Source organism: Pseudomonas sp. R43(2017) (assembly GCF_002112345.1).
In the GTDB taxonomy this organism is placed as follows: domain Bacteria; phylum Pseudomonadota; class Gammaproteobacteria; order Pseudomonadales; family Pseudomonadaceae; genus Aquipseudomonas; species Aquipseudomonas kribbensis.
Genome location: NZ_NEHJ01000001.1, coordinates 669399 through 1002270 on the forward strand (window position 1 = coordinate 669399; position 332872 = coordinate 1002270).

At 60.4% G+C, this 332872-nt stretch carries 333 protein-coding genes, 4 tRNA genes, 5 pseudogenes and 1 riboswitch (1 of these 343 running past the window's edge); of the genes and pseudogenes, 149 read left to right on the forward strand and 193 right to left on the reverse strand.

What is annotated here, in order from left to right:
* The 3 genes from CAG02_RS02860 to CAG02_RS02870 all read right to left on the reverse strand — a co-directional run.
* On the reverse strand, positions 1-458 hold the 5' portion of the coding sequence (locus tag CAG02_RS02860; protein ID WP_085708235.1) for a hypothetical protein. Its footprint begins 517 nt before the window's first position; 458 of the gene's 975 nt are visible here — the first part of the coding sequence; it begins with the start codon at positions 456-458; the stop codon falls past the left edge of the window.
* Positions 459-587: 129 nt separating this feature from the next.
* Entirely contained in the window at positions 588-1067 is a 480-nt protein-coding gene (locus CAG02_RS02865) for a DUF934 domain-containing protein (RefSeq protein WP_085708236.1), read from the reverse strand.
* Positions 1064-2737, reverse strand: a complete 1674-nt coding sequence (locus tag CAG02_RS02870; protein WP_085708237.1) for a nitrite/sulfite reductase — start codon at positions 2735-2737, stop codon at positions 1064-1066. Before CAG02_RS02870 ends, CAG02_RS02865 begins: the two co-directional genes overlap by 4 nt.
* Positions 2738-3059: 322 nt before the next feature.
* Between CAG02_RS02870 and ccoN the strand changes: the two genes are divergently transcribed.
* Entirely contained in the window at positions 3060-4487 is a 1428-nt protein-coding gene (gene ccoN, locus CAG02_RS02880; protein WP_085708238.1) for a cytochrome-c oxidase, cbb3-type subunit I, read from the forward strand.
* A gap of 15 nt (positions 4488-4502) precedes the next feature.
* Positions 4503-4724 carry a CcoQ/FixQ family Cbb3-type cytochrome c oxidase assembly chaperone gene (locus tag CAG02_RS02885; protein WP_085708239.1) on the forward strand — a complete coding sequence of 74 codons (222 nt, stop codon included), beginning with the start codon at positions 4503-4505 and terminating at the stop codon, positions 4722-4724.
* 258 nt (positions 4725-4982) lie between these two features.
* Here CAG02_RS02885 and CAG02_RS02890 read toward each other — a convergent pair whose 3' ends face one another.
* Together CAG02_RS02890 and CAG02_RS02895 are read right to left on the reverse strand one after the other, a co-directional pair.
* Positions 4983-5474, reverse strand: coding sequence for a hypothetical protein (locus CAG02_RS02890; RefSeq protein ID WP_085708240.1), 492 nt, complete (start codon positions 5472-5474; stop codon positions 4983-4985).
* A gap of 115 nt (positions 5475-5589) precedes the next feature.
* Positions 5590-6099, reverse strand: a complete 510-nt coding sequence (locus CAG02_RS02895) for a GNAT family N-acetyltransferase (protein ID WP_085708241.1) — start codon at positions 6097-6099, stop codon at positions 5590-5592.
* 380 nt (positions 6100-6479) lie between these two features.
* Here CAG02_RS02895 and CAG02_RS02900 point away from each other — a divergent pair, with 380 nt between their 5' ends.
* Positions 6480-6851, forward strand: coding sequence for a DUF6124 family protein (locus tag CAG02_RS02900; protein ID WP_085708242.1), 372 nt, complete (start codon positions 6480-6482; stop codon positions 6849-6851).
* A gap of 230 nt (positions 6852-7081) precedes the next feature.
* Here CAG02_RS02900 and CAG02_RS02905 read toward each other — a convergent pair whose 3' ends face one another.
* From CAG02_RS02905 to CAG02_RS02965, 13 genes are all read right to left on the reverse strand, one after another.
* Entirely contained in the window at positions 7082-8059 is a 978-nt protein-coding gene (locus CAG02_RS02905; protein WP_085708243.1) for a LysR family transcriptional regulator, read from the reverse strand.
* A gap of 95 nt (positions 8060-8154) precedes the next feature.
* Entirely contained in the window at positions 8155-9102 is a 948-nt protein-coding gene (locus CAG02_RS02910) for a peptidylprolyl isomerase (protein ID WP_085708244.1), read from the reverse strand.
* On the reverse strand, positions 9099-9566 hold the full coding sequence (locus tag CAG02_RS02915; RefSeq protein WP_085708245.1) for a YbjN domain-containing protein: 468 nt from the start codon (positions 9564-9566) through the stop codon (positions 9099-9101). Before CAG02_RS02915 ends, CAG02_RS02910 begins: the two co-directional genes overlap by 4 nt.
* Before the next feature lie 17 nt (positions 9567-9583).
* Positions 9584-10213: a DNA repair protein gene (locus CAG02_RS02920; protein ID WP_085708246.1), complete on the reverse strand. Its 630-nt coding sequence runs from the start codon at positions 10211-10213 to the stop codon at positions 9584-9586.
* Positions 10214-10230: 17 nt separating this feature from the next.
* Positions 10231-11928: a putative porin gene (locus CAG02_RS02925; RefSeq protein WP_085708247.1), complete on the reverse strand. Its 1698-nt coding sequence runs from the start codon at positions 11926-11928 to the stop codon at positions 10231-10233.
* 39 nt (positions 11929-11967) lie between these two features.
* Complete coding sequence (locus CAG02_RS02930; protein ID WP_085708248.1) at positions 11968-12672, reverse strand: energy transducer TonB; 705 nt, start codon at positions 12670-12672, stop codon at positions 11968-11970.
* Between the two features lie 3 nt (positions 12673-12675).
* Entirely contained in the window at positions 12676-13101 is a 426-nt protein-coding gene (locus CAG02_RS02935; RefSeq protein ID WP_007955109.1) for a biopolymer transporter ExbD, read from the reverse strand.
* Positions 13102-13112: 11 nt separating this feature from the next.
* Complete coding sequence (locus CAG02_RS02940) at positions 13113-14912, reverse strand: DUF2341 domain-containing protein (protein WP_085708249.1); 1800 nt, start codon at positions 14910-14912, stop codon at positions 13113-13115.
* A 15-nt stretch (positions 14913-14927) separates the two neighbouring features.
* Positions 14928-16523 carry a ShlB/FhaC/HecB family hemolysin secretion/activation protein gene (locus CAG02_RS02945; protein ID WP_085708250.1) on the reverse strand — a complete coding sequence of 532 codons (1596 nt, stop codon included), beginning with the start codon at positions 16521-16523 and terminating at the stop codon, positions 14928-14930.
* Positions 16524-16596: 73 nt separating this feature from the next.
* Entirely contained in the window at positions 16597-17208 is a 612-nt protein-coding gene (locus CAG02_RS02950; protein ID WP_085708251.1) for a transposase, read from the reverse strand.
* Between the two features lie 288 nt (positions 17209-17496).
* Complete coding sequence (locus tag CAG02_RS02955) at positions 17497-18705, reverse strand: DSD1 family PLP-dependent enzyme (protein ID WP_170931564.1); 1209 nt, start codon at positions 18703-18705, stop codon at positions 17497-17499.
* A 74-nt stretch (positions 18706-18779) separates the two neighbouring features.
* Entirely contained in the window at positions 18780-20108 is a 1329-nt protein-coding gene (locus CAG02_RS02960) for a D-arabinono-1,4-lactone oxidase (RefSeq protein ID WP_170931565.1), read from the reverse strand.
* Positions 20109-20184: 76 nt separating this feature from the next.
* The gene (locus CAG02_RS02965) at positions 20185-20538 is read right to left on the reverse strand and encodes a cytochrome c5 family protein (protein WP_085708254.1); all 354 of its coding nucleotides are present in this window, start codon (positions 20536-20538) and stop codon (positions 20185-20187) included.
* Between the two features lie 266 nt (positions 20539-20804).
* On the opposite strand from CAG02_RS02965, the gene CAG02_RS02970 reads away from it, so the two are divergent.
* Both CAG02_RS02970 and CAG02_RS02975 read left to right on the forward strand, forming a co-directional pair.
* Positions 20805-22430, forward strand: a complete 1626-nt coding sequence (locus CAG02_RS02970; RefSeq protein WP_085708255.1) for an NADP-dependent glyceraldehyde-3-phosphate dehydrogenase — start codon at positions 20805-20807, stop codon at positions 22428-22430.
* A 46-nt stretch (positions 22431-22476) separates the two neighbouring features.
* Entirely contained in the window at positions 22477-23517 is a 1041-nt protein-coding gene (locus tag CAG02_RS02975; protein ID WP_170931566.1) for an FUSC family protein, read from the forward strand.
* Positions 23518-23520: 3 nt separating this feature from the next.
* Here CAG02_RS02975 and CAG02_RS02980 read toward each other — a convergent pair whose 3' ends face one another.
* Positions 23521-24414, reverse strand: a complete 894-nt coding sequence (locus tag CAG02_RS02980) for a DMT family transporter (RefSeq protein WP_085708257.1) — start codon at positions 24412-24414, stop codon at positions 23521-23523.
* 139 nt (positions 24415-24553) lie between these two features.
* On the opposite strand from CAG02_RS02980, the gene CAG02_RS02985 reads away from it, so the two are divergent.
* Both CAG02_RS02985 and CAG02_RS02990 read left to right on the forward strand, forming a co-directional pair.
* Positions 24554-24991, forward strand: a complete 438-nt coding sequence (locus CAG02_RS02985) for an Lrp/AsnC family transcriptional regulator (protein WP_085708258.1) — start codon at positions 24554-24556, stop codon at positions 24989-24991.
* Between the two features lie 39 nt (positions 24992-25030).
* A complete protein-coding gene (locus CAG02_RS02990) occupies positions 25031-25357 on the forward strand; it encodes a YceK/YidQ family lipoprotein (RefSeq protein WP_085708259.1) in 327 nt (108 codons plus the stop codon).
* 72 nt (positions 25358-25429) lie between these two features.
* On the opposite strand, the gene CAG02_RS02995 is transcribed toward CAG02_RS02990, so the two are convergent.
* Positions 25430-26101: a Bax inhibitor-1/YccA family protein gene (locus tag CAG02_RS02995; protein ID WP_027613775.1), complete on the reverse strand. Its 672-nt coding sequence runs from the start codon at positions 26099-26101 to the stop codon at positions 25430-25432.
* A gap of 122 nt (positions 26102-26223) precedes the next feature.
* Here CAG02_RS02995 and CAG02_RS03000 point away from each other — a divergent pair.
* The 3 genes from CAG02_RS03000 to CAG02_RS03010 all read left to right on the forward strand — a co-directional run bounded on the left by CAG02_RS03000 (position 26224) and on the right by CAG02_RS03010 (position 27990).
* Positions 26224-26311, forward strand: a tRNA-Ser gene (locus tag CAG02_RS03000).
* 250 nt (positions 26312-26561) lie between these two features.
* The gene (locus CAG02_RS03005; protein WP_085708260.1) at positions 26562-27287 is read left to right on the forward strand and encodes a hypothetical protein; all 726 of its coding nucleotides are present in this window, start codon (positions 26562-26564) and stop codon (positions 27285-27287) included.
* Positions 27288-27309: 22 nt separating this feature from the next.
* Positions 27310-27990, forward strand: a complete 681-nt coding sequence (locus CAG02_RS03010) for an SOS response-associated peptidase family protein (RefSeq protein ID WP_085708261.1) — start codon at positions 27310-27312, stop codon at positions 27988-27990.
* A gap of 1 nt (position 27991) precedes the next feature.
* On the opposite strand, the gene CAG02_RS03015 is transcribed toward CAG02_RS03010, so the two are convergent.
* From CAG02_RS03015 to CAG02_RS03055, 9 genes and pseudogenes are all read right to left on the reverse strand, one after another.
* Positions 27992-28222 (reverse strand): hypothetical protein, encoded by a 231-nt coding sequence (locus CAG02_RS03015; RefSeq protein WP_085708731.1) that lies wholly within the window; start codon positions 28220-28222, stop codon positions 27992-27994.
* Between the two features lie 144 nt (positions 28223-28366).
* Positions 28367-28906: a lysis system i-spanin subunit Rz gene (locus tag CAG02_RS03020; protein WP_085708732.1), complete on the reverse strand. Its 540-nt coding sequence runs from the start codon at positions 28904-28906 to the stop codon at positions 28367-28369.
* Complete coding sequence (locus tag CAG02_RS03025) at positions 28906-29454, reverse strand: glycoside hydrolase family 19 protein (protein ID WP_085708262.1); 549 nt, start codon at positions 29452-29454, stop codon at positions 28906-28908. Before CAG02_RS03025 ends, CAG02_RS03020 begins: the two co-directional genes overlap by 1 nt.
* A gap of 57 nt (positions 29455-29511) precedes the next feature.
* Positions 29512-29862, reverse strand: coding sequence for a hypothetical protein (locus tag CAG02_RS03030; RefSeq protein WP_085708263.1), 351 nt, complete (start codon positions 29860-29862; stop codon positions 29512-29514).
* A gap of 5 nt (positions 29863-29867) precedes the next feature.
* Entirely contained in the window at positions 29868-31358 is a 1491-nt protein-coding gene (locus CAG02_RS29945; RefSeq protein WP_256576878.1) for a hypothetical protein, read from the reverse strand.
* A gap of 18 nt (positions 31359-31376) precedes the next feature.
* The gene (locus tag CAG02_RS03040) at positions 31377-32063 is read right to left on the reverse strand and encodes a hypothetical protein (protein ID WP_170931567.1); all 687 of its coding nucleotides are present in this window, start codon (positions 32061-32063) and stop codon (positions 31377-31379) included.
* Positions 32060-32364 (reverse strand): annotated as a pseudogene (locus CAG02_RS29950) (hypothetical protein). The gene CAG02_RS03040 and the pseudogene CAG02_RS29950 overlap by 4 nt, the downstream one beginning before the upstream one ends.
* Before the next feature lie 15 nt (positions 32365-32379).
* Positions 32380-35943: a host specificity protein J gene (locus CAG02_RS03050; protein WP_085708265.1), complete on the reverse strand. Its 3564-nt coding sequence runs from the start codon at positions 35941-35943 to the stop codon at positions 32380-32382.
* 58 nt (positions 35944-36001) lie between these two features.
* Positions 36002-36562: a tail assembly protein gene (locus CAG02_RS03055; protein WP_085708733.1), complete on the reverse strand. Its 561-nt coding sequence runs from the start codon at positions 36560-36562 to the stop codon at positions 36002-36004.
* Between CAG02_RS03055 and CAG02_RS29765 the strand changes: the two genes are divergently transcribed.
* Positions 36561-36926, forward strand: a complete 366-nt coding sequence (locus CAG02_RS29765; RefSeq protein ID WP_170931557.1) for a hypothetical protein — start codon at positions 36561-36563, stop codon at positions 36924-36926. The genes CAG02_RS03055 and CAG02_RS29765 overlap by 2 nt on opposite strands.
* A gap of 136 nt (positions 36927-37062) precedes the next feature.
* Here CAG02_RS29765 and CAG02_RS03065 read toward each other — a convergent pair whose 3' ends face one another.
* Positions 37063-37953: a hypothetical protein gene (locus tag CAG02_RS03065; protein ID WP_085708267.1), complete on the reverse strand. Its 891-nt coding sequence runs from the start codon at positions 37951-37953 to the stop codon at positions 37063-37065.
* Positions 37954-38090: 137 nt separating this feature from the next.
* On the opposite strand from CAG02_RS03065, the gene CAG02_RS03070 reads away from it, so the two are divergent.
* Together CAG02_RS03070 and CAG02_RS03075 are read left to right on the forward strand one after the other, a co-directional pair.
* The gene (locus CAG02_RS03070; protein WP_085708268.1) at positions 38091-38342 is read left to right on the forward strand and encodes a hypothetical protein; all 252 of its coding nucleotides are present in this window, start codon (positions 38091-38093) and stop codon (positions 38340-38342) included.
* Between the two features lie 99 nt (positions 38343-38441).
* Complete coding sequence (locus tag CAG02_RS03075; RefSeq protein WP_085708269.1) at positions 38442-38681, forward strand: hypothetical protein; 240 nt, start codon at positions 38442-38444, stop codon at positions 38679-38681.
* Positions 38682-38811: 130 nt separating this feature from the next.
* Here the strand turns inward: CAG02_RS03075 and CAG02_RS03080 are convergent, their stop codons facing one another.
* The 18 genes from CAG02_RS03080 to CAG02_RS03165 all read right to left on the reverse strand — a co-directional run bounded on the left by CAG02_RS03080 (position 38812) and on the right by CAG02_RS03165 (position 54434).
* Positions 38812-39591, reverse strand: a complete 780-nt coding sequence (locus CAG02_RS03080; RefSeq protein ID WP_085708270.1) for a C40 family peptidase — start codon at positions 39589-39591, stop codon at positions 38812-38814.
* A gap of 1 nt (position 39592) precedes the next feature.
* Complete coding sequence (locus tag CAG02_RS03085) at positions 39593-40342, reverse strand: phage minor tail protein L (protein ID WP_085708271.1); 750 nt, start codon at positions 40340-40342, stop codon at positions 39593-39595.
* 9 nt (positions 40343-40351) lie between these two features.
* The gene (locus CAG02_RS03090) at positions 40352-40690 is read right to left on the reverse strand and encodes a phage tail protein (protein ID WP_085708272.1); all 339 of its coding nucleotides are present in this window, start codon (positions 40688-40690) and stop codon (positions 40352-40354) included.
* Complete coding sequence (locus CAG02_RS03095; protein ID WP_085708273.1) at positions 40690-44019, reverse strand: phage tail tape measure protein; 3330 nt, start codon at positions 44017-44019, stop codon at positions 40690-40692. The genes CAG02_RS03090 and CAG02_RS03095 overlap by 1 nt, the downstream gene beginning before the upstream one ends.
* Positions 44016-44318 carry a DUF1799 domain-containing protein gene (locus tag CAG02_RS03100; RefSeq protein WP_085708274.1) on the reverse strand — a complete coding sequence of 101 codons (303 nt, stop codon included), beginning with the start codon at positions 44316-44318 and terminating at the stop codon, positions 44016-44018. Before CAG02_RS03100 ends, CAG02_RS03095 begins: the two co-directional genes overlap by 4 nt.
* 14 nt (positions 44319-44332) lie before the next feature.
* Positions 44333-44713: a phage tail assembly chaperone gene (locus tag CAG02_RS03105; RefSeq protein WP_085708275.1), complete on the reverse strand. Its 381-nt coding sequence runs from the start codon at positions 44711-44713 to the stop codon at positions 44333-44335.
* Between the two features lie 9 nt (positions 44714-44722).
* Entirely contained in the window at positions 44723-45379 is a 657-nt protein-coding gene (locus tag CAG02_RS03110; RefSeq protein ID WP_085708276.1) for a phage tail protein, read from the reverse strand.
* Positions 45380-45449: 70 nt separating this feature from the next.
* Entirely contained in the window at positions 45450-45866 is a 417-nt protein-coding gene (locus CAG02_RS03115; protein ID WP_085708277.1) for a phage tail terminator-like protein, read from the reverse strand.
* On the reverse strand, positions 45863-46519 hold the full coding sequence (locus tag CAG02_RS03120) for a hypothetical protein (protein WP_085708278.1): 657 nt from the start codon (positions 46517-46519) through the stop codon (positions 45863-45865). The genes CAG02_RS03115 and CAG02_RS03120 overlap by 4 nt, the downstream gene beginning before the upstream one ends.
* Positions 46516-46887 (reverse strand): hypothetical protein, encoded by a 372-nt coding sequence (locus tag CAG02_RS03125; protein ID WP_085708279.1) that lies wholly within the window; start codon positions 46885-46887, stop codon positions 46516-46518. Before CAG02_RS03125 ends, CAG02_RS03120 begins: the two co-directional genes overlap by 4 nt.
* 2 nt (positions 46888-46889) lie before the next feature.
* The gene (locus tag CAG02_RS03130) at positions 46890-47393 is read right to left on the reverse strand and encodes a DnaT-like ssDNA-binding protein (RefSeq protein WP_085708280.1); all 504 of its coding nucleotides are present in this window, start codon (positions 47391-47393) and stop codon (positions 46890-46892) included.
* Positions 47394-47448: 55 nt separating this feature from the next.
* On the reverse strand, positions 47449-48039 hold the full coding sequence (locus tag CAG02_RS03135; protein WP_085708281.1) for a hypothetical protein: 591 nt from the start codon (positions 48037-48039) through the stop codon (positions 47449-47451).
* A gap of 45 nt (positions 48040-48084) precedes the next feature.
* On the reverse strand, positions 48085-49047 hold the full coding sequence (locus tag CAG02_RS03140) for a major capsid protein (protein WP_039772291.1): 963 nt from the start codon (positions 49045-49047) through the stop codon (positions 48085-48087).
* Positions 49048-49059: 12 nt separating this feature from the next.
* Positions 49060-49788: a hypothetical protein gene (locus tag CAG02_RS03145; RefSeq protein WP_085708282.1), complete on the reverse strand. Its 729-nt coding sequence runs from the start codon at positions 49786-49788 to the stop codon at positions 49060-49062.
* 82 nt (positions 49789-49870) lie between these two features.
* Positions 49871-50956 carry a minor capsid protein gene (locus CAG02_RS03150; protein WP_085708283.1) on the reverse strand — a complete coding sequence of 362 codons (1086 nt, stop codon included), beginning with the start codon at positions 50954-50956 and terminating at the stop codon, positions 49871-49873.
* The gene (locus CAG02_RS03155; protein ID WP_085708284.1) at positions 50931-52349 is read right to left on the reverse strand and encodes a DUF4055 domain-containing protein; all 1419 of its coding nucleotides are present in this window, start codon (positions 52347-52349) and stop codon (positions 50931-50933) included. Before CAG02_RS03155 ends, CAG02_RS03150 begins: the two co-directional genes overlap by 26 nt.
* Positions 52346-53833: a terminase gene (locus CAG02_RS03160; RefSeq protein ID WP_085708285.1), complete on the reverse strand. Its 1488-nt coding sequence runs from the start codon at positions 53831-53833 to the stop codon at positions 52346-52348. Before CAG02_RS03160 ends, CAG02_RS03155 begins: the two co-directional genes overlap by 4 nt.
* A gap of 1 nt (position 53834) precedes the next feature.
* Positions 53835-54434, reverse strand: a complete 600-nt coding sequence (locus tag CAG02_RS03165; protein ID WP_085708286.1) for a hypothetical protein — start codon at positions 54432-54434, stop codon at positions 53835-53837.
* A gap of 71 nt (positions 54435-54505) precedes the next feature.
* On the opposite strand from CAG02_RS03165, the gene CAG02_RS03170 reads away from it, so the two are divergent.
* Positions 54506-54835: a hypothetical protein gene (locus tag CAG02_RS03170; protein WP_085708287.1), complete on the forward strand. Its 330-nt coding sequence runs from the start codon at positions 54506-54508 to the stop codon at positions 54833-54835.
* 31 nt (positions 54836-54866) lie between these two features.
* On the opposite strand, the gene CAG02_RS03175 is transcribed toward CAG02_RS03170, so the two are convergent.
* The 18 genes from CAG02_RS03175 to CAG02_RS03260 all read right to left on the reverse strand — a co-directional run bounded on the left by CAG02_RS03175 (position 54867) and on the right by CAG02_RS03260 (position 63766).
* Entirely contained in the window at positions 54867-55121 is a 255-nt protein-coding gene (locus tag CAG02_RS03175; RefSeq protein ID WP_085708288.1) for a hypothetical protein, read from the reverse strand.
* Positions 55118-55306 carry a hypothetical protein gene (locus CAG02_RS03180; RefSeq protein ID WP_085708289.1) on the reverse strand — a complete coding sequence of 63 codons (189 nt, stop codon included), beginning with the start codon at positions 55304-55306 and terminating at the stop codon, positions 55118-55120. Before CAG02_RS03180 ends, CAG02_RS03175 begins: the two co-directional genes overlap by 4 nt.
* Before the next feature lie 80 nt (positions 55307-55386).
* Positions 55387-55602, reverse strand: coding sequence for a hypothetical protein (locus CAG02_RS03185; RefSeq protein WP_085708290.1), 216 nt, complete (start codon positions 55600-55602; stop codon positions 55387-55389).
* Positions 55603-55655: 53 nt separating this feature from the next.
* Entirely contained in the window at positions 55656-56003 is a 348-nt protein-coding gene (locus CAG02_RS03190; protein ID WP_085708291.1) for a hypothetical protein, read from the reverse strand.
* A complete protein-coding gene (locus CAG02_RS03195; protein ID WP_085708292.1) occupies positions 56000-56335 on the reverse strand; it encodes an MFS transporter in 336 nt (111 codons plus the stop codon). Before CAG02_RS03195 ends, CAG02_RS03190 begins: the two co-directional genes overlap by 4 nt.
* Positions 56336-56448: 113 nt before the next feature.
* A complete protein-coding gene (locus tag CAG02_RS03200) occupies positions 56449-57150 on the reverse strand; it encodes a DUF1983 domain-containing protein (RefSeq protein WP_085708293.1) in 702 nt (233 codons plus the stop codon).
* A 256-nt stretch (positions 57151-57406) separates the two neighbouring features.
* Positions 57407-57482 (reverse strand) — tRNA-Asn (locus tag CAG02_RS03205).
* 3 nt (positions 57483-57485) lie between these two features.
* Positions 57486-57561 (reverse strand) — tRNA-Thr (locus tag CAG02_RS03210).
* Positions 57562-57682: 121 nt separating this feature from the next.
* Positions 57683-58378 (reverse strand): hypothetical protein, encoded by a 696-nt coding sequence (locus tag CAG02_RS03215; protein ID WP_085708294.1) that lies wholly within the window; start codon positions 58376-58378, stop codon positions 57683-57685.
* A complete protein-coding gene (locus tag CAG02_RS03220; RefSeq protein ID WP_085708295.1) occupies positions 58375-58986 on the reverse strand; it encodes a recombination protein NinG in 612 nt (203 codons plus the stop codon). The genes CAG02_RS03215 and CAG02_RS03220 overlap by 4 nt, the downstream gene beginning before the upstream one ends.
* Complete coding sequence (locus tag CAG02_RS03225; RefSeq protein ID WP_085708296.1) at positions 58986-59387, reverse strand: recombination protein NinB; 402 nt, start codon at positions 59385-59387, stop codon at positions 58986-58988. The genes CAG02_RS03220 and CAG02_RS03225 overlap by 1 nt, the downstream gene beginning before the upstream one ends.
* Positions 59384-59758: a hypothetical protein gene (locus CAG02_RS03230; RefSeq protein WP_085708297.1), complete on the reverse strand. Its 375-nt coding sequence runs from the start codon at positions 59756-59758 to the stop codon at positions 59384-59386. Before CAG02_RS03230 ends, CAG02_RS03225 begins: the two co-directional genes overlap by 4 nt.
* A complete protein-coding gene (locus CAG02_RS03235) occupies positions 59755-60552 on the reverse strand; it encodes a hypothetical protein (protein WP_085708298.1) in 798 nt (265 codons plus the stop codon). Before CAG02_RS03235 ends, CAG02_RS03230 begins: the two co-directional genes overlap by 4 nt.
* Positions 60539-61510 carry a phage replication protein gene (locus CAG02_RS03240; protein WP_085708299.1) on the reverse strand — a complete coding sequence of 324 codons (972 nt, stop codon included), beginning with the start codon at positions 61508-61510 and terminating at the stop codon, positions 60539-60541. Before CAG02_RS03240 ends, CAG02_RS03235 begins: the two co-directional genes overlap by 14 nt.
* A 1-nt stretch (position 61511) precedes the next feature.
* Positions 61512-61931: an HNH endonuclease gene (locus CAG02_RS03245; protein WP_085708300.1), complete on the reverse strand. Its 420-nt coding sequence runs from the start codon at positions 61929-61931 to the stop codon at positions 61512-61514.
* Positions 61928-62722: a Rha family transcriptional regulator gene (locus tag CAG02_RS03250; RefSeq protein ID WP_085708301.1), complete on the reverse strand. Its 795-nt coding sequence runs from the start codon at positions 62720-62722 to the stop codon at positions 61928-61930. The genes CAG02_RS03245 and CAG02_RS03250 overlap by 4 nt, the downstream gene beginning before the upstream one ends.
* Before the next feature lie 139 nt (positions 62723-62861).
* Entirely contained in the window at positions 62862-63287 is a 426-nt protein-coding gene (locus CAG02_RS03255) for a phage regulatory CII family protein (RefSeq protein ID WP_034152712.1), read from the reverse strand.
* 284 nt (positions 63288-63571) lie between these two features.
* On the reverse strand, positions 63572-63766 hold the full coding sequence (locus CAG02_RS03260; RefSeq protein ID WP_085708302.1) for a Cro/CI family transcriptional regulator: 195 nt from the start codon (positions 63764-63766) through the stop codon (positions 63572-63574).
* A gap of 109 nt (positions 63767-63875) precedes the next feature.
* On the opposite strand from CAG02_RS03260, the gene CAG02_RS03265 reads away from it, so the two are divergent.
* From CAG02_RS03265 to CAG02_RS03300, 8 genes are all read left to right on the forward strand, one after another.
* Positions 63876-64670 (forward strand): LexA family transcriptional regulator, encoded by a 795-nt coding sequence (locus CAG02_RS03265; protein WP_085708303.1) that lies wholly within the window; start codon positions 63876-63878, stop codon positions 64668-64670.
* A gap of 182 nt (positions 64671-64852) precedes the next feature.
* A complete protein-coding gene (locus CAG02_RS03270; protein ID WP_085708304.1) occupies positions 64853-65134 on the forward strand; it encodes a hypothetical protein in 282 nt (93 codons plus the stop codon).
* A 35-nt stretch (positions 65135-65169) separates the two neighbouring features.
* Positions 65170-65415 (forward strand): hypothetical protein, encoded by a 246-nt coding sequence (locus CAG02_RS03275; RefSeq protein ID WP_085708305.1) that lies wholly within the window; start codon positions 65170-65172, stop codon positions 65413-65415.
* Positions 65412-65633, forward strand: coding sequence for a hypothetical protein (locus CAG02_RS03280; protein WP_085708306.1), 222 nt, complete (start codon positions 65412-65414; stop codon positions 65631-65633). The genes CAG02_RS03275 and CAG02_RS03280 overlap by 4 nt, the downstream gene beginning before the upstream one ends.
* 165 nt (positions 65634-65798) lie before the next feature.
* Positions 65799-66437 (forward strand): hypothetical protein, encoded by a 639-nt coding sequence (locus tag CAG02_RS03285; RefSeq protein WP_085708307.1) that lies wholly within the window; start codon positions 65799-65801, stop codon positions 66435-66437.
* On the forward strand, positions 66434-67498 hold the full coding sequence (locus CAG02_RS03290; RefSeq protein ID WP_085708308.1) for an ImmA/IrrE family metallo-endopeptidase: 1065 nt from the start codon (positions 66434-66436) through the stop codon (positions 67496-67498). The genes CAG02_RS03285 and CAG02_RS03290 overlap by 4 nt, the downstream gene beginning before the upstream one ends.
* A gap of 418 nt (positions 67499-67916) precedes the next feature.
* Positions 67917-68393, forward strand: a complete 477-nt coding sequence (locus CAG02_RS03295) for a hemerythrin domain-containing protein (protein WP_085708309.1) — start codon at positions 67917-67919, stop codon at positions 68391-68393.
* A gap of 494 nt (positions 68394-68887) precedes the next feature.
* Positions 68888-69085: a hypothetical protein gene (locus CAG02_RS03300; RefSeq protein WP_085708310.1), complete on the forward strand. Its 198-nt coding sequence runs from the start codon at positions 68888-68890 to the stop codon at positions 69083-69085.
* Positions 69086-69328: 243 nt separating this feature from the next.
* On the opposite strand, the gene CAG02_RS03305 is transcribed toward CAG02_RS03300, so the two are convergent.
* Positions 69329-69679, reverse strand: coding sequence for a hypothetical protein (locus CAG02_RS03305; protein ID WP_085708311.1), 351 nt, complete (start codon positions 69677-69679; stop codon positions 69329-69331).
* 198 nt (positions 69680-69877) lie between these two features.
* Between CAG02_RS03305 and CAG02_RS03310 the strand changes: the two genes are divergently transcribed.
* The 8 genes from CAG02_RS03310 (at position 69878) to CAG02_RS03345 (ending at position 74470) form a co-directional block, all read left to right on the forward strand.
* On the forward strand, positions 69878-70282 hold the full coding sequence (locus tag CAG02_RS03310) for a hypothetical protein (RefSeq protein ID WP_085708312.1): 405 nt from the start codon (positions 69878-69880) through the stop codon (positions 70280-70282).
* On the forward strand, positions 70270-70470 hold the full coding sequence (locus CAG02_RS03315; RefSeq protein WP_371856479.1) for a hypothetical protein: 201 nt from the start codon (positions 70270-70272) through the stop codon (positions 70468-70470). The genes CAG02_RS03310 and CAG02_RS03315 overlap by 13 nt, the downstream gene beginning before the upstream one ends.
* Complete coding sequence (locus CAG02_RS03320; RefSeq protein ID WP_085708314.1) at positions 70467-70661, forward strand: hypothetical protein; 195 nt, start codon at positions 70467-70469, stop codon at positions 70659-70661. Before CAG02_RS03315 ends, CAG02_RS03320 begins: the two co-directional genes overlap by 4 nt.
* Positions 70662-70951: 290 nt before the next feature.
* On the forward strand, positions 70952-71758 hold the full coding sequence (gene bet / locus CAG02_RS03325; protein ID WP_085708315.1) for a phage recombination protein Bet: 807 nt from the start codon (positions 70952-70954) through the stop codon (positions 71756-71758).
* Entirely contained in the window at positions 71755-73377 is a 1623-nt protein-coding gene (locus CAG02_RS03330) for a YqaJ viral recombinase family protein (RefSeq protein WP_085708316.1), read from the forward strand. Before bet ends, CAG02_RS03330 begins: the two co-directional genes overlap by 4 nt.
* Positions 73374-73616: a hypothetical protein gene (locus tag CAG02_RS03335; RefSeq protein WP_085708317.1), complete on the forward strand. Its 243-nt coding sequence runs from the start codon at positions 73374-73376 to the stop codon at positions 73614-73616. The genes CAG02_RS03330 and CAG02_RS03335 overlap by 4 nt, the downstream gene beginning before the upstream one ends.
* The gene (locus CAG02_RS03340) at positions 73613-74077 is read left to right on the forward strand and encodes a hypothetical protein (protein WP_085708318.1); all 465 of its coding nucleotides are present in this window, start codon (positions 73613-73615) and stop codon (positions 74075-74077) included. Before CAG02_RS03335 ends, CAG02_RS03340 begins: the two co-directional genes overlap by 4 nt.
* 81 nt (positions 74078-74158) lie before the next feature.
* The gene (locus tag CAG02_RS03345) at positions 74159-74470 is read left to right on the forward strand and encodes a hypothetical protein (RefSeq protein ID WP_085708319.1); all 312 of its coding nucleotides are present in this window, start codon (positions 74159-74161) and stop codon (positions 74468-74470) included.
* Here CAG02_RS03345 and CAG02_RS03350 read toward each other — a convergent pair.
* A complete protein-coding gene (locus CAG02_RS03350) occupies positions 74458-74832 on the reverse strand; it encodes a hypothetical protein (protein ID WP_085708320.1) in 375 nt (124 codons plus the stop codon). The genes CAG02_RS03345 and CAG02_RS03350 overlap by 13 nt on opposite strands.
* Before the next feature lie 73 nt (positions 74833-74905).
* On the opposite strand from CAG02_RS03350, the gene CAG02_RS03355 reads away from it, so the two are divergent.
* On the forward strand, positions 74906-76117 hold the full coding sequence (locus CAG02_RS03355) for a site-specific DNA-methyltransferase (RefSeq protein WP_085708321.1): 1212 nt from the start codon (positions 74906-74908) through the stop codon (positions 76115-76117).
* 46 nt (positions 76118-76163) lie between these two features.
* A complete protein-coding gene (locus tag CAG02_RS03360; protein WP_085708322.1) occupies positions 76164-77087 on the forward strand; it encodes a DNA cytosine methyltransferase in 924 nt (307 codons plus the stop codon).
* 10 nt (positions 77088-77097) lie between these two features.
* On the opposite strand, the gene CAG02_RS03365 is transcribed toward CAG02_RS03360, so the two are convergent.
* Positions 77098-77733, reverse strand: coding sequence for a hypothetical protein (locus CAG02_RS03365; protein WP_085708323.1), 636 nt, complete (start codon positions 77731-77733; stop codon positions 77098-77100).
* 48 nt (positions 77734-77781) lie between these two features.
* Here CAG02_RS03365 and CAG02_RS29955 point away from each other — a divergent pair, with 48 nt between their 5' ends.
* The 12 genes from CAG02_RS29955 to CAG02_RS03420 all read left to right on the forward strand — a co-directional run bounded on the left by CAG02_RS29955 (position 77782) and on the right by CAG02_RS03420 (position 82951).
* Positions 77782-78282: a DUF4406 domain-containing protein gene (locus CAG02_RS29955; RefSeq protein ID WP_085708324.1), complete on the forward strand. Its 501-nt coding sequence runs from the start codon at positions 77782-77784 to the stop codon at positions 78280-78282.
* A complete protein-coding gene (locus CAG02_RS03375; protein WP_085708325.1) occupies positions 78279-78779 on the forward strand; it encodes a hypothetical protein in 501 nt (166 codons plus the stop codon). The genes CAG02_RS29955 and CAG02_RS03375 overlap by 4 nt, the downstream gene beginning before the upstream one ends.
* The gene (locus tag CAG02_RS03380) at positions 78776-78955 is read left to right on the forward strand and encodes a hypothetical protein (protein WP_085708326.1); all 180 of its coding nucleotides are present in this window, start codon (positions 78776-78778) and stop codon (positions 78953-78955) included. The genes CAG02_RS03375 and CAG02_RS03380 overlap by 4 nt, the downstream gene beginning before the upstream one ends.
* A 47-nt stretch (positions 78956-79002) precedes the next feature.
* A complete protein-coding gene (locus CAG02_RS03385; RefSeq protein WP_085708327.1) occupies positions 79003-79566 on the forward strand; it encodes a hypothetical protein in 564 nt (187 codons plus the stop codon).
* A gap of 81 nt (positions 79567-79647) precedes the next feature.
* On the forward strand, positions 79648-80214 hold the full coding sequence (locus CAG02_RS03390; RefSeq protein WP_085708328.1) for a hypothetical protein: 567 nt from the start codon (positions 79648-79650) through the stop codon (positions 80212-80214).
* A 58-nt stretch (positions 80215-80272) separates the two neighbouring features.
* Complete coding sequence (locus tag CAG02_RS03395) at positions 80273-80536, forward strand: hypothetical protein (protein WP_139831822.1); 264 nt, start codon at positions 80273-80275, stop codon at positions 80534-80536.
* Positions 80533-80850, forward strand: coding sequence for a hypothetical protein (locus tag CAG02_RS03400; protein WP_085708330.1), 318 nt, complete (start codon positions 80533-80535; stop codon positions 80848-80850). Before CAG02_RS03395 ends, CAG02_RS03400 begins: the two co-directional genes overlap by 4 nt.
* A gap of 16 nt (positions 80851-80866) precedes the next feature.
* On the forward strand, positions 80867-81175 hold the full coding sequence (locus CAG02_RS03405; RefSeq protein ID WP_085708331.1) for a hypothetical protein: 309 nt from the start codon (positions 80867-80869) through the stop codon (positions 81173-81175).
* Positions 81176-81226: 51 nt separating this feature from the next.
* The gene (locus CAG02_RS03410; protein WP_085708332.1) at positions 81227-81418 is read left to right on the forward strand and encodes a hypothetical protein; all 192 of its coding nucleotides are present in this window, start codon (positions 81227-81229) and stop codon (positions 81416-81418) included.
* A gap of 45 nt (positions 81419-81463) precedes the next feature.
* The gene (locus tag CAG02_RS29770) at positions 81464-81619 is read left to right on the forward strand and encodes a hypothetical protein (protein WP_158247731.1); all 156 of its coding nucleotides are present in this window, start codon (positions 81464-81466) and stop codon (positions 81617-81619) included.
* Positions 81620-81654: 35 nt separating this feature from the next.
* On the forward strand, positions 81655-81897 hold the full coding sequence (locus CAG02_RS03415; RefSeq protein ID WP_039772214.1) for a DUF4224 domain-containing protein: 243 nt from the start codon (positions 81655-81657) through the stop codon (positions 81895-81897).
* Position 81898: 1 nt separating this feature from the next.
* Complete coding sequence (locus CAG02_RS03420; protein ID WP_085708333.1) at positions 81899-82951, forward strand: tyrosine-type recombinase/integrase; 1053 nt, start codon at positions 81899-81901, stop codon at positions 82949-82951.
* A 447-nt stretch (positions 82952-83398) separates the two neighbouring features.
* Here CAG02_RS03420 and CAG02_RS03425 read toward each other — a convergent pair whose 3' ends face one another.
* The 3 genes from CAG02_RS03425 to CAG02_RS29430 all read right to left on the reverse strand — a co-directional run bounded on the left by CAG02_RS03425 (position 83399) and on the right by CAG02_RS29430 (position 86112).
* The gene (locus tag CAG02_RS03425; protein WP_085708334.1) at positions 83399-84709 is read right to left on the reverse strand and encodes a glycosyltransferase family 39 protein; all 1311 of its coding nucleotides are present in this window, start codon (positions 84707-84709) and stop codon (positions 83399-83401) included.
* A gap of 335 nt (positions 84710-85044) precedes the next feature.
* A complete protein-coding gene (locus CAG02_RS03430) occupies positions 85045-85566 on the reverse strand; it encodes an AidA/PixA family protein (RefSeq protein ID WP_085708335.1) in 522 nt (173 codons plus the stop codon).
* A 300-nt stretch (positions 85567-85866) separates the two neighbouring features.
* Entirely contained in the window at positions 85867-86112 is a 246-nt protein-coding gene (locus tag CAG02_RS29430) for a hypothetical protein (protein ID WP_139831823.1), read from the reverse strand.
* On the opposite strand from CAG02_RS29430, the gene CAG02_RS03435 reads away from it, so the two are divergent.
* Both CAG02_RS03435 and CAG02_RS03440 read left to right on the forward strand, forming a co-directional pair.
* On the forward strand, positions 86102-86299 hold the full coding sequence (locus tag CAG02_RS03435) for a hypothetical protein (protein ID WP_085708336.1): 198 nt from the start codon (positions 86102-86104) through the stop codon (positions 86297-86299). The genes CAG02_RS29430 and CAG02_RS03435 overlap by 11 nt on opposite strands.
* Before the next feature lie 77 nt (positions 86300-86376).
* Positions 86377-86757, forward strand: coding sequence for a cytochrome c (locus CAG02_RS03440; RefSeq protein ID WP_085708734.1), 381 nt, complete (start codon positions 86377-86379; stop codon positions 86755-86757).
* A gap of 8 nt (positions 86758-86765) precedes the next feature.
* Here CAG02_RS03440 and CAG02_RS03445 read toward each other — a convergent pair whose 3' ends face one another.
* The 3 genes from CAG02_RS03445 to CAG02_RS03455 form a co-directional block, all read right to left on the reverse strand.
* Positions 86766-87269, reverse strand: a complete 504-nt coding sequence (locus CAG02_RS03445; RefSeq protein ID WP_085708735.1) for a hypothetical protein — start codon at positions 87267-87269, stop codon at positions 86766-86768.
* Positions 87270-87574: 305 nt separating this feature from the next.
* On the reverse strand, positions 87575-89113 hold the full coding sequence (locus CAG02_RS03450) for a cryptochrome/photolyase family protein (protein ID WP_085708337.1): 1539 nt from the start codon (positions 89111-89113) through the stop codon (positions 87575-87577).
* A 160-nt stretch (positions 89114-89273) separates the two neighbouring features.
* Positions 89274-90146 carry a patatin-like phospholipase family protein gene (locus CAG02_RS03455; protein WP_085708338.1) on the reverse strand — a complete coding sequence of 291 codons (873 nt, stop codon included), beginning with the start codon at positions 90144-90146 and terminating at the stop codon, positions 89274-89276.
* Between the two features lie 138 nt (positions 90147-90284).
* Between CAG02_RS03455 and CAG02_RS03460 the strand changes: the two genes are divergently transcribed.
* Both CAG02_RS03460 and CAG02_RS03465 read left to right on the forward strand, forming a co-directional pair.
* Positions 90285-90923, forward strand: a complete 639-nt coding sequence (locus CAG02_RS03460) for a cytochrome b/b6 domain-containing protein (RefSeq protein ID WP_085708339.1) — start codon at positions 90285-90287, stop codon at positions 90921-90923.
* Positions 90920-91705 (forward strand): molybdopterin-dependent oxidoreductase, encoded by a 786-nt coding sequence (locus CAG02_RS03465; protein ID WP_085708340.1) that lies wholly within the window; start codon positions 90920-90922, stop codon positions 91703-91705. Before CAG02_RS03460 ends, CAG02_RS03465 begins: the two co-directional genes overlap by 4 nt.
* Before the next feature lie 211 nt (positions 91706-91916).
* On the opposite strand, the gene CAG02_RS03470 is transcribed toward CAG02_RS03465, so the two are convergent.
* A complete protein-coding gene (locus tag CAG02_RS03470) occupies positions 91917-92573 on the reverse strand; it encodes an O-methyltransferase (RefSeq protein ID WP_085708341.1) in 657 nt (218 codons plus the stop codon).
* 112 nt (positions 92574-92685) lie between these two features.
* Here CAG02_RS03470 and CAG02_RS03475 point away from each other — a divergent pair, with 112 nt between their 5' ends.
* Entirely contained in the window at positions 92686-93318 is a 633-nt protein-coding gene (locus CAG02_RS03475) for a TetR family transcriptional regulator (RefSeq protein ID WP_085708342.1), read from the forward strand.
* Here CAG02_RS03475 and mug read toward each other — a convergent pair.
* From mug to CAG02_RS03490, 3 genes are all read right to left on the reverse strand, one after another.
* Positions 93291-93809: a G/U mismatch-specific DNA glycosylase gene (gene mug / locus CAG02_RS03480; RefSeq protein WP_085708343.1), complete on the reverse strand. Its 519-nt coding sequence runs from the start codon at positions 93807-93809 to the stop codon at positions 93291-93293. The genes CAG02_RS03475 and mug overlap by 28 nt on opposite strands.
* Positions 93810-93882: 73 nt before the next feature.
* Positions 93883-94788, reverse strand: coding sequence for a pirin family protein (locus tag CAG02_RS03485; RefSeq protein ID WP_085708344.1), 906 nt, complete (start codon positions 94786-94788; stop codon positions 93883-93885).
* 84 nt (positions 94789-94872) lie between these two features.
* Positions 94873-95310: a DoxX family protein gene (locus CAG02_RS03490; RefSeq protein ID WP_085708345.1), complete on the reverse strand. Its 438-nt coding sequence runs from the start codon at positions 95308-95310 to the stop codon at positions 94873-94875.
* Between the two features lie 169 nt (positions 95311-95479).
* Here CAG02_RS03490 and CAG02_RS03495 point away from each other — a divergent pair, with 169 nt between their 5' ends.
* The 8 genes from CAG02_RS03495 (at position 95480) to CAG02_RS03530 (ending at position 103130) form a co-directional block, all read left to right on the forward strand.
* Positions 95480-96388 carry a LysR family transcriptional regulator gene (locus CAG02_RS03495; RefSeq protein ID WP_085708346.1) on the forward strand — a complete coding sequence of 303 codons (909 nt, stop codon included), beginning with the start codon at positions 95480-95482 and terminating at the stop codon, positions 96386-96388.
* 34 nt (positions 96389-96422) lie between these two features.
* Positions 96423-96629, forward strand: a riboswitch (cobalamin riboswitch).
* A gap of 91 nt (positions 96630-96720) precedes the next feature.
* Positions 96721-98658 carry a TonB-dependent siderophore receptor gene (locus CAG02_RS03500; protein WP_085708736.1) on the forward strand — a complete coding sequence of 646 codons (1938 nt, stop codon included), beginning with the start codon at positions 96721-96723 and terminating at the stop codon, positions 98656-98658.
* Positions 98658-99017 carry a ferredoxin gene (locus CAG02_RS03505; RefSeq protein ID WP_085708347.1) on the forward strand — a complete coding sequence of 120 codons (360 nt, stop codon included), beginning with the start codon at positions 98658-98660 and terminating at the stop codon, positions 99015-99017. Before CAG02_RS03500 ends, CAG02_RS03505 begins: the two co-directional genes overlap by 1 nt.
* Positions 99014-99925, forward strand: coding sequence for an ABC transporter substrate-binding protein (locus tag CAG02_RS03510; protein WP_085708348.1), 912 nt, complete (start codon positions 99014-99016; stop codon positions 99923-99925). The genes CAG02_RS03505 and CAG02_RS03510 overlap by 4 nt, the downstream gene beginning before the upstream one ends.
* 119 nt (positions 99926-100044) lie before the next feature.
* On the forward strand, positions 100045-101082 hold the full coding sequence (locus tag CAG02_RS03515; protein ID WP_085708349.1) for an alpha/beta fold hydrolase: 1038 nt from the start codon (positions 100045-100047) through the stop codon (positions 101080-101082).
* 65 nt (positions 101083-101147) lie between these two features.
* Positions 101148-101471, forward strand: a complete 324-nt coding sequence (locus CAG02_RS03520) for a gamma-glutamylcyclotransferase (RefSeq protein ID WP_085708350.1) — start codon at positions 101148-101150, stop codon at positions 101469-101471.
* On the forward strand, positions 101446-102150 hold the full coding sequence (locus CAG02_RS03525; RefSeq protein WP_085708351.1) for a phytanoyl-CoA dioxygenase family protein: 705 nt from the start codon (positions 101446-101448) through the stop codon (positions 102148-102150). The genes CAG02_RS03520 and CAG02_RS03525 overlap by 26 nt, the downstream gene beginning before the upstream one ends.
* A gap of 56 nt (positions 102151-102206) precedes the next feature.
* Positions 102207-103130: a helix-turn-helix domain-containing GNAT family N-acetyltransferase gene (locus tag CAG02_RS03530; RefSeq protein WP_085708352.1), complete on the forward strand. Its 924-nt coding sequence runs from the start codon at positions 102207-102209 to the stop codon at positions 103128-103130.
* A gap of 58 nt (positions 103131-103188) precedes the next feature.
* Here the strand turns inward: CAG02_RS03530 and CAG02_RS03535 are convergent, their stop codons facing one another.
* Both CAG02_RS03535 and CAG02_RS03540 read right to left on the reverse strand, forming a co-directional pair.
* Positions 103189-103461: a hypothetical protein gene (locus CAG02_RS03535; protein ID WP_085708353.1), complete on the reverse strand. Its 273-nt coding sequence runs from the start codon at positions 103459-103461 to the stop codon at positions 103189-103191.
* Between the two features lie 197 nt (positions 103462-103658).
* Positions 103659-104390 (reverse strand): NAD(P)-dependent oxidoreductase, encoded by a 732-nt coding sequence (locus tag CAG02_RS03540; RefSeq protein ID WP_085708354.1) that lies wholly within the window; start codon positions 104388-104390, stop codon positions 103659-103661.
* A gap of 247 nt (positions 104391-104637) precedes the next feature.
* Between CAG02_RS03540 and CAG02_RS03545 the strand changes: the two are divergent.
* The 5 genes and pseudogenes from CAG02_RS03545 to arsH all read left to right on the forward strand — a co-directional run.
* A pseudogene (locus CAG02_RS03545) lies at positions 104638-104754 on the forward strand (metallophosphoesterase); the annotation flags it as partial.
* A gap of 43 nt (positions 104755-104797) precedes the next feature.
* Positions 104798-105418 carry a LysE family translocator gene (locus CAG02_RS03550; protein ID WP_085708355.1) on the forward strand — a complete coding sequence of 207 codons (621 nt, stop codon included), beginning with the start codon at positions 104798-104800 and terminating at the stop codon, positions 105416-105418.
* A gap of 109 nt (positions 105419-105527) precedes the next feature.
* On the forward strand, positions 105528-105875 hold the full coding sequence (locus CAG02_RS03555; protein ID WP_085708356.1) for a metalloregulator ArsR/SmtB family transcription factor: 348 nt from the start codon (positions 105528-105530) through the stop codon (positions 105873-105875).
* A 9-nt stretch (positions 105876-105884) separates the two neighbouring features.
* Entirely contained in the window at positions 105885-106355 is a 471-nt protein-coding gene (locus tag CAG02_RS03560; protein WP_085708357.1) for an arsenate reductase ArsC, read from the forward strand.
* An 11-nt stretch (positions 106356-106366) separates the two neighbouring features.
* The gene (arsH, locus tag CAG02_RS03565; RefSeq protein WP_085708358.1) at positions 106367-107056 is read left to right on the forward strand and encodes an arsenical resistance protein ArsH; all 690 of its coding nucleotides are present in this window, start codon (positions 106367-106369) and stop codon (positions 107054-107056) included.
* Positions 107057-107110: 54 nt separating this feature from the next.
* Here the strand turns inward: arsH and CAG02_RS03570 are convergent, their stop codons facing one another.
* The 5 genes from CAG02_RS03570 to CAG02_RS03590 all read right to left on the reverse strand — a co-directional run bounded on the left by CAG02_RS03570 (position 107111) and on the right by CAG02_RS03590 (position 113548).
* Complete coding sequence (locus CAG02_RS03570; RefSeq protein WP_085708359.1) at positions 107111-107461, reverse strand: copper-binding protein; 351 nt, start codon at positions 107459-107461, stop codon at positions 107111-107113.
* The gene (locus CAG02_RS03575) at positions 107458-110616 is read right to left on the reverse strand and encodes an efflux RND transporter permease subunit (protein WP_085708360.1); all 3159 of its coding nucleotides are present in this window, start codon (positions 110614-110616) and stop codon (positions 107458-107460) included. The genes CAG02_RS03570 and CAG02_RS03575 overlap by 4 nt, the downstream gene beginning before the upstream one ends.
* Positions 110613-111860, reverse strand: a complete 1248-nt coding sequence (locus CAG02_RS03580) for an efflux RND transporter periplasmic adaptor subunit (RefSeq protein WP_085708361.1) — start codon at positions 111858-111860, stop codon at positions 110613-110615. Before CAG02_RS03580 ends, CAG02_RS03575 begins: the two co-directional genes overlap by 4 nt.
* The gene (locus CAG02_RS03585; protein ID WP_085708362.1) at positions 111857-113107 is read right to left on the reverse strand and encodes a TolC family protein; all 1251 of its coding nucleotides are present in this window, start codon (positions 113105-113107) and stop codon (positions 111857-111859) included. The genes CAG02_RS03580 and CAG02_RS03585 overlap by 4 nt, the downstream gene beginning before the upstream one ends.
* Positions 113108-113206: 99 nt before the next feature.
* Positions 113207-113548, reverse strand: a complete 342-nt coding sequence (locus CAG02_RS03590; protein ID WP_085708363.1) for a hypothetical protein — start codon at positions 113546-113548, stop codon at positions 113207-113209.
* A gap of 156 nt (positions 113549-113704) precedes the next feature.
* On the opposite strand from CAG02_RS03590, the gene CAG02_RS03595 reads away from it, so the two are divergent.
* On the forward strand, positions 113705-116083 hold the full coding sequence (locus CAG02_RS03595; RefSeq protein WP_085708364.1) for a DUF3772 domain-containing protein: 2379 nt from the start codon (positions 113705-113707) through the stop codon (positions 116081-116083).
* 29 nt (positions 116084-116112) lie between these two features.
* Here CAG02_RS03595 and CAG02_RS03600 read toward each other — a convergent pair whose 3' ends face one another.
* From CAG02_RS03600 to CAG02_RS03630, 7 genes and pseudogenes are all read right to left on the reverse strand, one after another.
* A complete protein-coding gene (locus CAG02_RS03600) occupies positions 116113-117090 on the reverse strand; it encodes a trans-acting enoyl reductase family protein (protein ID WP_085708365.1) in 978 nt (325 codons plus the stop codon).
* Positions 117087-117488, reverse strand: coding sequence for a VOC family protein (locus tag CAG02_RS03605; RefSeq protein WP_085708366.1), 402 nt, complete (start codon positions 117486-117488; stop codon positions 117087-117089). The genes CAG02_RS03600 and CAG02_RS03605 overlap by 4 nt, the downstream gene beginning before the upstream one ends.
* A 27-nt stretch (positions 117489-117515) precedes the next feature.
* A pseudogene (locus CAG02_RS03610) lies at positions 117516-117926 on the reverse strand (SDR family NAD(P)-dependent oxidoreductase); the annotation flags it as partial.
* Positions 117927-118044: 118 nt separating this feature from the next.
* Positions 118045-118209 (reverse strand): DUF2986 domain-containing protein, encoded by a 165-nt coding sequence (locus tag CAG02_RS03615; protein WP_085708367.1) that lies wholly within the window; start codon positions 118207-118209, stop codon positions 118045-118047.
* A gap of 52 nt (positions 118210-118261) precedes the next feature.
* Complete coding sequence (locus CAG02_RS03620) at positions 118262-118957, reverse strand: tRNA (adenine(22)-N(1))-methyltransferase TrmK (RefSeq protein ID WP_085708368.1); 696 nt, start codon at positions 118955-118957, stop codon at positions 118262-118264.
* Positions 118958-119050: 93 nt separating this feature from the next.
* Entirely contained in the window at positions 119051-119647 is a 597-nt protein-coding gene (locus CAG02_RS03625) for a LysE family translocator (protein ID WP_085708369.1), read from the reverse strand.
* Positions 119648-119698: 51 nt separating this feature from the next.
* The gene (locus CAG02_RS03630) at positions 119699-120535 is read right to left on the reverse strand and encodes an AraC family transcriptional regulator (RefSeq protein ID WP_085708370.1); all 837 of its coding nucleotides are present in this window, start codon (positions 120533-120535) and stop codon (positions 119699-119701) included.
* 160 nt (positions 120536-120695) lie between these two features.
* Here CAG02_RS03630 and CAG02_RS03635 point away from each other — a divergent pair, with 160 nt between their 5' ends.
* Both CAG02_RS03635 and CAG02_RS03640 read left to right on the forward strand, forming a co-directional pair.
* Entirely contained in the window at positions 120696-120890 is a 195-nt protein-coding gene (locus CAG02_RS03635; RefSeq protein WP_085708371.1) for a PLDc N-terminal domain-containing protein, read from the forward strand.
* Positions 120891-121110: 220 nt separating this feature from the next.
* Positions 121111-122172, forward strand: a complete 1062-nt coding sequence (locus CAG02_RS03640; protein WP_085708372.1) for an alpha/beta fold hydrolase — start codon at positions 121111-121113, stop codon at positions 122170-122172.
* 21 nt (positions 122173-122193) lie between these two features.
* Here CAG02_RS03640 and CAG02_RS03645 read toward each other — a convergent pair whose 3' ends face one another.
* From CAG02_RS03645 to CAG02_RS03685, 9 genes are all read right to left on the reverse strand, one after another.
* Positions 122194-123219: a GlxA family transcriptional regulator gene (locus CAG02_RS03645; protein WP_085708373.1), complete on the reverse strand. Its 1026-nt coding sequence runs from the start codon at positions 123217-123219 to the stop codon at positions 122194-122196.
* 127 nt (positions 123220-123346) lie between these two features.
* Entirely contained in the window at positions 123347-124837 is a 1491-nt protein-coding gene (locus tag CAG02_RS03650; RefSeq protein WP_085708374.1) for an aldehyde dehydrogenase, read from the reverse strand.
* Position 124838: 1 nt separating this feature from the next.
* A complete protein-coding gene (locus CAG02_RS03655; protein WP_085708375.1) occupies positions 124839-125741 on the reverse strand; it encodes a dihydrodipicolinate synthase family protein in 903 nt (300 codons plus the stop codon).
* A 66-nt stretch (positions 125742-125807) separates the two neighbouring features.
* Positions 125808-127136: an MFS transporter gene (locus CAG02_RS03660; RefSeq protein WP_085708376.1), complete on the reverse strand. Its 1329-nt coding sequence runs from the start codon at positions 127134-127136 to the stop codon at positions 125808-125810.
* 63 nt (positions 127137-127199) lie between these two features.
* Positions 127200-128516, reverse strand: coding sequence for an FAD-binding oxidoreductase (locus CAG02_RS03665; RefSeq protein WP_085708377.1), 1317 nt, complete (start codon positions 128514-128516; stop codon positions 127200-127202).
* Positions 128517-128633: 117 nt separating this feature from the next.
* Positions 128634-129692: a GlxA family transcriptional regulator gene (locus CAG02_RS03670; RefSeq protein ID WP_085708378.1), complete on the reverse strand. Its 1059-nt coding sequence runs from the start codon at positions 129690-129692 to the stop codon at positions 128634-128636.
* Between the two features lie 44 nt (positions 129693-129736).
* Complete coding sequence (proX, locus tag CAG02_RS03675) at positions 129737-130759, reverse strand: glycine betaine/L-proline ABC transporter substrate-binding protein ProX (protein WP_085708379.1); 1023 nt, start codon at positions 130757-130759, stop codon at positions 129737-129739.
* Positions 130760-130801: 42 nt separating this feature from the next.
* The gene (proW, locus tag CAG02_RS03680) at positions 130802-131755 is read right to left on the reverse strand and encodes a glycine betaine/L-proline ABC transporter permease ProW (protein WP_085708380.1); all 954 of its coding nucleotides are present in this window, start codon (positions 131753-131755) and stop codon (positions 130802-130804) included.
* Between the two features lie 54 nt (positions 131756-131809).
* Positions 131810-132844 (reverse strand): glycine betaine/L-proline ABC transporter ATP-binding protein, encoded by a 1035-nt coding sequence (locus tag CAG02_RS03685; protein WP_085708381.1) that lies wholly within the window; start codon positions 132842-132844, stop codon positions 131810-131812.
* 366 nt (positions 132845-133210) lie between these two features.
* Here CAG02_RS03685 and CAG02_RS03690 point away from each other — a divergent pair, with 366 nt between their 5' ends.
* The 3 genes from CAG02_RS03690 (at position 133211) to CAG02_RS03700 (ending at position 136972) form a co-directional block, all read left to right on the forward strand.
* A complete protein-coding gene (locus tag CAG02_RS03690) occupies positions 133211-134170 on the forward strand; it encodes a LysR family transcriptional regulator (RefSeq protein ID WP_085708382.1) in 960 nt (319 codons plus the stop codon).
* Positions 134171-134293: 123 nt separating this feature from the next.
* Complete coding sequence (locus CAG02_RS03695; protein WP_085708383.1) at positions 134294-135634, forward strand: MmgE/PrpD family protein; 1341 nt, start codon at positions 134294-134296, stop codon at positions 135632-135634.
* A gap of 102 nt (positions 135635-135736) precedes the next feature.
* Positions 135737-136972 (forward strand): aromatic ring-hydroxylating dioxygenase subunit alpha, encoded by a 1236-nt coding sequence (locus CAG02_RS03700; protein ID WP_085708384.1) that lies wholly within the window; start codon positions 135737-135739, stop codon positions 136970-136972.
* Between the two features lie 27 nt (positions 136973-136999).
* Here the strand turns inward: CAG02_RS03700 and yddG are convergent, their stop codons facing one another.
* Positions 137000-137899 (reverse strand): aromatic amino acid DMT transporter YddG, encoded by a 900-nt coding sequence (gene yddG / locus CAG02_RS03705; RefSeq protein WP_305881755.1) that lies wholly within the window; start codon positions 137897-137899, stop codon positions 137000-137002.
* Positions 137900-138281: 382 nt separating this feature from the next.
* Between yddG and CAG02_RS03710 the strand changes: the two genes are divergently transcribed.
* Complete coding sequence (locus CAG02_RS03710) at positions 138282-139592, forward strand: MFS transporter (RefSeq protein ID WP_085708385.1); 1311 nt, start codon at positions 138282-138284, stop codon at positions 139590-139592.
* Positions 139593-139652: 60 nt separating this feature from the next.
* Here CAG02_RS03710 and CAG02_RS03715 read toward each other — a convergent pair whose 3' ends face one another.
* Positions 139653-141641 carry a U32 family peptidase gene (locus CAG02_RS03715; RefSeq protein WP_085708386.1) on the reverse strand — a complete coding sequence of 663 codons (1989 nt, stop codon included), beginning with the start codon at positions 141639-141641 and terminating at the stop codon, positions 139653-139655.
* Positions 141642-141875: 234 nt separating this feature from the next.
* Between CAG02_RS03715 and CAG02_RS03720 the strand changes: the two genes are divergently transcribed.
* Positions 141876-142352: a hypothetical protein gene (locus CAG02_RS03720; protein ID WP_085708387.1), complete on the forward strand. Its 477-nt coding sequence runs from the start codon at positions 141876-141878 to the stop codon at positions 142350-142352.
* A 167-nt stretch (positions 142353-142519) separates the two neighbouring features.
* On the opposite strand, the gene CAG02_RS03725 is transcribed toward CAG02_RS03720, so the two are convergent.
* Positions 142520-142900: a RidA family protein gene (locus CAG02_RS03725; RefSeq protein WP_065261325.1), complete on the reverse strand. Its 381-nt coding sequence runs from the start codon at positions 142898-142900 to the stop codon at positions 142520-142522.
* Between the two features lie 797 nt (positions 142901-143697).
* Entirely contained in the window at positions 143698-144297 is a 600-nt protein-coding gene (locus CAG02_RS03735) for a hypothetical protein (protein ID WP_085708389.1), read from the reverse strand.
* Positions 144298-144610: 313 nt separating this feature from the next.
* On the opposite strand from CAG02_RS03735, the gene CAG02_RS03740 reads away from it, so the two are divergent.
* The gene (locus tag CAG02_RS03740; protein ID WP_085708390.1) at positions 144611-145330 is read left to right on the forward strand and encodes a transposase; all 720 of its coding nucleotides are present in this window, start codon (positions 144611-144613) and stop codon (positions 145328-145330) included.
* Positions 145331-145907: 577 nt separating this feature from the next.
* Here the strand turns inward: CAG02_RS03740 and CAG02_RS03745 are convergent.
* Entirely contained in the window at positions 145908-146132 is a 225-nt protein-coding gene (locus tag CAG02_RS03745; RefSeq protein ID WP_085708391.1) for a hypothetical protein, read from the reverse strand.
* 278 nt (positions 146133-146410) lie between these two features.
* Here CAG02_RS03745 and CAG02_RS03750 point away from each other — a divergent pair, with 278 nt between their 5' ends.
* Positions 146411-147106, forward strand: a complete 696-nt coding sequence (locus CAG02_RS03750; protein ID WP_085708392.1) for a transposase — start codon at positions 146411-146413, stop codon at positions 147104-147106.
* Between the two features lie 335 nt (positions 147107-147441).
* Here CAG02_RS03750 and CAG02_RS03755 read toward each other — a convergent pair whose 3' ends face one another.
* The gene (locus CAG02_RS03755; RefSeq protein WP_085708393.1) at positions 147442-147867 is read right to left on the reverse strand and encodes a hypothetical protein; all 426 of its coding nucleotides are present in this window, start codon (positions 147865-147867) and stop codon (positions 147442-147444) included.
* A 112-nt stretch (positions 147868-147979) separates the two neighbouring features.
* Entirely contained in the window at positions 147980-148456 is a 477-nt protein-coding gene (locus CAG02_RS29440) for a hypothetical protein (protein ID WP_139831824.1), read from the reverse strand.
* Between the two features lie 415 nt (positions 148457-148871).
* On the opposite strand from CAG02_RS29440, the gene CAG02_RS03760 reads away from it, so the two are divergent.
* Entirely contained in the window at positions 148872-150554 is a 1683-nt protein-coding gene (locus CAG02_RS03760; RefSeq protein ID WP_085708394.1) for an MFS transporter, read from the forward strand.
* Between the two features lie 46 nt (positions 150555-150600).
* Here the strand turns inward: CAG02_RS03760 and CAG02_RS03765 are convergent, their stop codons facing one another.
* Genes CAG02_RS03765 through CAG02_RS03785 form a run of 5 tightly spaced genes read right to left on the reverse strand, consistent with a single transcriptional unit; the run spans position 150601 to position 155398 of the window.
* On the reverse strand, positions 150601-152634 hold the full coding sequence (locus CAG02_RS03765; RefSeq protein WP_085708395.1) for an LTA synthase family protein: 2034 nt from the start codon (positions 152632-152634) through the stop codon (positions 150601-150603).
* A 3-nt stretch (positions 152635-152637) separates the two neighbouring features.
* Positions 152638-153240 carry a hypothetical protein gene (locus CAG02_RS03770; RefSeq protein WP_085708396.1) on the reverse strand — a complete coding sequence of 201 codons (603 nt, stop codon included), beginning with the start codon at positions 153238-153240 and terminating at the stop codon, positions 152638-152640.
* A complete protein-coding gene (locus tag CAG02_RS03775; protein ID WP_085708397.1) occupies positions 153240-154535 on the reverse strand; it encodes an exo-alpha-sialidase in 1296 nt (431 codons plus the stop codon). The genes CAG02_RS03770 and CAG02_RS03775 overlap by 1 nt, the downstream gene beginning before the upstream one ends.
* Before the next feature lie 51 nt (positions 154536-154586).
* On the reverse strand, positions 154587-155132 hold the full coding sequence (locus CAG02_RS03780) for a cytochrome b/b6 domain-containing protein (protein WP_085708398.1): 546 nt from the start codon (positions 155130-155132) through the stop codon (positions 154587-154589).
* Positions 155132-155398, reverse strand: a complete 267-nt coding sequence (locus CAG02_RS03785; protein ID WP_085708399.1) for a PepSY domain-containing protein — start codon at positions 155396-155398, stop codon at positions 155132-155134. Before CAG02_RS03785 ends, CAG02_RS03780 begins: the two co-directional genes overlap by 1 nt.
* A 169-nt stretch (positions 155399-155567) precedes the next feature.
* Here CAG02_RS03785 and CAG02_RS03790 point away from each other — a divergent pair, with 169 nt between their 5' ends.
* The 3 genes from CAG02_RS03790 (at position 155568) to mntP (ending at position 158396) form a co-directional block, all read left to right on the forward strand.
* On the forward strand, positions 155568-156230 hold the full coding sequence (locus CAG02_RS03790) for a response regulator (RefSeq protein ID WP_085708400.1): 663 nt from the start codon (positions 155568-155570) through the stop codon (positions 156228-156230).
* A complete protein-coding gene (locus CAG02_RS03795) occupies positions 156227-157624 on the forward strand; it encodes an ATP-binding protein (RefSeq protein WP_085708401.1) in 1398 nt (465 codons plus the stop codon). Before CAG02_RS03790 ends, CAG02_RS03795 begins: the two co-directional genes overlap by 4 nt.
* A 208-nt stretch (positions 157625-157832) precedes the next feature.
* Positions 157833-158396, forward strand: a complete 564-nt coding sequence (gene mntP, locus CAG02_RS03800; protein WP_085708402.1) for a manganese efflux pump MntP — start codon at positions 157833-157835, stop codon at positions 158394-158396.
* Between the two features lie 15 nt (positions 158397-158411).
* Here mntP and CAG02_RS03805 read toward each other — a convergent pair whose 3' ends face one another.
* From CAG02_RS03805 to CAG02_RS03815, 3 genes are read right to left on the reverse strand one after another with little or no spacing between them, the layout of a single operon-like run.
* Positions 158412-159758, reverse strand: coding sequence for an MFS transporter (locus CAG02_RS03805; protein ID WP_085708403.1), 1347 nt, complete (start codon positions 159756-159758; stop codon positions 158412-158414).
* Positions 159759-159807: 49 nt separating this feature from the next.
* Positions 159808-160881: a C45 family peptidase gene (locus tag CAG02_RS03810; RefSeq protein WP_085708404.1), complete on the reverse strand. Its 1074-nt coding sequence runs from the start codon at positions 160879-160881 to the stop codon at positions 159808-159810.
* A 41-nt stretch (positions 160882-160922) separates the two neighbouring features.
* The gene (locus CAG02_RS03815) at positions 160923-162650 is read right to left on the reverse strand and encodes an amidohydrolase (RefSeq protein ID WP_085708405.1); all 1728 of its coding nucleotides are present in this window, start codon (positions 162648-162650) and stop codon (positions 160923-160925) included.
* A gap of 105 nt (positions 162651-162755) precedes the next feature.
* Between CAG02_RS03815 and CAG02_RS03820 the strand changes: the two genes are divergently transcribed.
* Complete coding sequence (locus CAG02_RS03820) at positions 162756-163661, forward strand: LysR family transcriptional regulator (RefSeq protein ID WP_085708406.1); 906 nt, start codon at positions 162756-162758, stop codon at positions 163659-163661.
* Between the two features lie 82 nt (positions 163662-163743).
* Positions 163744-164718: an AraC family transcriptional regulator gene (locus CAG02_RS03825; RefSeq protein ID WP_085708407.1), complete on the forward strand. Its 975-nt coding sequence runs from the start codon at positions 163744-163746 to the stop codon at positions 164716-164718.
* A 30-nt stretch (positions 164719-164748) separates the two neighbouring features.
* Here CAG02_RS03825 and CAG02_RS03830 read toward each other — a convergent pair whose 3' ends face one another.
* The gene (locus CAG02_RS03830) at positions 164749-166659 is read right to left on the reverse strand and encodes a tyrosine-protein phosphatase (RefSeq protein WP_085708408.1); all 1911 of its coding nucleotides are present in this window, start codon (positions 166657-166659) and stop codon (positions 164749-164751) included.
* Between the two features lie 214 nt (positions 166660-166873).
* Here CAG02_RS03830 and CAG02_RS03835 point away from each other — a divergent pair, with 214 nt between their 5' ends.
* Complete coding sequence (locus CAG02_RS03835; protein WP_085708409.1) at positions 166874-167158, forward strand: DUF4880 domain-containing protein; 285 nt, start codon at positions 166874-166876, stop codon at positions 167156-167158.
* A gap of 19 nt (positions 167159-167177) precedes the next feature.
* On the opposite strand, the gene CAG02_RS03840 is transcribed toward CAG02_RS03835, so the two are convergent.
* Together CAG02_RS03840 and CAG02_RS03845 are read right to left on the reverse strand one after the other, a co-directional pair.
* Positions 167178-168476: an MFS transporter gene (locus tag CAG02_RS03840; protein WP_085708410.1), complete on the reverse strand. Its 1299-nt coding sequence runs from the start codon at positions 168474-168476 to the stop codon at positions 167178-167180.
* A gap of 30 nt (positions 168477-168506) precedes the next feature.
* On the reverse strand, positions 168507-169685 hold the full coding sequence (locus CAG02_RS03845; protein WP_085708411.1) for a M20 aminoacylase family protein: 1179 nt from the start codon (positions 169683-169685) through the stop codon (positions 168507-168509).
* 143 nt (positions 169686-169828) lie between these two features.
* Between CAG02_RS03845 and CAG02_RS03850 the strand changes: the two genes are divergently transcribed.
* The 5 genes from CAG02_RS03850 to CAG02_RS03870 are packed head-to-tail and all read left to right on the forward strand — an operon-like array spanning position 169829 to position 172861.
* Positions 169829-170782, forward strand: coding sequence for a LysR family transcriptional regulator (locus tag CAG02_RS03850; protein ID WP_085708412.1), 954 nt, complete (start codon positions 169829-169831; stop codon positions 170780-170782).
* Between the two features lie 58 nt (positions 170783-170840).
* Positions 170841-171347, forward strand: coding sequence for a PaaI family thioesterase (locus tag CAG02_RS03855; RefSeq protein ID WP_085708413.1), 507 nt, complete (start codon positions 170841-170843; stop codon positions 171345-171347).
* Positions 171344-171727, forward strand: a complete 384-nt coding sequence (locus tag CAG02_RS03860) for a hypothetical protein (RefSeq protein WP_085708414.1) — start codon at positions 171344-171346, stop codon at positions 171725-171727. Before CAG02_RS03855 ends, CAG02_RS03860 begins: the two co-directional genes overlap by 4 nt.
* Before the next feature lie 31 nt (positions 171728-171758).
* The gene (locus CAG02_RS03865) at positions 171759-172166 is read left to right on the forward strand and encodes a RidA family protein (RefSeq protein ID WP_085708415.1); all 408 of its coding nucleotides are present in this window, start codon (positions 171759-171761) and stop codon (positions 172164-172166) included.
* A 32-nt stretch (positions 172167-172198) separates the two neighbouring features.
* A complete protein-coding gene (locus tag CAG02_RS03870) occupies positions 172199-172861 on the forward strand; it encodes a glutathione S-transferase family protein (protein WP_085708416.1) in 663 nt (220 codons plus the stop codon).
* A 9-nt stretch (positions 172862-172870) separates the two neighbouring features.
* Here CAG02_RS03870 and CAG02_RS03875 read toward each other — a convergent pair whose 3' ends face one another.
* Genes CAG02_RS03875 through CAG02_RS03890 form a run of 4 tightly spaced genes read right to left on the reverse strand, consistent with a single transcriptional unit; the run spans position 172871 to position 177106 of the window.
* Positions 172871-173989 carry an agmatine/peptidylarginine deiminase gene (locus CAG02_RS03875; protein WP_085708417.1) on the reverse strand — a complete coding sequence of 373 codons (1119 nt, stop codon included), beginning with the start codon at positions 173987-173989 and terminating at the stop codon, positions 172871-172873.
* A 47-nt stretch (positions 173990-174036) separates the two neighbouring features.
* Complete coding sequence (locus CAG02_RS03880) at positions 174037-175140, reverse strand: extracellular solute-binding protein (RefSeq protein WP_085708418.1); 1104 nt, start codon at positions 175138-175140, stop codon at positions 174037-174039.
* A gap of 1 nt (position 175141) precedes the next feature.
* Positions 175142-176050, reverse strand: a complete 909-nt coding sequence (aguB, locus tag CAG02_RS03885; protein WP_085708419.1) for an N-carbamoylputrescine amidase — start codon at positions 176048-176050, stop codon at positions 175142-175144.
* Positions 176051-176053: 3 nt separating this feature from the next.
* Positions 176054-177106, reverse strand: a complete 1053-nt coding sequence (locus tag CAG02_RS03890; protein ID WP_085708420.1) for an agmatine/peptidylarginine deiminase — start codon at positions 177104-177106, stop codon at positions 176054-176056.
* Between the two features lie 137 nt (positions 177107-177243).
* On the opposite strand from CAG02_RS03890, the gene CAG02_RS03895 reads away from it, so the two are divergent.
* Positions 177244-178131, forward strand: coding sequence for a LysR substrate-binding domain-containing protein (locus tag CAG02_RS03895; protein WP_085708421.1), 888 nt, complete (start codon positions 177244-177246; stop codon positions 178129-178131).
* Here the strand turns inward: CAG02_RS03895 and CAG02_RS03900 are convergent.
* Both CAG02_RS03900 and CAG02_RS03905 read right to left on the reverse strand, forming a co-directional pair.
* The gene (locus tag CAG02_RS03900; protein ID WP_085708422.1) at positions 178113-179273 is read right to left on the reverse strand and encodes a radical SAM protein; all 1161 of its coding nucleotides are present in this window, start codon (positions 179271-179273) and stop codon (positions 178113-178115) included. The two genes, CAG02_RS03895 and CAG02_RS03900, sit on opposite strands and share 19 nt — an antisense overlap.
* A gap of 69 nt (positions 179274-179342) precedes the next feature.
* The gene (locus tag CAG02_RS03905) at positions 179343-180290 is read right to left on the reverse strand and encodes a LysR family transcriptional regulator (RefSeq protein ID WP_085708423.1); all 948 of its coding nucleotides are present in this window, start codon (positions 180288-180290) and stop codon (positions 179343-179345) included.
* 134 nt (positions 180291-180424) lie between these two features.
* Here CAG02_RS03905 and CAG02_RS03910 point away from each other — a divergent pair, with 134 nt between their 5' ends.
* The 6 genes and pseudogenes from CAG02_RS03910 to leuD all read left to right on the forward strand — a co-directional run bounded on the left by CAG02_RS03910 (position 180425) and on the right by leuD (position 184780).
* Positions 180425-180829, forward strand: a complete 405-nt coding sequence (locus tag CAG02_RS03910; protein WP_085708424.1) for a RidA family protein — start codon at positions 180425-180427, stop codon at positions 180827-180829.
* 78 nt (positions 180830-180907) lie between these two features.
* Positions 180908-181465, forward strand: coding sequence for a helix-turn-helix transcriptional regulator (locus tag CAG02_RS03915; protein ID WP_085708425.1), 558 nt, complete (start codon positions 180908-180910; stop codon positions 181463-181465).
* Positions 181466-181550: 85 nt separating this feature from the next.
* Positions 181551-182108: pseudogene (locus CAG02_RS29965) on the forward strand (HD family hydrolase); the annotation flags it as partial.
* Entirely contained in the window at positions 182106-182618 is a 513-nt protein-coding gene (locus tag CAG02_RS29970) for a GNAT family N-acetyltransferase (RefSeq protein ID WP_256576890.1), read from the forward strand. The pseudogene CAG02_RS29965 and the gene CAG02_RS29970, both read left to right, overlap by 3 nt.
* A 128-nt stretch (positions 182619-182746) precedes the next feature.
* Entirely contained in the window at positions 182747-184168 is a 1422-nt protein-coding gene (gene leuC / locus CAG02_RS03925) for a 3-isopropylmalate dehydratase large subunit (protein ID WP_085708427.1), read from the forward strand.
* A 3-nt stretch (positions 184169-184171) separates the two neighbouring features.
* Complete coding sequence (gene leuD / locus CAG02_RS03930) at positions 184172-184780, forward strand: 3-isopropylmalate dehydratase small subunit (RefSeq protein ID WP_085708428.1); 609 nt, start codon at positions 184172-184174, stop codon at positions 184778-184780.
* A 39-nt stretch (positions 184781-184819) separates the two neighbouring features.
* Here leuD and CAG02_RS03935 read toward each other — a convergent pair whose 3' ends face one another.
* Positions 184820-185737, reverse strand: a complete 918-nt coding sequence (locus CAG02_RS03935) for a LysR substrate-binding domain-containing protein (protein WP_085708429.1) — start codon at positions 185735-185737, stop codon at positions 184820-184822.
* A gap of 559 nt (positions 185738-186296) precedes the next feature.
* Between CAG02_RS03935 and CAG02_RS03940 the strand changes: the two genes are divergently transcribed.
* From CAG02_RS03940 to CAG02_RS03965, 6 genes are all read left to right on the forward strand, one after another.
* Positions 186297-186482, forward strand: a complete 186-nt coding sequence (locus CAG02_RS03940; RefSeq protein ID WP_085708738.1) for a DUF1843 domain-containing protein — start codon at positions 186297-186299, stop codon at positions 186480-186482.
* A gap of 34 nt (positions 186483-186516) precedes the next feature.
* A complete protein-coding gene (locus tag CAG02_RS03945; protein WP_085708430.1) occupies positions 186517-187149 on the forward strand; it encodes a DUF1842 domain-containing protein in 633 nt (210 codons plus the stop codon).
* 42 nt (positions 187150-187191) lie between these two features.
* The gene (locus CAG02_RS03950; RefSeq protein ID WP_085708431.1) at positions 187192-187770 is read left to right on the forward strand and encodes a DUF1842 domain-containing protein; all 579 of its coding nucleotides are present in this window, start codon (positions 187192-187194) and stop codon (positions 187768-187770) included.
* 103 nt (positions 187771-187873) lie between these two features.
* Entirely contained in the window at positions 187874-189337 is a 1464-nt protein-coding gene (locus CAG02_RS03955; RefSeq protein ID WP_085708432.1) for a GDL motif peptide-associated radical SAM/SPASM maturase, read from the forward strand.
* A 90-nt stretch (positions 189338-189427) separates the two neighbouring features.
* Positions 189428-189634 carry a hypothetical protein gene (locus CAG02_RS03960; protein WP_085708433.1) on the forward strand — a complete coding sequence of 69 codons (207 nt, stop codon included), beginning with the start codon at positions 189428-189430 and terminating at the stop codon, positions 189632-189634.
* Between the two features lie 228 nt (positions 189635-189862).
* Positions 189863-189937 (forward strand) — tRNA-Gln (locus CAG02_RS03965).
* A gap of 50 nt (positions 189938-189987) precedes the next feature.
* Here the strand turns inward: CAG02_RS03965 and CAG02_RS03970 are convergent.
* The 3 genes from CAG02_RS03970 to CAG02_RS03980 form a co-directional block, all read right to left on the reverse strand.
* A complete protein-coding gene (locus CAG02_RS03970) occupies positions 189988-190380 on the reverse strand; it encodes a DUF1801 domain-containing protein (RefSeq protein WP_085708434.1) in 393 nt (130 codons plus the stop codon).
* 155 nt (positions 190381-190535) lie between these two features.
* A complete protein-coding gene (locus CAG02_RS03975) occupies positions 190536-190877 on the reverse strand; it encodes a hypothetical protein (protein ID WP_085708435.1) in 342 nt (113 codons plus the stop codon).
* 85 nt (positions 190878-190962) lie between these two features.
* On the reverse strand, positions 190963-191607 hold the full coding sequence (locus CAG02_RS03980; protein ID WP_085708436.1) for an ATPase: 645 nt from the start codon (positions 191605-191607) through the stop codon (positions 190963-190965).
* A 163-nt stretch (positions 191608-191770) separates the two neighbouring features.
* Between CAG02_RS03980 and CAG02_RS03985 the strand changes: the two genes are divergently transcribed.
* From CAG02_RS03985 to CAG02_RS03995, 3 genes are all read left to right on the forward strand, one after another.
* On the forward strand, positions 191771-192016 hold the full coding sequence (locus CAG02_RS03985; RefSeq protein WP_085708437.1) for a hypothetical protein: 246 nt from the start codon (positions 191771-191773) through the stop codon (positions 192014-192016).
* A 51-nt stretch (positions 192017-192067) separates the two neighbouring features.
* Positions 192068-193099, forward strand: a complete 1032-nt coding sequence (locus CAG02_RS03990; protein ID WP_085708438.1) for an NAD(P)-dependent alcohol dehydrogenase — start codon at positions 192068-192070, stop codon at positions 193097-193099.
* 190 nt (positions 193100-193289) lie between these two features.
* Positions 193290-193751, forward strand: a complete 462-nt coding sequence (locus CAG02_RS03995; protein ID WP_085708439.1) for a DUF3574 domain-containing protein — start codon at positions 193290-193292, stop codon at positions 193749-193751.
* Here the strand turns inward: CAG02_RS03995 and CAG02_RS04000 are convergent.
* The 13 genes from CAG02_RS04000 to CAG02_RS04060 all read right to left on the reverse strand — a co-directional run bounded on the left by CAG02_RS04000 (position 193748) and on the right by CAG02_RS04060 (position 208995).
* Positions 193748-195112: an APC family permease gene (locus CAG02_RS04000; RefSeq protein WP_085708440.1), complete on the reverse strand. Its 1365-nt coding sequence runs from the start codon at positions 195110-195112 to the stop codon at positions 193748-193750. The two genes, CAG02_RS03995 and CAG02_RS04000, sit on opposite strands and share 4 nt — an antisense overlap.
* A gap of 41 nt (positions 195113-195153) precedes the next feature.
* Positions 195154-197541: a TonB-dependent siderophore receptor gene (locus tag CAG02_RS04005; protein WP_085708441.1), complete on the reverse strand. Its 2388-nt coding sequence runs from the start codon at positions 197539-197541 to the stop codon at positions 195154-195156.
* A 107-nt stretch (positions 197542-197648) separates the two neighbouring features.
* Positions 197649-198704: a substrate-binding domain-containing protein gene (locus CAG02_RS04010; RefSeq protein ID WP_085708442.1), complete on the reverse strand. Its 1056-nt coding sequence runs from the start codon at positions 198702-198704 to the stop codon at positions 197649-197651.
* Between the two features lie 31 nt (positions 198705-198735).
* The gene (locus tag CAG02_RS04015) at positions 198736-199761 is read right to left on the reverse strand and encodes an ABC transporter permease (protein ID WP_085708443.1); all 1026 of its coding nucleotides are present in this window, start codon (positions 199759-199761) and stop codon (positions 198736-198738) included.
* Positions 199754-201310 (reverse strand): sugar ABC transporter ATP-binding protein, encoded by a 1557-nt coding sequence (locus CAG02_RS04020; protein ID WP_085708444.1) that lies wholly within the window; start codon positions 201308-201310, stop codon positions 199754-199756. The genes CAG02_RS04015 and CAG02_RS04020 overlap by 8 nt, the downstream gene beginning before the upstream one ends.
* A gap of 8 nt (positions 201311-201318) precedes the next feature.
* The gene (locus tag CAG02_RS04025) at positions 201319-201990 is read right to left on the reverse strand and encodes a methionine ABC transporter permease (protein ID WP_085708445.1); all 672 of its coding nucleotides are present in this window, start codon (positions 201988-201990) and stop codon (positions 201319-201321) included.
* Positions 201987-202787, reverse strand: a complete 801-nt coding sequence (locus CAG02_RS04030) for a methionine ABC transporter ATP-binding protein (RefSeq protein ID WP_085708446.1) — start codon at positions 202785-202787, stop codon at positions 201987-201989. Before CAG02_RS04030 ends, CAG02_RS04025 begins: the two co-directional genes overlap by 4 nt.
* Positions 202784-203593: a MetQ/NlpA family ABC transporter substrate-binding protein gene (locus CAG02_RS04035; RefSeq protein WP_085708447.1), complete on the reverse strand. Its 810-nt coding sequence runs from the start codon at positions 203591-203593 to the stop codon at positions 202784-202786. Before CAG02_RS04035 ends, CAG02_RS04030 begins: the two co-directional genes overlap by 4 nt.
* A 27-nt stretch (positions 203594-203620) precedes the next feature.
* Positions 203621-204673 carry an isopenicillin N synthase family oxygenase gene (locus CAG02_RS04040; RefSeq protein WP_085708448.1) on the reverse strand — a complete coding sequence of 351 codons (1053 nt, stop codon included), beginning with the start codon at positions 204671-204673 and terminating at the stop codon, positions 203621-203623.
* 195 nt (positions 204674-204868) lie between these two features.
* Positions 204869-205246, reverse strand: coding sequence for a fe2+ zn2+ uptake regulation protein (locus CAG02_RS04045; protein ID WP_085708449.1), 378 nt, complete (start codon positions 205244-205246; stop codon positions 204869-204871).
* Between the two features lie 92 nt (positions 205247-205338).
* Positions 205339-207543 carry a TonB-dependent siderophore receptor gene (locus CAG02_RS04050; protein WP_085708450.1) on the reverse strand — a complete coding sequence of 735 codons (2205 nt, stop codon included), beginning with the start codon at positions 207541-207543 and terminating at the stop codon, positions 205339-205341.
* Between the two features lie 147 nt (positions 207544-207690).
* Positions 207691-208092 carry a ParB N-terminal domain-containing protein gene (locus CAG02_RS04055; protein WP_085708451.1) on the reverse strand — a complete coding sequence of 134 codons (402 nt, stop codon included), beginning with the start codon at positions 208090-208092 and terminating at the stop codon, positions 207691-207693.
* Between the two features lie 15 nt (positions 208093-208107).
* On the reverse strand, positions 208108-208995 hold the full coding sequence (locus tag CAG02_RS04060) for a CoA ester lyase (RefSeq protein ID WP_085708452.1): 888 nt from the start codon (positions 208993-208995) through the stop codon (positions 208108-208110).
* Positions 208996-209604: 609 nt separating this feature from the next.
* On the opposite strand from CAG02_RS04060, the gene CAG02_RS04065 reads away from it, so the two are divergent.
* The 12 genes from CAG02_RS04065 (at position 209605) to CAG02_RS04120 (ending at position 224735) form a co-directional block, all read left to right on the forward strand.
* Complete coding sequence (locus CAG02_RS04065) at positions 209605-210999, forward strand: Y4yA family PLP-dependent enzyme (RefSeq protein WP_085708453.1); 1395 nt, start codon at positions 209605-209607, stop codon at positions 210997-210999.
* Positions 211000-211013: 14 nt separating this feature from the next.
* On the forward strand, positions 211014-212057 hold the full coding sequence (locus CAG02_RS04070; RefSeq protein WP_085708454.1) for a PLP-dependent cysteine synthase family protein: 1044 nt from the start codon (positions 211014-211016) through the stop codon (positions 212055-212057).
* Between the two features lie 28 nt (positions 212058-212085).
* Positions 212086-213234, forward strand: a complete 1149-nt coding sequence (locus CAG02_RS04075; protein WP_085708455.1) for an NAD/NADP-dependent octopine/nopaline dehydrogenase family protein — start codon at positions 212086-212088, stop codon at positions 213232-213234.
* 45 nt (positions 213235-213279) lie between these two features.
* The gene (locus tag CAG02_RS04080; protein ID WP_085708456.1) at positions 213280-215133 is read left to right on the forward strand and encodes an IucA/IucC family siderophore biosynthesis protein; all 1854 of its coding nucleotides are present in this window, start codon (positions 213280-213282) and stop codon (positions 215131-215133) included.
* Between the two features lie 13 nt (positions 215134-215146).
* Positions 215147-216391 carry an MFS transporter gene (locus tag CAG02_RS04085; RefSeq protein ID WP_085708457.1) on the forward strand — a complete coding sequence of 415 codons (1245 nt, stop codon included), beginning with the start codon at positions 215147-215149 and terminating at the stop codon, positions 216389-216391.
* 14 nt (positions 216392-216405) lie between these two features.
* Complete coding sequence (locus tag CAG02_RS04090; protein ID WP_085708458.1) at positions 216406-217590, forward strand: aminotransferase class V-fold PLP-dependent enzyme; 1185 nt, start codon at positions 216406-216408, stop codon at positions 217588-217590.
* Positions 217591-217674: 84 nt separating this feature from the next.
* Entirely contained in the window at positions 217675-218190 is a 516-nt protein-coding gene (locus CAG02_RS04095) for a sigma-70 family RNA polymerase sigma factor (protein ID WP_085708459.1), read from the forward strand.
* On the forward strand, positions 218191-219168 hold the full coding sequence (locus tag CAG02_RS04100) for a FecR domain-containing protein (protein ID WP_085708460.1): 978 nt from the start codon (positions 218191-218193) through the stop codon (positions 219166-219168).
* Positions 219169-219261: 93 nt separating this feature from the next.
* Entirely contained in the window at positions 219262-221676 is a 2415-nt protein-coding gene (locus CAG02_RS04105) for a TonB-dependent receptor (RefSeq protein WP_085708461.1), read from the forward strand.
* A 64-nt stretch (positions 221677-221740) separates the two neighbouring features.
* Entirely contained in the window at positions 221741-222928 is a 1188-nt protein-coding gene (locus tag CAG02_RS04110) for an ABC transporter substrate-binding protein (protein ID WP_085708462.1), read from the forward strand.
* Complete coding sequence (locus CAG02_RS04115; RefSeq protein WP_085708463.1) at positions 222925-223986, forward strand: iron ABC transporter permease; 1062 nt, start codon at positions 222925-222927, stop codon at positions 223984-223986. The genes CAG02_RS04110 and CAG02_RS04115 overlap by 4 nt, the downstream gene beginning before the upstream one ends.
* Positions 223980-224735 (forward strand): ABC transporter ATP-binding protein, encoded by a 756-nt coding sequence (locus tag CAG02_RS04120; RefSeq protein WP_085708464.1) that lies wholly within the window; start codon positions 223980-223982, stop codon positions 224733-224735. The genes CAG02_RS04115 and CAG02_RS04120 overlap by 7 nt, the downstream gene beginning before the upstream one ends.
* Before the next feature lie 134 nt (positions 224736-224869).
* Here CAG02_RS04120 and CAG02_RS04125 read toward each other — a convergent pair whose 3' ends face one another.
* Both CAG02_RS04125 and CAG02_RS04130 read right to left on the reverse strand, forming a co-directional pair.
* Positions 224870-225256 carry a hypothetical protein gene (locus CAG02_RS04125; RefSeq protein ID WP_085708465.1) on the reverse strand — a complete coding sequence of 129 codons (387 nt, stop codon included), beginning with the start codon at positions 225254-225256 and terminating at the stop codon, positions 224870-224872.
* A gap of 60 nt (positions 225257-225316) precedes the next feature.
* Positions 225317-227443: a TonB-dependent receptor domain-containing protein gene (locus CAG02_RS04130; RefSeq protein ID WP_085708466.1), complete on the reverse strand. Its 2127-nt coding sequence runs from the start codon at positions 227441-227443 to the stop codon at positions 225317-225319.
* 51 nt (positions 227444-227494) lie between these two features.
* On the opposite strand from CAG02_RS04130, the gene CAG02_RS04135 reads away from it, so the two are divergent.
* Positions 227495-227908: a hypothetical protein gene (locus CAG02_RS04135; RefSeq protein ID WP_256576884.1), complete on the forward strand. Its 414-nt coding sequence runs from the start codon at positions 227495-227497 to the stop codon at positions 227906-227908.
* Here the strand turns inward: CAG02_RS04135 and CAG02_RS04140 are convergent.
* The 5 genes from CAG02_RS04140 to CAG02_RS04160 all read right to left on the reverse strand — a co-directional run bounded on the left by CAG02_RS04140 (position 227905) and on the right by CAG02_RS04160 (position 232723).
* Entirely contained in the window at positions 227905-228891 is a 987-nt protein-coding gene (locus CAG02_RS04140) for a LysR family transcriptional regulator (protein WP_085708468.1), read from the reverse strand. The two genes, CAG02_RS04135 and CAG02_RS04140, sit on opposite strands and share 4 nt — an antisense overlap.
* A 98-nt stretch (positions 228892-228989) precedes the next feature.
* A complete protein-coding gene (locus CAG02_RS04145) occupies positions 228990-230345 on the reverse strand; it encodes an FAD-dependent oxidoreductase (RefSeq protein WP_085708469.1) in 1356 nt (451 codons plus the stop codon).
* Positions 230346-230382: 37 nt separating this feature from the next.
* The gene (locus tag CAG02_RS04150) at positions 230383-231438 is read right to left on the reverse strand and encodes an aromatic ring-hydroxylating dioxygenase subunit alpha (RefSeq protein ID WP_085708470.1); all 1056 of its coding nucleotides are present in this window, start codon (positions 231436-231438) and stop codon (positions 230383-230385) included.
* 180 nt (positions 231439-231618) lie between these two features.
* Positions 231619-231888, reverse strand: coding sequence for a hypothetical protein (locus tag CAG02_RS04155; RefSeq protein WP_085708471.1), 270 nt, complete (start codon positions 231886-231888; stop codon positions 231619-231621).
* A 64-nt stretch (positions 231889-231952) separates the two neighbouring features.
* Positions 231953-232723, reverse strand: coding sequence for an AraC family transcriptional regulator (locus CAG02_RS04160; RefSeq protein WP_085708472.1), 771 nt, complete (start codon positions 232721-232723; stop codon positions 231953-231955).
* 235 nt (positions 232724-232958) lie between these two features.
* Between CAG02_RS04160 and CAG02_RS04165 the strand changes: the two genes are divergently transcribed.
* The 5 genes from CAG02_RS04165 to CAG02_RS04185 all read left to right on the forward strand — a co-directional run bounded on the left by CAG02_RS04165 (position 232959) and on the right by CAG02_RS04185 (position 239454).
* Entirely contained in the window at positions 232959-234590 is a 1632-nt protein-coding gene (locus tag CAG02_RS04165) for an APC family permease (protein WP_085708473.1), read from the forward strand.
* 22 nt (positions 234591-234612) lie between these two features.
* Positions 234613-235539, forward strand: a complete 927-nt coding sequence (locus CAG02_RS04170; RefSeq protein WP_085708474.1) for a 4-hydroxyproline epimerase — start codon at positions 234613-234615, stop codon at positions 235537-235539.
* Between the two features lie 55 nt (positions 235540-235594).
* Positions 235595-236542, forward strand: a complete 948-nt coding sequence (locus CAG02_RS04175; RefSeq protein WP_085708475.1) for a dihydrodipicolinate synthase family protein — start codon at positions 235595-235597, stop codon at positions 236540-236542.
* A gap of 67 nt (positions 236543-236609) precedes the next feature.
* Positions 236610-238187 (forward strand): aldehyde dehydrogenase (NADP(+)), encoded by a 1578-nt coding sequence (locus CAG02_RS04180; protein WP_085708476.1) that lies wholly within the window; start codon positions 236610-236612, stop codon positions 238185-238187.
* 4 nt (positions 238188-238191) lie between these two features.
* Entirely contained in the window at positions 238192-239454 is a 1263-nt protein-coding gene (locus tag CAG02_RS04185; protein WP_085708477.1) for an FAD-binding oxidoreductase, read from the forward strand.
* Positions 239455-239511: 57 nt separating this feature from the next.
* Here the strand turns inward: CAG02_RS04185 and ycaC are convergent, their stop codons facing one another.
* Entirely contained in the window at positions 239512-240144 is a 633-nt protein-coding gene (gene ycaC / locus CAG02_RS04190; RefSeq protein ID WP_085708478.1) for an isochorismate family cysteine hydrolase YcaC, read from the reverse strand.
* 225 nt (positions 240145-240369) lie between these two features.
* Between ycaC and CAG02_RS04195 the strand changes: the two genes are divergently transcribed.
* Positions 240370-241932 carry a sensor domain-containing diguanylate cyclase gene (locus CAG02_RS04195; protein WP_085708479.1) on the forward strand — a complete coding sequence of 521 codons (1563 nt, stop codon included), beginning with the start codon at positions 240370-240372 and terminating at the stop codon, positions 241930-241932.
* Between the two features lie 62 nt (positions 241933-241994).
* On the opposite strand, the gene CAG02_RS04200 is transcribed toward CAG02_RS04195, so the two are convergent.
* The 3 genes from CAG02_RS04200 to CAG02_RS04210 form a co-directional block, all read right to left on the reverse strand.
* Entirely contained in the window at positions 241995-242426 is a 432-nt protein-coding gene (locus tag CAG02_RS04200) for a hypothetical protein (protein WP_085708480.1), read from the reverse strand.
* Positions 242419-242721, reverse strand: coding sequence for a hypothetical protein (locus CAG02_RS04205; protein ID WP_085708481.1), 303 nt, complete (start codon positions 242719-242721; stop codon positions 242419-242421). Before CAG02_RS04205 ends, CAG02_RS04200 begins: the two co-directional genes overlap by 8 nt.
* A gap of 164 nt (positions 242722-242885) precedes the next feature.
* Positions 242886-244316, reverse strand: a complete 1431-nt coding sequence (locus CAG02_RS04210; RefSeq protein WP_085708482.1) for an aldehyde dehydrogenase family protein — start codon at positions 244314-244316, stop codon at positions 242886-242888.
* A gap of 124 nt (positions 244317-244440) precedes the next feature.
* Here CAG02_RS04210 and CAG02_RS04215 point away from each other — a divergent pair, with 124 nt between their 5' ends.
* The 4 genes from CAG02_RS04215 (at position 244441) to CAG02_RS04230 (ending at position 247865) form a co-directional block, all read left to right on the forward strand.
* Positions 244441-245343: a LysR family transcriptional regulator gene (locus CAG02_RS04215; protein WP_167748767.1), complete on the forward strand. Its 903-nt coding sequence runs from the start codon at positions 244441-244443 to the stop codon at positions 245341-245343.
* A 90-nt stretch (positions 245344-245433) separates the two neighbouring features.
* The gene (locus CAG02_RS04220) at positions 245434-246327 is read left to right on the forward strand and encodes a hypothetical protein (RefSeq protein WP_085708484.1); all 894 of its coding nucleotides are present in this window, start codon (positions 245434-245436) and stop codon (positions 246325-246327) included.
* The gene (locus CAG02_RS04225) at positions 246324-247160 is read left to right on the forward strand and encodes a suppressor of fused domain protein (protein WP_085708485.1); all 837 of its coding nucleotides are present in this window, start codon (positions 246324-246326) and stop codon (positions 247158-247160) included. The genes CAG02_RS04220 and CAG02_RS04225 overlap by 4 nt, the downstream gene beginning before the upstream one ends.
* Positions 247161-247307: 147 nt before the next feature.
* Positions 247308-247865, forward strand: a complete 558-nt coding sequence (locus tag CAG02_RS04230) for a GNAT family N-acetyltransferase (RefSeq protein WP_085708486.1) — start codon at positions 247308-247310, stop codon at positions 247863-247865.
* 51 nt (positions 247866-247916) lie between these two features.
* Here CAG02_RS04230 and CAG02_RS04235 read toward each other — a convergent pair whose 3' ends face one another.
* Positions 247917-248807, reverse strand: coding sequence for a LysR family transcriptional regulator (locus CAG02_RS04235; RefSeq protein ID WP_085708487.1), 891 nt, complete (start codon positions 248805-248807; stop codon positions 247917-247919).
* Positions 248808-248976: 169 nt separating this feature from the next.
* Between CAG02_RS04235 and CAG02_RS04240 the strand changes: the two genes are divergently transcribed.
* Positions 248977-249966, forward strand: coding sequence for a zinc-dependent alcohol dehydrogenase family protein (locus tag CAG02_RS04240; RefSeq protein ID WP_085708488.1), 990 nt, complete (start codon positions 248977-248979; stop codon positions 249964-249966).
* Positions 249967-250007: 41 nt separating this feature from the next.
* Positions 250008-250472 (forward strand): thiol-disulfide oxidoreductase DCC family protein, encoded by a 465-nt coding sequence (locus CAG02_RS04245; protein WP_085708489.1) that lies wholly within the window; start codon positions 250008-250010, stop codon positions 250470-250472.
* On the opposite strand, the gene CAG02_RS04250 is transcribed toward CAG02_RS04245, so the two are convergent.
* The 8 genes from CAG02_RS04250 to CAG02_RS04285 all read right to left on the reverse strand — a co-directional run bounded on the left by CAG02_RS04250 (position 250455) and on the right by CAG02_RS04285 (position 256467).
* Positions 250455-250946, reverse strand: coding sequence for a DUF2269 domain-containing protein (locus CAG02_RS04250; RefSeq protein WP_085708490.1), 492 nt, complete (start codon positions 250944-250946; stop codon positions 250455-250457). The genes CAG02_RS04245 and CAG02_RS04250 overlap by 18 nt on opposite strands.
* Before the next feature lie 2 nt (positions 250947-250948).
* A complete protein-coding gene (locus tag CAG02_RS04255; protein ID WP_085708491.1) occupies positions 250949-252076 on the reverse strand; it encodes a saccharopine dehydrogenase family protein in 1128 nt (375 codons plus the stop codon).
* Between the two features lie 126 nt (positions 252077-252202).
* The gene (locus CAG02_RS04260; RefSeq protein ID WP_085708492.1) at positions 252203-252682 is read right to left on the reverse strand and encodes a hypothetical protein; all 480 of its coding nucleotides are present in this window, start codon (positions 252680-252682) and stop codon (positions 252203-252205) included.
* 154 nt (positions 252683-252836) lie between these two features.
* A complete protein-coding gene (locus CAG02_RS04265; protein WP_085708493.1) occupies positions 252837-254033 on the reverse strand; it encodes an FAD-dependent monooxygenase in 1197 nt (398 codons plus the stop codon).
* Positions 254033-254551: a MarR family winged helix-turn-helix transcriptional regulator gene (locus CAG02_RS04270; protein ID WP_085708494.1), complete on the reverse strand. Its 519-nt coding sequence runs from the start codon at positions 254549-254551 to the stop codon at positions 254033-254035. The genes CAG02_RS04265 and CAG02_RS04270 overlap by 1 nt, the downstream gene beginning before the upstream one ends.
* A gap of 156 nt (positions 254552-254707) precedes the next feature.
* Entirely contained in the window at positions 254708-255214 is a 507-nt protein-coding gene (gene msrA / locus CAG02_RS04275; protein ID WP_085708495.1) for a peptide-methionine (S)-S-oxide reductase MsrA, read from the reverse strand.
* Positions 255215-255335: 121 nt separating this feature from the next.
* Positions 255336-255791 (reverse strand): VOC family protein, encoded by a 456-nt coding sequence (locus CAG02_RS04280; RefSeq protein WP_085708496.1) that lies wholly within the window; start codon positions 255789-255791, stop codon positions 255336-255338.
* 115 nt (positions 255792-255906) lie between these two features.
* A complete protein-coding gene (locus tag CAG02_RS04285; RefSeq protein ID WP_085708497.1) occupies positions 255907-256467 on the reverse strand; it encodes a fasciclin domain-containing protein in 561 nt (186 codons plus the stop codon).
* Positions 256468-256606: 139 nt separating this feature from the next.
* On the opposite strand from CAG02_RS04285, the pseudogene CAG02_RS30160 reads away from it, so the two are divergent.
* Positions 256607-256693 (forward strand): annotated as a pseudogene (locus CAG02_RS30160) (VOC family protein); the annotation flags it as partial.
* Between the two features lie 75 nt (positions 256694-256768).
* Here the strand turns inward: CAG02_RS30160 and CAG02_RS04295 are convergent.
* Together CAG02_RS04295 and CAG02_RS04300 are read right to left on the reverse strand one after the other, a co-directional pair.
* Entirely contained in the window at positions 256769-258967 is a 2199-nt protein-coding gene (locus tag CAG02_RS04295; protein ID WP_085708499.1) for an OsmC domain/YcaO domain-containing protein, read from the reverse strand.
* A gap of 104 nt (positions 258968-259071) precedes the next feature.
* Positions 259072-260001: a LysR family transcriptional regulator gene (locus tag CAG02_RS04300; RefSeq protein WP_256576886.1), complete on the reverse strand. Its 930-nt coding sequence runs from the start codon at positions 259999-260001 to the stop codon at positions 259072-259074.
* 86 nt (positions 260002-260087) lie between these two features.
* Here CAG02_RS04300 and CAG02_RS04305 point away from each other — a divergent pair, with 86 nt between their 5' ends.
* From CAG02_RS04305 to CAG02_RS04330, 6 genes are all read left to right on the forward strand, one after another.
* Positions 260088-262055, forward strand: a complete 1968-nt coding sequence (locus CAG02_RS04305) for an alkyl/aryl-sulfatase (protein ID WP_085708501.1) — start codon at positions 260088-260090, stop codon at positions 262053-262055.
* 122 nt (positions 262056-262177) lie between these two features.
* Positions 262178-263047, forward strand: a complete 870-nt coding sequence (locus tag CAG02_RS04310; protein ID WP_085708502.1) for a GyrI-like domain-containing protein — start codon at positions 262178-262180, stop codon at positions 263045-263047.
* 90 nt (positions 263048-263137) lie between these two features.
* Positions 263138-263902 carry a hypothetical protein gene (locus CAG02_RS04315; RefSeq protein WP_085708503.1) on the forward strand — a complete coding sequence of 255 codons (765 nt, stop codon included), beginning with the start codon at positions 263138-263140 and terminating at the stop codon, positions 263900-263902.
* Positions 263903-263930: 28 nt separating this feature from the next.
* A complete protein-coding gene (locus CAG02_RS04320; protein ID WP_085708504.1) occupies positions 263931-264368 on the forward strand; it encodes a hypothetical protein in 438 nt (145 codons plus the stop codon).
* An 86-nt stretch (positions 264369-264454) separates the two neighbouring features.
* A complete protein-coding gene (locus CAG02_RS04325) occupies positions 264455-265120 on the forward strand; it encodes a response regulator (protein WP_085708505.1) in 666 nt (221 codons plus the stop codon).
* Entirely contained in the window at positions 265096-266445 is a 1350-nt protein-coding gene (locus tag CAG02_RS04330) for an ATP-binding protein (RefSeq protein WP_085708506.1), read from the forward strand. Before CAG02_RS04325 ends, CAG02_RS04330 begins: the two co-directional genes overlap by 25 nt.
* 14 nt (positions 266446-266459) lie before the next feature.
* Here the strand turns inward: CAG02_RS04330 and CAG02_RS04335 are convergent, their stop codons facing one another.
* The gene (locus tag CAG02_RS04335) at positions 266460-268301 is read right to left on the reverse strand and encodes a potassium transporter Kup (protein WP_085708507.1); all 1842 of its coding nucleotides are present in this window, start codon (positions 268299-268301) and stop codon (positions 266460-266462) included.
* 299 nt (positions 268302-268600) lie between these two features.
* On the opposite strand from CAG02_RS04335, the gene CAG02_RS04340 reads away from it, so the two are divergent.
* Positions 268601-269494: a LysR family transcriptional regulator gene (locus tag CAG02_RS04340; RefSeq protein WP_085708508.1), complete on the forward strand. Its 894-nt coding sequence runs from the start codon at positions 268601-268603 to the stop codon at positions 269492-269494.
* Positions 269495-269500: 6 nt separating this feature from the next.
* Here CAG02_RS04340 and CAG02_RS04345 read toward each other — a convergent pair whose 3' ends face one another.
* From CAG02_RS04345 to CAG02_RS04380, 8 genes are all read right to left on the reverse strand, one after another.
* Positions 269501-270652, reverse strand: coding sequence for a carboxymuconolactone decarboxylase family protein (locus tag CAG02_RS04345; protein ID WP_085708509.1), 1152 nt, complete (start codon positions 270650-270652; stop codon positions 269501-269503).
* A gap of 19 nt (positions 270653-270671) precedes the next feature.
* On the reverse strand, positions 270672-271724 hold the full coding sequence (locus tag CAG02_RS04350; RefSeq protein ID WP_085708510.1) for an alpha/beta hydrolase: 1053 nt from the start codon (positions 271722-271724) through the stop codon (positions 270672-270674).
* Positions 271725-271904: 180 nt separating this feature from the next.
* Positions 271905-273227 (reverse strand): cytosine permease, encoded by a 1323-nt coding sequence (locus CAG02_RS04355; protein WP_085708511.1) that lies wholly within the window; start codon positions 273225-273227, stop codon positions 271905-271907.
* A gap of 111 nt (positions 273228-273338) precedes the next feature.
* Positions 273339-274313, reverse strand: a complete 975-nt coding sequence (locus tag CAG02_RS04360; RefSeq protein ID WP_085708512.1) for a biotin-dependent carboxyltransferase family protein — start codon at positions 274311-274313, stop codon at positions 273339-273341.
* Complete coding sequence (locus CAG02_RS04365) at positions 274310-275182, reverse strand: allophanate hydrolase subunit 1 (RefSeq protein WP_085708513.1); 873 nt, start codon at positions 275180-275182, stop codon at positions 274310-274312. The genes CAG02_RS04360 and CAG02_RS04365 overlap by 4 nt, the downstream gene beginning before the upstream one ends.
* On the reverse strand, positions 275179-276552 hold the full coding sequence (locus CAG02_RS04370) for an acetyl-CoA carboxylase biotin carboxylase subunit (RefSeq protein WP_085708514.1): 1374 nt from the start codon (positions 276550-276552) through the stop codon (positions 275179-275181). Before CAG02_RS04370 ends, CAG02_RS04365 begins: the two co-directional genes overlap by 4 nt.
* 10 nt (positions 276553-276562) lie before the next feature.
* Positions 276563-276808: an acetyl-CoA carboxylase gene (locus tag CAG02_RS04375; protein WP_085708515.1), complete on the reverse strand. Its 246-nt coding sequence runs from the start codon at positions 276806-276808 to the stop codon at positions 276563-276565.
* 85 nt (positions 276809-276893) lie between these two features.
* Entirely contained in the window at positions 276894-277652 is a 759-nt protein-coding gene (locus CAG02_RS04380) for a 5-oxoprolinase subunit PxpA (protein ID WP_085708516.1), read from the reverse strand.
* 126 nt (positions 277653-277778) lie between these two features.
* Here CAG02_RS04380 and CAG02_RS04385 point away from each other — a divergent pair, with 126 nt between their 5' ends.
* The 5 genes from CAG02_RS04385 (at position 277779) to CAG02_RS04405 (ending at position 282327) form a co-directional block, all read left to right on the forward strand.
* Positions 277779-278696 carry a LysR family transcriptional regulator gene (locus CAG02_RS04385; RefSeq protein WP_085708517.1) on the forward strand — a complete coding sequence of 306 codons (918 nt, stop codon included), beginning with the start codon at positions 277779-277781 and terminating at the stop codon, positions 278694-278696.
* A 98-nt stretch (positions 278697-278794) separates the two neighbouring features.
* Complete coding sequence (locus tag CAG02_RS04390) at positions 278795-279844, forward strand: NAD(P)-dependent alcohol dehydrogenase (RefSeq protein ID WP_085708518.1); 1050 nt, start codon at positions 278795-278797, stop codon at positions 279842-279844.
* 236 nt (positions 279845-280080) lie between these two features.
* Positions 280081-280596, forward strand: a complete 516-nt coding sequence (locus CAG02_RS04395) for a GNAT family N-acetyltransferase (RefSeq protein WP_085708519.1) — start codon at positions 280081-280083, stop codon at positions 280594-280596.
* 38 nt (positions 280597-280634) lie between these two features.
* Positions 280635-281669 (forward strand): GSCFA domain-containing protein, encoded by a 1035-nt coding sequence (locus tag CAG02_RS04400; RefSeq protein WP_085708520.1) that lies wholly within the window; start codon positions 280635-280637, stop codon positions 281667-281669.
* Positions 281638-282327: a hypothetical protein gene (locus CAG02_RS04405; RefSeq protein WP_085708521.1), complete on the forward strand. Its 690-nt coding sequence runs from the start codon at positions 281638-281640 to the stop codon at positions 282325-282327. Before CAG02_RS04400 ends, CAG02_RS04405 begins: the two co-directional genes overlap by 32 nt.
* Before the next feature lie 34 nt (positions 282328-282361).
* Here the strand turns inward: CAG02_RS04405 and CAG02_RS04410 are convergent, their stop codons facing one another.
* The 6 genes from CAG02_RS04410 to CAG02_RS04435 are packed head-to-tail and all read right to left on the reverse strand — an operon-like array spanning position 282362 to position 306321.
* Positions 282362-283231, reverse strand: coding sequence for a TauD/TfdA family dioxygenase (locus CAG02_RS04410; protein ID WP_085708522.1), 870 nt, complete (start codon positions 283229-283231; stop codon positions 282362-282364).
* A 15-nt stretch (positions 283232-283246) separates the two neighbouring features.
* Positions 283247-283453, reverse strand: coding sequence for an MbtH family NRPS accessory protein (locus CAG02_RS04415; RefSeq protein WP_085708523.1), 207 nt, complete (start codon positions 283451-283453; stop codon positions 283247-283249).
* Complete coding sequence (locus CAG02_RS04420) at positions 283450-284124, reverse strand: hypothetical protein (RefSeq protein WP_170931558.1); 675 nt, start codon at positions 284122-284124, stop codon at positions 283450-283452. Before CAG02_RS04420 ends, CAG02_RS04415 begins: the two co-directional genes overlap by 4 nt.
* Positions 284121-293216, reverse strand: coding sequence for a non-ribosomal peptide synthetase (locus CAG02_RS04425; RefSeq protein WP_085708524.1), 9096 nt, complete (start codon positions 293214-293216; stop codon positions 284121-284123). The genes CAG02_RS04420 and CAG02_RS04425 overlap by 4 nt, the downstream gene beginning before the upstream one ends.
* Positions 293213-297325, reverse strand: a complete 4113-nt coding sequence (locus CAG02_RS04430) for a non-ribosomal peptide synthetase (protein ID WP_085708525.1) — start codon at positions 297323-297325, stop codon at positions 293213-293215. The genes CAG02_RS04425 and CAG02_RS04430 overlap by 4 nt, the downstream gene beginning before the upstream one ends.
* Positions 297322-306321 carry a non-ribosomal peptide synthetase gene (locus CAG02_RS04435; RefSeq protein WP_085708526.1) on the reverse strand — a complete coding sequence of 3000 codons (9000 nt, stop codon included), beginning with the start codon at positions 306319-306321 and terminating at the stop codon, positions 297322-297324. The genes CAG02_RS04430 and CAG02_RS04435 overlap by 4 nt, the downstream gene beginning before the upstream one ends.
* A gap of 814 nt (positions 306322-307135) precedes the next feature.
* On the opposite strand from CAG02_RS04435, the gene CAG02_RS04440 reads away from it, so the two are divergent.
* The 3 genes from CAG02_RS04440 (at position 307136) to CAG02_RS04450 (ending at position 309583) form a co-directional block, all read left to right on the forward strand.
* Positions 307136-307558 carry a hypothetical protein gene (locus tag CAG02_RS04440; RefSeq protein ID WP_085708527.1) on the forward strand — a complete coding sequence of 141 codons (423 nt, stop codon included), beginning with the start codon at positions 307136-307138 and terminating at the stop codon, positions 307556-307558.
* Positions 307559-307580: 22 nt separating this feature from the next.
* Positions 307581-307997, forward strand: a complete 417-nt coding sequence (locus tag CAG02_RS04445) for an organic hydroperoxide resistance protein (RefSeq protein WP_085708528.1) — start codon at positions 307581-307583, stop codon at positions 307995-307997.
* 152 nt (positions 307998-308149) lie between these two features.
* Positions 308150-309583, forward strand: a complete 1434-nt coding sequence (locus CAG02_RS04450; RefSeq protein WP_085708529.1) for a catalase — start codon at positions 308150-308152, stop codon at positions 309581-309583.
* Between the two features lie 70 nt (positions 309584-309653).
* On the opposite strand, the gene CAG02_RS04455 is transcribed toward CAG02_RS04450, so the two are convergent.
* A complete protein-coding gene (locus CAG02_RS04455; protein ID WP_085708530.1) occupies positions 309654-310403 on the reverse strand; it encodes a creatininase family protein in 750 nt (249 codons plus the stop codon).
* A gap of 134 nt (positions 310404-310537) precedes the next feature.
* Positions 310538-311353: a helix-turn-helix transcriptional regulator gene (locus CAG02_RS04460; protein WP_085708531.1), complete on the reverse strand. Its 816-nt coding sequence runs from the start codon at positions 311351-311353 to the stop codon at positions 310538-310540.
* A 134-nt stretch (positions 311354-311487) separates the two neighbouring features.
* On the opposite strand from CAG02_RS04460, the gene CAG02_RS04465 reads away from it, so the two are divergent.
* A complete protein-coding gene (locus CAG02_RS04465) occupies positions 311488-312702 on the forward strand; it encodes a CynX/NimT family MFS transporter (RefSeq protein WP_085708532.1) in 1215 nt (404 codons plus the stop codon).
* Between the two features lie 46 nt (positions 312703-312748).
* Here CAG02_RS04465 and CAG02_RS04470 read toward each other — a convergent pair whose 3' ends face one another.
* The 4 genes from CAG02_RS04470 to CAG02_RS04485 form a co-directional block, all read right to left on the reverse strand.
* Positions 312749-313525 (reverse strand): alpha/beta fold hydrolase, encoded by a 777-nt coding sequence (locus CAG02_RS04470; RefSeq protein ID WP_085708533.1) that lies wholly within the window; start codon positions 313523-313525, stop codon positions 312749-312751.
* 24 nt (positions 313526-313549) lie between these two features.
* The gene (locus CAG02_RS04475; RefSeq protein ID WP_085708534.1) at positions 313550-314059 is read right to left on the reverse strand and encodes a cytochrome P460 family protein; all 510 of its coding nucleotides are present in this window, start codon (positions 314057-314059) and stop codon (positions 313550-313552) included.
* Positions 314060-314083: 24 nt separating this feature from the next.
* Complete coding sequence (locus CAG02_RS04480) at positions 314084-315127, reverse strand: alpha/beta fold hydrolase (RefSeq protein ID WP_085708535.1); 1044 nt, start codon at positions 315125-315127, stop codon at positions 314084-314086.
* A gap of 85 nt (positions 315128-315212) precedes the next feature.
* Positions 315213-316559, reverse strand: a complete 1347-nt coding sequence (locus CAG02_RS04485) for an epoxide hydrolase family protein (RefSeq protein WP_085708536.1) — start codon at positions 316557-316559, stop codon at positions 315213-315215.
* Positions 316560-316775: 216 nt separating this feature from the next.
* Here CAG02_RS04485 and CAG02_RS04490 point away from each other — a divergent pair, with 216 nt between their 5' ends.
* Complete coding sequence (locus CAG02_RS04490) at positions 316776-318005, forward strand: MFS transporter (RefSeq protein ID WP_085708537.1); 1230 nt, start codon at positions 316776-316778, stop codon at positions 318003-318005.
* Here the strand turns inward: CAG02_RS04490 and CAG02_RS04495 are convergent.
* Positions 317938-318957, reverse strand: coding sequence for a quinone oxidoreductase (locus tag CAG02_RS04495; protein ID WP_170931559.1), 1020 nt, complete (start codon positions 318955-318957; stop codon positions 317938-317940). The two genes, CAG02_RS04490 and CAG02_RS04495, sit on opposite strands and share 68 nt — an antisense overlap.
* A 343-nt stretch (positions 318958-319300) precedes the next feature.
* Between CAG02_RS04495 and CAG02_RS04500 the strand changes: the two genes are divergently transcribed.
* The 3 genes from CAG02_RS04500 to CAG02_RS04510 all read left to right on the forward strand — a co-directional run bounded on the left by CAG02_RS04500 (position 319301) and on the right by CAG02_RS04510 (position 321950).
* Positions 319301-320887, forward strand: a complete 1587-nt coding sequence (locus tag CAG02_RS04500) for a PAS domain-containing sensor histidine kinase (RefSeq protein ID WP_256576887.1) — start codon at positions 319301-319303, stop codon at positions 320885-320887.
* Positions 320887-321258 (forward strand): response regulator, encoded by a 372-nt coding sequence (locus tag CAG02_RS04505; protein WP_085708540.1) that lies wholly within the window; start codon positions 320887-320889, stop codon positions 321256-321258. The genes CAG02_RS04500 and CAG02_RS04505 overlap by 1 nt, the downstream gene beginning before the upstream one ends.
* A gap of 77 nt (positions 321259-321335) precedes the next feature.
* Positions 321336-321950, forward strand: coding sequence for a response regulator transcription factor (locus tag CAG02_RS04510; RefSeq protein WP_085708541.1), 615 nt, complete (start codon positions 321336-321338; stop codon positions 321948-321950).
* On the opposite strand, the gene CAG02_RS04515 is transcribed toward CAG02_RS04510, so the two are convergent.
* Together CAG02_RS04515 and CAG02_RS04520 are read right to left on the reverse strand one after the other, a co-directional pair.
* A complete protein-coding gene (locus CAG02_RS04515; RefSeq protein WP_085708542.1) occupies positions 321937-324819 on the reverse strand; it encodes a winged helix-turn-helix domain-containing protein in 2883 nt (960 codons plus the stop codon). The genes CAG02_RS04510 and CAG02_RS04515 overlap by 14 nt on opposite strands.
* Before the next feature lie 189 nt (positions 324820-325008).
* The gene (locus CAG02_RS04520; RefSeq protein WP_085708543.1) at positions 325009-325803 is read right to left on the reverse strand and encodes an SDR family oxidoreductase; all 795 of its coding nucleotides are present in this window, start codon (positions 325801-325803) and stop codon (positions 325009-325011) included.
* Positions 325804-325909: 106 nt separating this feature from the next.
* Here CAG02_RS04520 and CAG02_RS04525 point away from each other — a divergent pair, with 106 nt between their 5' ends.
* Positions 325910-326866, forward strand: coding sequence for a GlxA family transcriptional regulator (locus tag CAG02_RS04525; protein WP_085708740.1), 957 nt, complete (start codon positions 325910-325912; stop codon positions 326864-326866).
* Between the two features lie 135 nt (positions 326867-327001).
* Here CAG02_RS04525 and CAG02_RS04530 read toward each other — a convergent pair whose 3' ends face one another.
* The gene (locus CAG02_RS04530) at positions 327002-327364 is read right to left on the reverse strand and encodes a DUF6124 family protein (RefSeq protein ID WP_085708544.1); all 363 of its coding nucleotides are present in this window, start codon (positions 327362-327364) and stop codon (positions 327002-327004) included.
* Between the two features lie 481 nt (positions 327365-327845).
* Here CAG02_RS04530 and CAG02_RS04535 point away from each other — a divergent pair, with 481 nt between their 5' ends.
* The gene (locus tag CAG02_RS04535; RefSeq protein WP_085708545.1) at positions 327846-328496 is read left to right on the forward strand and encodes a hypothetical protein; all 651 of its coding nucleotides are present in this window, start codon (positions 327846-327848) and stop codon (positions 328494-328496) included.
* A gap of 67 nt (positions 328497-328563) precedes the next feature.
* On the opposite strand, the gene CAG02_RS29980 is transcribed toward CAG02_RS04535, so the two are convergent.
* The gene (locus tag CAG02_RS29980) at positions 328564-328692 is read right to left on the reverse strand and encodes a hypothetical protein (RefSeq protein WP_256576888.1); all 129 of its coding nucleotides are present in this window, start codon (positions 328690-328692) and stop codon (positions 328564-328566) included.
* Between the two features lie 893 nt (positions 328693-329585).
* Here CAG02_RS29980 and CAG02_RS04540 point away from each other — a divergent pair.
* Positions 329586-330167: a hypothetical protein gene (locus tag CAG02_RS04540; protein WP_085708546.1), complete on the forward strand. Its 582-nt coding sequence runs from the start codon at positions 329586-329588 to the stop codon at positions 330165-330167.
* A gap of 161 nt (positions 330168-330328) precedes the next feature.
* Here CAG02_RS04540 and CAG02_RS04545 read toward each other — a convergent pair whose 3' ends face one another.
* Together CAG02_RS04545 and CAG02_RS04550 are read right to left on the reverse strand one after the other, a co-directional pair.
* Positions 330329-330880, reverse strand: coding sequence for a hypothetical protein (locus CAG02_RS04545; RefSeq protein ID WP_085708547.1), 552 nt, complete (start codon positions 330878-330880; stop codon positions 330329-330331).
* A 224-nt stretch (positions 330881-331104) separates the two neighbouring features.
* The gene (locus CAG02_RS04550) at positions 331105-332631 is read right to left on the reverse strand and encodes a TIR domain-containing protein (protein WP_085708548.1); all 1527 of its coding nucleotides are present in this window, start codon (positions 332629-332631) and stop codon (positions 331105-331107) included.
* Positions 332632-332872 lie beyond the last annotated feature (241 nt).

The window sequence follows — 332872 nt, forward strand, 5'->3', positions numbered from 1 at the left end:
AAAGGAAACTCGGTGACCCGGCCCTGAACGCCGATCGGGCGCGATTCGAGCTGGGCGAAAGCACTTTTGTCGGTCGAGGCGAGGTTGCGGCTCAGGGGCAGAACCTTCACTTGCTCAAGGAAGATCGGCGTGACGCCGTAGGACCACTGCAACGGTTCCAGGCGCAGACGCAGTTCATTGCGACCCAGGTCGTAGCGGTTGAAGGTGCGTTCGGACACCACCACCGCACCGCTGAGCATGAACTCGCCGCGCAGGTTGTTGGTGATGCGCAAGGTCAGTTGATCCTTGCCCAGCAGCGCCGCATCCGAGGACGGCGGCGTGCCGCACCACGCGGTGCTTTCGCCGACCCCGCCGAGCTGACCGCCACGGTTTTCGTTGAATACGTAGATGTAACCGGCCCACAGCGTCAGCATCAAAAGCAACGCGGTGAGGCCCAGAATCTTTTTGCCCGGACCCACTGATCAGACTCCCTTCTTCGTTCCGTCGTCCAGCCGAAAACCCGCTGGCGACGGGGACTCTACCAAAAGGCCAGCATCGACCCAAGGAAAAATCCCCGATTCATCAGGGTTCTAAGGGTTTCCCCTGCATCACCTGCGCCGAAACAATGGCCGCGGCTCGATCACCGAGCGCCCGTACAACACGCTCATCCCCGCGAGCCCCTTGAGCGCATCCTCGGCGGATTTGTCCTCGCGCACAGCGAAGCTGTCGAAACCGCACTGGCGCATGTGGCTGAGCTGGTCGCGCAGCACATCGCCAATGGCGCGCAGTTCGCCTTTCCAGCCGAAGCGGCTGCGCAGCAGATAGGCCTGACTGTAGGCGCGTCCGTCGCGAAAGCTCGGGAAGTCGAGGGCGATCAGCGGCAGCGAGGCGAGCCATGGCAGCAGGCTTTCGACGCTATCGTCCGGCCCCAGCCAGACTGCGTGGGTAGAGGGCGATTCGAGCCAGTGGGCCAGCGGCAGAATCAGCATCCCGGAACCGGACGCCGTTTCAGGTGAACGGATCAGCGTCCACGGATCATCGAGCACGATCCGCGCCCCACCCTCCTCCATCCGCAGCAGATTGTTCATGCCGAGACCTCCAGCGCTTTCGGGTAGACCCGCTCCTTGAAAGGCTCCAGGCCGATGCGTGCCACGGTATCGACGAACAGTTCTTCAGCCTCGCGGTAACGGACGAAGGTGCCGATGATCCGCTCGATCACCTGCGGCACTTCGGCGGCACTGAACGACGGGCCGATGACTTTGCCCAGTGCGCTGTTTTTGCCTTGGGCGCCGCCGAGGGTGATCTGGTACCACTCGCTGCCGTTTTTATCGACGCCGAGAATCCCGATGTTGCCGATGTGGTGATGGCCGCAGGCGTTCATGCAGCCGGAGATGTTCAGGCTGATGTCGCCCAGATCGTGCAGGTAATCGAGGTTATCGAAACGCGCCTGAATTGCCTGGGCAATCGGGATCGACTTGGCATTGGCCAGCGCACAGAAATCGCCGCCGGGGCAGGCAATGATGTCGGTCAGCAGGCCGACGTTGGCGGCGCCCAGCCCCTGCTCTTTCGCCAGTTGCCACAGCGCATACAGCTCGGATTTGGGCACGTCCGGCAGGACGATGTTCTGCTCATGGGCGATGCGGATTTCGCCAAAACCGAAGCGCTCGGACCAGTCGGCCACCGCCAGCATCTGCAAACCGGTGACATCGCCGGGTGCGGCCGCAGCGCCCGGTTTGGTCGACAGCACCACGCTGGTGTAGCCCGGAACCTTGTGCGGCTGCACGTTGCGCGCAACCCAGCGGGCGAACACCGGGTTGTCGGCCAGGTGCGTGCCGAAATCCAGATCGGTGCCGGCCAACGTGCGATAGCTCGGCGGCACAAAGGCGTTGGCAACCCGCAGGTATTCATCCTCGGTCAGCTGTGCCGGGCCGTCCTTGATGTGCTGCCATTCCTCTTCGACTTCCTTGGCGAACGCCTCGATGCCCAGCGCCTTGACCAGAATCTTGATCCGCGCCTTGTACTTGTTGTCGCGCCGACCGTGGCGGTTGTAGACCCGCAGCACCGCCTCGACGTAAGACAGCAAATGCTGCCACGGCAAACCATCGCGAATCTGCAAACCGAGAATCGGAGTGCGCCCCAGACCTCCGCCGACAATCACCCGCAACAGCATCTGCCCGTCGCGACCGGGGTAAAGGTACAGGCCGATGTCGTGCATCATGATCGCCGCACGGTCCTGCTTCGCCGAGCAGATCGCGATCTTGAACTTGCGCGGCAGGAACAGGAATTCCGGGTTGATCGTCGACCATTGCCGCAGGATCTCCGCCAGCGGGCGCGGGTCGATCAACTCGTCCGCCGCCACCCCGGCGAAGGCTTCGGTGGTGATGTTGCGCACGCAGTTGCCCGAAGTCTGGATCGCATGCATGTTGACCTGCGCCAGACGTTCGAGGATGTCCGGCACTTCATGCAGTTCGATCCAGTTGAACTGCATGTTCTGCCGGGTGGTGAAGTGGCCGTAGCCACGGTCGTAGTCACTGGCGATGCTCGCCAAAGTGCGCATCTGTTCGGCGCTCAGCGTGCCGTAAGGAATGGCCACCCGCAGCATGTAGGCGTGCTTTTGCATGTACAGGCCGTTCTGCAGGCGCAGCGGCAGAAACTCTTCTTCGCTCAACTCCCCGCCCATGAAGCGCTCGACCTGATCGCGAAACTGCGCAACGCGCTCGAACACCAGCGCCCGGTCGTAATCGTCGTATTGATACATCGGCTACCTCATCAGGAATGCAAAGACTCCTGTGGGAACGGGCGAACCCGAGATAGCGCCAGTTCGCGTCTGGCGCTATCTCGGGTTCGCCCGTTCCCACAGTATTTTCCCTGACTATGGACGAACGGCGCAGTGCACAACAGATTCACCTGAACGCATAAAAACCGTATCAGGGCGCGGCAGATGGCCGCAGGCAGCGCTTCGATCTGATCCGCATAAATGAACAATTCCTGAGCCTGTTTTGTTTCTGGCGGGGTTTCTACAGTGCAGCTCGTGCCAGACCGGGTGGCCTGGCAAGACTTTGACCGTGGAAGAATTGACCATGAGCACAGCAACAATCGGACAGGCTTATAACTACAAGGTCGTCCGCCAATTCGTCATCGCGACTGTTTTCTGGGGTGTCGTGGGCATGGCGATGGGGGTATGGATCGCCTCGCAACTGGTATGGCCGGACATGAATCTGGACCTGCCGTGGACCACCTTCGGCCGCTTGCGACCGTTGCACACCAGCCTTGTGATTTTCGGTTTTGCCGGCAGCGCACAATTCGCCGCCAGCTATTACGCGGTGCAGCGTACCTGCCAGGTGCGGCTGTACTCGGACAAACTCGCCGCCTTCACCTTCTGGGGCTGGCAATCGGTGATCGTGATCATGCTGGTCACCCTGCCGATGGGCTATACCACCACCAAGGAATACGCCGAGATCGAATTCTCCGGCGCGGTGTGGATGGCGGTGGTCTGGGTCGCGTACGCCATCGTGTTCTTCACCACGGTGGTGCAACGCAAGACCAAGCACATCTACGTCGGCAACTGGTTTTTCGGCGCGTTCATCATGGTGATCGCCATGCTGCACGTGGTCAATCACCTGTCGATTCCGGTGGACTGGTTCAAGTCATACCCGGTGTATTCCGGCGCCACCGACGCCATGGTGCAGTGGTGGTACGGGCACAATGCTGTGGGGTTCTTCCTGACCACCGGCTTCCTCGGGATGATGTATTACTTCGTGCCCAAGCAAGTCAATCGGCCGGTGTATTCGTACCGGTTGTCGATCGTGCACTTCTGGGCGCTGATCACCCTGTACATCTGGGCCGGCCCGCACCACTTGCACTACACCGCACTGCCGGACTGGGCGCAGTCGTTGGGCATGGCGATGTCGCTGATCCTGCTGGCGCCGAGCTGGGGCGGGATGATCAACGGGATGATGACGCTGTCCGGCGCCTGGCATCAGTTGCGCACCGACCCGATCCTGCGCTTCCTCGTTCTGTCGCTGGCGTTCTACGGCATGTCGACCTTCGAAGGCCCGATGATGGCGATCAAGACCGTCAACGCGCTCTCCCACTACACCGACTGGACCATCGGCCACGTACACGCCGGCGCCCTCGGCTGGGTGGCGATGATCACCTTTGGCGCGACTTACCACATGGTGCCCAAGGTCTTCGGCCGCGAGCGGATGCACAGCACGCCGCTGATCAACCTGCACTTCTGGCTGGCGACCATCGGCACCGTGTTGTACATCGCTTCGATGTGGGTCAACGGCATCACTCAGGGCCTGATGTGGCGGGCGATCAACGAGGACGGCACGCTGACCTACTCGTTTGTCGAAGCGCTGCAGGCCAGCCATCCTGGGTTTGTGGTGCGGTTTGCCGGCGGGGTGTTCTTCCTGACGGGCATGTTGCTGATGGCCTACAACGTATGGCGCACGGTGCGGGTGGCGGACGTTGCGATTGCCCACCGTGAAGCGCAGATCGCCTGAGGCAGGGAGTCGGACATGTTCGATATCGTTTTGAATGTATTGGGCGTGCTGTTTTTGTGGCTGTCGGTGGAGTATTGCTTGCGCCATGAAACGGCTGAAAGCCTGGATGATGCGAGTCTGACGCCGTTTGCGGATGATCCTGAGGTGGCTCGGCGGGTTGAATTGGCTACGGGCAAGACAGTGAAAGCGGTGGCGCCGGAGGTGGCGAAGCCGGGGTGGGTCAATCTTGAGATGTGAGGTGTGTCAGCCGAGCTGCCCTCACCCTAGCCCTCCCGAAACGTCGGACCGCCCATAGGGAGAGGGAACTGACCGAGTTGTTTGTTCGAAATACACCGACCTGAAATATCGAAGGTGAATGCAATATCAACAACAACGAATATCAACGACCTTTCCCGTGAACTGAGTTTTTGACAACTACGAAGATCTGCTCCCTTTCCCCCTCTCCCCTCTGGGGAGAGGGCTGGGCGGCGTTCCGATGAGGGGTGGCTCTTGATCTTAGGTACGGTCTCGAGGAATCAGGCTCTGTAACTGCTGCGCGAGGAAATTCGCATCGAAGGCAAAGGTATCCGGATCCTTCAACCCATTGGTCTTACGCCACTGCCAATCACCATTGGGCAGCCCCACCAACGAAACACTCCCGTACCGCGCCGCCGTCAACCCCATCACCGCCAGCGAAATCTGCCCGCCACTGCCCATCACATCCGGCACGAACTCCACCGGTTTGCCGGCAATCACGATGCTCAGCTTCTCAGTCTTGAAGGTTGACGTCTCAACCGGAACGCTCGGCCCGAACGCCACATACGCCTCGCGACTCACCTCCAGCAACCCCGGCGCCTGCACCGGTTCCAGCCATTGCTGAATCTGCCCGAACAACTCGTTGATCCGTGTGGCCCAGGTCGCCGATTGTGTCTCGAACAGTTGCTTCTTGTGCGCTTCGCTGTCGGCATAGTGGCGAAGCATTTCGCCCAGTTGCTGTACGTCGTCCATTGCGGTGTTCCTTCAAGGAGCGGTGCTGCGGACTTCGAGCATGGCAGATGCCGATGACGACCGTGCAAGTCATTTGCCTGCACGGTCGCCTCATCGGCCATCAACGGACAGAAGGTCAGCGCTTGCGCAGACGCGCCATGCTCAGGGTGTCGACCCATTGCCCGTCACGCACGGCGTAATCGCGGAACAGGCCTTCGTTTTCGAAGCCGAACTTGCGATAGAGCCCGATGGCCGCTTCGTTGTCGGCGTACACCGAAAGCTCGACCCGGTGCAGGTTCATCCAGTTGTCGGCGATGTCCAGCGCAGCCGACAACAGCTTCGAACCGACGCCCTTGCCCTGCCACGCCACCGCAACGGCCATGCCGACACTACCGGCATGGCTGCGACGAATCCGCGAAAAAGCCTCCAGCCCGAGATGCCCGATCACTGCACCCTGATGCAACGCCACCAGTTTCACCATCCGTTCGTTTTCCGCCATCAGTCGTTGGCGCCAGATCTCGGCAGACTGAAACGGCATCTGCAACACCTGTCGGGTCACGGCCGGGTCGTTGTAAAGCGCGGTGACGCCTTCGACGTGGGATTCACTGAAGCGTTCGAGGTGAATGGCGGGGTTGTGCTCAGGCATGAAAGATCCCTCCTGGATCAGTGCGTGGCCCGTCACTGTAAACCGCTTCTTCACGGATTCGCCATGACTGTTTAAAGCCGTTGACCGAAACTTCCGGCAAGCCACAACGCCTTGCGCCATTGCCTACGCATCCGCCAGAATCCGCCGGCTTGTGTGCCTTGGGCGCCGGCTCTATCGTTTCCGGGTCGCTGATGAATCAGCGATCGGGTCTCGCAGCCCGCGATCTCTGGACGCACAACACCCTCCAGTTTTATGGCGGCTGTACGTGGGAGACCCTCGGGTCTGCCGGTTCTAGAGTCCCGGTCTGCGACCCGCGTATAGCTGCCACCCCTTCGTATCGCAGCGAATCGTGGCGGCTCCATGACTCTGGAGATTCAATCATGATCAAACCAACGCCAAACCCGCCCGAAACCGACCCGACCTCGCCCTACGAAACCCTCGATTCCAAGAAATTCCACGAAGCCGCCGACCGCGCCCTCGATCACTACCTCAATCCGTTCCACCCCAGAAAACCGCTGCTCAAACCCAACACCCGCTACCTCATCGCCCCCGGCATCCCGAATGAAGAACTGCTGGCCGATGCCTGCGAAACCCTGACCTCGGCCAAAACCATGGCCAGCGATTTCGCCGGGATGATCGATGCGCCGCAGCGGCATGTGCTGCTGGGCATCGGGCAACTGATCATGCTGGCGGAACTGGCGGTGAATCGGGTGCTGGATAATCTGGATGTGGCGGCTGAACCTCGGCCCTGATCGACCAGATCGTTCCCACGCAGAGCGTGTAAAAAAGTGTAAAAAAGGGGACGGATTTATTAAATTAAGTCCGTCCTTTTTTTGCGATTATTCAAACCACTCCTGTCGTTCATTGAACGTACGCTGAATCAACTCCACCAATACCTGCACCTCCCCGACACTCTGCGAGTCACTGTTCACCTGAAAAAAGGGGACGGATTTATTAAATTAAGTCCGTCCTTTTTACGCGATTATTCAAACCACTCCTGTCGTTCATTGAACGTGCGTTGAATCAACTCCACCAATACCTGCACCTCCCCGACACTCTGCGAGTCACTGTTCACCGCCAGCCACGCCTGCAACCGCATTGCCTCGTCAAACAACCCCGGCAACGCCACCAACCCGCGATCAAACCGGCTCATGTACATCGGCAGCAAACCAATGCACGCACTGCACCGGATCATCTCCAGCATCAGCTCATAAGACTGCATCTGCACCACGCCAGCCAAGCGCTGTTCGACCAGTTCATTCCACGGCCGAAAGCTATCGATCTGCCGGTCATGCTGCCATTGCACCAGCATGAAATCGGCGAGGTCGTCCGGGCTTTCCGGGCGTGCAGTGACGCGGGAGTAGCGTTTGGCGATGTGCGGCTGGTATTCCAGTTGCGCGAGGCGTTGCGGTTCGCCGGTGGCGAAGGTCGGGCCGGGATACGGGGTGTCGCCGTGGGCGAGCCAAAGCACGATGTCGGCACTGACCGCGCGCAGGGCCAGTTCGCTGTCGAGGGCGATGATCTCGAGGCGCACGCTGGCGTTGCGGCGCAGCAGTGCGATGAGGTCGCGGCCAAGGATGTCATGCAGGATCGATTCGGCGACCGCCAGCCTGATCAAGGGTTGCTCGATCACCGGGAGTTTGCGTTCGTGGGCCAGGGCCACCAGTTGCGCCTGCAATTGCTGGCCTTCGCGGGTCAGCGTCAATGCACTGCCCTGAAAGCTGAACAGCGCGCATTGCAGTTGCTGTTCAAGCTGCGCCAGTTGCTTACGCAGCAGGGTCGAACGCACGTTGAGGCTGCGGGCGGCCTGCATGAAGCAACCGCAACGGGCACTCACCAGAAAGTATTGCGCGATTTCGCCCTCGATCTTCGCAACCTGCGCCAGCCAGGGTTCGGCCTTTTCCTGCGGCCAGCGAAAATCGGGGCTGCCCTGTCGTCCTGCGGGTTCGGTGAATGACATCGATGACTCCCTGTCGATCTTTGTATTTTTGGAAACGTCACGGCTCTAATGTGGGAGCGGGCTTGCTCCCACAGGAGTTCAGAGATGGATCTGAGTTACAGTTTTTCCTCCAGGACTTTATTGAGTTCTGCCCCGTCAATGCTCAGCGTCGCGGTGTTGAGCATGCCGTCCAGATACGCCTGGGCGATCTGTTCCTGACGTTGTGCCCGCAAGGCCTGAGTCAGTTGGTCACGCAGTTCGTCGAGGGTCGCAGTGCGGGCCGGTTGCTGTTCGGTGAGTTTGATTACGTGAAACCCGGCGCTGCTTTGCACGGGATCGGAAACCGCGCCGACCTTGAGTCGAGCGACGGCGCCGCGCACTTCCGGCACCAGTTGCTGCAACGGTTGCAGACCGGTGTCACCGCCGCGCTCGGCGGTAAGGCGATCCTGGGAAAACTCCTTGGCCATCGCTGCAAACTCCGTCGGAGATGCTTGCGCCTTCTTGCTCAGCTCCGCAGCCTGCTTGCGCACGGCCTCAAGACTCTGCGGCTCGTTCACCCCGAGGAAAATCTGACTGACCCGATACAGCGCCGGCGTCTGCCAGTTGGCCTTGCCCGCGTCATAGGCCTGCTGCAATTCGGCGGCGCTCGGATAATCCGCCGGTACTTTGCTCACCGACTGCAAATAGTCGCGGAACACGATCTGCTCAGTGGCGGCGCGGGTCTGCCGCACCACGTCCGGACGCTGCGCCCAGCCCTGGGCATCGGCCTGTTCCAGCACGGCTTTTTCGGCCAGGCGTGAACGTATCCAGCGCTCCAGCGCCTCACGATTGCCGCGCAGTTGCTCGCGGGTCTGCGGTGGAACAGCCGCCAGCAGCGCCTGCAACTCCTCCGGCGAGACCTGCTGATTGCCCAACCGCGCCACCGCCGGCCCGGCACTGGCGCCCACGACCGGCGCCGGTTGCTGGGCGGCGACCGGGTCATTGCCCGGCCGCACCACCAGCGCCACGGCCACCACCAACAGCGCCACCGCAGCGGCGCTGATCACCATGGCAGGTTTCGTCACAGCGCGACTTCCTCTTGCTCAACCTTTGGAGCCTGGGCGGCAGCGGCGTTCTGGGTGAAGTCACGCAGGTACACGATGAATTCCTGCAGCAGGCGATCCCACAGTTCCAGATTGCCGCGCAGGTAATCGCTGCTGACGCCAGCGGCCACCACCACGTCCATCTCCATCACCAGAAACTCGCCCTGCAACGACAACCGGGCAAAGCGGCGGGTCGCGTTCCACTGCTCGGCCACACCGGCCGGCAACTCACCCTGTACGCGCAGTGCGCAACTGAAGGTGAAGTCGACGTAGCTGCCCTGCTCCACCACCGCCGGGTTGCCGAAACGCACGGCATAACCGATGCCCTGACTGGCGCTGAGCAGTTGAACGATGCCGTTCTGTTCGATCTGGTTGACGCGATAACCGGCGGCTTGCAGCACTTCGGTCAGGGATTTCGGGGATACGTGGTTGATCAATTGAGTCATGACTTCTTCCTTGTTCATTAGTGTGCGAGCGCCGCTTGCGGCGCATCGAATTGTGTCTTGTACAGGTCATCGCCGAAGCCCTGAGCCAGTTCATCGAACTTGACCCGGGCGCTGCCGGCGAAGGGCTGGCGGATCTTCATCACCTCGGCCACATCGATGTTTTCGTAGGCGGTGAGGATCTGCTTGGCCACGCCGTACATTTGCTGATTCTTGACCGAACATTGCTGCACTTGTGTGTCACGTTCGGCCAATTGCGCTTGAAGCTTAGACCGTTCTGCCTCTTTGGCACGGGCCATGACCAACAGCTCGTCATAGGCCTTCTTGAACTTGCCGGTCTGCTCGTTGCTGGCCGCCACCTGCGCCTGGGCTTGGCTGTGCAGACTCTGTTGCTGCCCGGCCAGTTGCTCGGCGAGGCCTTTGGCCTTGGCAAGTTCAGCGGTCAATTGTTTGATCTGCGCCTGGGCTGCCTTGGCTTCGTTCTGCGCCGCCAGTTGCGCGGCGCTGGCCTGGGCCTGTTGGCTCTGCAGGGTTTGCAACTGCTGGGTGGTGCTGCGCAATTGCGTGCGCAGGCGTTCCTCCATGCCTTCGGCGCTGGCCCCGCTGGCGACTATCAAGCCCAGACCCAACACTAAAAATCGCGCGTTCATAACCCTCTCCCGGCGCCTTAGAAGCGCGTGTTGATCTCGAGCTGCAAGACGTCGATGTCGAACGGCGCGCCATACACCGCTTCGGTGCTCATCCAGCGGCCGGTGGCATAGACGTTCTTCGCCAGACCGTAATTGCCACCGAGGATGTAGCCCTTGGCGTTGGTGCCGCCGAGGTGGAAGGACGAGTCGTTGAAGCCGTCCGGCAAGGCATCCGGCTGGATGTACTTGTAGCCGGCGAACAGGTTCCAGTCGCCCTGCTTCTTCAGGTCCAGCGCGTTGCCGAGGGTGAACTGCACCATCCACGCATTGGCGCCGCTTTCGATGTTGCCGCTGCTGTCGAGGTTGTTGACCAGTTGCCCGGCCGAACGCTTGCGCATGTCGCCTTCGTCGTAGCCGAGGTTGTGGATGTAGTTGCCCTGGCTGCGCAGTTTGAAGTCGGCAGGCAGGTCGGCGTCCCAGACCAGGTTCAGGTCCAGCAGGTTGAACTCGGAGGCCAGGCCGACGAATTGCGGCTGCGGCGTGGTGCTCGGGTTGAGCGGGTTCGGCGTGATGTCGCGCAGCAGGAACACGCTGTTGCCCTTTTGCATGAACGCCGCGCGTGTGCCGTCGCTGTCGCAGCCCGGCGCACCGGCCCAAGGCTCGCAAGGGCTGGATCGCTGGCCCTGAATGTCTTCGAAGCGGTAGTAGGCCAACGCGCCTTTCAAGCGGTTGTTGCTGTTGATCGCCCACTTGGCGCCGACCTGCGCGCCGTACAGCCATTTGTTGTCGCTTTCTTCCTTGTCGAAGCCGTTGCTGGTGGTGGTGTCGCTGGTGTAATCCACCGGGAACGCGCCCACGGTGCCGAACACGCCCCAGTCGCGGTTCAGTTTGTGGTCGAAAATTGCCGCCACACCGTCGAAATTCAGGTCGTTGGAATACAGCATGTCGGTTGACATGAACGGGTTGCCGAAGCGGCCACCGGTCAGGGTCAGTTCATCCGACGGTTTCCAGGTCAGGTAGCCCTGATCGAGCCAGATGTCCTTCTTGGCAAAACCGCCGCCGAGGTTCTGGGTGGTCGACACCGGGTTGTTGTCCGAGCCGGTGCCGATGCGGATGCCGGCGGTCCATTCCGGCGAAATCTCCGCCTTCATGCCCAGCCGCGCGCGCAGGCGGAACAGATTGGTGCGGTCTTCACGGGTGTTGAGCAACGGCGGCAACGCGGTGCTGCTGTTGGGGTTCACGTCGTACGGGCCGTTGTTGTTGAGCCGGGCGAAGTCGACGATCTCGTTGCTGTTGCTGCCCGAGTAGTAGCGCGATTCGTCACGCAGACGGATGTCGCCGTCGAAGCTGATGCGCGACGCCCAGTCCGGGAAAGTGTTGGGCGCGGCCCAGTTTTCCTGCTTGGCGGTGGCCATGACTTCAGCCTTGACCTGATCACGGATCTGGTCGCGCACAGCGGCCGGCACGTATTGCACCCGCACATCGCCCGGTGCAGCGACCGGCCCGGCTGCCACGGCAGTGGATGCCGCAGCCTGCTTGGCCTGGGCCGCTTCGTTCTGGGCCTGAGCGATCAAGGCGTCAGCCTTGTCCTGTTTCAGAATGCCCTGCTCGACCAGCAAGCGGATCAGATTGATCGTGGCGTTCTCCGAGGGCGCAGGCGCTGCCGCGGCCTGACCGACCAGGGTCGCGATGACCATGCCGACCGCCAGGGACAATCGATTCACGTTGGAAATCATCTGCACACAACTCCTTTTCATACAGCTTTATGAATTCGGTTAACCCGGACGCCGCCCTTGCAGGGACATGCGCACAGGCAAGGTGATGGAGGCCGGTGGCCGTTCGCTCAGATGCGGCGCGTTACGCAACGCGGCCAGCACCTGCGTATCGATTTCGGGGTTGCCGCTGGACTTGACCAGTTCGACCCGGGTGATCTCGCCGACGCCGCTCAGCCACACATCGGCCTGCAACGAAAACGCGAGGTTGCGCAGGTCGGGGTTCTCACGCAGCAGCTTCTGGAAGGTGAACGCGAGGAACTGGCTGTAGGTGCCGTTGCCCACGCGTCCACCACCGGCACCGGTCATGCCGCCGCCCTTGCCCGCGCCGATGTTGAACGCGTCGTTGCCGCTCTGGGCGTCGCCGTCCATTTGCATCGGGTTGGCCAGGTCGTCCGCCGGCGATGGCGGCGCTTCTTCCTCGGGTTTCACTTCCTGTGGCTCGGGTGTCGGCTCCGGCTCGACGACTTTTTCTTCAACCGGGGTTTCCGGCTCCGGTGGTTTTTCCGGCGGCGGAGGTGGCGGTGGCGGCAACGGAATGATCGTCGGCACCTTCGGCGCCTCCCGGCGGATGCCGCTCATGTCGTTGGCCCACTGCCACAGGAACCACGCGGCGAGTGCACCGAGGATCAACCCGGCGCCCCACTTCACGTAGCGCACTGGCGACTTCTTCACCGGCAGCGGTTCGATTGGCATCTGTGCAGTCATGACTCAGCCCTGCGTCGGTTTGCCGGTGACGAGACCGACCTGGGACAGTTCGAGCCGGCGCAACAGATCCAGCACTTCGATGACCTTCTGGTACTGCACCGTGGCGTCGCCGCGCACGATCACCGGGAAGTCCGGGTTCTGCGCCTTCTCGATGCGCAGGCGTTCTTCCAGCTCCGGCAGGGTCACCGGGTAGGCGTCGAGGAACACCTGACCGCCGTCGTTGACCGAAATCGCCTTGGTCTTGGCCTCGGACAGCGACACCGCGGCGCTGGCCTTGGGCAGGTTGATCTGGATCCCGGAGACCTGTGCGGTGGCGGTGAGGATGAACATCACCAGCACCACCATCAGCACGTCCACCAGTGGCGTGATGTTGATGCTGTCTACCGCTGCATCTTCATCATCGTCGTGGGAGGCATTTACGGACGCCATGTCAGTGCTCCTCAGGCCGGTACGGAGTGGTTGGCGTGATGGCCGCGCTGGTGCGCCGCTTCACTGGACTGGCCTTCGCCGTGCATCTCCGCCAGACGGGTGATGAACTCGTCGACGAACACGCGCATGTCGGCGCTGACTTCCTTGTTGCGGGTGATCAGGCGGTTGTAGCCGAACAGCGCCGGGATCGCGACGAACAGGCCCATGGCCGTGGCGAGCAACGCGGCCGCCATACCCGGCGCAATGGCGTTGATGTTCACGTCGCCGGCCATCGCCGTGCCGAGGAACACCACCATGATCCCCAACACGGTGCCGAGCAGGCCGATATACGGGCCACCGGCGATGGCGTTGGACAGGGTCGAGAGTTTCGAGCTGAGTTGCTGGTTTTCCCGGGTGCGCACGCCGTCCATGGAGCAGCGGATGGCTTCGATGGTCGCGGCGGAAACCGACGAGGTATCGGCGCCCTGCTCGCGGCGGGTGCGGATCTCTTTCACCGCCACCTGGTACAGGCGCCACAACGGCGAGTGCTGCAGACGCTGGGCGAGTTGCGCGTCGTCGGCAAACATCTCCAAGCGAGTGCCGACCTTGGCGAATTGCACGCGGAAGTCTTCGTTGGCGGCGGTGACGCGGCTCAGGGTGCGGTTCTTGCGCAGCATGATGATCCACGACTGGAACATCATCAGCACCAGCACCGCGATGATCACCCAGGCGTCTACCGGCACCGCGTTGAGCAGGAAACCGAGGCTGCCGAAACCGAAACCGGACTGTTCTTCATCGACGCCGTAAGCCACCAGTTTCGACTCGGCGCCCTGGGAAGTGGCGTCGGCCAGCAACAGCGGTGCCGGGCGGGCAACTTTCGACAGGCGCAGTTCGTCGATGGCGCCTACGAACGGCTGGAAAGGACCTTCGTGCAGGTCGGCACCGATGGCCATGACCGAGTTGAACGCCGGCATCGCTTGAGCCAGCGCTGCGCTTTCGCGACCGTTGATGTACAGCGTCACTTTCGAACCTTCAGCGGTCAGGGCAACGTGTTGCCATTGACCCGGATTCAGCGGTTGCGTGGCCACGGCGCGCTGGCCGTCGATTTCCACGAATGGCACGCCCTGATTCACACCGACCAGCAGGCTGTTGGTGCCTTCGCGGCGAGCGAGGATCAGTTGTTCGCCGTTGGCCTGATCCAGTCGCAGCCAGGCACTGAAGGTGAAGGCGCTGCCAGCGTTGTGCTGCAACGACGGACTGGCCGGCAGCAGCAATGGCTGACCGCTGAACTGCAAGGCCCGCCCTACTACGCCGTCAATCGCGGCGCCGGTGGCGCTCTGCGCGGTGTTGCCGTAGGCGGTGGTGTCTTTGGCCGGGGTGCCGGTGGCGCCGTCGAAGTGATAGAGCGCGGTGTAATTCGGATCGAAGGTCAGTTGGCCGTTACCGGTGGCCGGGGCTTTCTGGTTGCCGTAGTACATCCAGATGTCCTGGCGCTGACCGCCCTCGACATTCGGCACATCGACCCAGATCAGCGCCATGCCCATCAGCGCGTCGAAACTTTCGATCTGGTGGTTGAGCACGGTCTTGTCATCGGCTGCGACAAAGCGCAGGTCCGAGCCGTCCTCTTTCACGCCGTCAAAGGTGAAGTTGCCGGTGTGCAGGCGCACCAGCAGCGCGGTGCGGCCCAAGACCTGATTGATCCCTGCTCCCTGAGGCGTGGTGTCGACGGCGATCTGTTTGCGGTAATGCCAGTCGTCCTGCCACCAGGCCTGAGCCGTGGCCGGGAGCACGAAGCCCAGGCAGATCAACAACGAAAGGAATAGGCGCTGCATGGAAAGTGCTCCTTGTTAGAAAGTGGCCTGTAGGTTGAAGTGCAGGCGCGATTCCTGTTTCGAGGTGTTCGGCCCTTCGAGTAGCGGGTAGCCCCAGTCGACGCTGCCGGACAGCCATTTGCTCAGGCTGGCGCGGGTGCCGAGGCCGACACTGGCCAGGGCGTAACTGGCGTCCTGGTCCGGCAGTTCGTCGCGCAGGTACAGTTGCGCGCCTTCGGCGAAGGCGTAGAAGCGCCAGTCCTGCATCCAGGTGCCGGCATACTTGGCCAGCGACGGTGTGCGGACTTCCTGGCTGAGCAATACGCCGTCATCGCCGGTGCGTTCGGCGGCCAGATAGCCGCGAACCGAGGTCGCGCCGCCGGCAGAGAATTGTTCGTTGGAAACCAGTGGCCCCGACGCCAGCTGGAACGCGGCTTTGCTCGCGCTCTGCCAGTCGTTGTCGAAGGTCCAGGTGAAACTGGTGTCGCCCTTGAGCACGGCGAAACTCGGCTTGGCGCGGTAGCGCTTGTAGTCGAATTCTTCGTCGGAGCTGCCGTAGCCGAAAATGCTGCGGGTAGCCGCAACGAGGCTCAGGCCGAGGCCGAGCTGACTTTTTTCGCTGTAGCGATAGCCGTTGTAGGCGAAGGTGAACGGCGCGTATTTCAGCGGCACCTTGTCGCTCTCGCCGGACAGGGTCAGGCGTTCGTCGAAGTCCTTGAAGTCGATGCCGGCCGACAGCGAGTTCGACCAACTGCCGCTGGACGGAATGGTGTAGATCGCCGACACACCGTAGGAATGGCCCTTGCCGAGCACGTTGCTGCCGCCGATGGTGGCAACGTTGCTGTCGGACTGGTAACCGGAGAACTGCACGCTCCAGCGGTCGGTCAGCGGCGCAGTGTAGGAGCCGGACCAGACCTTGGCGTTGTCGGTGTCCTGCGGTGCGGTGAAGTAGGTCAGGTTGATGCTGTGACCGAGTTGCCAGAGGTTGTTGTAGCCGAGGCTGGTGACGGCACGCAGTTTTTCGGTGTCGGCGCTGTAGTCGTTGTTGAGGCCGACGCTGGCGGTCCACGGGTTCTGGTCTTCGACTTGCAGATCGACGTCCATGGTGCCGGGGCGCTGACCTTCGCGCACCAGCGGCATCACCTGCCGGCCCGGGGTCTTGTTGAGTTGCGCCAGTTCGCCCTGGACCTTGGCGAAGTCCGGTACTTCGCCTTCCTTCAGCGCCGGAACGTTGTCGCGAATGTCCAGCGGCGAATAGTGTTGGGCGCCGACCACCCGCACCCGGCCGACTTTGGTTTCGCTGACTTGCAGGTAGACGATGCCGTCGGCCACTGCCTGCTCCGGCAGTTCGACGAACACCGATTGATAGCCGCGTTCCTGATAGACCTTCTGCAAGGCATCCCGCGCGCCTTCGATGTCGCTCAGGGCTTTTTGCGGGCCGAGGAACGGGTACACCGCTTCCTCGATGGCCCGGGCATCGAGCACGGTGTTGCCGCGCACGAAGTATTCGTTGACGTCCACCAGACGCTGCGCACCTGCGTTTGCGGCCTCCTCGGCGAACGCCGGCTGCGCGCCGGCCGTCACCAGCAGCCAGCCCCACAGCGCCAGCCGTGACGTGAAAATCTGCTCCACACTACCCCCTGAAATTCGCGATGACCTGTTGGCGTCTCGGCGCCCTGTGTATTGCGTCGGTTGCTGGCCGCCGTCAGTTGCTGACGTGCGGGGCGCAGGCGTGCTTGCCGAGCCAGGTGTGCAGCAGCGCGAAGTTCAAGGAGAACTCGGGCATTTGCAGCAAGGCACCGCAGAACACTTCGCCAATGATTTTCTGAATGAGCAGCACCGCACGGGGCTCGTTGAGCAGCGTGGCGATGTCGCGACTGAGGACGTTGTAGCTCCAGACTTTCTGGTTCAGGCCCAGGCCGACGAACCAGCGGAACAGCAGGTTGTAATTGAGTTGCTCGAACAGCTGCTGCTCGCTCGGCACCGAATACAACAGTTGCAGGAGCAGGATATGCATGACCGTTTGCGCCGGGATCAGCATGCCGGGCTGGGCGTTGAGCTCGTGCAGGAGTTCGGCGTGGGCGTCGAACAGGTCGTCGATCTGCGGGCGCAGCAGCACCAGCGAATGACCCGGCGGAATGTAGCTGGAAACCTCTTTCAAGGCGCCCTGCCAGTCATCCTGCGACACGATCCAGACCCACGGCGCGCCGTAGCGATACACCGAAACCGGCTTCTTGCGCGCGGCTTCGACGATCTTCGACAGGCGTTGATCGAGTTCCTGCATGCCCACTTTCGAGTAGCGTTCCATAGTCCCCATTGCCTCACTCCCGGCGTCCCGCCTCGGCTTGTGAAAAGCGCCCAAAGGGCCCCTCAAGCGCGTTACATAGGCATGACCGGACTGGCGATGTGCTACCGAACTTTTGTCATAAAAGCTTCATTACAGAATTGGAGTGAGATCGATCGGGCACCACAAAACACTGTGGGAGCGAGCTTGCTCGCGAAGGCGTCCTGTCAGTCACCTTCTATTTGGCTGACACACCGCATTCGTCGGAACGCCGCCCGGAGCAAGCTCGCTCCCACAGGGGGGATTCGTGTTGGTTTTGAGTCAGGTGTAAACGGGCCAGGTATCGACGATCTTGCCGCCACGTACCGCCAGCAAGTCACCGAATTGCAGCAACACCGCTTCGGTCTGGGTCGGCCGCAGAAAGACTTGATCCTCCACCGTCAGCCCCACGGCATTCGAGCCATTGACCATCTCCTGATTCGAGCTACGGCCATACACACCATTGCTCTGCAATCCAGGCGGCGATTCGAATTCGGCCATCCAGTTGCCGCCGTAGATGAAGAAGGTCTGGCGCTGGTTGGCGTCCCACCACGAAAACAGTTTCGACTTGTCATCCAGCGCCGGGATGTTCACCGCCCCCGTGCTTTTCAACACCGGGGTGGCGATGTACGTGGCAGGCACATGCTCTACCAGCGACGGCAGATCGTAGTGCGTCGGCTTGAGCATCGCCGTGCCCACCGACACTTCGCTGCTCAGGCTTTCGTTTTCATGCATGCGATAACTCGGGCTGCCAGCGGTGTTCAGGCACAAGCCGTCATGCCACAGCGCCGGGTATTGCTGCCGGGTGAAGTCGACGCAGCGCTGATAAATCACCATCACTTTGGCGAACAACTCCTCGGGTGAACCGAGAATCCCCGGCACGCCCATGCCCACGAACGGGTCGTAGCCCATGAACCCCGCGAATTCCAGATGCTGCGGGTTGGCGGCGATCAGCGCGAGCATCTGCCCGAGCACGTTCACGTCACTGACGCCACCCCGGTGCAGGCCGACGTCCAGTTCAATGTTGATCCGCATCCGGGTGCCCAGCCCTTGGGCCAGCGCGAGGTATTGCTGCAGGCGCTCGGGGTTGTCGATCAGCCATTGCAGCTGTTTCGCCGGGTCGAACGGGCCTTTGTGGGTCTGGTAGAACAGCTCGGCAGAACGGACCGGCAACGGCTTGCCGAGCAGGATGTCGGACTGCGGATAGACCTGTGCATCGTGATTGAGAAACGGCTGATGAAACGACATCAACCGTTGCGTCCCGGCCCGCTGGCCGATGTAGCTGAGCAGCCCCGGCGACGGCAGCGATTTCTCCACCAGGCGCAGGTGTTTGCCGCTGCGTTTCACCGACCCCATCACCACGTCGATGTTGTGGTCGAGGCGATCCAGATCAATCAACAACACCGGGCGCATCGGGCCTTTGGTCTTGAGCTCGTTGTTCAGCGCCCGGAAATATTCACTGTAGGGCCCGCCGCGATCCCCCGGCCGCAGCCATGCGCCAACGCCTACCAGCAAAGCGCCGACACCCAAAGTGCCGAGCACGAAATTACGTCGATTGACCGCCATCAGCTCACCCCCAGAATCGACGACAGATGCCCGTTGAGAAACTTGCCGCTCGGGTCCAGCGCCTGGCGCACCTGAATGAATTCCTGCCAGCGCGGGTACAACGTCTGCAAGGTCCGGGCGTTGAGCGTGTGCAATTTGCCCCAGTGCGGGCGGCCGTTGTACTTCCAGAAGATCGGCTCGACGGCGGCGAAGAAGTTGTGATGATCCATCTGATAATGCTGGTGGACCGAGATCGAACAGCTGTCGCGACCTTCGAACATGCTCAAAGGAATGTCGTCGGCCTTGACGTAGCGATACTCGATGGGAAACCAGGTACGCAGGTCCTTGTCGCGGATCAGCTTGAGAATCTCGCGCAGGCACGCCGGGCCATGTTCGGCGGGCACCGAATATTCCATTTCGTTGAAACGCACGGTGCGCACGTTGGCGTAGATGTCGAACGAGTCGCCGACCCGATCCTCGAAACTCGCCAGATGCCGCAGGCTGTTGAGCAGCGAACTGCGCAGGCCCGGGAAGTCGCTGCCGTACTTGTCGATCTTCTCGATCAGGGTCACGAACTCGTTGCCGCCCTCCTCTTCGGGCGGGATCGGCGGCGTGGCCGGGTCGGTGGTTTCGTTGAGGGCGATGGACAAGGCGTAGTCGGAATGGGTGACGACGAGCATTTCCCAGTGCTGGTTTTCGCTCGTGTTCTTGTCGATGTCTTCCAGCAATTCTTCGGTCTTGGCGATCCATTGGCGTTCGCGCAGGCGATAGGCCGGACGATTTTGCAGGCGGATTTTGGTCGCCACGCCCAGCGCGCCGAGGGACACCCGGGCGGCGTTGAACACCTCGGGATGACGCTGGCTGTCACAGTCCAGCACCTCGCCGCTGGCGGTCACCAGTTGCATGCCGCAGACGTGGGCGGAATAGGACTGGAAAGTTTTGCCGGTGCCGTGGGTGGATGTGGAAATCGCTCCGGCGAGGGTTTGGTAGTCGATGTCGGCCATGTTTTGCAGGGCCTGGCCGACGTCCTTGAGCGGTGTGCCCATGCGCGACATCGGTGTGCCGGCGGCGAATTCGGCTTGCAGGGTTTTCGGGTCGTGATCGAGCAGGCCATTGAAGTAGCTCAGCGACAGCAACGTGCCGTCGGTGGGCACCAAGGCGCTGAAGGAATGCGCCGAGCCGACCGGACGGATCTTGCCCGGTGCCTGCTGAATCACTGCCGTAAGTTCATCCAGGTTCTTCGGCGCCACTCGCGCCGCCGGCAGGCAACTCTGGCCGCCCGACCAGTTGCGCCACGGGATCAACCGGGGTGCGCGCATCAATTGGCCCAAGGCCGGATTCGTCGCCAGCGCACTGAACGCGCCGACAATGCTTGCCCGTTGCAACAGCTGACGTCGAGTCAGATCCATCGTCATGCGCGCACCCTTATTGTGGCAGCGGCTGATCGGCCATGAAGCCGATCAACTGGAGGAATTGTTCTTCCGAGCACTCGACGCACTGGCCCATCGGCGGCATACCGTTATAGCCATTGATGGCGTGGTCGAGCAGCGTGTCGGCGCCCTGCTGGATGCGCGGCTCCCAGGCCTTGCGGTCACCGGTCAGCGGTGCATTCGCGGCGGGATTGGCGTGGCAGAGCTGGCAGCTGTTGGCGTAGATCTGCGCCAGCGCCGGGTCTTTGGGCATGGCGTTGCCAGTGCTGGCCGGGGGTTTGGGGTCTTCGCCGCAGCCGGCCAGTGCAGCGACCAGCATCAGCGGCAATATGATTCGGGATGCCCGCATAACGATCCTCGCGTGGGGTGCCACTTATTGTTGTGATCACACCTTAAGGCAGCGACGGCGTCGGGTTGAGGGCAATGCGGGCCAGTGAAGGGGGCAAACGGGGACAGTCGGGATGCTTCTCGGCATCGGCTAAACGATGGCAATTTTGCTGAGCCCTCTGCCCTGCGCCTTTGCGTGACATTCGCGTGACATTTGCGGGTTTAAATTGCAGCGCGTTCAGGCGTATAACCTGTACAGACTTTTCAATTGGCAAGCAGGGTAGCGACATGACCACAGCAAACATCCTTGGCAATCTGTTCCCTTCTGTCAGCGACCTCCCGGAAAAATACCGCCTCGACGGTCAGGTCGAACAACGCGAATACCTGGTCGATGGCCAGTTGCGCCGCTGGGACGGCCCGCTCGCCACCGTGCGCAGCCCGGTCTATCTGCACGGCGAAAGCGGCGACGAACAAGTGATCCTCGGCAGCACGCCGCTGCTGGACGCCGACACTGCCCTCACTGCCCTCGACGCCGCCGTGCGCGCCTACGACCGGGGCCAGGGCCTGTGGCCGACCATGCGCGTAGCCGAACGTATCCAGCACGTCGAAGCCTTCCTCGGGCGCATGCGCCAGCAGCGCGACGCAGTGGTCAAGTTGCTGATGTGGGAAATCGGCAAGAACCTCAAGGACTCGGAAAAAGAGTTCGACCGCACCTGCGACTACATCGTCGACACCATCAACGCACTGAAAGAACTCGACCGCCGCTCCAGCCGTTTCGAGCTGGAACAGGACACCCTCGGCCAGATTCGTCGCGTACCGCTTGGCGTGGCGCTGTGCATGGGCCCTTACAACTATCCACTGAACGAGACGTTCACCACGCTGATTCCGGCGCTGATCATGGGCAACACCGTGGTGTTCAAACCGGCCAAGCTCGGGGTGCTGCTGATCCGGCCGCTGCTCGAAGCCTTCCGAGACAGCTTCCCCACCGGCGTGATCAACGTGATCTACGGCAGCGGCCGCGAGACCGTCAGTGCACTGATGGCCAGCGGCAAGATCGACATCTTTGCCTTCATCGGCACCAACAAGGCCGCCAGCGACCTGAAAAAACTGCACCCGAAACCACACCGTTTGCGCGCCGCACTGGGGCTGGATGCGAAGAACCCCGGCATCGTCCTGCCGGAAGTGGATCTGGACAATGCTGTCAGCGAAGCCGTCACTGGCTCCCTGTCGTTCAACGGCCAGCGTTGCACTGCGTTGAAAATCCTGTTCGTGCATGAAGACGTGGTCGAAAGTTTCATCGAGAAATTCAACGCGAAACTGGCCAGCCTGAAACCGGGCATGCCGTGGGACAGCGGCGTGTCGCTGACGCCGCTGCCGGAGTCGGGCAAGGTCGATTACTTGCACGGTCTGGTCGCCGATGCCCAGAGCAAAGGCGCCCAGGTGGTCAACCCGAATGGCGGCGAGTCGCGGGAATCATTCTTCTATCCGGCGGTGCTGTACCCGGTGACGCCGCAGATGCGTGTGTATCAGGAAGAGCAGTTCGGCCCGGTAGTGCCGATCGTGCCGTACCGTCACCTCGATACCGTGATCGACTACGTGCTGGAGTCGGACTTCGGCCAGCAACTGAGCATCTTCGGCACCAACCCGGTAGCAGTCGGCCGTCTGGTCGACACCTTCGCCAACCAGGTCGGACGGATCAACCTCAATGCCCAGTGCCAGCGCGGCCCGGACACCTACCCGTTCAACGGGCGCAAGAACTCCGCCGAGGGCACGCTGTCGGTACACGATGCGCTGCGGGTGTTTTCGATCCGTACGCTGGTGGCGACCAAATTCCAGGAACCCAACAAGGACCTGATCAGCGAAATCATTCGCGGGCGCGATTCGAACTTCATCGCCACCGACTACATCTTCTGAGGAGGAATCACCGCTGAGCACTTTCAGCCCCCACCGCTGGCCGCCGCTGTTGCGGCGGATTCTGCGGCCATTGCTGGACCCGTACCGTCGCTACCGGCATGCGCGGTTGATTCACGCGGTGCGGGTGGCACTGGGGTTGCTGGCGACAATCCTGCTGACCACCGGCATCAACCTGCCCCACGGCGAATGGGCGTCGGTGACCATGCTGGTGGTGATCGGCGGTTTGCAGCATCACGGCAACATCGGCAAGAAAGCCGCCGAACGCGCCACCGGCACCTTGATCGGTGCCGGCGTCGGTTTGTTGCTGGTGGCGCAACAGGCCTGGCTGGGAATGCCATGGCTGACCTATTTCGCGATGGCGGTGGTGTGCGGATTCTTCTCGTATCACGCAATCGGCAAGGGCGGCTACACCGCCCTGCTCTCCGCCATCACTGTTTTTATCGTCGCCGGGCATGGCGACAACCCGATCACCGACGGGCTGTGGCGCGGGGTCGATATCCTGATCGGTATCGCCCTGGCTTTGGCCTTTTCCTTCGCCCTGCCGCTGTACGCGGTGTATTCGTGGCGCTACAACCTGGCCGATGCGTTACGCGATTGCGCCACCGTGTACGGGCGGATCATCAGCGGCGAGCCGGTTTCGGCCGATGAACATCTGAAACTGATGGGCCGGTTGAACACGGTGATGGTGCAACTGCGTTCACTGATGCCGTCGGTGTCCAAGGAAGTGAAGGTCTCGATGACCGAACTGGACGCGATCCAGCGCAACCTGCGCATGTGCATCAGCACCCTGGAAATCCTCGGCAATACCCGGCCGGACACCAGCGACCCTGAAGCGATGGCCCATCTGCAATCGGCGTTGAAGGCCGAACATCGGCAGATCCGTGTGCAACTGATCGGCATGGCCCGGGCCTTGAAAACCGGTGCGACTCAGCGCCTCGGGCGCCCTGTGGAATTGCCGAACGCCAGCCTTGATGCGCCGCTCTACAGCCCTCTCGACGGTTACCGTCTGCTGACCCGGCAACTGGCGTCCAACATCGGCGAGATGCGCCAGCGCCTGGCGAAAACCGCGCCGCGCTGGAACATCTGAGGGTTACTGCGCCGCCAGACGTCGCGACTTGAAACCCCAGCCCTGTTGCATGCCGGCGGCGGCCAGCAGGATTGCCGCTACGCCGATCCATTGCAGGGTCTGCAGTTGATGGCCGAAGGCAAACCAGTCGACAAAAATCGCCGCAATCGGATAAATGAACGACAGTGCGCCGGTCAGTGCCGTCGGCAGTTTCTGGATCGCGCCGTAGAGCAACACGTACATCAGACCGGTGTGGACGATGCCCAGCGTCACCAGGCTGGCCCAGGCACTCGGCGCCTGCGGCAGCGCGTTCAAGTGGGCGAACGGTGCCAGCAGCAACACACCAGTGCAGACCTGGATCAGCGCGATCAGGTGTGGCGGCGTGCCAGTCAGGCGCTTGATGATCAGCGCAGCGATTGCGTACAGGAACGCCGCCCCCAGTGCCAGCGCAATGCCCATCAGGTAATCATTGCCGCCCTCGCCCTGCCCGCCGTGGGCACTGACGATGGCCAGCATTCCCATAAAGGAAATCGCCAGCCAGAACAGTTTTTGCAAAGTGATCTTCTCGCCCAGAAACAGCGCCGCCAATCCCACCAGCATGAACGGCTGCACGTTGTACACCGCCGTGCCGATGGCGATCGAGGCTCGGGAATAGGAGGCGAACAACAGCACCCAGTTGCCGACAATCGCCATGCCGCTGAGCACGGCCAGCAGGAACGTGGTACGGGTCAGAATACCCGGGCGCAAGAAACCGAAAGCGGCGCAAATCAGCAGCAAAGTCCCTGCGCCGAATACGCAGCGCCAGAACACCACGTCCAGCACCGGTTGCCCGGACACCAGCACAAACCAGCCGATCGTCCCGGATATCAGCATGGCAGCGGTCATTTCGAATGAGCCGCGACGGATTGTTTTGTCCATCATCAATCTCCTTAATGTGTGGCAAAAGTATGCCAAGCGAGACCGGGGCTTCTCCAGCGCAAAAAGCAGGCTAAACTCGATTTCCGCCTTTTTTATCAAGGGTGGTTTGCGTCATTCGCCTAATGCGGGAGTTATTTGTATGACCGACGATATTGACCAGATCCTGATCGGAGCCTTGATGGAAGACTCCCGACGTTCGCTCAAGGCCCTGGCGCAGATCAGCGGGCTGTCCTCACCGAGTGTGGCCGAGCGCTTGCGCCGACTGGAAGAGCGCGGCGTGCTCAAGGGCTATACCGTGGAGATCGACCCGAAATGCTTCGGCTACCAGTTGCAGGCCATCGTCCGCGTAAGACCGCTACCGGGGCAGTTGCAGGAAGTGGAACGGCAGATCCTGTCGATTCCCGAGTTCACCGAGTGCGACAAGGTTACCGGCGAGGACTGTTTCATCGTCCGCCTGCATGTGCGGTCGATGGAGCAGCTGGATACCTTGCTCGATCGCCTCAATACGCTGGCCGAGACCAACACCGCGATCGTCAAGAAGACTCCGGTCAAACGACGATTGCCGCCGATGGCCTGAGCAGCGTAGATTGAGTTTTTCCGGCGAAGGATTGGCGGCATGAAAATTCAGGCAATGATGCTGGCGGTGTTGATGCTGGCTGGGTGCGGGACGGTGCAGACCGTGGCGTTCAGTGACAAGCACTCCACTGAGCAGTTGAAAGCGAACAAATCCTACTGCGGCGCCGTACCACGCATTTACAGCGGCGTGACTTACGACTTCTGCTTGCTACACGCCGAAAAGCCGGATGATGTCGATGCGTTCAACTACAAGAACGCGACGCCGGGCCTGCTGGTCGATGCGGCCGTGTCGGGAGTGCTCGATACATTGCTGTTGCCCTACACGATCTATAAGCAACAGGCCGATGGCAGCATCGTGATCAATTGATCGCCTGCTCTCTTTTTCGCAGACAACAAAAAACCCGCTCTCGCGGGTTTCTTGTTTTTAGCGGTGTAGCGATCAGTCGTCGCGGCTCATGATGCCGAAGATCTGCAACAGGCTGATGAACAGGTTGTAGATCGATACATACAGGCTGATGGTCGCCATGATGTAGTTGCGCTCGCCGCCGTGGATGATGGCGCTGGTCTGGAACAGGATGCAGACCGACGAGAACAGCACGAAACCTGCGCTGATCGCCAGTTGCAGGCCGCTGATCTGGAAGAACATGCTCGCCAGCGTTGCACCCAGCAACACGAAGAAACCTGCGGTGATGAAGCCACCGAGGAAGCTCATGTCCTTGCGGGTGATCAGTACGTAGGCCGACAGACCACCGAACACCAGTGCAGTCATCGCGAACGCGGAGCTGACCACTTCAGCGCCGCCCTGCATGCCCAGGTAACGGTTGAGGATCGGGCCGAGCAGGAAACCCATGAAACCGGTCAGGGCAAACGCCGACACCAGGCCCCAGGCCGAATCACGGAGTTTGTTGGTGAGGAAGAACAAGCCGTAGAAACCGATCAGCACCACGAAAATATTCGGGTAGCCGACGCGCATCTGCTGGGCCACGAAAGCCATCACACCGCTGAAAGCGAGGGTGAGCGCCAGCAAGCCGTATGTGTTGCGCAGGACGCGGCTAACCTCTAGCTGCTCAGCCTGCACGCTGTTGTGAACTGCGTAATCCTGTTCGCGCATGGCGACACTCCTGTTGGTTTGAAACGTTCAGTCGCAAAGATCATAACAGACGCTCTGTAACAAGCCATGCACAGAGTTTGACAGTGTGTTTCATTCAGGTATTATGGCGCCCGCAACGCAACGGAGGTGTGGCCGAGTGGTTTAAGGCAACGGTCTTGAAAACCGTCGACTGTAACAGGTCCATGAGTTCGAATCCCATCGCCTCCGCCATATTTGATACGACAAAGCCCTGATTATTCGGGGCTTTGTCGTTTCTGGCGTTCGGAAAATTCTGCGCCACTCAGGAAGCGTTCCATAACTATTCTGGACGTGTTCCATAACTAACCACTTTGCCCCCCTCCACGGCGTTCTGCCGAACGAAGACCAATCCCAAATCCTACAGCTCGTCGCTTCGCACTCGCCCACATCACGCGCCTCGATTACTGTACATGCATACAGCATTTGTACAGCGATCCGTTCCATGAATTTCGATCAAGCCAAATCTCTTCGGCTCCAGCGATGGCGCGCCACTCTCGACGATCACGACTTTCGCATGCAAAACCCCGAAGGACACCGGGAAGCACTCCATGAGATGGTCGAGGCCTTACATGCAGAGGGCCTGATCGACCAGCTTGAGCAGTTCGACATGAACGAGATGGCGGACGCTGCCTACTGGCACGCCGTTGAAGAGCTGCAGAACTCGCCAGGCCAATACCGAGGAGCATCGACCTACAACGTTGTGCACGTCGACGACGGGAAGCTGTTGGCTACGATCAGCCGCTCGATCTTCAACTTCGCGACAGAAAAGCCGCGTGGTGCGTCCCGAACCTATGACGGGAAAGTGTATTCAGGCCCGGAAGGGATACACCTGAACCTGGGCATCTCCCGGAATGTCGGCACGATCTCAGGGCTGACGCTGGAAATGCATGGCCAGTGCTATCAACTGATCGAGACTGAACGAGTAATCGGAGGTGTCGAATTCCGGCCCATCGATGACCCTGACACCTACCGCGCGCTTGTGGATGCTGCCCAGGTCGCGCAGGAAGAGCGCGATCTGAGTGCGTTTGAAAAGGTGCGGCCTCACATCGAATCGGCAGCGTTCTGCATCTGCCCGGCATGCTTCGATCGATTTGGCGCGCGCGATGACTGCCAGACCTGCGCCGGAAAAGGTTTTGTGACAAAGCCGGCACCTGCGGGTCTACGCTGAAAGATCATGCGAGGATCTGACAATGTGCGGACGACTCTCCCAGTACAGCGGCATCCACGACTTCGTGGCAGCGCTCAGCATGCCGAACGCCTTGATCAACTCAACCGGCGAGCAGCCTCTCGAGCGGTACAACGCCGCGCCGACCGCCCAGCTTGCCCTTTTCCATCAGGAAGGCCAGTTCCTGCACGCGGACATGGTTCGCTGGGGATGGCGCCCGCACTGGGCCAAGGATCGCGCCGCGCCGATCAATGCCAGGGTGGAGAAAGTCGCCCACGGCCCGTTCTTCCGCGCAATCTGGCCCCACCGGGCAATCATCGCGATCAACAACTGGTTCGAGTGGGTTGACGAGGGTGGCCCGAAGAAACAGCCGTACCTGATCCGGCATCTGGATCAGTCGCCAATCCTCTGCGCCGCGATCGGTCAGTATCCAAACGAAGAACATGACCCGGGCGAGCATGACGGTTTTGTCATCATCACCGCCGACAGCGCCGGCGGCATGGTCGACATTCATGACCGGCGGCCGGTCGCCCTTTCGCCGGAGTTGGCCAGAGAATGGTTGGACCCGACCACACCGAAAGAGCGCGCCGAGCAAATGGTACTGCACCAGGGTGAGCCGGCTGAGGCGTTCGAATGGTTCAAAGTTGACCGGGCAGTGGGAAATGTCCGAAACCAAGGACCTGGCCTGATTGAACCGGCAGCTTGATTCAGAACTGCGAAAGCGTTTTCAAGCGCTCCACCAGCGCCGCCTCAAAAATGATGTACAGCCTTTCCGCGTCGCCGGCACGCAAGGCCCCGCCGGTTTCCAATCCCAGCACGAAGCCATCCGCACGTGCCCCCGCCTTCACAGCGATAATCATCGAATCTGCTCTGACAATCTGCGCCAGCAGCCGGTCCGCCTCTCGCTGCATCTTCTCGCCAAGCACCACACCTTCCAATCCAGCCACCCATTACCTTCAGTGCGACATCCAATACATCACAGCGATTACCGCTGATACCCAGATGATCGTCAACACAATCGAATATCCAGCTAGCTGCTTGTCCATGCGCACCGATTCATCAACAGGAATCTAAATCATGGGTCAAGGTCGCTCAGGTCGCAACTGTGGCGCTGAGCCATCAGTCAGTGTGCGGATATAGGCCTGACACGCTTGCAGCGCTATCAGTCCCCGGTCGCCTTCGTCGGTGATGGCGACAATTCGTTGAGCATGCGCTGGGTCAAGTTGGGCGCGTACGGCTGCATGATCCACGCCGCCGGTGCCGGCGGTGGCTGGCACACGGCAGCCTTTGGCAGCGTCGGTTGCGTCGAGGAGGACTGACAACCGCAAATCAGCGGTAGCAAGGCGATCGCGCAGCAGAGCCTGGTCTTTTTGTGCATGGGTCATCTTCTCGAAGTGGGTTTGATCGCTGGCCGCCAGCCGCTGCTCCAGGGCCAGCCGCTTGTCTTGCTCGGCCTGCTGCGCGGTCGCGGCGGCCTGGGTCAGCTGGTTGAGGGTTTCGGTGTGCAGTCGGGCCTGCTCGGCAAGTTGGCGGCCATAGCGCCAATCCTGGAACTGCCAGGCGCTGCCTGCGCCGATCAGCACCAGTACAAGCGCGCCGATCAACTTCCACGGCACAGCAATCACGCCAGCACCTGCAATGCCTTCTCATAGAAAGCTTGGCGCTCAGCGGCACCATTCGGAGTGCGCCCGCGCCTGCCGGTGTTGATGATGCTGCCGATGTTCGCGTTGTCACCGGCGTCGGCCAGCGTGTTGAGCCCATGCGTGGCCCACCACCAGGCCGCCGACATTGCGGCATGCTGCGGCAGCTCCAGCAGCTCAGGTTTATTGATCAGGTCCAGGCCCAGCGCTTCGCCGCACTCGGCGTAGTTCGCCCGGCCGGTGATCTGGATCAGGCCCCGGCCGCAAAACTTCCTGCCATCACCTGCCACGGTGTTGCCCAGGTCTTTGCGGCCCTCGTACCCAAGCTGGGCATCTGTCGGCCCCCAAATCTCGCGCACCCAGCGCAACTGGCCGGATTCGTGTCCGGTCTGGGCGATGAACGCAGCAACACGCTTCGTCCCGACGATCTGGTAACGCTGCATCGCCGTGTTGAGGGCAGGTGCAAAAACGCCGGCTTTGGCGCCGGCGTTCGGGAGGATATGCAGCAACTGCTGCTGAGTGATGGGCATAGGTTTCTCCAGACAAAAAAATACCCGCTCAGTGGCGGGCGCTGTGTCATTGCGGTGTTACTGGGGCCTGATCGGCCGGTATCCAGAGTCAGGAAAATGCTCGGCGCCGGTTTTCCATTTGCGGACTGCGGTTCGATATCCGAGCCATTGCACGCGAGTGCCCGGGAGCGTACCGGTATCCTGACCTGTTGCTTCGGCTTCCTCGATCGCCATTAACTGGTTGTTGATCAGCGATATCTCTTGATCGCGCCAGGCGTCCTCTGCTGAAGCCTTTTCCGCCCGAGCGGACGCATCCGCCACGATATCCAGAAGCTCCTGGGGGATTTCCTCGCAATATGTCTCCCCTTCGTTCAAATCCATTCCTTCGTTGATTGCTCGCCATCCGGCGGCGGTTATTGCATAGGGCATGTTGATCACCTGTCGAAGTAGTAGCCGTGAACGAGGGTGAACACAGCAGCCGCCGCCAAGCCGAAGTATCGGAACTGCTGCTCGACACCCGCTCCACGACTCAAATAAAGGTCGTATTGAGTGGTCGGTCCGGTGCTGTAGCCAACACCCCATGACGTGCTGCTCAACGCCGTAGGGCTGTCGCTGCTACTGAAGTACAGCCCGGTACCGGCATAAACCGAGGCCAGCACCGTGTGCCCTGATCGAGCTACAACAGCAGCGCAGCTGACCGACGTGGGAGTCGTGGCGGCCGTCCCTGTCAGAACCAAAAACGGGGCTGTCGTCAGGTTTTCAATGTAGCGGATGAAGTTCCGCCGCCCCTCATGGTGAAACTTCCAGATTGCGGCGTTGTTGGCCGTGAGAAAGCTACCGATGTATCGGCGAGTCGCGTCACCGGTTTTCTGACTGGCAGAGCCGAAATACGGATCTGGCAGCGCGGTGCTGGAAATTTCAATGTCCCCCACGCCAGCATTGTCGAACAGGTAGACATGATGAAACGCCGAGGCTGACAGGGTGGGCGAAAGGGTCTTGTCGGCCGTGAGCGTCACATTCCGGCCCAGCGCCGGCACGAATGCCGAACCAGCCTTGATTTTGATGGATGTTAGAGAAACGAACTCCATCACCAGCCCATCGATGTAGCCACGGCCAACCCCGCCAGTCGCGGCGGCCGATGCTCGATAGTAGGAGAGGCAGCGCCAGCTACCGCCCCCCAGAGACTCGAAAACAGCCGAGTCACCCGCTGCTGTAATCACATTTTGCGCGCCGGGCAGCAAAAGCGATGTCGCGTTGTGGGTTAGCGTCAGCGCTGCGGCGAACACCAGGGTGCGCCGGGCGCCGGCAGCGATGACATCGAAGCCTTGAATACCCGTAGTTCCGGTAATTCCGATGGTATTTGCGGCAGCAGCGCCAATGGCCACTACTGCCGCACTGGCCAGTGAAACTGGAACGGCCAGATTGAGGGCTCCGGTCAGCTTTCCACCGGCTGCCGGCAGCTTGGCAGACACTTGTCCCTGCAGCTTGCCCAGAGCCACCAGGAGTCCGTCCGCGGGCAACACTGCCGAATCAACGAAGCTGATCCCGGTCAACAACTCAGCCATCATCCGTGCGCGAGTGCAGTACTTGTTGCTGCTGCCTTCGGGCAGTCCGTCGGTATCCGTCAGGCCAGCCAGTTGTTCTCCGAATTGGTTTACCAGCGCCCGGAGCGCATCTGCCGAATCTTTGACGTACCCCTGCATAGGCGCCAGCGCGTACGCCCCTGAGGCGTTCGTCGAGCCCTGATAATTTGGCGCGATAGAAAGAGCAGTGTCACTGGCGATGTTGGTCACTTCGTACCAGCCACCATCGGGGCCACGAAACGCATCGCCGACCCGCGAATTCGCGATGAACGAGGTTCCCGCGCCGATCACCGCATTGGAATTTTGGACGACAGAAACCGTCCCGGCTTTGTACCAGGGCATGGCGTATTCCTTATAGGTCTAGACCTCCTGCTTCGCGAAGAGCGCTGGCAGGAAAAATGCGAATGGGTTGTTGGCTGCAACGGTTACCGCGTAGAGCGTACCGGTAGAAAAATCCCAAGTGCAGGCAAGTTGTCTGGGTATGACCCCACCTGAAACCATTGTCATACCGAAGTTGTTGATCAGCATGAATTCGTTCTGCGGAAAGCTAAACGGAACCGAATAGTAGTTTCGGTAAAGACCCTGATCCGTCATGTCTGATTTGATGTAGGTCCAATTCTGAAATGCGCGAGTGAACGTTGCGTTCGGCGTCCCAGAGTCGAAGAGCATTTTGCCGGCGCCATCCCAAAGCCGCATGCCATAAAGCGCAACGGCTTGAGCCGCGAACGCAGCGACGAAATAGCGGCCGTTCGGCAGCGCGGTGGCGCTGCTGTACGTCCTCACATAAAAACCAATCCAGTTACCCGCTGACCCGATCAGCCGCATGTTGCTCAAACCAGCGATCGCGGCGCTGTTGTCAGGCCGGACAAAAACCAAGGGCGGCTCTTGGGAAGTTACCGGCCTTGCGAAATAAGTGGTTGAGCCCATGCCGGCTTCTTCAGTCGGCGCATATCTTCCGCTGGAGATCACCATCAACCGGGCAAACTCCGAGTCGATAGTGACCACGTTGCTGTTGTTTGTGAATTGAAGGCCGTATCCCGCCATCAGTTGAACCTCATTACGATCAGTCGCATCGTCCCTGACGCGATCGTACTGGCGTACCCCCGCGTGTGGTTATAGACCCTCGCCACGTTGTCGACGAGCTCGGTTTCGAACTGCTGTTGCTGGTCGGTGTAAGGTCCGATGGGAACAACAATGGCACGCCGTTCCCAGGCCCAACGCCAGGTACCGAAAAGTCCTGGTTGGTCTTCGCGGCATTACTGAAAGTCACCAGCGTCGACAGCACCACCCGAATGGTGAATGAGTTCTCATCGATCTGAAGGGCACCGTCGGCGCCCCAAATCCGCATTCCATGAGCCATTAATCACCCCTGGTAACCGAGCCGGACCCGCAACACGTTGTTGGCGTCGTAGACAGAAACGTTCAGCGAGTTGATCACCAGCCGACCCTGACCGGGCACGATGCCGTTGATTTCCAGCGTTCCGTCTTTGTTGAGAATCCAGCCTTGCTGGCCGGCGATGTAGTTGGTCGAGCTGATGTAGCTGCCGATCTTGGCGTTGGTGATCGTGCCGTCGGCAATGAACGCAGAGTTCATGAACACCTGGCCACCCTGAACCGCGAACGGAACCGAGATGGCGCCGCCGGCAATCGTGTTGACGATGGCGAACCGATCAGCAGCCACCAGGAACTGGCTCTGGAACACACCGTTCACGTTCTCGATGCCCAGCCCAATACCTGCTGCGACGTACTGTCCATTTGCCGTGACCGACATTTTCACCGACCACATCGTTTTCAGATTGCCGTTCACATCAGCGAAGGCTGTGGCTGTTTCCTGAATTGCTGCGGTGTTCTCGCCAACTTTCGCAGTGACCTGAGTGATTGCCTGCGCCGTGGCCTCCTTGTCCGTGGCAACCGTCTGCCGGAGGTCAGCTACGTTCGCCTGGTTCTCGCCGACAACGGCTGTCAGAGTCTCAACCGTTTGAGCGGTCGCGTGGTTCTCTGACGCCCTCACCTTCTTCTCGGATGCGATCGCCGCAGTACTGCCCCACTCTTTTATCGCGCCGTCCAGATCGCCTTGCCCGTCGTCATCACGCCATGAAGCCCGCAATGCCTCAAAGGCTGTCGCTTGCGCCGTGACCACGCCGTCGAGTTCGATAATCTCGGCGGTGTTGGTCGCCACCTGCTGAGCAAGCCCGTTCGCCGTCTGCACAGTCTGGCCAACGTCAAGCCAGTAGTTTTCGTTGGGCGGTGGGGTGTTCAGCGGCACATCGCCAGTGGCCTGGTAGATGCGTTTTCCCACCACGACAAGGTCGTACTCCTCGTAGGTTGCTTCAGGGTCGTAGCCCTTCAGCCCGTCGAGTGCATCGATCTGCGCCTGCAAACCAGGAATCTTGTCGATCTCGTCGAGGATATCCTTGCCCAACTCCGTGCGGCCGATCTCGCCGGCGATCATTTCCAGAATCGCCGCCGCGTCTGAACTCGACTGCCCTTGAACACCCATCCCGATCGGGTACCACGGCCCGATGTTGCCGATCTTGTCGACGATCCGTCCCCAGAAGTAGAACGTCACGCCAGCGCGCAGGCCGAGCATGGAAAAGTCACTCTGCGGGTAAGCCAAGTCGGTCAGCTTGGTTGCCATATCGAGCTGAGTTGTCTGGCTGTACCAGATTTCAGTCCGCTGGCTGTCCTCGGCGCCCGCCGGGAAACCCCACTTCAGATAGATCCCGAACAGCAATGGCGTAGCGTTTAAGTAGGCCAGCGCCGGCGGCAGCCCCTGCTTGCCGCTGAGGTTGGTCAGGATCGAGTTGCGCCAGATCGACGTGATGTCATACGCGCTTACGGCCCGGACGCGGGCCACGTAGGCGCCGGCGTAAATCCCGACCACGTCCACGTTGGTCATGCCGGTGCGCTGGAGCTTGATCCAGTTACCGCTGTCCTTGCGCCACTCCACGTCATAGCCGACCGCGCCATCTACGGCGGGCCAACTGATCGTCATGGTGGCCACGGCCAACCCCTGCACCACCGACGACGTTGACGCGAGGGTGACGCTGGCCGGCGCCGGAACCACGGTGATCGGAATCACGCTGATTGGCCGCTCTTCCAAGCGGGCTCCGGTGTCGATGTAGGCGAATTTGCTCGGTTCGTACTGCAGCGCACTGATTTCGAAATCGCCCTCGGTGGTGCGCTTCGTGCGCAACACGCGGTAGAGCGGGATTGCCAAATCGTTGGCATCGAGCGCCCATTGCAGTTGCGCGATCGGCGGCTCGCTGTAGTTGGTGGTGACGGTCACCGCGCGGCCGTTGACGCTTTGTACGGTGCGTCCCTCCGCGCGACCACCTGGCAAGTTGATGATCAGGCGATCACCGACCTTGGCCTGGGTGTCACGGTCGAGCGTCACCACGCGGCCAGACGCCGACGAGATCCGTCCGCCGACCTCCCGCCCCGCCAGCAGCGAATCCGCGACAGGGATGATGTGTCCCGGCAGCGGGATCACGCCCTCCATGCCGGTCTTGAACGACACGGTGCGGTCCTGATTGTTGCTGAGGATCGCCCACTTGCCCCGGCGCTGCGCCTCGGATGCCCGGGTGCAGCCAATGGCGCTCAGCTCGGTTGGCCGGTCTCCGTAGCGGCGTTGCAGGTCCAGGTCGGCGAACGGAATCACGTCGGTGTCGTAGTTGTTCGCCGGGTTGTCGTAGCTGACCAGCGCCCGGGTGTATCGGGTCTTCGCCGAGGCGCTGCCGTAGGAAAACTTGCCGTCGATGACGTTGGCACGGGTGAAGACGTAGTCGAAATCCTGCGCGCGCGGCATGTCGGCCTGCATCACCAGCTGGCCCTGAGCCCAGTAGGTCATGCCACGGTAAATCGCCGAGATGTCGCGCAGCAGCGACCAGGCGTCGGCCTTGCCCTGCAGGTTCATGTCGCAGAGGAAGCGCGGTTCATGACCGCCCAACCCGTTCGGCACCAGCTGGTCGCAATACTGGGCAATCCGGTACAGCTCCCACTTGTCGACCATGAACGGCTTGATGCGCTTGCCCAGGCCGAACATTTCGTTGGTGCAGATGCCGTAGGTGATCCACGCCGGGTTATTGGTCCAGGCCGATTTCATCGAACCATCCCACGTCCCGGTATAGGTGCGCAGGATCGGGTCATAGTTGCTCGGCACCATCCAGCGCCGGGCATTGCACTCCACGGTCACGGCCGGGATGTTGGTGAATTGCTCAGCGTCGAACTCGATGTAGAGCAGCGCGGTGTTCGGGTAGCGCAGCTTCGCGTCGATGATCTCGGTGATGCCGGCGATCAGCATGGTGTCAGCGATCTTGTTGCTGTTCTGGTTCGGCGTCAGGCGCCGCACCCGGATCTGCCAGCCAGTGGTGGCCGGCGGCAGGTCAATGCGACGCGAACGCTCATAACGGGTGGTGGTTTTACCGTCCGCCGCGTCTGGATACACCTGTTGATAGGCGCCACCGTCAGTGGCCAGGTCGATGGCGTAATCGATGCGGTATCCGCCGACGTTGCCTTCATCGTCCACTCGTTGCAGCGCTGGCCATGCGAAGCGCATGCGTACGGCCGAAAGCTGAGTATTGGTGATCGAGCGCACCCACGGTGCATCGCTGCGCAACTCAACGTTCAGTGACGTCTCGTTCTCCACAGCCGGAATGCCCGGGATGTAGGTCTGATCCACAGAACCCGGGCGCCAGTCCCATTTCACGTTCGGGAAGTTGTAATTGCCGCTGGCATCGCGGATCGGTGTGTTGTCCAGGTAGATGTCGTAATCGGTTGGGACGCCATCAAACTCACCTTCGCCCACAGCGATCAGGATTTTCGCCAAGTTGGTCGAGCGCAGGCTGTCGCTGGCTTCAACTGGCGATTTCGGCTTGCTGCTGCCGCCCTTCTCGCCGTAGACCTCAATCTGTTCCGCTGCGCCCATGCTTTCCTCCAGGCATAAAAAAACCGCCTCACGGGCGGTTGGTGTGCTGCTGTCCTGCTTACGTTTTGTCTTCGGCGTAGATCGACGCCGAGATGATCATTCCACCCCACCGACGCCGACCGATGCAGATCGGCACCGGGTTGCCGCTGGCCGTGGTGTTCTTGGCGCTACCGAAGGCGTACGAGGGAGCGTTTTCGGGGGAAGCGCTTTGCTTCAGGCCTGAGGCTTGGGGGCTGAGCATTTGGATGACGCCGCCGGCTACCAGACCAGCGCCCAATTGCACGGCCCATGGCTGCCCAAAGTACGAGCCCGCCACGACCAGAACGGCCCCAATAATTGTTTGAAGAAGGCCTGCCCGCTTGCTGCCAGAAATGACCGGGACGATGCGAATTTCTTGGGTTCCGCCGAGGCCGAAATCTTTTTCAGCTACGTTTTTCCGATTCCTGAAAATCGCGAAACGCATCCCCTTTCGCTCAAGGTCTTTGATCGCCGCCTCAAATCCTTCCAGGGTGCACTTGAGCGCCTTGAAGGCCTCGCCCACGGATCTGCTGCCGAGCTCACGATAGTGAACACGGCCGAACAACTTGATAAGTGGGCCAGATAGAAGAATCGTGGTCATGGCTGGGTTATTGCTGAGCGTGGCTACCAAGTCTTTTTCTCCGGATATAAAAAAACCGCCCGAAGGCGGCTTCTGTCATTGCATGGTGGGTGATAAGTCCATGCTCATCGCTGAGTCTATGGATATCCTGAACTTCTTAGTGATTCCGGCATTTATGTTCGTTTCCCTTTCTTTCAGGCCGCTCCCGCAGGATGACGCAGATAAAATGTGCTCACCTGGAGCAATGCGGAATTTCGCGGTCTCGCCTGAGGCTATTTCTGCTGCCCGGCGACCGTCGATGCTCACGGTCGTATTGCAGCCGCTACCAACAAAGCCCGTATCCCTGGTGACAACGAGTATCGAATCACCACGCACAGGGGTTTGAAAAGCAAACAATCTTGACGATGGAACCGGGTCGGCTTCACTGGACGGAACTGGAGACGTCGAACAGCCCGCCAGCAAAGCTGAGACAGACAAGGCCGCAATTACCAATACTTGAATTCTCATAGTGGCGTTTTTTCTCATTTGCTCACTGCAGAAGGCACTAGCGAAGAAACGATATCGTCGTAAATCAGAAAAAGCCCATCGCTCTTTTTCAATCCTGGCATGTAAGACGCACGCTTAGTGGATTTGACAATCACTTTGTCGCCGTCATTAGGCCAAGAGGGATAAACAGAGTCCGTATCTGGTTTTCCGAAGACTGATATAAGATATTTTTTCCCAGCCTCGTAGGAGCCGCTCTCGCCCTTGCTAAGTATCGCTTGGTAAAAAACATCTTCGAAGAAACACAGCCGAGCATCTTGAAAGCGCCCGTTGCCTAGTGAGTCCCCCCCATCACTGACCTGATAACAAATATCGGAACCGTTGACACGTAACTGTGTAAGCCCCGGCTTATCGCCTTTGTACTCTTGGCCGAGATCAAAACCATGGACTGTTAAATTAGGTGATCGGTCGACGGCAACAGGTAGCCCGCCAGTTTGAAACTTGTATTGCCTCGGCCCGACATTTTTGATGTCGATTTCCACATACATAGTGCTCGCAAGCTTTAAAGACCCAACAAATGCTGTTGATTTTTGGGGAATCAGCCTTGACTTGTCCGCAGGGGTAAATCTCATCTTCTCAACCGCGCCGCTGCCTAGTTTTACATTAATCTCGCAGTAAGCACTGTCTTTTACGGGGCAGTTATCAGGCACGCCGCCATCCAGAAATATCACCGCGCCGGGGCGCCCGTCCGCATTATCAATAACTGAAATCTCGACGCTGGGCCCCTTCCCATCGATAGGCTTTGCGACTTGAGTGAAGACCGCGGTGGTTTTTTCTCGCATTTCATCTGTGACTGATGATTGCTGCCATTCAGCGCTGGCATAAGCGGGAAAAAAAAGAGAAATACTCAACAAAATCACATTTTTCATACTGCGCCGACTCCATGGTAAGGAGTCGAGGGTAGCATTGGCCTGTCCGCCCATCCAGCGTGGATAGAAAGCCAGTAGCCGAACCCAAAGCCGACATAGTAGCGTTGTGCCGCCGAACTACCGCACAGGAGGCTGGTATGGCATTCGTTACGGAAGAAACCAAGAACTATGTCGTGACCACTGATAAGCCGGAGAATGAACATTGGACACACATCTACGGGATCGGACAAAAGGTGCCAGTTTCTGGCATTTATCGTTGCTACCACTGCGGTGATGAAATCACCTCAAACGCGGGTGACCCGTTTCCACCTCAAAACAAAAATCAGCACCAATGTAAGGGTAAGCCCGTGCAATGGGAGTTGATCGTTAGAACTCAAACCAAAGCCTGAACCAGCAACTCTGGACTTCACCCAGTCCTTTGCCTGCAAGCCCAAGGACTGGGATTGCGCCAATTTCGGCGCGGATAACGCAAGGATGGAAAATCCCACATGCAAACAATCGAACAGCGGGTCAGTGAACTTGAGCTGGCACTCAAGACAGCCATAGTTTTCAACCTGAATGCCGCCTCAGTTCTGGGCCGGCGCATCTCTGCTGGCAATCCTGCGATCGCCGAGGCAATTGCCGACGACCTGCGTAGGTTGAAAGCCGAGAAGTGCGATGGCATCGACAACGACCTGCACAAGAGCTACATCGACAACCTTATTCTGGCTGTGACAAAGGGCGCTTGAATCCCGCCGCGTAATAAACGCCGCTGCGCGCGCTGCGCTTCATGCTTACGCGCCAGTGGTTCATGGCAGGCACGTTGCTGTCACGCTTTGCACCGTTCGCTGCTTCAGTCGATCGCTTCATAACTCCCTCCTACGGCTCAGCCGCATCAGTTGGTTGCAGTGCATCTTTGTGCCTGAGAATCAGGCGTGTGCGGTCTAGCCACGGCCCGCCGAAAACGATGACCTCAGACGGCCTGCCGTACAGGTGGTGCAGCAGGAACGGGCCAGGGCCGAACGTAGCGGCATCCTCGCCGGGTAACGCCGGATCGGCGCCGAGGAAGATCCCAGCATGGTTTGGGTAAACCGTCCGCCCCACTTCCATCACGATCATGTCACCGCGTTGCGGTTGGTCGACCCGGTAGAAACCGGCGGCCTCGTAGTTCGCCTCGTACAGACTGGTGTTGTCCTTGCTCTCCCACCAGCCGTCGGCGCGCTTGAAGGCTTCGAACTCCAGTCCCCACTCGCGCCTGTACCAGTCGGCACAGACTTGCCAGCAGTCCCAGGCACCGTGTACGAATGGGCGCTTGAGCAGCGGAACCTCGCCGGACGGCATGACCGTCCTCAAATCCCCTTCAGGCCAGCTGATGATGTGCCACGGCATGGCCGTCGCCTCGCACATGGCCAGGTCGCGCGGTGACGGGCGGCTGGTGGCGTCCGGATGCGAGTGCACCACACCAATTACCTCGCCGAGGTCTTCGGCCTGGGCGTATTCCTCTGGGTCGATACGGAATTCCTCGTTCGGCTCGGTCGAGACGTTGCGACACGGGTAATACTGCTGTTTGCGTCCCACCGCCAGCAGCAGGCCGCAGCACTCTTTCGGGTACTCGGCTGCCGCGTGGGCCTGGATCGCGTTCAAAATATGTTTGTGCATGTCAGCTCCTTGCGATCAGCGAAACGGCCGGAAAGCCACCGAACGGCAGCGGGTTGCCCTCGCCGAATCGTGGGATGCATCCCTTGCCGAGTGTGGCGTCGCATTCGTCCAGTTCGGGGTTATCGGTGACGACGCCGTCCTTCGTGACGTATGAGCCCGTGTATCCACAGTTCGGCCCCCGGTAGCCTCCGGTGAGGCACCAATGACACAGCGTCGTAGCCTGTCGGCCGATGGACTCGTTGCCGACGTCGCCCGGGCTGGCAAGCTCCCAACTGACCGTTTCCCCGTCCTCGTTCGTCTTCTGGTCGATGTACCAGACCTCGATAGTTTCTTGGGTCGGATCCGCCGTTGGGTTGCCGTCCGGGAAGTTCGCCGCGTCCAGGTACGTGCCTAGGGTGTGACGCATCGTCAGTTTGAACTCGAGCAGATCCTCGAACGCCAAGCACAGCGCCGTGATGCGCCCGTTGACGTTGCCCACCGATAGCGTGGGCCGCACGGCCGTGCCGTCGCCATTCGCCTCGATGCCGTCCATCTGCATCGGCCAGGCGCTGTACTCGTTGCCTTGCCAGTAAATCGCCTTCGCGGGCAGCTGGTCCGCGTCGTCGCCGGCGGCGATCAACTCGGCGGCCGTGTGCGGGATCGCATGCCCGTGGAAGCGCAGCACGTCCGCGCCGTATTCCGTGCCGTCCAATTCAAAGAGCAGCACTTCACTGCCAGGCTCAAGCACCTGGATGTCACTGATCAGCGGCATGATTGCCCCTTATGGTTGGAATGCCCGCTCGAACGTGGCGGTGAGTTTGAAGACGCCGCCACCCACCGGAGTTGGAGCGGGATTTTTGCAGGTGAACAGACCGAGCTCACCGAGCGGTGTTGTCCAGAGAAACGCCCTTGCACCGGCGTGCCGGTCGAGGAACGTCATGATCTCCAACACTTTGGCCTTTTGACCTACGCAGGTAACCGGGTAGGAGTCCTCCTTGTTGTTCGGGCCGTCGCCGACGTTCTGCGCGTAGCCATTGCCGAACTTCGAGGTGCGCACCCGATAATTGATATCAGGCGTTTCCCCGCGCTCGGTTGGCCAGGTGAATTTCTCAATGGCCATCAGGCCCTCCCATTTGTCAGGCGCCAGATCGAACCGCCCGGCTGCAACGCTCTGGCGATCGCGGTTTCCGCTTCGGTTTTTGCTGCCTGCTGGATGCTCTTGCCGAGCTGGTTGGTTGTCTCTTGTGAAACACCCGCTCCGTCGCTCCCAGACGTCTGCACCGAGACCGCCACCGGAAAGTTGTACGTAATGCCGCCACCGCTGGACATTGCGGCCAGCGCAGGCCCGCCGCCGGCAGTCAGAGGCGTGACGCTACCGCCGTTGGCACCGGTCATCAGGAATGACCGCCCGCCCTCGTTATAGAGCTCCGGCCCCAGTTCGTTGACTTCGTACAGAGAGTTCGGCGCAACAGGTCCGCCAGCCGCCCGGTATCCAGAAAAATCGATACCGGCATAGCCAGCCTGCGAAGCACCGAGATCGGACGACACGGCACCGGCAGATCCGGCGGCCAATCCGTTCCCGCCGCCACCACCGAAATACGAACCCGCCGCGGATGCGGCAATACCGAATAGAGCGCTGAGCCCTTGCGAGGTGGCCTGCCGAGTGGCGATCTTCGCCATGTCCGCCAACACCGATTTGGTGAAGTCAGAAAACGAGAATTTACCGTTGATGGCGAAACTGGCTACAGCGTCCTCTGCTGAACTGAACGCATTGGTGAGGAGGCTTTTCGTCTGCCCCGCGGCGTTCTGCGCAGACTCCAGATAGTTCTGCCACGCCGACGAAGCTCCGGCACTCCAGTCGCTCTGGGCTGCCGTCATCTCGTCGTAGTTGGCTTGAACCGTGTCGTGCAGGTCCTGCTGGGTTGCCTTAAGTGCTGCCAGCTTCTGCGTGTACTCATCGAGGCTCATACCGCGTGAGCCATCGCCGTACTGATTCGCCAGTTCGAGCTTCTGCTGGTTGAAGCGATCATCGATGCCGTTCTGCTGACTCATTAGATCGCGCTGACGATCACCCAGACCAATGCCTGCTGCTGCCCGCTGGCCTTGCTCGCGTAGCGTGGTGACTTGCTGCTGCAGTGCACTGGTGTAGGTATTGACCGCCAGGGCCTGCTTCTTCAGCCGTCCTTCTTCGTTTTTCGCCAGTACGCTCAGTTCGGTGTCTGCATCCTGCTGAACTTTGACCATGGCGGCCCGTGCATCGGCGATTTTCTGGTCAAGCTGAATACGCTGCGCCGCCGATGTGCCTGCCTTGCTCTTCGCTGCTTCCAGTGCGGCGATCTCAGCCTCATACGCAGCAGTAACTTCGTCGCGCTCGTTGCCGATCATAGCCTCTCGTGCTTGCAGATAATCTGCCTGCGAGATCAGCCCTGCCTTCTGCGATGCCTCCAAATCCTTTTGAGCATTTTTGTACTCGGCGAGCACGGTACTGAGCGCATTTTTCGAGTCATTGAAACCAGATAGATCGACGCTGCCTGCCGCTGTCTTGGGATCCTTTTTCTGCTCGTCGATTGCCTTTCGCAGCTTGTCGTAGGCACCACCGGAAAACTTATTCCCGTCAAACTGAACACCATCCAGCAGCGCCGACTTCTGGCCAGTTTTATCGGCGTTCTCATAAAGTGTCTTGAACTGATCGTTGAGCTTCTTGTAGGCATCCTTACGCTTTGCAAGCGGGTTCAGGTTGTCCATCTGCTTGTCCAGCTCTTTCTGGACAGCGATCAATTCCTTGTTCGCCCGGGTCTCCTCACCAGTAGCGGCAGCGTTGCTTTCGCTTGCTGACAGGCGCGCCTTCAGCCCGGCAAGCCTGGCTTCCAACGCCGGAGTTGAGTCGTCATTCTCCCCCTCAGCAAGCCCCAGCGAGGAGTTCAGCCAACTAAGCCCGTTAGATAGAGCGCCGGCAACACCGCCACCCTTACGGGTGTCCAGCACGCGCTGGGTGATTTCAATCTGCTTTGCCAGATCTGGGAAAATCTCTGACCGGACTTCAGCGTAGGCGCCCTTGATGGCCACCTTGACCCGATCCCAATCGCGTTCGATATCGGACAGGGATTCGCGGTAATTCTTCAGGCGTTCCTGGGCCGACCGATTGAGATCTTCACTGAGGACATCCAGCGCTCGCTGATGGTCGCCCTGATCATCAATCGCCTTGATGGTCTGGTACTGCTCGTAGGTGAGCAGCCCATACTGGTCGCTGATCTTCTCTGCGGCTTCTGTGGCAGTGTCTCCGGCGTTCGCGAGCGACTTGGCAATGTCTCCAGCGCCCTTCCCTGTCACTTCACCAATTGCTGCGGCGGCCTGAGCCAGGTTCTGCATTTGGACGCCGCTGGTGGCTGCGCCGGATGCCAGTGCAATCACTGCCTCGCGGGCGCCTGCAAAGTTCTCAGTGATCGCCCCAGCGGTTTCAGCCATAACCTTGAGGCTGGCAATGCTCTGCCCGGCATCGTTCGATCCGCCGTTGATGGCGACATTGAACTCGCGGGCCTGCTTCTGTGCGTCGAAGTAGGCATAGCCCAGCGCGCCGAGGACGCCAGCCAGCAAACCGGCCGGAATCAGTGCTGCGGCCAGGCTCTTGGCAGAAGCTCCCGCGCCGGCGCCCAACTGAGCGACAGCTCGCGCACCACTCCCCCAATCCCCAGACTGCAGGGCATTGGTCAGCTGCATCACATTTTCTTGAGCCTGGCGGGTGCCGAGCTTCAGCTTGTCGAATGCAGTTTCTGTCGCGGTCAGGCCGTCACGGTCTTTGCCGATCTTCGCCAGCGCCTCACCGTAGCGAGCCGCGTCGATCTGACCGGCCTTGTACAGATCGTTAAGCGCCTTCTCCTGCGCCTCCAGCTTTGCCAGCTTCGCAGTGACCGGGTCGATGCCGTTGACCGTGCGCTTCAATGCTTCAATCTGACGGTTTTCAGCGTCGATCAGCCGCTGTTTCTGTGCCACCTCCTTGGCTTCGGCTTTCTCGATCTTGTCGTAGGCCTTGGCAAGCCGGTCCTGATAAGCCTCCTGCTGCTCAATGGTCACAAGACCGCCCTTGCGAGCACGCTCCAGCAAGCCTTCGGCCTGGATCAGTTGCTCCATGCTACCGATGTTGCCGGACATCGCCTTGTCGAGCTGGCTGATGATCGCAATTTCGCTGGTCGCGCTGGCACCTGACTTGCGTCTAGCATCGGCCTGGCGCTGCGTGGCTCCAGTCGACTTGTCGATCTCCTGGGCGACTTCCTTCTCGGCCTGAACAATCTTCTTGCCAGTGTCAGCCAGCTCGGAACCGGTCTTGCCGAGACCATCAATCGCTTTCTCAGCATCAACGGCAGAGTCGACCAGCTTGTCGAGATCGTCAGCGGCTTTGACTGCTTCTGACGACTCAACCTTGATCCCCATGGAAGCGAAGGTGGTGCTCATTTACTGTCCCTCTGTTCCGCCATCACCCGCAGGGCTTCGGCTTCCATGACGCGGATGTCTGGAAAGACGCCGGCGACCTCCGACCGGGTAAGCCCGAGGAAGCCTGCGACATGGCGAATTGACGTGTAATCGAGTCCGGTAGCGCCGCACGCGCCTGTACGCCACTGGGTGCCCATGGCCTCGAAGACCTTGAAGGCCTGCCAGACATCAGGCCAGACCTCACAGAGTTCATCGGGTATGTCACGAAGAGAAAGGCCGAAGGCCGCCAGCGATTCGGCTGACGGCCCCGGCTCGTACAGCTTGCGGGAGACGCTTAGGAGTTTCCCAGGCGTGCGTTGCTGAAGGCATCGGAATAAGCGGCCAGCACTGCGCCCGGAGTGGCGGCGATGGACTTGACCAGGATGCGCAGGTTTTCGTCGGTGAACTCTTCGGCGATATCCCAGCCGGCGATGATCGCCTTCAACTGCTCGACCTGCAGATCAATCAGCAAAGCCGTGAACTGCTCAATGCCGGCCTCTTCTGCTTTTTCTTTGAGGGCTTTGTGACGCTCACCCCACTCTGCGTAGAGGCCAGCCAGTTCGGTGCGGTCGCGATATTTGAACTCGAACTCGACGCTCACCGGATCGCCACCGACCGTTGGCAGCATGACGACGTGATTGAAGGTTGGATTCCGGGCGAGTGTGAACTTTGCCATGTGCCTTCCTTACGCCGAGGCGCTGTAACGGGTTGGGCGACCGGTCAGCGCGATGCTGATAACGCGAGTCATCAGGTTGTTGCGCGACATTGTCGGGGTCGAAGTGATGGAGACGTAGCCGTTGTAGATGATGCGGCTACCGCCCGGCAGGTTCAGGCGCAGAACGCGGGCCTGCTTGTCGTCGTCAGCCTCCTCGCAAACACCGACATAGGGCTGCGACGGATCGTCGGCGACCGTAATGGTAAGAGTGATCGGGTTCTTGGTGGTCGGCATCTGGCGGTCATCATCGTCAGCCAGGAAGCCGAACGTCAGAAACTGCTGGTCGCCGCCGCTCGACCCGAGCTCGGTGATTTTCGAGATTTCGGTGAAGGTGGTCACCTCGCGCGCGGTACCGACGCCCGAACCGGCTGGATACTGCTGAATGTTCGTGGTGTTCACACCATCGAGCGCAAAGGTGCCACTGGCAATCTCGCCGACTTGCACGGCGCGGCCGTCCAGGCGGGTCCAGCCGGAGCTGAGAGCAATGATGTCGCCCTCGGCCAGGCCGTGCGCTACGGCGGTGGCCACTGCCGGGTTGGCATTGGTCAGGGCGGTGAATGGGATTGCAGTGCCATAGGCGGAAGCAATTTCGAACGTTGCGCCGTTGGGCATTTGAATGCCGGCCATGGGGTTTTCCTCTCTTCAGAAATGACAAAACCCGCTCAATGGCGGGTTCTGGTTTTGCCCAATGGGCGGATTAGTTGGTGTCGGCCCGGTACGCGAACGAAACCGGAACGGTGTAGGTTGTGTCGTCTGGAATTCCTGGCCCTTGGTCAACCGGTGTCATGGTCACCACGGTCAGTGCGCCCTTCGTATTTCGCTCGTACAGCGGAAACATTGCGGCGATCTGGTCAGCCAGCGCACCGGCAGCGCCGCGATATTTGCCGGACGGCGTCACGATGCTGACCTGAAACACGCCAGTGAACAGCCTGTGATCGCCGGCAAGCGTGCTGCTCGCTGTATCACCTGGCAACGTGAACGCCTTCAGGTATGTAGCGCCCTCCACGGGCGTGTATGCCTCGTTCTCCACCACAACCTTGAGCGGTGTGGGCAAGGCCTTCGCCCAGGCGATCAGCCGGGCTTCGTAGATCGAAGTGATGATGTTATGGCTCATACCTGGTTGTTCCTGATGGCTTCGTCGACGATCTGCTGGAACCGCGCGAGCGTGATGCGCACCATGCCGCCCGGGGCCTGCTTGGAATGGCCGTACTCGAGTGGAACCGCATATGGCAGGTTGTTCACGATGTACGCCGTTTGCCCGATAGTCAGTTGCTCAACCTGAAGTTTCAGCTTCGCCAGAGTGACATTGCCGCCCGGGTCGACTTGGTCAAGCACTCCATCCGCCGGGGTCCCGATCGAGAACTGCCAGTTCCCACGGAATCGACCACCGACGTAATCCTTTCCGGCGACCAGGCCGTTCACGTTGAAGTTCTGATCGCGCTCGGTCTTGGTCAGCGGTTTGGCGTACTTCACGCCGCGCTTAAGCTTCCCGGCCTTGGTGAAGTTGCTCTCATCGAGATTGATGAGGGTGTTGCGCACGGCGACTTTGAAATCGTAGTCGTCGGCGGCGCGGCTGTTGGTTGCACGATGCGCCACGTTAGCGGCCCAGATCTCAGGGTTACCCACCGGCGACATGCGTATCAGGCTGCTACCGAGCTCGATGATGATCTCGCGCACGCTGGCGTCGATGGCTTCGCTGGTCTGTGCGGCGAATTCAGCCAGGCTCAGGGCGAAGCTGCCGGACTGGCCACTGCCCGCTCTGCTCATGACCGCACCTGCAGCTCATACAGGATTGGGGTGCCGGCCGGATTCACCTCTTTCAGCGGCGGCACGATGGACCAGGTGCGGCCCTGAATGATCACTTTGTTCAGCAGATCCGGCACCCACTCCAGCCCCTGCGCGGCGATTTTGAGCTTCTTGTCGCCCTGCTTGATTAGGCTGTTGTTCTGGAATTCCTGACCGGTGAAGTCGAGCAGGATGCCTTGGGCAGTCTGCTCTTTGGTGCTGTCGGGCGGTGCCGAACCGGTTTCCGGGTCGTACTCGCCTACGGTTGTTGCACGAATGATGACGGGCTGGCCGAACTGCGTAATCAACCGCAGAGCAGTCGCAGCCGTGCGGTCGTAGAACGCGGTCATTGTCAGGCCCTCACGGCAAACAGGCCTCGCTTGGCCAGGTAATCGGCGAACTGGGTTCGGCTGGGTCGATCTGGAGCGGCCGGCAAAAGCCTGCCGCTGGCGTTGCTGATGGGCGCGTATTCGACATCGACCGCGCCTTCGACACGCTCACGGATTACTGCGCCCTGGCGTTGGTCGATCGGATGAACGTCGTCGGTGTGAATTTCGGCAGCCAAAGCCATTTGACCGTACTGGATCCGCGCCGGCAGGTAATTGTCAGGCTTGATCTCGTGATCCAGCTCAACGCCCCGGCGCGGCCAGGACAGAGCCTGCTCGCTGTTGGTCTTCCGCCCTTTCCACGTCATGCCATCCATCGCCAGTGCGGCACGACGCAGCAGTGCTTCCTGTGCTGGTACCTCCGCCGGAATGACCACGCCGAATTTCACGGCGTACATGGCCAGATCCTCGGCAGATGCGTAGCTTTCGGCGTCAGGTTTGCCGGTGCCGTCCTCGATGATGAGTGTCATGAATCAGCTCGCTGTGTTTTTTGAATCGGGCGCCATTGAATGGACACCCGGATTATCACGCCTTCGGCATTTCCGAAACCGCCTTTTCCAGCGACTCAACCGAAGCATTCGCCCGGTACGGTACGTTGGCGGCGTCGAGTTGCGCTTTGAGGCTGGCGATCTTCTCGGCATTGTCGACCGGCGCAGCTGCCACTTTGAGGCGTTCGACTTCGGCGCGTAAGGATTCAACCTCGCTCGCCAAGTTGTTGCGCTCACCCGTCAGAGCTTCAAAGCCTTCATGAATAGCTTTCAGCGCACCGAACAAGCGGATCGGCAGTTCGCCGGCGCCAGGGTGCTCCAGATCCGATTGCCCCTCGGCGGCGTCGATCAGTCGCAGAATGCCGTCGCGCTCAGCGCGCAGCGCGGCGTTGTCCTGTTCCAAACCGACAATGGCGTCAGCGTTACCCGAATCAGCCGTCCGGCTGATCAAAGGCTTCAACATCGAAACCTCAACGCCCAGCGCCTCATAGGCGTCGACCACTTTCGGCCAGTCACCGATGACGACTGCGTGCGTCACACCCGCTTCAGGCCGATCAAAGTGAGCCGGATTTCGATAGCGCTTTTCCGGATCGAAGTCCGAATTTTGAGTGGAGTAAACCAGTTCCATAAAAGTCTCCGTAGCGGTCATTGCCGACCGCTGTCAGGGCCAGTATCAGCCGCCGGCTGGTGGCGTAGTGGTCAGGGTGATCATCACGCCGGCGGTGACCTTGTTGCTGTCGGCATGCTTGACCCAGTTGGCCGCTGAGCCGACCGCAGCCAGCGTCGGGTTCGAGCCGCCGGTAGCGTCCTTCCAGCTATAGCCCAGCACGTCGATATTCACGGTGCCTTCCGCGCGGTATCCGATACCGAGGTTTTCTTCGTCGTCGACCGTGTAGGAGCGGAAGCCCGGGGCCTGGGATTCGGTGATCACCACTGCATTCGGCAGAAGACCGAAAATCACGTCGGCCGGCGCGGTATCGGTTACCAGCACCGGTTTGCCGAGAGTGCCCGGCAAGCCGCCGTAGATGACGACACCTGCTTCCTCGTAGATCTTGTTGGTGATGGCCTCGTCGACAATGTCGAAGTAGGCGCTGGAGTGCATGACCCACAGAGCAATACGGCCGAACTTATCGCCGAACTTGCGCATGCCGCGAGTCAGGGTCTTCTTGCCATCGGTCTCGATGTTGGCGGTGACCACCATGCCCGCGTTGGAGCCAATAGCGGCGCGCAAAGCGGCGGTGGCGTACTGGATGAAGCCTTCCAGAGTGGCGTCAGCAACGTCTGCACCGATGATCTGAGAGAACTCGTCGACCGGACGACCGCGGCGTTTGAACGCCTCTTCGGTGGTCTGGTACGGACCGTATTTCCACGGCGCTTTCACGCCAACGGCCTCACCGGCACCGATCTTCTTCGCAGTCACCTTGCCAGTGGAGTTGACGTCGCGATGCTCCAGCGAGCCGCCGATCTTGTAGAACGAGCGCTTGCGGAAGTCGCCTTCGATTAACTCGTTATCGAGCACGATCGCGCCATTGGACGATGCGTTGAACACGTCGAGGTTGTCCTGGACACGCTCCAGGTATGCGGTTTGCGCCTCATCGTTGTAGATGATCAGGTCGCTGTTCACAGTCGTTGCCATGGGTGGATCCCCTTACTTGGGCAGTTGCAGATATGCGGTTTGGCCGTGCTTGCGCTGGTAGTCGCGCTTTTGCTCGGCAGTCATTTCGGAGCGCTTGAATGCAGCCTGGCCGCCACCCCCGCCCGGGGCATTCGTTCCTGTAGCCCTGGGCCACAGATGAGGTGCGCTTTCGCGCAAGGATTCCGCCCATTCGAGCGGGGTCAGAGGGGTTTTGCCGTCTTTGCCGAGAATGACCTGGCCGGATTCATCAACGGCGACCGCTTCGCCCTCTTCATTCAGCGAGAACACGCCCTTGGCGCGCAGAATGATGTCGTCGGTTGCTTCAGGAAGTGCGCCGGCTTTCAGTGCCGCACCGCGTACCGAATCGCCCAGGACTTTGCCCTGGAACTTGGCGGCGAATGCCTCGGCCTTCTCGGCCCGCGCGGTGAGCGCTTTCAACTGCTTATCGTTGTCGGCGCGCAAGCGCTCGGTGCGACGATTGAACACCTCGTCCACCTTGCCCTCAGTCAGCAGCTTGGTTTCTTCGTCTTGGCCGGCCCGGCTGAGCAAGCCTTTGACGGCGTCAATGTCGATGCCTTCGAATTGGGTTTCGAACTGCGACAGCTTGGTGGTGGTGTCCTTCAGCTTGCCCAGCAGTTCAGAGTTTTTGGTTTTCAGACCAGAAACGGAGACCTCAACGGCAGTCGCGATAGCGGCCTTGATTGCCGGATTGTCCAGGTCGATTTCGTTTTCTTCTGCCATGTTGATGCACCCCTTGGGTATGTGTTGCCCGCTTTGCAGGCAATAAAAAACCGCCAGAAGGCGGTTGATTGAGTTTGTTGCGTCAAATGCCGGCGCGCTCGAATGCCAGAGGTTCCAGCGCCTTCATTTGTGCGAGGGTCAGCGGCGCGAAATTGCGATCGAGCTGCAGCTCTGCGAAGCGCTCGACACTCAGGCCGCCCTCGCGGAACAGCTTTGCTCGGACCGGCCCGATTGCCACGTCTTGAAAGGACGCTGGCTGCTGCTGAAGCCAGTGGTAATAGTCGAGGCTCGCACTGACCTGACCTGCCCCATCAGCACCCACCGCGGCCCGCGTAGCGCCCTTGGCGAACATCTCGCTGAGCTTGGTCAGCAGGACGAACGTAGTGCGGCAATTCGGGTGAAACGGTGGGCGCGGCCCGGAATCGACTGGGAATCGTCGCTTATCCATCGACCGACACTGCTGGCTGGTCTTGCTGTCCAGCGTGGCGACCATCTCGACTTCGGACACGATGTCCGTGTTGGCCTTGGCCACCTCCATGCGCGCCTGAGACGACACATGCTGAATCGCCGTGTGCACGACCGTGCTGGCATTGCGGTTGGTGGTGGCAAGAACGCCGTCCTTGTACCCGGCTGCCTTAGTGCCGCGAATGTTGCGGATGATCTGGAAGTTCGTTTGACCTTCGAAGAAGCCCAGCCGGATCGTGCCGGTGACGCGCTCACGCTCTGCGCTGGTCCAGCCCTTGATGAACGACTTCAGCAGCTTTCCGCCGCCGGTGCCGCGCACGCTGAGTGGATTGGTCAGCACCGCAGTACGGATGGCCGCAGCCGTCGGTGCGACCACATCCAACGAGACTCCATCGGGAGCTGACTGGGCCAGACTCGACGCCTCAAATTCAGCCTCGTAGTTGGCGATGTCGATCAGATCGAGGTTCAGTTGCGCGCTGTAGCGGTCGAAGATGCCCAGGAGCAGACTGTCGACCTCTTTCAGCAGCGCTTCCAGCCGCTTCACGTTGTACTCGGTCAGATCCGACTGGGTCAGCCTGTCGCGGATCGAGCGGTCGATCTCCTTGAGGAAAGGAGCGAACTTGCCCACCTCCCCGGCTTTCAGTTTTTCAAGGAAAACTGCGTGCCGGATCGTAGCGTCAAGGATTGCTTGGTTTGCGGCCATCGATTACGCCCTCATCATCCAAGCCCAGGCCGTCGCCCTGCTCTGCCAGCTCGCCATCGATCTGCTGGTCTGTGCGCTCCGGCGCGATCAGGCCCAGTTTGCGCAGGTACGCCCGGAGATCCGCTTTGGCGAATCCACCGTTCTGCCAGAGGCCGACCAGCGCGGTGATCATTTGCGGATCTGCCGTCAGTTCCACGAATTCCTGGTTGATCTGATAGGCAACCTTCGCGTCATCGACGCCCATGTAGGTGCAGCACCACATGATTGCGCGGGTGTAAGCCTCGCTGACGTTGGCCACGCAGCCGGCGAGCACCGATGTCGACGCTGACTGATCGCCGCGCGCTTCGGTCGCCGTCTTGGACGATAGAGAAGCCACGACCATCCGGGCGCCCAGCTCAATCATCATCTGGTTTTTGTCGGCCATCGCCTCCTTGACCAGCGTGTTCGGCAAAGGCTGGGCATACCCGAACTGGCCGCCGGCCGGAAGAAGCATGGGTGCTCTTGAACCGACATAAATGCCCTTGTCTTCAAGCAGCTTGACCCATTGCTCATTCAGTCCGGAAATCCACGGCTGAGCCTGGCCGCACCAAAAGACGCTGTCCTCATAGTCAGCGCTGTTCCGGTAGTGGCCCAGGTTGATCATGGCAATGTCGTACAGCGGCGACTCATCGATACTCGGATCGTTGTTCTGCGCACCGACGAAGGTGAACGGGATCTCTTTCAAGCGCCCAGCGGTGCCCGTGGGCCTGAACTCCTCAACAACCGCCAGCGGCCCGCCGCCTTTGGGCCCGGACCGGCGCCAAACGCGACAGACAAAACCCTCAGACTCGAGCGCCAGTTCCCGGTATTGCTCCACCACTTTGAAACCGAAGCCATCTTCGATCTCCGGTGATTCGCGTAGCACCACCAGAGTCAGCACGCTGTGCCCGTTCACCATTCCTGTACGCCAGTTGATGATGTCTTCGGCGCAGTACGACAAGATCACAGAGTGGCCACCGGCGCCGGCGTCTTGGTGATAGTCAACGTAAAGACCATGCCGCCCAGCCTCAAGTACCTTTTCCAGCGTGCCTTGCGAGTGCTGGTAGATGCTCACGCCCGAGCCGTTGGCGTTGTCTTGCAGATACTCCAACTTCTTCGCAACAGCCAGCGTTGGGTCCTTGTGAAAAGCCAGGCCGAGCAGTCCGTTTCGGGTGTGGCCCGTGGCATTTTTGAACACCGCCCGCTCGCGGTAGGCCTTGTTGCGGTCTTTGTTCTCAGGCGATGTATCGTGCGCATTGATGTAAGGCAGGCGGTCAACAACTCGGTGCTGGCCTGCACATACATCGCGCACGGTAGCCCAGCGGCCCAGCGCTTCGATGTAATCCGCCCGCTTGAAGGAGACGTCGTTGCTCATCGGGCGTATCCCATTCTGATTTTGGTGGCCGGCTTCCTGGCGCTCTTCGCGACAGCGAAGTACCGGAATCCGTCGGATCCGTGAGAGGTCCAGTCATGGAGCGGGTTGTTTTTCCAGCAGCCGCGCTTGTCGTCCCATTCTTTTTTGTAGTTTTCGAGGCAACCGATCCCTTCTTCGCACTTGGCTTCATCGAACACGCACTTGGGCAGGATTTCGCGAACCTGCTCGATGCCGTCGTTGACGCCGATCTTGGGGACGATCTCGAAGGTCATGCTGTATCTCTCGCCGTCGATCTCATAACCCTCGCGGGCCAGTTCTCGGCGGGTCTTGGCATCGCTGCCGAACTCTCGATTGTCGATGTCGTGCGGCCCCCAGTGCTCGGAGTAGGTGTAACCCTTATCTTTCAGCACCTTCATGTAATGCCGCAGGCCCTCGCCTGAGTTCTCGTAGTAATCGATGACGTGAAACTCTTCGCCAACCTGGCGCACGAACCAGATGGCCGTGGAATCGCTGACGCCGATGTCCCAGAAGGTCATCACCGGCAGATGGCTGTTGTTCGGTATCGCGCCAATGCGCTGAGCGGCATACAGCTTTGTGAACTGCTGGGCGTAGTAGGCGCCCTCGATCGACTGCTGGAAGGCTTCGGCCGGGATCGACGGGTATTCCCGCTTCATGTCGTCGCCGAGGGTCTTCTCCTTGGCGGCGTACCAGGCGCGCTGGCCTGTGTTTGTGACGATGCCGTGCTTTGCCGCCAGTTCATTGAAGTATTTTGTCAGGCGCTCCGGGATGACCGCTTCTGCAGGGTCGAGCCAGTAGGCCTGGTTCTTCCACCAACTGAAGAAAAAGAACTTCCAATCCAGCTTGCCCAGCGGCGTGCCTGACAGAAGCTGCTTCTCGGCACTCTGCGAATAGTCGAAGAAGTAGCCGGCCCGGCCCTCTGCCGTGGATTCGATGGTGACGAAACAATCAGTAGCCACCGCCTCGAAGGCGCCGGTGACGATCTCGCGGGCCTTGTGCGGAAACTTGGCGCAGATCTTCCCGAACTCGGACACATGCAGGTAACGCAGCGTGCCGCCTCGGAAGGACGTGCTGACGTAGAGCGAACCACCCTTGCTGAACACAAGCTCGCCGGCAGCGTCGTTGCTCGCCGGGTTGGCCGCGCGGATCTCTTTCGGCAAATTGTCGTAGGCGTACTTCACCTTCTCCCGGAACAAACGCTTGGCGTCGTTCAGGGTGTGGGCGATCAGTGCGCACTTGGCCGACTCGAACAGTGCTGCGTCGAGTTGGATGATGCAGCACTCAGTGGTGAAGCCGAGCTGCCGAGCCTTCAGGATGATGTTCCGGGTGTGCATCCCTTCGAAGTATTCAATCTGCTCATCCGTCATCCTGAAGCGGACTTTCTTGCCCTGCTTGTCGGTGATGAAGTAGAGATTGTTCAACCGCCAACGCTTGTCCCGGAGCAGCTTCATGTGCTCGGGCTTCATGTCAGGCGTCCTTCGATAGTTCGTCCATCATCTTCGAGAGTTCGTCGGCGTCGTCCGTCTTCTCCTTCTCGTCCAGGCCAAATGCCTGACGCTCCAGAACCTGCAGGTTCTTCATTGCAGAAGAAAGCTGGAACAGTGTTTTGGAATTGCTGGGCAACGCCACGGCGGCGAGCATCGATGCCCGGCGCATGCCGTTGTTGTCTTCTGAGGTCTCATCCTCGATCGCGTCTTCGATCTCTTCGCGGCGCTGGATGGTGGTCATCAGATCATCCATCAGCAGGTTCGCGAGGATCGTCGCCTTGCGAATGTCGCGCCGATGGCTGCGAACCACCCGGGCGCCTTCCTCTGCGGCCTCTTCGATGATCTCGGCGTCGAGTTCGCAGTTCGCGCCTTGGTCGTTGCGAACCTCTCCGCGAACCAGCTTGCTGCGAACCTCTTTCCGCACCTGGTCAGAAAGGTCTCTCGCCCATCCAAGGGCCTTGGCCTTCTTTCTGATCGCGGTGTCGCTCACGCCGTGTCGCTCAGCGATTGTTCTGATGGAAAGCGAACCGGCCCGGTAGGCTCGTTCGATCGCCTCCCAGTCGGGTTGCTTGGTTGTCATAGGAACCCTTTACTTGAAATAGTGGCGGCTTGCCGGTATTGGTGAGGATCACTCAACGAAGGAGCCGTAGGATGGAATTCGAAACAGCGGAAATTGATGTTGATCAAGGATCAGATAGCCATGTGAAGCTTTCTGCGGTGCCGTTCCACTTCAATCCGGGCGAACGCTCTCTCTACACCGGTGCCGATGGCTCAGGCGGCATTGTTAAGCGAGCTGGATGGCTGGGCCTGAAGACGGAACCATTCAACGGCTGGTATTCGGCTCACATCATTTCGGTGACTGGCAGCAATGGCACTGACCTTGTGTTTGAGGTGAAGCGGAATTTCCACACCCCATTGCAAGATGGCGAGTGGCTTTGGTTCCCTGCTTCGCGTCAAACGGTCGAGCCCTACAGAAACTGAATCCCTTCGTGCCGCACCACCTGCGGCACACCTACCCTTCCCCGCCATCCAGCAACACATCAATCAGCTTCTGCTCACCAAGGCGCATCGCGCCCAGGCACTGCAAGTCGTCGCACTTCGGCCCGAGTCCGAACACCGTCACTTCGCCTTTCGGCCCCATGAGGGTCAGCGCGCCTACCGTGCATTCCGGATGCACACCAGCATCAAGGTCATCAGCGATCTTGCGCAGGGTCTTGGCGGCGTCGCGCCAGTCCTCCCGCTTGAACTCAACTAGCTTCGCGGTCATGCAGTTACCCTCTGGAACCACTCTTCAATGATCCGGCGAAGAACCGGCTCGGTCAGGATGGCCGATGGCTCGTTGCCGGCGATCACTGAGCGCACCAGTTCACAAGGAATCACGTGGACACCACGATCAGCCGCTACCGTCAGGTGCGGGCGCTGATCAGCAATGTCGTGGATGTCTGCGGTCATGTTTTGCTCCAGTGCCGCGACACAACTCGCCGATTCGACAGACGTGTCGCGACCTGAATAGCCTTTCGGTTTTCCGGCAATCAGCCGTTATGACCTTCCAGCGGCTGGGCAAAGTTGAGGGTCAAACCCGCCTCCGGATAGAACTGGTTGTAGTTGGTGCTCATAAGGGCAACTTCCTGCCCCTGAATCTGCGAAGCCGCATCGCCGTACTTGGCAACCAGCGCGGCCTTCAGGTCTTCGATAGACAGGTTCAGCTTGATGTCGTTGTAGTGGATCTGGGTTGTGTTGATGTTCATGGGAATTCCCTTTCTGTGCGCCATCGTTCGGCGCGTTAGTTTAGTGGCGAGCCTTACTTGGCCCGCCGGTCGATTCCGCCTGGCGCCTTGTCACAGCGCAGGCAGTGTTCACAGTTCAGCGTCCGGCACAGCCAGGCTTTCACCCGCTGCCACCAGATGACCATGAAGATGTGGCGCATGCCGGCCAGGGCCAGGGAGACGTGCAACGTGATGCCGGCCGTGGTCGGGCCCATCATGAAGATGGTCTGCTCCCGGCTCATCACGACGAACCCGCTGATGGCGATCGCCGAATAGATCAGCTTGCCGATGACACCGTCCCGCACTCGACCGCTCAGAACACACCAGGTCGCCCACAAGGCAATCAAGCCGCAAGCGATAGAATTGGTCACTTCAAGATTCATGGGTTGCCTCCCCCGAACCGCTGGCGAATGAGCGCCCAGAGGTCAGCGGCTTTGATGGCTCGGTTGATGGCCGCGAGCAGCGATCCGCCGAAGGTGCCGAGCAGAAAACCGATTCCGGCGACGATCTTCGGCTCCGTCACGCCCAGGTAGGTGCTGACCATGCTCGTCAGGTACAGCGAACAAGCGATGCCGGTGATCAGGAAGATCATCCAGGCGCGCCAGTCGGCCAGATCGTCCTTATGCCACCAGCTTGCGACGACAGCGCCGACCAGTCCTGCGATCAGCAATTCAAACCTGTCGATCTTGTCGAGCAGGCGCTGTAATAACTCCATGCGCTCGACTCCGTGGGTGCATGTGAATAGGTCGGCCCCTCTGCACTCCCAGCTCGGAGCAATGGGTGTGGGGAGCCGAAAACGAAAAGACCCGCACGATGACGGGTCGTGAATTAGCGGGAACGGTGAAGTAGACCGCCAGGCCTGAGCTCGGTGCGGATAACATCTTTGACCTGAGCGGCCAGGCTTAAGCCGATACCGGCCGCGACATATTGTCCGTTAGCGGTGACCTGCATCTTCACCGACCAATTACTGGCGATCTTGCTGTCCACCGAACCGTCTTTGATGAACGCCTCGTTCAGGTAGGTCGTCCCATTTACAACGACAAAAGGCTTCGCAGGCTGATCAGCAGTGCCATGTTCCGGTTCTGAAGCATCGAGGTTGCCGATACGGATCCGAAGCACCCCGTCGTGAGTGAAGGTTGTCACGCCGCCATCGCTCTTGATGTGGATGCCGGCGCTCTCCGCCCTCCGTAGGCGATCAGCCAACTCCTCTTCCGTTTCAAGGCGCGAGTAACTGAGGAACAGGCGCGGGCTGAACGAGTCATCGCCGTAGCTCGCATTGAACTCCTCAAACTCCGCCGCGTGCCGGTATTCCTCCGGCACCTTCTGCAGCTCGGCCTGCATGAACTGGAGCAGGTTGGCGGCGCTCTTGGGCAGGTCGTACTTGCTGTAGCTTGCGACCTCTACCGATACCAGCTGGCGCTCGGGCGCTTTGCTCGCGCTGCCGATGGTGCAGGAATTGATTTCGAACTCGCCGGTTTGCTTGTTTAACTTCCAGCCGGAGACACCCGGCACATAGTCGTGGCTTTGCATCGAATGCTCCAGAAACGAAAAAGCCCCTGCGAATGCAGAGGCCCTGAATAGGTGCGCTCGTCTTTCCGAGCTGTCTGCCAAAGACTATCCCAGCGTCGACGCCCCCTTGCATCGATCTCGCTGATCCAGTCTCGCGCCACCCCGAAAGCAAGTTTGAGGTCAGGGTGCACGGGCTGCCGGCGTTGATTCCGTACGTCGCACTATCCGGCTATCGACGTCCAGGCCTTCCCGAAGGCTGTCCTGGCTACAGTGTTGCTGGCTGGCATGGGAGGACTCGAACCTCCGACCGGGCGGTTAACAGCCGCCTGCTCTACCGACTGAGCTACATGCCAATGTGGTGCCGCCACGAGGATTCGAACCCCGGGCCATTCGCTTACAAGGCGACTGCTCTACCACTGGAGCTATGGCGGCGAATTTCAGGCAATAAAAAACCCGGCACGGTGGCCGGGTTTCTGTTGTCACTCCTCGATACGCGCAGGAATGACAGGATGGGATTAATTTCGCTCATCCGCTCACTGATGTCAACAGGCAATCACGCAGCCTGTTCAATCAGCAAACCTTCCGCCTCCAGAATATCGGCGGCATGCGCCAGAGCCTCGTCGACCAAGACGTCAGCAGCCTTGCCGATATCCTTCCGCCACCGGCGTCGAGTCGACTCCGGGGTGCCGTCGTTGTCCCAGGTGTTCATGTCGTAGAAGCTGTCCTTCAGCACGATCATGTCGGCCGATCGGGACTCGTCTCTCTTCGCCTTGGCCTGGCCTGCCGCTAGAGCCGCCTTCACCACTGCTTCGCGACGCCACTCCGGTGCATCGAGCGGGATCTCGACGGATACAGACGTGGCCACCTTCGGCCGCGCCCCCTTCAGCTGCGGGATAGCCCAGGCAGTGGTCGCCTTGAACAGGAACAGCTTCGGGGCTGGGGTGTTGATGAGAGTCTGCAAAGCAGAGATGGCCTGCACCTTTCGTCCCTTGTGGGTGCTGTACTTCGCCACCAGCGCGTCCCAGTGCTTTGGCTCGAGCGCACTGTGCAGCCGGGCAGACACCCAGCAGTCCACCTGCGTGCGGTCGATGGTGTCAGCGCCACGGGAACGAACCAGTGTCGCCAGATCGCCGCCCTCCTCTTCGTCGGCAGAGTTGTACAGCTTCTGCCATGCCTGTTTGCTGGTGTTGTCGATGGCCTCAGCCGCGAGGGCGGAGACAACTGCGTTCAGAACGCCTGGATAGATCATGCTACAGCCCTCTTAAGTTCGCGGGTCTTGGCCCGGTATTCGGCCTTGATGGTTTTGATTTCTTCGACGGTGTACTTGCGGGGCTCATGAGGCCCTTCGATCCAGGCCACCTTGTCGGCGCCGATGCGCTGCACCAACCGGATCCGGTACTCGACCGCATTGCCGGACAGGTTGCGGTTGCACTTCACGCACTGCCGGTGGATGTTCAGCGGCTCGAACCGCAGCTCCGGGCAGGCACCGACAGATCGGTAGTGGCCAGCGTCCCAGCGGCTGCCTGTCATGAGGTCGTGGTCGTTCGGCATCGAGTCGCAGCTGATGCACGGCAGATGCGCGTCACGCAGACGGACGTACTCGTTCACGGCGGCCTGAGCTTCGCGAAGGTGGTCAGCCCTGGTCTTCAATTTCTCTTTGCGGACTTTGATTTCACGTCGATCACGCTGGTCGATGGCCTTCTTCGCCTTCTGCTCATTCCGGGGCGCGTCTTTCAGCGCGCAGGCTGGACTGCACACTGCCTGACCCAAACGCTGAGGGACGAATGAGGCCCCGCAGGAGGCAACGCGGCACTTCTTCGGCTTGGGCGCCTTCTTTTCCTTGATGGCTACGCGCATCAATAGCGCCCTCCCCATTTGTCCTGCTCAGTCCAGCGCACGCCATGCTCGGCGCCGAAGGCGTGCATCAGCTCGAACAGATCGCTGAACCACTTTTGGGACTGCTTGCGGGTGGACACGGCCATCACCACAAAACCGCCGTCGAGGCCGGGCTCCGCGCGCTGCTTCTCCAGCGAGGCACTGAAAAGGCACTTCCAGTCCTCGCTGGTGAGCTTCTTGCCGTGCCAGATCACTTGCTCGGAAACGTCCTTGAGCATTGCCCACATCTTCCGGTTGCAGACGTCCGGGCGTTTCTCGTCTCGGATTACCACCACCTTCGGTTTGGTCAGATCAATGGCGTGCAAGACGCCGGCAAGGCGGTTGATGTCTCGCTGATCGCGGATCGTGTATTCGGGATTCATGGCTGCACCGCCTCGGCCAGGGCTGCACCGAGCTGGATGTCGAACTCGGTGTCGAATTCGTCTGCGAGCACGTCATCTTGCTTCAGGGCTGCAGCTCGCATGCGGCGATATCGCGCAGCATCCTCCCGCAGCGCCTCGACCTGCTCCTGGAGCTGGCCGGCAGCGCGCTGCAATGCCTCAACCTGCCCGCGCAGCGCAGCATTCTCCGCGTTGACGTGGCTGAACTGCGTGGCGATGTGTTCTTCCAGCGACACCTGGTCACGCTGCCAGTCGAGCTCGTCGTGGTAGTAGCCGAATCGCTCGCAGAGGCTGCGGTGGAAGTTTTTAAAGCCGGCCTCAGCCTGCTTTTTCTGTTCATTGGTATCGGTCATTGAGCCGCACTCCTTGCTTTCAATTGTTCGGCCTGCTGAATGAGCAGTGCCCGGCGATCGGCCAGCTCGTTGGCTGCCAGAATTCGCAGTTCTGTTTTTTTCTCCGACGAGGCTTTGCGCATGGCGAGCATCGAGTTCTTCACCGCAGCGAGCTTTTCGCGCAGTTTTGGCGTAGGCCTCGCAACTTCGCCGGTGAGCAGCGCAACGACAGCCCTACCGTCTTCAGTGACCGGCGCGACACTCAAGTCGGCCAGGTACTGCTGGGCGCGCTCCTGTGGGATGCGCTGCATTTGCACGGCCTTGGTGATCGCCTGTGTGCGGCGGTTGGCGTCGAAGCCGACAGAGACATGCCAGTTCACATTCTTGTTGTCTTCTCGGGCCTGTCCCACCAGCCGTTCGTAGGCGCTGTTGAACGCCATCCGGGCGCCGACCTTGTCGCCGGCGTCGAGGACAGGCTTTGCAGCGGCCAGCGCAAGCTGGATTTCGTCGGTCAGCACCACGGTTTCGAACTCGTCGTTCGTGGTCATTGCGATCGCCCATGCCTCGTCCTTGCCCGGGCGCCCGTCAGCGGCCTGTACCCGTTGGAGAATGTCGGCCATCGCCAGCTTGCCCTTCACCTCGAAGCGGCAGGCCTTTAGGGCAGCCTTCACGGTCGGCACCGAATATGCGCAGAGGTCTTCAGCCATCATCGCCGCGGTGCCTGGGTTCATTTCCTGACCCATGGCCTCGGCGGTGGCGCAGATCGCTGCAGCGAGCCCGGCAACCTGCTGATCGTTCATTTCAAAGGTACTCATTGCGCTCTCCCCCTTGGCGCTTGGCCAAGACCATTTGCGCGGCCTGCTCGGCGGCGGAGACGTTTGCCTCGGTACGCTCCATCTGGCGGGCGGTGGTTCCGTTGATGCGCTGACCGGTTACCCACTGGGTGTGGTAGCTCTCGGCATTCGCCAGCAGCTCGTTGAGGCTGTGGCACTTGCGCAGGACGCCGGCGTCGCTGGTCTTCAGGTAATGAGCGGCGACGTGATGGGCAACATCGGCGCCGAGCCGGTCGACCAGCTGGCCGAGCTGGCCGCCGACCTTGGCGTTCCACACCGGCCAAGTGCTGTAGCGTTTGCGGTAGGCCATGGCGTAGTTCGCCCAGACCTTGAAGGTTTTGCAGGACTGGTCTTTCGGTCCCGGCATGTCAGCGGGAATCTCAACCCGTGGAGCGTCGGTGCGATCAACCACCAGCACCAGGTTGCGGGCCGGCTTGCCGGAGCCGCTCTGCAAGTCCTGACTGGTTTCCTGATTGGTATCCTGATGATTGGTATCCTGATTTGTCGGAGATTTATCCGACCCTTCCTCGGATTTTTCTCCGACCTTGCTCGGATTTTTCTCCGAGGTAGATCGGATTTTTTTCCGACCTTTGCTTGCTGGCGGGGTCGGATATTTTTCCGACCCATCGAGCTTCTGGTTCCACTCGATGGCCTTCGCAGTCAGGCGAAACAGCGTGATATTCGAAGTGCTGGAAAGCTCAATCAAACCAGCTTCTTCCAGGGCCTTCAGCATGCGATAGGCAGTGTCCGGCTTGTCAGTGAGCAGCGGCAGCTCCTCAGTGATCTTGGCCTTGCTCAGCGCGAAGAAGATCCCGTCGTCGGTTTTGATTGGCCTGGTCCAACTGGGGCAGCCGTAGACGAAGGCAAAAAGCAGGGCCTGTTGCGAATTCAACCCCCATTCCAGCGCCTTCACCTGATTGATCGTAACGGTGAACTGCATGTCAGGCTCCCGCCAGCTTGCGAAAATCAATGACCTTCACGCCTTTCCAGCTATTGCAACTGGCGCAGAGGGTCTGGAGGTTTTCTAAAGTTGCCTCGCCGCCCAAACTCTCTGGATACACATGATCCGCGCGCAGATTCCGGTGCTCACCGCAGCGCAAGCAGCGATACAGGTCGCGCTCGAATACTTGAGTCTTGAGGGACTGGCCGATTACTGCCTTTTTTGGCTTGGGTGCTGGCTCGTTCGGCCAAGTCAGCCAGACTCCGCCGTGCCGCTTATTGAAGGCGTTTGCAATCCGCTCTGCGCACTCTCCGCACACGGCGGCGCCAGGAACTTCAAGCGAATAGCAGTACATGGCGTTACGAGCTTCCTGGCTGGAGTCGCCGCAAACTGGGCAGGAGATAGCTGGAACCATGCTCATGCTGCACCGCGCAGTGCTTTGTCGTGGGTGAACAGTCCGTCCCAGGTCTTCTTCATGGGCAGCTTGCCAGCCAGGTACAGGTCGTACAGGCGCGCGGCGCCTTTCTTGAGCAGGACTGGCGTGAAGGAAACGAACGGCTCTTTGCCGTGGGGAGTGACTTCGTGCTGGTGCTCGGTCATGTACTTGTCGCGGGCGTAGGACGCCACACGGAAGCGCAGGCCGGATTTGCTCTCGTTGTAGAGCCAGCTCCGGCCCTCGAGGTATTTCCCCACCTGCATGACGTTGACCCCATTGAGGCCCTTGCAGAATTGGGTATGGGTCATCCCTTCCTTGAACAGGTTCTCCATGGAGTGGATTTTGGAGGCCTGGGCTTCGACCTGGATCGTCAGCTGCAGGCGTTGCTGCTCAGCCTCAAAGGCGAGCTGAATCAGATCCATTCGGGACAGCTCGCGTGGTTGGGCGATCTGCCCTTCCAGCTCCTGCCAACGATCCACCAGTGCGGCGGTGAACTCCGGGCTGAGCTGGGCAACCACGACGAAGCTGTCGCGCTTGCAGATCCGGTATTGCTCGACTGTTTGTTTGAGGTGATTTTTAACTTCCACCAATGGTGGAAGTTGAATTACACCCTTTTCCGCCAAGCGCTCGATCGTGCGCTTCACGCTATCGTGGCGAGCGCTGACCAGTTCGGCGATCTCTTGAGAAGACATGGTGGTACGCGACACGTTTTCAGAATTCGAAAAACGTGTCGCGACACTGTTGGAGGTATTGCTTGAATTGGGTTGGCTCTGCATAATCGGGCCTCTCTAGTTTACGAATCAGCCGACCTCGACCGTCGGCTTTTTTGTGCCTGTCAGCTGGGGTCATCTCCTGTAATAGTGGGAAGCGAGTGACCCATTTCTGAGCTTCTTGAGTTTCAGCATGCGAAATCTTTCAGGCGGCTTTTACCGACTGCTTGAAAACTTCCAGGCTGACGATCACTTCCTCAGCTTCCTTAAGCAGGCTCGTTTTCTCGACCGAGCAGACGCGTCCATCAGCCTGTGCGTCGAACGCAAGCCGGGTAACGTCGGCAAGATCGGCGTGTAGCCGCAGAAGTGCGGCATTGAGATTGATGCCTTCCGGCTTTTCCTTCGGAACCAGGTCGAAACCGAACGCCTCCGCCCAAGCTTTGAGCGGACGGAAGTCCTGGGTGAACTTCATGATCCGGTGCAGCTCTTCCACGTTCATGCGGTGGGTGTCGTAGTCCGGATTCGCCTTCTGGGAAAGCAGCGTCCGCGATTTGAAGTCCGCGCCTTCGGCGATTTTCTTGGTGCCGTGGTCGTCAACCACGTCGTAGATCGCCTTCATCAACTCCTGCATGTCACACCTCGAAAACTGTTACGTGGCTTTGCGCCACCAGCGGCGCGATCATTTGCTTATCGAATGATCAAGGACGTATCCGTGACCGACTCATCAGAACTGCAAGGCGAAATAGCCGCCCTTTGTTGTTTTGCGGGTGCTCTTGCCTCCACCCTGCCCTTGTCTTCTCAGCTCAGGCTTTGGCCCGCGTTTGAATCCTTGGCTAATCAGTCGAGAGTCAAACTCGATCGACATGCCTTGAGTGGATTTGAGCGGGCAGCGCTCTGACTCAGGGCAAGGCATGGTTAAGCAGCGCTCTTTTGCGACGGAAAAGGGCGCTGCTCCAGCGCTGAGAGACTTCCGTCGTCCTCAAGAGTCACCGATACGTCTCGCCCGACGCGGATTGCCTTGCTCAGCGCACCCTGGGTGCAACCAAGCATTTGCGCAGCCTTGGTGTGGCCGTGCTCTTTGGCGAATTCAGAAAGTGGGATACGGCGCATGGCGACGTCCTCAATATGGTTGCTCGTCGCAAGTATGACCGGCGGTATTGTGCCGAGTCAATACCGCCGATATTGGCATCGTTAATACCGTGGGTAATAAGATCACCGCATGAAAAAAGACTCCCGACGGCTTCCGCTATCCGAATGGCAGCTGCAAGACAGCGCGCGCTTGAAATCCATATTTCAAGCGAAACGTGGGGAGCTGAAGCTCACCCAAGAAAAACTCGCATCCGAGCTAGGAGATGGGGTAACCCAAGGCGCTGTGAGTCATTTTATGAATGGCCGAACGGCGCTGAGCGTGAACGCGGCGGTAGTTTTTGCTAGGGCGCTGCAGGTGCCGGTATCTGATATCAGCCCAACCCTTTCGGCTCAAATCGAGAAAATGACATCTGCCCTCCCGGACCGACGTCCTATGGCATCTGATCATGCGATTGATACCCGCATCCCTCCGAGAGGTTTCGAGCTGAAGGACGACCCGAGCTACACAGGTGTCCTGCAGCTCACAGCCCAGGGATCGGCCGGCACCGGCGAAGACAATACCCACGTCGAAATTCGCGGCGTCATGGCGTTCAAATCTTCCTGGCTGCGCGCCAACAATCTCAACCAGCGTCATCTCGATGTGATCTACGCGAACGGCCACAGCATGGAGCCGACCATCAACGACGGCGACGTGCTTCTAGTGGATGAGTCGAAGATCGAACCGAAAGACGGCCAGATCTTCGCCATGCAGAGCACCACCAAGGGCACAATCGTGAAGCGCCTAGTGAAGTCGGATATCGAGGGTTGGATCATCCGGAGCGACAATTCGGATAAGGCGCGCTACGGCGACGAGATTTTGCGGGATGGCGAAATAAACGAAGTTCGTATCATCGGGCGCGTCGTGTGGCGGGGCGGAATGCTGTAGGAGGCCCTATGCCCCCCCCCACCAAGCCCAACCATGGCTATAAGCGCGATGTGACGAGTATGGTGGCCAAGGATTCAGCACGCCAATGGCTCGTCCCATCTAAAACCGCAAATCTTTCGCGGCGCGCCTCAAGCTGCCGCTGTGTAGGGCAACAGATTCACAGAAAATGACACGGAGGTTTCATGAAAAACATCATCGCGATGCTTTCGCTATCCATATTGGCTGGATGCGCCTATCAAAAGTCTCAATATGTACTCGATGTCGAAAACGCACCGCCACCGGCTACTGCCGAAGCAAAGTCCGCTGAGTGCGCTCACATTTACAGCGAGATAGATAGAAACAACAGCGCCATGGCCAAGAGCTATCAAGACGGTACATTCTCAATGAAAAATCAAGATGAGAAAGACGCTAGGAACGAAGCGCTGTCCATTCGATCTTTCAAAATAGGCTGCCCTCGACGATAACTCTTGCTCGCCAGCCGGAAATCCCAGGAATAGTCATGGCCCTCACTAAACCCAACCAGCAGCTGCGCCGTGATCTGAAAGAGGCTGCTGCCCTTCTCAAATGGTCAGGCATAGATCTGATGCAGGCTGCCGTACGACTGTCCGAAGCTGGGCAGGAAGGCGATGCCAAAGAGCTGCTGAGGATTGCTGCCGGGTTCCAAGAAGCGGAGGACAAGCTGGCGGGTTATGCTGAAGAGGTGAAGACCGGCAGAATAACCCGGGACACGGAAAGGCACGGATGAAGTCGTGGAGAAGCCTAGGTTTTTGGGGCAAGGTCTGGGCCCTTGTTTGGTTAGCTTTCTTGGTGCTGACCGCCAGCGAGTCGGGCGCGAGCTGGATGGGTGAAGGCTCGCCAGGCCGTAAGCGTGTTTTCAGTCCTGGCTTTCTCGTGCTGTGCGTTTTTGTGGCGGTAGTGGAGCTGGTACTGCTCAACCATTTCTACGGTGCACAACCGGTATGAAGATGGAAAAGCGGGAAAAGCTTTGCGGCATGCGTGGTCCCGCAAGGTACAGGGGGATCAAGTAAACAAAGCAAGTACTCGCCCCGAGGAATATTTTTTGGAATAATTTGACTGAGTTTTTGTAGTTGCTCTATGATTCTCTCAAGCCTTAGAGAGAATCCCCGCATGAGCGCCCACTTATCCGACTCCCAAATCAGCAATCTGATCAAACCCTACGAACAGGTCATCGCGGAAGCCGTACTCAAAGGCTGGAAGCAATGGCTTGAGGTGCCAAATCGAGCTCAGTTCTATAACAGAACTCGGGCGAACGTTGTTTGGGACTATACCGTTGGCGCTCTCGAAGAGGCGCTTGACCCGCTTCCTGGCATCCACGTCAACAGAGCTGGAAACACCTGTATTTTCATGATTGGTCAGCAATTAGCCTTTCGCTTCAAAAAAGGCGACGAAAAGGGGTTTAGCAGCAATTACCCGACACCTATGGCTCTTGCCTTCCATGACCCGGAACAGCAGGTTCTGGGGATTCCAGAGGCTGTAAAGACCGAAATCATTTACATCCTCAACAAACTTGAAACCGAGATTTTTCAGGTCCGCATGGTCCGCAGGGATGGGGAGTCGGTAGTTTGGTCTCATCCAATCTATGAGCGACCAATTGCAACTGTTGAAGCCATCCCGGTCGGATTGCCCGCAGTGCCATCAAAGGATACGCAGACAGCCCAGCCCGCGAAAAGGCGCCGAGCAATTGTCAAGAAAGAGCTGGCACCAGTTAAACCTACTGAATTCAAACCATCCCGGCCGTCGTCATGACCAACACATTTAACCCTGAGATGCTTCAGCTGGCCCGGCAGTTTCGCGGTTTCAGCCAAAGCGCTCTATCCAAATCCATGAATATCACACAAGGCTATCTATCAAAAATTGAAAATGGATTGATGGAGCCTGCCGAGGAGATGGTAGAAGCTTTCTGCAAGGGACTTTCATTTCCTAGAGAGTATTTTTTTAATCAGGATCGGGTGTATGGGCTGCCGGTTAGCGTTCATGCTTATCGCAAAAAGGCTACTGTCCCGCAGAAGACGCTTGATGCCATCCAGGCTGAAATGAATCTCCGCGTCATGCACTACAGAAAACTTCTTAAATCCGTCGAGCTCGCAAAGGATTATGAGCTCCCTTATCTAGACATCGACCAGTACAATGGCGATACCGATGAGATTGCGTTCTTGGTCAGAAGGTCGTGGATGATCCCTGACGGACCGATCAAAAATCTCGCCGATTTCGTGGAGCGTGCCGGCGTTTTGATATTTGTTTGCGATTTCCCTGCTGGAAAGATTGACGGTGTAACCCTTGCCATTAATGGGATGCCACCTTGTATTTTTCTGAGCAAAAACCAATCCGCAGATAGAATGAGATTTTCACTTGCTCATGAGCTCGGACATTTAGTGATGCATCGTCAACCCAGCCCTACAATGGAGGACGAGGCGAACAAATTCGCAGCCGCATTACTGATGCCAGAAAAAGATATTTTCTACCAGTTGAAGAATATCAGCATCCAGTCGCTGGCCGCGCTGAAACCTGTATGGAGAGTATCTATGGGCGCCTTGCTCTATCGGGCGGGCACGATCGGCGCAATTACAAAGTCCCAGAGTGATTATATGTGGAGACAAATTGGCGGCCTCGGTTATCGACTGAGAGAGCCCGCCGAACTGGATTTTCCGCATGAGAAGACTCATCTGACTTCAGAAATCTTGGAGCTACACTTGGATGATTTGGGGTACTCGCTTGAAGATCTAATGAACATCCTTGGATTGGTGCCTGAAGACTTTGGCAATTTGTATAATTTCAAGCAAAAACCACGCCTTAGCATCGTAAAATAAGCGCTCCAGCCCGGCCCAGCGCCGGGCTTTTTCGTTCCGCCCTTCCCTCCCAATTGCGTCACTCAACCCCCTCTAGTGGGTACACCCACTTTCGGAGATGGAGGAATGGCGCAGCAGTCCATGAATCGCATGCAAAAACTTTCACGGCGGCTATGCTTAGAATTCCTCATGACTTGATAGCCCGCCTCCCCCTTGGCGGGCTTTTTTTGTTCGCGATTATGTGTTCTGCAAGGAGGTTAGCCAGGCATCCGTGCAGACTGCATGCCCTCACCTCGCCATCAGCTCTTCGAGGTGATTGAAATTATTGAGTCTTTTGCTGTCGGGCCTTTGGCACAGAAGATGCCCTTACTACTGGGAGAACGTGAACCGCAGCCGGAGAGCTGCTGACGAAAACCTGTGATAGTTGAGGCATACAAAAATGAACGCTATTGACCTTCTCAAAGCCGACCACGAAAAAGTAAAAGGCATCCTGAGCCAACTGAGCGAGTCCACCGATCGCGCGTTGAAAAAGCGCGTCGACCTGCTCGATAAGCTGGAGATGGAGATCACCATCCACACGCAGCTCGAGGAGCAAATCCTCTACCCCGCTTTCAAAGAAGCTGGCGGTAAAGAGCAGGACGAGATGTACTACGAGGCTAAGGAAGAGCACCGCACCGTGGATTCCCTGGTGTTGCCCGATCTGAAAAGCACTGACCCTTCAACTCCAGAGTTCGCCGGCCGGGTGAAAGTCGTCAAAGAGTTGCTGGAGCATCATATCGAGGAAGAGGAAACTGAAATGTTTCCCATGGCCAAAAAGCTGCTGGGCAAGGCGAAACTCGATGAGCTGGGTCAGCAAATGGAAGTAATGAAAACTTCGCTGAAAAAAAGTCTAGCTAACGGCGACATGGCGGCCTGAAGTGAACTCAGCCAAACGTTGACCTTGGAGCCCGGCCCATTGCCGGGCTTCTTGTTTCTTCCCTCCCCGATCTGAATCCGTAGCCCGCCACTGAGCGGGCTTTCTATTGTCTTTTAAAAATACATGACCGGCGGTATTGACCACATAAAATACCGGAGGTATTGTTCATCCATCGCAGCGACACACAACCACTGCGAAGGGCCTCAAGAGACCCGCCGCTCTTTAACAGTCAGGAATCTTCGCGGATCGATCCCCGGAAACGGGCATAGCGCGAAACACAAACTTCGATCCCCATGCAGGCTCTGGAACCTGCCGTACTCCCCATATGGGAGTACGCCAAACCATGCAAGCCAACCGGCGAAGAACACCGAACACGAAATGTGTGACGCCGGCCAGGTGGGGAAACCGAGGCGCCGCGCATGGAATGGAAAACAGATTTCACTGGCTGGCCTTGGCGACAGGGCCAGACGGGAAATCAACCGGAGGAACACAGCATGACCACGATCATCAAGGACACCTTCACCAGCGGTGCACAGGTGAGCATGGAAATGGATAAGGACAAAGGTGAGCTGTTCGTCTTTCATTGCCCGGCCGGACAAGGCTGCAATGTCAGCAAATGGCCTCTGGACAGCTACCACATGCCGATCGCAATGGCGCATTACACAGAGTGCTGCGAGGCTGAGACTGCTTGAACAACCAGCGCCACGAAAGCCTGTCGTTAACTACCCGATCCTCTCTATGAGAGCGCATCGGGGTGTGATCTGAGGCCAAGCCTCGGGCAGCGGGTGTGCCAACCGGTCGCCTACAGGGCTACCCCTTCCGCCGAATGCCGGTTGAGCCCCGGCCAGATCGCACCCTGATGCGGAGGAAACTGCGGTCTATAGCCGCCAACATGCATCAGGTATGAATCACTGCAAAGTGAACAAGCGAGACAATTACTTCGCAGTAATGAATCCACCGCAGACGCTGTCCAGCAAACTCTGGCCGCCTTTGGAATTGAAGAATTCAATCGACTGCTTTACCTCCATTTCGTACATAGGGTTCGTAGCAACCTCACGAATATGTTTCGCCATATCGTCTGATATGTCCGCTTTCTGCTCTGTCAGAAATTTTTCTAAAGTGATGCCTGCTTCTGGATGCTTTTTTGCGCAAGCCTGGGTGGATGCGACAGCTACAACCGCAGTGTTGTGATCCGTGACAGCGTCACTGACGGCCGAAGCTGGAACGGCATAGGCGAAGGAAACCATTGCGAGGGCCATACCAGTGCGAACTTTACTTAGGAACATTTAGATCTCCAGATCTCAAGCATTTGGCATTAATGCGAAGACATATCGGCCAAGCTCGCTGGTTCCTTGAGCAACTTAGCCGCCCCCTCCTCCAACACCACCCGAATGCACTCCCCTCCGCGCCCAACGGCAACCAGCGGAGCGGATGAGTGCATCCGAGTTTTGTTGAATCAACACCCCGCCCCCTTGGAGACGACCATGTCAGCTCTACGCAAGCTCATCCCGGAAGACGACTTTCTCGATACGGAGGCTGGTCAGGAATGGCTGGCCGAGTCGGTCGACGATCTGCTGTGCCGGCGCCATATCGAAGCGCCGAATCCGGTGGGCAGAAGCAAGGTCTTGGTCAACGCTGATCACCTGCCGGAAGCGCTTGCGGATCACATGGCTGCGAACCCAGATCCAGACCGGTACATCGAGAAAATCTTGATTGAGCTGGTCCGGCGCGGCGACGGTGGGATCTTGCACACCTGGGCCGTCGAAGCCGTCGGCGGTGACCCGCTGATCGTTCGAGCGTTGGCCAGCGACCTGGTCGCCGTGCACGCCAACGAGTACCGAGATGCAAAGCGCGAAAGCGATCGCGTCGAGCAGGAGTGTGGGTTTTGAGCCCGCACATCTTGATCGACAAAGCACTTGATGGCGTTAACGCCAGCTTCGCCCATGAAGAAACAGGTCTGTTGGTGCAGCAGCTGATCACCAGCCTCTTCACCGGCGGCGCCATCACCATCGCCGAATTCAACCACTACTGCGAGCGGCTGCGTGACGCCTGTCAGCGCCGCAAGGAGGCTGCATGACCACGCCAATCGTGACAACGCTGGTTGATGAGCAACTGGCCGACATCGAACGCAAGATCGCCATCCTCGGCTTCGGCTTGCCCTTCAACGAGGTGATCGGCCGCAAACGCGAAGATCTGGTGCAGGATCTGCCGCAGCGCTTGTCGGTGACCATGAAAGGCGGCCGCATCGCCGCGAGGGTACGGTCATGAATCTCTTCTACTGGGCGCTCGTCGTCATCCTTGTTGCCAGTGCAGGCGCTTACAAAGTCATCACCAGTGACTCTGGTGTGTGCCAAGTACCGCAGCCAACCACCTACCGGGTGTTCCGGTGAACTCCCGGCAGCTGGCCCGCCGCATTCTGATCCGGCGCGGATCATTCTCCGCCATCGGCGTCTTCACCTTCCTGATGCTGCTCAGCGCCCTCGCTGACCGCATCACTCAATAAACCAAGCATTCAATCGCTGCGCTGGGCGCGGCAAGGATCTCCCGTGAGCGCAGTAATGAAGCAGGACGACCAGCTTCCCGTGATGTCGGAGGCCGCACTCGTTGAAGTGCTGAGCAGCAGCCTCTATCCGGGCGCGGAAAAGAACTCGGTGGTGATGGTTCTGGCGTACTGCCAGGCCGCGCACCTGGACCCAATGCTGAAGCCCGTGCACATCGTGCCGATCTGGAACGCCAAAGCGAAAAAGATGCAGGACACCGTGATGCCAGGCATTGGCCTGTATCGCATTCAGGCTGCGCGCACCGGGCAATACGCTGGAATCAGCGACCCTGAATACGGGCCACCGATCACCGCCAAGCTGGGCGGCGTCGATGTCACGTATCCGGAGTGGTGCCGGGTGACAGTGAAACGCCAGATGTCGAACGGCCTTGTCGCTGAGTTCACTGCCAATGAGCGGTGGCTTGAAAACTACGCCACGGCCAGCAAGGACACCATTGCCCCGAACTCCATGTGGAAACGCCGCGCCTTCGCGCAGCTCGCCAAATGCGCCGAGGCTCAGGCCTTGCGCAAGGCCTTCCCCGAGGTTGGATCGGCGCCGACTGCTGACGAGATGGAAGGAAAAATCTTCGATGAGGCGCCGCGTGATGTGAGTCCGCAACGGCAGCCAGAACCTGAGCCAGAAGCCCTTCCACCCTACCCCGATGATCTTCTTACGGAAAACATCGAAAAGTGGCGGCCGCTCATCGACGCAGGCAGAACCAATCCGGAACACATCATCGTCAACGTGAGCAGCAAATACACGTTACGCGACGACCAGATCGAAACCATCCATAACCTCAAAGCCATCGACGGAGACGCAGCATGAAAATTCACAACGTAGCTCAAGGCTCCGCCGAGTGGCACGCACTCCGTGCCCAGCACTTCACCGCCTCCGAGGCGCCAGCGATGATGGGCGCCTCGAAGTACCAAACCCGTTCCGAACTGCTGACAATGAAGAAAACCGGCATTGCACCGGAAGTCACCCAGTCTCAGCAGTACATCTTCGATAAAGGACATGCCACTGAAGCGCTGGCCCGGCCGCTGGTTGAAGTAATGATCGGCGAAGAGCTTTATCCCGTGGTCGGCACCGACGGCAACCTGCTGGCCTCCATGGACGGCGCGACGATGCTCGGCGAGACCCTGTTCGAGCACAAGCTCTGGAATGAATCGTTGGCTGCCCAGGTGCGTGCGGAAAATCTTGATCCGCACTACTACTGGCAGCTCGAGCAGCAACTGCTGGTGAGCGGCGCCGAGCGTGTGATTTTCGTTTGCTCCGACGGCACCGCCGAAAACTTCGTACACATGGAATACCGACCTGTTGCCGGCCGCGCCGCGCAGCTTGTTGAAGGCTGGAAACAGTTCGAGGCCGATCTGGCCAACTTCGAAATGGCCGAGGCGCCTTCGATAGTCGTCGGAAAGGCCCCGGACGAGCTGCCAGCGCTGCGGATCGAGCTGACCGGCATGGTTACCGCGAGCAACCTGAAAGTGTTCGAGGAATCGGCGCTGGCGGTAATCGACTCGGTAAAAACCGAGCTTGTTACAGACCAGGACTTCGCCGACGCCAAGAAGGCAGTGAAATGGTGCGGCGACGTCGAAAGCGCGGTGGCCACGGCCAAAAAGCAAGCACTATCGCAGACCCAAACCATTGATGAGCTGTTTGCTTCGCTGGATCGCATCAGCGGGCACGCCCGCGAAACGCGCCTCAAGGTCGACAAGCTGGTGAAGGCTCAGGAGCTGCTGGTGAAGGCCAACATCAAGCAGAAGGCCGAGAACTCGTTGGCTGATCACGTTGCAGCCATCAACAAGACTCTGGGCCGAGTCATTCTTCCCGCGGTGGAAGCTGACTTCGCTGGGGTCATGAAGAACAAGCGCACGATTGCAAGCCTACAGGACGCCGTGGATACCGAGCTGGCCCGGGCGAAAATCGCCGCCAGCCAGACCGCCGACGGCATTCGGCTGAACCTGCGCAGCCTCGCCGAACTGGCCGCCGATTACGCTTTCCTGTTCAACGATATTCAGCAACTGGTGATGAAGGCGAACGACGACCTGGTCGCGTTGATCAAGGTGCGCATCTCTGAGCATCAGAAGGCCGAGGAGCAGAAAGCCGAAGCGCAGCGGGAGGAGATCCGCCAGCAGGAGCTGCAGCGAATCGAAGCTGAGGCAAAGGCCAAGGCTCCGGTCGAAGAGACACCGATTGCCAGCCCGGCACCGATGAAAGCTGCGGCGCCGGTTCAGCCCGCCTCGAAACCATCAGCTGCAACCGCGACGCCGGTGAACCTGCAGGCAGAAGTGTTCGATCTGGAAGCATTGATCCATGCCGTCGCTGTTGGCCAGGCCCCAATTTCGGTGCTGACCGTGGATTGGGAAAAGCTTGATGCTCTGGTGGCCGCTCAAGGCGCCAAATTCAGCATGGCCGGCGTGAGGCTGGTGAAGGTGGCAGCATGATCAGTCTCAACCTCAACGCGGTTCTGGCCAAACAGGCAGAGTCGGATGAGATCTCCGCGGCGGTTGCAGATTTCTGGGCGCGTCCCGGCGCCAACTATCAGGAGCTGCCAACCGTCCGGATGAAACCAAAACCTCCGCGCTCGAAAAAAATCGACCCTGAAACGGTCCTCAAGCGGCGCCCGAAGCCGATATCGGCCGCCGACCGCAAGGCGCTGCGTAAGATGGCGGACTCGCTATGAAATCGAAACGCAAACCCAACAACGGTTTCGCCCGGGCCGAGCGCAGTTGCCGGGCGCTGCTCAGCACCAACCACGTCGCGGTGGTGAACATCGATCCGAGCGGCAGCCAGATCATGGTGAACTGGAAGAACTGCCGGCAGATCCGCAGTCTGGCGATCGCCAACGCCCTGTTCGACTTCTCCTACCACTGGACCATCTACATCGCCGCGATGTGCCGCGACGAGCTGGGCACCGAGTACCTGAAGTCCACGGAGATTTCGCCGCAGGGTATGTACAAGGTCGAGCGCTTGACTGATGCGATCGAGCATTACTACCTGGAGCTGCGTAACGGCTGCAACCCGAACCACATTCTTGCATCGGGCTGGATCGCCATCCCGGCCGAGATCACGCTGGAAGAGGCACAGGCCGCAAAGCTGTTCTACGCCGCCGGCGCCTGGCATCAGGTGAAGGTCGCAGCGTGAGACGAATCACAAACCGGGCGGCCACGCGCCGCCGCCAGACCTGGCTGGACTTGCCGGCCAGCGGAATTGAAGAGGTAGGCCATGGCCAAGAGCAACGCGGAGCGCTCAGAGAAAGCCGCGGCGAAGAGGAAGAGCCGCGGCGAAGTAGAGGTTCGGTTCCACACCCTGCTCGCTACGCGCCAAGCCCTTGCTGAACTAATGGCGTGGAGCGGCATCGAGGAACCGGGCGAGGCGATCACCCTGATGATTCACCACCTGCACGGCCTTGGGCCGGGCGGCGCCCTTCCCCTGCTCACGCCGCCGCGGCACGAATACGTGATACCAGAATACGTGTCGCGCAAGCTGAAGATCGCCCACGACCGCGAAGCACTTCGAGTTGGTCAGGACGAGTAGCCGATCGGAAGCTCGTCACCGAACCCCCAGACGAGAGTTCCGATAACCACCAGCGAGGTCGATAGCTTAACGAACCGAGCGATCTGCGGGCCGTACTTGCCTCTCGCGATTCCGAATGAATTCCCCGCGAACGATTCATCGTTGAAGACGTCCGCCATGTCCCTGGCTTTCAGTCCTGCCAAAAATGAGAGGCCCGACATTATCGCCCCGCTCCTTGCGATCCACATGCTGGGCTTGTCCAGCCCGTAGCAAAGTGCAATCGCGACAATGGGAGCAGCGATCGCAAGCAAGGCGTAGACGATAAATGGCGTCCTCGCCTTGATCACTGCTGCTTCATAAGGGCATGGCTCGGCGGTTTCCATACAGTCTCTCGCTCAGATTGAGCAACACAAATACCCCACTTCTACGAATCACGCCAGCCGGCGAGGATCCCCTATGCCACCTTCTCACCAGATCTTGGTCGGCGATTGCATTGAAATGATGCGCACCCTTCCAGACAACAGCGTCGACAGCGTTGTGACAGACCCACCCTACGGCCTGTCCTTCATGGGCAAAAAGTGGGATTACGACGTGCCGACGGTTGAGGTTTGGGCGGAATGCCTGCGTGTACTCAAGCCGGGCGGCCACCTTCTGGCGTTCGCCGGCACCCGCACTCAGCACCGGATGGCAGCGCGCATTGAGGATGCCGGGTTTGAGATCCGCGACATGATCGCCTGGGTGTATGGATCGGGATTCCCGAAGTCGCACAACCTCGAAGGCGAGCACGAAGGCTGGGGTACGGCACTGAAGCCGGCTCTGGAGCCAATTACCGTCGCGCGCAAGCCGTTCGCCGGGACCGTCGCTGCAAACGTCAAAACCCACGGCACGGGCGCTTTGAACATTGACGGGTGCCGCGTGCGCGCCATCGACGCCGAGGCCCTGGCGAAGAACTGGAGCAGACTGACAACAGTTGATATGCGCGGCGGGAACTACGTCGGAGGCAAGTCAGGAACGCTGCCTCGCACCTCGGAGGCTTCTGATCTCGGCCGGTGGCCGGCAAACCTGATTCACGACGGGAGCCCGGATGTCATCGCCGCATTCCCCGATGCGCCCGGGCAACTCGCAGCCGCCAGCACCAGCGATACGCAGCGGGCCGGGCAGAACTGCTACGGAAACATGAAGCGCGGTCGGGGTGCCGAGGCGAGCGCAGACAGCGCGAACTCAGGTGTCGTCGGATTTCAGATGAAGCCCGGGGCACGCCGGCTTGACAGCGGGAGCGCCGCCCGCTTTTTCTACTGCGCGAAGACCAGCCGCACGGACCGCCACGAAGGCCTGCTGAACCCTGGCCCCCAGTTCCAAAAAGGAACCACGCTGCGCAAGGTCGAAATCACGGAGACGAAGGGAAACAACCACCCAACGGTCAAGCCGACCGACCTGATGGCCTATCTGCTGCGCCTGGTGACCCCGGCCGGCGGCGTGGCGCTCGATCCATTCATGGGCAGCGGCAGCACCGGCAAAGCAGCAATGCGCGAAGGCTTTCAGTTCATCGGCTGCGAGATCGACGAGCAGTACGCAGCGATTGCCCGAGCGCGAATCGAACACGAAATAACCCGCCAGCAAGACCAGCAAGCAGAATCCGATCAGCTCGATTTGTTCGGCACCGCCTGACCTCACCACCCTCCACCGCCCGGGCATGCCCCGGCATAGGACGCACATGCCCACTGCAATCGATTTGTTCGCCGGACTCGGCGGATGGTCAACCGGTGCCCGTGACGCAGGCATCGAAGTTATCTGGGCGGCCAACCACTGGCCGGTCGCCGTCGAATGGCACAGCGCCAACCACCCAGAAGCGATTCATGTCTGCCAGGACTTGCACCAGGCGGATTGGTCAAAAGTCCCGGCCCACGACATCATGTTGGCCTCACCTTGCTGCCAGGGCCACTCGAAAGCGCGAGGCAAGAAGTCAGGCAACGCTCAGCACGATGCCTCGCGGTCAACCGCGTGGGCCGTGGTTTCCGCCGCCGAGTTCCATCGCCCCGAAGTGGTTCTGGTCGAGAACGTCGAAGAGTTCACCGATTGGGCGCTTTATCCAGCCTGGTCTCAGGCCATGGCCGCGCTGGGCTACATGATCGCGCCCCATGTTGTGGATTGCGCAGACCTCGGCGTGCCTCAGCACCGCGTCCGGCTGTTCCTGGTCTGCACGCGCAGTAAGTCGCCACTGATGCTTGAACTGCACCGCCGCCAGCACGTTCCAGCCGCCAGCTTCCTTGAGTTCGACGCCGGTCGCTGGTCACCAATCGAGAAGCCAGGGCGCGCGCAAGCCACGTTGGACCGGGTCAGAAATGGCCGGGAGCGCTTCGGTGACCAGTTCATCATGCCCTACTACGGCAAAGGCTCCGGGCTCACCGGCCGGGACATCAACCGCCCAATCGGAACCATCACTACGCTAGACCGGTGGGCACTGGTTCGCGGTGACGAGATGCGAATGCTATCGGCGGATGAGGCGCTCGCAGCCATGTCGTTCCCTGCCACTACCAAGCGCCCGGATAACCACCGCCTGACCATGCACATGGCCGGCAACGCGGTGCCCCCGCTTGCTGGGCAGCGAATCATTGAAGCATTGGAAGCAGCCGCGTAGTTCAAATTTCTTAGTTACGAAATCCAGAGCGCAATTCTTTAACTAAATCACGGAGTTTCTCAAGAAGAGATATGCATTCACGTTCAACTTTTGTGAAATTCTCGCGAATTAATGGCTCATCTACTTTCTCATCTTGAAATGCCAAGTCTAACATTTCATCTTTGTAGTTCATCACCAACCCAAATAGCTCAGTCGTGAGGAGAGTTAGCTCCCGAAACTTCGCCTCATCGACGAAAAGCTCGCACTCATCTATTGCTGCTGAACATTCACGATCTGCAGCACTCCACTCTTCGCGTGATGCCTTTAATGTGTCATTTAAAAAATCAGACTCTGTAGCATTCCGCCGGGTCCTATGCAGTCCATGCATCATGGAATAGCGCATAAACTTTGGGGCTATTCCCAAGCCATCTACAGCGGCTTTAAGCCTAGCAAGAGAATCAAATTTCTTGCCGTGTCTGAACTCAGACTTCCATACAGTAAGGGCATGTACCGCAACCGCTGCAGCAAAAATTGTTGAGATTGCCGCCGCAACCTCCAGAGCGCTCTTTACCGCCGTACCCGACCCACTTTGCAGATTGATCGCAATACCAAAAATCGCACCGAACGCGACCAGTAAAACACATCCCAAAACTATCACTCGATCCATACCATGCTCCCAACGTCGGGACGCGAATATACTCGCCGAGGTATCCCTATGCCCACAGAAAGCATCCGCTCGATCGTCACTGACTTACTCGTCGGAATGATCAGCGCCGTCACCAGCGCAACGCCGCCCGCCAACCAGCCGCTCCCGCAGTTCATTCAGTCGCCGATTGATCGTGCAGTTGACCGGATCAAGGCCGTGGTTGCTCCCGGCGTCACCCTTGCTGCCACCCGCGCCAACCGTCTGTACCTGGCCGGCCCCATGTCCGGCTTCGAAGACTTCAACTTCCCCGCCTTCAACAAGATGGCCGCCGATCTGCGCGCCCGAGGCTACGTCGTTGAGAATCCGGCAGAGCACGGCGTCGTCGATGGCGTGGACTGGGCCGACTACATGGCCTACGACCTGACACGGCTGGGCCTGTGCGGTCAAGTCGCGGTGCTGCCCGGCTGGGAGAACTCGAAAGGCGCCCGGCTCGAAGTTCACATTGCCCGCGAGCTCGGCATGCCGGTCGTGAACGCCCATGATCTGGTATCGATGGAGATTGCAGGATGAGCGAGGTAATTCGTTACGACCTGGACAGGGATACCGACGAATCATGCGCTGACATGGTTCCGGTCGACGGCGGGCGGTATGTTGAATCGAACGACTTCGACAGGGTCACCGCCGAGCGTGACGCCCTGCAGCAGCGCCTGAACGCAGCGGATCAGCGGATTGATGATTTCGCCGGCGGCGATTGTGAATGGAGCCAAGACGGCGAAAGCGGAATCTGGAAAACCGGCTGCGGCTCTACGTGGTCATTTTACGATGACGGTCCGGAAGAGAACGGCATGAACTTCTGCCATTCCTGCGGCAAGCACCTGGTGGCTGAGGTGGCTGAACAGGAACAGGATGAGGACTGGCGCATGCACCCGTGCAAGCAGGGTCATCGCGATGTCGGTGCGGCCGGCGGTGTGGCGGCGTGCAACCAGTGCGGCGAGAAGGTCGAAGCGGCAACCACGCAAGAAGCCTTCGAGCGCTGGAACGCGAGCCACCCGGTACCGCAGGCATGAAGCGCTTCGTTCGCCGCAAGCTCGAAGCCTGGCTGATCCTGCTGGCCGCGAAGATCCTGAGCGGCCGCAACGTGCAGCGATCCCCAGTTGTTTCCCGGCGCGACAACAACCAAATGTTTGAAATTGCCGGTGAGCTCGAAGAAATCGCCCAGCGCATCAGCACCAACTACCCGTAACTCCCTCCCCCTTCAAAGTCAGCCGCTATAGCGGCAAGGACGAAGTCATGTCTCAAGTTCCCCCAGATTTGGCCCGGATCTACAACGTGTTCGGTCTGAGCAGCAATCACTCCCTGTCGACCCTCCTCGCGAACGTCGAAGGGCTCAAGCGCAGTCATGACGAAGATCGCCCCCTTGCCGATCGATATCGGTTTCTCCGTGAGCCAAAAGCCAGCGCGCCCGTAACGCTCCCAGAAGAACAATGGATTGTCGTTGGCCTGGCCAGCCATGGGGACGTTCTGACCGGCACCGCGCTGGACAAGGCCATCGACAGCGCTATGAACTCCAAAAGCTACACCTTCGAGCCGGAGGGTGGGCCGCTGCTCTGCTACCAAGTCGGCGATCAAGACTGGGTTGCCGCTCAAAACCCGGAACAGGCTTTGGCAGTTCTGGCTGAGTACAACGGCGACTGGTTGCACGAACACTCGGACGATTACGACGTGGTTCTGGCTGGCGATTCGGAGCTCGACCAGCAGTGGCAGGACGAAGATGCACCCGGCACTCCAGCGGGATCTCTCCGGCAGTGGCTCGCTGAAGCCACGGAGCCTTGCTACCTGAACGGGGTGGAGTGACGCCATGATCCTCAAATGCATGGCCGGCTGCACCCTCTTCTTCTGGCTTCCATTGGCCCTGACCATAAAGGCGGTGATCGGATGATTATCGATGACGTAATGACGGACAAAATCACCCTGCACGGGCTCGGGTTCGTGCAGGTTCAACTCCAGGGCAATCAGCGCCTGCACGTTTGGCACCCTGAACTGCCACGCCGGGCCTGCTTCGAACACTCGGCGATCCACGACCACCGCTTCAACTTCACCTCGCGCGTCATCGTTGGCAAGCAAGTCAATCACTGCTTCGAGATCGTTCACCATGACGCCGGCGAGTACATGCTGTACCTGCACGAGGGCGCACGGACGGCTGGTGGCGGCCGGCCATGGACGCCTGACGGTCGCGCCGATCTCATTCCGGACGGCACGATCATCATCACCGCCGGCAACGACTACAACACCCTGGCGTACAAATATCACCGCACGGAGCCAGGCGGCGATGGCCGAGTGGCGACGATCATGGCCAAGCGCGGTGAGTACCCATCTGGCGCGCACTCCACCTGCCGCGTCGGCGTCGAGCCCGACACCGACTTCGACCGGTTCCAGTGGTCGCCCGCTCAACTCTGGGAGGTCGTCAGCGATGTGCTGCTCGGCCAGAAGGTGACGCCATGATCTTCGCCCCGCTCTACATGGCCTACCTTATCTACAAGGGGCCGTGGCGATGACACAGATGAGCGACATCTTTCCGGAAATGACGGTGGAGCAGGAAAAGGAATGGTTCGCCGAGCAACAAGAAGCGCACCATCTGGAGCTGGAGCGCGAGAAGATCGAAATCGCTCAACGAAAAGCCGTCGACCACTATATTCGGTGCCGCGACTGTGGTGCGTTCGTCCAGAAATGGCGATGGGTTCGGAAGGATCATCCCCAAGCAACCAGCCAAGGCTGGAGACCCTTGTGCGGCTCTTGCTTCGACAACTACGACAATTACCTATGAACCGGATGATCAGAGTCCCCACCGAGGAACTGACCGGCCCGGCGCTGGACTGGGCAATCAACGCGATCGAGGGTGAGCAGCAGCAGCCCGTGGCGGGACAGCTCGATCTCTTCGCCGTCCCGGACGCCGAGCAGCTGATCACGAAATACCGCGTCTGGGTCGATGTCGGCCACCGACACCCGTGGCTGGCCGATATGACCAACAACCCGTTCAACCGCCAGATCGGCGAAACCCGAGCCATCGCAGTGTTCCGCGCCGTTGTCTTCGCCAAGCGCGGCGCCACGGTCAACGTGCCCACCGAACTCGTTCAATAACCACGGAGGTACACCCATGGCTGAGATCTTCGAATTCCCGGCCAGCACCCGGCTGCACAACCGAAAGGTCGAGCAGAACCAGGCTCAACGCAAAAAGCTGGCCGACTGGTTCCGCACGATCGCCGCGCACATCGAAGGCAACGACTGCGAGCGAGAGCCATTGGCAGCAATGATTGTGCTGAGCAGCGTGACGGGTGACGAGGTTCTGCACACCGGTTACGCCGATCACGAACAAGTCGACCTGCGGCAAGCCGGCTTCGCGGCGCAGAAAATGGCAACGACCCCTTTCGTCAGGCGCGGCGGCAACTTTTTCGACCGTTACTGACCCCTCCTCCAACTCAACAGCCTGCCGGTGTACGGCGGGCGAGGAATCCTCATGGCTTTCATTATCCCAACAGCACTCAAGTGTCCGCAGTGCGGCTACACCGGGCACGCTCAGCTTCAGACCGCTCAGGCCAGTTATTGCCCACAGTGTTTCGATGAGTTTCTTCAAAAGAACGTGCCGCGCCTGGTGGTAGATCCTGATGGCAAGCCTTTCGATCCGAACAGTCAGGTAGTGAACCTGTAACCCATCACCACCTTCTGCCGCCAAGCGCGGCATGGAGTATCGGTCATGACCATCACGAAGATCATCAAGGGCCCGCACCGCTTCGGCGGCTTCTGGTGGGTCATCGCCGACTGCAAAGGCACCAAACAGCACATGTCCTTCCGAACCGAACAACAGGCTCGCGCCATCGCCCCAGGGCAGGACAGCGTGACCCTTCATTAAAACCTTCTGCCGCCGCCGGCGGTGTGGAGAATCCCATGGAAACTGAAATCCTCTCCGACGAGGAGCTGGCCGAACTCACCGGCTACAAGGCCAGGGCCTACCAACGCCGCTGGCTGATTGACCGCCAGTGGGTGTTTGTCGAAAGCCGGGGCAAGCGCCCGCTGGTGGGCCGCATGTACGCCCGCATGAAGCTGGGCATGATCAGCCCTACCATTGCCGACCCGAACCCACCGCCGGCCGCGCCGGCATGGACGCCAGACTTCTCGCGAGTGAACTGATATGCGACCCCGCAAGACCGAGCACCACCACCTGCCTCCACGGATGTACAAACGATCCCGCAAACGCAAGAACGGCACCACCTGGACGGCCTACTACTACCGCGACCTGCTCGGAAAAGACATACCGCTGGGCAAGGATCTGGACAAAGCCCGGTTGAAATGGGCCGAGCTGGAAGCCAAGGAAAAGCCGCTCGATCTCCGCACCATGAAAGGCATCTTCGATCGGTACATCCGCGACGTGGTGCCCAAGAAGGCGCCGCGCACGCAGAAGGACAACCTGGCTGAGATCAAACAGCTGCGGCCGATGTTCGACAGCGCGCCGATTGACTCGATCACGCCGGCGACGATTGCCGGATACCGGGACGCCCGATCGGCAAAGGTTCGGGCCAACCGCGAGATCGCGACCCTCTCCCATATTTTCAACATTGCCCGGGAGTGGGGCCTGACGACAAAAGAAAATCCCTGCCAGGGTGTGCGCAAGAACAGGGAAACGCCGAGGGACTATTACGCGAATGATGTGGTTTGGGATGCGGTGTACAAGAAGGCAGCTCAGGAGCTGAAAGAAGCGATGGACCTGGCATATCTGACCGGCCAACGGCCGGCGGACGTGCTGGTCATGAGGAAGGATGATGTTGAAGGCGGGTATCTGACCGTTCAGCAAAACAAGACGCAGAAGAAGCTTCGAATCCAGATCACGACCGGCGGGGAATCAAACAGCCTGGGCAAGTTGATCGCAGCAATCACAGAGCGAAATGCCCAGCACGTTTCGAGTTACCTGATCATCAACCGGAGCGGTAAACGAATGACCGCCACGATGCTCAGGAAACGTTGGGACGCGGCGCGGGAAAAGGCAAAACAGGAAGCCCTTGAACAGGGCGACGACCTGCTTGCCGGTCGGATCGGTGAGTTCCAGTTCCGTGATATCCGGCCGAAAGCTGCGTCGGAAATCAGCGATATCGGCGATGCAAGTCTGCTTCTGGGTCACACGAAAGGCGACATCACCGAGCGGGTTTATCGCCGTGTCGGCGCCATCGCGAAGCCGTCAAAAGAGTGAAGAAAAGAGTTCCATAACTCGAAGTGCACCCCTTGTAGAATGCGGTCTGCAGGGGTGATGAAAACTGAAAGTAATGGAACGAAAAACAGCTACAACGTCCAGCCCGTTTGAATCTATTTAACGGTCTTGAAAACCGTCGACTGTAACAGGTCCATGAGTTCGAATCCCATCGCCTCCGCCATATTTGATACGACAAAGCCCTGATTATTCAGGGCTTTGTCGTTTCTGACGTTTCAGAATTTCTGCTGACATCTGGAGGTGTTCCATAACTGGCAGCTTTTCCTCCTTCACTAACGTCCTGCCAACCGAAAATTTCCCCTGCTACTCCGGTTTCGTCCATGGTCCGGCTCTAAACCCTGTTAGCACTGAATCAGGCACTGGATCACGTCGAAGTGGCGTAAGCGGTCGGTTGCGGTAGAAGCATTCGATGAATGCTTCTACCGCCGTCTACCAAAACCAATACGGCAAGAACTTTGGCGTGGGCTCGATCATCAGTTCCAGGTGATAAGTGATGGGATTGAAGAAAAACATATCCAGAATCAAAAACGCCCCTACCCCGAACGACAGCGTCATGAACTCGCGATAAGGATGTTCAGAGAAGTACTCGCGTCTGGCGTGGTAGAAGCTCAACAGCGCAAACAACCCCAGGCCTGCGCCGAGGTAGTTAGGCTGCAACGGAACTTCGGCAAAGTGGTTGTAAACCAGCACCGACACCAGCATCCCCAGCCCCAGTACGGGCAACTTCAGGCAAAAGTTCAGCAGGCCGTTTTTGGCGCGTACGAAGGCGGCTTCCTTGCTGACGAAGAGGTACGCGGCCAGCAGTGAGATGGCCGGAGTGATTGCCAGGATGTAGCGTGCTTTCTTGGAGCTCGGGATTGTGAACAGCACCAGCAACACCAACAGCCACCCGGTCAGATAGAGCAGCAGGTCGATGTCTTTATCGCGGGTCGAACGGAAGAACAGTTTGTACTTCTTAAGAATCACGTTGATGGCGTAAAACACCGTGAAGCCGTAGGTAAACAGGCCTGCTGAGAAGTAGAAGTAATAACGCGGCGCATGATCGGAGCCGAAGCGTCCAATGCCCTGCATGTTCAACACTTCTTCCAGAAACGGTTGTCCCCCTTGCAGGTAGGCTGCCCATGCCAGCAGCACGACCCCGGCGGCCAGAATCAGGCCCGAGAGGAATGAAAACAGCAGCAACATGCGCCATTGGCGGCTCAGGAAGTAGTAAGCCCCGATGACACAGGCGGGCCCGATCAGACCGATAGGCCCACGAAACGCAAAGCCCAGCGCCAGCCCTACGAACAGGAACACCAGGCGACGCGGGTCCTTTTTCAACTCGGCCGAATAGGCCACGTAGAAGCAGATCAACGTAAACAGGGCCGGATAGATATCCAGTGCCAGTGAGTTCACGCCGTCCAGAAAGGCCCAGGTCAACAGGCTGAAAAGTACGCCGTATGCGCCCCACTTCTTGCTGTGCAATGCCCCGAGCCTGTAAATGAACACCAGCATCAGGGACGCGGCAATGCAGGAAGGCAGCCCCATTGAAAGTATGGAGACACGGCCGAACGGCAAGGAAACCAGATAGACCAACAAGGTATTGAGGACCGTGTAGTCGGGATAAGGCTTGAGGTCGTCGGCAATGGGAAACAGCGTGACGCCGTGCAGCAACATGTACTCGGCAAAGTCGACAAAGCGTGTTGTGTAGTTGAGGACAGCAGGTTTGTACTGCAACACCATGAACACGGCCAGTGTCATGAAGAAAATGCTCAGGCATGGATTTCTTGCAATCAATCCTTTCAACATGCCTGCCCGCCAAGTGCGCTCTACAACAAGCGGGGCATCAAATCGATCCATCGGTAACCCTTTAGTGAAGTTGTTCTTTTTGGCCAGAATCCTGAATGTCCGGTAACGCTGGAATTGGCTTCCTGCTTCCCGGAAAGTTGAATTTGAGACTAGCCCACGGCGGGGACTATTCAAGCATTGCGCGCCCCAACATTCCCTGAACGAGACTGACGAAAGTCAATAAAAAAGCCCGGCCAGAACCCTTCGTCACTGACGAAGAGCATCTGGCCGGGCTTTTGGCTGTTCAGTTACTGGTTATTGACGGTGATGTAGGGGTCCCAAGTGTTGTCCGAGCCAATCTGGTTCATGTCGCGGTCGTACAGCGCGAAAGTGATTTTGTACCAGAGTTTCCCTGGATCCTGAGCGGTGGCTTGCCACAGAGTGTAGATCACGTCGGTTTTCGAAATACCGCCGACACCGGCGTTGTTCAAATAGAGCACCACACCGGGGACGTTGAAGTGTATCGGTTTCGTCATGGTGCCCTTGTAATCGCCGCCTTGGTGGGGGTCGCCGCTCTCGATGTCCTTGATCACAGCAATGCGGTCGAAGTTGCGCGACAGTGTGGTGGCGCGCCAGCGGATGTTGTCGCCGGGCCTGACGTCGATCCACAATTCGCTGCCGCCTTCACCGGTGTCGCCGCTGGCGTGGCTGTCGACGGCATCGCGCGTCACTAGCATGGAAATGGCGCCGCCTACGTTCTTGGGATGAGCGAGCAGATAATCCACATCGATGTTGACTAGTACATCAATGGTTTGGGTCGCACTGGACATATTGATGCTCCTTATAGTTGAGATCGCATAAACGACCGCGCCCGCAAGGGCTGTCCGGCTCATCCGGTCCCTGGATGCGGTCTGCGGAGAACGATAGGAGATGGCTTTATGGTGTCAACTTGCGATCAGTTGACGCGGGATAAACGCGGTGTTATGCGGCGCGACCAAGGCTTTGATTTGCTTCTGCGCTGGCCAATCTCGTCATGGTTTTTTGGATGTTCGCTGACTGCTCGAGTTGGTAAAGGCGCACACTGGACGTCGATAAATACTGATGAAGCGGCATCTATATGGGCGTTTTCTTTAAAAAAGGGGAACTGATTTATTTGCAGTCCCCTTTTGCACAGATAATACAGATAATAAATCAGTCCCCTTTTTTGCATCAGCCGACCTGCGTGTCGCGCAACTCCCCCAGCGCTTCAAGTTAGTGCCGTTGTTGAACCGCCATCTCGGCACGAACATAAAGGGGGCCATAAAGGAGACTGATTTATTTTCAGATTTTTCCAGATAAAGCGCCTTGGGCGGCACCGGACCAAGAATGGATTTCATCGTGGATTTCCTGATCAACGTGTTGGCTTACAAGACTGGCGTTTTCGTGCTGCGATTGCTGAGTGGCGGCCGTTTCAAGGGAGAAAGCGGTTTTGCCTGGGGCTGGGCACTCGTCGTTGGCGGTTTGGTGCTTTATACACCTTTTGTGGTTTTTATCGCCCTGCTCATTCATTACAGCGGCGGGTAGCTGTCCGTCGCTCGCATCATCTTCGGAAGCACACGATGCGCTTCATCTTCAAAACTCATCAATATCGACCTATAAAAATGAAAACATCGTTCACGGCTTTACTGGCCACGTTGTTCATCACTCAAACAGCACCCTCCTTCGCAGACAATATCAACGGAAAGAATCTCTACTCACAGAGATGCGCCGTGTGCCACGGTCCCGATATCAAGGGAACCGGCCCATTGGCCAATAAAAGCAATCCGCCGGCTCCCGACCTGACAACGCCCGCCTTCAAGAAACGACTGAGCGATTACCCGGGCGTGATCGTGTCCTCGATCATCCTTCGCCCGAACGGCGACCTGATTCCAAAAACCTTGCGCGAAAATGGTGTAAAGATCCCGCCACACGCCTGGAGCGTCAGCGACTTTCGCGATTTGAATCAGTACATGAGCGACGTCATTTCAAAAAAGCAGCACTGAGCCGGGTGCTAGCCTCCATCAGCCTTTTTGTCGGAACCTTTTATGTTTTCAATCAGGTCAACGACGTAGTCCTGATTGAAGCCTGCCACGAATGACCAGAACAGCAACTTGGCGTAGGCCGCATATCCCTCCGCATGCTGGCAAAAAATATCGTTGAAGATTTGCTTCAAGCATTGGGGATCGTCGTCCGGCACGATCACCGGAAACAAATCGCCTCGGATAACGCCGGAAAGGAACAAGAGATACAACAGCCCCGCCAGAATCCCGCCTATGAACGAAGGCAGGATCAGAGCGAACCATGATCGGGAAAGGTTTTCGATTTCGTCTTCAGTGAGTATTGAAAGTCGTCGGTGAAACCCTACATAGCCCCCGATGTTCCCGGCGATACAAACGATAAAGGGTACTTTGTAGTCGGGCAGACTGTAAGTGACGGCAATCGCCAGCACTAACAGCGCTATGAAAATCCAGAATATTCGCTTCCAGATGATGTTGAGGTCTTCCTGACGATTCATGATCAGCTCCCTGATCCTGGCCATGTGTTGATTTTTTAGACGATAGACGAATCCTGTCGCGCGCATGGGGGATCACACCGGAAAATGTCGACAGATCACTACAGAAAGAACACATCTGGGCTACGACACATAAGCACAACATCGGCTCTGGCAGCATCGTCAAATGAAGCTAAAACTACTCCTCATCAGCCTACTCTGCTGCATCAGCCCCCTATCCCGTTCGGCCGACGTTCCGATCAAAGAACACCTCCATGTGAATGAAAGGCCGCAGGTCGCTCAGGTTTTGACGGGTAGCTCGCTTTTTTTCACAACGACTCACCATCGTCCAATTGGTTGAGCAACCACTCGCCGCGATGCCAAAGCGCCTGTTGTTTGGATTCAGGCATGCGGTCGAGGTTTTTGTAGATCATGCTCATGCGTTGATTGCCACGCAGTCGGTCACCGTGACGCATTAGAAAGTGCCAGTAAAGCGAGTTGAAAGGGCAAGCATCGTCTGTAGTGCTTTCGCTCACTTTGTAGGCGCAGCCACGGCAATAGTCGGACATGCGCTTGATGTATTGGCCGCTCGCACAATAGGGTTTGGAACCTAGATAGCCGTCATCGGCGTGCATGACCATGCCCAGCGTATTGGGTAGTTCCACCCAGTCGAAGGCGTCCATGTAGATAGCCAGATACCACTCACATATTTCACTTGGTGCGATACCGGCGAGCAGTGCGAAGTTTCCGGTCACCATCAGTCGTTGGATGTGGTGAGCATAGGCATGTTCCAGGCTTTGGCCGATAGCCTGGCGCATGCAGTTCATCTGCGTTTTACCTGTCCAGTAGAACTCTGGAAGCGCTCGCGTATTACCGAAGGCATTTCCATGGGCATAGTCAGGCATCTTCAGCCAGTAGACACCGCGGACATATTCACGCCAGCCGATCAGTTGTCGAATAAAGCCTTCGGCGGCGTTGAGTGCGATGCTGCCGGACCAATATGCAGATTCCACATCGCTGCAAAGCTGGCGAAGATCCAGTAAGCCGATATTAAGTGCCGCGCTTATACGAGCATGAAACAGAAACGGCTCATCGCTGGCCATGGCGTCTTGATAGTCGCCGAAGGCTGCCAGGCCCCAATCGAGAAAGTAATCCCACAGGCTCTGAGCCTCGGCGTGGGTTACCGGATAGTCGAACGTGTCGAGGGCGCCATAGTGACTGGAGAAGTGTTTGGCAACTAACGCAAGCACGTCCTCGGTGATTGCGTCTGGTGTAAAACGGGCTGGCGCAGGCGGCCTGACACCTTTGGGCAAGGCTTTGCGGTTATCCGCATCAAAGTTCCAGGCCCCTCCGACCGGGCCGCCGTCGCCATTGAGTAACAATCTGTTCTTGCGACGCATCTCTCGATAAAAGAACTCCATGCGCAGCTGTTTTTTGCCCTGCGCCCAGTGGGAGAAATCGGCACGTGTGCAAAGAAAGCGACGATCTGAATGCCACTTGATTGCCAAGCCGCAGTCCCTGATTGAATGCTCCAATCGCCAGTCACCGCACTCCGTGATGTGCAGTTCATCCGGCTTTAGGCGTGAGTGCCAGCGGTGTAATTCGCTGGGCACGGATCCAGTGTTCTCCGGATCATTGAGCGTTACGTACTGCACCCTGATTCCCCTCTGCTGCAACGCTTCGGCGAAGTGACGCATAGCGCTGAAAATCAGGACGATCTTTTGCGGATGATGAGGAACGTGACTGGCCTCTTCCATCACCTCGACCAAGAGCACCGTATCGCGCTCTTGATCCAGCGCCCGCAGAGAGGCAAGGTCGAAGGATAATTGGTCGCCCAGGACGAGGCACAATCGGCGAGTCGTATTCATCAATCAAGTTCCAGTTGATGGGGGCGAAAAAGCCCGATGACTGCGTAGATTTGATCCACAGAACGGCATTCTGATTGTCACTTGAGCCTGGCCCACGACGAAGACTATCAAGGAGTACGCTCCCGCACTCCCCGTCAGAAAGTGTGGCCATTTACCAAGTTCACTCGTCGTCAAAATGATGAGTATGAGCCCGCAAGGAATCGGGTATTCCTACATGGATCAATCCGCCTGCCTCAATCCACGCCTGGGTTGATTGATATGCCCGTTGCAGAAGTTGATCCGTCTGATTGAAGTCGAACACTGAAGCGTCCAGCGGACATAACGGCGGCACAACATGGATAGCCGCGCGCACGCTATACAGTTCAATGTCGCGCACCAGTTGACGCATACTCATCAAGTTGAGCGTGTGCAAGGCTAATGCGACCAGCCCGCTCGGTGGACACGGGCAAGCACAACCAAATCCGGTGGGCAGAACGACAACTCGCGTTGCACCCAATGCAACTGCACTGGCGATCGGCGTGTTACTGGAGACTCCGCCATCAACCAGGAACTTCGAGCCGACTTGTACGTTGGGAAACACCAGCGGAATCGCAGCGCTGGCCATTAATGCCTGTTCAGCATTACCGCTGGATAAAAGCTCTTCAGCACCGTTAAGTAGATTGGTGGTGACGATATAAAGCGGCAGTTCGGTCTCTTCGATCAAATCGACCGGCAGTGATCGGCGCACTAAACGGTGCAGCGCAGACGCACTCAGCAAGTGCCCGCGACGATTGAGGATGCCCTTCAGCGTGTCGAGTACCGAGAACGGAAACACATCGGACTGGCGCAAGCCGCGCCAGAAGCCCGCAAGCTCGGCCACGCCTTTGGCGTTGGGTCTGGCGGCAAAGTAGGCGCCGTTGATGGCGCCGACTGAAGCGCCAATCACCAAGTCGAAAGCGAGCTCGGCCTCTAACAGCGCCTGCAACATCCCGACCTGAACCGCGCCCAGACTCCCGCCACCAGCAAGCACAAGCGCAGTTTTGACTGTTGGCATGGCATACCTGACCGAAATGCTGCCCAGACCTGAAAAGCATAGCTGGCCGACGACCGCGCCCGGCGGAATGTTTTGAACGCTGAATGGGGGACTACACTTGATCTTGGGTTACGACGTTATTCGAACCCGGAGCTCCCTATGCCAACTGCACCTGAAGCGACTCATACCGTCCACCTGCGTCCCGGGAACAGCCATCCCCGGTGGTTGAGGCTGACGCATTGGCTGAATGCATTGGCGGTGCTGGTCATGGTCACCAGCGGCTGGCGCATCTACAACGCTTCCCCGCTTTATGGTTTTAACTTTCCTGATTCGATCACCTTGGGCGGCTGGCTGGGTGGCGCGTTGCAATGGCACTTCGCGGCCATGTGGATGCTGGTTGTGGTCGGCCTTCTCTACCTGATGACCAATGTATTGAGTGGTCGTCTGTCGCGACGTTTTTTCCCGTTATCCATCAAAGGTTTTTTTCAGGATCTGGGGTCTGCGCTGCGGGGACGGTTGGGGCATGCCGATGTCAGCCATTACAACCACGTACAGCGCGTCGCTTACTTGTTCGTGATGCTCGACATTACCGTGCTGGTGATTTCCGGGCTGGTTTTGTGGAAGTCCGTTCAGTTTCCGCTACTGCGTGAACTGTTGGGCGGCTACGACAGTGCCCGGCATGTGCATTTCATTGCGATGTCTTTGTTGGTGGCGTTCTTCGTGGTGCATCTGGTGATGGTCGCGCTCGTTCCCAAAACGCTGTGGGCGATGATTGTCGGCCACAAGGAGCGCCTATGAGCAAGCGAGTGCAAAGGCCTGAGCTGGATGAGTCGTCCATCCTGAAGGACGCCCGCAAAGTGCTTGCCTCTCGGATAGAAGACAGCTCCCGCCGCACTTTCCTGTTGCGCGGCCTGACGTTGGGCGCAGTGGCCATGCTGTCCGGCTGCAATATCTCGGATAACGAAAGCATTGATACAGCGCTGTCCTCCATGTCGCGCTTCAACGACAGGGTGCAGGGCTGGCTATTCAACCCGAACGCCATGGCTCCCACCTACTCCGAATCGATGATTACCCGGCCGTTTCCCTTCAATGCTTATTACGGCATCGACGAAGCGCCCGCCGTAGATGAAGACAGCTACCGACTGGAAGTCACCGGAATGGTGGCCGACAAGCGCAGCTGGAAACTGGAAGAACTGCGGGCCATGGCCCAGATCGATCAGATCACCCGGCACATATGCGTCGAGGGCTGGAGCGCCATCGGCCGTTGGGGTGGCATACGTTTCAGTGACTTCCTCAAGCGCGTTGGCGCCGACACAGACGCCAAGTACGTCGGTTTCAAATGCGCCGACGATTACTACACCAGCATCGACATGGCCACGGCGTTGCACGCGCAGACGCTGCTAACCCTGACCTACGACGGCACCGTCCTGCCACGTGAATATGGCTTCCCGATGAAGCTGCGCATGCCCACCAAACTGGGCTACAAGAACCCGAAACACATTCAGGCGATTTTCGTCACCAATACCTATCCCGGGGGTTATTGGGAAGACCAGGGCTATAACTGGTTTGGTGGTAGCTGACGCCCGCCACGATATTCGCTTCCGGATGATGTTGAGGTCTTCCTGACGATTCATGATCAGCTCCCTGATCCTGGCCATGTGTTGATCTTCAAGACGATAGACGAATCCTGTCGCGCGCATGGGGGATCGCACCGGAAAATGCCTCGAAGGTCCGCTTCCGAAGCAAAACGCACCCTCGCAGCCTATCGGGAGTCGCCGACAGCGACCGTCCTCAAGCCAACCGCATCGACACTTCAATGTCATCGGCGAATGGCACGCTGAGATAACCGTTCTGCGGCGAACGCACATGCGCCAGATATTCCGGGCAGTAATCGGTGTTGTCGGCGATCACCAACGCACCGGGCCGCAGGCGCTTTTCCACCAGTTTCAGCACGTCGCCATATAACGCTTTGGCGCCATCGAGCAGCAACAGATCGACTGTTTCCGGCAGATTGCTCGCCAAGGTCATCAGCGCATCACCTTCGCGGATTTCAATCAGATCACTGACGCCCCCTTCAACGAAGTGATGTCGCGCCAGTTCGATTTTCGACGGTTCGAATTCACTGCCGATCAGCACACCGCCGCCGTTGTCCCGCAGGGCCGCGGCCAGATGCAAAGTGGACAGGCCGAACGAAGTGCCGAATTCGATGATGGCTTTGGCCTTGCTGCTGCGCGCAAGCATGTACAGCAGTTTTCCGGTGTCGCGGGAGACAGGCAGCCACAGGTCCTTGAGCATGCCATATAGCTCGCGGTACTCGGTTTTGCTGTGCATCAGGCGTTCGCGTTCTTCGTTGGATACGCTATCCAAAACCGGACTGGTGGCGGCGCTGGCCCGGGTGTAGAGGCGTTCGATCAGGGTTGCAAGAGGTTCTGTGGTCAATGCTGTCATGATGGTTATCCGTCAGTTGAGGGCTAGAATGCGAAGGATTCGTCGCGTTTAAATGATGCGAGCGAATGGCCCGCTTCGCTATTCGCATTCCCTTTTCACGCCTGAGCCGACCATGACCGACCGCCAGACTGCCCGTATTTCTTCGCGCAAACAGCCGCAGCAGGCACGCTCCGCCGAATTGGTTTCGGCGATTCTGCAGGCGGCTATTCAGGTTTTGGCCAAGGAAGGCGCGGCCCGATTCACCACGGCGCGGGTTGCCGAGAAGGCTGGGGTGAGCGTGGGCTCGCTGTATCAGTACTTCCCGAACAAGGCTGCGATCCTGTTCCGGTTGCAGAGTGATGAGTGGGTGCAGACCACAACAATGCTGCAGCGGATTCTGGAAAATCAGGAAACACCGCCACTGGATCGTCTACGCACGCTAGTGCATGCGTTCATCCGTTCGGAGTGCGAGGAAGCGCAGATGCGTGGCGCGTTGAACGACGCGGCACCGCTGTATCGCGATGCACCGGAGGCCCATGAAGTACGGGCGGCGGGCAAGCGTACCTTTGAGGTATTCATGGTTGAGTTGCTGCCACAGGCCAGTGAATCCAGTCGCACACAAGCCTGCGATCTGATCCTGGCTACGCTCAGTTCGGTCGGCAAGGACTTTTCACTGAGCCCGCGCAGCAACGAGGAAACCACGGCCCGTGCGGAGGCGATGGCGGACATGTTTCATGCTTACGTGGTTTCGCTCGATGCCAAGTAAAGCTGTCGATACGCCGTCACCAGTTGGTCCTGATTGAATGCCAGATTGCGACCGCTGGGGTTGGGCAGAATCCACACGTTTGCCCCGCCGAATGTCGTGTCCTGTGCGCCCCATTCAAGCGCCTTTTTCCCGGACAACCCGGCATAGGCAACTTTGCCGAGAAACGCGACATAGCGCGGCGCATAGCGTTTGATCTTGCGCTCGAAGTCCCCCGCCGCTGCGGTGAATTCCTGCGCTGACAATTGATCCGCCCGTGCCGTCGGCCGCTCGACCACGGCAGTCAGCCCGCAGAGGTAATGCAGTATCGAGCGATCGTTTTCCGGGGCCACTTCAACAGGCGTGAACCCGGCCAGATGCAGCGTGCGCCAGAACCGATTGCTCCGCCCGGCGAAGTGATGCCCCTGCTCCGCCGCCAACAGGCCGGGATTGATCCCGCAGAACACCACGGACAGGCCTTTGGTCAGGATGTCTTCAAGTTTTTCGCCCGCCATAAAAGCCTCTGCCACCCATGTTGTCGACAGTTATAGCCGTAGCGTCCGCATCATCAAACGACTTTTTACTGGGCTACTTGAACACCGGCACCGGCACCGCCCCCGCCCCATCCGCCTGCTTGAGATACTCGCGCAACCGCGCGCCGATTTCCGCGATCTTCGCTTCGCCCTCTCGCAAGGCCTGCGGGTTGGTGTGCACGGAGTAATTGCCCAATGCCAGATCGTAGGGATGAGGCTGCGCCGAGCCGATCACGAACACCGTGCCATCGCGCAGGGCCTTCAGGGTAACGGCACCGTTGCCCGGCTCGAAAACGGCCATTTCGCCCGCGCTGACCAAATCCGGTGTCGCCAGCAATCCACGGCTGACGCTCAGCCATAACGACTCGTGGCCTTCGGGTGGCGTGTAAGTCCAGGTTTCGCCTGCACTCAATGTGACCAGCAGATAATTGATACCGGCGGGTGCCCGCACCGGGCTTTGCATGCCTTGATGGACGCCCAGAATCACCCGCGCCGGCCCCACCTCAGGCATCGCGGCGGACTCCAGATACTGGCTGTCGACACTGGCGTTCTCCAGCTCCGGCGGCAAAGCCACCCACAGTTGAAAGCCCTGAATCCGCTGCGAAGTGCCCACCGACATTTCCTTGCCGTGCCACACTCCGCCGCCCGCGCGCATCCACTCGACACCACCGTAATCGATCATGCCCTTGCCCGATCCGGCGTCCTCAAAACGCAGGTTGCCTTCGGTAATCACCGTCACGGTGGCGATCCCCGAGTGCGGGTGCATCGGCATGTTGTGAATGAACGAGGCCTCGCCTTCGAACAGGTCGAGGAACACGAAAGGTTTGATCAACTGGCCCAGATCCGAAGGGCTCATCAGCCGCACGATCGACCCGTGTCCGCTGCCGCTGGTGCGGTAGCGAAGGGTGCGGTGAGTGACAGGTTCGCGGGTATAGCCGGAGAGGTGTTGCTGAACGGTCATGATGATTACTCGATTCTGATGCGGGGAACGGCCAACAAACGGCAAAGCGCCGCGAGGGAACCTGTCCCTCGCGGCGCTTGGCTTTCAGCGGCGACGGGCGTCGAGGCTGAAGCGACCGGCACCGAAGGCCACGACTTGCAGCAGGCCGCCGGCCATGGCGATGTTCTTGAAGAAGTGGATGAACTGGTTCTGGTCAGCCAGTGCATTGTGGAAGGCCAGTGCGGTGAACACGCTGAATGCGGCCAGCACAGCGGCGACGGTACGGGTGCGGTAGCCGGCGATCAGCGCCAGGCCACCACCGATTTCGACGATGATTGCCAGTGCCAGCGCCACTTGCGGCAGCGGCAGCCCCACCGAGCCGATGTAGCCGATCATCATGGCCGGCGCGGCGAGTTTGGAGAAACCGGAGAGGATGAAAATAACGCTGAGCAAGACGCGGCCGATCAAGGCAGCCGAGGCTTGTCTGGTGTCGGAAGCGTTCTGTACAGCAGTTGCTTGAGCGATGTTTGCAGAAGTAGCCATGGGAGAATTTCCTTCAATGGGGTCCGGTTCGACTTGAACCGTCCGGATGAAGAAATGTTGCGCCTCGGCAGCTCATCTGAATAGCCGACTAATTTAGATCGTTACGTTCGATAAAATAGGTAAGCTGTGCATCCAGTAACGTTCCTCACGGTAACTCAAGGACACCGACATGATCTCCGACCCAGGCACACCGACTCTTGATCAACTGCGGGTCTTTCTTACCGTCGTCGAAGTCGGCAGTTTTGCCGCCGCGGCGCGCAAGCTCCACCGGGCGACCTCGGTGATCAGCTACTCGATTGCCAATCTCGAAATGCAGCTGGGCGTCACCCTCTTCGACCGTGAAACCACCCGCAAGCCGCAGCTCACCGACGCCGGCCGCACGGTGCTGGCTGAAGCCAGGACCATCGCCAACGGCGTGCATGGTTTGCGCGCCAAGGTCAAAGGCCTGCTGCAGGGGCTGGAAGCCGAAGTGCATGTGGTACTCGACGTAATGCTACCGGCCGAGCGCGTGGTAGATGCGCTGAAATCCTTTCGCGAAGAATTCCCCACCGTTGCCCTGCATCTGCACATGGAAGCGCTCGGTGCCGTGACTGAACGGGTGATCAATCGCGGCGCGGTGGTTGGCGTCAGCGGGCCGATGAATGACGGCATCAACGCCATTGAAAGAATCGGCATCGGCAGCGTCGAGCTGATTCCCGTGGCAGCGCCGAATCATCCTTTGGCGAGCGCCGAAGGCAATGTTCCGGGTGCCGGGCGCGAGCACACACAGCTGGTGCTGTCCGACCGCTCGCAACTGACCAAAGACAAGGAGTTCGCTGTGCTGAGCAACCGCACCTGGCGCCTGGCGGACCTCGGCGCCAAACACATGTTGCTGCGTGAGGGCATCGGTTGGGGCAACATGCCGAGGCCGATGATTCAGGAGGATCTGGACAGCGGCCGACTGGTACAACTGGATTTGTCGGAGTACGCCAGCGGGCAATACACCTTCGAGGCCATCTACCGCACCGACGCGCCACCGGGCCCGGCGGCGCGGTGGTTGATCGAGCGTTTCGTTCAGCAGAACACGTACGAGACTTGATCCGGCAAGTTGACGAGCGATCACCCGAATGTTCAGATGCCGCCCTGTTTCAGGTGTCCCATGCCGCCGTGCATGGGGTGAAACGGGAAACCGGTGCGTTCGTTTCGAACAAGTCCGGTGCTGCCCCCGCAACGGTAGGCGCGTGATGCTTTCAACACACCACTGTGGCCACACGGCCATGGGAAGGTGAAAGCGTCCAGACGCGCGAGCCCGGAGACCGGCCTGAAATGCTGTTTGGCAAACTCCTGCGGTGGGCGGGCATGGGCCGGTGTCGGCGTGTGCGCGATGCCTTCTCCTGCATGCTCTTCTGCGAAGATCCTTTCGAGAAGACGATGATCAAACCTTTCAATACCAAGGCTCCATCCCTGTTGTTCGGCTGCCTGTTCAGCCCTCTGTTGCTGGCCGATGACGCGCCGCTCGAACTCACTCAGCAAATCGTTTCCGCGCCGTCCGTGGAGTCCACCACCGTCGCCGACATGGCGCAGTTCGGCAGCAAGGTCGAGATCGTCACCCGCGAGCAGATCGAACGCGCCGGCCCCAGCGCCGATGTCAGCCGCGTGATGCAGATGTTCATTCCCGGCCTGTACGTCGCGCCGAAAAACGGACCGTTCGACTACGGCACCTATTCGCTGCTGGGCGGGCGCAACGATGACACGCTGATCCTGCTCGATGGCGTGCGCCTGAACAATCGCCTGTACGGCGGCCTGTACCTGGACACCCTGCCGGCCAACGCCATCGAACGTATCGAAGTGCTCAAGGGCGGGCAGAGCCTGCTGTTCGGCACCCAGGCCGTGTCCGGCGTGATCAACATCGTCACCCGCAGCCCGCAGAGCCGCAAAGCCTCCGGCGAAGTGAACATGGGCGTGGATACCTTCGGCGGCACCACCGAAGATGCGCGGGTCGAGAACATCTTCACCAACGGTTTCGGCGACCTTGGCCTGCTGGCCTACGTCAGCCATAACGTTTCGGACGGCTACCAGCCGTTTCGCAATCGCGACATCAGGAACAGCAGCGAAAAAGACCGCGCCTACGAAGTCACGACCTTCGGCGCCAAGGCGATTCAGTCCTTTGCCGATGACACGCGCCTGGAACTGTTCTACCAATACGCCGACGCCAACCTCGATTTCGCCCGCCCGGTGGACAACCACAAGACCACCAACGACCGCATCCAACAGATCGCCACGGCCACCTTCGAACAGAACGTCAACGAACGCCTGAGCTATTTCGTCAAAGGCCACATCAACGACTGGGACACCCGCTACACGCGCATCAACAACACGTCCGATGGCGGTGTAAAAACCATCAACCACAACGACTACTGGGGCTTCACCGACTGGGGCGTGCAGGCCGAAGGCAAGGCTGAATTGCCCGGCGGCCATGTGCTGGTGTTCGGCACGGACAACCAGTGGTTCAAGGGTCAGGACGACGTGCTGATCATCGACAACGACAAGGCCGAAGCCCACGCGTTCTACACCCAGTTGCGTCCGAAGATCGATGCCCTGCCCGACTGGCACCCGAGTATCGGCATCCGCCACGAGGCCATGAGCGGCGGCGACAGCGCCACGGTCGGCATGCTCACTTCGCTGTACGACCTCAATGAAAACTGGTCTGTTCGTGGGCAGTACGGCACGGCCTACAAACTGCCGAACGCCGAGCAACTGTTCGTCAACGAGCCGGGTGATGAACTGGGCAACCGCAACCTGAAACCGGAGAAAAGCCGCAACGCCGAACTCGGCCTCGATTACAAAGGCTTGCTGATCGACCGTGAGTTCAGTGCCAGCGTCACCCTGTTCAAACGCAAGATCGATGACCTGATTACCCTCGACGACATCCAGTGGGTCAACGGCCAGGGACGGATCCAGATGCGTGGTTTCGAGGCGGACGCGAAACTGGCGTTCAACGATCAATGGAGCCTGCAGGCAGACATGACCCGCAACCTGACCGAGTCCCGCACGGGAGTGACGATCAACGACGTACCGAGCTTCTTCGCTCGTTCGCGCATCGGTTACGAGTCGGTTGACCGGATGTGGGGTGCCGGCAGCGCGATCCGCTACATCCGCGATGTGATCAGCTCGAAACAGGTCGAGTACGGCCATTATTCGGTGGTGGATGCCGACGCTTATCGCTATCTCGACGGTGCTCATCAGCACCGGTTGAGCCTGCTGGTGGAAAACCTGTTCGACCGCGACTACGTCACCAGCCGCTCGAACAACGTCGACAACCTCGGGCGGCCATTCACCTCCGAAGTGCGCTACACGTACCGTTTCTGATGGCAGACATCATCACCACCGACGGCGTCGATTCGCACCCGGACTGGTCGCACGTGCCCGAGCATGCGCGCCACGTATTTCTTTGCACCGGCCCGCGCTGCACCCAGCGCGGTGCTTTGCAGATATGGAAAACCCTGCGTCGGCACTTGCTCGCGCATGACCGCATCGAGACACCGGGCGGGGTTTTGCTGACCCGCACGCACTGTCAGTTCCCGTGCAATCTTGGCCCGGTGCTGACGGTGTATCCGGAGACCTGCTGGTATGGCGTACGCAGCCACGCCGATGCGCAGCGACTGGTCGAAGTGCATCTGGTGGGCGGTGAAGTGGTCGAGGATCTGCTGATCAGGGAGCGCTCGTGAGAAGGCTGTGTTTGCTAGTGGGCGCCCTGCTTTGCGGTTCCCCGGTTCTGGCAGATGACTACCGCAATTGTGGCGAGACCTGGCACCTGCCGGGGTCGCCACCGTCGCGGATTGTTGCGCTCAATCAGCATGCAGCCGATCTGGTGTTGGCGCTGGGTGCGGGCCCGACGCTGGTGGGCGTCGCCTATCTGGATGATACCGGCGCGCGTCAAGCCGAGTACTTCGGCGTGCCAGTGATCTCGCACCGCTATCCGTCGAGCGAAGTGCTGTACGCGCAGAAACCGGATCTTGTGGTCGGTGGATTTGCGACGGCGTTCGGCAACGGCGTGACGTCACGTAGCGGACTGGGGCGCAACGGCGTGGCTTCGTATCTGCTGGAGTCGGCCTGCAACGGACACTCCCTGGACTACTTTGAACACATCCGCAACGACCTCTCGACCCTCGGCGCCTTGCTGCACAAACAGCAACGCGCTCGGGAACTGAGTGATGCGATGGATGCCGATCTGGAAAAGGCCAAGGCTTTAACCCGTCCGGGCAGGCCGCTGTCAGTGTTCTACTTCGACAGCGAGGTCAACGGTCTCGACAGCGAAGGCCGGCGTGGTTTTGTCACCACTCTGCTGGTCGCCGCCGGGGCGCAAAACCTGTTCGCCAGCATCAATCAATACCGGGTGACCGTCAGCCGCGAAACCCTGCTTGCCAGTGACCCCGACGTGATCCTCCTGGCCGACGCGCAATGGTCGCCGGCCAGTCGCAAGCGCCAGTTGCTGATGCAGGATCCGGTGCTGTCGACCCTGCGGGCCGTGCGTGAGGACCGGATGATCGATATTCCGTTTACGCATCTGTTACCTACGGTGGGCAGTGGTCGAGTGGCGCTGGAGTTGGCAGAGCGGCTCAGGGCCTTGCCTTGAACATCACCGCGAGATTTATTCGCAACAGCAATAAATGACGAGACGGTTATCCCGAGAGACTGTTAGAACGTCTGAACGAACGTTCCGTTTGCTCACTTTGATCAAGGAAGATAAAAACAATGAAAAACGCTTTCGGCATCCTGCTTCTGATCTGCCTTTCCGCCAGCTCAAACGCTGACGAAAACCCCATTGGCTTCCGGACTTCTACATTGACGGACGCGCACAACGACCGTCCGCTGGAGATGGTTGTCTGGTATCCCGCGCAGACCACCGCCACCCCGCAATTGATTGCCGACGATATCGTGTTCGTCGGGACATCCGCCGTACGCGATGCCCCACCGACTGGCGGCGAGCATCCGTTATTGGTGCTCTCCCATGGTTACCGAGGGAACTGGAGCAACCAGGCATGGCTGGCCACAGCTTTGGCCCGTCAGGGTTACATCGTGGCGGCAGTCAACCATCCCGGCACCACGACGCATGACCGCAGTCCGCAAGCCGCTGCCCAGTTGTGGCAACGACCTGCCGACATCAGCCGCGTCATTGATGCAGTCATCGCTCGGCCCGAGCAACTGGGTGCCGTTTCGATGCGTCGAATTGCCGTAGCCGGCCATTCACTTGGCGGCTGGACCGCCCTCGAACTCGCGGGCTCACGGTTCGACCCCGAGCGTTTTGCCAAGGACTGCGCAGTCCATCAGAAACTGGCCAGTTGTTCCGTCTACAAGACGATCAACGTCGCCGACACACCAGAATCCAAAAGCCGGATGAGCGCGGACTTAAGCGACAAACGCGTCGGCGCCATCGTGTCACTGGACCTGGGCCTGTCACGCGGGATGACCGACGCAAGCCTCGCCGTATTGCCGGTGCCAACGCTGGTGATTGGCGCTGGCGTGCCATCCGAAGACCTGCCCGCCCAACTGGAGTCGGCCAATCTCGCCCAGCGGCTGCCTTCGGCATCGTCGCAGTATGTCGAGATCAGCGACGCCAGCCATTTCAGCTTCGTGGCATCGTGCAAGCCAGGCGCAGTGGAGTTGCTGGAAGAAGACTCGCCAGGTGACGGCATTATTTGCGGGGATGGCGGCGGCCGTTCGCGTGAGGTGATCCAGCAACAGCTTGTGACGTTGATCGACGGCTTTCTGACCCGGTCGGCTCAAAACTGATGGCGCTGTTGCCTGCACATCGACGTTACGTCAGGATTCGTTCCTTTTGATCGGAAGGAGCAATCGTGGAACGTCTCTTCGTTTATGGAACTCTGGGGCCCGGCCGGCCGAACGAGCATGTGATGCTCAACATCGGTGGCACCTGGCAGGCCGCTTCGTTGAAGGGGCGTCTGTCGCACGCCGGCTGGGGTGCAGCGATGGGGTTTCCCGGGCTGGTGATTGCTGAAGATGGCGACGTCATTGAAGGCTTTGTGTTCTCTTCAGAAAACTTCCAGCAGCACTGGGCGGCGCTCGATGAGTTTGAAGGGGCCGAGTATCAGCGGATTTTGACCAAGGTGACTCTGGATGACGGGACGGCAACGGATGCCTGGGTCTACGCCCTGCGCTAGGCAACTTCACCAGAACGGTTATGCCCTGCTGCGCCAGGCAATCCCGGCTGCGTGGCTGACCGGACTTCGGCACACGTTCGACACCGGCGTAAAACCCTCAAGCGATTGGCCCGTGCCCCGGGGCATCGACTGGCGCCATTCGCTGCTGGACACCGACCCGAGCGTTCAGGCTGTGTGCCGGTTGCCACCATTGCTGGCGGTGGTGGGTGAGTTGATCGGCGAGCGCTTCTTCCTCTCCCAGGTCGAAGGCCGCGAACCGCTCGCCAACGGCGGCCACCAGCAACTGCACCGCGACTTGGCGGCGCAATGTCCCGGCGACACCGCCATCGCGCTGGTCTACCTCGACGACTACGGCCCGGAGAACGGTGCAACCCGCATCGTCCCCGGTAGCCATCGCCCTGCACCGGGTGCGCCCCCGTTCGATTTCACCGACGAATCCCGGTCCGTGCAACTAACGGGCAACGCGGGCGACATCCTGATATTCGATGCTGATCTGATTCACGCCGGCAGCCTGAATGCCACCGGCGCCCGTCGTCGCACACTTTTGATCACTTATTTTTCGGAAATGCTCTACGCATCACACCTGGAAACGGTGGTTCTCAGAAACATTCGAATGGACACCAGCGAACGGTTCGACCCAGCAGAGTTTGCCCTGAGGAACGCTGGACAATTCATTTGACTTGATTGCCTTGGGCAACTATATAGTTGCTCAAGGCAACTATCTGAGCATCTGCCATGTCCGCGACTCCATTGATCGAACGAGCCGACATCGTCCGGCAATTCAACCGCTTCTACACCCACCAGATCGGCGTTCTGCAGGAACACCTGCTGCAAAGCGACTACTCGCTGACCGAGCTGCGCATCCTCTACGAACTGGCCTCCGGCGGTGACCTGACCAGCGCCGACCTGCGCCAGATGCTGAGCCTGGACGCGGGTTACATGAGCCGGCTCATCAGCGGCTTCGACAAAAAGGGCCTGATCCAGAAGGTCCCCTCCGCCACCGACGCCCGCGCCAGCCTGTTGCACATCACCGACCTCGGCCGCGAAATCCTCGCCCCGCTGGAACAGGCCTCTCGGCAGGAAGTCATCACGCTGCTCGAACGCCTGGCCGAGCCGCAGCAACTGCAATTGATCGAGTCCATGAAGCAGATCCAGACCCTGCTCGAGGGCCACAAACAATCGACCTACCTGCTGCGAGACCCACAACCCGGCGACATGGGCCTGGTGGTGCAGCAACAAACCGTCATCTACACCCGCGAATACGGCTGGAACTGGGAGTTCGAAGCGCTGGTCGCCGAGATCGTCGCCAAGTACCTGCGCGAGTTCGACCCTGCCAGCGAACGCTGCTGGATTGCGGAAAAGGATGGCAAGGTAGTGGGCTCGGTGTTTGTCATCCGGCACGACGCAACCACAGCAAAACTGCGCATGCTGTTTGTAGACGCCAGCGCGCGCGGGTTGGGGATCGGCAATCGGCTGGTCGAGGAATGCCTGAGGTTTGCCCGGGATGTCGGGTACAAAAAGATGATTCTGTGGACGACCAGCAATCTGGTGGATGCGCGCAAGTTGTATCAGCGGGCGGGGTTTGAGTTGGTTGAGGAAGAGCCGATATTCAGCTTCGGGAAGGAGTTGGTGAGTCAGACGTGGGCGATTGAGCTTTGATGCTCTGTTTCGTCTGATTCTGATTTTTAAAGGGGACTGATCTATTTTCAATAATTAATCAGTCCCTTTTTCGCTCCAAACGCTCGATTGCTTCGAGGAGCTGGCCATCGAAGTACTCGGTTTCATCTCGCGCCTGGTCTTTCAAGCGGCGCTTCGCCTCGATGAGCATGTGTTTGGTGGCAATGTTCTGATTCAAAAAAGTAGCAACCATAAGATCATTCAATCTCTCCAAAGGCGTATCCCAGGCCTCCTTGCAACGCTGAATGAGTCCTGTGGGGGCATCCCCACTCCATGGACCTGCGATATCCGAGACTGCCAGGGTGGAGGTCATGAGCCTGCCTTTGTGAGCAATTGAAGGGCTGGTAATTTCGCACGCTCGGGAGTTGGGTGAATAGCAAAATCGAATCCCGTTTCTGGCCGTAAGCGCGTCCACATCACTTCCCAGGCAATCCCCCAGCAACGTGTTGATCTCAAGCAATGTGAGTGCGAGCAATCTGCATAGAGGGCCAAGTGCTGCACCCAATTCGATCAAGCACGCCCTTCCAGAATCTCGAATGAATCATCAAGGGGCGCGTACCCGATGGTTTTCCTGGTCTGATCAATTGAAAGGCGTTTGTAGCGGTTATCCGAGACACCATGGACAACATGGAAGCCACTCAGCTCGGCCTGGACGCATCGCTCCAGTAACGCAACGACATCCCTGTAGCTGATAAACGCGGCGACGTCCCGGGCGCTGTGGGTTTCACCAGCGTGAAATCTGGCTACGTTCGCAATACGGACTGCGATCGTTGTCATTTGCCCATCGTTTGCATACATCGAGGCCAGCGCTTCGCCAAACGCTTTGCTGACCCCGTAAAGGTTGCCCGGTTTAGGTGCCATCCATTCATGGATCTGGACGTCTTTCGGATACCCCTCAATCGCCTGGGCACTGCTCGCAAATATGAAGCGCTTGCAGCCTTGCGTTTTTGCGGCGAACAGCATGTTGTAAGTGCCGATAATATTCACAGGCAGCAGGGAGCAGGTGAAGTCGGCGTCCGAGTTTGGATCGGCAGCGAGATGGATCACAGTGTCAATGCCTTCGCAGGCCTCAAGACAACTGGCCTGATCCCTGATGTCGAGAGAGAAACGTTGTGCCGAGTCCGGAAGTGTTGCCACGTCTAGATCGGCCAGACGCAAATCGGATTTATCTTCTCGTGCGGTCCAGAAAGCCCTGCCGATCTGGCCCGAAGCCCCCGTGATCAAGATTTTTGGCGTGCTCATGTCCGTATGTCCTTTTGGTAAGCGTCACGCCAGCGTCTCAGGCTTAGGACCGGTTCACAACGTCCAGAATGAGTGAAAAGTGTGAACGCCGAATGTTGCCTGTGGACGTGAACAGCCCAGAACCAGCAATACTGGACAGTACGAAGTGCCCCCGACCTTACGGGGGAACCAGCATCCTGCTGCCCACCCGGAGTTCCGCATGAAGATCGGCCTCATCTCCGACACCCGCCATTCGATAAGCGGTTTCAACCCGGGCAGCGCCGGCCCTGGTCGCTTCAAACTGCCGGTCACGCTGGCGATCCTGGAGATACAGCCCGACGCTATCGAACCTCGCCTCGTTTCACTGCTGGATCCTCCCACCTGAAACCGCTACCGTTCCCCCATCCAGAACAGGGAACCCACCCGCCATGTCCATCGCCGACAACCTCCTCGCCTTCACCTTCGCCGCGACACTGCTGACCCTGACACCCGGCCTCGACACCGCGCTGGTCCTGCGCACCGCCACTGTCGAAGGCAAACAGCAGGCCTTGCGTGCTGCGCTGGGCATCAACGCCGGTTGCCTGTTGTGGGGTGCGGCGGTGGCGTTCGGCCTCGGGGCGCTGATTGCGGTGTCGGAGCTGGCCTACAACCTGTTGAAGTATTGCGGCGCGGCGTATCTGGCGTGGCTCGGGTTGAACATGCTGCTGCGCCCTCGCCGTTCGCTGGCGCCCGCCGAAGCCAACGGCAAGCAGGGGGGCAACTGGTTCTTGAAAGGCATGCTGGGCAATGTGCTCAATCCCAAGGTGGGGATTTTCTACGTGTCGTTCCTGCCCCAGTTCATTCCGCAAGGGCAGCCGCTGGTGCCGTGGACGTTCGGGCTGGTGAGCATTCATGTGGTGCTGGGACTGATCTGGTCGCTGGTGCTGATTGGCGCGACGCAGCCGCTGTCCGGATTTCTGCGCCGGGAGAAGGTGATTCGCTGGATGGATCGCACCACCGGTGTGATTTTCGTGCTGTTTGCGGCGCGGCTGGCCTTCAGCAAGCGGTGAGCCGCCCCACGCCTTTTATCGACGCCTGTAGTTTCATCGGCTCAAGCGCTTGCCCAATACATATGGATATCCGTATATTCGAAACCCCATATGTATACAGGGCACGTTCATGCTCACCCCCGCCACCGTTTTCAAATGCCTCGCCGACGAAACCCGCGCCCGGGCCACGCTGCTGATCACCCGAGAAGGCGAGTTGTGCGTCTGCGAGCTGGTCTGCGCACTCGACGACAGTCAACCGAAAATCTCCCGCCATCTGGCACAACTTCGCACCTGCGGCCTATTGCTGGATCGCCGTCAGGGCCAGTGGGTCTATTACCGACTGAATCCGCAGTTACCGGAATGGGTAAGCGAGATATTGCAGACCACTCTCGCCGCCAACACCGGGTGGCTGGAAGAAAACAGCGCTCGACTCGCCGCCATGGGCGACCGCCCGCTCAATACATCCGCCTGTTGCTGAGGACCGATCATGCGCGTTCTATTCATGTGTACTGCCAACAGCTGCCGCAGCATTCTGTCCGAAGCGATGTTCAATCACCTGGCGCCGCAAGGCTTCGAGGCAGTCAGCGCCGGCAGTTTCCCCAAAGGCCAGGTGCTGCCGCGCAGCCTGACCACGTTGCGGGAAGCCGGCATTTCCATCGCCGGGTTGAGCAGCAAGGGCAACGACGCCTTCGAAGACAATCCGCCGGACATTGTCATCACCGTGTGCGACAAGGCCGCCGGCGAAGCCTGCCCGGTGTACTTCGGCCCGGCCCTGAAAGCCCATTGGGGGCTGGAGGATCCGTCGGAAGTGCATGGCGATGAGGCCGCTATCAATGCAGCCTTCCACGCCACCCTCGCCCGGATCGACACCCGCTGCAGCGCCTTCCTCACCCTGCCCTTCGCCGAACTCGACCGCGCTGCTCTCAAGCGCGAACTCGACCGCATCAGCCTGCTGTGACCGGAGCCGTCATGTCCGACCTGCCCAATCTCGACCCTTCACTGATTCAGAAAACCACCCGCGACGACGGCCTCCACAAGCCACGTATCCTGCTGCTCTACGGCTCGACCCGCCCGCGTTCCTTCAGCCGCTTGCTGGTGGAAGAAGCCGCGCGACTGCTGGAGCACTTCGGTGCCGAAACGCGGATCTTCAATCCATCGGGCCTGCCGCTGCCGGACGATGCGCCCGGCGATCATCCGAAAGTCCAGGAGCTGCTTGCGCTGATGCAATGGTCCGAAGGCCAGGTCTGGTGCTCGCCAGAACGTCACGGCGCGATGTCGGCGGTGTTCAAGGCGCAGATCGACTGGGTGCCGCTGGCGCTTGGCGCCGTGCGCCCGACCCAGGGCAAGACCCTGGCGGTGATGCAGGTCTGCGGCGGTTCGCAATCGTTCAACGTGGTCAATCAACTGCGCGTTCTGGGCCGCTGGATGCGCATGTTCACCATCCCCAATCAGTCTTCGGTGCCCAAGGCGTATCTGGAGTTTGACGAAGGCAATCGCATGAAACCTTCGGCGCTGTACGACCGGGTGGTCGACGTGATGGAGGAGCTGGTTAAGTTCACGCTGTTACTGCGTGATCGCCCGGATCTGGTGGATCGTTACTCGGAGCGCAAGGAATCGGCGGAGGAACTGATGCAGCGGGTCAATCAGCGCTCGATCTGAAGCCCTGAACAAAAAACGGCGCGATGATTCTCGCCGTTTTTTTATATCTCGACCTTACTTGCTGATCGAAACCAGCGTCGCCTTGCTGCCCTCCATCCGGAACGAAAACTTCACCCGGTCCCCGGCCGCCAACCCGGCCAACTGCTCCTCATTTGCCGCGAAGCCCATGGTCATCGGCGGCCACTGCAACGACGCTACGGCACCATGTGCAATGGTCACGGTGTGCTTCGCGGCATCGATGGCCTTGATCGTGCCCTCGGCATTCGCGGCCGGTATCTGTTGCGTGGCGGCCTGCATCTGCATGCCCTGCATGTCGTCCATCTTCATGCCGGGCATGTCTTCTGCCTGCACAGTAAAAGCGAACGCAACCAGCGTGCCGGCAACAGAGATCGGGATCAGTTTCATGAGGTTTTTCCTTCAGTTTGGAGGGTTTCAACGGACAAGTGACGGCGGCGCATCAGTCGATACGCCGCCGGGATGACAAACAGGGACAACAAGGGCGCCGTGACCATGCCGCCAACCATCGGTGCGGCGATACGGCTCATGACTTCGCTACCGGTGCCGCTGCCCAGCAGAATCGGCAACAGGCCGGCAATGATCACGGCCACGGTCATGGCTTTGGGGCGCACGCGCTGCACGGCGCCTTCGCGAATCGCCGCGACCAGCCCGCGCTCGGTGCGGTCGCCGCCGTCTTCGCGCTCGGCCCAGGCATTTTTCAGGTAGAGCAGCATGATCACGCCGAACTCGGCAGAGACTCCGGCCAGCGCAATGAACCCTACCCCGGTGGCGACCGACAGGTTGTAGCCCAGCAGGTAGAGAAACCACGCACCGCCACTCAGGGCGAACGGCAGCGTGGCCATGATCAGCAGCGCTTCGTCGAAGCGGGCGAAGGTCAGGTAGAGCAGCACGAAAATGATCAGCAGCGTGGCTGGCACCACCAGTTTCAGGCGAGCGTTGGCCCGTTCGAGAAACTCGAATTGTCCCGAGTAACTCAGACTCATGCCCGGCTGCAATTTCACCTGTTCGCTGACCGCTCGACGCAGATCAGCCACCACTGACGCGATGTCCCGCCCGCGCACGTCGATGTAAACCCAGCCGGACGGTCGGGCGTTTTCGCTCTTGAGCATCGGCGGGCCGTCCGTGACCCGGATTTTCGCCAGCATGCCGAGGGTGACCTGACTGCCCGAAGGCGTGTAGATCGGCAGTTGCTCCAGGGCACCGGGCGAATCGCGCCACTCTCGCGGGTAACGGATATTGATCGGGAACCGCGCCAGCCCCTCGATGGTTTCCCCGACGGTTTCGCCGCCGATGGCCCCCGCGACGATGGACTGCACATCACTGATGTTCAGCCCGTAACGGCCGGCGGCGTTGCGATCGATATCGACGTCGATGTAACGACCACCGGTGAGGCGCTCGGCCAGCGCCGAACTGACGCCGGGCACGTCTTTGGCCACACGCTCGACGGCCTGGGTCACCGCATCGATCTGGGCCAGATCGTTGCCGGCGACCTTCACGCCGATGGGGCTCTTGATCCCGGTGGCGAGCATGTCGATGCGGTTGCGGATCGGCGGAATCCAGATGTTGGTCAGGCCCGGCACTTTCACCACGCGATCCAGTTCTTCCACCAGTTTTTCCGGGGTCATGCCCGGGCGCCATTGTTCGTGGGGCTTGAACTGGATCGTGGTTTCGAACATCTCCAGCGGTGCCGGATCGGTAGCCGTTTCGGCGCGCCCGGCCTTGCCGAACACATGCTCGACCTCGGGCACGGTCTTGATCAGGCGGTCGGTCTGCTGCAGCAATTGCGCGGCTTTTTGCGCTGACAAACCCGGCAAGGCCGACGGCATGTACAGCAGATCGCCCTCGTCCAGCGGCGGCAGAAACTCGCCACCGAGCCGCGAGACCGGCCACGCCGCACTGACGAACACCAGCAGCGCCATCACCAGCGTGAACTTCGGTCGGCGCAACACCGCATCCAAGGCTGGCTGGTAGATCCGGATCAACCAACGGTTGAGCGGATTGTGGCGCTCATCCGGAATCCGTCCACGAATCCAGTAGCCCATCAGCACTGGCACCAGAGTCACCGACAGCCCCGCTGCCGCCGCCATGGCGTAGGTCTTGGTGAACGCCAGCGGGCCGAACAACCGTCCTTCCTGAGCCTGCAAGGTAAACACCGGGATGAACGACAGCGTGATGATCAGCAGGCAGAAGAACAGCGCCGGCCCCACCTCTGCCGCCGCGTCGGTCATCACCTGCCAATGGCGCTCGCCCTTGAGTTCCTGACCCGGATTGGCGGCGTGCCATGCTTCAATTTTTTTGTGTGCGTTTTCGATCATCACCACGGCGGCATCGACCATCGCACCAATGGCGATGGCAATCCCGCCCAGTGACATGATGTTGGCGTTCAGCCCCTGATGACGCATGACGATGAACGCAATCAGCACACCCACCGGCAACGAGATGATCGCCACCAGCGACGAACGCAGGTGCCAGAGAAAGATCCCGCACACCAGCGCCACAACGATGAACTCTTCAAGCAGTTTGTGGCTGAGGTTGTCCACGGCGCGATCGATCAGCTTGCTGCGATCGTAGGTGGTGACGATCTCCACGCCGGGCGGCAGGCTGCTTTTCATGTCCTCGAGTTTCGCCTTGACCGCCGCGATGGTCTCCCGGGCGTTCTTGCCGCTGCGCAGGACCACCACGCCGCCGACGGTCTCGCCCTGGCCGTCCAGTTCGGTGATGCCCCGGCGCATGTCCGGTCCGGTCTGGACCGTGGCGACATCGCCCAGGGTCACCGGCACCCCGCCGGCCCCAAGTTTGAGCGGGATCGCCCGGAAGTCATCGAGGGTTTTCAGATAGCCGGACGCGCGCACGATGAACTCGGTCTCGGCCATTTCCAGCACCGCACCGCCGGTTTCCTGATTGGCCTTGCCGATGGCTTCACGCACCTGCGCCAGGGTGATGCCGAGGCTGGCCAGTTTTACCGGATCGGGCTGCACCTGATACTGCTTGACCATGCCGCCGAGGGTGGCGACTTCGGCGACGTTGGGCAGGGTCTTGAGCTCGAACTTGAGGAACCAGTCCTGCAACGCCCGCAACTGCGCCAGATCGTGCTGGCCGCTGCGATCCACCAGCGCGTACTGATAGATCCAGCCGACCCCGGTGGCATCCGGCCCCAACGCCGGTTTGGCACTGGCCGGCAGGCGACTCTGGATCTGGCTCAGGTACTCCAGCACCCGCGAGCGCGCCCAGTATTGATCGGTGCCGTCCTCGAACAACACGTACACAAAGCTGTCACCGAAAAACGAATAGCCGCGCACGGTTTTAGCACCCGGCACCGAGAGCATGGTGGTGGTCAGCGGATAGGTCACCTGGTTCTCGACGATCTGCGGCGCCTGCCCGGGGTACGGCGTGCGGATGATCACCTGCACGTCGGACAAATCCGGCAGTGCATCGATCGGCGTACTTTGCACCGACCACACTCCCCAACCGGTGACGAACAGCGTCGCCAGCAGCACCAGAAAACGGTTGGCCACGGACCAGCGAATCAGCGCGGCAATCATGGCTGGCTCCCCGAGGCTTGGTCGTCCGTCTCAAGTGGCGCAGCGACGATGCCCTTCAGGCTGGCTTCCGAATCGAGCAGGAACTGGCCGGAAGTCACAACCTTCTGCCCTTCCTCCAGGCCTTGAAGGATCACCGTTCTGCCGTCGCTTTCCTGTCCGGGCCGTACCTCCACCGGACGATAGTGCCCCGCGTCCTCGGCCAGCATGACCAACGCGCGCTTGCCGGTACGGATCACCGCTTCGCTCGGCACCCACAGGCTGTTTTGCCCGGTCGAACGATTCAAACGGACCTGCGCGGTCATCCCCGGACGCAAGCGACCCTCGGCGTTGGCCAATTCGACCCGCACGCGCAGGGTGCGGCTGTCCGGGTTGGTGTCCGGCAAGATTGCGCTGACCTTGCCGTTGAACACGGTGCCGGGAAATGCCGGCAACCGCGCCTCGATGGCTTGCCCTTCGGCAATGGAACCGGTCTGCGCTTCCGGCACCGCCACGGCGAGCCAGACACTGCCCAGCCCGTTGATCCGCGCCAGCGTCTCGCCGTTGGCCACGGTCATGCCGGTGCGCACGTTGAGTTCCTGAACCACGCCGCTTACCGGGCTGGTGACGGTGAGGTTCGGCTGAACCTTGCCGCTGCGTTCCACCTGGGCAATCAGGCTCGATGGCATGCCGGTCAGTTGCAGCCGTTGGCGCGCCGCCGAAATCAGCTCCCGGTCGCCGCTGCGCCTGAGGGCCAGAAACTCGGTCTGCGCTGCCGCCCAGTCCGGTACGAGAATGTCCGCCAATGGCGCCCCCGCCGCCAGCACATCCCCCGGCGCCCGGGCGTAGACCCGTTCGACAAAACCGCTGGTGCGGGTCTGGATCACCGCCACATCGCGCTCGTTGAAATCCAACACACCGGTCACGTCAAGGCTGGAGGAAAAGGCCCCGCGCACAACCGTTGCCGTGCGCAGCCCCAGATTCTGGGTCAGGCCCGGGTCGATGCTGACCGTCGCATTGCCAGCGCCTTCGCTGGCGTATCGCGGCACCAGTTGCATGTCCATGAAGGGCGACTTGCCCGGCTTGTCGAACTTCTGTTGTGGGTACATCGGGTCGTACCAGTACAGGGCCTTGGGTTCGGTGCCCTGCTCCGCTGCCGCGCCGGATTCGCCAGGCATACGCTGATAAGCCACGCCGTAGCCCGCAGCAACCCCCACCGCAAGGGCAAGGCCGGCCAGCCAGAAGCTGTTGTGTTTTTGTAGGTTCACAGGCTGCTCTCCCCATAAGCGAAATGCAGACGCGCAGCGGTCAGTGCGCGCTGTTCTTCCACGTCGATCTGTTTGAGGCGCGCCTCGATGAGTTCACGGCGGGCGCTGACCACGGCGTTCAGATCGCCCTTGCCGGCGCGATAACTGGCCAGGCTCAACTCGACCTTTTCTTTGGCCAGCGGTACCAGGCTTTGCTGGTTGCGCAGTACCGCCCGGTCGAGGCGCGTATAGTCGGCCAGCTCGTTTTCCAGTTGTTCGGTGTGCTCCCGGGACAAGGCTTCGCGCTCAGCCTCGATCTGGCTGAGCTCGGCCTGGCGGGCGGCGATCTTCGGGTTCTGCCGCGACTCGGGAAACAGCGGCAGATCCCAGGAAAACTGCACGCTGACCATGTCGCCGAATTCGCGGCCACGGTGCTGGTAATCCACTTCCCAGCTCCAGTCGGACTTTTTCTCGGACACGGCTTCCTGCACCTTCGCCTGCGCTTCGCGGGCCATGGGCGCAAATGCGGCCAGTTCGGGATGGTGTTGCAGTTGATGATTGAAGGTGGCGGGCTCGACCGACCATTGCGGCAGGTTGCCTTCGGGCTTGTCGTTGGCGGCGGTGCCGATCCAGCGCTTGAGCGCCGCCCGGGCCTGGGTGCGCTCCAGCGTCAGGTTGTCTTCTTGCTCGGCCAGTCGGGCGGCTTCCTGCTTCGGCGTCACCGCGTCTGCAGGTTGCGCCCGGCCACCGGCAATCTGCGCCCGCACGGTATCGCTCAGCAGGCGGTTTTCCTTGTAGAAGTCTTGAAGCAGCGCCTGTTTGCGCTCCACCGAATAGCTGCCGATCCACGCCAGCGCGGTGGCCTGACGGACTTTCAGACGTTCGACGCGACGTTCCGCCGCCGCGCGCTCGACGCCCGCCTCGGCGACTTCGATGCGCGCCTTGCGCTTGTCGCCATTGGGCATGTCCTGGCGCCAGCCGACCATTTGCATGGTCATGAAGTCCTTGTCGAGGCTGTAGCGATCCGGGCCACCCACGGGATAATTCTGCACGCCCAGCACCAGTTTCGGATCGGGCAACTCCCCCGCCGGGATGGCGGTGCTGCTGGCAGCCTGGATTTTTGCATCTTGAGCGTTCAGCGACGGCGCGTTGGTTTCCGCCAGTCGCAGCGCTTCATCGAGTGTCAGCGCGGCGGCGAAACCCGGCCACGCGAGCACGCTTGCCGCAAGGCCGGCCGCGAAGGGCCAACCTGTGCACTTGAATGTCATGTTTACGATTCCTGTGATCGTCCGCTGTGCGCGGCGTAAAACACGCGCACAGCCAATCCACTCCGCCGGGGCGGAATGAGTTTTCAAGGGAGACAGGAATCAGACGCGGGGCGGTCGCCAGACCCCGGACGGGGTCGCTACGGGCAGGGAATCACTGAAAAAAGAATGTGTCACGGGGCTGAACACGGTGACGGGCGGCTTGAGGATCGCGACTTGCAGCAGGCCGCCAGTCTTGCACTCCTGGCCCGGCTTGCAAGGCGCGCCGTGATCGGTGGGGCTTTTCATGTCCTTGCAGCAATCCATCCCCATGCCATCCATCATCGCCATGCCCATGGCTTGCATCGGGCAGGGTTCTGTCGGTGCCTGCCCGCCCGCCATCCCGCTGAGGGGAAGCGCCAGGCTGATCAGGAAGACGAGACAAAACCGCAGGTAGCGTTTCATGGCCGGAAGTCTAGTTGCGAGAAACGGGATTCACAATCGGATGCCGGCGATATCAGCGGATGAGCATTAAGCCAGGATTAGCAACGGAAAATCATGCAGCGGTCGCGCGATCACCTAACCTCATTGATTGTGTGTTCAACCGGAATCGCCAGTCCCATGCGTAACGCATTGAAGTCATTGATGTTCGTCGCCCTGATCCTGCTTGTCCCGGGGCTGGCTACGGTGTCGGCCGCAGATTTGTCGCCCTCGCCCGACAGCGGTGCCCCGCTGCCCGGTGTCACCCAGAATGATCTGCAAGCCCTGCAACAACGCCTCGATGGCCTGAAGCAGCAGATCTCGTCCGCCAACAATTACAACCAGCTCGAAGGCCCCCAGGATCGGGTGCAGACGTTCATTCTGGACATTGATCGGCTGTCGGCTTCGCTGCTGCCACAACAGGCACAACTGACCGTACAACTTGGGGTACTGGGCGCAGCACCGACGGAAACGGTGGCCGCCGAGCAGGCCGACATCGCCGCACAACGGGCCGCGTTGATCGAGCAGAAGAACAAGGTCGATACCGCGCTGAAGAATCTGGCCACGCTCAAGCAGAACGCCACCGATCTGATCACCCAGATCGCCGGCATTCGCCGCACGTTGCTGGAAAGCGAACTCACCCTGCGTACCGACAGCGTGCTCAGCCCTGATTTCTGGTCGCCGATGATCGATCCAGACCCTGCCGATCGCCAACGCCTGCAGATGTTCGTCGACCAGATCAAGGAAACCGGCACCGAGGCCTGGCAAACGGGGCAACGGTTCTACACCAGCGTGCTGGTGGTGCTGTCCTTCATGGTCTGGACCCTGGGCCGACGTCTCGCCGACCGCTGGCTGGCGTGGGTGTGCATCCATCGCATGCCCGAAGGCCGGTTGCGCCGCAGCTCGCTGGCCTTCGCCTCGGCGCTGGCGACACTGGCGACCACCGCGATAGCCCTGGAATTGCTGTATTACGCCTGCACCCGGCATGTGCCGCTGCCGCCGATGCTGGCGACGTTCTCCGACGAATTCCAGAAAGTCGTGTACGCCTGCGTGATGATCACCAGCCTGAGCCGCGCCTTGCTGTCCACCGAGCACCCGTCGTGGCGGTTGCCGGCGATTGCCGAACCGGTAGCTCTCACGCTCAAACCTTTCGCGAGAGTCCTCGCCGCGACGCTGCTGGTGCTGGTAACGGCGGTGCAGGTCGGCAACTCGTCCGGCATGAGCAGCCAGATCGTGATCACCGGCCGCGGCGTGATCGCGCTGGTAGTGCTGGCCATCGTCACCGTGCTGCTGATGCGCGTCGGCAAGGTGCGCAAGGCGCTGGCGGCGGCCGGAGATGCGCAGGTGACGGGCAACACCCTCGCCGGGGTGATTTACACCGTGACCACACTGGCGATGGTCATTTCCCTCGGTGCGTTGCTGACAGGCTACGTATCGCTGGCGCGGTTCATCACCTATGAACTGGTGTGGGCGTTTATCGTGCTGTCCGGTTTCTACCTGCTGATGCAGTTGCTCAAGGACAGCTGCGAATACGTCTTCTCGCCCCGCCATTCCAGTGGCAAGGCCTTGAAGCAACTGCTCGGCGTCGGCGACCGGCGCCTTGAACAGGCCTCGACCCTGCTGGCCGGCGTGGGCCGGGCGGCGTTGCTGTTGCTGGCGGTGATCACGCTGTTCGTGGGCGGCATCGGCACCACGCTGGGTCAATTGGCCAACAGCATCGGCACCATTCTCGGCGGTGCCGGCCTGCGCAAACTGAACATCGTTCCCGGTCATTTGCTCAACGCCATACTCGCCCTGCTGATCGGTATTTACCTGATTCGTGCCCTGCGCCGCTGGCTCGACAACGAGTTCCTGCCCAAGACCGACATGGACCCCGGCATGTGCGCGTCGCTCAGCACGCTGTTTTCCAACATCGGCTACGCGGTGGTGATTCTGCTGACGTTGTCGTCGCTGGGCGTGCAGTGGACCAACCTGGCGTGGATCGTCAGCGCGCTGTCCGTGGGGATCGGTTTCGGTCTGCAGGAGATCGTGAAGAACTTTGTCTCGGGGCTGATCCTGCTCACCGAACGCCCAGTCAAAGTGGGCGACCTGATCAGCATCAGCGGTGTCGAGGGCGACATTCGGCGGATCAACGTGCGCGCCACGGAAATCCAGCTCAGCGACCGCTCGATCGTGATCGTGCCCAACTCGCAACTGATCTCGCAGAACCTGCGCAATGTCACCCTTGGCGGCAGCGCCCAGGGCGTGGCGACGCTGGAGCTGATGTTCCCGCTGGACATCGACCCCGAACAGGTCAAAGGCCTGCTGCTCGACACCTACACAGAGCACGAAACCATTCTCGGCAAACCGGCGCCGTTCGTGCGTTTCAGCAAACTTTCACCCGATGGCATCACGCTGACCGTGACGGGTTACGTCGACAGCCCGAGGATTGTCGGCAAGACCAAGAGTGATCTGTTGTTCGAGATACTCAAGCGGCTGGGGGCGGCGGGGATTGAGTTGGCGAAGCCGCCGAGTACTTGATGGAAAGGCGGCTCGTCGTCCCGGTGGTTTTAGAAGTCAGTCACGGTTGTTCCTGCAATGCTCTGGGCAAACTCGATGCCGAATACCCGAGCCGGTGTTTCAAAACCTGGTCGCCGCTCCCCCGCCAACACTCGACGAGCAGCCTCCACGGCTACCAACGGTGTGTAGGTATATCCGTTGACCGTTTCAATGACCGACCGCGCGGCACTGCCGTTGACGCCAGAGACTTCGGCCACCGCACGGGCGCGATGAGCCTCACGCTGTTCGGCGCTGGGGCCGTCCGGCAACAGCGACAGATCGCCCTCGGGAAACGCGTCGCCACTGATGTGCACATACATGGCAATGTCGGGAATGCCGGTGGAGTGCCAACCGGTGACCAGGTCACCGAACGATAGCGGTACGCAAACCACCGGTCCGTCGCCGAAATCGAAGTGGCAGGGCTCAGCATCGGGCGTGGCGACCAGTTGTCCGTCGACCCTGGCCAACAGGCCCGCGCCAACGATTTCACCGACGCTCAGAGCCGACCCGCGAGACATGGAGCCCGCCACTTGCAGTGCGATCTTCAGTGAACGCGGTCCCTGTACACGTCGAGCGACATGCATCGCCAGGCAATCGGTCGGCACCACATCACAGCCGACACCAGGCAGCAACATCACACCGGCCTTCGCGGCTTCGGCGCCTAGTTGCTCGGCCCGCCGATAGACATTGATCTCTGCGGTGATATCCAGATAGTCCACTCCGGCCTTGATACACGCCTGCATGAAAATGTCCGCCGTCCGCACGAACGGCCCTGCAAAGTTCAACAGTACTGCAACGCCCTCCAGAGACTCTGCTGCGACGGCATCCGCAGCGAACACTCGATAAGGCAGGTCCAGTTGCGCGGCGAGGGATTGGAGTTTTTCCGCTGTCCGGCCGGCGATGACGACATCGAGGCCCAACGACCGAGCGTGCTCGGCCGCCATGCGCCCGGTGTAACCCGTCGCGCCGTAGATCATTAATGTACTCATTGGGCGTGCTGCCATTTTTTGTAGACGAACTCCAGGCTGTAACCGTCCGGATCGAGGACGTTGGCCGCGTAATAATCGGGGTCGTAATGCAAGCGTGCGCCCGGCGGGCCATTGTCGACAGCACCCCGTTCAATGGCCACCGCGTAAGCCGCGTCAACCTCGGCCTTGCTGCTGGCGACAAAACCTACATGCACTGCCCGCCCCTCTGGCACACCTGCGCGCAACCAGAAAAACATCCGGCCATGGGCACCGAAACCTTTCAGGTCGGGATGCCCCGGCGGGCCGTCCTTGCCGTCGTAATCGAGCCTGGCGGTGATGCCCAGGGGGGTCAATACAGCCGTATAGAAATCAATGGAGCGCTGGATATCGCTGACTGACAGAAAAATATGATCAAGCATGGTGCTGCCTCGCGTTCAATGGTCGGTTCAGATGAAATAGCCGCCCGCGACTTCAATGGATTGGGCGTTGATCCAGCCGCTCTCTTCGCACAGCAACAAGGAAATGACACGAGCAACGTCCTGCGGCTCGCCCACCCGGCCGAGGGCCGTTTGCGAGGCCAGCAAGGCCTCGAATTCATCATTCAAACCGCCGCCCAATTCAGTGCGTATCGCGCCCGGCGAAACCGCGTTGGCCCGAATCCGGCGATCCGCGAACTCCTTGGCCATGTAACGCGTCAGGACCTCAAGCCCACCCTTGGCGGCGGCATATGGCGCCACGCCCGCTGTTGCGACGCGGGTGGTCGCACTCGTCAGATTGACGATACTGGCACCCTCCTCCATTAGCGGCAGCAGCGTCTGTGTGAGAAAAAACGGGCCCTTGAGGTGGGCGTTCAAAACACAAAAGGGGACAGATTTATTTTCTATTTTCTGAAAATAAATCTGTCCCCTTTTGTGGTCCCCTTTTGTGGTCCTTTTGTGCAAACGATGCGGGTTATATCCGCCGGGTGAACCTGCATCACTCTTCAGTGAAAAGGCTCGGCTCCTGGCTGGCTTCAGCTTCCATCTTCAAGCGGTCAGCCTTGCTGACGTATTTGGGCTTGTTGCTTTTCGGCGCCAGTTTGGCGTTGGCCTTTCTGGATTTTTCCTTGAAGAGTTGTTGCAGTTTCTTTTGGCGATTCATGGTGTCTTGCCCTGCTTGAAAGTTGTTGAATGATATCAGCCCTGAGTCAGGTTCAAGCGAGCACTTCGGTGATCCACCGCACCTGCCGGGTCAGGTCCTGCACCTTCTCTTCGGGCACCGCATGTCGCGCGCGACCGAAGTGCGTCAGAGTCTGCTGCTTGTGCCGTAACCGGTGCTGCCACTTGCTGACAAACGCCGGGCTGCGCGCCTGCAATTGCAGCGGACCGAAGTACAGTTCTTCGGCGGAGTAAATCACCGGCTCGCCACGCTCGGCGACGATGATTTCGTAGTCGAAGCGGTTTTCCCGCAGGACTTCTTCGCAGAGGATCCGATAGCCGTTGTCCATCAACCATTGGCGCAGCGGTTGCTCGCCGCCGTTGGGTTGCAGGATCAGGCGTTCGCGGCCGCTCAGGCGCGACTTGCCGGCTTCGAGAATGTCGCGGATGGTCTCGCCGCCCATGCCGCACATCGTAATTGCATTGATCCCGTCGGCCGGTTCCACGGCCATCAAGCCATTGGCCAGACGCACGGTGATCTGCTGCTGCAGATCGTTCTCGCAAACGGTGCGTTCAGCCGAGCGAAACGGTGTCAGAGCCATCTCCCCCGCCACCGCCGCCTCGATTGCACCCCGACGCATCAACACCACCGGCAGGTAGCCGTGATCCGAGCCGATATCGGCCAGGCGCGCACCGGCGGGTACGTGCGCAGCGACACGCTCCAGGCGCATGGACAATGTCTGTTCGTTCAACCGCAACCTCTTTCAACTTGGGCATCCGGGATCGGGGCGCGATTCTGGAGGGCAACGTCGTGTATTTCAAATTTAAATGACCAAGCGCGACGATCACACCAACACCGTCAACCAGGCCGACAACAACAACAAAAACGCCAGCCCGGCATTCATGCGCCTGAATGCCCTTGTCGATCCAAAGAACCGCGCGCTGCCCACGCCCAGCACTGCCCACGCCGTCATGCACGGCAGGCAGACCAGCAGAAACACAAAGGCCAGCAACAGCATTCGCATCTGTTCGTCGCCGTTTCCGCCAAACACGCTCACCACCGCCACCGCCATCATCCACACCTTGGGATTGATCAGTTGCAGGCCGGCGGCGCCATAAACGCCAATCCCTTCTTCACCCGCCGTTGCCGGGTCAAGGGACGGCGGCGTGCTGCGAAAGATCTGCCACGCCAGCCAGCTCAGCCACAGCACTCCGGCCCAGGCCATCGCCTGCTGCACCCGGGGATAGCGCAGCAATGTTTCGCCAACGCCGAGCCCGACCACCAGCACCACCAGTGCCGCCGACACACAGGCACCGAAGATGATCGGCAGCGTGGCGAGCATGCCGCGCCGCGAGCTGTGGCTCATCACCAGAATATTGGTCGGCCCCGGGGTGATGGAGGCGACGAAGGAAAACAGCAGAAAAGGCAACAACGATTCCATGGGATGGACTCCGGATCAGAACAGGAGTCCATGGTCGCGGTTGCGAGACGTTCAGTCTGGAAGGTTTGAGCAGCGCTTGCGGTAGTCGGCGGGCGTCAGGTGATAGGCGCGGCGAAACCAGCGGCCGAGATGGCTTTGATCGGCAAACCCCAACGCACTGGCGACGGCGGCAGGCGTTTCACCTCGCGCCAGCATTTGCCGGGCCCGGGCCAGCCGCAACTGGATCAAGTAGCCATGGGGCGCCAGCCCGAAGGCCGACTTGAAGGCACGGGTCAGCCGAAAGCGGTCAACCCCGCAGGCCCGGGCCAGATCATCCAGCCCGATGTCTTCGAAGGCATGGGCATGCAGGTAATCCCGTGCCACCTGCGCCACGCGCGGCAAGCGTGGATCGAACGCCTGACGCTTGCGCCAGTCGAGGTGGGACGTCAAAGCCCCCAGCAAGTGGTCGACAGCGCTCTGCCGCACGATGCGCAAGTCGCCGTGATGCAGGGCCTGAAAGGCCTGATTGATGGAAGTGGCCAGACGCGGGTCCTGGCTCAGGGTGTCGGAGAATCCGAGCTGGCGGTTGTCCGGCGCCTGATCGAACAGCGCCAGCAACTCGCGCTCCAGCCAATGCGGATCGAGATAGAGCATGGAGTAGGTAAAGCCTTCCTCGGTGGGCGCGTGCCCGTCGTGGATTTCCCCCGGCTCCAGCATGAAGATCTTGCCCGGCGTACTGAAATGCCGCACCCGCCGGCAATCGAACTGCTGAACCCCTTGCTCGGTGACGCCCACCAGAAAACTGTCATGCCAGTGCGGATCGTAGGCATGGCCCCGGAAATGGGCACGGATCGACTCGATGCCGGTGTCGGCATCCTGAGACAGGTCGATCCAGTTGCGTTTGTCCACGCAAAGGCTCCGGAGAATTGGGTTCGATGCCTAACTTACCGCGCTTCACGTCGAAGCGTTTAGAAGATTTGTGCAGGTTGACCGACGCAGGCGCGACGCAAATTAAATGAACCCTCGGTTTCACCGCCCGCCTAACCGAATGACCATCAGGAGGTAGCTCATGCAAATCGAAACCACGTGGATCGTACTGGCCATCATTCTTTTGCTCGTCGAACTGTGGGCAATCAACCGGGTACGCAAGAGCGAAGGAAAATCGAGCAACAAGGGCGTCTGGATCGTACTGATCGTGTTTGTACCGTTACTGGGACTGATCGCCTGGGCCCTGGCCGGACCGAAACACATTACCCAGGCCTGAATCTGCGAAAAGCGCAAAACAACCAGGCCCCGATCATTCGGGGCTTTTTCATGGACGGCGGATTTGTATCGCACTGTGTACGGGATGCCTGCGGATACACACGCCCTTAACTCGGGAGCAAAACCGAAACAGCACGGATACACCAACAGGTTTTACTGGGCTCCAGTTCAGAAGGGTTCACCCAGAACCCCGTCCCCGTCGATTGCAAAGGAGCCTGACCATGAAACCTGCAATGCACACCACCGCTACCGGCAACACCCGTCGCCGCCTGCTGGGCCTGTCGATTCTCGCCACCGCCCTGATGCAATTCGGCACGTTCGCCAACGCTCAATCGACGGCACCGGAGCCGGTCAAGACCGTAGCCGCCAGCGTGAAAGCCGACCTGCCCTTCGGCGCGTTAAAACATGTGAAAGCCGGCGTGCTGGACGTGGCCTACGCCGAAACCGGCCCGGCCGATGGTCCGGTGGTGATTCTGCTGCACGGCTGGCCCTACGACATTCACAGCTACGACGAAGTCGCACCGATTCTGGCGGCCAAGGGTTATCGCGTGCTGATGCCGTACGCCCGGGGTTATGGCGATACGCACTTCCTTTCCGACAAGACTGTGCGCAATGGTCAGCCGGCGGCGCTCGCCAGTGACGTCATCGACTTCATGGACGCGCTGAAGATCAAAACTGCCGTACTCGGCGGCTATGACTGGGGCGCACGTTCGGCGGATATCGTCTCGGCGCTGTGGCCTGAGCGCGTCAAAGCGCTGGTGTCGGTCAGCGGTTACCTGATCGGCAATCAGGCCGCCGGCAAGAATCCGCTGCCGCCCAAGGCCGAGCTGCAATGGTGGTATCAGTTCTACTTCGCCACCGACCGTGGTGCGGCCGGTTACGCCAAGAACACCCACGATTTTGCCAAGCTGATCTGGCAAACCGCCTCACCGAAATGGGCGCTGGACGACGCCACCTTCGACCGCAGCGCCAAGGCCCTGGAGAACCCGGATCACGTCGCCATCACCGTGTTCAACTACCGCTGGCGTCTGGGGCTGGTGCAGGGTGAAAGCCAGTACGAAGCGCTGGAGCAGAAACTCGCCACCGCGCCTTCGATCAGCGTGCCGACCATCACCCTGGAAGGCGATGCCAACGGCGCCCCGCACCCGGCGCCCGAGGATTACGCCAAACGCTTTACCGACAAGTATGAGTTCCGTCTGATCAACGGCGGCATCGGCCACAACCTGCCGCAGGAAAGTCCGCAGACCTTCGCCAAAGCAATCATCGACGCCGATCACCTCTGAAGCAGCACGCCGAACGGCTCGTCATTTGACGAGCCGTTTTTCTTTGGACGGTCGATAACCGAAGTAAGCGCTGTAGCACTTGCTGAAATGACTCGGCGATACAAACCCGCAAGCCACCAGCACATCCACCTGAGACAGCTCGGTGTGCTGCAGCAGACGCCGGGCTTCGGTAATGCGCAGTTCCATGTAATAACGCTGCGGTGTGGTGCCCAGTTGCTCCTTGAACAGCCGCTCCAGCTGACGCCGGGAACGCCCGGCATACACCGCCAGTTGTTCCAGCTCCAGCGGCTCTTCGAGGTTGGCGTCCATCAGTTTCACCACTTCGCGCAACGGCGCACTGACGCTGATGTTTTCGGTGGGTTTGATCCGCCGGTAGCGCGATTCCTCGAACGCCAGAATGTCTTCGATACCCTCGACCAACGCCTTGTCGTGCAGGCTTTTGATCCAGTCCAGCGCCATGTGGAATGCCCCGGACGGGCTCGACGCGGTCAACCGGTCGCGGTCGATCACATAGGGCTCGCTGCTGACCTGCGTGGCCTTGGAGATTTCCGCCAGCGCCGGTCGATGCTCCGGGTGAATCGCACAGCGATACCCTTCCAGCACCCCTGCCCGGCCCAGAAACCATGAACCGTTCCACAACCCGGCCAACAGCACGCCAGCCTCGGCGGCCATTTTCAGCAGGCCGATGAACTCGTCACTGGCCTTCAATTCCGTGCGGTAGCCGCCGCAGATCACCAGCAGGTCCAGTTCCTGCAACACACTCGCCTCAAGCCGTGAATCCGGGCGGATCACCAGCCCAAGGTCGCTGATGACTTCTCCGTCGCTCAGGCCAAAAGTGCGGGTGGAAAACAGACCGGGGCGCAGCAGATTGGCGGTGACAAGGGTGTCCAGTGCCTGGGTGAAGGCCGGCAGGGAAAAATGCTCCAGCAGCAAGAACCCCGTGCGGGTCATGCGCCCCGCCCCGGTGGAAGGCTCGTTCAGGTAGCGAAGGTTCTTGCCCTTCATGCCACCGCTGAATTGACGTCGTTCGATCAAGATGCGGTCCATCAGTTACTTGTTATGCCGCCATGCTAACCGCCGGGGCGGCAAAATACTCGGGAATGAATGCAATTCGCCCCAACCGGTACAAACGTGCCGATCGGGGCGAAAAAGACCTGCGAAAAACCGCGATGAATCAGGAAGCGTCGATCCAGATGGTTTTCAGCTCGGTGTACTGGTCATGGGCCCAGATCGACTTGTCACGCCCACCGAAACCGGACTCCTTGTAGCCGCCGAAAGGCGTCGACGCATCGCCCTCGCCGAAGCAGTTCACGGTGACGATACCGGCGCGAATGCCCCGCGAGAGTTTCAGCGCATGGCGCAGGCTGCCGGTGTAGGCCGAGGCCGCCAGACCATAAGCCGTGTCGTTGGCCAGGCTGATCGCCTCGTCGACGGAGGTGAACGTGGTCACGCTCAGCACCGGGCCGAAGATTTCTTCCTGGAACAGACGACTGTCACGGCGGACGCCATCGACGATGGTCGGCTCGACGAAAATGTTGTCGGCCGTGTTGCCCCCCGCCAGCACCGACAGGTTTTGCTCCCGGGCATGGTCGAGGTACGAACGGACCTTCTCGAAATGCGCCTTGCTGATCATGGAGCCCAGACGGTTCTCCGGGTCCAGTGGATCGCCCATTTTCCAGTCGGCCAGATGCACCTTAACGCGCTGGAGCAGTTGGTCCTTGATGTCTGTGTGCACGATCAGCCGCGACGAAGCCGAGCAGTTTTCGCCCATGTTCCAGAACGCGCCGTTGACCACGTGCTGAGCGACCAGATCGACGTCTTCGACATCGTTCATCACCACCGCCGGGTTCTTGCCGCCGCACTCCAGCACGATGCGTTTCAGGTTGGATTCGCTGGAATACTTGAGGAACAAGCGCCCGGTGTCGGTGGACCCGGTGAAGCTGACCATGGCGACGTCCGGATGACGGCCCAGCGGTTCGCCCGCTTCCTTGCCGCCGCCGGGCACCACGTTGAACACGCCGGCGGGAATCCCCGCCTGATGCGCCAGCTCGGCCACACGCAAGGTGCTCAGGGTGGTTTCCTTGGCCGGTTTGACCACAATCGAACAACCAGCGGCCAGCGACGGGCCGATCTTCCACGCGAGCATCAGCAGCGGGAAATTCCACGGCAACACCAGGCCGACCACGCCAATCGGTTCGCGCACGACCATGGTCACCGCGCCGTTTCCGGTCGGTGCAGTCGAGTCGTAGATCTTGTCGATCAGCTCGGCGTGCCAGCGCAGGGTATGAATCGTTTCGGGCACGTCGATGTTCTGGCATTCGCGGATCGGTTTACCGCTGTCGAGGCTTTCCAGCACCGCCAGTTCATGGGAGTGGTCGTCCAGCAATTGGGCGAATCGCAGCAACACCGATTTGCGCGCCGACGGCGCCAGCCCTTGCCAGCGCCCATCCTCGAACGCAGCTTTGGCGGCGGCGACGGCAACGTCCACGTCCTGGGCACCGCAGGCGGTAATCTCGGTCAACACCGCTTCAGTGGCCGGGTTGGTCGTGGTGAAGGTCTTGCCGGACAGCGCGCTGCAGAACTCGCCGTTGATGAACGCCTGATTGCGAAACTCAAGCTTCGCCGCCAGTTCGCGGTATTGCGCTTGACTCAGAAGATCGGCCATTTCAAACCTCCGCGACGATGCGCGCCACATTCTGTTTGAGGGTTTTGATCACGCTTTCCAGCGCTTCCTTCTCGGAGGCTTCCAGAGGCTGCATCGGCTTGCGCACGCCGCCGGCACGCAGGCCGACCAGTTCGCTGCCGTGCTTGATCGACTGTACGAACTTGCCGCTCTCCAGCACATCCATCAGCGGCAACAGCGCCGACATGATCCGTCGGCCCTTGTCGAAGTTCTTCTCCAGAACGCAGGCTTCGTACAGCGCGATGTGCTCGGCCGGAATGAAGTTCGAACCGGCACAGACCCAGCTGCGCGCGCCCCAGGCGAAAAACTCCAGGGCCATGTCGTCCCAGCCGCAGGACAGCTGGATCGAAGGATGCGAATGCGCCAGACGATGCAACTGGGCGGTGTCGCCGGAGCTTTCCTTGATCGCGACGATGTTCTTGCAACCGGCAATCGCCTCGAAGAACTCAGGGCCCATCGCTACGCCCATCCGCGCCGGGTAGTTGTAGAGCATGATCGGCAGGCCGGCGGCCTTGTCCACAGCCAGCACGTGGGCGGCGATTTCCTTTTGCGTCGGCAAGGCATACGGCGGCGAGCCCACCAGAATTGCGTCGGCCTCGATCGACTTGGCGTGCTCGGCGAAGGCCACCGCATCTTCGGTGCGAATCCCGCCCGTGCCGATCACCAGCGGAATCCGGCCGTTGATCACTTCCCTGGCGCGCTCGGCCACTTTCAGCCGCTCGGCGGTGGTGTGGGCGTAGTATTCGCCGGTCGAACCACCGATGACGATGCCGTGAACCCGCGACTCGATCAGATACTCGAGCACTTCGGCGAAGGCCGAATAATCGATCTGGCCATCGGCGGACAAAGGCGTAATGGCGGGGGTAAAGATGCCGTCAAAGTTCATTGGGTTTTCTCCAGTGGTTGCAGTGTTCGATTCGTTGGCCCGACGCCGCTACGGCCCGGGCAAGGTTCAATTCAGCGAGGCAGCCTGTTGCAGGTTGAGCGAGCGGGTTTCCGGCGCGAGCACCCACGACAGCACCAGTCCGACCAGGGTGACGGCCGCCGCGATGTACATGGTCTGGGCGATGCCCAGCGTGCTCAGGGAAACCGGCACCAGATAAGTCCCCGCCGCCGCGCCGATGCGCGACAGTGACGTGCCGACGCCGACCGCGAAGGCACGGATTTCCGTGGGAAACAGTTCATTGGGGTACACCAGCGTCAGCACCTGGGCGCCGCCGATGAACAAGGCGTAAACGGCAAAGAATGCGAGCACCAGCGCGTTGGGCCCCGCGTGACCGACGGCCAGCCCGAGCAGCGCAAGGCCCGAGCAGAGAAAGCTGTAGATCAACAGATTGCGTCGGCCGACGCGGTTGATGATCCGGGTCGAAATCACGCAGCCGATGACAAAGAACAAGGTAATCGCCACCGAGCCGAGGGATGACCAGTCGCCCTGCAGGTTCAGCGCGGCCAGCACCTTCGGCGCAAAGGCATACACGGCAAACAGCGGCACCACCGAACAGGTCCAGAACACCACGACAAACAGCATCCGCTTGCCGTAGCCGGAGTGCAGCAGGTTGAAGATCGTCAGCTTCTCGCCCACCCGGTGCTCGGGAAGATTGGCCAGGGAGAAGTCGTTGCCATAGACCTGTTTGATGATCGCCTCGGCTTCGGCGGCGCGGCCCTTGCTCAACAGCCAGCGTGGCGATTCGGGGGTGCCGATGCGCACCAGAAACAGCATGGCGCCGATGACCGCCGCGCTGGCCAGCACCAGCCGCCAGGCATCGGAGCCCCACAGTTTGAACAACAGCTCGCCCACCACATACGCCATCGCCGCCCCGGCGAACCACATGATCGTCAGCGTCGCCAGACGCGGGCCGCGATATTTGCGCGGCATGAACTCGACCAGCAGCGAAGTCGCCACCGGGTACTCGATGCCGACCGCTACCCCCAGCAGCAGCCGCAGAAAAAACAGCGCCACCGCCGAGTCGACCCACAGCTGCGCCAGCGAGGCCACGATAAACAGGGTCGGCCCGACAAACAGCAGACGCTTGCGACCCAGCACATCGGTCAGCCAGCCGCCGAGAAAGCCGCCGAAGAAAATGCCGATCAGCGCCGAGGCGGCAATCATGCCTTCCCAGAAATCGTCCAGCGCCAGAGACCTGGACATGTGCACCAGCGCCACACCGATGATGCTCAGAACATACCCGTCGACAAAGGAACCACCGGCCGAACGGATCGTCAGCAGACGATGAAAGCCATTGAGCGGTACGTCCTCGATTGATACAGCAACGTTGTTCATTTCTTGTCCTTGTATTCAGTGCATCGTTACTTCAGCTCATCGCGCAGGGCGTGCCATGAGCGTTCAACTTTCGCGGCCGGCGCGGTATTGCCCCCACTTCAGGTTCATGTTCACGCCCAGCGACAGAAACGGTTCGGGCGGGTTTCCCGTCGGCCCCGGCGCCTGCAACAGGAAATCGATCAAGCCGTCGCGCTGCCCGGCCAGCCAGTCGGCGAGCAATTTGCCGGTGACCGTGCCACGGGTGACGCCCAGGCCATTGCAGCCCAGCGCGCCGTACACGTTCGGCGCCAGTTCGCCGAAGAAGCCGTTGTGGTTCCTCGACATGGCCAGCGCCCCGCCCCAGGTGTATTCGAACTGCACTCCCGGCAGCATCGGGAAGCGCTGGTCGAACGACGCGCGGTGCCGGTGCACGAAGCGCTCGTTGTATTTGCTGTTGCTGCGGCCATCGGGGTTGAAGCTGAAGCTGTTGCGGATCAACAAACGGTTGTCGGGGGTGCGCCGCACCGTGGTGCCGAACGGGTCGGCCGGAATCGCGCCCCAGAACGGTTTGCCGCCCAGACGCGCCTGCTCCTCGTCGGTCAGCGGGCGGGTGATGCTGGCGTAGGTGTAGATCGGCAACATGCGGCCCTGCAGAAAACCGAAGCGCATGCCGAACGAGTTGTTGGCGAGGATCAGTCGGTCGGCGGTGATGCTGCCGTGAGCGTGCTTGAGCAAGGTTTTGGCGCCGTATTCCACTTCCAGAATCGGCGTGCGTTCGTACAGGGTGACGTTGGCCGGCAGACTGTCCGCCAGGCCCTTGACCAGCGCCGACGGCTGAACCAGCACCGCACCGGGGGTGAACAGCGCCTTGCGGTAGAAACGGGTGCCCAGATGCTCGGGCAGTTCATCCGCATCGATCATCTGATACGGCTGACCGAGCTTGTCGAGACCCCGGCGATAAGCTTCCAGCACCGCGATGCCGCGCTCTTCCACGGCCGCCTGATACTTGCCGCAGGCTTTCATCTGGCAATCGATGCCGAACTGATCAACCAGATTGCGCAGGATCGACTGGCCCTCCAGGTTCAGCTTCAGGCTGATCCTGGCCAGGTCGATATCGCCGATATAGTCCTCGGCCCCGATGTCGTGGGGCAGATCGATTGCGAAACCGGCATTGCGACCGGACGGCCCCAACCCCACTTCCTGCGCTTCGATCAGCACCACTTCATCGTCGGGGAAGTTCAGCGCGAGCTGGCGTGCCGCCGCCAGCCCGGTGAAGCCGGCGCCGACGACCACCCAACGCGCCGAACGGTGGCCGCGATGGCCAGGCTCGGGGCTGCGTGGCCGGCTCAAGTGGAACCAGCCACAGCTGTCATCATCGGCGGGCAGCGAACTGACTTTCATAGTGTTGAACCGTTTATTGTTGAAATGACAAATCGAACCCGACACGAAGCGAACGCGCGGAGTCGCGTTGAATGAAAACAGCCATCAAAGTTGCGTTACTTGAATCTTTTCAATCGTTCAGAAGTTGGCGGCGAGCGCATATCGCCCGGCACCGGAGTCGTTCGCGTAGTAGTAATCCCGGAAGGTCATGGGCGGCAGTCCGAACAGATCCTTGAAGCGTTTGTAGAAGTGCGGATAACTGACAAACCCGGTTGCCAACGCCACGTCCGTCAATGAACGGTCGCTTTGCACGATCAACTGGCGTGCCCGGGTCAGACGCAACTCCAGGTAATAGCGGTTGGGGGCGGCATTCAGATACCGCGCGAAACGTCGCTCCAGCTGGCGGCGGGAAACACCGACATGGCTGGCGATTTCGTCAATTTCCAAGGGCTCTTCGATGTGTTTTTCCATCAACGAAAGCGCCATGTTCAACGGCTTGGGAATGGCCGCCGGCCGGACATCTTCGGCACGCAGCGTTTCCTGGGTTTTCGGCTGGTGCACCCGTTTGATCTCACCGACCAATGAAGCATCGCTGCGCGAACCCAGTTCCTGCATCAGCGCCAGGGTCATGTCCAGCGCCGAGCAGGCATTGGCGCACGTCGCACGGCGCTGGCCAAAAGCAAAGTCCCGAGTGCACGCCTTCAAATGCGGGAAATACTCGCCGATCAATGCGCGACTATCGCCATGGCAGGCGAAATCCTGCCCCTCCAGCAATCCCGCATCCGCAAGATAGAACGCAGCGTTCCAGCAACCCGCCACCACGCCTTTGGCAGTAGCGACGCGTTTCAGTACCCGACGCAACATCGGGCTCGACGACAGCCGGACCCGCTGACCACCCACGACGATCACCGCATCCTGATGGAAGCCTTCCACCGCCAGCCGCTGCGAAGCGATCGGTACGCCGACATCACTGTCGACCAGGCCGCCTTGCAGCGAATAAGTCGAAATCCTGTAAACCGTGTCGCCATTGATCAGGTTACCGGTGGCCAGCGCGTCCATGGCTGTCGAAAGGGTCGTCAGCGAGAAGTGATCGAGCAAAATGAACGCTACCCGCACGATGCGTTCATGCCCGATCAAATCCGTGGTCTGGCGAAACCCGATGTTCTGCAGTTTCAATGTGCTTTGGAAAGTGTCCATGCTGCGCCACCCGATAACCGTCACTTGGAACAAGAACAACCCGTTTACTTGGCCGCCGCCCGCGCATCGCTCAGCCAGCCGTCGTAACTTTGCTGGTGGGCCTTGATCCATTCGGCAGCGTGGCGCTTGATGTCGGCCAGGGACTTCTCGCCGTTCTGCATCTTCAGGTTCTGCGCACTTTCGTCGGCGGTGCTGATGCTGACCTCGGAGAGAAACTTGCGGGCCACCGGGTTCTTCTCGGCGAATTCCTTGTTCATGACGGCATTGATCGTGTCCACCGGGAAGCCGAGGTTCTTGCCTTCGTAGAAGGTGTCCTTGCTTTCCTTGCCGTCAGGCAGGTCGGTGTACGGCACCGGCAGCCAGACCACGTCGCGCCCTTCGACCAGCACGCTGGAAATCCACTGCGGCACCCAGGTGAAGAACAGCACGGGTTTGCCTTGCTGATAGCGGGCGATGGTGTCGGCCATCAACGCGAAGTACGAGCCGCGGTTGTCGACGACGGTCGGCTCCAGGCCGTAAGCCTTCATGTGGTGCTCGACCATCACTTCGCAGCCCCAGCCCGGGTTGCAACCGGTCAGGTCGGCCTTGCCGTCACCGTTGCTGTCGAACAGCTTGGCGATCTCGGGTTTCTTCAGGTCCGACAGATCCTTGATGTGATAGGCATCTGCGGTTTTCTTGTCGATCAGGTAACCCTGCAGCACGCCCTTCATGATCTGCCCGACCTTGACCATCACGTCATCGCCGCCGGCCTTTTCATAAAACGCTTCGTGCAGGTGCTCCCACTCATGCACGGTGAAATCCGCATCGCCGTAGGACAGCGCGAGAAACATCGCCGGGTAGTCGGTTTCCTTCGGCTGTTTGACGTCGTAGCCCAGTTCCTTGAGCCCGGCGATCACCACTTCACCGCGAAAGCGCTCTTCGGCGATGGTCGGGAAAATCGGCGTGATCGACACACCGGCGCCGGGCTTGTTGGCGTCGGCCGCATAGGCCGCCGAACAAAGCACCGTGCCCAATACACAAGCAACCACACCCGCCATGACGCTTTTCTTGAGATTTGCCAGTTTCATGTTTCACCACGCTTTGGAGTTTTAATCGGTGAGCAGAAAGGTTCAGTTAATGACCGCACGAGCAACGTTCTTCTTTTTCTTCAACTTCATGACCAGGCCGACCGGCCCGCTCTCATACCAGCGCTGTCCGGTGGCCAGATCGCTGCTGCGTTCACCCATGGCCTGGGTCAGGCGATCGAGGAACACCGCCAGCAACACCAGCCCTGCTCCGCCGACACTGGCCAGGCCCATGTCGAGGCGCCCGATGCCGCTGAGCACCATCAGCCCCAGCCCGCCGACCGAAATCATCGAGGCGACCACCACCATCGACAGCGACAGCATCAGCGTCTGGTTCAAGCCGGCCATCATGGTCGGCGCGGCCAGCGGCAGTTGAACCTTCATCAGCATCTGCATCGGTGTGCAGCCAAAAGCCCGCGCTGCCTCAACCTTGTCCGCCGGCACCTGACGGATGCCGAGGTTGGTCAGGCGTACCAGCGGTGCGACAGAGAAGATGATCGTGACGATCACGCCGGGCACGTTGCCGATGCCGAACAGCATCACCACCGGCACCAGGTACACGAACGCCGGCAGGGTCTGCATGGCGTCCAGCACCGGGCGGATGATCATTTCCGTGCGGTCGCTGCGGGCACAGAGGATGCCCAGCGGAATGCCGATCACCGCGCAGAACAACAGCGAGGTCAGCACCAGCGCCAGGGTGACCATCGCGTCGTTCCACACGCCGATCAGCCCGAGCCCGGTCAGGGTCGCCACACTGAAGATCGCGATGCGTTTGCCGCCGATCTGCCAGCTGATCAGCCCGGCAATGATGATGAACACCGTTGGCGGCAGCGAAAGCAGCCCCCACTGGACGCCGTCGAGTACCTGATCGACCGGCCAGCGAATCGAGCGGAAGACATCCCGGAAGTTATGCACCAGATATTTGAGGGCGGTTTCAACCCACGACCCCAGCGGAATATTCAAACTCTGGAAGGGATCCAGAAAGTTAAAGTCGGACATGACACTACCTCGCACTTGCGGACTGCGTGACCATTCTTTTTTTAAATCAGGATCTCAGCTATTGCCCAGGCAACTTAATAGATGCCCTTGCGAGATCGACCCTTTATAAAGTCCAACTTCATCAACTACCGGCATTGGTGTTGAAGATGCCGCAACAAGATGAAAAATCTCGCGCAAGGAAGCGTCAGCCTTTATCGGAGTTTGACGACCCGGTTCATAAACAATTCCCGAATCGGCTTGTGCGATATCGCCAGCGCGCAATATGCGGCTGGTGTCGAAACCGTTGAAAAAGTCCCGCACATATTTGTTCACCGGGTTGCACAGCAGCTCACGGGGCGTGCCGATCTGCACCACGCGCCCGCCCTCCATGATTGCGATGCGGTGACCGATGCGGACGGCTTCTTCAATGTCGTGGGAGATGAAAATGATGGTGCGATCCTGCTCGGCCTGAAGCTTGATCAGCTCGCCCTGCATCTCGCTGCGGATCATCGGATCGAGGGCGGAGAACGCTTCGTCCATCAGCAGGATGGCCGGGTCGTTGGCCAGCGCCCGGGCCAGGCCGACCCGCTGTTGCATGCCGCCGGAGAGTTGATGGGGGAAGCACATTTCCTGCCCGGAAAGCCCGACCTGCTCAAGGGCGCCCATGGCCCGGCAGTAGCGTTCCTTTTCGCCGACTCCGCTGATTTCCAGGCCGAAGCTGACGTTGTCGATGACGCTCATGTGCGGCATCAGGGCAAAGGACTGAAAGACCATGCCCATGTCTTTTCGGCGCACCTGCAACAGGTCCTTGTCGCCCAGTCCGGTGATTTCCCGGCCATTGAGAAAGATGCTGCCGGAGGTCGGCTCGATCAGGCGATTGAACAGTCGGACCATGGTCGATTTGCCCGAGCCGGACAACCCCATGATGACAAAGATCTCGCCTCGCTTGACCGAGAAGTTGGCATCGAATACGCCGATGGCCTGGCCGGTCTTTTTGAAAACTTCGGCTTTCGAGGCGCCCTCTTCGATCAACTTCATGGCCAGTGCTGGCTGAGTGCCGAAGACTTTATAAACATTCTTGACGCAGATTATTTCGTCGGAGCGATTCATACCTTGCCTCCATCGCGTTGTGCATATTCGAATTCAAACAATATGCAATCGAGCGAAACGGTTTTAGAGCGGCAGCGGTAATAGTTATAAGTCGTCACGACGGGTTTCCTTTTATTATTTTTGGGACCCCAGGAACGAGGGACGTTTCAAATTTATTAGCATCCCCCTGCTTAATCCAACGACATTTACAGGGGCATGTTGATAACGTCGGGTTATCGATCACGCCGGCATCCGCCGCTGGCAGCCGGCATCGCCTGCCAGCGACCGCGACTATCCTTGCAGCGACGCCGGCGTATCCCTGCGCGCAGGCTTGGGCTACCCTCGTCGCGCTTCGCCCGGGAGCCGTATCGTGAGGAGACCGCACAAATGACCAAGCATGTCGACCCAGACACCATCTTGCTGAAGATGCCGTCCTTGCGGGCCGTAAAGGCATTTGTCGCCGCCGCCAAGTACCAGAGCTTTACCCGTGCCGCCGAAGCATTGTGCGTTTCCCAGGCCGCGATCAGCCGGCAGATCCGCGAACTGGAAAGCTACCTGGGGGCGCAGTTGTTCACCCGCGTCGGGCGAGCCGTGGAACTCACTTCGGCGGGTGCGCTGTTTTTCGACGCCGCTCAGCTGTCGTTCGTAAACATCGCCCAGGCCGCCGAGCGCATCCGCAGCAGTCAGTCGGTCAAGAAGGTGCTGACCATCTGCTGCTCCCCGGCGTTCTCGGCGCTGTGGCTGTCGAATCACCTGCCGGAGTTCTTCGCCCAGAGCGAAGGCATCGAGCTGAACCTGATCACCACCCAGAACTTCCTGACCATGGAACCGGGCGTGCAGCCCGACGTGTTCATCACCAAGATTTCGCGCATCCGCGAAGGCTATCGCAGCTACCCGCTGTGCCATGACCTGATCTATCCGGTGTGCACGCCGCAGTATCTGGAGAAGCACCCGGAAATCGCCACTATTGAGGGCGTGCGTGATTCGGCCCTGCTCAACCTCAGCCCCTATGGGCGCTCGCAAGTCGCCGAGCATGTCGACTGGGGCGTGTGGCTGGCGTTTCAGTCCATCGACATCGACGACCGCCCGGCAACCAGTCCGCAGATTTTCAATGCCAACGACTACAACCTGCTGATCAGCATGGTGCTCACCCATCAAGGCATCGCGCTGGGCTGGAATCATCTGGTCGCACCGCTGGTGCAACAGGGCTTGCTGGTGCGTCCGATCGAGCAGGAAGTCCAGCTACGCAACAGCTGGCACTACCTGAGCTGCCGCGAGAACGCCGACAACGAAGACGCGCTGCGGCGGTTTCGCGAGTGGATCCTGTCGAAGTTTCCCCGGCGCTAGCCATCGATTTGGTTATCAATAGCCCGACGAAAATGTCGTTGGAGCCGCACAACCTTCCTGACTCATTGTGGAGCGGCGCCGGCCGGGATCTGGCCGGTTACTCTCACAGGAAGGAATTGTTGAATGTCACTCTACGAATTCTGCCGCGACTTTGATTTCCTCCAGGCCCCGGCCAAGACCCGGGAGATCCTGCAGAACAGCCTGCTGGATATCGTCGGCGTCATGGCCGGTGCCGCGTCCAACGACACCAGTGTGGCGCTGCGCCGTTTCGCCGTTGCCCACTACCCCGCCGGCGAGTATGGCAGCCGTCTGTTGTTCGACGGTCAGCGCGTGAACCTGCTGGGCGCGGGTTGGGCCGGCGGTTTTTCCGCCGACAGCCTCGATGCCCACGAAGGTCATTTCCGATCCAAGGGGCACGCCGGCGCGACCGTGGTGCCGGCCCTGCTCGCCCTCGCTGATGCCCTGCATCACCAAGGCAAAAACGTCAGCGGGCATGAGCTGTTGACCGCGTTGTGCATTGGCTACGAAACCGGACTGCGCGCCGGAACGGCCCTGATGGCGACCTCCTCGACTTACCACGCGTCCGGCGGCTTTTCGGCGATTGGCGTGGTCTGCGCCGGCGCCCGTTTGCTGGGTTTTGACGAGCCGACGTTCCGCCATGCCTTGGGCATTGCCGAGTACTTCAGCGCCCGATGCCCGATGATGCGCCTGATCGCGTTTCCGACCATGTTGCGTGACGCCCACGGCAGCGGCGCCTTCGTCGGGTTGAATGCGCTGCTGCTGGCCAAGGAAGGCGTGACCGGCGCGCCGGCGGAAACCGTCGAGGATGCTTCGGTCGCCGAGCACTGGCTCGACCTTGGTCAGCGCTGGGAAATCGACAGCCAGTATTTCAAACCCTGGCCGGTGTGCCGCTGGGCGCAACCGGCACTGACCGCGATGCTTCAGCTGCAACAGGAGAACCCTGGGCTCAACGCTGACGCGATCGAGACCATCCGCGTCGAGACCTTTTATGAATCGATGTGCCTGCAAGGTCACACCCCGGCGGATGCCGATCAGGCGCAGTACGCCCTGGCGTTTCCGCTGGCGGCGCTGATCGTCAGGGGCAAACTCGGGCCGGACGAAGTCACCGGAGAATCCATCCACGCCGCCGACATTCGCGCCTTGAGCGCACGCATCGAGATCGTCGAGGCGGCCGATATTTCCGCGCGATTCCCCAATGAAATCCTCTCGCGGGTTTCCGTCACCCTGAAAAACGGCAACGTGCTCGTCAGCCCGATCACCGCCGCACGGGGCGATCCCGAAACGGCCCTGAGCCGCGAAGAACTGGAGCAGAAATTCGACCTGTTCGCCTCAAACCTCGGCCATGAACGCAGCCTCGCGGTGAAACAGGCGATTCACAATCTGGACCAGTCTGCGTCGGCCATCACCACGCTTGAGCCGATCTTCGAACGGATTCACCCATAACCGCAACGCATCGATTGCCCGCAGGAAATGTCGTTTGTGACGGCTTTCCCGGCACAGATAGGCTGGACCTGTTCCGGCCCTACGCGCATGACGAGGATAACAATGAACAATAAAGACACCGTGTTTGACCTGATCGCCCAGCGCAAACCCTGGCATTCGCTGCCGGGCGCCCTCTACAAGGATGAAAACGTCTATCGCCAGGACCTCGAACAGATCTGGCACAAGGACTGGATTTTCGCCGGGCACACCTTCGAAATTTCCAAACCCGGCCAGTACTTCACCCTGCAGATCGGTGATTACCCGGTCGCCGTGGTGCGCGGCAAGGATGGCGAGGTCCGGGCATTTCACAACGCCTGCCGCCATCGCGGCGCCAAGATCTGCGAACACGAGCACGGCAAGGTCGCGAAGATGGTCTGCCCCTATCACAAATGGACCTACGAGCTGGACGGCAACCTGCTGTTCGCCGGCAACATGGGCCAGGATTTCGACAAGGCCCAGTACAACCTGAAGTCCGTGCATTGCGAGATCGTGCACAGCTACATCTATGTCTGCGTCGCCGCCAGGGCGCCAGACTTCGAAGGTTTTCGCAAAGCCGTCAGCCCGTTCATCGCCCCGCATTATCTGGACAACTGCAAAGTGGCGTTCGAGTCGACCATCATCGAGAACGGTAACTGGAAACTGGTGTTCGAAAACAACCGCGAGTGCTACCACTGCGACGGTTCCCACCCGGAGCTGCTGAAATCCTTCGTCGACAACCTGTCGGTGGGCGGCCTCAGCGGCGAAGACGACCCACAGTTGTCGGCTTACTGGAACACTTGCGAGAAAGCCGGTCTGCCAAGTCGCCTGGTGATGGACATCAACGGCCAGTACCGCATGACCCGCATTCCGCTGTCGTCCGGGGCCGTCAGCTACACCATGGACGGCAAGCCTGCGGTGAACGGGCGTCTGGACAAAACCGCTGAACCGGACATCGGCGCCCTGCTCTACTTCCATTACCCGTCCACCTGGAACCACTTCCTCGGCGACCATGCGCTGAGCTTCCGGGTGCTGCCGATCAGCGCCACGCAAACCATGGTCACCACCAAATGGCTGGTGCCCGACACGGCGGTGGAAGGCGTGGATTACGACCTCGAACGCCTGACCAAAGTCTGGGTCGCCACCAACGATCAGGACCGCACACTGGTCGAAGGCACCCAGCGTGGCGTGACGTCCCCGTCCTATGAACCGGGGCCCTACTCGGAAACGGCGGAAACCGGCGTCTGCCAGTTCGATGACTGGTACTGCGCGACGATGATGGACCGGCTCAAGGGGCCGGTTCCGTTGAAGTCCGTGGGCTGACCGGTATGCGCGGCAACGCCGGGTTTTTCAGGAGATCTGACGTTGCCGCGTCGCCTGCCAGCAGATCAGCGAACCTACGGTCACCAGCACCGCACCCTGCCAGAACTGCATCTGCAAACTAACGCCCAGCCACAGCGCGGCGAACGCCGACGACAGTACCGGTGCGCCGTAGGACGCGGTGGCCAGCAAGGTCAGATTGCCGCGCAGGATGCCGATGTTCCACAGCGCATAACCACCGGCCATGGCGATGCCGGTGGCGATCAGTTCCAGGGAGTTGCCCAGGGTGAAGGTGGAAATATGCTCATTGCTGAAGCCCCACTTCACCCACAGCACAACGGCCGTCAGCACGAAAAACAGCACCACCAGACTCTGCCCGTTGGCGTAGCGGCGCGTGACGTTGCAATACAGCGCAAACGTAATCGCGCAGGCCAGCGCAAGGCTGTAACTCAGCGGGTTGGAATTGACGTTGGCGATGATCCCCGGCAGTGACAAGCCCTGACCGCTGACCACCCAGAGGATGCCAAACAGCGCGAGCGCACTGCCGGGAACGATGAACCAACGGGTTTTCTGGCCGTTCATGAAAATCGCCAGCACCACGGTCAGGCACGGCCACAGGTAATTGACCACGCCCAGTTCGATGGACTGTTGCCGGTCACTGGCAAAACCCAGCGCCAGGGACAGGCACACCTCATAGGCAACGAACAATGCACTGCCGAGCAGGAGATAGAGTGTTGACGTGGAACGAAGGCGCGGTCGCCCGAGAAACATCACCAGCAGGATCGCCCCCAGGGTGTAAATCATCGCCGCCCCGCCGAGCGGGCCGAAATGTTCACTGACGCCCCTGATCAACCCGGCGGCAGTGCTCCACAACACAATCGCCAACAGCCCGCACGCCGTGGCGGCGCGCTCGCCTCTTATCTGCATCATTGCCTCTGGATCAATATCGCGATTCGACCGCACAGGCTAACGAGGGAAACCGGATCGATACAGCAACTTTTCATTCGGGCAATGAATTCGCTGGGGTTATCGATCCTGTCTTTATCGATCCGGGCTGCGTCTCAACGTCGCAGGCACGGCACCTTGGCAAACGCTACACAAGGCTTAAAATCGCGCCTCCTCTTGCAGTCGCCCGACCGGCGCCTGCCCGCAGCCATGACAACCCTCAGGTTTGAACAGCCGGCGACTTTCACGAAGTCAGCCTGGCTCAATCGTCCTGCCCGTTCGGCGGTCGTTTGCCTTCAACACACTTCGGCTTGGCACTCGCATGCGCAGAGGCGCACGTTCCGCTGTTCGATCACTTGAGGTTTTTATGACACCGCGTTTGCTGGCCATGGCGCTGGCGCCCCTGCTCGGGCTGTTCATTGTTGCCCTGGGCAACGGCTTTCTGTCTTCCTTGACCACCTTGCGCCTGGGCGCGGCCGGCGAATCGGCGACGATGATCGGCATCGTGTCCTCGGCCTATTTCATCGGCCTGACATTGGGCGCGATTTTCAACGACAGGCTGATCCTGCGTATTGGCCACATCCGCGCCTACAGCAGCTTCGCCTCGCTGATCGCCGCGACCATCCTGCTGCAAGGGCTGTTTTATGACACCTGGGGCTGGGTCGTGCTGCGCCTGATCAACGGCTGGGCAACGGTCGGCGTGTTTCTGGTGATCGAGAGCTGGCTGCTGCTGGCCGGTGACGCGAAGATTCGCGGCCGTCTGCTGGCGCTGTACATGATCGTTCTCTACGGCGCCGGGGTACTGGGTCAGGCGTTTTTGGGGAAAATCACCGGTCTGGGCGACACCGCGCCGTTCATGGTCGCCGGCATGCTCGCGACCCTGTCGGTGCTGCCGATCGTGATCCTGCCGCGCGTTTCGCCGTTGCTGGAACAGGTCGAACCGCTCAAGCCACGGGCACTGCTCGGCGTATCGCCCACCGGTCTGGTCGGCTGCTTCGGCTCCGGCGTCACCATCGCGGCGATCTACACCCTGCTGCCGCTGTACCTGCAACGCATCGGCCTGAACGTCGGCGAAGTCGGCAGCATGATGGCCTGGACGGTCCTCGGCGCGATGCTCCTGCAATACCCGGTCGGGCGCTGGTCCGACCGCAAGGATCGCCTGCAAGTGCTGACCGTGCTCTGCGCCGCGTGCACCGTGCTGTCGCTGGTGATCGTGCTGGTGCCGCTGTCCTCGGCCATGCTCGCGGCGATGCTGTTTCTGTTGGGCGGTGGCGTGTTCGCGCTGTACCCGGTGGCCGTCAGCCACGCCGCCGACCGTGCGCCGGTTGAAACCCTGGTGCCGATGATTCAGGGCATGTTGCTGATCAACTCGCTGGGCTCGGCGATGAGCCCGCTGCTGATCTCCCCGGCGATGAACGCCCACGGCGAAACCGGCCTGTTCTGGGCCTTCGCGCTGGTCAACCTGGCCATGGTGACGTTCTTCTTCTGGCGTCGTGGCAAGCGTCCGGTGCCGGCCAACCCGGCACCGTTTGCGGCGGCAGCAACGTTCTCGCCAACCGGCGCCGAACTGCGGGTGACCGAAGATTTGCGTCAGGCCGCGCAGGAGCACCCGCCGATGGTCGATGCGTTGAGTGGCGAAGCGGCGCCGCCAACGGCATCGCGCTACGAAGCCAGTTGAGTTTCTGGCAGGCATAAAAAAACCGGTGACTTTCGTCACCGGTTTTTTATTACCTGCAAATTAGTGCGGCGCCCGAGGAATGGTCTTCATCAGGTCTTCAGGGCTGATATGCCCCACCACACTGCCCGGCTGCGGCAGGTTCAGGATGTGACCCTTCATCTTGCCGATCACGTGCATCTCGCACGGTTTGCAGTCGAACTTCAGGGTCAGCACTTCATCGCCGTGAATCAGCTGCATCGGCGCAACTTTGGTCTTCACGCCGGTCACGCCTTTGGCCTGTTTCGGGCACAGGTTGAAGGAGAACCGCAGGCAGTGCTTGGTGATCATCACCGGCACTTCGCCCGCCTCTTCGTGGGCTTCGTACGCCGCGTCGATCAGCTTCACGCCGTGACGGTGGTAGAAGTCGCGGGCCTTCTGGTTGTAGACGTTGGCCAGGAACGACAGATGCGCTTCCGGGTACACCGGCGGAGGCGTGGTCTCGGCCTTGCGCGAACCGCGTGGGTGGGCGGCAACGCGGGCGGCGGTCAGCGCTTCGATCACTTCACGGCGCAACGACTTGAGCTGCGAGTTCGGGATGAAGAACGCTTGCGGCGCATCCAGTTTGATCGAGGTCGCGTGGTACTCGGTGGTGCCGAGCTGGCCGAGCAGATCGTGCAAGGTGTCCAGCGCCTGCTCCGGTTTGTTGGCGACGCCGAACGGGCCGTCCAGCGCAACGCTGGCGCTGATGCCCTCTTCGCTGGTCACGGTCAGTTCCAGACGCTCTTCACGCAGCTTCGCCAGCCAGCTGACGCCGATACGACGCTCGGCGGAGGTCTTGAGCAAGGCCTGCTGCCAGTTGTGGTCGAGGTTGCGGTTCAGCGGGTGATTCGGGCGCAGCTTGTACAGGCCTTCCGGCATTTCGTTCGGCTCGACGCGGTAGCGGTAGCGCTTCTCGCCTTCTTCCTCGAACTCGCCCTTCGCTTCGGCGATGTTGGCGCGGAAACCCACCACTTCGCGTTTGACCAGCACGTTGAGGCCGTCGCCGTTGGACAGCGGCTCGTGGGTGATCACTTGCATGTCACGCTTGCCGACTTTCTCGACCGTGCCCACCGCCAGACCGGTGAAGGTCGGCGAATCGAACGCGCCGATGTCGATCTTGCGCTCGCTGACGAAGTAGTCGGTGCTGCCACGGTGGAAGGTCTTTTCCGGGTCCGGCATGAAGAAATGCGCGGTGCGGCCGCTGGAGGCGCGGGCCAGGTCCGGACGGTCGTTGAGCACGTCGTCCAGGCGCTGGCGGTAATAGGCGGTGATGTTCTTCACATAGCCCATGTCCTTGTAGCGACCTTCGATCTTGAACGAACGCACACCGGCCTCGACCAGCGCGCGGATGTTGGCGCTCTGGTTGTTGTCCTTCATCGACAGCAGGTGTTTTTCGTAGGCGATCACGCCACCCTTTTCGTCTTTCAGGGTGTACGGCAGACGGCAGGCCTGGGAGCAGTCGCCACGGTTGGCGCTGCGCCCGGTCTGCGCGTGGGAAATATTGCACTGACCGGAAAACGCCACGCACAACGCGCCGTGAATGAAGAACTCGATGGCGGCATCGGTCTCATCGGCGATCGCGCGGATTTCCTTGAGGTTCAGTTCACGGGCCAGTACCAGTTGCGAGAAACCGGCCTGATCGAGGAACTTGGCCCGCTCAAGGGTGCGGATGTCGGTCTGGGTGCTGGCGTGCAGCTCGATGGGTGGAATGTCCAGCTCCATCACGCCCAGGTCCTGGACGATCAGCGCATCGACGCCGGCGTCGTACAACTGATGGATCAGCTTGCGCGCCGGCTCCAGTTCGTTGTCGTGCAGGATGGTGTTGATGGTGGTGAAGATGCGCGCGTGATAGCGACGGGCAAATTCCACCAGTTCGGCGATTTCGCTCACCTCGTTGCACGCGTTGTGGCGCGCCCCGAAGCTCGGGCCGCCGATGTACACCGCGTCGGCGCCATGCAGGATGGCCTCGCGGGCGATGGCCACGTCACGGGCGGGGCTGAGCAGTTCCAGGTGATGTTTGGGCAAGGACATATGTTTTTTTAGTCAGGCTGTCACGGTTGAGGCGCGCATTGTACCTGCGAAAGGCCTGACCGGCACCCATGGGCCGATGTGATGCAGGAAGTCCCTATCACTATTTTAGGGACGGCATAACTGTAAGTTCTGTCAGTTGTTAAGTCGGATTATATGAAGCACGCTTTCCGCAAGGCACTTTAGTGTATTGCGGCGCCTGTTCCATTTGCCCACCCATGACAAAGGTACTCGATGATGGACGCAGAATATTACAAGGCACTTAATATCAACGAAAAAACAGTGAAGCCCCTCGATGGTCATTCAGGGACCAGTGATGTATTCATCGCCAAATTTGCTCCACCAATGCCGATGGTAGAGAAAAAATTTGTAGCCGATCGTTTTACCTATAAGGCATTGAATGCCAACACTCTTGGACTTTTCGGCCTAAACAGCGACCTCGACTATCTTGTGCAAATCGGGATCAACATACCGAAATCAATAGAAGATGGAACACACCCAATTGCTGAAGCTCAAAGGGGTGTTTCGATGTCGGTCATTGCCGGCGGTCAGATATTGCACGCAAAAGGTGGGGAAATCACATTCAAAAGAGACGATAAACAGGAAACTATTTCGGCCACATTCAAGACGAGCGTCCTCTTCACATTTGACGGTCAGACAACAGAGCATCAGGTCATAGGAGAGGCTTTCCTCAACGCCACTGATCCGCTTTAGTGAGAACCTGAATGATAGAAGTCCCGGCACAGCCAAACCTGGATAACCGTGTTTGGCGTGTGCTCTATTGCAGGTCAGCGGGTACTACAAAGTTGTCTTCGGCAGATCAACGGTCGGTATTCCGTTGTCATAACGGACAGCACCAACCTGTTGTAACAAAGATTGAATCAGGCCTTGGCAGCCATTGCAGTCACTTCCACCTTCATCCCTTCAACCGCCAGCGCCGCCACGCCAACCGCCGCACGCACCGGCCATGGCTTGGCGAAGAAGCGCTTGTACACCTCGTTGAAGGCTGCGCGATCAGCCATGTCGGTCAGATAAATGGTCAGGTGCAACACGCGGTCCATCGAGCTGCCGGCCTTTTCCAGCGCCACTTTCAGCGCCTGCAACGTGCATTCGCTTTGCGCGGTGACGTCACCCAGCTCCAGGCTGCCGTCGGCACGGGTCGGAATCTGGGTCGACATCAGGATGCCGTTGAATTCGGTCACGTCCGAAGAGATCGAGTCTGCATCCGGATCCGGGGTGTAGGTGATGTCTTGGTTGGCCATGGGAAAGTCCTTCGCTGGCAGTGAGGACGGCGCCATCGCGCGCCGTTTCGGGCGGCCAGTTTACAGACACGGCGGCGGGATTGAAGCCATGGCGGTTTTCGGGGTGGTTGCTGACGGATGTTTCAGTGTGTTTTGTGGGCCGATAAACACTTTTCGATGCGTGTGTTTAAAGACACCTGGAGTTACGCGCAATTGCCCACAAATCCTTGCGCCAGAGCCTACGGCTACGCCAGAATCCGCCGGCTTGTGCGCCTTGGGGTCGGCCGGTAACTTGGATCGGGTCACTGATTCGCAGTGATCGGGTTTAGTAGCCCGGCTTAGAAGACTTACGGTTTGCACAAGCGTATTCAATCAGGCGTCCGCCTGCTCTTGATGGTGGCTGTGCGCATGGCATCTTCGGATGCGCCGGGTTTGAGTCTTCTGCCGGTCTACTAACTTGCGCACAGCTGCCACCCCTTCGTTTAGTAGCGAGATGGTTGCAGCTCTATTGATAGAAGGAAGACTCAATGTTCAAAGCAACTCCAAATCCCCCGGTCACCGAACCGGCCAGCATCACCGACCCAACGTCCCCCTACGAATGCCCTGACTCCAAGAGATTCAACGAAGCCGCCAACAAAATCAAAGGGGACAGATTTATTTTTTGCCCCGTTCGACAGCAGCTCTTTACAACTCAACTCCACCTAATACTCAAGCTTCCACCTCTTCAAGGACGATTAAATTAATCTGTCCCCTTTTGGTTACCTTTTGGTTCAAAAATCGACAACACCCACGCATTCGTCCTCTGCGCCTATTGGCAATCAAGATTCACTTTTCCGCCTTACTAAACCGACAGCAACATCCTTCCTGCCCTTCCTAATGGCAAAACGGAGACCTTCGTCCATTGCAACAGGGCTAATCAACGTCACAACCACAGATAAATTATCTCCCGGCATCACCATCTCGGCACCACTTGGAAATTCAATGCTCCCACTAACATCTACCGCTCGAAATCTTGCCTGGATAGGCGTGTTTTTATTCAACGGCTCTCCTGCACCACCTTCGTCCTCTCGAAGAACGTAAACATCTGCGACCAGTTCCCTGAGCATCTTCACAGTCCCTGGCGTTGCCAAGACATCACCGACAGAAATTTCCGCATCGCCTATTAAACTGATCTCAACAATCCCACTATTCTCACTACTGGGGATTGATGTAACTTTTCGGCACAGTACCTGCTGGGGGGAATTACGTCCGATTATTTCAACTGTATCCCCAGCTGAAATACTGCCTTTTTCGATAGTGCCTGTAACTACGAAACTTGTAGGCCCACGTACAGCGACTTTCAAAGCCGGCATGAAGAATTCGGAACCATTTCTATCATCCAAGTTCCTCTGAAGAAACTCACTCAAAGTACCCATCATTGAAACTCCTACTCAACAAAAAACCAAAATCAAAAAAACAAAGGGGACAAACAAAGGGGACAGATTTATTTTCTTTGCCCATTCACAAGAAAAGTATCAACACAAACACCTGCAATCACACCTGACAAAAATGACAGTTTTTAATATTCATTCAGAATAACTAAAACACCGAAAAACCATAAAAAGCAAATAACGCAGACTTATTTAATGAGTCAACTCAGCCCAAGCGGATACATCCTCTGACACATCCCGCCAGCCTCAGCCTCGCCACCTTCTAAACTCCATCCGTCAAAACAAGGACGTAGGAATACCCATGCCCAGGACGGGACGCATCGTGTTACCCCACTACCCGCACCATATCGTGCAGCGCGGCCACAACAGGCAGGTCGTTTTCGCAGAACCAGCGGATTTCGAGCGCTACCTCTCTGACCTGCGCGAGCTCAAGGAAGCATTAGGTATAAAAGTTTTTGCCTACTGCCTAATGACCAATCATGTCCACTTGCTTCTCGCCCCTGGGGAAACAACGTCCAACCTTGGACAACTCATGAAAGCCCTCGCCGGGCGGATGACGCGATATCGCAACAAGATAGAGGGGCGGACCGGCACGCTATGGGAAAGCCGCTACAAATCCAGCGTTGTTCAATCCGACACCTATCTATTGGCATGCAGTCGCTACATCGAGTTAAACCCCGTGCGAGCCCGCATGGTGGCGCGTGCAGAAGACTATCGTTGGTCGAGTTTTGCACTACGCCTGCACGACTTCTCGAAAACCACATGGCTGGATATGGATCCTTGCTTCCTGGAGCTTGGACCTACCGAGGCCATACGGCGTGAACGTTACAAGTCGTTTGTCGAGGTGACTACGCCCTCAAATGAATTGGAACTCATAAGGGGTGCACTTCAGCGAGGGCAACTGACTGGCAACATGAGATTCGTCGACGAAATCGAGAAAATCACCGGGAGACGCATTCAATTCAGAGAGCGGGGCCGGCCAGAGAAAAGTGCTCAACGTCAACAGGGGACGATTAAATAAATCTGTCCCCTATTGACTCCCTTTTGACTCAATTGAATGACTTTTCAGAAAACACCTGGCTGGACAAAGATCCTTGCTTCCTGGAGCTAGGACCTAACGATGCCATCAGGCGCGAACGCTATAAGTCATTTGTTGAAATGGCTACGTCCACCAATGAATTGCAACTCATCAGGGGTGCGCTACAGCGTGGCCAACTGACTGGCAACATGAAATTCGTCGACCAAATCGAAAAAATCACCGGGAGACGCATTCAATTCAGAGAGCGAGGACGGCCAGAAAAAAGCGTTTAATGTCAAAAGGGGGCGATTAAATAAATCTGCCCCCTTTTGAAAATAAATCTGTCCCCTTTTGATTTCTATTAAATAAATCTGTCCCCTTTGATCACAGGGTATTGCGCAGGTTGTGATGCTGGCGGAGCTGGCGGTGAATCGGGGGCTGGATAAAGTCGTTCCGACGGAATAATTCAGTGGCAAAGTTTCCGCTAGCTACCAACTAACATCAAAATGGGGATGATTAAACAAATCTGCCCCCCCTTTTGATTCTTTTGATTTATCTTTGATTTCTTTTGATTGTTTAATTAAATAAATTTGTCACTGTTCTCTACTATTCTTCCGAGTGCCTGACCTATAGGATCGTAAAGATCCCCGTTCAAATCCTCATAATAACCGACAAAATCCGAACCTTTCGCCTCAACCTCTACGTAGGAACCACCATTCAGCTTCAAGTACGCCTCAAGATCCTCCTTTGTTCTATATCCAGAAAAAGTCGTAGTCAAATACCTCTTACCCACTTCGCGAGCCATACTATCTCTCCTTTAATTCAAAGGGGACAGATTTATTTTCTGCGCACCTACAAGCAAAGTATCAACACAAAAACCCACAAACACACCTGATAGAAATAACAGTTTTTAATACTGATTCAGAACAACCAAAGCCCTGTACGATTATAAGAGGCAGCGGATTCTGGCTTATTTAATTTATTGGCTTAGCTTCGGCAGATACATTCTCTGACACATCCCACCTGCTTCAGCCTCGTCACCTTCTAAACTTCCCCCGTCAAAACAAGGACGTAGGAAGACTCATGCCCAGAACCGGACGCATCGTGCTACCCCACTACCCGCACCACATCGTGCAGCGCGGCCACAACAGGCAGGTCGTTTTCGCCGAGCCAGCAGACTTTGAGCGCTACCTCTTTGACCTGCGCGAACTCAAAGAAGCATTAGGTATAAAAGTTTATGCCTACTGCTTGATGAGCAACCATGTCCACTTACTGCTTGCCCCAGGGGAATCAACGTCCAGCCTTGGACAGCTCATGAAAGCCCTCGCCGGGCGGATGACCCGGTATCGCAACAAGATTGAAGGGCGGAGTGGCACGCTATGGGAAAGCCGCTACAAATCCAGCGTCGTTCAGTCCGACACCTATCTATTGGCTTGCAGTCGCTACATCGAGTTAAACCCCGTGCGAGCCCGGATGGTGGCGCGTGCAGAAGATTATCGCTGGTCAAGTTTCGCTCTGCGCCTGTGCGATTTTTCTGAATCCACATGGCTGGACAAAGATCCCTGCTTTCTGGAGCTAGGGCCTACGGATACCAAACGGCGTGAACGCTATAAATCGTTTGTTGAGATGGCGACACCCACCAATGAATTGCAACTAATAAGAGGTGCACTTCAACGGGGTCAACTGACTGGAAACATCAGATTCGTCGGCGAAATCGAGAAAATCACCGGTAGACGCATTCAATTCAGAGAGCGAGGACGGCCAAAAAAAACAGCTTGACGTCAAAAGGGGGCGATTAAATAAATCTGTCCCCTTTGATTGTTCAAATGAATTGGAACTCATAAGGGGTGCAGTTCAGCGGGGGCAACTGACTGGCAACATGAAATTCGTCGACGAAATCGAGAGAATCACCGGACGAAGAATTCATTTCAGAGAGCGTGGACGGCCAGAGAAAACTGCTTAACGTCAAAAGGGGACAATTAAATAAATCCGTCCCCTTTTGATTCTTTAGCTGCTAAGTAAGTGCCATTCAAATCTGTCCCCTTTTGATTTAAATAAATCTGCCCCCTTTGATTTCTTTTGATTTAAATAAATCTGCCCCCTTTGATTTACGACTAAGGCTTTCTTAGCTCCAGAAATGTTGAACCTATTACATAAACACTATTGGTCGATGGTGAATCCAGAGATCCGTAGCACTCAATTTGGCCTTGGTCGAGCTTTGCCATTTCTGCTTCAGTGATATATATCCGGATGCGAGTACTGTTTGTCACGGCCATCGTGAAAGTAGAGCCATAGGCCTGAGCACCTGTTGTCAGGTTATCGATATAGTAGGTGAATGTGTCTCCTGGCTGACTATTGAGTGCCGCATCCATAAGCAGGCTGAAGCCTCTGAATTTTTGAAACTTTGCAAAATTCTTATTGTAAATCGAATAAGCTACGTTATTTGGGTCCCGCATGTTGAATCCTAGGATAGGGTCTGCTTTTTCCATGTCCGTATAATAATAGGGCACGGCGGGTGCTGTGATGACGTATGCGACCATGATGAACATTCCTGCATGAGACTTTAGGCAAGCTTGAAAAGGAGGATGAAGAAAGGAAGGGCTTTGGTTTTTTATCCTACCTATGGAAAAATGAAGGCGTGCTGAATTATTCCTAACGATCTAGGCTGCTCAGCAGCTCAACATAAAGTACAGCACCAATAAGACTATACTCAGATTCACTATAAGCGAAGAAAGAATTGTTAGCTATAACAAGTCGATCATTAATAGTATTGACAAGTCTGTCTATTTTCGAATTTGACACGTTCTGAGGGCCTGGTTTTATCATTGGTGGTGGGTTGTCAAAAGGGTTGTGCATTGAAAAGTTTCCGTTGCCATCATTGTAGAACCTGCTGGTTGAATGGACTAAAGCAGTAGACAAAAAATCCGGCAAGAGTTCTACTGCTAGTATGTCTTTCGTTTCAAAGCTTTCTTCTGTTTGCGATTCATCACGCAATATCCTCACGCGCTGGCTGGCGATGTCCAGTTCTCTTATTGGGCCTCGAAATGACTTTGGCCCTCGGTTGGTTTGTACGACCGCAGTTATCCGTTCGGCCTTTGCGAAGACTATCTTGATGGTTTGGTTTTCCATGACGGCTTCCTTTTTCAAATCAAAGCAAATCAAAGGGGACAGATTTATTTTCCGGCCCATCCACCAGAAAATTATCGACATAAAAGCCTAAAACCACACCTGATAGAAATGACAGTTTTTAATACTTATTTAGAACAACAAAAACTCCAAATAACTATAAATCCACGAACGCAAACTCATTTAACTCATTCCCTCCCAGAACCAGCCAATCCAGCCTCACTTCGACCACACCCAGCGCCCCCCACTGGATATCCCCCCAATCCCAATTATGCTCAAAGAAACCCCGCCCTCCCGCGAGGTCGAGAGTCTGTGCACGCTCCACGAATCACCTGCTCCAGCATCAGCCAAAGGCCACGGGTACGCGACGTTGATGAAGTGCTCCGGCCTATAACAACAAGCACGACGGAGAACCCCCATGGCCGTACTCGACAGCATGTCCACCGGCAGTGCGCCGCATCCGCACCACAGTGTCAGCAAGGAGGAGCGCAAGGTCATCTTCGCTTCGTCCCTCGGCACGGTCTTCGAGTGGTACGACTTCTACCTCTACGGCTCGCTCGCCGCGATCATCGCCAAGCACTTCTTTGCCGGGGTCAACGAGACCACGTCGTTCATCTTCGCCCTGCTTGCCTTCGCCGCCGGTTTTGCGGTGCGGCCATTTGGGGCGGTGGTGTTCGGGCGGTTGGGCGACATGATCGGGCGCAAGCACACGTTTCTGATCACGATTGTGATCATGGGTGTGTCGACGGCGATTGTGGGATTCCTGCCCGGCTACGCGACCATCGGGGTCGCGGCGCCGATCATTCTGATTACCCTGCGATTGCTGCAAGGTCTGGCGCTGGGCGGTGAATACGGCGGCGCGGCGACTTATGTGGCCGAGCATGCGCCGAAGGGCAAACGCGGGTATTTCACATCGTGGATTCAGACCACGGCGACGCTCGGGCTGTTTCTGTCGCTGCTGGTGATTCTGGCCTGCCGCACCGCGCTGGGCACCGAGGCGTTCGAGGCGTGGGGCTGGCGGATTCCGTTCCTGTTGTCGATCCTGCTGCTGGCGGTGTCGGTGTACATCCGCCTGCAACTCAACGAGTCGCCGGTATTCATGAAGATGAAGGCCGAAGGCAAGGCCTCGAAGGCGCCGCTGACCGAATCCTTCGCCCGTTGGGACAACCTGAAAATCGTGATCATGGCCCTGCTCGGCGGCACCGCCGGGCAAGCGGTGGTCTGGTACACCGGGCAGTTCTACGCGCTGTTTTTCCTGCTGCAAACCCTGAAGATCGACCCGCAGACCGCCAACCTGCTGATCGCCGGCTCGCTGCTGATCGGCACGCCGTTCTTCGTGATTTTCGGCAGCCTGTCCGACCGCATCGGGCGCAAGGGCATCATCATGGCCGGGTGCATTCTGGCGGCGGTGACCTACTTCCCGATCTTCCACGCGCTGACCCAGTACGGTAACCCCGACGTGTTCATCGCCCAGGAAAAGAACCCGGTCAAAGTGGTCGCCAGCCCTGACCAGTGTTCGTTCCAGTTCGATCCGGTGGGCAAGGCCAAATTCACCAGCTCCTGCGATCTGGCGAAGACCATCCTGGCCAAACGGGCGATCCCGTACGAAAACGTGGTGGCGGAACCGGGCACCGTGGCCCAGGTACGCATTGGCGACAAGGTCATCGAAAGTTTCGAAGGCACCGCCATGCCGGCCGCCGATTTCAAGACCCGCAACGACGCCTTCACCGCCAGCCTCGGCACCGCACTGAAAGAAGCCGGTTACCCGGAAAAGGCTGATCCGGCCAAGACCAATTACCCGATGGTCTTGCTGCTGCTGACCGTGCTGGTGATCTACGTGACCATGGTCTACGGCCCGATTGCGGCGTGGCTGGTCGAGCTGTTCCCGGCGCGCATCCGCTACACCTCGATGTCGCTGCCCTACCACATCGGCAACGGCTGGTTCGGCGGGTTCCTGCCGACGGTGGCGTTTGCGATGGTCGCGGCCACCGGGGATATCTATTACGGCCTGTGGTACCCGATTGTCATCGCGGTGATGACGGCGATTCTCGGCATCTTCTTCATGCCGGAAACCAAGGATCGCGACATCCATCACACCTGAAACCGGGGCGGCCCTCTTTCATCGAGAGAGAGGGCCGCCGCTCGTTTCAACGCACGTTGCGATACAGCATCAGCCGTGCGCTTTCGTGCAGCCCTCGGGTCAGCTCGACCAGTCGCTGAAATTCTTCGGGATGTGCATCGGCGACGTTCTCCAGTGGTGTCGCCGATTTCAGGTCATGCAACGTCGGCGCACTGCCGTCGTGTTGCATCTGCAGCAAGTGATCCTTGGTCACCCCGCCGATCAGCGGGAATGTCCCTTCGCGCAACACCAATGGCACCACCCGCTCGCCTTCGGGCGCCGGTTGCTGCAGGTCGCGGCCCATGGCGCGGTTGTCGAAAGCCACTCCAGCCATGCCCGCCACTGTCGGTAGCAGATCCGCGAGCCCCACCGCCTCTTCAATCACCTTGGGTTTCAGCAGCCCCGGCGCATGAATCAGCATCGGCACATGGTTGCTTTCCAGCCCCAGCTGTTCGAAGGCCGGCGGCATGTGCGGGATGCGGCTGATGCGCGTGTTGTGGTCGCCGAAGAACACAAAAATCGTGTTGTCGTAGTAGCCGCCGGCCTTGGCCAGTTCCATCAGGCGACCGATGTTGAAGTCCAGCAGGCGCACCGCGTTGTATTGCTCGACGCTGCGTGAGCCGGCGTTTTGAACCTGCTCCAGCGTCAGATTGCTGACTTCGAAGCCGTCGTTTTCCTTTGGAATGGTGAACGGCCGGTGATTGCCCGAGGTTTGCACGTAGGCGAAGAACGGTTTGTCCTTGGGCAGTGCACGCAGAATCTCGTCGCCTTCCTTGAACAGGTCCAGATCGGAAATCCCCCACACATCGACCCGAGGCGAACGCCAGTCGCGCTCTTCGTACAGACGCACGCCGTCGATGCTTTGCTGGATCAGCGCATTGATGTTGGCCCAACCGGCGTTACCACCGATCATGTAGAGCTTCTGGTAATCAGTGAAGGCATTGATCAGCGTGTGCTGGTTGGTGATCAGCGGATGGCGGGTGGCGGTCTCCTGCCGGGTGACGTCGGGGACGCCGGTGATGCTCGCCCACACGGTTTTCGCGGTGCCCGTGACCGGGACGTAGAAGTGTTTGAAGAACCAGCTCTCACTGGCCAGGCGATCAAGATTTGGCGTCGGGTTCAACGGGTTGCCATAGGCACCCACCGCGCTGGTGCCGAGGGATTCGAGCATGACAAACATCACGTTCGGCGCCCGCTCACCCGCGACGCGATAAGGCTGCACGGATTGCTGACGCTCAAATGTGAGGTTTTGCACATCCGGCCGATCCACCCCCAGATAACGGGAAATCACCGGGTAATGCGCCCGCACCTGCGCCTCGTCGAACTGCGCCTGCCCGGCCTTGAGCGTGTCGTAGAGGAACAGCACCGGGTTCAGGCCCACGGCGGCAATCTGTCCGTTGCCGGAAAAGAACGCATCGCTCCAGCGCAGCGGCACCGGGTTTTCCAGGTTGAGCTTGTCGACCCGGCCCAACAGCGCCAGCAGGACGGCCATCACGCCGAGCCCTGCGCCCACGACGACTGAGCTGCGGCGAATCACTTGAGGTTCACGGGCCAGCGTCAATCGTTCAAGGCGCACAAAACCGTAGAACCACAGCGCCAAAACCGCGAGCCAGCCCAACGCAATCCACAGTACCGGATAGGTTTCCCAAACCATCTGCTGCGAAATCTGCGCATCCTCCAGATAACGCAGCACCGTGGCGTTGATCCGCACGCCGAGGTAGGCGTAATGGCCAAAGTCGATGATGTACACCAGACCGATCAGCCCCAATGCCAGCAACAGATAAACCCGGGCCACGCCGCGCAATAGCGGCACCGTGGTCAGATTCCAGCGCGGCAGCCACGCCAGCACCGCCAATGGCAGCACCAGCAACAGCGCCAGCCTCAGATCGAAACGAAAGCCGATGCCCAGGGTTTGCAGCCATTGCGGGTCGGCAAAGAACTGCGCGGCATCCACCCCGGAAAACCCGATCAAGAACACCAGCCGCAGCAACGCAAACAGCAGAAACGCCAAACCTGTCGCGCCCACGCCATAGCGCAGGCGACGCGATTGCAACCACCCCATCGTTTACCTCTGTGTTGTTCGTTGAGATGGCAGGAATTGCCACGCGGTCTTAATGCAAAGTCCAAATCCGGCGATCAGGCAATAACCCGCCAGCAAAGGGTCGATCAGGTAATCCCAGTAGTTTTCCGAAGGCTTGAGGCGCAGTGCGAACGCCAACGTGGCCAGCGCCAGCATCGCCACGCCCAGCGTGTTACGCAGCCACAGCAGTGCCAAAGTCGCCAGACCGATCACCACGATCATCGGCCGTGGATTGAAGCCCCAGCGATAAGGATCGACATAGGTCAGGCCCATCGTCGCCGGGTACAACAGCGCCGTCAGCACCACGAACAGTCCCAGAATCTGGCCCCGTGTCAGCGGTTTCAGTTGAGGAACCACACCGAGGCGCAACAACGCGGCCCAGCCCAGAAACACCAGCGTGGTAATCGCCAGGTCATCGGTGAAGCTGCGCACATACGCCGCCAGCGGCAGGCCGCCCAGCGGAATGAAGCTGACCAGCGCCAGCGCCGGCAACAACCACGGACGCCAGCGCCGGGTGAATTGAAAGGAACCCAGCAAAACAAAACCGAGCAGGATGAAACTCAAATGGGCTTGCCAGAGAAACAGCATCACAGGCGCTCCGCCAGCCAGGCATCGTTGAAGCTGACATGTTTGATAAAGGTGTTGTTCCAGGAATAAACCAGGTGATACAGGCCATCGCTGCCACGGCTGAAATACGGGTATTCGTACTCGAATTCACAGCCTTCGGGCTTGCACACGCGGTAGTCGAGGTTGCTCAGGAAACGTTGTTCCAACGGCAAACGCTGGGCGCCGCTGGAGGCGCGAAAGCCTTCGCCGATGATTGCCTTGTAGGCCTCGGGCGAAAACGGCTGGCCGAGGGGATCGGGGGACTGGTCGAGTTCGATCACGTTGCGCCAGTCGTTGAGATTGGCATCGGTGCCGTACAGGCTGAGCTTGAATCGACCGTCGCGCAGGTCATTGAGCGCCACCAGCAAACCGTCATCGGCGGTGCCCACCGCCGCCAGCGATGAGTTGGGGTTGGCCGGCTCCAGCGGATAGGGTTCGCTCCAGGTCTGCCCGGCATCTTCGGTACGGCTGGCCAGCACCTTGTGATGGGTTTCACCGGCATAACGCAGCATCGCCACGGCGCGGCGCTCGTCCTGCGGCACAATGGTCGGTTGCAGCGAATGCTTGCCGCGACTGATGCGGAATTTGTCGATCACCGCACCGTCCGCGCTCAGGTACAGGTACTCGGCGAACTTGCCCATGAACTCGTGGTACACCGGCAGGCCAATGGAGCCGTCGGCATGGAACACCGGAGCGGCACGCACCAGGGTGCTGATGTTGAAGAACGGCGAGGTAATCAGCTGTCGCGGCGCCGTCCAGCTGCGCCCCAGGTCATCGGAGACCATCACGTTGATCGCGCTGGTGGCCCAGCCGCCGACGGACACCGACACGTAGAACATCCACAAACGCTGGTCCGGCGCGAGGGCAATCACCGGGTTGCCGAGTTTGCGGATGTAGCGCTGGGTGCCGGCGACGGTGGATTCGCGGGTGGCCAACACCTGTTCGGCGCCCCACTCCGCCGTTTTGGCGTTGTAGCGCGCGGTGCGGATCTGCACGTCGGCGGCGCCTTCGCGGGAGCCGGCGAACCACACGGCCATCAGGTCGCCGCCGGGCAGCGCGGTGAGCGAAGACGAATGCACGAAATCATCCAGTTCCGAGGACACGAAACGGCTGCTGTACATCGGTTCCGCCGCATTCGCCGAAACCCGGACCGCAGGCGTTTCAACCGCGAACGGCGCCAGCACATGCTCCGGGTGACTGCGCCACGCCGCGATAAAAATCAGGCTCACGGCGAGCGCGGCGACAACGAATTTCAAACGAAAGGACAAGGCACGCATAGGCAGCTCATGGCAGTTACGAGATGGCAAACCATCGAAAGGACATCCCTGTCACGGGCCCGGATCGTCCGGCAAACGGCGCCGGCGCCCGGTGAGCATCGACAACGGCAGGTTGTCGCGCACTTGAACACTCTCAAACAGCGCCGCCACGATGTGCACGATGACCAACGCCAGCAACGCATCGGCGGCGGTTTCGTGGACTTGCAGCGGCCAGTCGGCGCCCCACAGGGCATCGATTTCTTCCATGGCCCAGCCACTGACGCCGACGGTCAGCATCGCCAGCAGCATCAAGATCATCACCAGTGCGCCGATCGGCGAATGCCCGAGGCGATGCTCGGGCCGCCCGGCGATCAGCGACCGGGCATGGGCCGCCAGCCGTGACGGCGTCGGCCAGAAGTCCGACCAGCGCGCACTGCGCGGCCCGACGAATCCCCACACCAGACGCACCAGCAGCCAGCCCATGGCGTAATAACCGAGCCAGACATGCCAGTCGTCACCGGCTTCATTAAAGAAGTAGTTGGCGGCAAAGACCCCGGCGATGGACAGGTGAAACACCCGCACCACCGGGTCCCACAGGCGCAGGGAATCCCGTGGCATCAGCCCTTGATCTCGGTTTTCACCGCTTTGCCAGTGACTGGGTCGTGGTAGATCTCGACTTTGCGCTTGTCCTTGTCGAAGCCGTAGATCTCGTAGCAGTTGCCGTCGGTGACCTTGAACTTGCTGATTTCGTAACCCTGGGATTTCAGCTGTTCCTGAAACGCCTTCTGGTCCTGCCACTGCGAACGTTCGGCCGTGGTGCATTGCGGGCCGGCGACGGCCAGGGGGCTGGCGACAATCAGGGACAACAGCACAAGTTTGCGCATGGAAGCACTCTCGCTGGATGGGAAAGGCCTCACTGTGCAAAACCAAGCTTAACGAAGGCTTAGTTGGCAACGAGTCGTAACATCTTCGCCGGTTCAGGGGCTGCCACGGCACCAAGGCGAGCGGCATGATGCCGCCGGACACGCCCCGATTTCCCACAGAGAAAATGCCATGCGCCTACTTCTGGTCGAAGATGACCGCGCCCTCGGCCAGGGCATCCGCGTCGCCCTGAGCAATGAGGGTTACACCCTCGACTGGTTGCAGGATGGCGTCAGTGCGCTGCATGCGTTGCGCAGCGAAAGCTTCGATCTGTTGCTGCTTGACCTCGGACTGCCAAGGCTCGACGGCCTGGCGCTGCTGCAACAATTGCGCGCCGGCCAGCATGATTTGCCGGTACTGATCCTCACCGCCCGCGACGGCACCGCCGAACGCATCGCCGGGCTGGACGCCGGCGCTGACGATTATCTGGTCAAGCCATTCGATGTCGATGAACTCAAGGCGCGCATCCGTGCCTTGCTGCGGCGCAGTCAGGGTCGTGCGCAACCGGTGCTGGAACACGCCGGCGTCTGCCTCGACCCGATCAGCCAGCAAGTCACCTGGCGCGGCAGCACGGTGGTGGTCACGCCGATGGAATATCAGTTGTTGCATCAGCTGATGGCCCGCCCCGGCAAAGTCGTCACCCGCGAACGCCTGTCGCGCACGCTGTACGGCTGGCAGGAACGGGTCGAAAGCAACACCCTGGAAGTGCTGATCCATAACCTGCGCAAGAAGCTCTCCGCCGAACTGATCCGCACCGTGCGCGGCGTGGGTTACGTCGTGGAGCTCAAGCCATGAACTCGATTCGCGCGCGGATTCTGCTGCCGGTGCTGTTTCTGGTTCTACTCGGCGATGTGCTGATCAGCTGGGCGGTGTTGCGCTACAGCCACCATGAAATCGAAGAAATCTACGACGCCCAACTGGCGCAAAGTGCCCGCCTGCTGCAAGGCGTGCTGGCCCAGCGTGCACCCGGCGACAACGATTGGGAGCGACTGCATCAGGCCTTCGACGAAGCAATGAGCCGGGACGGCGACGGCGATGGCGAGGCGGCGCATCCCTACGAGACGCGGCTGACCTTTCAGGTCTGGCGCAACGACGGCCAGTTACTGATGCGCTCGGCCGAAGCGCCGATTCTGGATGCACCACCCGCCACCCTCGGCGCCCATGACTTGATGGAGAACGGCCGCGACTGGTGCGCCTTCCTGCTCCAGGACCCGCGACAAGGCCTGTTGATCTGGGTCGGCGAGCGCGACGACATCCGCCAGGACCTGATCACCCGCATCGTCGGCCATACCCTGTGGCCGAGCCTGATCGGCGTGCCGCTGCTGGCGATCTTGATCTGGCTGACCATCGGCTGGGGTTTGCAGCCGTTGCGGGCCATGGCCCGGTCGATTCGCGGCCGCGACACCGACACCCTGAAACCGCTGCACCTGAGTCCCCTGCCCCAGGATCTGGAGCCGATGCAGACCGCGCTCAACCGCTTGCTGCAACAGATCGACAATCTGCTGGCCCGGGAGCGACGCTTTATCGCCGACGCCGCCCACGAGCTGCGCACGCCACTGGCGATCCTGCGGATTCATGCGCAGAACGCGCAGTTGGCCAACACCCCGCAACAGCGCGAGGAAGCGCTGGAGTTTCTGGTCAGCGCCGTGGACCGCGCCACGCGCATCGCCAGCCAATTGCTGACCATGGCGCGCATTGAGCCGCGTCTGGCATCTCCGCAAAACGCTCGCGTCGAACTGACCGCCCTCGTCCGTGAAGAGCTGGCCGAGCTGACGCCGCTGGCCCTGGAAAAAGACGTCGAACTGATCCTCGACAGTGATCATCACTGCCCGGTCGACACCGATCCGGTGGCGTTGGCCATCGCTCTGCAAAATCTGGTAACCAATGCGCTGAACTTCGCCCCGCCCGGCAGCGAGGTGCGGGTTCAGGTGCAGCCACAGGCCTGCGGTTCGGTGTCTATCAGCGTCGAAGATGCCGGCCCCGGTATCGATGAGCAGCAATATGCGCGGTTGTTCGAACGCTTCTACAGCGAGGGCCACGCCAATGGTGCGGGGTTGGGACTGGCCATCGTGCAGATGATCGTGAGCAAGATCGGCAGCACCCTGCAGCTCTACAACCGGCCTGAAGGCGGGTTGTGCGCCGAGCTGCGAATCCCTGCGGGATCAACCGGACCTGCACCGGGCATTTAACGAAATTTTCATGTTTGCCTGCCTATGATCCGGGCCTTCGTTGGGGAGTAACCTGCTTCCGAGCCCCTCGGAAGCGTTCGTATCAACATATTCGGCAACATGCCGTGGTGCGAACACCTTCGGGTTGGTGAGACCGACGACACATCCATGCCGAAAGTCGGGCGTGTGGTTGTGTCGTTGACTCATGGCCCGACTGGAAGTATTGCCCGTGAATCCTGTTTCCCTGATCTTCCTCGCACTCGCCATGTCCACGGATGCCTTCGCGGCCGCCATCGGCAAAGGCTCCAGCCTGCACAAACCACGCCTGACCGAAGCCCTGCGCACCGGTCTGATCTTTGGTGTCATCGAAGCGATTACCCCGGTCATCGGCTGGTTCATCGGCCAGGCCGCCACTCGCTGGGTGGAAAGCTGGGACCACTGGATCGCCTTCACCCTGCTGGTCGCGCTGGGTCTGCACATGATCTACAACGGCCTCAAGCATGAGGAAGCCGAAGAAGAAAAACCGGGGCAGCACTCGTTCTTCATTCTTGCTGTCACCGCCGTGGCCACCAGCATCGACGCGCTGGCTGTCGGCGTCGGCCTCGCGTTTGTCGATGTGAACATCTGGGTGGCCGCTGCCGCCATTGGCCTGGCGACCATGACCATGGTCACCATTGGCGTGATGCTGGGTCGGGTGCTGGGCACCGTGGTCGGCAAACGTGCGGAAATCGTCGGTGGCGTGGTGCTGATGATCGTCGGTGCGACGATTCTCTACGAACACCTGTCGGCCTGATTCTGAATGCCGGTGTCAGGGTGTTTGCAAACGCCCCGGCACCGGCGCAGAGCTCGACGCGCTGCCCGATGGCGCGTCGATTTGTTCCAGACTCAAGTGCGCGGTTTCCCTGAGGAAGAACGAGCAGACCGCCACGATCCCCAACGCCACCGCCCCGTACACCGCAACGCCAAACGCGTTGTGGTTGTTGGCAATGAGAATGGCCGTGGCCGCACTCGACGCCGTCCCGCCTCCCAGCGCGGCACCGATCTGGTACGCCGCCGACATCCCCGAATAACGCATGTCCCGTGGAAACTGCTCGGCGAGAAACGCCGGGATCGGCCCCTGCGTTGCGCCCATGAACGCACCGATCACGATGTAGGCGAACGTCGATACCAACAGGCTTTTCAGCCCCACCAACGGAAAGAACACGAAGAACCCGGCCGCCATGATGAACGCGCCGAGGATCATCACCTTGCGCCGGCCGATCCGGTCGGACAACAAGGCAAACAGCGGCGCGGTGATGACGATGGCAACCGATAACGCGATGTCGAAAATCAGTGCATCGGTGCTGCCATAACCCAGTTGCGTGGCGTAGGACAGAAAGAACGTACTGCCGATGTAGGCGATGGTCACGTAGCCAAACGCGATGCCGGTGCACAGCAGCATGGCCCGAGGTCGTGCGCGCAACGCTTCAATCAGCGGCATCCGCCCGTGTCCCTTCGACTCGCCCAGCGACTGCGCCGGTTTCTGCAACCGCGCGTAGAGCCCGACCAGCACCAGCACACCGCCCAGCCAGAACGGAATGCGCCAGGCAAACCCGGCAAGGTCGTCGTTCGCCGCCACGCTGACCACGGCGAACACGGCTGAGCCGAGAATCCCGCCAATGCCGATGCCCATGCTGGTGAAACTGCCCCACAACCCTCGACGCCCCACGGGCGCCGATTCGATGCCGAACAGCGCGGCCCCGCCCCACTCGCCCCCCGCGGCAAATCCCTGCACCAGTCGCAACAGCACCAGCAACGCCGGCGCGCCTGCGCCGATTGTTGCGTAACCCGGCAAGCAGCCGATCAGGAAGGTGCTGAGCCCCATCAACAACAAGGTAATCACCAGCATTTTCTGCCGGCCGAGTTTGTCGCCGTAATGCCCGAACACCATGCCGCCCAACGGCCGGGCGAAGAACCCCGCGCCGAACGCACCGAAGGCAACGAGGGTCGCGGTGAGCGGGTCCATCTGCGGGAAAAACACCTTGGGGAACACCAGCGCGGCGGCGGTGCCGTAGATCACGAAGTCATAAAACTCCAGGGCGGTGACCATGCCGGAGACGAAGAAGGTTCTCAGCGCCGACGGTGAACCCGCCGTGCGTGCAGGGTGACTGGCCATGTGGGGTGCTCCTCTTGTTGTTGTTTTTCGGGGCGTTGCTGCAAGGGTTTCAGAAGCGCTGGTAACCGTTGCACGCCAGCTGTTTCGGGTTGCCGGCGGCGAATTCGAGCACGCAGTCTTCAGCGTCGATGCCGATGGTCAGCAAGGTTTCCCAGCGCTCGGTGGCCGGCATGCTCGGGTCGGGATGGAAGCAGATCGGCGCCTCTTCGCCGGCCGCGCCGCACATGGCATCGGCCCGGCGCACGAGGTCGCCTTCGGTCATGCCGGTCAGCAAGGCGTTGACGTGATCGATGCGCGCGTAGGTGGTCGAGGCGTCCGGCGTGCGTTCGCCAGCGCTCAGCTCCGGGTCGAGGAAATGGTTGGTGTGGGTGATCCAGCCTTCGGCGCTCGGCAGCACCACGGCGGTGGCGGCAGGCGACATCTCGATGCTGCAGGCGCGGATTTTCGAGTCTTCGCGAGTGAACACCGTCAGCACCGTGGATGCACTGACCCGCGCCGAACGCGCCAGTTCGATGGCCTCATCGACACTGCGCGCCTGCTCCAGAATCCGCCGCGCAATCGCGTGCACCGGCACCCCGCCGCTGCCATTGTCGCTGGCATGGTGAAGGATGTTGAAGTGCAGCCCGAGCCCGGCGCTGTTCACGCCGATCTTGCCGAGCATGCCGAATTCGGTGAACAGCTTGACGGTCATCCCGGCGTCGGTGGTCAGCTGCAGGATCAGGCCGTTGGGCACCAGCGTGTCGTGCCAGTCCCAGGTCTGGATGGTTTTCGGCGCCTGCGGGCCATGGGGCGCGAACACGGCGGTCGAGCATTCGCCTTCATTCGAGGGCATGACCGCGAGGATTTCGGTGCGGGCGTTCAGGGCCGCGAGTTGCCACAGCGGCAGATCCGCGCCTTCGGCCATGGCGACGACTTCCTCGGCCAGTGCCGGGCTCCAGTCTTCCAGGCTTTTCAGACTGGCCTCGCCGATGGCGCGCACTTGCTGCGGCGGGATGTCGAGTTGATTGAAAAAGTCGAGGTACAGCGCAACGGTCTGGCGAATCTGCGCGCTGAAGGCATCACCGATCTGGTGCCCACGGGTTTGCGGGTTGCGGGTGTCGGTGACGAAGCAATGAAGGTTCACGAAAGGGTTTCCTTTTTTTGGCGTTGTAATCGGAGTGCGGCTTACGGCTGGCGGCGATAGATTTCGCGGCCGGCGAAGAAGGTGTTGAGCACCTGAGTGTCGCGCAGGGCTTCGGGGGCGACCGTGAATACATCGCGGTCGAGCACGATCAGGTCAGCCTGCTTGCCGGGTTTGAGTGAGCCGATCTGATCTTCCAGGCGCAGGACCTTGGCGGCATTGAGGGTGTAGGCCTGGAACATGACCTGGCGGTCGATGTCTTCGGCGGCGTTGAGCACGCCTTTCGGGCCCTTGCGGCTGACGGCCTGGTAGATGGCTTTCCACGGCTCGGGCGTGGTGATCGGCCAGTCGCTGGCGCCGGCGATGGTGGCGCCCTGCTTGAGCAGCGAGCGCGCCGGATAGGTGTACATGAAGGCCATGGCGCTGACGTACGGTTTGACCAGATCCATGCTCGATTCATCGGCACTGGCCCAGTACATCTGCATCGAGGCAATGACATTCAACGCCTTGAACCGGGCGAATTCTTTCGGGTTGACCATCTGCAGATGGGTGATCGAATGAGCGATGCCGCTCTGGCGATCCTTGCGCGCCTGCTCGATGCCGTTGAGGGATTCGCGTACCGCGCGGTCGCCGATGGCGTGGATGTGCACCAGCCAGCCACGGGCGTCGGCGGCGCTGACCAGTTCGCCAAAGTGCGCCGGATCGATCAGCAACTCGCCGGACTTCTTCGAGTTTTTGTAGGGCTCCAGCATCGCGGCACTCTGCGCGGGCGATTCGGCCACGCCGTCGGCGAACACCTTGATCCCCGGCAGCGTCAGGTTGTGCACGCCGAGGAACTGTTGGCGGACCTTGTCCAGTTCATCGAGATCCGCAGGCGTGGCTTTCGAATCCGCCATCAGCAATGCGGCGACGTGGGCGGTGAGTTCGCCGTTTTCCGAAAGCGTCTTGTACGTCGGCAGCACACCCAGCGAGTCGTTTTTCACGTCGGCACCGGGCAGTTCGTTGGCCAGAGGGTCCATCCACCCGGTGATGCCCAGACTCTTGTAGTAATCCAGCGCGGCGCGACCGCCCGCCAGCAGCGCTTCATCGGTCGGCGGCGGCAACAGGGCCTGTACCGGGTAGAGGCCAGCGTCCACCATAAAGCCGTTCGGTTGTCCGTCCGGGTGATGGCCGAGGGTGTCTTTCTCTTCGGGTTTGAGCGCCTGGATGCGCGCAGCATCGATGCCGGCGCGTTTGAGCATCGCCTGATTGGCCCAACCGGTGTGCAGGTCCCAACCCAGCAGCAACAACGGCTGATCGGCCCACTCGCCCTGATTGAAGCGCTGTTCCAGCGCATCGGTCTGGTTCCAGTAAGTCGAGGGCAATCCGCCGACGCTGAGGAATTCGCCGCGCCGGGCCTTGCCGTCCTCACGCCATTGGCGCAAGCGCGATTCCAGCTCATCGAGCGGCAACATCTGCCCGTCGAGATTGGCCTGCAGCAGCTGCAAACCGCCCTTGATCGTGTGGGAATGGGAGTCGATGAAACCGGGCATCACCACTTTGCCGCCCAGATCGATCATCCGGGTATCGGCGGTCTTGAGGCGCAGCACCTGCGCATCCGAGCCGACCGCTATGACCTTGTCACCTTCGATGGCGACGGCCTGCTGCAACGGTTGGCCGGGTTCGGCGGTGTAGATTTTCGCGTTGTGCAGGATCAGGTCGGTGGCCGCCAGACTTTCCAGCGAGGCACAGGCCAGTGCGGACGACACCATCAGGGTCAGAAGCTGCTTCATGAGCGTTCCCGTTATTTTTGTTAGGCTGAGGCCAGATTAGCCAAGCCCGCCGGATAACTGAATGCCGTCTCACGCACAACTTCTGTGCCCATCAGGAATAGATCAATGGACAAAATGAGCGCCCTGACCATGTTCGTCGCCACCGCCGAACACGGTAATTTCAGCCGTGCCGCCGAGGTGCTCGGCAACACGCCGTCGGCCCTGACCAAGGCCGTGGCGCAACTGGAAGAGGAACTCGGCAGCCGCTTGTTCGACCGCACGACACGACGCATGGCGTTGACCGAGGCCGGGCGGATCTATCTGGAAGGCGCGCGTCAGGCGCTGTTGCAACTGCAACTGGCCAGCGAAGGCGTCGAACAGCTCAAGCACGAACTGCGCGGCGAATTGCGCATCATCGCCCCGCCCTCCTTCGCCCCGGCCTTTCTCAATCAGGTGTGCTGCCGCTTTCTGAACGAGCATCCGCAGGTGAATCTGGAAGTGGATCTGAGCGACAACTACGACGACCCGGTCGATGGCAGCTACGACCTGGCGCTGCGTGACGGGCCGATCGATCTGCCGGGAGTGATCGCCCAACCGCTGGTGGAAAACCGCGTGCAGCTCTGCGCCAGCCCGGCCTATCTGGCGCGCAAGGGCAGCGATGTGTCGCTGGACAACTATCACCAGCACGACTGGCTGATCTTCCGTCACCCGCTGCTCAACCGGCATTTCTGGTGGGTCAAACAGGGCGAGCGACGCTTGCGCATGACCCAGCCGACCCCACGCATTGCCAGTGACAATTACGATTTCCTGCTGGCCTGCCTGCTCGACGGCCAGGGCCTGCAATTCCTCCCGCAGTGGAGCGCCGCGCCGTATCTCGCACGGGGCGAACTGGTGGAATTGATGCCCGAATACTGGCGTGAGCCCAGCGCCTTCGGCCCTTGGATCTACGTGCTGTATCAGGCCCATCGGCGCAATACGCGCAAGGTGAAGGTGTTCATCGATTTCCTGAAGGCGCATTGGCAAACGACGTAATCCGTTTGTGTCATGTCGCTGTCATTCACGGTTGCTAACGTCCTCGCGCCTCTTTGCCCCGACTGCCAAGGTGACCTTCCCGGTGTACTCAAGCCCGACGCGCCAGACCATCATCCTCAGATCCGCCGATATGTCCTGCGACGACTTCGGCGCGTTGTTCTCCCGCATGTTCGGCAATCGTTATGGCGACACACCGCCGCCGCCCAAGAACATCATCATCGGCGGCGTCTACGGGCGGCACGACGGCGTCAGTTTCCGGCGCATGCATTACCGGGGCGATTTCACCGTAGCGTTCCCCGAGCCCTACGATGAAATCACCTTCGTGATTCCCACCGCCGGCCGGATCATCTTCAACGACTCCGCCGAATCCCTGGGCCTGCCCCACATCGGGCTGGCCATCGACAAGGCGGATCTGCGCTCGATGCGCTTCGTCGACAATCATGCCCAGCACGGCATGTCGATCAGCCGTGCTGCGCTCACTGAACGGCTGTCGTCACTGCTGGGCCGACCGATCGTGCACAAGCTGCATTTCGAGCCGAGGGTGGATCTGAACAGCCCGGCGTTTCAGGGCATTCGTGCACTGATCGACCTGGCCACCGGCACCGAGTTCGACCTGTTGTTGAACGCCGGTTCGCTGATGCCGTCGCGCCTGCGGGAAATGCTGGTGGACGCGGTGCTGGAAGCCTGGCCGCATAACTTCAGCGAAGCCTTGCGCCGGCCCGAAGCATCGATTGCACCTCGGCATGTGAAGCAGGCTATCGAATACATTCAGGCGCATCCCGAACAACTGGTCAGCGGGACGGATCTGGCGGGGCTGGTGAACGTCAGCCTGCGGGCGTTGCAGGAAGGTTTCCGGCGGTTTGTCGGCACCTCGATTGTCGCGTACCAGCGCCAGGTCAGGCTGGAGCGTGCCTGCGAAGCGTTGAAGCGTGGCCCATCGTCCTCGGTGACCGACGTGGCCCTGCAATACGGATTCAGCAACGTCGGCCGGTTCTGCCAGTACTTTCAGGATGCCTACGGCGTGAGCCCCGCAGAAATGCGAAAAGGACTGCGCTGAGGCAGTCCTTTTTCTTCACCTTCAAATTGATCAGAACTGATAGCTGGCCTTGAGCCCGCCGCTGAAGCCGTGGCTGTCGCCGCCACCGCTGGCACCGACTTCGGCACCCAGGCTCAGGGCACCGAGGTTGGCCATCAGGTTGACGCCGCCACTGAACTGATCGCGGTTGTCGAATGCCGCGCGTTGTTCGATATCCAGCCCCAGCAGATGGCCTTCGCTGTCGACCTGATGATCGCCGAGCACACGCTCGTAACCGACTCGCACGCCCGGCACCAGTTGCCACGCGCCCATGGGCATCGGGGCGAACGAGACGTCGAGATTGGCCACGGCACTGCGGCGGGTTTGCTGGATGTCGTCGACGTCGAGGGCCAGTTCACTGCCCTTCTCCTGGAACCCCGACAGGTCCAGACGGCTGACCCGCACGCCGAGGCTCGGCTCCAGAACCATATCGTTCAGCGGCAGGCGATAACCCAGCGCCAACGTGGCGCCGCTGAGATTGCCGTGGGTGTCGCCCTTCGCCGAACCAAGGCCGCCGCCGAGATCGCGCTTGCTGTCGTAGTCGACGTAACCGGCGCTGAGGTTGGCATCGGCAAACAGGCCACGCTCCAGGCTGGTGAAGCCATAACGGGCACCCAGATTGAGGAAGGTGAAGTCGGTATCAGCCTCGCCACCCGCCCCGCCGACGGTGCCTTTGCTGTAACCGATCCCGCCCCGTGCGCTGAGTTGCTCGGAGAAGCGCTGGGTAACGCCGACCATCAGGCCCTGGCTGTGTTCGTTGCTGCTTTGCGCATGGGCCGAACCGTCGGTGCCGAGGTAACCGGCGAGCGCGGTGCTCCACAAACGGTATTGGCCGACCTTGAGGTCGGTGCCGCTGGCGAATGGCGCGGCGGCCTGTTCGATCATTGCGTTCTGACGCAGCAGGTAACTGGCCGCATCGGCGTGCACCTGACCGCCGACGGTGGATTCAACGCCGCCCAGAGTGCCGGCATCGATGGCCGATTGCAGGTAGTAGTTGTAGGCGCTGTAGGTGCCCGACAGCTTGCTGTTCTGCAGTTCCTGCAACAGTTGCGCGCCGGCGGCGGCGTTGCCGATCAACCCGGCCTGACCCGGCAGGCTGTTGTACTCGACCATTTTGCCGCGCAGCACGTAAATGGTTTCCTGGGACAGACCCAGACCCTGCTTGAGGTAGTTGTCCATGCTGCCGTACTGCGCGGTCACCTGATCCAGGCCCGCTTGCAGGTAACTCGCTTCCACACCCAGCAGCGGCGCGTAGACCGCGGCCATGCTCGGCGGCATCATCGCCAGCGTCTTGGCCACGCGGGCGGCGGTGTAGTCGTTGGTCGCCAGGTAGTTGCTCATGATCGTCGCGTTGTCGACCCCGGCGATGCTTTGCAGCACGGCGGCGGTCCAGCCGGTGCGGTCCTTGCCGGCGGTGCAATGGAACAGCGCGGCACCGTCGACGCCGGCCAGTTCGTTGAACAGCACGCCCAGCTGACCGCGCATGCCGGCGTCGCTGACAAAGGCGCGGTTGGTCTCCTGCATCATCGCAATCGCATCGGCGGCGCTCTTGAACGAGACCGTGGTGATGTTCGCGCCCGAGGTGGTGGCGCCGATGATGTCGATGTTCTGGTAGTTCGCGCCGCTGATCATGGTGTCCGGCGTGGCCGCGATTTCGCTGGGGGTGCGCAGGTCAAAAACGGCCTTGATCCCCAGACCGTTGAGGGTCGCCAGATCCGACGCTGTCGGCGTCAACGCGTTGGAGCGGTAGAACACACCGGCGCGCATCGTGCCGTCATGGGTCGTCGAGTAGGCCGTGGTGATACCGGCGACATCGCGGAAGTTGTCGATGCCCTGCAGGCGCGGGGTATCAAGGTCGGCCGCGTGGGCGGCGGCAATGGACAGACTCAACACGGACAGCGAACACAGAAGACGTGGAAACACGATGCAGCCTCATTGGAAACCGGTTGGGCTGCCCACTATCTACAACGAAATGTGACTGAATATGGCAAATCTGCGAAAAGCGTAAATGGCGGCGCGATCTGTCCGGCGGGCGCGCATTCTGTCCGTCAGGCAGGCTAAATCCCTGTCGAACTTTGACGTTTTTTTTGCAAGAGGCAGGGTAAAGTGCCCTCTCCGGCCATCCTGGAAGCAGTCAATGAACCTCCAAAGCCCTCAAGACGCCGACGATGAAATCCTCAATCAGGCGGCGCACTGGTGCCTGCGCCTGCAAGACGAAACCTGCACGCCTGACGAACGCCAGGCCTTCCAGCAGTGGATTCAGAGCAGCCCGCGCCACGCCTTCGAGTACGCGAAGATGCTTGAGGTCTGGGAGTTGAGCGATCAATTGCCCGACGAGCACGACAAGTCGAAAAAACGCAAAGCCACGACGCTGCCGTGCAGCTTCGAAGAGTTTCAACGCAACCTGGCGCAGCGCAACTAGTGCGCCGCGCCCGGGCCGCTCACTCCAGCGGCCTGCCTGCGGTCTCCCGCACCATCGCCAGCCCCGCCAGGGTCAGGCACAGACACGTCATCACATACAGCGCAGGCGCGTTGTTGTTGCCGGTCAGACCGATCAGCCCGGTGGCGAAGAACTGGGCAAACCCGCCAAACACCGACACGCCCAGGCAATAGATGATCGACAGTCCCGACGCGCGAATCTTGCGGGGGAACATCTCCGTCACCAGCACCAATGTCGGCACGGTGATCAGCACCAGAAACAGCGTGGTGACCATCGAAACGCCCAGCAGCGTGCCCAGGGTCGGAAAGCGGTTCATCAACATGAATGCCGGGTAGATCAGCAACAGCATCGGGATGCAGCCCAATGCGATGGTGCGGCGACGGCCGATGCGGTCGCTCAGACGACCGGCCCAGATCGACAGACTGATTTGGACCAGCGCCCCCAGACACGCAGCCGTGGTGCCCATGGTCATCGGCAGGTGCAGCACGCTGACGGTGTAGTTGGTCATGTAATCGAGCACGATGTAGCTGGACGCCGTGCTGCCGATGACCAGCAGCACGCCGGTCAGCAGGACTTTGCGATAGTCCCGGAAAATCAGGCGCAGGCCGGAGGTGGCGCCATCGCCCTGCAGTTCCTGCTCGGCGGTTTCATCGAGGTGGCGACGGATATACAGCCCCACCGGAATCACCAGCATCCCCAGTACGAACGGCAGTCGCCAGCCCCAGCTTTCCAGGGATTCGGCCGACAGCGTCGAACTCAACCCCAAAGCCACCAACGCGCCGAACATGAAGCTCAAGCCCTGGCTGAACAGCTGCCAGCTCCCGTAGAAACCACGGTTTTTGTCGTCGGCGTATTCCATCAGCATCGCCGTGGAGGCCCCCACTTCGCCGCCCATCGCAAACCCTTGAACCAATCGCGCCAGCACAATCAGTACCGGCGCGGCTAGGCCGATTTGCGCATAGGTGGGGGCGATGGCAAACAGCAGCGAACCGAGCGCCATCAGCCACAGCGTGAGCATCATCGCCGGTTTGCGGCCGACCCGGTCAGCATAGGCGCCGAGCACGATCCCGCCAATCGGACGCATGCCGAAGCCGACGCCGAACGTGGCCAGGGACAGCAGCAATTGCCCCAGCGTGCTTTCCACCGGGAAAAACTGCCGGCCAATGAGTGTGGCGAAAAAGCTGTAGACGGAAAAATCATAGAACTCGAGGCCTGAGCCAATGGTGATCGCGGCAATGGCCCGCGCACCGATGGGTTGGCGCGTTGAGGTTGCGGCGGCGCTGGAAATGGCAGTGGACATGGGGCGAACTCCTGAAGTTGTCGAAGCGGATCAGGCCAGGAAGGCTTCCACCAGTCGCACCCAGTAACTGGCGCCGGTCGCCAGGCAGTCGTCGTTGAAGTCGTAACCGGGGTTGTGGACCATGCAGCCGCCCTCCCCGTCGCCATTGCCGATCAACAGATAACAGCCGGGGCAGCGTTGCAGCATGACCGCGAAATCTTCGCTGCCGGTCAGCGGTTTCATGTTCGGGATCAGCCCTTCCTCGCCCACCCAATCGATCGCCACCTGCCGCGCAAAAGCGGTCTTGGCCTCATCGTTGAACAGCGCCGGGAAGCGTTGCGCCTCGTCCACATCCACCGTCGCCCGCGCCCCGAAACCGCTGGCCTGGGCCTGGGCAATGCGGGTGATGCGCTCGATCAATTCGTCCCGCACCGAGGCCTTGAGTGCGCGCACGCTCAGTTGCAGCTCGGCGTGATCGGGAATCACGTTGGCGGCGTTCCCGGCATGAAAGGCCCCCACCGTCACCACTGCCGTGTCGAGCGGATCGACAGTGCGCGAGACGATGCTCTGCAATGCCATGACGATTGCGGATCCCGCCAGCACCGGATCGACCGCCTTGTGCGGCATCGCGCCGTGGCCACCCACACCGTCGACACGGATGGTCACGGTGTCGGTGGAGGCCATGAACGGTCCTTCGAGGAAACCCAGCTTACCCACCGGCAACCCCGGCATGTTGTGCATGGCGAACACCGCGTCGCACGGGAACAGCTCGAACAAGCCGTCATCGAGCATGCGTTGCGCGCCGCCGTCGCCCTCTTCGGCGGGCTGGAAGATCACCACCAGCGAACCGTCGAAGTCGCGGCTTTCGGCCAGATAACGCGCCGCCGCCAGCAGCATCGCCGTGTGCCCGTCGTGCCCGCAGGCATGCATCACGCCTTCGTGGCGACTGGCGTACGGCAGCCCGGTCTGCTCGATGATCGGCAGCGCGTCCATGTCGGCGCGCAGACCGATCATCTTGCCGCCGCTGCCCTGGCGCAGCAGGCCGACCACGCCTGTGCCGCCCAGTCCGCGATGCACCTCATAGCCCCATTCACTCAACTTGCCCGCCACCAGATCGGCGGTGGCGAACTCTTCGAAGCTCAGTTCCGGGTAGGCGTGAATGTGTTGGCGCAGCGCGATCATTTCTTCTTCGAGCGCACGGATACCGGGCAGTGCAGGCAGATCGGTCATCAGCAGGTTCCTTGTTTTTATGGGGGCGTTTTCGGGTGTTCGACTGATACCCTGCGATCCTAATGACTTGCCGAATGCCGCGGCAGTCGCAAAAAACGGGGGCTGAAAACCGTGGGTTTACACCGTCACAACGGGAGAAAAGGATGAAGCTGCATCAACTGCGGGCGCTGGTGATGATTGCCGACTGCGGCAGCATTCGTGCGGCGGCGCGGCAACTGGGGGTTTCGCAGACCGCCGTGGCCAAGGCCCTGCGTGAACTGGAAGAACACCTGCAATTGCCGTTGCTGGTGCGCAATGCCAGCGGCGTGGTGCTGACCGCTTACGGCCAGTCGCTGCTGCAGCATGCGCGGCAGATGCTGAGTCAGCTCGAGCGCGCGCAACTGGAGCTGACGCACCTGAGCGATCAGGCCCAGGGCCAGTTGCGCCTGGGCATCTCGCCGTGGATGGGCATGACCCTGTTGCCGGAAGTCGTCACCCTGTTCCGCCAGCGCATGCCGCAGGTACGTCTGGAGATCTTCGAAGGCTTGATGGCCGTGGCCCTGCCAAAACTGCGCGACGGCACCATGGAGTTCGCGGTAGGCCTGGTCTCGTCGCTGCTGCCGCGCCCGGAGTTCGTCAGCGAACCGATCTTTTCCTACCGCATGGCCGTGGTCGCCCGTCACGATCATCCGCTGCGCAAGGCCAGTTCCATTCACCAACTGCTCGATCAGGACTGGGTGGTCAACTACCCCGACGCCAGCCACGAAGGCTTGATGACCGAACTGTTCTGGCAACACGGCGCGCAGATCGACCTGCAACACATCCACCGCGCCCACTCGCCGCAACTGACCCTGTCGCTGATCGAGCAGACCGACATGCTCAGCTACTTTCCCGAACCGATGCTGACAGTGCCCGGCTACCGCGAACGCGTGTCCCGGCTCGATCTGGCCGAGACCTTCGCCAACGATGTCATCGGCATCGTCACCCCGCGCAACGCCCCGCTGGGCGCGGCGGCGCAGTGTTTTGTCGATTGCCTGCTGCAAGTGATCCGCCGCCGCGCGCGTTCGGCGAGGCCGGAGGATGTCGAGTTGTTCGATACGTTGGGGTTGTTGATCTGAGGCTGTTCAAGGTTAAGATTCGGCCCGGTTCGGCTAACAGTTTAAGGATGACCTCGGCATGTCCCCTCTCGACACCTCCCTGCAAGACACCGCCGCCCCCGACGGTGTCTGCTTCGGCTGCGGCAGCAGCAACCCGCACGGTTTGCACATCAAGAGTTTCTGGCACGAGGACGGCGTACACGTCATGGCCGAGCATGTGCCCGAGGCCAAATACTGCGGCTGGCCGGAGCTGGTCTACGGCGGCCTGATCGCGATGCTGGTGGACTGCCATTCCAACTGGACGGCGATGGCTTACCACTACCGCGCCGAAGGGCGTGAAGCCGAAAGCCTGCCGCGTATCAACTGCGTCACCGGCAACCTCGGCATCAAGTTCATCAAGCCGACGCCGATGGGCGTACCGCTGACGTTGAAGGCGAAAGTCGAGGGTGAAGTCGGGCGCAAGAGCCGGGTGATCTGCGAGGTGTACGCCGGGGATGTGCTGACGGCGGTGGGTGATTCGGTGTTTGTACGAGTGGATACCGAACAGTTGGCAGCCGCCGCTCATGGGCGGAATGAAGACCAATGAATACCAAAGCAATAAACATGGCACTGATTGTCGCCATCAGCCTGATGGGAGTTGGCGCCCTGAATTGGCTGATGAACGAAGCGTTGCTGACCGTCGCGCAAGTGAGCGGCGAAGATGCTTTCTCGTATCTGATAGTCGAGATCTTGCAGGCAGTGGCCATTCATTCGGTGGTAGTGGCATCCATACCGCTGTTGTTGGTGTTCCTCAAACAGACGCTCGCCAGCTACGTCGTTTTGGTACTGGCGCTGTCGCTCTACATGCTGCTCGTCACCGGCGTCAATGCAGTCGGCCTGGCCATCGCCGGGCTCATGATCGCAGCTGTGGCTTATGCGATATTCACAAAATCGGTCAACCTGATCCGGTACTTTCACGCGAAGTGATCCGATCCAACGATTGCCAGGAGCCCCGGCCATGCCCGATCGCAAAATCATCATCCCCGAATCCATGAAGCCCATCGTCGAACGCGCCGGTTACGCTCCGGCGGTTCTGGTCGGCGACACGCTTTACTGCGCCGGCCAGGTGGGCAGGACAGCAGATTTGAAAGTCATCGAAGACCCCGAGCAGCAATTCATCCGAGCCTGGGAAAACCTCGACGAAGTGCTGAAGGCCGGCGGTTGCGCCTTTGAGGACGTGGTGGAGATGACCACCTATCACGTGGACATGAGCCGACACATGCCGGTGTTTCGCGAAGTGAAGAACCGCGTGTTCCCCAAAGGCTTCTGCGCCTGGACCTGCATCGGCGTCAGCGAACTGGCCCATCCGGGGCTGCTGGTGGAAATCAAATGTGTGGCCGTGCGCAGGCGCGCTATACCTGTGTAGTGTTTTTCACTATCACCGCGAGGCGTTGAACCATGGACTTGACCCTCTACTACCATCCATTGTCGTCCTACTGCCACAAAGCGCTGATCGCCCTGTACGAACACGGCGTCGCCTTCGAAAAACGCCTGATAGACCTGTCCAGCGAAGCCGAACGGGCCGAGTTGCGGGCGCTGTGGCCACTGGTCAAATTCCCGGTGCTGCAGGACCGTGCCCGTCAGCGCAACGTGCCGGAGTCGAGCGTGATCATCGAGTATCTGGATCACTACCATGCCGGCGCTGGCCGGCTGATCCCCGACGATTGGGACACCGCCCTGCAAGTTCGACTCTGGGACCGGGTTTTCGACAACTACGTGATGACGCCGATGTCGCAAATCGTCGCCGACCGCATCCACAGCAGAAACGCCGACCTGAGCAGCCAGCGCACGTTGCTGAATACCGCCTACGACATGCTGGAAAACCAGTTGGCGACCCACCCGTGGATCGCCAGCCCGGACTACAGCATGGCCGATTGCTCGGCCAGCCCGGCGTTGTTTTACGCCAGCACACTGGTGCCGTTTGGCGCCGACCGCCCTCGCCTCAGTGCTTATTTCGAGCGACTGGTGCAGCGCCCGTCTTTCAGTCAGGTGATCGACGAAGCCAAACCCTGGTTTGACTTCTATCCCTTTGCCAAAGCGCTTCCCCAACGGTTTCGCTGAGGAAAGACCTCACGCCGGCTGGTGACTGGTCACGCAGTGAATCCCGCCACCACCGGCGGCGATGGCGTCGATGTTGATCTGCACCACGTCACGGTTCGGGTAGAGCTGTTTGAGCAGGTCGAAGGCTTTCTTGTCGGCGTCCTTGTCGCCGAACTCCGGGGCGATGACCGCGCCGTTGATGACGAAGTAGTTGATGTAACCGGCCGCGAAGTCGTCGTTGTTCTTGTTGAATTTGGTCTTGCGTGGCTTCAGCGGTGGCGAAACGGTGTGGATCTGCAGCGGGCGACCGTCGGCGTCGGTGGCCTTCTTCAGGATTTCCAGGTGCGCCAGCGTGACCTTGTGATCGTAGGATTGCGGGTCGGTGTCGAGGTTGGCGATCACTACGCCGGGCTTGACGAAGCGCGCGTAGAAATCGACGTGGGCATCGGTGATGTCCTTGCCCTTTATACCCGGCAGCCAGATGATCTTGCGCAGGCCCAGCCGTGCCTTCAGTTCCGCCTCGACGTCGGCCTTGCTCCAGCCGGGGTTGCGGTTGGCGTTGACCCAGCAGCTTTCGGTCATGATCCCGGTGCCGTGGCCATCGACTTCGATACCGCCGCCCTCGCCCACCAGTTCGCTGCGGATGTAGGTCGCTTGCGCGTCTTGCGCCACTCGTTGGGCGATTTTCGCGTCTTTGGAGTGCTGTTGCTTGTTGCCCCAGCCACTGAAATTGAAGTCCACCGCACCGAGGCCACTTTTATCATCGATGATGAAGTTGGCGCTGATGTCCCGCATCCAGATGTCGTCGAGGTTGGCGATCTGGTAGGTGATGTTGGACGTGCCGCAAATCTCTTCGGCCAGACTGCGTTCGCCGCTGCGGCAATAAATGGTCAACGGCTCGTAACGGGAGATGGCGCGGGCGATGCGGCCCAGGGCTTCCTGGACGTCTTCGGTGAAGTCTTCCCATATCGCGTCCTGCGCGCCGAAGGCCATGTAGGCACGTTCGTGTTTGTCGCCCTCGTCGGGCATGAACCAGCGACCTTCGCTGGCCGCCAGCACCCGCGCCGGGAACAGGCCGAGGCCCATGACGGCAGCGCCTACGCCGGCGGCGACTGAAACCTGTTTGATGAACTCGCGACGAGTGGGCATGTGTACGTTCCTGATGTGTAAGGGGCCGCCGAAGCGGCCCGGAAAAATCACTTTGCAGTGGCGGTCTTGAACTTGGTCCAGGTGCGCATGCGGGCGCGCATGTCGGCCTGGGGAATATCCTTGCCCGGTATCAGACGAGCATAGGTCGCTTCGTCGAGATAGATGTCCGGGTTGTTGCGCATCGCCTCATCCACCATTGGCCGGGCCTTGGCGTTGGAGGTCGGATAACCGGTGAAATTGCTGATCGCGGCCATGTTCTCCGGGCGCATCACGAAGTTGATGAACGCGTAGGCATATTCCGGATGCTTGGCATCGACCGGAATGGCCATGGTGTCCATCCACACCGTGGTGCCTTCGAGGGGCACGCGGTACTGGAAACGGGTCTTCTTGCCGGCGCTGTCCGAGGTGCGCTGGGCCTGGGTCATGTCGCCGCTGTAGCCGAGGGACAGGCACAGGTTGCCGTTGACCAGATCGGTCACCGGTTGCGACTGGAACTTGCGGATGTACGGCCGCAGTTTCATCAGCAAATCACTGGCCGCCGCCAGGTCCGCAGGCTTGGCGCTGCGCGGGTCGCGGCCCAGATAATTGAGCACCACGGCCAGCACTTCGTCCGGTGAGTCGATCATCGAAATCCCGCAATCGGCGAATTTCGCCGCCAGTTCCGGCTTGAACAGCATGTCGAGGCTGTTGACCGGCGCGTCGGCCATGCGCTGCTTGATCTGCTCGGCGTTGTAGGTCAGGCCGATGGTGCCCCAGGTGTACGGCACCGTGGCCTTGTTCGAATGCTCGTAATGGCTGCGCAGTTTTTGCAGGCCCGGTTCGATGTCATTCATCGCCGTGACTTTCGAAGGATCCAGCGGCAACAGGCTGCCGGCGCGCATCAGGCGTTCGGCCACGGTGTCGCCGGGGAAGATCAGGTCGTAGCCGCTGCCACCGGAGAGCATCTTGGCCTCCAGGGTTTCGCTGCCGTCCATCACGTCGTAGATCACCTTGATTCCGGTTTCGGCGGTGAACTTGCTCAGGGTGTCTTCGGCGAAATAATCCGCCCAGTTGTACAGCCGCAGCGTCTTGTCTTCGGCGTGTACGGCGGGCATCAGACCGGCCAGCGCCAGACCCAGGGCGCCCAGCAACCACTTGTGTGGGGTGTGCATATCAGACTCCTTGAGGATTCCAGCGAGCGTGAAGGTGACGGCCGTCCTGACTCAACAATGCGCCGTACATTTCCGGGCGACGGTCGCGGTAGATGCCCCAGCTCAGGCGCTCTTCACGCATGGCCGAAAGATCCAGGCTTTGCACCAGCACGCCGGTGCTGGCGCGGTCGGCTTCGGCGAGCATTTTTCCCTTGTGGTTGCAGATGAACGACGAGCCATAGAAATTCATTTGCAGCGTCGCATCGGTACCCGCCACTTCGCGGCCAACACGGTTGGAGGCGATCACCGGCAGCAGGTTGGCAGCCGCATGGCCGCGCATGGTCATCTGCCAGTGATCCCGTGAATCCAGATCTGCGCAGCCCGGTTCCGAGCCAATGGCGGTCGGATACAGCAGCACCTCAGCGCCCATCAACGCCAGACAGCGGGCGGTTTCCGGGAACCACTGATCCCAGCAGATGCCCACGCCGAGGCGGCCGAATGCGGTGTCCCAGACTTTGAAACCGGTGTCACCGGGGCTGAAATATTCCTTCTCCTGATAGCCGATGGCGTTGGGGATGTGGGTCTTGCGGTACACGCCCAACAGGCGCCCGTCGGCATCGGCCACACTCAGGGAATTGAAGTAGGCGTTGCCGGCCTTCTCATACCAGCTCAGCGGCAGCACCACGCCGAGTTCACGGGCCAGCGCGGCGAAGCGCGACAGCACCTGACTGTCGCGGTACTCCTCGGCCAGCGCCATATGATGGTGGCTCTGCTCGATGCAGAAATACGGCGTGGCGAACAGCTCCTGCAACAGAATCACTTGCGCACCCTGTGCCGCGGCTTCACGCACCAATTGCTCGGCGCGGTCGAGGTTGCTGTTCAGGTCCCAGGTGCACGGCATCTGGGTCGTGGCGACTTTGAGCATCGTCATCGATCAACCCTCCACCGGCCAGGCTGGCTGCTGTTGGGTGATGCAATGCACACCGCCGCCGCCATGGGCCAGGTGATTGATCTGCACCGGCACCACTTCACGTCCCGGGAACGCCTTGGCCAGGGTTTCTGCCGCGACATGGTCGGCCTCGATGCCATAGGCCGGCATGATGATCGCGCCGTTGGCGATGTAGAAGTTGGTGTACGAGGCGCAGAACACTTCAGCTTCGGTGTCCACGGCATCGGTGGCTTCATACAGCTCGATCAGCTCGAATTTACGGCCCTGAGCGTCGGTGGCCAGCTCCAGTGCACGACGATTTTCCCGCACCACTTCGGCGTATACCGAGCTGCGATCGTGAGTGGCATCCACCAGCAACACGCCAGGACGGGCGAAGGCGCAGACGCCATCGACGTGGCCGTCGGTCATGTCGCCGGTGACGTAATCCGGATCGCCCGGCAGCCAGATGGTTTTCTTCACGCCGAGCAGACGACTGAAGATTTCTTCCATCTCGGCCTTGCTCACGCCGGGGTTACGGTTGGGGTTGAGCAGCACCGATTCGGTGGTGATCAGCGTACCCTCGCCGTCCACATGGATCGCGCCGCCCTCGTTGCTCAGCGCCGTGCCGAAGCACTCGCCGCCCAAGCGATTGAGTACGCGACGGGCCAGGCTTTCGTCCAGATCGTGGGCCGACTTGCCGCCCCAGGCGTTGAATCGCCAGCTCACACCGGCCAGACCTTGTTCTGGATGAACCACGAAGCTCGGGCCGGAGTCGCGGCACCAGCTGTCGTTGACCGCCAGCGGGATCAGTTCGATGTTCGGCCCGCACAGGGCTTTGGCGCTGGCGATGGCCGACGGATCGACGACCATTTTCACCGGTTCGAAGCGGGCGATGGCGTTGGCGACGCGGGCGAAATCTTCCTGTACCAACGGCAAGGTCACGCGCCAGCCCGACTCCCACAGGGCCTTGTTGTGGGGCCAGACCATCCAGGTCGCGGCGTGCGTTACCCACTCTGCCGGCATCATCCAACCGCTGTTGTTGTTTTTGTTCTGCTGCATGGTAAAAAGCCCTTTGAGTTAAGCCATTGTGTTCAATGAAAACAGCCTTGGCGGCGTTGACGTGCATGCTAATGGCGGCCTGAAGGGCAAACAAACGATGGATTTAGCGGAAAACTGATTAGAGGAACTTATCGATCATGCTGAAACACTGGCCACCCCTCAGCTCGTTGCGCGGCTTCGAAGCCGCCGCAAGACTGGGCAGTTTTCACAAGGCCGCCGAGGAACTGAGCCTCACGCAGTCGGCCATCAGCCAGCAGATCCGCAGCCTTGAGGCGTACCTGGAGCAACCGCTGTTTTTCCGCAGCGGACGCAGCGTGGCGCTGACCGACGCGGGCCACGATCTGCTCAGCACCACTCAGGCGATGCTGCAGCAACTGTCGGTGGGGATTCGTCGGCTGGGGCAGTACCAGAAACCCAATCAACTGGTGCTCAACACCACGCCGGCGTTTGCCCGGCACTGGTTGCTGCCGCGTCTGGGGGATTTCCGGCAACAGTACCCGCAGGTCGATCTGTGGATTTACAGCACCGATGAAGTGCCGGACATGGCGACCCAGACCATCGATATTGCGGTGCGCGACGACATCAGTTCTCAGGCTGAGTGCAGCTTCAGGGTGCTGCATGCCGACCGCCTCTTTCCCGCGTGCCATCCGAGCGTGTTGGCGCAGCCCGCCGCGCAGCGCACGACGCTGCACGGCGAGCGGGAAATGGACTGGAGTCATTGGGCCGTAGAGGCTGGAGTTGATATCGGGCAGCAGGAACAGGGGTTGAACTTCTCTGACCCGGGCCTGCTGCTGGACGCGGCTTGCTCAGGTCTCGGAATTGCGCTGGTCAGTCAGTTGCTCAGCCGCCAGGCACAGGAAAACGGGCTGTTGCAGCCCCTGGTGGAGCAAACCATTCGCGGCCCGAACTGGGCGATGCTGACCCATCGCGACAGCGAGAACGACCCGATGGCGCGATGCTTCAGTCAATGGCTGTCAACTCGACTGGCGGAGCCCGAACCGCCGATTCAGACGACTGAGAGTTGACCTGCGCCGAGCCGGCCTTCCAGCCTGCCGAACAGGACGTAGTGCTGATAACCGCTGGTGAACGCCCCTGTGAAAATCGCGTTCCTGACGTCCTCGTTCATATGTAAATATTGCGCTTCGTCGAAGTTCTCGGCACTGACTTCACCATTGCGTCCAAGCCTGTCGCTTTCGACCGGAAAGCCCATGGCGGTGCGTCGCTGGAAGTCGGTAATCCGGTTGACGGCGTGACTCTCCAGCGGCCCCCGATTGGATTGCGCCGAGTAAATATGCAATCCGTTGTTCGCGCAGCGGTTGCACATATCGATACAGTTCGGCTGAGTGGACTTGAGCCCGGTCAGTTGTGCCAGCGGCATGTCCAGATATTTGCCGACCTGGTATTCGGTCTGATTGAAAATGGAACAGCACAGGATGGTGTTGCCATTGCAGTCGAGCACCAGCCAGTCGTCCTTGAGCGAGCAGGCTTGTTGCGGGTACTGGCGGACCAGATTGACCAGGTCGTCGTAGGGCGGCAGCGCGAGTCGTTGCAGCGTATCGCGATCGGTATCGGTCACCGACGGATCGCGCTCGATCAACGCCAGCGTCTTCTCCAGCGGCATCATCACTGAATAGCCGGTCGAGAACTCGAAGCCCAGAAGCTGGCTGAATTCACGCATCAGCCCTTCTTCTTCCATGTTGTCCAGGTAGCGGTGGTAATAGACCTCGATCCGTGTGTTCAAGCCATGTAGCTGCTTGAGTTCATGCAGTTTGATCATGTTGGCCTTGACGACCTCGATATCACCGCCAACGTGTCCCTTTTCGTACGTCTGCTGATAAAAACCGGACAGCGAGATACGGAAGAACCATGGATTGGCGAGCATCGCCGTCTCCATGTTTTTCGCCAGATTCAAATTGGAACTGATACCGCTCTGTAAACCGGCGGCGTTGATGATCTCGACAAATTCGCCGATGCGCGGGTGGATCAACGGCTCGGTCCAGTTGTAAAGAAAAATCGTCTCGACCCCTTCGCTGCGGGCCTTCTCGACAATCTTCCTGAACATGTCGACTTGCATGGCTTTCTTGAAGTTGACGTTTTCCGAGTTACCCATCGGACACGAAGGGCAGCTCAAATTGCACGCGCCGACAATATCGATGTACATATTCATTGCGGGTGACGCTCCTTGATTGAATAGCGGTCCATCCAGACTGGCGACTTTTGTGATTGCCGTTATTCGCTATATTTTTGACAGTCGCGGAGCGCGCAGAGCAAGTTCCGGGCCATTGGCATGCTCGGCCATCAATTCCACGATCCAATCGATAAATACCCGCAGCTTTTGGCTGATATGCCGGTTCGGCGGATACGCGACATACAGCGGCATCGGCTCAAGATCCCAATCTTCAAACAGCGCCACCAGCTCGCCTCGGGCCTCATTTTCAGCCGACATGTAGCGAGGCAGCCAAAGCACACCCAGGCCGGCAAGGCCTGCCGCCAGATAGGCGTTGCCATCATCGACCGCCAGGACATGCCGGCCCTTGATCAACAGGGACTCGTTGGCGTTGCGCAAGGCGTAAGGCACCGGTTTGCCGGTGCGCGCCCAGAGAAATCCCACCACCCGATGCTGCGTGTCTTCCAGCTCCCCCGGATGCACAGGCGTGCCGGCACGCGCCAGATAGCTCGGTGCGGCAAATACCCCCAATTGCAGATCGGCAACCCGACGGGCCATCAGCGACTGATCCAGCAACTCGCCACCGCGCACCACGCAGTCCACGTTTTCATCGATGATGTCGACGATGCGATCACTGACGCCCATGTCGATCTGAATATCCGGATAACGCCGGTGAAAGTCCGGCAGCGCCGGTATCAGAATCAAACGTGCCAGCGGGCTCGGCACATCCACCCGCAGCCGCCCACGGGGTGCAGCAGAAGCCTGGCTAATGCCGGTTTCAACATCGTCCAGGTCCGCCAGCAACCTGACCACCCGCTCGTAGTAAATCGCACCGTCAGCGGTAACGTTGACCTTGCGCGTGGTGCGGTTGAGCAACTTGACCCGCAGGCGCGCCTCCAGTTGCTGCACCAGATGGGTCACGGTGGTCTTGCTCATGTGCAGGGTTTCGGCGGCTTTGGTGAAACTGCCCGCCTCCACCACCCGGGCGAAGGCCTGCATCGCGTCAAAACGGTCCATATCCAACCTCTAATGGCGGCTCGATTGTTTGGCTACCCCAAACAGTGAACGCCAAGGTTGCGCGTTTATCGGGCCGATGCAAGCCCCTAGAGTTTCTCCATCGCAGGTTTTCAACCCATTGACGGAGACACCCCATGACCCACTCCCAGCCAAAACGCGATGTGGTTTTCCCGCCCGGACGTCATGCCCTCTACGAGCGCAATCGCTATTCGCCGGCCGTTCGTTCCAACGGTTTTCTGTTTGTCTCAGGGCAAGTCGGCAGCCTTGAGGACGGCTCGCCCGAGCCGGATCTGAAGCAGCAGGTGCGCCGGGCCTTCACCAACCTCAACGCGATTCTCGCCGCGGCCGGCGGCAGTTTCGATGACGTGGTGGACGTGACCGTGTTCATGGTCGACCCGCAATCGACTTTCGAAACCATCTGGGAAGTGGTGCCGGAGTTCTGGGGCGAGGCGCCGCATCCGACCATCACGGCGGTCGGCGTGACGTGGTTGTATGGCTTTCAGTTCGAGATCAAGGTGATCGCCAGGCTCCCGGAATGACCTGATATCGCGTCGATTTGCAGCACGGGCCGCCAGTCTTCAGACTGGCGGCCCGCATTCCTTTTGCGATCCATCGCCATGCCCGACGCCTTGCTCAAGCCCAGTCTCCCCGGCATCGCCCTGCGCCGCTGGCGGGTGCTGCACCGCGTCAAGCAGAGCCATGCCGCCGAGTTGTTCAAGGTGACCCAGTCGACGATTTCCCGCTGGGAAAGCGGTGTGCAGGCGATGGACCCGGAGGCGCATCGGCAACTCGAAACGTTGCTCGCGGCGCGACTCGACAGCGCCGCCGATCAGGCCCTCGCACGGCTGGTGACGGAAAGTGCACGCCCGGTTCACCTCGTCTGCGACCTGACCCATCGCCTGCTGGCCTGCTCCCCGGCCCGCGCCGCGCAGTTCGCCAGCCCGCTGAGCGATCTGCTGGGGCAATCGCTGTGGCGCTTTGCGACGGCGGAAATCCAGCACAAGGAATCTTTGCTGGATGACGCCGGTTGGCGAGAAGTCCAGGCGCCGCCGGCTCTGGAATTCGTCACCGGCCACAATGATTCAACCCTTGTCCCCATCCGCGAAAGCCTGTGCCGCTGGACGCGGATCGCACTTTCGGACGGCACCGCCGCACGGCTGGTGGAAACGCTGTAGACCGCGCGCCGCATATTTTATGCGTGGACGATGATCGAGGCCGGGCCTAGGCTTTGAGCCCTGCTCTCTATATCCCGGCCACCGTATGAACCTCGAAAAAATCAAGGGACGCCTCGACTTCCTGCGCGAAGCAGAACGGCTCAAGGACGTCCTCAGAAGCGCGCACACTTCCTCCGGGCGCAGCGAAAGCACCGCCGAACACAGCTGGCGCCTGTGCCTGATGGCGATCGTGTTTGCCGACGACCTGGTTGGGCTCGACGTGCTGAAAGTCCTGAAGATGTGCGTCATCCACGACCTCGGCGAGGCCATCAACGGTGACATTCCGGCGGTCGTTCAAGCCGGTTTTCCCGACAAGGGCGAACAGGAACGCAACGACTTGCTGCTGCTCACCCGTTCTCTGGACGACGCGCTGAGAAGCGAAATCCTCGCACTCTGGGACGACTACGAAAACGCCGGTTCCCCCGAAGCCAAAGCCGTGAAGGCGCTGGACAAGCTGGAAACACTTTTACAACACACTCAAGGGAAGAATCCGCCAGACTTCGACTATGGCTTCAACCTGGCCTACGGCAAGCAATACACCAACGCCGATCCGCTGTTCGAAACCCTTCGGACCCTGATCGACCGGGATACCCGAGAACGCATGAATACAAACATCACAATCCGCAACGAACGCTCCGAAGACATCGACGTAATCGCCCGAATCACCGAGGCCGCGTTCCAGCACGAAGAACACTCCAGCCACACCGAACAATTCATCGTCAACGCCTTGCGCCGTGCCGGTCAGCTCAGCGTTTCGCTGGTAGCCGTTGAGAACGACACGGTGGTCGGCCATGTGGCCATTTCGCCGGTGACGATTTCCTCCGGCGCTCAAGGCTGGTACGGCCTGGGCCCGATCTCCGTGTGCCCGACCCGCCAGCAACAAGGTATCGGCTCGGCGCTGATGAAAGCCTCGCTGGCGGAGTTGCAGCGCATTGGCGGCGTTGGCTGCGTGGTACTGGGTGATCCGGGCTACTACGGGCGTTTCGGCTTCAAGGCCCATGCGGGTCTGGAGTTGCCGGGGATTCCAGCGGAGTATTTTCAGGCGTTGGCGTTTGGTGGGGAGTTGCCGGTGGGCGTGGTGAAATATCACGAGGCGTTCCAGGCTACCGAGTAGCGCCTCATCGTTTTTCATTGCTCACATTTCGTGTTCAACGGCTTTACCAATGCGCGCTTGATGCAGGTTCCGCAATCAACAATTCTGTCCGTACGTAGTTTTCGCACTGACAGAAAAGAGCCTGCGCCATGCCCAGCCCGAGAACCCTGTACCAGAAACACATCGACAGTCACACGGTCTGCACCCTCGACGATCAGGGCCACGTGCTGCTTTACATCGACCGCCAGGTCGCCAACGAATACACCAGCCCTCAGGCTTTCAGCGGATTGCGCGACGCCGGACGCAAAGTCTGGCGGCCCGCTTCGACATTGGCGGTGGTCGATCATGTGAACCCTACGGCGCCAACACGCATCGCGACCATGCCCGACGCCGGGGGTGCGCGACGGGTATCGTATTTCGAAGAGAACTGCCGCGACTTCGGCATCGAGCTGTTCGATGTGCTGGACAAGCGCCAAGGCATCGAACACGTCGTGGCGCCGGAACAGGGTTTCATTCTGCCGGGCATGGTGGTGGCGGCCGGTGACAGCCACACCACCACTTACGGCGCACTGGGAGCGTTCGGTTTCGGCATCGGCACCTCGGAAATCGAGCACCTGCTGGCGACGCAGACCCTGGTCTACAAGCGCCTGAAAACCATGCGGGTGACGGTCAACGGTGAGCTTGGTGCGGGCGTCACGTCGAAAGACATCATCATGGCGCTGATCGAGCAGATCGGTGCTTCGGGGGCCACCGGTTTTGCCATCGAATTCACCGGCCGGGCGATCAGCGATCTCAGCGTCGAAGCACGCATGACCATCTGCAACATGGCCGTGGAGGCCGGCGCTCGCGGAGCATTCATGGCACCGGACGACAAGGTCTTCGCCTATCTGCAACTCAAGCCGCGTGCGCCGAAAGGCGAACTCTGGGAGCAAGCGGTCGAGCGCTGGAAAGGCCTGCACAGCGACCATGGCGCGGTGTTCGACAGTGAAGTCAGCCTTGATGTCTCGGCGCTGGAACCGATGGTCACCTGGGGCACCAGCCCGGATCAGGCCGCTCCGGTCGGCGGAAGAGTGCCGGATCCGGCCAGCCAGCCCGACCCGATTCTGCGTCAGGGTCTGCAACGCGCCCTCGATTACATGGGCCTGACACCCGGCACACCGCTAAACGAGGTGGTGATCAGCCACGCCTTCATCGGCTCCTGCACCAATGCGCGGATCGAAGACTTGCGTGACGTTGCCCGTGTGGTGCGCGGCAAGCACGTGGCGCCCCACGTGCGGGCGATGATCGTGCCCGGCTCGACGCTGGTGCGCGATCAGGCGGAAAACGAAGGGCTGGCGCAGATCTTTCGCGACGCCGGTTTCGAATGGCGGCAATCGGGTTGCTCGATGTGCCTGGCGATGAACGACGACGTGCTCGCGCCGGGAGATCGCTGCGCCTCCAGCACCAATCGCAACTTCGAAGGTCGTCAGGGCGCCGGTGCGCGCACCCACCTGATGAGCCCGGCAATGGTCGCCGCAGCCGCCATCACCGGACATTTGACTGACGTTCGCGCCTTCGCGCCGGGAGTTTGAGCCATGCAACCGTTCACCACTATCAGCGGCAGCGCCGCGCCGTTTCTGGCGGCCAACATCGACACCGACGTGATCATGCCCAAGCAGTTTCTCAAGGGCATTGATCGTCAGGGGCTGGACCGGGGGCTGTTTTTCGATCTGCGTTTTCTGGCCTCGGGCGAACCCAATCCCGAGTTCGTGCTTAATCAACCCGCCTGGCAGGACGCAGCGTTTCTGGTGACCGGACCGAATTTCGGCTGCGGTTCCAGCCGTGAGCATGCGGTGTGGGGCTTGAAGCAGGTCGGGATCCGGGCGCTGATCGGCACCACGTTTGCCGGGATCTTCTACGACAACTGTCAGCGCAACGGCGTGTTGGCGATTCAGCTCGATGCCGCGCAGTTGAAGCAGGTTGCCGAAGTCATCAGCGTTCCGGCAACTGCGCATATCCGTGTGAACCTGCCCGAGCAAACCATCAAACTGGCGGACGGAACACGGATCGCTTTCGAGATTGATGAGTTGCGCAAACAGTCACTGTTGCTGGGACTGGACGCCATCGGCACGACGCTGCAACGGGCCGAACAGATTCGCGCGTTTGAAGCGCGATATCTGGCAGAAAATCCCTGGCTGGGCTGAACACAAAAAACCGGGTGGCTCATTGAACCACCCGGTTTTTCATTCGACGGACAAGTCGCGGAAATACTCTTCGAGAAACTCCACGCAGACCCGCAACTTGGCCGACTCGCTGAGCCGTGTCGGGTACACCGCCCAGACGTTGGCGCTCTGGGTGTAATCCGCCAGCACCTGCACCAGCCGCCCCTGTTCGAGCATCGGTTTGACGTCCCACATCGAGCGCAACAGGATCCCGCCGCCGCTCAAGGCCCACTCCATCACGATCTCGCCACTGTTGGAGGACAGCGGGCCGCTGACCCGTACCGACTCCTGCTGCCCGTCCTTGGTAAGTTCCCAGATGCCGAACGCATTGTTGCGCTCCTTCAGCACCAGGCAATCGTGGTCTTGCAGATCCTCGAGGGTTTGCGGCGTGCCCCGGCGCTCGAGGTAGTCCGGCGTGGCGCACAGCACCCGCCGGTTGCTGACCAGTTTGCGCGCCAGGTGCTGGCCCGGCAGGTCGTCGCCCACCAGAATCTCCAGGTCGAAGCCCTCGCCCACCAGATCGACTACACGGTCGAACACGTCCAGGCGAATGTCGAGCTTCGGGCAAGCTCGGGCCAGTTGGCTGATCGCCGGTGCGACGTGATTGCGGCCAAAACCGAAGCTGCTGCAAATGTGCAGCGAACCCGCCGGCTGGTGCCGGGCCTGGGCCATCTCGCCGAGGAAATCATCGAAATCCCCCAGCAGCTTTTCCGCCCAGATCCGCACCCGCTCGCCATCGTCGGTCAGGGCGATGCGCCGGGTGGTGCGGTGTAACAGTTTTGTCGACAGCGTAGTCTCGAGCACCGCGATGCGTTTGCTGACGTAGGCCGGCGAATAGCCCAACTCATCGGCCGCGCTGGCAAAGCTGTTCTTGCGGATGACCGTCAGGAATACCTTGAGGTCTTCGGGCAAGGGAAACTGGTCACGATTCGTGTTCATACAGCGCGATCTTCCACTGCCTGCTTCATGATTCGCGCAGGATAGCAGCGGCCATGACCGTTCGGCGCTTTTTCTGGCAGCCCCGAACAAACAGGACTAGGGTTGCGTGGCTGGCGATATGCTGGCCACTTGGCAAACGTCTCTCGACGAACGCCATCAGCAGCACTGGAAGAAAAATCAGGGATGGTTTTTGTGCTTGCGGGTTAATGCACTCTTGATGAGTGAACAACCTATCCCTGTGTTTCGTTGCTTTCTATCAAGGACAGAAAGATGACCAACGTACAGGCGAACTTCTCTTGCCCTCTGCCGCGGCAGACGCGCCTCCCAGTTCCGAACGGCAGGCCGGACAGCAGACCGGACGGTTTCGGCTGACGCCCGCGGCGTCGCATCGGCGCCCATTCAATCACCACGATTTGACGGATCCGGACGGATCAGGCCTTCACCTCGCCAGGCACCACTGTCGCCAGTGTTTCCTGCCGCTGGCTGTCGCCTGCCTGTCAGGAAAGACGCCCCTCGCCTGAAGGGGATGTTCGGCAACCACCACGAGGAAACCCTCGATATGACTGGCTCAAAACACAACATGCCGCCTTACGGCGTCGCCATCCAGAGCGCCATCACGGGAGGCGATCTGCAACAGATGAAGACTTTGTTGAAGCAGCGCGATTCAACGAAGCCGGAAGCGAAGGAGCTGCAAACCGCGTACGAAAAACTGGCCAAAGAAGTTTCCCGTCTGGAAAAACACTAAGGCCATTTCCCACATTGCAATGGAGGCAATTCACATGTCTGGTTCAGTTCAGCAACAAAATGTCGGCTTGTTCCCCGTGAGCTATCGGATCGGTACGGGTCAGCCGGGGGCGCAGAGCCTTGCGCTCAACCTGCTGGTTTCCACACCGCAGCATGAAGTCAGCGGCACCTCCGCCATCACTCAGGCAACCAATCCTCCGCTGGACATCGATTCGGATGTCTGGGGCGAATACACCTACCTGACGGTCATGAAGCCGGGTGTCAGTAAAATCCTGATTACCGCCGAGGGCAATGAAGGCGGCCCCGGTTCCAACTCCATCGTGAACTTCAAGATTCAACTGGTGGTCGGCACCGACTGGCGTGAAGGCGTGGCCAATTACGAGTATTTCGACGGGCAACGCTGGCACGAACTGAACAACGTGCCGGCGCATCTGGTCGAGGTGCCCTCGAATGTCTTCCAGCCGTTCCATCCCGGCCCGGTGATTCTTCCGCATCCGCCGATCCTGCCGCTGTATGCCGCGCCGATCCAGAGCGCCATCGCCAGTGGCGACCTGGCCCAGATGAAAAACCTGGCGAAGCTCGCCCAGCAGCAACTGGATCAGCAACCTCAACTGCAAAAGGCACTGGACGCCGCCAAGAGCGAAATCAGCAAGCTGCAGGCCCGCTGATTCGACCACTGAGTCCGCCATTCACTTAAGGGAGTAAGCACCATGTCGATTGGACTTTTTCATACCCGCCTCATCGCCAGCAACTCACTGCTCGGCGCTCCGGTTCTGACACTTGACCTCGTGGTCGATACCGTGCGTAAAAAAGTCAGCGGCGCTGCCAGCGTCTTTCAAAGCACCTGGCCACCGGTCAATTTCCATGCCCGGGTCTGGGGCGATTATTCCGAGGCACGGCTGACCCCATCGACCGAGAATTACATCATTCTCACCCTCGATGGCAGCCCGAGCGGTCCGCTGAGTCAGATTGCGCAGACCTTCAGCCTCAAGGGCATCCTCGACGACTGGACCAGCGGCTTTGTCGATTTCCGTTACAACGAGGGTGGCCAGTGGCATTACGTGAGGCACGTCGCTGTGCATCAGGCGCCGACCATCGAGCCGCAACCGCACGAGCGTCACTTCCAGCCGCTGTATGCCGTGGCCGTGCAGCAGGCGCAAACCAGTGGTGATCTGGCGCAGCTGAAAACCGTGGTGCAACAGGGCGAACAGCAACTGGCCCACCAAGGCGCATTGCGCAGTGCCCTTGAGCAACTGAACGCAGAAATCGCGCGTCTGGAAGCACGCTAAACCGCACACCCCGGGCGAGGCCATTGCCGGCCTCGCCCGGTCTTGCGGCGAATCGAGATCAGTCCAATCGTGCCGCGCACAGGACCGTGCGCAAGGATCTCCCATGACAGACATCCGCCCTGCCCGCTACCTCAGTGACACCGATCTCAAACGCTACGTGCCGGTGCACGTGGTCTGGGAAATCACCCTGGCCTGCGACCTCAAATGCCTGCATTGTGGCTCACGCGCGGGACATCGACGCCCCGATGAACTCAACACCCGGGAATGCCTAGATGTCATCGATTCCCTCGCTGCCCTCGGCACCCGCGAGATCACCCTGATCGGCGGCGAAGCCTATCTGCGCAAAGACTGGACGCAACTGATCCAGGCCATCCACGACCACGGCATGTACTGCGCGATCCAGACCGGCGGACGCAATCTGACGCCGGCGAAGATGCAGGCAGCGGTCGATGCAGGACTCAACGGAGTCGGGATTTCTCTGGATGGGCTCGCGCCGTTGCACGACAAGGTGCGTAACGTGCCCGGTTCGTTCGACAAGGCGGTCGACACCCTGCGTCGGGCCAAGGCGTCCGGGCTGGCGGTGAGCGTCAACACCCAGATCGGTGCGGCGACTCTGCCTGACTTGCCGGAGTTGATGGACACCATCATCGAACTCGGCGCCACCCACTGGCAGATCCAGATCACCGTGGCCATGGGCAATGCCGTGGATCACCCGGAACTGTTGCTACAACCCTATCAATTGCTGGAAGTGATGCCGCTGCTCGCGCGGTTGTACCGCGAAGGCGTGGATCGCGGCCTGCTAATGAACGTCGGCAACAACATCGGCTATTACGGCCCTTACGAACATTTGTGGCGCGGCTTCGGTGACGAGCGCGTGCACTGGAGCGGCTGCGCGGCGGGTCAGACCGTGCTGGCGCTCGAAGCGGACGGCACGGTGAAAGGCTGCCCGTCACTGGCGACCGTCGGTTTCTCCGGCGGCAACGTGCGCAACATGAGCCTGCACGACATCTGGCACTACAGCGAAGGCATCCACTTCGGCCGCCTGCGCTCGGTGGACGATCTGTGGGGCTACTGCCGCAGTTGCTACTACAACGATGTCTGCCGGGGCGGCTGCACCTGGACATCCCACTCGTTGCTGGGCAAACCCGGCAACAACCCGTACTGCCATTACCGCACCCTGGAACTGCAAAAGCGCGGACTGCGCGAGCGCATCGTCAAGCTCGAAGACGCCGCACAACGCTCCTTCGCCGTTGGCCGTTTCGACCTGATCACCGAACGCATCGACACCGGCGAACAAGTCAGCAGCGTCAGCGACAGCGGCCAGGTGATCAAACTCGCCTGGATCAATCAGGGCCAGAAGTCGCCGGAGGAAGGACGCATCCCAGTGCAACTGGCGCTGTGCCGCAGTTGCCTGCAGTACATTCATCCCCACGAATCGATCTGCCCACACTGCCACGCCGACGTCGCGGCGGCGGAGGCCAGGCACCAGACCGACCGGGCCCGTCAGCAGGCGATCATGAACACGTTGACGGGGTTGCTGGGGGTGGCACCGAGTACGTTGAGCTGAGACGGTTGCCGTCCGACCGCTCACCGCGAAAAATCTCGAACTCGTTCCATGGCGCTGCATCCAACGTTTAAGCCAACGGAGGTCAGCGCCATGAACAACGACAGCAAAGCCCCACCCACGGATACGTCCGGTAAACCGGTCAATGTGGTGAAACGCGATCTTGAGGACCGGGACGACGACACCCGCGGCGTGGATGAGGTCATCACGCCCTCGTCCACTCGCACCAAAGAACAGGACGCTGAAGCGTTGCAACGCAAGATCGACGAAATCGAACGCAAGGTTGCGGACGGCAACTGATTATTCGCCGATGCGGATCTTTGCCAGGTTTTCGGGCTACAGCAGTCGCGCCGGCTTTCATGGCGATCGCTAAAAAGCCCGAAAAACCTGACTGGCGATGCCGTCGGGGAAATAAGTAGCTGTTTTCCATGAAATTTATTTGCTTCAGGGGTTCCCAGAACGCAAGAGCGCTGGTAAAGTGCCGCCCACTGTTGCAGAGGTCCTCCCGGGACTGAACACAATAGCTACAGGGGCGTCGCCAAGCGGTAAGGCAGCAGGTTTTGATCCTGCCATGCGTTGGTTCGAATCCAGCCGCCCCTGCCATTTTTTCCTCGTTTCACCCTCCTCCGCTTCATCTCTGCCTCTACGGCAAATCACTTTTTCGAATTCAACGTAATCGCCGAACGCACCAGCGCTTTCAGTGCCTTTGCATCTATTTCGTCGTCTTCGTGAACATCAATCGCCCGCCGGGTATTGCCTTCAAGGCTGGCATTGAACAATCCCGACGGATCCTCCAGCGCCGCGCCTTTGGCAAACGTCATTTTCACCACGGCCTTGTAGGTTTCCCCGGTGCAGATGATGCCGTTGTGTGACCAGACCGGAACGCCCCGCCACTTCCATTCCTCGACGATCTCCGGATCGGCCTCGTGAATGGTCGCGCGGATCTCGGCCAGTTTCTGGCCGCGCCAGTCGTTGAGTTCCTTGATTCTTGCGTCGATCAGCGCCGAGGGACTCCCGGTTGCCGCGCCGCTGCTGTCCTTCTTCATATCCTTGTTCTCCCGAAAAACCTTGTCCGCTATCCAGCGTAGCGCCGACTGCGCCAGACGCCGGGCAAAAAAAAGCCCCGCAAGGTGCGGGGCAAAGGAATTGGTTGGTTGCGGCCAACCAAAGGAGCATCGTCAAAAGCGTTGACCGTCGGGCGTTACAGGCACTCCTGGGCGGCCCGTTCAAAACTCGACGGCATGAAACTCGACGCCAGCAAGTGGCGCTCGTACAAGAACACCTTGCCACCGTCCTGCGCCTTGTAGGCTTCCAGCACGTTGTCCGCCGACACTTTGCTCGGCACCACGATCCGGTAGCTGCGCTGAGTCTGGGAGACAGTCGGGTTCATCGCACTGTTCTGCAGTTTCGGCACGACACATTCGGCGTACTGGGCCGGGGTCTTGTGAGTCTGCAAGGTCAGCGTCGGGTCATTCGGCGCAGAGGCGCAAGCGGTCAGCAGCAAAGTGGCAGAAGCCATGGCAGGGATAAAAAAAGCACGCATGGATAAGATCCTGAAAATAAAAGGTCCGGTTCTCAAGCAACGTTCAGCGTCACGGGCGCTGCCGTTGCGGTTTTAATAAGAGTGTTCAGCCTGCACTCACCAGGGCCTTGAGCGAATCATCGAACTGCTTCAAGGCGCTGAATTGCAGGTCGCGCTGTTTTTCGATCTGGGCCGCAATCTCGGGCGCGGCCTTGTTGTGAACCCACACCGACGGCAGCTGTTTCTCCACCGCACCTTCGGCCTTGCCGATGTATTGCAGGTTGGCGTCGTAGAAGCGTGCGGCGAAGCGCGCTTCTACCTGGCTGTTACGCTGGGTCAATAGACGGTTGTGGGTGTCGAGCATCACCACCACGTCGGGATGGGCCTGCACCAGTTGATCCAGGTTGTCGTAGACCGTCACCGAGAGAAACTGCTGTTGCAGCGAACTCATCAACCAGTCGATGGCCAGTTCCGGGTCGGAACTGTTGACGAAGGCCTCGCGAATCCGCGCATCGAGCGCATCCTTGGCACCGTTCACCGCCACGTCGTGGTAGCGCTCCAGGTATTGCTGGTTCTCCAGGGTGTTTTCGCTGTACAGCACACCCACGGTTTGCGAATGCTGCAGTCCGCTGCTGGTGCCGCCGATTGGAAGAAAATGGCACGTACCGGCGTCGGCTGCGTAAGTCGGTGCAGTGGTGGCTACCCCGCCCATCAGCAGGGCGACCAAAGCCAGTCGGGTCAGAGTCTTCATCGCGCAAATTCCTTGAGCTGCGTTTCGATGGAGGCGATTTTCCGCCTGTCGGCCGCAAAGCAGAACTTGCGTTTCTTGATGGTCACTATTACTTGAACCAATAGTTGCGCAGCGTGCAGACTGCTGCACACTCGATCACAACGAAAACAAATGAGGATTTTCCGTGCGTACCTTTGATTTGATCCGCGATGCCGTCCTGCCCGAATTCCGCGACCGGGTGGCCGAATACCTCGTCGAATACGAAACCGTGCTGGGCCAGCCGGCGGACGATTCGGAGTCGGTACGGGCCGTGGCCAATCAGTTGCGCGGCTATCTGCGCGGCCTCAACACCACGCGAGTGCTGGGCATGGCGGACTGGGAAGAACTCGACCGGCGCGTGCTGGACACCTGGCTCGCGCATACGCGATGACCCGCTAGACTCTTCAGGCTGCGCCCGCAGCGCCAGACCTGGAGGTGTCCTGTGAGCAATAACACCGAACCGACGACGTTTACCGGATGGGCCGCCACCTCGGCCGGCGCTCCGCTGGAGCGTTACAGTTACGATCCCGGCCCGCTCGGGGATGAAGAAGTCGAAGTCGCCGTGGAATATTGCGGCGTCTGTCACTCAGACCAGTCGCTGATCGACAACGACTGGGGCATCAGCCAATACCCGTTCATTCCCGGACACGAAGTGGTGGGCCGTATCGTGCGTACAGGCCCGCAGGTGCGCGGACTGGAAGTCGGCCAGCGGGTGGGCATCGGCTGGTACAAGGGCAGCTGCATGCACTGCTCGTCCTGCATCGGCGGCTCCCATCACCTTTGCGCCACCGCCAAACCCACGATCATCGGCAGCCACGGCGGTTTCGCCGATCGTTTGCGCACCCATTGGGCCTGGGCGCTGAAACTCCCGGACAACCTCGACCCCGCCCTCGCCGGCCCGTTGTTCTGCGCCGGCTCCACGGTGTTCAACCCGCTGGTGGAGTTCGACATCAAGCCGACGGACCGGGTCGGCGTGGTGGGCATCGGCGGCCTCGGTCATCTGGCGCTGCGCTTTCTCAATGCCTGGGGCTGCGACGTCACGGCGTTCACCTCGTCGCTGAGCAAACAGGACGAAGCCAAACGCCTTGGCGCCCACAAGGTTGTCGCGTCCACCGACAGCAATGCGCTGAAGGCGATTGCCGGAACGCTGGATTTCCTGCTGATCACCGCCAACGCCAATCTCGACTGGACGGCGATGCTCGCCACCCTGCGCGGCAAAGGTCGGCTGCACTTCGTCGGCATCGTGCCCGATGCGATTCCGGTGCACGTGTTCAATCTCATCCCCCAGCAAAAGTCCCTCTCAGCCTCACCGGTAGGTTCGCCCGCCACGGCGGCGACCATGCTGGAATTCTGTGCACGGCATCAGATCCTGCCGCAGGTCGAGGAATTTCCGATGAGCAAGGTCAATGAGGCCGTCGATCATCTGCGCAGTGGCAAGGCGCGGTATCGGATTGTGTTGAACGCCCGCAAATGAATGAAAGGCGCATGAGTTAACCGCTCATGCGCCTTTTTTGTGCCCGGAGAAAACGCTGTTTCATGGTTTTCTCGCTGATCTCCTTATTCCGTAAATCAAGCTGACGGCCATTTTTTAATCTTTTATCGCTATTACTGATGCCCCTTATGATGGCTCGCGCCTGCACTCAACTCATAAAAAGGGACGTTCCATGCAAAAAAGCCTGTTGGTGGCTGCACTGTTTCTGGCAATCAGCGGTTGTGCCACGCCTCCTCCTTCCTCCGTACATACCAAAGATCCCGCCAGTTCAACCCTGCAAGGCGATGCCACGCGCCCGGCCCAGGCGCAGTGGGTTCGCACCGAGTTGTACTTCTCGGTGGGGCCGATAGAAGGCAAGGAAGGTGTGGTGAGCCCGGCGCGCTGGCGGGAGTTTCTCGATCAGGAAGTGACGACACGTTTCCCTGACGGTTTCACCGTGCTGGACGCCTACGGGCAGTGGAAAGACCATGACGCGAAAGTGCCTGAGCGACTGACGACCAAGGTGATCGTGATCCTGCATGAAAGCGGGCCGAAACGTGAGAGCGATATTGAGGCGATTCGTTTGGCTTATAAGCGGATTACGGGGGATTTGTCGGTGTTGCGTTTGTCGCAACCGGCCCAGGTTTCGTTCTAATCCGCCGTCTGCTGCAGAGCTTGCCGAGGTGTCGACACCAGGCGGCTCAACCCCGCCAGCACCAGCGCCCCTACCAGCAACACCCCAATTCCCAGAAAAGCCCCCAACCCCACCACCGTCACGCTGGAATACAGCATGTAAATGCACAACCCAAAGAACAGCAGCGGCAACAACGGATAAAGCGGCACCCTGACCGGTCGTGGCACCTCGGGAAAGCGCCTGCGCAGCACAATCAACGCCAGACTGCTCAAACTCAGGAACAACCAGTACACCGGCGTCAGGTACTCAACCATGGTGTTGAAACCGCTCTGGGTAAAACTGCCGAACAACACCAGCAACAACGCCACAAAACCCTCGGCCAGCAAAGCCTTGCGCGGCACGCCGTCGCGTTCGTCCCACTCGCCGAAGCGACGCAGATGCGGCACGTCCCGGGCAGCGGCATACGTTGTGCGGGCACCGACCAACAGCGTTGAATTGATGGTGGCGATGGCCGCGATACCGACCATCAGCAGGATCAGCATCACGCCCGGCGCACCGAATGCACGGTTCAACAACGCCACCGCCGGCGCATTGCTCGCCGCCAGCCCTTCGAACCCCAGCCCCTGGACGAACGCCCAGTTCAATGCCAGATAGATCGCCATCAACACCGCCAGCGCACCGAGCATGGCGACAAATATTCCGCGCCGCCCATCGCGCACTTCAGCAGACAACGTCGCCGCATCGCTCCAGCCGCCGAAGGCCAGAAACACGAAAATCATCGCGGCGGAAAACCCTGCCGCGCCGGTGTGTTCGGGCACGACCGGATCGCTGGGCAGCGTCGGTTCGATCCCTTGCCACGCCAGCCAGACCCCGGCACTGGCAATGCTCAGGAAGCCCACGGCAAGCAACCCGACCAGCACGGTCTGGGTGATGAACCCGATGTGCTTGCCCGTCAGATTCAGCAGCACCAATGCCGCAATGATCGCGCCGGCAAACAGCCCCGATCCGTACTCTCCCAGCGGAAAAACCGCGTTGAAATAGTCGGCAAACATGAACGCCGACAACGCGATCCAGCCGGTGTGCATCACCGAGAAGCGCGACCAGGCGAACAGAAAACCCATGCGCTCGCCGTAAGCGGTGCGCAGGAAATGATAGTCACCGCCCGGGTGCGGAAACGCGGTGGCCATCTCGGCGAAGCACAGGGCCCCGGCCATCGACGCCAATCCGCCGAGTACCCAGACCCAATAGAAATGTTCCGGCCCGACGTTCAAGGCAACGGTCGGCGCGGTTTTGAGAATATCGGTGGTGATGACCATGCCCAGGGTGATCAGCAACGCCTGGAATACCGGCAAATGACGTTGAGGGCCGTTGGTTTTACTCATGCGTGATCCTGCAGCGGGTCCGCCATCCATGGCGGCAAATCTCAGAAGCCGTAAGTGGCGCGGGCGTAGTAGTAAGCGCCGTTGGTGCCGATCGGCGAGAGCACGTCATACGGCAGGTTGCCGCCGTAGTTGATGGCCGAGCCGGAGCGCTCCGGGTAGTTGTCGGTCAGGTTGTTGCCGCCCAGGGTAATGTTGAATTTCGGGGTGAATTTGTAGGTCACCTCGGCATCCAGTTGCCACACCGCGCCATAGGTTTGCTCGGGCTGCGAATCGCCGAAATCGAAGACCCGGGTGGTCTCGCCCTGTCGGGTCAGGCGCCCGAGCAAGCCCCAGTGTTCGCTGGCCCAGTTGGCGGAAAACACAAAACGATCCTTGGGGGCCGCATCCGTCAGGGTGTTGGTTTCCTCGACGCCCACCAGCGCATCGTTGCCGATCCCCAATGCGGTCAGTTGCGACGGCGTACCTTTGGTGCTGGTGACCTTGGTGTGGTTATAGGTGTACGCGGTGGTCAGGCCCAGTTGCCCTTCGTAGAACGGCTGATGGTAGTTGAGCACCAGTTCCGCACCGTGGGTGCTGGTGTCGGCGGCGTTGGTGAAGAAGTTCACGTCGTGCACGCCCGGCACACCGAAATTGTCATTGATGTAGCTTTCCAGGGCGTCGCTGCCGATGCGCTGGGACAGTGTGATGCGATCCTTGACGTCGATGCGGAACACATCGAGGGAGGCATCGAAGCGTTCGTTCAACTGAAAGGTCAGGCCGAGGCTGTAGTTGTTCGAGGTTTCGGGATCGAGCTTCTGCGCACCGAGGGCCCGGGCAATCGGATCGTTGACCGACAGCACACGAATATCGGTGAGCGTGCCGCCCTCGCCGAAGTTGCTGGTGGTGTTCTGGAAACCGCTCTGCGCCAGCGAAGGTGCACGGAAGTTGTTCGATACCGCGCCCCGCACCGCCCATTGCTCGGTCAGCTTGTAGCGACCACTGAGCTTGCCGGTGAGTTTGCTGCCGGCATCGTCGTAATGCTCCCAGCGGGTGGCGGCGTCGACGAAGAACCGGTCGGTGAGATCCCCGGACAATTCGGCGTAAGTGCCAAACACGTTGCGGTCCAGATCCGACTCTTCGCTCGGGCGCAAACCGTTGGCGCCATCAGCCCCGGAGCCGATGTAAGAAGCCTCGTCACCGGCAAACGTCAGGTAGTTCTCGTAGCGATATTCACCGCCCAGCGCCAGGACGAACGAGCGGCCGCCGAGGCGAAGTTCGCGATTGAAATCGAGGTTGGCCGTGGTCTGGCGCAGCTCGTAATCGCCAGTGTCAAAACGGGTCGGCGAGTCCGCACCGAGGCTGACGTTGAGGGTGCGACGGGTAGCCGATTCGAAGCGGTTGCGGCCATGGGTCAGGCTGCTGTCGAAGTCCCAGTCCTCACCGATCAGGCCCTTGAAACCAGCGGTGGCGGAAATGTCGGTGTTGTCGCCAAGGGATTGCGGCAGGTAGCCGTTGGGGTAGAACTGCGGCTGCTCCGACGGATAACGGTAGAACTCGGCGCCGGTGGTATGGCGCTGGTTGTAAGTGCCGAAACTGTAGGCCTTGCCGCCGGCCACCGGCAGCTCACCGTTGAACCACAGGTTCACGTCCCGCGCCAGACCATCGCCCATCACGTAGTTACGCTGGCCCGGCGTGTCGGCAAAACCATCGAAGCCGGCGCGGTTGGTCGGGTTGCGATTCTTGTACTCGGTACCGCCACGAATGAACCCGCCCTCCTCGCCAAGTCGGGTGCCGATCTTGGCGGTGGTCACACTGTTCTGGCCGTCGGTGGTGGTGCGGTCGATGGCGTCCTGATGAGTGTGATACGCACCGTAACTGGTGGAGATTTCACCGCCTTCGGGAGCGTCGTCGAGGATGATGTTGATCACCCCGGCAATCGCATCGGAACCGTACTGCGCACCCGCGCCATCACGCAGCACTTCGATGCGTTTGATGGCGCTGATGGGGATCGAGTTGAAGTCCACCGGCGCCGTGCCGCGACCGATTTTCGACGAATCGTTGACCACCGCCGAGGTGTGCCGGCGCTTGCCGTTGACCAGCACCAGCACCTGGTCCGGGCTCATGCCGCGCAGCTGTGCGGCACGCACATGGTCGGCACCGCCGGAGTTGGACTGGCGTGGCAGGCTGAACGACGGCAACAGCGTCTGCAACGCCGCCCCGAGTTCGCCGTCGGCGGCACCGGCGGACTTGAGGTCTTCGGCGGTCAGCACATCCACTGGCACTGGCGAATCCAGTACCGTGCGCGCAGTGCCCCGGGTGCCGGTGACCAGCACGGTGCCCAGCCGTGTGTCATCGTCGACGTGGGTAGACATGTCCTCGGCTTGCGCGGGAAGTTGCCAGATCGCACTGACAACAGCGACAGCCAGTAATGAACGGGAACGGTGAATCATGTGACAGCTCCTTTTATCGCAGCTAATACCCGTCCGCTGCCGACAAAAAAGGAGTCGTCAGTCAGTGCACGGCAAATGTCTGCTGTAGTTTTTGGGTGTTGGGATTTTCAGTTCGCCACAGGAATCCACGGCGCCCGCGCGACGTTGGCGGTATCACCGAAGGACGGCAGTTTCTGCCCCAGATCGCGGACGTTTTTCACATCCAGATCCAGCAACTGCTGGCGGGTAATCAAGGTCGGCGGCACCAGCACCTTGTGCCCCGGATTCTCGCCGGCGATCAGCAGCGCCAGACTGCGCACGCTGATCGCCCCGGCCACTTGCGGATTGACCGCTGCCGTCGCCGCCCAGGCGCTGTCGGGTTCCTTCATGATTTGAATGTCGGCGGTAGAAATGTCGGCGCTGTAGATCTTCACCTTGCTGCTCAGACCTGCCTCGTCGACGGCGATCTTCGCGCCTTTGGCGAACTCGTCGAAGGGCGCGAAGATCACGCTGATCCCCGGATTGGCCCGCAGCACGGCGCTGGCCTGATCGGCTACGGAATTGGCAATCGGCGGATTGAGCGTACCGAAGCGGGCCTTCTCGATAATCCCCGGATTGCTCGCCTTGACCTGGCTCCAGATCTCGTCGCGACGCTCCATCGGTGTGAAACCGCTGATGTAGACGTAGCCGGCGTCGAAGCGGGTGCCGTTGTCCTTCACCGCTTGATCGAGTGCCAGACGCGCCAGTGCGTGGTGGTCCTGCTCGACCTGAGTCACTTGCGGTGTGTTCAAATCGACGTCGAACGCGACGACCTTGATGCCTTTGGCGAGCGCACGGTCAATCGGCCCCTTGAGGGTTTCGGCCAGGCCCAGTTGCACGATGATCCCGTCCACCCCAAGGTCGGCTGCCTGATCGATCATTTCGCCCTGACTGGCCGCCTGTTGCCGGGCATCGAATACCCGCAGGTTGGCGCCCAGTGCTTCGGTCTGTTTCTCGACGCCGCGCAGGTAGGCTTCAGGGAAATCCCCGGAGAACAGATACCCCACCAGCGCGATCTGTACCTGACCTTTATCGAATGGTGCCGGCGCCCCCGGCAAGGCTTTGGCCTGGGCATTGAGCGCCAGTGCCGAAAGCAAGGCGCCGGCGAGGCATTGACGTGCGAACTGCTTGATTGAACCGTGCATGGATCTTTCCTTGAAGCATCAATGAACCGGCTCAGCGCGCCCGATGCGCGAGGCCGAAGGTGAACATCAGGGCCAGCACCAGCACCAGTCCCTTGACGAAATCCTGCGCGTAATACGGTGCGTTGAGCATGGTCAGGCCGTTGAGCAACGACGCCACCAGCAGCGCACCGACCAGCGTGCCGAACGCGTTGGGCTTCTTCGCCCCGAGCACGGCAAAACCGATCAGCGCGGCGCCGAGTGCATCCAGCACCAGACCGTTGCCGGAGCTGACATCGCCGCGCCCCAACCGCGCCGCCAACAGCACTCCGCCGAGCGAGGCCAGCAGCGCCGACAGCACGTAAGCGAGCAGTTTGAAGCGCTGCACCGGCGCACCGGCCAAACGCGCCGCCTGCTCGTTGCCGCCAATCGCGTAGAACAACCGGCCGATGCGCGTGCGCTCGAGAAACAGCCACACCGCCAGCGCGACAACCGCCGTGATCAGCACCGGAATCGGCACGATGTCCCACAGCCGCCCACGGCCGAGCGCGAGAAACAGCGCACTGAACGTGCCTTCGGCTTCGTCGCCATTGGGCAGGGTCATGCCCACCGCAATCGAGCGCCCGCCCGTAGGGATCAACTGCACACCGATCACCAGAAACATGCTGCCCAGCGTCGCGAGAATGTCCGGCACGCGCATCTTCACGATCAGCCACCCGTTGAGCAGCCCGACCAGCGCGCCGCCGGCCAGACTGACCAGCACCGCCGGCACCGCGCCCCAACCGAGCACCACCATCACGTAACTGGCGATCATCAGGCTCATGGCCGCCACCGCGCCGATGGACAAGTCCAGCCCGCCAACGGCCATGGTCAGCGTCACGCCCAATGCCAGCAGCGCGACAATCGACACCGACTGCAAGATGCTGAACAGGTTGCCGACCCGCAAAAACGCCGGCTCCGCCACACTGAAAAACACCACGATCAATGCCAGCACCCACAGCAGGCCGTAGCGAATCAGCGCCTGCACGAAGCGCTCGGACGTCGCCGGGGCGGATGACAACAGGGAACTCGAATCAGGCACTCGCTCTACTCCTTGGCGCGGCTTGAACAAAAGAACTTTGCGAATCGGTGCCGGCCAGCGCGGCGACCAGAACGGCGCGATCCAGACCGGCACGCGGGTACTCGGCGACCACCGCGTGATCGCGTATCAGCAGAATCCGGTCGGCGATCTCCAGCGCTTCATCGACATCCGCACAGATCACCAGCGTGGCGCGGCCATCGGCGCTGTCGCGCAGCAGCTGGCCGATCTCGCGTCGGGCACGTACGTCGACGCCCTGAAAAGGCTCGTCGAGGATCAGCACCCTGCCCTCGCCAAGCAGCCAGCGACCGAGCACGACTTTCTGCTGATTGCCACCGGACAGCGCGCTCATCGGCACATCGATGCCGGCGGTCTTGATCCCCAGCGCCGCGACTTGCGCCTCCACCGCTGCCGCTTCGGCACGATTGCGGATGAAACCGCCACGGGTGAAACGCTCGAGGAACGGCAAGGTCAGGGTTCGGCGCAATGAAAAATCCGGCACCAGCGATTGGCTGGCGCGGTCTTCGGCGGCGAAGAACACGCCGCTCTGGATCGCCTCCCGAGGTGAGCCCGGTTGCCAGTCGGCGCCGTCCAGTTGCAATGACCCGGACAACGGTTTGCGCAGACCGAACAGCACTTCGGCGATCTCGCTTTTGCCGGCGCCGAGCAGTCCGGTCAGCACCACCACCTCGCCTTCGTGCAGGGTCAGGTCAAACGCTTGCGTGCGTGGCAACAGTTTCACTTCGCGCAGCTTCAGCACTTCGCGCCCGGCGGCTCGCGGCGTGTAGACGTGCGCCTCCAGCGCCTGACCAAGCATGGCTTCCAGCGCTTGAGGCAGTTGCCGCGCACTGAATTCGCCGGCCAGTTGCCCGTCACGCAGGACGATGGCTCGATCCGCCACCCGTTGCAGATCCGACAGGCGATGAGAGATATAAACAATCGCCACGCCTCGGCTGCACAGTGTGTCGATCAGACCGAACAGGCGCTGCGCTTCGGCATCCGACAGCGCTGCTGTCGGTTCGTCGAGAATCAGCAACCGGGGCTGCAGAGCGAAGGCGCGGGCCAGCACCACCAGTTGCCGTTCGGCCTGGCCGAGGTGTTCGATCGGTTGCTCCAGCGGCAGCACCAGACCAAGCCCGGCCGCGATGTTCGCGGCGCGCTCCAGCAGGCGTTTGCGGTTGAGCCAGAAATCGCCGTCCGGGCGGCACAGTTCATCGAGCAGCAGGTTTTCCGCCACGCTCAATCCGGGTGCGATGCCCTCGTTGATCTGCTGATGAACCGCGACGATGCCGACCCGCCGCGCTGAAAGCGGCGAGTTGAATTGCCGAGGCTGACCGTCCACCTGAATCTCGCCACTGTCGGCCGACTGACTGCCGGCGAGGATCTTTACCAGCGTCGATTTACCCGCACCGTTGGCGCCGAGCAACGCCACCACTTCAGCGGGAAAAATTTCCAGGCTGACCCGCTCCAGCGCCCGGTTCGAGCCGAAGGTCTTGCTCAGTTCACGGACACGAATCAGTGGCTCGGAGGCCACGGCGACAGGCGCACTCATAGAATTCCTTAACGTCGATGAGCCAGCGAACGAACCAGCCGGTCGCCCAGGCTCTGCACGCCCTGAACGAGGATGACCAGCACCACCACGGTGGCGACCATCACTTCGTTGTTGAACCGCTGATAGCCGTAACGGATGGCCAGATCGCCCAGTCCGCCGCCACCGATGACCCCGGCCATGGAGGAAAAACCGATCAGCATCACCAGCGTCAGGGTCACGCCCGCCAGCAAGGCCGGCAGCGCTTCGGGCAGCAGCACTTTGACAATCACATGGCGTATGTCACCGCCCATGGCGAGGATCGCTTCGATGCGGCCCTTTTCGACTTCGTCCAGGGCGTTCTCGACGATCCGCGCAAAAAACGGAAAGGCGCCGATGGTGATCGGCACCACGGCGGCGGTGCTGCCCAACGTGGTGCCAACCACCAGACGGGTCAGCGGGATCAGGGCAATCAGCATCACCACAAACGGCAGCGAACGACCGAGGTTGATGATCGCGCCCAGTGCCTGATTGATCCGGGGCAACGGGTACAGACCCTGACGGCGGCTGATGAACAGCAACACCCCCAGCGGCAGGCCGATCAACAGGGTGAACAGCCCGGCGAGCAGCACCATGTACAGGGTTTCGCCGGTGGCGTTGAGCACCAGTTGCAGGATTTCATTCCAGTCGATCACGCGATTCATGAGTGGGCCGCCCGTACGCCGTATTGCCGCAGAAAACTCAGGCCCGGTGCGTCGTGCCCCAGCGGCAATCCGCAACTGGGCCGCAGTGACGCGCCGAGTGAGGACTGTGGGTCGGCGCGCAGTCTGGCGACCGGCCCTGCCTCCACCAGCCTTCCGTTGGCCATGGACGCGGCGTGATCGCAGATCGAGCGCACCACGTCCAGCTCATGAGTGATCAGCACGATGGTCAGTCCGAGCTGACGATTGATGTCGCGCAGCAGTTCCAGAATCGACGCGGTGGTTTCCGGGTCGAGAGCGCTGGTGGCTTCGTCCGACAACAGGTACGCCGGACGTGCCGCCAAGGCCCGGGCAATCCCGACCCGCTGCTTTTGTCCACCCGAAAGTTGCGAAGGAAAGGCTTCTGCCTTGTCGCTCAGGCCCACCAGATCCAGCAGTTCCCGAACCCGTTCATGACGCTGTGGTTTGGCGACTTTGGCGATTTCCAGCGGCACCGCGACGTTGTCGAACACATTGCGCGAATGCAGCAGATTGAAGCCTTGAAAGATCATGCCGATGCGCTGACGCTGGCGGCGCAGCTCACGGTCGGACAGCGCGGTGAGGTCTTCGCCATCCAGCAGAATCCGCCCGGCGTCCGGGCGCTCGAGCAGATTGAGGCAACGCAACAGCGTCGATTTTCCCGCGCCGCTGCTCCCGAGAATCCCGTAGATCGCACCATCGGGAATACTCAGCGATACCTGATCCAGCGCCGGTGTCGGCGCTGACGGGTAAGTCTTGCTCAACTGCTCGACGAGGATCATGGCTTGGCATCCGCCACAGGGATCACCGAGCCCTTGAAGCTTTCGGCGATGTACTTGGCCACTTGCGGCGAAGTCAGGTCCTTGGCCAGTTGCTGAATGCGCGGATCGTTTTCCAGTTTCGGCGTGGTCACCAGAATATTGGCGTAAGGATTGTGCTCGGCCTTCTCCAGCCCCAGCGCATCCCTGGCCGGCACCAGTCCGGCTTCCAGTGCGTAGTTGCCGTTGATCACCGCCAGGTCCACGTCGTCCAGCGCGCGGGGCAGTTGCGGCGATTCGATTTCGAGGATCTTCAGGTGTTTCGGGTTTTCGGCAATGTCCTTGGGTGTCGCCTGATCGGCCGCCGGGTCATTGAAACCGGGCTTGAGCTTGATCAGGCCGTTGTCCTGCAACAGGTACAGCGCACGGCTCAAGTTAGTGACGTTGTTCGGCACCGCGACCGTGCCTTTGTCCGGCACCTGGGCGAAGATTTTGTGGCGATGGGAATAGATGCCCAGCGGTTCGATGTGCACCGTGGCCGCCACTGCAAGTTTTTCGCCGAGGGCCTTTTCCTGCGACTGCAGGTACGGCAGATGCTGGAAGTAGTTGGCGTCCACATCGCCGTGCACCAGCAGCTCGTTGGAGTTCACTCCCTGGGGGATTTCGATCACCTTCAAGTTCAGTTGCGGATCGATCTTCTGGATGTACGCCAGAATCTGCGCGTGGGGCACGGGGTCTGCCGCGACCCGCAACGGCTCGAGCGCTTGAGCACTGAACGAAGTCACCAGCGCGCCGAGGACGGCCAGGGTCAAACCTGCTGTTTTCAACATGAGGAGAATCCTTTAGCGAGTGATGGATCAGGCGTTGGCGGTCTTGCGAGCCGCTGGTTCGGGCAGCAAGGCGTCGGCATAGAACCGACGCGCCACATCCGGGTGCGAACGCAGCCGGCCCTTGAGGTAATTCCAGCCGACGTCACGAAACAGCGGATTGAGCGGATCGCTCGCCGGCCCCCGCGCTTCGCGCAGCAACACCGCCGGCAGCGGGTACAGCGGCACCACCGCGTCGAGTTGCGCGCCAAGGAAAAACGCGATGGACAAACGCTCGCTCCCCGCCGGCGGCGAGACCACACGATGCACTGTGGCGCGCAGATAACCGTTGGTGGCCAGTTCCAGCAACTCGCCGATATTCACCACCAGGGTGTTGTCCCGTGGCAGAGCATCGATCCAGCGCCCCTCTTCGATTTCCACTTGCAGACCGGCATGCTGGTCTTGCAGCAGGAAGCTGAGGAACCCCGAATCCTTGTGCGCGCCGACGCCCTGATTGCTCGCCGCCGAGGACTGCCCCGGATAGCGCATCAGCTTGATGTGTTCGTTGGGTTTGTCGCCGTACAACCGGTCGAAGGCGTTCTCCGGCAGCGCGAGCGCCTGGGCGAAAGCGCGCAGCAGGCGCAAAGACATTTGGGTCATCGCTTGCTGCCAATCGAGCAGCAACGGCTTGAGTTGCGGCAACGCCTGCGGCCATTGGTTTGGCCCTTGCAGACGCGCCCACAGCGGACTGTCGGCCGTCAGCGGCAAAACCTCACGCTCGGCACCCAGATCGAACTGTTCACGTTGATCCGGCTGCCCGCGAGTGATCTCCGAAGCGGCGCGGTTGTAGCCGCGAAAGTGCGGCGAATTGATCATCCCGACAGCGGCTTTTTCACTGTCGGGCAAGGCGAAAAACTGGCGGGCGTGATCCTGAACCTGCTTGAGAAGATTGGCGTCGATGCCATGGCCGGTCAGGTAGAAGAACCCGACATCGCGAGCAGCGTGACGCAAGTCATCGAGAAAGGCCTGGCGCTGCTGCGGCGTACCGTCGAGCTGCGACAGATCAAGGGTTGGTAATGCGGTGATGTCCAAGGTATGCGGCATGATTCACTCCCGTGTGAATCAAACCTGAAGAGCCTGTGATCGATTCAGCGTGTGCCGTCATGGCAATCGGGGGTCTGTCGGTTTGATGCTTTGATTCGTTGATGAATCAAAACTAAACGATATATAAAACCGCGAACAAATATCTTTTTTGCATTAGCTTAGGCCCGGGATCAACAACGCTGAATACCTTAGCAATCAGCGCTCGGCATGCTGCTCCAGCAATGCGTAAGCCTCGCCGGTAAACCGGTAGCTCTTGTCCGGCTGAAACACGATAACGCCCTCCTCGCACAAACGCTTGAGCACTTCCCTCACGCTGACGAACTGAATCCCGCTGACAAACGCCTGCAGATAGCCATGCACCCCGCGCCCGCCAACGGCGCGTCCTTCACGTGCAGCCACCAGCAAGGCATCGATCACCTTGATCCGGATCAGGCTGGTGCGCAGTCCGTAATAGTGCAGCAGTTCACGGATGTGCTCATTGATGCTGCGCTCGAAATCGAAGGCCCGCTGACCTTTCGCCAACGGGAACTGCGATTGTTTGCCAGAGGAAGTCGATGCCGGGCTGGTTAACATTCGAATGCTCCTTTTTGTGATCAGCCGCTGTGCGTAGCTATATATAGAAGAAGGCGCACTCGACGGTCCCGCCATCAAGTGCGCCCTCTCGATCAGAAGTCGACGGTCGCCGACAACTGCAACGTGCGTGGATAGCCCGGGGAGAACGCGCCGTAGGACGCAACGCCCGACCAGTACTCACGATCAAACACGTTCTGCACCGTGGCGCGGAACGTCGTCGGCCGACCTTCGATCTTGGTGGCGTAACGGGCGCCCGCGTCGATGCGGGTCCAGGATGGCAGCTCCTGAGTGTTGGCCTGATTGACGTATTGGCTGTCGGTGTAGATCGCGCCGCCGGTCAGGGTGAAACCTTCGACCCACGGTGTATCCCACTCGGCCCAGAGGTTGGCCTGCACATCCGGTACGCCCACCGGTTTGTTGCCACGGTTGGCAGCGGTGGCCGAATCCGTCAGTTCGCCGTCGAGCAAGGTCACGCCGCCCATCAGGCGAGTGCCCGGCGCGACTTCACCGAACATGCTCAACTCGACGCCACGGTTACGTTGCTCGGCCTGCACCGAGAACACGTTGCCGGCGCCGATTTCGCCGCTCGGTTTTTCGATCTGGAACAGCGCCAGCGTGGTCATGAACGTGCCGTGCTCGTACTTCACGCCAATTTCATGCTGCTTGGACTTGTAGGGGGCGAAGGTTTCGCCGGAGTTGGCTGCCGTGCCGGGGGCGATGTCACCTTTGCTCAAGCCTTCGACGTAGTTGTAGTACAGCGAAACGTCTTCCCACGGTTTGACCACCACGCCCGCCAGCGGAGTAGTGGCGCTGTCGTCGTAACGGGAACTGACCGAACCGGATGCGCTGTAGTTACGCGATTCGATGTCCTGACGGCGCACGCCGAGGGTCAACTGGATCCGGTCATCAAGAAAACCGAGGGTGTCGGTCAGCGCCACACCGGACAGCTCCGATTCGGAAATGCGCAGTACTTTCGGCGAGTTGATGTACTGCTTGGGCACATCCACCGGATGGTAGATGTTCGAGCGGATTTCCGTGCCGTTGTTGATGCCCCGGGACAACTCGTCCTGGTAACGGGTCGCCATGATCGTGGTGGTGTGAGTGACCGGACCGGTGGCGAACAGCGCGCGCATCCCCACATCAGCCGTCGAACGATCGACGTTGAATTTGTAGTAGCCGGGGATGTTGCTGGTGTCGCCGGCGTCGTTGAGGATTCGCGGCACCTGGTCGGACATGCGCTTGACGTCGGAGCGACCGCCGCCGGCGTGGGCGAACACGGTCAGGTTGTCGTTGAGGTCGTACTCGCCGCCGAGCAATGCCGACTGCTCCTTGGTGTCCGACCAGCCCCAGTCCTGCGGCAGGTTGGTGCGGCCGTTCGGCGCCGAAGGAACCTTCACACCCGGTGCAATGGTGAACGGGCGCGAGGCCGCGTCGAAGCTCTCTTTCTGGCTGATGTAATCCAGATTCAGGCGCAGCCGTTCACCCTTGTAATCGAGTGCGATGGCGCCGATGTCCAGTGCGCGCTGCTGATTGTCGATCGCGGTATCGCCGCCCTGGGTGCTGCCGTTGAAACGGATGCCAAACTGATTCTCGCTGCCGAAACGCCGGCTGACGTCCAGATGCCCGCCCAGTTGCGAGTCGGACGCGTAAGTGCCGGTGAAACGGGTCAGATCTTCGTCCAGTGGCCGTTTGGGCACGATGTTGATCACGCCGCCGACGCCGCTGTTCGGTGAAATCCCGTACATCAGCGCGCCCGGCCCCTTCAGCACTTCGACGCGCTCGGCGTATTCGGTGAACACCCGGTAGTTGGGCGCCACGCCATACACACCGTCGTAGGCCAGTTCGCCGAGGTTGCCCTCGCCGATCGCAAATCCACGAATGAAAAACGAGTCGACGATGCCGCCGGTCTGCCCGGTGGAGCGCACCGAAGGATCGCGCTCCAGTGCATCGGCCACGGTCACCGTTTGCAGGTCGGCGAGGGTTTTGGCGGTGTAGCTGGTCACGCTGAACGGCGTGTCCATCACGTCCTTGTTGCCCATCATCCCGAGCCGCGCGCCCCGGGCCACCTGGCCACCGGCGAGCACTTCCGGCAACGCAGTCGCGCCGTTGTAACTGGCGTTGACGTTGGTGGTGTCCAGCGTCAGGCCTTCCGTGGAGACGGTGTCCTGTTGCTCGGGTTGATTGGGGTCTGCTGCCCAGACAGTGGCGCTTCCTGCGGCCAGAATAGAACTCAGCATGGCGGTGCGAATAGCCAGGGTTAACGCGCGTTCACTGCAAGGTCGACGTGCAACAGACATGACGATGGGGTCCTTCTCGAATGGCTGAAAATGGTAATGACTCCTATTTGCCAGCCAGCAATCGAAAAAGTATCAGCGTCGTCGGAATTTTTTTGGCGACCGGTTTGCGCGGAGGATGGGCGGCAGAAGCCCATCCTCCGACACAGGTCAGTCGTACAGGCATTGCAGCGGAATGGAGATCACCGGCAGCGCGGGGTCGAACGCGTGCCGGGTGGTCTTGTACGGGAACAGTTCGCCGCGCTCGATGGTGGTGAAAATCCTCGCCACTTCGAACGCTTGCCCGGTTTGCCAATGCCGTACACAGACACGCGGATCGGCGTAGTCGAGCTGGATGCACGGCACCCGTTTCAACCCCAGTGCCCGCGCTGCGTTGAACCGGTGATTGCCGTCCATCACGATGCCCCGGGAGCGCTCGACGATGATCGGTTCCAGCCAGTGGCCGGCCTGGATGATCGCTTCGCGAAGCCGTTGCACGTTGAGCGGATCGACCTGCTCGGATTGCCGCACGTCGCACAGTGGACGCAGGGCAATCTGGTAACCATGTCCCATGATTCGTCCCCCGTTTCAGCAGACATCCGCGTTGGCGACCAGCGCGTACTGGCTGGCCATGTCCCGCAGGCGTTGCGCCTGTTCGATGAGCGGCAGATCGACCATTTCACCGTCGACTTGCACCGCGTGGCTGCCCCCGGCCACGGCGTTCAGGACCCGGTCCGCCCACGCCAGTTGGCGGGCGTTGGGCAGGTAGGCTTTCTGCACCGTGGCGATCTGCGCAGGATGGATACACAACTTGGCGCCGAAGCCCAGGGACCGGGCATAACGCGAGTCGCGCTCGACTATCGCCATGTCGCTGATGGCCGGGGTCACGCCATCGATCGGCGCCGGCAATCCGGCAACCCGCGAAGCCAGCACGATGCGATTTCGAGCAAACAGAAACGCCTCGGGAATCTGGCTGCAGTCGATGTCCAGCGAGAAATCCAGCGAGCCGAATGCCAGCCGCGCCAGGCCGGGAATCGCGGCAATCGCCTCGACCTGATGCAAGCCCTTGGCGGTCTCGATGATGGCGACGATTTGCAGTTCTGGGTTCCACTCCAGCAAGCGCTCAACCACACGGGACAAGCTCTCGGGGCATTCAGCCTTGGGCAGGAAAATTCCTGCGCAGCGCTCGGGGTAGCGCATGTCGCCCAACCAGGTCATGTCCTGACGAAACAGCGAACTGCCGACGCTGTTCAACCGGATGTAACGCTGGCTGGCGGTTTCGGGCGTGCTCTGCTGCCAGGCCCAGATCGACGCCCGGGCCACGGCTTTGCTGTTCGGATGAACGGCGTCTTCGAGGTCGAGAATGATCGCGTCCGGCCCGGCTTCGACCGCTTTGGAAAAGCGCTCCGGCCGGTTGCCGGGAACGAACAGGTAGCTGATGGGAAGCGTGGCGTTGGTGCTGTGACGAACAGTCATCGGGACTCTCCTGAGCGTGCTTCAGTCGTGGGTTTTCAAAAAAATTCGAACACCTGTTACAGGGGGAAAAACGGGCTGAATCCCGTTGTCTTGAATCAACCGTCAACACCTTGAATAACAAGGCGTTGACGGTTTTTAAAATCAACACGCGAGCGCTTACTTGAGCATGCGAACAAGCGGCTTCGCACTCCCCTGTTGTGTGTGTTCATTCAAAAATATTTGAAAACCTTACTTGATAATCGTTCCTGTTCGCAATATTGTTCGAGCCGCTGACAGGGTCAGGATTCAAATCAAGACCTGTGATTTTGTTCACGGAAAGTTCGGCGCAATGATGTCATTTACATGTCAGGTAATGGCACTTCAAAAGAGACAAGGCCATCAGTCATTGGCCTTCTCCTTGCCTGCCTGAACCTTAAGGAGTGGGGTTCTCATGAAACAGTTTTGTGAATATTTTATGAAAGAACATACCCCGTGTTTATTTGCAGAGTGGATCTGTCATCCGCCTCCACCTCTTTAAACCCTCGTATCTGACGAGCAGCAAGAACACAAAAATCGATAACGATTAGTTGTCGACCTGCACATGGCGAATATCGACGCCAGAGGTTTTCTATGCCTGAATTAATTGCGCCGCCAACTAAAGAAACAACAAAAATTCAATACCCAAAAGTGCTGAAACCGTTAATTGACCCTGTTATCGCCAATCTACTTAAACAATCTCCGGAAAAACTTGTTGAGCTCGTTAATCAACACGGATCCCCACTGAATCTGGTATGGCCACATGCATTTGAGGCCAACGTTCAGGCGCTGCAATCGGTGTTGAAACGGCACGAGGTTGATTACGCGATTTTCTACGGAGCCAAGGCCAACAAGTCGCAGTGTCTGCTTGCTGCGGCATCGGCTTCGGGCATCGGCACCGATGTGTCGAGCCTGTTTGAGCTGCAAGCGGCACTGCGCGCCGGAACGCCGGCGGAACATTTGTGTGCGACCGGGCCGGCCAAAACGGCAGTGTTTCATCGCGCGCTGATACAAGGCGGTTCGCTGATTTGTGTGGATTCACTGGAAGAGTTCAGCCATCTCAAAGCGCTGCTCGATACTTCGCAACCACCGGCCAAAGCCCGGATTCTGCTGCGTTACAGGCCGACAAGTTGCCCGGCGAGCCGCTTCGGAATGGGCGCGGAGGATTTGTTCCAGTGCCTTCAATTCCTGGTCGAGCAGCGTGAGTCGTTCCACTTCGAAGGGTTCCATTTCCACCTCGGCGGCTACGGCTACGAAACCCGTGTACAGGCTTTCCGTGAAGTCACCGGCTTCATCGATGCAGCAAGGGAAATGGGCCTCGACCCGGTCATGATCGACATCGGTGGAGGCCTGCCCATGCGCTATGTAGACCCGCAGGATTACAACAGTTTTTTGCAGAACGACAACAACCCGAGTCATTATCAGACCCGCCGAGTTCCCGACTCTTTTTATCCTTATGGCAGCAATCTGACGGCTTGCCAGTGGCTGGAGTTATTCCTGGAGTCGGATCACACCTCGGGAAAAACCATTGCCGGTTACTTGAAGAGCCAGAATATAAGACTGGCACTGGAGCCGGGCCGAAGCCTGGTGAATCAAGCAGCCATTTCAGTATTCCGCGTTACCCGAACCAAACAACTGCCCGACAACAAAGTTGTGATCTTCGCCGAAGGCAGCAGTTTCAGCGCGTGCGAAACATGGTTTTCGTCTGAATACCTTGTCGATCCAATTCTTATTACATCAAAAGAATCGAAACCTGTTCCCATGCAAGCCTACATCGCCGGCCATAGTTGCCTGGACGATGATGTGATCACACACCGCATGATCAACTTCGACACATCGCCACAAACCGGCGATTTATTGATCTACGCCAACACCGCCGGTTATCAGATGGACTTGCTGGAAAACGAATTTCATCGCCATCCGTTGCCACAGCGACTGATGGCAACATGTTGTACGGAAGGTAACTACGCATTCACACCTGACTATTAAGGGAAGACGTCCAGATGATACTGAATAAAGTTTCGGATCTTATTGGCAATACACCAATGTTGGGCATCGATGTTCCGGATACCAACGCCAGGCTTTTGCTCAAGATAGAGAAGAACAACCCCGGCGGCAGTATTAAAGACCGTATGGCGCGAAACATGGTGCTGGCGGCGCTCAAGTCCGGAAAGTTGAAACCCGGTGGTGTGGTCGTTGAATCATCCTCCGGCAATACCGGCATCGGTCTGGCCATGGCGGCCGTGGAGTTCGACCTGCATTTCATTGCCGTGGTCGATCACCATGCGGCGCAGGACAAGATCGCGGTGATGAAGGCACTCGGTGCCGAGATCCGCTTTGTCGCCGGAACCTATCGGGAAGACGAAGTGGCTGTGGTCGAGCGTCAGCGGCTGGCTGCCGAACTGGCCTCACAGATCCCCGGTGCGGTGTTCATGAACCAGTCCGACAACGCGGCCAACGCCGGCGGCTACAGCGATTTCGTCCGTGAAACCATCGCCCAGGCCGGTGGCCACATCGGTGCCTATGTCGGTTGCGTCGGCACCGGCGGCTCGATGACCGGCATCGCACGGGGGCTGAAACTGCACAACCCGGACATCGTCACCGTCGCCGTCGAGCCGGCCGGTTCCATTGTCTTCGGCCATCCGGGCTATCCGTATTACCAGTCGGGAACCGGTACTCCCGCTGGCGACACCGTTGGCCTGGTGCTCGACTACAGCTGCATCGATCTGGGCCTGCAAGTCACCGATTCCCAGGCCTTCGAAACCGCCCGCTACATCGCGCGCAATCTGGCCCTGCTGGTCGGCGGCTCGACCGGCGGTGCGATCTACAAGGCGCTGGAACTGATCCACAAAGGCACGTTGACCGGCAATGTCGTGGTGCCGATTGCCGACGGCGGCGAAAAATACCTGCACACCGTGTTCGACGACAAATGGCTCGAAGAGCGGGACCTGCTGGACCCGGGCGTAGCACCGCAACTGGATAGCTGGCTGGGCAAGACCCGCTGGCTGGAATCCGACGCCACTCCCCTGCAATTGAGCGTCGCCTGACGCGCCTCCCACACAGGAAAGTCTCTGTATGAAACCGCTGAAAGTCGCTATCTGCGGCGCAGGCCGGACCGGGCATCTGAATGCAATTCTGTTTAAACAGCTGCCCAATGTTCAGGTCTCGATGCTCACCAACAATCAGGAAGTGGTCGACCGGCACCTCGCCAACCTGCCGATGCAGGCGCTGATGCCGGACGGCTCGACGCTGAGCGCACGGCCGGATCAGGTCAGCACCGACGCCAGCGTCGTGGTGGCCGACGCCGACATTGTGATCATCACCGTACCGGCCCACGCTCGACCGCAAACCCTGCAAGCCATCGCGCCGCATTTGAGTTCGAGCAAACCGGTGTACGTCGGCGCGATTCCGGGCTTCTGCGGCTTCGACTGGCTGGCGGAAGCCACGCTGGGTGAACGTTCGAACGTGGTGATCTGGGGCATGAAGGACGTGCCACACACTGCGTTCGATCTGAAGCCTGGCGTGTCGGTGAAGATGGGCGGCGGCAAGAGCCAGTTGTATGTCGCACTGCACGACCGGGAATCAGCGCAATCACGGCAACACCTGGAGGAAATCCTCACGACGCTTTACGGCCCCTGCGTGACGATGCTCGACAATTATCTGGAAATCACCCTGACACCGGGCAACCCGATCATGCACAGCTCGGTGATTTACGGGTTGATCGGTCCCTACGGCCAGTGGCACCGCAAGATCTTCCCGCAGCGCATGTGCTGGTGGACCGAGTGCCCCGAGCTGGGCGCCTATTTTCTCGAACGCATGGATCAGGAAAGTCAGGAGCTGTGCGGCGTGATCAGCCAGCGCCTGGGCATCGACCTGTCGTCGGTGAAATCCCTCAAGCAGGAAATCGTCGAAGCCTACGGCGAGCAGATCCGCGATCAAAGCAGCATGTTGTCGATCCTGCGTACCAACCAGGCCTACAACGACATCCTCGCGCCGATGATTCCGGCCGACGACAACCGCGCGGGTTACGTGATCGAACGCGAAAGCCGCGCCTTCAATGAAGACGTTGCCTACGGCCTGGTGCTGCTGGTGGAAATGGCCCGGCGCTTCGAGCTGAAAGTCCCCTATATCGAAGAAGTCCTGCAATGGAGCGTTTCCTACATGCAGGGTTTGCGCGACTCGGCGCTCGACTACTTCCCCCGCCATTGGCCGCGCACGGCGTGAGCGGGTTCAACATTTCATTAATTTCTCGACGAGCAGATAGCTGATATGGATGACTTCAAGACACTCATCGCCTACTCCCGCAAGAACGCCCTGCGACGGATGATCCGTTGCCTGTTTGCCGAAAACATTCTGGATCGCTCGGGGCTGCGCTTCTCCGAGGCCGGCAACGAGGCCACGTACGCGCTGAAAGATGGCCGATCCCATGTGTTCTTTTCCAACATCGCCAAGGGTCCGGCCGACACCGTGGTCAATGACGGCGACGTGGTGCTGGTGACAGATGAAGGCGTACGCCAGGTGATTCACACCCATCACGACTTGCTGGATGTGCTGCGCGACAGCTTCGATTTCGAACCGACCGATGAAGGCATCGCCGGGCTCAAGTCGGACATGGAAAACAGCCTGATGAACGACGCCCATGCGCGTCAGCATCGTCAACAATGGAACGCACGACTGGCCGCCGCCGCCCGGGAACAGGGCCTCGACAGCCTGACCGATTACCTGCGCCAGCACGCCAGCACCAAGGACGCCGCGATCCTCCTCGACCAGTGGGGTTCGCTGGAAGGTCACCCGTATTATCCGACCTGGAAAGCCCGACCGGGCCTGAGCGACGAAGAAGTCGAGCAACTGTCGCCGGAGTTCAACGCCCAGGTGCCGCTGCGCATTGCCGCGCTGCGGGCCGACATGGCGAAAAGCGAAAGCATGCCCCACGTCACCGACTATCACAGCTGGTTCGCCAGCAACTTCCCGGCGCAATGGGAACAATGGAAAGCCTCGCTCAACGACAAAGGCCTGGACGAATCCGAGTGGTTGCCACTGCCGATTCACGCGTGGCATTTGCAGGCTTACGTGCTGAAAAACTTCGCAGCGGAAATCGCTGAAGGCATCCTGATCACCGACGGCCCGGACATCCAGACCCTGCCGACCATGTCCTACCGCACGATGATGCCGGTGCTCAAGGAGAGCGCACCGCTGATCAAGTTGCCGATTGCCGTGTGGATGACCAGCGAGCTGCGCAGCCTGCAGGCCAAATCGATCCACATGGGGCCGCGTATCAGCACGGTCATCACGAAGATCCTCGAAGTCGAAAACGGTTTCGGGCAGCGACTGGAAATCTTCCCGGAAGAAATCGGTGTGCGCTACAAGAACGCGATCACGCAGGACGACCACCCTGGCCGGCATCTGTCGGTGGTGTTCCGTGCCAGCCAGCAAGCGTTCGAGCGCTCCGACGAGTGTCTGCCGATCACCGTCGCGTCGCTGTTCACACGACTGCCCGGCAACGGCCGACCGCTATTCACCGAGTTGATCGAGCGTGACGGCGTTCGGGCCAATACCGCTCAAGTTGAAGACTGGTTCCGCCAGTACGCCAAAGTGGTCACCCACCCGGTGGTGGCGATCTACCTGATGTACGGCATCGGGCTTGAGGCGCACCAGCAGAACACGATGGTGCTGTTTTCCCCGGATGGCAAAGCACGTAGTCTGCTGATCCGTGATTTCGGCGACGGCAGGACCTACGCTCCGTTGCTGGAAGGACGCGGCTACACCCTGCAACCGCATGTGCAGCCGGGCATTCTGCCAACGGTGTTCGAGGGCGATATCGAGCCGGTGCGCATGTTCGTGCTGGACGCAGCCTTCCTCACGCACTTGCATGAAATGGCCCTGTGGCTGACCAAGGAGTACGCGCTGGACAACAACCGGATGTGGGACATTCTGCGTGAAGAGACCGAACTGGCCTTCGCTGCGGTGCGCGAGCGTGTAGCGCCGCAGCTATGGGAAGTCGAACGCAAGGCCTTCCTCAATGATCCGTGGCCGACCCGTTCGTTGTTGCGCATGCACATGATGCAGTACTCCAACTACCGGATTCAGCACACGCTGACCAACCCGCTCAATGTCGTTCAATAACCGAGGCTGACCCATGACCCATGCAGGTGCCATCGCGGGTTCGCGCGTAAGAGTCCTGATTTATCTTCTGTTCGCGATCCAGCTCATTTCGATGGGTGCGATGGAAATGAGCGGGCCGTTCTGGCCCGTCCACCTGCGTGGGCTGACCTCGTCAGACTCGCTCTTCAGTTTCGCCAGCATCGCCGTGTACGTCGGGCCGATGCTGGGCATTATTCTGACCAGTGCATTCTGGGGCCGTATCGGCGATCGCTACGGCCACAAGATGATGATGATCCGCGCCCTCGCCGGCCTGTCGTTGACCCAGCTTGGGCTGGCCCTGTGCAGTGACATCTGGGTGATCCTGATCCTGCGTTTCCTGCAAGGCGCCTTCGCCGGCTACATCGCCCCGGCCCAGGCTTATGGCGTGAGTATCGAAGCGCCGTCGCGGCGGGCGCGACTGTTCGCGATCCTGCAGATTTCCACCAACGTCGGCTCGTTGCTTGGCGCAGTGGTCGGTGGATTGATCCTCGATTACGCGACGTTCTTCTGGATCAATATGATCGCGGCGGTGTTGTGCGCGATCTGCACCGTGGTCGCGGCCGTCACGCTGCCGGACGTGCCGCCGGTGAAGAAGGCCCCGGTCGCGGATACAGCGACGCCAGGCAGTCACAGTGGCAGCGTCTGGCAAGGTACGCCGCTGCTGTCGCTGCTGGGTGTCATGGGTATCTTGCTGCTGGCGCGGATGCTGCCGCAGACCTCGTTCTCGCTGTACGTCAGCTCGGTGTTCGAGGTCAGCAATTCGGTGGTCGGACTGTGCTATGGCTTGCTGGCGCTGGGCTTCATTCTGTCGGCAACCGCGTGGTCGCGATACTTCGAGCACCGCAGTCAGCAGGACACTCTGCAACGCATCACCTATGTCGTGATCGGCTGCATTGCGCTTACGGCACTGGCCGGCGTCACGCGTAATCCGATCGTGTTCGTCGGCGCCTACTTCATCTGGGGCGTATTGCTGGGCGCTACGACGCCGGTGCTGATGGCCCTGATCTCCAAGACTGCCGACAGCTCGCGCCAGGGCTACGTGCTGGGCATTGCCCAAAGCACTGCGCAATTTGCGTCCATCGCCGGCATCTCGACCGGCGGGCTGCTCAGCCAGGTCTATGGTTTGCAGTACACCTACCTGTTTGTCTGCCTCGCCTACATCCTCGCGCTGATTCCCATCGTTGCGTTGCGCTATCGGCCCATGGTCATGCAACCGAGCCAGATCCCGCCGGGCGACTGATCAAGGAGTTTGCTTTGAACATTGAACAACTGCGCGCCGACACACCAGGCGTCGGGCAACTGATTCATTTCAACAATGCCGGTGCGGCGCTGATGCCTGACCCGGTGATTGAGGTGATGACCCGTCATCTGCAACTTGAAGCCCGGATCGGCGGATACGAAGCCGCCGGGCAGCAATCCGTTGAAGTGGAAAATGTCTACGAAGACATCGGCCGACTGATCAACGCCCGTCCCGAAGAAATCGCGGTCATCGAAAACGCGACCCGCGCCTGGGACATGGCCTTCTACTCTTTGCCGCTGCGGCCCGGCGATGTGGTGCTGACATCAACCACCGAATACGCCGGCAACTACATTCCCTACCTGCAACTCAAGCAGCAGCGCGGGATCGAGATCAGGGTCATTCCCAATGATGAACAGGGCCAGGTGTCATTGCCGGCGCTGCGGGACATGCTCGACGATGATCGGGTCGCCCTGGTGTCGCTGCCGGTGATTGCCACCAATGGCGGCCCGGTGCAGCCCATCGAACAGATCGGCGCCCTCGCCCGCGCCGCCGGGGTTCTGTTTCTGCTGGATGCCTGTCAGGGCGTCGGGCAGATGCCCATCGATGTGCAGAAAATCGGCTGCCATATGTTGGCAGCCACCAGCCGCAAATACCTTCGTGGCCCTCGGGGCATGGGGTTTCTCTATGTCGAAAAAACCTTGTGCGAAAACCTCGAACCGGCATTTCTCGACCTGCACGCGGCGTCATTGCTGACCCCGGACACCTTCAAAATTCGCGGCGATGCCCGGCGCTTCGAAAACTGGGAATGCAACGTTGCCGCGAAACTGGGCATGGGAGCGGCGGCCCGTTACGCCCTGACGCAAGGCATCGAACCCATGTGGCAACGCATTCAACGATTGTCGGCGCACCTGCGCAATCGCCTGGCCGACGTGCCGGGAGTTACGCCGAAGGACATGGGCGCCATCAAGTCAGGCATCGTCACCTTCACCTGCCAGGACACCAGCGCGGCGCACGTCAAGGAATGGCTGGCCGGCCAGGAAAAACGTATCAACGTCACCACCTCGACCTTCCGCTCGACGATGCTCGACATGCAGCAGCGGGACCTGCTGGAAGTCAGCCGCGCATCGCTGCACGCCTACAACACCGAGGCCGAAATCGACGCCATGGTAAACGCGTTGTTGAGAATGCCCCGCAGCTGAAAACGGATGCTGATTCGCGCTTGCGTCGCGGGCTCTTTGTACACTAGCATTGGGAATACTTCTCAATTGCAAAACACTGCAGCCATGAGCGAAACCCTTCCCGCGAACAACGACAACCATCTGCGCGTGATCGAAGCGCTGTACAGCGGCCATCATGGCTGGCTGTACAACACGCTGAAGAAAAAACTGGGTAACGCCATGGATGCGGCGGATCTGGCGCAGGACACCTTCACCCGGATCCTCGCCTCCCAGGTCACGGCCATCGAACAACCCCGGGCTTACCTGAGCTGCGTGGCCAAGGGCATTCTGATCAACTGGTATCAGCGCAAGGCACTGGAACGCGCCTACCTCGATGCCCTCGCGCATTTGCCGGCGCCGGAAGTGCCTTCTCCAGAGCTGCGTTTCGTGGTGCTGGAAACCCTGCACGAAATCGACGCGATGCTCGACACCCTTCCGCCCTTGGTCAAACGCGCGTTCCTGCTGTCGCAGATCGGCGGCTTGAAATACGCCGACATCGCCGAGCAACTGGACGTCTCGCTGATCACCGTCAAGCGCTACATGAAACAGGCTTTCGTGCAGTGCCTGATGCTGGTGGAATGAATGCTCACGCGTCGCAATGAACCGCCGCTCGATCCGAAAATCCTCGAAGAAGCCGCCGAGTGGCTGATGCGCCTGAGCGAAAACGACCTCAGTGAAACCGAGCGCGCGGAATGGGAATACTGGAAAGTCAGCAGCCCCGAGCGCAATCGGGCGTGGGCCCGCGCGCAGTTGCTGCAAAGCAAGTTTGGCGGTTTACCCCCGGCGCTGGCGATGTCGGCGCTGGATCGCCCGAGCAACCCGGAGCGCCGTGCAGCCCTTGGCAAACTGGCCTTGCTGCTGGCAGCGGTGCCCGCCGGTTGGGGCAGCTGGAAACTCGCGCAATCGCAGCAATGGTCCGCCGATTACCACACTGCCGTGGGCCAGCGCCGCGAACTGACCCTGGCCGACGGCTCACAAATCACCCTCAACACCGACACGGCCATCGACGTTCTGTTCGACACCCGACAGCGCCTCATCAATCTGCGCGAAGGCGAAATCCTGGTGCAGACCGCACCGGACAACGCCGCGCAACCTCGACCCTTTCTGGTCAGCACCCGTCAGGGCCGGATGCAGGCGCTGGGCACGCGTTTCACCGTTCGTGAATGGCAGCCGCGTACCCAACTCGCGGTACTCGAAGGCGCCGTGCAGGTCGAATTGGCCGACAACCCTCAGCGCACACCGATCATCGTCAACGCCGGGCAACGCACCGACTTTTCATCACAGGCCTTTGGCTCACTGAACCCGACCGACCGCAACGTCGGTGCCTGGACCCAAGGCATGTTGATGGCCGACAAGATGCGCCTGGCGGATTTCGTCGTCGAACTCGCGCGCTATCGCCGGGGTTTCGTGCGCTGCGACCCGGCCATTGCCGACTTGCGCATTTCCGGGGCCTTTCCCATCAGCGATACCCAGCGTTCGCTGAACATGCTGGCGCAGACCTATCCCGTGCACGTCTCCGGGCACTTGAGCGGTTACTGGGTGACGCTCTCACCCGCCTGAGCAAAAAAATCACCGCACAGGTGATACTTTTTTTGTTCTCGGCTGGCAATGAAAGGAACAACCATTCCACCTCGTCCATAGGGTCATCCCTTCATGCTCGTTGCACGACCCTTGCTTCCGGATCGTCTGCTAAAGCCCGTTATACGCAGTGTGCTGCTCAGCGTCGCGCTGGGCCTGTCCGGCGGTGCGTTCGCTTTGGCTGCCGAGCCGGCTCAACTGGACGCGGTCACTATTCGAGCCTACAACATCGCTCCGGGGCCGCTTGGCGTGACCCTCTCGAGTTTTGCAGTGGACGCCGGGATTGCCCTGTCGTTTCAGCCATCGATCACTGAAGGCCTCGTCAGCCCGGGATTGTCCGGCAGGTACTCGATTCAGGAAGCGGTGTCCCGGCTGCTGGAAGGCAGCGGTCTGGAAATGGTCGCCCGCAGCGACGGCACCTGGACACTGGTGGTACGCCGCGTCACGTTGTCGGACACCACGGTCGAAGGCATCGACCAGCGCACTGACAGCCTGCCATCGGTGCTGCCGGGCGGTCAGGCCGCTCGGGGCGGACGCCTCGGTATCTTGGGCAACCGCGATGCGATGGACGCCCCGTTCAGCGTCAGCAGCTACACCTCGACGCTGATCAAGGACCAGCAGGCGGTCACGGTCGGAGACTTGCTCGAACGCGACTCTTCGGTGCGCTCAACGGGACAGGCCGGCGGCATTGTCGATTCGTTTTTCATCCGTGGTTTTCCGGTCGGCGAAGGCAACCTCGGTGAACTGGCGTTCGACGGCGTGTACGGCGTGGCCTCCAACTACCGGGTGTTCACCGAATACGCCGAACGCATCGAACTGGTCAAAGGCCCCGCCGCCCTGCTCTACGGCATGTCGCCCAACAGTGGCGTCGGCGGCGTGATCAACGTGGTGCCCAAGCGCTCGCTGGACGAAGACCTGACCCGATTTACTGCCAATTACGCCTTGAACACACAAGTGGGCAGCCACCTCGACATCAGCCGCCGCTTCGGTGAAGAACGCCGGTTCGGCGTGCGAATCAATGGCAGCATCCAGCAAGGCGAAACGGCCATCGACAAGCAATCGAGAGAAGTCGGCATCGGTGCCATTTCCCTCGACTATCAGGGCGAGCGTCTGCGTACCACCCTGGATCTGATCAACCAGAAAGAATCATTCGACGCCGCTTCCCGGCCGTTCCTGATCGCCCCCGGCGTGGACATTCCTTCGGCGGCCAACGGACGCACCAGCGTCAGCCAGGAATGGGGCTGGTCGGATACCCGGGACAAATCGGCGTTGCTCGGTGGCGAATACGACCTCAACGACAACCTGACGCTGTTCGCCCACGCCGGTGGCGGTCGATCGGACGTCGCGCGCATGTCCGACCAGACCCCGACCATCGTCAACGCAGCGGGCGCCACCTCGTCGATCCCCGGCTATTACAAATTCGAAGTCCAGCGCTACACCGTCGATGCCGGGGCACGCCTGCGTTTCGACACCGGGCCGATAAGCCACAGCACCGCCCTGCAAGTCACCCGTTATCGCGATGAGCTGGCGCGGGGCATCATTTCCGGCCCGGCGATCCTGTCCAACATCTACCACCCGATCGACCGCCCGAAACCTGCAATCGCCAAACCCGATACACCCAAAGTCTCGCAAAGCGAACTGTCGGGCGTGGCCCTTGCCGACACCCTGTCGGTGCTCGACGAACGCGTGCAAGTCACGGTCGGGTTGCGCCAGCAGAACATCAAATCGGATAACTACAACGCGGCCGGCTTCGTCACCACCTCCTACGACAAGAGCAGATCCACGCCGCTGTACGGGGTTGTGGTCAAACCCTGGGATCACGTCGCGTTCTACTACAACTACGTCGAGGGCCTGAGCAAAGGTGACATCGCGCCTTCCGCCGCTTCGAATGCCGGCGAGATCTTTTCTCCCTACGTTTCCCGGCAGCAGGAGCTTGGGGTCAAGCTCGACTACGGCAGCTTCATGTCCACCCTGGCCCTGTTCCAGTTACAGAAACCCAGCGGTGAACTGGCCTCGGGCGTGTTTTCGGTACAGGGCGAGCAACGCAATCGCGGGGTGGAGCTGAACATGGCAGGCGAAGTCACCCCGGGCACTCGCCTGCTCGGTGGCGTGACGCTGCTCGACGGAGAGCTGACCCGAACCAGCGTTGCCGCCAATCGCGGCAACAAGCCCGTGGGGGTGCCAGAGGTGCAGGCCAACCTCTGGGCCGAATGGGATGTCCCGAAAGTCGAAGGCCTGACGCTGACCAGCGGCGCCATCTACACCGGCAGCCAGTACGTCGATCAGGCCAACACGCAGAAACTGGATGACTGGACCCGTTTCGACGTCGGCGCCCGCTACGCCACGCGCATCGCCGAACGGCCGACCACTTTCCGGGCCACCGTGCAGAACGTGTTCGACCGCGAGTACTGGTCGGGCGTCGCCTCCTATGGCGCGTTCTCTCAAGGCGCGCCTCGGACCTTGTTGCTCTCCGCCACTGTTGATTTCTGAAACGTCCGGCCCGGTGCGGCGCCTGGCGTCGTGGTCCGATCCGGCTTTTGCAAAGGCATACACCATGGTTAATGTTTTTCGCCGCCGCCAGACCTTCGCTGCCCTGCTGTTCGCCGGGCTGCTGGGTTTGTCGTTGTCTTCCTTGATGCCGAGCAGCGTGCAGGCTGCCGAACCGGATCCGGCACTGGGCACCGTGACTGATTTGCAGGGCCGCACGGTCAAGGTTCACCTGCCGGTCCGTCGAGTGATCCTGGGTGAAGGTCGCCAGTTGTATCTGGTGGCCGCACTGGATACGCAGAACCCTATCGAACGCATCGTCGGCTGGCGCAAGGACCTGATCCAGTCCGACCCGGACACCTACAACGCCTACCTGCGCAAATTCCCCGACATCGCAAAAATCCCGACCTTCGGCGGCTTCGAAAGCGGCACCTTCGACATCGAGCAGGCAATCTCGCAAAAGCCTGACGTGATCATCCTCAACATCGAAGCCCAGCACGCGACCGAGGATGCGCGTTACATCGAGAAACTCGACGCCCTCGGTATCCCGGTGGTGTATGTCGATTTTCGCAACAACCCCATGCAGAACACCGAGCCGACCATGCGCCTGTTCGGCAAGTTGTTCGGCAAGGAAGAACGCGCCGAAGCCTTCATCGATTTTCGTAACCAGCAGATCCACCGCGTCACCGACGTGATCGAGAAACACCACCCGGCCCGCCCCAGCGTGTTCATCGAACGCATCGGCGGCTACACCGATGATTGCTGTCTGAGCTTCGGCAACGAGAATTTTGGCCTGTTCGTCGACATGGCCGGCGGCAACAACATCGCCCGCCGCATCATCCCGAGTACGTTCGGGCAACTGAACCCCGAGCAAGTGATCGTCGCCAACCCCGACCACGTCGTGGTCACCAGCGCCGACTGGGAAGCCTTTGCGCCGGGCGGCCATTGGGTCGGTGTCGGCCCGGGCGCGAACCTGGCCGAAGCCCGGCGCAAACTGGCCTGGTACACCCAGCGCCCGGCTTATGCCGGGATCAAGGCGCAGAACACTCAGGCGTTTCATGCGATCTGGCATCAGTTCTACAACAGCCCTTACCAGTTCGTGGCCATTCAGCAATTGGCCAAATGGTTTCACCCGGAACTGTTCGCCGATCTTGATCCGGATGCCGCGTTTCGCGAGTTGCATGAACGATTCCTGCCGGTGCCGTATGAGCCGGGCTATTTCGTCAGTCTGCAAAAAACCGAGGCCAAACCATGAGTTCGCTGGGCGAAGCACCGATTGTGCAGAGCGTCACCTACCGGCGGCTGGTGCTGCGTAAACGGCTGATTCTGCTGGGGCTGGCCGTGCTGCTGATCTTCAGTGTGTTGCTCGACCTCGCCCTCGGTCCGGCAAAATACAGCCTTGGTGAAGTGCTCGAAGCGCTGTTCTCGCCGGATACAGCTTCGGCGCAGGTTCGGGTGGTGATGTGGGACATCCGCCTGCCGGTGGCGCTGATGGCGGTCGCTGTCGGCGCGGCGCTTTCGCTGGCCGGGGCACAGATGCAGACCATCCTCAACAACCCGCTCGCCAGCCCTTTCACCCTCGGCATTTCTGCGGCGGCCGGTTTCGGCGCGGCGCTGGGACTGGCCTTCGGCGTGGCGCTGTTTCCGCTGGCGGCGCAATACATGGTGCCGCTCAACGCGTTCATCATGGCGATGCTCTCGGCGCTGCTGATCCACTTCATGAGCATGCGTCGTGGCGTGACCGCCGAAACCATCGTGCTACTCGGCATCGCCCTGGTGTTTACCTTCAATGCGCTGCTGGCGCTGGTGCAGTTCTTCGCCACCGAACAGGCCGTGGCGGCCGTGGTGTTCTGGACCATGGGCAGCCTGACCAAAGCCTCCTGGCCGAAACTCGGGGTGATCTGCGTGGTGATCCTCATTACCCTGCCAATCTTCGCCAAACGCGCGTGGGCGATGACGGCCCTGCGCCTGGGGGATGACAAGGCTGCCAGCTTCGGCATCAACGTGCGCAGCCTGCGCTTTCAGACGCTGATCATGGTCAGCCTGCTCGCGTCGTTTCCGGTGGCGTTCGTCGGCACCATCGGCTTTATCGGGCTGGTCGGGCCGCACATTGCGCGCATGCTGATCGGCGAGGATCAGCGGTTTTTCCTGCCGGCCTCGTTGCTGACCGGTGCGCTGATCCTGTCCGCCAGTTCGGTGGTCAGCAAGACCCTGATCCCGGGGGCGATATTCCCTATTGGCGTCGTCACGTCGCTGATCGGCGTGCCGTTCTTCATTTCTCTGATTCTCAACGGGAAGAAAAACTCATGGTGAAGCTGCGGCTCGAAAACCTCGGGGCCGGTTACGGCCAGCGCGAGATCATTTCCGGTGTCAGCACTGCGACGTTTACCGGCGGCCAGGTCGTGGCAGTGGTCGGGCCCAATGCGGCAGGCAAATCGACATTGTTCAAACGCATGGCCGGGCTGATCGACGGGCCGGGCGAAGTGATTCTGGAGGGCTCGAAAAAAGGCACGCAAGGCATCAGTTACATGCCCCAGGGCCTGAACGCCAGCGCCCGGCTGACGGTGTACGAATCAGTGCTGCTGGCGCGCAAGCAACTGACGCCCAACTGGTCGGTACACGACGATGAATTGCAACTGGTGGACGAGATTCTCGATGCGCTCGGTATCACCGGACTGTCGTTTCGCAACCTCGGGGAATTGAGCGGCGGCCAGCAACAGTTGGTGTCAATCGCCCAGACCCTGGTGCGCGAGCCGGAAATCCTGCTGATGGACGAACCCACCAGCGCACTCGACATGCACCGGCAGGTTCAGGTGCTGAACTTCATGAAAGCCCTGGCGCGCCGTCGCGAGGTGATCGTGTTCATCGCCATCCACGACCTGAACCAGGCGCTGCGTTTTGCCGATCAGGTGCTGGTCATCGCTGGTGGCACGGCCCATGGCAGCGGGCCGAGCCATGAGGTCATCACCGAGCCGATGCTGCGCACGGTCTACAAGGTCGAGGCGCGGATCGAGCAATGCAGTCGCGGGCAGCGCCATATTCTGATCGATGACATTGTTTGAGGGTTGCCCCGTCAGATCGCAAAGGCAGGGATGCCGAAGCTGGTGGGTGACGGGGCAAAACTTCAGGCAAGCGAAACCAGTTTTGATACGCAATTGCCGGATGGACTGGGCGCTCTCCTGATCGCCGGCCAGGCTCAAATGTCCAGCTCTCGTGTCGCCTCTTTATCGGGTGGCAACACAATAAAATCCCGCCATGCCATCAAGGCTTTTTCAAAGGCTTCCAGACTTAGAAATTCACAATAATCGTCTTCCATCAGGAAATAGATTTTTACGCAGTCCTTTGAAAACTCTGATCCCCAATCTTCACGCCCCCAGCGATCGAATTCGACCTTTGACTCCTTCACCGATTTGATCCGTGCCAAACCCACGTCTATCCACTCCAGCGAGTGTATGTGCCCGCAGCCCCCATCATCGGTCAGGATGCAAGACAAAGGGCTCCCACCATCGTCCTTCACGACGTTTGAACTACAGTGCGGAAACAAGTCGTCGAATGCTTCTTCCCACGAGAATCGCAATTTCATTTTTTGGTTCCAAGCACCAGAAATAACTGATCGACAGGGTTTGACACTCAAGCACCAGCCTCAGAGCAGACTCCACGACACCCCGACATACATCGCCATCCCCTCGCCCGGCGTCGAGCGTGCGGCGTCCAGCCCTTTATCGTCGTAGCCCGGCGTAACGGTAGCGGCGTAGTGCTTGTCGGTCAGGTTGCGCATGTCCAGCCAGGTCTGCCAGTCGCCTTTGGGTGCGTTGTAACCGAGGGTCGCGCCGAAGGTGGCGTAAGGGTCGGCGTAGTAGCTGTTGGCGTAATCCACAGCGACTTTCGACACCAGTTGCGTGTTGACGGCGGCGAAGAAGCCCTGCGGGAAGTCGTAGCGCAGTTCGCCCTGGTAGTAATGCATCGGCAGGCCCGGCAGGCGGTTATCACCGAAGCGATCGTCATTGCGGTAGTGGAAGTCGCTGAAGGTGTAGGCCTGGCGCAGGCTCAACTTGCCGCCGTCGTTCGCTGACCACAGATGGCTGTTGAGGCTGGCTTCAATACCTTGGTGCACGGTCGGGCTGGCGTTGAGTTCGTAAGGCGTAGTCGCGTTGGCGTCCGGCAACACCGAAAGCAGTTCGTGGCGCACCTGGGCGTAGTACCACGCAAGACTCCACTCGCCGAGTGCGCTGTCGCCACGACCGCCGAGTTCCAGAGTCGTCGCCGTCTGGTTTTGCAGTTTGACCGGGTCACGCTGGGTGCCGGTGGCGGCGCCGCTGCCGGCCGGGAATCGTACGTTGGAGCTGTAGATCAACGACCACGGATGCGGCGCTTCGACCGAGCGACTGAGATTGCCGAACAGTTGCAGGTCCGGCGTCACCTGATAACGCAGCCCCAGACGTGGCGCGTAATCCCAATCGCCGAGGCTGGTCTTGCCGCCTCCGTCGGGGTAAGTCACGGCACTTTCGCGGCGGGTGTAGATCGCGGCGAGGCCGGTTGTCAGCCACAGGTCGTCGGCGATTTCCAGATCGTTGCCCACGTGCAGGATAGAATCCGAACCCTGATAAGTGAAGTTGCGCATGTGGGTGCCCGGCGCGTAGCGGGCGGTGTTGCCGGTGGGAATCCGCACCAGTTCGCTGGCACCGTCATTGGGCAGGTGTTTGGTGACTCGCAGGCCCACGGTGCTGTTGCTCTCCATGCCCCAGAGCGTGTCGCGGCGCTTGTAGTCGAACGTGCCGCTGACATCGGTGTATGCGACCTTCAGGCGATTGGGGCCTTCGCGCAGGTCCATCGGGTAATCGTGATAAACCAGACCGGTCTGGATGCTCGAATCATCGTCGATGTAATACGTGGTCTTGTTGCCAATGAAGGTGCTGCCGGGCTGATCGCGGCTGTCGTTGCGCGTCACGTAGGCCGGGTTGGCCGCACGCGGATCGTGTTCGATGGAGTGCTTGGTCACCCGCCCGGCGAGGTCGTTGTCGGTCTCGCGGTGACGGATGTAAAAACGGGTTTCCAGATTCGGATTGAAGCGATAACCGAAATTGGCGATCACGCCCTGGCTCTTGCTCGCGGTGTGATCCTGATAACCGTCGGAGTGCGCGTCGGTCATCGACAGGTAGTAATCAAAGTCGCCGAGCACCTGACCCGAGCTGACTTGTCGCTGGGCATAACCGTGGCTGCCCATGACGTAACGCACATTCAGCAGCGGCGCGTTGTAGCCGGTGTGACTGACGTAATCGACCGCCCCGCCGAGGGCCAACGCGCCACGGTCGAAACCATTGGCACCGCGCAACACTTCCACATGGTCAAGCCACAGTGGTTCCAGCAATTCATAAGGCGTACCGCCGGGGCCGGTCAGCGGCAGACCGTCGAGCATCGTGTACAGCCCCGACGCGTGGGCGCCAGGAGCCCGATTGATGCCCGAGCCGCGAATCGAGATTTTCACCCCTTCGTTACCCGCAGACTGGGCATACACCCCAGGCTGATAAGCGAGTACATCCTGATTGCTCGCCACCCGCCCCTGCAACGGAGCGCGCATATCGACCACATTGGTAGCGCCGGGGACTTGCGCAAGCCGGGATTTGGCCTCTTCCACCGAAAGATCTTCGCCAGTCTGTTCTTCAGCCCCGATCAACACCTGCCCCAATTCCATGCCCTGAGACTCGGCTTCGACCGGACAGGCAAGGGCCAGCCCCAGCAGTGCAGCGGGCAGGGTTTTAAGCGAGGGCATCGAGAGAACTCCAGACAGACAGTTACGGGCAGTGAGAACTGCGACGTATGAATGAACGAAGTAAACACATGGCGATTTTGTTTTTTGTCAGGTAAACAGGCGGCTGAAATGCTGGATTGTGATTTGAACGAAGGAGATGCAGGGATGGCCGAAGCAGTATTGAAGACGAAGCTGGCCAATTTTCTGGCCCCCAGCGGACTCTGGGTTGGCGGGAAGGTGACGGTGACCCACTCCACGATTTTCATGAACGCCAATGCCATGAACCGTATGGTTCAGGACGGGGTTCTGGATATTGAAATCCCCATGGCATCGATTCGAAAGGTCAGTCTGGAATGGGGGTTCTTGACCAGGATTGTGAGTCTGGAAACCGACTACGGCCACTTTTACTTCCGTTGTTTCGGGGCGAAAGAGATGGTGTCAATGATTACCAAAATGTACGTGTCGCGGGCCTTGCAACGCACCTAGAGAACGAGTCTTGTCCTGCTTCCCTGGCACCTGCGGTTCTCACTGATCGGCATCAAAGGCTCAGGGCCAATCGCCTTGGCTGCGGCCAGTACCACGCTGCGCAGCCACTTCGAAGCCTGCGAGCGATGTTTGCGCGCATGCCACAACTGGTAGTAGCGCAAGGGCTGCGCCGGCACCGGAAACGGCTCGATCCGCAGCGGCAGCAATTCGGTGTAGTGCTTGGCAAACGAACGTGTGGTGGTGAACACCAGATTCGATTTGACCAACACATAAGGCGCAATGCAGAAGTACGGCAAAGTCGTTTTGACGCGCCGGACCAGACCGCTTTTCGCCAGTTCGGCGCCAATCGTGCCCTGCCCGGACGCATTGTGTGTCATCACCGCCAGGTGATCCGCTTCCGCGTAGGCTTCCGGGGTCAGCCCACCCCGTGCAATCGGATGCTCCTCACGCATCAGACAAACCAGATCATCGTCGCACAGGGGTTGCAGATGAAGATGCTCGGCCGGTGTTCGCCAGTTGCCGATCACCAGATCGAGAAAACCGTCCTCCAGTCCACGGGAGTAGCCGCCCTCGGCCTGCAGGTGCTTGAGCTCCAGCGTGGCGAACGGCGCCTGCGCATAAAAACGCTCGATGATAGCGGGCACGAAAAACACACTCAGGTAATCCGGCGTGCTGATGCGAAAGGTCTGTCGGGTGGTGGCGGGATCGAACAGATCGACCGGGTGCAGAATCTGCTCGATACCGTTCAACGCCTGCGAAACTGGCTCGATCAAGGTGAGGCCGTGCGCGGTCAGCACCATCCGGCTGCCGCTGCGTACCAGCAACTGATCGCCGGTCAGCTCGCGCAGCCTGCGCAACGCGACACTGATAGCCGGTTGGGTCTGCCCGAGCAGCTCGGCCGTACGCGACACGCTGCACTCCGTCAGCAGCGTATAGAGCGTGCGGATCAGCTGGACATCGCAGTTGGGCAAAGCGTTGGACACAGCAACCTCTTTTCCGGTGGACAGATTGACGTAGCGCTATATACAAGATGATATAGCGCTATTCATTTTCGCGTCCATGCGAAGGTTCACGTGCAGTGCTACCGCCAGTCCGGCAACCTTTTCAGAAGCTCGGCTTTTTCATGAACCGCACCGCCCATCAGGACGAATCCCAGCATCTGGCTCCGCTGATCCAGGTAAATGGACTTCACGTGAGCAATGCCTTTGTCACAACGCCCCGCCCACTCGGTCGACCACTCTCCCTCGGGGTTCATCGGCGACGCCACAATGGTCGGCAAGACACTTGTCTTGATCGTCACCGGCATGGCGGGATAGGCGACCGGCGTCGGCTGACCCGCCAGGGTTTGAGCCAGTGCCCGGGCCTGCAACATGATCGGCATCACATAGGGGAGCACCAGGTCATGGACTTGCGCGCAATCACCCAAGGCATAAACGTTGTCGGCGCTCGCACGCAGAAATGCGTCGGTGACAATACCGCCGGCAACCCGAATACCTGCCGCCCGCGCCAGATCGACGCGGGGTTCGAGGCCAATGGCACTCAACACGTAATCCGCTTCCAGCACACGGCCATCGGCCAGTTGCAACGCATACCCTTTACCCGCGCGGTTAACCGCAACGGGCGCATTGCCAAGCGCCAGGCGTACGCCGATCGACGCCAGCGCATTGGCCATTTCCTCTCCGGCCTCCGAAGGCAGCAGACGACTCAGCGGCCAGGTGGCCCGGTCGACAACCCACACTTCATGACCGGCATGCCGCAGATCATTGGCGAACTCGCAACCGATCAGCCCGCCGCCCAGAATGGCGATCCGGCTATCCGCGCTGATCTGCTGACGCAGGCGCCGGTAATCTTCCAGATCGTTCACCGTGATGATGTCGTCCACCCCGTCACCCTGCAGCGCAGGGCGACGTGCATCAGCCCCGAGCGCCAGCACCAGCGAGCGGTAGCGAAGTGGCTGGCCGTCGATGTAGATCAATCGGGCATCAGTGTCGATTCGTTCTACTGACGCGTGCGTTCTGATCTGCGCTTGCAGTTGCGCCGTCATCTGTTCGGCGCTGAAGGTCACCAGTTGATCCGGCAGGCGCCCGGTCTGGAAGGCATTGGACAGCGCCGGCTTCGAATAGAACTCGCCGCCGTCGCGGGTGACGATCAGGATTGGCGTGTCGCTTTCCAGCTTGCGCAGCTCGCGCGCCACGGTGTAGCCGGCCAGCCCCGAACCCAGAATGATCACCGGGTCGGATTGCTCCGGCATGGAGTTCGGCTCTGCACTCTGCCCAACCTGAATCATCTGAAAGTCAGCCTTCCCTACCCCGCACTCCGGGCAATACCAGCTTTCCGGCACGTCCTTCCAGCGAGTCCCGGCCGGGATATCGTGCTCAGGCATTCCCACGGCTTCGTCGTAAATGAAGCCGCACACAAGACATTCCCACTTGAACATGGTCGATCCTCCAGTCAATCGATACGCAGCGGTTGAATCAGCTGGTGAAAGCGCGTCCCAGGCCGAGCGCACTCAAGGCGCGACGGTAGGCAGTGGAGGAACGGTCGGCAGGAATGTGGATTTCCAGCGACAGATCCAGCGGCAAGTCTTCCGGCCGGCACAGTTCGACGATGTCGCGATCTTCTTCGAAGACCTGCTGGTTGAACGCGTAGACGTCTTCCAGCGGCATCTCCTTGTCGAAGTTGCGGGTGATGGCGCAGAACATGCGGGTCTTGCGCGCCGAGATCGGGCTGGCTGCGTTCAGAATCACCAAGCGGTGTTCGGGCTCGGGGAAGTTGACGGTCAGGCGCGCAGTGAACGGCGCAAAGACATCGAAGGTGCGGTTCCAGAGAAAGCCTTCCGGCGCGCGATGCTGCAGACTCTTGGGGAAATTACTGACGTTGCTGATGTACTCGGCATGAACCCCGTACGGCGTGACCTCGGCCTTGTAAGTCGGCACCACCGGGTTGTCGCGCTCGGCAAAAGCCTCGTGGTGAATCCACGCAAAGTGCGCGACATCGATAAAGCCTTCCACCTGTCGGCCGGCGGAAGCAGCGATGTCGATGGACGGCGGCAGGATGCGCTGAAAGCTGTCATCAGCCCAGGACGGCATTTCAGCGAATGGCGCACTCGTGCCTGACATCAAGACCCAGATCAGCCCGAAGTCCTCGCGGGTCGAGTACATCTGGATGCGATGGCGCTCGGTGAGGTTGGCATTGGGCTCCGACGGGATCCGCGTGCAGCGGCCATCGGTGCCGAAGTGCAGGCCGTGATACGGGCAGATGATGTTTTCGCCCTTCACCCAGCCTTTGCTCAGTGGCGCGCCGCGATGACTGCAAATGTCCCGGGCGGCGTTCAGTTTTCCACCGGCCCGATAGAGTACGACCGGCTCATCCAGCAGCGTGACGGCATAGGGTTTGTCGGTCACGTCTGCCGAAAAGGCCACGGGGTGCCAGTGCTTGCTGAGCGTCTCGCGGTCTTGTGCGGTGAAGGTGCTGCTCTTGGTGATCGGGTTCCAGGTAACGGACTGGCAGGCTATTGCGGCCGTGGACATGTGAGTTCTCCTTGACGTGGAAAAGGCACCGAAGGGGTGCGCATCCGCAGGCTGTTGGATGTGTTGTTGGCCTGCGGACGACGAGTGCGAAATCCATGCTAGAGATTCGCGCCGGCCTCGCCCATGTCGTGAAGAACATGTTGCTTATGTGAAATCAGATATACCGGTATGACTGGGTATTCACTTGCACTTGGCCAACACCACCTGACAAGTACCGGGCGTACCGCCGGAGCGGCTTGCGTAGCGCATGCAGTTATCCATGGATTTTTTCTGTGCCTGGCCCAGGGTCTGTCCCCAGGCCAGGCCACCCTCGCCCATCGTCGGCACCGCTTTGGCGTAGCAGCGATCACCCACGGTCGCATAGCGAGCCTTGCTGGAGCAGCCTGTCGTCGACGTCAGCATGATCGCGCAAAGAAAATACGCGCAATGGCGTATCTGTATCCGGTTCATCTCGTTTTACCTGCGCAACCTGGGACTGACGGGCTCAGTTTATCCGCAATGACCCGAGAACCGTTCATTGCTCCGTCGCCTGCCGGTACTGACGCGGCGTGAAGCCGGTCGAGGCCTTGAATTGGCGAGTGAAGGCGCTGTGGTCGGTGTAGCCGCATTGCAGGGCGACTTCGGTGATCGGCAGGTCGGTGTGCAACAAGCGATGGGCATATTCCAGCCGTACTTTCTGGATCATCTGCCGAGGCGTGAGGTGGAACACGCGCTTGCAGTAGCGCTCCAGTTGCGCCACCGAAATGCCGGCGATCCGGGTCAGCTCGCCCAGCGTCACCCGCCGATTGAAATGCGTGCGAATGTGCTCGTCGACGGCGGCCAGACGTTCGAACGCCGGATGCGTCTCGCTGGCCGATTGCAGGTCCACCGAAATCCCCGCCAGGCCGATGATCGCGCCATCGCGGTTGTACAACGGTCGCTTGTGGGTCAGGCACCAGCCCGGTTCGCGACTGCCGTACAGATGCAATTCCAGCTGATCCTCCAGCACCCACCCTTCCTCCAGCACCCGGCGATCCTGCTCGGTGTAGCCCGGCCCCAATTGCGCGGGAAATACCTGCGCACTGGTTTTGCCGAGCAACGGCTTCAGGTCTTTCAACCCGCAGCGCTGCACCAGTGTGCGGTTGGCCAGGACGTAACGCGCGTCCGGATCCTTGATGAAAATCACCGCATTCGGGATCACGTCGAGCATCGGCAACAGCGCGGCAACGCCCGCCACCAGGGCTTCGAGGGTCTGGGGGCGATTGTGTTCATCGCCCTCGCACAGGCGCACAAATGCGTTCTGCATCGTCGGTGTTTTCCTTCGCGGGTGGATCGGCCAAAGGCCCGTCATACGGCGTTCGCGTGCAGAGTGCAGCAACGCTTACGGCCTGTCGAGGCCTGCCGTCGCTCAGCGCAATTGTGCTGATTTCGTCATCCAGGCTTGCGCAAAACATCAATCGCCCGACCACCGATGAGTTCAATGTTGGCCCGTCCCAGTGACATACACCTGCCTATCCAATAACTCACAAGAAGGCGACGCCATGTCAGGCCAAGGCAAGTTCAAAAAACAGCTTTCATTGATCGACCTCACGTTTATCGGGCTCGGAGCGATCTTCGGTTCGGGGTGGCTGTTCGCGGCCAGTCACGTTTCCGCGATTGCCGGGCCGGCGGGGATTTTTTCCTGGTTGCTGGGCGGTTTCGCCGTATTGCTGCTGGGCATCGTCTACTGCGAGCTGGGCGCGGCGCTGCCCCGGGCCGGCGGCGTGGTGCGTTACCCGGTCTACAGTCACGGGCCGCTGCTCGGTTATCTGATGGGCTTTATCACGCTGATCGCTTTTTCCAGTCTGGTGGCGATCGAAGTGGTCGCCTCGCGCCAATATGCGGCGGCGTGGTTTCCCGGCCTGACCAAGGCCGGCAGCGGTGATCCGACAGTGCTGGGCTGGCTGGTGCAGTTCGGTCTGCTCTGCGTGTTCTTCCTGCTCAATTACCGCAGCGTGAAAACCTTCGCCAAGGCCAACAACCTGGTGAGCGTGTTCAAGTTCATCGTGCCGCTGTTGGTGATCGGTGTGCTGTTCACCTTCTTCAAACCGGAGAACTTTCAGGTTCAGGGCTTCGCACCCTTCGGGCTCTCGGGCATCGAGATGGCGGTTTCCGCCGGCGGCGTGATCTTCGCCTACCTCGGCCTGACCCCGATCATCTCGGTGGCCAGCGAAGTGAAAAATCCGCAGCGCACCATCCCCATCGCACTGATTCTTTCGGTGCTGCTGTCGACTGCAATCTACGTGCTGCTGCAAACGGCGTTCCTTGGCGGCATCCCGACCGAACTGCTCGCCAATGGCTGGGCCGGGGTTTCCAAGGAATTCGCCCTGCCGTACCGCGACATCGCCCTGGCACTCGGCGTGGGCTGGCTGGCCTATCTGGTGGTCGCGGACGCGGTGATCTCGCCCAGCGGCTGCGGCAACATCTACATGAACGCCACACCACGAGTGATCTACGGCTGGGCGCAGACCGGCACCTTTTTCAAGATCTTCACCCGCATCGATGAGAAGTCCGGCATCCCGCGCCCGGCGCTGTGGTTGACCTTCGCCCTGTCGGTGTTCTGGACCCTGCCGTTCCCGTCCTGGGAAGCGCTGATCAACGTGGTGTCCGCCGCACTGGTGCTGAGCTACGCCGTAGCCCCGGTGACCGTCGCCGCGCTGCGTCGCAACGCGCCGGACATGCCGCGCCCGTTCCGGGTCAAGTGCATGGGCGTGCTGGGGCCGGTGTCGTTCATCATCGCCGCGCTGATCGTCTACTGGTCCGGGTGGGACACCGTGTCCTGGCTGCTCGGCCTGCAGATCCTGATGTTTGTCGTGTACCTGCTGTGTGGTCGTTTCGTACCGACCCGCCACCTGAGCCTTGCCCATCAAGTGCGCTCATCCGCGTGGCTGATCGCCTTCTACGCCGTGACCATCGTCCTGTCGAAACTCGGCACCTTCGGTGGCCTCGGCATCCTCGCCCACCCTTTCGACACGCTGGTCGTCGCCGCTTTCGCCACTGGCATCTACTACTGGGGCGCCGCCACCGGTGTGCCGTCGCACCTGCTGCGTCTGGAGTCCGAAGAGGATGAAAGCGAAGTCGCTTCGACGTCCCCGGCCTCCGCTGCCAACCCGCGCGCTGCCGGCGCTTATTGAAACCTCTTGAAGGGACACGAACATGAAACGCGTACACGTCATTGATTCCCACACCGGCGGTGAACCCACGCGCCTTGTGATGAAGGGTTTCCCCGACTTGCCCGGCAGCACCATGGCCGAAAAGCGCGATGCCCTGCGCAACCAGCACGACCGCTGGCGCCGGGCCTGCCTGCTGGAACCGCGCGGCAACGATGTACTGGTGGGCGCGCTGTATTGCGAACCGGTGTCGCCTGACGCCACCTGCGGGGTGATTTTCTTCAACAACGCCGGCTACCTCGGCATGTGCGGCCACGGCACCATCGGCCTGATCGCCTCCTTGCAGCATCTGGGGCTGATCGCCCCGGGCGTGCACAAAGTCGACACACCGGTCGGTCCGGTCAGCGCGACGTTGCATGAGGACGGCGCCGTGACCTTGGGCAACGTACCGGCTTATCGATTGCGCAAACAAGTAGCGGTCGAAGTGCCGGGATACGGCCGCTTCCTCGGTGACGTTGCCTACGGCGGCAACTGGTTTTTCCTGGTGTCGGAGCACGGCCAGACGCTGACGATGGACAACGTCGAAACCCTGACCGACTTCACCTGGAAAATGCTCAAGGCCCTCAAGGACCAAGGCATCCACGGCGAGGACGGCGCAATCATCGACCACGTTGAACTGTTTGCCGATGACGACCACGCCGACAGCCGCAACTTCGTCATGTGCCCCGGCAAAGCCTACGACCGCTCACCGTGCGGCACCGGCACCAGCGCCAAACTCGCCTGCCTGGCCGCCGACGAAAAACTCGCGCCCGGCGAGCGCTGGGTGCAGGCGAGCATCACCGGCAGCCAGTTCGAAGGCCGCTTCGAACGGGAAGGTGAACGCGTACGCCCGTTCATCACCGGCCGCGCTTACATGACCGCCGACAGCACGCTGCTCATCGACGAAAACGATCCGTTCGCGTGGGGCATCTGAGCCGCCGCGCTGCTTTTCCATACCTATCTGAATGACCGTTCCAAGGAGAACAATAATGAGCGACAACATCTTCACCGGCTGCATGCCCGCCCTGATGACCCCGTGCACCGCCGCACGCAAACCGGACTTCGATGCGTTGGTGGCCAAGGGTCGCGAGCTGATCGATATCGGCATGAGCGCTGTCGTGTATTGCGGCTCCATGGGCGACTGGCCGCTGCTCACCGAAGCCGAGCGTCAGGAAGGCGTGGCGCGTCTGGTCGCGGCAGGGATTCCGACCATCGTCGGTACTGGCGCCATCAACACCCGTGAAGCGGTGTCTCACGCGGCCCATGCGGCCAAAGTCGGCGCTCAGGGTTTGATGGTAATTCCACGGGTGCTGTCCCGAGGCGCTTCGCTCGCCGCGCAAAAGGCGCACTTTTCCGCGATTCTGCAAGCCGCGCCGAACCTGCCGGCAGTGATCTACAACAGCCCTTACTACGGCTTCGCCACCCGCGCCGACCTGTTCTTCGAACTGCGCCGCGAGTACCCGAACCTGATCGGCTTCAAGGAGTTCGGTGGTGGCGCCGACCTGCGCTACGCCGCTGAAAACATCACATCCAAGGACGATGACGTGACCTTGATGGTCGGTGTCGACACTCAAGTGGTGCACGGTTTCGTCAACTGCAACGCCACCGGTGCGATCACCGGCATCGGTAACGCCCTGCCCCGCGAAGTGCTGCAACTGGTGGCCCTGAGCAAGCAAGCGGCCAAGGGAGACGCCAAGGCCCGGCGTCAGGCGCGGGAGCTGGAGTCGGCGCTGGCGGTGCTGTCGTCCTTCGATGAAGGCACGGATCTGGTGCTGTATTACAAACATCTGATGGTGCTCAACGGCGACAAGGAATACACCCTGCATTTCAACGAGACCGACGCCCTCAGCGACTCGCAACGTCGCTACGCGGAAGCCCAGTACGCGCTGTTCCGTCACTGGTACGAGAACTGGTCGGCGGAACAGAACTTCGCCTGACCCGCAGCCTCGTTTCAGCCCGCCGTGATTACCGGCGGCGGGCCTTCTTTCTTCTCAGGAACATGCCATGTCTCTTACGGGCAAACTGCTGATCGGTCAGCAAATCCTCTCGGGCAATCGCGAGGTCATTCAGGGGATCAACCCGGCCACCGACGCGCTGCTGGAGCCCGCTTACGCTGGCGGCTCCGCCGAGCACGTCGAACAGGCTTGCGCGCTGGCCTGGACTGCGTTCGACCGCTACCGCGAAACCGCGCTGGAAACACGCGCCGAATTTATCGAAACCATCGCCAACGAAATCGAAGCCCTCGGCGATGAGTTGATCGACCGCGCCATGGCCGAAACCGGCCTGCCGCGCCCTCGTCTGCTGGGCGAACGTGGGCGTACCTGTCAGCAATTGCGCCTTTTCGCCCGCACCGTACGCGCCGGCGAATGGCTGGATGTGCGCGTTGACAGCGCCCAACCGCAGCGCCAGCCGATGCCGCGCTCGGATCTGCGTCAGCGCCAGATTGCGCTGGGGCCGGTGGCGGTGTTCGGTGCGAGCAATTTTCCACTGGCGTTCTCCGTCGCTGGCGGCGATACCGCTTCGGCACTGGCAGCCGGATGCCCGGTGATCGTCAAGGCCCACGGCGCCCATCCCGGCACCAGCGAACTGGTCGGCCGCGCCGTGGCCCGGGCCGTCAAGGCCTGCGGTCTGCCTGAGGGCGTGTTCTCGCTGCTGTACGGTTCCGGGCGCGAGGTCGGCATTGCGCTGGTCAGCGATCCACGCATCAAAGCGGTGGGGTTCACCGGTTCGCGCAGCGGCGGACTCGCGTTGATCAAAGCGGCTCAGGCTCGCCCCGAACCGATTCCAGTGTATGCGGAAATGAGTTCGATCAACCCGGTGCTGCTGTTTCCCGCTGCGCTGCGCAATCGCTCGCAAGCGCTGGCCGAAGGTTTTGTCGCCTCGCTCACGCTGGGTGCCGGCCAGTTCTGCACCAATCCCGGCCTGGTGATCGCCCTCAAGGGACCGGCGCTGGACACCTTCATTGGTGCCGCCGCCGAGCTCATCAAGCGCAGCCCGGCCCAGACCATGCTCACGCCCGGAATCTTCAATGCCTACGAGTCCAGCGTTAACGCACTGGCGGAAAACCCGCGCGCACGTCTTGCCGCAGTCGGGCAGAGAGGAACAGCTCCCAACCAGGGTCAGGCCCATGTTTTCGTCACCGATGCTGCGGATTTTCTTGCCGATCACACGCTGCAAGCCGAAGCCTTTGGTGCAGCGTCCCTGATCGTTCAATGTGCCAACCACGATGAAATCCGTCAGGTGCTCGAACGGCTGGAAGGTCAACTGACCGCCACCCTGCATCTGGATGACGAGGATCTGGATCAGGCCCGTTCACTGCTGCCGACACTGGAACGCAAGGCCGGACGCTTGCTGGTCAACGGCTGGCCAACCGGGGTCGAAGTCTGTGACGCGATGGTGCATGGCGGGCCGTTCCCGGCCACGTCCGATCCGCGCACCACGTCGGTCGGCACGGCGGCGATCCTGCGTTTCCTGCGCCCGGTGTGCTATCAGGATTTCCCCGACGCCTTGCTGCCAACCTCGCTCAAACAGGCCAATCCACTGGCGCTGCGACGCCTGCTCGATGGCCAAAGGGAAGCCTGAAACCATGTCGAACATCACCCATGACATCGCCGTGGTCGGCGCCGGCATCATCGGCGTTGCCTGCGCACTGCGCCTGGCGCGGCAGGGTTTGCAGGTGGTCGTGATCGACCCGCAGGAACCCGGCCACGGCGCATCGTTCGGCAATGCCGGGCACCTGGCCACCGAGCAGGTGTTTCCGATTGCCGACCTGTCGATCCTCAAGCGCTTGCCGGCCATGCTCATGAACCCGATGGGGCCGCTGCGCCTGGACTGGAAATACCTGCCCTGCGCCCTGCCCTGGTTCACTCGCCTGCTGCTGAATCTGCGGTCGGCGCCGTTCCAGCGCACGGTGGCAGGTCTGCGAGCGCTCAATGAGCGTTCGCTGGAGGCCTGGCACCGGTTGCTCGGTGACATCCAGCGACCCGATCTGCTGAAGGTGGAAGGCTCGTTGCTGGTGTTCGAACGGCCCGACTCACGCCCGGCCATTGAAGCGTTGCAGGCGCGCTTGCGTCAGCAACAAGTCCCGGTGGACTTATGGCAGGCATCTGCGGTGCGTGACTGCGCGCCACAACTGAGCGAACACCTGCAGGGCGGATTGTTTTTCCCGAGCACCGGGCACTTCATCGATCCGTACCGGGTGGTATGCGAACTGGTCAGCGCCGCCAAGGCCAGCGGCGTGCAGTTTGTGAAGCAACGGGTCGAGGGCGGGCAACTGAATGCACAGGGCGTTTCGCTCAATACCGGAAGCGGCAGCCTGAATGCCCGTCGAGTACTGATCGCCTGCGGTGCCCATTCGGCCAGACTGACGACAGCGCTGACCGGCAAGAAAGTACCTCTGGACACCGAACGCGGTTATCACCTGATGCTGCCTCAGGAACACCACCGGTTGCCCTTCCCCATCACATCACTGGAACGCAAGTTCATCATGACGCCGATGTCCGAAGGCTTGCGCCTGGCGGGCACCGTCGAGTTCGCCGGACTTGAAGCGCCGCCCACCATGGCACGCGCCTGGCAATTGCATCGGTTGAGCAAGGGGTTGTTTCGTGAAGAGTTAAGTGCCGAAGCGGCCACACCGTGGATGGGATTCAGGCCTTCGCTGCCGGACTCGCTGCCGATCATCGATCAGACAGACGACGGCAAGGTGTTGCTCGCGTTCGGGCATCAGCATTTGGGGCTGACGCAGGCGGCGGTGACGGCGGAGATGGTTGAGCGGATGGTTTCGCCGCTGGCTGCGACTCGGGGCGAGGAACTGCCGAGTGTCGAGCCTTACAGGCTGGATCGTTTCTGAAAAAGCGAAAGGCCTGCTTTTGAGGGCAGGCCTTTTGTATTTATTGCAGTGTCTTGATCAACCCTGACGTGCCGTCAGCGCCGCATACCCATTCATCAAATTGCGGTAGTTCGGAATCCGCTGCGACAACAGGTTGCCCAACCCTTCGATGTCGTTGCGCCAGTCGCGGTGCAGCTCACAGGCCACGGAGAACCAGTTCATCATCTGTGCGCCGGCCTGGGTCATGCGGTTCCATGCGGCCTGTTGCACGGTGGTGTTGAAGGTGCCGGAGGCATCGGTCACCACGAACACGTCAAACCCTTCCGCCAGTGCCGACAAGGTCGGGAACGCTACGCATACGTCGGTCACGACACCGGCAATGATGATCTGCTTGCGGCCGGTGGCCTTGATGGCCTTGACGAAGTCTTCGTTGTCCCAGGCGTTGATCTGGCCCGGGCGGGCAATGTACGGCGCATCCGGGAACATTTCCTTGAGTTCCGGCACCAGCGGGCCGTTCGGGCCTTGTTCGAAGCTGGTGGTGAGGATGGTCGGCAACTCGAAGAATTTCGCCAGATCGGCCAGGGCCAGCACGTTGTTCTTGAACTCGTTCGGCGAGAAGTCCTGGACCAGCGAAATCAGACCGGTCTGGTGATCGACCAGCAGAACCACGGCGTCGTCTTTGTTCAGGCGGTTGTAGGTTGCAGTGCTCATATTGAATCCCTTTTTAGTTGTGGAAGTTCGCTTGCGTTCAAGATGGGCACAGATTAATGACTCGCCTGAAAGCAATAAATCACCTGCAAAGCGTTTAACCGTCAACCCAAACGAGACAATCCACTCAATCCGGGGCTCAATCACACGGCGGTCCCGACCTTCCCGCCGATCCTTGTCATAATGTTCGCCAGCAATACGTTCAGAACGACATCCAGGGAAAAGTTGATGCTCGGACGCAACACACAAGCGCCCACGGCGAACGACACGCGGCACCCCGCCGGCAAAGCGATGAAGGCCGGTTCGACCTTTCGGCTGACCGTCAGCTTCATGCTGGTGGTGGTCGTGGCGTTTCTGGCGGTCGAGAGCTGGCGGACGTGGCGTGACTATCGTTCGGTCTTTGCGTCCGCGCGCGATTCGGTGACCAACCTGGCCCGCGCCACGGCCCAGCACGCCGAGGATACGATTCGCCAGGTCGATGTGGTCACCGCCGGGCTGGCCGAGCGCGTCGAAGGTGATGGTCTGCAGAACCTCGATGTCCCGCGCATTCACAAGCTGCTGGTGCAGCAATCGAAAATCATGCCGCAGCTGCACGGCCTGTTCATCTACGGGCCGGACGGCCACTGGATCGTGACCGACAAAGAGGTCACCCCGGAAATGGCCAACAATGCCGACCGCGATTATTTCGAGTACCACCGCACCCATGAGGATCGGCAAGTGCGCATCGGCCAGGTGGTCGAGAGCCGCTCCACCCATGACCTGATCATTCCCATTTCCCGCCGTTTGAACAACCCCGATGGCTCGTTCGCCGGCGTGCTGCTGGGGACGGTCAAGGTCAGTTACTTCGTCGACTATTACGGCGATTTCCGGATCGATGACAAAGGCGCACTGGTGCTGGCCATGCGTGACGGCACGATTCTGGTTCGCCGCCCTTTCATCGCCTCCGTGGTGGGCAAAAGTCTGGCGAACAGCGAGATCTTCAAGACCTACCTGCCCAGTTCCAACGAAGGCATTGCCCAGATCCGGGCGGTGGTCGATGACACCGAGCGCCTGTACGGCTATCGCGCCCTGACCACCTATCCGCTGGTGGTGGAGGCCGGCCTGTCGAAAGATTCCATCACCGCGCCGTGGCGTCGGGACTTGCTGAAAAACGGCTTCGTGCTGATTTTCCTGATTCTGGTCCTCGCCGGCTTCGGACTGATCGTACTGAGCCAGTTGCGCCAGCGGATCGCGATGGAACGGGAAATCCGCTCCGCCCACCAAGCCATGCACGACATGGCACTGACCGACAGCCTCACTGGCCTCGGCAACCGTCGGCGCCTGGACAATGCACTGGCAGACGAGATTCGTCTGGCCCGGCGCCAGGGTTCGTCGCTGTCGCTGATCATGCTCGATGTCGACCACTTCAAACGCTACAACGACCGCTATGGCCATGCCGCCGGCGACGACTGCCTGAACGCCGTCGGACGCGCGATCCAGCAAGCGGTCAAACGCCCCGGCGACCTCGCCGTGCGCTACGGCGGCGAAGAGTTCACCGTGTTGCTGCCCAACACCGAAAACGCCGGCGCCATCCAGGTCGCCGAGGACATCCTGCAAGCCATCCGCTCGCTGGAACTGGAACATTCCGGGCATCCCCTCGGGTACGTCACCGCCAGCGCCGGCATTGCGACCCGTCATCCGGTTGACGACGCCGTGACGCCAGCCATGCTGCTGAAGTCGGCGGATACCTGCCTGTATCAGGCGAAGCGGCTGGGGCGCAATCGTTGGTGTTCGGCGGACGAGTCGGTGTGACGGATGACGGCAAGCGCAAGCCCGATTCCACGTCAGTCGCCCGTCAGAATCGACACTGAACCTCAGCCCCTCAACGCACGCATTATGTCCTCAACCACTGGCCTCGCGTATTTCTCACCGGGATCAGTTCCCGGCAGGTCTTCACTGCGGATCCACTCACCCAGATCGAACGCCTGATAGAGCGAGAAGGCGGGTTCAGGCATATCTTCAGTCATGGCGACCTCAACCACGGCGTTGATGATTCCGTTCATCACACCATCGCAAAACTCATAGTCCAGCGATCTCTCCAGATAGCCCTCGGCAATGGTTATGGAGAGTTCGTTCAGCAGATCTCGCGGTGCAATAGAGAACTGCGTGCAAGTGGCGGCAAGATCACTGAGCGTTAAACCGTTGTCCTCGGCTTCCACCAATAACGCGTTGAGTTCGTTATCCGGCAACACTCTGGGCATGGGGCTCTTCCGGTCAGACGCTAATGTCGCGGGCAACTCACTCATAAAACTTTCCGGCCAGCAGAATGGCTGCGCAACGCTGCCATACGTTCGATACCGCACCTTCGTATGAGGAGGATCGGCTGCTCGAGTCCGCCCACGCCGCCGCCGCATCAAGGAACGAGTCAACGGATCCGTTTTCCCACCCTGAGGCGCCTGCCCCATAGGGGGCTGAAGGTGACAGGTCTTCCAATGATCGCTCGTGGGCAAAATCAGCACCCAGCGCCTTGATGAAGCGAATGAACGAGGCTTCATCGCTGACACGCTCCAACAATTCATCAAGGTCCAAAGGTTCAGACATGAGTTTCCAGCCGTGGAATTCGGGAGACGCCATGCTGCGACAAGGCAGCATGGACGGTCAACTTCAGACCCGGGCGATCATGCGTAGCGCTGCTGGAAACCAGGAATGCATACCACCCGATTTCCGATCCTCACACAGCACTCCCCGACAAGGACGCAATCCTTTCACTTCACAGCGTCAAGGGTGATCAACGTCTTCGGCTCCAGATACGCACTCATCCCCCACTTGCCCATTTCGCGCCCCAGGCCCGAGTGTTTGAATCCACCAAACGGAGCGCGCGGTTCGTGGGCCAGGGTGTTGATCAGCACGCGCCCCGAATCGATCTGGCGGGCGATGTTCACACAGCGTTCGGGGTTCTGGCCCAGCACCAGGGCGCTCAACCCATAGTCCGTATCGTTGGCGATGCGGATCGCATCGGCGTCGTCCTCGTAAGGGATGATCGTCAGCACGGGACCGAAGATTTCTTCTCGCGCGATACGCATCTGGTTGTTGGCGTCCGTGAAAATCGTGGGTTTGACGAACCATCCGGCGTGCAGGCCTTCAGGACGACCTTCGCCACCCGCCAGCAACCTCGCGCCCTCCTCCTGGCCGATACGAATGTAGCGCTGCACCCGCTCCCATTGTTTCTGACTCACCATCGGGCCGATATCGGTGTCGGCGTTGCGTGGGTCGCCCGATTGAAACTGTGCGACGCCTTCCTTCGCAGCCTGCTCGAACTCTGCGAGCCGTTTACGCGGAACAAGAATGCGCGTACCCGCGATGCAGGCCTGGCCACTGTTGAGGAATCCGGCGTGCAGCGCCAGCGGCATGACCGCCTCGAAATCCGCGTCATCGAGTACCACGGTGGGTGACTTGCCGCCCAGCTCCAGGGTCACGCGCTTCAGGGTGTCGGCACCGGTTCTGACCAGATGCTGACCGACCGCGGACGACCCGGTGAACGAGATTTTGGCCACGTCGGGATGGCGGGCGATCTCCTCGCCAACCACGTCGCCCCGTCCGTTGACGATGTTGAAGACACCCGGTGGCAGCCCCGCTTCGTGCAACGCCCGGAGCACGACCTGCGTCTGCAACGCGCTCATCTCGCTGGGCTTGATGACGGCGGTGCAACCTGCCGCCAGTGCGGTGGCCAGCTTGTTGCAGATGAAGCCGGCATTGCTGTTCCACGGCGTGATCAGCCCGGTCACGCCCACGGGCGTCAGAATGACCTTGGCCATGCCGGCCTGCTCTTCGAAGTCGAACGCCTCCAGTGCCTCGATCGCTTGCGCAATCACATCCGCCGGGTACGTCGCCATCCAGCGCCCGCGAACCGCAGGCGAGCCGTACTCCTCAAGGATGGCTTCCAGCAGCTCTTCCTCTCTGGCCGCCACGGCTTTATGCATACGCTGCAGGGCGGCAATGCGCTCTTCGCGCGTGGTACGAGACCAGGCCGGGAACGCAGCCTTGGCGGCGGCGATGGCGCGCTGGGCATCAAGTGCATCGCCCAACCGGACCTGACCGATGACTTCCTCGGTGCTCGGGTTATGGAGGTCGAACCATTCCTGACCGTGTGGGAGGACGTACTCGCCGTTGATGTAAATGTGTTCAATGCGCTGCATGGCAACTCCTCGCTGAAAATGACCCGCTTGAAGCGAGCCTCGATGAAGCGAAGTCTAAGAAGGGTTGATTGTTCCGATAAGCTATCCTTTGGCTGATGAAGCATCCCTATTTTCAGGACAATCCATGCACAGAACAGGAATGACCGAGCTGGAAGTGGTACTGGCCGTCGCCCGGCGCAACAGTTTTCGCGGCGCGGCACAGGAGCTGGGCATGTCGACCACGGCGGTGAGCAGCGCGGTGGCCGGCCTCGAAGCGCGCCTGAAGGTGCGTCTGTTCAATCGCTCTACGCGCAGCGTTGCCCTCACCGATATCGGGCAGCGCTATGTGGAGCGCATCGCCCCGGCCCTGGCGCAGATCAAGAGTGCCGGCGAAGAGGCCAGCGTCGGTCTCGACGAACCCAGCGGCACGCTGCGCATCAACGCGCCGCACGGCGCGGCGTACCTGCTGCTGGAGCCGCTGCTCAATCAGTACGCCCGACGTTATCCCGACGTGCGCATCGACGTCGTCAGCGAGGCCAGCATGGTCGACATCGTCGCCGGGGGCTTCGACGCCGGAATCCGCCTGGCAGAGTCCGTGCCGCAAGACATGATTGCGGTGGCGCTGTCAGGCGACATCCGCATGCTCATGGTGGCAACGCCGGAGTACCTCGAACGCCACGGCGTGCCCGAACACCCGCGGGATCTGCTCACCCACCAGAGCATCGGCATGCGCATGGCCCACGGTGGCCTCTATCACTGGGAGCTGGAACGCGACGGCGAGAAATTGCAGATGGATCTGCCGACGCGCTTCGTGTTCAACGAATTGCTGGCCATCAAACAAGCCGTGGTGCTGGGCCTGGGCATCGGTTTCATTTCCGAATGGTTCATCCAGGAAGAACTGGCCAGCGGCGCACTGGTGCCGGTGCTGATGCCGTGGTGTCCGTCGTTTGGCGGGTTGAGGCTTTATTACTCGGGCCATCGCTTCGTGCCGGCGCGGTTGCGTGCGCTGATTGATCTGGTGCACGAGTTGCGGCCGAGTCCGGTTTGATTCTTGCGATCAATGGAGATGCGCGTTGCAAATGTACGACGGTCTGGCTTCAAGGCAGAATGGCGCCTCGTTTATTCAAGGAACAGATGAGTGATCAGCAATACATTGAAATCATGGATCGATTGTCGACGGATCTCGTCGTTGCTTTTACTGACAGGCTTGGCGTCGCTCTCTGGCTGTCACCAACTGACCACCGACCAGCGATTAAATGCCTATGCGGAGAGTGGTGGCAAGTCCGCTCCCATGTTCATGACTTCAAAAGAAATCAGGGCCATGGAGGCAAGGAGCTATATCAGGGTCTTGCGTCGAACCTTGAGTAACAGTGTGTTCCTTGCGAATGACAAAGGGATGCAAGGAAGCGTGAAATTACGGATGAAACTCAGTCGTCAAGGAGACGTATTGCTCTGCGAAGCGCAGTCAACTGACCCGGGCGCCCCACCCGACTTCGCCAATCTGGTCACCGATGTGTGCTGGAGCGAGATCTGGTCAACCATCCCGGAAGATCTTCAGAGTCCAGCCGATGGCTCCCTTGAAATCATCGCGCCGTTGATCGCCAAGGACGATGTATCGCCAATTTCGGATTACAGCCTGACACGCCGGAAGGCTGGACTGGAAAGCCGATTTTTCTGGGACAACGTGCTGGCCAGGCACTCAATCAACGCGTTCGGAAGCGCCCACTTTGATTTCACGGCTAACGCAAAGGGCCAAGTCACACGTTGCGATGTGACGCTTGAGAAAAGCTATTCCCGTCCAGAGTCCTTTCACCCGGATACCGCGTTACAAAAGGCACTTGCGGCTCAGTGCTTACAGCTTGATCTGCAACACATGCCCGGGTTTCAGGTGGGAGAGTCCGGAGTAATCAATCGCTCGGTTTTTGTTAAGTACTTCCCGTGGAAAAACCACGTGGGGAAACATCAGGAAAAAGCTCAAGCTACCGACAAGAAAGAGCCCGCCTCACTCAACACCAGCAAGGAACGCACATGAATTTGTTCAAGAGGCTTCTCGACTCATTGAAACGTCCTTTTAACCAGGACACCCAGGCCTCACCACAAGCCCTTCATCTGCAAGAACTGGTGACTGCCGGCAACCTGAATGAGGCTGAAGCAGCAAACATGGCAGCCAGAACGGCCGGTGCAGCATGTCTGGATCGCTACTGGGGATCTATCGGCACCGTGGAGCGGGATGTCCTTGCCTACATGATCAGCCCGAGTTTTTCCGGCGGCCCTTACTGGCCCTCGACGCGCCAGGCCTACCGAGTCATTCGCCGTGGCGACAACATAATCATTGCCACTGAAGGCCTGTCGGACCCTTTCGATGATGATGCTGAAGGGACGGGCAACGGTTTCGAAATGGAGTTGTTCCTGGAAACCGCCGATATACCCGAGCACGCCCGTGGTCCCTTGGGTGATGTCGACCCTTTCCAGCGCAGCTGGGCATTCGAGCTGGTGGAGCACATTGCCAAAACGGTGGCAGACGCTGGAGGAATAACCCACCGACTCGACCAGTACGGTGCGCTATCCATCGAAATTCCCGGGTTCAGCCTGTCCAGTCACATGAGTGATCAACTGCCCGCACATTTCGTGACCGAGGACGACTCAACCGGCGTCCTGCTGGGCGCCCCTGAACCGGACTTCCCTACCCGACTGGATGACATGCCTCTATCCCCGGTCAGAATGGTTTCCGTGGTATTGATTACAGCGTCGGAGCTTGAATACATTCGTTCGGGTGGGCGCGCAGCGCGCGATGACCTGGTGAACCGTTTGAAGGCTGCGGGCATCGGACATATGAGCAGCCTGCAACGTGAGAGCGTTGTATGACGGCGGCGATTCAAGCGTCGAAACCGTAGATATCAAGATTGAGCGCGATGGCTCCATCAATATCAGGCGCATTGGCTCTTTTCTTGAGGATCCGAGACTCTAGACTGGTTCCCTTCCCACGATTCAACTGGAAAGGAACCCATTCAAGTGCGCGACTTCGACTGCCAACCCGTTTTATGCGGGAGCACGCTGAGGCTCAGGCCTCTGACCGAAAACGATTTTGAAGGCCTGTTTCTGGCGGCCGCGGACCCGCAGATCTGGGCAGGCCATCCCGCCAGCGACCGCCATGAGCGGCCGGTATTCGAAGCGTACTTCGCCGCGCGGCTGGCCACCGGCAAAACCCTGGCCGTCATCGATATCGACACGGGGCTGATCGTGGGCATGTCGAGTTATTACACACCGCCCGACCTGCCGGACAGTATCGCCATCGGGTACACCTTTCTGGTGCGGGCGAAATGGGGTGGCGAGACCAATCGCGAACTGAAGCAACTGATGCTGGAACACGCCTTCAAGACGTACGACACGGTCTATCTCCACATCGCCCCGTGGAACATCCGCTCACAAAAAGCCGCCATGAAGATCGGTGCGGTGCACTTGTATGATGCCGAGCTGACGCTGTCCACGACACCGGCCTGGTGCAAGTGTTACGGGCTGACCAGGGAGCAATGGGCTACAAGCCAGGCAGAGAAATCAAAACCGGATTGACCAGCGTCTCGCCACGTTCCAGCCCGCCAACTCAGTAACCACGCACCCCGATCAAGTACCTGCCCCAAACACAGCCCTCGCAAAATCCACGAAACTTCGCAGCTTGGGCGTCAATCGAGGGTCCGGTGCATACAGAAGACTCATCGGTGAGACCGGGACGTTGTAGTCCGGCAGCAGCCCGACCAGCGTTCCACTTCTCAGCGCATCCTTGACCAGCTCCAGCGGCAGCAGCACCACACCCAGCCCGGCCACCGCCGCCGACAGCAACGGGTCGGCCTGATTGATCGTCAATCTGCTTTTAATCGGCACGTCGATGCAACCGTCCGGCCCTTCGAGGCGAATGTGGGAACGACCGTCGGAATAGGCGAACGCCAGACATTCATGTTCCTGAAGATCCAGCGGCGTCGTAATCGGAGGACGCCTGGCCAGATAGGCAGGCGCCGCGCACAGCACCATTTGATAGGGCTTCAAAGGCAATGCCTTCAGACCGCTGTCAGACAGTTCACCGATTCGAAACACCACGTCATACCCGCCCTCCAGCAGGTCAACGAGTTCGTTGGACAGGGTCAGATCCACCGACACCTGCGGATACCTGACCATGTACTCCAGCAGTCGAGGCGCCAGCGTGCTGACGCCAAAGGTGACCGGTGCGTTGATTCTGAGGCGGCCACTGGGCACGCCTCGGGTCATCGCGGCCATTTCTTCGGCGGCGTCCATGTCGGCCAGGATCAGCTTCGCCCGTTGATAGAACGTGCGGCCGAAGTCGGTCAGGCTCTGTTTGCGGGTCGTGCGATTGAGCAGCGAGACACCCAGATGCTGCTCGAGCATCTTGACCTGTTTGCCGACCAGTTGCGGGGACAGATTGAGCTCATCGGCCACCGCGCTGAAGGAGCCAAGCTCCACCGCTTTGACGAAGACGGCCATCAATGTGAGGCGATCCATTGGAAACCCTGTGTTTCTAGTGTTGCGCTATCGTAGGTCTTTATCCGACCGGGGCCAAAGCCTAAATTGGCGGCCATGGCAACGACGCGCACAACGGCAACAGGCGCGTTTTTTTTTACTCGAACCAAGGCCGGCCACACCGGCCTCATTGATCACAGAAGAGGTAACCATGGCACGCATTGTCAGGATTCATGAATACGGCGACGCAAGCGTTTTGAAACTGGAATCGGTCGATGTACCGGCGCCGGCATCCGGCGAGGTGCAAATCGAGGTCAAGGCTTTCGGGTTGAACCGGGCCGAGGTCATGTTCCGCAATCACGCCTACCTGCAGGAAGCGCAATTTCCCAGCCGCCTCGGTTATGAAGCGGCCGGTGTGGTGGCTGCCGTCGGTGCCGGCGTCAGCGAGTTCAAGGTCGGCGATGCAGTCAGCCTGATTCCGCCGCTGGACATCGCCAAATGGGGCACCTACGGCGAACTGGCCAACGTGCCCGCCGAGCTGACGGTCAAACACCCGTCGAACCTGTCCTTCGAGCAGGCTGCTGCATCCTGGATGCAATACGTCACCGCGTGGGGCGCACTGGTCGAACAAGCCAAACTGACGAAAAACGATTTCGTGCTGGTGACTGCCGCCTCCAGCAGCGTTGGCCTGGCGGCCTTCCAGATTGCCCGAATGGTCGGCGCGACTTCGATTGCCGTGACCCGCACCCGCGCCAAGAAGCAAGCCTTGCTGGACGCCGGCGCCGCGCACGTCATCGTCAGCGATGAAGAGGATATCGTCGCCACCGTCATGGCCCTGACCGATGGCCAGGGTGCGCGCGTGGTGTTCGATCCGATCGGCGGCCCCGGGTTCGAACAGCTTACCCAGAGCATGGCCAGAGGCGGCATTCTGCTTGAGTACGGCGCCTTGAGCCCTGAGCCTACGCCGTTCCCGCTTTTCACCGTGCTGGGCAAGTGCCTGACCCTCAAGGGCTACCTTTACGCGGAGGTCGTCGCGAATCCTGCGGCTCTGGCCCGAGCCAAGACGTTCATCAGCGACGGTCTCGCTTCGGGCGCGCTGAAGCCGATCATTGCGAAGACGTTCGCCCTCGAGGACATACAAGACGCGCATCGCTTTCTTGAAGCCAACCAGCAGGTCGGAAAGATTGTCGTGACCGTTTAAGGATATGATCCGGGAAACCAGGCCTCAATGGACCGACGTTTATGCCCGTTTCCCGGATTCGCCCTTCACCGGCTCCCCTGCTGAAACCAGGCGAGACGGTGGTGTTGTTCGATGGTGTCTGCAAGCTGTGCAATGGCTGGGCGAAATTCCTGATTCGCCATGACCGCCAGCAGCGAGTCCGGCTGGCGGCGGTGCAGTCTCCCGAAGGGCAGGCGCTGCTCGCCTGGGCAGAGTTACCCCTCGATCAGTTCGACACCATGGCGGTCATCCGCGACCGACACTATTGGGAGCGCTCCGATGCCTTTTTCGAAGTCGTTACCCAACTGCCTGCCCGCTGGCGTCCATTGCAATGCTTGCGCATTTTTCCGCGCGGGCTTCGGAACTGGGCCTACGATCGGATTGCCCTGAATCGTTATCGGCTGTTTGGACAATATGACACTTGTCTTCTGCCTGATCCCGATCATGAACAACGCTTTCTGAAGGCTTCTCTACAGCAACAGCCCTAGTACCTGCACGGGCGTCATCTTCGTCACCATCATCAGGACAATCACGAACATCCCCAGAAAACCGGCCACTCCCATCCAGAACCATTTCTGGTACACCGACCGGTATTCATCCTCAAGCCCTCCTCCGGTCTCGATCGCACTCGAAGCCATCATGTACAGGCGCTTCTGAAGCACCAACACCGGCAGCCAGAGCGATCCCACGCAAAGAAAGATGATCAACGACGTCAGCACCCATTCCGTGGTCAGCGGAAGGCCGGCCAGCCTGATCAGCCCATAGCCCGATGCAATCTGAATGAAACCTGCCGGGGTGGTGATCCAGGCGTCGAAACGCACGACCATTCTCGCCACATGAGCAATCACCTGAGGGTTGGTGGTGCGGCTGGCGGCGATCAGGTAAAGGTAGGAACCCATGCCGAATCCGAAGAGGAAAACCGCGGCGATCACATGAATGTACTTCAGGCACAGATAAAGCATGCTCAGCGCTGCCCGTCAGAGAAGTGCACGGACAGGTTCAGGTTCTCAGGATCGTTGATCGCGGCTATGTATTCATCGACGGTGATTTCGCCGACGCAAGGCCGGGCGCCGGACTCGGGCACATACCCTCGGGCCATTTTGATAGCCAGGGCGACGGCTGCGCAGCTGGGTATTTCCGGGCCCTTGTCATTTCTGGCCGTGAGTTGAGCGGTCATGGACAGCGGTTGTCCCTCATCCCCGAGACCTTGCACGTCGATGTACATCGCACTTTTGCCATCGCCGAATCGTTCAAAGCGGGTACCCAGGCGATGCAGGCGCGCAGCCCAGGGCGCATGGTCCCGAATCAGCCCCATCTTCTGGGCCTGGGCGAACAGGGCATTGGCGACACCACCGAGTTTCAAACCCGCACCCGCCTTGAAGCTCAAGGTCCGGGCGCCGTAGCGACCGGCGAAAATATCCATGTCCGGAACGTCGACGTTAGCCAGCAAACGGCTGCCAAGATGCGGCATCTTGCGCAGAGTCAAGTCCTGCCAGCCCGGCACTTCATGAACCCGACCATCCCTGAGCTGCTTGATCGGTTTTCCCGCGTAGGCAAGCACACCTTCGACAGTCGACAGCCCCGGCATCTTGGCGGAAGAGGAAATGCCATGCTCGATCGAGTCGATGCGCTGAAAGCGATTCCGCTGCTGATCGATGATGGCTGACGATAGCGTCGGCACTGAACTGCAACCACTGAGAATCGCCACGCCCGCCGCTTTCGCGCGCGCATCGAGTACAACAATACCGTTGACGAAGGTTCGGCAGTCAGACAAGTCGCAATAGTTCACCCCGGCCTCGATGCAACCCTCGGCAACCGCATAGGACTGCCCCTGAAACGGGCCGCCGGTGTGGATGACCAGCTCAATCCCCATCGAACCCAACGCAGATTGGAATCCGGGCCCCATGGCATCACCACACCAACTGGCGCAGGTTTTTCCTGAATCGGCTTGCAACGCCTCGACCTTACGCAGCAACTTGTGCGGATCGCGACCCGAGATCGCCAGATCAACATCAGGCATCGACGCCAGATGCCGGCAGACGATGCTGCCGAAGTTTCCATACCCACCGACCACCAACACCTTGAACGCCATGCAACGCTTCCCTAACGATTCGATCGTCCAGCCGACTTGCCCGAGACAGATTCAGTGGGGACAGATTTATTTGTTGATAATAAATCTGTCCCCATTGAATCGGATAATAAATCTGTCCCCATTGAATCATCCATCCAGCCTCTTGTTATTGATCTTATCCAGCGCTTCAAGGATGGCGGGTTCACGCTCCTTCAGCAGGGCCTGGAAGGTATTTTCGACGGTGTCTTCAGCGTCGAAGATCTTGTCCAGAAAGGCGCGGCCCTCAGGCGTGTTATTCAAAATATCTTTGCTCTGCGCGGGGTTATCGTGGGCACGAATCGCCGCATTGAGCTCATCCGGCTGCAAATGACCCGCCAGGGTATCGATCCGCAGGTTTCTGATCTCGTCGAAGGGAACCTTGTCTTCCACAACCTCGCGGATTTCTTCGTCCATCACCGCCATGTAACGTGGCGAGTAATCTCGCATTACGGTTTCCACCACCTCATCGTAATGTTCCTTGAAGGCGCCGCTGATATCGACCAGTTCCGTGGCCTTGTCCTTGCTTCCTCCACAGGCGGTCAGTGACGTTGCAAGCAACAAAACCAACGCAGCCGTTCTCATACCCATGAGACTTTGTCCTTGTTCAATTTGTGGAAGCCGATTGCCTGGTGCAGGTTCGTAAGGCTGCGTTCCATGACAAACCTGCAGAACTGCAGGGGGCGCAATTCTAAACAAAATGGGGACAGATTTATTTGTTGATAATAAATCTGTCCCCATTGAATCACTGCTGCTCGCCATACTCCGGCAATTCGATAGCATCGGCCTTCGGCGAAAGGATTTTCCCGAACAGGCGCCGGAACCCCGGCGCACTCGCCAGCCGCAACACCGCGTGGCCAAGGGTGATGCCAAGGCGCGAATGCGGCGAGGCCAGTCTGGGGGCGAAGCCGGGCACGCTTTGCGCCTGGGCGACGAAGGGCCGCAACCGTTTTTCATAAGCTGCGAACGCCTGGGTATGGTCGGCATGACGCCCCAGTTCACCGGCCAGCACATAGGCGCCGCACAGCCCCAGGCTGGTACCCATGCCGCTGATGGGCGATGCGCAGTAAGCCGCGTCCCCGACCAGCGCGATGCGTCCCTTGGACCAGCGGGACATTTTGACCTGCCCCACTGCGTCCAGATAAAGATCGGTGGCATCTTCCAGTGCAGCCAGCACGCGAGGGGTTTCCCAACCGGCGTCGGCGAATATTTGCCTGAGCAAGGATTTCTGTTCGTCCTGCGCGAGTTTTTCGTATCCACACGGCGCCTGCTGAAAAGACAAAAACGCGCGGGTGGTGCCCAGATTGTCCGGCCGCAAACAGACACAGCGACCACCCGGAAGGTTGTGCCAGCGCATGACCTGGCCATCGCTCGGCTGTCGAGGCACGGTGAAATAAGCGGTATACAGATTGAGGGGACGACGCTGGACCTCGTTGCCGAACACTCGGTTGCGGGTCGTCGAACCAATCCCTTCCGCCACGATCACCAGATCGTAAACCTGTTCGCTACCCTGCTCGAAACGCACGTGAACCTGCTCGCCATCGTCTTCCATGGCTTCAACGCTGTCGCCGAATCGGTACAGGACACGGTCCTGGCTGTGCTGGATCAACAGTTTGGCGAGTTCGCCCCGCAGGATCTCCAGTTCGGCAATCGGCCCCTCCCCGTCGAACGCATCGACACCCAGAAACGCCTTGGTCCGGTTGTTCCGGTCAACGAAGGCGATGCCCTGTTCCTGAGTCGTGTTCACCCGAATCAAATCTTCCAGGCCCATGCGCCGGACGACCTCACGCCCGGCGCCCCGCACGTCAATCGTTTGTCCGCCATCACGAAACGCAGGCGCCCTCTCCACCACTGTGACGTCCATGCCCTGCCGAGACAGCCAATAGGCCAGCGCAGGTCCGGCGATGCTTGCGCCAGTCACCAGTACTTTTTTGGGATTCATCACGCGCCCCGGTTTTCAGACGTGGCCACAGCGCTGCCCGGCAACGTGGTGCGGTAGACCTCGATCACTTGACCCAGGAAGGCTTCAACCACGGCGCGATCCTCGCCATCGAGGGCTCCGAGCACGGCGCTCAGGCCATCGAGCATCGGCGCGATATGCCGATAGGCCTGCGCCACCGATTCCGGAACCGGACACACCAGCACCCGGCGCTTGTCATTGATTTGCCGCTCGCGGACCACATGCCCGGCGCGTTCCAGTCGATCGATGACCTGCGTGATACCGGCGGTGGTCACGGAGAGCCGCACCGCGAGTTCGGTCGGCGGCAGAGGTCCATCCGCGATCAGATGCTCCAGCGCCGCGACATCGGTCTGATTGATACCCAGAACCGCGCCCAGATGGCTGGCGGCCTTGCGCGTGAGGATGGCGATCTGTTGCAACTGCTGGCCGACGACATCACTGGCGATCTGCAAGTTGCGGGGATCTTCGGACGGATCGGGCGGTGATGAAGGCGATGTCATGTGTAGGGTCAGTCCCGGCGGTCGTGGTAAGGACGCGAAACTAACATATAGCTAACTTGCTTAGCTACCTTTCCGGACTGAAGGCAAAAAAAGGGAGCCGGTCCGTTTTTCAGAAAACAGACCGGCTCCCCTCTTTCACACTGGCGCTACTGAACCTCAGGCGCGCTTCGGAAGCTTCCAGTTCGGGCGAATGAAGTGGCAGGTGTAGCCATTCGGAATGCGCTCCAGGTAATCCTGGTGCTCCGGCTCCGCTTCCCAGAACGGCCCGGCCGGTTCGATTTCGGTCACCACTCGTCCAGGCCACAGGCGCGAAGCGTCGACATCGGCGGCGGTGTCTTCGGCGACGTCGCGTTGCTGTTCGCTGAGGTAATAGATCGCCGAGCGATAGCTGGGGCCAAGATCATTACCCTGGCGGTTGGGCGTGGTCGGGTCGTGTATCTGAAAGAAGAACTCGAGAATCTGCCGATAGCTGATAACGGCAGGATCGAAGATGATTTCGATGGCCTCGGCGTGGTTGCCATGATTGCGGTAGGTCGCATTCGGCACATCGCCGCCGGTGTAACCGACACGCGTCTTCAGGACACCGGGGTAGCGCCGCAGCAGGTCCTGCATACCCCAGAAGCAGCCGCCGGCGAGGATGGCAGTTTCGGTTTGGCTGGTCATGGTCTGTCCTTCCCCTTGGGGATGTTGGAGGTAACCCTTGTTATGAGGGCGTGCTGGCCAATTCCAAGACCTCAAATGGGGACAGATTTATTTTAAAAATAAATCTGTCCCCATTAAAAAATCAGGCAAACGCAGATTCAATGAATGCCTCAAGCGTCTGCTCTTCGAGAATCTCGATAGAAAAATGTCCGAAGCGCTTGGGCAGCCAGATGATGCGCGTCCCGGACGGTGATTGCAGGTTGGCACGTTCCAGTGGCTGGCCGTTTTCGTCTTCGGGCTGCACGCCGGCGATCACCAGTTCGTCGTAGGCTTTCTCGATGTCCGGTGTCGAATAGCAGTGACGATAGATCATCCCCTCCCCCGACGAATCCAGCAGTTCCTTGAGATTGCCCGCCAACGGCTGGACCAGCATGAAACGCTCCTGGCCGATCAACGCAACCGCGTAGCGAACGTGCAGGCCACCCCGTTCCCAGACGAGGGTACTGGAGATTCTGGCTTGCAGGATCTGCGCATAGTAGCCGCAGGCTTCCTCAAGGTTATTGACCAGAACATCGACGTGACTGAACTTCAGATCCATTGCATGTCCCCCTGACTGACAGTCGCCCATTTAAAACAGAAAAGCGCCTGTAAATGGGGACAGATTTATTTAAAAAATAAATCTGTCCCCATTAAAAGTGTCCCCATTAAAAGGACTACTTCGGCATCAGCACCGTATCCACTACATGAATCACACCATTGGACTGCATCACGTCCGCAATGGTGATCGCTGCCTTCCCGCCTTTGGCATCCAACACCCACAATTTGCCGTCGTGCAGCATGACGGTCAGGGATTCGCCCTGAACGGTTTTGAGCATGACTTTGCCGCCGTGCATTTTGGCGTCATCCATCAGCTGTTTTGCCGTGTGAGTGCCGGCAACCACGTGATAGGTGAGGATCGTCGTCAGGTCGGCCTTGTGCTCCGGTTTGACGAGCGTATCGACGGTGCCGGCGGGCAACTTGGCGAAGGCTTCATTGGTCGGCGCGAAGACCGTGAACGGCCCCTTGCTGTTGAGGGTATCGACCAGCCCCGCCGCCTTGACCGCTGCAACGAGCGTGGTGTGATCCTTCGAGTTGACGGCGTTTTCGACGATGGTCTTATTCGGGTACATGGCCGCACCGCCGACCATCACGGTATCGGCAGCAAAGCTCGATCCCGTGCCAAGGCAGAGCAATGTGAAGCAGGCGATGGCAATGCGTTTGATGAGCGAGTGCATGGTGTGTCTCCTGAATTCTTCGACCCTTCGAATGAGGGTGATGAACTTACGGAGCAGACGCGCAAATGGATGCATCACGGTGCAAGTATTTTCAAAATGGGACAGATTTATATTAAAAATAAATCTGTCCCCATTAAAAAATCCCGGTGGCCGCCGATTCCACTTCATAGATCCGGATGGCTATGAACTGGCCGTCTGGACGAGCCAGGAACCGACTCGCACGTAACAGAGCCAACGACCGCCCCACCACCCGACAACAAAAAAGCACCCGAAGGTGCTTTTTTTGTCGCTGCTGTCAGCGTTACGAAGTCTTCACATTGGCCCGGGCCGCGTGCAGTTTCTTGTAGCTGTCGATCAGGCGCAGATGGCGGTCGAGGCCTTCGAGTTTCATGCTGGTCGGCGTCAAGCCGTAGAAGCGTACGCTGCCGTCCACCGAGCCGATCGCCGCGTCCATCCGTTCGTTGCCGAACATGCGGCGGAAGTTGGCTTCGTAGTCGGCCAGCTCCAGGTCTTCGTCCAGCTGCATTTCCAGCACCCCGTTGACGGCCTGATAGAACAGGCCCCGCTCGACGGTGTTGTCGTTGTACTGCAGGAACATTTCCACTGCTTCTTTCGCTTCCTCGATTTGTCCCAGGGCGAGCCATATCAGCAGTTTCAGTTCCAGGATCGTCAGTTGACCCCACACGGTGTTGTCATCGAACTCGATGCCGATCAGCGTGGTGATGTCGGTGTAGTCGTCCAGTTCGCTTTCCACCAGACGCTCGACCAGTGACTGGAGTTCTTCTTCGTTCAAGCGATGCAGGTTGAGGATGTCTTCGCGGAAGAACAGCGCCTTGTTGGTGTTGTCCCAGATCAGGTCGTCCACCAGGTAGATTTCCGAGTAATCCGGCACCAGGATGCGGCAGGCAGTGGCCCCGATGTGCTCGTACACCGCCATGTACACTTCTTTGCCCATGCCCTTGAGGATGCCGAACAGGGTTTCGGCCTCTTCGACGTTGGAGTTTTCACCCTGGCCGGTGAAGTCCCACTCCACAAAATCGTATTCCGCCTGGGCGCTGAAGAAGCGCCACGACACCACGCCGCTGGAGTCGATGAAGTGCTCGACGAAGTTGTTCGGTTCGGTGACCGCCTGGGCTTCGAAGGTCGGCTGCGGCAGATCGTTCAGGCCTTCGAAGCTGCGGCCCTGCAGCAGCTCGGTCAGGCTGCGCTCCAGCGCCACTTCGAAGCTCGGGTGTGCACCAAACGAGGCGAACACACCGCCAGTACGCGGGTTCATCAGCGTGACGCACATCACCGGGAATTCGCCGCCCAGCGACGCATCCTTCACCAGCACCGGGAAGCCCTGGGCTTCCAGGCCTTGAATGCCGGCCATGATCGCCGGGTACTTGGCCAGCACTTCCTGCGGCACGTCCGGCAACGCGAATTCGCCTTCGATGATTTCGCGTTTCACCGCACGCTCGAAGATTTCCGACAGGCACTGCACCTGGGCTTCGGCCAGGGTGTTGCCGGCGCTCATGCCGTTGCTCAGGTACAGGTTTTCGATCAGGTTCGACGGGAAGTACACCACCTCGCCGTCCGACTGGCGCACGAACGGCAGCGAAACGATGCCGCGCTCTTCATTGCCGGAGTTGGTGTCGATCAGGTGCGAACCGCGCAGCTCGCCGTCGCGGTTGTAGATCTTCAGGCAGTACGGGTCGAGGATCTCGCTCGGCAGCTCGTCATTGCTGCCCGGCTTGAACCAGCGCTCGTCCGGGTAGTGCACGAACGGCGCATCGGCCAGGTCCAGGCCCCAGAACTGATCGTTGTAGAAGAAGTTGCAGTTCAGGCGCTCGATGAACTCGCCCAGCGCCGACGCCAGCGCGCCTTCCTTGGTCGAGCCCTTGCCGTTGGTGAAGCACATCGGCGAGTGCGCATCGCGAATGTGCAGCGACCACACGTTCGGCACGATGTTGCGCCACGAGGCGATTTCGATCTTCATGCCGAGGTCGGCGAGGATGCCCGACATGTTGGCGATGGTCTGTTCCAGCGGCAGGTCCTTGCCCGGAATGTAGGTGCTGGCGCTCGAGTTCGCACCCGGCATCAGCAGTGCCTGAGCGTCGGCGTCGAGGTTTTCCACTTCTTCAATGACGAACTCGGGGCCGGCCTGCACCACCTTCTTCACGGTGCAGCGGTCGATGGAGCGCAGGATGCCCTGGCGGTCCTTGTCGGAGATGTCTGCCGGCAACTCGACCTGAATCTTGAAGATCTGGTTGTAGCGGTTCTCCGGGTCAACGATGTTGTTCTGCGACAGGCGGATGTTATCGGTCGGGATATTGCGGGTTTCGCAATACAGCTTCACGAAGTACGCCGCGCACAGCGCCGACGAAGCCAGGAAGTAGTCGAACGGACCCGGTGCCGAGCCATCGCCCTTGTAGCGGATCGGTTGGTCGGCCACCACCGTGAAGTCGTCGAACTTGGCTTCAAGTCGAAGGTTGTCGAGAAAGTTGACCTTGATTTCCATGGGGGACTACCAGAATAGCGAGCTGAACAGAATGGCCGCCATTATCCGGTTTTTGAGCGGGAAGTCTTGTGCTTTGGCGTTTTGGCCGCCGACCGGAGCGCCGCTCAGGTCGGGACGTTGCGTTGCGCCATCTCGTCGGCGATGGCGTCGATCACGCAGCGGGCGGTCGGTGACAGGCTTCTGTTGGGCAGGCTGACGACACCGATTTCGGAATGCAGTCCGGGCCGGTCCACGACCTGCAATTCGATCAGGTTGCCGCTGCGCAGGTCTTCAGCCACGGCGCCATGGATCACGCCGAGGATGGTATCGGTCGAACAGGCCACCGTCCTCAGCAACGCCACATCGTCGCACTCCAGCGCAAGCGGCAAGGCCTGGCGCGTGGAAATGCCCAGGGTATGCGCAGTCTCTTCCTTCACCACGGCCGGCAGGCGCGTCGTGGCGATGCCGTACTTTTCCAGGTCTCTCATCGTCACTTGATGCCCGGCCAACGGGTGTTGTGGCCGGACGAAGAACCCCGCCGAGGCCTGACCCAGCGGGCGGATCAGCAGATCGGTGTCGGCCGAGAAATTGCGAATGTCCGCGACGAAGAATTCGATCGCTTCGTCCCGCAACCGTGCTTCGAGTATCTGCCAGTTGTTGATCTCTACCCGCAGGGTGACTTGCGGATATTCCCGGCGCAAACGAGGCACCACCTGATGCATCAGCATCGCCGCCGGAAACGGCCCGACGCCGAACGCGAGGTTGCCGAGCCGGCCATCACCGTAAAGCGCCAGATCCCGTTCCAGCGAGCGTGCATCGAACAACAGCCGTCGCGCCCGCTCGATCAGAAACTCTCCCGCAGGCGTCGGGCGCACATCGCCACTGTCCCGATCAAACAGACGCTGTCCGGTTTCGCTTTCAAGCGCCTGGATGCTGCGGCTCAGGGCCGGCTGGCTGAGGTGCACACGTTCGGCGGCGCGGCCGAAATGGCGTTCATCGGCAAGGGCCAGCAGGTGTGTCAGTCGTTTGAGGTCCATGTCGTCGATGCTAGCCACGCATTGTCTGGATGTAAACAATGCATTGGATACATCACGCCCGCCTCCCTACTCTCTGATGAATCGATCCTCGGAGAACAACAAGAATGAGACCGACCTTTCACACACTGATCGCCCTGACGCTGGTATCCCTCGCCGGCTGTGACAAACCGCCCAGCGTTGCCAGCGGAGAAGCGAAGTCCGCCACTGCGGCGGTAATAGAAGCCTCAATCAAGGGCCTGGACCTCAACGACACTCGGGACATGGAAGACGCCCAGCGCGGTCTCATCGCCCGGCCAAGCGGCCAGATCCTCGGCTCCGACGGCTCTGTGCTGATCGATTTCGATGCGTTCAGATTTGTCGAAGGCAAGGCTCCCGCTACCGTCAATCCGAGCCTTTGGCGCCACGCAATGCTGAATGCCCAGATCGGTCTGTTCAAAGTCACCGACGGCATCTACCAGTTGCGCGGTTTCGACATCGCCAACATGACGCTGATCGAAGGCCGGACCGGCTGGATCGTGGTCGACCCGCTGACTTCGAATGAAACCGCCGCTGCAGCCCTGGCCTTTGCCCGCGAGCAACTCGGCGACAAACCCGTAACCGCGATCATCTTCACCCATGACCACGCCGACCACTTCGGCGGTGTGCTGGGCATTACCTCGGTCGCGGAAGTGGCCGAACGCAAGATTCCCGTGGTGGCCCCTGTCGGTTTCATGGAGGAAGCCACCAGCGAAAACGTGTTGGCCGGGCCGGCGATGTCGCGCCGTTCGATGTATCAGTTCGGCAAGAACCTGGCGCCGGGCGCCACCGGCATGGTGGATACCGGGCTGGGGAAAAACGTCGCCTACGGCAGCATCGGCATTCTGCCGCCGACGCAGATCATCGATCAGCCGACGCAGGAACGGGTGATCGACGGCGTGACCTTCGTGTTCCACAACATTCCGGGTGCTGAGGCCCCGGCCGAGCTGACCTTTTCCATCCCCGAACGCAAGGCCTACGGCGGTGCCGAGCTGCTGGCGCAGACCATGCACAATCTGCTGCCGATCCGTGGCGCCAAGGTCCGCGACGCGTTGCTCTGGTCCGACTACGCCCAGGCTGCCCTCGATGAACTGGGCGACACCGAAGTCTATTTCGGCCAACACAACTGGCCGGTCTGGGGCAATGAGCGCATCCGCGAATTCATCACCAAGCACCGCGACGTCTACAAGTACATGCACGACCAGACCGTGCGCCTGATGAACGCCGGCTACACGCCCGACGAAATCGCCGAGAAGATCCAGTTTCCCGACTCGCTGGCCTCGTATTTCGGCACCCGCGGCTATTACGGCGACGTGCGACACAACGTCAAGGCGATCTACCAGATGTACCTCGGCGCCTACGATGGCAACCCGGCACATCTGAATCCGTTGCCTCCCAGAGAGTCCGCCAGACGCTACGTCGAGTTGATGGGCGGCAGCGCCAAAGTGCTCGAAGCCGCACGCGTGGCCTATGACAAAGGCGAATACCGCTGGGTCGCCGAGCTGCTGGATCAAGCCGTCCTCGACCAGCCCGACGACAAGGCCGCCAAGGAACTGCTGGCCCGGGCCTATGAACAGCTGGGCTATCAGTCGGAATCGGCGACCTGGCGCAACAGCTACCTGACCGCCGCCCAGGAACTGCGCAACGGCCCGCCGGAAAAAGGCGTGCGTCGCTCGGACCTGATCGAGCTGATGAAGCAGACGCCCACCGAACGCTTCCTCGAAGCCATGGCCGCGAGCCTCGACGGACCGGCGGCGGACGGCAAGAACTGGACTTTCAACCTGCAACTGACCGATACGAAGGAATCGTTCGTACTGTGGATCGAGAACGCCGTGTTGCACTATCGCCGGGGCGCACCGGCGAGCAATGCCAACGCCACGTTGAGCGTCACCAAGGATCTTTTCGTGCAACTGCTGGGCGGCACGGCGGGATTCAAGGATGCCCTCACGTCAAAAGACCTGAAGGTCGATGGCAGCACGGTGGATCTGGTGAGATTCCTTGGATTGCTGGAGAAAGCACCGGGCAACTTTGCAATCGTCGCTCAGGCGCGCGATTGATTCGTGCAGGGTCGTTCGGATGTAATGCCTGAAGAGGTCAAACCCTGAGCAAGTCCGGCTAGGTATCTGTACGCCGCTTTCGACGATTCTAGGGCCGACCGTTACTCCAGGAGCTTCACTCCGTGCCAGACGCACCGACGCAAACTGCCTACGCAAAGCGCTTCACCGTCGTACTCGCCTACATCGACGCCAATCTTGAGGGCGATCTGTCGGTGAAAACGCTGAGCCAGGTGGCGAACTTTTCCGAGTTCCACTTTCACCGGCAGTTCACGGGATACGTCGGCGTGCCCGTCTCGCGCTATGTGCAGTTGATGCGCCTGCGCCGTGCCGCGCACCGTTTGAGCACCCTGCCCGACCATTCGGTGATGGAAGCCACGCTCGACGCGGGCTTCGAAAGTCCCGAAGCGTTTTCCAGGGCATTCAAGCGAGCCTTCGGCACCTCGCCGGGGGCATTTCGCAAGGCTCCGGACTGGAGCGTCTGGCACACGGTCTTCGCCATACCTCACTTTTCAAGGAGCATTACCATGCAGGTACGAATCGTCGACTTCCCCGGAGTCCAGGTCGCTGCGCTCGATCACCGTGGGCCACCAGGGCTCGTCAATCAAAGCGTGCAACGCTTCATCCATTGGCGCCAACAGAGCGGTCAGTCGCCGGTGACATCGAGCCGCACATTCGGGATTCCTTACGGCAACCCTGACACGACGCCGCCGGAGGACTTTCATTTCGCGATCTGCGGCGAAATCCGTGAAGCGGTGGCGCCGAATGAGTTCAGCGTCCGCGAGCTGAGCATTCCTGCCGGCCGCTGTGCCGTGGTGCGTCACAAAGGTTCAACCGATCACATCGGTGAAACCATCTACCCGGTCTACCGCGACTGGCTGCCCGCCAGCGGCGAAGAATTGCGCGATCACCCGCTGTTTTTCGAGTACTTGAGCATCAGTCCCGAGACCCCGCAGGAGCAGTGGCAAACGGATATTTACGTGCCGCTGCGCTGACAATCGCCTGCCCCTCAGGCTCAGCTAAGTTTCACTGGATACCTTCTCTCCTGCGCACATTCAGCGCTGCTCAGGAGAGGCCATCCACCCATGAAACCCGCCATAGCCGACTGGCTCAACAAAGTGCCCGAAGTGACGCTGTCCTTCTGGGTGATCAAGATCCTGTCCACGACCGTGGGTGAAACCGGTGCCGACTTTCTGGCCGTCGACGCCGGTTTCGGCGCCGGCCCGACCAGCCTCGGCATGGCCGCGCTGCTGGCCATCGCGCTGTTCACCCAGCTGCGCACCAAGGCCTACACCCCCTGGATCTATTGGCTGACCGTAGTGCTGGTGAGCATCGTCGGCACGCAGATCACCGACATCCTGACCGACATGCTGGACGTCAGCCTCTACACCAGCACGGCGGTGTTCTCTGTGTTGCTGGTGGTGAATTTCCTGATCTGGTACCGGACCGAACGCAGCCTGTCGATCCGCGAAATCGTCACCCCGCGCCGGGAGCTGTTCTATTGGGCCACGGTGCTCTGCACCTTTGCCCTCGGCACCGCCGCCGGCGACCTGGCCACTGAAGCGCTGGGCCTGGGCTTCACCGTCGGCGCAGTGATCTTCGGCGCGTTGATCGCGGCCACCCTGATCGCCTGGCGTCTGGGTGCCAACACCGTGCTGACGTTCTGGATCGCCTACATCCTGACCCGCCCCTTCGGCGCATCCCTCGGTGACCTGCTGACTCAGGCCAAGACCTACGGCGGCCTCGGCATGGGCGCGACCTGGACCAGCGCGATCTTCCTCTGCGTCATCGTCCTGCTGGTCACCGTCGCGCAGATCAGCGTCGGCAATCGCAAAGCCATCACTCAGTAAACCTTCAGACTTTCATCAAGGAATCATCATGCGCCAGATTCAAAACATCATTCGTCACGTCGCCATCGTCTCGTCCATCTGCCTGCTGAGCATTGCTGCCGGCTGCTCGAAACCGGCGGACAAGCCTGCTGCAAACGCCGCTGCAGGAGCCGTCAGCACACAAGGCCAGGCCGCCTCCAAACTGGGGGATCTGTCCGAGTTCCGCAACATCGCGGCCGACGTCGCTGCCCTGGTCGATAAAAACGATCTGCCCGGTGCCAAGGCCCGGATCAAGGATCTGGAAACCGCCTGGGACTCGGCCGAGGCCGGGATCAAACCCCGTGCCGCCGGCGACTGGCACATGTTGGACAAGGCCATCGACCGCTCGCTCGACACCTTGCGCGCCAGCGCCCCGCAACAGAAAGACTGCAAGGCGCGGATGGACGAGTTGCTCAAGGCCTTTGACTCGCTGAAGGGCAACGCCTGATCCGGGGCCGGACAAACCCTTGCACAGATGCTTCAATACAAGCGCGACGGCCTTGCCCGTCGCGCTATTTTTTTGGAGAGCGGGTCATGCGGATATTACTGGTGGAAGACGACCCGATGATCGGCGATGCCATCCAGGGCGCGCTGAACGACGCCAGCTACGCCACCGACTGGGTGAAAAACGGCCTCACCGCACTGGCCACCCTGGACACCCAGCACTACGACCTGGTGCTGCTGGATCTCGGCCTGCCCGGCAAGGACGGACTGGACGTGCTCGACAGCATTCGCGCTCGCAACAACCCGGTGCCGCTGCTGATCATCACCGCCCGGGACGGCCTCGACGATCGCCTGCGCGGCCTCGATGGCGGTGCTGACGATTACCTGCTCAAACCTTTCGACATGGCCGAGCTGCTGGCGCGGATGCGCGCGGTGCTGCGGCGCAAGGGCGGGACGGCGTTGTCCTTGCTCGACAACGGTGTGGTATCCCTCGATCTGGTCTCCAAGCAAGCCTCAACCGCCGACAACCCGGACGTGCAATTGTCCAGTCGCGAATTCGCCCTGTTGCAGGCCCTGCTGATCCGGCCCGGGGCAATCCTCTCGCGCAGCGAACTGGAGGACCGGCTCTATGGCTGGGGCAATGAAGTGGAAAGCAACGCGGTGGAGTTTCTGATTCACGCCCTGCGCCGCAAACTGGGCAGTCACGTCATCAAGAACGTCAGGGGAATGGGATGGATGGTTTCAAAAGGCGCCTGAGGGATTCGGTGCAACTGCGGCTGTCGGTCACCCTGTCGCTGGCGATTCTGGTCGTTGCACTGCTGGCCGCGGCGTTTGCGTTCGTTTCGGCGCTGGACGAGGCCCACGAAATGCAGGATGAAACCTTGCGTCAGGTGGCGGCCCTGTACGACCGCCAGCAAATGACCCTGCACTACCCCGCCGCTCAGGCCGTGGACGACGACAATGAAGAATCCCGGGTCATCGTGCAATACCTGGCCGACGGCAGCCAAGCGCTCGGCAACGACGACGCCCTGCTGCCGCTGCCCTTCCCCACGACCTTGTCCGATGGCCTGTCGACCTTGAAGGTGACCGGTGAAGACTTTCGCGTGCTGGTCAGAACCACCGCCCGTGGCGAGCGCATCGTCGTCGCCCAGGAAACCGGCGTGCGCGACAAGGAGGCCCGCGAAAGCGCCTGGCGCAGTCTGCTGCCGTTCCTGATTCTGTTTCCGGTGCTGTTGCTGGTGGTGGGCGATCTGGTGCGCAAGATGTTCCGCCCCATCGCTACGCTCTCGGCCGACATCGATCAACGTGACGAACAAGCCCTGCACCCGGTCGACGAAAGCCATGTGCCGAGCGAGATCCGGCCGTTTGTGGTGGCCATCAACCGCCTGCTCGGCCGGGTCGCACAATCCGTGGACAACCAGCGGCGTTTCGTCGCCGATGCCGCCCATGAACTGCGCTCGCCGATGACCGCCCTGTCGCTGCAGGCCGAACGGCTGGCCGCCACGGAAATGCCGGCCGCCGCCCGCGAACGCCTGCTGCCGTTGTCCCGAGGCATAGAACGCAGCCGGAACCTGATCGATCAATTGCTGAGCCTGGCTGCCGCGCAGTCGAGCTCAAATGCAGCGCCGACCCGCGTTTCAGTCCTGCACATTTACCGACGGATTCTGGAAGACCTGCTGCCGCTGGCGGACCGCAAGAATATCGATATCGGCGTCGAGAGCAGCGAGGACGTGCAGGTCAGCATCAATGAAACCGACCTGTTTATCCTGATCCGCAACCTGGTGGACAACGCCATCCGCTACACCCCGCCCGGCGGACGCATCGACCTCTCGGTCAAGCGGGAGCAAGCGGCGGTCGTCCTGCAAGTCAGCGACACCGGCCCCGGGATTGCCGTGGAAGAACAGGCGCGCGTCTTCGACCCGTTCTACCGCAGCCTGGGCACCGATGAGTCGGGCTCAGGGCTGGGTCTGTCCATCGTCAAGGCGATTGCCGATCGCACGGGGCTCAAGGTTGATCTGGGGTTTACCGACGTCATCGAGCGCAGCGGTTTGTGTGTCACCGTCAGCATCGGGCAGCCCTGAGCCGTTTCCCGTCCTTACATTTCGACCTGCGTCCCCAGCTCGATCACTCGGTTCAACGGCAACTTGAAATACTTCAGGTTGCTGTTGGCATTCTTGAGCAGGAACGCGAACAGGTACTCGCGCCACTTGGCCATGCCGATGCGTTTGGTCGGGATGACCGTTTCACGACTCAGGAAGTACGTGGTGCGCATAGGGCTGAAATCCAGTTCGGCCAAGTGGCAAAGGCTCAGCGCCAACGGCACATCCGGTTCCTCGGTAAAACCGAAATGCAGGTTGACCCGGAAGAAGCCGTCGCCATAGGACTCGACTTCGAAGCGACGATCCACCGGCACTCGCGGGCTGTCTTCGGATACCACGGTCAACAGCACCACCTGCTCGTGCAGTACCTGGTTATGCAACAGGTTGTGCAGCAGCGCGTGGGGAACCGCGTCGGCCCGCGCGGTCAGGAACACCGCCGTGCCCTGCACGCGATGAGGTGGCTGCGAACGAATGCTGCTGATGAACAACGGCAGCGGCAACGCGGTTTCATCCAGCCGCTCGACGATGATCTTGCGTCCGCGCTTCCAGGTGGTCATCAGGATGAACAGTCCGATACCGGCGATCACCGGGAACGCACCGCCCTGCAGGATCTTCGGTGCGTTGGCCGCGAAGTACAGGCTGTCCACCAACAGAAAACCGAACAGCATCGGGATCGCCAGCCAGCGCGGCGTCTTCCACAGCAACAACACCACGGCGGCGGACAGCAGCGTGGTGATCAACATGGTGCCCGTCACCGCCACGCCATACGCGGCAGCCAGGGAACTGGAGGATTCGAAACCGATCACCAGCAGCACCACACCGACCATCAACGCCCAGTTGACCGTGCCGATGTAGATCTGGCCCTGCTCCTGGCTTGAGGTGTGCTGGATGAACATGCGCGGAACATAGCCCAGCTGGATGGCCTGGCGCGTCAGGGAGAACGCACCGGAAATCACCGCTTGCGAAGCAATGATCGTCGCCAGCGTCGACAGCGCGACCATCGGCAGCAGCGCCCATTCCGGGGCCAGCAGATAGAACGGGTTACGCACCGCTTCCGGGTTGCCGAGGATCAACGCGCCCTGGCCAAAGTAATTCAGGACCAGGCCGGGCAGGACCAGCATGAACCAGGCACGGGCAATCGGTTTGCGACCGAAGTGCCCCATGTCGGCGTACAACGCTTCCGCACCGGTCAGCGAAAGGACGACTGCGCCGAGAATCGCCACGCCCATGCCCGGATGGGCCGTAAAGAAGCGCACCGCCCAGATCGGGTTCAGGGCCTGCAACACCTCGGGACGCTGCACAATGCCGTAGACCCCGAGCGCGCCCAACACCACGAACCACAGCACCATGACCGGACCGAACAGGATGCCGATCCGCGCCGTGCCGTGTTTCTGGATCAGAAACAGCGCCACCAGCACCAGCACCGACAACGGCACCACCCAGTGCTCGATGCCGTCGAACGCCAGCTCCAGCCCTTCCACCGCCGAGAGCACCGAGATCGCCGGAGTGATCATGCTGTCGCCGTAGAACAGCGCCGCACCGAACAGGCCGAGCAACACCAGCACCTTGCTCAAGTGCGGGTAAGGCGCCGACGCACGACGGGCCAACGCCGTCAGCGCCATGATGCCGCCCTCACCCTGGTTGTTGGCCCGCAGGATGAACAACACGTACTTGATCGAGACCACCCAGATCAGCGACCAGAAAATCAGCGACAGAATGCCCAGCACACCGTCGTGATTGAGCTGCACGCCGTAGTGGCCGGAAAACACTTCTTTGAGGGTGTAGAGGGGGCTGGTGCCGATATCCCCGTAAACCACACCGACAGCGGCCACCAGCATGGCTGCGCCCGAGGTTTTGGTTGGGGAATTTTCGTTGGTTTTACTCAAGGGTCGCGGCTCTCGAACGGCGGGAAGTAGTGGCATGCCATCCTTGGGCAATACGCGGACCGGAGCCTTCAGGAATACAAGGCTCAGATGCGGTCAAAAAAACGCGGCCAGTATCGATGCGAACCCAATCCTCCACCGTAAAGAATGCGTAAAAAATCGACCTGACCCGAGCCGTCGCGCAGGCTTTTAGAGTCGGCCAATTGTTATGGCTGATGGCATAATCGCCAGCAGTTCATAACAGGGGTGCATCAATGTCCGTTGAAAGCTACGACCTGCTCGCGATCTTTTCGGCGGTGGCGCAAGAGCGCAGCTTCACCCGTGCGGCAGCGAAACTGGGCATGTCGCAACCGGCCCTGAGCCGGGCGATGCGTCAACTGGAGGAACGTCTGGGTGTGCGCTTGCTCGCGCGCACCACGCGCAGTGTTTCTCCGACCCAGGCCGGCGAGCATCTGTTGCGCGTGATCGCGCCGCGGTTCGAGGAGATCGATCACGAGCTGGCCTTGCTCAGCGAGTTTCGCGACAAACCCGCTGGCAAATTGCGCATCACCGCTGGCGAGCATTCGGCGATCACCATTCTGCAACCCGCCCTCGCCCGGCTGATGCCAGACAACCCCGACCTGAATGTCGAGATCATCGTCGACTACGGCCTGACCGACATCGTCGCCGAAGGCTTCGACGCCGGCGTACGGTTGGGCGAACAGGTAGCCAAGGACATGATCGCCATGCGCATCGGGCCGGACATGCGCATGGCGGTAGTCGGCTCCCCGGCCTACTTCGCCCGCCACCGCAAACCGCTGGTTCCACCCGACCTCATGGAACACAACTGCATCACCCTGCGCATGCCGACCCACGGCAGCCTGCTGCTCTGGGAATTCGAGAAGAACGGGCAAACCCTGAATGTGCGAGTCGAGGGGCAACTGGTGTTCAACAACATCGCGATGCGCCTGCAATCCGTGCTCCAGGGGCTGGGGCTGGCCTACATGCCGGAAGACCTGGTGCAGGAGCATGTCGCGCAGGGCCGGTTGATCCGGGTACTCGCCGACTGGTGCGAACCGTTTTCCGGCTATCACCTCTACTACCCCAGTCGGCGTCAGAGTTCACCCGCCTTCACTTTGCTGCGCGATGCGTTGCGCTATGGCGGCTGACGCGGCTCAGGGCTGGGCCAGGTGTTTTTCCAGTGCTTCGCTGGCGCGCCCCGCCGCTTCGACTTCTCCGTGCCGGGTCAACACCTGCGTCAACTGACGCAATTGCGCTGCGCTCAAGCCCACCCGCAGGCTGGCCGCGACATGCGAACGCAACTGCGATTCGGCGCCGGGCGTAGCCGCCAGGGCTGAAACCGTTGCCAGTTCGCGGCTTTGCCAGTCCAGGTTGTCGCGCTCGAAGATGTCGCCGAACAGGTGCGTCTGCAAAAACTGGTTGATCACCGGCGCGAAGTCGAACAACGGGCCCTGAACCGGCGCCCCGGCAATACGGGTCTGATTGGCCTTGCCCGCTGCCAGCAAGGCGTCGCCTGTCGCCACGGCGTGACCGGGTTCGCGCCCGGGCTCGTCGTGAATGCCCCGTTGCTTGCGCGCCTCGACCACTTTCATCAATTCGCCCAACGCATTGAGGCTGCGTGGAAAACCGGCGTAGGCATACAACTGCACCAGGATTTCCTTTGCCTCGCTGATGGTCAGCCCGGCATCCAGCCCTTCGTTCAAAGCGCTGTTGAGACGCGGCATGTTGCTGCTGGCCATGGCCGCGCCAATCGGCACGATTGCCTGCTGCCTCGCGGACAGCATGTCGGAGACGGCGGCTTCTGCCGGTGCTGTCGGTGGCACTGGCCGGTCTTCAGCGACTTTCTCCAGCCACTCCACATTCTTGCCGTTCACCGAGCCTGTCACCGCCAGGTGGGTCATGGTGCTGTTCGGTGCGGCACCGTGCCAATGCTTGACGCCCGGCGGGCAGACGATCACATCGCCGGGATGAATCTCCTGCACAGGCTTGCCCCATTCCTGGGTCTGCCCGACACCGGAAATCACCACCAGGCGCTGTCCGGCGGGATGGGTGTGCCACGCTGATCGGGCGCCCGATTCGAACGTCACGTAAGCGCCAGACGCATTGATTTCGCCCGTGTCGGTGAACAGCGGATCGACCCGCACACGACCGGAGAAATAATCTTCAGGCCCCACGAATGAGGCCTGAGAACCCGCACGACGGATCTGCTGCGCGCTCGACGGCTCGCTGCCGCCGCCCGCGACTTCGGCAGCGCTGGCAAAAGGGGTGGCCGCGCACATGGCGAGGCCCAACAAGGTTTTGTTCATGGCGATGGCTTCCTTCGAATCAGAGAGTTCGGGCGTAAAACGCCGTCAGCTGTTGCATGGCGACGTCGACATAGGCCGGCACCCAATAGGTTTCGATGTGGGTGGCGCCGTCGATCTTGAACAGCGTCTTGTCCTGGGTCCCGGTGGCCTTGGCGAAGGCCTGCTCCGACATGTACAGGCTGTCGGCCTTGCTGCCGGCGATCATCAGCAACGGCTTGTCGATCAGTTCGATCTGGTCCGTCGCATCGAAACTCATCAGGTCCAGCAGGCTGCTGAGGGTGTAACGGAAAGTCGAGTTGGGATGCGCGTGGGTCTTGCCGTAATACTCGAAGCCCTGGCGGTAAAGGTCGAACGGCAATTTGGCGATCTGCTCGTCGGTCAGTTTGGCATCGCCGATGTATTGGACTTCCCCGCCGGCAGCTTCCTGGGCACGGGCGGCCGAGGCTTGCTGCAAACGCTGCTGGACCGTGTCGAGTTGCGAATCCTGATACCCGTTGCGGCGCACCAGCCCGGAATTGAACATGCTCACCGTGGCAATCGAGCGGAAGCGTTTGTCGGTCTGCGCAGCCTTCAACGAATAGCCGCCACCGCCGCAGATGCCGAGCAAGCCAAGATGGGCGCTGTCGACGCCGGGGTAGCTGGCGATGAAGTCGGCCATGCCGTGAATGTCTTCGACGCGGTTGGCCGGTTTGTCGATATTGCGTGGTTCGCCACCGCTCGCGCCTTGATAGGCCGCGTCCGCCGTGATGGTGATATAGCCCTGATCGGCCAGACGCTGAGCGTAAAGACCGGCAACCTGCTCTTTCACCCCGCCATTAGGGTGCGCGACGACAACGGCGGGATAGTGCCGGGCCGGATCGTAGTTCGCGGGGGTGTAGACGTTGGCGGAAATGGCCAGGCCATTGAGCGTGTAGGTCACCGGATGAATGTTGACCTTGCCCGGTTCGTTGCGGGTGATCGCACCACCGTAGGTCAAGGTGAACGGGTTCTGCCGGTAATCCGCCGCCTCGACTTCAGCGCCCGACATTCCGATCATCGCAGCCAGCACGCCGGCCTTCATCGTGGTTCGCATCGTTTGCCCCCTCCTTTCCATCAATACGGTATGGAGATGCAAACTACCCTTCGACGATTGATTGATAAACGGCACTAATTGGATAGCACTGATATCAGAATCACATAAGTCCGACGTTTGGCTTCCTGACCATGCACTCGCGACGCTGGCCCGCAGTCGAGCGGGCCGACGCCGATCCTCTCAACCTGCCCTCTGCCCTACCCACCGATGCCGATAGGCAAGCCCGGCCTGCAAGCCGAATGCGAGCAGCACCGTCGCCGGTGCAGAAAAACTGCCGGGAACACCACCCGTCCACATCAGCAACAACCCCAGCGCCGTAGCGGCGCACCACGCCATCAGGCCGACCGGGTTGAACGCCGGGCTGCGTTCAAGTGCACCTTCGTCATTGCTGCCATAGACAATCTGCGCCAATGCCACACCGACCCAGGCGACCACAAAAATGCCCTGATACGCCAATGCCTTGAGCAAGTAGGAAAACACGTCGGCGAGCATCAAGCCGTACACGATCACCCCGACCACCACTGCCCACAGCAGGTACGAACCGCGTATGCCGAAACGACCGAAGAATGCCTGCATGTTGAGGGTCGCCAGATAGTAGTTGGCGGTGTTGATCCGGGTTTGCGTGGCCCAGACGAACAGCAGGCCCCACAGCCCCATCAACTGCAGAATTGCCATCACCACAGAGACTTCGTTCAGCGCGCCTTCATGGGGAATACTGCTGACCAGATAGATGCCTGCCGCGCCGTTGAGCAGAAACGTCACGGCATAGAACGGCATGCCGAAGTTCCAGCGCCCATGATACTGAGCGTCCTGCGGCTTGCCGAAACGGGCATAGTCGAAAGTGAACAGCATCAGGATCCAGACGCCCATGTAGGCCACAAAGCAATCCCACCAGCCGAAGGTCGCGGGGGTTGTCGGGCCGAAATCGAGCCATTGCGGCTGGTAACCATAACGGCTGATCGACAGCCCGACCGCCACCAGCAAACCGCCCAGGTACACCGGCAACAACACGCCGTTGAGCTTGTCCAGCCAGTGCTGCACGCTACCCAGAATCATCGGCACGCTGTACAGCACCACCAGCAGGGCAGCCAGTGGATAGACCAGTTCCGGGTACAGGTGATTGAGCGCCACGGCGATCACCGATCCTTCGAACACGGCGTAATAAATCGCCGTCGAAAAGAAAATCAGCGTGGCCAGGCATGCCCCGGTCCGGCCGAACAACACGCTTGAAAACAACGCGACCGACCATCCGCTGCGCATGGCGAAACGACTAAGCACGCTGTTGACCAGCCCGTAACTGATCACCGACAGCACCATCCCGATCAACGCATTGCGTGCGCCGAAAGACAAGGCCAGCGAAGCGCCGACCACGATGTAGAACATGGCGCTGCACACGGCCCACCAGGCCATGGTCAGAGACAGTCGGCCCATGCGGGCGTCGGCGGAAACGGGATGATGGGCCGGATCTTGCCCGGTTTGACTCGATTGCGATAAAGCAGCCATATGCGTGTACTCCAGAACCAGTCAAAGGTTGAAGCGCGGGCAGCCTTCACCGCACCGAAGTGCGGCGTTGGCCTGGCGTGTGGCAGGGCCCGCGCGGTGCGGCGGGCAGAGTCAGGAAGGGAAAAGCTTGCTCAGGCAGCTGAGTTTTTTCTTGTAGGAACGCCGTGCGTCCAGGGCCTCGTCGAGGCTGACCGCCACAAAACGAGCCTTCTGGTTGGGCTGCATCTGGCCGATCAGATCCAGGTCGGCACTGATGACGGTGCCGATCATGGCGTAACCGCCACCCGATACGGCATCGCGATGCAACACGATGGGTTCGAGGCCGGCGGGTACCTGAATCGAGCCGATCGGGTAGCAGCTGTCAACGATGTTCGACGGATCGGAGCCAGCACCAAAGGGTTGCTCTCGCGGCTGGAAGTCCAGCGCGCTGCCGCCCTTGAAGCGATAGCCGATGCGGTCCGCTTCCGATCCGACGGTCCACGGCTCGGCGAAAAAGCTCTTCGCTGCCGCGTCGGTCAGGCGATCGTAATAAAGCCCCGGCACCACACGCAGGGTGATCTCCCCGCCCAGTGACTGGCGCAGCGCCATGGGCAGACTGGCCCCGGCACGCCCCTTGCCGCTGGCTTTGCCCACCGGTAATTCGTCTCCGGCGATCAAGCGGCGTCCGGCAAAACCACCCAACGCCCCGAGCGCATAAGTCGATCGACTGCCCAACACCAGCGGCACGTCGATTCCGCCTGCCACCGCCAGATAAGCCCGGGCACCGGCCTTGGGAAAATCGAAACGCAGAACCTGGCCGGCCTTCACCGCGAACGCGGTGGCGTGATGCATTTCCACACCATCGAGCCGAGGCGCCATGTGCGCGCCGCACACCGCAACCAGTGCGTCTCGCTGAAACGCCAGCTCAGGGCCCAGCAACGTACACTCCAGCGCGGCGCAATCCGCCGCGTTGCCGACCAGATGATTGGCCGCTCTCAGCGCATATTGATCGAGCGCGCCGGACGGCGGAATGCCGAGGTGGTAGTAACCTTCGCGGCCCAGATCCTGAACCGACGTGGCGAGACCGGGTTTGAGTACCTTGATCATACCAACACCTCCTGCAGCGACACGGGATAGCCGACCGGGTCGGCGAGAAACGCATCCAGTGAAAACTCCACCGGCCGGATCCGTAAATCGAAATGCCCGGCCTCCACGTCTGCAACGGCCTGGTCATACGCTGCACGATCCATTGGCTTGAACTGCACAATGTCACCCGGACGGAAAAACACCATGTGCTCCTTCAGGTACGCCAGCGATTGCTGCGGGTCGTAGATGGGGGCCGGTGTGACACCGAACATCTGATAGCCCCCGGCGCCACGCACCGAGTAGATACAACCGAAGCAACCTCCGTGACCCAGTGTCAGTTTCGGCGTGTCTGTACGCGGACGCAGATACTTGGGCACCTGCAACTGACGTTCGCGTTCGACCATCTGGAACATGAAGGGCAAACCGGCGACGAACCCCACCATCGAGACAAACCATGGCGCCCCGCTATGAGCCGCAATGAACGCATCGACATCCGCCAGGCCATTGATGCGCGCGGCGTATTCCAGATCCGTGGCGCTCGGGTCCTGGTGCCGGTCGCGAAAACGCATCAGCGTTTCGTGGGTCCAGGGATCGTTGTACAGCACCGGAATCTCAATGATCCGGGTCTGCAATGTGCGCTCGGCAACGGCTTCTGCCTCGGCGCCCTGCACCGCCTCGAGCAAGGCCTGCGGCGCAATGCGATCCGGATCGAAACGGATCTGGAAGGATGCGTTGGCCAGACACACATCGAGTACGCCATCGAGTTTCAACCGCTCGACGGCGCGGGTGACCGCCATGCCCTTGAAAAACGCCTCGAGGGACATGCTTTCACTGACTTCGGCAAACAGATGCTCATCGGCACCAAAGCTGTAGCGGATCGGACGACTCATGCTTCACCTCCGCTGCGGCGTGCGGACAGCCAGTTTTCCAGCGTCCCGGTATGAAAGTCGGCGGTTTGCAACCACGGTTGCTGCAGCAATTCAGCGTGCAGCGACAAGGTGCTGGCCATGCCGGTCAGCAAGGTTTGCGCCACCGCTGTCCGGGCACGCGCCAGGGCTGTGGAGCGATCCGGCCCGTGCACAATGAGCTTGGCCAACAGCGAGTCATAGTACGGTGGCACCCGATAGCCTTCATACAGGTGGGTGTCCACACGAACGCCTTCGCCGTGCGGCCAGACCAACGACTCGACCAGACCGGGGCTGGGAAAAAAGTCCCGGGCCGGGTCTTCGGCATTCAAGCGCATTTGCAGGGCCGCGCCATTCAGGCGGATGTCACTCTGTTTCAGGCCCAGTGGTTCACCACCGGCAATTCGCAGCATCGCCTGCACCAGATCGATGCCGGTGACCAGTTCGGTGACCGGGTGCTCCACCTGGATTCGGGTGTTCATCTCGATAAAGAAGAACTCGCCGGTGACATCGTCATACAGGTACTCCAGCGTGCCCGCCCCCTTGTAGCCGAGGGATTCGGTCAAGCGTACGGCGCTGGCGCAGAGTGCCTCCCGCTGCTGCGCGTTCAGTACGGGCGACGGTGCTTCTTCAAAGATTTTCTGACGTCGGCGCTGTAGCGAACACTCGCGTTCGAACAGGTGCACGGCGTTTTTCCCGTCGCCCAGAACCTGTACTTCGATGTGCCGGGCCTTGCCGATAAAGCGCTCCAGATACACCGCACCATTACCGAAAGCGGCCTGCGCCTCGCGCTGCGAACGGGGAAATTCTTCACTCAATTGCGCGGCATTTTCTGCCAGACGAATACCCCGCCCGCCACCACCGGCCGAGGCTTTGATCAGCAACGGGTAACCGACCGATTCCGCCGCCCGAAGCGCCGACTCGACATCAAACAGCTCGCCCGGCGAACCCGGCACGACTGGAACACCTGCCGCCTGGGCAGTACGCCGCGCTTCGGCCTTGTCACCCATACGCCGGATCGTATCCGGGTCCGGCCCGACGAAAATCGCGCCGCTGGCAATCACGGCTTCGGCAAACCCGGCGTTCTCGGACAGAAAACCATATCCAGGGTGAACCGCGTTGGCGCCCGTCGCTTGCAGGGCACCCAGCAACGCCTCGATGTTCAGGTAGCTTTTATCGGCACGGGCCGGCCCCAGTAGATGCACTTCATCGGCCAGGCGTGCGGCCTGAGAGTCGATATCGGCCTCGCTGCACGCGGCAACGGTGGGAATGCCCAGGGCCTTGGCCGCACGGATGATGCGCACGGCTATTTCGCCACGGTTGGCGACCAGCAATTTACGAATAGGTTGAGTCATGTTCACGCCCTCACTCGCTATCAAGCGTAGCGACGACCTGACCCGGCTCCACCGGATCACCGTCTTCAACCTGAAAGGCACTGAGGCGCCCCGCCGTCCCGGCGGTCAGTTCGGAAAACTGCTTCATGACTTCGATCAGGCCAATCACCGTGTCGGCGCTGACAGGATCGCCAACCTCGACGTAATTCGCCGAATCCGGCGTGGCCTTTCGGTAGAAAGTCCCGGGTAACGGGGTAATGACAGAGTGCTCGGCCATGTCTGTTCCTCTTGGAATAGTTGTAGAAAGGCAGGCAAAAAATGTTTGAACCCCGGCGTCTGTGTGCCGGGTGTTTCGTTTTTATTCAGCGGGGTCGGCGCACCTCGATCCCGGCGGCATCGAGCGCCTTGCGGGTGGCCTCGACCAGCGCCAAAGCCCCCGGCGTATCGCTGTGCAGACAGATGGAGTCAAACTCGATCGGCAGATCCTCACCCTCGACGGTGCGCACCACGCCTTCCCGGCAAGCGCGCAACACACGGGCGGCGACAAATTCGGGGTCGTAGGCGCGAACATTGCGGGTGAAGACGATGGAGCCGCTCAAGTCGTATTCGCGGTCTGCATAGAATTCGCGAACCACCGGTTGGCCGAGCTCTTTGGCGACACGCCAGATGACCGAATTCGGCATGCAATACAGCAACAGATCGGGTTCCAGCCGTTGCAGGTTTTCCACCAGCAGACGCGCGGCTTCTTCGTCCCGGGCCAGATGCATGTACAGCGCGCCGTGAGGTTTGACGTGTTGCAGCGTCACGCCCTGCACCCGCGCCAGTTCGCGCAGTGCGCCCAGTTGATAAAGGATGTCGTCGACCAGTTCCTGAGCCGGTGCATTGATGTGTCGGCGACCGAAGCCCACCAGATCGCGAAACCCCGGATGCGCACCGATGCCGACCTTCAGACGCTTGGCCAGCTCGACGGTGCGACGCATGGTGCCGGGATCGCCGGCATGGAAACCGGTGGCGATGTTGGCGGAACTGATGAACGCCATCAGTTCGTTGTCCACGCCATCGCCAATGGTCCACGGGCCGAAGCCTTCGCCCATGTCCGAGTTGAAATCTACTGCCTGCATAACCCTTGCTCCTGACACTTGTGACTTCATGCAGGCCACGTTAAATTCCCGCCACCCCCTTGGGAAGATCTATTAACAGATAGGGTATCTTCTGAAAAACAGATACCTGAAAAAACAGGAACACCCATGTCGTTGACCTTGCGTCAGGTTCGCTACTTCGTTGCCACCGCCGAGATCGGGCAGATATCCCAGGCAGCGATTCATTTGAATATTTCCCAGTCGGCGGTGACCACGGCGATCAAGGAACTGGAAGGCATGCTCGGCACGTTGCTGTTCCAGCGCTCGGCACAAGGCATGAGCCTGACGGATGCCGGTCGGCACTTCCTGAACCGCGCCTACGTGATTTTGCGCAGCGTCGACGACGCGCTGAACAGCCCGCTACCCGACATTCGCGCCAGCGGCCTGATTCGCCTGGCCGCGAGCTACACGGTGATCGGCTATTTTCTGCCGCACCATCTGCAACGGCTGGAGCACTGGCACCCGGACGTCGCCATCGAAGTCCACGAGCAGGAACGGCAGGCCATCGAACAGGGATTGCTGGAAGGCAAATTCGATATGGCGGTGGTGCTTACCGCGAACCTCACGCACCCCGACATCGTTTCGGAAACCCTGTTCAACTCCGAACGCCGTCTGTGGCTGCCCAGCCACCATCCGCTCTGTGAGCGCTCAGCCGTCAGCCTTGCGGATGTCGCGCTGGAACCCTACATCTTGCTGACCGTGGATGAAGCGGAACAAAGTGCCATGCGCTATTGGGAAAACGCCCGCCAGCAACCCAACGTGCGGGTGCGTACCAGTTCTGTAGAAGCCGTGCGCAGCATGGTCGCCAATGGCAGCGGCGTGGCCATTCTCTCGGACCTGGTGCACCGCCCCTGGTCGCTGGAAGGCAAGCGCATCGAGACCCTGACCATCACCGACAAGGTGACCCCGATGAGCGTCGGCCTGGCCTGGCACCGCGAGCGCGAATTCAGCCCGGCGATGCAGGCCTTGCGCAATTACTTCCACGATGCGTTTCTGGCCCCGCAGCAGCTTTCAGCGCGGCGCTGACGCACAGGATCAGGCAAGTATTCGATAGGAATGCACTAACGGAATGCAGGTTCGGAGCGGGAAGATGACTGTCCGACAGATCCATCGAGGACGTTCCCATGCTTGTACAAGCCTACGGTGCCCACGCGGGCGACAAACCCCTTGAGCCTATTCAGATCAATCGCCGCGCCCCTGCGGCCCATGACGTCCAAATCGACATCGCCTTCTGCGGCATCTGCCATTCCGACTTGCACCAGGTGCGCTCCGAGTGGGCCGGCACACAATTCCCTTGCGTCCCGGGACACGAAATCGTCGGCCGGGTTTCGGCGGTCGGCGCTCACGTTTCCGAATACAAGGTTGGCGATCTGGTCGGCGTCGGTTGCATTGTCGACAGCTGCAAGCACTGTGAAGACTGCGAAACCGGTCTGGAAAACTACTGCGACGGCATGATCGGCACCTACAACTTCCCGACCCCGGATGCCCCTGGCTGGACACTCGGCGGCTACTCGCAAAACATCGTGGTGCATGAGCGTTATGTGCTGCGCATCCGCCACCCCGAAGCACAACTGGCCGCCGTCGCACCGCTGCTGTGCGCGGGCATCACCACTTACTCGCCGCTGCGTCAGTGGAACGCCGGGCCGGGCAAAAAAATCGGCGTGGTCGGCATCGGTGGCCTGGGCCACATGGGCATCAAACTGGCCCACGCGATGGGCGCGCACGTCGTGGCGTTCACCACATCGGAATCCAAGCGTGAGGCGGCGAAAGCACTGGGCGCCGATGAGGTCGTGGTTTCGCGCAACCCCGAAGAAATGGCCGCGCACACCAAGAGCTTCGACTTCATCCTCAACACCGTCGCCGCCCCTCACGATCTCGATGCGTTCCTGGTGCTGCTCAAGCGCGACGGCGCACTGACTCTCGTGGGCGCGCCCGCCTCGCCGCATCCATCGCCGAACGTGTTCAACCTGATCATGAAACGCCGCACCATCGCCGGCTCGATGATCGGCGGCATTCCAGAGACCCAGGAGATGCTGGATTTCTGTGCCGAACACGGCATCGTGTCCGACATCGAACTGATTCGCGCGGACCAGATCAACGAGTCTTATGAGCGGATGCTCAAGGGCGATGTGAAGTATCGGTTTGTGATTGATAACGCGACGTTGGCGGGCTGACAGGCACCACTGGAGAGAGGCGTTACGCTTGCCCGTTCGGACACGAACGCCTTTCTCCGCACTGCCCCGCCAACCGGGACTTCCCTTCATCAACGGGCCCTCCAGTCTGCGTGCCTGTACCCATCGATGGCCGGCATCCGCCATTACCTTCAGCATCTCCCCATCCGCTCATTGATCTTTCCCCCCACACCAAGTAAAAAACCCTCTCCTTTTTCCACCCTTGCAAGGAGCAGCGGATGCTCGAGCTATCCACGGATCGACTGGACCTGCGCACGATGGTCGAATCCGACTGGCCGTTGTTTCTCAGGCTGCATTCCGAGCCGCAGACCATGCAGTACGTGTTCGGCGAGATTGCCGAGGAACAGGTTCGCCAAGGCTTCGAGCACCGGCTTCCGGCGTGGGGACCGCAGTCGGAGCACTGGCTGTGCCTGGTGGTAAGCGACAGGGCCAGCGGGCACGAACTGGGCGTGACCGGTTTTCGCATTCTGTCGCCGGGGCATGCCGAAGTGGGATGCCTGCTGTTGCCGGAGCATCAGGGCAAAGGCTTTGGCACCGAGTCGCGAAAGGCGATCATCGACTACGCCGCGGCCATCGGGCTGAACTCGCTGGAATCGACCGTGACCGACGGCAATATCGCGTCCTGCAAGGTGTTGGAAAAATGCGGCTTTGTGTTCGCACGTCGTGTGCCGCAGGCCTACCAGATCGGTGATCGGTGGTTCGACGATCTGATCTACCACTATCAAATCCGCTGAGCCTTGCGCTCAACGACTCGCCAAGGAGGCCTCTCGTCGTGAATCCCTATCAATGCCTGCCACCCCGCGCTTTCTGGCGTACGGCCGTCGCCGACAAGTCCGCACCGGACATCGGTGAGCTGTGGACCCCGCAATTCGAGATCGGCAACAAGGATGCCATCGTCACCGCCGGCTCCTGTTTCGCCCAGCACATCGGCCGCGCGCTGGTGGAGCGCGGCATGCACTGGCTGGACGCGGAACCCGCCCCGGACGCGTTGCCGGAGGCTGACTGGAAAGCCCACAACTACGGGGTGTTTTCGTTCCGCACCGGCAATCTGTATACCCCGGCGATGTTGTGCCAATGGCTCGAATGGGCGCTGGGCGTGAGCGCGCCGCCGGATGAGACCTGGGTGCATGACGGGCGTTTCTTCGACCCGTTCCGCCCCGCCGTGGAGCCCGACGGATTTGCCAGCGAGCAGGCGTTGTTCGACTCGCGTGAGGCCACCCTGGACGCCATCCGTGAAGGGCTGCGCCGGGCCAAAGTGTTCGTGTTCACCCTCGGTCTGACCGAAGCCTGGCAACATCGCGAGACCGGTCTGGTGTATCCCGTGTGCCCCGGCACCGTGCATGGCACTTTCGATCCGCTGCTCCACCGATTCTGCAACTTCGGCTTCATGGACACTTACGGCGACATGGTCAGGGCGCTGGAGTTGATGCGTTCGATCAACCCGCAACTGCGCCTGCTGCTCACCGTTTCACCGGTGCCCCTGACGGCAACCGCCACCGGGCAACATGTGCTGAGCGCCACGACCTACTCCAAATCGGTGCTGCGCGCCGTCGCCGGGCAATTGTGTGAAGACCTGCCCGACGTCGACTATTTCCCGTCCTACGAAATCATCACCGGCACCCCGTTCAAGGGCGCGTTCTACCAGCCCAACCAGCGGGAAGTGACGCCAGAGGGCGTGGCGTTCGTGATGCAGCAATTCTTTGCCGGACTTGAAGCCGTCCAGTCGGTGCAGGCACCGCCCCCTTCCACCAGCGTGTCTTGTGAGGATCTTGTCTGTGAAGACGCCGTACTCGATTACTACGCCTAGGTTTCTGCTGCTGGGTGACTCCCATGCCGGCGTCATCGGCAAGGCGGCGCAGGCCCGTGAGATAGCTTTCGGTGGTGGTCCGCTGGGAACCGGTCGGGATTTCGCCGTCGACTTCTTCCAGTTGACCCGTCATGACGTGGCCTTTCGGGATGCGGAAATGGATCGGCTGTATCGCCAGGCCCTCGACACGCTGAAAGTCCCCCAACTGGCGAAGGTCAGCGTGCCGCTGGTGAGCACCCTCGGCCTGAGCCTGCACTATCTGGCCACCGCGCCGAACTGGACCTGCTACCAGAACGCGCACGGTGAGTTCGATGAAGGGTTTCTCGCCGGGCCGCTGTTCGAGACGGTCATCGACACCCTGTCCCGCCCCGCCCTGGCCTTCTATGAACAGGCCCTGGCGCTGAACCTCAAGGTGTTCGCCGTGCTGCCGCCGCAACGGGTGCCGGAGCTGTCCGACCCGCGCGTGTTCATGGCGGCGCAGTCATTGCTGATCGAACGCCTGCAAGGGCTTGGCGTCGAGTTGATCGACGTACGCGAGGCGGCGAACGATGAGCGGGGTTTTCAGCGTGAGGCGTTCTGCGAAGTGGATGACCCCCTGCACGGCAATCTGGCGTTCGGTGAGTTGATCGTCGAGCAACTGATCCGGCGCGGCGTCTAGAAAAAGAGGAAGCGCATTACTCCCTCTGATGTTTTCAAGCCTTGGGCTGCGTGCCGAGAATCGTCACCCGCTCGCCATAACGCGAATGCGGGAAGTAATCCCAGATCGCGTGGTGCTGGGTGCAGCGGTTGTCCCAGAACACCAGCGTGTTCGGCGCCCAGCGAACGCGGCAGCTGAGGGACGGCTCCCGGGCCACCAGGTCGAACAGCATGTTCAACAGCACCTGACTTTCGCCTCCAGACAGCTGCACGATGTGCGACGTGAACCCGGAATTGACGAACAGCGACTTGCGCCCGGTTTCCGGATGACGAACCACCACCGGGTGTTCGGTCTTGGGCAGATTGGCCGGCGCCTCATAGCCTTTCCACGGAATTGCACCGTCGTGAATCGCCGTCAATTCACCGAGAAACTGCTGCATCGTCGGCGAGAGCATTTCAATCGCCAGGTGCATGTTGGCGAACAGCGTATCGCCGCCCGTGCCGATGGCCGGGGTTTCCTTGACGTACAGCATCGACCCCATGGACGGCGCCAGGTCAGCCGTGCCGTCGGTGTGCCAGGTTTCACCGGCCACATAGCGCGATTGCGCATTGGCGCGGATCACCACCAGTTCCGGGTCATCGCCGTCGATATCCTCCACCGGCAACGCCCGCAGTTCGCCGAACAGCCGGCCAAACGCCTTGTGCTCTTCCACCGACAGATGCTGATCGCGGAACACCAGCACGTGGTTCTCCAGAAAGGCCCGGCGGATTTCCGCGAGCTGATCGTCCTCCAGCGGTTGCGAAAGATCGACGCCGCCGATTTCGGCACCGATGATCGGTGTGATCCGGTCGACCGTGATGCGCTGATACGGCGCGCGCTTTTCTGCGGCGATGCGCTCGATTGCCTTGAGTGCCAACTGATCCATGTTTCCTCACCTTTCTTATTGGAACGACACCGATGACTGCTCGCGCAGAGAACGCGGGCGCATGTCGATCCAGTGCTCATTGATGTAATCCAGACAGACCTGACGTTCGCCACGCATCCCCGCCGCGCTCCAGCCGCTGGCCATCGGCTTGCCCGCCGGCCACAGGGAATACTGACCCTGAGCGTTGATCACCACATCGAATTGCTGCTGCGCGTCATTCATGTCGTTTCTCCTGTTGGATGGGACTGCAGGTGCCGGACCAGCCCTTCTGCGAGATGGTTGAACAGCACACGCCGTTGTTCGTCGGTCTGGGCACAGGCCCAGACGCAGACCCTCGCCGACGCTGCGCAAACCTGCGCATACGCATCCGCGTCGTCAGTCGCGAAGGCCCGGGACGAGATTTCAACATTGGCGGTGGCATGGGCCTGAGCGAACGCAGTAGCGCTGGCGTCGGTATTCAGTTGCGCGTAATACACCGCGAACGCCTCGGCATCGCCGAAGTGCTCGGCGATCATCGCGGTGTTGCTCGGCGCGAGGCCGTAAGTCATCGCACTGGCATGGGCCTGGGCGTACGCCGCGTCATAGGCATAGGCCCGTCGATACAGCGCCAGCAACACCGGTTTGAAGGTGGCTCGCCACTCGCCCTGACGCCCGGACAAGCCGAGCGCCGCCCGTTGATGCAGGCTTTGCAAGGCGAGCAGCGCTGGCCGGTGTTTCGGCAATGCCTCGCATAGCATCGGCAGCACCACGTCGGCTTGCCAACGATGAATCGGACGAAGCGACTGCGTGTCCTCGAACTCGTGAATCCGCTGACGCAAGACTTCGGGCTGTTCTTCACACAGTACCTGCGCCAAGGTCGGCAACCACCGGGGCATCAAGATCGGCTCATTCATTTCGACGGCCCCTCCGTGCCAATGACCTCGGCCAGCATCCGCGCCCAACGACCCGCGACGATGCCGTAGTGGTCGGTGTCCAGTCGCTGCCAGCTCTGCAACTGCGGGAGCAAGGCCTGCCAGTTGCGTTGCAGGTCATTCATGTTCCAGGCGTTGCCCAGTCCATAAGGGTTGGCGTGCCCGGCGATAAACATCTGCACCTGTGTGTTGCTCAGCGCTGGAGGCCGGAAGTCGACCATGCTGGCCATGTTATTGCGACAGCACACCGTCAGCCGTTGCAAATAAGCCTGACGTTCCTCGGACATCCCCTGCCCTTCGATGTCGGGCCAGCGCTGGGCGAACTCACGCTGAAACACCTGCTCGATGGTCCGCTCGTCGATGCCGGCCAGTTCCGCACCGGCATCCGGCGCGGGTGGATCAATCAGATACAGCAGCGGCTGCCTGAAGCCGTCAGCCTGGGCTTGCTGACACAGCGCCTGCGCCACCCAGGCCCCGAACGACCAACCCGCCAGGCGCCAGGCGCAACCGTCCGGGAGGTGGGCCTTGATCGCCTGCAGATACCACCGGGCGCGCTCGACAATGCTGATGTTTGGCAACGCCGGCACACGCAACGCAGGATCTGCGATCACGCAGACACCCAGATCCGCTGGCAGTGTCGAAACCAGTTCCCGATAGGCCTGAACATCGCCGCCCACCGGATGGATCAGATACAGCCATTCGCGACCGGCGCCGGCATGCCACTGATCGATCCGCACCGCGTCGTTCCAGCTGTACGGCGCGTCCGTGGAAGCCTCTGCCGTGGAATCTGCCACCAGCCCCAACACCTCGCTCAGGCTGACCTTGTGGCTGAACTGCGACAGCTGAAACACCTCGCCGGTGGCCGCTTGCAGTTCATCGATCAGGTCCAGCAGGGTCAGCGAATCCGCGCCCAGGTCGTACAGCGAATCGTCGTCCTCAAGCTCAGCCACGCCGAGCCATTTGCACAGGCATTCGCGCAGACGCACGGAAAGATCCACGCCCTTCGGCACTTCGACCTGCGCGACAACGGCGCCATGGCGAACCGGATAAAAGCGCCGCGCGGTGTCGATACCGGTGGTGGAAACCAGCAGCTGCGGCAACTGCCTCGCCATCGCCAGATCGAACACCCGACAACCCTCTTCCGCCGACAAGCCGACCGTCAGATGCTCCTGATGCGCAGCGTCCCCGCCGTTGCTGGCCGTGGCCATGCCGATGTCGCGCCAGATGTCCCAGTTGATCCCCAGACGCAGGCAAGCATTGGCCGCGTCCGGACGGTAATGCGCGAAGCCGTCGAGCACGCCGCTGGCTGCCGAATAATCCAGATGCCCCGCGCCGCCGAACAATGCCGACATCGACGAGCAGTACAGGACGAAGCCCGGCGAAAGCTGTTCGATCAGGCTTTCGACCGCCAGCATGCCGCGAGTCTTGGCGGCCATCGCCTCGGCCATCTGCCGGGCATCGCGATGGCGAATCAGACTGCCGGCACCGACACCCGCCGCATGAATCACCCCGGTCAGTTGACCGTAGCGTCGGGCCAGTTGCTCGAGTACCTGCGGCCAGCGTGACAGGTCAGCGATATCCGCCTGAACGCAGTCGATTCGCGAGGCGTAGGACGCGAGTTCTGCGGGCAATTCACCTTGACGCGAGAGCAACACCACACGCCGCCCGGGCGCTTGCAGCAGATGTTCACACAGGGTTCGACCGATCCCGCCAGTGCCGCCCAGCACCAGAAACGTGCCGTCTTCCGGCAGCAGGCTGGAAGTCGTGGTCGGGTCCGGCAATGGCTGAGCGATCAACCGTGGCTGCCACAGGTAACCGTCACGCACCGCCATTCGCCGAGGCAACGCCGCCGGATCACCGAGCAGCGCCGCCAGCTCTACGGCCTGGGCATCAAGGTGCGGCGACGGCCAGTCCAGCCAGTGGCAACGCACCGGGTATTCCTGCGGCACCACTTCGCTGATCCCGGCCAGCGCCCCCAGCTCGGGCCGCCGGACCTCGCCGTCCACCGGGCACGCCTGCCACGACATCAGCCACAACCGCAGGCGTGTCGTCCGTACGGTCTGCCCCCAGGCCTGCATCAGCGCGCTGACCGTGTCCAGACAGGCCCACTGCGCCAGATCCAGCGATTGCTCGTTGACCGCGCCTGACACCGCCAGCGGCAAGGTGTGCAGCCAGTCGAGTTCGCCGGGTTCAGGTTCTGTGACCTCGGTGAGCAAACGGCTCAGGGCTTCGGTGTCCAGCGGGTCCAGCTCGAAACGATCTGCGCCGAGACGCTTGAAACCATTGCCGGTGCGGACTTGAACCACGCGTCGATAAACCGTTCGCAGATGTTCCAGCAATGCCGCGCCGGGTGCTTCATGGCTGCAAAGGATCAACGTTTCTCGTTTGGCCACTGGTGCCTTCACACTCAGGCGCTGGACACGCACCCACTGCCGCTGATGAAACCACTGCGCCAGAGGTTGCCGCTCGATGCCGACCGAAACGGGGGCAACGATTCCGCCAGCAGGTTGAAACCGATAGGTCTGGAGATCAAAAGACGACGGCTGCAAATCCCACGGCGGCGGTGCCGAGCGCTGCGGCCACTGGATATGGGCACCTTCGTACCAGGCCTCCAGCAATGCCTGCGTTGAATGATCACGGGCGATCAGTTGTGCACCCGACGTGGTGATTTCCTTGATCGCTGTCGGTTGCAACGGAATTTCATCACCCGGCTGACAGATCATCGCAAAGCGCCAGCGCAGTTGTCGGCGACCTGACTGCAAGTGCCGCAGCAATGCAGTCCGCTGTTCCGGATGCGTTTGCATGTATTCGCGAATCGCCGCGATATCGCGCAGCAGTTCCGCTCGGCTGTGGGCCGAGAGCATCAGCAACGGCAGGGTTTCCTTGGCTGTTTCCTGCACCGTGGGTGCAGCACCCACAATCACATGAGCGTTGGTGCCACCAATCCCGAAACTGCTGACACCCGCCAGTCGCCGCCGACCTTGCGGCCATGGCCGCGATGAAGTGGGCACATAGAACGGCGAATGCTCAAGATCGATCTGCGGATTGATCCGGCCAAACCCGAGGTTCGGCGGCAGCACGCCATGGAACACCGCGAGACTGGCGCGAATCAGCCCCACCACCCCCGCTGCCGCCCCCAGATGACCGATCTGGCTCTTCACCGAGGCCAGCGCGCAACTGCCGGCCGGCGCCTCGCCGAAGGCCTTGGTCAACGCCGCGACCTCGATCGGATCCCCCAGCAAGGTGCCGGTGCCATGGGCTTCGATGTAACCGATGTCCGCACCGGTCAATCCGGCGCGACTCAGTGCATCGCTGATGACTGCGCTCTGCCCGGCCACCGACGGCGCGGTGTAGCTCATCTTGGCCCGGCCATCGTTGTTCAGTGCAGAGCCTTCGAGCAGTGCGTAGATCCGGTCGCCATCCGCCCGCGCCCGGGCCAACGGCTTGAGCACCACCACGCCATAACCGCTGGCGCCGATGGTCCCGCTGGCGTCGTCGCTGAATGGACGGCACAGGCCATCGGCGGAAAAGATGTGCTGCGAGCGATGACGGTAGCCATCGGTCAGGGTCGGGTCGATGAGCACACCGGCAGCCAGCATCACGTCACTGTCGCCCTGACGCAACATCGAACTGGCCATGTGCACGGCGATCAGCGAGCTGCCGCACGCCGCCTGTACGCTCAGGGCCGGGCCGTTGAGGTCCAGGTGATAGGCGGCTTTGGTCGCCAGAAAGTCCTTGTCGTGATGCAGCGCCATCTGGAAGCCGTCCGGCAGATCGCCTTCAGCAGTGTCGCGCAGCAGCTGCTGGAAGTACGTGGTTTCGCCGCAACTGGCGATCAGGCCGATGCGCGGACCGTCCGCCGACGGGACGATGGCCGCGTGTTGCAGAGCCTGCACACAGCCCATCAGCAGATGCCGCTGTTGCGGGTCCATCAGGCGCGCTTCCTGGCGGCTTATGCCGAAGTACTCGGGATCGAAGTCGAGCATGCCGGCCAGTTGGCTGCGGGCGCCGACCAGACCTTCATCGGCGGCAAAGTGTTCGATGCCCAGCTCGTTACCCTGCACCATCGCCCAGAACTCGGACAGGTTCCGCGCCCCGGCCACATTGACCGACATGCCGATGATTGCCATCGGCTGATAACCTGCATCGGTTTGCCGGACACGCTCCACTGCTGCCACCGAAGCCGTCGACAGATGCGCCGCCAGACGCCGAATCGTGACGTGCTCGAACAGGTCGGCCATCGTCACCTTGTGCGGCAGCGCTTCGGCGTAACGACCATGCAAACGCATCAGCCCGAGACTCGTGGCGCCGGCCTCGAAGAAGGTCTGATCCGGCTCGATGTCACGGCCAATCACGTCCCGGAACAGCTCGCTCAGCTGCCGCTCCAGCGCGGTCAATTGCACAACCGGTTGTGCCGTGCTGCGCCGCTCCAGCGCCTCGCCCACATTCGGCAAGGCCTTGCGATCGATCTTGCCGCTGGGGGTGCGTGGCCAGACGTCGATCCGCCGATATTCATCGATCCGCACATGGGCCGGCAGCCGTTGCGCGACCTGACGATCCAGCTGTTGCGAAGTCGCAGGCTCGCCGTCGATTTGCAACCAGGCGATCAGGCGCGGCGGATCAGCCTGAACCGCCACCACCGCGTTGACCACTTCCGGCACCTGCATCAGCGCCGCCTCGATCTGCCCCAGCTCCAGACGATGGCCACTGAGTTTGATCTGCTGGTCGTCACGTCCCAGGTAATGCAGGCAGCCTTGGGCATCGGCCCACGCCAGATCGCCGGTGCGATAGAACAAGCGGCCCTCTGGCAGCTCTACAAACCGCTTGGCATTCAGATCAGCGTCAGCCAGATAGCATCGGGCAACCATCGGCCCGGCCACCAACAGGTAGCCACGACAACCGTTCGGAACCGGGCGGTCGTGTTCATCCACCAACAGCAACCGGGCATTGCCGACGGCATGCCCGATCGGTGCACGCAACGGCCAGTCGCGGGGCTCCGGTGGCAGACGCAAGGCACTGACCACATGGGTTTCGGTCGGGCCGTAGTGATTGAACAACGAAGCCTGCGGCATGCCACCGAACCAGTTGTGCAGCGCGTCCGTGCAGAGCAGTTGCTCCCCGGCGGTGATCACTTCGCGCAATGCCGACGGATACACTCCGCGAGCCACAGCGGTTTGCGCCAGATGCTGCAACGCCACGTACGGCAGGAACAACCGCTCGATCCGCGCCTCGACCATGTAACCCAGCAACGCCTCGGCATCCTGACGCCAGCGCGGTGTGATCAGGTGATAGCAGCCGCCCCCGCACAGGGTGCTGAAAATCTCCTGAAACGACACATCGAACGACAGCATGGAGAACTGCAAGGTCACCGCTTTCGCCGGCAACTGCCCTTCCGTGCGCTGCCATTGCAGCAGGTTGCACAGAGTGCGTTCCGACACTTGCACACCTTTGGGCGTGCCGGTCGAGCCGGAGGTGAACAGCGTGTACAGCGGTCGCTCGCCGGCGTGACGTGGACGCTCGAACGCTTCGGCATCGACGTGCAGATCGAGCCGGTGCACGGCGAATCGTCCGTCATTCAGATCATCGAGCGCAGCCGCCGTCGTGTCGCGGAACAGCACACAATAAGGTTTTGCCTGTTCCAGCACCTGACGCTGGATCGCCACCGGATAAGCGGGATCCAGCGGCACGGCGGTCAGATTGAGTTTGGCCAGGGCCAGCAGCGCGACGATGTGTTCCACCGAGGCATCGAGGAACAGCACCACATGCAGCGGCGCTTTTCCCTCCGGTAATGGATGACGCGCGATCAATCTTGCTGCCAGGGAATCGGCCAGCGCATTCAACTCGGCATAGCTGAAACGACGCTGACCTTGCACCAGCGCAACCGCCTCCGGCGTGCAATGCACCTGATGCTCGAACCAGTCCGCAAGGGTGTTGAACGGCAGCTCGCCCTTCGGCCCTTCACTGGCCGAGGCCAAACCGTGTCGATAAGGGCCGAGCAGGCTGTCGAGCGTCGCCGCCGGGCTTTCCAGCAACAGGTCCAGACCACGGCGGAACAACGCGTTCGCCGCGCTAATCTGCCCGGCATCGAAATAGCTGCACTGGTATTCCCACCAGCACTCCAGCTGCGAGCCGCTGCCCACCATCAACAGGGTCAGCGGACACTTGGCTTGCAGGTGTTCGTTGAACTCAAGGGTCGCGCGCAGGCTGGAGTCAGCCAGTGCCGCGTAATCAGTGTTTTCCAGCACGAACATGAAATCGAACAGCGCGCTACTAGAGGACAGCCGCAGGTCTTCGACCAGATCCGCCAGCGCCACGTCCTGCAGCGCCAGCACCTCGCGCACGGTGGCGGTCTGTTGAAGTAGCTGCTCGCTCAGGGGCACTGTGTGGTTTACGGCGGTGGGAATCAGCACGGTGTTGGCAAACATGCCGACGCTGTCCTCGAACTCCGCCAGGGGCCGGTTGGCCACCGGGCTGGCGATCCGGGGCCGCTCGCACCCGGTCAGGGCGTAAAGACTCCAGGTGAAGACACTGAACAGCACTTCGAAACGGGTCAGCCGCTGTTGCGTGCAGAACCGTTCAAGGGCGGCGCTGCGCACCGCGCCCAGGGGTTCGCGGTGCAACCTCGCGTCCGGGCTGACCGGGCGCATCGGCATCAACGCGGGCGATGGTTCTTCCCGATGACGATGCAACTCGGCCAGGGCTCGCCGCTGGTCACGGTAATGCGGATCGACGCTCCACTGCCGCTGCCACTCGCCAAACTCCAGCGTCGTCAGATGGGCTGCCGATTCAGGGCTCTCGCGACCTTGCACAGCGTCGGCATAGAGCTGCTTCAGGTCGTCGAACAGCAGGTTCACCGACCAGCCATCGACGATGATGTGATGCAAATTCAGCAGCAGCCGGCAGCTGCCATCGGCGAACGGCAACAGCCACGCCTGAAACAGGTTCGGCGTGGACAGGTCGAACGGCGTGCCGAACACCAGCTCCGCGAAGGCCTGCCAGTTGTCTTCGGTGAAATGCCCGACGGCAAAGATGCGGCAGGCCGAACCTTGCTCGGCAATCACCTGATCAATCCCCTCGGCACCCGATGCGAATGCCGTGCGCAAACCGGGATGGCGTTTCACCAGGCGGTCCACGGCCTCGCCCAGTGCCGCGACCTCGACGCCTGCCGCCAGATGCAGAATCAGCGGCACGCTGTAAGCGGTCGAGGTCGGCGTACGTTGCTGCAACAACCACAGGCGGCGCTGTTCGGCGGTGGCCGGCAAGCGTGCGGCACGACTGATCCCGGGCGCAGGGGGATAGATCGAATCGCCACGCTCACCCAGCAGTTGTCCGGCCACTGATGAGAAAGACTCGTTGAGCAATGTGTCGAGGGGAATCTCGCGCTGCCAACGGCTACGAATCGCCGAACGCAAACGCATGGCTTTGAGCGAATCGCCGCCACTGCCCAGCCAGTCGTCCTGCGCACTCAAGCCCGGTTGGCCGAGCAGCGAACGGGCCTGACTCAGCAACCAGTCCAGCGCCGGCGAAGCGTTGTCGTTTTCCATGGCCCCTGAAGCTGGATGCCACGGATTCAGCGGCTGCCCCAGCAAGCTGTCGCGATCGATCTTGCCATTGGCCGTCAGCGGCAGGCGCTCCAGCAGGAACAACTGATGTGGCCGCATGTACGGCGCCAGTTGCGCCCGCAAATGGGCTTCGAAGGCGTGATAGTCCAGCTCCCCGCGCGGCACGATGAACGCCAGCAGCTGATGATCTTCCGCCGCCAGACGACGGGTGCAGACGTACACCTGCGCCACCCCCGGATGCTCCAGGATCCGTTGCTCCACCTCCCCCGGCTCGATGCGGAAACCACGAATCTTCACCTGGCGGTCGACCCGTCCCAGGCACTCGATCAAACCATCGGCATTGCAGCGCACCAGATCGCCGGTGCGGTAATGAACGTGCGCGCCACCGTCGAGGTCGGGCAACCGGACGAACTGGCGGGCCGTTTCTTCGGGCCGGTTGCGGTAGCCACGGGCGACGCCGCTGCCACTCAGATACAGCTCGCCCACCTCTCCCATTGGAACCGGCCGTTGCTGCTCATCCAGCACCTGCACGCCGGTATCCGGCAGTGCTCGGCCAATGGGCGCCAGGTCACCGGTAAAGTCGCGGCTGATCGGCCAGCACAGGGCAAATGTGGTGCATTCGGTGGGGCCATAGACGTTATGAATCCGGCACCGGCTCTCTGGATTGGCCCGATACCATGCACGAACCGCCGCAGCGCTGATCTGTTCACCGCCGATCAGCACCTGACGAGCGCTGGCAAAGCACGACGGCCACTCGGCAATCAAGGTATTGAACAGCGACACCGTCATGAACAGGTTGTCGACCTGCGTCCGCTCCAGTACCTCGGCCAGACGCCGGGCATCCAGCACGTCTTCGTCGGCGATCATCACGCAGCAACCGCCGTTGAGCAGCGGCGCCCACAGCTCGAAACTGCAGGCGTCGAACGCCGGGTTGGACAGGCAGGCGAACCGGTCCGTCGGGCGAATTTCGATATAGCCGTCGGTGTGCGCCAGACGCAGCAGACCACGCTCGCCGACTTCCACGGCTTTCGGAATGCCGGTGGTGCCCGAGGTGTAAAACAGGAACATCACTTCGGCGAACTCTGCGGTCAGCGCTTGCGGCGGAGTGTCCGGCTGGTCGAGCAAGGCCTCGACGCTGGACTGCCACAATGAAGGCGACCACTGAGGTTCTTCTTCCAGGGTAATCAGCCCCACGCACGCTGCATCCGCCAGCATCAACTCCCGACGCTTGAGCGGACTGGCTCGGTCCAGCGGTACGACCACCGCACCAACTTTCAACGCGCCGAGAATCGCCGCCAGCCACTGCCAGCTACGTGGCATGCACAACGCCAGCGATTGGCCGGGCTCGACGCCACGAGCCAGCAACCCTCGGGCGATACGCTCGCTGGCGCTGGCCAGTTCGGCGTAAGTCAGGGTTACCGAGCCGTCGATGACGGCCGGAGCTTGTGGATTGCGCTGCACTTGCCCGGCAAAGCGCGCAAGCAACGTCAGGTGATTGGACGCACTCATCATTTCGCCTCCTGCGCGGCGAAGCGTTGCAGCTCCTGTCGGATGATCTGCGAGACCCGATGGATTTCCGCACTTTCGAGCATGTCCCAGTGCCCGCCGCTAACCAGTTTCGCCAGATAGCCGCTACCTGCGCGCCGACGCCAGAATCCGCGCAGTTCATGCAACTGATGGCGGCTGAAATCTTCCCGCGCCTGAATCAACACCACGCGACCGGCACGTGGCGCGCACTCATAGGCGGCCATGGCCAGCCGGTTGTGGTTATAGATATGGAAATAGCGCTCGACTTGCGCGTCTTCGATGCCGGGGTACATGCCGTTGAAGCGCACCAGTTTGTCGCGGAACTCGGCCATGTCCACGGTGCCGATCTGCTCGCGGAAACCCGGATCGTCGCTGCCCTGGGTATCGAGCAGCACCACGGTCACCTGACGATGCCCGGCCGCCGTCAGCAACCGCGCCATTTCATAAGCCACCAGACCACCGAACGACAGCCCGGTGAGAATCAGCGGTTGCGTCGTCAGCGGTTCGATCAATCGCAGATACGCTTCGGCCATCGCTTCAACCGTCGGCTCGGTGTCTTCTCCCGGATTCAGCCCCGGCGATTGCACGCCGTAAACACCGGCCTCGTCCGGCAACACCTTGGCCAGCGACAGGTAACAGAACGCCGTGCCGCCCGCCGGGTGAATGCACACCACATTGCTCTGCCCCGCGCCACGGCGGAACTCGATCAGATTGCCCTGCGCCACCGCGGGGTTCGCCCCGACCCGCAGCCAGCCGCCCAGCGCTTCGATGGTCGGGTAGCTGAGCACCACGCGCACCGGCATCTCAATCGCGAACACCTGGCTGATTTCATGGGCCATCTTGATCGCGGCGATGGAAGTGCCGCCGACGTTGAAGAAATTGTCGCGAATGCCGATCTGCGGCACCAGCAGCAGACGTTTCCAGATCTGGTACAGCGTCAGCTCGATGTGATCGCGCGGGCTGCTCAGGTTGACCTGACGATTGACCATTTCCTCATCCGCCAACGCCGTCAGCGCAGCGCGATCGACTTTGCCATTGGCGGTCAGCGGCAAGGCATCGAGCCACAGATAACTGCCCGGGACAACCGCACGAGGCAGTGTCGTCGCCAGATGGGCCTGCACCGCCGCTTCATCCATCGACTCGGCGACCACGCAACAGGCCACCAATCGCTGATCCTGCGCCGCCTCGCCGACCATCAGCACCACGGCGCTGCGGATGCCGGGAAACGCTTCGAGCCGGGCTTCGATCTCGCCCAGTTCCAGACGCACGCCGCGCAACTTGACCTGAAAGTCGTTGCGCCCGAGAAATTCCAGCTGACCGTCCGGGCGATAACGCGCCAGATCGCCGCTGCGATAGAGGCGATCGCCTGTCACGAACGGATTGTCGATAAAGCGCTCGGCACTGAGCTGCGCCAGCCCCAGATACCCCCGGGCCACGCCGACGCCGCCAATGTGCAATTGCCCGGTGACACCCACCGGCACCGGCTCGTCGCGGTCATCGAGCACGTAAAAACGGTTGTTGGAAATCGGCCGGCCGATCGGCAGTTGCCGGGCCGGCACCTCGGCGCCAGGCTCAAGGGTCCAGATGCTGTTGATCACCGTGGTTTCGGTCGGGCCGTAGACGTTGTGCAGCCGCGCATGGGGCAGACGCTCCTGAAAACGCCGGGCCAGGGCTGGCGGCAGTTCACCGCCGCCGCTGAACACATCAGTCAGCGACGTACACAGGCTGACCTCTTCAACTTCCAGAAACAGCTGCAACATCGCCGGCACGAACACCAGCGCCGTGACCTGCTGTTCCCGTACCTCGCAGGCCAGATACGCTGGTTCGTAATGTCCGCCGGGCTTCGCAATGATCAGACGCCCGCCGGTTGCCAGCGGCCAGAAAGTTTCCCACGCCGAGGCGTCGAAACCGAACGGGATCTTGTGCAGCATCGCTCCCGCTTCACCGCAGACCTGCAAGCACCACAACAACAGATTGCTCAGGCCACGGTGGGCGACCATCGCGCCCTTGGGCAATCCGGTGGTGCCGGAGGTGTAGATCACGTAGGCGAGATGGTCAGGGGTGACGCCGACATGGCGTGGGTCGAGGTTGTCCGCTGGCAGCGACGCCCAGCTCGCGGCATCTTTTTCGAGGTCGAGAATCGGCGCTTCCCAGGTCGAACCTTGTATGGCCTGACGCAAAATCCCGTGCGCCGAGCCGAGGGTCAGCAGCACCGCCGGCGTGCTGTCTCCGAGCATGTGGCTCAGGCGCCCCAACGGATAATCCGGGTCCAGCGGCACATAGGCGCCACCAGCCTTGAGCACCGCCAGCAACGCCACCGGCAGTTCCAGCGAACGCTCGATGCACACCGCCACGCGCACATCCGGGCCGACACCCAACGTGCGCAAATGCCGCGCCAGTCGGTTGGCCCGGGTATTCAGTTCGGCGTAGCTCAGTGACTCGCCTTCAAAGACCACCGCGCAAGCCTGAGGGTTGCTAGCGGCCTGCGCTTCGACCAACTGATGCACACATTGCGCCGCTTGCGTCAGCGGCATTGTGCGGTTGAAGTCGACCAGCACCCGCTGACGCTCGGCCTCGTTCATCAACGGCAACGCATTGATCGGTTGCTTGGCGTCGGCGGCGATCTGTTCGAGCAGGTGACGGTAATGCCCGCTCAGGCGCTCGATGGTCGCGACGTCGTAGAGGTCGGTGTTGTACTCCACCAACAGGTCCAGCCGCCCTTCCCGCTCGACCCACTCGAACGCCAGATCGAACTTGGCCGTGGCACTGCTGGTGCCATACGGCGTCAGTTCCAGTTCGGGCATCCGTACGCCGCTGCCGGGGGTGTTCTGCAACACCAGCATCACCTGGAACAGCGGCGAATGCCCCGGATCACGCTGCGGGTTGACGGCTTCGACCACGCGGTCGAACGGCACGTCCTGGTGGGCGTGGACGTCGAGCATCTGGCCACGTACGTCGCGCAGCAGTTCGGCGAAGGTCTGCTGCGGATTGAGGCGTTGACGCAGCACCAGCGTGTTGACGAAATGGCCGATCAGCGGCTCGACTTCCGGCCGATTGCGGTTGGCGAACGGCGTACCGATGCACAGATCCTGCTGACCGCTGTGGCGCCACAACAGCACCGCCAAAGCGCCCAGCAGCACGTTGAACAGTGTGCCCTGGGTCTGCCGGGCCAGCGCCGTGAGTTCGCGCAAGGTGCCGCCATCGACGGAGGAACTGAACGTGGCACCGACATAACGCTGCACCAACGGTCGCGGCCGGTCGGCGGGCAGGGTCGACAAGAGCGGCGCGTCGTCCAGGGCGCGACGCCAGTAATCGAGCTGAGCATCCAGCGCCGCACCACCGACGCGCTGTTGCTGCCAGCAGGCGTAGTCGGCGTATTGCACCGGCAACGGCGCGAGAGTCGGTGTATCGCCACGCAGATAATCACCGTACAGCGTGGCGACTTCATGCAGGATCACGCCCATCGACCAACCGTCGGCGATGATGTGGTGCACGCTGTACAGCCACAGGTATTCATCGTCCGCCACGCGTAACAAAGACGCGCGCAGCAACGGCCCGGTGGCCAGATCGAACGGCGCCCGGGCGTCCTGCTCGACGGCGAATCGCACTTGCTGCTCACGCTCTGCGGCCGGCAACTGGCGCAGATCCGTCACCGACAACGACAGCGGCATCGACGGATGCACCACCTGACGCGGTTCACCGTCCACGCTGCAAAATGTTGTGCGCAGGACTTCGTGGCGGGCGACCAGTTCGTTCAGCGCTCGTTCCAGATGCGCAACGTTCAACTGCCCTATGAGCATCACCGCCGTGGGCACGTTATAGAACGGGTTGCCGGGTTCCAGTTGATCGAGAAACCACAGCTGTCGTTGCGAGAATGACAATGGCCAGGAGGTATTCGCGCCAGCACGGCGGGGAATCACTGCGTCATCACCGCCACCCAGCAAGGAAATCAGTTCCTGCTTGTGGAGCTTGAGCGCCGCTGTCAGTTCTTCGGTGAGAAACCCACGCGGCGCCTTGCAGCGCAGCCTGTCACCGTCCACCTCGAGCACCACGCCATGGCGAGCGAACAACGCCAGCAATTGATCGGCATTCATACTTCGAACTCCTCCATGTCTTCGTCGTCCGGGCTTGCGGTCACAGGCTCGATGGCAAACGCCTCGACCGGCGCGCGGTGTTGTTCATCGGCCGTGCGCAGGCCGCCGATCATCGAGTAGATCAATTCATGACTCGGCCCGAGGTCGAACAGCGCCGTCAGTTGCTGCTCCTCGACCGAGCCGATCCCGCACAGACCCAGGCCGTGTTCGACGGCGGTCATGCTCAGCAACTGGGCCATTGCGCCGCTTTCGATGTGGCAGAAGTCACGGCTGCGTTCGCCGTACAGCGGGCGGATCGCGGCCATGTCGGCGATGAAGAACAGCGAGAACGCGGCGTTCTCGTACACCGGCCGATTGACGAAATAGTCGTAGGTGTCCGGGTCGAGCAGCCCGCTCTGGAGCGCCAGCAAGCGATGCTGGCGGGGATCGTAGTAATACGCGCCACCGGGCACGCCAAGCACGCGCTCAGGTTTGACGTAGAGGTAGGCCTGAATCGGGTACAGCCCGCCCGCCGACGGGAACTGGTATTTCACCTCGCCGTCGAGTTGCCCCTGGGCCAATGCCGCCAACAAATGCGCGAAGGCTTGAGTTGCAATCGGCTGCGCGCCGAACTGGCGCACCGAGCGGTAATCACTCAAACGCCGGGCGAACGCAGGGTCTTGCGGCAAGTCCAGTGCCACCTCCGGCAAGGCTTGAGCAAACTCACGGCGACCACGTTGCTCAGCCTTGAACTGCGCCCGCTGCTGCGGATCTTCGATGATGTCCTGCGGGGTCTCCGGCGCCTGCTGGAGGTTGCCGAGCAATTCTTGACGGGCCCGGTTCTGGCGGTACATGCCAAGCAGGTGCAGCAACGTCGGCTGGGCCAGCAATTGCGCCACGTGCGGGCGGAACTGCAAGGCGCCGGACAAGGCGTTGCTGATCCTGACGATATCGATCGACGTTGCGCCGAGGTTCAGCAGGTTGGCATTGGCGGCAATGGACTCGCGCTTGAGCACGCCCTGCACGATTTCCACCAGCCGCTGTTCCTGCGGCCCCTCGACTTCCAGCGCCGGGCCCTGTTCCTCGATTTGCTCCGGTTCCGGCAGGCGCTTCTTGTCGACCTTGCCGTTGGAGGACAACGGCCACGCCTCGACGAAGGTGAACGATGACGGAATCATGTACGCCGGCAGCTTGTCCGTCAGGTAGTCGGTGAAGTCACTGGCCTGCAACGCCGGATCGGCCTTGAGCACATAACCCGCCAGACGCTTCTCGCCCAGCGTGCTGCCGAGAATCCGCACCACCGCGCTCTGCACGCCGGGATGGCGATTGAGCGCGGCTTCGATCTCGCCCAGTTCGATGCGATAGCCCTGGACCTTGACCTGATTGTCTTCGCGACCGAGGAACTCGATGTTGCCGTCCGGTAGCAAGCGCCCCAGGTCACCGGTGCGGTACAGCCGTTCGCCAGTCAATGGATGGTCGAAAAAACTGCCCGCGCTGAGTTTTTCATCGCGCCAGTAACCCTTGGCCAGACCGATGCCGCCGATGTACAGCTGACCCGCAACCCAGGTCGGACGCACTTGCAGGGTTTCATCCAGCACGTAGAAGCGCTGATGGTCGAGAGCCTTGCCATAGGGAATGCTGCGCCAGTCCGGATCGACGTGCGTCACCGGATAATAGATCGACCAGATCGACGCTTCGGTGGCGCCGCCGAGGCTGATCAGTTGCAAGTCCGGCTGCAACGCCCAGGCCCGCTCGGGCAAGGTCAACGGAATCCAGTCGCCCGACAACATCGCCACCCGCAGGCTGGCAGGCAACGCGCCGCCCTCGCCCTCCACGTACTCGACCAGCATGCCGAGCAGCGCTGGCACCGAGTTCCACAGGCTGACCTGATGACGCTTGATCAATTCGAGCCAATGCGCCGGATCAAGAGTCAGTTGCGGATCAAGGATGACCACCGCCGCGCCCACGGCCAGCGTGCCGAAGAAGTCATAGACCGACAGGTCGAAACTCAGCGAGGAAATCGCCAATACGCGGTCGTTCGGGCCGACGGCAAAACGCCGGTTGATGTCGAGCAAGGTGTTGACCGCACCGCGATGGTCGATCACCACGCCCTTCGGCTGGCCGGTGGAGCCGGAGGTGTAGATCACGTAGGCGAGGTCGCTTTCGTTGACCTGCACCGGTTGCAGTGGCAATGCGTCGTTTGAGACTGCATCGGTCACGGCAATGGTAGTGACTTGCGCCGGCCATTCGACTTTGTCGAGCAGCACCGGTTGGGTCAGGGCCAGACTCGCCTCGGCCCGTTCCAGAATATGCCGCAGCCGTTCCGCCGGCTGGGTTGGCTCGATGGGCAGGTAGGCGCCGCCGGCATACAGAATCGCCAACGTTGCCACCACTTGTTCCCAGCCGCGCTCCATCACCACCGCCACCAACCGGTTCGGCAGCACGCCCTGCGCTTGCAGGCGGGCGCCGAGTTGCCGGGCCTCAAAGCGAAGCTGGGCGTAAGTCAGCTGCCGCGTGCCGATTACCGCCATTGCATCCGGTGTGGCGAGGGCCTGACGCTCGAACAGTTCGTGCATCAACGGCAGCGTTTGCTGAATGTCGACCAGCGCCGGCAAACGCGCCTGCGGCAACAGTTGTGGCGTGTTGGCGCCCCAGGCCGCCGGCTCGCACAGGCTGTCGAGCAGCGTGTTATAGGCGACGAACATCTGCTCGATCATGCCTTGCGGGAACAGTTCGTCGATGCTGTCCCAGTTGAACAACAGGCGTCCTTCCAGTTCCAGCAAGGTGTGGTCAAGCCACACCTGCGGGGTCTGGGTGATGCTGTGCATGTGTTTGGCATTCAATGCGTCGGCCAGGTTGAACTCGGCCAGTTCCGGCGCCGCTTCCGACAGCGTGCTGTTGAACACGATCGGCATCGCCGTCTGCTGCACGCCCCGTGCCTGGGACAATTCGCGCAGCACCCGCACACCGCTGACCACCGAATGATCGATGTCGCGCCACAGCTGCGCCTGCACGGCGCGGGCCTTGTCGGTGAAGCTAAGTGCCCCGTCGATACCGACTTCCAGCAGCACCAGCGAGGTGAAGTCGCCGATGATTTCGTCGACATCCGGGTGCAACGGCATGCGGTTGAACAGCGGCAGGCTCAGGGTGAAACGCGGCGTGCGGCTCCACAGCGCCAGCACTTCGCTGAAGGCGGTCAGCAGCATCACCGACGGCGTCACCGCAAACTGCTTGGCCACGTCCTTGAGCTGAGTCCATTGCGCTGCCGACATGTCGCGGTCGCGGCGGGTGAAGTGCGGGTTGGCAATGCTTTCGGGTTGGCGCACCAGCGGCAGGTCTGGCGCCGGGGCCAGAGTGGTCACCCGCTCGCGCCAGTAGCCCAGCGCCTGCTCGTAGCGGCGGCCGCTGCGCAGTTGCTGTTCGGCCAGCACGTAGTCGCGGAAAGTCAGGCCCGGTTCGGCCAGTTCCAGCGCCGGATCGACGTAGAACGCCATCAGTTCGCGGGCGAGAATCTGCGTGCTCGCGGCGTCGATGATCAGTGCATCGAGGCTGATGTGCAAATGGGTGATGCCATCATCGAGCAACGACAGGCTGAACTCGAACAGCGGCCAGCGACTGGCGTCCAGCACCTGATGGGACTGGCGTTCGCGGGTTGCTTCCAGCGTGCGCTGCGCCACTTCGGCGGGCAAAGCGCGCAGATCGCTGCGGGGCATGCGGTAGGTCGGCACCTGCGCCAGCACCTGTTGCGTGCCGTCGCTGAGGAAGATCACGCGCAGCATGTCGTGACGCTGGATCATGCGATTCAGGGCTCGTTCGAAACGCTCGGCGTCGAAGTCGGGAATGCGCAGTTCTTCATAGCCGTGGGCACTGACGCCGCCGAGGCTGACCGTGGCCTCGCGGCCGAACCAGTAGGCCTGCTGGATATCGGTCAGCGGGAAGGGTTCATGCCGATTGCCGCGATCCGGCTCGATCTGGATGAACGCCGGTTCAACGCTCTGTTCTTCACGCGAAACCTGCGCCGCCAGATCCCTCAACACCGGGGTCTGAAACAGGCTGCTCAGGGACAGTTGCGCGCCCATGCGCTGGTTGATCGCGTAGATCATCCGCGTCGCCAGCAGCGAGTGGCCGCCGAGGTCGAAGAAGTTGTCGTGGATGCCGACCCGCTCGCACTTGAGCACTTCGGCCCAGATTTCGGCCATCTGCCGTTCAATGTCGTTGCGCGGCGCCTCGTACGTCGCCCCGGCGCTGCGTTCCGGTGCCGGCAGCGCCTGTCGGTCGAGCTTGCCGTTGCGGGTCAGCGGCAATTGCGAGAGCCGGACCCAGGCACTCGGGATCATGTGTTCGGGCAACTGGCGTTGCAGTTCGGCACGCAAGGATTCGCTGGTCGCGGAACCGACCACATAGGCCACCAGACGCTTGTCCCCGGCCACGTCTTCACGCAACAGCACGGCGGCTTCCTGCACGCCGGGTTGTTGATGCAACAGGCTGTCGATCTCTCCGAGTTCAATGCGGAAGCCGCGCAGTTTCACCTGTTGGTCGATGCGTCCCAGGTACTGCACGTTGCCGTCGGCCTGGAACTTCGCGAGGTCGCCACTGCGGTACATCCGCGCGCCCGGCTCGTCGCTGAACGGGTCCGGCAGAAAGCGTTCGGCGGTCAGGTCCGGGCGGTTCAGATAGCCACGAGCCAGACAGGCGCCAGCGATGTACAACTCGCCCGCCACGCCGACCGGCACCGGATTCAAATGTTCGTCCAGCACATAGAGGCGCGCATTGGCGATGGGACGGCCAATGGGCGGCGCGTCCGGCCAGGATTCAGCCTCGTTGCAGTCAAGGCTGAACTGGCTGACCACGTGGGTTTCGGTCGGCCCGTACTGGTTGTGCAACTGCGCGCCACCCAGTCCACGGACAAAACCGCGCAGCTCGTCATTGATTTGCAGGGCCTCACCGGCGGTGATGATTTCGCAACCGCCGGCCGGCATCGGGGCATCGGCTTCGGTCAGGCCGGCGAGTTGCTGCAACACGGCGAACGGCAGGAACACCCGTTGCACGCCTTCGGCCACCAGGGTCGGACGCAGCGCGGCGAGGTCCTTGCGGCTGTCTTCGGTCATCAGCAGCAGGCTGCCGCCCTGGCAGAGGGTGCTGCAGATTTCCTGGAACGAAACATCGAAATTCAGCGAGGCGAATTGCAGCACACGCTGCGGTGCCGTCGCTTGATCGAGTTGCCAGTTAATCAGGTTGTCCAGCGCACGACGGTTGTGGGCGACGCCTTTCGGGCGGCCGGTGGAGCCGGAGGTGTAGAGCACGTAGCCGAGGTTTTCCGGGCTCACATTGACTTGCGGATCGTCCGTAGGGTGCTGTACCCACTGCGATGCGTCAGTGTCCAGGCAGCAGATCTGCGCCTCGTTGGCCGGCAGCCCGGCCATCAGGCTCGATTGCGTCAGCAGCATGGTCGGCGCGGCATCGCTGAACATGAACGCCAGACGCTCACTCGGGTACGCCGGGTCGAACGGCACATACGCCGCGCCAGCCTTGAGGATCGCCAACAGGCCGATGACCATTTGCGGCGAGCGTTCCAGGCACAGGCCGACGCGATGTTCGGGGCCGACGCCCTGTTCGATCAGGTAATGCGCGAGACGGTTGGCGGCGCGATTCAGTTCGCCGTAACTCAGTTGTTCACGATCGGCGAGCAGCGCCACGGCGTCGGGGCTTTGCCGGGCCTGGGTCTCGAATCGCTCCATGCAATCGGGCAATGAAGACGTATCGCGTGAAGTGTGGTTCCAGTCATGAACAATCTGCTGATGTTGCTCGGCGCTCAGCAGCTTGATCCCCGCCAGCGACTGTTCGCTGTCCTCGACCATCTGCATCAGCACCCGGCGCAGGTACTCGCCGAACTGCTCGACGGTGCCGCGTTCGAACAGGCCCGAGGCGTATTCCAGACCACCGACAATCTGCCCGTCGCGCTCATGGAGCGCCAGTTGCAGATCGAACTTGGCGACGTGATGACTGCTTTCGACCGGCGTGACGTTGAGCCCGGTCAGCAGCAGATCGGAATCCTGATCCTGTTCCCAGGCAAACAACACCTGGAACAGCGGACTGTGGGCCAGACTGCGCGGCGGGTTGAGCAACTCCACCACTTGCTCGAACGGCAGGTCCTGATGTTCCTGAGCCCCCAGCGCGACCCGCCGCGCCTGTTGCAGCCATTGCGCTACCGACGACGAGCCCGATCGGGTCATGCGCAGGGCCAGGGTGTTGACGAAGAAACCGATCAACCCCTCCAGCTCCTGTTGCGGGCGGTTGGCCGACGGCACGCCGATCACCACATCGCTCTGCCCCGACAGGCGCGACAGCAGCAGCGAAAAACCGGCCAGCAAGGTCATGAACAGCGTGGTGCCTTGTTGCATGCCCAGGGCTTTCAGGCGCGTGGTCAAGGCTTCGTCGAAGACCAACGGGACAAAACCGCCGAGGTAGTCCTGCACGGGCGGCCGCTTGTGATCCGTCGGCAATTCCAGCAGCACCGGCGCGCCCGTGAGGGTCTCGCGCCAATAGCGGTTCTGCTGTTCCAGCACGTTGCCGGTCAGCCATTGTTTCTGCCACACGGCGTAGTCCACGTACTGCACGGGCAATGGCGGCAGCGGATCGTCGCGATCCTGTAGCGCAGCTTCATAGAGTTGCCCCAGCTCACGAGTGAGCACGCCCATCGACCAGCCGTCTGAGATGATGTGGTGCTGGGTCAGCAGCAACACATGGTCGTCCGCCGCCAACCGCACCAGACTTACGCGCATCAGCGGGCCACGGCTCAGGTCGAACGGCCGGGCACCCTCCTCGTCGATCAACCGGGTGAGACGCTGTTGAGCATCGGGCCCTTGCAGATCGGTTACGGTCAGTCGAAGGCTGTGCGCGGGCGGTGAAACCTGCTGCCGCCCTTCCCCTTCAACAGCAATGAAGGTGGTGCGCAGCGCGTCATGGCGTGCCACCAGTTGATTGAAGCTGCGTTCGAGCGCCGGAACGTCCAGCAAACCGCGCAAACGCAGGTTCAGCGGCATGTGATACGCCGCGTTGCCACCCTCCATTTGCGCCAGAAACCACAAGCGCTGCTGGGCAGACGACAACGTTTGCGCGCCCGAGCGCTCAAGGGCCGTGATGGCCGGACGAGCCGCAGCCTGACTGGCTTGCAGCCGTTCGGCGAACTGTTTCAGAACGGGCGCGGCAAACAGCGTCGAAGGCGCGACTTCCAGCCCCAGCGTATGGCGAACCTGCGCCAGCACACGCATCACCAGCAACGAGTGACCGCCGAGGGCGAAGAACTGATCCTCACGCCCCACTCGCTCGACGCCGAGCACTTCGGCCCAGATTGCGGCAAGCGCGGTTTCCAGCGTTCCCTGTGGCGCCTGGTATTCCCGCTGATCAAATGCCTCGACGTCCGGCGCCGGCAAACCGGGCCGATCGACCTTGCCGTTGGCGGTCAGCGGCAGCGCATCCAGACGCACAAATGCCGTCGGTACCATGTAATCCGGCAGGCTGGTTTGCAGCTGCTCACGCAGTGAACGCGGGGTCAGTGTTGTGCCCGGTTTCTCGCAGTAATACGCGACCAGTCGAGGTTCACCGAGGCCGTCTTGACGCAGCAACACCACGCTTTCACGCACGCCTGCAATATCTGCCAGCCGGGTTTCGATTTCCCCCAGTTCCAGACGCAGACCGCGCAACTTGGCCTGGGAATCGTTGCGGCCGAGGAACTCCAGTTGGCCGTCGGCCCGATACCGCGCCAGATCCCCGGTTCGGTACAAGCGTTCACCCGCCACGAACGGGTTGTCGATGAAACGCTCTGCAGTGAGTTGTGGAAGGTTCAGATATCCCCGCGCCACGCCGACGCCACCGATGTACAGCTCTCCCGCGACACCCTCGGCAACGGGCGCGCCTTGTTCGTCGAGCAGGTAAATCCGGGTATTGGGCAGTGCCCGGCCGATGGGCAGCACAGCGTCGATCTGGCTGCCTTCGGTGAACTCGAAACAGGTGCTGTCGATGCTCGCTTCGGTCACGCCATAGGCCTGGACGATCTGCACCCGATCACCGCACAACCTGCGCAATTGCCGGGCGCTGTGGGCAGTCCAGATGTCCGAGCCGCAGACCACGGTACGCAGGAACGACAAGTCATGGCCGCTCTCTTCGACCCAGGCCAGCAAGGGATTGAGCAGCGCCGGGACGAAGTCGGCAAAGCCGATCTGCGCATCACGCATCAAGCGATACAGGGCCGGCGGGTCCATCAAGGTGTCCCGAGGGCACAGCACCAGCGTGCCGCCAAACCCCAGCGCACGAATCAGGTCGGCGCTGAACACGTCGAAGGAAAACCCGGCCATTTGCAGGTGATTGATCGGCTTGTCCAGCGCATAGAGTTGCGCCCAGGCGGCGCTCACGGCGATCAGTCCGCGATGCTCGACCATTACGCCTTTCGGGGTACCGGTCGAACCGGAGGTGTAGATCACGTAGGCGAGGTGTCGGGGTGTCAGGCCTGTCGCGGAAGGATCGGGGTTCTCCGGAGATTGCGAAGCCCAATGTGTTGAATCGCTCAGATCGAGCACCGTGGTCGATTGTTCGAGCGCAGTCATCAGGACATGCCGCACCTGACCGTGGGTCAGCACCACCGGCGGCGCGCTGTCGGCCAGCATGTGCGCCAGCCGCGCCTGCGGATACGCCGGGTCCAGCGGCACATAAGCGCCACCGGCCTTGAGCACCGCGAGCACGCCCACCAGCATCTCCAGCGAACGCTCAAGACAAATCCCCACCCGCACGTCCGGCCCGACGCCGAGGCTACGCAGATGATGGGCCAGGCGGTTGGCGCGGATATTGAGATCGCGGTAGCTGAGCGCTTCTGCTTGCCAACGCACGGCAATCGCCTCGGGGTTGCGCAGCACCTGCGCTTCGAACAGACCGTGCACACACAGATCGGTGTCGAACGGAATCGAGGATGAAACGTCGGGCTGCGCGGGATTCGTCCCACGCAAGGAAGTGTTGTCGAGCATCGGAGGCTACCGTCCATGACTGCATTATTTTTGTGATCAGGCAGAGACAGCACGCGCCCCGCCAGTCAGGCCCCGGCATCAGGTACCGGTTCGGTCATTCGAATTCAGGAAGATGGCGCGGCACGCGCATGCAGACTCGCGTCGCACGCAGGCACACACAGGAAACCGGGGGGAGAAAGGCTGGCGAAGAACACCGCGGCGCGGTCCGCGCAGGCAGCTGGGGAGATGACAGAATCGTTGACGACGTCCGTCGCCCTGTCCAATGCATCGTCGATTGCAAACCGCGTGATCAATTGAAACCTCGACTTCCATTTGAGGGTCAACGACGAGGAACAACCTGCGCGGTGGGTGACAGCGCCAGGGTGGTCCCGATCGGCTGCGACTGCCGGGTCTGTAGACACACGGCAATCTTCTGGCGCCGGGTTTGTGACCCGAAGCGCCGCCGGATAATAACCACGTTTTTTGCTGGAGAGGCAAACAAAATGTAGGAAAAGTGCGAAATAAATATCGGGTGTTTCCTACGCCATCGGAATGATGGCCAAGCGACCGGGTTGTCATAAATGCGCCCGCGCAAACCTGCCCGTCCTTCAGGCATCCACTGTCGGAAAACCACGCAAAGACCCGGCCTGACAGCCAGGCAGTCGTCACTTCAAACACAGCCTTCAGGCGTCGCTAACAAGCGCTAACAACGCATAACTGGCAGTCGCTCACGTTCAAGGAGCAGGATTGAAGCTCACCGCTGAACGTCAGGCAACCTGCAGACATCATGGGTTGTCGCGGTCGGTCGAACGATGGTTTTGCGAGGGATCCGATCATGGCTGAAGGTTATCGCCAACATTGCCTGTGCGAGGCTGACCGACTCGGCAACGACGAACTGTATGCCTTGGTCACGGGCGCCGTCAGGCACGACAGGGCTGAATCCCAGCAACTGTTCGCAACGGTGACACCGTTGCTCATCGCCTATTTCGAAGGCCAGGTACAGGCCGGAAGGATCAGTCGCGAGGACACCGGCCGCCTCGTCCAGCAAGCCTTCAAGACCCTGTATCTCGAGCAGGCCCGGCATGACCCCGGCTTCCCGTTTCGGGCATGGCTCATCGAGATTGCACGATCCACGTTGCTCGACAACCTGGGCCATCGGGGCATCACAGCGCCGGACCACCACACGCCGCTAGCGGGTGCGTCTGCCGCGGAACGTCACGACACCCCACGCTCCTGCATCGATCTTTCGACGCAGTGAAAATCTTCACCAGAGAATGCCCATGATCAACATCGAAAAAACGCTCTACACCGCACAGACCCGCACCACGGGAGGCCGTGAGGGGACCGCACGCAGTCACGATGGTCGACTTGATCTCAGGCTCTCTCCACCGGGCGCACCGGGGACGGGAACCAATCCCGAGCAGTTGTTCGCGGTGTGCTGGTCGGCTTGTTTTCTCGGTTCCCTGCGCCACGCCTGCAACGCACGCAGGATCGGCTTCCCGGCAAACGCCGGGGTGGAAGCTCAAGTCGACCTCGTACACGCAGAGCACGGGTTCTTCCTGCAGGCCCGCCTGGCCGTTTCGTTGCCGGAAATCGAGCCGGAAGTGGCGCTCCAACTGATCGAAGCGGCGCACCAGAATTGCCCCTACTCCAAAGCCACGCGCAGCAACATCAACGTCAGCATCACCCTCGCCTGATCCTTCCTCCGTTGCTCCCGAACCGGCCAGCCGCCGACACGCCAGACACGCCTGCCCTGCCCGGCGGCCATGCAGCGACACCATGGTGCAATAGAGGGCTCCCAAGGCTTTTGATGTGATGGCGGCAAACCGACAAAAGCCAGGAGTAGCGCATGAAAAAGCTGACGACCGCCGCCGGCGCACCAGTGGTGGATAACAACAACTCGCAGACCGCCGGCCCGCGAGGCCCGGTGCTGTTGCAAGACGTATGGCTGCTGGAAAAGCTGGCGCATTTCGATCGTGAGGTCATTCCCGAACGGCGCATGCACGCCAAGGGTTCGGGGGCGTTCGGTACCTTCACCGTCACCCGTGACATCAGCCGCTATACCAAGGCCAGACTGTTTTCGAGCGTGGGCAAGACCACCGACATCTTCGTCCGGTTTTCCACCGTGGCTGGCGAGCGTGGTGCCGCCGATGCCGAACGTGACATTCGCGGGTTTGCCATCAAGTTCTATACCGAGCAAGGCAACTGGGATCTGGTGGGCAACAACACGCCGGTGTTCTTTCTGCGCGATCCGCTGAAATTCCCCGACCTCAACCATGCGGTCAAACGCGACCCGCGCACCAACCTGCGCAGCGCCCGCAACAACTGGGATTTCTGGACGCTGCTGCCCGAGGCGCTGCATCAGGTCACGATTGTCATGAGTGATCGCGGGTTGCCGCGCACCTACCGCCACATGCATGGTTTCGGCAGTCATACGTTCAGTTTCATCAGCCCGGCAAACGAGCGATTCTGGGTGAAATTCACCTGGAAGACCGAGCAAGGCATCGAGAACCTGACCGATCAGCAAGCCGCGACACTGATCGGCGATGATCGCGAAAGTGCCCAGCGCGACCTGTACACCAGCATCGAAGAAGGCCACTTCCCGCAATGGAAGCTCTACGTGCAAGTGATGCCGGAGCTGGACGCCGAGACGTACCCGATCAATCCCTTCGACCTGACCAAGGTCTGGTCCCACAAGGATTACCCGTTGATCGAAGTCGGTGTACTCGAACTCAACCGCAACCCCGACAACTACTTCGCCGACGTCGAGCAGGCAGCCTTCAACCCGGCCAACGTCGTGCCCGGCATCAGTTTCTCACCGGACAAGATGCTCCAGGCCCGCCTGTTCTCCTACGGCGATGCACAGCGTTATCGGGTCGGCGTCAATCATCATCAGATCCCGGTAAACGCCCCACGCTGCCCGGTCAACAGCTATCACCGGGACGGCCAGATGCGCACCGATGCGAACGCGGGCAGCACCCTCGGCTACGAGCCCAACAGCCATGGCCAATGGGCCGAACAACCGGATTTCAGCGAGCCACCGCTGGCCCTCAAAGGCAGCGCCGGGCACTGGGATCACCGCGAGGACGACGACTGTTTTTCGCAACCTGGCGCGCTGTTCCGGGCCATGACCATGGCCCAGAAACAGGCCCTGTTCGATAACACCGCGCGCTCGATTCATGGCGCCAGCGCTGAGTCGAAACAACGACACATCGACCACTGCACCCGGGCAGATCCGGCGTATGGCGCAGGAGTTGCGCACGCCATTGAGGCACTGGGCTGATCTGCAAAGACGCTGGCAGGCAGCCGAAACAACAACGCCCGGATCATCCGGGCGTTGTTGTTTGTACGGGTCAGTCAGGCAATGATTCGCGACTGAAGGCCTGCACCTCCTGCACCAGGCCGCGAGCCGCCATCTTCACCAGTTGCCGGCCCTTTTCCGGCGAAGCCTGGGCCGGATCCGAGCCCATGCGGCCATCGGGGTGACGGGCACGGAAGTCCGCGGCTTCGCGGATCGGGCCCCAGTTGGCGATCTGCGGCGAGTAGTCGGCCGACTTGATGGAATCGGGATAGGCCCACTGGGTCACGGCGATTTCCGAAGGCGTTGCATGAATGCCGTGGCCAGTCGGGAACTGGTCACGGGCCAGCTCATTCACGCCTTCCAGATCCCACCAGTTGCAGAGTTTCAGGGCGAACCCGGCCTTGCGCCGGGCAAAACTCGCCTCGGCGTACAGCTCCGAAAACGCCGCTTCGATCGAGGCGATGTTGCCGCCGTGGCCATTGAGGAAAAAGATCTTTTCAAAGCCATGGGCGGCCAGCGAACGGGTCCAGTCCGCGATGGCCGCGATGAAGGTCGAGGGCCTGAGCGAAATGGTGCCGGGGAAACCGAGGTGATGTTGCGCCATGCCGATATTGAAAGTCGGGGCGATCAGGATGTCTGCACTTCTCTGCGCTTCATGGGCGATGATCTCCGGGCACATCCAGTCGGTGCCCAGCAGGCCGGTCGGCCCGTGCTGTTCGTTGGAACCGATCGGGATGACGATGGTGCGGCTGCGTTCGAGGAATTGGGCGATTTCGGACCAGGTCGATAGGTATAAAAGCATCAGGATTCTCACTCTTCGAAGGTTCCTCGCGGAACGAGGGTTGGCGTTCAATGCACCTGCAACAGCAGCGTCATTGATAACACCCGCCTCCCTTCGACGACAGAATACGAAGGTATCGGAATCGGCAGAACGCCCTAATCGCGAACGAGAAACTCACGGGGCGATTCGCCCATCACCCGTCTGAACATCGCACTGAAGGCACTCTGGCTGGCATAGCCCAGGTCCCGGGCAATCACCCCGACGGACTGCCCTTTGTCGAGCCGGTCGATGGCGGTCGCCAGCCGCACCTGCTGCAGCCAGTGGCGGAAATTCAGGCCGGTTTCATTGACGAACAGGCGAATCAGCGTGCGCGAACTGGCGCCGACCCGGTCCGCCCAATAGCCGATCGAATGGTCTTGTCCGGGGTCCTGCAGAATCGCCTCGCACACCGTGACCAGTCGCCTGTCGACCGGCCACGGCACTTCGATCGGCAACGTCCGCGCCGCCTGCAGTTCACTGAGTATCAACGCCACAATGTGCGCGTTGCGCCCTTCCTGCGGGTATTCGATCGGCTGGTCGGCCAAGGCCAGAATCAACTCGCGCAGCAGTCCGGGGATCTCCAGCACCTTGCAGTGATCGCCCAGCCCGGCGCAGACCTGCGGCTCAATGTAGATCGAGCGCATCCTGACCGCGCTCAGCATCAACTGGTCGTGGATCACCCCGGGCGGAATCCATAACGCCCGCTTCGGCGGCAGGATCCACAATCCGCGTTCGGTGGCCACCCGCATCACGCCGTTCGAGGCATACAGCAACTGCCCGTGCCGATGCACGTGCGGCTCGTTGTATTCACCGGTGGCCTGATCGCGCACCAGCACGGTCATCACCCGCGGCACATCCTGATAGTCGGGATAGCGTTCGCTGCGCGGCGCGGACTCACGTCTAGCGACGACCTTGCGCACCTCTTGTTTCATCGCTTGGAGTCTCCTGAAAACAGCCCTTGATCGTAGTAAGGCGACGATTGTCACTTTGACGACAAACCCTGGCACTTGCCATGGCCGGCCCATTGTTAGCCTTGCGCTCATTGTTCATCAATGAGGCTTTCCCAATGGCAATCACCCGCAATCTCTCCAGCAGCCAGCAGGCCATTACGGCGGTGATCGGCCTGCTGATCCTGTCCATCGCCCTGCGGCCGCCGATCATTTCGGTGGGGCCGATCCTGCTGTTGATCCAGCAGCACTTCCAGTTGAGCTACACCCAGGCCGCGCTGCTGACCTCGATCCCCGACGTCTGCATGGGCGTGTTCGCGCTGGTGGTTCCGAGCCTGGCCAGACGCTTCGGGATCGATCGCAGTGTGGTTGTCGCACTGACGCTGCTGGGGGCCTCGACCTTGCTGCGGGAACTCTCGCCGAATGCATTTTTCCTGCTCGGCAGTACGTTCTTCGCCAGCGTCGGCATTGCGGTTGCCGGTGCAATGACCGGCGCGTGGATCAAGACTCACTTTGCACAACGACCGGCACTGTTCATGGGCATCTATGCCGGCGGACTGAGCCTGGGCGCGACCCTCGCGGCAGTGCTCAGCGCGCCGATTGCCGAGCTGGCGCAGGACTGGCGGGTCGGCGCCGGTATCTGGAGCATGCTGTGTGTCACCGCCATCGCCAGTTGGGTGTGGATGGCACGGCGTTTTGCGACCCCGGCGCCAGTGGTGAAATCGCTGTCGCACCAGCGCAAGCGTCTGCCGTGGGGCAATCCGCAGGCGTGGCTGATCGCGTTGAATTTCGGTGCCGGTCAATTCGTGGTCTACGCCCTCTTCGCCTGGATGGCGCCTGCGTCGGTGGAAGCGGCCACGTCGAGTGTGTCCCCGGGCATCCTGCTGGGCATTTTTACGGCGGTGTTCGCCGTGGCCAGCGTGGGTGCGGGACTGATTCCGGGCAAGGCCCACGACCGGCGCGGCCTGCTCGGACTGTCGGCGTTGCTGGCCCTGCTGGGGCTGGGCGGCATGGCGTTCCTGCCGGCGTACTGGCCGATGCTGTATGTGGTGCTCGCAGCCATCGGGCTGGGCATGGGTTTCACCGTGGCCATGACCTTGCCGCTGGATCACGCCAGCACCAGCGAACAGGCCGGATTGTGGACGGTGTTCATGCTGTTCATCGGTTACCTGATCGCCGCGCTCGGCCCGCTGCTTTTTGGTGCCCTGCGCGAATACACCGGACACTATGGCCCGGCGTACACCTTGCTGTTCGCGGTCCTGCTGTTGATGCTCGGCATCACTCCCCTGCTCAGACTGGCACCGGCAGCATCGCCACAGGTGTCCGCTGCCTGAGCGGGAAGTGACAGACCTGCGACGCGCCTCGGCACGTCGCAGGGTTTCAGTTGGCCGCAGCGGCTTTCTCAATCAATCGGGCCACCGGCGCCGGGTTCGACACCATCACCACGTGAGAGCCGCCCTTCACCACCTCCACTGCCTTGGCATCCGCACGCTGGGCCATGAACGCCATCGCCTGGGGCGGGATGTTCCTGTCCTTGTCGCCGTAGATGTACCACGACGGAATGTGCTTCCAGGCAGGCGTGCCGGCTTGCTCGTTCAGCGCTGCTTCGGTGACCGGGCGCTGGGTCGCGGCCATCAGCGCCGCTTGTGCAGCCGGGACATCGGCGGCGAACTGATCGTGAAACTTGCTCTGCTGGATGTACAAGTCCTTGCCGCCGTCGGCCAGCGCAACAGGTGCCGCCAGTGTCGGGCCAAGGGTGCTGCCGGGAAACTTGCCGGCGAGTCCGGCAACGGTTTCGCCGGCCTCGGGCGCAAAGGCACTGACATAAACCAGCGCTTTGACATTGGCATGATCGTTGGCCGCCTCACTGATGACATTGCCGCCATAGGAGTGACCGACCAGCACCACCGGCGCCTGGATGCTGCCGAGCAAGGCCGAAACCGCCGCGCCATCGCTCTTGACGCCGCGCAATGGGTTGGCGGCGGCGATCACCGTGTAGCCATCCTTCTCGAGAATTTTCGCCACGCCGTTCCAGCTCGATGCGTCGGCAAACGCGCCGTGCACGAGTACCACGGTCGGTTTGGCGGATTGGCCGAAGGCACTCACGCCCAGGCACAGGCCGGCAGCGAGGGTCAACGCAGTCAATGTTCTTTTCATGTGACAACTCCTTGTGTGACGGGATCAGGGGGCGTATCGGGTGAAGACATAGTCATGGTTCTGCACCCGCGCCTGATGGCAGGCGAAACAGGTCTGGTGCTGGGCTTCATCGGCAGGTTTACCGTTGATGAAGCGGCCGAATCCCCAGCCGCCGGTCGAGGCGTATTTGCGCGAGTCCTTGACCATCACCTGAACGGTGGTGGCCGCCCCCGGAATCGAGGCGGGTTCGAACTCCGGCGACTGCACGTGTTTCCACGCCAGCTTGACCAGCACCGTGCCGTCGGGAAACGGCAGCGTCTTGCTCTGGTAAGCCTTGATCGCCCGGTCATTGCCCAGCACCGCGCGCAATTCATCCAGCGGCGCAGCTTCCTGGGCCGGGGCAATCAGCGCCCACTGGCGATAGTTTTTCGGCAGCTTCACGCCGTAGATCGGCGAGGCGTCGCCATCATCGGCCTCGCCCAACGCGACACCGGTGGCGGCCAATGCCGCGAGTGCAATGGCCGCCGGCAACACGGCCCAATGGTTGAGTTTCATCGTCAGATCCCCTTCGGCCAGCGATCAGAGATGATCGGCATCGATCACTGCCTGAGCGAATGCCTGCGGCGCTTCCTGCGGCAAGTTGTGGCCGATACCACCGCTGATCAGCCGGTATTCGTATTTGCCGGTGAAGCGTTTGGCGTAAGCCTCGGCCGGTGGATGCGGCGCGCCATTGGCGTCGCCTTCCAGGGTGATGGTCGGCACGCCGATCGAAGGGAATGCCGCCAGTTTTTTCTCCAGCGGATCGTATTGCGCTTCCCCTTTGATCAGCCCCAGACGCCAGCGGTAGTTGAAGATCGACACGGCGACGTGATCCGGGTTCTGCAACGCGGCGGCGCTGCGGTCGTAGGTCGCATCGTCAAAGTTCCACTTCGGCGACGCCAATTGCCAGATCAGTTTCGCGAAGTCATGGGTGTTTTTCTCGTAACCCAGACGACCGCGCTCCGTCGCAAAATAGAACTGATACCACCACTGCAACTCGGCAGCCGGCGGCAACGGAGTCTTGCCGGCGTCCTGGCTGCCGATCAGGTAACCGCTCACCGCCACCAGCGCTTTCACCCGTTCCGGCCAGAGCGCGGCGACGATATCAGCGGTGCGCGCACCCCAGTCGTAGCCGCCGAGTACCGCCTGCTTGATGTTCAAGGCGTCCATGAAGTCGATCAGATCCTTCGCCAGCGCCGAGGGCTGGCCGTTGCGCACGGTTTTGGCCGACAGAAAGCGCGTATCGCCATAACCGCGCGCATAGGGAATCAGTACCCGATAGCCTTTCTGCGCCAGTGCCGGGGCCACGTCGGTGTAGCTGTGAATGTCGTAGGGCCAGCCGTGCAGCAGGATCACCACCGGCCCGTCGGCGGGGCCGGCTTCCGCGTACGACACGTCCAGCAGTCCGGCCTTGACGTGTTTCAGCGCGCCGAAAGAAACGTTGCTGCCGGCGGTGATCGCGTCGATCTTGCCGCCGGGTACTTCGGCGGCGCTGGCGTAGGCCGAGGCGATGCCCAGTGCAAGCGCCAGCATCGAAACGGCGAGCACGCGCCGGGATTGAGTTACAGCGTTATGGTCAGTCATGCCGAGTCTCCCTCGTGAACCGCCGGGCGGCGGTTCCGGGCTTTGGTTGAAGGGCTTAGCGTTAAAGGAATTGCCGATTGAAGGGCTAGCGCGCGGCCTGAGCCGCAGTTTTCTGCGCAGCCGCGCGCAGTGGCCGGAAGGCTTCGCGCAGTTCTTCGCTGAACAATTGCGGTTGCTCCCATGCCGCGAAGTGACCGCCCTTGCCGACTTCGCTGAAGTAGGCCAGCGATGGATAGGCACGTTGCGACCAGACTTTCGGCGCACGGTAGATTTCGTGGGGGAACACGGTGATCGCCACCGGCACCTTGATGTCCGCGGTCTTTTGCGCGGCGGCACTGAAGTTATTGTTGTTGTTCTCCCAGTAGAAACGGGAGGACGAGGCGCCGCTGTCGGTCAGCCAGTACAGGCTGATGTCGTCGAGCATTTCATCGCGGCTCAGCACCTTCTCGGGCTGACCGTCGCTGTCGGTCCAGGCGGCGAACTTTTCATACATCCACGCCGCCGTGCCGGCAGGCGAATCCGCCAGCAGATAACCGATGGTCTGTGGCCGGGTCACCATCATTGCGCCATAGGCCGCGTTGCGCCCGAAGAACTTGCTGAGCGAGTTGAACGCCGTCAGTTCCGGGCCGCTCAGCCCAGCCGGAGCCGGGTCTCCGCCATTGATCGGCTTGACCAGTTCCGGTGGCACGGTGGCGGGCATATTCAAGTGAATGCCCAGCAAACCGGGCGGTGCCAGACGACCCAGTGCATCAGAAATCACCGAACCATGGTCGCCCCCCTGAGACACGTAGTGGGTGTAACCCAGACGCTTCATCAACACATCCCAGGCTTTCGCCACCCGGTCCGGACCCCAGCCGAGTTCGGTCGGCTTGCCGGAAAAGCCGTGACCGGGAATCGACGGAATCACCACATCGAACGAGTCCTCGACCTTGCCGCCATAGGCCACGGGATCGGTCAGCGGGCCGATAGTCTTGAGGAACTCGAATTGCGAACCCGGCCAGCCATGGGTGAGGATCAGCGGCATCGCGTTGGGGTTGCGCGAGCGCACGTGGATGAACTGAATGTCGACGCCATCAATCGTGGTCACGAACTCCGGCAAGGCGTTGAGTTTCGCCTCTGCCTTGCGCCAGTCATAACCGCTGCCCCAGTACTTAACCAGGGCCTCGACCTGCGCCAGTTGCACACCCTGGGACACGTCGTTGACCGTTTCCTTGTCGGGCCAACGGGTGTCGGCGATGCGTTTGCGCAGATCAGTCAATTTCGCTTCGTCCACATGAACGTGGTACGGGCGAATGGCTTGCGACTGATCGGTTGTCGGGCCGGTGGCCCAGGCGCCGCTGCTGCCTGCCAGCACGGCAAGGCCCAGGGCCCCTCTTCTGATGGCTGACGCCAGGCAATGGCGCCATGTGGAACCGCACGTAACCGCAACCATGTTGGATCTCCTTGTAGTCATTATTCGAAAGGCATCGCCAATCGGATCAGACCACCCCGCCACCCTCGCAGCGATTACACGATGGTGTCGGTCGATACCTTGGTATGAGGCGCAAAATCGCGCTCGAATTCAGCAGCGGTTAACGGGCAAAATGCGGCAGGGATACGGCTCGGCGAGCCGGCCCATTCGAATGACCTGGCAGAACAAGGATTGCGGATGCGTGGGGAAACAGCGCTCGAACGCCCGTGCGGCATGCCATCGACCACTTCGCGGTGGTGGGTGATCGGGCTGTGCATGCTGTTCAACGTGATCGACGGGCTGGACGTGATGGCCATGGCCTTCACCGCCAGCCGGGTGTCAGCGGAGTGGACGTTGAACGGTGCGCAAACGGGCCTGTTGTTGAGCGCCAGCCTGGTCGGGATGGCGCTCGGATCGCTGCTGGCCGCGCCGAGGGCCGACCGCTTCGGGCGCAGGCCGTTATTGCTCGCCGGCCTGCTGCTCGGCGGACTGAGCATGTTGCTGTCGTTCTGGAGCCAGGATCATCACGTATTGATGCTTTTGCGACTGTTGACCGGCATCGGCACGGGGGCGGTGCTGGTGGGGGCGAACGTGCTGACGTTCGAGCACGCCAGCGCGCAGCGGCGCAACCTGGCCATCGCGTTGCAGTCCCTCGCCTTCGCCATGGGCGCCAGCCTGGGCGGGGTGCTGGCGCACGTATTGAATGATTTCATGGGCTGGCGGTATGTCTTTCTCGCGGGGGGCTGTATCACGCTGGCGGCGGCGTTGGCGGGCGTCTTCTGGCTGCGAGAGTCACCATCATTTCTGGCACTTGAACGCCGTGGGCCTGTCGCTCCAACGTCGCCTGACAAGGCAATCCGACCGTTTTCGTCCGGTCAGTGGCAACAGACCACGTCGCTGGCGCTGGCACTCTTTCTGTTGATGTTCTGCTTTTACTTCGTGATGAGCTGGACCCCGAGTCTTCTGGTTCTTAACGGTTTTACCGATCGGCAAGGCGCCCGGATCGGCGTTCTGTTGGCGTCGGGGGGCATGCTCGGCGCCCTGTTGCTGGGACTGGCGGCCAATCGGTATGGCTGCCGGCGATTGTCGTCGGGTTTCCTGCTGCTCAACGCCGCCCTGTTGCCACTGATGGTGCCGGCCTCGCACTCGCCCGGTCTGGCCGCGCTCGTGGCCGTCACACTTGGCCTGATGCTCAACGGTGCGGTCGCCGCCCTGTATGTCCTGGCCCCTCAGGCGTTCTGCACATCAGTCCGTACGACCGGCGTCGGCGTGGTGCTGGCGATGGGGCGCCTGGGGGCGATCATTTCGCCGATAGTCGCCGGTTTTCTGCTGGATGCCCGATGGACCGCGCAAGAGCTGTTCACGTTCTTCGCCGGCAGCCAGATGTTGGCAGCGCTGCTGATCTGGCGTGGCACCAAGGAACAATGATTAGCTTGCCCGTCGTATTGCGCGACTCGATATCGCGATGGGCCTGCTGCGCGCCGTCCAGTGAATAACGCTGGCCGATGAAGGTTTTCAGTTTGCCGGTGCTGACCCACGCGAACAGTTGCCGGGACTTTTCCAGCAGGAGCTCGCGGTTGCGCACGTAGTGCATGACCGAGGGATACGTCAGCTTGATACTGCGCGGCACGCTGAAGATATCGATCGGCGGGATCGGGTCCATGAACGGCCCGTACAAGGCCAGGGTGCCGAAATGCTCCAGCAGGTTCAACGATTCGGCGAAGCCCTCCGCACCGGTGCCGTCGTACACCACATTCACCCGCTGCCCCTCCGTCAGGCGCATGACCTGGCCGGCAATGTTGTGCGCCCGCCCGATCACAGCGTAATCGGCACCCGCCGCGAGTACGGCCTCCACCTTGTCGGCGTGAGATACCCGGCCAATGACCTTGCCGCCCCGCAGCTTGATCAACTGGGTCAGCATCAGCCCCACGCCCCCCGCCGCCGCGTGCACGAATGCCACATCGCCCGGCTGGATCGCATGCACCTTGTCCACCAGATTGCTGGCGGTCAGGCCCTGCATCATCAGGCTGGCGGCGGTGCTGAAGTCGATCTCGTCCGGCAACGGCACCAACTGGCTGACCGGGGCGATCACCTGTTCGGCGTAGCTGCCCGGCACGTAATGCCAGGCCACGCGGTCACCGACAGCGAATTCCTTCACCTGCGATCCGGTGGCTGAAACAATGTCGGCGCCTTCCGCCCCCGGCGTCAGCGGCAGCTCCCAGGCCGCGCCGAGGCCGCGACGGACACCGGTGTCCATGAAATTGATACCCGCCGCCATGACCTTGACCAGGACTTGTCCGGGCCCCGGTTCAGCCAGTTGAATGTCTTGCACCGTCAAGACTTCGGGCCCGCCAAAGGCCTGGATCACGACTGCTTTCATTGTGTTCTGCCCTGCCACAGGGACGACCTGTCCTGCTGCCGTTCGGGTGGCAGGAGCGCGGACGTCACGTTGTCTTCATTCAATCGTCGGAGGACGTTGAAACCAGCGCCAAGGGTGGCCGGGTGGTGTATCCGCGCAGTTTCGCGAACAGGCTCATTTGCATGCTTGTGTGGCTTGAGGGGCCGTAGATACAGTGACTTACAAAAGCCGCAGGCGGTCTGTGATGCGCATCGCAATGCGTGAGGGCGGCCGATATTCGCGGCAAGCGACACCAAAGTATGATGGGCGAGTGCCATCAGAAGGCGCATCTTTGTTCAACGGTGACTGCACAATGAGAATCGACATGGCGAACGAGCGGGAGCGCGTCATCGAAGACGGTCCAGGCCACGTCAATGACGGGGGCCTGCCAATGTCCGAGGCCGACTCGATCATCGACAGCATTCCGGCCATGGTCGCCTTCATGACACCGTCCGGCGAGCTGGAGCAGGTCAACCGGCAAATCCTGGACTACATCGGCATCCCCCTCGAAGAACTGAAAAACTGGCAGGCCAGCGACACCGTGCACCCGGACGATCTGCCATCGGTCGGCGCGGCGTGGATGCACTCGGTCGGCACCGGCACACCCTATGATATCGAGCATCGGATTCGGCGCGCCGACGGTGTCTATCGCTGGTTTCATGTGCGCGGCCTGCCGGTCAGGAACAGCGAAGGCACCATCACTCGCTGGTGCGTGTTGCAGGTCGATATCGACGAGCGCCGACGGGACAAGGTCTTGATCGCCAAAGCCCTCGCGGAGGTCAGCAGCTCGGAGGAGCGCCTGCGCGGCATCATCGATGCCGTTCCCGGATTCGTCTGGAGCGCGTCCCCCGAAGGCAGTGTCGGATTCGTCAACCGGCGCTGGTGCGACTACACCGGCATGTCGCTCGAAGAGGCGTGCGGCGATGGCTGGGTGGCATCGATCCATCCCGACGACGCTCCCGGACTGGGCGGTTACTGGCAGGCGCTTCTGCACTCGGGCAATGCCGGTGAGTACGAGGCTCGCCTGAAACGCTTCGACGGCATTTATCGCTGGTTTCTGATTCGCGCCGTGCCCCAGCGCGATGAGGCGGGCCGGATCGTGCGCTGGTATGGCGAAAACACCGACATCGAAGACCGCAAACAGGCGGAAGCCTTTTTGGCCAAGGCCCGTTCCGAACTGACGCATCTGGCCAGAGTCGCCAGCCTGGGGGCAGTCACCGCGTCCATTGCCCATGAGGTCAATCAGCCGCTGGCCGGCATCATCACCAACGCCAGCACCTGCCTGCGCATGCTCGGAGCCGATCCGCCGAATGTCGACGGAGCCCTGGAAACCGCGCGCCGCACCATTCGCGACGGCAATCGCGCGGCCGATGTGATCAACCGCTTGCGAGCGTTGTTCTCGAAAAAAAGCATCACGATTGAAAACGTCGACCTCAATGACGCCGCACGGGAAGTCATCGCCATGCTGCTGGGCGAGCTGCAACGCAACGGCGTGGTGCTTCATCCTCGATTCGCCGAGGCCCTGCCGCCGGTCAGGGGCGACCGGGTCCAGCTTCAACAGGTGATCCTCAACCTGATCATGAACGCTGTCGAGGCCATGAGCAGCATCACCGGTCGCTCCAGAGACTTGATCGTCAGCACCGGCCAGGAACAAGACCGGAGCGTTTATCTGGCGGTGAAGGACAGCGGCACCGGGGTCGATCCACAGGACATGGAGCGGATTTTCAATGCCTTCTACACCACCAAAAGCTCGGGCATGGGGGTCGGTCTGTCGATCAGTCGCTCCATCATCGAACACCACGACGGGCAACTCCGGGCCTCTGCCAACGACGGCCCGGGTGCGACGTTCGCCTTTTCAATCCCGTACGCTGACAACCGCGAGGCCTGTGATCGCGTCATGGAGAATCACTGATGGGTAAGTACTTGCTCGTATCGGTTGTCGATGATGACGAGTCGGTTCGTGAATCACTGCCTGACCTGATCAGGGAGTTCGGATTCGCTGTCCAGGCGTTCGCCTCGGCGCAGGCGTTTCTGGCGTCGCCTTATCTCGGCCTGACCGATTGCCTGATTCTCGATGTGGCCATGCCGGGCATGTCCGGGCCGGATCTGCACAAGGAACTGCTGCGTCGCGGCTATCGCATTCCGGTGATTTTCATCACCGCTCACGCCGACGCCAGCCAACAGGCAAAGCTGTTGAATACCGGCGCGGTGGAGTGCCTGTTCAAGCCCTTCAGTGAAGCGCAACTGGTCAAGGCCCTGAGCGCTGCCCTGCCCCTCGACTGAACGCGAAGCGGTAAAGAAAAGGAATCGACATGTTGAACTCGAATCACACAGTGTCCCCCGGCCATGGAGCATTGCCGATGAGTGATGTCACGCCTGTGGTGTTCGTTGTGGATGACGACGTCTCCGTGCGCGAGTCGCTGGAACTGATGATCCGATGCGCCGGCTGGCAGCCACGACTCTTCGAATCCGCGCAGGATTTTCTCGCCGAGCCCCGCGCGCGGGTACCCAGTTGTCTGGTACTGGATATCAACCTGCCTGACTTGAACGGTCTGGATCTGCAGACGTCCCTGGCTGACGAGCGCTACAACATGCCGATCATCTTCATCACCGGGTACGGAGACATTCCGCGCACGGTGCGGGCCTTGAAAGCCGGTGCGGTGGAGTTTCTGACCAAACCGTTCAACGATGATGAGCTGCTGACCGCCATGGGCGATGCGCTCGAAGGCAGCCGGGCGGCTCTGGAAGGTGAAAAAGCCCTGCACTCCGTGCTTGAGGCCTACAAGACCCTGACGCCCCGCGAACAGGAAATCATGGCCGCGGTAGTCAGTGGTCGTCTGAACAAACTGATCGCCGCAGACCTCGAGATCAGCGAGATCACGGTCAAGGCCCACCGGGGCAAGGTCATGCGCAAGATGAAAGCCCGTTCACTGGCAGATCTGGTGAAAATGGCGGCGCTGATCACCCCCGCGTGACGCCAAGGCTTTTCCAGAGGCTTTCCAGCCGGCGCAGGTCAAGGGTGTCGAAACCTTCCGAGACCTGATCGCGACAAGCACCGAGCAACGCCTTGGCCTGCTCCGCCCTTCCCTGTTCCAGCCAGAGCCTGGCCAGATCCATCGAAGTCCTCAGCTCCCATGCCCAGGCCCCCTGATCGCGGCTCAGCGCGATGGACGCCTCAAGAAGAGTCGTGATGGCCTGAACATTTTCGCCATCGATTTCCTTGAGAATTCCGGCCTTGATCCGCAGCAGTTCCGGCAATGCGAAGGCGTCGCCGCTCTGACGACAGTGATCGATGGTGCCGTCCACCAGCATCAGCGCCTTCGCGTGTTGCCTACCCAGAATCAGGCCCTCGGCCAGCGCGATTTCAAACGATGTCGTGAGCAGTTCGTAGCGCATGCCACGCAGCCGCGCCAGGCTTTCCTCCAGCAGCGGCACCGCATCGCCAGGCTGTTCGGCGCGGATCGCAATCGCCGCCCGCAAGCCATGGGCGGCGGCAATATAAGGGCCCAGGGCGTTGGTCTCGGCCACGGCACTGAACCGTTCAAGGCTGGCGGCCGCCTTCTCCAGATCGCCGGTCCAGATGTAGATGCACAGAATCCAGACCATGGCGATGCAGTAGGTGACCGGATGCTGCAGCGCCGACGCTTCGGCTTCTATCAGTTCGGCCCAGTGCCGGGCCTGATCGGGAAAGCCCTGCAACCACAGCGAACGGGCCAGTGCCAGCCCGGTGCGATTGCGGTGATCGAAGCCGTAGTAGATGGTGTGGCTGGGATGGGACGGCAAACTGTTGCGCAGCGAGCGTTCCAGCTCCTGGCGCGCCAGACGCTGATCGCCCAGCAGATGATGGGAGATGCCGGTCAGCGATGAAGCGATTGCGATGGCCGCCGGCTGATTCAGCAGGTTGCCGACAACGGCTGCCTGCTCCGCCCACGCCAGCGAAGAAGGGAAATCACCAATGCGTTCGTAGAAAATCTGCAAGCGGCCAAGCAGCCTCAACTGCGAGCCGTGGTCAGCCAGCGCAACAGCAATGTCCAGCGCCCGGAGCAAGGCCTTCTCGGCCGCTTCGCTGTTGCCCTGGGTGAACATCAGCACCAGCCCGAGCGCCGCCTGCAGTTCCATTTCGGTCGACGTGCCGTAGTACCCCAGTTCGAGCAGTTCCACGGCCCGGGCACACCAGGTCCGGCACTCGACCAGCAAGGAAAAATGCAGGAACAGAGGTGCACTCGCCGCTGCCAGGGGCAACGCCAGGCCCGGATCGCCATGGGGCCCGAAGCTCCACTCCAGCGCACTGCGTACATTACCCAACTGACTGGCAAGGCGCGCAAAGTTGCGGAAAAACTCATCGGGCGAGGTGCCGGGATGCCCCAGCAGATCCATGTAATACGCCGCATGCCTGAAGGCCAGCGAGTTCACTTCGGCATCGCCTCGGGCCGCCAGTTTCTCCCGGGCATAGGCGCGTGTCATCTCGAGCAGCCGATAGGAATCCGTCGAATCACTGTGATCAACCGTGACCAGCCCCTTGCACACCAGATCATCGAGGATCGCCGCCACCGCAGGGCCTTCGGACTGAGACTCGGCAACCACCTGGGACGCCGCCTCTTGAGAGAACGGCCCGACAAACACCGACAATCGCTCCAGCGCCAGACGCTCCGGCGCCGACAACAGGTCGTAACTCCAGTCGAGCATGGAACGCAGCGTCTGATGCCGCGGGACCGCCGTCCGGCGCCCCGACCAGCCCAGTGAAAAACGCTCGCCGAGCAAGGCGTGCGTGGCCTTCAGGCCGTGGCTGGCAACCCGCATCGCCGCCAGTTCGATCGGCAGGGCCATGCCCTCCAGACGCTGGCAGATGTCCGCGATCATTTGCCCGCCATCCGCCTCCAGCAGCAACGCCGCATTGCTCGACGACGCGCGCTCTACAAACAGTTTGATCGCTGCGAATGCCAGCAGCTCCTGAGTGGACAGGTGCCGGGACTCGCGAGGAAACTCCAACGGATTGAGCCAATGCACGTATTCGCCACGCACCCGCAACGGCTCGCGACTGGTGGCCAGAATGCCCACGTCGGGCGCGCTGTCGCTGATCTGTTCCAGAAGGGTTGAAACGGCGTCGATCAGGTGTTCGCAATTATCGATGACCAGCATCAGCCGCTGTTCGCGCAAATGCGCCAGCAAAACGAACATCGGATCTTCGGCCTGCACGGCGATTTCCAGCGAGCGGGCCAGTGCTGAAGGCACCAGCGTGCAGTCTTCCACCTGCGCCAGGTCGACGAAGCAGACGCGTTCGTAACCCTGGGCCGCAATGCGATGCGCCACCTCGATGGCGAGGCTGGTCTTGCCGACGCCACCGGGACCGACGAGGGTGAACAACCTGGGCTGCTGCAGGTGATCGACGACCAGTTGCAGGTCGGTTTCGCGCCCGATCAGCTTCGCCCGCGGCGGCAGGCTGCAGGCAGCCCTTAAATGCCCGGATTCCGTGGGCGTAGGCTGAACCCCGGACAGTTGCCTTTCCAGCGGCGCCACGAAGGCATAACCCACACCCACCTGGGTCGCGATATAACGCGCGTGCTCCTCGCCATCCCCGAGAATCCGCCGCAGACCCGTCATGTGGAAGCGCAGACTGCCTTCGGCAACCACGCTGTCGGGCCACACCTTTTCGATCAGATCGTACTTGGACAGCACCCGCCCCGGCTGCTCGAGCAAGGCAATCAGCAGATCCAGCGCCCGACCGCCGATCTCCACCGCAACCCCGTTTCTGGTCAGCAGCCTTTTACCTGGAACGACGCAAAACGGCCCGAACACAAACCGGGTCATGAGTGATTCATGCAAAGCGTCTGGAATAGACTCCACGAGGGGCGATCTCACTGGGAAACGAAGGGGGCGTCGCCGGTTGCAAGCCACAGGCGCAGGCCCTTTGCATCATAGGAGTTTTGCACGGTCGTTCAAGCCTGACGCGTGCGGAGTGAGAACTTCAGCTCGTAATTTCGGCCCCTATGTTCGTAGCCCCCTTCGTTCGCAAATCGATGCCTGCGTCGAACATCAGTCGCGATAGCGTGCAGCCGGCTCACTCCGCGACAGATCAGGCATCAGCTTCTGGCGCGCCGCCTCGTAGGCATCCCAGTCGGCGATTTCGGGAAGTGCCGGAATGGTGACGAACTCGCCTTGGTCGAGGCCGGACAACGCAGCGTCCACCATATCGTCCGCCCGCATCACAATCGCCTCCGGCAGATGCTCCAGCGGTGTGCCGGCCACGCTCCAGAATTCGGTGGCCGTCGCGCCGGGCAGCACCACCTGGACCCGGACATTTTTGTCCGCCAGTTCGTGACGCAAGGATTGGCTGAACGCGAGGACGAAAGCCTTGGAGCCGCCGTAAACGCCGTTCAACACCTCCGGGGCAATGGCCACGATCGAGGCGATGTTGACCAGCGTGCCGCCGCCACGGGCGACGAAACCCGGGACCGCCGCGTAAGTCAGGCGCATCAGCACGTTCACGTTGAGCGTGAGCAGGTCTTCGAGCTTGTCGACGTCTGACTCCAGCAAAGGATGAGTCGCACCAACCCCGGCATTGTTCACCAGCAGAGAAATGTTGGCGTCCGTTCTGAGGCGATCTTCGACCCGCGCCAGATCGGCTTTTTCGGACAGGTCGGCAGCCAGGACTTCAACGCGACGGCCGGTTTCTTCACTCAGGCGCTTGGCCAGAACATTCAGGCGGTCGCGATTTCGCGCGACCAGGATCAGGTCATGGCCACGGCGGGCCAGGCGTTCAGCGTAGATGGCACCGATGCCGGACGAAGCGCCGGTGATCAGGGCGGTACCGAGGCGGGATTGAGTCATGTCGAGTCTCCAGGGTTGTGGGAAGTACTGGAGAACAGGATGCGACGGCTTGGCCATATCTCAAATGACGTATATGGTATGGATTCAGGACATCCGAGAAATCATCATGCATCGCATCGGCTACTTGCTCACCGACGGTTTTCAGGTGCTCTCCCTGGCGACTCAAGCCGTTTTCGAGTTCGCCAATCAGATCGCCGAAGCGCCCTTCTACAGCATCGAAAACTTCTCGCCGGACGGCGGCATGGTGCGCTCCTCACTGGGGCTGGCCATGGAAACCCGCCCGCTCGAAGCGCCCGGGCTGGCCGACACCTGGATCGTTGTCGGGGTCAACGATCCGGAAAAAACCGACACAGCCTCCGCTGTGCTCGACTTCGTGCGCCAGGCCGGCAATCAGGCGCGGCGCACTGTCGGCATCTGCACCGGCGGCTTCATCCTCGCCGAAGCCGGCCTGCTGACCGGACGCCGCGCCACAACCCACTGGGCTTACGCGCAGGCCTTGCAGAAGCGCCACCCCGAAATCAGCGTCGACGTCGACCGCATCTATATCGTCGACGGCCCCTTCTGGACGTCGGCGGGCATGACCGCCGGCCTCGACCTCGCCGTCGGCATGGTGGAAAAGGATCTGGGCGCCGACGTCGCCCGCTCGGTGGCGCACAAACTGGTGATGCACCAGCACCGCTCCGGCGGGCAGTCGCAGCATTCGGAAATGCTCGACCTCGCCCCCAAGTCCGACCGAATCCAAAGCGCACTGAACTATGCACGGCAACATTTGAGCCGACCGCTCAGTGTCGAAGAACTGGCCGGCGTGGCACACCTGAGCCCTCGCCAGTTCACCCGCATATTCAGCGCAGAAACCGGCCAATCCCCCGCCAAAGCCATCGAAGGCCTGCGCCTGGAGGCCGCTCGATTGATGATCGAACAGAGCCGGCATTCCCTTGATGTGGTGGCCAGCGAATCCGGTTTTCGCGATCGGCGGCATATGCGGGAAGCGTTTATCCGAGGCTTCGGTGTGCCTCCGCAGGCGGTGCGGCGGGATGCGCGGCAAGTGGTGGGGAAAGTGTAGATATCGCGGACTGACTAGGCGTCCCCTTTGTTCGAACGTCGATATGTGCAGAAAAAAATATGGCCGAGGTCGTCAGTTACACCTGAGAACCTCGGCCATTTACTTTTCGGCTATTGAGCGACAGCCATCAACCGATCACGTCTTCACCTCGACATGATCCAGCGCCTGATTCACCGCCAACCCCGCGACCATCACCACTTGCGCAATGCCCAGCGCCGTTTTGCGGTGGCCGGGTTCCAGGATAGCGGCGAAGTTGCTGAGCATTTCGCTGGCGGAATCGAGGGATTCGCTGGCGTTGGCCAGGAGGGATTCGCTGTTGTAAGCGGGGTTGGCCAGGAACATGGGGTCATGTTTGTGGTGGCTGCCCATGATGCGTTGTTGTGGGGTGAGGTAATGGTCGAGGGCGCGTTCGGCGGCTTCGTTGAGGGTGCGGGAATCGGGGAATTGATAGGGGGAAACCGGGTCGGTTTCGGGTGGGTTGGGTGTTGGTTTGATCATGGTGAAACTCCATATGGGACTTAAGGAGCCATCACTCTCGCTACCAAACGAGGGGTGGTGGCCATACGAAGGTTGGTAGACCGGCCCATATGGAAAATCCGGCGCGCCCGAAGACGCCCTGCGCATGGCCACCATAAGTCAGATACCGAAAAGGCATCCGCGCTAGGTGACGTTATGCGTCATATGGGGAACCGGGCTACCAAACCCGATCACTGTTTTTCAGTGACCATGGAACGATAAAACCCGCGCCCTAGACGCACAAGCCGGCGGATTCTGGCGTAGTCGTAGGCAATGACGCAAGGTTGTGTAGCCTTGAGGAAGTAACAGTAGGTATCTTTTAAACAGGTTTTTTGGAGGTGGTTAAACGGGTGAATCAAGAGCGGCTTTCACCCTTTGTTTTTGAAAGATCTCGGTGGAGGGATGGTCTGTCTATCACCATCGCGTTTACCCTCCGTCAAGGCGCACCTGAATCAGGAAAGAAATGAAGTTCACCAAGGAAATCACCGCAGCCTTCCCCGTCAGCAATCCGATGCCACCACTACTGGAGCAAGCCCTTCAGCTATTGGAAGAACACGGCTGTGTCCGGACACACCGCGACGGTGAGCGCTACATGACCCTGCATCCGGAACCTGAAAACAGCGATATCGCCACGACCACTTTCTACGTTCCGGATCCTGCCTTTACCGCGCTATGGACCCGTAGTGACGACCCCGAAGTGAATCACCGACTAACGATATTCTTGAGAACCGGAGGTGACGGTTCGTGGGCCGGACTGTGGCTGGACGACAACGGGCAGCAACGAATTGTCCATCTGGGCTCGGGATCAGGATCCGACATGCTCTGTGTGCTGACCGATAACGTGCAGGATCTATTGCGCCTGCTGGCGATCGGGTACGACGAACTCTGCTGGCCAGAGCAGTTCCAGCTGACGCCTGAAGAAGTGCGAGAAAAGGAATACGGCGATGACTCTTACCCGCCACCACCGCTTCTGTTGCGGGCCCATGTAGAGCGGGCACTTGGGTTGAGCATTCCGGCGAGAGCGTCGGAGGTTGTTACCGGCACTGAAAGTATGGATGCGCAGGAATCGGACGATCCATTTTGGAATTGGCTTAAGCGGGTTAATGGGGAGTAATCGTCTTTGTTTACTAAAAGCTCAAATGACAGAAGCTACCATTACAGTAGCTTCCGCCAGCGACAACCTATTTTTTCGTGGACTTGCTAGGTTTTAAGTCGGGATTATTTCCTTGCGTGTTTTTATTGTCACGACGACGCTTATCAACTTCACCAGTTGATTCAGCAATTGGCTTTGGGCCTGGTTTAAGTGCCATAAATCTCTCCTTGATGTTGACATTGGTTGTTGCAGATTCACCTTAGTAGCAACGACGGCTACTTTCAAAAAAATGGGGAATAATCGCCTTTGTCCGGGCGTCCGCTTTCGGCCAGAAGCGGACATTGGGAGGCCGACCGCATCCGGCCAATAGCGGACGTTTAGAGTAGGGAAATAAATCTGTCCCCTTTTCCAGTTTGGCGCTCCATCACCCAGTCCATTGCGGCCTTGCCGTTGACCAGGTGATCTAAGGCCGCCTCGGGAATCCGAAGCGATAGTACTTTCACTTGTTTCGAGGGAACTGGGTGAGTGCATGTGCGAAATTGAACACGATCTGAGCACCGCTTGCATAGCTGCGGATCAGTCACTTCGGCGCGTCCGAAGACGCCCTACGCATGGCCACCATAAAACAGAGGACGAAAAAGTCCCTGCAAACTGGTGTTGCGATGCGACAGGTAAACCGGGCTACCAAACCCGATCACTGTTTTTTCAGTGACCCGGAAACGATAAAACCCGCGCCCCAGACGCACAAGCCGGCGGATTCTGGCGTAGTCGTAGGCAATGACGCAAGGTTGTGTAGCCTTGAGGGCGTAACGGATGGTGTCTTTTAAACGTGGTTTTTGGGTGGTTAAACGGGTGGCTCAGGAACGGCCCTCACCCTTTGTTTTTTGACCGGCTGCTTTCGGCCATAAACGGACGTTGGCTAACGACCGCTACCGGCCAATAGCGGTCATTCAGATGTGTCTATAAAGCCCGGGGCGATTCAATGCTGTCGAGCGTCTGGTACTATAGAACACCAATTTGACAGGTATCTGCGAGTTGTAAATGAACGTTAAGAACTTGAAGCCAGAGTACATTTCCCACTATATAAATGATGGAGGAACTTATAGCTGAGTGAGTCATCAGGCAAAAATTTTACCATTAACTTATTTGGAATATGGAAGACAGGACTTTGATGAGCAGGACGGGGAACGGGCTTTAATTAACGCTGTTGGAAACGCCAAAAGAGCTTTTCATCTACAAACAGAAACTCTGTGCAATGCCCTAGGATGGAAAGTTGCCTACAAAAATAAGCAACTAGGTTTCGACAAGCGACTGGAGTATCTTTCCAAATGCGGAATATTGTCACCTCGCATTTTGTCCAGATTAAATAAAACACGAAACCGTGTCGAGCACGAATACATTGTACCCACTACAGAGCAGGTAGAAGACTATCTTGACATTGTGGAGCTATTCATCTTCGCGATCGGGCAAATCCTCGATAGATTTCCATATGAGATCTATTTTTCCTTGATGCAAGATGAGCATTATGATTCGACGCTGGAGTTGCCGAATAATTTCACATTTAAAATGAACAGTGGCAGCCTTGATTCTTTCACGATTGGTCAAAAAGGCGAGATCATTACGAAAACAATGACTGATGACGACTACTTTCCTTGGTTAAAAGCTATATTTACGCAGTATTTTCTAGTTTAAAGAAAAAGGGGACAAAAAAGGGAACCAATTTATTCCCAAGAGAATAAGCAAAAATGGGGACCAAAAATGGGGACGGATTTATTTCTAATAAAATAAATCCGTCCCCTTTCCTGTGTTACTCCTAACAGTGTGCGGCGATTAATTTTTTATAATCAAATACACTACTTGATGTTTTTTTGCTTTTTTGATTTAAGCATGGCTTTCTTTTGCGCACGATAGTATTCGATTATTGGGCTGCTATATTTGGCTTTGGTCATGGATGCGAATGTTTTATTTATATCCTCTATGCCCGATTCTTTTCTTATCATTTCTTTCGCATACCGCAATTGCGTTTGGAAATTCTTAATTCGCTCCAGCTTCTGATTTTCGTCTTCAATGTCCGGAATTTCTTCTACCCCCATCAGCAGTGTCATGCAATGAAGGCTTACCTCTTCGGGCAAATATAGACCATGGTTGTCGCACCATCCTGCAAATTCTATAATCGCATCACTTATCAACTCATATCGCTCTTCTGAGGGCAACTCAATTTCGCTGATTACTCGTTGACCGAGGGATCCGCACTCGGAAACACGCTGATAAAGCTCATCAAATATTTCGAGACGTTTGTCGAACGTCTTTTGGGCATAACTTTCAATTCGATTTTTTCTTCTTATAAACTCATTAAAAAATATCCCGATGATTACGCCAATCATCCCGATTAATGCAGCTTCCATATGAGTTTCCTCAATAAATTCATATAACTATTCATTTTTCACTTCACTCACTGCATCACCCATTTCTATAATCGGCAACCACAGCCAATCCGTGATTATACCTGGATTATCGCGCAGGTACTTTGTACCGCTACCAGAAGGATATGGCCGAAAGCAGTCATTCGTGGGCGACGGTAATCGGCCAATTGCTGTTAATCGGGAGAGCAGCAATTGACCCAGAGCAGTCATTTTGAGGGAGGTGAGCTAGTCAGAAGCAAGTTGCTCAGCAGGCCGCGCGAGGCATCGGATTCAATAGTCGAAGGATTGAGAACCTTTTTTATCGCTTCACGTACCTGGCGTTGCCCTTCGGTGCATTTCTTCTTGAACTCTTTGGCCTCGGAAGCCTTTTTTCTTAAAGCAGAAGCTAATCTTTCATGGCCGTACTCAGAGTGAGGCTCAAACTTGACTGCACGCTCCAAGTATTCACACGCCTCAGTTGGTAGGTCTTTATTAATCAGTAAGTTACCTATGTTAGCGGTTATCCACTGCGAAGAGCTTTCTGCATTCATTAGCTTTTCTGTTCTACGATAGGAATATAGCGCTTTATCGTATAAATCGAGTTGGAGACAGGAGTTCCCAAGATATCCCCAATATTCAATTGAGCTGGGGTCATCATGTGTCAGGCGATCAAGTAAATGTGCCCCAATATGATCCTGACCAAGCTCCTGAGCCAAGCGGGCGTACTTGAATCGAAGCCCCTTGTGGCTTGGATGCTTCGCGTAGCAACGCAGAATAACTGATAATGCTTCGTTCGTTTTTTCCTCTCGCTCAAGGGTCTCAGCCAAACGGATGGCTACTTCTGGAAAATCATCCGGTCCAATACGCTGCAGTTCAGCGATTTCATTAGCACTGTCAGTTTCATCCGAATGACACAGCGCAAGCGCCATAGCAATTTCGGAATCCTTCGGCCTTTTTTCCTGGACGGCAGACAAGAGTTCGATTGCTTTGCTGGCGTTGCCTTCCCAGCGAAGGAATGTTGCGACAATAGATTGAACACCTGAAAACTCAAAGTGCTCGTTGGCGTAGTTTGTTAATGCATCGATGTTGTTATCGTTACTTAGCTTGAACTCGCAGTAAAGAATCCAAGCTTTTCTGGTAAGCGCAGCTTCTCCCGACATGCTCTCTACTTCACTCTGGAGCGTAGCCTTGGCTTGGTCATACTTTTCTTCTACAAAGTCGAATAACCAATCGCGTCTTTCCAATTCCTCTACTATGCCGCCTTCTGTGCTTTCCTCTACGATAATCCGACCAGGAGCGATCCCGAGCTTCTTCATCTGAAGCCGGATTTGGTAGCACACAGAACCGGTAGCCGCCTGCATGCTGCCATCTTCGCGTGTTGACTCATATCTACCAGGCGTAACTCCTAAAAGATCAGTAGGGATATGTAGATCACCATCCGATGGCAGAATGAAAAAAACTCGCTCTCGTCCTAGTTTTCCGATGAAAAGGCCGAACTCAAAAAGTACATTATCCCTAACTGCAGGTGCAGTTGAATTCCTGATCCGGACCAAATCGTCCGGTGAAAATACGAATATAGCGAAGTCACTTTCCGAGAGGACCTTAGTCAAACTCTCCATCGTAGTTTGAGATAACTCAAAAACGCCTTGATCCCAGATGGTGACTTCCGCTTCGTGCAATAAGTTCTGCTGTACCGGATAAGCGACACTGAGTCCCTCAACGGATGAGCCGATGAAGACACGAGGTTTTGACATTGTTACTCCTATGGATGAAATCCTTTATGTCCTGGGATCTGGATGAACTCAGATTAGCGCGACGGCGAGAAAAAACAATGCAGAAGGTGACACGGATGAAGATTGCTAAGCGAGCGACTTACGATCCAACTTCAATCCTTCTGCGAAGTCTGCTTTTGGCCGATAGCAGCCATTCGCAGCCCCCGAAATCGCCCCTCCCTAAAACACTCACCCCTCACCAACCCGCCCCGCAACCCAAGCC

Coding starts and splice junctions, on each gene's coding strand:
- CAG02_RS02865 (WP_085708236.1), bottom strand. CDS start 1,067: ATGAACAATCTGCTGCGGATGGAGGAGGGTGGGGCGCGGATCGTGCTC.
- CAG02_RS02870 (WP_085708237.1), bottom strand. CDS start 2,737: ATGTATCAATACGACGATTACGACCGGGCGCTGGTGTTCGAGCGCGTT.
- ccoN (WP_085708238.1), top strand. CDS start 3,060: ATGAGCACAGCAACAATCGGACAGGCTTATAACTACAAGGTCGTCCGC.
- CAG02_RS02885 (WP_085708239.1), top strand. CDS start 4,503: ATGTTCGATATCGTTTTGAATGTATTGGGCGTGCTGTTTTTGTGGCTG.
- CAG02_RS02890 (WP_085708240.1), bottom strand. CDS start 5,474: ATGGACGACGTACAGCAACTGGGCGAAATGCTTCGCCACTATGCCGAC.
- CAG02_RS02895 (WP_085708241.1), bottom strand. CDS start 6,099: ATGCCTGAGCACAACCCCGCCATTCACCTCGAACGCTTCAGTGAATCC.
- CAG02_RS02900 (WP_085708242.1), top strand. CDS start 6,480: ATGATCAAACCAACGCCAAACCCGCCCGAAACCGACCCGACCTCGCCC.
- CAG02_RS02905 (WP_085708243.1), bottom strand. CDS start 8,059: ATGTCATTCACCGAACCCGCAGGACGACAGGGCAGCCCCGATTTTCGC.
- CAG02_RS02915 (WP_085708245.1), bottom strand. CDS start 9,566: ATGACTCAATTGATCAACCACGTATCCCCGAAATCCCTGACCGAAGTG.
- CAG02_RS02920 (WP_085708246.1), bottom strand. CDS start 10,213: ATGAACGCGCGATTTTTAGTGTTGGGTCTGGGCTTGATAGTCGCCAGC.
- CAG02_RS02925 (WP_085708247.1), bottom strand. CDS start 11,928: ATGATTTCCAACGTGAATCGATTGTCCCTGGCGGTCGGCATGGTCATC.
- CAG02_RS02930 (WP_085708248.1), bottom strand. CDS start 12,672: ATGACTGCACAGATGCCAATCGAACCGCTGCCGGTGAAGAAGTCGCCA.
- CAG02_RS02935 (WP_007955109.1), bottom strand. CDS start 13,101: ATGGCGTCCGTAAATGCCTCCCACGACGATGATGAAGATGCAGCGGTA.
- CAG02_RS02940 (WP_085708249.1), bottom strand. CDS start 14,912: ATGCAGCGCCTATTCCTTTCGTTGTTGATCTGCCTGGGCTTCGTGCTC.
- CAG02_RS02950 (WP_085708251.1), bottom strand. CDS start 17,208: ATGGGGACTATGGAACGCTACTCGAAAGTGGGCATGCAGGAACTCGAT.
- CAG02_RS02965 (WP_085708254.1), bottom strand. CDS start 20,538: ATGCGGGCATCCCGAATCATATTGCCGCTGATGCTGGTCGCTGCACTG.
- CAG02_RS02970 (WP_085708255.1), top strand. CDS start 20,805: ATGACCACAGCAAACATCCTTGGCAATCTGTTCCCTTCTGTCAGCGAC.
- CAG02_RS02980 (WP_085708257.1), bottom strand. CDS start 24,414: ATGGACAAAACAATCCGTCGCGGCTCATTCGAAATGACCGCTGCCATG.
- CAG02_RS02985 (WP_085708258.1), top strand. CDS start 24,554: ATGACCGACGATATTGACCAGATCCTGATCGGAGCCTTGATGGAAGAC.
- CAG02_RS02990 (WP_085708259.1), top strand. CDS start 25,031: ATGAAAATTCAGGCAATGATGCTGGCGGTGTTGATGCTGGCTGGGTGC.
- CAG02_RS02995 (WP_027613775.1), bottom strand. CDS start 26,101: ATGCGCGAACAGGATTACGCAGTTCACAACAGCGTGCAGGCTGAGCAG.
- CAG02_RS03005 (WP_085708260.1), top strand. CDS start 26,562: ATGAATTTCGATCAAGCCAAATCTCTTCGGCTCCAGCGATGGCGCGCC.
- CAG02_RS03010 (WP_085708261.1), top strand. CDS start 27,310: ATGTGCGGACGACTCTCCCAGTACAGCGGCATCCACGACTTCGTGGCA.
- CAG02_RS03025 (WP_085708262.1), bottom strand. CDS start 29,454: ATGCCCATCACTCAGCAGCAGTTGCTGCATATCCTCCCGAACGCCGGC.
- CAG02_RS03030 (WP_085708263.1), bottom strand. CDS start 29,862: ATGCCCTATGCAATAACCGCCGCCGGATGGCGAGCAATCAACGAAGGA.
- CAG02_RS29945 (WP_256576878.1), bottom strand. CDS start 31,358: ATGCCCTGGTACAAAGCCGGGACGGTTTCTGTCGTCCAAAATTCCAAT.
- CAG02_RS03050 (WP_085708265.1), bottom strand. CDS start 35,943: ATGGGCGCAGCGGAACAGATTGAGGTCTACGGCGAGAAGGGCGGCAGC.
- CAG02_RS29765 (WP_170931557.1), top strand. CDS start 36,561: ATGGCTGGGTTATTGCTGAGCGTGGCTACCAAGTCTTTTTCTCCGGAT.
- CAG02_RS03055 (WP_085708733.1), bottom strand. CDS start 36,562: ATGACCACGATTCTTCTATCTGGCCCACTTATCAAGTTGTTCGGCCGT.
- CAG02_RS03065 (WP_085708267.1), bottom strand. CDS start 37,953: ATGAAAAATGTGATTTTGTTGAGTATTTCTCTTTTTTTTCCCGCTTAT.
- CAG02_RS03070 (WP_085708268.1), top strand. CDS start 38,091: ATGGCATTCGTTACGGAAGAAACCAAGAACTATGTCGTGACCACTGAT.
- CAG02_RS03075 (WP_085708269.1), top strand. CDS start 38,442: ATGCAAACAATCGAACAGCGGGTCAGTGAACTTGAGCTGGCACTCAAG.
- CAG02_RS03080 (WP_085708270.1), bottom strand. CDS start 39,591: ATGCACAAACATATTTTGAACGCGATCCAGGCCCACGCGGCAGCCGAG.
- CAG02_RS03085 (WP_085708271.1), bottom strand. CDS start 40,342: ATGCCGCTGATCAGTGACATCCAGGTGCTTGAGCCTGGCAGTGAAGTG.
- CAG02_RS03090 (WP_085708272.1), bottom strand. CDS start 40,690: ATGGCCATTGAGAAATTCACCTGGCCAACCGAGCGCGGGGAAACGCCT.
- CAG02_RS03095 (WP_085708273.1), bottom strand. CDS start 44,019: ATGAGCACCACCTTCGCTTCCATGGGGATCAAGGTTGAGTCGTCAGAA.
- CAG02_RS03105 (WP_085708275.1), bottom strand. CDS start 44,713: ATGGCAAAGTTCACACTCGCCCGGAATCCAACCTTCAATCACGTCGTC.
- CAG02_RS03110 (WP_085708276.1), bottom strand. CDS start 45,379: ATGGCCGGCATTCAAATGCCCAACGGCGCAACGTTCGAAATTGCTTCC.
- CAG02_RS03115 (WP_085708277.1), bottom strand. CDS start 45,866: ATGAGCCATAACATCATCACTTCGATCTACGAAGCCCGGCTGATCGCC.
- CAG02_RS03120 (WP_085708278.1), bottom strand. CDS start 46,519: ATGAGCAGAGCGGGCAGTGGCCAGTCCGGCAGCTTCGCCCTGAGCCTG.
- CAG02_RS03125 (WP_085708279.1), bottom strand. CDS start 46,887: ATGACCGCGTTCTACGACCGCACGGCTGCGACTGCTCTGCGGTTGATT.
- CAG02_RS03130 (WP_085708280.1), bottom strand. CDS start 47,393: ATGACACTCATCATCGAGGACGGCACCGGCAAACCTGACGCCGAAAGC.
- CAG02_RS03135 (WP_085708281.1), bottom strand. CDS start 48,039: ATGGAACTGGTTTACTCCACTCAAAATTCGGACTTCGATCCGGAAAAG.
- CAG02_RS03140 (WP_039772291.1), bottom strand. CDS start 49,047: ATGGCAACGACTGTGAACAGCGACCTGATCATCTACAACGATGAGGCG.
- CAG02_RS03145 (WP_085708282.1), bottom strand. CDS start 49,788: ATGGCAGAAGAAAACGAAATCGACCTGGACAATCCGGCAATCAAGGCC.
- CAG02_RS03150 (WP_085708283.1), bottom strand. CDS start 50,956: ATGGCCGCAAACCAAGCAATCCTTGACGCTACGATCCGGCACGCAGTT.
- CAG02_RS03155 (WP_085708284.1), bottom strand. CDS start 52,349: ATGAGCAACGACGTCTCCTTCAAGCGGGCGGATTACATCGAAGCGCTG.
- CAG02_RS03160 (WP_085708285.1), bottom strand. CDS start 53,833: ATGAAGCCCGAGCACATGAAGCTGCTCCGGGACAAGCGTTGGCGGTTG.
- CAG02_RS03165 (WP_085708286.1), bottom strand. CDS start 54,434: ATGACAACCAAGCAACCCGACTGGGAGGCGATCGAACGAGCCTACCGG.
- CAG02_RS03170 (WP_085708287.1), top strand. CDS start 54,506: ATGGAATTCGAAACAGCGGAAATTGATGTTGATCAAGGATCAGATAGC.
- CAG02_RS03175 (WP_085708288.1), bottom strand. CDS start 55,121: ATGACCGCGAAGCTAGTTGAGTTCAAGCGGGAGGACTGGCGCGACGCC.
- CAG02_RS03180 (WP_085708289.1), bottom strand. CDS start 55,306: ATGACCGCAGACATCCACGACATTGCTGATCAGCGCCCGCACCTGACG.
- CAG02_RS03185 (WP_085708290.1), bottom strand. CDS start 55,602: ATGAACATCAACACAACCCAGATCCACTACAACGACATCAAGCTGAAC.
- CAG02_RS03190 (WP_085708291.1), bottom strand. CDS start 56,003: ATGAATCTTGAAGTGACCAATTCTATCGCTTGCGGCTTGATTGCCTTG.
- CAG02_RS03195 (WP_085708292.1), bottom strand. CDS start 56,335: ATGGAGTTATTACAGCGCCTGCTCGACAAGATCGACAGGTTTGAATTG.
- CAG02_RS03200 (WP_085708293.1), bottom strand. CDS start 57,150: ATGCAAAGCCACGACTATGTGCCGGGTGTCTCCGGCTGGAAGTTAAAC.
- CAG02_RS03215 (WP_085708294.1), bottom strand. CDS start 58,378: ATGATCTATCCAGGCGTTCTGAACGCAGTTGTCTCCGCCCTCGCGGCT.
- CAG02_RS03220 (WP_085708295.1), bottom strand. CDS start 58,986: ATGCGCGTAGCCATCAAGGAAAAGAAGGCGCCCAAGCCGAAGAAGTGC.
- CAG02_RS03225 (WP_085708296.1), bottom strand. CDS start 59,387: ATGAATCCCGAATACACGATCCGCGATCAGCGAGACATCAACCGCCTT.
- CAG02_RS03230 (WP_085708297.1), bottom strand. CDS start 59,758: ATGACCGATACCAATGAACAGAAAAAGCAGGCTGAGGCCGGCTTTAAA.
- CAG02_RS03235 (WP_085708298.1), bottom strand. CDS start 60,552: ATGAGTACCTTTGAAATGAACGATCAGCAGGTTGCCGGGCTCGCTGCA.
- CAG02_RS03240 (WP_085708299.1), bottom strand. CDS start 61,510: ATGCAGTTCACCGTTACGATCAATCAGGTGAAGGCGCTGGAATGGGGG.
- CAG02_RS03245 (WP_085708300.1), bottom strand. CDS start 61,931: ATGAGCATGGTTCCAGCTATCTCCTGCCCAGTTTGCGGCGACTCCAGC.
- CAG02_RS03250 (WP_085708301.1), bottom strand. CDS start 62,722: ATGCAGAGCCAACCCAATTCAAGCAATACCTCCAACAGTGTCGCGACA.
- CAG02_RS03255 (WP_034152712.1), bottom strand. CDS start 63,287: ATGCAGGAGTTGATGAAGGCGATCTACGACGTGGTTGACGACCACGGC.
- CAG02_RS03260 (WP_085708302.1), bottom strand. CDS start 63,766: ATGCGCCGTATCCCACTTTCTGAATTCGCCAAAGAGCACGGCCACACC.
- CAG02_RS03265 (WP_085708303.1), top strand. CDS start 63,876: ATGAAAAAAGACTCCCGACGGCTTCCGCTATCCGAATGGCAGCTGCAA.
- CAG02_RS03270 (WP_085708304.1), top strand. CDS start 64,853: ATGAAAAACATCATCGCGATGCTTTCGCTATCCATATTGGCTGGATGC.
- CAG02_RS03275 (WP_085708305.1), top strand. CDS start 65,170: ATGGCCCTCACTAAACCCAACCAGCAGCTGCGCCGTGATCTGAAAGAG.
- CAG02_RS03280 (WP_085708306.1), top strand. CDS start 65,412: ATGAAGTCGTGGAGAAGCCTAGGTTTTTGGGGCAAGGTCTGGGCCCTT.
- CAG02_RS03285 (WP_085708307.1), top strand. CDS start 65,799: ATGAGCGCCCACTTATCCGACTCCCAAATCAGCAATCTGATCAAACCC.
- CAG02_RS03290 (WP_085708308.1), top strand. CDS start 66,434: ATGACCAACACATTTAACCCTGAGATGCTTCAGCTGGCCCGGCAGTTT.
- CAG02_RS03295 (WP_085708309.1), top strand. CDS start 67,917: ATGAACGCTATTGACCTTCTCAAAGCCGACCACGAAAAAGTAAAAGGC.
- CAG02_RS03300 (WP_085708310.1), top strand. CDS start 68,888: ATGACCACGATCATCAAGGACACCTTCACCAGCGGTGCACAGGTGAGC.
- CAG02_RS03305 (WP_085708311.1), bottom strand. CDS start 69,679: ATGTTCCTAAGTAAAGTTCGCACTGGTATGGCCCTCGCAATGGTTTCC.
- CAG02_RS03310 (WP_085708312.1), top strand. CDS start 69,878: ATGTCAGCTCTACGCAAGCTCATCCCGGAAGACGACTTTCTCGATACG.
- CAG02_RS03320 (WP_085708314.1), top strand. CDS start 70,467: ATGACCACGCCAATCGTGACAACGCTGGTTGATGAGCAACTGGCCGAC.
- bet (WP_085708315.1), top strand. CDS start 70,952: ATGAAGCAGGACGACCAGCTTCCCGTGATGTCGGAGGCCGCACTCGTT.
- CAG02_RS03330 (WP_085708316.1), top strand. CDS start 71,755: ATGAAAATTCACAACGTAGCTCAAGGCTCCGCCGAGTGGCACGCACTC.
- CAG02_RS03335 (WP_085708317.1), top strand. CDS start 73,374: ATGATCAGTCTCAACCTCAACGCGGTTCTGGCCAAACAGGCAGAGTCG.
- CAG02_RS03340 (WP_085708318.1), top strand. CDS start 73,613: ATGAAATCGAAACGCAAACCCAACAACGGTTTCGCCCGGGCCGAGCGC.
- CAG02_RS03345 (WP_085708319.1), top strand. CDS start 74,159: ATGGCCAAGAGCAACGCGGAGCGCTCAGAGAAAGCCGCGGCGAAGAGG.
- CAG02_RS03350 (WP_085708320.1), bottom strand. CDS start 74,832: ATGGAAACCGCCGAGCCATGCCCTTATGAAGCAGCAGTGATCAAGGCG.
- CAG02_RS03355 (WP_085708321.1), top strand. CDS start 74,906: ATGCCACCTTCTCACCAGATCTTGGTCGGCGATTGCATTGAAATGATG.
- CAG02_RS03360 (WP_085708322.1), top strand. CDS start 76,164: ATGCCCACTGCAATCGATTTGTTCGCCGGACTCGGCGGATGGTCAACC.
- CAG02_RS03365 (WP_085708323.1), bottom strand. CDS start 77,733: ATGGATCGAGTGATAGTTTTGGGATGTGTTTTACTGGTCGCGTTCGGT.
- CAG02_RS29955 (WP_085708324.1), top strand. CDS start 77,782: ATGCCCACAGAAAGCATCCGCTCGATCGTCACTGACTTACTCGTCGGA.
- CAG02_RS03375 (WP_085708325.1), top strand. CDS start 78,279: ATGAGCGAGGTAATTCGTTACGACCTGGACAGGGATACCGACGAATCA.
- CAG02_RS03380 (WP_085708326.1), top strand. CDS start 78,776: ATGAAGCGCTTCGTTCGCCGCAAGCTCGAAGCCTGGCTGATCCTGCTG.
- CAG02_RS03385 (WP_085708327.1), top strand. CDS start 79,003: ATGTCTCAAGTTCCCCCAGATTTGGCCCGGATCTACAACGTGTTCGGT.
- CAG02_RS03390 (WP_085708328.1), top strand. CDS start 79,648: ATGATTATCGATGACGTAATGACGGACAAAATCACCCTGCACGGGCTC.
- CAG02_RS03395 (WP_139831822.1), top strand. CDS start 80,273: ATGAGCGACATCTTTCCGGAAATGACGGTGGAGCAGGAAAAGGAATGG.
- CAG02_RS03400 (WP_085708330.1), top strand. CDS start 80,533: ATGAACCGGATGATCAGAGTCCCCACCGAGGAACTGACCGGCCCGGCG.
- CAG02_RS03405 (WP_085708331.1), top strand. CDS start 80,867: ATGGCTGAGATCTTCGAATTCCCGGCCAGCACCCGGCTGCACAACCGA.
- CAG02_RS03410 (WP_085708332.1), top strand. CDS start 81,227: ATGGCTTTCATTATCCCAACAGCACTCAAGTGTCCGCAGTGCGGCTAC.
- CAG02_RS29770 (WP_158247731.1), top strand. CDS start 81,464: ATGACCATCACGAAGATCATCAAGGGCCCGCACCGCTTCGGCGGCTTC.
- CAG02_RS03415 (WP_039772214.1), top strand. CDS start 81,655: ATGGAAACTGAAATCCTCTCCGACGAGGAGCTGGCCGAACTCACCGGC.
- CAG02_RS03420 (WP_085708333.1), top strand. CDS start 81,899: ATGCGACCCCGCAAGACCGAGCACCACCACCTGCCTCCACGGATGTAC.
- CAG02_RS03425 (WP_085708334.1), bottom strand. CDS start 84,709: ATGACACTGGCCGTGTTCATGGTGTTGCAGTACAAACCTGCTGTCCTC.
- CAG02_RS03430 (WP_085708335.1), bottom strand. CDS start 85,566: ATGTCCAGTGCGACCCAAACCATTGATGTACTAGTCAACATCGATGTG.
- CAG02_RS03435 (WP_085708336.1), top strand. CDS start 86,102: ATGGATTTCATCGTGGATTTCCTGATCAACGTGTTGGCTTACAAGACT.
- CAG02_RS29430 (WP_139831823.1), bottom strand. CDS start 86,112: ATGAAATCCATTCTTGGTCCGGTGCCGCCCAAGGCGCTTTATCTGGAA.
- CAG02_RS03440 (WP_085708734.1), top strand. CDS start 86,377: ATGAAAACATCGTTCACGGCTTTACTGGCCACGTTGTTCATCACTCAA.
- CAG02_RS03445 (WP_085708735.1), bottom strand. CDS start 87,269: ATGAATCGTCAGGAAGACCTCAACATCATCTGGAAGCGAATATTCTGG.
- CAG02_RS03450 (WP_085708337.1), bottom strand. CDS start 89,113: ATGAATACGACTCGCCGATTGTGCCTCGTCCTGGGCGACCAATTATCC.
- CAG02_RS03455 (WP_085708338.1), bottom strand. CDS start 90,146: ATGCCAACAGTCAAAACTGCGCTTGTGCTTGCTGGTGGCGGGAGTCTG.
- CAG02_RS03460 (WP_085708339.1), top strand. CDS start 90,285: ATGCCAACTGCACCTGAAGCGACTCATACCGTCCACCTGCGTCCCGGG.
- CAG02_RS03465 (WP_085708340.1), top strand. CDS start 90,920: ATGAGCAAGCGAGTGCAAAGGCCTGAGCTGGATGAGTCGTCCATCCTG.
- CAG02_RS03470 (WP_085708341.1), bottom strand. CDS start 92,573: ATGACAGCATTGACCACAGAACCTCTTGCAACCCTGATCGAACGCCTC.
- CAG02_RS03475 (WP_085708342.1), top strand. CDS start 92,686: ATGACCGACCGCCAGACTGCCCGTATTTCTTCGCGCAAACAGCCGCAG.
- mug (WP_085708343.1), bottom strand. CDS start 93,809: ATGGCGGGCGAAAAACTTGAAGACATCCTGACCAAAGGCCTGTCCGTG.
- CAG02_RS03485 (WP_085708344.1), bottom strand. CDS start 94,788: ATGACCGTTCAGCAACACCTCTCCGGCTATACCCGCGAACCTGTCACT.
- CAG02_RS03490 (WP_085708345.1), bottom strand. CDS start 95,310: ATGGCTACTTCTGCAAACATCGCTCAAGCAACTGCTGTACAGAACGCT.
- CAG02_RS03495 (WP_085708346.1), top strand. CDS start 95,480: ATGATCTCCGACCCAGGCACACCGACTCTTGATCAACTGCGGGTCTTT.
- CAG02_RS03500 (WP_085708736.1), top strand. CDS start 96,721: ATGATCAAACCTTTCAATACCAAGGCTCCATCCCTGTTGTTCGGCTGC.
- CAG02_RS03505 (WP_085708347.1), top strand. CDS start 98,658: ATGGCAGACATCATCACCACCGACGGCGTCGATTCGCACCCGGACTGG.
- CAG02_RS03515 (WP_085708349.1), top strand. CDS start 100,045: ATGAAAAACGCTTTCGGCATCCTGCTTCTGATCTGCCTTTCCGCCAGC.
- CAG02_RS03525 (WP_085708351.1), top strand. CDS start 101,446: ATGCCTGGGTCTACGCCCTGCGCTAGGCAACTTCACCAGAACGGTTAT.
- CAG02_RS03530 (WP_085708352.1), top strand. CDS start 102,207: ATGTCCGCGACTCCATTGATCGAACGAGCCGACATCGTCCGGCAATTC.
- CAG02_RS03535 (WP_085708353.1), bottom strand. CDS start 103,461: ATGACCTCCACCCTGGCAGTCTCGGATATCGCAGGTCCATGGAGTGGG.
- CAG02_RS03540 (WP_085708354.1), bottom strand. CDS start 104,390: ATGAGCACGCCAAAAATCTTGATCACGGGGGCTTCGGGCCAGATCGGC.
- CAG02_RS03550 (WP_085708355.1), top strand. CDS start 104,798: ATGTCCATCGCCGACAACCTCCTCGCCTTCACCTTCGCCGCGACACTG.
- CAG02_RS03555 (WP_085708356.1), top strand. CDS start 105,528: ATGCTCACCCCCGCCACCGTTTTCAAATGCCTCGCCGACGAAACCCGC.
- CAG02_RS03560 (WP_085708357.1), top strand. CDS start 105,885: ATGCGCGTTCTATTCATGTGTACTGCCAACAGCTGCCGCAGCATTCTG.
- arsH (WP_085708358.1), top strand. CDS start 106,367: ATGTCCGACCTGCCCAATCTCGACCCTTCACTGATTCAGAAAACCACC.
- CAG02_RS03570 (WP_085708359.1), bottom strand. CDS start 107,461: ATGAAACTGATCCCGATCTCTGTTGCCGGCACGCTGGTTGCGTTCGCT.
- CAG02_RS03575 (WP_085708360.1), bottom strand. CDS start 110,616: ATGATTGCCGCGCTGATTCGCTGGTCCGTGGCCAACCGTTTTCTGGTG.
- CAG02_RS03585 (WP_085708362.1), bottom strand. CDS start 113,107: ATGACATTCAAGTGCACAGGTTGGCCCTTCGCGGCCGGCCTTGCGGCA.
- CAG02_RS03590 (WP_085708363.1), bottom strand. CDS start 113,548: ATGAAACGCTACCTGCGGTTTTGTCTCGTCTTCCTGATCAGCCTGGCG.
- CAG02_RS03595 (WP_085708364.1), top strand. CDS start 113,705: ATGCGTAACGCATTGAAGTCATTGATGTTCGTCGCCCTGATCCTGCTT.
- CAG02_RS03600 (WP_085708365.1), bottom strand. CDS start 117,090: ATGAGTACATTAATGATCTACGGCGCGACGGGTTACACCGGGCGCATG.
- CAG02_RS03605 (WP_085708366.1), bottom strand. CDS start 117,488: ATGCTTGATCATATTTTTCTGTCAGTCAGCGATATCCAGCGCTCCATT.
- CAG02_RS03615 (WP_085708367.1), bottom strand. CDS start 118,209: ATGAATCGCCAAAAGAAACTGCAACAACTCTTCAAGGAAAAATCCAGA.
- CAG02_RS03625 (WP_085708369.1), bottom strand. CDS start 119,647: ATGGAATCGTTGTTGCCTTTTCTGCTGTTTTCCTTCGTCGCCTCCATC.
- CAG02_RS03635 (WP_085708371.1), top strand. CDS start 120,696: ATGCAAATCGAAACCACGTGGATCGTACTGGCCATCATTCTTTTGCTC.
- CAG02_RS03640 (WP_085708372.1), top strand. CDS start 121,111: ATGAAACCTGCAATGCACACCACCGCTACCGGCAACACCCGTCGCCGC.
- CAG02_RS03645 (WP_085708373.1), bottom strand. CDS start 123,219: ATGGACCGCATCTTGATCGAACGACGTCAATTCAGCGGTGGCATGAAG.
- CAG02_RS03650 (WP_085708374.1), bottom strand. CDS start 124,837: ATGGCCGATCTTCTGAGTCAAGCGCAATACCGCGAACTGGCGGCGAAG.
- CAG02_RS03655 (WP_085708375.1), bottom strand. CDS start 125,741: ATGAACTTTGACGGCATCTTTACCCCCGCCATTACGCCTTTGTCCGCC.
- CAG02_RS03660 (WP_085708376.1), bottom strand. CDS start 127,136: ATGAACAACGTTGCTGTATCAATCGAGGACGTACCGCTCAATGGCTTT.
- CAG02_RS03665 (WP_085708377.1), bottom strand. CDS start 128,516: ATGAAAGTCAGTTCGCTGCCCGCCGATGATGACAGCTGTGGCTGGTTC.
- CAG02_RS03670 (WP_085708378.1), bottom strand. CDS start 129,692: ATGGACACTTTCCAAAGCACATTGAAACTGCAGAACATCGGGTTTCGC.
- proX (WP_085708379.1), bottom strand. CDS start 130,759: ATGAAACTGGCAAATCTCAAGAAAAGCGTCATGGCGGGTGTGGTTGCT.
- proW (WP_085708380.1), bottom strand. CDS start 131,755: ATGTCCGACTTTAACTTTCTGGATCCCTTCCAGAGTTTGAATATTCCG.
- CAG02_RS03685 (WP_085708381.1), bottom strand. CDS start 132,844: ATGAATCGCTCCGACGAAATAATCTGCGTCAAGAATGTTTATAAAGTC.
- CAG02_RS03690 (WP_085708382.1), top strand. CDS start 133,211: ATGACCAAGCATGTCGACCCAGACACCATCTTGCTGAAGATGCCGTCC.
- CAG02_RS03695 (WP_085708383.1), top strand. CDS start 134,294: ATGTCACTCTACGAATTCTGCCGCGACTTTGATTTCCTCCAGGCCCCG.
- CAG02_RS03700 (WP_085708384.1), top strand. CDS start 135,737: ATGAACAATAAAGACACCGTGTTTGACCTGATCGCCCAGCGCAAACCC.
- yddG (WP_305881755.1), bottom strand. CDS start 137,899: ATGATGCAGATAAGAGGCGAGCGCGCCGCCACGGCGTGCGGGCTGTTG.
- CAG02_RS03710 (WP_085708385.1), top strand. CDS start 138,282: ATGACACCGCGTTTGCTGGCCATGGCGCTGGCGCCCCTGCTCGGGCTG.
- CAG02_RS03715 (WP_085708386.1), bottom strand. CDS start 141,641: ATGTCCTTGCCCAAACATCACCTGGAACTGCTCAGCCCCGCCCGTGAC.
- CAG02_RS03720 (WP_085708387.1), top strand. CDS start 141,876: ATGGACGCAGAATATTACAAGGCACTTAATATCAACGAAAAAACAGTG.
- CAG02_RS03725 (WP_065261325.1), bottom strand. CDS start 142,900: ATGGCCAACCAAGACATCACCTACACCCCGGATCCGGATGCAGACTCG.
- CAG02_RS03735 (WP_085708389.1), bottom strand. CDS start 144,297: ATGATGGGTACTTTGAGTGAGTTTCTTCAGAGGAACTTGGATGATAGA.
- CAG02_RS03740 (WP_085708390.1), top strand. CDS start 144,611: ATGCCCAGGACGGGACGCATCGTGTTACCCCACTACCCGCACCATATC.
- CAG02_RS03745 (WP_085708391.1), bottom strand. CDS start 146,132: ATGGCTCGCGAAGTGGGTAAGAGGTATTTGACTACGACTTTTTCTGGA.
- CAG02_RS03750 (WP_085708392.1), top strand. CDS start 146,411: ATGCCCAGAACCGGACGCATCGTGCTACCCCACTACCCGCACCACATC.
- CAG02_RS03755 (WP_085708393.1), bottom strand. CDS start 147,867: ATGGTCGCATACGTCATCACAGCACCCGCCGTGCCCTATTATTATACG.
- CAG02_RS29440 (WP_139831824.1), bottom strand. CDS start 148,456: ATGGAAAACCAAACCATCAAGATAGTCTTCGCAAAGGCCGAACGGATA.
- CAG02_RS03760 (WP_085708394.1), top strand. CDS start 148,872: ATGGCCGTACTCGACAGCATGTCCACCGGCAGTGCGCCGCATCCGCAC.
- CAG02_RS03765 (WP_085708395.1), bottom strand. CDS start 152,634: ATGGGGTGGTTGCAATCGCGTCGCCTGCGCTATGGCGTGGGCGCGACA.
- CAG02_RS03770 (WP_085708396.1), bottom strand. CDS start 153,240: ATGCTGTTTCTCTGGCAAGCCCATTTGAGTTTCATCCTGCTCGGTTTT.
- CAG02_RS03775 (WP_085708397.1), bottom strand. CDS start 154,535: ATGCGTGCCTTGTCCTTTCGTTTGAAATTCGTTGTCGCCGCGCTCGCC.
- CAG02_RS03780 (WP_085708398.1), bottom strand. CDS start 155,132: ATGCCACGGGATTCCCTGCGCCTGTGGGACCCGGTGGTGCGGGTGTTT.
- CAG02_RS03785 (WP_085708399.1), bottom strand. CDS start 155,398: ATGCGCAAACTTGTGCTGTTGTCCCTGATTGTCGCCAGCCCCCTGGCC.
- CAG02_RS03790 (WP_085708400.1), top strand. CDS start 155,568: ATGCGCCTACTTCTGGTCGAAGATGACCGCGCCCTCGGCCAGGGCATC.
- CAG02_RS03795 (WP_085708401.1), top strand. CDS start 156,227: ATGAACTCGATTCGCGCGCGGATTCTGCTGCCGGTGCTGTTTCTGGTT.
- CAG02_RS03805 (WP_085708403.1), bottom strand. CDS start 159,758: ATGGCCAGTCACCCTGCACGCACGGCGGGTTCACCGTCGGCGCTGAGA.
- CAG02_RS03815 (WP_085708405.1), bottom strand. CDS start 162,650: ATGAAGCAGCTTCTGACCCTGATGGTGTCGTCCGCACTGGCCTGTGCC.
- CAG02_RS03820 (WP_085708406.1), top strand. CDS start 162,756: ATGGACAAAATGAGCGCCCTGACCATGTTCGTCGCCACCGCCGAACAC.
- CAG02_RS03835 (WP_085708409.1), top strand. CDS start 166,874: ATGAACCTCCAAAGCCCTCAAGACGCCGACGATGAAATCCTCAATCAG.
- CAG02_RS03840 (WP_085708410.1), bottom strand. CDS start 168,476: ATGTCCACTGCCATTTCCAGCGCCGCCGCAACCTCAACGCGCCAACCC.
- CAG02_RS03845 (WP_085708411.1), bottom strand. CDS start 169,685: ATGACCGATCTGCCTGCACTGCCCGGTATCCGTGCGCTCGAAGAAGAA.
- CAG02_RS03850 (WP_085708412.1), top strand. CDS start 169,829: ATGAAGCTGCATCAACTGCGGGCGCTGGTGATGATTGCCGACTGCGGC.
- CAG02_RS03855 (WP_085708413.1), top strand. CDS start 170,841: ATGTCCCCTCTCGACACCTCCCTGCAAGACACCGCCGCCCCCGACGGT.
- CAG02_RS03860 (WP_085708414.1), top strand. CDS start 171,344: ATGAATACCAAAGCAATAAACATGGCACTGATTGTCGCCATCAGCCTG.
- CAG02_RS03865 (WP_085708415.1), top strand. CDS start 171,759: ATGCCCGATCGCAAAATCATCATCCCCGAATCCATGAAGCCCATCGTC.
- CAG02_RS03870 (WP_085708416.1), top strand. CDS start 172,199: ATGGACTTGACCCTCTACTACCATCCATTGTCGTCCTACTGCCACAAA.
- CAG02_RS03875 (WP_085708417.1), bottom strand. CDS start 173,989: ATGCCCACTCGTCGCGAGTTCATCAAACAGGTTTCAGTCGCCGCCGGC.
- CAG02_RS03880 (WP_085708418.1), bottom strand. CDS start 175,140: ATGCACACCCCACACAAGTGGTTGCTGGGCGCCCTGGGTCTGGCGCTG.
- aguB (WP_085708419.1), bottom strand. CDS start 176,050: ATGACGATGCTCAAAGTCGCCACGACCCAGATGCCGTGCACCTGGGAC.
- CAG02_RS03890 (WP_085708420.1), bottom strand. CDS start 177,106: ATGCAGCAGAACAAAAACAACAACAGCGGTTGGATGATGCCGGCAGAG.
- CAG02_RS03895 (WP_085708421.1), top strand. CDS start 177,244: ATGCTGAAACACTGGCCACCCCTCAGCTCGTTGCGCGGCTTCGAAGCC.
- CAG02_RS03900 (WP_085708422.1), bottom strand. CDS start 179,273: ATGAATATGTACATCGATATTGTCGGCGCGTGCAATTTGAGCTGCCCT.
- CAG02_RS03905 (WP_085708423.1), bottom strand. CDS start 180,290: ATGGACCGTTTTGACGCGATGCAGGCCTTCGCCCGGGTGGTGGAGGCG.
- CAG02_RS03910 (WP_085708424.1), top strand. CDS start 180,425: ATGACCCACTCCCAGCCAAAACGCGATGTGGTTTTCCCGCCCGGACGT.
- CAG02_RS03915 (WP_085708425.1), top strand. CDS start 180,908: ATGCCCGACGCCTTGCTCAAGCCCAGTCTCCCCGGCATCGCCCTGCGC.
- CAG02_RS29970 (WP_256576890.1), top strand. CDS start 182,106: ATGAATACAAACATCACAATCCGCAACGAACGCTCCGAAGACATCGAC.
- leuC (WP_085708427.1), top strand. CDS start 182,747: ATGCCCAGCCCGAGAACCCTGTACCAGAAACACATCGACAGTCACACG.
- leuD (WP_085708428.1), top strand. CDS start 184,172: ATGCAACCGTTCACCACTATCAGCGGCAGCGCCGCGCCGTTTCTGGCG.
- CAG02_RS03935 (WP_085708429.1), bottom strand. CDS start 185,737: ATGAACACGAATCGTGACCAGTTTCCCTTGCCCGAAGACCTCAAGGTA.
- CAG02_RS03940 (WP_085708738.1), top strand. CDS start 186,297: ATGACTGGCTCAAAACACAACATGCCGCCTTACGGCGTCGCCATCCAG.
- CAG02_RS03945 (WP_085708430.1), top strand. CDS start 186,517: ATGTCTGGTTCAGTTCAGCAACAAAATGTCGGCTTGTTCCCCGTGAGC.
- CAG02_RS03950 (WP_085708431.1), top strand. CDS start 187,192: ATGTCGATTGGACTTTTTCATACCCGCCTCATCGCCAGCAACTCACTG.
- CAG02_RS03955 (WP_085708432.1), top strand. CDS start 187,874: ATGACAGACATCCGCCCTGCCCGCTACCTCAGTGACACCGATCTCAAA.
- CAG02_RS03960 (WP_085708433.1), top strand. CDS start 189,428: ATGAACAACGACAGCAAAGCCCCACCCACGGATACGTCCGGTAAACCG.
- CAG02_RS03970 (WP_085708434.1), bottom strand. CDS start 190,380: ATGAAGAAGGACAGCAGCGGCGCGGCAACCGGGAGTCCCTCGGCGCTG.
- CAG02_RS03975 (WP_085708435.1), bottom strand. CDS start 190,877: ATGCGTGCTTTTTTTATCCCTGCCATGGCTTCTGCCACTTTGCTGCTG.
- CAG02_RS03980 (WP_085708436.1), bottom strand. CDS start 191,607: ATGAAGACTCTGACCCGACTGGCTTTGGTCGCCCTGCTGATGGGCGGG.
- CAG02_RS03995 (WP_085708439.1), top strand. CDS start 193,290: ATGCAAAAAAGCCTGTTGGTGGCTGCACTGTTTCTGGCAATCAGCGGT.
- CAG02_RS04000 (WP_085708440.1), bottom strand. CDS start 195,112: ATGAGTAAAACCAACGGCCCTCAACGTCATTTGCCGGTATTCCAGGCG.
- CAG02_RS04005 (WP_085708441.1), bottom strand. CDS start 197,541: ATGATTCACCGTTCCCGTTCATTACTGGCTGTCGCTGTTGTCAGTGCG.
- CAG02_RS04010 (WP_085708442.1), bottom strand. CDS start 198,704: ATGCACGGTTCAATCAAGCAGTTCGCACGTCAATGCCTCGCCGGCGCC.
- CAG02_RS04020 (WP_085708444.1), bottom strand. CDS start 201,310: ATGAGTGCGCCTGTCGCCGTGGCCTCCGAGCCACTGATTCGTGTCCGT.
- CAG02_RS04025 (WP_085708445.1), bottom strand. CDS start 201,990: ATGAATCGCGTGATCGACTGGAATGAAATCCTGCAACTGGTGCTCAAC.
- CAG02_RS04030 (WP_085708446.1), bottom strand. CDS start 202,787: ATGATCCTCGTCGAGCAGTTGAGCAAGACTTACCCGTCAGCGCCGACA.
- CAG02_RS04035 (WP_085708447.1), bottom strand. CDS start 203,593: ATGTTGAAAACAGCAGGTTTGACCCTGGCCGTCCTCGGCGCGCTGGTG.
- CAG02_RS04040 (WP_085708448.1), bottom strand. CDS start 204,673: ATGCCGCATACCTTGGACATCACCGCATTACCAACCCTTGATCTGTCG.
- CAG02_RS04045 (WP_085708449.1), bottom strand. CDS start 205,246: ATGTTAACCAGCCCGGCATCGACTTCCTCTGGCAAACAATCGCAGTTC.
- CAG02_RS04050 (WP_085708450.1), bottom strand. CDS start 207,543: ATGTCTGTTGCACGTCGACCTTGCAGTGAACGCGCGTTAACCCTGGCT.
- CAG02_RS04055 (WP_085708451.1), bottom strand. CDS start 208,092: ATGGGACATGGTTACCAGATTGCCCTGCGTCCACTGTGCGACGTGCGG.
- CAG02_RS04060 (WP_085708452.1), bottom strand. CDS start 208,995: ATGACTGTTCGTCACAGCACCAACGCCACGCTTCCCATCAGCTACCTG.
- CAG02_RS04065 (WP_085708453.1), top strand. CDS start 209,605: ATGCCTGAATTAATTGCGCCGCCAACTAAAGAAACAACAAAAATTCAA.
- CAG02_RS04070 (WP_085708454.1), top strand. CDS start 211,014: ATGATACTGAATAAAGTTTCGGATCTTATTGGCAATACACCAATGTTG.
- CAG02_RS04075 (WP_085708455.1), top strand. CDS start 212,086: ATGAAACCGCTGAAAGTCGCTATCTGCGGCGCAGGCCGGACCGGGCAT.
- CAG02_RS04080 (WP_085708456.1), top strand. CDS start 213,280: ATGGATGACTTCAAGACACTCATCGCCTACTCCCGCAAGAACGCCCTG.
- CAG02_RS04085 (WP_085708457.1), top strand. CDS start 215,147: ATGACCCATGCAGGTGCCATCGCGGGTTCGCGCGTAAGAGTCCTGATT.
- CAG02_RS04095 (WP_085708459.1), top strand. CDS start 217,675: ATGAGCGAAACCCTTCCCGCGAACAACGACAACCATCTGCGCGTGATC.
- CAG02_RS04100 (WP_085708460.1), top strand. CDS start 218,191: ATGCTCACGCGTCGCAATGAACCGCCGCTCGATCCGAAAATCCTCGAA.
- CAG02_RS04105 (WP_085708461.1), top strand. CDS start 219,262: ATGCTCGTTGCACGACCCTTGCTTCCGGATCGTCTGCTAAAGCCCGTT.
- CAG02_RS04110 (WP_085708462.1), top strand. CDS start 221,741: ATGGTTAATGTTTTTCGCCGCCGCCAGACCTTCGCTGCCCTGCTGTTC.
- CAG02_RS04115 (WP_085708463.1), top strand. CDS start 222,925: ATGAGTTCGCTGGGCGAAGCACCGATTGTGCAGAGCGTCACCTACCGG.
- CAG02_RS04120 (WP_085708464.1), top strand. CDS start 223,980: ATGGTGAAGCTGCGGCTCGAAAACCTCGGGGCCGGTTACGGCCAGCGC.
- CAG02_RS04125 (WP_085708465.1), bottom strand. CDS start 225,256: ATGAAATTGCGATTCTCGTGGGAAGAAGCATTCGACGACTTGTTTCCG.
- CAG02_RS04130 (WP_085708466.1), bottom strand. CDS start 227,443: ATGCCCTCGCTTAAAACCCTGCCCGCTGCACTGCTGGGGCTGGCCCTT.
- CAG02_RS04135 (WP_256576884.1), top strand. CDS start 227,495: ATGAACGAAGTAAACACATGGCGATTTTGTTTTTTGTCAGGTAAACAG.
- CAG02_RS04145 (WP_085708469.1), bottom strand. CDS start 230,345: ATGTTCAAGTGGGAATGTCTTGTGTGCGGCTTCATTTACGACGAAGCC.
- CAG02_RS04150 (WP_085708470.1), bottom strand. CDS start 231,438: ATGTCCACGGCCGCAATAGCCTGCCAGTCCGTTACCTGGAACCCGATC.
- CAG02_RS04155 (WP_085708471.1), bottom strand. CDS start 231,888: ATGAACCGGATACAGATACGCCATTGCGCGTATTTTCTTTGCGCGATC.
- CAG02_RS04160 (WP_085708472.1), bottom strand. CDS start 232,723: ATGCAGAACGCATTTGTGCGCCTGTGCGAGGGCGATGAACACAATCGC.
- CAG02_RS04165 (WP_085708473.1), top strand. CDS start 232,959: ATGTCAGGCCAAGGCAAGTTCAAAAAACAGCTTTCATTGATCGACCTC.
- CAG02_RS04170 (WP_085708474.1), top strand. CDS start 234,613: ATGAAACGCGTACACGTCATTGATTCCCACACCGGCGGTGAACCCACG.
- CAG02_RS04175 (WP_085708475.1), top strand. CDS start 235,595: ATGAGCGACAACATCTTCACCGGCTGCATGCCCGCCCTGATGACCCCG.
- CAG02_RS04180 (WP_085708476.1), top strand. CDS start 236,610: ATGTCTCTTACGGGCAAACTGCTGATCGGTCAGCAAATCCTCTCGGGC.
- CAG02_RS04185 (WP_085708477.1), top strand. CDS start 238,192: ATGTCGAACATCACCCATGACATCGCCGTGGTCGGCGCCGGCATCATC.
- ycaC (WP_085708478.1), bottom strand. CDS start 240,144: ATGAGCACTGCAACCTACAACCGCCTGAACAAAGACGACGCCGTGGTT.
- CAG02_RS04195 (WP_085708479.1), top strand. CDS start 240,370: ATGCTCGGACGCAACACACAAGCGCCCACGGCGAACGACACGCGGCAC.
- CAG02_RS04200 (WP_085708480.1), bottom strand. CDS start 242,426: ATGAGTGAGTTGCCCGCGACATTAGCGTCTGACCGGAAGAGCCCCATG.
- CAG02_RS04205 (WP_085708481.1), bottom strand. CDS start 242,721: ATGTCTGAACCTTTGGACCTTGATGAATTGTTGGAGCGTGTCAGCGAT.
- CAG02_RS04210 (WP_085708482.1), bottom strand. CDS start 244,316: ATGCAGCGCATTGAACACATTTACATCAACGGCGAGTACGTCCTCCCA.
- CAG02_RS04215 (WP_167748767.1), top strand. CDS start 244,441: ATGCACAGAACAGGAATGACCGAGCTGGAAGTGGTACTGGCCGTCGCC.
- CAG02_RS04225 (WP_085708485.1), top strand. CDS start 246,324: ATGAATTTGTTCAAGAGGCTTCTCGACTCATTGAAACGTCCTTTTAAC.
- CAG02_RS04235 (WP_085708487.1), bottom strand. CDS start 248,807: ATGGATCGCCTCACATTGATGGCCGTCTTCGTCAAAGCGGTGGAGCTT.
- CAG02_RS04240 (WP_085708488.1), top strand. CDS start 248,977: ATGGCACGCATTGTCAGGATTCATGAATACGGCGACGCAAGCGTTTTG.
- CAG02_RS04245 (WP_085708489.1), top strand. CDS start 250,008: ATGCCCGTTTCCCGGATTCGCCCTTCACCGGCTCCCCTGCTGAAACCA.
- CAG02_RS04250 (WP_085708490.1), bottom strand. CDS start 250,946: ATGCTTTATCTGTGCCTGAAGTACATTCATGTGATCGCCGCGGTTTTC.
- CAG02_RS04255 (WP_085708491.1), bottom strand. CDS start 252,076: ATGGCGTTCAAGGTGTTGGTGGTCGGTGGGTATGGAAACTTCGGCAGC.
- CAG02_RS04260 (WP_085708492.1), bottom strand. CDS start 252,682: ATGGGTATGAGAACGGCTGCGTTGGTTTTGTTGCTTGCAACGTCACTG.
- CAG02_RS04265 (WP_085708493.1), bottom strand. CDS start 254,033: ATGAATCCCAAAAAAGTACTGGTGACTGGCGCAAGCATCGCCGGACCT.
- CAG02_RS04270 (WP_085708494.1), bottom strand. CDS start 254,551: ATGACATCGCCTTCATCACCGCCCGATCCGTCCGAAGATCCCCGCAAC.
- msrA (WP_085708495.1), bottom strand. CDS start 255,214: ATGACCAGCCAAACCGAAACTGCCATCCTCGCCGGCGGCTGCTTCTGG.
- CAG02_RS04280 (WP_085708496.1), bottom strand. CDS start 255,791: ATGGATCTGAAGTTCAGTCACGTCGATGTTCTGGTCAATAACCTTGAG.
- CAG02_RS04285 (WP_085708497.1), bottom strand. CDS start 256,467: ATGCACTCGCTCATCAAACGCATTGCCATCGCCTGCTTCACATTGCTC.
- CAG02_RS04295 (WP_085708499.1), bottom strand. CDS start 258,967: ATGGAAATCAAGGTCAACTTTCTCGACAACCTTCGACTTGAAGCCAAG.
- CAG02_RS04305 (WP_085708501.1), top strand. CDS start 260,088: ATGAGACCGACCTTTCACACACTGATCGCCCTGACGCTGGTATCCCTC.
- CAG02_RS04315 (WP_085708503.1), top strand. CDS start 263,138: ATGAAACCCGCCATAGCCGACTGGCTCAACAAAGTGCCCGAAGTGACG.
- CAG02_RS04320 (WP_085708504.1), top strand. CDS start 263,931: ATGCGCCAGATTCAAAACATCATTCGTCACGTCGCCATCGTCTCGTCC.
- CAG02_RS04325 (WP_085708505.1), top strand. CDS start 264,455: ATGCGGATATTACTGGTGGAAGACGACCCGATGATCGGCGATGCCATC.
- CAG02_RS04330 (WP_085708506.1), top strand. CDS start 265,096: ATGGATGGTTTCAAAAGGCGCCTGAGGGATTCGGTGCAACTGCGGCTG.
- CAG02_RS04335 (WP_085708507.1), bottom strand. CDS start 268,301: ATGCTGGTGGCCGCTGTCGGTGTGGTTTACGGGGATATCGGCACCAGC.
- CAG02_RS04340 (WP_085708508.1), top strand. CDS start 268,601: ATGTCCGTTGAAAGCTACGACCTGCTCGCGATCTTTTCGGCGGTGGCG.
- CAG02_RS04345 (WP_085708509.1), bottom strand. CDS start 270,652: ATGAACAAAACCTTGTTGGGCCTCGCCATGTGCGCGGCCACCCCTTTT.
- CAG02_RS04350 (WP_085708510.1), bottom strand. CDS start 271,724: ATGCGAACCACGATGAAGGCCGGCGTGCTGGCTGCGATGATCGGAATG.
- CAG02_RS04355 (WP_085708511.1), bottom strand. CDS start 273,227: ATGGCTGCTTTATCGCAATCGAGTCAAACCGGGCAAGATCCGGCCCAT.
- CAG02_RS04360 (WP_085708512.1), bottom strand. CDS start 274,313: ATGATCAAGGTACTCAAACCCGGTCTCGCCACGTCGGTTCAGGATCTG.
- CAG02_RS04365 (WP_085708513.1), bottom strand. CDS start 275,182: ATGAGTCGTCCGATCCGCTACAGCTTTGGTGCCGATGAGCATCTGTTT.
- CAG02_RS04370 (WP_085708514.1), bottom strand. CDS start 276,552: ATGACTCAACCTATTCGTAAATTGCTGGTCGCCAACCGTGGCGAAATA.
- CAG02_RS04375 (WP_085708515.1), bottom strand. CDS start 276,808: ATGGCCGAGCACTCTGTCATTACCCCGTTACCCGGGACTTTCTACCGA.
- CAG02_RS04380 (WP_085708516.1), bottom strand. CDS start 277,652: ATGCAGGCAGTAGATTTCAACTCGGACATGGGCGAAGGCTTCGGCCCG.
- CAG02_RS04385 (WP_085708517.1), top strand. CDS start 277,779: ATGTCGTTGACCTTGCGTCAGGTTCGCTACTTCGTTGCCACCGCCGAG.
- CAG02_RS04390 (WP_085708518.1), top strand. CDS start 278,795: ATGCTTGTACAAGCCTACGGTGCCCACGCGGGCGACAAACCCCTTGAG.
- CAG02_RS04395 (WP_085708519.1), top strand. CDS start 280,081: ATGCTCGAGCTATCCACGGATCGACTGGACCTGCGCACGATGGTCGAA.
- CAG02_RS04410 (WP_085708522.1), bottom strand. CDS start 283,231: ATGGATCAGTTGGCACTCAAGGCAATCGAGCGCATCGCCGCAGAAAAG.
- CAG02_RS04415 (WP_085708523.1), bottom strand. CDS start 283,453: ATGAATGACGCGCAGCAGCAATTCGATGTGGTGATCAACGCTCAGGGT.
- CAG02_RS04420 (WP_170931558.1), bottom strand. CDS start 284,124: ATGAATGAGCCGATCTTGATGCCCCGGTGGTTGCCGACCTTGGCGCAG.
- CAG02_RS04425 (WP_085708524.1), bottom strand. CDS start 293,216: ATGATGAGTGCGTCCAATCACCTGACGTTGCTTGCGCGCTTTGCCGGG.
- CAG02_RS04430 (WP_085708525.1), bottom strand. CDS start 297,325: ATGAATGCCGATCAATTGCTGGCGTTGTTCGCTCGCCATGGCGTGGTG.
- CAG02_RS04435 (WP_085708526.1), bottom strand. CDS start 306,321: ATGCTCGACAACACTTCCTTGCGTGGGACGAATCCCGCGCAGCCCGAC.
- CAG02_RS04440 (WP_085708527.1), top strand. CDS start 307,136: ATGGCTGAAGGTTATCGCCAACATTGCCTGTGCGAGGCTGACCGACTC.
- CAG02_RS04445 (WP_085708528.1), top strand. CDS start 307,581: ATGATCAACATCGAAAAAACGCTCTACACCGCACAGACCCGCACCACG.
- CAG02_RS04450 (WP_085708529.1), top strand. CDS start 308,150: ATGAAAAAGCTGACGACCGCCGCCGGCGCACCAGTGGTGGATAACAAC.
- CAG02_RS04455 (WP_085708530.1), bottom strand. CDS start 310,403: ATGCTTTTATACCTATCGACCTGGTCCGAAATCGCCCAATTCCTCGAA.
- CAG02_RS04460 (WP_085708531.1), bottom strand. CDS start 311,353: ATGAAACAAGAGGTGCGCAAGGTCGTCGCTAGACGTGAGTCCGCGCCG.
- CAG02_RS04465 (WP_085708532.1), top strand. CDS start 311,488: ATGGCAATCACCCGCAATCTCTCCAGCAGCCAGCAGGCCATTACGGCG.
- CAG02_RS04470 (WP_085708533.1), bottom strand. CDS start 313,525: ATGAAAAGAACATTGACTGCGTTGACCCTCGCTGCCGGCCTGTGCCTG.
- CAG02_RS04475 (WP_085708534.1), bottom strand. CDS start 314,059: ATGAAACTCAACCATTGGGCCGTGTTGCCGGCGGCCATTGCACTCGCG.
- CAG02_RS04480 (WP_085708535.1), bottom strand. CDS start 315,127: ATGACTGACCATAACGCTGTAACTCAATCCCGGCGCGTGCTCGCCGTT.
- CAG02_RS04485 (WP_085708536.1), bottom strand. CDS start 316,559: ATGGTTGCGGTTACGTGCGGTTCCACATGGCGCCATTGCCTGGCGTCA.
- CAG02_RS04490 (WP_085708537.1), top strand. CDS start 316,776: ATGCGTGGGGAAACAGCGCTCGAACGCCCGTGCGGCATGCCATCGACC.
- CAG02_RS04495 (WP_170931559.1), bottom strand. CDS start 318,957: ATGAAAGCAGTCGTGATCCAGGCCTTTGGCGGGCCCGAAGTCTTGACG.
- CAG02_RS04500 (WP_256576887.1), top strand. CDS start 319,301: ATGGCGAACGAGCGGGAGCGCGTCATCGAAGACGGTCCAGGCCACGTC.
- CAG02_RS04505 (WP_085708540.1), top strand. CDS start 320,887: ATGGGTAAGTACTTGCTCGTATCGGTTGTCGATGATGACGAGTCGGTT.
- CAG02_RS04510 (WP_085708541.1), top strand. CDS start 321,336: ATGAGTGATGTCACGCCTGTGGTGTTCGTTGTGGATGACGACGTCTCC.
- CAG02_RS04520 (WP_085708543.1), bottom strand. CDS start 325,803: ATGACTCAATCCCGCCTCGGTACCGCCCTGATCACCGGCGCTTCGTCC.
- CAG02_RS04525 (WP_085708740.1), top strand. CDS start 325,910: ATGCATCGCATCGGCTACTTGCTCACCGACGGTTTTCAGGTGCTCTCC.
- CAG02_RS04530 (WP_085708544.1), bottom strand. CDS start 327,364: ATGATCAAACCAACACCCAACCCACCCGAAACCGACCCGGTTTCCCCC.
- CAG02_RS04535 (WP_085708545.1), top strand. CDS start 327,846: ATGAAGTTCACCAAGGAAATCACCGCAGCCTTCCCCGTCAGCAATCCG.
- CAG02_RS29980 (WP_256576888.1), bottom strand. CDS start 328,692: ATGGCACTTAAACCAGGCCCAAAGCCAATTGCTGAATCAACTGGTGAA.
- CAG02_RS04545 (WP_085708547.1), bottom strand. CDS start 330,880: ATGGAAGCTGCATTAATCGGGATGATTGGCGTAATCATCGGGATATTT.
- CAG02_RS04550 (WP_085708548.1), bottom strand. CDS start 332,631: ATGTCAAAACCTCGTGTCTTCATCGGCTCATCCGTTGAGGGACTCAGT.